Below are 461,373 nucleotides of genomic sequence, written 5' to 3' on the forward strand. Positions count from 1 at the left end.
CTGCGCGTGGACGCACTGCTGGCCACCACCACGGGGGTTCCGATTCCGACGGACTCGACGTGGCCGACGAAAATCCCCGTGTCCAACGGTGCGTGTACCGCATCCCGAGCGGCAGCGTGTGCGGCCTTGAATTCGAGTACCCGACTGGTGGGCAACGCGTCCCCGGCCCGGCCCAGCCCGATCCGCGACTGGGTGGTCTTGCGCAGCGGTCCCCAGAAATCGATCGACGGCGACTGATCCTCGGTCACGAGCTCACCGTCAATGCACTCAAGGGCGACGCTTGGGCGTCGATCGGGAGCACCCGGCCGTCGGAATCCGTCATGCCGAGTCCGTGCAGCCACGCCTCGAACTCCGGCGCCGGATGCAGGCCGAGTACCTTGCGGACGTAGAGCGCGTCATGGAAGGCCAAGCTCTGATACCCCAGCATCACGTCGTCGGCGCCCGGGACCGCGATCACGAAGGCCGCGCCGGCGACACCGAGCAAGGTGAGCAGGTTGTCCATGTCGTCCTGGTCGGCCTCGGCATGGTTGGTGTAACACACGTCCACCCCCATGGGCAGGCCCAGCAGTTTTCCACAGAAGTGATCTTCGAGACCGGCACGGATGATCTGTTTACCGTCGTACAGATATTCGGGGCCGATGAACCCGACGACCGTGTTGACCAGGAGCGGCTCGAGATCTCGGGCGACCGCGTACGCCCGCGTCTCGAGGGTCTGCTGGTCGACGGGCGCACCGCCGGTTCCCAGGTGCGCGCCCGAGCTGAGCGCGGAACCCTGCCCGGTCTCGAGGTACATGACGTTGTTTCCGACGGTTCCCCGATTCAGCGACCGGCCGGCCTCGTTACCCTCGCGTAGCAGTGGAACGCTCACTCCGAATCCGGAGTTGGCGCCTTCCGTGCCCGCGATCGACTGGAACACCAGATCGACGGGTACACCCGCTTCTATCAACCCGATCGTCGTGGTCACGTGCGAGAGCACGCACGACTGGGTGGGGATCGCGAAGCGTTGACGAATGTCGTCGAGCAGGTGCAGCAATTCCGAGGTCGCCTGCGGCGAATCCGTCGCCGGATTGATGCCGATGACGGCGTCGCCGCACCCCATCAGAAGTCCGTCCAACGTCGCGGCCGCAATCCCGCGCGGATCGTCGGTGGGGTGATTGGGTTGCAGCCGAGTACTGAGCCTGCCGGGCAGACCGATGGTGGTACGAAATCCGGCCGTCACCGTGATCGCTTTCGCGACTGCGATCAGATCCTGATTGCGCATGATCTTGCTGACCGCTGCCACCATCTCCGGTGTCAGCCCACGGCCGACGGCGGCCAGGACAGCTGACGCGCCCGGCGTGGACGCCGTCTCCAAGAGCCAGTCCCGGAAACCCCCGACGGTCAGATGGGACACCGGCGCGAAGGCGAGGCGGTCGTGACCGTCGACGATGAGTCGAGTAACTTCGTCGTCCTCGTACGGAACCAGCAGCTCCTCGAGGAAGAGCGCCAGTGGAAGATCGGCCAGAACCCATTGCGCGGCAGCCCGTTCGGCGTCGGAGTGCGCCGCACAACCGGCCAACTCGTCACCGGACCGCTGCGGTGTGGCCTTGGCCATCAGATCCACCAGGCCGTCGAACGAGTAGGTGGTTCCCGATACCTGCTGATGATATGTAGCCATCTATCGACTCACCCCAATTCCTCTTCGGCCCGCGCAAGTACGGCAAACTCCTCGTCCGGCGAATTAGCAACGAGGTGGTGACGGCTGTAGAGGCCGAAGTACGCCATCAGGACACCGAAGGCCACCAAGGTCAAGAGCGCCGCTACCGGATCGACCAGGAAGGTGGCGACCACCGACACCGCCGCGATCACGAGGGCGAAGGACGTGGTGACGATTCCGCCGGGGGTGCGGTACGGCCGCGGCATGTTCGGCTCGCGCTTGCGAAGTACGATATGACTCACCATCATCAGGACATAACTGACTGCCGCGCCGAACACCGCCATATTGAGCAGCATGGCACCTTCGCCGGTGAGCGAGAGTACGAAACCGATGATTCCGGGAACCACCAGCGCGAGCGTCGGCGCTTTGCGCGTGTTCGTCACCGACAGATTCCTCGGTAGATACCCGGCGCGTGAGAGCGCGAAGGTCTGCCGCGAGTAGGCGTACATGATCGAGAAGAAGCTCGCGACCAGACCCGCGAGCCCGATGTAGTTGACGGCCTTGGCTGCGCCGCTGTCTCCGAGCGCCTCGACGAGCGGGTTGCCGGAGACCGACAACGCATCGGCACCGAGAGCTCCGGTCGCGAGGAAGAGAACCGCCGCCCCGGTGACGATGAGGATCAACATGCTGATGATGATTCCGCGTGGCACGTTCTTCTCTGGCTCACGCGCTTCCTCGGCGGCAAGTGGGACACCTTCGACGGCGAGGAAGAACCAGATGGCGAACGGCACGGCCGCCCATATTCCGAGAAGTCCGAACGGTAGGAACGCCGACGATCCGACGGCATCCGTATCGACGGTGATGTCGGTCAGATTGGACGAATCGAAGAGGCCGACAGCCGAAACCGCGAACACCACCAGACCGACGAGAGCGATGACAGTGATGACGAACATGGCCTTGAGCGCCTCACCGGCGCCGGTCAGGTGAATCCCGATGAAGATCGCGTACACCGCGAGATACACCCACCAGCCGTCGGTGATGCCGAAGAGATTCAGCGATTCCACGTATGCGCCGATGAACGTCGCGATAGCGGCCGGAGCTATCGAGTATTCGATGAGAATTGCCGTGCCGGTGGCGAATCCACCCCACGGGCCCATGGCGCGGCGAGCGAAGGTGTATCCGCCACCGGCTGCAGGCAGGGCCGAGGACATTTCCGCCATCCCGAGCACCATGGCGAGATACATGGCGGCGATGACAACCGCTGCGATGAGCAGCCCACCGAATCCGCCCTGGGCGAGGCCGTTGTTCCACCCCGCGTAGTCACCGGAAATCACGTAACTGACCCCGAGCCCGGCGAGCAGAACCCATCCGGCCGAACCCTTTCGAAGCGTCCGTTTCTCCAGGTAAGAACTGTCTTCGGTGGAGGATTCGGTGCCGCTGGATGAAATGCCGCTGGATGAAATGCCGCTGGATGAAATGCCGCTGGGCGAGCTCCCGCTGGGTGAGGCGCCGGGGTGTGAAGGACCTGATGCACGATCGGAAACAGACATGGCCGTCCTCGAGTTCGGTGGGGTGCGCGGATTTGTCACCTGCCACGCACGGTAGGCGTGCCGTGTACCGGGAGCGTCGCCGTCAGATCACCGGACGGTTAACTGCCGGTTCGTGTCGGGTCGATCGGGTACGTCACGAGCGCACGGTCATACCGGGTACCGGGCACGCGTCGACGGCTTCGGCGACCACCCGAGCGCTGGTGTGCGGTGCCGGACGGGTACCTGCTTCCCAATCCTCACCGACCAGGAGTGGCTGTGCACCGAGCAGATCGTTTTCGGAAGCGGTGAAAGCCCTTGCTCGACTGAGGAACCTGAGCCCTTCCGGAGATTCCAGACTGAACCCCGAACCTCGACCGGGCACGACGTCGAGGACCAGTTGCGTGTGCTTCCAGGCTTGGAACTGCGAACCCGAGATCCAGACCTGCACGGCGTCCGTTCCGGTGGCCAAGTCAGTGGGAACCTCGCCGACCTCGAGCCGGAGGTCGACGACTCCGAGTAGCACGTCACGGTCGCCGACGATGAATTCCCCTGAGGGATAACACATCGGGGCCGATCCGTCGCAACACCCACCGGACTGATGCATCATCAGCTCACCGTGGTTCCCGCTGAGGCGGCGTAAGAGGTCAGCCGCCCCAACGGTTGTCACCAGCCGAGGTGGAATCGCGCCGCTCTCGGATCCGTGCGTGGCGCTCATTCCGACCTCCTGTTGATTGTCATTGCCTGGACTTGCACATTATGTGCACGTACACGTTCGGCGCCCACCGGAAACGGTGGGCGCCGAACCGTGGATCAGAAGAAGCCCTGAGCCTTCTGTGCGTAGCTGACCAGGAGATTCTTGGTCTGCTGGTAGTGGCCGAGCATCATCAGGTGGTTCTCACGGCCGATACCGGACTGCTTGTAACCACCGAAGGCGGCGTGCGCCGGGTACTGGTGGTACGTGTTGGTCCACACGCGACCGGCCTGGATGTCGCGACCCGCACGGTAGGCGACTCCGCCGTCACGCGACCACACACCGGCACCGAGACCGTAGAGCGTGTCGTTGGCGATCTCGATCGCCTCGTCGTAATCCTTGAAGGAGGTGACGGAGACGACAGGCCCGAAGATCTCCTCCTGGAAGATACGCATGTCGTTCTTGCCGGTGAAGACCGTCGGCTGCACGTAGTAGCCGCCCGACAGGTCGCCACCGAGTTCGGCCCGCTCACCACCGGTGATGACCTTGGCCCCTTCGGCCTTGCCGATCTCGATGTAGGAGAGGATCTTCTCGAGCTGATCGTTACTGGCCTGCGCACCGATCATCGTATCGGTGTCGAGCGGATCACCCTGGCGCACAGCCTTGGTACGGATCGCGGCCAACGCGAGGAAGTCGTCGAAAATGCTTTCCTGGATCAGTGAACGCGACGGGCAGGTGCAGACCTCGCCCTGATTGAGGGCGAACATCGTGAAGCCCTCGAGTGCTTTGTCCTGGTAGTCGTCGTTGGCGGCCAGAACGTCGGAGAAGAAGATGTTGGGGCTCTTGCCGCCGAGTTCGAGGGTGACGGGAATCAGGTTCTGCGATGCGTACTGCATGATCAGGCGGCCGGTGGTGGTTTCACCGGTGAACGCGATCTTCTTGATGCGCGGGCTGGACGCGAGGGGCTTGCCCGCCTCGACGCCGAAGCCGTTGACGATATTGAGAACACCGGCAGGCAGCAGGTCGCCGATGATGCTGATGAGGTGCAGGATCGAGACGGGGGTCTGCTCGGCGGGCTTGAGGACGATGGCATTGCCTGCGGCGAGTGCGGGCGCGAGCTTCCACACCGCCATCAGGATCGGGAAGTTCCAGGGAATGATCTGTCCGACCACGCCGAGCGGCTCCTGGAAGTGGTACGCAACGGTGTCCGAGTTGATCTCGGAGAGCGAACCTTCCTGGGCGCGAATGGCTCCGGCGAAGTAGCGGAAGTGATCGATGGCGAGCGGAATGTCGGCGTTGAGGGTCTCGCGGATCGGCTTGCCGTTGTCCCATGACTCGGCGAGCGCGATGGACTCGAGGTTTTCCTCGATGCGGTCGGCGATCTTGTTCAAGATGACGGCGCGCTCGGCAACCGAGGTCTTACCCCAGGCCGGTGCTGCCGCATGTGCTGCGTCGAGAGCGAGTTCGATGTCCTCGGAGGTGGACCGCGCCACCTCACAGAAGTTCTGCCCGGTCACCGGTGTCGGATTCTCGAAATACTGACCCTTGACCGGTGCAACCCACTCGTTGCCGATCCAGTTGTCGTAGCGGGACTGGAAGGACATGATCGCGTCGGCGGTACCTGGACGGGCATACACGGTCATTGAAAGCTCCTATGTAAACGTGATCTTCCTGGGCGCTGTCACCGAACGTCGTGACTGCGGTCCCACCCCCGGTGGGGTGTGATTCACAACACTAGGAGTTGCAACGTTGCAACTACGTTGCGTCCATGGTTACCGCAGGTTTCCCGTCAGAGCCGCAGTTGTCGATCGAGCAGGTCGAGTCGGGCTTTCACCTGGGAATACAGCGGTGACGCCGGATCGAGCGTGGACAGGTAGGCCTCCCAGGCCACCGAATCTTCCCGTCCGTGCACCGACGTGGTCCACCGGGCGAGCAGAGTGGTGTCACCGACCCGCAGGAGCGCAGCCTGAACTCGGGTCTTGAGTTCCTCGCGAATCTCCTCGATACCCGGCGAGATCGAACCGGACAACACCGGCCCGGAGTACAGCCGTAGCGCCGTAGCAGCGTCGCCGCGGTCGAGTGCCGCCCGCACGTCGGCGACATCGGTGACGAAATCGGTGATGATGCGATACGGCCGCGACGCGAGGCGGTCGGCACCGAAAACCTTGCGAAGCCGGGACATTTCCGCGCGAATGGTCACCGCGTCGAGTTCGCCCTCGTCGAGGAGAACCGCCAGGTGATCGGAGCTCAGGCCTTCGGGATGCTCAGCGAGGAGCAGCAGAATCTCGGCGTGGCGCTGCGAGATCGAGATTCGCTCCCCTCCGCGCACCAACGTAGGTCGCCCGGAACCGAACGTCTCCAGACGTGGAGCCGTTGCATTGAGTTCGAGCGGGGTATTCAACAGGTGGAATCGCAGTTCGGACTCGGCTGCCGCGACGGTGGCGCGGATCAGCGACAGCACTTCGGGAACCGCGACCCGAGGACCGCCGGTGATGTCGATCGCGCCGAGGATCTGTCCGGTGGTGGGATCGTGCACGGGTGCTGCAGAACAACTCCAGTCGTGGACTGTGCGGTTGAAGTGCTCGGAGCCGAAGATCTGCACCGAATGATCGAGCGCGAGCGCAGTACCGGGAGCGTTGGTGCCGACGCGGTCCTCGCTCCAGTCGGCGCCCTCGACGAAGTTCATCGACAGCGCCTTGTCCTTGGCGGAGCTGTCACCCTCCACCCAGAGCAGGCGGCCGTGTGCGTCGCTGATCGCGATGAGCAGGCCGGTCTCGGCGGCGTCCTCTACGAGAAGTTTTCGGATGACAGGCCGGATCAGCGACATCGGGTGCGCCGATCGGTATTTCTCCAGCTCCAGGCCTTCGAGCATCTCCGGGTTGCCCACCACATCGGGATTGACGCCTTTATTGCGGCTGCGCATCCACGATTCGAGCACGACAGCCCGTACGTGCGAATCGTCGGTGAGGCCCTGACCAGGAACTCCTAGATCGTCGATGAAGGACTGATGAGCGGTGGAGAGGCGCCGAGCCAACACCGCCACGTCGTCGCCCGGCCGGACCGCGACCCAAGGATTGCCCTGCACAGCCTGTTCACCTGCCATCTTCAGAGTTCCTCCGCTCCAGGACCACTGTAACGCCGATCACATCGCCGTGGTGGCTCCTGCCGAACTGTTCTCGTCACCTCGGAGCAGCGCCGCTGCCCGTTCGGCGACCATCACCGCCGTCGCGTGCGGGCCCCGACTCGGAACCTGGGGAAAGATCGACGTGTCCACGACACTGAGGCCAGTTGTACCGTATACACCGCACGTCGCAGGGTGGACAACGGCACCGGAGTCCGGATCCTCGCCCATCGCGCAGCTCCCGGACAGATGCAACGACGTCCCCAGTTTCGACTCGATCCACGCATCGGTGTACTCGATCGACGGTCGTTCCACGAGCCCGGTGGCGGCAACCATCTCGAGCAACTCCCCCGCGACCTGCAGACCGTCACGAACATCGCGTCGATCGCGGGCTTCACCGAGATAGTTGTAGTGGACCAGAGGCGAATCGGTGGGATCGTGCGGCGCCAACCGGATACTGCCTCGACTCGACGGACTCATCAGAACGATGCCGAGCGTGTGATCCATCGGCGGCAGTCCGTCGATCATCTCCGAGAACGCCGCCGTGTACGGACGGAACTCGATACCGCCGTCGTTGAGGATGGTCTCGAGCACCGGAGTCTTCGCATCGCGGCCCTGTGGTGCCGAGAATCGGTACGGGACCGAGATCTCGGGATGATCGGAAAACCCGGAGCCCACTCCGGGAAGGTCCGCGACCACCTCGATGCCGTGGACGGCAAGATCCTCGGCGCGGCCGATTCCGGAATTCATCAGCAAGTGCGGACTGGCGATCGCACCGGCGCTCACCACGACGTGTCGGCCGAAGACGCGCTGGAGCGTTCCGCCGATGACGGCGTCGACACCCACCGCCCGCGTGCCGGAGAACACGATGCGAACGACGCGCACCCCGCAGTCGATTCGAAGATTCGCGCGGCCGATCACGGGAAGCAGGTAGCCGACCGCCGTGCTGATCCGGCGATCGTCGAGGATGTTCAACGGCACGCGGCCCACACCCGTCGAACCAGGGGCGTTCTTGTCGGGGTCGTCCGCGAAGCCCGCTGACAGTGCCGCGTCGCGGAACGCGGAACTGAAGGGGCGCAGCCGATCCCAGTCGCGGCGCCGGACCTGAACCGGTCCTCGATCGCCGTGGAACTCGCCGCCGAAATCATGATCGGTTTCCGAACGACGGAAGTAGGGCAGCACCTCGTCATAGCTCCACGACGCCGGCCACCGCTCGAAATCACCGGGCGTCGATCGCGCGAAGTAGGCACCGTTGACCGCGCCGGACCCGCCGAGCACCCGTCCACGGGAAATCACCCCGGCCCGGCCCGGCATCAGATCGACGGGATGGACGACGGTGTAGTCACTTCCCGGACCGACGGGCAGACGGTACGGGTCGGCGAGCGCGGCCGGAAGATCGGCAGGCGAGGTGTAGCCGGGGCCTGCTTCGAGTAGTCGGACCGAAGCGTCGGGGTCTTCGCTGAGCCGCGCGGCGAGCACCGAACCGCAGGTGCCGCCCCCGACTATCAGATAGTCCGAGTAACCAGGTTCTGTCACTTCGTGATTCGAGGTTTCAGCGATGCCGCGTCACGCGCCTGCGCGGCGCCCCGCCACAGTCCGACACCGTAGGCGAGGTCGTCCATTCGTTTGTAGAAGACGTAGCGGATCGGCCCCAACCCGCCCGGGGTGCGATGCCGATACCAGTCCAGCAGGCCTTCACCGACCGCCGCGGCGAGTGCCTGCCGTCGAATCTTTCGCGATGCGATCACGGCCAGCAGTGTCACCGGCCAGTAGTGCCTGCACATCGCCGACGCGAGTTGCCAGAAGCCGCCGACGAATCCCTGGGCCGTCAAGATCGCCGCGATCCGCGTCGGTTGGCGCAGTCCGGTGAACATCTTCCGAAGGCGGAACACCGTCAGCGTCAGCGCACCGAATGCCCCGGCCAGTCCTGTCCGCGTCAAGGTGGCGGCCGCGATACAGGCGAACAGTGTCCAGATCGACATGGCCATCGGCGGCACCGAACCCGGATGGCGAGCAGCCAGCGGCGCCGCGCCGGTTCCGTAGAACGCACGCCGAGAAAACCATTTACCGAACTGGACACGGTGATCGTGCGCGACGTGCGCAACCGGCTCGTATCGCAGGCGCCAGCCGGCGTCCTGCAACCGCCAGCAGAAGTCGACGTCCTCGGCCACCTCGAGGTTCTCGTCGAAACCGTCACATTCGAGCGCTACCTCGCGCCGTACGATCAGTGCTGCACTGGGCACATACGCCACCGGACTACCCGATTTGACCGCAGCCTCCTTACGTCCGAGGTCGAGGGACGAACGCATACTCTCGTACCGCGCGAGCGCAGGCCCGTGCGGGTCGAGGGCCACGATGCGCGGCGCTACGAGGGCAACCCCCGGATCACTGAAGTGCCCGAGCATGAGCTCGAGCCAACCGGTCCTCGGAATGACGTCGGAATCGAGAAAGGCCACGAATTGCGTTTCGGCCGAACGCAATCCGGTGTTCCTGGCTGCCGACGGGCCGCGAGAAGTCTCGTGCCGGATAACGGCGACGGTACCTGTGCCCTGGCAGGTGCGTCGAGGCTCGAGCGCCACGTCCGAGCCGTCGTCGACGATGACGACCGTCAGATCCTTGAGGGCAGGCAACAGGCGTTCTACCCCGGCCTGATTGTTCTTGACCGGAATGACGACGGTGACGTCGGTCGCGTCCGGGGTGGACATGGGGCGTGGGTTGGCCACCCCGGAATCGAGAAGGTGCCGGGCCACCGCGGCACTCTGCTGGTCGACGACTTCGAGGAAACCGTCCCCGATCATCGCTGCGGCATCCGGGGCCAGCCGCAACATGCGAGTCGGTGACCCGCCGATGAGCACCCGACCACCCGAATATGTGCGGACCTTCGGATCCAGCCGAATGCCGAAGCCGTCGGGGAGTCGTGCTGGTCGCATCAGACGATCGTAAAGCACCGGACAGGTGATACAGAACTCTGTCGCCGCTGCCAGGGCTCCGTAGTCACCGAAGCCGCCCGTCCGGACCGGGTAGCCACCGGTCGAGGCCGTCAGAGACGCGCTGAACCAGTTCGCCGAAAATGAGAGCGCCGCCGTGCGCCGTGGCTCCGAGTGGATCACCGAGAATTCCATTTTCCGTCACGGCCGCCATACCGCCGGCACGTAATCGAGGCATCAGCTCGGCGATCGGCGAGGTATTGCCCATTTCGGCGACATCGAGGTTCACACATTCCGGCTCGAGATGGAGAAGCAGGCTGGTCTCGGTATGGCCGGCGTGCGCATCGGCCCCCGGAACCGCGCATGGTGCCCAGGCTGCGTCGCGGCCTTCGTATCGCAGAAGTGCCACCGCCTTCGCCAGTGCCGGACCGTTGCCACCGTGACCGTTGACGAAGAGCACACGCGGAGCCCAGTGAAATGCCGACCGTCCGAATTCCACGATCACGGCTTCCATCACCTCGGCACCGATCGAGATGGTGCCCGGGAATCCTTCGTGTTCTCCACTCGCACCGTATTCGAGCGCGGGAGCGATCAGGACGCCGGGCAGTGCGTGCGCGACTGCCGACGCGATCCGGGTGTCCGTGTTCATCGGCAGGTGCGGGCCGTGCTGTTCGAACGAACCGACCGGGACCACGACGGTGCGCGTCGATCCGGCTACCGCGGGGCTGGGCAGTTCGGTCAGATCGCGGTTGTCGGTCATTGGCCGATGATAAATGGTGCGGTGTGGGCGGAGGTTGATCATGAACTGTTTTTCGTCCGACGCCCAGTCGAGCTTGTCCCTGAAACACACGACAAGCGCGTCAGGCCGACGTCACCACGTGGATCGCCGACGACTGGGAACGGCGGAGACGATCGAATGCCTGCGCGGTATGTGAGTCGGCGGGCAGATAGACGACGAGTTGTTGCGCGTCCGATGCAGGTAGATCGAGACTTTCGCGCTTCCAGGACAGTTCACCTTCGCTCGGGTGTCGAAGACGCAGGTTTGCGCGCGCGGGAATGCGCCGCCGTTCGAGTCGGGTGCTGAATTCGGACCCTGCGAGGTGCGTGAGTTCGGCCACGAACCGCTCGACACTGTCCATCGACGGACCCAGCCACAAGCCGAACGCCAATTCGTCGGCCACCTGCGCCCAGTCCGCAAACGCTGATCTGGCACGGGTGTCGGTGAAGACGAAACGGGTGATGTTCGGCTCGACGGCGTCCAGGAGACCCAGTTGACGGGCCAGGAGTTCGAAACTTCTCGTATACGAAAGTAGGTCGCCGAGCCGGTTGGTGAGGACTGCCACCGCGGGCTCGAGAAGGTCGACTATCTGCGCGGTTTCCGGCCTGACCTCCCGTGTGTGCCCGACGGACACGCAGGGACCGGACGAGTCGCCGCCGCTGAGTTTTGCAAGACTGGCTAGGTGACGACGCTCGCCGAGATCGAGATTCATGGCGTCCGAGACGGCGTTGAGAACCGATCTCGACGGGTTTCGATCACGACCCTGTTCGATCCGGGTCAGGTATTCGACGCTGATCCCGGCGAGCGCTGCCAGTTCGCTTCGTCGCAACCCGGGAACCCGTCGACGTGGAGAGGACGGCATCCCACGATCTGCCGCACTGATGCTGTCTCGTTTGGAACGGATGAAATCCCCAATGGTGTGCCCACCCGCACAAGCCTATTCCTCGAATCGCCGACCTGTACCGGGTGAAGCTGTCCCTGACAGAGCCGGCCTGGCTCCGGTCTGGTTCACTGCGGCGCAGCGGCGCAGCATAGCCGGTATGAAGCAGACGAACGCTCGAACCAAGATGGCAGTCGTCATCGGCAGTGTCCGGCAGGGTCGGGTCGGCGCGACCGTCGCGGCGTGGGTCGTGGAGCAGGCGAAGGAGCACGGCACCTTCGACGTGGACGTCGTGGACCTCGTCGACGTCGATATTCCGCTGTCGTTGCCGGCGGAATCCCCGAAAGCCGCCGGCGAGAACTACCCACGTCCGGAGAGCCTGCGAGCAGTGACCGCCACGCTGGCAGCGGCCGACGCGTTCGTGGTGGTCACTCCCGAGTACAACCACTCGTACCCGGCATCGCTCAAGGCGCTCGTCGACTGGCACTTCACCCAGTGGGCGGCAAAACCCGTCGCATTCGTCAGCTACGGCGGGATCGCGAGCGGTAGACATGCGGTGTTGCACCTCGAGAACGTCTTCACCGAACTGCACGCGGTCACGATCCGCGACGGGCTGGCGTTTCCCAACTACTACGCGACCTGGGAAGACGGCCGACCGCTGGATCCGAACGCTCAGGACTTCGCGAAAACTGTTTTCGTTCATCTGGACTGGTGGGCCCGACATCTGCGCACCGCCCGCGAAACCGAGCCTTATCCGTCCTGATCAGAGGGAAACGGCAACCCGGTGCCCTTCGACGACCGCTGCATGCGAGCGTCGCGGGGACAGCGCGTCACCGATGCGGTGAACATCGAAAGAGCTGCCGCGCAGCGCTTTCCACAGCTCGTCCACCGGATCCTGCTGGAGCGCGCACACCACCCAGTCGACGACGAGCGACTCGGCGACACCGGTGGGGTGGTGCAACAGTCGCACGGTGAGCCGAGCGTCGGCATCGACGCCGATCACCATCAGATCCGTGCGCTGAGTGATGGCCTTCTCGTGCGCCCGACGGTTCCAGCCCTCGAAGTCGAGGGTTACCCCTAGATCCTGGGCGAGCACCATACCGTTGGTGGCGATCGTGACCTCACATCCACGATCTGCCAGGAATTCGGCGGCAGCTGGACCGGGATGAAATCCCAACTCGTCGAACACCAGGATCGATCCGTGGGGGTGCACCGCCTCGTCGAGGACATCCCGGACACCGACGACGCGAGGTGAGCTTCCGGCCCACCGCGGTCGCACGGCCCGCGCTCCGGTGGCGATCACCACGACCTCCGGCTCCAGCTCCGCGATCAGCTCAGCGGTGACGTTCGTTCCCAGCCTGATCTCGGCTCCGCTGCTGCGGCATTGCCTTTCGAGATTGCCGACCAGGTCGCCGAGTTCGCGGCGGGACGGAACCACCGACGCGGTCCGCAGCTGACCACCCAGCGTTCTGTCACGCTCGAACAACGTCACCGCGTGGCCGCGCTGCGCCGCGGTGGCGGCAGCCTGTAGTCCTGCGGGCCCGCCACCGACCACGATCACACGACGCCCCCGCAGCCGCGGCATCGCAAGAGCGACCGATTCGCGCCCGGTGCGCGGGTTCTCCGTGCAGCCGAGCCAGCGCCCCAGTCCCGTCCGGCCGACACATTCCTGGTTGCAGGACAGGCACGTGCGCACGCTCGACGACTCACCCGAACGTGCCTTGTTCGCGAACTCGGGATCGGCGATCTGTCCGCGCACCACCCCGACCAGATCGCATACTCCTTCGGCCAGTGCCTGCTCCGCCTGCTCCGGTGTCTTGAACCTCCCGACGCCCACCACGGGTAGATCGATCACATCTTTGATCGAGGACGGAATGAAGTTCGCGTAGCCGAGCGGGGATGCCATCGAGGCCTCGATCAGATGCAAGGTCTGCGTGGCCATTCCGATGGCGGTATTGACGTAGTCGACACAGCCGTCGGCTTCGACGAGCCTCGCGGTGACCAGCGCGTCGGGGAGTTCGATGCCACCGCGAGTGCCCTCGTACCCGGTGAGCCGCACTCCGAGTATCCGATCGGGTCCGATCGCCTCGCGTAGCGTCCGGAGCACTTCCCGAAGAAACAGCGCCCGATTCCGGGCGGTACCACCGTAGCGATCGGTGCGCAGATTGGTCGACGGGGCGAGGAAGGCCCGCACTATCGACGACTGCGACGCCTGCAGTTCGACCCCGTCGAAGCCGCCGTCGATGCAGCGGCCGGCGACGACGGAAAAGCCCTCGAGGATTTCGGCGATGTCCGCGTCGTCGACAGCTTTGGGCACTTCCCGGAACATCGGATCCGCCACCGCGCTGGGGGCCCACAGCGGACGTCGCGAATACGTTCCGGCTCCCTGTCCCCCGTTGTGATTGATCTGCGCGAGTATCACCGAACCGTGTTCGTGGACGGCGTCGGTGATTCGCCGGTAGCCGGCCACCACCTCGGGACGGTACCCTGCGATCATCTTCTCGTACGGACGATCCGTCGGGTGCGTCGATTGTTCTTCGGTGATGATCAGTCCGGCTCCCCCACGTGCTCGCGCCTCGTAGTACGCCGCGTGCTGAGCGGTGGGCAGTCCGTCGGTGGCGTAGTTGGTCAGGTGCGCGGCGAACACCACACGATTGCGCAGGGTCAACGGCCCCAGACGTAGCGGGCTCAGCAGGCGGGGGAACTGGGACATCAGACCTCGGCGCTTCCCTGATCCGGTGCCACCTGGGCCGCAGAGGCGGCGCGGGTGCCGTCGCCGACCACCGCAGCGGCCGCCGTCGATGCGTCGATGTCGATCGCGATGATCGCGGCGCCTGCCCCGGTCGACCGGATCGTGTGGGTACGCCCCATTCCCCGCGCAGTTCCGGTGACGAAGGCCACGCGGCCCCCGCGTGATGCGCCGGTGGACGAAGTCATGGTGCGGCCCTCTCGGCAGACTTGGAACTCGTTCCAGCAGTAGACCCCGCGAGGCGCCCTTCCCTGATCGATTCGAGGGTGGTTCGCGGCGCAATCATGTCACCGACTCGGATGCCCGCCGAGTCGGCCGCTTCCAGGTCGGGCAGGCGGGGGGAGCAATCGATCACGTAGTCGCATCCGATCGAGGACGTCGCGCCGGTGTACATGTTTTCCACGATCACCTGCCCAGCACTCACCTCGACAATCAGGGACGAACAGATCCGGGCAATTCCGGCGCGTTGAATGCGGGCATTCGCGCCCACCAAGTCCCCGCTCGAACCGAGCCGAGACCCCACTATCGCATCCGGGGTGACTATCGAGATCTCGTTTCCGGCGCGCACGAGAGATTCGGCCAATGCCACCGCGATCGGACCTCCCAGCGGATCGACGAGCACCATTCTTCCGGTCCAGGCTCCGGATTGTGTCAGGGCTTCGGACGCATCGGACCACCGCACCGACCCGTCCACCGGATAGGTCGGTGGGCGGGCGGCACTTCCGGTCGCAAGCACCACGAGTTCGGACGAGCACTCGCTCTGCGATTCGACTCCGGTACGTATTCGCACTCCGGCAGTTCGGCATTCGTCTTCGAGCCAGCGCGCCAGCAGACCGAACCGGGAACGGCCCCGGCCCACGGCGAAGGTGTTGATCATACCGCCCACCTGCGCCGAGCGTTCTTTCACCGTGACCGACATCCCGCGGCCGGCCAGAATGCGCGCGGCCTCCAGCCCGGCCGGACCACCGCCGACGACCACCGCCGATCCGATCAACGGGGGTAGGTCTCGCTCGTCGGGGTCCTCGGTCTCGAATCCGGCACCGGGATTCCCGACGCAGGTCACCACCGGGTTACGCGGATCCAGGACAAGGCACGTCTGATTGCACAACACACACGGCCGGGGCGCTTGTCCGGCGCGCACCTTGCTCACCAGATCCGGATCGGCGATCTGCGCTCGCGTCATCTCCACCAGGTCCGCAACTCCTGACGCCAGAGCTGCATCGGCAGCGAGAGCGCTCACGACGCTGCCCTGCAGGACCACCGGCACCTGCCCGGACACCGCATCCCCGACGGTCCGACACAGATCCGAGTTGAAATTCGGTTCCTCGTGAAAGTCGGGACGGTATCGACTGCTCGAATACAGCCCGCCGCGCACGACGACGAGAAGGTCGAGCGCTGTGGCGAATTCGCTCGCGTATCCAGCGGCGAGTTCGGGGGTGATCCCGGCCCACGGAGCTTCCTCGTCACAGGACAAGCGTAGGGAGACGACATGATCCGGTCCCACAGCTGCTCGCACGGCATCGATCACCTCGCCCAGCAAGGTGGCGCGGTCCGTGCCGTAACGGTCGGAACGTGTGTTCGTCAGCCCGGAAAGATATTGCCGCAGAATGCTTCGCGAGCCCGCGTCGAGTTCGACGCCGTCAACTCCCGAGGCAACCGCGAGCGCCGCCGACGCCCGGAAGCCGTCGACCAGCTCGTCGATCTCGGACTGCTCCATCTCGACGGGAAGTTCGCGCGTCACCGGATCCGCCACGCGCGAGGGACCCCACAGCACCGACTGGGACCAGGCACTCGATCCTTGCATCCCGGTGTGCCCGAGACCGGCGAGGACGAGAGTTCCGTGCGGCGCACATGCCGCTGCGATCGCCCGCCATCCCGGCCCGCACTCGGAGGCGAGCGGAGCGCGCTCGTACGGCCAGTCGTTGCCGAGTACCGATGCGACCTCGGTCACGACGATCCCAGCGCCACCTTCCGCGCGGCGCTGGTAATACGCGCGGTGCCGATCCGAAAGGGAGCGGCCCACAGCCAGATTGGTCTCATGCGGGCCGAAGACGACCCTGGATCGGACAGTCCGTCCGGCCAGGGTCGTCGTTTCGCCGATGTTCAGTACGCTAGGGCTTCAGTTGGCGCCGAGGTTGCGGGTGAACCCTTCCGGGATCACCAGATCCGCCGGGCTGAGGTCCTCGATCGAGGAATGGCCGAGACCCATCAGTGTCGAATCGACACCCATGCGCATGAGGTCGAGTACGTTCTCGACGCCGGCCTGACCGTTCGCGGAAAGACCCCACAGGTATGCACGCCCGAGCATGACGGCCTTGGCACCGAGAGCGAGTGCCTTCACGACGTCACCGCCGCGTCGAATGCCGCCGTCGAGAACGATCTCCACCTGATCGCCCACAGCGTCGGCGATACTCGGGAGAACGCGGATCGGAGCCGGGGTGCCGTCGAGGTTGTTCCCGCCGTGGTTCGATACCGAGATCGCCGAAACACCGGCGTCGACAGCACGTTTCGCATCGTCTACCCGCATGACGCCCTTGAGCATGAACGGGCCGCCCCACTGCTCACGCAGCCAGGCGATGTCTTCCCACGTCGGAAGCGGAGTCTGCATCCACTCCCCGTACGCGCCGAAGAACGTCGGCGGTTCTTGACCGGGAGCGGCGAGGTTCGGCGTCGTCAGATCCGGGATCTTGCCGGTCTTGGCGAATTCGAACAGCCACTTCGGCCGGGTGATGCCCTCGGGCGCGAACTGGAACATCGCCTTGAGGTTCATCTTCTCCGGGATCGACGGGCTGCCCCAGTCGCGGCCGTACGCGAACGACCAGTCGGTGGTGATGATCAAGCCCTTGGCTCCGGCGGCGCGAGCGCGCTCCATCCGCTGCACGAGCACATCGCGGCTACCGACCCAGTACATCTGGAAGAAGGTCTGCGGGTTCGCCGCGGCTACCTCTTCGATGGACTTGCTCGCGAACGAGCTCAGTCCGATGGCCGTTCCCCGTGCTGCGGCTGCGCGCGCCACGGCGACCTCACCGTCCGGGTGCACAGCCTGCACACCCGTCGGGGAGATCAACACGGGAAGCGAAATCTGTTGCCCCATGATCGTGGTGGACAGCTCACGCTTGTCCGACAGCCCCGCAGTGTGCGGGGCGAATCCGAGTTCACTGAACGACGCGACGTTGTCGTCGACGGTCAGACCCTTCTCGGATCCGGCAACCAGTGCCGCATACACGGACTTGGGCAACCTCTTCTTCGCGCGTCGCTGAGCTTCCGCGACCGTCTCGAAGAATCCATTCTTAGCCATTGAACTGACCTCTCTGGGGCGCAGCGAAGATGCTGCGCGCTCGGATATCTCGCAGCAGTGCTACTGCTGCATGCCCGCAAGCGGGTTTTCGTCACAAATCTTGGCGGGGGGACGCATCATCAGCGTCAGCGGGACCGACGCGCGCGGCGTCTTGCGCTGGCCCGACCTCGAGTGGTCGACACTGGACTTGGGAATATCGCCCCTGGTGCCCTCGAGTGCTGCTTCGCCGTAGCCCTGCACGCATTCCGGATCCGGACCGTCCATCGGAAGGCCGGTGAAGAACTTCGCTGCCATGCAACCGCCACGGCAGGCGTCGAAGTGGCTGCACTTGCTGCACGCGCCACCGGTCTGCGGGGAACGCAGATCCTTGAACAGTTCCGAATTCTGCCACACATTCTGGAAGCCGTTGTCGGCCACGATATTACCGGCAAGAAACTGCTCGTGAATCGCGAACGGGCACGCATAGACGTCGCCGACCGGATCGATGAGGCAGACGACGCGGCCGGCGCCGCACAGGTTCAAGCCGGGCAGGGCGTCACCGAATGCGGACAGGTGGAAGAACGAGTCGCCAGTCAGGACGCCGTCACCATTGGCGACGAGCCAGTTGTACAGCTCGCGCTGCTGTTCCGGACGCGGGTGCAGATCGTCCCACACGTCGGCGCCGCGGCCCGACGGACGCAGGCGCGTGATACGCAAGGTGGCGTCGTATTTGTCCGCGAGCGCCTTGAACTCGTCGAGCTGGCTGACGTTGTGCCGGGTCACGACCACCGAGATCTTGGCGTCCTTGAAGCCGGCTTCCTTCAGATTGGCCAGCGCACGCTCGGCCATCGCGAACGAACCCGGCCCGCGCACAGCGTCATTGACCTCGGCGGTGGCACCGTCGATCGAGATCTGCACGTCGACGTAGTCACTGGCGGCAAGCCGCTCGGCAACCTTCTTGTCGATCTTCACGCCGTTGGTGGAGAATTTCACACCCACCTGATGGGCCGTCGCGTAGTCGACGAGCTCCCAGAAGTCCGAGCGCACCGTCGGCTCGCCGCCGCCGATGTTGACGTAGAAGACCTGCATCCGCTGCAGCTCGTCGATGATCGACTTGCACTGCTCGGTGCTCAACTCGCGCGGGTCGCGACGCCCCGAGGAAGACAGGCAGTGAACGCAGGAAAGGTTGCACGCGTACGTGAGTTCCCAGGTCAGACAGATCGGGGCGTCGAGCCCGAGCTCGAACTGGTCGACCAGGCGCCCCACCGGCGCCGGCGTGGAGGGATGTTCAAGAACTGAGGTCATGGCTGTGTCCTCGCGAAGAATGAAGCGGGCGGACGTACGGAAAGGGCTGTTCCGCACGGCGGGAGTACATCGAGCGTCAAGCCGGCACGATCATGTGCGAAGCGGCGAGAGTGCTCAACGCACGGGCGTACTGCGGGGCCGCGTCATCGTCGATGCCCTGCGCGCGCAGCGCCGAGCGAACGTCGGGATGATCGGGCAACGCCTTGACCACGGCAACGATGGTCGTGTTCTTCAAGAACGAGAGCTTGCGCGTTCCGAAGTGGTAGAGCAACGCCCCGAAAGGTTCGGGGCGAAGCGCTACCTGCGGGTGGAGTTTCCACCCCGCATCGAGATCGACAGAGGACACGGTCAGTACACGCCGCACATGCCGTCGATCGAAACCTCTTCCACCAAAGACTCCTCGACGAGCTCGTTCTCGAGAGCCTTGTTGTCACGATCGGACATGGATTCCTCCTGTAATCGCACTCCCGCGTGAAAGTCTGTACGTCTGACTTCCGACCCGGGAGTTGGTGGTCACGAGTGGGGCTTCACTGTGACTCGGTTCACCACTCTAATGGCATCGAGTGCACAATGACAGACATGGAGCGAAAAAAGTATGCGTAGTCGCAAGAAACCGTCCGCTCGGATAGGTCGGCGCCCCTCCACCACCAAGGAGGGGATCAGCACCATCGGTATCGAACTCTTCTCGACAGTGGGGTTCGCGGAGGTCAGCGTCGACCAGATCGCCGATGCTGCCGGTATCGCCCGACGGACGTTCTTTCGCTACTTCCCCTCCAAGAACGCCGTCCCCTGGGGCGACTTCGACGGGCACCTGGTGGAGATGGGAGCACACCTGGACTCCCTCCCCGACGACCTCCCCCTCGTCGACGCACTCGAATCCGCACTTCTGGCGTTCAACACGTTCCCGCCGGAAGAGACTGCGGTGCATCGCAAACGAATGACGCTGATCCTCGAAGTCCCCACCCTTCAGGCATACTCGTCCGTCATGTACGAAGGTTGGCGCCAGGTGGTGGCCGACTACGTGGCGCGGCGGATGAATCTCGAACCGTCCGACCACGGACCGCGTACGATCGGCTACCTGCTCCTCGGAGTAGCCATGTCCGCGTACGAGCAATGGCTCACGGACGATTCGCTCGAACTGTCGGAACTTCTGAAGACGGGGACGCAGTCACTGCGTACCGGCATCAACATTTGAGGAAGGCGCACATGTCCCCCACCGCGGCAGCACCGGTCATGGATTCACTGGCACCGTCGACCCCCGGATACTGGTCGTTCGGGCACGTCAGCGTCGAGCGCGTCGAACGCGGGCCGCTGTCCCTGCGGCGCGAAGGTGGACGCCTGCACGTTCGACACTCTCTGACGGCCGACGACCTGAGCGAACGGCTCGTCGCCGACGTCACCGCCTCCGTCGAGGACGCCGACTTCGGTCAGGACGAATTCGAGCTGACGATGGTCGGCCTGGTCCGCTCCACCGTCGACGGAGCACTCGAGTCCTGGACCGTGTACTACCGGAACTCGCTGCGCGAACTTCTCGACGGCACCGCAGATTTCGCACCGATCCACGCCAAGGCGGAAGAACTGGTCCGAGGATCCGTACTCGATCTCGGATCATGCTTCGGTTTCCTGCCATTGCGACTTGCCCGTGCCGGTACGGCCGTCACCGCCACCGACATCCTTCCCGGAACCATGGTTCTGCTCGACGCGGTCGCCCCCGAACTCGGAATCGAGATCACCACCCTCGTCTGCGATGCCGGTGACGTGCCTGCTCCGGACAAGAGCGCGGACACCGTCACCGCGATCCATCTCCTCGAGCACGTCGACGACGCCGTCGGCGAGTCCGTGATCGCGCAGGCACTACGGATCGCCCGGCAACGCGTTGTCATCGCCGTCCCGTTCGAGGACGAAGCGACCGCGTGCCACGGCCACGTCCGAACCTTCGATCTCGCATCACTGCGGGACCTCGGTGAGAGAACCGGAAGGCCGTTCGAGGTACTCGAGCATCACGGCGGGTGGCTGATTCTGGACGCTACGACGACCTATTCGGGCTGATCTTCCGTCAACGTGTGCGCCACCAAGGCGTTCGCGTGACCGTGTCCCAAGCCGTGTTCGGATTTGAGCCAGTTCACCAATTCCATGTGCTTGGTCAGCTCCGAACGCCGGATCACGTCCTTCCACTCCGAGATCGGTCGCCCGTATTTCTTCTCGATCGCGGGGAAATACGATGCCGGGCCCTTCACAGGTTCAGTCATGCCCGGGAATCTACTCCGGCCGTCGCCCGCACACGCGCACCGAAACAGCCATCCAGCTGGTAAGTGCGGAACAACTGGGCGAACACGAGGAGTTCATCCTAAGGTCGTGAAGATTCCGCACCCTAGATCTGAGGAGACTTCATGCGCCTGTCCACTCGAAATCAGCTCACCGGCACCATCGTCGCGGTCGAACTCGGAACTGTCATGGCTACCGTGAAGGTGCGGCTCGACGGCGGCGAGCAGATCGTCACGTCCTCGATCACCAAGGATGCGGCCGTCGATCTTGCGCTGAAGGTGGGCCAGACGGCCACAGTGCTCGTCAAGTCGACCGAGGTCACCATCGGCGTCGAGTGAGCAACCGCACCGTGAAATGAGCACCCCGGCAACCGAAGTGGCCGACCTGTCCAAGACACGTCGACCTGGATTGCCTGCCGCTCCGGGTACGGCCGGAGCGGCAGGTGTGCTCCGAAACCGGCGTACTGGACGTGGCACTTACTCCACGACCATCACGGCCGAGTCAGGTGCGTCGTCATCGTGTAGTCCTTGGTCGGCCCCGTGACTGTCCAGACAACCGTCCACGTCGCTGCCGCACCCGGCACTACGTCGATGCGCCCCCGGTAGGTATCGGCACCGCAGAGATGTTCGACGTCCTCCCCCGGTGCCCAGCGATGAAAATCCCGGCCGTCCTCGAACGTGGCTGCCCACTGCCCGTCGGTCTTTTCGATGAAGAGGGTTCGGAACACCTGCAGCTGCAGATCGCCGTCGAACAGCGTTCCGCTCTCGTACCACCGGATACGTCCGTCGTCGGTCGCGGTGAGGTCGGTACGACCGGCAACACGCTTGACCTGATCTGCGACGCGGTCGACGATCTCGCGCTCGAAATCCCAGACTCCGAGCAGTTCGTCCGGATCGATATACGCGTCTGTGGCCATGCACCGCAGTCTAGGAGAAGCTCCCGGATGCAGATGTGACCGCCCGCAGAGTATGTTCGCCAAGGACACGCCGGACCACTCGGGAGACTCGACCACTCATGACTGATTCAGCCGCCCTGCGGGGATCGACCTTGTACGCCGAAGACATCACTGTCGGCCAGGCACACAGCCTCGGCTCCTACACGGTGACCGAGGAGGAAATCCTCGAATTCGCCCAGCAATGGGATCCGCAGTGGTTCCATCTCGACGTCGCGGGCGCCGAGGCCGGGGTGTTCGGTGGCCTGATCGCCAGCGGTCTCCACACCATGGCCGTCTACCAGAAATTGATGGTGGCCGGCCTCTACTCACAGTGGAATGTCATTGCGGGCAAGAACTTACGTGAGGTGAAGTTTCTCCGGCCGGTCCGGCCCGGAGACACTCTCACCGGCACTGCCGTCATCGACGACGTAGTGCTCGACAACCGTTCACGCGGGCAGGTCACCATCACCACGACACTGACCGACGACACCGACAATCGTGTGCTGAGCGTGAGCACCGAAGTAGTCGTCCACGCCCGCCCGGACAGCTGAGCGCGTCACAGCGCGTTCCACAGGCGTCGATAATAGTCCATACGCGCCTGATCGAACGGGAGACCGTACGCTGCAACAAGTTCCGATTCCCAGCCTGGTCCGTAGTTCCACAGCGTGCTCATTGCCGCGACGGCGATGTCGGCCCAGCGGTCCGCGACACCGAGCGATCCCAGATCGAGGTGACCGGACACGTCGCCGACCTCGGTCAACACCGTGTTGGGGCAACACGCGTCGCCGTGACAGACAACGAGCCGATCTATCACCGGCGGTCTACGCAGATCGTCACCGGCACGAATCCCGCGCTTCGCCGCGCTCTCGATTCGGGTCGCCGGATCCCAACGCCACGGGCACTCCTCGACCGGCACGGACTCGTGCACATCGCGTAAGCCACGTCCGACCGCGCGGACGGCCGTCGCCGGATCTGCCAGCCACCGTTGGGACACTGCGCTGTCACCCACGATTGCACGGGTGACAAGCCACGACTCCTCGCCGCTGTGACCGACTTCGAGCACCGCCGGAACCGACAGATAGCTGCTCGCCCACATGATCTTGTGCGCTTCGAGTTCGAGCGTCACCTCAGCGGGCCCACGATGCCATTTCAGGTACCGCCCCGAACCGAGTCGGTACGTGATGCCTCCTTCACCGTTGATCCACACGGGTTCGATCGCCTCGCCGCCGGCAAGCTCGACGACGACGTCCGGCAACGGCAGATCGGGTACAGCTGATGTCACGATCGAAGAATACTGTCAGCACCCGTGGCCGAGAAACTTCGTACCGGCGGCGTGGTGGCTCACTGTCGTTCCCAGTCGGGCCCCGGCCCGTTCCCTTCTTCGAAGATCAGCCAGGTCCTCGTCGACAGCACACCGTCGAGTCCCTGGAGTTCCTCGAGGACCGTGTGACGCAGTTCGCGGTTGTCCGGAACGCGAATCAACACCAGTACGTCGAAGTCGCCACCGAGTAACGAGAAATGCTCGACGAACGGGAGGGTGCTCAGTGCGGCAGCTAGCCCTCGCCAGGAGTTCTGTCTAATCGATAGCGCTACGTAGGCCGAAGCACCGAAGCCCGCCTTCTCGTGCGCGATCCGCGTCGTGAACCCGGCGATGATCCCTGCGCTCTCGAGCCGTTCGACCCGAACGTAGGCGTGCGCCCGGGAGATGTGCGCCTTCTCCGCCAGTGCCCGGACAGAGATGCGGCTGTCCGCGACGAGTTCGGCAATGATCCGTCGGTCGATCGCATCGATTTCGTAGGAGTCCGAGCCGCCGTCTGCCATCTGTCCATCCTCGCCATGCCTACCAACTCCGTCAGCAGACATTCTGCCACTGTTGCAGCCATTTCTGACCAATGGTCTTCAGTTTCTCATCTTCGTTGCCCACTCGTCGAATGGTTGCGAACATTGGCGGACACAATGCATTTCGCGATAGTTGGGCTCTGGAGGTAGTGGTGACTCTTGTCGAACCCGTGGGTGAGCAGCAATACCGGAAGTTCCTTCCGACCGACACGGCAGTGCAATATCTCGACGCTGACGGCATCCTCACCGGGTCCGAGGCGCGCTATCCCATGCCGAGCGACGGCCGTCTGGTCGAGATGTTTCAGAACATGGTGTTGGGCAGGCGTTTCGATCAACAGGCCACGGCGTTGACCAAACAGGGACGACTCGCGGTCTATCCGTCCTCGCGCGGCCAGGAGGCCTGCCAGATCGCTGCGGCGATGAGCTTGCAGCCGAACGACTGGATGTTTCCGACGTACCGTGACTCGGTGGCGTTGGCTGCCCGCGGCGTGGACCCGGTGGAGATCTTGAGCATGCTCGCCGGCGACTGGCACTGCGGCTACGACCCGGCCGCCCATCGCAGCGCCCCGCAGTGCACCCCGCTTGCCACCCAACTACTCCATGCGACCGGGGTTGCGTACGGCGAAGCCCGGCGCGGAAGAGCCACCGTTGCCCTGGCCTTCTGTGGTGACGGCGCAACCAGCGAAGGCGACTTCCACGAGGGACTGAACTTTGCTGCCGTCTTCAAAGCCCCGGTGATCTTTCTGGTGCAGAACAATGGCTTTGCCATCAGCGTGCCGCTCTCGCGGCAAAGCGCCGCACCGACGTTGTCGCACAAGGGCGTCGGCTATGGCATCGGCAGCGAGCAGGTGGACGGAAACGACCCCGTCGCCATGATGGCCGTCATGGATGAAGCCGCGCGCTTCGTCCGCGCCGGTAACGGGCCGGTCGTCATCGAAGCGCACACCTACCGCATGGACGCACACACCAACGCCGACGACGCCACCCGCTACCGCGACAACAGCGAGGTCGAGCAGTGGATCGGCCGCGATCCGCTCCTGCGACTCGAAACGTACCTGCGTGGCAAGGGCCTCGTCGACGACGCCTTCATGGAATCGCTGACAGCACAGGCCGAGTCGGAAGCCGCCACGCTCCGCGCCGGCATGAACGTCGATCGCCCGCAGGATCCGCTCGATCTGTTCCGCTATGTCTTCGCCGAGCAGACACCACAACTGCGCGAACAACAAGCCCAGGTCGAAGCAGAACTCGCCGCCGAAGCAGAAGGACACTGACATGCCAACGCTCACCATGGCCCAGGCCTTGAACACCGCGCTGCGTGATGCGTTGACCGCCGACGACAACGTCGTCATCTTCGGTGAAGATGTCGGTACGCTCGGCGGCGTCTTCCGCGTCACCGACGGATTGACCCGCGATTTCGGCGCCGACCGCTGCTTCGACACACCCCTGGCCGAATCCGGGATCATCGGCTTCGCTATCGGTATGGCAATGGCCGGCTACCGCCCCGTCGTCGAAATGCAGTTCGACGCCTTCGCGTACCCGGCTTTCGAGCAGATCGCCTCGCACGTCGCGAAGATCCGTAACCGCACCAAAGGCGCCCTCACGGTGCCCATCGTGATTCGTATTCCCTTCGCGGGCGGTATCGGCGGCGTCGAGCACCACTGCGATTCGAGCGAGGGGTATTACGCGCACACCCCCGGCTTGAAGGTAGTAGCGCCGTCCACTGTCGAGGACTCATACTCGCTTCTCCGCGCCGCGATCGACGATCCCGATCCCGTAATTTTCCTCGAACCCAAAAAGCTCTACTTCTCGCGCGCCGACGTAGAACTGACCGAGCGTGAGCCGATCGGGCGTGCCGTCGTCCGCCGCCCCGGCCGCGACGCAACACTGATCGCGTACGGCCCGTCCATGGACGTCGCACTCAAAACCGCCGACGCCGCAGCAGCGCAAGGCCGCGACATCGAGGTGATCGATCTGCGATCGATCGTGCCGTTCGACGACGAGACCGTGACCGCCTCAGTCCACAAAACCGGACGCTGCGTCGTGATCCAGGAAGCTCAGGGCTTTGCCGGAGTCGGCGCGGAAATAGCTGCCCGCATCCAGGAACGCAGCTTCCATCACCTCCACGCCCCGGTGTTGCGCGTCAGCGGATTCGACATCCCCTTCCCCGCTCCCAAGCTCGAACGCCTGCACCTACCCGGCGTCGACCGCGTCCTCGACACCATCGACCGCTTGCAGTGGAACGACACCCCCGATACTCGTTGGGCCGTGACGGCATGAGCAACCAGATATTCATGCTCCCCGACCTCGGCGAAGGACTCACCGAGGCCGACATAGCGCAGTGGCACGTCGAGGTCGGTGACGTCGTCACCATCGATCAGATCGTCGTCGAGGTGGAGACCGCGAAAGCTGCTGTCGACGTGCCGATTCCGTTTGCCGGCACCGTGATCGAACTACACGGCGCCGACGGCGAGACACTGAAGGTGGGCACCCCGCTGATCACCGTCAGCGGCGGCTCAGATGCCGACGCCACGGTGTCCGCCACCCACGAGCGCTACCGCGAAGAAGAACGCGCCGGCTCCGGCAACGTCCTGATCGGCTACGGCACCAGCGAGGACGCTCCCCTGCGCCGGCGCCGTACCGGCGCTGCGGCCCACACCGTTTCGCTAGCACCGAGCAGCGGCACATCGGCTCGGTGGCTCTCTCCGATCGTGCGCACTCTCGCCCGTGAGAACGGACTTGACGAAAACTCGCTGACCGCCACAGGTGCAGGCGGCGTGATCGTGCGCGCCGACGTCGAGCGGGCGCTCGAGCAGCCATCTTTCACGGCCACCACACCTGCCGCCGCCTCTTCTGTTGACGTCCGCATTCCGCTCGAGGGACTTCGCAAAGCCGTCGCCGACAAGCTCACCACCAGCCGACGGGAAATCCCCGACGCCACCACCTGGGTCGACGTCGACGCCACCGAACTGTTCACTGCTCGCACACAGATCAACAACGCCCTGCCGGACCATGACAAGATCAGCCTGATGGCGCTTCTGGCGCGACTGACGGTCGCAGCGCTCAAACGCTACCCGGAACTGAACGCGAGCGTCGACACCGCCAGGGGCGAGATCGTGCGCTACCGGCAGATCCATCTCGGCATTGCCGCGCACACGCCGAAGGGTCTGATGGTCCCGGTCATCTCCGACGCCGACGCCTTGACCACCGTCGAACTCTCACAGGCACTACGGGAGATGACGGAGCTGGCCCGCGACGGCAAACTTCCACCGGCACGCCTGACCGGGGGAACATTCACCCTCAACAATTACGGCGTATTCGGTGTCGACGGTTCCACCCCGATCATCAACCACCCCGAAGCCGCCATCTTGGGTATCGGCCGGATCATCGACAAGCCGTGGGTAATGAACGGGCAGTTGACTGTCCGTAAGATCGCCCAGATCTCCTTGAGCTTCGATCACCGGGTGTGCGACGGCGGTGAGGCAGGCGGGTTCCTGCGACTGTTCGGCGACTACGTCGAGAACCCGATCAGCGTACTGGGCAGGCTCTGATGGCGGCTCCGATGGCATCGGAGACACATCACAGTGACGTCCTGGTCCTCGGCGGTGGTTCCGGCGGCTACGCCTGCGCGTTTCGGGCCGGCCAACTCGGACTGTCCGTGACGCTGATCGAAGCGGACAAGATGGGCGGCACCTGCCTGAGCCAAATCCTGCAAACCCACGGCGGCATCAAGGTCATCCGCGCCGGCAACGCCGGACCTGTTGTGGGCGTGCACCTGGTCGGCGACCGGGTCGGCGAACTCATCGGCGAAGCCCAACTCGCCGTGGCCTGAGAGGCACTACCCACCGAAGTCGGCCACTTCATCCACGCACACCCCACCCAGAACGAAGCCCTGGGCGAAGCCATGCTCGCCCTCGCCGGAACACCACTACACACACAGCTGACCGCGATCGGTGACGCCGACGCCGGGAAACCATTCGGTGCAATGACGTCGACGATGGCGGTTTCCGACCTACCGACAGGCGGCGGCAAATCCGTGACAGCACTACCGGCACCGCGCAATGAGCCCGATCCACGACGTGGATTCGGTTCCTCGACCTTCACGCCGAACCATCGAGAAGTTGACAGGACACTACCGGAGCGGACCTGACACCGACGAAATCAATACATCATGCGGCTGCGCGACCGACACTCGACAAGAACCCGGCGGCCCCGAAGAACAATCCGGCGAATACCCGGTTGGTGACCCGCTGCTGCTTCGGCGAACGCATCAGCCTCAACACCCGCGCCGCCAGACCCGTGTACCCGGTCATCACCACCATGTCGACGGCGCACATGGTGGCCGCGATGATCAGGTACTGGGGAAGCAACGGTGCGGTGGGGTCGAGGAACTGCGGCAACACGGCGAGCATGAAGACCACCGCTTTGGGGTTGCTCGCGTTCACGAGAAAGCCGCGCAGCATCATTCGCGGACCAGAACTACCAGAATCTGCCGACTCGGAATCGACCTCACTCGGAGCCGACCGCCACTGCCTGACACCCAGGTAGACGAGATAGGCGACGCCGAACCACTTGATCACCGAGAACGCCACCGTCGAACTCGCCAGAATGGCGCCCACACCGGCCGCGACAATTCCGACCTGAAGCAACAACCCCAACTGCAAACCGACGATGTTCCAGTACCCGCGCTTGAGCCCGTTGGCAAGACCGGAGGACATGGACGCGATGGCGCCCGCACCCGGCGACAGGCTGATCACCCAACTCGCCCCGAAAAACGCCAACCAGATATGCCAACTCACGACAAGATTCCTTCGATCCGCGATCACCCCACGTGCGTGCGCACCGGGCCGCGCAATACTAGCCCGTCCGGCCCCGAATTCTCAGCGCGTGTTCGGCACGAATCCCGTCACCTCGTGACGTCAACCGGCGACGCCGACGTGAAACCGGCGCTGGGTGCGAACCGGCCGAGCACGTTCTCGGCAGGCTCGCCGGCTGCGTCGGCGATGAACGCCGACACGTCCGCCCGGCTGTCGATACCGGTCAACCTGTCGGGCTCGGAGAGGAATCCGAACAGCGCGGCGGCCACTGGCTCACTGACCGCCGCTGCGGGAAACAGCAGCTCGGCGTGCACCGCGTACTTCGGGTCACCGAGGAACAATCTGGTCACCTCGGCCGCGGCGTTCCCTCGACTCCGCCAGTGCTTCTCGAACTGATCGGACAGCCACTCGGCCGAGAATTCACCCTCGTGATCGCGGGCTGCGGCGACCAGCGCGGCAACCTGCACTGCAGTGTTCTGTGCGCCCTGGCCGGCTACCGGATCGAAGGAGATCGCGGTGTCACCGATCGCCGCAACTACGTGACCGTTCGCGGTCGTACCGATCGCGCGGCGAACCGTCGGAGTCACCGCCCCACGCAGCCACGAGTGCGGGTCCGACTCGACGGACTGCAACCGGGCCACCTCGGCCGCATCGTGCGGGAAGAAGTCGCGGTACAGATCGAGCACCGTCTGCCGGGCGCTGTGTACGTCGGTGACGGCTGCGAACCGCTCCACCCAGGGGCTGCCGGGCTTCGCGAAACCGAGGAAATTCCAGGTGGGTCCGGCGTCCTTGTGGAGGTAGGGACCGATCCACGCCTCACCGAAATCGGTGTGCAGGTTGAACACGTTGTGGGTACCGCCGCCGGTCGTACGGTATCCCCAGGTGTCCGGCCCGTGCCCCAAACCCTCCAACGTCACCGACAACAGGTGCCGTTGCGGTTCCGTGTACACCGTTCGCTCGGCATCGAGCGGGAACAGCGACGCCAAACCTGCTTTGCCGGTGGAGACGAGAGTGAGGTCGTGTTCGCCGGCGATGGTGTCGAGTTCGATTGCGTCGACGGTCTCGACCTCGAATCGACCGCCCCGGTCGAGGAAACGCCCGATCCGGTCATCCGCCCGTAGCCGAACATCGACTCCCTGTGCGACATAACGAAAGTCAGGGTCGAACTCGAGCACGTTCGCGCTCTGGTCGCCACTGCCGGAATAGAGTCGAGTACTCATTCCCGTCGAATGCGGGCCGTGGGCGTACAAGTCCTCGATCACCTGGGCGTCCGCCTCCCGAGACTTGCCGAAATAAACGGCGGTGCCGGTGGCGGGGACGTCGTCGCGGAGAGATCGCCGTTCGCGATCGCTGAACAGGGTGACGTCGAATCCGGCATCGAGCAGGCCGAGGGCCGCCGTCGAGCCGGCCAATCCGGCGCCGATCACGGCAGCACTACGTCGTGTGGTCATGGTGTCTCCTGGTAGATGTCGAATCGTTCGGTGACAGTCGACAGATCTCCGCCGAGTCGAAAGCGGGCACCCCGGTGCTCGGTCGGCAGTCGATCCCCTCGACCGAACAGCTTGTGCCGCAACGTCCCGTCGACATAGCTCGACGGGTATGCACCTCGCGCCTGCAACACGGGCACCACATGGTTGATCACGTCCTCGAAGGACCCCGGCGTGATCGCGTAGGCGAGATTGAACCCGTCCACATCCGTTTCCTCGACCCACTCCTGCAACGTCGTCGCCACTGTCTCACCCGAACCGACGAAGCGTGGTCCGAGGCCGCCGACCCCACCCCACTCGGCGATGTCGCGGATCCTCCACTCCCGGCCGTCGTCGTCCGCCTCCTGAAAAGCGGCCACCGCCGACTGGATGGCGTTGCTCTCGACATTGCCGATCGGTTCGTCGAGGTCGTAGCGTGCGAGATCGATCCCCATCCAACCGGACATGAAGACCAGTGCACCTTCGACACTCGCGTACCTCCGATACTCCTCGTGTTTGGCTGCAGCCGCCTCGTCCGTCGCATCGGTGATCACCGTGGACAGCGCATAGATTCGTGCCGAGTACGGGTCGCGGCCGGCATCGACGAGTGCCTGCCGGATTCTCGACACCGTGTCCTGGAGCACCCGCTTCGACGGTCCGCCGATGAAAATCGCCTCGGCGTTCTCCGAGGCGAAACGCACCCCGCGCGGCGACGCCCCGGCCTGGTAGATCACCGGGGAACGCTGCGGCGACGGCTCCGACAAATGGATACCGGGAACCGTGAAGTGTTCACCGTGATGGCCGATGTGGTGCACCTTCTCCGGATCGACGTACACCCCCGACGCGGCGTCGCGGACCACGGCGTCGTCCTCCCACGAGCCCTCCCACAGCTTGTAGAGGACCTCGAGGTACTCGTCGGCGTGGTCGTAGCGGGCATCGTGACCGAGCTGGTCGTCTGCTCCGAAATTCCTTGCCGCAGAAGGTAGATAGCCGGTCACGACATTCCACCCGACCCGGCCTCCGGTGAGATGGTCGAGCGTGGACAGCCGCCTCGCGAACGGATAGGGATGCTCGAACCCGGTTCCCGTGGTGACACCGAATCCCAGATGTTCGGTGGCTGCCGCCATCGCGGAGATCAGTAGAACCGGATCGGCCACCGGAATCTGCGCGCCTTGCCGCAACGCCGCCTCGTCGGTGCCGCCGTAGACGTCGTAGGTACCGAGCACGTCGGCGATGAACAAACCGTCGAACACACCCCGCTCGAGCAACCGGGCAAGTTCTGTCCAGTACCGCAGGTCGGTGTATCGGTGTGACTGATCGGCCGGGTGGCGCCACAGTCCGGGAGACTGGTGCGCAACACAATTCATGTCGAAGGCATTGAACCTGATCTGACGCGTCATCCCACTGCCTCCGGCCGGCGGCCCGCACTCCACGCGTACGGCAGCGGGTCGTCGTTCAGTACGTGCGCGCCGATCGCCTGCTGCTTGTAGATGAGCGGATTGTGTGCGGCGACGGTGCGCGCATTGCGCCAATGCCGGTCCAACCCCAACTCCGACGACGTGATCGACGCACCGCCGACGTCGAACAACTCGGCAGTCGCATCGAGAACCAGACCGATCACCACCGATTGTGCACGGGCAGAATTGGATTCGGCGCGGTCGAGCAGTACGGGATCCTCACCGCCCGCATCGAGCAGAGCATCGAGGTCGTCGGCGACGGCCAGTACCGCAGCGCGGGCACCGAAGGCCGCAGCCGAGATTCGCCCGACCACCTGCTGCACCAGCGGATCGTGTCGTGGCAGATCGGCGGCGGCATGGGTGAAGGTTCTGGTGCGGGCCCGCACCCACTCGGCAACGTCCACCTCGGCGCGGGCCGCAATACCCGCGAGCACCGCAAGCTGCACCAACTGCAGGTAGGCGGTGGAATACGTACGCCCGGACGCGCCGTATCCAGGACCGAGGATACGGTCATCCGGCACGGTGACGCCGGTGAACGTGGTGGTTCCGGACCCGGTGAGCCGCTGGCCGAACCCGTCCCAGTCGTCGGTCTGGGCAACGCCGTCCCGATCGGCGTCGACGAGGACTGCGATCCGGTCGCCGTCCCGATCGGCGGCGACGAGAATGTGGTCGGCGTAGAGGCTGCCGGTGCTGTAGTACTTCACGCCGTCGAGTTGCCAACCCTCGCCGACGCGGCGCAGCACGGTCCGGTACCGATCGGCCGATCCGACACCGGGCTCGGTGATCGCATTGCCGACCAGGGTTCCCTGCGCCGCGGCCTCGAGCCATCGGCTGTCGGCCGCGAGACGCTGATCCTCGACGAACACCCAGTGCACCCGAAGAGCTTGCGGGAGATTGGATTCCGCAGCACCGAGATCGATCAGAAGATCGAACAGCTGCCGGACACTGGCACCGAAACCGCCCTGCTCGACGGGCACCCGCAGCGCCCCGAACCTCACCTCACGCAACCACCGCACCTCGTCGAAGAGCAATCGACGGTCGCGTTCACGCTCCACCGAACCTACGGCGATTCTCTCGAAGACCGGCCGAAACCTGTCTCGAAGCTCCTGATCGGAGACAACTACGGATGTGACAGTCGAACCACTCATGGCTCACACTTCCTGTTGACGGCAACGCTCGTGTGTTCCACGATGATCGCCCGAGCGCCAACAGGCACTGATTAGATTCGGCGAGAATTCAACTCGCTCACCACCGAGTTCAGATGAGACCCTGTTTACTGGCCGCGTACACGGCCTCGGCTCGGCGACTGACTTCGAGTTTGCGCATGATATTGCTGACGTGGAACTTCACGGTGGTCGGCGAGATGAACAACTTTTCGCCGATCTTGATGTTGGACAATCCGTTTGCCAACAATCTCAGCACTTCCAGTTCACGGTCGGTCAGTCGTTCCCTCGTGGAGGACTGACCGTTGAGGGACCGGATCACTGCCGACGCACTTCTCGAATCGAAGGCGCTCTCCCCCCGCGAGACGGCCCGGATCGCCCGAACCAGTTCGGTGGTGTCGACATCCTTGACCACGTAACCCCGCGCTCCCGCATGCACCGCGCGCACGACGAGTTGGTCGTCGAGGAACGTCGTCAGCACCAGCAGCCCCAGTCCCGGATGCGCGCTGGACAGTTGCCCGCACAACGTCAGGCCCTCGTAATCGGAACTCGCCGACAATTTCAAGTCCATCAACACGATGTCCGGTAGCACCCGATCCACCACTGCCAGCGCCTCCATCAGCGTCGACGCCTCCCCCACTATCTCGAGGTCATGTTCTCGCTCGAGAACCGAACGCAAACCCTGACGCAGGATCGCATGATCGTCGACCAGGACGATACGAACGACACTCACCCGTGCCGAGGACTGTGGTGCGGGGGTGGTAGCTCCGGTGACAGCCATCATTGCTCGCTTTCGAGATCGTCGGCCCGGCACACGTCGTCTGTCCCGAGTTCGGTCTGCAAACCCGTCAACGGGAGGCGAACCAAGATTTGGACTCCACCGATCCGGGCGCGCCGCACTTCGAGCGTTCCGCCCATTTCGAGAGCCCGGGCCTGCATGTTGGCCAAGCCACGATGACGGCCGTCCAGATCGTTGGACGCAGCCAGTTTGAGGATCAGGCGCATTCGCGCCGGGTCGCCGTCACCGTCGTCGGACACCGACAGTAGGACGGTATCCGCCCGATACGTCAGTCGAAGCACCGCTCGGGTCGCGTGCGCGTGCACCGCGGCATTGAACAGAGCCTCCCCCGCGATCCGTAGAAACGCGTGCTCGACGTCGCCCGGCAGTTCCGTCGGGGTGCCGCCGATACGGACACTGACCGCCAACTCGTCCGGCATGTGCACCACACCGAGTTGCTCGAGCATCTCCGGAAGCGACGTCCGGTCGGCATCCGACGGATGGTTGAGCGCGTAGATCGCCGACCGCAACTGCTCGACGGCCCGCCTGGTCAGATCCTTTGCCAAATCAAGTCTTTCGCTACGTTCCTCGTCGGGAATGTCACTTCGGCACACTTCGATCTGCATGCCGGCGGACAACACGGCCTGAGTGACACTGTCGTGCAGTTCACGGGCGATCCGATGGCGCTCGTCGTCTACCACTTGATGTCGGTGCGCCACTCCGAGTTGACGCTGCGTGGTCTCCAACTCACGGTTGCGCACCGCGAGATCGGCCGCCGTCCGATTCGCTTCGGAATAGGCATCCTCGGCGCGTTCGAGGAGCAACTGGCCGCGCTGATAGAGCGCGGAGTTCTGTAACGCCACGGCTGTCTGACTGGCCAGGATGCTCAGCACGGCACTGTCGGTCGTGTCGAGAGTTCGATGCTTGGGCGTCCACGCGGCGAAAGCACCCACCACACCGCCACCGAGCACGATCGGCACGAACGCGTAATGCGAGTCGATCAACGGATTCAACTCGATCCGGCCACAACGGATCTCGTCCAGGCACGAAACGACGTCGTCCGGCAACGGCGGACCCTCGACATTTCCCACCAGGAAAGGCGTCGCGTCCGGCCCCAGCACCAGTCTGCGTGGCCCCGCGTCCGGAAGAGTTCCGTCGGCGAGCGCGAAAACGATCCAATTGGCACTCAGATGCGCCCTGGCCGCCTCTGCGACGGCGCACACGAGTGTCTCCGGGCCCTCGACCGTGCGCACCAGGGCACGAGAGATCAACTCCAGTGCGTGCACGACACGCTCGAGTCGCTCGGCGGCGCCACGATACTGCGGATAGAACGAACTCTTGCCGGACCGTAAACCGGTGAGCCTGGACAGATCCGCCGTCACAACGCACCTCGGAACAGTGCCACCATCTGCTCGTGCGATGCTTCTCGCGGATTGGTGGACATACACGCGTCGTGCAGCGCGAATGTCGCGAGCCGATCGAGATCTTCGACACGAACGCCCAATTCCGCCAAGCCCTTCGGCACCCCCACTTCCCGGGCCAACTGCTCGACACGGTCGGCGACCGCCAGGGCCGCCTCCTGAGCACTGCCACGACTCTCCGGGAGCGAGAGCGCAGCGGCGATCGCCACGAACGGACCGGCGTCGGTAGTGGAATTGAAACGAATGACATGCGGGAGCAGGATTCCGTTGATCACGCCGTGCGGAAGGTCGAGCATGCCGCCGACCTGGTGGCTCATCGCGTGCGCAGCGCCGAGGATCGCGTTGGTGAACGCCAATCCCGCTTCGAGACTCGCCTGCGCCATCACCGAGCGTGAATGCATGTCCGTCGGATGGTGAATGGTGTTGACGAGATTCTCGGTGACCAGACCCACCGCCCGCAGTGCGTGATGATCGGTGAGAGGGTTGTGCGCCAGTGACACGAAAGCCTCGATTCCGTGTGTCAGCGCATCCAACCCCGTTGCCGCATTGAGCCATTCCGGCATCGTCGTGAGCAGTCGCGGGTCGATGACGGTGACGTCGGGAACCAGCGCGCGCCCGAGAATGGTGATCTTGGTGCCGCGTGTGGTGTCGGTGACGATGCAGAACTGCGAGACGTCCGCGCCCGTCCCGGAGGTGGTCGGCACCATCACCATCGGCGGGATCGGCTTGGTGGCCTCGTCCACACCCTCGTAATCGAGAATGTTTCCGCCGTTGGCCGCGAGAACCGCCACTCCTTTGGCTGCGTCGATCACCGATCCGCCACCGAGCGCGATGATGACGTCGCACTCGGCCTCGCGATACACCTCGAACCCGGCAGCCACCTCGAAATCCTTCGGATTGGGTGTCAGACCCGACCAGATCGTCGCGGTGAGCCCCTGTTCAGCCAGGTGACCTCCCAGTTCGGACACCCAACCGGCCTCGACGATCCCCGGATCGGTGACCAGGAACGGCCGGAACCCACCGAACCGAAGTGCCGCATGTGCGGCCTCGACCAGTGATCCGATACCGAACACGATCTCGGGCGCATGGAACTTGACCAGCCGTGCAGACGTGTCCCGGCGATGATCACCACGACTGACAGCACCGGAATATGCCACCGACATGATCACCGTTCCTCTCACCGAGCGCCTGCACAGATGTGACCCATCTTACAAGCGCCAGCCCTGAGGATACGCGGGTGCAACGTCGGACACACCGGCCGAGGTACAGGTTCCTACCTGCCCGATCGGGCAGGTAGGGCGTCAGGAACTTCGCGACCGGAGGCGCCCGCCGAACACGACCAGCGCCACCCCCGCCACCAGCCCGACCGCAGTGGGGCCGAGCACCAGAGACGAGTACAACCACGGTGGCGGTTCGGCCGGGAACAGATCCATGAACGCGGCACCGGTGAACGTCGGATCCGAATGATCGACGTACTCCCCTCCGATCAGGATGTACGGGGACTCCAACGAATTCCACCACCACCGGAACACCCCGACGGCAACCAGGCCGCACACCGATCCCACAACGGTCAGCAGGACGATCGGTTGCCACCTCGACGTAGTCACGCCGCTCAGTCAATCACGTCACCGAAGAGCGTGACCCAACTCGGCAGCCTTGGCCGTCAACTGCACGGCGTCCCTCGCCACCACCACCTCGTCGCAGATCTCCGCGTAGTCCGGCATCGCGCACGACGCCTGGTTCCAGTATCGTCTGGGCTCCGGTGTGATCCACGCCAACCGGTGCACCTTGCGTCGCAGCTCGGCGAGCTTGTCCACCTCGGGCGGCAAACCGTTGCAGCGTCCGTCACCGACGATGATGACCGACGTCCGGGAGTTGAGGGCATTGCCGTGCTCGTCCAACAATTCGGTGAGTACCCGCCCGTAGTCGCTGCTCGCCTCCAGATCCAGACCCGGATGTGCGAGCACCGCAGCCAACGCGCCGTCGCCGCTGCTGGCGAGCAACGTGTCCGTCACGTCCACCGGGCGGTCGACGAACGCAAGGACCTCGCACCGGTCGGCACGACGATGCATCGCCTGCGCGAGCCGCAACGTGAACGCCGTGACCGGCCGAACCGAGAGCGAGACGTCCGCGATCAGCAGCAGCCGCACTCGATCAGGCCGAGGAGCCTTCACCACCAGATGGAACGGCACACCGTCGGTGCGCAGGCTCGACCGAACTGTTCGACGCATGTCGAGATGTCCGCGTGCCCGCTCGCGAGGGCGCGGACGAGACGGCCCCCGCATCCGGCGCAGCACTTCGTGGCACGCCAACTCGATGTCGTTGTGGCTGGGACCGACGGCCGACTCGCTGTCCGGTACATCAGGCGCACCTTCGGCGAGAGCGGCAGCGGAGAGCGCGGCGACAAACGCCTCGACCGCTTCCACCAACCGGTTCAGCTGGGCCTGCGTCAACGGGCCGTCGTCGGAGACGTCCGCATACGCCTTACTCGGATCGTAGGAATCCAGCCACGCCAGAATGGAATTCGGATCGTCCCAGGACAACGATCCGACCACCGCGGCTGCGACCGTCGTACTCAGGTCGCCGACCGTCGCAGACGACGCCCGGTCCACGTCGACGGTGTAACTGACACCTCGGCGCCCGGTTTCCGATCCGGTGTCCACCGACAGTTCGGCGTCACTCGAGGTCATGGAGACGTCGTCGTCGTCCTTGTGCGGGTTGAATCCCTTCTCCGCTTCCGGGGTGTCGAAATGATCACCCACCTCCGCGGCCCGCTCGTTGTACTCGGCGTACCGCCCCACCTCCTGATCGGCGTCGATGTCGAGGGCGGTGGGCAACAGCCCGTCCCCGACCTCGGCGCGCGAGGTCATCCGCTCCGTCGCCGCCTTGTCGACCACTTCCCGGAACAGCGCGTCGAAAGCTCGATCGAAACCGGCCTGCTCGTGCGAATACTTAGCACACACCGACCGCAGGCAGGAACGGAGAACATCACGATCCGAGGCGCCGACCATCGCGAGCACCCGCCGCACCTCGATCACCTCGGCCGGCGACGCCCCCACCCCCGAAATCCGCAACAGGCGACCGAAACTGGCCGAGACGACGTCGAGGACGAAACCTGGTTGCCACACCGGCGAGCCGAGCGTCTTCATGGCCGCGAACGGATTCCGCCGCGGTCCGGACTACCGCTGCGATCTCGGCCACCGGTGCCACGGAACACCGCCGTCGTCGTATTCGCCGGTTTGGAAGCAACCGTGTCCCGACGGGCAGGTTCGCCGTCGCGCGTCGGCGCCACCTGCGCGCCCTTGCCCTCGAAGCGCTCCTTCGCGAGAGTGACGTCCGACGAGTACTTGAGCAGCGCCGTCAACAGGATGTCACGAACCTTCGCATCGGAACCGGTGTCGAACCCACTGGCTTCGAGAACGGTTGCAGCCCTTGCGGCATCGATGACCTCGGAGATCGAAGGGCTCTTGCGAAGCGGCAGGTCTCGCAAGATCCTGGCCAACTCGACGACATCGGTAGCAGTTGCAGCGTCTACCTCGGGTGCGCGAGCAGTGACGATCTCCCGCTCACGCTCGGACGTCGGATAGCCGAGATGATAGTGCAGACAGCGCCGTTTGAGCGCCGGCGACAATTCACGAGTGTCGTTGGACGTCAGAATGACCCACGGCTGCGAACGCGCCACGAACGTACCGACCTCGGGGATGGTGATCTGCTGCTCCGCCAAGATTTCGAGCAGGAGAGCTTCCATCGACTCCTCGGTGCGGTCCACCTCGTCGACCAGAAGCACCACCGGCTCCGGGGACAGGATCGCCTCGAGCAGTGGTCGCACGGAGAGGAAGTTCTCGGAGTACAGCCCGAAATCCTGATCCGCCAAGAATTTCGACGCGTCGGCTATGTTGTCGAACTCGGCGACCTGATCACTGATCCGGTCACGAAGCATCTGCACGTGCAGCAGCTGTTTGGCGTAGTCCCATTCGTACAGCGCTCGGTTGTCGTCGAGGCCCTCGTAGCACTGCAACCGTACCAACTTGCGTCCGCCGATCGCCGCGAGTGACTTCGCGAGCTCGGTCTTGCCGACACCGGCAGGCCCTTCCAGCAGCAGTGGTCGTCCCAGCGCGGTAGCCAGGTGGACGACGACCGCGAACTCGTCGTCGGCGATGTAGTCCTGCTCTCGCAGAGCATCTTTGAGATCGGTGCCGCTGGAGAACGTTCGGCCGGTCGCGATCGTCATCGAGGTGTCCTTTCTTGGGGGTAAACCCCCGTGCGCCTTTCTGATAGCGCGAGCTACCAGAAAGGCGCACGGGGCCGGATGCCCTGCTAGAAGTACGACTTGTTGATCGAGTGATCGACGACGGGAATCATCGACTCCACCGTGACCTCGCGGGGGTTGCCCGGAGTGCACCAGTCGTCCTGGATGTGCTCGGAGATGGCGAGAACGGTCTTCTCGTCACCCTTGATGACATCGCCACGGCCCTCGTACTTCTTGGTGTTCATCTGGTTCTTCGCGTAGGAATCAGTGCGCACCTGCGAGAAGTTGTCCGGGATACCGACATCCTTCGCCAGACGGATCGCCGCCTCGACAGCGGCATCCGCAGCCTGCACGGTGGTGAGGTTGCGGGTGTCGACACCGAGAGCGCCGGCCAACTGGGCGTAGCGCTCGTAGCGCGAGGGCAGGTTGTACTCCCACACCCGGGGCAGCGCGATCGCGTTGTTCAGACCGTGGTGGCTGTCGAAGAAAGCGCTGACGGCGTGCGAGATGGAGTGCACGATGCCCAGACCACCGGAGTTGAACGCCTGCCCGGCGATGTACTGCGCGTTCATCATTCCCTCGCGAGCCTTGAGGTTACGCGGCTCGAACACGGCCTCGCGCAGGTTCTTCGCCACCAGTTCCACCGAGTAGATCGCGTTACCGAGCGACGGCGCGAAATCGAGACGGGACACGAACGGCTCACTGCCGTGCGCCAAGACGTCGAAGCCGCAGTACGCGGTGAAATGCTGAGGGCAGGTGTAGAAAAGCAGCGGGTCGTCGATCGCGAGGGTCACGATGGTCGCCTCGTCGAAGCCCACCCACTTGTGCGGGTTGTCCATGTCGGAGGTGTCGGTGATGACGTACGCCCACGAGGTCTCGGAACCCGTACCGGCGGTTGTGGATACGGCGATATGCGGCGGGTTCTCCTTGTTGGTGGACTTGGAGAAGCCCTCGAACTCGTTGATGTTGCGGCCGTCGTGAGCGATGACGACACGAGCGCCCTTGGCGGCGTCGTGACTGGAACCTCCACCGATGGAGATGATCGAGTCGCACTTCTCCTTCTGGTAGAGGGCAGCGGCCTCCATGACGTTGTAATCCTTGGGGTTGGACTCCACCTTGTCGTAGAGCACCACCTCGACACCCTGGTATTCGATCTTGCCGATCAGCTCTTCGATGATGCCGGAGCCGCGAAGACCCGTCGTCATCAGCAGTGTGCGCTTGAAGCCGAGGTTCTTGGCCTCCACACCGAGGATGTCATGAGCGCCCACACCCATCAGGGCCCGCGGGAAGGGGTGGAACTCCTTGATGGGGAAGTCCCAGATCTGATTGAGCTCGATTGCCATCGATATCTCCTCGTGAATGAGCGTGACTATGACTTCGGGAGGGATTCGAGCCGGATCTTGTGACCGGCGTCTCACCTGGGATCAACTGTGGACTGCGCAGCACTCGAAACCCAGACTTCTGCCACGCAACCACCCGGACGCCGACCCCGAACCGTCCGTTCGGGCAGGTGCTCGCCACGCCGGACCGCCAGTACTGCCACGATTGCGCGCCGCGAGGCACGGCGAGAACCGCTCCACCAGTGCGGGCCGACACCCCGAAACGCACGGTGGCTGCCCACCTCCGAAACGCACGGTGGCTGCCCACCCCGGTCGGGGTGGGCAGCCACCGTGCGCGAGTGCTTCGTCGGCCCCCGCGTCAGAACACGAGCAGTGCTCAGCTGCCGAAGGAGGGGAAGTCCGAACTGCCGTTGCCGCCACTGCCCGAACCGATTACCGGGAGCAGTTTCGGAGTGCTGATCGTCGGCAACTCGCCCACGTTCAGCGGACTCATGCAAGCACCGATGACGGCGTACAGACCGGGCGCGACCGTCTGCGAGTAGGTCTTGGTCTGCCCGCCTACGACGCCGAAGAGGGAAGTGATGTCACTGAAGCTCGGAAACACGACCACACCGGCATCGAGAAGCGTCAGTGGGTTGGCGAGCACACCGGGGACGGACGTGGCCTTGACCACCATCGCGTTGCAGCCCACCGTGTCGAGTAGCCCGTGCGGGTTGGTGATCTCGAGATCGATCGTGGATCCTGACGTCGACGCTTCGACGATGGGTGGCTTTACGTCCACCAGCTCGATTGCAGAAGCCGTACTCGATGCGCCGATCGCGATCGCAGTAGCAGCGACGGCCACGGACATCGTGGCAGCGGCCTTCTTCAGACGTGCGGGCATACTTCACTCCTCGGTACTCGTACTTGGGTCAATCTGAAATTGAACCCCAAAAGTCGACCGATTTGTCGGTTTTAAGGAGATTTCGGGATACGGAGCGTGTCCGCCCGTCCCTCGCCCGTGTCACCGACTCCACCCCGCGCACCCTCGGCCGCATCAGCACACGGCACAGCGCTCGACAGTTGGGCGGCTACCATCCCAGTAGCTTTCGGCCACTGCTAGCCTCGACTAGAACGTGTTCTAGTCGGGTCGGCCACACCCCCTACCGATTCCACGAGAGGATCAGCTCGCGATGACGACAGTCGAGGTACCGCACAGCTCGCGATCGGCGGTACTGACCGTGTCCGAGATCGTCGAAGAGACAGCGGACGCCCGTTCCCTGGTGTTCGAGATCCCAGCCGAATTGAAAGACAAGTTCGACTACAAGCCCGGCCAGTTCCTGACGCTGCGTATTCCGAGTGATCACACCGGTTCGGTGGCGCGCTGTTACTCCCTGTCCAGCTCCCCGTTCAGCGACCCGGCGCCGAAAGTCACCGTCAAGCGCACCGCAGGCGGCTACGGATCCAACTGGATCTGCGACACCCTGCGCGCGGGCGACACCATCGAGGTCCTGCCACCGTCGGGCATCTTCACCCCGAAAACCTTCGATCACGACTTCCTGCTCTTCGGCGCGGGCAGCGGAATAACCCCTGTGATCGCCATCCTCAAGGCAGCCCTCACCGAAGGCACCGGGCGTGTGGTACTCGTCTACGCCAACCGCGACGAATCCTCCGTGATCTTCGGTGCCGAGCTGCGCGCACTCGCGGCAACTCACCCGAAACGCCTGACCGTCCTGCACTGGATCGAATCGGTGCAGGGTCTGCCGAGCGCAACGCACCTCGCCACCCTTGTTGCGCCGTACCTCTCCCACGAGGCTTACATGTGCGGGCCCGGCCCCTTCATGGACGCCGTCCACACCGCCCTCGCCGACGCAGGCATGCCGCGCACCCGAGTCCACTCCGAGGTGTTCGTTTCACTCTCCGGCGACCCTTTCCTCGATGCCGACGTGATCGAGGTCAGCGAAGCGGAGGCCGCCGACGCCGCCACCGTCGAGGTCGAACTGGACGGCGAGAGACACACCCTGAGCTGGCCGCGGAAGCAGACACTCGTCGACATCATGCTCGCCGAGGGCCTCGACGTGCCGTACTCCTGCCAGGAAGGTGAGTGCGGTTCGTGCGCCTGCACCGTCGTCGAAGGCGAGGTACGGATGGAGAACTCGGAGATCCTCGACCCCGAGGACGTCGAGAACGGCTACATCCTGGGTTGCCAGGCCAAGCCCGTCACCGATCATCTCAAGATCGAGTTCTGACTCGGCGGCACCGATCCGGCTGCCCGGAAACGTGCCCGCTCTTCCGGCGTCAGATGCTCGCACGCGTAGCTCAGTGCCGTGCGCCCCATCCGGGCCGCATTGGACGTCAAGAATCCGGTGAGCAATCCGCGATCCACTCGTCTGCCCACCTCGCGGAGCATCCAACCGGTGGCCTTCTGCGTCAGATCCCGACGGTCGTCGAGTACGGACGCGGCAAGTTCGAGGGTGGTCGAGGCGTCGCCGCGGATGATGAATCCGTAGGTGGTCGGCAACGCAACCCGCCGACACCACAGATCGCCGGAGTCACAGAGGTCGAAGACCGGCGTCCGCTCGCGGTCGAAGTACCACCCGCCCGGAATCCGCCCGGCGGAGCAGTCCACCAGATCCCAGTTGTTCACCCGGCCGTCCGTCACGCAACGGTGATAGAAATCCGCAATCTCCTGCCGACGCCCTTGATCGAAACACCGTGCACGGCTGACGCCGTCGAACTGAGCAACGAGAACGAGCAACCCCGCGGCCCGGTGTTCGTGCACCTCACTCTCGAGCAGCACCCTGATCTCGTCCAGAGCGAGATCGGGGTGCTGCTTGATCACCGCGCGTATCTTCGGCACCCGAACCCCGATGAACACGTCCCCTTCGCCGTACTCACCCGGACCCGTCTTGAAATACCGCTGAAGATGCAGCGCATCCGCAGCGTCGGCGAGAGCGGTCAGCTGGTCACAGACGATCCGGGCACTCGATGTCGACATTCCCGATTCCACCATTGCAGAGCCCTCCCGTCCTCGGTCTCCAACGCAGGCAATGCCCGCAGCGCAGCGATCAACGCCACCGACACGATCAGAAACACCTCACGCAGTACCAGCCCGAACGGCGACAGGAACGGCGAGAAATCCATGATCTGCTGACCCATCGTGGGTCCGCAGTAGATCAATGCCAATCCAGCCGCGAAAATCCCGAACTGCGCCCGAGTGTGGAGCCGGAACAGGATGGTCACCGCAGCAGGAACCAGATAAACCCAGTGATGGATCCAACTGATCGGCGACACGATCGGCGCACTCGCGCCGATCACCAACGCCGCATCCACCGCCCGTCCCGAGCGAAATACCTCCCTGGCGACCCACACCGCCGCGACGGCGCACACCACGGCCAACGGCAAGGCGATCGGCCGCGTCCAGTCTCCCAGTGCAGCCAGAGTGCCTTGGAGCGATCCGTTTCCGGAACTCGCGAACGCCTCCCCCGACAGGTCCACCCGGCCGCTCAAACCCCACACGACATCGGTCCAGAACGTCCGACTGATCCCCGGTGCGACAACAGCGGCGACAACCGTGGCGCCGAGCGCGCCCACCGAACTCCACGCGGCCAGGCGCCACTGCCGCGTCGCCACGAAATAGACGACGAACAACGCCGGAGTGAGCTTGATCGCTGCCGCGACACCGATCAGCAGGCCACGCGGAACCCAGCGCCCCACCCACGAATCGTCGCGCCGGGTGATGTCGATCAACACCAGTGCCATCAGGATCAGATTGATCTGACCGAACGAGATGTGCGCGCTGATCGTGGGAGTGATCGCCACCGCGACGACGATGATCGCCATGACGAGCGGGCGCCGCGCAACGGTCATGGGGGTAAACCGCGCGACGGTCCAGGCCAGTGCCACCATACTCACCGCGGACCACAGCAGATACGCTGACCACCACCCGAAAAGTACTGTAGGCCACAGGAACACTGCGGCAAACGGTGTGTACGTGAACGGCATTCCCTGGTCGACGATCATCGGTCCGACGAGATTGCCCGCGTAGATGTCGCTACCGGCCGCAAAAGCTTCGGCCGCATACCGATACACCAGAAAATCGACTGGTTCGACCGCTCGAACATGAAATATCAGATAGGTCAAAGCAATAACGCCCGCCGCTGTCAACGAACCGATCGACACCATTCGCGGCGTCCTGGTAGCAGTAGCGGGCATCGTCGAATCGTGTCACAGAACGCTCGACACCGAAGACCGGCCACACACGATCAGACTTGCACGGCTCCCAGCGTCCGACCCGCCTCGAAGGCTTCGGCGCTGCGCGGCAACACTCCGGGACGTCCACTGACGAACACCTCCACCGAGCCGACCCCGCGACCGGTGTCCACCCCGAGAGCGTCGATACGCCGCAAGGTTTGCCGAGCGACGGCCTCGGCGCTGTCGAACAACTGGACTCCGGGCGGCAGCCGAGCCGCGATGTCCTTCGCCAGCAGTGGGTAATGCGTGCAGCCGAGCACCACGCCGCCCACACCACGCGGGGTGCGCTCCACAGCGGCGTCGATGGCAGCCAGCGCCGCCGCTCGGTCGCCGAGATCTATCGCATCGGCCAAACCGTGGCAGGCCACTCCCACCACGGAGCTTTCGCCGGCGAACTGCGCGATCAGATCCGCCTGGTACCGACTTGCCGTAGTGGCAGCCGTCGCCCAGATAGCCACCGAATCACACGCGGCCGCAGCCGGTTTGACCGCAGGCACGGTACCCACTACCGGGATGTCCGGTCCGACGAGTTCCCGCACCTGAGACAACGCCGTCACACTGGCTGTATTGCACGGAAGCACGATCACCCGAGCGCCCCGATCAAGGCTCCGCTGCGCCGCCTCGGACACTCGTTCGACAACCCACTGCTCCGGCTTCGGCCCCCACGGGGCGCCGTCCGGATCCAACGACAACACCAGGTCCAGTTCCGGGCGCAGACGTCGAAGCCAGGCAGAGGTGGGGAGCAGGCCCAGACCCGAGTCGATGAGTGCAACGATCACCGGTCGAATCTATCGCTTCGGACCGCCCCCGTCCGCATCGGTTCACTCGGACACGGACTCCACCACGTCGGTTCACTCGGACACGGACTCCACCACGTCGGTTCACTCGGACACGGACTCCACCACGTCGGTGATCGACGTGCCCGCGGCAATCTTGGCTCGCATCTTCATCACGGCCCCGGCGCTACCGCCACCGACGACCGCGGCAAGGATGCCCTCGCGCTCGTAATACGCGACGAACTTACGGCCGTCGTCCTTGATCACGTGGACCGTGTCGGTGGGCGACACGGTTCCCAGCGCCTGGATCTTCACGTCGTACTGGTCGCTCCAGAAATACGGCACCTGCGCGGGAGCATCCGGATCACCGGTACCGGTGATCGCGCCCGCCAGGATCTTCGCCTGATCCCCAGCGTTGCTCCAGTGCTCGACGCGTTTGCGCGCGTCGCCGATCTGCCATGCCGCGACGTCACCGGTCGCCCACACGTGTGGCGCACTCGTCCGGCCGAACCCGTCGCACAACACGCCGTTGCCGATCTCGACTCCCGAACCGTCCAGCCACGCCGTGACCGGGGTGGACCCGACACCGATGGCCACCACGTCGACCTCGATTTCGGAGCCGTCGTCCAAGGTGGCCGCCGACACGACGCCGTCGCCGGACAATGTGCGCAAGCCGGTACCGGTCCGCACATCTACCCCCTCCTCGCGGTGCAGACGCTCGACGAGGGCACCGACCGTCTCTCCGAGCACCGACGCCAACGGCGTGGGCTGAGGTTCGACGAGGATCACCTCGACACCCAGCGCACGCATACTCGCCGCCAACTCGCACCCGATGAAACCTGCCCCGACGATCAGGGCACGCTTCCCCGGAGCCAGATCGGCGCGCAGAGCCAACGCGTCCTCGATGGACCGAAGCACGTGGACCGAGGACAGCTCCGGCAATCCGCCGATCCGGCGCGGGGTGAGCCCGGTAGCCACGATCAGCTCGTCGTACCCGAGTTGCGAACCGTCCGCGAACGAGACCGACTTCGCGGTGGTATCGAGCGCGGTCGCGGCCGAACCCAGGCGAAGCTCGATGGCGTTGTCGTCGAAGAACTCTGCCGGACGCAGTGTCGTCTCGGTCTTGTCCGTCCGGATGACGTCCTTCGACAAGGGCGGTCGGTCGTAGGGCAGGTGCGTCTCCGCTCCCGCGAGGACGACATCTCCTTCGAAGCCCGCCTTCCGAAGCTCCTCGGCAACTCGCAGCCCCGACAGCCCGGCGCCCACGATCACAACTCGCGTCAACACACACCCACCGTTCGATAGATCACAACACGGCACCAGATATGAGAACCGTCACTTCGAATCGACTTTGCCATATCCGAACACCTGAGCGGACGTGAGGTGTACAACATCAATTCCGGGTAGTCACTAGAGTTGCGAATACCCTGGACAGGCAGACCGATCCCGGGCCGGCTCGCCATCGAAGAAGGGAACTGACGTGAACAGCACCACAGTCGGATTGCTCGCCGGACTGTTACTGGCCTTGGCCGGTATTGCCGGCGGATTCAGCGGGTTCGTCTTCGCAGTACTGGTCGGCGCGATCGGCATGGCACTCGGCGCACATCGCGACGGACACCTGGATCTCGGCGCCATCCTCCGAAGCCGCGGCCGTGGCTGACGTCGCGACGGCCACTGCCGTCGATCTCACGAAAGAGGCACCGGTCTCCGACACCGATCCGGGTACGCGCGGGACGTTGGTCGTCAAGGACCGCGCCATGACCAAGATCGCCACCACCGCCGCCTTGCAGGTTCCCGGAGTGATACGCCAGTCCGGCGGACTCACCCGTCTGACCGGCCGCGAACTGCCCCGAGCCGATGTCGTCATCGGCAAGGACGCCGTGGCGATCAACCTGTTCCTGGCCGTGACCTGGCCGTGCTCGGTGGTCGATCTCACCGGCCGCGTCCGTACCGAGGTCGGGCGCAGCGTCGAAACACTCACCGGACTTCCTTTGCACGAGATGAACATCATGATCGCCGCCGCGGACGGCTCCGATCCGGCCTACCTCGCCGGCACAGAGCGCACAGAAGCCGCGGAAGAATCGGATGTCGTTCCGAGACCACCACACGTCCCGTCTGCCACACCGGCCGCGGCCGTATCGGCGGTCCTCATCGCGATCGGACTGCTCGGGCTGGCCTTCGTCGTCGCACGCGAATGGTTCGTCCACAGAGGCACTTACGACTCGGCACCGTGGATTCGCAACGGCGTGGAATGGGCTTCGCGCCTGCACTGGCAGACATGGCTGTTGCCGACTGCCGTCGCTGCCGTGGTGATCGGACTGGCTCTGATCGTCTCGGCATTCAAGAGCCGAGCGAAAACCCATGTAGCTCTGGGTGAATCGTCGAACTCGACGGTGTGGATGCGACCGACCGACATTGCCCGGCTGTGCAGTGGTCACGCCACCGCGGTTCCCGGCGTGCTTTCCGCGCGCACGAACGTCACCCGCAAGCGTGTCACCGTCAACATCGACATCTCCGGCGAGAACCGCGGGGAACTGATCGAGTCGGTCACCGCTGCCGTACGGCCACATCTCGACATCCTGCAGCAGCCCTTGCAATTGAGCGTTGTCGCCCACCGTGCCGTGGAATCACGAAAGGACGCCTCGTGAATCGTTGGATCTCGTCCGTCGACCGAGTGGTGGTCGCGCTCATCGGGCTCGCTCTGGTGGCAGTGGGCGCATACGCCATCGCTTGGGATGTGCGAGTCGAACAAATTCGTCGTTGGACCTCGCGCCTCGACCGCCCAACGCTGGCCGCACTACCCGACCAGCCGTGGTGGCAGTGGGCGCTGATCGGCACGTTTGCCGCCTGCCTCGTCATCGGTATCGCTTTGCTCTACCTCAACCTGCGACGACGAAGCACCGAGGCACTGACGTTGCGACACAACGAAACCGGAACCGACGTCAGCGTCGGACTCGGCCCGGTCGCGGGCGGTGTCGCCGCCGAACTGGCCGGACTTTCCGGTGTGCGCAGTACCCGTCATCGCGCCACCGTCGACCGGGGATTGCCCACCGTCACCGTGGTGGCCACCGCCGACCCCGACATCGACGTCGTCGAGTTCACCACCAGAGCCGAACGCATCGCCCGAGCGACGAACCGTAGCCTCGACGGATCTGCGGTGGCGGTGCAGATTCTGCTGCACCTCGATCGCGTGGACAGCGCCAAGTAACACCGACAAGCCGAGTAACAACGCCGGCCGACCGACAACCTGAAGACGAAGAAAGGCGCTCGTTCCCGATCGGGAACGAGCGCCTTTCTCACAGCTGAGAATCAGCTAGCGAGAGACGAGTCTCACTTGATGATCTTGGCAACCTTGCCGGCGCCGACCGTACGGCCACCTTCGCGGATCGCGAAGCGCAGGCCCTCGTCCATGGCGACAGGCTGGATCAGCTTGACGGACATCTCGGTGTTGTCACCGGGCATGACCATCTCGGTGCCCTCGGGCAGCGTCACGACGCCCGTAACGTCCGTGGTACGGAAGTAGAACTGCGGGCGGTAGTTGTTGAAGAACGGCGTGTGGCGTCCACCCTCGTCCTTCGACAGGATGTATGCCTGGCCCTCGAACTCCGTGTGGGGAGTCGTGGTGCCCGGCTTGACGACAACCTGGCCGCGCTCGACATCTTCGCGCTTGATGCCACGAACGAGCAGTCCGACGTTGTCGCCGGCCTGGCCCGAGTCGAGCAGCTTGCGGAACATCTCGATACCCGTGACCGTGGTCTTGGTCGAGGTTTCCTTGATGCCGACGATCTCGACCTCTTCGTTGACGTTGACAACGCCACGCTCGATACGACCGGTGACGACGGTGCCGCGGCCGGTGATCGTGAAGACGTCCTCGACGGGCATGAGGAATGCCTTCTCGGTCTCACGAACCGGGTCCGGGATGGACTCGTCGACAGCAGCCATCAGGTCGAGAATCGACTGCGTCCACTTCGGGTCGCCTTCGAGTGCCTTGAGGGCCGAGATCGGGATGACCGGAGCATCCTCGTCGAATTCCTGGCCGGCCAGCAGTTCGCGGACCTCCATCTCGACGAGCTCGAGGATCTCGTCGTCGTCAACCATGTCGGCCTTGTTCAGGGCGACGAGGATGTACGGAACGCCGACCTGGCGAGCGAGCAGGACATGCTCGCGCGTCTGGGGCATCGGGCCGTCGGTGGCAGCGACGACGAGGATTGCGCCGTCCATCTGAGCCGCGCCGGTGATCATGTTCTTGATGTAGTCGGCGTGACCCGGTGCATCGACGTGCGCGTAGTGGCGCTTTTCCGTCTGGTACTCAACATGCGAGATGTTGATCGTGATGCCACGAGCCTTTTCCTCGGGAGCCTTGTCGATCTGATCGAAAGCCGAAGCTTCGTTGAGATCCGGGAAAGCATCCGCGAGAACCTTGGTGATGGCCGCCGTCGTCGTGGTCTTGCCGTGGTCGACGTGACCAATGGTGCCGATGTTCACGTGCGGCTTCGTCCGCTCGAACTTCGCCTTCGCCACTTTATGTCCTCCTGGACTGATAATTGCTTGCCGTATGCAGCAGTGCGGTTGGTTGTTACTTGGTCGTGCTTCGGCCGGAAGAAACCGAGGTTACTCGCCGGTCGCCTTGGCGATGATTTCCTTCGAGACGTTCGCGGGAACCTCTGCGTAGGAATCGAACACCATGGAGAAGTTCGCGCGGCCCTGGGTCTTCGACCGCAGGTCACCGATGTAACCGAACATCTCCGAGAGCGGAACCAGCGCCTTCACGACACGGGCACCACTGCGTTCCTCCATGGCCTGGATCTGGCCACGGCGGGAGTTGAGGTCGCCGATCACATCGCCCATGTACTCCTCGGGCGTCGTGACCTCGACAGCCATGAGCGGCTCGAGAATGACGGGGCCGGCCTTGCGGGCGGCTTCCTTCAGTGCCTGCGAACCGGCAACCTTGAACGCCATTTCCGAGGAGTCGACGTCGTGGTATGCGCCGTCGAGCAGGATCAGCTTCAGGTTGACGAGCGGGTAGCCGGCGAGAACACCGTACTGCATCGCGTCCTGCGCACCGGCATCCACGGAGGGGATGTACTCGCGCGGGATACGTCCGCCGGAGACCTTGTTCTCGAACTCGTAGGTAGCACCGTCTTCGCCCACGAAAGGCTCCAGACCGATGATGACCTTGGCGAACTGGCCCGAGCCACCCGTCTGCTTCTTGTGGGTGTAGTCGTGCTTCTCGACCGACTTCGTGATGGTCTCGCGGTACGCGACCTGCGGCTTGCCGACGTTGGCCTCGACCTTGAACTCGCGACGCATACGGTCGACGAGGATGTCGAGGTGGAGCTCGCCCATACCGCCGATGACGGTCTGACCGGTCTCTTCGTCGAGCTCGACCGAGAAGGTCGGGTCCTCTTCGGCGAGCTTCTGGATCGCGACGCCCAGCTTCTCCTGGTCGGACTTGGTCTTGGGCTCGATGGAGACCTGGATGACCGGCGCCGGGAACGACATCGACTCGAGGACGATGGGGTTCGCCTGATCGCACAAGGTGTCACCGGTGGTGGTGTCCTTGAGACCGATCATCGCGTAGATGTGACCGGCCACGGCCTCGTCTACCGGGTTTTCCTTGTTCGCGTGCATCTGGAAGAGCTTTCCGATGCGCTCCTTCTTGCCCTTGGTGGCGTTGAGCACCTGGGCACCCGGATCGACACGACCCGAGTAGACGCGCACGAAGGTCAGCTTGCCGAAGAACGGGTGCGCTGCGATCTTGAAGGCCAGAGCCGAGAACGGCTCTTCCTTGCTCGGCTTACGCGTGATCGAAACCTCTTCGTCGCCCAGCTTGTGGCCGACGACCTCGCCGATGTCCAGCGGGTTCGGGAGGTAGTCGATGACAGCGTCGAGCATGGGCTGAACGCCCTTGTTCTTGAACGCGGAGCCACACAGAACCGGGTACAGCTCGGAGTTGACCGTCAGCTTGCGGATTGCACCCTTGATCTCGTCGACCGTGAGCTCTTCGCCGCCGAAGTACTTCTCCATGAGAGCTTCGTCGGATTCGGCAACCGTCTCGAGCAGCTTCTCGCGGTACTCGGCAGCCTTCTCAACGAGATCCGCGGGGATTTCCTCGATGGTCGGTGCGGTACCGGTGGGAACTACGCCGCGCCAGGTGATGGCCTTCATCTCGACCAGGTCGACGACGCCGTCGAAGTCGTCTTCAGCGCCGATGGGCAGCTGGAGAACGAGCGGCTTCGCGCCCAGACGATCGATGATGGTCTGCACCGTGAAGTAGAAGTCTGCGCCCATCTTGTCCATCTTGTTGACAAAACAGATACGCGGGACGTCGTACTTGGCGGCCTGACGCCACACCTGCTCCGACTGGGGCTCGACGCCCTCCTTGCCGTCGAAAACGGCGACTGCGCCATCGAGCACGCGCAGCGACCGCTCCACCTCGACCGTGAAGTCGACGTGGCCGGGGGTGTCGATGATGTTGATCTGGTTGTTGTTCCAGAAGCAGGTCACGGCGGCAGACGTGATCGTGATGCCGCGTTCCTTCTCCTGCTCCATCCAGTCCGTCGTCGACGCACCGTCGTGCGTCTCACCGATCTTGTAATTGACACCGGTGTAGAACAGGATGCGCTCGGTGGTGGTGGTCTTGCCGGCATCGATGTGCGCCATGATGCCGATGTTGCGGACCTTGTTCAGGTCGGTCAGCACTTCCTGTGCCACAGGTTTCTTCCCCGCTCGTTGCTTGGTTTTCGGGTGTCGGCCTCATCAGGTGTGTTCCACCTTCGCGACCATGGTCTTTCAATTATGTCTCTGCCGTGGCGACCCGGCCACTCAGTTCCGGTCGAATCGGGAACTTGTGATCGGGCTGCCAACGGCGACAGCGTCGGAGCAGCCGTCCGATGACGGTTGCTCCGACGCTTACATCACCAGCGGTAGTGGGCGAATGCCTTGTTGGCTTCGGCCATCTTGTGAGTGTCTTCGCGACGCTTCACAGCTGCACCGAGGCCATTGCTGGCATCGAGGAGCTCGTTGGCGAGACGCTCGACCATGGTCTTCTCACGACGTGCACGCGAGAAGGTGACCAGCCAGCGCAGTGCCAGCGTGGTGGAACGACCGGGGCGAACCTCGACCGGCACCTGGTAGGTGGCGCCACCGACACGGCGGCTGCGAACCTCGAGGGCAGGCTTGACGTTGTCCAGGGCGCGCTTGAGCGTGACGACCGGATCGGTGCCGGTCTTCTCGCGTGCCTGCTCGAGAGCCTGGTACACGATGCGCTCTGCGGTGGACTTCTTGCCGTCCAGCAGGATCTTGTTGACGAGCTGCGTCACCAACGGCGAACCGTAAACCGGGTCGTTGATGAGCGGGCGCTTCGGAGCGGGGCCCTTACGTGGCATTAGCTCTTCTCCTTCTTGGCGCCGTAGCGGCTGCGTGCCTGCTTGCGACCCTTGACACCCTGGGTGTCGAGGGAACCGCGGATGATCTTGTAGCGGACACCCGGGAGGTCCTTCACACGACCGCCACGGACGAGCACCATGGAGTGCTCCTGAAGGTTGTGGCCTTCACCGGGGATGTACGCGGTGACCTCGACCGAAGTGGTGAGGCGAACGCGGGCGACCTTACGGAGCGCGGAGTTCGGCTTCTTGGGAGTGGTGGTGTACACGCGAGTGCACACGCCACGACGCTGCGGGCTGCCCTTGAGGGCTGCCGTCTTGACCTTGGCGGTCTTGTCGCGGCGACCCTTGCGGACCAGCTGGTTGATGGTTGGCATTTACCGGCTTTCTACGTCGGAACAGACTGCTCGAAGCAACCTTGGCTGTTCTGAATTCAGGGATCTAGCAGTTGGAGCAAGAGAGCTGCTGCTCCTCACCCCACCTCCGATTCTGCTGTGCGACGCGCAAGCGCCCCACACCGCACCCGAGGTCGGGCGTGTCGCATACCCCCACACAGGCAGCCGGATGCTCGTTCATCAGCAGAAACTGCTCGAACGTGCGCACGGCAATACCTCGCAAGGCACACAGATCGTTCCGGACAGGCCGGACACGACCCATAACGATACCTGTCGGCGCGCCACAAGGTCAAAGTGAGGCTGTGGTGATAGTGGCCGCATTACCTCGGTTGCCCCGGTCAGGCACTACGGTTGAGCGTCAAACCGGCCAGCCTGGTCGCCGCATCACACGGATCGACACCCCCGCCCGGTTCGGTGACCCACCAGCCGAACACTCCCCCCGCCGGAGCTCCGGCAGTCACCCCGCAACTTGCCGGGTCGGCAGGCTGACGAACTTGAAAGACCGAGCGGCCGCTGACGTCGATCACCGCGACCGCGTATCCGAGGTGCTCGAAGGCGGCCCGCTCGTGCTCGAGTGTGCCGGTTTCGAACCAGTTGAACGTGACCTTGATCGGACCGGCGACTCCGATCCCGTCCCACCGACAGATGGCGCCGAAGAACCCGCGCCCGACGGCGTCGGCTCCGACCGCCTCGGCGATCTGCTCGTCCCCGACCGCTTCACACTCTTGCAGGACGTCGGCGAACTGCTCGCTGCCACCGCTGCCCAAGTCGCCCACGGGCCGGGGTGTTCCGGCTGTCACCGAACTGCAACCGGAGAGGAGCAGTAACGATCCGGCCAGAGCACCTCCGATACGAGTGCGCGTCACCAGGTCTGCACGTTTCACCGGGCCCTCGAGACGGTCAGTTCCACGAGTTCGCGCGCCGTCGCGCACGGGTCTGACGTCGGCGGTCGCGCCCCGAAGGTGACCGACCAGTGCACGAAGTCGCCACCGAACGCAATTCCCAACTCGCACAACGCCCCTCGCGTCTGCGCGATGAAGCCCTGGTGACCGTCGATGGTGATGTCGTCCGCCGGGCGACCGAGCAGATCCGAACCGGCTCGTTCACGGCCGATCGGACTACCTCGGTACCAGGAAAAACTGACGCTGGGACCGTTGGAATCGGCCACTTCCCATTCGCAACCCACCCCGTTGCGTGTGATCGTCGCAAATGGTCCGACCGCGAACGCGGCGGCGACCTCGTCGTCGGTCACCGAACCGCATTCTCCGAACATGGGTCCGGGATCGGTCGGGGCGAGAGACGGCGGACCGGCCGCGTCGCCGGGCTGACCGGCAGACCGGTCACCGGAACCACAGCCCACCGTCGCCGAGAGCACGACAACCGAGATCAGCACCGAGGTACCGATCGCGGAGAGAACGCGCGCAACCATGCAGGCGACTGTACTTCGCGTGACCGAAGGCAGCCGCTCGAGCCGTACGAGACGCGCCGGATACCTGGAAACTCAGGCGGTTTTCGACGACACCCGGACGAGCGTGGAGTCCAGTTGGGCCGCCCACTGTCCGACCACCTCGGCGCGTCGGCGCGAATCGTCGGTGAGCACGTCGGCCAGACCGAGTCCGCGGGCGAGGTCCAGGGTTGCCTGCACGAGGCGGTGGGTCACCGGGTCGGAGTCGTCGACTCCCAAGCTCTCGACCGCCATCCGGTGCGCGATGCGTCCGAACCGTTCCTCGAGCGGGAGCACTCGCGCCCGCAGTCCGGGGTCCGATGCTGCCGCCGACCACACCTGCAGCGCCGCCTTGAACAGTGTTCCCGTGTAGTACTCGACCAACCTGACGATGATCGCCTCGGTACGCCCCGCACCGACCGGCAGATCCGTCGATTCTTCACGCGCCTGCTCCATCCGGGCATCGAACATCACTTCCAGTGCTGCGGTGATCAGATCCTCACGAGTAGGGAAGTGATGTTGCATCGCCCCTCTCGACACGCCGGCTCGTTGCGCGACGACGCTCATCGTCGTCGCGCTCCATCCGAGTTCGGCGAGAGAGTCCACGGTCACTTCCAGAAGGTGAGAGCGCGTGACCCGGCTGCGGTCCTGCTTGGGTTGCCTGGTCATCGCACTCCGCTTCTCTCCTCCACCTGTCAGTCGGCCCACGCCGGTGGGCGCTTCTGCAAGAACGCCATCATGCCTTCTCGGGCCTCGTCGGACGAAAACAGCCGCGCCGACTGGTCGACGACGACCTCACCGTCACGATCGAATCCGGCCAGGACGGCGCGCGTCGTGAGCCACTTGGATTCGGCCAGACCTTGCGGCGAACACCGGCGTAGGTCGCCGAGCAGCCGCGACACCGACGCCTCGGTATCCGTCGACGCCTCGGTGACGAGCCCGATGGACACGGCTTCGCCGCTGTCGAACTTCGCGCCGGTGAGCAGATACCGACTTGCCGCTCGCTGATCCAGTCGCGGGAGAACGGTCAGGGAAATGATCGACGCCGCCAGACCCAGTCGGGCCTCGGTGACGGCGAAGGTGCTCTTCGGTCCCGCTACCACCACGTCGCATGCCCCGACGAGGCCCATTCCGCCGGCCCGCACGTGACCGTCGATGCGGCCGATCACCGGTTTGGGAAGTTCGAGAACACTGCGCAGTAACGTCAGCATCGATCGACCACGTTCTTTCACCGCCTCCTCCGGCGAGGCAGTCGATCCGGAGGCCTCACTCAGATCCGCGCCGGCGCAGAAGGTTCCACCGGTATGCGTCAGTACCACTGCCCGGACGTCCGGGTCGGCGGCGGCCGCCGTGAGCCCCGCCTGTAGCTCGGTCACCAACCGCACCGAGATGGCGTTGCGGTTGTGCGGCGAGTCGAGCGTGAGGGTGGCGGCACCGCCCGAGACCTCGTACCGCACGTACGGCGAGTCCTGCTCCGTCATGTCGCACTCTCCTCTCAGTAGGACCGCGGCAGGCCGAGGGAGTGCTGCGAGACGAAGTTGAGGATCATCTCACGACTGACCGGAGCGACACGCGCGATACGAGCCGCACCGAGCATGGCCGCCAGTCCGTACTCCTTGGTCAATCCGGCGCCGCCGTGAGTCTGGATGGCCTGGTCCAGCGACTTGATGCTGGCTTCGGCAGCAGCGTACTTCGCCATGTTCGCGGCCTCGGCGGCCCCGAAGTCGTCGCCGTTGTCATACAGCGTCGCAGCCTTCTGCATCATCAGCTTGGCGAGCTCGAGTTCGATCTTGACCTGTGCGAGCGGATGCGCGATGCCCTGGTGGGCACCGATCGGCGTCTTCCACACCGAGCGCTCGTTGGCGTACTTCACCGCTGCGTTCAGGGCGTACCGCCCCATACCGACGGCCATGGCCGCACCCAGGATCCGCTCCGGGTTGAGACCGGCGAACAACTGCATCAGAGCGGCGTCCGCCTCGCCGACGAGGGCGTCGGCGGGCAGATGCACGTCGTCGAGGAACAGCATGAACTGGTGATCCGGCTCGATGATGTCCATCTCCATCTTCGTCTTCACCAAACCGGGAGCATCGGTGGGGACGATGAACAGGGCGGGCTTGAGTTTGCCGGTCTTGGAATCCTCGGTACGGGCCACCACGAGTACCGCGTCCGCCTGATCGACACCCGAGATGTAGATCTTGTTGCCGCTCAGGATCCAGTTGTCGCCGTCGTGGCGGGCGGTGGTCGTGATCTGGTGCGAGTTGGAGCCCGCGTCGGCCTCGGTGATCCCGAACGCCATGATCTTGGAACCGTCGGCGAGGCTGGGGAGCCATTGCTGCTTCTGCTCCACGGTTCCGTACTTTCCGATGATGGTGCCGCAGATGGCAGGTGAAACGACTACCAACAGCAAACCGGCACCTTGCGCTGCCAGCTCTTCCTGCACGAGGGCAAGTTCGTAGATTCCGGCACCACCGCCGCCGTACTCCTCCGGCAGGTTGACACCGAGGAACCCGAGTTTGCTCGCCTCGTTCCACAGTTCGGTCAGCGGCTCGCCCTTACGGGCCTTGGGCAGCACGTAGTCGACGTAGTTGAAGCGCTCACCCAGTTTCGCAACGGATGCCCGCAGTTCCTTCTGCTCTTCGCTTTCGATGAAACTCATGACGCGTCCTCTTCTGCAGTAGCGGGCTCTTCCACCCGAGCGAGTATCGATCCGACCTCGACCTGCCGACCGACGTATACCGGAAGTTCCACCAGGACACCCGAAGCCGGGGCAGTGACGGTGTGTTCCATCTTCATGGCCTCGAGCCACAGGATCGGTTGGCCCGCGGTGACGGTGTCACCGAGCGCCGCTCCGAGTCGGATGACCGATCCCGGCATCGGGGCAAGTAGCGAACCAGCGGCGATCTCGGTGGACGGATCGACGAATCGTGGTGCCGCCGTCAGCGCGACCGGGCCGAGCGCGGAATCGACGAACACCTCGCTTCCGTACGCGGCAACGTCGAACGCGCGCCTGACCCCGGCCTGGTCCAGAACCACCTGGTTCTCGGTGGCCGACACCAGGCTCACCTCGTCGAAGCCGTCGGCAGTCAGTACACCACTCCGACTCAGGGAGTACCGAACCTCGTAATCACCGGCCGCCGTGGAGTACGTCTTGCTCTGCGGCTGTGACGGCAGGTTGCGCCAACCGCTGGGGAGGCGTGCGATCACCTTCGCGGACGCCCGGTTGCCGGCCGCGTCGGCGAGCGCCGCCGCCAGTGCGGACAGGCGTTCCACTGCGGTGCCCGCCAACGGCACGGACAACACGGCGAGGTCGTGGGTCGCGAAGAACGCGGTGTCCGTGTCGCCGGCGACGAAGGCCGGGTGCCGCAGGACGTTGACCAGAAGATCGCGGTTGGTTCGAAGTCCGTGAACTTTGGTGCGCGCCAATGTCGATGCCAACAGCCGTGCGGCCGCAGTGCGGGTAGGCGCATACGAGATCACCTTCGCGAGCATCGGGTCGTAGTGCACGCCGACTACACTGCCGGAGGTCACACCGGAGTCCAGGCGTACACCCTGCTCCCGGAGCACCGTGAACTGCGCCGAGTCCCCAGGCAGCGCAAGGTGATGCACGGTGCCGCTCTGCGGCTGCCAATCCTTGGCCGGATCCTCGGCATAGAGCCGCACTTCGATGGAGTGCCCGCGAATCTCGGGCTGAACCCGAGGTAGCGGTTCACCGGCGGCAACCTGTAGCTGCAACTCCACCAAATCCAGTCCGGTGGTGCATTCGGTGACCGGATGCTCCACCTGCAGCCGGGTGTTCATCTCGAGGAAGAAGAAGTCACCCCGCTCGTCGGCGAGAAATTCGACCGTTCCCGCGCCCTCGTAACCGATGGCACCGGTAGCCAGACGGGACGCCTCGAAGAGCTTGTCCCGCATAGCCGGGATACGCTGCACCAGCGGTGACGGCGCTTCCTCGACCACCTTCTGATGCCGACGCTGGATGGAGCACTCCCGCTCCCCCACCGCCCACACGCCGCCGTGACGATCTGCCATTACCTGAACTTCGATGTGGCGGCCGGTCTCGAGGTAACGCTCGCAGAACACCGTCGGATCACCGAACGCGGACTGTGCTTCGCGCCGAGCTGCATCCAACTCCCCTGCGAGCGACGAGAGTTCACGCACGACCCGCATTCCGCGTCCGCCACCGCCCGCCGAGGCCTTGATGAGAACCGGAAGGTGAGCCTCCGTCACAGCGGCAGGATCGAGCTCGGACAGCACCGGAACACCGGCAGCATCCATGATCTTCTTCGACTCGACCTTGGAGCCCATGAGCTCGATCGACTTGACGGGCGGGCCTATCCACGTCAGGCCCGCATCGACGACTGCACGCGCGAATTCCGCGTTCTCGGACAGAAATCCGTAGCCGGGGTGGATGGCGTCGGCACCGGATGCCTGTGCCGCCGCGATGATCAGCTCGCCGCGCAGGTAGGTCTCGGCAGGGGTGTTTCCCGGAAGCCGGACAGCCGCATCGGCCTCGCCGACGTGGGGGCTGTCGGCATCCGCGTCGGAGAACACGGCGACGGTGCCGATCCCACTACGACGGCAGGTGGCGAAGACACGACGGGCGATTTCGCCGCGATTGGCGACCAGTACTGAAGTGATTGTCACGACCATGCCTCACATACGGAAGACGCCGAAGTTCTCGGTGCCTTCGATCGGGGCGGTGGCAATGGCCGACAGGCACATTCCCACCACGGTGCGGGTGTCTCGGGGATCGATGACGCCGTCGTCGTAGAGACGACCGGAGAGGAACATCGGGAGCGATTCGGCTTCGATCTGGTTCTCGATCATCGCGCGCATGCCGGCGTCGGCCTGCTCGTCGAACACCTGACCTCGAGCTTCGGCAGCGGCTCGTCCCACGATGGAGATGACACCGGCGAGTTGCGCACCGCCCATAACCGCGGATTTGGAGCTGGGCCAGGCGAAGAGGAAGCGTGGATCGAACGCACGCCCGCACATGCCGTAGTGCCCGGCGCCGTACGACGCCCCCAGCAGGATCGAGATGTGCGGAACCTTGGAATTGGCGACCGCGTTGATCATCATCGAGCCGTGCTTGATCATTCCCCCCTCCTCGTATTCCTTGCCTACCATGTAGCCGGTGGTGTTGTGCAGGAACAGCAACGGCGTGTTGGAGCGGTTGGCGAGCTGGATGAACTGGGTGGCCTTCTGCGATTCCTCGCTGAACAGCACGCCGCGGGCGTTGGCGAGGATACCGATCGGGTAGCCGTTGAGCTCCGCCCACCCGGTAACGAGAGACGAACCGTAGAGCGGCTTGAACTCGTCGAAATCGGAACCGTCGACGATGCGGGCGATGACCTCTCGTGGATCGAAGGGGATCTTCAGATCGGCGGGCACGATACCGAGCAACTCTTCGGGATCTTCGAGCGGTTCGATGATCTCCGCCCGCGGCGCCGGACCCTTCTTGGTCCAATTGAGTCGCTTGACGATCGACCGCCCGATGCGGATCGCGTCCTGCTCGTCGGCTGCGAAATAGTCGGCGAGGCCGGACTTGCGGGCGTGCATCTCGGCGCCGCCCAGTGCCTCGTCGTCGGACTCTTCACCGGTGGCCATCTTGACCAGCGGCGGGCCGGCCAGGAACACCTTGGAGCGTTCCTTGATCATGACGACGTGGTCCGACATGCCGGGGATGTACGCACCACCGGCGGTCGAGTTTCCGAATACCAGTGCGATGGTCGGGATTCCGGCCGCAGACAGCTGGGTGAGGTCGCGGAACATGCGCCCACCCGGAATGAACACCTCCTTCTGGGTGGGGAGGTCGGCGCCACCCGACTCGACCAGCGAAATCACCGGAAGACGGTTTTGCATGGCAATGTCGTTGGCGCGAAAACCCTTACGCAGAGTCCACGGATTGCTGGTACCGCCACGTACGGTGGGGTCGTTGGCGACGATCAGGCACTCGACACCTTCGACGACGCCGATACCGATCACCGTGCTCGCACCGACCGGGAAATCGCTTCCCCACGCGGCGAGTGGGCACAGCTCGAGGAACGGCGAATCCGGATCGAGCAGAAGCTCGATCCGCTCGCGGGCCAACAGCTTTCCCCGTTTGTGGTGCCGCTCGGTGTACTTCTCGCCGCCACCGGCCAGTGCCTTGGCGTGCTCCACCTCGATCTCGGCGAGCTTGGTGTTCATGGTGTCCACCGCCGTGGTGTACACCTCGGAGTTCGTGTCCAGGACGGACCGGATGACACTCATGACTGATACCCCAATCGCTTGGCCGCGAGGCCGGTCAGGATTTCGGTGGTACCGCCACCGATACCCAGGATTCGCATGTCTCGGTACTGCCTCTCCACTTCGCTTTCCTGCATGTACCCCAGACCGCCGAACAACTGAACGGCCGCATTGGCCACCCACTCACCGGTTTCGACCGCCGTGTTCTTGGCAAAGCACACCTCGGCGATCAGATCCCCGTCACCGGCGACGTGTCGCTCGATCACCGAACGCGTGTACACCTTGGCGACGTCGATCTTGCGGGCCATCTCGGTGACGGTGTTCTGTACGGCCTGGCGGCTGATCAGTGGACGACCGAACGTTTCACGAGCGCGGCACCAGTCGAGAGTGAGTTCGAGGCAGCGCTCGGCGCTCGCGTATGCCTGCGCCGCCAACGCCACCCGCTCACTGACGAACGCCTGGGCGATCTGCGTGAAACCGCTGTTCTCGGCGCCCACCAGATTCCCCACCGGAACGCGGGCGTCGACGAAGGACAACTCGGCGGTGTCCGATGCTCGCCAACCCATCTTCTCGAGTTTGCGCGACACCGTGAATCCCGGTGTGCCCTTCTCGATCACGAGCAGCGACACGCCACCGGCTCCCGGGCCACCCGTCCGGACCGCGGTGACCACGAAATCGGCTCGAACGCCGGAGGTGATGAACGTCTTGGAACCATTGACGAGGTAGTGATCGCCGTCGCGCTTCGCCGTGGTCCGCAGGTGGCCGACGTCGCTACCGCCACCAGGTTCGGTGATGGCGAGCGAACCGATCTTCTCGCCGCGCAGAGTCGGCTGGACCCACTTCTCGATCTGTGCTTGGTCGCCGGCGGCGATCAGATGCGGGACGGCGATACCACAGGTGAACAACGACGCGAACAGACCACCCGACGCCCCGGCCTGATGCATCTCCTCGCAGATCACGATCGAGTCGACGGCGTCGCCGCCCTCACCGCCCACGGATTCCGGTGCGCTCGCACCCAGGAGACCCAGAGCGCCTGCCTTGCGGTGCAGTTCGCGTGGGATCTCGCCGTCGCGCTCCCACCGGTCCAGGTGCGGCAGGATCTCCTGATTGACGAAACCACGCACGGTCTCTCGGAGCGCGAGCCGCTCCGGTGTGTTCCACACGGTCACCGGGTGTCCTCTTTCTCGTCGGTAGTGGGCAGAAGCGAAATCGGGATGTCGACATGACGCGAACGCAACCACTCACCGATGCCCTTGGCTTGCGGGTCGAAACGCGCTTGCGATGCCACTCCTTGCCCGAGAATCCCTTCGATCACGAAATTCACCGCGCGCAGATGTGGAAGCACGTGTCGGGTCACAACCAGATCTGCGGTCTCCGGGAGCAGTTCCTTCACCTTGTCGACGGTGAGAATGTGTGCGAGCCATCGCCACTGATCATCGGTACGAACCCACACACCGACGTTGGCGTTTCCGCCCTTGTCACCACTGCGCGCACCGGCGATGATGCCGAGTGGAACCGACAGCGACGATTGCGGCGCCAACGGTTCCGGACGTTCCGGCTCGGCGACGGGCTCGAGTTCCCGCGTCACCGTCGACGGAGCGATGTCCACGCGGGTGCCGTCCGGCAGAACCGCGACGTGCGGCACTTGGCTGGCGTCGACATATCCGGGGGTGAATACACCGTACGGCTGACCGTTGCTCGGTGGGGCAGTCAACGAGAAACCGGGGTAACTGGCCAGCGCCATCTCCACCGCGACAGCCGAGAACGGACGCCCGATCACCTTGGGATCGGAATCGCGAACCACGCAGCGTAGCAACGCACTTGCCGTTTCCTCCGTATCGGAATCCGGATGATCGGTGCGAGCGAGGGTCCAGACCAGTTCGGCAGGCTTCTTGGTCAGCCAGGATTCGAGTTGACCCTTTGCCAGATCCGCTTTGGCCTCGATGTCCAGTCCGGTGAGGATGAATGTGGCCTCGTTGCGGAATCCGGCGAGGGTGTTGAGCGAAACCTTGTACTGCGGCGGCGGAGCCTCACCCGTGACGCCACTGATCAGCACACGATCAGGACCCTGTTGCGTGAGCACGGCGTCGTCGATGCGGGTGGTCACGTCGGGTCCCGCGTACCGGCCGCCGGTGATCTCGTACAACAGCTGAGCCGTCACGGTGCCGACGCTGACTTCGCCGTCGGTGCCGGCGTGCTTGGTGATGACCGCGGAGCCGTCCGCTCCGATCTCGGCGATCGGGAATCCCGGCCGGCCCAGATTCGGGATCTCGGTGAAGAACGCGTAGTTGCCGCCGGTGGCCTGAGTGCCGCACTCGATGACATGACCTGCCGCCACGGCACCCGCAAGCCGATCGAAATCGTCTCGTTTCCAACCGAAATGGTGGGCGGCCGGACCGACGATCACCGACGCGTCGGTGACACGTCCGGTGACCACGACATCCGCGTCGGCGGCCAGGGCTTCGACGATGCCCCACGCGCCGAGATATGCATTGGCTGTGAGCGGCGTACCCAGTCCGAGCTCCGACGCGCGGGAAACCAAGTCGTCGCCCTCGACATGTGCGATCTTCGCGTTCAAGCCCAGCCTGGTGTTGACCTCGCGCAGCGCATCTGCCAGTCCGGCCGGATTGAGACCGCCCGCATTGGCGACGATCTTCACACCCTTGTCGAGCGCGAGGCCGAGCGTGTCCTCTACTTGCCGCAGGAACGTCTTCGCGTAGCCGAGCGAGGGGTCCTTCATCCGATCGCGGCCGAGAATGAGCATTGTCAGTTCGGCGAGGTAGTCACCGGTCAGATAGTCGAGCTCACCGCCCTCGAGCATCTCCCGCATCGCCGAAATGCGGTCGCCGTAGAATCCGGAACAATTTCCGATCCGAACCGAACTCATCTGTTCCCCTTCGCTTCTCGGCCCTCGCTGCTCGATCCGACGGCAGCTCGTCCCTCACCGCTCGGCCCCGCGAACGCCTGCGCGATGTCCAACCATTGAGCTGCCTCCGCGCCCAGCGCCACCAGAGCCAGATCTGCGCGATTCGCTCGTTGCGTCACCAGGAGCGCGAAATCGAGTGCCGGGCCGACAACCTTCTGCGCAGCGTCTTCGGGCCCCCACGCCCAGTGCGAACCGTCCGGCGCGGTGAGTTCGACCCGGAACTCCTCTGCCGGTGGCGTCTTCTGATTGACCGAGTACGCGAAGTTCCGCGTCCGGACCCCCAGATGCGCGATGTTCTTCAGTCGAGCCGTCGGCACCCGTTCGACACCGAGTGCGTCGGCGACGTCTTGCCCGTGCGCCCACGTTTCCATCAACCGTGCAGTCGCCATCGACACCCCGCCCATCGGCGGGCCGTACCACGGGAACTTCGCTCCGGCCGGGGCCGCTGCGAGCGCATCGACGAGGGCGCTGCGCCCGGCCCGCCACGCTGCCAACAACTCTGCCGGCCGGCGTGCTGCCTGCTCGGCGGCGCCGGCATCGACGAAGCCTGCCGGGTTTTCCCACGCGGCCTTCAACTGTTCGGCAAAGCCGTCCGGATCGGTGATCGCGAGAACCGATGCGGTGTCGGTCCAGTGCAGGTGCCCGATCTGATGTGCGACGGTCCACCCCTTTGCCGGGGTCTCCCTCGCCCATTCGTCCTCGGGCAGATCCGCAACCAAGGCGTCGAGGCTTTCACCCTCGGCCCGCAAGTCGTCGATGAACGTCTGAATGTCGGCCATGCGATCAGCATCACAGCGAACGTCTAAAAAATCAAGCACGATTGATTGTTATTGCGGGAATCGAGTGGTGAGAGACTGAACCAGCCCAGTAAAAGCCTGCAGAGGAGTACCCGTGAGCGACGCCGTTCTGACCAGCCGTACCGCAGACGTGGTCACCTGGACCCTCAATCGACCGGAGACCCGCAATGCGATCTCCGAACTCGACATGATCGAGGCACTCGAAGACGCCGTCACCGCGGTCAATCGCGATCAAAGCGTCCGAGCAGTAGTCCTCACCGCCGCCGGAACGGCCTTCTCCTCCGGTGGAAACGTCAAGCACATGCGTGATCGCGAAGGCATGTTCGGCGGCACACCCGGAGAAATTCGGCAGGGCTACCGCCACGGAATCCAGCGCATTCCTCTTGCGCTCTATGCCTGCGAAGTTCCGACCATCGCCGCCGTCAACGGCCCGGCGATCGGAGCAGGCTGCGATCTGAGTCTGATGTGCGACCTTCGTATCGGATCCACTGCCGCAGTCTTCGCCGAAAGCTTCGTGAAGGTGGGACTGGTTCCCGGTGACGGCGGCGCCTGGCTGCTACCACGCGTGATCGGCAATGCCCGTGCCGCCGAGATGTCGTTCACCGGCGAGCCGATCGATGCCGTGAAAGCTCTCGAGTGGGGTCTGATCTCGCAGATCACCGCACCCGAGGAACTGCTCAGCGCAGCCCATACTCTGGCCGAGCGGATCGCTGCCAATCCCCCTCAGGTACTGCGCATGACGAAGAAGCTCTTGCGTGAAGGCCAGCACCAAAGCCTCCAGAGCCTCCTCGAGCTTTCCGCAGCCATGCAATCGATCGCCCACCACACCCGCGATCATCACGAAGCCGTCGCCGCCATGCTCGAACGACGTGATCCGCGCTTCGCCGGAGAATGAGCGCGTCAGCACCCTCACAGCTGCGTCCGGTCGGCGCGGTCCTCACCTCGATTCTGTCGCTGCAATTCGGTGCGGCCTTCGCCACGACGCTGTTCTCGGACATCGGCGCCGCCGGGGCCACGACGCTGCGACTGACCATCGCCGCCGTCATCCTCGGCATCGTCGTCCGCCCTCGTTGGAGTACCTGGTCGCAGCGGCAGCGACAAGGCATCGCCGCGCTGGGAATCGCGCTCGCGGTGATGAACGCGGCGTTCTACCTGGCCCTCGACACGCTCCCGATCGGTACCGCGGTCACCATCGAGTTCCTCGGTCCCCTGACGCTGGCGGCGGTGCTGTCGAGGCGGTGGGCGGACGGCGCCTGGGTGGCGCTGGCCCTGGGGGGCGTCGTGCTGCTCGGGTTCGGCGATCACGGCGACGGCGGCCTCGACCCGGCAGGCGTGATGTTCGCGCTGGTCGCTGCGGTCGCGTGGGCGGGATATATCGTCGCAGGCTCACACCTGGCGTCGACTCTGCCCAGCGCCGACGGCCTGGCCGGGGCCGGCATCATCGCGGCCGTGCTGACCTTGCCGTTCGGGGTGGTTGCAGGCGGATCCGCCCTCCTCGACCCGAAAATTCTTCTCGCCGGTCTTGCCGTCGCGTTACTGTCCTCGGTCATTCCGTACAGCCTCGAAATGTGGGCGCTTCGGTCCCTGGCCAAGAAGGTGTTCGCCGTCCTGATCGCCCTCGAACCCGCCGCAGCGGCACTGGCGGGCGTGCTGATCATCGGCCAATCCCTCGACCCGGTGACACTGGTGGCCATCGGACTCGTCGTCAGTGCTGGAATCGGGACTGTGATCATGAATCGCAATCCCGGTGCTACCGACCAGAAGCGGGGCGGACCGTAGATCGCCGGCATGAAGATCGCCGGCATGAAAATCCTCGCCACATCGCTCGCGGCACATCGCTCGCGGCCCTCGGCGCCCGACGTCGACCGGTTCGGGCCCGCCGTCGAGCAGACCGCCCGCGACGCGGGCTGGACGCATCGAACGCCTATCGTGGAACCGACTCTCGCCGTGTACGGCACCACAGACATCAGGAGACCAATGAACTCACCGATCATCGCCACCGTGCTCGGCAAGACCCCGAAAATCGACGAGAGCGCGTTCATCGCCCCCAACGCCACCGTGGTCGGCGATGTGAGCATCGGCTCCGGTGCCGGCATCTGGTACGGCGCCGTCCTGCGCGGCGACGCCGAGTCGATCACCATCGGCGCGGACACCAACATCCAGGACAATTGCACCGTTCATGCCGACCCGACCTTCCCAGCCGTACTCGGCGAACGAATCTCCGTCGGCCACAACGCCGTCCTCCACGGCTGCACTCTCGAAGACGACGTCCTGATCGGCATGGGCGCCGTCGTACTCAACGGCGCCCACATCGGAACCGGATCACTGATCGCGGCCGGAGCAGTCGTCTCGCAGGGCATGATCGTTCCGCCCGGCTCACTGGTCGCCGGAGTGCCCGCCAAGATCAAGCGCGAACTCTCCGACAACGAAAAGGCCGGGATCACCGCCAACGGACTCGGATACATCGAACTCGCAAAGGCTCACCGCGCCGTCGACGAGAGCTGAGTGGACCGCTCTGCCGCTACCCGCGTGGCCGCAACGTGCTGTTGGGCAACTCGGGAGCGGGCAGAGCTGAACCTTCGTAACCGGGCACGACCCCGAACCGCGGATCACGGACACTGCCGTCGAAGCCGGTCCGCACCTCCGCCTGCCAGGCACGACGGTACTCGACGATCTCCTCGTGCGTGCGGCCCATGAAATTCCACCACATCACCACCTGCTCCCCGAGCGGTTCACCACCGAGCACCAGGAAACGAGCAGGCTCACTGCCCGGGTTGCGCAACACCAGCGAGCCGAACCCCGGCCCCTGGTAACCGAGTTCGGCCCACCCCAGACGCGTGCCGCGCAACTCCACCGGCCCCTGATCGACGATCACCCCGTGCTCGTGTCCGGCGTCGATCGCAAGTACCACCTCGGTGCCGGGATCGAGCGTGACCTCCGCACCGAGTAGTTCCGTGAACGTCTCGACCGGTGAACGGGCACCGGCAAGTTCCCCGAGAAACACCCGCAGTGTGGCACCGCCGACCGTCACCGGTTCGGGGCGATAGTGCGCGAAAGCTGGTGCGGTGTCACGAGCTTGTGCAGGAAGCGCCACCCACAACTGCATTCCGTGCAGCACCTTCGTCTCCGGCGTCGACACCTCCGAATGCGCGATTCCGCGACCGGCCGTCATCAGATTCAGCTCGCCCGGCCGGACCGTCGCGTGCGTGCCGAGACTGTCCCGGTGCTCGATTTCGCCGGTGAACAACCAACTGACCGTCTGCAATCCGGTGTGCGGATGCGGCGGTACCGCCATGCCGGGTCCGCTGCGCACGTCGTCCGGGCCGTAGTGGTCGGCGAAACACCAGGCACCGATCAACGAACGCTCACGCTGCGGCAACGTACGACGCACCCGCATAGCTCGCGGGCCACCGAGTGGGACGTCCCGTGGAGTCAGGATCTCGACGATGTCCGCGGACTCGCGCCCGTCACGATTGTGCTCGTGGGGATCGGTTTCCAGATTGCTCATCAGTCAATCCTGCCTCTCTTCACGCGGAGACGTCGTCGGACTCGCGGACTGCCTTCATCGAGGCGTGCGTCGGTGGATTCTCCGGAACATGCGCAGGCCTGCGTGCGGCGAACTCGCGCCTGAGCACGGGTACCACCTCTTCCCCGAGAAGATCGAGTTGTTCCAGAACCGTTTTCAACGGTAGCCCGGCGTGATCGACGAGGAACAGCTGCCGCTGGTAGTCGCCGAAGTAATCGGCGAAAGCCAACGTCTTCTCGACGACCTGCTCGGGAGAGCCGACCGTCAACGGCGTCTGCTCGGTGAACTCCTCGAGGGAAGGACCGTGGCCGTATACCGGGGCGTTGTCGAAATACGGGCGAAACTCCTTGACGGCGTCCTGACTGTTCTTGCGCATGTACACCTGACCTCCCAGGCCCACTATCGCCTGATCCGCCATGCCGTGACCGTAGTGCTCGTAGCGCTGCCGGTAGAGGTTGATCAACTCGATGTAGTGTTCCTTGGGCCAGAAGATGTTGTTCGCGAAGAATCCGTCGCCGTGGAAGGCCGCGATCTCGGCGATCTCCGGACTTCGGATCGACCCGTGCCAGACGAACGGCGCGATCCCGTCCAGCGGACGCGGCGTCGACGTGAATCCCTGCAGTGGCGTTCGGTATTCACCTTTCCAAGTAACTACTTCCTCGTCCCACAACCGGCGAAGCAACCGGTAGTTCTCCAGCGCGAGCGGAATACCTGCTCGAATGTCTTTGCCGAACCACGGGTAGACCGGTGCGGTGTTACCGCGCCCCATCATCAGATCTACCCGTCCGTCCGCGAGGTGCTGCAACATCGCGTAGTCCTCGGCGATCTTCACCGGATCATTGGTGGTGATCAGCGTCGTGGACGTCGAGAGCGTGATCGTCTGCGTCTGCGCGGCGATGTAGCCGAGCATCGTCGTCGGCGAGGACGGCACGAACGGCTTGTTGTGGTGCTCACCCGTGGCGAAGACGTCGAGGCCGACCTCTTCCGCATGCTTGGCGATGGTGGTCATGGCCTTGATGCGATCATGCTCCGACGGTGTGGTGCCGGTGGTGGGATCGGTGGTGACGTCGCCGACCGTGAAGATTCCGAACTGCATGTCTACCCCTTCGACTTGTGGTCTCACGCGCTTGATATTTAATTTAACATTCAACTATCTGGCAGTATTCCTTGCCTCCCGGTCACGCCGTACGCCGAGGGCGGTGAGCACAGATGTGCTCACCGCCCTCGGCGTCGTCGAAGAAACCCGTCAGTGCATGACGATCGGCGCGGCCGCCGCCTCGCCCTCCGACACCGGCCGCGCGATCTTGGTGCGCGGAAGGAAGAACGCCGGGATGAAAGTGATGACGATCAGCACGGTCGCTACGAGGAACGTGTTGCCGAATGCATCCGACGCTGCGCTGAGAATCGAATCGGCTGCCGATGCCTCCGCGCTACCGGGAACTGTGGGGACGTGCGAGGCCGCACCGACAGTCGTCGTATCGAGCCCCCGATCGAGTAGCTGATTGGTGAGAACAACCGACATGACGGCGGTACCGATGGAGCCCGCAGTCTGCTGGACGATGTTCATCAGCGTCGATCCGCGAGCGATCTGCTCGTTGGAGAGGGTGACGATGGCTGCGGTCATCAGCGGCATCATGGTGCAACCCATACCGAGACCCATGACGAACAATGCACCCATCAGTAGCCAGGTAGGCGAATCCGAAGCGACCTGGGTGAAGACGCCGAGACCGATGAGGATCAACGGCAGACCCGTCAAGACGATCTTTCCCGGGCCGATCTTGTCGACCAACCGTCCGGCGAACGGCATGGTGACCATGGCGCCGATACCCTGTGGCGCCATCAACAACCCGGCTGCGAGCGTGGTGTGCCCACCCACCTGGATGAAGTAACTGGGGAACAACAGACCGGCACCCATGAACGCGACGATGAAGAACGACGTGGTGATCACCGCGAAGGTCAACTGTCGGTTCTTGAACAGATGCAGATCGATCAGCGGGTGATCCTTGTTCAGCGCGTGGAACACGAAGAGAACGATCAGAACGAGACCGATGACGGACGTGACGAGCACCCGCGCCGATGCAACGGTTCCCACCTCAGGAATGGACGACACGCCGAAGAGGAACAGCGCGAGACCCGGAGAGAGCAGAAGCATACCGAGGAAGTCGAACGACTCGGACGGCTTCGCCTTGTCCGACGGCAGGATGATGAACGCCGCAGCCAGCGCGATGATGCCGATGGGCAGATTGATCAGGAAGATCCAGTGCCAGCTGGCAGCTTCGATCAGCCAACCACCGAGAATCGGGCCACCGATAGGGCCGAGGAGCATGGGAATACCCAGAACAGCCATGACCCGACCGACACGGTCCGGACCTGCCGCCCTGGTCATGATCGTCATACCGAGAGGCATCAGCATGCCGCCACCGAGGCCCTGAAGAACACGGAAACCGATGAGCGAGGTGATGTCCCATGCCATCGCGCAGGCCACCGAGCCGAGCACGAACAAAACCAGCGCCGTCATGTACAGGCGCTTGGTACCGAAGCGGTCGGCCGCCCAGCCCGTCACCGGAATGACCGTCGCGAGAGCAAGGGTGTAAGCGGTCATCGTCCACGCCACGGTGGCGTACGACGTCTGGAAGTCCTCGGCGAAGGTGGTGAGCGCCACGCTCACCACTGTCACGTCGAGAATCGACATGATGGCGCCGAGCACCACCACGGATGCGATCTTGAGGACCGCCCCGTCAAGTTTGTCGGACGCCGGTGCCGGCGCGTTCGGCGATGTCATCGCGAAGTCTCCTGGGTTGATGCTCGCAGATAATCACCCGCGAGAATGGGCTCGAGCGCCTCGAACAAACGAATCTGCTCTCGCTGCGGTACGCGCGAGACGAATTCACGAAGTTTGCTGCGCTTGCAGTCGATGTGATTGGTGGTGACCTTACGTCCGGCTACCGACAACGAAACCCGTTTGACGCGTCTGTCACGCGCGTCTTCCCGGCGATCGACCAGACTCATGGTTACGAGCTGGTCGATATTTCGTCCCGTCGCCGCTACCGAAAGCCGAAGCTCCTCGGCAACCTCGTTGATCGGAATGGCCGCGTCATGCTGGGCAAGGACGAAGAGCACACGCACCTGGGTGAACGAGAGATCCAGTTCGATCAACGCGTCGATCGACTCCGAATCGCCGGCGCCCATCAGGCGAGTGAACAACTCGTCAAGTGCTCCGTACAGGTCATCAGATTTCGAGGCGATCACCTGGCAAATAGTACCGCGGGTGCAACTATTGCTCAAATGAAAATATGCTGCAACTTATTTTTCGGTGACCGCACTCACATAACCAATTCATTACCAATTCTTTTACAAACCTTCTGCTGCACGGGATCCGGATTACCCACGCACCACCACAGCGGCCCGAATTCCAACCCCGGACCGGCGATGCATCTCGACGATCACACCGGCAGTTCCCCACTCGCGACGGCCGTCCTTCGCCGCCGAATTCCGCCCGAGACACCCATGCGCAACACTTTCGAAATCGCGACCGCTCAACCACGCGCAGATATCCGATCAAATGAATTCGCCTCGATCCACCAGGTTGTCCAAGATGACCTCGAGGCTCGCGCCCCGACCTACCGATCCGCAGACCGACGAGACTCCGCTGCCCGTTCACTTCGCTTTCCGTTCACTTCGCTGCCCGTTCACTCCGCTGCCTGACGCTCGCCCGGCGAAAGCCGACCGGCTCCGATGGCGAGGATCCGGACCGCGCCGCAACCTCACCCACCGCCGAAGCGCCCGAAAGCGTTGCCTCACAGCATCTGCGACCCCACAACACTCCACAGGCTGCGGATTCGGCGCCGACGCGAAGCGGTCGGCATTGTGCGTCGGCGCGAAAGGGTAAGCTGCAGAACGTAATCGGCGTACGTATCCGAGGCGCATGAGGCGCGCACCGTTTCACCGTCGGCAGTGCCGACGTGCACCTGGTGAGCTGCGCTCACCGATCCGGCGCAAGTCGGGGGCGGTCACTGCCGATTCCCGGACTCCAGCGCGCCTGCCCACTCGAGCACATCAGTGAATGCGATCACCACGCCCGAGGGTGGTCGGACTCTGACAGGATTGCGCCATGAACCCCGACCTCACGCTTGCGCCGCAGCCGGACCGTGGATCTGTCTTCGTCACATCTCGACCCGTTCGCACCGGCGACATCGACGTCGACAAACAGGTGCGACTCGATGCCGTCGCCCGCTATCTGCAGGACATCGGGAACGACAACATCGTCGCCGTCGATGCCATCGACAGCCACCCGCTGTGGATCGTGCGTCGTACCGTCGTCGACGTCGTCCGGCCGGCGGTCTGGCCGGAGCAGTTGACATTGACGCGATGGTGCTCCGGCTTTTCCACCCGGTGGGCGAACATGCGGGTGCGTTTCGACGGCAGCAACGGCGCACTGCTCGAGACCGAAGGATTTTGGATCAACATCAGCGCAACGTCCGGAATGCCCACCCGCATGAGCGACGACTTCATGAAACCTCTCGAAGAGACAACGGACGAGCACCGCCTCAAGTGGAAACGGGTACTCGCCGAAAACGCCCCGGACGCCGACCTGCCGGACGTTCTCGACACCGAGTTCCCGTTGCGGCGCGCCGACATCGACCCCTTCGACCACGTGAACAACGCGGTGTACTGGCAGGCAGTCGAAGAGGTCGCCGCTGCCCGGACCGACTTGCTGAGCGTCCCCCATCGTGCCCTCATCGAGTACCTGTCCCCCGTTGTCGCCGGCGACGACATCACGCTGCGCAGTCGCGTGGACGACTCCGCGGTCACCGTCTGGTTCCTCGCCGGTGGGCAGTTGCGAGCGGTGGCCCGGGTGAGCGCTCTCTAACGCAGCTTTCCGGTGGCGACGGCGGCAATACCGAAAATCACCACGAGGAGAAGTGCTGCCCAGAAGTTGACGAGCCACCAGACGACACCGAACACGACAACTGCCGGGGCGATGGTGATCAGCGCGATGGTGGGACTCTCACGCACCACTTCGAGAGCTGTTCGCGCATTTGTTCGGTCCAGCTTCTTTCCAGCCATGACGATCTCCTTCTGAGTAGCCTGTCCAACGCAAATCGGACAGGAACGGTGAATGTTCGCTACCGTCGAGCCTATGCCCGAGCATCGCACTCTCGTCCTCATGCGGCACGGTAAGTCCAGTTACCCGGAAGGAATCAGGGATCACGAGCGACCGCTGGCCCAACGCGGGCTCCGCGAAGCCCGTATCGGTGGGGACTGGATACACCACAATCTTCCGCCCGTCGACGCGGTCCTGTGCTCGACCTCGCGGCGCACCGTCCAGACCCTGGCGTCGACCGGGATCGACGCCCCGACCGGCTTCGACACCAACATCTACGGCGGTTCACCCGCCGACGTGATCGGCGTTGCCCGCACCACCTCGGAGAACGTCAAAACTCTGATGATCGTCGGCCACGAGCCGGGCATCCCGTGGACAGCACTGAATCTCGCTGTCGACGAAGACACCGATGCCGCACGTCGGATCCGGACAAAATTTCCCACGTCGGCCATCGCAGTGCTGTCCGTGCCGGTGCCGTGGGCCGAACTCGACGACTCGGTGGCCGCGCTGCTCGATTTCCACATCCCCCGCTAGATCAGCTCACGGAGCAGTCGATCCGAGTAGGCCAGCGCATCTCGGTCGTACGTCGACGTGGACGCCAGCACCTCGTCCGCACCGGTGTACGCCGCCAGATCGTGAAGCTGCTGCTGCACTTGCGCCGGAGTGCCGTACAGAGCGCTCGTGGTGGCCGCTTCGATCCGTCGGGCCGCGCGATCACCGATACGGGCAGCGTCGATCTCCGCCGTCGTCGCCAACGCCGGGAACACGCCGGTCCGCGACGACTCCGCGAGCGCGTACGCCTCTGAAACCAGTAGTGCACGCGCGACATCGGTGTTGTCGGCGACCATCACTTCCAGCGACACCGTCACGTGCGGTTCCGGATTGACATCCGACGGACGGAAATCGCGGCGATACGCGTCGAGTTGGTCGCCGTCGCGCAGCACAGGTCCACCCACCACCACCGGCAACCCCAATTCCGCCGCGATTTTCAGGCCGGCTCCGGTGGCGAGAACGAAGATCGGCACCGAACCCGCCGTAGCGGGACGGGCAGTCACCGCGGCCGTCCCGGCGAGGTAGTCCCGTACTTCTTCGATGTCGGCGGCAAACGTGTCCGGTGCATCCTTCTCGCGTCGCAGTGCCCGACGCACCGGTTCCGTGAATCCGAGCGAGCGTCCGAGCCCCAGATCGATCCGCCCCGGATACAGCCCGTCGAGCATCAGGAACTGTTCGGCCACGATCAGCGGCTGGTGATTCGGCAGCATCACGCCGCCGCTTCCGAGCCGAATGGTGGCAGTGTGCGCGCCGATCGCGGCCAACAGAACGGCCGGCGCCCCACTGGCGATGCCGGGAACACCGTGATGTTCGGCCACCCAGAACCGGTGATAGCCGAGCTGGTCGGCGGCAACAGCGCGTTCGACCGAATGGATCAGCGCAGCGGAGTCGCAGTGACCGCTTCGGGTCCGGGAACGATCAAGCAGTGAAAGAAGCACTCTGGAGGCAACATCGACGTCGGATAAATTCATCCGCGCCATCGAGGACCGTGTCCGACCGCGATCGGGGTCACACTGGAGTGGTAGCCGGACTACTCCCACTCGCGAAGGGCACGTCATGGACATCAAACTCGAACTCGTCGCCATCCCTGTCACCGATATCGACCGCGCCAAGGATTTCTACGTTCGGCTCGGATTCGACGCCGACCACGACCACACCGTCAGCGAAGACCTGCGCTTCGTCCAACTCACCCCGCCCGGCTCCGCATGCTCGATCTGCATAGGCAAAGGCATCACCGACGCGCAGCCCGGCTCCGTCGTCGGCATGCAGGTGGTCGTCTCCGACATCGAAGAAGCGCAGCGCGAGTTCACGAGGCGCGGCATCGACATCAGTCCGATCGACGACCAGGTGTGGGGCCGGTTCCTCTACTTCGCCGACCCGGACGGCAACAAGTGGGCGGTTCAGGAAATCGTCATCCCGGATCTCGGCAGCGCTGTGACACCATGACCGGGCGCTAGCCACACGAACAAAGGAGACGGCCGATGGTCGAGGTGCCCAAGGGATCCAAGACAGACCTGACCGACAACGGATACACCGTGCGGATCACCACCCCCGGAGTTTCCGGAATCGTGGACATCGCCGCCGTACTGGTCGCAGCCGACGGCAAAGTTCGCAGCGACGACGATTTCGTCTTCTTCAACAACCCCACATCGGCCGGGGTCACGCTGCTGTCCGACGACTCGGTGAGCATCGACCTTCGCGGCGTGCCTGCCGACATCGAACGAGTCGTCGTGACGGCAAGCACCGAAGCGCAGGGCAAGCAGTTCAAGGACGTACCCACACTCGCCGTCGACATTCACAGCGCCGCTCAGACGTTGACGTTCACACCGGACGGTCTGAGCACCGAAACCGTACTTCAGGTGGTCGCACTCTATCGCCGGGGAGCGTCGTGGCGACTCGACGCCATCGGGCAGGGCTACAGCCAGGGGCTTGCCGCGTTCGCCACCGAGCACGGTATCGACGTCGACGCACCCACCACACCGGAAAGCATCACACCGACACCACCCCAGATCTCTCTCGACAAGATCCGCGTCGCACTGACAAAGGACTCGAAAGACCGAACCGCACGCATCGACCTGAGGAAATCGCAAGGCGATCCCAACTGGGTACTCACCGTCGGCCTCGAATGGGACGGCCGCGGAGCGAAATACGGCCGCGACGGCCGGGTCCACAAATACGGCACCGGCGATCTCGACGTGTACTTCTTCTGCCGCAACGAAATCACCGACGACTACGTCGTCATCAGCGGCGACAAAGGCCACCAAGGAGACCTGAAAACCTGGCCGCACATCCATCACTACGGCGACAGCAAAGGCCCCGGACACGGGAACAAGCCTGCGGTGGAACAGGTTCGGGTACTACCTCAGGAAAACGGCGACCTGCTCGTCAACATCTACCAGAGTGTCGACAACGGTGGCGGCGCGCTCGACACATTCGGCCGCCCACGCGTCGCGATCCGCTACGGACGGGCCGGCACCGACGGACTTCCTGGCCCTGACGCCGACGAAATCCTCGTCTACGTCGGCAACAGCAAGAACTCCTTCTGGGCGAGCGTCGCCCACATCGACGTCCAAGACGGTGTCCTCACCGTGGACGGCGAAACACGTTACAGCCGCGTCGGCAGCGAGAAGATGCCAGGCCTGGACAAGAACGGCAAGTGGTCACGCACTCCGAAGGGCGGGCCGACGGGCCGGAGCAAGAAACGCAACCGCGGCCTCGGTTTGGACAAATACAGCGGAAAATGCGCTGACTGACAACAAGATCGGCCCCCGACCTCGATGAGGTCGGGGGCCGATCTTCTACTGACTACCTCAGCGGTAGTCGTTGCTGAAGCCGTAGTCGTCCAGCGGAACTGCAGCGCCGGTGTTCTGGCCGAAGCCGTCCGGGCTGTAGTACTGGTCGTCGTACGACGGCACTGCGTACGCAGCGGCGCGCGCCTCTTCGGTGGGCTGAACCTGGATGTTGCGGTAACGGTTGATACCGGTACCGGCAGGGATCAGCTTACCGATGATGACATTTTCCTTCAGACCGATCAGCTTGTCCGAGCGGCAGTTGATAGCCGCGTCGGTCAAGACACGAGTGGTCTCCTGGAACGATGCCGCGGACAGCCACGAATCCGTCGCGAGCGACGCCTTCGTGATACCCATGAGCACCGGACGGCCGGCTGCGGGCTCGCCACCCTCGGCGACGACGCGGCGGTTGGCCGACTCGAACTCGGCACGCTCGGTGAGCGAACCGGGCAGGAACTCGGTGGCACCGGAATCGATGATCGTCACACGACGAAGCATCTGGCGCACGATCACCTCGACGTGCTTGTCGTGGATCGACACGCCCTGGCTCCGGTACACCTCCTGGACCTCGTTGACCAAGTGGATCTGAACCTGACGCGGACCCATGACTCGCAGGACCTCGTGGGGATCGGCAGCACCTTCCATGAGCTGCTGTCCGACCTCGACGTGGTCACCGTCGGCCAAGAGGCTTTCGCGACCGTCGGCGTGCTTGAAGACGCGCAGACGCTGACGCTTGGAGAGCTTGTCGTAGACAACCTCTTCGCCGCCGTCGTCCGGGACGATGGTGATCTTGTAGAACCGATCACCGTCTTCGAGCTGAACCCGACCGGTGACGTCCGCGATCGGAGCCTTGCCCTTGGGCACACGTGCCTCGAACAGCTCCGTCACACGCGGCAGACCGCCGGTGATGTCATCGCCTGCGACACCACCCTGGTGGAAGGTACGCATGGTCAGCTGGGTACCGGGCTCACCGATCGACTGTGCGGCGACGATACCGACAGCCTCACCGATGTCGACCAGCTTGCCGGTGGCCATCGAGCGGCCGTAGCAGCTGGCACAGACGCCGGTGCCGGTGGTGCAGGTCAGGACCGAGCGGACCTTGACCTGCGTGATGCCGGCCTCGAGCAGAGCGTCGATCGCGGGGTCACCGAGATCGTGGCCACGCTCGACGATGACGTTGCCTGCCGCGTCGACCGCGTCGACCGCGAGCGTACGAGCGTACGTGCTGGTCTCGACGTGCGCGTCACGGATCAGCGTGCCGTCGGCCTGCTTCTCGGCAATGGTCGTGACGATGCCACGCTCGGTGCCACAGTCGACCTCACGGACGATGACGTCCTGCGAGACATCCACCAGACGGCGGGTCAGGTAACCCGAGTCCGCGGTACGCAGAGCCGTATCGGCCAGACCCTTACGAGCACCGTGCGTGTTGATGAAGTACTCGAGAACGGTCAGGCCTTCCTTGAAGGAAGACTTGATCGGACGCGGGATGAACTCGCCCTTCGGGTTCGTCACCAGACCCTTCATACCGGCGAGCGAACGAACCTGAGTCATGTTTCCGGCTGCGCCGGACTTCACGATCATCGGGATCGGGTTGTCGTCGGGGAAGTGAGCCTCCATGGCCTTGCCGACCTTGTCGGTCGCTTCCTGCCAAATGGTGACCAGAGCGCTGTTGCGCTCCTTCTTGTCCAAAGCACCACGCTGATACTGCTTCTCGATCTTGTCGGCCTGAGCCTCGAAGTCCTCGATGATCGCCGGCTTCTCCGGCGGCACCAGAACGTCCGAAATCGAGACCGTGACACCCGAACGCGTGGCCCAGTAGAAACCGGCGTCCTTGAGCTTGTCCACCGTCTGGGCGACGACGATCATCGGGTACCGCTCGGCGAGATCGTTGATGATCGTTGCCTGACGCTTCTTGGGCATCTGCTCGTTGACGAACGGGTAGTCCGCCGGCAGCAGCTCGTTGAAGAGCACCCGACCCAGTGTCGTGGTAGCAGTCCAGCCTTCGCCGTACTTCCAGCCCTCGGGGAACAGTTCGGACTCGAGGTCACGCGACGGACGCTGCTGCGTCAGACGCACCTTGATCAGCGCCTGCACGGTGAGAGCACCACGGTCGACAGCCATCTGTGCCTCGGCCGGGCTCGAGTAGACGCCCTGCTCTGCCTCGTCGGTGACTGCCGCCTTGAACTCTCCCACCTGGTTCTCGTCGAGACGAGTCAGGTGGAACAGGCCGGTGACCATGTCCAGACGCGGCATGGCGAGCGGACGACCCGATGCGGGCGAGAGGATGTTGTTCGAGGACAGCATCAGGATGCGAGCCTCGGCCTGAGCCTCGGCCGACAGCGGGAGGTGAACAGCCATCTGGTCACCGTCGAAGTCGGCGTTGAAGGCCTCACACACCAGCGGGTGCAGCTGAATGGCCTTGCCCTCCACCAGCTGCGGTTCGAATGCCTGGATACCCAGACGGTGCAGCGTCGGTGCACGGTTGAGCAGCACGGGGTGCTCGGCGATGACCTCTTCGAGGACATCCCACACCTGGACGCGCTTGCGCTCGACCATGCGCTTGGCCGACTTGATGTTCTGCGCGTGGTTCAGATCCACCAGACGCTTCATCACGAACGGCTTGAACAGCTCGAGAGCCATCAGCTTGGGCAGACCACACTGGTGCAACTTGAGCTGAGGACCGACGACGATCACGGAACGACCCGAGTAGTCGACGCGCTTACCGAGCAGGTTCTGGCGGAAACGACCCTGCTTGCCCTTGAGCAGATCGCTCAGGGACTTCAGCGGGCGGTTACCCGGACCGGTCACCGGACGTCCACGACGACCGTTGTCGAACAGGGCGTCGACCGACTCCTGCAGCATCCGCTTCTCGTTGTTGACGATGATCTCGGGTGCACCGAGGTCGATCAGTCGCTTGAGGCGATTGTTGCGGTTGATGACACGGCGGTACAGGTCGTTGAGGTCGGACGTCGCGAACCGTCCACCGTCGAGCTGAACCATCGGGCGAAGCTCCGGCGGGATCACCGGAACAGCGTTGAGGACCATGCCCATCGGCGAGTTGCCGTTGGTCTGGAACGCCGCAACCACCTTGAGACGCTTGAGCGCACGCAGCTTCTTCTGGCCCTTGCCGCTGCGGATGGTCTCGCGCAGAGACTCCGCTTCGGCGTCGAGGTCGAAGTTCTGCATCAGGATCTGGATGGACTCCGCGCCCATCGCACCCGTGAAGTACTCGCCGTAACGGTCGACCAGCTCGCGGTACAGGAGCTCGTCGATGATGAGCTGCTTGACGCTCAGCTTGGTGAAGGTGGTCCAGATCTCGTCGAGACGATCCAGCTCACGCTGTGCGCGGTCACGGAGCTGACGCATTTCGCGTTCGCCGCCGTCCTTGACCTTGCGGCGGACATCGGACTTCGCGCCCTCTGCCTCGAGCTCGGCGATGTCGGCTTCGAGCTTCTGCGCGCGAGCCTCGAGATCGGCGTCGCGCTGATCTGCGACGGTCTTCTTCTCGACCTGCATCTCGGCTTCGAGGGTGGACAGCTCGTTGTGACGGAGCTCCTCGTCGACACCGACGATGACGTAGGCGGCGAAGTAGATGATCTTCTCGAGATCCTTCGGAGCCAGGTCGAGCAGGTAACCGAGACGGCTCGGCACACCCTTGAAGTACCAGATGTGCGTGACCGGTGCGGCCAGTTCGATGTGGCCCATGCGCTCACGGCGAACCTTGGCGCGAGTGACCTCGACGCCGCAACGCTCGCAGATGATGCCCTTGAAGCGGACCCGCTTGTACTTACCGCAGTAGCACTCCCAGTCCCGGGTGGGGCCGAAGATCTTCTCGCAGAAGAGGCCGTCCTTCTCGGGCTTGAGCGTGCGGTAGTTGATGGTCTCCGGCTTCTTGACCTCGCCGTAGGACCAATTGCGGATGTCCTCTGCGCTGGCCAAGCCAATGCGGAGTTCATCGAAGAAGTTGACGTCGAGCACGTAACTTCCTTTCCCCGTTGGGGTTACGGTTGCCGGTCACCCGACAACCTGGACTGCCAATTCAAATGTGAACTACGCCCCCGGGCCGCCCTGTGAGAGGGCGACCCGAGGACCGAAACCTAGTTCGCGAGGTCGTCGACCGTCGCAGCTTCGTTCCGGGACAAGTTGATGCCCAGGTTTGCTGCGGCCCGCTCCAAGTCCTCGTCGTCGCCGTCGGCCATCGTGATGGCTGCACCGTCCGAGGACAGCACCTCCACGTTGAGGCAGAGCGACTGGAGCTCCTTGAGGAGCACCTTGAACGACTCGGGGATGCCGGGTTCGGGGATGTTCTCGCCCTTGACGATGGCTTCGTACACCTTGACTCGACCGACAACGTCGTCCGACTTGATGGTCAGCAGCTCCTGCAGCGTGTAAGCCGCGCCGTAGGCCTGCATCGCCCAGCACTCCATCTCACCGAAGCGCTGGCCACCGAACTGGGCCTTACCACCGAGAGGCTGCTGCGTGATCATCGAGTACGGCCCGGTCGAACGAGCGTGGATCTTGTCGTCGACCAAGTGGTGCAGCTTGATGATGTACATGTAGCCGACCGAGACCGGGTACGGGAACGGCTCGCCGGAGCGGCCGTCGAACAAGGTGGCCTTTCCGTCGGGTCCGACCATCTGCTCGCCGTCACGGTTCGGCAGCGTCGCGCCGAGGAGCCCGGTGAGCTCGTCTTCCTTCGCACCGTCGAACACCGGGGTGGCGATGTTCGAGTCGGCCGGAGCGGACAGCATCTCTTCCGGCAGGGTCGCAGCCCAGTCCGGACGGGTACCGTCAGCCGCGATCTGAACATTCCAGCCGGTCTTGCCGATCCACCCGAGGTGGGTCTCGAGGACCTGACCGATGTTCATACGACGCGGGACGCCGTGCGTGTTCAAGATGATGTCGACCGGAGTTCCGTCCGAGAGGAACGGCATGTCCTCCTGCGGCAGGATCTTGCCGATGACGCCCTTGTTGCCGTGGCGGCCGGCCAGCTTGTCGCCGTCCTGGATCTTGCGCTTCTGTGCCACGTAGACGCGGACCAGCTCGTTGACACCGGGAGGCAGATCGTCGTCTTCGTCACGCGAGAACACGCGGATTCCGATGACCTTGCCGGTCTCACCGTGCGGAACCTTGAGGGACGTGTCACGAACCTCACGAGCCTTCTCACCGAAGATGGCGCGAAGGAGGCGCTCTTCGGGGGTCAGCTCGGTCTCGCCCTTCGGCGTGACCTTTCCGACCAGCACGTCGCCGTCACGAACCTCGGCACCGATCCGGATGATGCCACGCTCGTCGAGGTCGGCGAGGACCTCGTCGGAGACGTTCGGGATGTCGCGAGTGATCTCCTCGGCACCGAGCTTGGTGTCGCGGGCATCGATCTCGTGCTCCTCGATGTGAATCGAGGTCAGGACGTCCTCTTCCACGAGACGCTGCGACAGAATGATCGCGTCCTCGTAGTTGTGGCCTTCCCACGGCATGATCGCGACGAGCAAGTTCTTGCCCAGCGCCATCTCGCCGTTCTCGGTGCACGGGCCGTCGGCCAGAACCTGGCCGGCTTCGACCCGCTGTCCCTCGTCCACGATCGGACGCTGGTTGGCGCAGGTGCCCTGGTTGGAACGCGCGAACTTGCGCATCCGGTACGTCTTGCGGCTGCCGTCGTCGGCCATCACCGTGACGTAGTCGGCGGAGATCTCCTCCACGACACCGGTCTTCTCGGTGATGATGACGTCACCGGCGTCCACAGCTGCACGCAGCTCCATGCCGGTACCCACGAGAGGCGACTCGCTGCGCACCAGCGGCACCGCCTGACGCTGCATGTTCGCGCCCATCAGGGCACGGTTTGCATCGTCGTGCTCGAGGAACGGGATCATCGCGGTAGCGACGGACACCATCTGGCGGGGCGAAACGTCCATGTAGTCGATGTCGGCGGACGAGACGTACTCGACCTCACCACCCTTACGGCGGACGAGAATCTTCGCGTCGACGAAACGGCCGTCACGGTCGATGGCCGAGTTGGCCTGGGCGACGACGTGGCGATCCTCTTCGTCGGCGGTCAGGTAGTCGACGTCATCGGTGACCTGACCGTCGACGACGCGGCGGTACGGGGTCTCGATGAAACCGAACGGGTTGACCCGTGCGTACACCGACAGCGAACCGATCAGGCCGATGTTCGGGCCTTCCGGGGTCTCGATCGGGCACATGCGGCCGTAGTGCGACGGGTGAACGTCACGAACCTCGAGGCCGGCGCGCTCACGGGACAGACCACCCGGGCCGAGGGCGGACAGACGACGCTTGTGCGTCAGCCCCGACAGCGGGTTGTTCTGGTCCATGAACTGCGAGAGCTGCGAGGTTCCGAAGAACTCCCGGATCGCCGCGACGACGGGACGGATGTTGATCAGTGTCTGCGGCGTGATCGCCTCGACGTCCTGCGTGGTCATGCGCTCACGAACCACACGCTCCATGCGGGACAGGCCCACGCGAATCTGGTTCTGGATGAGCTCGCCGACCGTACGCAGACGGCGGTTGCCGAAGTGGTCGATGTCGTCGACCTCGACGGGAACCTCGACACCGCCCGGAGCCGTCATCGAGGTGTCACCGGCGTGCAGACGCACGAGGTACTCGACGGTGGCGACGATGTCTTCTTCGGTGAGGGTGGAGGCAACGATCGGCTGACCCATGTTCAGGCCGAGCTTCTTGTTGATCTTGTAGCGACCCACACGAGCGAGGTCGTAGCGCTTGTCCTTGAAGAACAGGTTCTCCAGCAGAGTCTGCGCGCTCTCCTTGGTGGGGGGCTCGCCCGGACGCAACTTGCGGTAGATGTCGAGCAATGCCTCGTCGGTACCGGCGGTGTTGTCCTTCTCCAGCGTGGCCATGAGGATCTCGGAGAAGCCGAAGCGCTCCGTGATCTGCTCGGTGGTCCAGCCGAGTGCCTTGAGCAGGACGGTGACAGGCTGGCGACGCTTGCGGTCGATACGGACACCAACGGTGTCGCGCTTGTCCACGTCGAACTCGAGCCATGCACCACGACCCGGGATCACCTTGACGCTGTGCAGGTCCTTCTCGGTGCTCTTGTCGACGCTCACGTCGAAGTAGACACCGGGAGAACGCACGAGCTGCGAGACGACCACACGCTCGGTGCCGTTGATGATGAAGGTGCCCTTGTCGGTCATCATCGGGAAATCACCCATGAAGACCGTCTGGCTCTTGATCTCACCGGTGTTGTTGTTGATGAACTCCGCGGTCACGAACAAGGGCGCCGCGTAGGTCATGTCCTTGTCTTTGCACTCGTCCGTCGAGGCCTTGACCTCGTCGAATCGAGGGTCCGAGAAGGACAGCGACATAGAGCCGTTGAAGTCCTCGATCGGAGAGAGCTCCGCGAGGATGTCTTCGAGACCACCGGACACTGCATTGTCGCCCAGGGCTGCTGCTCGTTCACGCCAACTCTGCGCGCCGATCAACCACTCGAACGAATCGGTTTGTACGTCCAGAAGCCCGGGAACTTCGAGGGGTTCGCGAACTTTCGCGAACGAAACCCTCTTCGGGGCTCCGGGGATTCCGGAAACTGCCTTGGTCTGGCTAGAGACTGCCAAGATGCGTCCTTCCAGCACCTCACGCGGGCCGCTCCGTGCTGTTGCGACCGCCGCTGTATCTGCTTCGAATTTCGCTGGTTACAACCCGAACGAAACCCGTCGCAGAAAGCAAGAAGTACTTGACTTCGCAGCGGTTGAGACGAGGGGTGGACAGGAGGCAGCCAGCGCAACGTCCAAAAGTACACCCTTACTCCGGAAATGTCGAGTCGGGTGTAAATGGGGTCCTGATTCAGGTACTGACGTGAGCCTGCCGTTCACTGGTACGCGTGTGTTCACGGATCAGAGTGGACCTTACGGACCGCCCCGTCAAGAGCGAGGACACATGTGGCGGCACTCGAACATCGATCGAATACGTTCGAACACCGTTCCCGATCAGTGTAACCAGGACCACCGTCACATACGAAAAACCGGATCAGGTCTGCTGACCGTTCCGGAATCTTCGCAGTCCATCCACGCAGCTACTGGTCCTTGATGCCGGAGATCTGCCAGTCTCCCCCGACTTTCTCCACACTCACCATGACCATCCCCGACCGGGAATCCGAGGCCACTCCGTTCTGGGTCGAACTGACATTCAGCTGCGCCAGAAGTTGAGCTCGATCCTTCTCCAACCTGGTCACACCGATCAAGGCCACGTCGGCCGTGGTCGCCGTCCGGGTCTGCTCGACGCCCGCTTTCTGGGAGTCCTTGAACGCGCTCAATTCATCCCGCATCGACTGAGTCAGGCCCTGCAAGCCCTTGTCGAAATCGGCGTCGAAGGTATCCGGGGCGTACGTGAACACCGCAGCCAACGACTCCTGCGTGACCCGCATGACCTCCGTCGTCTCACCGGCATTCACCCAGGCCACGTCATCTCGTTGGGCACCGACTTTCAGGAAGGAGACCACCGCCAGCGCCGCGACGACGAGCGCAACCGCGCCGACGATCGCCACCGTTCGCCACCGCAACCAACTCGGCGCCGTGGCCGCGTCGGGGTCGACGGAGTCGTTCCCGGTCACCGGACCGACGTCCGGGTCACGTGGCACAGCTTGCGATCGGACGTCCGGTGGAGTCGGATCCGCTCGGTTCGACTCGCGCGTCTCGGTGTCGGGAGATTCCGATGAACCGGGCACGGCCGCCGGTACGGCTGTCTGCGTCCCTGTCGCCTCCGACTCGGACGGCTCCGCGATGATCGGCGCGGACGGTTCACCGTCCGACGGTCGAGCCGGGGCCTTCGACGATCGGTTGGAACCGGCGATCTTCGGCCGACGGTTCGGCTGCCCGCCCGGCCCGCCTTGACGACGCTTCGGTGGCATCAGGCACTTCTCCTTCGGACTGTCCGACGCGACGGTCGTCTCTGCTCAGTTACCACTGGGGGCACCGCCGTCTGTCGTCGGCGCCGCAGCCGAGGTAGGTACAGCACTGCCGTCTGTGGGTGCAGGCGCGCTGCCGTCTGTGGGTGGCAATGTCCCGGACCCGAGATCGATGGGTGTTCCGATCGGCTCCGCGGACCGAGCCTTCCAGACTCCGTCCACCTCGATCATCCCCAACTGCATGCCGATCTGGTTCTTGCGGAATTGTTCCCCGTACGTCGCCGTGACCCGCACGACGACGAGCGCGGTCGCCGTCTTGTCGTCGGTGTTCAGTTCCGTCAGCGCCGACTGCACGATCTCGGTCTCGGTCTTGGATCCGGACTTGCGAAGCTCGTCGGAGATGGAGTCCTGAACGTCCTGCAAGTACGCCGTCATTTGATCGCCGGTCACCGACGAGCGCATATTCTCGATCGACTGATCGATGTTCGAGGCGTCGGCATTGTTGAGGTTGATCGCAACCTGCTGCGCTCCGCTGAGCGCCTCGTCCCGGATCGCGGCAGTATTGCGGTCGGACGTCAAGGCTCGCGCGTACGAAACCCCGAACATACCGAGCGCGACCAGCGCCGCCACCAACACGACGCCCGCGGCGATCAGGGACGCTTTCAATCCGGCCGACGCTGTAACGCCGGGCCGGGCCGCCGGAGGAGAACTGTCTGTCCGATTCACACTCACTACCCTACTTGCCTGTATTGACCGGACCTGCCCTCAGCGGACGAAAAGGACCATGAATCATCCGCTGCCCCAACTTACTTCGGTGTCACTCCCAGCATCGGAGCAAGCTGCGTCGCAATGGGATTGAGATTGAGCTTGTCCGGGTCGACCTTCGGCTTGAAATCCCACGGCTGGATGGTTTGCGGATCTGCGAAAACCACGCGGTTGGCACTACGAACACCGGTCTCGCTGCCCTGCGGCACTTCACACGACGCCGCGGTGTTCACCGGGAAATCCTGTTGCATATCGTCGAAGTTCGGGTTCTGCCGCTTCATCTCGTCGATGATCGCCCGAGTGCCCTCGTAACCCACCGTGCACGAGAGCGGATTGTTGGTCTCGAGTACCAGTCCCTGATGCACGGTGCCGTCGCCCGGTGCGACCGTCGATGCGGCCGCTGCCAGACCTGGCAGGAAGATCAGGAACGGTTGCAGCACCGCCGCGCGGGGCGACAACGCGGCAGCCGTCGCTGCGAGGTTTGTCAGGTCCGTCGTCAACGCCGGGCCGGTCTCGTTCACCAGGGCACCGATTTGATCGCTCGCCGGAATACCGTTGTCGATCAAGCGACGGATATCCGGATCGCTGGTGCGCAATTGCGCCGTCACCTTGTCCAGATCGGTACTGAACTGTTTGATCGCCGACGACTGATCCGACTGGGTGCTGAGCACCGTCTGGCTGTTTCGGATCAACCCCAACGTCTGCGGCAACACCTCGAGACTTGCCGTGGACAGACCGGACAGCGAATCCGCAAGCCTCTGGATATCCTCACCCTTACCGTTGAACGCAGCACCCAATTCCACTGCGACGGTGTGCAAAGCGTCCACCGGCACCGACTGAACGAGTCCGTTCGTACTCTGCAACACGTTTTCGATCGGGATAGGCGTGCTCGTGCTCCCCACCTCGATCACGGAACCGTCCTCCAGGAACGGCCCCTGATCGGTATCCGGCTGCAGGTCCACGTACTGCTCGCCGATCGCGGACCGGTTGGCCACCACTGCGCGGGTGGACGCGGGGATCCTCGGCGCATTGTTGTCGATGTCCAGCGAGACTTCGATTCCCTTCTCCGTCAACGCCATCGCACCGACTCGACCGACCGGAACCCCACGGTAGGTGACCTCGGCATTGGTGAAGATACCACCTGCGTCAGCAAGCTCGGTGCGGACCGTGTACTGCCCGAACCCCAGAAGATTGTCCAGCCGAACATATTTCGCGCCCACGTATACCAGACCGAGCAACGCGACCAAGGCGAACGCGACAAGCTGCCACCTGACCAGAGCTGATCTCATTGCCCACCACCGATTCCGAACTGCTGCAACATTCCCTGGATTGGATTGAGAGGATCAGCCGGACTCGGATTCGCCGGATCGTTCGGATCGTCCGGCCTCGTGGCTACCACTGGGATCTGCGGGAGGATCGGCGCGATCGGAAGCAGCGACACCGTCGGCCAGCCCGGCCGCGGTCCGTTCCCGTTGTAATACGGGTTGGACGGGTCGACTACCGGCTTCGGATTGCCGAACCGCGGTTCGCGATACACCGGATCGCCCTGCCCGACACCGAGCCCCTCCAAGGTGTTTCCGATCTGCAGATCGACACTGAGGAACAGGTTGACCGATCCACCCTGTGCGATCTTCTCCACATCGTCCGGGAAGGGGAACGTCGGCAGAAAGGGCAACGCACCGACAAGATCGTCACCGGAATCCGCGAGGGCCTTCAGCGTCGGGCGCAGAGCTTGCAGGTCGGCGATCAAATCGTTCTTGGACCGAGTGAGCACGTCGGTGCCCACGGCACCCAACCTGTCGACCTGCGCCAGCATCTGAGTGAGCTGCGGCCGCTGCTCGTTGAGAACCTGGGTCGCCACCGGCAATTCGTCGAGAATCCGGCCGATCTTCTCGTTCTGCTCGTTGACCCGGCTCGACAACACGTCCAACCCGTCGAGCGCGCGGGCAATGTCGTCACGCTGCGCGTTCAGACCGTCGATAAGGGTATTCGCCTGCTCGAGCAAGCTCCGTGTCTTGCCTTCGCGACCGTCGAACGCCGCACCCAGTTCCTCGACGATGGGCTGAAGCTGACCGACACCGCCACCGTTGAGAAGCAACGACAACGCACCGAGAACCTGCTCGATCTCGGTCGCGTGCCGCGTCCGATCGAGCGGGATCAGAGCTCCGTCGGCCAGCTTGGTACCGGTGTCCGCCCCAGTCGGTGGAGCCGACAGTTCGATGAACTTCTCACCGAGCAGGTTCGTCTGCTGAACCGAGGCAACGGCATTGGCCGGAAGATTCACCGACGAATCGAGAACGACCCCCACGTCGGCCTTCCACCCGTCCGGACCGACCGACACTTTCTCCACTCGGCCCACCGGGACACCGTCCACCTTGACCGCGGACTGCGGAACCAGGTCGAGGACGTCGTCGAATTCCACGGTCACGCGCATCGGGTCCGAACCGACGCTCGGTCCGCCCGGCAGTGGAATCGCATAGATTCCCTGAGACGAGCACGCCGTGAGAGACAGAGCCGAAGCACAGACGAGTGCGCCGATCATCGCTGAACGCTTCACTCGCCCGCCCCGCTTCCACTGTTGAGTCGAGGCGAGACGACACCGGGTACGGTGCCGGGCACGACCTGGTTCTCGCGCTCTGGGCCCGCCAGTATTCCGAACGGAAGATTGAGCCCGGCAGCTTGATTGGCCGCATCGGCCATCGCCGCGACATTGGTGCACTGGTCGATCGCCGGCTGCATCTGCCGCCCCAACGCCTCGAAGCGAGGATCACCCGGCAGGAGCTTACCCAGATCCATCAGTTTGCACAGCACTCCGGCGGGATCCTGGAGATCAGGAAAAGCGAGCCTCGACGCCAACACCCCGGACTCCGCGTCGTACGAATTAACCAGGTTCGAAATGGCCAACGGGAGCAACGTGAGCGTGTCGACCAGAGCCTGCTTGTTGTCGGCCAATGTCTGTGTCGGTGCCACAAGTCCGTCTGCGGTACGGGCGATCTGCTCGCGATTGTCCGCCACGAACTTGGCGACGTCACCGAGCGCGAACGACAACTGGTTCAGTGCCGCGCCGAGATCCTCCCGCTCGCCGGCCAGGAATCCCGTCAGATCGGAAAGCTGGCTGTTGAACTGACGTACCTGCTGATCGTTGTCCGCCAAGGCCCCGACGAAAGTGTCGAGGTTCTTGATCGTCAGTGAAATGTTGTCGCGCGAATCGTTCAGGGTCCGGGCCGCGTCCGAAAGATTGGTGATGCTCGCGCCCAATGCCGCACCGTTTCCGTCCAGGTTCGCCGCACCGGTCTCGACGAATTTCGACAATGCGCCGTCCTTGTTGGCCCCGTCGGGACCCAATGCCGTCGCCAGGTCGTCGATGCTCGAGTACAACTGATCGACCTCCACCGGCGTAGCGGTTCGCTCGAAGGGAATGACTGCGCCGCTCTCCATCTTGTCGCCGCCGGTGTACACCGGCGTCAACTGGACGTACCTGTCCGCAACCACCGACGGCGTTATCTGAGCGGCGCCCGCGCCGGCCGGAACATCGACCCCCCGTTGAACTCGAAGATCGACCTTGACCCTCTCACCCTGCGGCTCCACCGACGTGACTGTACCCACCTTCACACCGAGCACTCGCACGTCCGTGCCCTCGTAGATACCGACCGACTTGTCGAAATATGCTGTGATCGTGGTTGTTCCGGCGCGCGTGAGCAACCACCACAGTGCCCCTCCCAGCAAAATCAACGCCACCAGGACCGCGGCGATCACCGCCGTCGTCCGCTTTCTCGATCCGTTGCCTGCCACTGCTGTGTCGACCATCAGTTACCTCCCACCGTGCGAACGGGTTCGCGGTAACCCGGAATGTCCGGCAACCCCGGCGGAAGCAGGTTCACCACAACCTGATCGAACCAACGTCCGTTGCCGACGACGTTGGCGTACAACCGAATGAAAGGTTCGTACAGCTCGAGCGCCTTGTCCAGATTCTCGTTGTTCGCGTTCAAGATGTCGATGACGCCGTTGAGTTGAGTGAGCGCCGGCCCGATCGCGGCCTCGTTGTCACGAACCAGGCCGGTGAGCTGTTGGGAGACACGCTGAGTCCCGACGAGCAGCTGCGAGATGGCCTGCTGTCGATTGTTCAGTTCCTGCACCAGTAGCGCCCCGTCGCTGATCAACTTGGTGAATTCCTTGTTGCGGTCGGCCAGGATCTGAGAAGTCTTACCGGTCGCGTCGAACAGTTTCTGCAAATCCTGATCGCGACTGGCGATGGTCTGCGACAACCGGCTCACACCGTCCAGCGATGCCCTGATATCTGCCGGTGTCTCCGAGAACGCCTGCGAGAGCGTCTCCATGCTCTGCGCCAGCTGATCGGTGTCGATGTCACCCACCGTGTCGGCCGCCGACGAGAAAGCCTGGACCACGTCGTACGGAGAGGTCGTACGGTCCAACGGAATTCGAGTTCCCGGCTGGAGATTATCGGTTCCACGAGGATCGAGAGCGAGGTACTTCTGCCCCAGAATCGTCTTGATCTGGATGGACGCCGACGTCTGATTTCCTACCCACGCGTCGGACACCTTGAAATCGACGAGAACTCGATCGCCGTCGAGGTCCACCGATGTCACCTTGCCCACCTTGACGCCGGCGATACGAACCTCGTTCCCGGACTTGAGCCCAGCCGCTTCGGAGAACTCCGCGGAATACGAGGAACCCGCGCCCACGAACGGCAGAGAATCGAGAAAGAATGCGGACGACGTGGCCAGCAGCACCACGAAGATCCCGATAGCACCGGCCATCGCCGGACTGCGACGTTTACTCATCGACCCTGCAACTCCCTCATACCGTCTTGAGTGCATCGCTTGGCCGCATTGGTGTAGATCGGTTGGTTGACCGTGGGCAAGCCAGTGGGAAGATTCAATGCGGACGACTGCCCCGGACCGGCGACGATGTCGATCCCGCAGAGATAGAACTGGAACCAGGAACCGTAACTCGCCACCCGGGTGAGCTTGTCCAGCTTGACCGGTAACGTCGCCAGCACCGCATTCACATCGTCACTTCGACGATTGAGAGTGGTGGCCAACGTGTCGAGCGCGGTGATCGATCCTTGAATGGACGGGCGGGTCGGCTCCAGCAGATCGGCCGTCGCGTTGGTCAGGCCGGCCAGCGACGTCACCGCCGAACCGACAACTCCTCGGTCGGCGGCCAGACCCGAGACAAGTTGCTGTGTGTTGACGATGAGCGAATCGAGATTCTCGTCGTTTGCGTTCACGGTGGCGAGCACGTCGTTGAGATTGTCGATGACGTGGCCGATCACGACGTCCTTGTCCGCGATCGTATTGGTCAAGCTCGCGGTATTACGAACGAGTTCACCGATGGTACCCGACTCCCCCTGGAACACCTGGATGATCTGGTAGGACAGCTTGTTCACGTCGTCCGCACTCAATGTCGTGAACAGGGGCTTGAAACCGTTGAACAGCGTGGTCAGGTTCACGGCCGGTCGAGTCTGGTCGAGGGGCAGAGTATCTCCGCCGTTCAACTTACGCCCCTGACTTCCCTCCCCCTGGGTGAGCGCGATGTACCGCTGCCCGACGAGGTTCCGAAAACGAATGGTCGCGATCGAACTCGCCGGCAGCCAGTCACGATCGGACACCGAGAATTCCACCTCGGCCTGATTGTCGTTGACGATGGAGATCTTTTCCACCTGCCCCACCCGGACACCCGCGATCCGCACCTCGTCACCTTGATTCAACGAGGTGACATCGGAGAAGACTGCCTTGAACTTGGTTCCGCCGCCACCGCCGAGATTGGCGATGCTGGCAGCGAGCAAGCCGGTAGCCAGAATCGTGATCACGACGAACGCGGTCAATTTGATCAGCGGCGCGGCCAGTCCCCTCATTGGACACTCACCTGTGCTCCGGTAAACGCGGGCGCACCGACCATGGTGGTCCACGACGGAACATCACCCGGCGCAACACCGTTCGCCTGACCGTAGATCACCTTCATCGTGTCTTCTTCCAAAGTCGAACCCGCGTACCCCGCCTGCTGCACGGGACCGCTGGTGTTGGTCGAGAACAACCGCGGACCGGATCCCTCGGGAGCGGGCAGGAAATCCATGACTGCCGGACCCGGGTTACGGGACGGCACCTGGTACGAACCGTCACCGTACGAACCGCCCGGGTACTGCGGGAACGGCTTACCCGGCTCGGTGACGTTGTCGTAGCAAACCGGGCCGCGGTTGTCGATGAGCCTGGGCTCGTCCTGGTTGGGCAGGTATCGCCCCTTCGGGTTGACCAGCTGAATGCTCGCTCGCACACCCGGGTTGGGAGCATCGGCGGACAGAATCCTCGCGGCCTCGGGTGCCGTGTTCGAGAAGCCCTCGAACGTGCACCCGAAAGTCGGCGAATACTGGGCCAACAACTGCAACGTCACCCTCGAGTCGGCGGCAATCGAGATGATCGAGGACGCGTTCGCGTCGAGGAAATCCGCGGCTGTCGACGACGTCGTCGTCAACGACGCGAGTAGGGTCTTGATCGGATTCTGCTTCTCGACCACGGTATTTCCGGTGGTGCGCAAATTATCCAATGCGTTCACCAGATCCGGGGCGGCTTCCGAATACGTCTGCGAGAAGTCGGCGAATTTCCGCAGATCTTCCTGGACTGCGGGCAGTTCGGTATTGACACCTCGGAAGATCTCCTCGAGCCGGTCGACGGTCAGGCCCAGTTCCGCGCCTCGGCCACTGAGTCCCTGCGCGAGTGAACCGAGCGTGTTGGCGAGGTCCTGCGGCGGAACCGCTTGCAGAAGCGGCAACAAACCGTCGAGGACATCGCCCACCTCCACGGCGTTTCCACTCTTGTCCTGTTCCAGTACCGTGCCCGCCTCGATCGGCGGAGCCGACGGCCCGTCCGGAACGATCAAGGACACGTATCGCTCGCCGAACAGCGTCTTCGGCAACAGCCGCGCAGTCGCATTCGACGGAATCAATCCGGCTTTGTCCGGATCGATGGCCAGGACCGAGGTGACCTTACCGTCCTTGGTGGACGCCGAGCGCACCTCGCCCACCAGCAGGCCGCGCACCTTCACGTCCGCATTCGGTGGCAGCGCGTTCCCGACCGTGTCGGTGATCAGGTCGATCTTCACGACGTCCTTGAACGTCTTCGTGAACGTTCCGATGGTGAAAGTCAGGAACAAGGCCACCACCACGAAGAACACCAGTCCGAGGACGCGGCGGCGCAGAACTGACGGAGCCTCGATCATCCGGCCACCCTCACAGTTGTCGTAGTCCCCCAGATCGCCAGGCTGAGGAAGAAGTCGAGCACCGCAATCGTCACGATCGCAGCCCGGACGGCGCGACCGACGGCCACGCCCACACCGGCCGGGCCGCCGGACGCGTGGTAACCGTAATAACAGTGAATCAAGATCAGGACGAAGGCGAACACCAAGACCTTGGCGAACGAATACAACACGTCCTGCGGTGGCAGGAACAAATTGAAGTAGTGATCGTACGATCCCGTCGACTGGCCGTTGAACACGGTACTGATCACCCGCGACGCCAGATACGCGGCCAACAGGCCGACGATGTACAGCGGAATGACTGCCACGAAACCGGCGATCATGCGTGTAGTCACCAGAAACGGCACCGACGGCACGGCCATCACTTCCAGCGCGTCGATCTCTTCGGAGATACGCATCGCCCCGAGTTGAGCGGTGAAACCACACCCCACGGTAGCCGAGAGAGCCAGTGCCGCAACGATAGGCGCGATCTCACGGGTGTTGACGTACGCGGAGAGGAAGCCGGTGAGCACCGAACTGCCCAACTGTTCCAGTGCTGCGAACCCTTGCAGTCCCACCACGACGCCGGTGAATCCCGACATCATCGCGATCACGCCGATGGTTCCACCGATCACGGCGAGCGCACCGCTGCCGAAGGTCACCTCGGCGAGGAGGCGGAGCGTCTCCTTGCGGTATCGGTGCAAAGTGCGGGGCGTCCATGCAATGGCGCGAGCGTAGAACGACATCTGCTCGCCCGCCCGATCGAGCGCGTCGACCGGAATCCTGGCGACCTTACGACTGCGGAGAACAAGTCGATCGCCGCGGCCTCGTGCAATGGTCATGGAGGTCAAGATCCCTTCGCCGGGACGATCTGGAGGTACACCATGGTCAGAATCAGATTGGCGAAGAACAGCAACAGGAACGTGATGACCACCGCCTGATTGACCGCCTCGCCGACACCTTTCGGACCGCCCGAGGGATGTAGGCCCTTGTACGCGGAGATCACGCCGGCAATCAAGCCGAACACCGCCGCCTTGATCTCGGCACTCCACAAGTCGGGCAGTTGCGCAAACGCGGAGAACGACGAGATGTATGCACCCGGATTGCCGCCTTGCAGCACCACGTTGAAGAAGTAGCCACCTGCGACGCCCACCACCGACACGAGTCCGTTGAGGAGCACGGCAATGAGCACCATCGCCAGAACTCGTGGCACGACCAGACGCTGGATCGGATTGATGCCCAGTACCTCCATCGCGTCGATCTCCTCGCGAATGGTTCTCGAGCCCAGATCTGCGGTGACCGCCGATCCTGCGGCACCTGCCACGAGCAGGGCCGTCACCAGCGGACTTCCCTGCTGAATCACAGCCAGAACACTTGCCGCACCTGTGAAGGACTCAGCACCGAGCTGCTTGATCAGTGACCCGGTCTGCAGCGAGACGACCGCTCCGAACGGAATGGCCACCAGCGCGGTCGGCAAAATCGTCACGCTGGCGATGAACCAGGCCTGCTCGATGAACTCGCGAAACTGAAAAGGTCGCCTGAACGTGTTCTTGACCACATCGACGAACAGCTCGACGATATTGCCGGCCTGAGTGAGTGCGCCGTTGACCGGACTCAGCACCGAGTTTCGGGTAACCCCCATCCGATACGCCTACCCTTGCCTGTGTGTGGTGTTCCCGTACTGATCGACGTCCAAGACCGGAATGACCTGCGTGTCCAGTGAGTCGTCCCACTCCACGCGCGCACTGGGGGCGTCCGCATAACGACGGTTGTGCTCGCCGGCCGAGTCTTCCTCGTTGAGGCTGTCGTGAATTGCGGCCTGGGCATTGAGTGGCAGGGTGTGCACGATCTGCCTGACCCGTTCCTGACGCCGACGCACCGCCTGGCGTTCCGGATTTCCCGGTGTCGCCTTCATCTGCGGCACGATGCCCTCGACGTCCTCGACGCCGCCGGCATGGTGCCCGGCGTCGACGAGCGCCTGCTCGTGAGCCATCTGAGCTTCGTCCTTCTCCTCGGACATTCCGATCGGACCGATCATGGTGCCGTTGAGGAATTGCTTGACCACCGGCTCGTCCGACGTCAACAAGACCTCGCGCGGGCCGAACATCACGAGCTGCCGCCGGAACAGCATCCCGATGTTGTCGGGCACCGTCCGGGCGAGGTTGATGTTGTGCGAGACGATCAGGATGGTGGCATCCGATTGCGCGTTGATGTCGATCAACGTCTGGCTGATGTACGTGGTTCGGACCGGGTCGAGTCCGGAGTCCGGCTCGTCGACGAGGATGATCTCGGGATCGAGCACGAGCGCACGTGCCAGACCGGCGCGCTTACGCATACCACCGGAGATTTCCCCGGGGAGCTTGTCCTCGGCGCCGACCAGACCGGTCAGATCCAACTTCTCCATCACGATCTTGCGGATGTCCGATTCGGACTTCTTGGTGTGCTCACGCAGCGGGAAGGCGATGTTGTCGTACAAGTTCATCGAACCGAACAGCGCCCCGTCCTGGAACAGGACCCCGAACAATTTCCGAATTTCGTAGAGCTCCTTCGACGAGCACTTCAAGATGTCCGTGCCGTCGATCACGATGGAACCGGCTTCGGGGCGAAGAAGTCCGATCAACGACTTCAAGAACACGGACTTACCAGTTCCCGACGGGCCGAGTAGTGCACTGACCTCACCCGCCGGGAGGGTGAGCGACACGTCCTGCCAAATCCTCTGCGACCCGAACGACTTCGTCAGCCCCTGAACGGCTACCTCGACTCCCACAATTACCTCCGCGACGTCGTTGCATGCACCCGGTGTGGGTTGGGTCACTCTATCGCATGTGGGCGATACCCGTGACCGCGAATACTACTAATGAGTAATATCGCACTGTACTGCACTTCACATCGTCCCGCACACCCCCCACCGGATTGCACCGAAATTCGACAATTCAGTTCTCGGACAACAGGAAACGGCTACACCGAGTCGACCTGCGCGGTGACTACACCGCGCTCCCCGACCCTCCCGACCAAGGTCTGTCACGCGTCGAAAACCCGCCGCACCCTGGTCACCGAATAGGTCCCTAACCAGGCAATTTTCCACTACATGTCGGTCACTTTCATGACGACAAGTGATTTGCGACACGTCCCGCGATTCGAGCTGAGCACCGGTGTTCGAACCGAACCCAGCGCATACGAAAAAGAGGGCCACCCCAACCGGGGTGGCCCTCTTTCCGACTACTCACGAAGAGCAGCGACAAATACCGTCTTACTTGACAGCGATCTTCGCGCCGGCAGCTTCGAGCTTTTCCTTGGCAGCTTCGGCAGCTTCCTTGGAGACCTTCTCGAGGATGGCCTTCGGAGCGCTCTCGACGAGATCCTTGGCTTCCTTCAGGCCGAGGCCGGAAACGACCTCACGAACGACCTTGATGACCTGGATCTTCTTGTCGCCGGCCGACTCGAGGACGACGTCGAACTCGTCCTGCTCTTCAGCAGCTTCAGCGGCAGCCGGTGCGCCGGCAGCAGCAACTGCGACCGGAGCAGCAGCGGTGACCTCGAAGGTCTCCTCGAATGCCTTGACGAACTCCGAGAGCTCGAGGAGGGTGAGCTCCTTGAACTGGTCCAACAACTCTTCGGTGCTGAGCTTCGCCATTGTGGCGGTCCTTCCTGTAAGTCCCATGTCGCTGATCCGCGACCGGGCGGGGTTATAGCAGTGATGCGCGGGTGCGGATCAGCTTTCGGCTTCGGTCTCCGCCGGAGCCTCGGTGGCAGCCTCGTCGACCGACGCTGCCGGAGCCTCTGCGGCTCCGCCTTCTGCGGCCTTCTTCTCCTGCAGAGCAGCAGCCAAACGGGCAAACTGCGAAGCGGGAGCGTTGAACAGGCCTGCGGCCTTTGCCAAGTTGCCCTTCATCGCGCCGGCAAGCTTGGCCAACAGGATCTCGCGGGATTCGAGATCCGCGATCTTGTTGACCTCGTCCACGGACAGCGCAGCGCCGTCCATGTAGCCGCCCTTGATGATGAGCGCCTTGTTGTCCTTTGCGAAGTTCTTCAGAGCCTTCGCAGCGTCGACCGGCTCGCCCTTGATGAATGCAATGGCGGTCGGACCGACGAACAGGTCATCAAGGCCCTCGATGCCGGCCTCTGCGGCGGCACGCTTGACCAGGGTGTTCTTGGCGACGGAGTAGGTGGCACCTTCTCCGAGAGCGCGTCGCAGTGTCGTGATGTTACCGACCGAAAGACCACGGTATTCCGTGACCACAGCGGCGGTCGAACCCTTGAACTGCTCGGTGATTTCCGCAACTGCGGAAACCTTCTCAGGCTTTGCCATACTTCGCCTCCTCTCGTGAGCGTCGTTATCCCACTCAAAAACCGTTACCGATCCGAGAAAATGCAAAACGCCCCGGCGCACAGCGCACGGGGCGTACAGAGGAGACTTGAAGAAGAGGCCTACCGCTCTCACGGCACATCCACAACATCAAGCAATCCCCCTACCTCGTTCACCTGCGTGGGTCGCCGAACACTGCCGGACTTTCGACCGCACTCGAAACAAGTGCGATAACCAACGGTCTTGGGTAGAACATGATTTCGGGGTGAAGTTCAGATTCAGCACTGAACTCCGCGTCGAAGACTACCTCGAGTAGCCCCACATCACCAATTCGTGCGGTCACGCCCCGATCGCGCCCGCGATCTTTCGTTCGATTTCCGCCACCGCACGGTCCGGAAGTACGAGCAATCCGTCGAGCTCCTTGTGCGCCCGCCGATACGCACTCTGCCGCTCCTGCGGCGTCGCCCCCTCGTCCATCGCCAACCGCAGCAACCGCTGAGCCCGCACCAGGCGCTCCTGCTCCTCGAGACCGAATCCGCTTCGCCGACGGCGCTTCGCCTCCGCCTCGGCGATCTCGAAGGCAATGACGTACGCGTGCACCGCTTCTCGGTACTCGACCTGCGCCTGCACGTTACCGAGCATCGTCTCCGGATTACCCGGCCGCAGCAGATCGGCCCGATGCTTGGCGCGGTGAAAGTCGGCTGTCAAAGGCTCCCGCATATCCGTCATCATCGGGGTGTCCAGCAACGTCACCGGATCGAGCTCGTACGAAAACCACCGTGCATCCACCTCGTCGTGCCGCCCGACGGACTTCGAGACGTCGCGACGTTGCGTCTCCACATCCGTCTGGTACTGAGCATTGGCCTGCGCAATCGCCACCTTCGTCTGCTGCTTCAATCGGAAGCGCTCCTGACGCCGCTCGATCCGGCGCTCGTTCGCCACCCCGATGCCCTTCACAGCCCCACCGACGGTGCCACCGAAGACGAAAATCAACCACCAGTACTGGCCGACAGTTTGGAGCAGTTGGTTCATGACCCGATGATGCCACCGGAGAACGGAAATGTCGGGCCGGGCTGCCCGAACGGCCAGGACAGACACGACAGACAAAAGAAGGGCCGGTAGGAAAAATTTCCTACCGGCCCTTCCGCACACACGAACTGTTTACGCGTCGTCCTCGAGGAGGTTGCGGGTACGGTTCGGATCCACCGGGATGCCCGGACCGGTGGTGGTCGAGACCGTGACCTTCTTGACGTAACGTCCCTTTGCCGACGAAGGCTTCGCACGCAGGATCTCGTCCAGAGCGGCGCCGTAGTTCTCCACCAGCTTGGCATCGTCGAACGATGCCTTACCGATGACGAAGTGCAGGTTGGCCTGCTTGTCGACGCGGAAGTTGATCTTGCCGCCCTTGATGTCGTTGACAGCCTTCGTGACATCCGCCGTGACGGTGCCCGTCTTCGGGTTCGGCATCAGGCCACGCGGTCCGAGGACACGGGCGATGCGGCCGACCTTGGCCATCTGATCAGGGGTCGCGATAGCGGCGTCGAAATCAGTCCAGCCGCCCTGGATACGCTCGATCAGGTCTTCTGCACCGACGACGTCAGCACCTGCAGCTTCTGCTTCTGCTGCCTTCTCGCCCACGGCGAACACGACGACGCGAGCCGTCTTGCCGGTGCCGTGCGGGAGGTTGACCGTCCCGCGGACCATCTGGTCCGCCTTGCGCGGGTCGACACCGAGACGGACCGCAACCTCGACGGTTGCATCCATCTTCGACGACGACGTCTCCTTGGCGAGCTTTGCAGCCTGCAGGGGGCTGTAGAGCGCGTCTGCGTCGATCTTCTCAGCGGCGGCGAGGTACGCCTTGCTGCGCTTTGCCATTTCTTCTGTCCTTACTTCTCACCGCGGCGAACTTCGACATGCGAAGTATCGAACCGCGATGGTGACTGGTTCAGTAGTGGTCGGGGCCTGGCCGGCCCTCCCACGCTGTGCTTGTGTAGCGGGCTGTGTCAGCCCACCAGGAGGAGCGGGACTTGTCAGCCCTGGACCGTGATGCCCATGGAACGAGCGGTGCCGGCGATGATCTTCGCGGCCTGCTCGATGTCATTGGCATTGAGGTCTTCAGCCTTGGTCTTCGCGATTTCGCGCACCTGATCCATGGTCACCGTGGCGACCTTGGTCTTGTGCGGTTCACCGGAGCCCTTGGCAACGCCGGCCGCTTTGAGGAGCAGCTTGGCGGCAGGCGGGGTCTTCAGCTTGAAATCGAAGGTCCGGTCTTCGTAAACCGAGATCTCGACCGGCACGACGTTGCCGCGCTGGGACTCAGTCGCCGCGTTGTAGGCCTTGCAGAACTCCATGATGTTCACGCCGTGCTGACCGAGCGCAGGACCCACTGGAGGTGCAGGGTTAGCCTGACCTGCCTGGATCTGCAGCTTGATGAGCCCGGCGAGCTTCTTCTTCTTTGGGGGCATCTCTAGTTCCTAGTTTCTAGCTCGGGTGTGTGTCTTGCGTGGTGCAATGCAAGTGTGTGGGGGGTCGTCAGAGCTTCGCGACCTGATTGAAGTTGAGCTCGACCGGCGTCTCACGACCGAAGATCGACACGAGAACCTTGAGCTTCTGCTGCTCGCCGTTGACCTCGCTGATACTGGCCGGAAGAGTCGCGAACGGGCCGTCCATGACGGTCACCGACTCGCCGACCTCGAAATCGACCTCGATGACGGGCTTGCCGAAGGTCTCGGGCTGAGCCTCGCCTGCCGCGACGGCAGCCGCGGCGGCCTGCTGCTTCTTCTGCTCCTGCTGCGGAAGCAGGAACTTGACGACCTCGTTGAGGGTCAGCGGCGACGGACGTGACGTTGCGCCGACGAAACCGGTAACGCCCGGCGTGTTACGCACCGCGCCCCACGACTCGTCGTTCAGCTCCATACGAACCAGGATGTAGCCGGGCAGAACCTTGCGGTTGACCTGCTTGCGCTGGCCGTTCTTGATCTCGGTGACCTCTTCGGTGGGAACTTCCACCTGGAAGATGTAGTCGCCGACGTCCAGGTTCTGGACTCGGGTCTCGAGGTTGGTCTTGACCTTGTTCTCGTAACCGGCGTACGAGTGAATGACGTACCAGTCACCAGGCGCGCGACGCAAAGCCGCCTTCAACTCGGCAACCGGATCCTCGACCTCGATCTCGGCAACCGGAGCAGCCTCGTCGGAGTTCTCGGCATCGTCGGAAATGACGTCCTCGGTCGCTTCGGTGTCGGCCGATACGTCGGCAGCGTCTACATCGACGCCTTCGGCAACGTCCACATCGGTGCCTTCGGCAACGTCCACATCGGTGCCTTCGGCAACGTCCACATCGGTGCCTTCGGCAACGTCCACATCGGTGCCTTCGGCAACCACGACGTCCACTTCGGCCAAAGCCTCATTCGTGTCGTTCTCGGGGGTGCTCACTGGGGCACTCGCTTCCTCTCGTTACTCGGACCCGGGACGGGTCTTTCTCGCGCTCGCAGGCAGGGATGACCGCAGATTCGGCAATCAGCCGAACAGCCAGGTGACACCCTTGATGACGGCGATGTCGAAGCCGCCGATGAATGCCACCATGAACACGACGAATGCCAGAACGACACTGGTGTAGGTGACCATCTGCTTGCGATTGGGCCAGATGACCTTGCGGAGCTCTGCGATGACCTCACGGAAGAACTTACGAAGGCGCTTGAAGATGTTGTCCTTCTTCACCTTCGGCTTCGTGGTAGAGCTCGCAGCTCCTGCCCGCGTGGTGGCGGTCCGAACCGGTGTCTTCACGGTGGACACACCGGCCGAAGCACCGCGCGTGGCGCGCTTACCGGTCGGCCTGGTGGAATCCCTGCTCGATGCAGACGAGCTTTTCGCCTCGTCTTTGGTCAGCGACAGATCGGAACGCGTCGTCGCGTCAGCTGCAGTGTCGTCGACACCGGTGGAATCGGCAGACGTGGACGTCTCCGAATCCGAAGTGTCGGCGTCGCGCTTGGCGCGCTCCTCGCTCACGTCGTTCCTCTCAGTCGCTGGCATCCGGGGGCAGGGGCGACAGGACTTGAACCTGCAACCTGCGGTTTTGGAGACCGCTGCTCTGCCAGTTGAGCTACGCCCCTTTGGTTGACACCCGGCAGATAATTCTACCTGCGTCAACCGCTCTGCGATCACACAACATACGCGCCACCCCCGTTGAATGTCTTGAAACATTCAGGGCAGCGCGCAGCGCTGAGGAATCCCAGAAATCTCAGTGTACTTCAAAGCCCCGGAACAAACACAATCCGCCCTGCGATCAGGCGAGACGGACCGTGGCAGTGGCGCGACCGAAAATCTTCTTTCCGTCGGACTTCGCCACGATTGCCAGTACTGCAGTCTTGCTTTCCTCGTCGACCGACTTCACCTTCGCGGTGAACTCGATCTCGGCCGCCTTGTCGGCAGCCACGAGAACCGGACTCGTGAACCGTACATTGTACTCGGTCACTGCGCCAGGATCCCCGAGCCATTCGGTGACGTAACCGGCACCGAGACCCATCGACAGCATGCCGTGTGCGACCACGTCCGGCAAACCGGCGAGCCGCGCGACACCGTCGCTGAAGTGAATCGGGTTGGGATCTCCCGACACGCCGGTGTAGTTGGCGAGGTTGCCCCGAGTGAGAGTCACGACCTTCTCAGGAAGAAGATCACCGACGCTCACCTCGGAAAATTCACGATGCGACATGCATCACCACATCCTTCACAGCGTGCAGAATGTTCTCGTCCACCACACCACCGGTGCGGGCGACAAGAGTGGTCCACGTGGTGACCACCTCTTCGCCGTCCTGATCGGTGACGATGTTCTTGGTCACGATGATGTCGCTACCTGCGGCCTGCCTGAACGAGTCCAGGTAGACGTCACAGAAGAGTCGGTCACCGACCTTCATCGGCTTGTGCAGAACCAAGCGCTGATCCGTTTGCAGAATCTGACTCAGGTCGTAACCGGTGATGATCTCGTCGAACAAACGCCGCTGCGCAATAGCCCCCACGATCGCGACGAACGTCACGGGTGCGATCAGACCGTCGTATCCGAGACCCTTGGCTGCGGCCTCGTCGTGATGCGCAGGATGTGCATCCTGAACCGCACGAGCGAACTCACGCACCTTCTCGCGACCGACCTCGTAGAAGTCTTCGGCTCGATAGTGGTGACCGACCATCTTGACGGCGTGAGCGGCCGGGTCCTCGTGGACCACGGCCGCTGCCTTGTGCTCTTGCAAATCTGTCACGTAGAAACTCACTCCCGACTAGAACCCGAATACGCAGTCCCTGGAAGGGTCTTCCGCGACAATCGCAGTCCGGCGAAGGACTACTTCGATTCGCGGTGCGACTGGTGGGTTCCGCAGTTGGGGCAGAACTTCTTGATCTCCAAGCGATCGGGGTCGTTGCGCCGATTCTTCTTGGTGATGTAATTGCGGTGCTTGCATACCTCGCAGGCCAAGGTGATCTTGGGCCGAACGTCGGTCGAGGAGGCCACGGGATGCCTACTTTCGGGTGTATCTGATTACGAACAATCAGGGTGGATCATGCATATTGTGTAGCGGTGACCGGACTTGAACCGGCGACGCAACGATTATGAGTCGTTTGCTCTACCAACTGAGCTACACCGCCTCGGTGTCGAGTGTCGCGCGGTTAGCACGGCACCACAATCCAGCGAGCCCCCTAACGGAATCGAACCGTTGACCTTTTCCTTACCATGGAAACGCTCTGCCGACTGAGCTAAGGGGGCGTGGCTTCCGGAGTGCGTTGCCGCTCTCTTGAAGCCTCCGAAAGATTACACACGAACGACCGTCAGCACCAAATCCGCTGGTCATTGGGGCAAAACTGGCACTGGAGACCATTGTTGCACCCATTCGAGCCGCCGGCTAGAGAACGAATGGCGCCCGAACATTCCCTGCACACGACAGGGGCGACAAACCGAGCCATCCCTGAACATCCGAAACTGCCGACGGCGCGCCGGTCCGCGCGCCCGTTCATGGAACCGCCGTCGCCTACCGAGAGAGCGCACAACGAAGTCAGCCCCGATCCTCGGTGAGGATCGGGGCTGACTCGGGTGGCAGATGTAGGATTCGAACCTACGTAGGCATAAGCCGACGGATTTACAGTCCGCTCCCATTGGCCGCTCGGGCAATCTGCCGTGCTCGCACCTGGTCTCGATCCGACACACCCGCGATTGAATCGCGGCGAGCAGCGGCCGAGAACGGCTTCCTTGGTGCGGTGAGAAGAATACAACGAACACACCCCCATTTTGCAAACCGGGTGGTGAGCGCCCCTGCCAACCCGATACCGTCGAGTGGTCCGCCGTCGTGAACGGCAGATGAATTCGATATTCGACAACTACCGGGAAGCAGGAGTGTGAAGTGGCTGATTCGTCCTTCGACGTCGTGAGCAAAGTAGACCGTCAAGAGGTGGACAACGCCCTGCATCAAGCTGCCAAGGAGCTGACCACCCGCTTCGATTTCCGGAACACCGGAGCGTCGATCGAGTGGTCGGGGGAAGAGACGATCACTCTCAATGCCGACACCGAGGAGCGCCTGTTGGCTGCACTCGACGTGTTCAAGGAGAAGCTGATCCGTCGGGACATCTCCCTGAAAGCCTTCGATGCCGGCGAGCCCGCCCAGTCCGGAAAGATCTACAAGCTGTCCGGAACCCTGGTTCAGGGCATCACGAGCGAGAACGCGAAGAAGATCACCAAGAAGATCCGTGACGAGGGCCCCAAGGGCGTCAAGGCACAGATCCAGGGTGAAGAGTTGCGCGTGAGCAGCAAGAAGCGCGACGACCTCCAGGAGATCATCGCGCTACTCAAGGGTGAGGACTTCGGGATTGCCCTGCAGTTCGTGAACTACAGGTAGGAGCCGGGCCCCTGCGCGCCTTCGGTAGTCGGAACTACCACAAGGCGCACAGGGGCCTTCACCCCCTACATCCCCGCCATACGTTCCAGACGCTCGATCCGGTCCGCCATCGGCGGGTGTGTGGAAAACAGCTTGCCGACCTTCTCACCCGCCCGGAAAGGGTTGGCGATCATCAGGTGAGACTGCGCCGCGAGCTTCGGCTCCGGCGGAAGCGGCGCGGCAGCTACCCCCACCTCCAGCTTGCGCAACGCTGACGCCAACGCCAGCGGATCCCCGGTGAGTTCGGCACCCGACTGGTCGGCCTGATACTCCCGCGAGCGCGAAACGGCCAGCTTGACCACGGTGGCGGCGATCGGACCCAGCAGCGAGACCAACAACAGTGCGATCGGATTCGCCCCCTGCCCGTTCCCGCGGCCCCCGAACATACCGGCAAACATCGCGAAGTTGGCCAGACCCGAGATGACACTGGCCATCGCCCCGGCAACCGACGAGATCAAGATGTCGCGGTTGTAAACGTGGGACAGCTCGTGACCGAGCACTGCCCGCAATTCACGTTCGTTGAGGATCTGCATGATTCCGCTGGTCACGCACACCGCCGCATGACGGGGATTGCGACCGGTCGCGAACGCGTTCGGCGCATTGGTCGGGCTCACGTACAACCGCGGCATCGGTTGATGGGCGATCGTTGCCAACTCCCGCACTATCCGATAGATCTGCGGGGCTTCCACTTCGGTGACGGGCTGCGCCCGCATCGAACGCAACGCGAGTTTGTCGCTGTTGAAGTACACGTAGGCGTTCATGCCCACCGCGAACACGACCGCGAACAGCACGACCGTCGAACTGTGGAACAACGAGCCGACGAATACGATCAGCGCCGACATCCCCACCAGCAACCCGAACGTTTTCGCTCCGTTTGCGTAGCCGTGCAACTCGCTCACCCTCTCGTCTCGATCGAACTCCCCCACCCGTGAAAACACTGGTCCACGTCGTGCGGTTCTTCGATGTCAACGAAGGGCGACGGCATCCGGGTTCCCGTCCGGACCATCAGCCGAGAACGTGTCAGCCGACGCGGCCGACCGTGTAGTCGATCAAACGCACGAGAGCCTCGTTGGCCGGACCCTGCGGAAGTTCTGCGAGTTGAGCCTTCGCGGCATCGGCGTACTCGACGAGCTTCGCCTTCGCCTTGGCCATGCCTGGCGAGCGCTCGAGGAGCGCGAGCGCCTCCTCGACCAGGGCGTCGTCGGTCACCGGGCCGTCGAGAATCTCGCGCAACCGATCCGCGTCGGGGCCTTCTTCCCGGAATGCGTACAGCACGGGCAACGTGAAGACGCCCTCCCGCAGATCGGTACCGGGGGTCTTCCCGGACTGGGCAGCGACCGACGAGATGTCGATGATGTCGTCGGTGATCTGAAATGCCGTGCCGACGGCGTCACCGAGACGCTCGAGGCGTTCGATATGTGCAGCGTCGGCGCCGGAGAACGTTCCACCGAAACGCCCGGATGCGGCGATCAGCGAGCCGGTCTTCTCCCACACCACCTTGAGATAGTGCTCGATCGGATCCTGTTCCTGCGTGACGCCGATGGTCTCGCGCATCTGCCCTGTGACCAGCTCGGCAAAGGTTTCGGCGATGATCCGAACGGCCTCGGGACCGAGCGTCGAGACCAGGCGTGAGGCATGCGCGAACAGATAGTCACCGGCCAGGATGGCGATGCTGTTACCCCACCGGGAATTCGCACTGGGAGCGCCACGCCGCATCGAGGCCTCGTCCATCACGTCATCGTGATAGAGCGTCGCCAGATGCACGAGTTCGGTGACCGTCGCGGCCGTGACCACAGCCGGAGCGGTGGGCTCCGGACCCAGTTGAGCCGTCAGAATCGTGAAGAGCGGACGAAAACGCTTCCCACCGGCCCGTGCCAGATGCAGTGCAGCTTCGGTCAGGAAGTCCTCACCGTCGGACAATTCGTCGACCAAGAGCTTCTCGACATCGGAGAGTCCGGTGCGGACCACTGCAGCAAGCTGTGCGTCGCCCAGTTCGACGCCGGCTACGACGGTGCTCGCTTCCGTGTCGTCGGCAGCGGTCTTTTCGGTGCTCACGATGTCAGTACCCATTCCTGTCGTCAGTGACGGCTCGGTTCCCACGGTAGTGAACCTAGCGGTTGGCCCGCAGGTCGGCCTCGCCACGGTCACTATCGCGGGCCTGGGAAGATGTGAGTGTGCCTGCCGACGAACAGTCCCCCGCCTCCGTTTCACCACCCACCGAAACCGACATTGTGGTCATCGGCGCTGGTCCTGCAGGTTCTGCAGCGGCTGCGTGGGCTGCCCGGTCCGGCCGCGACGTCGTCATCGTCGACGCGGCCGTCTTCCCTCGGGACAAGACGTGTGGTGACGGGCTCACACCGCGCGCGGTTGCCGAGCTGGATCTCCTGGGTCTCGGGCAGTGGGTTCGATCACACACCACCAATCGTGGGCTTCGGCTGTCCGGCTTCGGGCAGGAACTCGAACTCGAGTGGCCCGGAACGTCGTTTCCGGCCATCGGCAGTGCAATTCCGCGCACCGAATTAGACGACAAGTTGAGGCGCTGCGCCGTCGAATCCGGTGCAGTGATGGTCGAGGGCACCAAAGCGGTCGACATCGAGGAGGACGGCGGCCGGGTGACCGGCGTCGTGCTGGTGGGGCCGACCGGGCGAAGCGTCCTACGCTGCACCACCTTGATCGTCGCGGACGGCGTGCGATCGACGCTGGGAAAGAAGTTGGGGCGCGAATGGCATCGGGACACCGCGTACGGAGTCGCCGCCCGCGCTTATGTGGCGACGCCACGCAGCGCCGATCCGTGGATCACGTCGCATCTCGAACTCCGAGACTCCGCAGGCACTCTGCAGGCCGGTTACGGCTGGATCTTCCCTCTCGGTACCGGAGAGGTGAACATCGGTGTGGGAACCCTCGCGACGTCGAAGCGCCCGGCGCCCGGAGCGCTCCGGCCGCTGCTCGATCTGTACACCGACCAACGTCGCGACGAATGGCGGTGGACCGGTGACATCCACGATGTCGCGTCGGCCCTACTACCCATGGGTGGTGCGGTCTCGAACATCGCGGGACCCAACTGGGCCATCGTCGGTGACGCCGCGGCCTGCGTGAATCCACTCAACGGTGAAGGCATCGACTACGGCCTCGAAGGCGGACGCCTCCTCGTCGAACATCTGGACGCCGACGACCTGACGACGCTCTGGCCGAATGTACTCCGTGAGCACTACGGACAGGCCTTCTCGATCGCCCGACGGCTTGCGGGTCTACTCACCGTTCCCAGGTTCCTACCAGCCTCCGGCCCGGTGGCGATGCGCTCGCGAGCGCTGATGACCGTCGCGGTGCGGGTGATGGGCAATCTCGTCACCGACGCCGACGCCGACCTGACCGCTCGCGCCTGGCGTGGCGCCGGGGCGGCATCGCGCCGGATCGACTCGAGGCCGCTGTTCGGCTGACCGTCAGGCAGTGGCGTAGTGCAGCGCGACGACGCCGCCGGTGAGGTTGCGCCACTTGACGTTCTTCCACCCGGCAGCGGCGATCTTGCCGGCGAGTTGTTCTTGCGTCGGCCAGGCCCGTATCGATTCGGCAAGGTAGACGTAGGCATCGGGGTTGCTACTGACGGCCCGCGCGACCTGCGGCAACGCCTTCATCAGGTATTCCATGTACACCGTCCGGAAGGGGCCGAAGACGGGGGTGGAGAACTCACTGACGACCAGACGTCCACCCGGCTTGGTCACGCGGGCGATCTCGCGCAGACCCGCCTCGAAATCCGAGACGTTACGTAGACCGAAGGAGATGGTGGCGGCGTCGAACACGTCGTCGGCGTAGGGCAAGTTCATCGCATCGCCGGCCACCATGGGTATCCGGCGGGAGCTTCCGGCTTTCAGCATGCCCTTGGAGAAGTCGGTGGCAACGCACCAGGCACCGGAACGCCCCAACTCGACTGTCGAGACGCCGGTTCCGGCGGCGAGGTCCAGAACCTTCTCGCCCGGTTTCAGATCGAGGGCAGCACGGGTGGCTCGACGCCAGCTGCGGTCCTGACCGAAGGACAGCACGGTGTTGGTGAGGTCGTACCGTTCAGCGACGTCGTCGAACATCGACGCAACTTCGTGCGGTTGTTTTTCGAGAGTTGCCCGGTTTCCGTGTGTTGTGGCCACAGCGCAAACGCTACCAACTGTCACGGCGGCGGCGGGTTCAGGCTGCTCGGGCCTGTGAGTGCCGGTGCAGACCTTGCACGTCGTCGTAGTGACGGAGCAGTTCCTCGCAGATGGCGGGCCAGGTCCGGTGCAGCACCGACTGCCGTGCCGCCGTCCCCATCTGCGCCCGTCGCTCTCGGCGACGCAAGGCGTCGATCACTCCGGGCAACGCCTGTCCGAACCCCTCGACCGGCAGCAGGTATCCGTTGCGACGGTGCTCGATCAGATCCCGCGGACCGCCTGCATCCGGCCCGACGGCCGGTATCGCGCTGGCCAAGGCCTCTTGGACGGCCTGGCAGAACGTTTCGTGCTCGCCGGGGTGCACGAACACGTCCAGGCTCGCGTACGCGGCGGCGAGTTCGTCACCACCGAGTTGACCGGTGAAGATCGCGCCCGGCATCGACCGTTGCAGTTCCCCGCGGTCGGGGCCGTCGCCGACGACGACGATCTGCACGCTCGGATCTGCGGCGAGCACCGCCAACCGCTCGACATGCTTTTCCGGAGCGAGCCGTCCGACGAATCCGACGACCAGCCGATCGCTGTCACCGATCCAGGATCGGCGCAGCGCCACGCTCCGACGCGACGGTGCGAACTGCTGGGCGTCGACGCCACGTGCCCAGCGGTACACGCGAGGAATGCGGTGCTCTTCGAGGGCGTCGACGGCCGCGGTGGACGGGGCGAGTGTCCGATCGCAACTCTTGTGGATTCGCCGCGTCCACGCCCAGGCGGCGCGGCTGGTGACGCCGAGACCGTAGCTTTCGGCGAATCCGGCGACGTCGGTCTGGTAGACCGCGACGGTGGGGATGTCCAGATACCTGGCGACGCCGACTCCCCCGGCGCCGAGCAGGAACGGTGACGCCAGATGCATGACGTGCGGCGCGAAGGCCCGCACTGCGGCGTTCACCCTCGGCATCGGCACGCCGACGGGCAACGAGCTGACCTTGGGGACCATGACCGCAGGGACCCGAACGACGGGGATGCCGTCGTGTTCGGTGGGCGCCGAACTGGCGGTGCCGATCGTGTCCGGGGCGATCACCATGGCGTCGTGGCCGGTGCGGCCCAGGTGTTCGAGCACGCGAAGCACCGAGTTGGTGACGCCGTTCATGTTGGGCAGGAAGGACTCCGCAACTATGGCAACTCTCACACGTCGACGGTGACAGCGCCGGGCGTCGTCCCGGCTGCGTTCTCGTGAAGTCGGGGCGACAGGTGGACTAACTTGCGTCGACGGTCGGAGCCTGCTGGGGTGCGAGCTGCCTTTTGCGCAGGTACCAGATGGCGGGGCCGGCGAGCAGCCACGTCACGACGACGACGGAGCCGGCAGGAATCAGGGCGACGCTCGCGTTGCGGCCTGCGACACGAACGAGGTCGGGGTCGCTCTTGTCGTACTCGACTTCGATGCGCTGTCCGACGGTGAGGTTGGTGGGATAGAGCACACCGAGTTTCGGGTTCCGGTTGGCGCCGTCCGGGGTCACGAAGTTGATCGCGGACCGCAGCGATCCGGCGGAGAGAACTTCGGCGGTGGCGGTGCCCATGTCGGATTCGATGGTGCGATCGTTGCGCCAGGCGCCGAGTACGAGGATCACGGCCAGTACCGAGACACCGACGGCGACGACGGTCACGGCGATCTTGAACCTACGCACAACCTGGCCGGTCACAGAGCTGCTCGCACGCGGGCGTGCAGCTCACGCAGGCCGCTTCGGTCGGTGGCGACTTCGAGAACTCGAATTCCGGCGGCCGGGCGGGCGAGGTGTTGCGCCACCGTGTCGACGGCGACGGCGGTGTGCGGAACACGGTAGGCCGCACAGAGTGCCGCCAGATCCATACCGTGCGGGGTTCCGAACACTCGCTCGAACACCCCGGCGTACTGCGGGTCGCCCTGCTCGAGGGTTTCGAAGATTCCGCCGCCGTCGTCGTTGGCGACGACGATGGTGAGGTCGCGTGGCCGGGGTTCACCGGTGCCGATGAGCAGGCCCGACGCGTCGTGCAGGAAGGTCAGGTCACCCATCAGCGCCACGGTGCGGCCGTGGTCGTAGGCCAGCGCTGCTCCGACGGCGGCGGAGACGGTGCCGTCGATGCCTGCCACTCCGCGGTTGGAGAGCACGCGGACGTCGGCGCGGGGACTGCTCACCAACGCTGCATCGCGTACCGGGTTGGACGCGCCGAGGAGTAGTTGGTCACCTTCGCGTAGGGCAGCCGTCACCGCTGCCGCGACGTGCAGTCCGGTGGCTTTGGGATGCGTGTCGAGTTCACGACGCACTGCGGCGTCGGCACGTTCGCTGAACTCGGTGCACCCCGCGATCCAGGTCGCGTCGGGGGTCCCGGTGACGACGGCACGGGTTCCGGTGGCGAGGACGTTGCCGGAGACGTCGGGCCAGCGCGGACCGGTGGTGAGGGCGTAGACGTCGACGCTCGGGTCGGCCAGCAGTGTCGATACCTGACGGTGCAGGGTGGGCCGTCCGGTGATGATCGCCTGGCGGGGTTTGAGCTGCGAGAGCGCGAGAGGGTGCAGCGCGAAGCCATGTAGTGGCGCGGTCGGTTCGGCCACGGTGGGCAGGCCGGCCAGTTCGGGGCGCAACGCGCTGCCGTGCCCGGAGATGACGACGGTGTCGGCAGTGACGTCGACGTCGAGTGGGACGTCGAGCGTTGCGCTCGCCGTGGTGGTCCAGGCCGCACCGTCGGGGCGACCTTGTGGGGCGCGGGTGAGGTCGTCGAGGTCCGGTACCAGTGGTTCACGCAGAGGAATGTCGAAGTGAACGGGCCCGGCGTTGCCTGATCGTGTGCCTCGTGCGGCGGCGAGCACTCGGCACACCGCCGAACGCCACTGGCTGTTCTGGGACCGATCGTCCTCGGCCAGACCGAGGCTGATGGTGGCGCGTACCTGGGTGCCGAACAGTCCGAGTTGTTCGACGGTCTGGTTGGCGCCGGTGCCGAGCATCTCGTACGGGCGGTTCGCGCTGAGCACCACGAGCGGCACTCGCGCGTAGTTCGCCTCGAGCACGGCGGGGCCGAGATTGGCGACTGCGGTGCCGGAGGTCATCACGATGGGGACGGGCCGGTTACCGGCGATCGCCAATCCCAAGGCGAGGAAGCCCGCCGTACGTTCGTCGATCCGCATGTGCAGACGTAGCCGCCCGTCGAGGTCGGCGGCCTGCAGTGCGAAAGCGAGGGGGGCGTTACGCGAGCCTGGACACAGCACGACCTCGCGCACCCCACCACGGACCAGTTCGTCGACGACGGCGGTGGCTTGTGCTGTGGACGGATTCACGCCTTCCAGAGTGTCAGATGTCCGGGCGAGAGATAGCCAAGGGGCGGTGTGTGCGGCACCATGGACGGGGTGCGCGCACTCTTCGATCCGGCAGAGCTGACACCGAGTCGTTTCTATCGGCTGCTGACGGCGTCGGTGATGCCGCGTCCGATTGCCTGGGTGTCGACGGTGTCGGCGGACGGGGTCGCGAATCTGGCCCCGTACAGCTTCTTCACGGTGGCAAGTTCCGAACCACCTGTCGTGCAGTTCACGTCGGTGGGCCGCAAGGACAGTCTGCGCAACATCGAAGCGACCGGCGAATTCGTGATCAACGTCGCATCCGTCCCTTTGCAGGCTCTGGTGAACGACAGTGCCGCGTACTTCGACGCCGATGCCGACGAGTTCACCGAGCTCGAGATTCGACGCGAGCCGAGTGAGCGGGTGAGACCGTCTCGGGTGGCCGATTCGCCGATCGCGATCGAGTGCACCCTCCACCGGGTGATCGAGGTCGGGAACTCGTTCGTCGTGATGGGTGACGTGGTGACCGTGGCGGTGCGGTCGGAGGTTCTCGCGGCGGACGGTCTGCCGGATTCCGCGGCGGTGGCTCCGCTGAGCCGACTGGGCCGGCGGGAGTGGGGCCTGCCACCTGCGGTGATCGAGTTGGAAAGACCGACGGCACCACCCAAGCCGACCGAAGCAAGTTAGCCTTACCTGATAACAGGCTGTCCGATGCAGCAGATCAGGGAGAACGAGTCATGGCCAAGCGCGCCAAGTACGTCAAGCCGGCCTCACGCACCATCGTGGAAGCGGAGGTGGTGGCGAGCAAGCGCATCAGTCCCGGCTTCGTCCGGGTGACCATCGCAGGCGAACAACTCTCCTCGGTGGCGCCGATGGGTGCCGATCACTGGTTCCGGTTCTTCTTCCCCCAGGCCGGTCAGACCGAACTGCGACTGCCGAGCGCAGCGAGCAACCTCTGGTACGCGCAATGGTTGATGATGTCCAAGGACACCCGCCCGGTGGTGCGCAACTACACGATCCGCGCCTACCGGCCCGCCGGTTCCGGTCTGTTCGGAGACCGCACCGAGATCGACATCGACTTCGCGCACCACGGCGACTCCGGACCGGCGTCGGCGTGGGCCAACGCCGCGACCGAAGGCGGCCGGGTCGCGCTCCTCGACGAGGGCCGCATCTACAACCCCACGCCCGACGCCACCTGGCAGCTTCTCGTCGGTGACGAGAGCGCACTGCCTGCGGTGATCGGGATCCTCGAGTCGGCGCCGGCCGATCTGCGCGCGGAGGTGTTCCTCGAGATCGCGCACGACGACGACAAGCAGGACGTGCCGGAATCGGCCGGGGTGAACGTGCACTGGCTCGTTCGGACGGACGCCGACGCGGTACCGGGCGTCCTCGCACTCGAGACGGTGCGAGCAGCGGAACTTCCCACGGGCACCTCCTACACGTTCGTCGCCGGCGAGCAGGCTTTGACCACCGGACTGCGACGGCATCTCGTGAACGACCGTCAGTTCGCGAAGTCGAACATCACGTTCACCGGGTTCTGGCGCCACGGACACGCCGCCGGCTGAGATCGGAACGTCACGACGGTCCGATACCGCGAGACGGCAGGCTTCGGGTTGCCGAACCGACTGCGGACATTCCGGCATCGACGAACCGGATCATCCAGTCGACGCTGTCGTCGAGATCACCGTCCCACTGGAAGGCGTCGGCGGCGCGGAGCATCGCGTAGCCGTGAATCATGCAGCGCATCGTGCGGATGGCGTGATCGAGCTGTGCGGCTGGGATGCCGTACCCGGACAGGGCCGCTCTGATGGAGTCGATCAGGCGGGTGGCGGCAACGAGGAACGGATCGCCGTCGCCCAGAAACGGCATTGCGGTGGTGGCGCCGTAGCGCCCTGGATGCCGGTCGACGTACGAGCGCAGCGCCGTGAACAGTGCCGCGACGGCGTCAGCCCCCGACTTGCCCTGCAGGGCGTCGCGCACCGCGTCGCCCATCTCGCTCATCGCCAGAGTCGCGATTCGTCGTTGCAGGTCACCGATGCCGTCGACGTGTTTGTACAGCGCGGGTGCCTTGACGCCCAGACGGTCGGCCAACGCGGCGAGGCTGACCGAGCCGAGACCCGACTCGTCGGCGAGTCGAGCTCCTGCCACCACTACCTCGGTCGTGCTCAACCCGGCCCTAGGCACGGTGGTGCTCCGCGAGGAACGGCAGCAGCGCCTGGGCGACTTCGTGGGGGTACTGGGCGTGCGGGTAGTGGCCGGCATGTTCGATCATCCGGTAGCTGCCCAGTCCGGCCGGTAGCAGGTCGACGATTGTCGCCGCCTCGGATTCCGGGTCCACGAAGTCCGCGTCGTCGGCTCCCATGATCACCAGGGTCGGGCATTGCACGTCGGCAAGTTTGGCGGCGGCATCGGACGGCTTGGCCATCGCCATCTCGCGGACGGCAGCTACGCGTCCCGGTTCGGACAGGTTGGCGTGCAGAACGGGCAGCCATCCGTCCCAGTCGGCCGGTGTGCGGCCGGAATAGGCCGACTCCAGATAGCTCGACCACGCCGAGACCCGTCCGGTGAGAAGGAAGCGCCCCAACCGGAACGCGCCCCGACGGTAGGGCGCGTTACGCAGCAGCGCGGCCGCACTGAATTCGGGCGAGTGGGTGAACGGATCGATCTCGACGATCGCGGTCACCACTGTGGGGTTGGTGGCGGCAGCGATGGTTGCCGCGCCACCGGAGAACGACTGTCCGACGATCACGGCCGGGCCACCCAGCGCTCGAACGATTGCCACGAGATCACCCGCGGTATCGGTGCGCGTGTACGAATCCCAACCGGTGGTCGAATCGCCGTGCCCACGCAGATCGGCGCAGGCCACGCGATATCCGGCGGCGACGATCAGCGGGGCGAGGAATCGATAGGTGCTGCGAATGTCACCCATGCCGGGCGAGAAGACCACCAGCGGACCGTCTCCGGTCACCTCGTAGGCGATTCGTCCGCCCTCGACATCTACGTACTCGATCGCGCCGGCTCTCTCGGTCATCGTGTTCACACTTTCGTTGGTTACGAACTATAACTTTAAAGTTACGCCAAGTAACCAGGCGGTGCCATGAGATGTGAGCAACGAGATGCATGAAGACGCAAAAGCGGCCCGGAACATGTTCCGGGCCGCTCGAGCATCGCAGGAGATTCCTATCCGGCGTGCTTCTGGATCAGCTCGCCCAGACGCGGCAGAGCCGCGCTCACGTGCTTCTTCGCCGAACCACGCAGCTTCGAGTACACGGTCTTGACGCCCGACTTGTTACTGCCTTCGATGCGCTCGTCCGTCACTTCGAGGAGCGAATCGGAGACCGCGTCACCGCGAGCGGTGATGAACTCGGCGAAGCTGGCTCCACCGGAGGTGGAGAACTCCTGCCAGTACGGCTCGAGCTTCGACACGAAAGCCGGCAGAAGAGCGGTCACGGCGTCCGGAACGATGGACGGGCTCACCTTCTTGACCGCGCCGTAGCCGGTCTTGAGAGTCAACCCTGAGGCCCCCGACTTATCCGAAACCTCTGCGTCGATCAAGGCTTGCACGTCCGCGACGACCGCGGGAACCCGTGATTCCTGGAGCAGGGTTTCGTTCAGAGCTGCAACCACTTTCGATCCCTTCATTTTGCACTGACATTCATCAGGTAGGGCCCGACCTTATACGAAATCACGCGGCACGTTCTCGGCGAGTATCCGATGGCACCTGCGGGCTCGGTCGAGCCACCACCGACGACGCTCCGGTGACGCCGTCAGGGCTCCGACCAGCGACGGATCGGGTTCGACCGGCCTTACGGACAAAGCACCCTCGATTGCGTCCGGGGTGATCGCGACATCCCGGACGAACAATCCACCGGTGCCGAGACCGCATGCGAACGGCAGCTCGGGCAGGGCTGCAGCAGCCGCCAATCCGGCCGACATGCCCACTGCGGTGTCGAGGGCACTCGACACCACCACCGGCACCCCGTACTCGCCCAGTTGCGAAGACAGCGCCACGACGGCACGCATCCCACCGAGCGGTGGAACTTTCACGACGGCGACGTCCGCTCCCCCGGCTCGCACCACGCGCAGCGGGTCACTCGCGCGTCGGATGCTCTCGTCGGCGGCGATCCGCACACCGGTCCCCGCGTTGCGAACTCGGACCAGTTCCTCGACGCTCGCGCAGGGTTGCTCCGCGTACTCGAGGTCGCCGTCGACGGTGAGCGCGCGCAGCGCGGTGATCGCCTCGTCGACACTCCAGCCTCCGTTGGCGTCCACGCGCACGTTGGGGATGTGTCGGCGCACCTCGTCGACCCTGGCAACGTCGTCGGCGAGGGTTTGTCCCTTCTCCGCCACCTTGACCTTCGCGGTTCTCGCACCGGGGAACCGTGCGAGCAGCGCGGGGACGTCGGCGGCGGCGATCGCCGGGACGGTGGCGTTGATCGGTACGTCGGTGCGCCGCGCGGGCGGTGGGCCCAGCCAGGCCGCTTCGATTCCGGCGCGAAGCCAGTGCGCGGACTCGGCATCGTCGTATTCGGCGAACGGCGCGAACTCCCCCCATCCGGCCGGACCGTGGACGAGCAGTGCTTCGCGGGTGGTGATGCCACGAAAGCGCACCCGCATCGGGAGGCTGACGACCACTGCGTCGGCGATCAGTTCTTCGGCGGTGGGAAACATGTCAGGGCTGCCCGTCGAGGAGGGCGATCAAGAGTGCCTCGGGCTCGAATCGGGGAACCCCACCCCGACTGTCGTCGGCTGCCGCGGCGCTCGGATCGTCTGCGATGTGTTCGCTCATGAGCAGCACGTTAGCGCCAACGAGAACGTGTACCGATGCAGGTGTCCGCGCAGCCGAGGCGGTACTGCCTCTATGGTGTCTGAGGTGACCTTCAACCCGCAGCTCTGGCGCCCCGTTCCCGGTTTCGAGAATCTCACCGACATCACGTATCACCGGCATGTCGATCAAGGCACCGTTCGGGTCGCCTTCGACCGCCCGGAAGTACGCAACGCGTTCCGCCCGCACACGGTCGACGAGTTGTACCGCGCGCTCGATCACGCCCGGATGACCTCGGATGTGGGCGCGGTTCTGTTGACCGGAAACGGCCCCAGCGAGAAGGACGGTGGCTGGGCGTTCTGCTCGGGCGGCGACCAGCGCATTCGCGGCCGCAACGGCTATCAGTACGCCGAGGGCGAGACCGCGGACACCGTCGACAAGGCCCGTGCCGGACGCCTGCACATCCTCGAGGTCCAGCGACTGATCCGCTTCATGCCCAAGGTCGTCCTCTGCCTGGTGAACGGCTGGGCGGCGGGCGGCGGGCACAGCCTGCACGTCGTGTGCGATCTGACGTTGGCCAGCCGCGAGCACGCACGTTTCAAGCAGACCGATGCCGATGTCGGAAGTTTCGACGGCGGCTACGGCAGTGCGTACCTGGCGAAGATGGTCGGCCAGAAGTACGCACGCGAGATCTTCTTCCTCGGCGATACGTACACCGCCGAGGAGATGCACCGGATGGGCGCGGTCAACAAGGTCGTCGATCACGACGACCTCGAGAACGTCGCCATCGAATGGGCCCGGAAGATCAACGGCAAGTCGCCTCAGGCGCAGCGAATGCTCAAATACGCCTTCAACCTGCAGGACGACGGGCTGGTGGGGCAGCAGTTGTTCGCCGGTGAGGCCACCCGGCTGGCCTACATGACGGACGAGGCGGTCGAGGGCCGCGATTCGTTCCTCGAAAAGCGTGATCCGGACTGGTCCCCGTACCCCTGGTATTTCTGAGACGGTTACCACCGACATGTCCGACACGGCAGCTAAGGACGAGTAGTGGAGATTCTGAGCAGCAGAACCATCCTGCGCCCGAGCGATTACGAACTGACCCTGAGCTTCTACCGCGACACCCTAGGCTTGGCAATCTCTCGCGAATACCCAGGTGGCACTGTCTTCTTCGCAGGTCAGAGCCTGATCGAGATCGCGACCCACGGGTATTCCGACCGTCAGGGTTTCAGTGGTTCCCTCTGGTTGCAGGTCCGGGATCTGACCGCGGCGCAGACCGAGCTCGTCCTCGCCGGCGTGAAGATCGTGCGGGAAGCCAGACAGGAGCCGTGGGGTCTGCACGAGATGTGGATAGCCGATCCGGACGGCACCCCGATCGTGATGGTGCAAGTGCCGGCGGACCATCCGATCAGACGGGACTCGCGGCCCCCGTCGGAGTGAGTGGACCGGCACCACGAACGGGCGTCGTCCGTGGTGCCGATCACACCTGATTTCGCAGCTTCGCAGCCCACGCGCAAAGTGCGTGCTTCGACACCACCCGTTCACATCTCGGTCGCTGTACATTTACGCGTCCGATACGCACAATTCATGTCGTGACCGCAGAGCTCGTAATTCTCCTGGTGGTGGTTGTCACCGCCCTCGCGTTCGATTTCACGAATGGATTTCACGACACGGGCAACGCGATGGCCACGTCCATCGCCACCGGAGCACTCAAACCGAAAGCCGCGGTCACACTCTCCGCGATCTTGAATCTGATCGGCGCGTTCCTGTCGGTGGAAGTGGCGGCGACCGTCGCCAAGGGCGTCGTCAATCTCAGTGCGGTCAACGGACAGTCGCTGTTGTTGATCGTCTTCGCCGGCCTGGTGGGCGGCATCATCTGGAACCTCGTGACCTGGCTGCTCGGATTGCCGTCGAGCTCCTCGCACGCCCTGTTCGGCGGCCTCATCGGTGCCGCCATCGCCTCCATCGGCATGGGGGGCGTCGAGTGGGGTGGTGTGCTGACCAAGGTGGTGGTTCCGGCAGTTCTCGCACCCGTCGTCGCCGCGCTGGTCGCCGGTGTCGGCACCAAGCTGGTCTACCGCATCACCGCCTCCGTCAAGGAGGACGAGCGTGAGCGCGGTTTCCGGTTCGGACAGATCGGCACCGCCTCGCTGATCTCCCTCGCGCACGGCACCAACGACGCCCAGAAGACGATGGGCGTCATCTTCCTCGCGCTGGTGGCGCACGGCACCATCACCGCGGAGACGGAAATGCCGTTCTGGGTCAAGTTCGCCTGCGCGGTCGCCATCGCACTGGGCACCTATCTCGGCGGCTGGCGGATCATTCGCACCCTCGGCAAGGGTCTGGTCGAAATCGCCGCACCGCAGGGACTCGCGGCCGAGGCGTCGTCGGCGGCGATCATCCTCACCTCCAGCCATCTCGGTCTCCCCCTCTCGACGACACACGTCGCCACCGGATCGATTCTCGGTACCGGTATCGGGCGCAAGGGCGCGGAAGTACGGTGGTCCGTTGCCGGACGTATGGTGGCCGCCTGGCTGATCACGTTGCCGTCGGCGGCCGTGGTGGGTGCGATCTGCTGGGCGATCGCACATTTCATCGGCGGCCTCGCCGGAGTTCTGATCGTCTTCGCCGCGCTCGTCCTGTTCGCGATCTACATGTACGTCCGGTCCCGCCGGGAGCCGGTGGACGCAGGCAACGTCACCGCGGAATGGGACGAGTCCGAGGTGTCCCCCGTTGCTGATGCCGAGCCGTCCACCGAATCCACTCGAAACCCCTGACAGGAGCAGCTCGGATGCATCTGATCACCGATACTCTCGAATCGCTCTGGCAGGTTGTCGCGGTCGGCCTCCTCTTCGGCGCCGGTCTGCCCGCGATCTTCGCCCTGGGCATCAAGTCCCTGAGTCTGCGCACCGCAGGCGGCCCCGATGCCCCGACGCCGCTGGGCCGAACTGTGGCGTACCTGTGCTTCGCTGTCGTGCTCGTGACGGTATTCGCTGGAATACTGCTGTTGATGAAGAACTTCCTGGCCAGTACGTTCGGCATTCACGTCTTCTGACCGGCCCGCCGTCGAAGACCGGTATACGAGGGCACACCCACATTCCGCATAGACACGAAGAACGAGGCCGAGGATTTTGAGCAAGTATTCATTGCGCAGCGTGCTCGACTGGCTGCGCGCCGGGTACCCGGAAGGAATTCCGGACAAAGATCATTTCGCACTGCTCGCGGTGTTACGTCGGCGCCTGACCGACGAAGAGATCGAGCAGGTTGTCACGCTGTCCGTCGAATCCGCCCACGAGGTGCCCGATCGCGACGTCGACTACGACACGATTCGCTCGATCATCGCGGGTGTCATCGACGAGGAGCCGTCCGAGAGCGACGTCGACCGCGTCACCGAGAGACTGCGCGCCGGTGGGTGGCCGGTCACCGAGGATGCGGACGACGAAACCCGAGACGTGGGCTGAACGATGGCCCTTCCGCCCTTCCTCTCGTCGATAGTCGGCTGGTTGCGGGCCGGCTATCCCAACGGCGTTCCGGAGCAGGACTACATCCCGTTGTTCGCGTTGTTGACGCGCCGACTGTCGGAGTCCGAGGTCGACGCGGTTGCGGACGCGTTGATCGAGGACGGTGATCTGCCCATCGGCAAGACCGACATCGCGGTCCTCATCACGAAGATCACCAACGAGATGCCGTTGGAGTCCGATGTGGATCGGGTTCGGGATCACCTGTCCGCGGGCGGCTGGCCGCTGGCCGGACCGGACGATCAGTGAACAGCCTTCGAACCCTGAAGATGCCCGGCGGTCGGGCCGTGTTCGACGTCCTGCCGCAGATCGCCGCCATCCTCGACGGTCACCAGGACGCCGTTCTTCCCGTTCCGGCCGACGACGTTCGCGAAATCGCGCGACTGTCCGATGCCTTGCGTCCGGGTGAACCCGTCGACGACGCCATCGCCCTGGTGGTTGCCACCTCGGGCACCACCGGAGTCCCGAAGGGCGCGATGCTCACCGCCGCCGCACTCCGCGCGAGCGGCGAAGCGACGCACGAACACCTCGGTGGACCCGGCTCCTGGCTGCTGGTTCTGCCGACGCATCACATCGCGGGTATGCAGGTACTTCTTCGCAGCGCCTCGGTCGGCACCGAACCGGTGGTCGTCGACGTCACGAACGGCTTCGATCCAGCGGCGCTGCCTGCCGCCGTGTCGGCGATGCGCGGACCGCGCCGGTACACGTCACTGGTGCCGACTCAACTGATCAAGGCGCTCGGTGATCCGGGCGCGGTCGAGGCGTTGGCGTCACTGGACGCCGTTCTGCTCGGCGGGGCGGCGACGCCGGCCCCGGTATTGGCCCGGGCCACTGCGGCGGGTGTCACCGTGGTTCGAACCTACGGCATGAGCGAGACCGCGGGCGGCTGCGTGTACGACGGAATCCCGTTGGCCGGAGCCGAGATCCGCATCGACGACGGTCGGGTGCTGCTGGGCGGGCCGATGTTGGCGTCGGGATATCGAGGGCTCCCCGATCATCCCGCGTTCGCCGAGCCCGGGTGGTTCCGGACCGACGACGCCGGATCCGTGGTCGACGGTGTTCTCCGGATCAGTGGGCGCCTCGACGAGGCCATCTCGACCGGCGGATTGACTGTCGTGCCGCAGGTGGTGGAGGCTGCACTGATCGATCATCCGGCGGTTCGCGAGTGCGCGGTGATCGGGCTCGCCGATCCACGTCTGGGACAGCGAGTGGTGGCCGTGATCGTCGCCGACGGTGTGGCGCCGACGCTCGCCCAGTTACGCGCACATGCGCAGCTCACTGTGGATTCGACTGCCGCGCCCCGCGATGTGTTCGTGGTGGACGCCCTGCCGCTACGCGGCCCCGGCAAGGTGGATCGCGCCGCGCTGGTGGCCCGGTTCAGCTGAATCGGTTCTCGCCTGGTCCTGGCTCGGTGCGCAGTGCGGGTCCGAAAACGGCCGGCCGAACAGCAGCCGGCGATGGCACACTGATCGCATTGTCGAGTCGATCGGGGACCAAAAAAATGTACAGGGCGGTACCGGGGCAGGTCGATCTGCCCGGGCTCGATCACGAAGTTCTCGAATTCTGGCGTGCACACCGCATTTTCGCGCGCAGTCTGGAGCAGACCGAGGGCAGTCCGGAGTGGGTGTTCTACGAGGGGCCGCCGACTGCGAACGGCATGCCGGGGACCCACCACATCGAGAGTCGGGTGTTCAAGGACCTCTTTCCGCGTTTCAAGACGATGAAGGGTTTCCACGTGGCCCGCAAGGCCGGCTGGGATTGCCACGGTCTGCCGGTCGAACTTGCCGTCGAACGCGAGTTGGGACTTTCCGGTAAGGCGGATATCGAGGCGTACGGGATCGCGGAGTTCGCGGACCGGTGCCGGGATTCGGTCACCCGCCACACCGACGCGTTCGCCGAGTTGACGGAGCGGATGGGCTACTGGGTCGACATGGATTCGGCATATCGGACGATGGACTCGGAGTACATCGAGTCGGTCTGGTGGTCGTTGCAGCAGATCTTCGACAAGGGGCTGTTGGTCGAGGACTACCGGGTAGCGCCGTGGTGCCCGCGTGATCAGACCGCGCTCTCGGATCACGAGCTGGCCCAGGGATACGAGATGGATGTGGATCCCTCTGTCTACGTTCGGTTTCCACTGACCGACGATGCGCCGGTATCCGGCCCGTCGTCGCTTCTCGTCTGGACCACGACGCCGTGGACACTCGTCTCGAACACTGCGGTGGCAGTACATCCCGATGTGTCCTATGTCGTGGCGACGGACGGCGTCGAGCGGCTTCTGGTCGCTGACGAGCTGGTCGAGCAGGCGCTCGGGGAGGGGTGGACCCGGACGGGCGAGTCGTTCCTCGGCTCGGACATGGAGCGGTGGGCGTATCGACCGCCGTTCGACCTGGTCGAGGTACCGGATGCTCACTACATCGTCCTCGCCGGCTACGTCACCACCGATTCCGGTACCGGGTTGGTCCATCAGGCACCGGCATTCGGTGCGGACGATCTGGCGACGTGCCGGTCGTACGGCCTGCCGGTGGTCAACCCCGTCGGCAAGGACGGAACCTTCGACGCTGCGGTTGCCATGGTGGGTGGACTGTTCTTCAAGGATGCGGATGCACCGTTGGTGGCGGATCTGCGTGCGGGCGGGTTGCTCTTTCGTGAGCAGCAGTACGAGCACAGCTACCCGCATTGCTGGCGGTGCCATACGGCGCTGATCTACTACGCGCAGCCGTCCTGGTACATCCGCACAACTGCTGTGCGCGAACAACTTCTGCGCGAGAACGAACGCACCAACTGGCAGCCGGAGTCGATCAAACACGGCCGATACGGTCATTGGCTGACCAACAACGTCGACTGGGCTCTGTCGCGATCACGGTATTGGGGGACGCCGCTGCCGATCTGGCGCTGCCCGGACGATCACCTCACCTGCGTCGCCTCGCTGTCCGAACTCGGCGAGCTGGCCGGACGCGACCTCTCCACTCTCGATCCGCACCGCCCGTACATCGACGAGGTGACATTCGAATGCCGTTGCGGTAGAACGTCGACACGCGTTCCGGAGGTCATCGACGCGTGGTACGACTCGGGTTCGATGCCGTTCGCGCAATTCGGGTTCCCGCACCGGAACGGAGCGCTCTTCGAAAACAGATATCCGGCTCAGTTCATCGCCGAGGCCATCGATCAGACCCGCGGCTGGTTCTACACGCTGATGACGGTGGGCACTCTGGTCTTCGACCGATCGGCCTACGAGAACGTGGTCTGCCTCGGGCATATCGTGGCGGAAGACGGCCGCAAGATGTCCAAGCATCTGGGCAACATCTTGGAGCCGATGCCGTTGCTGGACAAGCACGGGGCCGACGCGGTTCGGTGGTTCATGGCTGCCGTCGGTTCGCCGTGGGCCAACCGGCGTGTCGGCGACAGCACGCTGCAGGACGCGGTCCGCAAGGTCCTGATGACGTACTGGAACACCGTGGCGTTCCAAGCTCTGTACGGTCGGGCGGCGGGGTGGGAACCCTCGGCGGCCGACCCGAAGCCCCGGGACCGGACGGTGACGGACCGCTGGCTGCTGTCGACGCTGAACGTGCTGGTACGCGAGGTCGACACGGCCATGTCGGCGTTCGACCCTCAAACGGTGGGCAGACTCCTCGCCGCGTTCGTCGACGACCTGTCCAACTGGTACGTGCGTCGAAACCGCCGTCGCTTCTGGAGCGGCGACTCGGCTGCCTTGGCCACCCTGCACGAGGCGTTGCGCACCCTCACACTGCTCATGGCACCGATCACCCCGTTCGTCACCGAAAGGGTATGGCAGGACCTGATCGCGTCAACGGAGCCTGCCGCCGCGCAGTCCGTGCATCTGGCCGCGTATCCCGAATCGAATCACGATCTGATCGACGATTCGCTCGAGCGGCAGATGGGGTTGGCGCGCAAACTCGTCGAACTCGGGCGGACCGCCAGGGCCGAGTCGGGGATCAAGATCCGACAACCGCTGTCGAGGGCACTGGCGTCGGGACCCGGCTTCGCGGAGCTGGACCCGGCGCTACTGGCCGAGATAGCGGCCGAACTGAACGTCGAGGTGGTCCTGGGCATCGAGGGCGCCGCAGGCACGGCGGGCGCTGAAGATTCGATGGTGGACACCACCGCCAAGGCGAACTTCCGGCCCCTGGGTCAGCGGTTCGGCAAGCGCGTGCAGGACATTGCGAAGGCAATCGCCGCGGCGGACGCGGCCGCCCTGCAACGCGACCTGGCCGCGGGCGTCGGACACGTCGTCGTCGACGGGGAGCGCGTGTCGCTCTCGGCTGACGAAGTCGTCGTCACACGCACACCGCGGGACGGCTGGTCGGTGGCGTACGAGGGCGGTGCGACACTGGCGTTGGATCTGGCCCTGACGCCGCGGCTACGCCGGGCCGGTCGCGCCCGAGACGTGATCCGGCTGGTCCAGGAGGCCCGTAAGTCGACAGGTCTGGACATCTCGGATCGTATCGAGGTGCGGTTCGTCGCCACGGACGTCGACACCGTCGACGCGCTGGAGGAGCATCACGATCTTGTCGCGCAGGAGGTTCTGGCCACCGGTCTTCGCAGCGGTGAGCCGGAATGGAACGTGACGGCGCACACGGAGCCCGATCTCGGCCTGACCTTCTGGATCAGGTGAGAAGGCGCACAGGGCCGCCAGGCTCTGTGCGTATGCCTCGTGTAAGCCCCGTGGTGCGTATGCCTCGTGCAAGCCCCGTGCAAGTGGCCTCTGTCAGGCTGGGCCGCATGAACTACACGACACCACCGGCCATCGAGGCCGAAGGACTGATCAAGACGTTCGGTGGGCATCGCGCCGTCGACGGAGTGAGCCTCACAGTGCCCACCGGTTCGGTGTTCGGTGTCCTCGGGCCCAACGGCGCGGGCAAGACCACCACCGTCCGGATGCTCGCCACGCTGCTCCGCCCGGACGGCGGGCAGGCCCGGATCTTCGGGCACGACGTCAGCCGGGAACCCACTGCGGTGCGATCCCTGATCGGTGTCACCGGCCAGTACGCGTCGGTCGACGAGGATTTGACCGCCACCGAGAACCTGATCATCTTCTCGCGCCTGCTCGGCTTGAGCCGTAGGGATGCGAAGAGCAAAGCCCTCGCGCTTCTCGAGGAGTTCGATCTGACGGAGGCGGCGTCGAAGTCGCTGAAGAATTTCTCCGGCGGTATGCGTCGACGTCTCGATCTGGCGGCGAGCCTGATCGCGCAACCGCCGCTGCTGTTTCTCGACGAGCCGACGACGGGTCTCGATCCGCGTACTCGTGCGCAGATGTGGGAGACCATTCGGCGGCTGGTCGCGCAAGGGTCGACGGTGATGCTCACGACGCAGTATCTGGACGAGGCCGATCAGCTCGCTGATCGTATTGCCGTCATCGATCGTGGCCGGGTCATCGCGGACGGCACCGCCGACGAACTCAAGGCCTCGGTCGGCACGTCCGTGTTGCAGCTCAAGCTGCTCGATCGCGACCGCACCGAGGAGGCGCGCTCGATCATCGCGTCGACGCTGGGCGTCGAGGTGGGTGTGACCGCGGCGATCGGCCGGATCACGGCACCACTCGACGATGCGTCGGCCACCGCAGATCTACTGATCCGATTGCGCGAGAACGGAATTGCGGTCGAGGAGATCAATGTGCAGAAACCCAGCCTCGACGAGGTGTTCCTCACCATCACCGGGCATCAGCCCGAGGACGAGGCACCCAGCGACGAGAACACCGATCGGAGCGTTGCATGACCACCACGTTGACCAAACCTCGGTCGCCGGTCGCGTCGGTGGATTCCGTGCCGCGCCGGATCAGCGTTTCACAAAGTTTCGCGAACACGTTCACGATGGCGTATCGCGGACTCCTCAAGATCAAACACAACCCCGAGTTGCTCTTCGACGTCGTCATCCAGCCGATCATCTTCACGGTGATGTTCACGTACATCTTCGGTGGCGCGATCGCCGGAAACATCGAATCGTATCTGCCGATGATCATTCCGGGCATCCTTGTTCAGACAGTCATCACCGGTTCCGTCGTCACGGGTACCCAGCTTCGTGAAGACATGGACAAGGGTGTGTTCGACCGCTTCAAATCGCTGCCCATCGCCCGCATTGCGCCGTTGTCCGGGGCGCTGCTCGCCGATGTCGTGCGGTACGTGATAGCAACCACCATCACGTTCGTCGTCGGTTTCGCCATGGGTTACCGTCCGGCCGGTGGTGTGGTGGGCATTCTCGCTGCGGCGGTGCTGGTGATGGTGTGCGCGTTCGCGATCAGTTGGATCTTCGCTCTGATGGGCGTCTTGATGAACAAAGCGTCCACGGTGCAGGGCATTTCGATGCTCGTACTGTTTCCGCTGACGTTCCTGTCCAACGCATTCGTCGATCCGAGCACGATGCCAGAATGGCTGCAGAAGTTCGTGAGCGTCAACCCGGTGTCACATCTGGTGACCGCGGTGCGGGAATTGGCGAACGACGGGCATTTCGGTATCCACGTGCTCTGGTCGTTGGTGGGTGCCGCGGTGATCGTCGCCGTGTTCGCTCCGCTGACGGTGCGAACGTACATGCGTAAGACGTAAGTCCGACAGCTAGGCCGGGTGCGGTCCGCGCAGTGCGGTGACCACTGCATCGCGGGCCGCACTTCTGCTGAATCGGGCTACCTTCTCTTTCTCTTCCTGCCACCGAGTTTCGCCGACGATGCCGACGGCGTACGCCTCGAGCCCGGAATGCTCGAGCGAGGCGACGTCTTGTCTGGCGGACATCTTCATCCCGAGGGCGAGCAGTCCGACGCCGTGGTCGTGGTCGCCTGCCGCCATCTCGTAGGCGCCCACTGCTGCCGCCACCGATCCGGCGAGCGGTAGGTCGATGTAGCGATGGGGATCCATGGTGACAACATTGGAGTTCCGCATCCGCCGCACGTGTGTGCTCACCCGTTCGTACTGCCCGTGAAGGACGTGCGCACACACCGCGGCCGCGCCGAGCAGCACGACGAACGGATCGCCGAGTATGTTGTGGGCCGTAATCCCCCAACACGTCCATCGCTTCCCGATAGCGTCCGAGACCAAGCTCGAAGTCGCCCTCCGCCAGATCGGCTTCGGCGGAGGTCACCAGCAGAGAAGCTCGACGTTGATCGTTCTCGGCACCGGAGGCGCTGCCCTGCGACGATTCCGGGCGGACCTGATCGAGCAATGTCCGGCCGGCCACCGTCTCCCCTGCCGCGATCATCGCACCCGCCTGGAAATGAACGAGCTGCAACGATTCCTCGTTCGCGCCGAGTCGTCGCATCGATACGGCCGACATCGCATAGTAGGGAACAGCCTCGCCGTACCGTCCGGACTGGCTGTACACCGAACCGATCTGTTGCGAGGACATCGCGACGCCCAGTTCGTCACCGATTCTGTGCGCGTAGTCGAGAAGAGCAACTGCGTCGAGCAGAGCTCCGCGGCTGTCGCCGATGTTCTCTCGAATGTTCGATCGTGTGGTCAGCGCCGCCATCCGGGTCTCCGGGTCCGAACTCCGCATCCCGTGCGCCACCAGTCGTGGAAGGTTCGGCCGCGACCGACCTACGGCGAGGACCACCTTGATCACGAACACCAGCGACGGCGGCAGATCCTCGCGCTCACGCAGCATGGTCCGCAAGCGGATCCGCGATCGGGCGAAGCTGCGATCGACGGATTCGAACAGCGTGTTCATCCCCACCAACAGAAACGTCTCGGCCAGGAGCTCGGCGTCGACGTCGTGCAGGGCGTCACCGGCGGTGGCCTCGATCACCTTCGGCGCCCAGTTCGTGACCTCCGAGTTGGTGCCGCGAATCACCCACAGCATCGCCAGCACCGGAAACACGGTCACGACGGTTCGCCCGTCTCGGCGTTCGACGGCCCACCGCAGCACGGCCAACAGATTTCCGTATTCTCGGTCGATCTCGGCGACCAGACGTACCTGGTCGGTTCGAGAACGCCGCTGCGCGTCCTCGGCGACGTCCCGCGCCCACCGATTCAGTCGAAGGATCACCTCCGATTCCTCACCGGAGCGCGTGAGCTGTTCTTCGCCGAATTCACGCACCGTCTCGAGCATGTAGTACCGCAACTCGCCCGCGCTGTCGTCCACCGAGAGCAGCGACTGATTGACCAGGGCCTCCATCGCTTCGGCGACGTCGACCAGATCGCCCCACTCGGCTACCGCCGTCGCGGAGGGCAACGTGAAACCGTCCGGGAACCGACACAGTCTCCGCATCGCAACCTGATCGCGCGTGGCGAGCAGATTCCAACTCCACTCGATCACCGCGTGCAGCGTTCGATGCCGGTCCGGTGACGTCGGGTCGGCAGAGCGCAACAGCACCAACCGATCTCGCAGTCTGGTACTGATTTCGTCGACACTCGACGTCCGCACCCGGGCCGCGGCCAGTTCGATCGCCAGCGGCAGGCCGTCCAACGTCGAACACAGCGCGATCACGGCGTCCTGTTCCAGCCGCACCGACGGGCGTACCGCCCGTGCCCGCGCCGAGAACAGCGCGACCGCAGATCCGTCACCGCCGTCGATTGCCAAGGGCGGCAACGGATACACCACTTCTGCGGCGATCATCATCGGCGATCGACTGGTTGCCAGCACGGTCAGCTGCGGACCAGCGGCGATCATGTCCGCGACTATCTCCGAACACGTCCCCACCACGTGTTCGCAGTTGTCGAGAATCAACAGCATGGGACCGGCGGACAGCGCCTCGGTCAGTCGTTGATGCGTGGACGAGCCTCGCGCAACGGTCAATCGGCCCGGTGCCAGGTCGATTTCACTGATCCCGAGGGTGGCACCGATCGCCGCGATCACGTCGTCGCTGCTGCGAAGCGACGCCAGCTCCACCAGGAACACCGGAATTTTCGACGACGCGCGTAGCCCGAGTTCATGTGCCAGACGGGTCTTTCCCGCTCCGCCGGGCCCCAGGATCGTCACCACCCGTGCGTGCGCCGCCAACGACTGCACGGCCTCGATGTCATGCTCGCGGCCGATCAGCACGTTCGGTGCGGCCCGCAGCCCCACCGCCCGCGGCGCCCGAGGTGTCGAGGTGGCGCCACCGAGCAACTCGGCGTTGAGAGTGACCAGCTCCGGGGACGGGTCGGCGCCCAGACGATCGGCGAGGGTGCGCCGGAACTCGGCAAACACGTCGAGGGCCTCGTTGACCTTCCCGAGCCCTGCCAGGGTGCGCATCAGCGCTGCTGCCGCGGTGTCGTCGAACGGGCCGGCGTCCAGTCGGGCACGGGCCGGTGGCAGCGCCGATTCGAAGTCGCCGAGCGTGAGTAGAGCTCCGATCCGGGCGGTCAGCAGTCCGTCCCGTATCCGGGCGGCGTCTCGCGACAACCGCTCCCCCACCGCACCGACGACGTCGGCTCCCGGTTCGCCTCGCCACAGTTCGAGGGCCGTCGCCGTCGCCTCCACCACTGCACGCGGATCACGGTCACCTTCGCCGACGCGGCGCAGAACGTCTGCGGCCCGAGACAGGTCGACGCGATCTCGGTCGAGAGCGAGGCGGTATCCGGCCGCCGTGACTTCGAGTGCACCGTCGGGCAGCGCCGACCGCAACCGTGACACCTGGGTGTGCAGCGCGTTCATCGGTGACCGGGGCGGGTCGGCGCCCCAGACGTCGTCGATCAAATTCCGGGAACTGCGAATTGCGCCGGGGGCGTGGGCAAGCGCGACCAACAGCGCTCGGGCGCGCGGACCGGCGAGTACGACCAATCCGCCATCGGACCCGGTCGATACCGGACCGAGTACGGCGACGTCGGTCGGCTCGTCCCGAACACTCACGGCAATGCCCTGTTCTACTGCGTCTCGAGTCATGTGCTGATCCACCGCGTTCGATCGTATTGCACAGTGCGAAGATCGTCGTATGGCAACAGCTGCTCAATGGATCGAAGGCGCGAGGCCGCGCACACTTCCGAACGCGATCGCCCCCGTGCTGGTCGGTACCGGGGCTGCTGCAGCCCTGGATGCGGCCGTGTGGTGGAAGGCCGTTCTGGCCCTGATCGTCTCGTTGGCCCTGATCGTCGGCGTCAACTTCGCCAACGACTACTCGGACGGCATCCGTGGGACCGACGACGATCGGGTCGGGCCCATCCGTCTCGTCGGATCGAAGTTGGTCAGTCCGGGAGCGGTGAAGGCTGCTGCGATGGGGTGCTTCGCCGTTGCAGCTGTCGCCGGGTTCGTCTTGGCCGCGACCACCGCCTGGTGGCTGGTCGCCGTCGGCGTGTTCTGCATCATCGGGGCCTGGTTCTACACCGGCGGCAAGAAACCTTACGGATACAACGGTTTCGGCGAGATCGCGGTGTTCGTGTTCTTCGGTCTTGTCGCGGTCCTGGGAACGCAGTTCGTGCAGGCCGAGCGGGTGGACGTGGCCGGTCTCGCCGGAGCGATCGCCATCGGTTCGTTCTCGAGCGCAGTACTGGTGGCGAACAATCTCCGCGACATCCCCACCGACACCGAGTCGGGCAAGATCACGCTCGCGGTTCGACTCGGTGACGCGAAGACCCGCGTCCTGCACGTGGTTCTGCTGGCTGTCCCGTTCGTGATGAGTCTGCTGTTGATTCTGCGCACGCCATGGTCGTTGCTCGGACTGCTGGCGTTACCGCTGGCGGTCCGAGCCAACGCACCGTTGCGATCGGGTGGCCAGGGGTTGGCGTTGATTCCCGCGCTCCGTGACACCGGACTCGCCATGCTCGTCTGGGGCGCTACGACGGCGGTTGCGCTCAGTTTGGCGTGAACTCGTCAGCGGCTGTCGGGCACGAAGGCGCTGAGCAGGAAGTTCACGATCGAGATGATCAACGCGCCCCAGACTGCCGTCCAGAAACCGTCGACGGTCAGGCCGTAGGACGTTCCGGAGGAGATCCACGCCGTCAGCATCAGCATCAGCGCGTTGACGACCAGGGTGAACAATCCCAGCGTCAGAATGAGCAGTGGCAGGGACAGCAGCTTCACCACTGGTTTGACGAACGCGTTGACCACCGTGAATATCAGTGCGATCACGGCGATCACCAGGACCTTGCGGCCCGTGTCGTCACCCTGGTCTTCGATGACGATGCCGGTGACCCACAGTGAAGCAAGCCAGATGGCTATGCCGTTGACGACGAGACGTGCCAAGAAAGTCATGCCGCCATGCTGGCACATCGGGCGCAGGTCCCGAGCAGAAGATGCTCGCTCAGGCGGCCCGGTTCATCTTTTCTTCGAGCCGCCGTCGAATGCCGTCGATCGAAGTATGCGCTTGGAGAACCGTGCGAGTGTGCCCGTCGGCGACGCGCAGGATCCCGAGCAGAATGTGTTCGGCGCCGATCTGCTTGCTCTTGTGCGCCTGCGCCTCGCGCAGTGACAGTTCGAGAACTTTCCTCGACTCCCGCTCGAGATGTGGTCCGCGCCGCCGCGGGCGTTCGATGCGGGCGTTGTCGAAGACGCCCGCACCGAACGAGCGTTCCAGGCTGCGCCGAACCTGCGACAGGTCGATACCGATCGACTCCAGCAGTGCCGCGTCGTCGTCGCGCGGTGTTCGAACGGCGTCGAGAGTGACGCCCGATTCGACGAGAGTTGCGGTGGCGATACCTCGATCGGCGACGAGCAGGGCCGTCAGCAGTTCTATCGGGGTGATCTTCGGCGAGCCGGCAACGGCGTCGATCACGACGTCCCTGGCGTCGGCGGTGAATCTCTCGAACATGGCATTACCTGCCCTTCGGGGTTGGCAGCACGTCGGCGGGGTCGACCCTCGCATGCTTCTTGTGGACGGCTTGGCGGCTCACCTCGAGTGATTCGGCGATGGACTGCCAGGACCATCCTCGGCGGCGCGCGTTGGCCACTTGAATGGTCTCGAGTTTTTCCAGTAACCGGCGCAGAGCGAGAACTGCGCGCAGTCCCACTGCCGGATCCGGGCTGTTCGCCGCTGCGGCGAGCGTGGTTGCCTCGGTCATGATGTCAATCTAGGTTGACAAATGTCGAATGTCAACCACATTTGACAAATCAGTACGCGGCAACAGCTCCGTCGACGGCCGACTGCAGATCACGCTGGACCAACCTGGCCACCTCCATCGGCTTGCCCGAGACCTCCTCGACCGGAACGCCGACGAACACGCTCGCCGATTTCACTCCGGCACCGACCTGCCCGTAACTGATACCGATCGAGATCAGCGCCGGGGTGCACCCCAGCTTCTCCGATCGCGCGAAGATATGGCCGATCCCGCTGTTGACATGCTGGAGTTCACGCGGATCACCCGCGTTGCACGTCCCCTCGGGAAAAATTGCCAAACTGTCCCCTCGCGCCAGCCGCTCGGCCGCGACGTCCATCATCACGCGACCGGCGTCGGAGACAGCACGCAACCCGTGATTCTTGCTGCGAAACACCGGGATACTGCCCATCATGTCGATCTTGCGGCGCTGAGCAGGGTCGACGAAGAGCTCGTCCTTGGCAAGCACCCGGGTCCGTCCGATGACGCGCCGCAACGGCGTCCGCCATGCCGTCGCCGCCAAGGTGAACTGATCGCTTTCGGTCAGGTGATTGACGGCGATCACCAGGGCCTTGCCCGCGCCGAGCGCGCCCGCCAGAGCTGTCCGCGCCCCGTCCGCGTACGTGATTCTGGGCCGGTACTGCACAGCCAGCGCGGCATACGCGATTCTCGCGACCAGACGATTCTGCTGATGATCGCGGTAGTACCGGTAGACCGCTTCGTAGTTGTCGAGAGAGACCTCGGGAATGCTCATGCTCCACCCTTGTTCGACGCGCCCTCGCCGTCGAGGGCCCAAAACCTACGGTACCGTAGGTTAGGTCGAGTGTCGGGTAACACTGGGAGAATCGCGCGCCTCGAGGTAGAACGGTTTCTGTGATCCGCTCGGCCGTCTCCACCGACCTACCTGCGTTGCAACAGATCGAGATCGCCGCGGGCGAACCTTTCCGTGCGATCGGAATGGACGCCGTCGCCGACGATCCACCCCCCACCCTCGGCGAGCTGGCCGAATATCTCGTCGCCGATCACATCTGGGTGGCCACCGACTCCGACGACACACCGATCGCGTACGTCCTGGTCGAAATCGTCGACGGCTGCGCCCACGTGGAGCAGGTGTCGGTCCATCCCGATCACGCCCGACGCGGCATCGGTGCCCGACTGATCGACGCCGTCACGACGTGGGCGTACCTGCACCACCTCGACTCGGTCACCCTGACCACCTTCGCCGACGTCCCGTGGAATGCGCCGTACTACGAAAAGCTCGGGTTCGAGCGGATATCGGACACCGCACTCTCGCCCGGGCTGGTCCGCATCAGAACCGAAGAGCAGTCGGCCGGACTGGACGACTGGCCGCGAGTGACGATGAGCCGTCCGTCCGCCGACTGTCAGGCCCCCGCGTTCCAGACGCCGGTACGTGAGAACTCCTCGAGCACGGCGGACGGACCGGCGAGGTCGATTCCCTCGGCTGCCACCCAATCGTCGTCGTAATACGTACCGGAATAGCGCTCTCCACCGTCGCAGAGAAGAGTGACGACGCTGCCGCGACGACCCTCGGCGATCATCTGTCCGATCAGCGCGAACGCACCCCAGAGGTTGGTGCCGGTGGAGCCGCCCACCTTGCGACCGAGGACCGCGCTCGCATGCCGAGCGGCGGCGATCGACGCCGCATCCGGCACCTTGATCATCCGGTCGACCACCTGGCCGACGAACGAAGGTTCGACGCGAGGTCGGCCGATGCCCTCGATGCGTGACCCTCTGGTTCCGATCGTCGACGGATTCCCGGCTTGCCAAGCGTCGAAGAACACCGAGAATTCGGGGTCCACCACGCACAGCCCGGTGTCGAACTTGCGGTAGCGAAGGAAACGTCCGATGGTGGCGCCGGTACCACCGGTGCCCGCGCCGACCACCACCCAGTCGGGGATCGGATGGTCCTCGTGCTCGAGTTGCGTGAAGATCGATTCGGCGATGTTGTTGTTTCCGCGCCAGTCAGTCGCACGCTCGGCGTGGGTGAACTGATCCATGTAGTGCCCGCCGAGTTCGGCGGCCAACCGGTGGGATTCGGAGTAGATCGATGACGGATCGTGCACGAAATGACAGCGCCCACCCTGAGCTTGGATCAGCGCGATCTTGGCCGGACTGGTACTCGCCGGCATCACCGCGATGAATTCCAGGCCAAGCAGATTTGCGAAATATGCCTCACTGACAGCCGTCGAACCGGACGATGCCTCGATCACGGTGGTGCTCTCGGTAACCCAACCGTTGCAGATCGCGTAGAGAAAAAGAGAGCGCGCGAGACGGTGCTTGAGACTCCCGGTGATGTGAGTGGACTCGTCTTTGAGGTAGAGCTGCACACCCCAGGCGCCCGGCAGCGGGTAACGCAACAGGTGAGTATCCGCGCTCCGTTGGGCGTCGGCGTCGATGAGTCGGACGGCATTGTGGACCCACTCGCGCGCCGATCGCCGGTCGATGTCGGCGAGGATCTCCGTCACCGCTGGTCACCACGCAGTTTCGCGCGCAGATCGTCGCGGTCCGACCGCCGTTGCGCATCTACTGCGGCGATGCCGACGTTGACCTTCTTGCGGAGTTTCGCAAACAGGACAAGAGAGAGCGGCAGCGCTGTCAGCACGGCGAACAGGGCTGCCACCATCAACGGGATGTCCACGCCGGCCAGCTTGCCGCCGGTGACGATCACGGCCCCGATGGCCACGACGAGCAGGAGTCGCGCGACCGAGTACAAAGCGACATCGCGGGCTAATTCACCCTTGGTTACCGACACTTCGCCTCCTCCGGATTGCCGAGAATTTGCTATATTTTTTGTTGCCGACGAGTTGTCGGCTTGGCCATTGTCGGGGCCCTCAGGCAACTTACTCACCCCCTCAGGTTACCCATTCCGGGCACGCCAAAGATTTAGTCCGCTTTACCCGATTTGTTATTTACTTTTTCTTTACTATTCATTGAAAGATCGACAACTCGGCTATATCTGTGCAAACATTGCGCTACCACCCGAAAACGGTCGAATGTGTATTACGGTGGCAGAAACAAACTCGACGTAGGTTTTGGGCACATGTTCAACACCAACCGTTCGTAAAATGCCGCTCGACACCAACCGTTCGACACCAACATGGAGGAACTCAGATGAGCGCACCAACCTTCAACACCGCCGCAGACGCACTCATGACGCCCGGACAGGTCGCGGCACTGTTCCACGTCGACCCCAAGACCGTCACGCGCTGGGCACACGCCGGTCGTCTGGGCTCGCTACGCACCCCGGGCGGTCACCGTCGCTTCCGTGAGGCCGAGGTCATGCAGCTGCTGCGCTCGTTGACCACCGAAGCCGACAACAACTGATCAGAGTCGCCGCCGGCACTGTTTCCGCCGGAGGACGATCACCCGACACCGATGGATACAGCACCGCCGAATCGAACTCCGTCGGCCCGTACGCACCAGTTCTGGTGAAGCGGGCCACACGGTAGGTAGGCTCGACACTGTACTGAGGAGGTGCGCCGTGCTGTATCTGTTGGCGTTGGTCGGTTTGGTGACATTGGTAGTGCTGATGTGGAAGGCGTTCGGACCGGATCCATCCACTCGCACTCCTGTCGCTGGGGTGCGAGGCCCGGATGACGACCCGGAATTTCTGTGGAACGTCAATCAACAAACTCGACGTAAGAAACCCGAGGGTCCGGACACTCCGTCCACCGAAGCGACCCCCTGAGACCGCTCAGCCCCGGTCTTCAGTTTGCCTGCACCGGGATTCACTCGATGCAGGCAAACCGTCACAGGGTCGAGCGTCTTCGAACGCAACCGGGAGATTCCCGATCGAGAGTTCGAAGACCGACGCGGCCGCCGGCTGCGTCCCAGCTCGGGCGGTGCCCGGTCGCTGATATCGGCGGTGCCTGGCCGCGACAACCCGGTCGACAAGCCAACCCGGTCGACAAGCCCTTGGCCCGAACGCAACTCCGATCGATCTCATTCGGTCTGAAACCAGCGTTGTCGAGGCCGCATGTACTTCAGGCGTTGCCTGCGCCGACACGGTCGTGAATCAGAGCGACGACATGGACTCGGACCGAGCCGTCTAGTAGCGACGCGGGAAGCCGAACGGCGAGATCGGGAAATCCTGCGCAACTGCAGCAGCGAGTTCGAGGACGGCAGCACGCGTTGCCGGCCTGAGCTGGTCCAGGTCGATCTCAGCGCCCTCTTCCAGGTGTGGATCGAACGGAATCAACTGCACGGTCCGGCAGCGTTGTTGGAAGTGTTCGACGACTCTCGGCAGATCGACCTTTCCGGCGCGTGGACGTACCGCGTTGATCACCGCCACCGAGTGGGTAACGAGACGGCTGTATCCGTGCGCGTCCAGCCAGTCCAACGTGGCCGACGCACTTCTGGCTCCGTCGACGGAGCCGGAGCTGATCACGATCAGTGAATCGGCGCCTTCGAGGATCGCCTGCATGGCGGAGTGCATCAGTCCGGTGCCGCAGTCCGTCAGGACGATGCTGTAGAACTTTTCGAGCATCTCGATGGTTCGGGTGTAATCCTCGCCGCTGAACGCCTCGGAGACAGCTGGATCGCTGTCCGATGCCAACACCTCGAGTCGATGCCGACTCTGCGAGGTGTACCCGCGCACGTCGCTGTACTTCTCGATGCTCTCGGCATCACGTAGGAGGCTACGTACGGTGGCCGGCGTCTCGAGCGGAATTTTCTGGCTGAGTGTCCCTCGATCCGGGTTGGCGTCCACGGCGATCACCCGATCACCGCGTATGGACGAGAACATCGAACCGAGAGTCGCGGTGGTCGTCGTCTTTCCGACCCCACCCTTGAGGCTCAGCAACGCGATCTTGTAGCACCCTTGCAGAGGCTGATTGATGTGACTGGTCAAATCGACGAGGTACTGGTCCTTGGCGCTGTTACCCAGGTTCACCGCTCGTCCGGAAACGTTGTAGAGAGCTCGACGCCAACCACCGACCGGCGCCGGCCGAACCGGTTTGACCAGCAGTGCAGCGGACAGATCCTGGGCACTCATCGGTAGCGACGAGGCTCCACGACCACCTGCGGGATGTGGCCCGGCCGGCCCGGTACCGGGCTGCTGGTTCGGACCGGGTGGTCGACTTGCCTGGACCGGATGGGGCGCCGATTGACCGGGGTGCGCCGCCTGCGGTTGTTGGGCAGCGCCGGTGGTACCGATCAGATTGGGCACCGGTGGAACCGGTGGCACCACTTGCAGCGGACGAACAACTGGTGCCGGTGACGGCTGCGCGGCAGCGTTCTTGGTGGGCTCGTACGTCTGTGGTGGTGCAGCGGGCGAGAACTGGCCGGTGGCCGGGCGTGGTTGAGCCGACGGGTACTGAATGACCGGATACTTCGGCTCGGGTGTGGCCGCCGCCGCAGACTCGGCGGGCCTGACGGGCGCGGGCCTGACGGGCGCGGGCCTGACGGGCGCGGGCCCGACGGGGGCAGGCTCGACAGGCGCAGGGTCGACGGGCACGGATTCGACTGGTACGGATTTCACGGGCGTCGCAGCCACTGCCGTACCGGCGGCGGGCCACGACTGCGGCTTGTCCGCGACGATGCTGGAGTCGACGGGTGCAACGAAAAGGCTCCGCGCCTCCTTCGGGATCGACGCACTGGCTTCGTCCACTGTCGGTTCGAGAATTTGACGAGCGGGTACATCCGCCGGACGAACAGGCTCCCAATGCCCCGCACCGACGTTTTCCTTTTTTCCGGCCATTCCGCCCCCCTTGTCGATGCCCGGTAGTGGTACTACGCAGTGGTACTACGCGCGCGCCGACGCTGCACCGAACATTCACTCACCTGTATTGCCGCGGTTCGCTCCCGAAACCGCGAGCGTGGTCGGAATATGTGGAGCACCGCCGCTCCACCCACCTACCGGAAGTTTCCCGATTCCGGCAGGTGGCGACTCAACGCTACCTCGAGACATCAGTTCAGGCCTGCGTACGAATGCAGACCGGAGACGACCATGTTGATGATGAACAGATTGAAGAGCATGGCCACGAAGCCTGCGATGTTGATCCAGGCCGCCTTGGTCTCACGCCAGCCGGAAGTCGCCCGCGCGTGGAGATATGCGGCATAGATGACCCATGCGATGAAGGACATCGTCTCCTTGGGATCCCAACCCCAGAACCGACCCCAGGCTGCTTCGGCCCAGATGGCTCCGAGAATGACGCCCGCACCGAACAGCGGGAAGGCGATGATCGTGCTCTTGTAGGCGAGGCGATCGAGGGTCTGCGCGTCAGGCAGCCGCTCCGCGATCCGACCGGCGATTCCGGTGCCCTCTTCACCGGGCGGGAACTTCAGCCGCAGCAGGAACAGGACACTGGCGATACCGCCGATCATGAAGATGCCCGAGCCGACGCTGACGATGGTGACGTGGATGGGCAACCAGTAGGAACGCAGCGCGGGAACCACAGGTGCGGCATCCGCATACAGAACGGTGCCCGCCAGGAACATCAGCACGAGGACCGGCACCAGGAGGAACACCCACATGGGCCGATATTCGGGCTTACGTAGAAGCACGTGGCCGACGAGCAGTGCGGCCGCACAGGCCATTGCGACGAATTCGTACATGTTTCCGAGCGGGAATCGGTTGGTGGCGAACCCACGCAGCACGATCGAGGCGAAGATCAGCACGGTACCGACGACGAGAACCGAGCGACCCATCCCACCGAAACGCTCGGACAGACTTCTCGTCGGTTCCGGCGTGAGGCGACCGGGAGTGTTGGCGTCGCCGCCGCCGGCGGAAACGAGTTCCTTCTCCTGGACGGCCTTCGCTCGTGCCGACGCGTACTGCACGATGAGCAGCACGAACGACAGCACCAGCACCGTGAAGGCAGATTTGAAAGCCCAGTCGCTGTATTGCGCGAGGGTTTCGTCGGTTGTCATCTGGCATTCTCCTGCGCGGGCGGCGCCGTGGCCGCGGTTGTCGGATTGCTGGTCAGTAGTCGGCCGGTGAGGCGGTCGAACTCGTCGCCCCAGCCCGCGTGGTCGGTACGGGCGAGCCCGCCTAGTTCTACTACCGTACGTCGCTGATCGTCGATGTAGATGCGTGCCCAGATTCTGCGGCGTTTGATCACGAGTGAAACGAGCAGCCCTGCCATCATGGTCAGTGCGGAGACCAGGACCCAGATCTGCGCCGGATCGTGTGACACCTGCAGATTCACGAAGTCGACTGCTCCGTCGAATCGTACTTGGGTGCCGTCGGCGAGGGTGGAACTCTCCCCTGGCTTGAGGTTGACCCGTTCTTGCTTGACCAGTCGGCCCTGGTTGATGAGTTCGGTGTTCAGTGAGAACAGCGATTGCGGGTTTCCGGTGTCGAGTCCGGAGTCACCCTTGTAGATGTCGATGGCGACGGCCGGATCGTTCAAGGCGGGAAAACTCGACGACAGCAGATTGCCGTGGAGCAGCGCGGTCGGTGCGAACAGGCCTTCGATCGCGATCTGGTTCTTGCGGCGCTCGTCGGCGTTCGGGTACATGCCTCCCGGCGGGTCGAAGCGCATGGCCCCGCTGCTGAGGAATGTCGTTGCGTCGTCGGGACGCCATTGCAAGGTTTCGGTGCGGGTCTCCCCGTTGGGGAAGGTGACGGTAAAGGTGGGTGCGTACCCGTGGCCCTGCAGATACACGCGGTCACCTGCGATCCGCAGTGGATGGTTGACCTGGATCGACGTGTCACGCCAGGTGTCGGATTCGAGATCATCGCCTGCCTGGTACGAGATGTCGGAGGTGAACATCTCGGCCTGACCGTTGTCGAGGTAGTCGGCCTTGAAGTTCTTCACGCGCACGCAGAGCGGTGTCATCTCGGTGCCGTCCAGGCTCAGACCGGCGACGAAGGAATCGAACACGGCGGGCGAGGTGGTGCAGAAACCCGGTCCGTCGTTGGCGATGACGATGCGGTTTCCTTCGTAGCCGAACAGCTTGCCTGCGGCGATGGCGATGAGCAGCCCGACGAGCGAGAGGTGGAAGACGAGGTTGCCCGCTTCGCGGAGGTAGCCCTTCTCGGCGGAAATGGTGATCTCGCCGTCACGACGCGAGCTCGCGTCTCCGCGACGTGTCTCGACGCGCCAGCCGCGTAGCGCCTTGCCGACACGGGTGGCCAGCTCGTCCGGTGTCTCGCCTGCGACGACGCTGGTGGTGTGGTGCGGCAGCCTGGCCAGGTTGCGCGGTGCGCGTACCGGCCGGGTGCGCAGCGCGCGAGCGTGTTCGACGCAGCGGGGCAGGATGCAGCCGACGAGTGAGATGAACAGCAGGGCGTAGATGGCGGTGAACCAGAAGCTGCTGAACACGTCGAACAGTTGGAGCCGGTTCATCCACGGGCCGAGGGTGGGCCGGGCGGCGATGTATTCGTCGACCTTGCCCGCGTTGAGGGTGCGCTGCGGGATGAGAGCGCCGGGAATGGCGGCGAGGGCCAGCAGGAACAGCAGTACCAGGGCGGTGCGCATCGAGGTGAGTCCGCGCCAGGTGTTGCGTCCGAGCGCGATCACCCGTCCGATCGGAGACTGCTTCGGCACGGCGGGAGCAGCGGCGTCTGTTTTTTCGTCAGCTGTCATATCGGCAGCGTCACCTCCGAGATAAAGGCGTCACGAACCCAGCCGACGAATTGGTCCCATGCACCGGTGACGAGGGCTGTGCCCACTGCCACCAGCATGATTCCTCCGAAGATCTGGATGACGCGTGCGTTGCGGCGGAGCCAGCCGACGCCGTTGAGAGCGCGCGCCGAGCCGAGCGCCAAGATGATGAACGGCAGTCCCAGTCCGGCGCAGTAGGCGACGATGAGGGTCACGCCGCGGGCGGCAGTCATGCCGTCGGTTCCGGCGGCCACGGACATGACGCCGGCCAGGGTGGGGCCGAGGCACGGGGTCCAGCCGAGTGCGAAGACACCGCCAAGCAACGGTGCGCCGACGAGAGAGGACACTCGGCGTGGTTCGAAGCGGATGTCTTTCTGCAAGGCCGGGACGAGTCCGATGAACACCAGGCCCATCGCGATCGTGATCACGCCGCCGACGCGCATCAGGACCTCACGGTTGACGAGCAGGGTGGAGATGACGCCGAACACCGATGCGGTGGCGAGCACGAACACGACGGTGAATCCGGCGACGAACAAGCCGGCTGCGCCTGCGACGCGCAGCCGTGAGCTGCGGGTGATGGTGCGTGTCTGCGCTTCCTGCGCGGTGACGGCCGGGGCGTCGGCGCCCACGACTCCGGCGAGGTACGACAGGTAGCCGGGTACCAGCGGAACGACGCAGGGTGAGGCGAAGGAGACGAGTCCGGCGAGCATGCAGGCGCCGAGTGCGAGCAGCAGCGGCCCGCTGGAGGCGGCGTTCTGGAATGCTTCGCCCACACCGCCGGCGAGTGTGTCGTTGCCGGCGAGCAGCGCGGGTGCGGCGGTCGTCATTGTTGCTGTGGCTCTTCTCCGGCTATCCGTTGCACGACGGGCAGGAGGTCTTCGGCGAGGAGTTCTTGGAGGAAGACGGCTGCGACGCGGTGTTGGCGGTCGAGGACGATCGTCGTGGGGATCACGGAGGTGGGGTATCCCTTGCCCAGTGCGATCAGCGACTTCATGGACGGGTCGTAGATCGACGGGTACGAGACGCTGTTGTCGATGACGAAGTCCTGGGCTTTGTTCCTGGTGTCGTCGCGGACGTTGATGCCCAGGAACTGCACGCCCGAGTCCTTGGTCTGTTCGAAGACCTGCTCGAGGTCGTCGGCTTCGGCCCGGCAGGGGCCGCACCATTGTCCCCAGACGTTGAGGACGACCACTTTTCCGGCAAAGTCCGCAACACCGACTTTCTCGCCCTCGTTCATGAGGTCGTCGCCTGCGAGATTTCCGATGGTGCCGCGGTCGGACGGCGGGTCGTAGAAGATCTGGGTCTTGCCACCCGGTGAGACGAAGTCGAATGTTCCGCCCTGCGCGACGGCGTCGTCGCCGGTGGCGCAGGCGGACAGGACGAGCATCGCGGCCGCTGCGGTTGCGACCGCACCGGCGATACGTCTCGAGCGGAGCGAAGTCATGCTCCGGTCACCCTCGGATCGGAGGCGCCTGCGGGTTCGGAGTAGACGATGTCGACGAGGGTGTCGCCTTCGTAGACGAGTGATGTGAGCGATGCGAGTCCGCACTGGCGGTGGCGCGGGTCGTGCCAGAGGCGCTCGCCCTGAAGGAATCGGCGCAGTGTCCAGACCGGCAGTTGGTGGCTGACGACGACGGCTTCGTGTCCGACGGCGGCGACGCGGGCCGAGTTGACGGCGGCGAGCATCCGATGCGCGATCTGCAGGTACGGCTCGCCCCACGACGGGGTGAAGGGATCGCGCAGTTTCCACCAGTGTCGAGGACGGGACAGTGCGCCGTCACCGACGGCGACCTTGAGTCCTTCGAATTCGTTTCCGGCTTCGATGAGGTTCTCGTCGGTCGCGATGTCGAGCCCGTGAGCCTCGGCGATGGGAGCCGCGGTTTCCTGGGCGCGCTGCAACGGTGACGCGACGACGTGCGTGACGTCGTGGTCGGCGAGGGCCGCGGCAACGGTACGGGCTTGCGCTTCACCGGCGACCGACAGGCGGAATCCCGGGAGCCGTCCGTAGAGGATCCCGCGCGGGTTGTGCACTTCACCGTGGCGAAGGACGTGCACGATGGTGCGGGTGGACGTGTGGTCGGGGTGATCGGCGTCGGTCACAGTCGAGGGTCCTCGCTGAAGTGTCGGATGGTGGAAGCGTGCGGGTTCGGTCGGGTGCGCAGTCAGTGAGGGGCGACGGCGGCCGCGGCGGCTTTCGCTGCGTGCGGCAGTGCGTCGGCGATGATCGAGAAGGCGTTGTCGTCGAGCGCCGACGAGACGAACCAGGCTTCGAACGCACTGGGCGGCGGATAGACGCCGTGAGCGAGGAGCGCATGGAAGAAGGCGGGGAATCGCCAGGTCTGTGCGGCTTTGGCCTCGTCGTAGTTGGTGACGGGGTTGTCGGTGAAGAACACGCTGACCAGTGTGCCTGCGTACTGCACGCGGTGCGCGACGCCTTCGGCGGTCAGGGCGTCGGTCAGGAGCGTGCCGAGGGTGGTCGCGTTCCGGCCGAGTGCGGCGTAGACGTCGGCGTCGGCGGCACGCAGGCTGGCGAGTCCGGCGGCGACGGCGACGGGGTTACCGGAGAGGGTGCCTGCCTGGTAGACGGGTCCGTCGGGAGCGAGGTGGCCCATGATGTCGGCGCGCCCACCGAACGCTGCCGCGGGCAGGCCACCGCTCATGACCTTGCCGAAGGTGTACAGGTCACCGGCGACGTTGTCGATGCCGAACCAACCCGACGCGCTGACGCGGAAACCGGTCATCACCTCGTCCATGATCAGCAGGGCGCCGTGTTCGCGGGTGAGGGCGCGCAGTCCTTCGTTGAAGCCGGGAAGCGGCGGCACGGCACCCATGTTTCCGGCCGCGGCTTCGGTGATGACGCAGGCGATGGAGTCGGGGTTCGCGGCAAATGCCGCGGCGACGGCGTCGAGGTTGTTGTACGGGACGACGATGGTGTCTTCGGCCTGGGCGCCGGTGACACCGGGCGAGGTGGGCAGGCCGAACGTCGCGAGACCCGATCCGGCGTCGGCGAGCAGGGCGTCGACGTGCCCGTGATAGCAGCCGGAGAACTTGACGATCTTGGTGCGTCCGGTGAATCCGCGGGCGAGACGGACGGCGCTCATGGTGGCTTCGGTTCCGGAGTTCACCAGACGAACTTTCTCGACCGGAGCGACGCGGGCGACGATTTCCTCGGCGAGTGCGATTTCACCTTCGGTGGGGGCGCCGAAGGACAGTCCACCGAGGGCGGCTTCGCGAACGGCGTCGACCACTGCGGGGTGTGCGTGGCCGAGGATCATCGGACCCCAGGACGACACCAGGTCGACGTACTTGTTGTCGTCGACGTCGGTGAGGGTGTAGCCGGACGCCTCGCGGATGAATCGGGGCGTTCCACCCACCGAACCGAACGCCCGGACCGGCGAATTCACACCGCCGGGGATCACTTTTCCGGCACGCTCGAAGAGCCGAGCCGAGTTCACAGCATGCAGGTCGATATCACCGGAAGACACAGTCACGGCTTCCAGTGTCCCAGTTCTGTCGAATCTGACAACGACAGGGTGTAGGACTTCGCTGCCGTGCACTGATGTTCCGGTCTCACAGAGTGCTCCGTGAGACCATTTCGGGTATGAAGCGACTGTTGGCGACGCTGATTTTCCCTGCTGCGATACTCCTCACATCATGTGGTTCGGGGGACCCCGGCGTGGATTCACCACCGGCATTGTCCGTAACCGACACCGCACCGCCCGCGCCGACCACGGTTCTCGACACCACCGACCCGGCATTCACGGGCGGCTGTTCGGCCATGTCGGTCTACATCCAGCAGCAAGTCCAGCGCGGCGACGCGTCGCCTGAAACTGCGGGTACGGAATTCTTGAAGATCGTCGAGAGCGATCCGTCGTATCTGGCGATGCCCGCGCACGAGAAGGAGTTGTTCCGGCAAGGGATCGAAGCGAGTGTCGCAGGCGCCTGCTGACGGCCAGGGCGAAACGAATCGACGAACCGACGGCGGAGTTCGCGCTATCGTCGGATTCATGGCCACCACAGCGGACCACCTCAGGACGACTCTCGACGGACGCTGGCGGGAGGTGCGAGAGCGAGTTCGCGGTGAACTCGACGACGAACGTTTCGCTCCGCACTACACTCCGAACACCGCCATCGCCCGAACCAAAGCACTCGAGCAGATGCGAATACTGGCGGATCTCGGTTACGCCGCAAATGGTTTCGCGGTATCACATGGCGGCACCGGGGACGCGGGCGGTGCTGTCACCAGCATCGAGATGCTCGCGATGTCCGACTTGTCGCTGATGGTCAAGGCCGGGGTCCAGTGGGGACTGTTCGGCGGCGCCATCGAAAATCTCGGTACCGAACGTCACCACCAGGCGTACGTCAAGCCGCTGATCGACCTCGATCTTCTCGGTTGTTTCGCGATGACCGAGACCGGTCACGGCAGCGACGTCCAGGAACTCGAGACCACCGCAACGTACGACGTCGACAGCGGCGAGTTCGTGATCAACTCCCCTACCCCGTCCTCGCGTAAGGACTACATCGGCGGCGCCGCCCAACATGCTACGGTCGCAGCAGTATTCGCCCAGTTGATCACCGGCGGCGAAAGCCAGGGCGTGCACTGCTTCGTCGTCCCGATCCGGGACGAGGCGGGCAACGACCTCCCCGGCGTCACCACCTCCGACTGCGGCCTCAAGGGCGGACTCCCCGGCGTCGACAACGGCCGCATCGTCTTCGACAACGTACGGATTCCACGCGAGAACCTGCTCAACCGGTACGCCGACGTCACCGAGGACGGCACGTACACGTCCGCGATCGAGAACTCGAACCGCCGCTTCTTCACGATGGTCGGAACCTTGGTGCGGGGCCGAGTCACCGTCGGCGGTTCGGCTGCCGCCGCGGCCCGGGTCGCGTTGGCCATCGCCGGTCGGTACGCCTTGCAGCGCAGGCAGTTCAGCGCCCCCAAGAGTGACGACGAAGTTCTGATCATGGACTACCTGGTTCATCAGAAGCGCCTACTGCCGTTGATCGCCCGGTCGTACGCACTGCAATTCGCGCAGAACGAGTTGGTGGCGACGATGCACGACATCCAGTCCACCGAGAATCCGGACCCGCAGGAGCAGCGCGAACTCGAGGGTCGGGCGGCCGGACTCAAGGCCGCGAATACCTGGCATGCCACCCGCGCCATCCAGGAGGCACGCGAAGCATGCGGCGGTGCAGGATATCTCGCCGAGAACCGGCTCACCGCACTCAAGGCCGACACCGATGTCTTCACCACCTTCGAAGGCGACAACCACGTCCTGACCCAGTTGGTTGCCAAGGAGCTGCTCACCTCGTACGCCGAAGAGGTACGCGGGATGAGTCCGGTCGACTGGATGCGGTTCGCCGCGACGACCGTCTCGGACGTGGTCAAGAAGCGCACCGCGTCGCAGCAGATCCTGCAGACCATCTTCGACACGCGGCAGGACAACGAGGAGGACGGCAGCCTCTTCAACCGCGGTACTCAGATGAAGATGTTCGAGGATCGCGAAGAGTATCTACTCGCCACTGCGGCACGGCGTTTGCAGGGTGCGCAGAAGCGCGAAGAAGATCCGTTCGACGCGTTCAACTTCGTGCAGGATCACGTGCTGAAGGCGGCCCAGGCGCACATCGAGCGCATCATCCTCGAGGCGTTCGTCTCCGGTATCGAGACCTGCACGGACGAGCCGGCCAAGGAACTCCTCGGTGAGGTGTGTGATCTGTACGCGCTGTCGGTCATCGAGGAGGACAAGGCCTGGTTCATGGAGCACCGGCATCTGTCGGTCGAGCGCGCCAAGGCAGTCACTCGCGGCATCAACGAGCGGTGCCGGACGTTGCGACCGCACGTCGCCACCTTGATCGACGGTTTCGGTATCCCCGAATCGCTGCTGGGTTCGGCCATGCTGGACGGTCCGGGCACGGACGCGGTCCGGCTTCACGACAACTGAGAGCAGTGGTGGGCCCGCTCGGCTGTCCGTCGGCACCGAGCGGGCCCGCTCTCGACTGTCCCTGTCCATCGCCACCGACTCGACACCGACACCCGCTGTCACGTCGCGAGCGAGACGTACGACGGATCGAGGTCGGCCAGGGTGCCGGCTCCGAGTAGCTGCATAGTCCTTCTCGTTTCGTCTGCCAGGATCGTCAACGCTCGCGCGACGCCTTGCGCACCACCCGCCATCAGCCCGTACAGGTATCCACGGCCGACCATGCCCGCCGTCGCGCCGAGGGCGACGGCGGTGATCAGATCGGCTCCGGACATGATCCCGGTATCGACCAGAATTTCGGCGTCGGCACCAACTGCCCGGACAGCCTGCGGGAGAAGTTCGAGCGGTGTGACCACCCGATCCAGTTGGCGTCCACCGTGGTTGGACAGGACTATCGCATCGGCTCCGAGATCGACCACTCGTCTCGCGTCGTCGATGTTCTGAATCCCTTTGACGACCAGCTTTCCCGACCACTGCGATCGGAGCCAGGTCAGATCGTCGAATCCGACGCTGGGATCGAACATCTGGTCGACGAGTTCGGCCACGGTGCCGTTCCAGGCGGACAGCGAAGCGAACTCGAGTGGTGCCGTGGTCAGGAGGTTGAACCACCAGGCCGGTCTGGACGAGATGTCGACGAGGGTTTTCCTCGTCAGTGACGGCGGAATGGTGAATCCGTTGCGTACATCGCGTAGCCGCGCCCCGGCGACGGGTGTGTCCACCGTCAGGACCAGGGTGTCGTATCGGGCGAGACGGGCGCGCTCGATCAGTTCGGAGCCGGCATCGCGGTCTCTCCACAGGTACAGCTGAAACCAGTGTCGCCCCGTCGGAGCGGAGTCCGCGAGGTCCTCGAGCGAGGTCGTACCCATGGTGGACAGCGTGTAGGGAATGTGCGCCGCTGCTGCTGCGCCGGCCACGGCGCGTTCGCCCTGGTGATGCATGAGTCTGGTGAATCCGGTGGGCGCGAGGACGAGCGGGAGGGCACTCGATTCCCCGAGGATCCGTGCCGTCGTGTCCACCTCGGACACATCTCGCAGGATACGTGGATGGAATCGGGAGTCCCGAAAACTCTGCCTGGCCCGGGCGATACCGACCTCCCCTTCTGCTGCTCCGTCCACGTAGTCGAACACCGATCGCGGCGTGCGGCGCCGGGCGATGGTGCGCAGGTCGTCGACGGTGTGTGCGCGTGCCAGTCTGCGGTCGGTTCGATCCGCGATGCGCGGGGGAACCTGCAGAAACGGTCGAAGTTCCGACCACCGCGGACGTCGGCGACTTGGCACTGTCGAACCTGTCGAACCTGTCGAACCTGCCGCCGTCGCTCGTGCATCGGTGTTTGTCATCGCACACCCACCCCTTCGGTGATAATTGTGTCACAAAGTCTTCCAATTGTGACACAATTATCATCGGCAGGAGCGGGCCGGGAACTCCGGCCGCCGAACGGGTTCGCGCCGTTCGGCGCACACCACCGCCGAGCCGCGCACGTAGAATCGGACAGTGTCGTTCGCGAGTGAGACTTTGACAGGTGACAAACCGGCGCAGTACGTGCAGCTCGCCAGTCAGGCTGCGGCGTTGCTGGACGGTGAACACGACCGGACCGCCAACGCCGCGAACCTGGCGGCGCTGGTCTATCACGCCTTGCCCCACGTGAATTGGGTCGGTTTCTACTTCCACGACGGACACGAACTCGTTGTCGGTCCGTTCCAAGGCCGCCCCGCGTGCGTTCGGATCGGACTGGACACGGGTGTGTGCGGCGCGGCAGCGCGCTCCCGGGAAACTCAGCGCGTCGCCGACGTTCACCGGTTTCCCGGCCATATCGCGTGCGATGCGGCGACCCGCTCGGAACTCGTCGTGCCGTTGGTCGACGACGGCGGGCTGGTCGGGGTGTTCGATCTCGACAGTCCGATCCTCGACCGCTTCGACGAGCAGGACCAGATCGGCCTCGAACGGATCGCACAGGTCTTCGTCGATTCGTTGAACTGGATACGCCGCGACTGACTGACCTGAACACCGCGCCGGCGGGCGCAGAAATCTGCACCCGCCATGCGGACCAACGGAATTCGATCGCCCAGCGGTCAGATCTGGCCGTGCCGTGGCGGATGTTCGCCGCTCAGTGTCCAGCGGCCGATGTGCTGGACCTTCCACCGGATGGCGTCGTGCAGGGTGTGCGTGCGGGCATCTCGCCAGTAGCGCGCGAGATTGCCCGCGTGCGAAGCGCTTCGAGTACCACCCAGTTCGAACAGAACAGTCGAGGCTTCCAGTGACGCCCTGGTGGCCGCCACCTTCGCCGTGGCCACGGCTATGGACGCTTCGGCGGCGGAGTCCTCGGTGGTGTCCCGTCCGGCGCCGTCCACCACGCGTCCGGCTTCCTTCAACAGCGCCTGCGCCGCCCGCACACTGACGGTGAGGTCACCGGCAATCTGGATCAGCAGCGGATCTTCCACGGCACGTTCGGCGTTCGACTCGAAATGCGGTCGGGCGCGGTGCGCCTGTCGGATCCCCTCGTCCAGTGCCGCCGACGCTATGCCGACGTCGAGTGCGGTGTGCAGTAACTGCGCCCGCGCACCGTAGGTGGTCGGGCGGGAGAAGATGCCGCTGAACGGTACGACGTGTTCGGTGGGCACGTTCACGTTGTCGAGCAGAACGGTTCCGGATGCGGTGGTGCGTTGACCCATGCCGTCCCAGTCGTCGGTGATCGTCAGCCCCGGCGTGTCACGGGGAACGAACGCCAGAGCTTTCGGTGTGGCGGTGGTGGCCTCGAATCCGTCGGCGCTGTCGGACAAGCTCGCTCGCACCACGATCCAGTCGGCGTACAGCGCGCCGGTGCTGTAGTACTTCCGTCCGCTGACGGTGTACCCGTCGGGGCCGGGAACCAGCACGGTGGTGTCCACCGAGATCGGGTGCGGGCCGCGCTCGCTCTGCGCGTTGGCCAGCATCTTGCCCGCGAGCACTTCGCCGTAGAAGAAAGCCTTCTGCTCCGGTGTTCCCTGCAATCGCAGTGCTTCGAGATACGTGAAGTGCGATTGCGGGATCTGCGCGACACTGGGGTCGCCGCTCGCGAGCAGGCGGAACACTTCGGCGAGTGTGGTGGCGGAGACGTCCGGCCCGCCGTACTCGTGCGGAACCGACCAGGCAAGCAATCCGGATCGAGCGATGTCCCTGACCTGTTCGTGAGGCAGATCCCGATCGGCGTCGCGCCGGGACGCATCGGTCCTGAATGCTCGGGCCAGGCGGTCGGCGGTGTCCAGCACTTCGGCGGTGGTGATCTCACGCGAGGGCGAGGAGGCCACTGAACTACCCACGGTCACCGACCCCCGGCAGCGAGGAATGGAACGTTACCCGTCGCGGCCTCGACGCCGCTCTGCTCGAACAGGCCGCGGGCCCGCAACAACGGCAGGACGCCTTCACCGAACCAGTACAGCTCTTCGAGGTGGGGGTATCCGGAGAGCACGAACTCGTCGATACCCAGGGCAGCGTACTCGGCGATCCGGTCGGCCACCTCGGAGTGGCTGCCCACCAACGCCGTTCCTGCTCCGCCACGAACCAGGCCGACACCGGACCACAGGTTCGGGGTGATCTCGAGGTTGCGTGCCTGACGCCAGTCGCCGCTGAGTCGGTTCGATTCGTGCAGTGCCAGCATCCGGCGCTGTCCTTCGGATTCGCTGCGCGCCAATCCGGCCTGGGCGGCGGCGACGACGTCTTCGCCCAGCGCCCCCACCAGGTTGTCCGCCTGCGTCCAGGCCTCGGCGGCGGTGTCGCGAGTGATCACGTGCAGCCGGATGCCGAAGCGGACGGATCGTCCACGTTGGGCGGCGAGTTCGCGTATCCAGGCGATCTTCTCCGCGACGGCGGCCGGCGGTTCGCCCCAGGTGAGGTACACGTTCGAGTGTTCGGCGGCGACGGGGCCGGCTGCGGGCGATGATCCGCCGAAGTACAGCGGCGGCACCGGATTCGGCAACGACGGCAGCGTCGCGCCTTCGATGTCGAGGAAGCGGCCCTTGTGGGTGACGGTTTCTCCTGCCCACAGTCGACGGACCACGGACAGGAATTCGTCGGCCCGCGCGTACCGGTCGTCCTTTCCGAGATGATCACCGTACGAGCGCTGTTCGTGGGCTTCGCCGCCGGTGACGACGTTGAGCAGGATCCGGCCCGGCGCGTGCCGCGAGAAGGTGGCCGCCATCTGGGCGGCCAGGGTGGGGCTGATCAGCCCCGGGCGGAAGGCGACGAGAAATGCCAGTTTCTCCGACTCCCGAGCGAGCATCGCCGTGGTCAGGAACGCGTCCTCGCACCACGCGCCGGTAGGAGTGAGCGCGCCGACGAACCCGAAGTCCTCGGCGGCACGGACGATCGAGGAGAGGTACCCGATGCTTGCGCGGCGATCACCGCCGGCGACGCCGGCGGGTGTCCCGTGCCCGCCCCCCACGATCAGTCGGCTGTCACCGTAGGTGGGCAGGAACCAGTGAAAATCTAGAGACATCGTGAACTCATCCTTGCTGTTCTTCTACGAGAGAGTGTTCTGCGAATGCTGATCGGTATCGGGCCGCCGGATGCCGATCGCCGAGCTGATCGGTTCCGAACAGCTTGCGCCGCAACGTTCCCGGCGTGTATTCCTGTTTTGCCAGTCCGCGCTGACGCAGCACCGGCATGACGTGGTCGATGAAACTCGTGTACGTGTCCGGTATCCGCCAGTTGAAGACGTTGATTCCGTCGACGCCTGCCTGCTGCCACAGGGCGAGCTGATCGGCGATCTGTTCCGGGGTTCCGACAACCCGCCCCCGGCGGGCGAACAACGGTCCGATGTCGGCCACCGTCGGTTCGCGATCTGGTTGGTCGAGCAGGAGCCAGTTCAGCAGGCTTCGGCTGTCCTCGGTTTCGATGTCGGCCAGTTTCGTCTCCGGCGCGTACCGGGTTCCGTCCGGTTTGGCGCCGAAGTCCATATGGGCGAGATACCCGTCGAGACTGACGTACTCGTCGAGATCGGATTCGAGTCGCTTCGCCTCCTCCTCGGTGGAGCCGATCACGAAGGACAACCCCTGGAAGAACAGGATGTCTTCGGGTTCACGGCCGCGCGCCACTGCCAGTGCGCGGGTTTCCCGGATGCCGTCGGCCGCTACAGCGGGGTTGGACGCGGCGATGAACACCGCCTCGGCATTCGCCGCGGCGAAAGCCTTGCCGGCGGCAGATGCCCCGGCCTGGAACAGAAGTGGGGTTCGCTGCGGCGACGGTGACGGCAGGTGCGGGCCGTCGACGCGGTAGCGCTCGCCCCGATGATCGATCTTGTGCACTTTCGACGGATCGGCATAGATCCCCCGCTCGCGGTCCTTGAGCAGTGCCCCGTCGTCCCAGGAGCCCTCCCACAGTTTGTAGGCGACGTCGACGTACTCCTGCGCCCAGCGGTATCGCTCGTCGTGTTCGGTCAGGCTCTGGCCGAAGTTACGGGCCCCGTTCTCGAGGGTGCCGGTGACGATGTTCCAGGCGATGCGGCCCCGCGAGATGTGGTCGAGCGTCGAGATCTGGCGGGCGAAGTGAAAGGGATGCTGCTGCACGATGTTGCTGGTGTACGCGAGGCCGAGATGCTCGGTACTGACTGCGAGGGCGGCCAGCAGGATCGCCGGATCGTGGTTGGGGATCTGCAGGCCTTCGCGGACGTTGACCTCGTAGCTGCCGTTCGGGTCTGCGCCGTACAGGCCGACGACGTCGGCGAAGAACATCGCGTCGAAGCGTCCGGCCTCCAATGTGCGGGCGAGGTCCACCCAGACGTCGACGTTCTCGAAGTCGGCCTGTCGGGCGTCGGGATGCCGCCACTGGCCGTGGTGAATGTGGGAGACCGTGTTCTGCACGAAAGCGTTGAACAGCAGAGGCTTCGGAATGTCAGTCATCGTCAGTCACCTTGTCGGAGTCTTCTGGTGCGTAGGAGAGTGCGGCGGGTGCGCTACCGCCGAGCAGGAACGCTCCGACGGTGCGGGCGCGGATCACTTCGGCGTTGTGGGAGGCGATGGTGCGGGCGTTGCGCCACAGCCGGTCGAGCCCTCGACTCGTCGAGGTGGCCGAGGAACCGCCCACCTTGAACAGGTCCGTGGTGGCGCGCAGGGTGTGGTCGATGACGGCGCCCTGGGCGAGGAACACCTCGGTGTCGGTTCGGGCGTAATCGTCGTCGGTGGCCATACCCCGGCCTTCGAGACCCTGGACGCGGTCGATCGCAGCCGCGGCCGCTCGGGTGGTGGCCGCGGCTGCGTACGCGGATGTCGCCACCTCACCGATCACCTGCTGTACCTGTGGATCCTCCCGCGGCACCGGCGTCAACGCCCCGATACCGCCGCGCTCGCGCTGGTTGACGTACTCGATTGCCTCGTCCCGAGCAGCGGCGGCTATTCCGGACAACGTGGCCAGGTGCACGATCTGGTAGATCGCGTTCAGGGCCGTCACCGGTAGGACATTGCCGGTGACACGGTGCAGATGCCGTGGCTCGATCGGCGTGTTGTCGAAGATCGTGGTTCCACTACCGGTCATTCTCTGGCCGAAGCCGTCCCAGTCGTCGATCCGCTCGACCCCGGGCGCCTGTGACCGTACGAGTGCGGTGACGTACTCGTCGCCCAGGTAGGCATTGGTGTAGATCCAGTCGGCGAAGATGGATCCGGTGCTGTAGAACTTCCGCCCGGTCAGCCGGAATTCGCCGTCGGTGTCGGTGACGGTGGCCTGCGGTGCGGTCACGGCGGAACCTGCCCGTTCGCTGTGTGCGTTGCCCACCACGGCACCCGAGGCGATCTCCGTCAACCAGAAGTCACGATCGGCGCCGTCCGGCAGGGTCAGGACGTGTTCGACGAAACCGATGTGCCCACGAAACACCTGCGCCACATTCGAATCCGCCCGAGCCACCTCGACGAGCAGGTCGACGAGTTCACCGAAGCTCAACCCGTCGCCGCCGTACGCCGCCGGAATCCGGACCGATCCGAATCCCGCCTCGCGCAGACGCTCGACGGCAGCGAACGGCAACTCTCGATTGTTCTCGCGGGAGAGCGCACCCTCGCGGATCATGTTCAGTGCCGGTGCAATCCGGGACCGTACCGCAGGCAGTCCGTGCGGAACGGCGGGGGCGTTGTTCTCTCCCACGAAAGTCCTTTCAGATCAGAGTCGACGGAAGGTTCTCGACCCCGAGGAGGGCCTTGCCGTGTACTTCGACGGCCGTCTCGTAGAGGAAGAAGGCGTGCCGGCTAACGACACCGGCATCGCGCCACCACCGTTGGATCGGACTGGTCACTGCAAAACTGGAAGTCCCGTGTGCGGAGGCCAGTGCTGCGACCGCGTCACGGCTCGAGCGCACAGCCGACGCCGTCACGGCCCGGATGCGCGTGCGTTCGACGACACCGAGCTCGCGGCCGGCCTCGGCCGCTGCCGTCACCTCGCGCGCGAGCCCGTCGATGACGAGCGTGGCGGCGTCGATCGTCGCCGCCGCGTCGCCGACCCCGATCTGCACGGTCGGCGAGTCCACCTGAGAGGTGTAGACGCTGTAGGCGACTCCCCGGTCCGGGGCCTTGTCGATCACGTGATCGAGAGCTGCTGCGGCGATACCCAGTTGAGGCGCCGCGATGGTGATCGATCCGACCGCGATGACCGGTGCACGGTAGATGGTTCCCACGGGCGCCTGCCCTCCCGCCATGACTTCTTCGACGGGCAGAACGCGGTGGTCGGGAACGAAGACGTTCTCGGCCACGACGGTGGCACTGCCGGAGCCGGCCATACCGGTGACGAACCAGGTGTCGTCGACGGTGGTCTCGGTGGTCGGCAGAATTCCGAACGAGACCCCGGTTGCCGTCCCGCTCTCGTCGAGTACCTCGAACGCGACGACGGCCCAGTGTGCATGCCAGATTCCCGATGCCCACGGCCAGCGGCCGGTGACGATCCAGCCGCCGTCCGCTCGGGTTGCAGTTCCGGTGGGGGTGAAGACACCGCTGGCGCGCACCGCCGGCCCGTTGCCGAAGATCTCGTTCTGGGCTTCGTCGGAGAAGCGCGAGAGCAGCCAGGTGGTGACCACTGACAGGCTGAGCGTCCATGCGGTGGAACCGCAGCCGCGAGCCAGGGTCGCACTGACGTCGACCCACGTGTTCAGCGAGGCTTCGAGTCCGCCGAACTTCGCCGGAACGGCGAGTCCGTAGAGGCCCGCTTCTTCGATGGCCGCGACGTTCTCGTCGGCTACGCGGCGATCTGCTTCGGTCCGTTCCGCATTCGCGGCAAGGAGCGGGATCAACGAGTGCGCCCGCGCGACGAGCTCGTCACGGGTTGGTGTTTCAGCCACCGGAGGCCTCCTTGATCTGTTCTGGTGTCCACTGCGAGACGGGTGTCCCCTCGTACCAGCTGACCGGGGTCTTGTCGTCGAGCACGGTTTTGCCGCCCCGGGCGTGGCCGGGGTAGGACCACAGGTTGAAATGGCGTGGCATGCCGGGGACGGGTCCCGGCGTGGTGAAGTCCATGACGTGCTGGACGCCGGAATCGAATGCCGTCAGCGCGTTGAGGTGGTCGCGGAAGGACGCTGCGGTCACGTCACCGGAAATCTTGCGGGCTTCCTGCGCGAACGACCAGGTGTTGATCCAGTTTCCGGTGACGGAGCCGTCGGTCGGGTTGTCGATCTTGCCGCCCGGCGCGTACTTCTTCAGCTGGTCCTCGTATTCCTTCCATACCGGAACATCGTCGCTGACAGCCTTTTCCAGGGCGAGGGAGTTCGGGAAGGTGGCCTGCGACAGCGCTTCCAAGGCCTCGTTCGACATCGCGTTGTCGAAGGCCACCAACGGCTGTGTGATCCCGAGTTGCGTGGCCTGCGAGATCGCCGGGCCGATGGTTGCGGACGTCGCCAGAATGGTCCATACGTCGGCGCCCGAGTCCTTGACCTTCTGCAGGTACGGGGTGTAATCGGCAACCGGCGGCGCGACGATCAACTCGACGTTGTCGACTCCGGCCTTCTTGAATCCGTCGACGGCCTGCTGGTTGAAGGCGTCGGCGCCCTGCATCCCGATGACGGCACCGGATTTGGCGTCGAATCGCTTGGCTCCCAGGTAGGTTGCGTTTCCGGCCCCGACGGCGCTGGTGTCGATGATGAAGGACTCCGGGTTCGCCACATCGGACGGGTCGTCGCCCATCGGTCCCCAGCTGACGACTCCGGCATTCTGGCCCACCTGGGCGATACCGCCGGAACTGTTGCCGCCCAGGAACGCAACTACCTTGTTCTTCTCCACCATGTCCCGCGCACACGCAAGGCCGTTGGAGGCACTGCCCTTGGTGTCGCAGGTGATGACGTTGAGCGGGCGCCCGTTGATGCCGCCGGTCGCGTTGACCTCGTCGACCGCCATTTTCACGACGAGTGTCTGGCTGGGATCGGCAAAGGCAGTGCCGGACAGGGTGTCGATGAATCCGACGTTGACGGGATCGCCCGTCAGATTCGAGTCTGCTGCGTTTCCGGTCGCGGTGGTCGCCGCACTGTCGTCGCTGCATGCAGCCAGGCTGAATGCGAGCGCTGCGGCCGTGACGACCCCCGCCACTCGCACAGTCTTGAGTGATCGAGCCATGATGTTCCTGTTCTTGTACGTAGAGGTTGAGAGTGAAAGCTCACTCGGTATCGGAGCGTCGACCGAGGTAGACGCGTTCGATGTCCGGTCCCTTGTCGAGCAGTTCGGCGCGGGTGACCGACAACCGGACCCGACCTTCGCCGAGGACGATCGCATGGGTGGCAAGACGTTCGGCGACGTGGAGGTGCTGTTCGACGGCGACGACGGCCAGCCCTCGCGCGGCGGTCTGGGCGGTGACGACGTCGATGACCCGTGCGGCCATGGCCGGTGACAGTCCGAACGTGAGCTCGTCGAGCAGCACTACCTTCTGCTCACGCAGCAGTGCGCGTGCGACGGCGAGCAGTTGTTGTTCACCGCCACTGAGCAGTCCGGCTTTCACCTTCAGGCGCGGTGCAAGCTCCGGGAAGAGTTCGAGGACCGAATCCGATCGGACGCCGGCCAGTTCCAGGTTTTCCGCGACGGTCAACGATGTGAACAGACTTCGGCCCTTGACCACCAGCGAAATCGCCGCACGGGCCCGGCGGTATGCCGGTCCGGTCAACGGTCGGCCGTCGACGGTGACAACTCCGACCGTTCCCCGGACGAAGCCGGCGATCGCCATGAGTGTCGTGGACTTGCCTGCGCCGTTTCGCCCGAGCAGAGCCACGATCTCCCCCCGTCCGACGGAGAAGTCGACGTCCGAGATCACGGTCCGTCGTCCGTAGCCGGCGGTGAGACCGCGGACGTCGAGCAGAGCGGTGGAATCGGTCATGACAGCGCCGCCGTGTCGTCGGTGGTGTCGAGTTCACCGAGGTAGGCCCGGCGCACGGTTGCCGATTGCAGGACGGACTCGGGTTCGCCGAGCGCGATGACACGGCCGCCGTCCAGAACGACGACCTCGTCGCACGTGTCGAGGATGACGTCGATGTTGTGTTCGATCAGAACTATCGCGATCCCCAACTCATCTGCCGCTCTTCGGATTATCCGGCTGATGTCCTCTCGCGCCCCGGAGCTCAGGGCTGCAGCCGGTTCGTCGAGACAGAGCACCGTCGGTCTGCTTGCGAATGCTCTGGCCAGCACCACGCGGGCATGCCAGCCCAACGAGAGCGATTCCACCGTTTCGTCGAGGTACGGGGTGAGCCCGCACAGCTCGGCTGCGGCGAGCACGTCAGGTGACGTGGTCTTCGCCTGGAACGAGATCGGGGCGCTCAACCAGGCCAGGCTGTCGTTGCTCTCGGCCGCGACGAGAAGGTTCTCGCGGACACTGAGGTCCTCGAACAGCAGATGGTCCTGGAAGGTTCGGACCAGTCCGCGCTCGGCGCGCCGATGGGCGGCCAGCGTGGTGACGTCGTCGTCGCGGAAGTGAACGGACCCCGATGTCGTCGCGATGAAGCCGGTGAGGGCGTCGATCAGGCTGCTCTTGCCTGCGCCGTTCGGTCCCAACACGCCCAGCACCTTGCCTGCCTCGACGTCGAACGAGACGGCGGACACGGCCGCGATTCCGCCGTAGTTCACCGAGACGCCGCGAAGCGAGAGCGCCACCTCGCCGCGACCGACCGGAGCGGTGGGCGCCAGCACGTCACTGATGTCCACCGAAGTTGAAATCGGCAATGCCGCAGCAGGTTCCGCCTTCCGGCCATACCGAGCCAGCACTGCTTGCCGGGCGCGCAGGAACTGGCCGGTGATGCCGTTCGGTTCGACAACCAGGGTGATCATCAGGTTCAGGCCGAACAGGAGCGCTATCCAGTGGTACGAGCTGGGTCCGAAGTCGAGAATGCGTACCAACACCCCACCGGAGGCGATGACACCGGTCAGCACCCCGCCCATCACGTAGCCCGCACCGCACAGTACGGCGGTGGCCACGAGAGCGAGTGAATCGTAGAACCCGTATCCGGCGCCGAAACCACCGACCGCGCCGCCCACCGATCCGGCTTGCAGGGCGAGGAGAACACCGGCGAGTCCGGCCAGCACGGCCGAGTAGGCGAAGGCGACGATCTTGGTGGCGTCCACCGAAATCCCGGATGCGGCAGCGGCCCGCTCGTCGGCGCGGACCGCGAGGAGGCGGCGACCGGCCCGGCTACGGCGCAGATTGGCGATTCCCAGAGCCGCCAGCACCACGAAGATCCAGGCCATGAACGCGAATCGGTGCGGATACACCCCGTTGTCGAGGGAGAATCCGAACAGTGTCGTGCTCGAGATCGTCAATCCGGACGGCTGGTTCAAGAACGTCTCGGACGTGAAGATCCACGCCTGGACGACGGCCGCCAGCGCGAGTGTTCCGATGGTCAGACCGATCCCGCGTACGCGGATCGTCAACGAGCCCAACACCAGGCCTGCGACGAGCACCACCAGCACGGGGGTCACGATGGTCGCCCAGAGCGGCAGTTCCCATCGCCCGGCCCAGCCGGTGAGAATTGCCGCCACCCCGGCGAGAGCCATCGGCGCCAAACTGACCTGGCCGGTGTACCCGACCAACACCACCACGGACAGACCGACCAGTGCGAAGATCGCGGTGGTACTGAGAGTGTCGGCCCACGACCCGGTGGACACGGCGATCACCACGGCGAGAACCACAAGAGTGACCGCGAGAACCACGGGGCGGATTCTTCCGGTACCGACCTTGAACAGCTCCAACGCCTCGGTGGTGCCTCGGCCGGGAAGCCGGCCGCGAGCGATGAAGAGTGCAACGATGGCAAACAGTGCCGGAACAGCCGCGCTGACACCGGCATCGACACCGAATCCGGTTGCCACCGACTGGACGACGCCGATCAGGACGGCCACCGTCGTCGCGATCCAAAAGCTCGTGAAGCGCGCCAGCAGCGCCGCACCGAGCGCCGGTACCACCAACACACCCAGAATGGTCGGTGACAGCCCGGTGACGGGCGAGACGAAGATGATCGCCAGGGCGCCGAGGCCACCGCCCACGGTCCACGTCAGAGCGCCGGTGGGGTGCGGCGAGTAGCCGAGCGCCCTGGCACCGACGGGGCTGTCCGCCAGCGCGGACGTCACCCGTCCGAACCGGCTCCATCGGAAGAACGCCGACAGCACGATCGTCAAAGCCAGTGCGAGACCGACCAGTAGCAGTCCCACGTACTGGACGTGCACGCCGAACAGCGTGGTCCCCCCCGATACCAGGAACGGGGCGACCAGCTTCGTCTTGGTCCCCCACCCGATCACGGTGATCGACTGGACGGCGAGAAACAGGCCGAGGGTGACCAGGGTGCGCGTGGCCACCGGTGCCTCCGCGAGCTTGCGCCCGACCAGCGCGTAGAAGAGCAAACCGATGGCGGCACCGGTCGCGACACCGCCGAGGATGGACACGGGCAGTGGGAGTCCGTGCTGGTGCAGCATCGCCCAGAACACGTACGCGCCGAGAGTGCCCACTGCACCCTGGGCGAAGTTCACGATTCTCGTGCCGCGGTACACGGTCACGATTCCGAGGCTCACCAACGCGTACGCGCCACCGGAGCTGAGCCCCAGGAACGCGTACTGAAGTAGCGTCATTGCTGATCCGTTCGCGGTGCACCGACCACCCACGCGTAGGTGGGGGCCTGGTCGTTGAGCACCGTGTCCCCGACGCTGCGCACCTTGTACATCGTGGGGTTGTGCACGCAGATGGTTCGCGCGTTCCGCCAGTGCCGGTCCAGGGCGCGGTCCTGATCCACCGACGAGCTTCCACCGACATCGAACAGCAGGGTCGCCGCCTTGAGCACCGAGTCTCCTACCGTGCCCTGGGCAAGGGAGACCGCCGTCTCGGCAGCGTCGAAATCTGCTCGGACAGGGGTGTTTCCAGCCTTGTGGATCGAGTTGATCCGCTCGAGCCCGGCGGCAGCGCTCCGAACGGTGGCGTCCACCGCGAAGGACAGTGCCGCCAGTTGCCCGACGACATGTTGGACGAGGGGATCCTCGCGTGCGGTGTTGCCGCTTCCGTTACTGAACACCCGGCGGCGGCCGCGCACGTACTCGGCAGCGTCCCGCGCCACGGCGCGGCCGATTCCGGCCAGCGATGCAAGCAGAACCAGTTGGTAGAACGCGATGATGTAGCTGGGGGTCTCGTCCGAATACCAGAACACGTCCGCGGGATCCACCGATACGTCCGCGAGGACGGTCGTTCCCGAGCCGGTCATTCGCTGCCCGAACCCGGCCCAGTTGTCCGTCTGCGTGACGCCGGCGTCGTTCGCGGCCACTACCGCGAACCCGAGCCGGTCACCGCGCCGCGCGAACACGAAAACCGCGTCGGCGAAGAGACTTCCGGTGCTGTAGTGCTTGGTGCCGTTCAGTGACCACCGCTCGGCGTCGTCGGGCCCGTCCAGTGTGGTCTGTACCGTTCCGAGTGCGCCGTCACCGATCTCGGTGGTGGCGTTACCGATGATCGCGCCGTCGGCGACCGCACTCAGCCAGCGGTCCCGCTGAGTCGAATCGGGCTCGTAGAGACGTTCTTCGACAAATCCGAAGTGTGCTCGCAGGATTTGCGGCAGGTTGGAGTCCGCTGCACCCAGTTCGATCAGCAGATCGAACAGCTGCGACACCGATGCACCTGCGCCACCGTCGGAGACGGGCAGTCGCACCGCACCGAAACCGGCGGCCCCTAACCACTTCACCTGTTCGAACGGAAGTTCACGCCCACGTTCGCGTTCGACCGCGCCCGTCGCTATCCGATCGAAAACCGGCCGAAACCGTTGGAGCAGTTCTTCGTACGTGACGACGTCGACGTCGGGTTTGCCGATGCGGCTCATGACTTCTCGCCGAAAGCGCCGCGATACTGCGCTGCCGGGTGCCGTTCGTTGACGTAGTCGCTGCCGAACAGCTTCTGCCGGAGCGTTCCCGGCGCGTACTCGGTCTGCGCCAGACCGCGCTCACGGAGAACCGGCATGACGTGATCGATGAACTCGGTGTAGGAGTCGGGGATACGCCAGTTGAAGATATTGAAGCCGTCGACGCCGGCGCGCTGCCACACCTCGAGCTGATCGGCGATCTGTTCGGGGGTGCCGACGATACGTCGCCCGGAGAGCAGCGCAGCCACGTCGGCCACCACCGGCTCGTGGTCGGTGATGCTCTGCCGTAGCCAGGTCAGCAGGCCCTTGCTCGCGTTGGTTTCGACGTCGGCGAGCGGGGTGTCCGGCGGGTAGGAGGTTCCGTCCTCCTTCGCCGCGTAGTTCATGTGCGCGAGATACCCGTCGATGCTGAGGTATTCCTCGAGCTCCTGCTCTTTCCGCTTGGCCTCTTCTTCGGTGCTGCCGACGACAAACGCGATCCCCTGATAGAACTTGACGTCCTCGGCTCGCCGACCGGCCGCGACGGCAAGGCGACGGGTTTCCCGGATGTTGTCCGCCGCGATCTCCGGAGTGGGCGCGATGATGAAGACACCTTCGGCGTGCGTGGCGGCAAACTCTCGACCGGTGTCGGAAGCGCCGGCCTGAAAGAGCAGTGGCGTGCGCTGGGGGGACGGCGACGGCAGGTGCGGTCCGTCCACCCGGTACCGCTCGCCGCGATGGTAGATCTTGTGGACCTTCGACGGATCGGAGTAGATACCGCGCTCACGGTCCTTGAGGAGTGCGCCCTCGTCCCAGGACCCTTCCCAGAGTTTGTAGGTGACGTCGACGTATTCCTGCGCCCACCGGTAGCGCTCGTCGTGTTCCGGGAGGTGCTCCAGGTCGAAGTTGCGGGCACCGTTCTCGAGCGTGCCGGTCACGATGTTCCAGGCGACTCGACCCTTGGAAATATGGTCCAGGGTAGAAATCTGGCGGGCAAAATGGAAAGGGTGCTGCTGCAAGACGTTACTGGTGAACGCCAGCCCCAGGTGTTCGGTGTTGACCGCGAGCGCGGACAGCAGAACGGCAGGGTCGTGATTGGGGATTTGAAGACCCTCACGGACATTGACGTCGTACGGCCCGTCGCCGGCTCCGTAGAGTCCGACGATATCGGCGAAGAAGATCGCGTCGAACAGCCCTTCTTCGAGCTTCCTGGCAAGATCGACCCACACGTCCACGTTCTCGAAATCAACCTGCCGAGCATCCGGATGCCGCCACTGCCCGTGGTGAATATGCGAGTTGGTATTCATGACGAAAGCATTGAAGCGCAATGGAGGCATGCTGCTGTTCCTTGTTCGTGCTCGCCCGAGTGGGCAGAGTGGTGGACCGGATATCGGCGTGGATCGGCGGAGATCCGAGTGGGTTGCAGAAGGCTGTTCCGTCGCCTCGACAGGTCCTGCTGTCGGACTACGACAGTGGTCGGACTACGACAGTGGTCGTCAGCTCCGGTGGTCGATCACGGGGTGTTCATCGGCAACTTTCTGGCATCGCGGCCGTGACGGGCCACCTCGACTGAAGAAAATCGAACACCCGCCTCGACACCAGGCACGCGTTCACACGGCAGATCCGGATCGACCATGCGAGAAAAAGACTAGAAGCGAACCGCAAAGACGTGAATACGGTGATTTCCGAGTACCCGTTCGCGTTTACCGATCACATCGTCCGCTGAAACCCCGGATGCTGCGGCGAAGCCGCTCGACCCACCGGGGTCGGAATTGAAATCACGATGAGTACAACCCTGCCCGGAATGTAGTTGAAATACCGATGATTAAAAATCTGGGCAACGGGCGCCCTATCCGACATGCTGTCAGCAACTGTCGAGTGTCAAGCTCACACGATCTGCGGGATACCGTTCGCAGTACCGGTCACCCGACAGATCAGTAGCGAAGAAGGCACGATGAGAACCGAACAGTTGGAGTACGTCACCGCCGTCACCCGGCACGGTTCGTTGCGGCGCGCGGCAGAGCATCTGCACATGTCTCAAGCTGCATTGAGCGAGGCCATCAGCAAACTCGAACGCGAGCTCGGAGTGAGCCTGCTCGACCGGCGGCGCTCCGGGGCACGAATCAGCGAAGCGGGCCGAAATCTCCTGCAGCACATGATCGACGTCATCGAAGCGTCGGATCGCCTGCAGGCTGCGGCAGGCGATCGCCTGGCCTCGGCTCGCAACGTTCGGGTCGGCACCGTCAACGCAGGTACTGCACTGCTGCTGTTACCGGCGATCCACGCGCTGAGGAAGACGCATCCGGGCGCGTCGGTGGAAGTTCGCACACTCCAACAGGACGAGATCCACCTGGGACTGACCGAGGGGACACTGGATCTGGGTCTGGTCAATCTACTCAGCGGCGACGACGTGCCACCGGACCTGGCAGGCCTCGAGCTCCTGCACGGCACTCCGGTGGCCGTACTTCCGAGCGAACACCCGCTGGCGGCGAAGGATCAGGTCAGCGCCGACGATCTCCGGTCCGAACGCTTCATCGGAATGCGATCGGGCTATGTCATGCACAGGTTCGCGCACCGACTCTTCGGATCGAATCTCCCCCGGGACTGGTATACGACCGACGGCGCGGAGATGGGCAAGATGATGGTCGCCGAGGGCCTCGGCCTGACCGTCCTACCCGACTACAGCGTGGTGGGCGATCCGATGAATCGGGCCGGACTCATCACGTACCGCCCGATCTCCGGGGACCGCACGGATATTCGGCTGTCACTGCAACAGCGGCGCAACAGCCGTCTGTCCGAATCCGTTCAAGCACTCTCGATGCATCTTCGGGACGCCGCCGGTAACTGCACCACCCTGCGTCCGGCCTCGGGCAGATGACTCTGCCACGGTGCGGATCGATCAGGATCGAACCAGGCGGGCGATCGCGGCCTGCGCTTCCTTGATCTTGACATCCGCTTCGGGGCCGCCCTGCTTCGCCGCCTCCACGACGCAACCGGCGAGGTGCGCGTCGAGCAGTTTCAAGGACACCGATTGCAACGCACTCGTTGCAGCCGACACCTGGGTGAGGACGTCGATGCAGTATCGGTCGTCGGCCACCATGCGCGAAATCCCGGCCACCTGGCCTTCGATGCGGCGTAGACGTTTGAGCAGGTCGTCCTGCTCGGGGCTGTAGCTACTCATACCGTCCAGCATACCCCCTACCCGTATCCGGATCAGGAGGATTCACGATTCGAGCCACTCAACCGACGAATGACGTCCACGGCGATCAAACACGCGATCAGGGCCGACACCGCCGCACCCGATATCCACAGACCGTTGTAGAGCGTGCCTTCGAACGCAGGCGCCCCCTCGAACAACGGCTCGAACTCCGACTTCTGTACACCGGCGCGCCAACACACGACCGCCAGCAGCGACGCTGCGATCAGCCCGAGGACACCCACCCATTCGGCGGCGCCCGGCCGAGAGAATCTGAACCGCTCACTCATCTGTGACCTCGTTCACATCGGCGTTCCCTTCGACCGCGGCGACCAGCGCAGCTCGCAGCGCTTTGTCGTCTTTCGCCCAGGCCTGCACCACCCCACCGGTACTCAATCTCAGACCGATACCGCGGCGGCGACGCGGAATTGTGGACAATTCGCCGAGCGCCCGCGCAGTTTCCCACGGCTCGAGTTCGTCGTCGTATGCGTCGTCGTCGGGCTCGGGGTAGATCTCCACGATCTCGGCCAGCGGCACCTCTTCGGTTCCCTGCCACAAGGTGGCGGCAGTGAGGCGAACACTGGCATGTCTGCGGGCAGCGATCACCTGCACGTAGATCAGGCCACTGAGTACCGCTGCGAACAACGGCAGCGTGATCCAGTGGACAACCGGACCGGTCAACAGTTCGACGATCAACGCGATCGAACAGAAAATCGGCCCGAACAACACTGCTCGTAGCCGCGCTCCAGGCTCGTGGTAGAGAACCTCGATCGGATCATCGGCGGGCAAACCAGCTCCGCGTGCTCGGCCGGTAGATCGCGACGCCGGCACTGATCAGCATCACCGGAACGACGAGTGCGAGAAGCGTACTGATGCCTGCCACCACCAGCGCGATCTGGAGCACGGCGAAGACGCCGGAAAAGACGACCACGATTCGACGACACAGTCGATGTCCGGCACGGGTGGGAACAGCCAGTCCACCGGTGACGAGACCGGTCAACAGAAGCACCACGCCCGAGATCCTGACGAACTCCACGTACGTCTCGACGTCGGCAGTCTCGACACCCTGCTCGGCAAACTGTTCCCGCAACGAGTACGAGGCACTGGTGATGTTGATCAGCCCGAACAGAATGAGCAGGAACGCACTGGCGAGCCACAGCCAGAAAGCGGTGTCCACGGCCACCGGGTGTCGGGTTTTCGACGCCATGATCATGGTCGCCGGGTTCGGGCTAACCGCTGACGATGCCCGGGATCATGACCAACAACAACGTCACCAACACCGAGATGCCGAGCACGAAGTAGACCACCACCTCCGTACGGGAACCCCGCTGGCGAAGTGGTACATCGTGCGTACCCTCCGACGGTAGCGCCTTCTGAGTACTCGTCACTTTGGTTCCTCTCCCCGACAACTTCAGTGATCTGCTTCACAGTACTCCTGAGCTGGGACCCGGGCCTGCCGGGGGAAAGCGGAGGAAGTACGGGTTCGAATCTCTGCGGTGCATCATCACTATGGCGCCCACTGCTGCCACGGCCTGCAAGATCTGGGCGCCGCCGAGCAGGAGCATCGCACCGCCGCCGTCTCCCAGTCCCGTGAACACCGGAATCGCACTGACCACCATGAACACCCCGCCGAAGGTCAGGAGCATCCTGGCCCAGTTCTTGCCCCGACTCATCGAGCGGACGAACAACAAGAACACCGCTGTCACGACGACGATCATCACGACGCACACCCCGATCACCAGGGGGAACATTGCGTCGACCTCGGATCGAGTGAGCCCGGCTTCCGCGGCGGCAGGGTTCTTCATCATCTCGTCGACGAACATCGACTTGCGCCCGAGTATCACCGCGATCATCGCACCGCCCTGCAACACCCCGAGAATCGCCACCGCCCACCACAGCTGGACCGCTGTCACGACATCGATCGGGGGCTCCGGTTCGGCCGGACGCCCTCCCGGATAACCCGGGTACCCCTGCACGGGGTTGGTCGGCATCGGACCCAACTCCTGAAACGGTTGATTCTCGTACGGCGGTTCCCTGCGGGGCGGCGGCCACTGCTCGGTCATGAGCCAAGAGTATCGGTCGGCGGGTGCACCGTCGTGACGGTCCGAGCCGTCCTACACCCGGCGCTCACAACCAACCCGCAACTTCGGCAGCCCAGTAAGTGAGAACGACGTCGGCACCGGCACGCCTGATGCCGACGAGCGATTCGAGGATCGCCGCATCCCGGTCGATCCAGCCGTTCCGAGCAGCGGCGGTGATCATCGAGTACTCCCCCGAGATCTGGTATGCGGCCACCGGAACCGGCGAGCGGTCTGCGGTCTCGCGAAGGATGTCGAGGTAGGACATGGCGGGTTTGACCATCACCATGTCTGCGCCTTCGGCGATGTCGAGATCCACTTCCCGCATCGCCTCACGACGATTGGCGCCGTCCTGCTGGTAAGTCTTTCGGTCCCCGTGCAGCGACGAGCCGACCGCCTCCCGGAACGGCCCGTAGAACGCGGAGGCGTATTTCGCCGAGTACGCCAACTGGCCGACATCGGTGTAGCCGGCCGCGTCGAGCGCGCCACGGATGGCCGCCACCTGGCCGTCCATCATGCCGCTGGGGCCGAGAAGGTGGGCTCCAGCCTGCGCTTGCGACACCGCCATCTCGACGTAGCGGCTCAGTGTCGCGTCGTTGTCGACGGATCCGTCCGGCGAGAGCACTCCGCAATGACCGTGATCGGTGAACTCGTCCAAGCAGGTATCGGCCATGATGACCGTCGAATCACCCAGTTCGGCTGCCAGCGTGCGCAATCCGATGTTCAGAATCCCGTCGGGATCGGAACCGCCGGTACCCTGGGAATCCTTGTCCTCGGATTTCGGGACACCGAAGAGCATCAGTCCGCCGACCCCCGCCTCGACGGCAGCGGCGGCCGCTCCCTTCAGCGACTCGACGGTGTGCTGGAAAACACCTGGCATGGAACTGATTTCACGCGGGGTGTCGATGCCGTCGGCAACGAACATCGGCAGCACCAGGTGCCGAGGCTCGAGCGAGGTCTCGGCTACCAGTCGCCGTAGCGCAGGGGTGCGTCGTAGGCGACGCGGCCGATCGGTGGGAAACACGACAGGGGACCCTCCTTCGTCGGGACCCTGTGTGCCTTTTCGATGGTCGAGGCCACTGAAAAGGCACACAGGGCACGCTAGCGCCTTCTGGACTTCTTACGCGGGGGCGGCAACGCACCCTCGGCCCGCAGGCGAGCTGCGTGCTCGGCGAGCGCCTCCACCAGTGGTCCCACCTGCGAGGTTTCCGGGCGCACGTCCACGCGGAGACCGAATTCGATGGCCGTCTCGGCGGTCTTGGGTCCGATGCACGCAACCAATGTGCGGGCGTGCGGCTTCCCGGCGATACCGACCAGGTTACGGACCGTCGACGACGAGGTGAAGCAGACGGCGTCGAATCCGCCGGTCTTGATCATCTCGCGGGTCTCGGCCGGCGGCGGCGCTGCCCGGACGGTCCGGTAGGCGGTGACGTCGTCGATCTCCCAGCCGCGTTCACGCAACCCTTCGGCCAAAGTCTCGGTGGCAATGTCCGCGCGCGGCAACAGAACTCGGTTTACCGGGTCGAAAACGTCGTCGTAGGGCGCAAATTCGGCGAGCAGGCCCTGACTGGACTGCTCACCCTTGGGCACCAATTCGGGGTTGATACCGAAGGAACGGACCTTGGCGGCCGTCGCTTCGCCGATGCAGGCGATCTTCACACCGGAGAACGCCCGGGCATCGAGACCGAACTCCTCGAACTTCTCCCACACGGCGCGAACGGCATTGGTGGAGGTGAACACGACCCACTGGTACCGGCCGTCGACGAGACCCTTGACCGAACGCTCCATCTGAGCGGGGCTGCGCGGCGGCTCCACGGCGATGGTGGGCACCTCGATCGGGATGGCTCCGTGGGTGACCAGGCGGTCACTCATCTCGCCTGCCTGATCCTTGGTGCGCGGCACGAGGACGGTCCAGCCGTACAGTGCGCGCGATTCCCACCAGGACATCTTGTTGCGTTGGGCGACTACCTTGCCGACGGTGACGATCAGTGAACCGACCAGTTCCGAGCCTGCCTCGTTGAGTGTGGCCAACGTGGCCTCGACGGTGCGCTGCTGACGTGTGGTACCGCGAACGGTGATGGCGGCCGGTGTCTGCGGCGCGAGGCCGTTCTCCACCAGGGCGCTGGCGGTTTCGGCGAGGTGTCCGGAGGTGGCGTGCAGGACCAGCGGTCCGGGTGCTGCGGCCAGTGCGGCCCAGTCGACCTCACCACGGACGTCGGCTTCGGTGTGGCCGGAGCCCAGTGCCATGCCGGCGTAGCTCGGCACGGCGGAGCCGGACGGCAGGCCGGGCAGAACCTCGAACTGGACCTGGGTGCGGGCCACCGCGGTGACCTCGGCGATCACGGAATCGGTGGTCAGCGGGTCACCGGAGACGAGGCGAACCACGTCGTGGCCGTTCTTGGCCTCGTGTACCAATGCCTTTGCCACCTCGGCGGGCTCACCGAGTGCCGGGCGGACGTCGGCGATCAGTTCGCCGGTGGTCTCGTCGCGGCCGAGGTCGATTCCCACCAGGGCGACGACACCCTTGTCCACGTCAGGGTCGGTGAATGCCATGGTTGCGCCGGTGAGGACGTCGCGTGCGCGGACAGTGAGCAGGGCGGGGTCGCCCGGTCCCGATCCCACGAACAGGATCCGTCCGGGAGTGTTCTTTCGGACTCGGGTCATCGGTGATTCTCCAGTGCGCTGTATCGAAATGGGAATGTGGTGCAAGTGCGAAGTGGGGCGTCAAACATCGGCTGCCTCGGCTGTGGTGGCATTCATCAACTCTCGGGCGCCGAGTTCGAGTAACTCGCGCGCTACCGCTCGGCCGAGCTCGTCGGCCTTGTCCGGCGCTCCGACGGCGCCGGTACGGATGACGTCCGAACCGTCTTCCGCGGCTGCGCAGCCGCGGATCGACAGTTCGTCGAAAATTCTGCCGTCTTCGTCGATCGACTCCACGACCTCGGCGAGTGCTCCGACCGGTGCGGTGCACCCGGCCTCCAACTCGGCAAGCAGGGCCCGCTCGGCTGTGACGGAAGCGCGTGTCGCGGCGTCGTCGAGCTCGGCGAGGATCGCGATCAATTCCGGCTTGTCGGAACGGCATTCGACAGCCAACGCGCCTTGGGCCGGCGCCGGCAACATCTGAACCGGCTCGAGGCTCTCGGTGATCAGATCCAGCAGACCGATCCGGGAGAGTCCGGCGCGCGCGAGGATGACGGCGTCGAGTTCGCCGGATTCGACTGTGGCGAGACGACGCTGGAGGTTGCCTCGCAACGGAACGATCTCGAGCCCGAGGCCGAGCGCCTTCAGCTGCGAAACACGCCGTGGCGCAGAGGTTCCCACCTTCGAACCGGCGGGAAGCTCACCGAGGACCAGTCCGTCGCGGGCAACCAGTGCGTCGCGTGGATCTTCGCGTGGCGGTATCGCAGCGATGACCAGCCGCGTGTCCTGAGCCGTGGGCAGGTCCTTGAACGAGTGGACGGCAACGTCGACTCGATTGTCCACCAACGCCTCTCGAAGTTCGGCGGTAAAAACTCCGACGCCGATCTTCTGTACCGGATCCATCGACTGATCACCCTTGGTCTTGATGATCACCAACTCCGCGGGGTGTCCGGCCGCAATGAGAGCGTCTCGAACTGTGCCTGCCTGGGTAGTTGCCAGGAGACTTCCGCGGGTGCCGATCCGCAGTGGTGTGGCGCTCATGCCTGGTGATCCCTTCCGGCGTGATCGCCGTCCACGAAGTCGGTGGGTGTTGCGACGGCGGCCGGCGCTCCGGGGCTGAGTTCGAAGAGTTCACGAAGTGCCGCCGCGTACGAGTCGCCGCCGGGCGCCGAGGCCAGTTGTTTGACGCGGACGGTGGGGGCGTGCAGAAGTTTGTCCACGACGCGTCGTACGGTTCGTGCCACTTCGTCACGCTGCGGGTCGTCGAGCCCGGGTAGACGTGAGTCGAGCCGGTTCAGTTCGGCTTCGACGACGTCGGCTGCCCGCTGGCGCAGGGCGGTGACGGTGGGGGTGACTTCGGCGAGGCGTTGGCCGGCGAGGTAGGTCGCCAATTCTCCGGCGACGATGCCACGGGCGGCGTCGGCATCGGATGCGGCAGCGCCCGCAGCCGGATCACGTTGAAGGGTCTCCATGTCGAGCACGGTGACGCCGGGGAGTCCGGCGACGGCGGCATCGATGTCACGCGGCAGGCCCAGGTCGCAGATGACCAGGTGCCTGGAGTTGTCGCGGTCGGGGTCGGCCAGTGCGCGGTGGGTGTCGGCGAGAGTGACGACTGCCCCGACCGCGCCGGTACAGGTGACCATGACGTCGGCCTGGGCCATTGCCACCGACAATTGTTCGAAGTCGACACCTTCGGCGTCGATACCGTTGCTCCGGGCCGTTTCGGCGAGATGGTCCGCGCGCTCCCGGGTGCGGTTCACCACGATGATGCGGGCGATGCCTGCGCGGGTGAGGTGGGCGACGGACAGTCCGCCCATGGATCCGGCGCCGACGACGACGGCGGTGCGTCCGGCCAGACCACCGTCCCCGATGATCCCGGCGGCACGCTCGAGGGCGACGGAGACGACGGAGGCACCGGCGGAATCGATGCCGGTTTCGGAGTGCACACGCTTACCCACCCGCAGTGCCTGCTGCGCGAGCTCGTGCACGACGCGGCCTGCTGCCTGCTGGGTGTCGGCGGCGGCGTAGGCGGATCGGATCTGGCCGAGGATCTGCTGCTCCCCGATCACCATGGAGTCGAGGCCACTGGCGACCGCGAACAGATGCTCGACAGCGGCTTCGCTGTAGCGCACGTAGGCGTGCGCGTGCAGTGCGGTCAGATCGAGGCCCGAGTGGTCCGCGAGGATCTCACCGACCTCGGTGAGCGCGCCGTGGAAGGCATCGACCACCGCATAGATTTCGATGCGGTTGCAGGTGGAGACGATCATCGCTTCGGATATGTGCGAGGACGCCAGCAATTTGTCGGTCAGCTTGGGACGATCGGTGTCTGTAACAGCCACTCGCTCGAGTACCGGCACGGGTGCGGTTCGATGCGAGACCCCGACAAGCAGAATACTCACGGCGCGATCACTGATCCGTTTCTTGTCGAACCGGCTCCGACCGGAGCTGGTGAACTTGTGGTGGCCACCGACGTGCCGGTGGCGTGCGCGACACGCACTCGGGGTGCGCTGGAGGCCTGGTCCGCGTTGCGAGCACTGTTGAACGAGAGAACCTGCATCTCGACGGCAAGGTCGACGCGACGTAGTTCCACCTCGTCCGGCACGTCGAGCGCGATGGGCGAGAAGCTCATGATGCACCGCAGGCCTGCCCGCACGAACTGGTCGCAGACGTCCTGGGCCGCCTCGTCAGGGGTGGAGATGATCCCGATGGTCGCGTGCAGTTCGCGGCACGCGAATTCGAGCTCGGCGGCGCTGCGCACGGTGAGATCTCCGACGGAGGTGCCGATACGGCGGGGGTCTCGATCGAAGAGTCCGACCATCTCGAATCCACGGCGGCTGAATCCGCCGTATCCGACGAGAGCCTTGCCGAGATTTCCGACGCCGACGAGAACGACCTTGTGCCCACGGTCGAGCCCGAGCGCTCGCTCGATCCGGATCCGCAGTTTGGTGACGTCGTATCCGACTCCCCGCACCCCGTTCGGTCCGAGGAAGGAAAGGTCCTTGCGGAGTTTGGCCGATCCGACACCGGAAGCCTGGGCGAGTTCCTCACTCGAGACGATGGAGGTACCCCGATCGGACATCACTCCGAGGACCCGCAGATACGCGGCCAGCCGGGTCACCGTAGCCTGGGGGATGACGCGATCTTGAGTGGTCGCCGGATCTGCCGCTACCAGGGTCGCCGGCGAGTCGGTGACGGAGTCGGCCGCAACGCCGGTGACGCGCGGAGCCACTGGCTCATGCGTCTGGTGCGGTTCGGTCACGTCGCTGGCTCCTCGTCCGGTCGACACACCTGTCGGCCTCCACGATGCTCCGGGGGAAATGTTCACACCACGGTAACCGCTTGTGAACCCATGCACAAAGTTGCTCGAAACGGGTCAGATGTGCCCTTAACCTGCAAAGCGGCCGAGTCCATGTGTTTGAGGGTTGCCTTACTTGCGTAAATCGTCGCGAAGGCGTTCTTCGTCTACTTCCCAGTAGCCGTGTTCGCGTCCGTCCAGAAGAATCACCGGCAGTCGGTCGCCGTACTCGGCTCGCAGCTCGGGATCGACCGACGCATGCTCGTCGACGTCGATGCAGGTCACTTCCAGCGAGAACTCGGAACAGACTCGCCGGAGTACGTCTGCTGCGACAACACACGACGCACAGCCCGCTCTGGTCAACAAGGTCACTTCTCGTGTGGTCGCCATCGACCTGCCCTCTCTCTGCACTGTGCGATCGGACGTCCCGGCCCACTACCGTGGAGCGCAATCCGCCCGTCCGAGTGTGCCTGCGAGCACCTACCCAACGCCAATTCACCGGAGAGGAACGTCACACCGGGTGAGCGCTCACCCCTGTCGACCAGGTCGCCCGTCACGGCGAAGGATAGGCTGACGCGAAGAGTTTTCCGCTCATCAGTGCGACACGGGAGGTATCGAGTGCCTGCGCGATCAGTACCGAACGGCTCCGGATTCGGATCAGGGCTGCCCGGGATCATCCTTCCCGGCCGTCGTCAGGTTCGAAATCCGCTCGGGCCTCGTGAATCGGAAGTACGGGCCAGCCTGGCAGGTGAGGCCAGTGCCGATGCCGCCCTGGCCCGCCACGAGGCGAGCACCCCGACCGAACAGTCCGGCGCGGACGTCGTCGTGCCGACCGTCCCCCGCGACCTGACCGCGGCGGCATTCTTCGACGTCGACAACACCATGGTCCAGGGCGCCTCCATCATTCACTTCGCCCGCGGACTGGCCGCTCGCAAATATCTCAAGACCTCCGACTTGGTCGATTTCGCCTGGAAGCAGGTCAAGTTCAGGGTTACCGGCCGCGAAAGCAGCGGCGATGTCGCCGAGGGTCGTGAGAAGGCTTTGGCGTTCGTCGCCGGCCGATCCACCGCGGAGCTGGCCCGCCTCGGCGGTGAGATCTACGACGAGGTGATCGCCGACAAGATCTGGGCCGGAACCAGAGCGCTCGCGCAAATGCACCTCGACGCCGGGCAGCAGGTGTGGCTGGTGACCGCCACTCCGGTGGAATTGGCCCAGGTCATCGCCGATCGTCTCGGATTGACCGGCGCCTTGGGCACGGTGGCCGAGAGCAAGGACGGACTGTTCACCGGCAGGCTTGTCGGAGACATCTTGCACGGCATGGGCAAGGCGCATGCGGTGCGAACCCTGGCGGTGCGGGAAGGTCTCAACCTCAAACGCTGTTCGGCGTACTCGGACAGCCACAACGACGTCCCGATGTTGTCCCTGGTGGGTACTGCGGTGGCGATCAACCCCGATGCCGACCTTCGTGAGCTGGCGAAGAATCGCGGGTGGGAAATCCGGGACTTCCGGACCGGACGCAAGGCCGCCAAGATCGGTGTTCCCACCGCGCTGGTTCTCGGAGCAGTCGGCGGCGCTCTCGCCGCCGTCGTCGCACGCCGCAAAGACCACTCCGTGTGAAGTGGGGCCGAGACGGAAGAGGGAACTGTCTCGGCCCACCTGTTCTACCTCGAGACGAACTCAGCCGAGAAACACGTTGCGCCGTCTCGCCAACAACCGGTAGAGCGTCTGTTGAATGGTTTCGCGGACGTGGTCGGTCACCTCGAACAACACCATCGGGTCCTCGGCGGCAGTGCCCTCGTAGGTGTCGGTGACGATCGGTGTCCCGAACTCGATATGCCACTTGGACGGCAACGGCACCAGTCCCAGCGGGCCGAAATGCGGAAACAGCGGCGTGATCGGGAAATACGGCAACCCCATCATTCGAGCCAGAGTGGTCAGGTCACCGATCTTCGGGTAGATCTCCTCGGAGCCGACGATCGAGCACGGAATGATCGGTACGCCGGTACGCATTGCGGCAGAAACGAATCCGCCGCGCCCGAATCGCTGCAACTTGTAGCGTTCGCTGAAGGGTTTCCCCACCCCTTTGAACCCCTCGGGGAACACTGCCGCCACCTCACCGCTCGCCAGTAGTCGTTCGGCGTCGGGGTTGCAGGCCAGTGTGTGCCCGGCCTTGCGTGCCAGTCCCCCTACCACGGGAAGCTCGAACACCATGTCCGCGGCCAACATTCGTAGCGGGCGGTGAGCCGGATGATGGTCGCGGACGGCAACCGACGCCATCAGACCGTCGATCGGGATGACGCCCGCATGGTTGGCGACCACCAGTGCGCCGCCGGTCAACGGAATGTTCTCGATACCGCCGACTTCGACGCGGAACCACGAATTGAACAGAGGCCGCAGGATCGGCATGACGACGTTGTCGGCGAAATGCGGATCGAAACCGAACTCGTCCACCGTGTAGTCACCACCCACCCGGCGGCGGAAAAACTCTGCGGTGGAAGCGATGTGGTCGACGATCACCGATCTCACTCCGTCCACGGAACTACCGTCCCGTGGTTGCGTCGGCGCGCGCCCGGCGGCCGACGGGTGACGACGCTCGCTGTCCTCCCGATCGGCACTGGTCGTCACCGCATCACCGGGAGGACTATGACGGACTTTCGGCGGCCGCGCCGTGCTCGGCCGCAACGGAATCACCTTCGCCACGCCGCTCACCTCTGCACCGCGTTACGGCCGGGCCGCGCGAGCGTCATGACGTCGGCACCACCGGTAGTCGCGGTACCACCGAGTATCGACGTGAGTACGTTCTCCGCACGGTCGATCCACTCCGATTCCACTATTCGACGAGTCTGGGTGGCCCGCACGAAATCGTCGAGCGCCTGCAGGGTTGTCCAGCGCGGCTCGAAACCCATTTCGGTACGCATTCGGGTGGTGTCGAGGCCGCACCCGAATCGGAAGTACTCGAGTAGTTCGTCGGTGTAGAGCCGCATCGACGAACCCACGAGTGATCTACCCACGTTCCGAAAGAGGGCCAATGGCATCGGAACCTCAACTCTCCCTGCTCTTCTGATCGCCTGCGACATCATCACGACGCCGTCTGCGGCGATGTTGTACGTACCGGTCACGTCGCCGAGAGTGGCACGTTCGAGCGCCGCCAACGCATCCTCGACGTGCAGCAACTGCAACCGGGCGTTACGTCCTACGATGGTGGGAACGAACGGAGCCGTCACGTAGTGCCCGACCGTCGCCGTCAGTTGGGTGCCGATCAACGGAGCCAACCTCAAGATCCCTACCGAGATGTCCGGTCGCCGCCGACCCATGCCTCGCAGATACCCTTCGATCTCGAGACTGTCGCGGGCGAATCCGCCCGGCGGGTCTCGGCGGGCGCTCATCTCCTCGGTGAACTTCGCCGGATCCCTGGCGCTGCAGCCGTACACCACCGATGCCGACCGAAGGATCACCTTCCGGACGGCCGGGGCTTTCTGGCACAACGCGAACAGTTGCATCGCTCCGATGACGTTCATGTCTTTCATGGCGGCCCGACTGCCGGATTTCGGCGCCTTCTGCAGAATCGACGCGTGCACCACGGTGTCGACGTCGGCATTGCGCAGTACTTTGCCGACGAGTGGATTACGGATGTCGGCACGAACGAACTCGGCTCTGCCCATCCGCCGCGTCATGTCCTTGCTGGGGCTCACGGTGTCGACCGCGATGACGCGCTCGATCGCCGGATTCTGGGTCAGCCGCGTGACGAGATAGCCACCGAGAAATCTGCTCGCGCCCGTCACGAGCACCACTCGCGGCGTCGTCTCTGGCTTGGCGCGCACCTGGGTGGAGTCCCGCCCGGGTTCGCCGATCCGGCTACCCGACTCTCTCTCGTCTGACACCACCTGACACCCCCTCGGTCCGGTAGAAATTAGCCGGCAGCAATGCCCTGCTCGGTAAGAGTTTCTCCTACCTTACGGGCAGTTCGAGCCCTGCGCTGGTCAGCAGAAATCAGGCGAGATCGACCGCGATGCGCACACACCGACACCGAGATGCTCGATCTCAGCGAAATCAGCGTCCACGTGAAACGTCGATGCCCGCCACCCCGGACGGGGTGGCGGGCATCGACGGATACTACTTATTTACCGAGTTTCCTGCGCTGCACTCGGGTACGACGAAGCAACTTGCGGTGCTTCTTCTTCGACATGCGCTTGCGACGCTTCTTGATCACTGAACCCATAGCGGGTGTCCCTCACGTTCTTCTCTAGCGTTCCTGCGCACGCCGGTCACGTACGCCTGCACCAAGCAATGGCGCCTGGCCCTCGTTTTAACTAGCTCAGCGCCTCACGGCACCAGCCTGCTGGTACGACAGTGACTCATCGTACCGGTGTGGACTCACGTGGCATAAACCGAGCCTCCACCACAGCCTGCGCTGCGCGTGAGGTACAGCTCACACCACCGTCATCCGCTTCGTCCCGGCAGGTCAGCCGGCGTCGAAGTACGAGGTTTCAAGATAATCGTGCACCGCTTTCGCATGCACACGGAACGAACGGCCCACCCGAACGGCAGGCAATTCGCCACTGTGCACCAATCGGTACACAGTCATTTTCGACACCCTCATCAACGTCGCCACTTCGGCAACCGTGAGGAACTGTGTGCCGGCCAGAGCCGGCTTTCCGTCGTGGGACGAACCCGAGGACGATTTGTTTGCAGACACCATGAATAGACATACCTCCGGCACGACTCGCGCCGCCGGCTTCCCCTCCGGCGGAACAGACACGTACGTGCTGACCTGAGCTTAGCTGCACTCGTGGGGTCAATGCGACGGGTGTTACACAATGGGCGATTTATTCGACAGCGGCACCCATGGCGGCCGAACGCGACTTCGCTGCGTCGAGCGCCTCGTAGAACGCCGTCCGCACGCCGCCCGCCTCGAGGCGCCGAACGGCCGCAGCCGTCGTTCCGCCAGGTGAGGTGACCGCGGCCCGCAGATCGGCTGCGCTCTCCCCGGTGCGGTCGAGCATCGCTCCCGAGCCCACCAACGTCTGCGTGACCAGCTCGGTGGATACCGCCCTGGTGAGCCCGAGTTCGACGCCCGCTTCGATCATGGCTTCGGCCACCAGGAAGAAATAGGCGGGTCCGGAACCTGATACGGCCGTCACGGCGTCGATCTGGGACTCGGGAACGGTCACCACCTTCCCGACGCTGGACAAGATGCCGCGCACGAGATCCAGATGCGATTGTTTGACATGGCGTCCGGGCGCCAGAACGCTGATCCCCTCTCCCACCAGCATGGGAGTGTTCGGCATCACCCGGACCACGGGGAACCCGGCAGGCAGGCGGGTCTCGTAGAACGAGGTGGGTATACCGGCGGCCAGAGAAACGATCAGCTGTTCCAAGTCACCGTCGAGGTCGACTTTCGTGAGTTCGGTCAACGCGGGTTCGACGTCGCCCGGCTTGACCGCCACCACGATGACGTCCGCGCCCTCCGCGGCATCGGCGATGGTGCTGATCCGAATCGAGTACTCGGCGACCAGTTCGTCTGCGCGCGGCTTGTACTGCTCGGCGACCACCAGATCCTTGAGCGCGTGGCCGGCCTGCAACAGTCCGGAGATCAGCGCCTCACCGATCTTTCCACCGCCGATAATCGCAATTCTCGTCATGGTGGACAAGCCTGCCATGACGGAACCGAATGGAACTAGCGGGGCATCATCGCCAACTGTCGGCTCTGCACCACCACGGCACCGGTCGAGTCCAGCACGGTGTGGTCCTCCTCGAACCACGTACTGCCGAGCACCTCCGAACGCGCCCGCACCCGCAACCAGCCGGGTGCAGGTACACGCCGTAGATACGTCGTCAACTGTACTGTCGGCGCCCAGCCGAACCGGCCGACATTCATGGTCACCGGCGCGCTGATGTCGCCGAGCATGATCGCGAACAGCACGGCGGTGTCGACGTCTTCTTCGTCGGCGGCGCGCGGGCGCACCCACATCCGGACTTCGGGTTCACCTTGCTCACCGGTCAGGAACGGAGCCGAGGTGGTGTCGATGACCATGTCGCAACCACGACTGACGTGCACGATCTCGGACATCGGATGTTCGGCACCGAGCTGCGCCGATTCCGCCGACGGCTCGACGGACATCGCGTCGATCGACGACTCGGTGACGAACGACGGGGCATCGCCGTCCGGGAATCCCAGCGTGACGGCGGCACGCACAGCCGTTCGACCGCCCTGACTCAGTTCGACGTCGGCGAAGACGACCTGACGTCCGCGCTTGCGTACTGCCACGGACAGCTCGACATCGCCCGGGTCCGGGGCGGCAAGGTATTGGGCACTGACAGCGAGCGGTTGCATCGACCGGACGGACTCGTCGCCGTTCGCGCTCTCTCGCAGATGAGCCCTGGCCGCGGCTGCGCAGACCGCCATCATCGAGCCACCGTGCACTTTGGGACCGATGGTCCACATGGGGTCGATCGTGGCGCGGTAGCGGTCGACGTCGAGCATCTCGACGTTGTTGAGGTCACGAAAGGGACTGATACTCATCATTTTTCCTGTTCGGTGTGTTCGAAATACTGCCTGGCCAGATGTTGGTGAGCCAGTCGGCGCAGTGCGCTGAGCACCGGCTCGTACATGGCAGTTGCGAGCACCGCATACTTGACGATGCTCTCGTGGGTATCCGTCGGGGTAAGAGCGATCTCCACCTCGGCGATCGCCCGAATATGGGTGCCGTAGGCATGGAGTCGTTCGTCGGACAGCGTCAGACCTGCTTGCTCGAGCCCCACGAGGGCCTGCTCGAGCTGCGCCACGGCAACATATTCCGGCTCGTACACCTGCCCGAGACGATCGAGTATCCGTCTGGCACGGGGGTACTCTCCCTCGCGGTCCGGTTCGATGTACGGCGGTAGTTGACCGATCGCCCGGCCCAACCGTTCGATGTCGGAATACCGACTCGTTTCCTCCACCTCGTCGTCGACCAGCTCGAGCACCGTCCGGATTCGGGGTATCGCCAGTCCGGCGCCGCCGAGGGCGCGCACCAGCGCGAGCCGGCGGACGTGGACCTCGCCGTACTGTGCGCCGGTTGCACTGGTCGACTCTCCCGGCATGAGAAGTCCCTCGCGGAGGTAGTACTTGACGGTCGGCACGGGGATGTCCGACCGGGCTGCCAACTCCGAAATCTTCATCACGACTCCGTTCGGATCGTCCGAGGCCTCGAGCTGGATAGCGATACTATCCAATAGACCGGCGACGCCTCGATCCGGGGCGGCTCGAGTTAAGCTGAGACTTTGCAGTGCCGCGACCGAGCGACTGCTGAATCACCCACATCACGGGGACGGAGCTGGCGGGCTGCAATGACGGAAGCGAAACCGAAGAGCCTGCAATCGAATTCGATTTCGCCGACGCCGTCGTCAGGTACGACGGACTGGCGGGTCGTCGAACCGTTGACGCTGACACCACTGCTCGTCGCCGCCCTCGAGGTGTTCCACGAACTCGGTTACCACGGTGCGTCGGTCCGCGACATCGCAAAACGTGCCGGTGTGACGGTCCCCACGCTGTATTACCACCACGGCAACAAGCAGGGCATCCTCGTGACCCTGATGGAATCGGGCATCGAGAACGTCACCGCCCGGGCCGAGGCCGCCGTCGACGCCGCCGGTCCGTCGGCGACCGAGCGCTTCGGCAATCTCGTGGAAGCCTGCGTCCTGCACATGACCAGCCGCACCGGAATCGCCTTCCTCGACTCCGAACTTCGCTATCTCGAGGAGGACGAGAGAAAGAGCTACGCGGCCAAACGGAAGAAGCTCGAGAATCTCCTTCTCGACGTCCTGGCCGACGGCGTCGAACACGAGGAATTCACGATCACCGACATCCCCGGCACCGCACGGGCTTTGCTGGGGATGTGCCAGTCGGTAGTGCTCTGGTACCGCAGCGACGGTCCGCAGACACCGGTGGACGTCAGCGTCCTCTATCGCCAACTGGCCCTCAACGCAGTCGGTGTCCTACCGGCCTAGCCTCTACCGGGCGAAGTGATCGAGCGTGCTCTTCGCACTCGGACCCGACGAAGGTCACACCCGCCAGGTCACACCGAAACCAAGACGCACTCGCGGTCGCGGGTCCACACTATGACGCAGACGGCAGACCAACGCCGTCTGAAGCCGGGGTGAACTCGCAGCGTCGTACCTGGACGGCAAGACCGAGGGAGTTTGTGAAGCATGGCCGAAAGTAATCCGTTTGTTCCCCCCAGCGCGGTCGATGTCGACCTCTCCGCTGTCGCGTGGGGCGCAGATCGGACGATGTCCGATTTCGAGACCGGAATGTGGCGGATGGAGGACGCCCAACCGCAACTTCGATCGCCGATCGTCGCAGTAGAGGTCTTGGACCGGGCCCCGGACTGGGATCGACTGCAAGGCGCGGTCGAGTGGGCATCCCACGTCGTACCGCGAATCCGCATGCGCGCCGTGGAACCTGCCATGCAGCTGGGCAATCCCGTGTGGTCCGTCGATCCCGAGTTCGACATCGGATACCACCTGCGCCGGGTCCGCCTACCCGCTCCCGCGGACTTCGACCACGCACTGCGGATGTGCAGACACCTCGCCACCGAACCGTTCGACAAGGCCCGTCCACCGTGGAATGCGCTACTGATCGAAGGGCTCGACGACGGGCGCGCGGTTTTCGTCGTCAAGACGCACCACTCGATCACCGACGGCATGGGCGGCATTCAGATGATGACGCTGCTGCACAGTCGACGCCCCGATCCCACTCCGGACAAGCCGGACCGCACACCACCGCCGGCCGAGCACCTGTCGTCCGTCGGTGCGTTCGGCGAGGAACTGGTCAGCGAGATCCGTCGTACCCCGTCACGCATCTCACGATTGGTACGCGGCGCCACCGGTATCGCCACCACGGCGATCACCAGCCCGATCAACACTGCTTCCGAGGTACTCGGGTATGCGAATTCGTTGCGGCGCATCGTCACTCCCCCGGAACGTTCGGGCTCGCCGCTACTGCGCGAGCGTGGGCTCGGCCGGTGGTTCGGAGTACTCGAGGTCGGTGTTCCCGAACTGAAGGCGGGCGCGAAGGCCGCAGGCGGGTCATTGAACGACGCGTATGTCGCCGCACTGCTCGGAGGGTTCCGTCGCTACCACGAATCGTTCGGACAGTCGGTGGAGAGCATCCCGATGGGCATGCCGGTCAGTATGCGATCCGGCTCCGATCCGTCCGGCGGTAACCGATTCACCGCGGTGCGCTTCAACGGTCCCGTTGCCGAACTCGATCCGGCCAAGCGCATCAGACAGGTTCGCGAAATCGTCCTCGGCCTTCGTGAGGAACCGGCACTCGACGTACTCGATCGAGCAGCACCGGTTCTCGCACGGATTCCGAACAACCTCTTGGCCGGCTGGTATCTCTCTCAATCGACGGGTCTGGACCTGCAGGCGAGCAACGTCGCCGGTGTCCCGGTGCCGGTCTACCTCGCGGGGGCGAAGATCGAGCGGATGTTCCCGTTCGGTCCGGCACCGGGTTGTGCGGCCATGGCCACGCTGGTCTCGCATGTCGGCGTGTGCTGCATCGGCGTCAATATCGACACAGCGGCAATCACCGAGCCTGCACTGTTCATGACATCGCTGCAGGAAAGCCTCGACGAGATAGTCGCACTCGGCAACTCGGACGAGAAGTGAGGTGTCGCGATGACCGACGACAATGACCGACCTCGGGTGTACCTCACCGAGACCATGACCGAAGTCGAAGCGGGAGTGCTACGAAAGTGGGTTTCCGACAAGGCAATCGGATCCGGAAAGTATCCGACGACAGTGCCGATCACAGACCGGTCGCTGGCCGATCTGGCGCAGCGGACCGACGATCCGGAACTGGCCCCACTGCGGGTCGTGTGGCTGCCGGACACCCATACCGGTGGAACGGTTCTCGCGCGTCTACGCAATGCGCTCGCACCGCGAGATCCGCTCCATCCGGGTCGAGGTGCCCAGCGGCGAACACTACGCACCGATCCCTCGCGGTGCCGGGTGATCGAAGGACGACCCGCGCCGCTCAGTGACCTACGACGGCGTCTCGACGAGAACGGTGGCGGGTCCCTGCCCGAGTTCATTCGGCGCCAGGCGGCTCTCGCGCTGGAGCGGTCCGAACTGGAGTTGATCGGCGGACAGTACAAGGTGTCCCGGTTCGTGGTCGACGAGATCACCGACACCCGCCGGTTCACCAGCGAGATCCTGCGGCTCGCGGAACAACTCGGCCTGGCGGTGGCCGACGTCGACCAACGTGCCCGCGCCGCACTCGAGGAAATGGTCGCGACGCAGAGCCGCCAGGCCATCGCGGTCTGGGACCGGCTGGGGCAGTATTTCTCCCGGGCGTACACGACGGAGGTCGATACCAGCCGTTTCGAGGAACTACGCGAGCTGAACAAGGAGCACTCGCTGGTATTCCTGCCCAGTCACCGCTCCTACCTGGATCCGTTGGTACTGCGCCCGGCACTGATCGCGAACGGCCTCCCGCTCAATCACGTGATGGGCGGACTGAACGTCAGCTTCTGGCCCATGGGATCGATCCTCAAACGCAGTGGCACCGTCTTCATCCGTCGTAGCATCGGCGACGACGAGGTCTACAAGTGGTCGATGCACGAATACATGCGCTACCTCCTCACCAAGCGCTTCAACCTGGAGTGGTACATCGAAGGAGGTCGCGGACGCACCGGCAAGCTACGACCACCGCGGTACGGGCTGCTCACCTACCTGAGCAAGGCATTTCAGGTCAGCGGCGCATCCGACGTGTACCTCGTTCCGGTGGCGTTGAGCTACGACCAACTCTACGAGGTCGGCGCAATGGCGGCCGAGGCACTCGGCGCGGAGAAGACCCCGGAAGGTCTGCGTTGGATGGTGGGTTACGTACGCGCGCAAGGCAAACGAAGTGGGGTCGCGCACGTGACCATCGGTCGTCCACTCTCGCTCGCGGACGCTCTGAGTCAAGAGACCGATCAACGTCTGGCCGTACAGAAAGCCGCCATCGAAGTCTGCCATCGGATCAACGAGGTCACCCCGGTCACCGTGTCGTCGCTGGCGATGCTGGCATTCCTGGGAATCGAGGACCGCGCGTTGACGGTCCGCGAACTCACCGCCATCCTCACCCCCCTGTTCGGATACATCACCGCCCGCGGACTTCCCATCGCGGGCGACGTCGAACTGGCCGATCCCCACGTCATCGACAAGGCACTGCAGACCCATGTCGATTCGGGTGTGCTGATGCGATTCGACAAGGGCGACGAGCAAGTCTTCTACCTGGGCAGGGACCAACATCTGGTGGCGGCGTTCTATCGCAACAACACCATCCACTTCCTGGTGGTGCGGGCGATCGCCGAACTGGTACTCCTCGCCGCGGTCGAAGAGCGCTTCACCGATCCCGTCACGGCCGGATGGGAGCAGGCCAAACGCATCCGAGACCTGATGAAGTTCGAGTTCTTCTTCAGCGACCGGGACACCTTCGAAGAGGAGATGCGAACCGAACTGAGCCTGATCGATCCGGACTGGGACACGGCGATGATCGACAGCGAACGAACTCGCACCATGTTCGAGTCCATCCGTCCGCACCTGGCGCACCGGGTGCTCCAGCCGTTCCTCGAGGCATACCAGGTGGTGGCCGATCAGCTGGTGCTCGCACCGATTTCGACGTCCTTCGACGAGAAGTCCTTCATCCGGAACTGCATCGACGTCGCCCAGGAACGCCGTCTGCGTCAGCAGATCGCGAGCAGCGAGTCGGTGTCCGGCGAATTGTTCGCCACCGCATTGAATCTGGCCCGCAACCGCAAGCTGATCGAGGTCGCCGACGAGAGCGTCGTCGATCGTCGCATCGCGTTCGCCGAGGAGATAAGGATCCACGTCGAGCGCCTGCGCAAGATTCGAACCGTGGCACATGCTCGTCTCGACCTGGTGAACGCACCGTCCGGTCTGGCGGCGTCCGTCGCACTGCATTCCGTAACGCACACCGAGGGAGTTTGACTGTGACCGGACTCGAACGCCTGCACTCCGCGATCGCGGTGGCCCCGCCCGGGCCGGACACCATCGCTGCCTTCGACCTCGACGGCACCTTGATCAGCGGATACTCCGCCAGCGTCGTCTATCGGGATCGTTTGCGCCGCTTGGATATCAGCGTCGGCGAGCTACTGCGCACCACCGGCGCCGCCATCGACACCCAGTTTCGCGGCGCCGACGTGAGTGCGTTGATGGACATCGGAGTCCGGGCGTTGGCCGGGCGCACCGAAGACGAGTTGAACGACTGGGGGCGACGCCTGTTCGCCCAGGAGATCGCCGCGATGATCTACCCCGAGGCGCGCGGTCTCCTCGCTGCGCATCGCCTCGCCGGTCACACCATCGTCATGGCAACGTCGGCGACACCGTTCCAGGCCAAGTACGTCGCCGAGGATCTCGACATCGTCGACGTGCTCTGCACGCAGCCCGAGGTCGTCGACGGCATGCTCACCGGCGAACTGTCCGCACCACCGCTGTGGGGGCCGGCCAAGGCCGCCGCGCTCGGCGCGTACGCCGAAGGACACGGCACCGACCTGAAGGACGCGTTCGCCTACTCCAACGGCGTCGAGGACGTCTTCATGCTCGAAGCCGTCGGCCGACCGGTCGCCCTCAACCCCGATCGTGGCCTGGCCAAGGTCGCCGCGCAGCGGCACTGGCCGGCGGTGACGCTCCGCAAACCGCAACGCGGTGCCACCCCGATCTCGACCCTGCGCACGGCCACCGCGATGGGTGCGCTCGCAGCCACCGCCGCCGTCGGCGCATCAGCGGGGGTCGTCACCGGAAGCCGCCAGTTCGGCGCCAACCTCGTCGGCACCTACGGGCCGGACATCTCACTCTCGCTCCTGGGCATCGACGTGCACATCGACGGCGAGCACAACATCTGGGACCACCGTCCGGCGGTGTTCATGTTCAACCATCAGAGCTCGCTGGACATGCTGGTTCTGGGCACCGTGATCAAGCGCGACGTGACCGGTGTCGCCAAGAAGGAAGCCGCAGCAGATCCGCGGTTCATACCGATCGGGGCACTGCTCGACGTCGCCTACATCGACCGCAGCGACACCGCCAAAGCCAAGGCGGCGCTCAAACCAGCCGTCGACAAACTCGACAACGGTGTGTCCATCGTCATCGCCCCCGAAGGCACCCGATCCCCCACCCCTCGGCTCGGACGGTTCAAGAAGGGCGGATTCCACCTCGCCATGCAGGCCGGGGTGCCCATCGTGCCCGTGGTCATTCACAATGCCGGTGAACGGATGTGGCGTAACTCTCTCGTCGCACACCCCGGCCCGGTGTACGTCTCGGTTCTCGACCCCGTCCCCACCGACGACTGGGAGATCGACGACCTCGACACCCACGTCGAGCAGGTGCGCGACCTGTTCGAGAACGCTCTACGCGCCGGGCACCGTTGATCGCAGCAGGTGCTCGCGGGCAAACGCGAGCGCCTGCGCCAGCATCGAGGACCGCTCCGGCCGCGTGCGGGCGTTCTGGGTATTGATCTCGATCACCGCCTGACCGGTGAAAGTGCCTGCCGCAAGTCGGCGGCACAGTTCGGCGCACGGTTGCGAGCCGTGCCCGGGAATCAGATGCTCGTCCATCGAAGCGCCGCGACCGTCCGCCAGATGCAGATGCCGCAGTCCGCTCCCCATTCGCGTCGCCAGCTCCATCGCGTCCATGCCGGCGGTGGCGGTGTGGGACAGATCCAGCGTGAAGTGGGCGTGGTCCTGGTCCGTCGGATCGTACGACGGACTGAACGCCGACAACGCAGCACCGGGGCCACCACGTTTACGCAGGCGCTCCGCCGACTTGTCCTTGCCACCGAAAAAGCTGTCCGCCCGCATCGGGAACATGTTCTCCACCGCCACGATGACGGGACTCTTCGCCTCCAGATCGGCCACCTGATCGGCGAAGCCGTCGGCATACTTGCGTTGCCATCGGAAGGGCGGGTGCACCACTACCGTCGCGGCACCGAGCTCCTCTGCGGTACGCACGGACCGCTCGAGCTTCTCGGCCGGGTCCGCACCCCACACCCGCTGGGAGATCAACAGACACGGGGCGTGTACTGCCTGCACCGGTACCGCGTACTTACGCGACAGCGCTGACACCGCGTCGACGTCCTGGCTCACCGATTCCGCCCAGACCATCAGTTCGACGCCGTCGTACCCGAGTTCGGCCGCGTACCGGAACGCGGCCTCGGTGTTCTCCGGGTACACCGAGGCGGTGGACAGTCCAACGCGAATCTGGCGGACAACTGCTGTCATCGGCCGATCAGCCCGATGCCAGCAAGAACGCCAGCGGGCCGAGTGTGACGATCATGCCGACCACCACCGCTATGACGAAGCTGGTGATGTCGTCGGTCTTGCGCAGCACTCGTACCACCGCCACGAGCCCGACGATCACGATCAGAGCGAGCACCAGGGCAACCCACGGAAGCATGTCCCACAGCTTCTCGAATCCCTTGAACATCGCGCCGCCGACGACGAGTGCCAGCACTACCTGTCCGGCCAGCACCGCCCATTCACGGATCGAGCTGCGCTCACCGGTGTCCTCGGCGGTATCGCGTGCCGTTACCGGCCGCGTCGGTTCCGCTGTCGTGTCGGCCGGCTCCTCGGAAGCGATGTCCGGTTCCTTGAACAGGTCGGTGTCGGGTTCTTTGAACAGGTCGACGGCGTCCGTCTGTTTCGGTCCGGCGATCTTGTCCATCATCTCGGTGCTGTCCTCGGCCGCCGTGGCGGGCACGGGAGCAGCGGGAATCCGCGGTGGCAACACCGGCGGGCGCATCGCGGGCGACTGGGCTGCCGCACGTTCCTGACGCATCAGGTCGCCCGCCAAGGTCTGGCCGGAGAGCAGCGCGGGTTCCTGTCGCACCTGGGGCCTCGCGGCGCCCGAGAGCGGCGTTCGGCTCACCCACTGCCCGGGCGCGGACTTCGACGTCTTGGTCTCCTCGGACGGAACCGACGTGGAGCCGGTCTTGTCGGCAGTATCCGGCGTCGAGGCCGACTCGCCGTCGTCCGCATCATCGACGTCGTCAGTGTCGTCATCGTCGTCATCGGCATCGTCATCGGCGTCGAGCACCACCGAAAACGCGGCGGTGCGATCGGCAGGCACGCGGGCGGCAGGTGCGGCCGTAGCAGCCGATTCGGTCTCGGCTGCGGCCTTCGCATTCTTTGCGGTGTCCGCCCGAGTCGGAGAAACCTCGTCGTCCCCGAGGTCGGTGGCCACTGTCCCCGTCGCCGGTTCGGTGCCGGCCGCTTCGGTGTCGGCCGCTTCGGTGTCGGCCGCTTCGTTATCGGCCGCTTCGTTATCGGCCGCTTCGTTATCGGCCGGGTCGGTGTCGGTCGGTTCCGCAGCGTCCGCATCGTTGTCGGCGGCGGCCCTCGAACCGACGCTACGAACCACCGGGATCTCGCCCGTCAGTTCGGCCACCGAGATACCGCCGGCCACGCCGCGCCTACGACGACCACCACGGGATTCGACGCTTTGACCGTTGCGTTTGAGCAGCTCAGCCACGGAGATCTGCTGATTGTCGTCGGTCATCGAGTACTCACCACCAATTCACCGCCCATTTCTGTGTCGAGCTTGCGCAGGATCAACCCCTCACGCAGAGCCCAAGGACAGATTTCCAGTTCTTCCACTCCGAGCGCTCGCATCGTAGCTTCCGCGACGAGCGCGCCGGCCACAATCTGCTGTGACCGATCGGAGCTCACTCCCTCCAATTCTGCACGGTCGGCCGCCGTCATCCTGGATATGAAGGCGATGAGTTGTCGCAGACCGCTCGCCGTCAACGTTCGTTTCACCCGCGGACCCGCCGCCGAAGGCGCAGCACCGGTGAGCCGCGCCAAGGACCGAAAAGTCTTCGACGTACCCACGGTACGGTCCCAGTCGCCTGCCCCGCGCAGCTCCTTCGCCGGTCCGACGAGTTCGGCGTCCAGCCAGTCACGCAGTACCGCTACACGCCTCTTACCTGGAGGATCTGCCATCAGCCAGTCTCTGGTCAGACGCCCGGCACCGAGTTGAAGCGAGAATGCCACGTCCGGGTCCTCGTCGCCACCCGCGGTCAGCTCGAGCGAGCCGCCGCCGATGTCGAGATTGAGAATTCGACCCGCGCTCCACCCGAACCATCGACGGACGGCCAGGAACGTCAGGCGGGCTTCGTCCACTCCGGAAAGCACCTCCAACTTCACCCCCGTCTCCGACCGCACCCGGGCGAGTACTGCCTCCGAGTTGTTCGCGTCCCGAACGGCGGAGGTGGCGAACGCCATCATCTCCTCGCACCCCGAGGTCTTCGCGATACTCGCGAAATCCGACACCGTGGTCACCAGGCGACTTGCACCGAAATCAGTGATGTCACCTCGATCATCGGTGTTCTCGGCCAGCCGTAACGTGGATTTGGTAGAGCTCATGGGAGTGGGATGGCCGCCCCTGTGGGCGTCCACTACCAGTAGATGGACGGTGTTGCTTCCGACGTCGAGTACCCCTAGTCGCACATCGCCACGTTACTGGGTCTACCGTCTGGCACTGTGACAGCAGGTAACCCAGACCGGTCCCACAAGATGACACCGAGCCCAGAAGTGGACCTGGACTTCCCGCGAGAGTGGGTCGAATACCTCGATCCGGAGAACTCCGAACACCTCATCGCGGCCGACATGACTTGGCTCCTCTCCCATTGGACCTGTGTATTCGGCACCCCCGCCTGCCAGGGCATCATCGGTGACCGGCCGGACGACGGATGTTGCTCCCACGGCGCGTTCCTCTCCGACCAGGACGACCAGGACAAACTCGACGCATCAGTGAAACTACTCACAGCCGAAGACTGGCAATTCATGGAAAAAGGTCTCGGAAAGAAAGGCTACGTCGAGTACGACGACCTCGAAGACGAGCCCGCTCTGCGGACGCGCCGATACAAAGGTGCCTGCATCTTCCTGAACCGCCCGGGGTTTTCGGGAGGTCAGGGCTGCGCACTGCACTCGATGGCCTTGAAGAAGGGCATCGAGCCCCTCGAGGTGAAACCGGAGGTGTGCTGGCAGCTGCCCATCCGGCGTACCCAGGACTGGGTCGACCGTCCCGACGGAGTCCAGATCCTCAAGACGACGATCACCGAATACGACCGTCGCGGCTGGGGCGAAGGCGGCGAGGACCTCGCCTGGTACTGCTCCGGCTCCCCGGACGCTCACGTCGGCCAGAAGCAGGTCTGGCAGTCGTACGCTCCCGAGCTGACCGAGCTACTCGGGAAGCCCGCGTACGAGGAGCTGGCGCGCCTGTGCAGGCGTCGTGCGGGCCTCGGCCTCATCGCAGTCCATCCGGCCACGACGATCGCTCAGACGGCCACTCAGGGCTGATTTCCTCGCAACGCCGGTCCACCGACTGCAGAACTGCCGCTCGGTTGGACCGGCGTTGTTCGTCATTCCGGCGAGGTCCGTGTCGGCCGAACAGACGATTTCCGCCGGGTTGATCTGCTCGAAAGATCACTCGGAACAGACCTCCGGCCGCCTGACCGCCAGGAGGGACCCCGTGCGGCGACGCCGGCGTCACGAGTACCCGCTCTGGCATTCGACGACGGCGGTAACGGATCGGCGCGGTATCTCGATCTTGACGACACAATCAACCGGAGGTTCACCATGCTGAAGAGACTCGCCGTTGTCGCCGGATCTGCCCTCGCACTGTGTCTGGGCTCGGTCCCGCTCGCGTTCGCCGACGAGACCCTGTCCACGGGGCCGTTCGACTACACGAACAATTTCATCACGCCGTTCGAGCCGGGAGCCTTCACCACCGAGAGCCACCGGTCGCTGCTGTTGAGCCCACTCGGCCGCACGGGGCGCATCGATTGCCACACCTTCCACGGCACCACGTTCAAATGCACTCAAACACTGAGTGACGGCACGGTTTTCATCCTCGATCAGGTATCGCCGTACGGGCTGCGCAGTACGTGGATCTCACACCCCGGACCGTCGTTCGCGTCCTGATCCGACACGTCGTCGCCACCATCGGTGGCGACGACGTGCGGTAGCGACGAGGTATGACGAGAGCGCCACTTCAGGATTCGAGCTTGTATCCCAAACCACGCACGGTCAGAAGGTGTTCGGGGTTCGCGGGGTCTGCCTCGATCTTCGATCGCAGTCGTTTGACGTGCACGTCAAGGGTCTTGGTGTCACCGACGTAGTCGGCACCCCACACCCGGTCGATCAGCTGACCGCGGGTGAGCACTCGGCCCGAATTGCGCAGAAGATACTCGAGTAGGTCGAATTCCTTGAGCGGCAACGTCACCGGGTGACCGCCTACCTGAACCACGTGCCGTTCGACGTCCATGCGTACCGGGCCGGCTTCGAGCACGCCGTGATCGGCTGCCACGTCCGCGTCGTTGTCGGCGCCACGACGCAGTACCGCGCGAATACGTGCGATCAGTTCACGAGCCGAATACGGCTTCGTCACATAATCGTCAGCTCCGAGCTCGAGCCCCACCACTTTGTCGATCTCACTGTCACGCGCGGTGACCATGATGACCGGAACTCCGGAGCGCAACCGCAACGCCTTGCACACCTCGGTGCCGCTCATGCCGGGCAGCATCAGGTCGAGCAGAACGATGTCCGCTCCCGAACGATCGAATTCCGCCAGTGCCGACGGTCCGTCGGTGACGATGGTGGTTTCGAAGCCTTCCTTGCGGAGCAGGAACGCCAGCGGGTCCGCCAAGGACTCCTCGTCCTCCACGATCAGCACACTCGTCATCGTTTGGCCTCCATGCTTGTATCTCGGTCTGTTTCCGTACCGGCACTCTCGTGCCGGTCGACCCGCGTCGAGCCGGAGGTTCCGGCCTCGTCGGAGTCGACGTCTTCCTCCACGTACGCAGGAATCTGCAACGTGAAGGTCGATCCTGTTCCAGGCTTGCTCCACAGTTCGATGGAACCGTTGTGGTTTGCCGCGACGTGTTTGACGATCGCCAATCCGAGTCCGGTGCCCCCGGTCTGACGTGACCGAGCTTTGTCCACTCGAAAAAAGCGTTCGAACACTCGTTCCTGATCGGCTTTGGCGATTCCCTCACCCCGGTCGGTGACCGCGATCGCAATGTTGCCCTCGCGCGCCACCCGGCTAACCGATACCGGGGAACCCTTGGGCGAGTACGCAATTGCATTCTCGACCAGATTCGACAATGCCGTCACCAGAAGCGCCTGGTCACCGAGCACCTCGAGTCCACTCGGATGATCGGTCGTGACGGTGATTCCGGCGTTCTCGGCCGAGAGGGTCGACCGAGACAGCGCTTCGGCCACCACCGTGTCCACGTCCACGACGTCGAGATCCGGCAGCTTCTCCGCACCCTGCAATCGTGAGAGCGCTATCAACTCGGTCACCATGTTGCCCAACCGAACGGATTCACTGAGCACCCGCTCCCCGAAGTGCCGTACCGATTCCGGATCGTCCGCGGATTCGAGGAGAGCTTCGGCCAGCAGGCTCATCGCACCCACCGGGGTCTTCAATTCGTGGCTGACGTTGGCGACGAAATCGCGTCTGGTCGCCTCCATCCGAACCTGCTCGGAGTCGTCGTCGGCGAACAGGACGACGAAGTTGCGATCGTCCTTGCTGAGCAAGCGTGCGGTGCAGCGGACGGCGATCTTGTCGCGGCCCCGCGTGGCCTGCGACGTCAGATCGGTTTCGACGGGCTGGCCGGTGCGCAGCACTTCCTGGACTGCCTGCCACGCCCGCTCGTCGGCGAGCCGGTTCTTGACCAGGCCGAGTTCCTCGGCGCGCGGATTGAAAAGCACGACGTCGTGGAATCCGTCGACGACGGCGATTCCGCTCTCCGAGGCCAACACGATCAGGTCCAGCACCTGAGACATCGTGAGCCCGGCCTGTTCGTCCACACGCGGCGGCTTCGGCGCGGTCAGTCGGGGAATCAGCACACTACCGAGGAGGTAGCCGGCGAGGCCGCCGATCACGATCAGCAGCACTGCAGTTGCGACACTCACGGCGTAATCGTACGTTCGCGTGTCGGGTGGGTGAAGTCGGGTTCGCGCATTTGCGGGCACGTAATCCGACCGCCGGGCGGCGTTGGCCCACAGTTCACCGGGAGTTGGCCGAGGCCCCCCGAAGTCTTGGTTCGGGGGGCCTCGAGTGACAGCATGGGGGTTACTTTCCGCCCTGGTTCGCGACCGCGGCGGCGCCGGCAGCAGCGGCCTCCGGGTCGAGATACGTTCCGCCGGGGTTGAGCGGCTTCAGGTTCTCGTCGAGGTCGTAACGCAGCGGGATGCCGGTCGGGATGTTCAGTCCGGCGATGTCCTCGTCCGAGATACCGTCGAGGTGCTTGACCAGCGCGCGCAGCGAGTTGCCGTGGGCGGTGACCAGGACGTTACGACCGGCGAGCAGTTCCTTAGAGATCGTCTCTTCCCAGTACGGGACCAGGCGGTCGACGACGTCGAGCAGGCATTCGGTCAGCGGGACCTCGTCCAGGTCGGCGTATCGGGGATCGGTGTCCTGGCTGTATTCGCTGCCGGCTTCGATGGCGGGCGGCGGGGTGTCGTAGCTACGACGCCACAGCATGAACTGCTCGTCGCCGTACTCCTCCTTGGTCTGCGCCTTGTTCTTGCCCTGCAAGGCGCCGTAGTGGCGCTCGTTGAGTCGCCAGTCGCGCACGACCGGGATCCAGTGCCGGTCGGCCGCGTCGAGCGCGAGGTTGGCGGTGCTGATCGCGCGACGCAGAAGTGAGGTGTAGAGAACGTCGGGCAGTACGCCGTTCTCGGCAAGCAGTTCACCTGCGCGCTTGCCCTCGGCGACGCCCTTGTCGGTCAGGTGTACGTCGACCCAACCGGTGAACAGGTTGAGTGCATTCCACTCGCTCTCGCCGTGGCGGAGCAGAACTAGGGTTCCGATACTCATAGCCCAATCCTGGCATGAGCGCATCGCCGTGTCCCGGTCGCCACGTCCGACCCGATAATTGCGGACGAACTACTCCAGTTTCGACAGAAGTTCGGATACAGCCCCCGTTCGGACGAGATCTGTGGCTAGATATCTCTCGTCAGATATTGACTACATGCGTTGTCAAGGCGTTCGGCTCGAACCGGGGGGTTCCGTCATGAATTCGATCCAGTCGCCGGGTGTTTCCCGGCGGACACTGCTGTCCGGCGCTGCAGGTGCTTTCGCCGTGGCGGCGGCACTCGGTCGACCAGCCGGAGCAACGCCGTCGAGTAGATGGTCGGGCGCCGACCGCCGAACACCCGGTCTGCGCACCACCGGGAGGCGAGTTGCTGTACTCGGTGGCGGAGTGGGCGGACTGACGGCAGCACACGAGCTCGCCGAACGCGGATTCGACGTCACGGTGTACGAACCCACCGCGCTCGGCGGCAAGGCACGCAGCATGCCGTTCCCGGGAACGGGAACCGAAGGTCGCCTCGACCTGCCCGGCGAGCACGGCTTTCGTTTCTTCCCAGGCTTCTACCAGCACATACCAGACACAATGCGTCGCATACCCGTCCCCGGCAACCCCAATGGGGTGCTCGACAATCTGGCGGTCGGTGCTGCCATCAGGCTGTCCATGCCCGGTGCCGATTTCGCCGCTCCCGCAAACCTGGTCAAACCCGATTTCACGAGCTTCGACCTTGCATCGCTTCAACAGTCGTTGGTCTCACTCACCAACGTCGGCACCTCGATTCCACCGGAAGAACTTCTCCTCTTCAATCGCAAACTGGCGATGTTCCTGACCAGCTGCATGGGACGGCGAGAGACGCAGTGGGAGAACCAGACGTGGAGCCAGACGATGGAGGCGGAGGGGAAGTCCAAGACCTATCAGGACATTCTCATCAACGCCCTCACCCGACAACTCGTCGCTGCTCGGCCGGATGTGGTGTCCACTCGCACCATCGGGCTCATCGGTCAGGCGTTCTTGTGGAACTCCGTCGAAGCCGTACCCCAGTACGGTCACACCGACCGACTTCTGTCCGCGCCCACCAACGAGGCCTGGATCGATCCCTGGGAGGTCTTTCTGCGCTCACTGGGCGTGAAGTTCCAGATGGGATGGAGAACAGAAGCTCTCGACGTGTCCGGCGGTGTCGTGTCGGGTGCACGAGTAGTCGACGGGCAGGGAAGACGAGCAACGGTGGACGCCGATTGGTACGTCGCGGCGATGCCGGTCGAACGCGCGACACCGCTGCTGACCGGCCAGATCTTGAACCTCGACCCCAGCCTCGAGTCGATCGGCAACTTACACACCGATTGGATGGTCGGCATCCAGTACTACCTGCGAAACCCCATCGAGATAGCGGCCGGCCACGTTGCCTACGTCAGCACCCCGTGGGCCTTGACCTCCATCAACCAGGCCCAGTTCTGGCGCAAGAACTTCGCGACCGAATACGGTGACGGCACAGCGCGCGACTGCCTCTCGGTCGACATCTCCGATTGGGACACACCCGGCATCCTCACCGGTAAACGCGCGAAGGACTGCACCGCCGAGGAAATCGCCCGCGAAGTGTGGGCCCAGCTGGCGCAGAACCTGAACGACTACGGTGAACCACTTCTCGACTACGACAACGTGATCTCGTGGTTCCTCGACCCCGGCATTCAGTGGAACGGCACACACAACACCAACGACACCCCATTGCTGATCAACACCGTCGGATCGTGGGCACACCGCCCCGAAGCCCGAACCGCGATTCCGAACTTCGTTCTCGCCAGCGACTACGTCCGCACCGACATCAATCTCGCCACGATGGAATCCGCCAACGAAGCGGCTCGGAGCGCGGTCGACGCCATTCTCGATGCCTCTGATTCGTCCGCGAGTCCCTGCACCAAGTACACGTTGTACGAACCGCCGGAGTTGGCCCCGCTGCGAAAGATCGACGAAGATCGCTACGCAGCGGGACTGCCCCATCTGCTGGACGGCTAGCCGACCTCGGCCGCCCGCAGATCCTTTCGGAGAATCTTGCCTGCCGCGGATTTCGGCACGGTGCTGATGAACTCGACTCGACGCACCTTCTTGTGCGGCGAAACACGTTCGGCGACATAGGAAATTACGTCACTCTCGGCGAGTTCGGCGCCGGCCTGCAAGACGACGAACGCCTTCGGGATCTCTTCTCCCTCGTCGTCGCGTACACCGATGACGGCCGCGTCGGCGATCTGCGGATGCGTGAGCAGCAAGGCCTCGAGCTCGGCCGGGGGAACCTGATAGCCCTTGTACTTGATCAGTTCCTTGAGACGGTCGACGATCCGTACGACGCCGTCTGCATCCACTGTCGCGATGTCGCCGGTGTGCAGGTAACCGTCGTCGTCGAGGGTGTCCTTGGTGGCCTGGTCGTTGCCGAGGTAGCCGACCATGATGTTGGGGCCCTTGCACCACAATTCACCCGGCGCGCTGACGCTGCCCGAACCGGGAGCAGGGTACTCGACCTCGGTTCCGGTCTCGGGATCGACGAGCTTGCACTCCATGTTGGGCACCGCCGGGCCCACCGAGTCGAGCGCGATGTCGCCGCGACCGAAAGGAATCACATGACTGACAGGGCTCATCTCGGACATACCGAAACCCTGAAGGACCGTGCAGCTCAAGCGATCCGAAACCGCCTTGCCGAGTGCCGCGTCGAGCGGGGCGGCCCCGGACATGATGGTCCGAACGCTCGACAGATCGTACTGATCGACCAGCGGATGCTTGGCCAACGCCACTGCGACAGGTGGTGCGATGAAGATGTACGTCGACTTCTGTTCGGCGATGATTCGCAAGAACTCGACCAGATCGAACTTCGGCATGGTGATCAAGGCCGCGCGCCGGTACAGCGCCGCGTTGAGCAGGACCGTCATGCCGTAGATATGAAAGAAGGGCAGCACTGCCAGCACCTTGTCGTCCCGCTCGAGACCCAACTGCGGAACTATCTGGCACACGTTTGCCACCAGGTTCCGATGTGTGAGCATCACACCCTTGGGCCGACCGGTCGTGCCGGACGAGTACGGCAGCACCGCCAGATGGGTTGCCGGATCGAACGACACCTCGGGCGCCGTTGCATCTTCGCCGAGCAGGTCACGAAGTGACGCGTGCCCCTCGGCCCCGTCGAGGACGAAGACGTTCTCCACGGGGATACCGACCTGATCGGCGGCACTCTTGGCCTGCGGCAGCAGCGGGGAGACGGTGAAGAGGAACTTCGCCTGAGAATCGGTGAGTTGCTTGGCGATGTCTTCGGCGGTGTACAGCGCATTGATCGTGGTCGCGGTGCCACCGGCACGAAGGATTCCGTGAAATACCGCGCCGAAGGCCGGGACGTTCGGCGAGTGCAAAGCCACCACGTCGCCGACAGCCAGCCCGCGCACGGCCAGGGCACCTGCCACTGCATCGATCTGGCCGATCAGTGAACCGTAGGTGGTCTCCGTACCCGTGGCGCCGTCCACGAAGGCGGTCTTGTCGCGGTCGGCCGAGTCGATACCGGCAAACAGGAAGTCGTAGACACTGATGTTGGGGATGTCGACGTCGGGGAACGGACTCTTGAAGCTCACGCTGCTCCTTGAAAGATTGCACTGAAGGGTTGCACGGCGGCAAAAGCCGGCCATTTACTGTGACTTGCAGATACATGATAATCCGTGACTGCGATCACAAGTAAAGACCAGTTTACGTGACATATCCGCAAAGTGTCTCACTGCGGCTGGGTCAACCCTGCGTGAGCGTGTCCTCGGAATCGTCCACCAGATGCTTGAACGGTTCCAGGTTCGCCAGCGATTCGCCTCGCGAGACCCGCCAAGCCCACTCACGCTTGATCGACGACGAGAACCCCAACTCGAGCAGAACGTTGAAATCGCCGTCCGCCGCTTCGAGAACCTGGCCGAGTACCCGGTCCAGTTCGTCTCCGGTGACGGCATGCTCGGAAATCTTTCCGACCAGGTAGATGTCCCCCACCTTGTCGAGGGTGTACGCCACCCCGTACAGCCGACGGTTCCGCTTGAGCAGGAACTTGTAGACCCCTTCGAAGTTCTCGTCCACCTTGCGGCACACGAAAGCCTCGACGCGGACTCCGTGATTGCCGACCGTCAACAGCGTCGACGTCTTGAGTTTGTGCTCACCCGGCAGCTCGACGACGAAATGGATGTCGTCACGCCTGGTGAATTCGAGCTCCCGCTCGGCCAACGCCTGCTCGATGGTTTCGGCGATACCGGCCACTGAATCACTGGTCACGTGCGCACCCCTCCGGTCCGGCGACGACGCCACGAACCGCGTACACGGCGGGGCGACAAAGCGTTCGAACCACTTTCGTTGTCGTAGTTCACTGTTGCCTTACGGTAACTCTCGAGCAGTCCGTCGGCCGTGTGCTCCCACGAGAAGTTCTCGGCGTGCCGCGGCGCCTGAAGTGCCAGCTCCTGCAGCCGCACCGGCGCGATGACGAGCGATTCGAGCGCATCGGCCCAATCCCCCGTTGCGTGTCCCTGCACGAGCACGCCGGTTTCACCGTTGCGGACGGCCACACCGAGCCCGCCGACGTCGGCCGCGATCACCGGCGTCCCACATGCTTGGGCTTCGATGGCCACCAATCCGAACGATTCCGAATAGCTGGGCACCGCAACAAGATCCGACGCCCGGTACACGTCGGCCAACCGAGACGGCGCCTGTGGCGGCATGAAGGTCACCTGGGCTGTGATGCCGAGGTTTCGAGCAAGCTCGATCAACACGTCCGGCTGCGCCAGGCCGGTACCCGACGGTCCACCGACGACGAGAATACGTAGCGGAAACTCCGGTCGTCGTTCGATCACTTCAGCGGCTGCACGCAAAAGCACGTCCGGGGCTTTGAGCGGTTGGATGCGGCCGACGAACGTCACTATCACTTCGCTCGGATTCAATCCGAGTTCTGCGCGAGCGCGGTCCCGATCGCCCGGACGGTATCGCGTCAGGTCGGCACCAGGTGCGACGACGTCGATCCGTCGGGGGTCCGCACCGTACAACTCCTGCAACGCTTTCGCTTCGTCCGTCGTGTTCGCGACCAGCCGATCCGCTTCTGCCACCACCTGCTGCTCACCGATCTGCCTGGCGGCGGGCTCCGGAGTGTCACCCTCTGCCATGGACAAGTTCTTGACCGCAGCCAGGGTGTGTGCGGTGTGCACCAGTGGTACACCCCAGCGATCGCGGGCCAGCCAGCCGACCTGCCCGGACAACCAGTAGTGCGAATGGATGAGGCTGTAGTAGCCGGGCTCGTGACGCGCTTCCTCGCGCAGCACGCCGGCGACGAACGCACACAGTTGCGTCGGCAGATCGGCCTTGTCCAGGCCCTCGAACGGTCCCGCCGCGACGTTGCGGACCCGGACGCCAGGCGCAGCCTCGACCACCGCGGCGTCGGCGGACGACGTCGCACGGGTGAAGATCTCGACCTCGATACCGCGCCGCGCCAACTGGATGGCGGATTGAAGGACGTAGACGTTCATCCCACCCGCATCACCGGTGCCGGGTTGCGCCAGGGGCGAGGTGTGGACCGAGAGAACGGCCACCCGGCGAGGGCGCGAAATGTGCGTGGGCTTCACGGCTCCATACTGCCCCCTCACCGTCGCCGAACTCTAACCGAGGTTGGAGATGAAGGTCCCCACCTCACGCACGAAGCGTGCCGGATCTTCCACGAACGGTCCGTGGTTGCAGCCCTCCCAATACGACGCCTGAGCCTTCGGAATCAGTTCAGCGGCGTGCTCACCTGCACTCACGTCCACGACCGAGTCCTCGGTGCCGTGCAGAACCAGAACCGGGATGTCGAGTGAACGGAGCAGGTCGTCGTGGCTCACAGCGCGGTCGAACAGTGCGGCGCGCACGCGTGGGCGCGTGGACAAGCTGAACCCGAACAGTGCTTGCGCAGCGGTGCCCTTACCTTCCGGCGAACCGGTAAGTGCGTTACCGAAGGCGCCGAGTGCTCGAATCGCCTCGCGTGGTTCTTCGGACATCGCGCCGGGAACCGCGGCGCGCATCGCGGCCCCAACCTTGCCACCCTTCTCACCGCGCCCGATGCTGGTGATGGCGCCGACCAGCACCGCACCGGCGATCGCGGCGGTGCCGTGCGCGGCGAGATAGTCACAGATCACCAGACCGCCGTACGACCAACCGAGAAGCACCGCGTTCTCCTCGACGCCCTCCGCCGCCAACACGGCGGCGACATCTCCGGCCCAATTCGCCGGGTCGTCGTAGCCGGTCTCCGGAGCGTCGGAATACCCGTGTCCGCGGAGATCGACCGCGATCACCCGGTACTCGACGGCGAGTTCGGCAAGCACCTGCTCTCCCCAGCACTGCGAGGACTGAGCCCACCCGTGCAGCAACACCAGCGGCCTCGCGTCCGGGTTTCCGGTCAGTCGGTAGAGGATGGACGTGCCGTCGACGCTGACGGCTTCACGAATAGACATGCCGTCACGATAGAGGCTGCGACCGCCGCTCCGACGCCCAACTGGTAAGCCGCCGACACTCCGTACCGGTCGATCAACTGCCCTGCCAGCGCCGATCCGAGCGCCACGCCGACGCCGAGTCCGGTGACGGTCAGCGTCATCCCTTCGGTGAGCTTTTCGGGCGGCACGATCTGTTCCACGAGTGCTGTCGCGACGATGAGCGTCGGCGCGATGGTTGCGCCGGCCAACACGTACGCTCCGGCGAGGCCGAGGATATTTCCGGCCAGCAGCATCGGCACACTCAGCAGTGCCACCGCCGACGACGCGATCATCAGCTGACCACGCAGCGCCATCACCGGATGCCTCGAACCGAATATCAGCCCCGCGGAGCCAGAGGCCGCCGCGAAGATCGCCAGTACCAGTGACGCCGATCCGGGGCTGCCCTGATCGGCTGTGAAAGCGATCGCACCGACGTCGACGACCCCGAAGATGGTTCCCAACATCACCATGACGGTGACCACTATCCACATCGCCGGGTTACCGAGTACCGAACGTCCGCGACCGGGTCGACGCGCGTGGATCGCCGGTTCGGTATCTCGTCGAGAAATCAGCAGCAGTGTTCCGGTGACCAGAAGAACGACGCCGGCCAGTGGCCCGGCCTCGGGAAAGACGCCGATGCTCAATCCGACCGAGATCACCGGTCCGGCAACGAAACACAGTTCGTCGACGACCGATTCGAACGCGAAGGCCGTTCGCAGTTGAGGCCTACCCACATAGATGGCCACCCATCGTGCCCGGATCATCGCCCCGATGGTCGGAGTAGCACCGGCTGGAATCACGCAGGCGAACAGCAACCACGTGGGTGCTTCGAAACGCACCGCCAACAGAAGCGCGCTGATCGCGGTAGCGCTGACCACGGCGGCGATCGGCAGCACCGCTCGTTGCCCGAACCTGTCGACGGCGCGCGAAACAGCCGGGGCGATGATCGCCGACGCGAGCGCGAAGACTGCCGCCAAAGCCCCGGCGAGGCCGTAGTCGCCGCGCAGTTGCGAGATCATCGTCACTATCCCGATGCCGATCATCGCCATCGGTAGCCGGGCGACGAATCCGGCGGCCGAGAAGGCCACCGATCCGGGAGCCGAAAATATGTCCCGGTAAGCGCTCAGCAGCCCTTTGTCCGCGGATTCGGTCATATCTGTTTCTCGTGCACCGGACAACTTTCACAGAAGTCGGCACCTGCGACCAAATCCTTTTCACGTCACACTCGAGTTGACCTGTCGGTCGCGTGCCTTAGCATTGCGCCAATGAGTGTCCTGGTGTGTTTCCACGCCCATCCCGATGACGAAGTTTTCACCACCGGTGGCGTGATGAGATTGGCCGCCGACGCCGGTCACCGCGTTGTGGTGGTCACCGCCACTGATGGTGCGCTCGGCGAGTTCCCCGAGGGTTTACTGGACGAGTACGAGAGCTTGGCACAGCGTCGTAGTCGCGAACTCGAGGCGTCCACCGACGCGCTGGGAGCGAGCCGACTGGTATCGCTCGGCTATCCCGATTCGGGGATGGCTGGTACGCCGGAAAACGAGAATCCGGACGCCTTCTGCAACGTGGACGTCGATGTCGCAGCTGAGCGTCTGGCCGAGGTTCTCCGGGAGGAGAACGCCGACGTCGTCACGATTTACGACATTCACGGCGGGTACGGGCATCCTGATCACATCCAGGTTCATCATGTCGGAGTGCGGGCAGCCGAGTTGGCCGGCACACCGTACGTCTACGAAGCGTCGACCAATCGTGACCAGATGAAGTTGTTGATGGAAGCTCAGCCCGAATGGACGACGGAGGCGCAACCGCCGGATATCGATTCGTTCGGTTTGCCGGCAGACGAGCTGACCACTGCCGTCGATGTCAGTTCGGTGATCAGTTCGAAGCGCGCCGCGATGTACGCGCACTCCACACAGATCGGTGATTTCGGGCCGTTCTTGGAGATGTCCACCGAGCAGCTCGTCGCCGTATTCGGTACCGAATGGTTCCGGCGTCGTGGTGCGCCGGAGGGTTTGAGTGAAACTGCTCTGCCACTGTAATTTTCGTTGACATACAGATCGAGCGGGCCTCCGCGGGGTCCCGCTCGATCTGCTCTCGCGGCCCGAAGCGGGCTTCACCGCCGGGATCGCTTCGGTCACGACTCGGATCGGCCGGTCAACGACCGAACACCCGATTCAGCGCGGCGGCGTTCTCGGCGTCGACAACGGCGTAATGCTCGATGCATTCGTCGAAATACCTGCGCATGTCTTCCACTATGGCAAAAGGCCTACGTGCAGCAAATTGTACTGAGTCAACAACCGTCCGCATGCCACACTCAACTTTGTCGCAGCATCCTTGTCCAGATAAAAATCTTCATTCGACATGAAACCTCCTTGACCGGACGCCCACATCCCGATCTCTATTTACGAGAAACCATTCACTGCGGAAATTGCTCTAAAAGCATCCTTGCGTAATTCAGAGCCAGTGGGCAGGTAGGCTCAATAGGGTCATGGTTTAGATTTGTAAGAATTTCCAACCAGATTGATCCTTGACGTGCAGGGACCGCGACAATGCAACGTTTAGGCGTGGGGTCGTCGACATAATTCAATTCCACACCGGTCCGATCACCAATCTGCACTTCGGTGAACCCCACATACTTTCCGGTAGCCTTGATGTCTTCGATCGAATACGGCACTGAAATAACCCCCACGGAATACCAGCTATCGATCCAAGTACAAATCCGCTGTCCCGTCATCTCTACCCCATTGGTGCCGACAACAGCCGTCGTCGGGTCCAGTCCCACCGATTCGATCGCCGACGCAGGTATATCCGCACACGGATCGAACAAACCCTCCTGACCAGATACACGCTCAGCCGTTCCCTCGACCACCTGCCCGCACCCCACCACCAGCCACACAACCAAACCAAACACCCACCAACCAAACACCCACCGCTTGGAACTACCCGCCGAAATCGACACATGCCGTTAGACGCACACCACCCACAGACGGTTCCACCGGAACAGAAAAAAAATACCGCCCCGCCCAACCTGGCCACCAATCGGATCGGCCGATCTAGGCATCGGTCAACGACCGAACACCCGATTCAGCGCGGCAGCGTTCTCGGCGTCGGCGACGGCATAATGCTCGATGCATTCGTCGAAGTACCTGCGCATGCTTTCCAGCACGGCAATATGACTCTTGAGAGCGCTCTCCAACGAATCAGTCACACCGAAAGCCTTGTCGTTGAACTTACGCGCCATATCTCGCCCCGACTGCAAAGTCCCGAATGCTTCTCCGACTCTCAAGGATTCAAGTCCCAAATACATATTCTCATAATCGATCAGCAACTTGCTGCACGCGCTTCTCAGCTTTGATGCAGTTACCCTATCCACATACATTTCATCACTCGCCATAACGCATCCCGTCTATTGAAAAATCCACCCTTACCGGCTCAGTCATTTCCGGATCAATTCGGCAAATATTCCAGTAGCGCCTCGGCATTCTTCAATGCCAGCGGACAAGTCGGCTCAACCATTTCCTTTGATACCATCTTGATGATACTTACCCAAATTGATCCCTGAATTGTCCGCAGCGCAACAAAGCAATTTTCGTAGTTTATATCGCTTACAAAGCTGAATTCAATCCCCGCTCTACCGCCAACTTGCACATCACTGGCTCTTGAAAATTTTTCGTTCGACCTTATTTCGTCAATTTCATATACTGTCGAATAGATTGCGAGGGAGTACCAGGACGCATTCCATCCACACGATCTCTGTCCTGTAATTTGGGCACCAAGCACGTCGATCACATCAGGTGTCGGGTCCAGTCCCACCGATTCGATCGCCGACGCAGGTATATCCGCACACGGATCGAACAAACCCTCCTGACCAGATACACGCTCAGCCGTTCCCTCGACCACCTGCCCGCACCCCACCACCAGCCACACAACCAAACCAAACACCCACCAACCAAACACCCACCGCTTGGAACTACCCGCCGAAATCGACACATGCCGTTAGACGCACACCACCCACAGACGGTTCCACCGGAACAGAAAAATACCGCCCCACCTCACCGCTCGCGAGAACCGACAGACACCGCACCCAACCTGGCCAGATCGATCAATGCCGATGCCGCAGAATTCTTTCCTCCCGCAGCGCGCCACACCAGTTCCAATCGTGAGCGCGCCTCGGGCTCGAGATCGATGCGATGCAGCGAGCCGACGGCAGATTCGGGAAGCACCGCGATACCAAGTCCCTGAGCCGCGAGCGAGGAAATGATCCCCAGATTGCTGGCCTCGAGTGCAACGGCGGGAGTGACTCCCGCGACTTCACACGCTGCGTCCAGACACGTACGGATACCTGTTCCGGGAGGAAGGCAGACCAGCGGCCGGCCGGCCAGTTCGGTGAAGGGCAACGACGACACTTCGGCCAGTGGGTGGTCGACCGACACGGCCGCAACCAGACGTTCGTCGGTGATGACTCTCGATTCGAGTTCCGGTGGTAGATTTCCGGCCACCCCGATGACGGCAATGTCGAACGTTCCATCCATCACTCCAGCGAGCAGACTTCGCGAGTCATCCTCTGCCAGAGAAATATCCAGCCCCGGATACTTCCTGTGCAGTCGACTCAACAGATCCGTCAGATCTGCCGACGCACACGCTGTCACCATTCCGACCGATACCGCACCCCGAACAAGTCCGCTGAGTAGATCGACCGCATCACGGGTGCTCTGCACGGATGCGAGAGCGGCACGGGCATGCGGTAGAACCGCTCGACCGGCATCGGTCAGTTGAATAGATCGACCACGCCGGTCGAGCAATTCTTGTCCGAGTTCACGTTCGAGACGCTTGATCTGTGCACTGACGCCGGGCTGTGCCACATGGAGTCGTTCTGCTGCACGGGTGAAATTGGCTTCGTCGACCACTGCCACGAAGTATTCGAGTTGCCGAAGTTCCATAACTGTTGATTCTAGCTACGAGACAATTCAGATCTTGGACTTCTGATACGGGTCCGCGCACGATAAATGCATGACATCGAAAGCTCGTACCCCAGAGGACCTTGCACGCTTGTTCGTCGAATTTGCGAACACCGGCGACGCAGATGCTGTTGTCGGACTGTACGAAGAAGATGCGGTACTGGCATTTCCCCCAGGATCTCGGACCGTCGGTCGAACCGCCATCCGCGACGTGATCGCTCAGATGCTCTCGTCCGGACCGGTCTTCACTGTGGAGGACGCACTACCGACCGTGACGAACTGTGAACTTGCCATCACGTCCACCGATCCTGCCGACGGAACCGGCGGACGCACTCAAGTGGCGCGGCGGCAATCCGACGGGACGTGGCTCAGGGTGCTCGATCGACCCGAGGCCTGAGACACCGATTCGGCTGGACACGTCGTGCACGCGCGCTGTCTCTCACGCTTCGGCATCGGGGCAAAGGGGGTCTTCGAGTCCAGGAACGTGCGCCTCGGCGCACCGTTTCCCGAAACGAATCGTGGTTTTGCGCACTGGGATACCCGCAGCGGCGATTGTGTGCCGTGCAGAACCGGCGGCGGAAAGATCGGAAACTGACTACTGCACGACAGCCGAAAACTGTGCATCGGCTGTCGTGCAGTCGGATTCAGATCAGGATGCCCGGCGCATCGCGGCGGCGGGATCGGCGAACAACGAACTGAGCGAAACTACGGTAGAGGCGTATTCCTGGACGCGGTTACCGAAACCGGTGATCCGAATGTCCTTGCGCTCGAGCGACGAAGCCGTCGAGAAGGCTTCCGCGACGTGCGGAACGCCTGCCGGGTAGTCCGTGAAGGCCTGGCCACCGAGGATCACTCGATCCGGGTTGAACAGATCCCGCAGCATCGCCACCGTACGTCCGAGAACTCGTGCTCGCTCGACCAGCAACTCGTGTGCCGGAATCGATCCGCTCGACGCGGCCCGATACACATCGGCGATGGTGACGCGCTCGGCACCCTGGATGACTGCGCCGGACGAGAGTGCCTGTGTCACCACTGCACGGTCGCTGATCGTCGCTTCGAGGCATCCGACCGAGCCGCAGGAGCAGCGCGCCGACGAACCTGTCGGCAAGTGTGCGATGGAACCCGGTCCGCTGGCCGGAGTGTGTACCCGCCCCTCGAACGTGATCGCGACGCCTGCGGTCTCACGAGCGTAGAAGTACAGGCCCGTCGTTCCAGCGGTGGGAGCCTCGGCCCGATCGGTACTGAGCAGCAGTTCGGAGGCCGCCATGGCTTCGACGTGTGCGGCGACCGAGACCGGGAGGTCCAGGCCTGCACCGATGATGGAACCGACCCGTGCACCCTTCCAGCCGAGGCGGGGATGGTCCACGACTCCGGTAGCCGAATCCACTCGACCACCGATCGCCACGCCCACAGCCAGTGGGCGACGCTTGTGCCAACGGGACGCGAAGGACTTCGCCGAGCGGGCAATGGTGGCGAGAGCGACAGCAGAATTGCTCGTCGGCGTCGGGATCTCGACTGCGCCGAGCACCTTTCCGCGGATGTCACTGGCAATGATGCTCGTGACGACGGCACCGATGTGGATGCCGACCGTCAGGTAGGGCTCGTGGTTGACCTCGAACGGAACTCGCGGTCGACCGATCGCGCCGGACGCGGTCAGATCGGCACGCTCACGCAGGATCCCGAGATCGAGCAGCCCTGTGACCTGGCGGTTCACGGTAGCGATGCTCAGACCGGAGGCCTTCGCGGCGGTGTCACGGGACAGTGGTCCGCGCGAGCGAGCGATACGCAGAACCGTTGCAGCGGGACCGTCGGCGATGCGCAGCACGGGGGCAACGATCTGGGTGCGGGCGCGGGGCCCGGACAATGACGTCCGGACACGGGTGGAGGGAGGGGCTGAGATTGTAGGTGTCGACATAGCTGTCCCTTGCAGAAGGAGGAAGAAACGCGCCTCGCAAACGATCCGTGAGAATTACGCCAACACCGGAAAAGGTGCTCGAGCGAGCGCGCAGATATTAGCTGCAGGAAGAACGGCGACGACAACAAAGCTCTCGCGCCAATGGCAGGCGCGAGCCCAGCGCCGCGGTCACATAGGTGACCCGCAGAGCGGCAGGCTGATCGATCGACATAGAAGCAAAACTAGCAGCTTCCCCCGGTTTCACAAATCGAGTGCGGTAACGATCACACTGACCGCAACTCTGTCGATACGTGATCGAGAGTGTTCGAATGAAGTCATTCCCCACGAAAGGTGAACAATGACTGCAACTTTCGTCACCAATTCGGGCACGGATACGGCTCGGGCAACCGTCACGCAATTGGGATCGCACATCGGCGCGCGCATCGACGGGATTACTCTCGACGGCCAACTCGATCCGGCGTCGATCTCCCTGATCCGGCAGGCGTTGCTGCGCCACAAGGTGGTTTTCTTCCGTGGCCAGGGGCAGCTGACCAACGATTCCCAGTACGAGTTCGCCCAACTTCTCGGAACCCCGACCACCGCGCACCCGACGGTGAAGTCCCACGGCAAGGTCGTGCTCCCCATCGATTCCGACCTGGGTAAGTCCAACAGTTGGCACACCGACGTCACCTTCGTCGATCGCATCCCCAAGGCGTCGATACTTCGGGCCGTGCAATTACCCGAATACGGCGGCACCACGACATGGGCATCGGGCGTCGCCGCGTACGAGGGTTTACCCGATCCGCTGAAGGCACTCGCGGAGAATTTGTGGGCCCGTCACACCAACGTCTACGACTACTCCGCCACCAGCGCCGAGCAGGTGGCCCAGGACAGCGCCGAAGCCGCGTATCGGAAAGAATTCCAGTCGACGTATTTCGAAACGGAACATCCCGTGGTTCGCGTGCACCCGGAAACCGGCGAGCGCACGTTGGTCCTCGGACACTTCGTCAAGAACTTTCTCGGCTTGAGCGGCGAACAATCCCAGGGAGTGTTCAAGATCTTGCAGGATCACGCCGTCAAGCTCGAGTACACGACTCGATGGAACTGGTCGGCCGGCGACGTCGCCATCTGGGACAACCGAGCCACCCAGCATTACGCCGTCGCGGACTACGACGATCAGTACCGCCGCCTCGAGCGCATCACCCTTGCCGGCGACATCCCGGTGAACATTCACGGTGAGCGCAGTCGCGCCATCGCCGGCGACGCCTCCGAGTACTCGATCATCGAAGGTTCGAGCATCCCCGAATAGGCCCGAGCCGAACGATCCGACCGCACCGAAAGAACCGCACCACCGACCACCCTACGATTGGATCATGACCATTTCATCCGATGCCCGCATCGCCGTCGTCACCGGAGCCAGCTCCGGAATCGGTGAGGCCACCGCCCGCACTCTGGCAGCCCAGGGATTCCACGTCGTGATCGGCGCCCGGCGCGTCGACCGTCTCGAGACGATCGCCGCCGAAATCGGCGGAACGGCACTCCCGCTCGACGTCACCGACGAAGACTCGGTCGAGGCGTTCGCGGCCGTCGTTCCACGAGTGGATGTTCTCGTCAACAATGCGGGCGGCGCGAAGGGCCTGGCCACCGTCCTCGAGGCCGACCTCGACGACTGGCGGTGGATGTGGGAGACCAACGTCCTCGGAACACTGCGCGTGAGCAAGGCACTGCTTCCCAAGTTGATCGACTCCGGCGACGGCCTGGTCGTGACCATCACCTCCGTTGCAGCGTTGGAGGCCTACGACAACGGATCCGGGTACACGACGGCCAAGCATGCTCAGGCGGTACTTCATCGCACTCTGCGCGGCGAATTGCTGGGCAAGCCCGTCCGGCTGACCGAGATCGCTCCCGGGGCCGTCGAGACCGAGTTCTCCCTCGTCCGCTTCGAAGGTGACGAGGCCAGAGCCGCCAAGGTGTACGACGGCATCACTCCCCTGGTTGCTCAGGACATCGCCGAGATCATCGGCTTCGTGGCCTCACGTCCGGCGCACGTGAATCTCGACCAGATCGTCGTCAGGCCTCGCGATCAGGCTTCCGCCGGCCGTTTTCATCGCACCACTACCTAGTCTGTCTTCGCGCGGCCACCACCGCATCCGCTACCGCACGTTGCATGTCGACAACGGAAGCCGGCCTGGCCGTGACGGTTTCGCCGTCGGTGATCAGATACCGGCCGTCGCCGTCGTAGTCGTACCAGCGAAACAACACACCGTCATCGGTGGGTCGGCTGTCGACGGCCGGCCCCGGGTATGCCGCTATCTCGCCGACGGACGTACGCGGGCGTCCGAAGAATCTTTCGATTTCTTCGGACGCCGGTGCCGCCCGGACATCGGTGAGGATCGCAGCTCCCCCTGTCCTCGCAAGGGGCCGAATCGACACCGATCGTTCCCTCCCCGCCGAGCAAGGCGGCAGTCGGCGAACTATTTCCTCCGGAAGTGATCCGACTGGGGTCAAGGTGAGGACGACGTCGGCCCCGTTGTCCGGATCGGCTCCCGGGAACTGCTCTGCCAGTACGGCAAGTTCACCGGAGATTCCGGCGTGGATGCGCGTCACCGCACGCATGTCCGGTCCGTGAAGTCCGCACACTTCGATGCGCGTCGACGGCTCGGCGATGATTGCCAACGCCCGGTGCACTCGTTCGTCGAGTACCTCGTGCAGCCGGAGTGCTGCGGCGGTGCGCTGAGCGCGAAGGTCTCGGGTCGTGTCTGCGACAGGCCTGAACTTCAACGGGTACGGCAATCTGTCCCGCCCGATCGCCTCCCAGAGCACGTGAAATTCCATTCCGGTGAATTGCCAACGCACAGGGGTCATTCGCCCAGCACCGGCGGTGAGACCATCGGTAGGTCACCGATCAGTTCGTTGCTGTTGTCCATGGTGACGAGGTAGCCGGGGGTTTCGTGAACGTCGTCCTCGCTGCCGCCTGCCCCTCTGCCCGGGGCCATGCCGCCCATGCCGCCCATCATCGTGGATCGTCCGGCTCCGGCCGCACCGGACTGGCCGGCCGGCGCTCCGCCTCCGAAGGCGCCGCCGGGTACGCCTGCCGTCGCGCCGGGAAGTTGCCCTCGTGCGCCGACGGCAGGTCCGCCGGGACCGACGAACCCTCCTGCGCCGCCACCTGAAGCGCCGGAGCCGGTACCGGACGCGCCTGCTCCCGGACCGAATGCCGCCGTACTCGGCGAGCCGCCCACACCGGCCCCTCCTACACCACCGCTACGCTGGGCCGCGTCACCCGTCTGCGGCAGCGCCGACGCGGCGACGGTGCCGGCCGGTTCCACCGAAGCGGATGCCGGAGAGCCGCCGGCATACGATCCCTGCCTCCCCGGATTCTCGCCGGACCCGTCGACGCTGGTTCCGGGGCCAACAGCTGAAGGGTCAGGTCTGGCATCGGCACCTGAGCTCGCGTCGTCACCGGCTCTGGCATCCGTCGGCCACGAGCTACCGCCGAAACCTCCACCTGGCGTCTGGTTGTACGTCTGGCCGCCTCCGGGTGAGTAACCGCCGCCTCCGGGTGAGTGGCCGCTTCCGCCGGGCGAGGAGGGGACCTCGCCACCTGCTGCGGCGGTCGGGTCGAAGGCAGCCGGAAGAATCGGCACCTGATCGTCCGCCCTCCTCAACTGGGGCATGTAGACGTCTTTCATGACCTGCCGAGCCTGACGTTCTGCTTCCTCGGATTCATGCGCAGCCTGCTTGAAGGTAGGTCCGGGTACGTTGTCGATCAGGCTTTTCCACCATTCCGGCTTGTCGGCCGGTGGCATCGAGCGCTTCACTTCGTCCAGTGCGGTACTCGCCTCGTCTATCTTGTTGGACACCAGTGCCACTCGCGCGCATAGATCGCCACCGTTCCGGGCGTAGTCGACTACCGCCGCGGCCGCCGCCGATCCACCGCGCCCTTGCCAGCCCTCGGTGATCGACGTTGCGACCGCTCCCTGAAATTGGCTCAAGGACGCCTCGATCGCCGTACCGAACGACTGCCAGGCCGCCTTCACGTCACCGAGATATCCCGGATCGATCGCGTTGACGTGCTCGACTATTTCGGCGTGGGACATGGCGTCGAACGGATCGTCCTCACCGAGGACGTGCTCGCTGTAGTCCAGATCCGCCACCGTCGACGCCACCCGGTCACGTTCACCCCAGAGGTGGTCCCGTTGCTCCTGCGCTTCTCGTGCCGCTGCTGCCCGTTCCGCGTCACGGCGATCGGTGTCGTCGGTGAACTCGTTCACCAGAACCGATGCCACTGCCGCACCGCCCAAGGCCGGACCGACCACCGGAACGGTAGCCACCACAGGCACACCCGACATGGTTACCGAGGCGATGTTCCCCAACACATCACCCAGAGACGGAATCTTCACCGGCGCTCCCCGCTGTCATCCAGATCCTGGCAGCGCCCCCGAGTGACAGCTGCTTCCATCTTGTTCAGACGCGAGAATGGCGGTTGTGGTTCCCTCGACCCCGAATATTCGAGTCTCGGGCTGTCAGGGCAGCGCCGACATCGACTTCCAGGTCGGCAGGTCGATCGCCCAGTCGTAGATGTCGCCGTCGGCGGCAGAGAGGTCGATCGACGTTCCGGTGACCTCCACCGGATCGCCGTAGAGTGCGGTGCCGAAGTACTCCTGAGCGTCCGCGAGCGAGAGGTTGATGCATCCGTTGGTGACGTTCGACGAGCCCTGCACTCCGGTCGTTTCGGGGTTGGCGTGGATGAACTCACCGTTGTTGGAGATCCGGACCGCCCACCGTTCCCGAACATTCTCGTAGAACGGCGGATTGGACATCAGGAAGTCCTCGTACTTCTCGGTGACCATGTGGATGCCGCTGCGGGTGACGTTGCGGGGCTCGTTGCCCTCGCCGTAGCTGACAGGGATGTCCATGATCGTCTGGCCGTCCCGCACCACCTGCATACGGTGGCTGGGCGCGTTCGCCTTCACGATCTGGCTGCGACCGATGACGAAGTCGAGCGTCAGGTCCTGATCACCGTATGCACCGCCGCCGTAGTCGAGCCCGTACAGCTTCGCGTCCAAATGGACCTTGGTTCCCGGCGCCCAGTACTGCGCGGGGCGCCAGTGCGCGCGCGATCCGCCGTTGTCGTCGGGCAGCCACGCCCACGAGCCGGGGGTGGGCGGAACGGTGGTGACGGCGAGCGCCTTCTCGACAGCCGCCTTGTCCACGACGGGACTGTCGAACTGCAGTGTGATGGGTGCAGCGATGCCCACTTCCTGACCGTCGGCGATATTGAGGGTGCCGCCGGTGGTGGAGGCGGGCTTGAGCGTCGTGAAACCGCCCGCTACCGGAACGGTTTTCCCGTCGGTCCCCAGAGCCGACCCCGACCACGTGTAGCTGGTTCCGTATCCGAGTGCCTCGTCGACGGTGAAGGACGTCTTGTCCGGAGACAGGACACCGGTCACTGCTTTGCCGTCGGCATTGCTCAACGCGACGTCGGCGAGGGTTCCCTGCGTGACGGACACCGAAACGGGAGCGATCGGGCTGACGTCGGCAGCCCCCGCTGCCGGGGTGGACACCACCTTCGCCACCGGGTCCGGATCGGCGCTCGCGCCGGTCTGGCCGGCGTTGCTCCCGCCACCGACGGTGCATCCCGCCACCGCCACGATCACGGCAACCATCACGGCCAGGAGCGCCACCAGACGCGAACGACTTCTTTTACGACCGAGCTCATACACGTCAACAGGCTACGCGCGCCTGCCGGGTCTGTTCAGATCGTGCAGCCCACCGTCACCGGTTCGGGCTCCAATCGGACTCCGAATGCCGAGAAGACGCCGTCTCGCACTTCCCGGGCCAGGGACAGGACGTCGGCGGTTGTTGCCGACCCACGGTTGGTCAGTGCCAGGGTATGTCTGGTGGACAGTCGAGCCGGGGCGGATTCCGCCGGGTAGCCCTTGGAGAATCCGGCCCGTTCGATGAGCCATCCCGCCGACAGCTTCGTTCCGCCGGCCGCGGAGAACTGCGGCACCGGCACGTCGCCGAGCAGATCGCCGATCACCGACAGAACCTGTGGCAGCTGCTCGTCCGACACCACGGGGTTGGTGAAGAAGGAGCCGGCACTCCAGGTGTCGTGATCGTAGGGGTCCAAGACCATGCCCTTGCCGGTACGCAATTCCAGGACGGCTTCTCGAACCTGCGTGGACGGAAGCCGAGCACCTTCCTCGGCGCCGAGTGCGGCAGCGAGTTCCCGATACTGCAGCGGCGCGCTGGTGCCGTCTGCCGAGACGACGAATTCGACCGACAGGACCACGGCGTCGGCCGAATGCTTGAGCACGCTCGAGCGGTATCCCAATTCGAGGACGGACGGGTCCACCCAGGACACTTCACCGCTACGACGGTCGAGTAACTGCACCCGTCTGAGCCTCGACCCCACTTCGACGCCGTACGCTCCGACGTTCTGCACCGGAGTCGCGCCGGTGGAGCCGGGTATGCCGGAGAGACATTCGAGTCCACCGAGTTCGGCGGCCACCGATTGGGCGACCACCTCGTCCCACACCGCGCCGGCTTCCGCGATCACCCGATCGGCGTCGAGGGACACAGTGGTGTTCGCCACACGAACGACCACACCGTCGAATCCGCTGTCGGAAACCACCAGATTCGATCCACCTGCCAGGATCAGCGTCGGAATCCGTTCCCGGTCGAGTAATCGCACCACCTCGACGAGAGATTCGGTGCTGGGGCACTCGGCGAGCAGCCGCGCCGGCCCACCGACCCGCAGTGTCGTCAGGCCGGACAGGTCAATGTTCTCGGATACGAAAGCGCCCGAATCGACGACGCGTCGGCCGATGGTTACATCCCACACAACGCTAAACGGTAGCCTCCACAATCGTGAGCCGTCGCATCGAGCATTCATCGAAGTTTTCCGTCCCCGCCGCCAAGGTCCACCAGGCCTTGACGTCCGAGCAGTACTGGCGTGACCGACTGGCCGCCGTCGGTGGTCCGGGCGCGACCATCGACGAGTTGACCGTCACGAACGACACCGTCGCCGTTTCCGTGTCGCAGGTCATCCCCGCCGAGAATCTGCCGAGCATGGTCGCCAAGTTCGTACCGGGCGATATCGTGATCAAGCGCAGCGAAACCTTGGCATCGCTGACCGACGGCGAGGCTGCCGGAACCTTCGCCGCGCACGTCGACGGTGTTCCGGCACGAGTCGAAGGAACACAGACTCTGCGGGGTGACGACGCCTCGGCCACTCTGAGCGCGGCAGGCGAGGTCGAGGTGAAGATCCCACTCTTCGGCAGCAAGATCGAATCCGCCATCGTCGACGAGGTGGTCCGGCTCATCCAGTCCGAGCAGGATTTCACCCGGGAGTGGATCGCCAAGCAGTAGGCCGCTCGGGCGGGCGGAAAGTTTTCCCGTGACGGCGGGTGCCGGTATTCTCGACCACCATGGCTCGCCGCAACGACTACTCCGCCCGCTATCGGTACTCCGCAGAGCAGGTTTACGCGGCGCTGTCCGATCGCGCGTACTGGGATGCCCGCACCGCGGAGATGAGCAGACATTCCACGACTCGTCTCGACTCGTTCGAGGTCACCGACTCCGGATTCGACCTGGTCATCGAGCATGTCCTTGCCAGAGACACGTTGCCGGACATCGCCAAGACGGTTCTCAAGAACGATCTGGTGATCACCCGCGCGGAGTCATACGGGACGTTCGACGGTTCGGCTACCGGCCGCTATACGGCATCCATTCCGGCGGGCCCCGGGTCGCTGCACGGCACCATCGAGCTGGTCGATACCGACACCGGGTCGACGCTGACCACTCGCTCCGAGGCCAAGGTCTCCATTCCATTCGTCGGCGGAAAGCTCGAGCAGCTCATCCTCGACAATCTTCTCGACTTGTTTCGAACCGAGGCGCAGATCACCGCGTCCTGGCTGAGCACCGACTGACATCGGCGTGAAGAAAACACCGACGCCCAAAGCCGAGGGCGTCGTCACCCGTGGCACGACGGGCATCAACAGGCTGCGCCGCAGCGACCGGTGGATCGTGCACGATCGCACGATCGGGCGGGCCATCTCGAACGCTGCCGATCCGTTGATCGTCGATCTCGGTTACGGAGCCAGGCCGGACACCACGTTCGAATTGGCCGATCGCCTCGCAGCGGTGCGCCGCGATCGACGAGTGGTGGGTCTGGAAATCGATCCTGCTCGCGTCGTGGCGAGCCGCGACGGCGTCAGTTTCGCGCGTGGCGGCTTCGAATTAGCCGGTCTTGCACCGATTTTCGTCCGAGCGTTCAACGTTCTCCGCCAGTATCCGGAAAACGCGGTCGACACCGCATGGTCGCGCATCCAGTCGGGGTTGGCGCCAGGAGGACTGCTTCTCGACGGTACGTGCGACGAGCTGGGTCGCCGATGCGCCTGGGTGCTGCTCGATGCCGAGAAACCTCTCACCTTGACGCTCGCCTGGGATCCGTTCGACGTCGGGCAGCCGTCGGATCTCGCCGAGCGCCTACCGAAAGCGCTCATCCATCGCAACGTCGCCGGTGAGCCGATCCATGCACTGCTCACCGCGGCGGACCGGGCCTGGGCGACGGCCGCTCCGCACGCGCCGTTCGGACCACGTCACCGGTGGGCTGCGGCCCTGGAGATTCTGCGCGGTCAGGGCATCCCGGTCCAGCCTGCACGCCGTCGACTACGTGATTGCATCCTCACGGTTCCATGGCACGTGGTGGCGCCGGTCTGAGCTATCCGGCGGCCGCCAGCGCGGACTCGACTCGCACCGCCACCTCGTGGCACGCGGATGCACACGAGGCCCGTATCTCGTGGGTATCGAGTCGGCCGATGGCAACGCCGTCCGCGACCACCTCGTTCAACAGCTCCTGCGAGATGCCACCTGCTGCCAGGTCGTGCACGGTTCGCAAGGGGGTGGTGATTCGGATGGGCCCGATCTGTTCGAACTCGCCCTGCCCGAGAGGGCTGCGATGCAGCGCTACCTGACGGGCCGGTGAGGGAACCGCAGTGGCGACGGACAGATGCACGAACCGAGGACCGAGATGACCGAGTCCATGCAGGTCTGCGGCGCTGTAGTGCGAAACGGTTGCGGTTCCCCCGAACCAGGTGCACCACTTCGCGAAGTCGTCGAGTTCGGTGCGCCGGACCCGAGCCCACCGGAACAGTCCACGACGGTCGCAGGTCCAGCTCCCGGACTCGGTCAACTCGACCAGCATCGACTGGCCGAAACCCAGCGCTTCGGCCTGCCGTACGGTCACGAAGCCGCACTGACACGCCGCGAGCGATTCGAGTACCCCCGTGTCGGTACTTCCCGTATCGGACGTCATGACCACCTCCGGTGACCGTCGACTGCTGGTGTGTTCCCCACAGTACGGAAAAATGTGTTTCACATCACACGAATCGACGGGCATCCGTTCACAGACTTCGTTCAGAATCGTCGTGAACAATCACTCCAATGACTGTCGCAGCGAACAACCCACGTCCGCGCAATCGAGTACTCGTCGCCTTGCTCGTCGTGATAGCCGTCCTCGTGGCCGCGCTGATCGGCGGCGAGTTCTTCGTCCGCAACCAGATCAAGTCCTGCATGGCCGATCAGTTCCAGAGCGAGTTGGGCTCGCAGGTGGACGTCGGACTCAGTTGGAAGCCGGTCCTGCTGCAGGCAGTGGACAAGAAGGTTCCCTACATCACCATCGACAGCGACGACGGTTCGTTCGGGCCTGCCACCGGAATGCAGGTGCACGCGAAGGTCGAAAACATCGATCTGCAGGCGTCGAACGGCAACAGCGGCACCATCGGCAGTTCCAGCGCTGACGTCGACTGGTCGACGGCAGGCATCCTGAGCACCATCCAGGCCCAGACGTTCGGTGCTCTGGTCACGGGTGTCACCACCGATGCGAGCGCCGGAACCCTCGCGTTCGACGTGGGTCCTGCCGGGTTGGCGAAGCTCACCGTCAAGCCCACCGTCGCCGGTGGCGTCGTCACCGTTCAGACTGTCGGAGCCGAGATCCTGGGCTTGGGCCTGCCGACGGATTTGGTGGACGGCGTTGTCCAGATCCTCACCGACAGCCTGCAGACGTACCCGCTGGACATGAAGCCCACCTCATTGACGGTGACCGACAGCTCGATCAAGATTTCGTTGGAGGGAGGCGCATTCACCCTGCCCGCCTCCGGCGGCTCGACTCAGGCACAGGCACCGAGCAGCTGCGGACTGCTGACCTAGTTGTCGAAGAGCGGGTTCAGTCGGGCAGGGCGGCGAGCACTGTTCGAGTGCCGGACAGGCCGAGCCGGGTCGCTCCGGCGTCGATCATGGCAAGCGCGGCCTCGGTAGTGCGAATGCCACCGCTGGCCTTGACCCCGATGCGGGGGCCGACGGTTCTCGCCATCAGTGCGACGGCCTCCACCGTGGCTCCGCCCGCGGGATGGAAACCGGTGGAGGTCTTGACGAAATTGGCACCGGCACGCACTGCGGCGCGGGAGCACTCCACTATCGCCTCGTCGGACAACGCCGCGGTTTCGAGAATGACCTTCAGTGTCGCCGCCGGTCCCATCGCCTCGCGCACTGTCAGGATGTCGGCGAGTACCGCGTTGTAGTCCCCGGTGATCGCGGCGCCGACGTCGATGACCATGTCGATCTCGTCGGCGCCCTGGTCGACAGCCAGGCGCGCCTCGGCACCCTTGACCAACGAGTGATGTTTCCCGGACGGAAATCCGACGACGGCGGCGGTGACGAGCCCGTTGGCGCGGATCGGGAGCATCGACGGCGAGACGCACACGGCGAGCACTCCGAGCTCGCGCGCCTCACCGATCAGCGCAGTCACGTCGGCCGCCGTGGCTTCAGGTTTGAGCAGGGTGTGGTCGACCATCGCGGCGACGTGGGAACGAGTCAGTGCAGCCATGAGTGAAAGCTTGGCACACGACCACCGTCGGGACGACGGTGAGACACCTGAGACAATGGCAGCCATGACCGCTGCATCGTCGACCGATGATCGACGCTTCGTACTCTCCCTCGGCTGCCCCGACACCACGGGCATCGTCGCGCGCATCTCCACCTTCCTCACCGAGGTGGGTGGATGGATCGTCGAGGCCGCCTATCACGCCGACGCCGATACCGGCTGGTTCTTCACTCGCCAGGCGGTGCGCGCATCGTCGGTGGACATGAGCATCGAGGAACTTCGAGAGCGCTTCGCCGCGGTCGCCGCCGAGATCGGTCCGGAAACCGAATGGACACTGCACGATTCGAAGGCCGCCAAGAAGATCGTGCTGCTGGTCAGCAAGGAAGGTCATTGCCTGCACGATCTACTCGGTCGCGCGGCGGGCGGCGAACTTCCCGCCCAGATCGCTGCGGTGATCGGCAATCACGAGGACCTGCGCTCGGTCACCGAACGCCACGGCATCGATTTCCATCACGTTCCGTTCCCGAAGGATCCGGCCGAGCGCGGCCCCGCGTTCGAGTCGGTACGTGAACTCGTCGACTCTCACGATCCCGACGCCGTCGTGTTGGCGCGTTTCATGCAGGTGCTGCCGGAGTCCTTGTGCGAGCACTGGGCCGGCCGAGCCATCAACATCCATCACAGCTTCCTGCCGTCCTTCGTCGGTGCGCGCCCTTACCATCAGGCGTTCGCGCGTGGTGTGAAGTTGATCGGTGCGACGTGCCATTACGTCACGGCCGAATTGGACGCCGGGCCGATCATCGAGCAGGACGTGATCCGGGTGGATCACTCCGACGAGATCACCGATATGGTCCGGCAGGGGCGCGACATCGAAAAGCTCGTTCTCTCACGCGGTTTGCGGTGGCATCTCGAAGGCAGGGTACAGGTTCACGGACGTAAGACCGTCGTCTTCAGCTGATGTCGACGCCGCCGGTTTCCACGACGACCACCCGGGTGGACCGGCCGGTCGTCGTGGCCGCTCAGGTCCGCCGAGGGGGTCCCGGTGCCGACGTCGCCACGACGACCACGGCAACGACCGCGAGTGCGGCCGACGCCGAAAAGGCGTAGTCGTATCCGTTGACGGCGGAACCATGTCGGTTACCTACTGCCGCAACGGTCGCCAGGGTGGCAAGTCCGATCGCCGATCCGATCTGTTGGCTGCTGGTGAACACCGCACCGGCAGTGCCGCGTAAATTCGTGGGTGCACCGCTCATCACGGCGACCGACGCCGCGGGGACGGCCAGCCCTATGCCGGCTGCACTCAACAGAATTCCGGCGAGAACTCCTACGAGATAGCCACTTTCGGGTTCGAGGGCGCTCAGCCACAGCTGACCGAGACCCAGGAGAACGAAGGCGAGTACCAGTTGGCCTCTGGTGCCGAGTCGTGGAAGCATTCGCGGTGTGATCAGGGCGGAGGCGAGGAACGACGTCACCGTGGCAGGCAACAACGCGAATCCTGTTCCCACCGCCGAGAGGTGCAGTGCATGTTGCAGATACAGCGCGATGAAGTACACGTAGGCACCCAGTATCGCACCCACGACCGCCGTGGCCGTCAGGACTGCCCGCCTGCCGCCACCGAGTAGCGCAGGCGGGATCATCGGTGTATCCGAGCGGCGCTCGATCAGCCCGAACCCGATGCCGCCGAGCACCGCGACCGACAGCGGCACCCATGACGCGAGCGAGGAGAATCCATCCTGTTCACCTCTGGTGACTCCGAAGATCAACGCCGCCGACGCGAGTGTCACCGTCAGCGCGCCGGGGAGATTCAGGCGCGCGCCACGGAAACCGGTGCCCGCCGGCAGTCGCAGCATCACGAGGACGACGAGAACCAACACCAGGGGTGGGTTGACGAGCAGTACCCATCGCCAACCCACCAGTCCGGTGAGCACACCGCCGAGGACGATGCCGGCCGACGCCCCCACGGCGACGCTTGCCTGGAAAAGGCTCATGGCGCGGGTATTGCCCGGCAACCCGCGGTAGGCGTGATTGAGAGTCGCGAGAGCTGCCGGGGCCACGAGCGCCGCTCCGACACCCTGGACGAATCGGGCCGCGACGAGTACCACCGCCGTCGTCGCGAGCCCACCGACGAGTGAGGCCACCCCGAAGATCACCAGGCCGACGACGAGCATCCGGCGGAGGCCGAATCTGTCACCGAGTCGACCACCGACCAAGAGCAACGCACCGAATGTCAACGCGTACGCCGTGGCCACCCATTGCAGTCCGGTGGTGGTGAATCCGAGGTCGATCTGAATCTGGGCAAGTGCGACGTTCACGATCGAGAAGTCGAGTGCGAGCATCAACTGCGCGGCCGCCGTCAGCGGCAGTACCCATGCGCGCGAGTATCGAGGTGGCACGGCGATTCTCCTTGGTTGTCCAAAGTCCGGCCCAGCCCTGCCGAGTGCGGCCCAGCCCGGCCGAGTCAGGCCGCGTCGTACGCGCCGGCGGCGATGTCGTCCGACAGCGTCGGCGCGTGCGGGCTCCAATTCAGACGATCTCGGGTCTGCAGACTGTTCGCCCGGATGTCGAGCGCGAAGAACCGGCCGACGGGACCGAAGTGGGTGAGCGCGTCGGTGGCCGGAATCGATGCGGTGACCAGGCCGTACTTCGAGGCGATCGCTTCCGCTATCGCTCGGGTGGTGATCGATTCCTCGGCGATCGCATGCAAACGTGTACCGGCCGAGGCATTCTCGATGCCGAGGCGAATGAGAGCAGCCGCATCGCTTCGGTGCACTGCAGACCAGGTGTTGGTTCCGTCGTCGATGAATCCGGACATACCTGCGGCACGAGCAGCTCGGACGAGCCCGCCGACAAACCCCCTGTTGTCACCGCGGCCGTGAACGCTCGGAGCGAGACGGACGACCATTGCACGGACGCCCTGCGCGGCGAACGACAACGCGAGGTTCTCGCTGCCGCCACGCATGGAGTTCAATCCGACGGCGGGTGATGCGTCGTCCTCGATGGCCGCGCCCGACGCCACTATGCTCGCCACTGCCGATGCCGCCAGGAATGCTCGGCCGGACCCGGCGAGAACATCGCCCAAGGTCTGCACCGCTGTGCGTTCGGTCAGATTCGTCGCCGCCGGATTGGCCCAATCGTGCTTGTTCGCCAGGTGAATGACAGCATCTGCGACCTCGGCTCCGCGCCGCAGCGAGTCGAGATCGTCCAGGTCACCGCGCAGAGCGGTAGCGCCGGTGGACTCGAGCAGCGCCGCCGACGATTCGGATCTGACCAGGCCGATCACATCGTGACCTTCGCCGAGAAGTTCCTCGACCACGGCCGAGCCGACCCATCCCCCTGCTCCCGTGACGAACACTCGCATGTCAATACTCCTCCGTATCGCGGTTATGATGTCAGTGACTGACTCTAACACCATATGTCAGTAACTGACATTACGATGAGGTTTACAATGCCGAGAAACGCCGACGACACTCGTCGCAAACTCCAGCAAAGTGCACTCGATCTGTTCACCGAGAATGGGTACGAACGCACGACCGCAACGGATATCGCAGCGGCCGCAGGAGTCACCGAGAGAACATTCTTTCGTCATTTCGCCGACAAGCGTGACGTACTCTTCACTCCGCGAACCGAATTCGAGAAGCCATTCCTCGATGCCGTCGACGCTGCGCCGAACAACGATCCCCGTTCGCTGATCGAAGCCGCTGCCGTCGCTGGAGCAGCGTCGTTTGCCGGCAAGCAACGAGCCTGGTCGCGTGCCCGGCAACTGCTCCTCGACTCCCAAGCGCGCCTACGCGAACGCGAACTGACCAAACTCGCCGATCTGAGCACCTCGCTCACCACTGCCTTCATCGGCCGCGGCGTCGACCCCGGAACCGCCGCGATCGCCGCCGAGATCGCCACCACCGCTTTTCGACTCGCACACGGCAAGTGGACAGAACTCGACGACGACCGCAGCGTGATCGACGTCCAATACCAGGTTCTGGCCGACCTCGATCGAACTCTCACCCGCCCGACGCACTGACGTCACGGCCGATCAGGTCACCCGCCACCGCGCGGGGGCCTGGAGTCGGCTGTTCACCGACCAGGGAGGCCCGTCATGCTGACGACATACACCGGCATCGAGGACAACGTCCGCGAGTATCTGTCCCACGGCACCAGAACAGCGCACGTCTACCGTCCTGGCCACGGACGGTAGAGCGTTCGGCGCACCGGTGTGGTTCGTGCTGGACGGCGATTCGGTCGTCTTCGTCACCGGTCCGACGACGTCGAAGGGTCGGGCGTTGAGCCGCGATCCGCGATCCGCGATTGTCGTTGACGGTCGACGATCCGCACCCGCCGTACAGCTTTGTCTCGATCCAGGGGTGGGCCGAGATCGACCGTCGGCCCGACTACGTGCTGTGGGTATCCACCGAATGCGGACGCCGATACATGGGAGCAGAGCGGGCCGCGGAGTTCGGAGAGCGCAACGCCGATCCGAACGAGGTGATCGTTCGGGTGACGCCTCGACGCGTCCTGCTCAATACCGACGTGAGAGCGTACTGAGACGTTCGTCCGTCTACAGGTTCCGCAGCCGGACGATTTCCTTGTCGAATTCGTCGATGTTCTCGATCGACGACATGTGACCGACGCCGGGCAGCACGATCAGTCGTTCGAGATTTCCGGCGTCGTCGAGCACCTGCGCGAGCTTACGAGCCTGCACTTGCGGGGTGAGCCGATCCAGGGCTCCGACGAGCACGGTGGTGGGGACATTCAGATTGTCGAGGCCTTCGCGGATGTCGAGCGTGCTCAGCGCAGCGCCCCATCCCCCCCGCACCCGAGGTTCGCACTCGCGCATGATCTTTTCGCAGAACTGCACTTCACCCGGGGTGGCGTTGGGCGACATCGACACGTAGCGAACGGCCTTGGCCATCGTGCCGGGATAGACGAGCGGTACCGGCGACGCGAGGATGGCACGCCCCACCGGCACCGGCACTCGCGGAAACCCGCTTGGTAGGGGGATCAGGGTGGTCTCGGCGATCAGACTGTCACTGGCAGTGCTGGCAAGCATCACGGCGGAGGCGTACTTCTTCACCTGTTCCGGATATCGTCCAGCCCAGGCGATGATGCTCATACCGCCCATGCTGTGCCCGACCACCACTGCCTTACGGTCTTCCTGCAACGTCGCATCGAGAACCATTGCGAGGTCGTCTGCCAGCACGTCCGGGCCGAAGCGCGCAGTGCCCACGGTGCTTCGACCGTGTCCGCGCTGATCATAGGTGATCACCCGGTATTTGCCGGCCAAGGCGTTCACCTGGGGATACCAGTAATCCGTCGAGCACATCCATCCGTGGCTCAGCACTATCGGCTCGCCGTCACGCGGACCGTACGAGCGGACGTTGATCGTTGCACCGTCAGGGGTGGTCAGCTCTCGGACGTCCGCATCGAAGGTCGGCGTTCGCAGGAGTGCATCCGGCCCGACGTCGACGGACAGGGTGAGGCCACGAGTCGATCGCCGACGACGGAGGGCAACTCCTACCGCAGCGGCAGCGCCCAGACCGGCGACGCCTGCCACGACGCGGACCGCAGTGGTGTGCGAAGTGCGGACCATGTGCTCCCCTCCCGACTCCGTCCGCCGCGAACGACGAAGATGCGGAGATCCTCACGCGGCGATCTATGTGTTACCAGAATTAACTCACACTAGCAGCACTGCCGGGCAGCGGGGCACTCGTCCGCTACCAGCGTGGGCCGCTCTGTATCTCGTCGACACGCGGTCGCACGTCCACGAGATAGACGCAGACTGCCACCACTGCGAGAATGCCGAGCAGTCCGACCGGTGACGTCACCACCAGCACGAGACCTGCGACGACGAGGATGCCCAGCCAAATCGGCTTCGTCAGTTTGTTCACCGCCGTGAACGCGTCCGGACGCTGCCTGACGGCATGAACTATCGCGTAGACGGCACCGCCCAATGCCAGTACTTTGAGGGCGAGAAAAATCAATCCGATGATGCTGTCGACTCCAGTCACGAGTCCCATCCTAAGTTGCGTAGGTCACGACAACGAACAGAAGGCTCCCGTCCACGGCATTGACGGGAGCCTCCTACTTGTCCGACTTGCTCGTCGTTCGACGTGCTGATCAGACCTTCTTGACGGGGGCAGCCTTCTTGGCGGGTGCCGGCGCGGACGCCTTGGCGGGCGCCGCCTTCGCCGGAGTTGCCTTGGCCGGAGCAACCTTCTTGGCCGCAGCGGCAGCTCGCTCCTGAACGTCGGAGGCCGCTGCGGTCACGCGAGCCGCGGCATCCTTGGACACCTCGTCGGCCTGGTCGCCGAGGTCGAGAACCTTCAGCGCGGCCTCGTCTCCGGCGTCGGCGATCTTCTCGCCGGCGTCGGCGATCTTCTCACCGACCTCTTCGGCGGTGTCGGAGATGCGTCCGGCGGCGCGGCCGGCGAGCTGGGCGGCCTGCTCACCGACAGCCCGGGTCTGGCGTGCGACCGTTCCGAGTGCGTCTTCGGTCAGTTCGACGGCGTCACCGAGAGCGGATTCCGCTGCCGCAATTCCCTCTTCGACGTTCGGCTGCTTACGGATGCGCTCGACGGCGTCTTCGCCGCGCTCGGCCAGTGAGGTGTAGATGTCGCCGGCAACCTTGAGGTAGGCCTCGGCGACCTTGCGGAGCTCTTCCGGTGCGAACTTCTCGCGTAGGTCGGCGATTTCCTCGGGCAGTTCGGACGGGAGTGCCGCGAGGCGATCGCGTAGAGCCTCGACGGACTCGACCACCTCTCCCTGCACCGAGGCGAGCTTCTCGCGGGCACCGGCGGCGCGGCCGGTGACATCGCCCTGAGTGCTCTCGGCACGCTCACGAACCTGTGCCACCACGTCCGCGACGGCCTGGACGACGAGGTCGCCGGCTCCGACCGCGGCGTAGATCGAGGTCTTGACGTTGTCGATGGCGTTCTTGTCTGTCATTTTTCGTCTCCTTGTGAAAGTACGGTGTCTGCGACTGCGTCCGGCTCTACCGAATCCGGAGCGACTGCTGTTCGATTCGACTCGTTCTCACGACAGAAGGAGTCGTAGATCTCCAGCAGTACTTGCTTCTGTCGTTCGTTGATGGCCGTCTCTGCCAGCACCGCATCCCGGATAGGACTGTGCGCGCGCTGTTCGAGGTATCCGGCTTGCACGTACAGGACTTCCGAGGACACTCGGAGACCCTTGGCGATCTGTGCGAGCACGTCGGCCGAAGGCTTGCGTAAGCCTCGTTCGATCTGACTCAGGTAGGGATTACTGACGCCTGCCAACTGTGCGAGCTGGCGCATGGACACGTGGGCAGCTTCCCGCTGTGCACGAATGAACCCCCCGATGTCGTGTGCGGCGGAACTGACGACACGCGCCGCCAAATCGCTCGGCCCGCCGGATTCACGTTCCTGGCCTTCGGGATTCGACGACTTCGGTGGCATGTGCGCCCTCCATTTCCACTGGACGTACTCCACAGTAGAAGAGGGTGCTAACTATTGCAAGCACTACTGCTAGCACTCGTGGTCGAGCTCACACATTCACCCGTGTGCACCGAAGAGCAGACTCGACAACGTGTAGATCAGCAGACCGGCGATCGACCCGACCACCGTGCCGTTGATACGGATGAACTGCAGATCGCGTCCCACCTGCAACTCGATCTTCTCGCTCGCCTCGTCGGCGTCCCAACGCTCGACGGTGTCGCTGATGACTCCGGTGATCTCGTCCGTGTAGTTCTCGGCGATGTACTTGGTGCCCTGCACCAGCCAACCGTCGACCTTTCCACGCATCGAATCGTCGTCACGCAGCCGGATGCCGAGAGCGACGATGTTCTCGGCCACCTTGGTCCGGAGTGTGCTGTTCGGATCGTCCACCGATTCCATGATCAGCCGCTTGGCCACCTGCCACGTCGCCGACGCCAGACCCGTGACCTCCTCGCGGCCCATGATCTCGGCCTTGATGCCCTCTGCCTTCCTGATGGTCTCGGGATCGTTCTGCAGGTCGTCCGCGAACTCGACCAGGAAGCGGTTGGCTGCCTGACGAACTTCGTGATCCGGATTGGACCGGACCTTCCAGGTGAATTCGACGAGTTCCTTGTAGATTTTCTCGCCCAGCATCGCGTCGACGAACTTCGGCGACCAGGCCGGCGAATCACGGACGATCACCCGGTCGATGGTTTCCTGGCTGCCGAGCGCCCACTGATGAGCACGCTCGGCCAGCAGTTCGATGATCGGCAACTGCTTGTTGTCCTTGAGCAGCTCCCCGAGCACGCGCCCGATCGGTGGGCCCCACATCGGCTCGGCCAGACGTTTGACGATCGTGTTGTCGATGACCTGGGCGATGTCCTCGTCTCGAAGCACCTCGACCATGCCTCGCAGAATCGTCGACGTCTCGGCCGCAACGCGGGCAGCGTTGCCCTCGTCGGCCATCCACGTACCCAGGCGCAGCGGAATGTCGGCTTGGCGCACCTTCGCCGACACCACTTCGGGGGCGAGGAAGTTCTGTCCCACGAAGGAACTCAAACTCGCACCGAGCTGGTCCTTCTTACGCTTGATGATCGCCGTGTGCGGAATCGGTAGCCCCAAGGGATGCCGGAACAGCGCGGTCACGGCGAACCAGTCGGCCAACGCACCGACCATGCCGGCCTCGGACGCGGCACGCACGTACCCGACCCATGCACCTGCGCCGCGAGATTCCTGCCAGCGGCAGAACAGGTAGACGATCGTCGCGAAACCGAGCAGCCCGGTGGCGAAGATCTTCATTCTGCGAAGGTCCCGACGCTTCGCGGCGTCGTCGAATGCGGACAGGCTCAGTTGCGACACCTCGCCATTGTGCCCAAAAGCTCGTCGGATCGCCGACGCGAACTGCCGACAGGCGATCGCTCGGGTCGAAATGCCCGATATCCCTCGACGAACCAGACATGTGCCTGACCTCTGTGAGGTGGCGGACATTAAGCTGGTCGGGAAAGCAGACCGTTCGGACGTGGATTGCACCACAGATTTGAGATGACCAGTGCCCAAGGATGCCGTGCAAGAAGCCGAGCAGGTCGACGGCACCGTCGTTGCCGACGTGAAGCCGGAAAAGTCGGACGGCCGCAAGCGCCGCTGGCGCGAGCACAAGATCGCCCGTCGTGAAGAGTTGGTCGACGGCACCATCTCTGCGATCCGAGCCCGCGGGCGCGATATCGGAATGGACGAGATCGCCTCCGAAATCGGTGTCTCCAAAACCGTGCTGTACCGCTATTTCGCGGACAAGAGCGACCTCACCACCGCCACGATGATGCGGTACGTCGAAACCATCCTGTCGCCCCGGATGTATGCCGCCATCAGCGGCGAACTCGACGATTTCGAGCTCACTCAGGCCAGCATCCGGGCGTACGTCGAAACCGTCGCGGACGATCCGGACATCTACCTGTACGTCATGGCCAACGGCGCCGGCGCCAACCGAGATGTGGTCGCCGACTCGGAGCGGATGATCGCGGAACTCCTCTCGACGGTGATCGGTAACCGACTCCGCGAGATGGAGATGGATTCCGGTGGATCACTTCCGTGGTCGTTCGGCATCGTCGGTGGTATCCAACTCGCAACACACTGGTGGATCTCCAACAAGTCGATGTCCGCCGAATCGCTGATCGACTACCTCACCATGATGACCTGGGGTGGGATCACCGGTATCGCGGCCGTCAACGGTTCGCCGGCGAAGTTCAAGTCCATGCCGCATCCGTTGGTAGCGCCGACCGACAGCTGACACGAGAATCCGGCCATCGGCGAGGACGGTGTGGCACAGTTTCCGTCATGGCATCCGACAACTCGCTGTGGAAATCATCGGCCGTGGACGTGCTGCGCGCCGATCCCGGATTCGATCTCGACAACTTCGACCGCAAGGGCACACCGGGATTCACCGGCAACAAGTCCGACGGCGAACGCCTGTTGGGCGAACGCGGTCAGGTGCTCTCCGATCTGCAAGAACTGTTGTACGCCAACGGGCGATCGGGTGACAAGCGTTCCGTTCTACTCGTCCTCCAGGGCATGGACACCGCGGGGAAGGGCGGAATGGTCCGGCACGTGATCGGTCACGTGGATCCGTCCGGCGTCAAACACGCCGCATTCGGGGTGCCGACCGAGGAAGAGAAGAAGCACCACTACCTGTGGCGGATCGAGAAGGAGCTTCCACGCGGCGGCTATCTCGGCGTGTTCGACCGCTCTCACTACGAGGATGTCCTCGTCGTCCGTGTTCACGATCTGGTTCCGCCGGACGTGTGGGGCGCACGCTACGACGAGATCAACGACTTCGAGGAGAAGCTGGTCGCCGGCGGCACCACCATCGTCAAGGTCGCGATGTTCCTCTCCCTCGACGAGCAGAAGGAACGACTCGAAGAGCGCCTCGATCGACCCGACAAGTTCTGGAAGTACAACCCGGGCGACGTCACCGAACGCAAATTGTGGCCCGCCTACCAGCAAGCCTATTCGGCCATGATCGACAAGACCTCCACCGAGCACGCACCGTGGTATGTGGTGCCGTGTGATCGTAAGTGGTACAGCCGAATTGCCGTCACAGAACTGCTGATCGACGCGCTCGAGAAGCTCGAACTGGATTGGCCGAAAGCAGATTTCGACGTCGAAGCCGAGAAAGCGCGTCTAGCCGAGAGCTGATCACGTCTGCGGCCACAGATCGATGGGTATCGTGTGCGCGCATCGCCCCTCGGCGTCGAGGATCCGGCCGTAGATCTTGACCGGCCGGATCCCCACCGAGCGCTCTCCCACCACCGTCGTGGGGAACATCTTCTGCATTCGCGAGATGACGCGCGTGAGGTGTGGGATCGAATTCAGTCCGGCCGCGAAGATGATGTTCTGCCTACCCACCACCGACGCACACAGGCGGCATTCCGGCCAACTGGAGAGGGTTCTTGCCACCTCGTCGATGTCGACGTCGGGCACCGACAGCCACACGATTGCCATGGCGTGCAGTCCGACCATGCTGCGCGCGAGATCGCAGCGGAAGATCACGTCACCGGCACGTTGGAGGCGGTTCAGCCGCCTCTTGACGGTGATGACGGGTTGGTCGAGTTCGCGGGCCAGGTCCGTGTACGCCATCCGCCCGTCGCGGCTCAACGCCGCGAACAGTGCTCGGTCTCGGACGTCGAGCGGGCGGATCTCTCCCGGCTCGTTGTCCACGCCGGTCTCACGGAGTTGTTGCGCCTGTTCGGCATTGATCGCGTCGAGACGCCACCGGGTCCCGCCGTACCATTGCGTTCCGACATTGCTGCGTAGCCGACGTACCCCCGGCACCGCCGGGATGTCCTCGAGCAGCAACGTCGACATGGCGTCCAGATCCTCGGCGAACACTATCGCGAACAGATCGAAGTCCCCGGAGGTGGCGACGATCGTGATGACGTGCGACATTCGCCCCAGTTCGGACGCCGAATCCAGAACCGCACCGGGATCACACATCACCTCGATGAATGCGAACACTATGTGCGACTGCTGGCGTGGACCGAACGCGACGCTCACCCACGCCTCACCGGCATCTTCGAGTCGCTGCCAACGCCGCATCGCCGTCACCGGCGAGACGGCAAGTGCCTTACCCAACTGCGCCCAGGACGCCCGCGGATTGGACTGCATGGCGTCGATCAGTTGAATATCGCTCTCGGTGAGCTCGCTTCGCGGTCGAATGTCTTTTTCGTTCACCGAACACCTCTCCACGAACAATTTCGTGCAATCTCTCAGGTCGAAAGTACCCCGGGTTCATTCTGTATTCACCCCCGGATCAGAAAGGCCTTTTCCATCATGACCTGCGCCGAGCCTCTTCGAAACCTCTCCGCCGACGCACCCGCGACGCCCATACCTGTCGACTACGACGTGGTGATCTCGGGCGGACGTGTCGTGGACCCCGAGACCGGACTGGACGCAGTGCGCACGATCGGTATCCGCGGTCGACGTATCGAGGCGGTCAGCGACACCGTTCTGCGCGGCCGGGTCGAGATCGACGCGACCGGGCGGGTGGTCGCGCCGGGATTCGTCGATCTGCACAGCCACGCGCAAACCGTAGCGGGCCTGAGACTTCAAGCGCTCGACGGGGTGACGACGGCCCTCGAACTCGAGATCGGCGCTGCACCTGTCCGTGCGGCGTATCGAGCAGCAGAACTCGACGGCCGACCGGTGAACGTGGGTTTCGCCGCGTCGTGGACGACCACTCGCGCGCGGGTATTCGACGGCTTCTCCGGTGCGGATCCCGTCCCGTTGCGGGCGTTCCTCTCGCACGCCGGCTTACCCAACTGGCGCGAACGTCGCGGCTGCGCGGATGTGCAGACCGTGCTCGGGGAACTGGAGAAAGAGTTCACCGACGGCGCGCTCGGACTCGGCATCGCGTTGGGATACGCCCCCGGTACCGACCCTGCCGAGTACACCGAACTGGCACGTCTGGCCGCTGATCTCGACATGCCCACGTTCACACACGCCCGGTGGATGTCCACGGTCTCGCCGACCTCGGCCGTCGAGGCAACCGCCGAGATAATCTCGGCTGCAGCCAATACCGGTGCCCACATGCATTTCTGTCATCTCAACAGCACCACGCACCGGATGGCCGACACCACCGGCGCGATGTTGGCGGACGCGATAGCTCGAGGAGCCCGCATCTCCACCGAGGCGTACCCGTACGGTTCCGGGTGCACAGCGGTGGGCGCGCCGTTCCTGGCCCCGAAAGCTCTGCCGCAGTTGGGTATCACCGCCCGGTCGATCGTGCACGTCGCTACCGGCCGCCGGATGACCGACAACACCGAACTCACCGCTCTGCGCGCGGCAGATCCCGGCGCACTGGTGATCATCGACATCCTCGACGAAGAGAATTCGATCGACCGCAGACTACTTCTCACCTCGCTGTCCGGCCCTGACACCGTGATCGCCTCGGATGCAATGCCTCCCATGTCCGCCAGTGGCACATTTGTCACCGACGAATGGCCGTTGCCCGAGTCCGCACACTCACATCCGCGTGGAGCCGGATGCTATGCCAGGACGTTCCGCTGGCTCGTGCGCGAATCGAATACCTTGACGTTGAGCGAGGCCGTTCGACGATGCGCACTGCTGCCCGCGCAGATACTTCAGCGCGCCGCCCCAGCCATGCGCCGCAAAGGGCGAATCCAATCCGGCGCCGACGCCGACCTCGCGATCTTCGACCTCGACACCATCACCGACCGATCCACGTACACCGCAACCACCCGGCCGTCCACCGGCATGGACCACGTACTGGTCGGCGGCGAGTTCGTCGTCCGCGACGGCGCCGTCCAACCCGATGCCATGCCCGGGCAGCCCGTCTACGGCCGCTTCCACCACAGCAACTGACGCCCCGAAACTTCGTTCATCACGACTGACACCCTGACTCTGGAGTCACCATGAAGCAGACTTCGCCGGACACCGCACTCGCGTCCGCCGTCCGCAAGACGAGCCGACGGCTCATCCCGTTTCTCTGTTTGATCTACGCGTTGAACTATCTCGATCGTGTCAACGTCGGGTTCGCCGCCGATGGCATGAAGAGCGACCTCGGCCTGACCGCGGCCGCGTTCGGTCTCGGCGCCGGCTTGTTCTTCATCGGCTACTGCCTGTTCGAGTTTCCGAGCAATCTGATGATGCACAAGGTCGGGGCTCGGCTGTGGATTGCCCGGATCATGATCAGTTGGGGCGCATTGGCGGCGGCGATGTCCGCTGTTCAAGGCGAAACCAGCTTCTACGTGATGCGCATCCTGCTCGGCATCTCCGAGGCCGGTCTGTTGCCCGGCGTCATTCTCTACCTCACGTACTGGTTTCCGGCCGAGTATCGCGGCCGGTTGACTGCGCAATTCTATCTGGCACTGCCACTGTCGATCGTGATCGGCGCCCCGCTGTCCTCGTGGATCATCTCGGCCACCGACGGACTCTTCGGCCTCTCCGGGTGGCGTTTCATGTTCTTCGTCCAGGGCCTGCCTGCGATGCTCATCGGTATCGCCGTGTTGTTCCTGCTCCCCAACAAGCCGCACGAGGCCAAGTGGCTCACTCCTGGGGAGCTGTCCGCACTCGAAGGCGCCCTCGCTCGCGAGTCCGACGAGGCGCAAGCACACGGAACCACACAGTTGCGCAAGGCTTTACGCGACTATCGCATCTACCTCATGGGCCTGATCCTGTTCAGCACCGTGTTCGGAATCTACGCGTTCAGCTTCTTCATGCCGCAGGTTGTCAACGACTTCGAGGCATCATTCGGTACCGAATTGACATCTGTACAAACGGGATTCATGACGGCGATCCCGTTCGCGGTTGCCGCCGTGGCCATGTGGCTTGTCGGTGTGAATTCCGATCGGACCGGCGAACGAGTCAAACACTCGATGGTGGCCCTCACTGTCGGCGCCGTCGGAATCCTCACCGCGCTCTATGCCACCTCACCGCAACTCGAACTCGTCGGTCTCAGCATCGCGGTAGCATCAGCACTCTGCGCACTTCCCATCCTCTGGCAGATTCCGAAGGTATTCCTCGGTGGGGCTGCTGCTGCCGGCGGTATCGGGTTGATCGGCGCGATGTCGAACACCGCAGGATTCTTCGCTCCCACCGTCACCGGTGCGCTCCGAGAATCGAGCGGCAGCTTCGATTCCAGCATGATCACCATCGCGGCATCGATGCTGCTCGGTGCCGCGCTACTGCTCGCAGTAGGCCGCACAACAGCTTTCAAACCTCGATCGGCTTCCTCCGCCACCGACCCGCAGAAGGCGCTGTCCGACGCAACCGAGGGCCGACGATGAACCGTCCCGGTACACGCACCCTTCTTGCTACCTGGCCGACGCCGGTCGAACCGGCACCTCGGCTCGCCCGGGCACTCGGTTTGAACCCGGAAGATCTGTGGATCAAACGTGACGATCTGACCTCACTGGCCGGTGGCGGCAACAAGATTCGCAAACTGGAGTGGACCGTCGGAGCCGCCCTCGCGGCCGGCGCCGACACCCTGATCACGACCGGATCACCGCAGAGCAATCATGCCAGACTCACCGCTGCCGCCGGTGCCCGACTCGGACTCGACGTCGTCTTGGTCTTCCCCGGATCCCCCGGCACGTCGGCGTCCGGAAATCTGGCTCTCGACGGTCTCCTCGGCGCTCGGGTCGCCTGGGTGGGAGATGCGGAACTGGCCGTGTCCGCCGAGATGATCGCCACCGACCTCGACCGGCATGGACACCGCTCGGCGGTCATCCCGTTCGGCGGCTCGAGTGTGACCGGTGCCCGCGGTTACGTGAGCTGCGGCCTCGAACTGCGCGATCAGCTGTCCGAGATCGACAACGTCGTCGTGGCTCTGGGTTCCGGTGCAACGATGGCAGGCCTCGTTGCCTCGATGGGACCGGGCGCGGTGATCGGAATCGACACGGGTGCAATGACAGACCCACTCACCGCCGTTGCAGAGCTCGCTAGCGGACTGGGGCCTGACCGGATTTCTCCAGATCGCCTGCGCGCCCGCCTCGATCTGGTGGGCAGTGGGTACGGCGACCTCACCGAACCCGTCGCCTCGGCGATGTCCCTGACCGCGCGAACCCACGGCGTCGTACTCGATCCGATCTACACCGGACGCGCCATGGCCGGTCTGATTGCCGCCGTCGCGGACGGGGAGATCCAGCCGGGTAGAAGGACGGTCTTCCTGCACACGGGCGGGCTTCCGGGGTTGTTCGGACATCCCGCAGCAGTCAACCGTGCCGAGAGCGGTTTGGACGATTATCCAAATAAAAGTCACTTTCTTCGTCCGTGAGCGAAAAATGTATCATCGCAACACTTCTGAGCACCTCGGTCGTCGATGTCCGACGTCCGACTCTGTTTTCGCCGCCAGGCATCGAACATCGACACCTCGATACCACGTCCTTCACAGGGTGCAGGCTGCCAACCCTGGACGGTCGGCAGCGCTGCACATTGGGCACGGTGATGACTTACGAGGTGCTCGCTTGCTCGAAGGCGTTTGTTTGTGTTCGACTTTCTCCGGAGTTCCGAACAGGAGAACAGCTCGAGGCATGCCCGGATCTCGAAGATGCCGCGCCGCCAGTACCCCACCGATCGATCGCCGCGCATCAACGCGAGCACAGGTCGGCCCCGTTTCCACAGCTTCGACCCAAGGACGAGCCATGAATGCCGCACTCTCCCATCCGCAGTCACTCATCGATCAGCGCGATCCGCTCCGCGAGATCGAGGAGCGGGTGTTGTGGTTGTCGACGTCGATGATCCATCACGCCAACCGGGTTCGGCCGAATCCGAGCGGACTCAAGGTCGGCGGGCATCAGGCCTCGTGTGCCTCGATCGCGACGATCATGACGTCGTTGTGGTTCGAACAGTTGCAGCCGGGCGATCGGGTGTCGGTCAAACCCCACGCATCCCCGATCCTGCACGGCATCAACTACCTGCTCGGCGAATTGGACGAAAAGTATCTGACGACGCTGCGCGAGTTCGGCGGTCTGCAGTCGTACCCGAGCCGGTCCAAAGATCCTGATCCGGTGGACTACTCGACCGGCTCGGTCGGTATCGGCGCGACGGCACCGATCTGGGGGTCCATCGCCCGCCGCTACGTCGACACCGTGTTCGGCGGCGCGGGCACCGGCCGCCAGTACTCACTGGTCGGGGACGCCGAGCTCGACGAAGGCGCGGTCTGGGAGGCGATCCTCGACACCTCGGTGGCCGAACTCGGCGAAATCGTGTGGATCGTGGACCTGAACCGCCAGTCCCTGGACCGAGTGGTACCCAACATCGCCGCCGGTCGACTCGAAGCGATGTTCGGTGCCGCCGGCTGGCAGGTCATCACCGTCAAGTTCGGTACCCTGCTCGAATCCTTGTTCACCCGCGAGGGTGGTCAGGCGTTGCGCGCACGGATCCTGGACATGCCCAACCCGGAGTTCCAGCGTCTGCTGCGCTGCGACGCCGAACAAGTCCGGACCCGCCTGCCCGGTATCGGCCCCGACGCTGCCGCGATCTCCGCGCTGATCGGTGAACTCGACGACGCGACCGTGTTGGCGGCGATCCGCAACCTCGGCGGCCACGATCTCGACGCACTGCGCGCGGCGTACGCACAGATCGACGACACCCGCCCCACCGTGATCATCGCGTATACGGTCAAGGGTCGTGGACTACCCACCCAGGGCCACCCGCAAAACCACTCCTCCCTGCTGACCGTCGAGCAGTACGAACAACTCGCCGCCGAACTCGGACTCGACCCGGCCGATCCGTGGGCACGATTCGACCGTGACAGCCAGGCCGACCGCCTGTGCCGCTCAGCGGCGGACCGTCTGGTCCGCGACGATGTCGATCTACTCGCACCGCCTGCTGCGCCGGCCGATTTCGGGCGCACCCCCACCGGCACCTCCACCACCCAAGCCGCACTGGGACGCGCCCTGCTCGACCTCTCCCGCGCCGCCCCCGACGCCGCGAAACGCGTCGTCACCGTCAGCCCCGACGTCAGCTCCACCACCAATCTCGCCGGCTGGCTCAACAAAGTCGGTGTCTGGTCACCGAACGAACGTCACAACTGGTTCGACGACGACGCCGAAACCATCATGCACTGGCGCGAAAAACCCACCGGACAACACATGGAACTCGGCATCGCCGAAACCAACCTCGTCGGGTTGATGGGCGAACTCGGTGCCACCTGGAGTCGGTGGGGCCAACCTCTGTTCCCCATCGGCGTCATGTACGACCCCTTCGTCGAACGTGCCCTCGAACCCTGGTCCTACGGCATCTACGCCGGTGGACAATCCATCCTCGTCGGCACCCCCTCCGGCGTCACCCTCGCTGCGGAAGGCGGCGCACACCAGTCGATCAAAACCCCGTCCATCGGCCTCGAGCAGCCCGGCTGCATCAGCTTCGAACCCGCCTTCGCGATCGACACCGAATGGACCATCCTCGACAGCATCAACCGCCTCGGCCGCCCAGGCGGTAGCTCCTCCTACCTGCGCCTGTCCACCCGTCCCGTCGATCAAGCTCTCGCCGGGGTACCCACCGATCCTGCGGCCCGTGAACGTCGGCGCCGCCAAGTCGTCGCCGGCGCGTACATGCTGCGACGCGTGGCCGAACCCGTCGTCACCCTCGTCGGTGTCGGTGCGATGATCACCGAAACCCTCGCCGCCGCTGATCGTCTCGCCGATCAAGGGATCCAGGCCGACGTCGTGTGCGTGACCAGTCCCGGTCTGCTCTTCGAAGCCCTGCAAGCGCGGCGTGGACTGGCCGAGGGCCAGTCGTGGATTCTCGATCAGGTCTTCCCCGCCGACCGGGCGGCACCGATGGTCACCGTCCTCGACGGGCATCCGCACACTCTCGCATTCCTGACCGGCATCAACAATGTTCGCGGCGCAGCCCTCGGCGTCAGCACGTTCGGCCAGGTCGGATCTCTCGACGACGTGTACCGCTACCACGGGATCGACACCGACAGCATCGTCCGAGCCTCCCTCGACCTCGTCGACTGACCGAGAAAAGACACCACCCCATGACCACCGCTCAGATCACCGCAACGACAGTCCTCCTCCCCTCTCTCGGCGAGAACATCACCGAGGCAACCATTTCCCGCTGGCTCAAAGCCCCCGGCGACCAGGTCGAAGCCGGGGAACCCCTCCTCGAAGTCGCCACCGACAAAGTCGACACCGAAATCCCCTCCCCCACAAACGGTGTCCTCACCGAGGTTCTGGCGGAGGAAGACTCGGTGGTCGAGGTGGGCGGACACCTTGCGGTGATCGGGGCCGAATCTGTCGCGGCGGTCGCGAGCACATCGGTTCCGGCTCCCGTGGTGGAGCCGGACCCGGTGGATGCTCGCATCGACCGGGTGGAGAAACTGCCGCGCATCCGCCGGACCATCGCCCGTCGCATGCTCGAATCTCTGCACACCTCGGCGCAATTGACCACCGTAGTGGAGGTGGACGTCACTGCTCTCGCCCGGCTACGGACCGCCGAGAAGGAATCCTTCCACCGCCGCACCGGGGTGAAACTGTCCTTCCTGCCGTTCTTCGTCGCCGCCGCCGTGGAAGCCCTGCGGGAGCACCCGGTGGTCAACGCGTCTCTCGACGCCGACTGCACCGAGGTGACCTATCACGGTGCGGTGCATCTGGGTATGGCCGTCGACAGCGACAAGGGGCTGATGGTGCCCGTCATCCGCGACGCCGACAGCCTTCGGATTCCGCAACTGGCCCAGTCCGTCTCGGTCATGGCGGACAGCGTTCGCACCGGCACCATCCGACCCGACGATCTGTCCGGCGGCACGTTCACCATCACCAACACCGGCAGCCGCGGCGCACTCTTCGACACCCCGATCATCAACCAACCGCAGTCCGCCATCCTCGGACTCGGCGCCGTCGTCGAACGAGTCGTGCCCACTCGCGACGAGAGTGGGGCATTGCAGATCGAGGTGCGCTCGATGGCATACCTCTCACTCTCCTACGACCACCGCATCGTCGACGGCTCCGACGCCGCCCGCTACCTCACCGGTGTGCGACGACGAATCGAAGCGGGCTTCGACGCTGCCGAGCTGATCTGATTCCTCCGATCGTGCGACTACCGGTACGGGTCGTCGGCGGGGAGCCACACTCTCGGCTCACGCAGACCGAGATCACCGACATCCCTGGTGATCGCGTCGACGGCGGCCAGTACGAACGGACGGGTTTCGTCACTACGCCACACCAACGACCAGGTCCAGAACACCGTGGGATCGACCACCGGGCGCCGCACGAGGTCTGGTGGCAGGGGTGTCGTCTGCCCTTTGGGGCAATTCAGGACCGGCCGGCCGATCGACCGGACGTGGTCGAAGAACGCGGAACCGGTGACGCCACCGTCGTCGATGGCCAGCACCGGCGCGCCGGTCTCGTGAGCCAAGTGCAGCGCGTAGTCGTTCCACGACGACCAGGACGCCTGATCGTCGTCGACGAGTAGCGTGACGTCCCGGACGGATACCGGTGCGGTGTCCGAGCCGGTCGACACGGCGTAAAGTTCGTCCGCCCCGAGTAATCGGGCTTGCAAACCGTGGCGGGCGAGGTCGGAATTCTGTACCCAACACACGGCCAGATCGAGGCTGCCGTCCCCGACCCGTGATGCCTGTGCGTGTGAGGGCGCCACCCAGGCGTCGACGTGCAGCTGCGCGATCCCGGACGCCCGCGTGCTCAGATCCGGTGGAATCCAGTTCACGTAGCCGATTCGGATCGGCTCGGCTCCCGAGAGGCGCTCGGCCAGGTGTCGCAGGTCGTCGGCGCGCTCGAGCAATGCCCGGACGTGCGGAAGCAGCGCAGCACCGGCCGGGGTGAGTGCCACCGATCGACGGTCCCGATCGAACAACTGCACTCGAAGATCGCGTTCGAGTGCCATGATCTGTTGCGAGAGAGAGGGTCCGGCGATCAACAGCCGGGTGGCGGCCCGCCCGAAGTGCAGTTCCTCGGCCACCACCAGAAAGTACTTCAGCTGACGCAATTCCACGAGTATCCATGCTACGTGCGGTGAGAGCCTGCGCCTATCAGACGAGAGCAAAGTGGTCGTGGCATATCGGTGAGCACCGGCAGATGATCACTGCATGGCTTCGGTAATCGCTTCGAAGACTGCTGAGCAGTCGTTCTCGCCGCGTGTCCACACCTTTGAGGCTGGGGCGGCATTGGCGGCGGGTATGGGTATCGGCCGGTTCGTGTACACCCCGATCCTGCCGTTGATGCACCAGCAGGCGGGTCTGTCCGACTCGCTGGGTGCCACGTTGGCGACTGCCAACTACATCGGATATCTACTCGGAGCACTCGTCGGGATCTTCGTACCGACCGTCGTACGCTCCACCGTGGCACTGCGCAGTTCGCTGCTGGTCCTGGTGGCGACACTGGCGCTCATGCCGTTGACACACGACGGGACGGTCTGGTTGGTTCTCAGGCTCGTCGCCGGACTCACCAGCGCTCTGATCTTCATGATCGCGGTCAGCTCCCTGCACGCCCACCTGACAACACCCGCCGCGCACCTGTCCGGGTGGGCATTCGGTGGAGTCGGAGCTGGTATCGCTCTCTCCGGAGTTCTCGTGCTGGTCCTGCGATCGATCGGCAACTGGCAATCGGCGTGGTGGGGCGCCGCTGCGGTGACGCTGATCTGCACCGTCGTCGCGTGGCCATTGCTTCCGGAGCCGACACCGAGCAAAGCCGCATCGAAGGCGTCGGTCTCCGGCAGACCCCGGACCCACCCGTGGTTCACCGCCGCGCTGATCAGCTATACCTTGGAAGGGATCGGCTACATCATCGCCGGGACGTTCCTCGTCGCCGCGATCGATCAGAGTGCCGGCGGCTGGATCGGTAGCAGCGCCTGGATAGTGGTCGGATTGGCGGCGCTCCCGTCCTCCGCCGCGTGGGCGTGGCTGTGCCTTCGCTGGGCGCGGCCCAACCTCCTACTGGTCGCCTTGATCATCCAAGCGGTCGGAATCGCACTGCCTGCCCTGATCGGTGGTGTCGGCCCGGCGCTGGTCTCCGCGTTCCTCTTCGGAGCCACCTTCATGGGTATCGCCTCGATGGCACTGGGAATCGGTGCGCACCTGCAATTTCCGCGAGCCGTCGCACTGCTCACCGCCGGATACAGCATCGGACAGATTCTCGGTCCACTGGTCGTGGCCCCGGTACTGCACAACGGCTACCACCAGGCTCTGCTGATCGGCGCCGTCGTCGTCGTCGCATCAGCACTCGCCGCTGCGACACTGCGTGTGCGCTACCCTCACCACATCGGTGTAACGCACGAAAACCTGATCCCCCCACACACATCGGAGAAGTTTGTATGAGTATTCCAGGACTGGACCTCACCATCCCCGTCATCGCGGCCCCGATGGCGGGCGGCGCGTCGACGCCCGCCATGGCAGTTGCTGCCGCACGGGCCGGATCGCTCGGTTTCGTCGCTGCCGGATACAAGACCCCCGATGCCGTCGCCGATCAGATCAACGCCGTCAGAGGTGAAGGAGTTACCTTCGGGGTCAACGTTTTCGCGCCCAATCCGGTGCCGATCGACGCGGTCGCGTTCCGTGCGTACGCCGATGCGATCCGTCCCGAGGCGCAGCGTTACGCAATCGCACTACCCGACGGCGATCCGGTCGAGGACGAGGACTACTTCCGAGAAAAGATCGACCTGCTGCTGGCAGATCCTGTTCCGGTAGTCAGTTTCACCTTCGGTATTCCCGATTCCACCGTCATCGCGGCACTGCGCAAGGCCGGCTCACTGGTCGTGCTGACGGTGACGTCGGGCGACGAAGCGGTTCTGGCGACAGATGCCGGAGCCGATCTTCTCGTCGTACAGGCCTCGGCGGCCGGTGGTCACTCGGGAACCCTTACACCACAACGTATCCCGCGGGCCATACCGATCACGGAGCTGCTCGGGCAGGTACGCCGGCACACTGATCTACCGCTCCTGGCGGCAGGGGGTCTGTCCACACCAGCCGCTGTGGCGGCGGCAGTGGCAGCCGGGGCAAGTGCGGCAGTGGTCGGCACCGTGCTACTTCGCACCGAGGAAAGCGGCGCATCCGAACCTCACAAAGCCGCGCTCGCCGACCCAGCCCGTGAGCGCACCGTCATCACCCGGGTCTTCACCGGTAGGCCGGCGCGAGGACTCGAGAACGACTTCATCACTCGGTACGAGGCGCAGGCACCTGACGGATATCCGGCCATTCACCATCTCACCAGCCCGATCCGCAAAGCCGCTGTTGCAGCGGGTGATTGCGAGCGGGTGCACCTGTGGGCCGGGACCGGATATCGGGATGCGAAAGTCGAGTCGGTCGCGACCACGCTCGGCCGGTTGGCCGGCTAGAACAAGTGCGGCCCTTCCTGGTGCATCCGGTGGGCGTGGCGGACGGTTCCGATGTAGAGGCTGATCGCGAGCCCGAGCACTCCGACTCCGGCGAGAGCCGCGATCAGGGCCCAGCCGGCATGGCCCGATCCGGCCGCAACGAGGAAGGCGCCGAGACAGAATGCGGTCACGAAGACCGAGAACAAAGATGCCCAGGATGCAAAGAGGTTGAGCTTCATGGCTAGCTCCTACCGTGGAATTCGCTGTGATTCGACGGTACGCCTGGCCGAAGACACGGACAAGAGCCGTGCGGTATCCCCGCACCATCTTGTCCGCGCCTGAACAGCTCAGATGGTCGCGGTGTCGATCACGAAGCGGTAGCGCACGTCGCTCGCGACAACACGCTCGTAGGCCTGGTTGACCTGACTTGCCTCGATCACCTCGATCTCGGCGCCGATGCCGTTCTCGGCACAGAAGTCGAGCATCTCCTGAGTCTGGGGGATACCGCCGACCATGCTGCCTGCGAGACTTCGACGGTTGGCAGCCAATGAGAACGCGCCGACCTCGATCGGTTTCTCGGGCAAGCCCAACTCCACCAACGTGCCGTTGATCGCCAGCAGCGACATGTACGCATCGACGTCGAGGTTGACCGAGACGGTGTTGAGAATCAGATCGAACTGCCCACGCAGCGCGGTGAAGGTCTCGGCGTCCTTGGTGGCGTAGTAGTGATCGGCGCCCAGGCGAAGCCCGTCTTCCTTCTTGCTCAACGACTGGCTCAGGACGGTCACCTCGGCGCCGAGAGCCTTCGCGATCTTCACACCGACATGGCCGAGACCGCCGAAACCGATGATCGCAACCTTCTTACCGGGACCGGCATTCCAGTGCTTGAGCGGCGAGTACAGCGTGATCCCCGCACACAGCAGCGGCGCTGCGACGTCGAGCTCGATGCCCTCGGGAATGGAGAGGACGAAGTGCTCGGTGACCACGATGTGCGTCGAGTAGCCGCCCTGGGTGGACTTGCCGTCAGGCCCCTTGGCGTTGTACGTCCCGGTAACTCCGCGAGTGCAGTACTGCTCTTCACCGGCAGTACATGCCTCGCATTCTCCACACGAGTCGACGAAGCAACCGACCCCGACGCGGTCACCGACCTTGTGCTTGGTGACACCACTACCCACAGCTGCGACCACGCCTGCGATCTCGTGACCCGGCACCACCGGATAGCGGGTTCTACCCCACTCGTTGCGGGCGGTGTGGATGTCCGAGTGGCAGATGCCGGCGAACTTGATGTCGATGAGGATGTCCAGAGGACCGAGCTCACGACGTTCGACGGTGGTCTTCTCGAGTGGACCGTCGGGGGACGTCGCGGCATAAGCGGCAGCAGTAACCATGCCTACATGCCTACATGCGCACGGGGGGTCCTGCAAATGCAGGACCCCCCCGTCACCGGTTCTTCACCCGAGCTGTCCGGCGGCCCGCTCCGCCCGCTCGGCTCGGCGACGCAAACGCCGTGCCGCCGCCACCAGATTGCGCAACGAAGGCTCGATCTGCCACCGATGGCGGGTCTTGAGACCGCCGTCCGGGTTGGCCCACAGGCGATCGAGTGCAATCGATTCGCTTGCCTCGGTGAGTAATTCGTCGAGCTCGTCGATATCCGGGATCCTCGCGGACCGCGCCTCGTACACTCCCGGTCCGACGCCGTGGGTGAGCGAACCGGCTTTCAACGCCTCGAGTACCCACGTCGTAGAGCGAGTGGCGACGATTGCCGTGACATCGGCGTCCAACCGTTCGATGGCGTCGACCACCGACGACCGAGCGGAGTACGTCAGATGCGTGTGGATCTGGGTTTCCGGCTTCGCGGCACCCGTCGCCAGTCGGAACGCGTCGACAGCCCACTCCAGGTATGCCTCCCGGCCGTCCTCGCGGAGCGGAAGCAGTTCACGGATCGCCGGCTCGTCCACCTGGATGATGGCGATCCCAGCAGCCTCGAGATCCGCGATTTCGTCCCGAATGACCAGTGCCAGTTGCTCTGCCGTTTCGTAGAGCGGCTGATCCTGGCGCACGAACGAACGAGCGATCATCGTCACCGGACCCGTCAGCATGCCCTTGACCGGCTTGTCGGTCAGCGACTGCGCGTACGAGATCCACTCGACGGTCATCGGCTTCGGACGCGCGATGTCGCCGTAGAGAATGGGCGGTCGAGTACACCTGGACCCGTACGCCTGCACCCACCCGTTGTGCGTGTAGGCGTACCCTTCGAGCAGTTCCGCGAAATACTGCACCATGTCGTTGCGCTCGTGCTCGCCGTGCACGAAGACGTCGAGTCCGATGTCTTCCTGGAGCGCGATGGTGCGCTCGATCTCTTCCCGGACGTGCGCGCAGTAGTCGTCCCAGGCCAGACGGCCCTCGCCGAGCTCGTAGCGAGCCTGCCGGGTCGCATCGGTCTGCGGGAACGAACCCAAAGTCTGGGCAGGCACCAACGGCAGGTTCAACCGTTCCTGCTGCGCCATGCGACGCTCCTCGTACGGTGCCCGCACGCGATCTTCGGGCTTGATCGCGTTCACCCGCGCGCGCACCGCATGCTTGAGCTTGAAGTGCACCTTCGTCGGACGCTTGCGCCACTTGTCGGACGGGCCGTCGGTGAGCGCCTTCGCCAGCGAGACCACCTCGCCGACTTTCTGCTTCGCGAAGGCCAACCGATCCGCGACGTCACCGGGGATGTCGTACTCGGACAGCACGTCGTACGGCACGTGCAGTAGCGACGACGACGTCGACACGACGAGATCGGGGACGACGTCCTTGATCTCGTTGAGGTACGTCAACGTGTTGAACTGATCGACTCGCCACACGTTTCGACCGTCGACGACACCTGCGTAGATACGTTTGCGCTTGATGTTCGGCACCGCAGCCAAGTCGTCGGCCGTGATTCTGCCCTGCACCAGATCCAGTCCGAAAGCCTCGATCTTGGTGGCAGCCAGGATGTTCAGTGCTTCACCGAACTTGCCGTACGGTCCGGTGACCAGTAGGCGTGGACGCAACGGTGCCGTCGAGAGCTGCTCGTACGCCCGCTTCAGCGCTGCGAGCTCGTCAACAGTGCGGTCCTCGGTGAGCGAGGGCTCGTCCAACTGGATGCAGGTGGCACCGGCCTTGGCGAGCTGCTCGAACAGCTTTTCGTACTCGGGCAGGATCCGATCGAGCAGATCGAGCGGCGTGAAGGTCGGATCCACCTGCTCGGTGGCCGGGCCCACCTTCGAGAGCAACAGTAACGAGAGCGGACCCATGACGACCGGACGCAATTCGATACCGAGCGCCTTGGCCCGCTCGAACTCGTCGAGCAGGGTTTCCGAATGGAGTTCGAACACGGTGTTCGCATCGATTTCGGGCTGGCGGTAGTAGTAGTTGGTGCCGAAGAAGCGCACCAATTCCAGCGGCGGGAAGTCCGGCCGCCCGCGGGCCATCGTGAAGTAGAAATCGAGAGGATCGAGTGCGTCCTGCAACGGCTCGAATCGTTCGGGAACCGCTCCGAACAGCAGCGCATTGTCGAGAACGTGATCGTAGAAGGAGAACGTGTTGCCGGGTACCTGACTCAAACCCGTCGCAGCCAGTTCACTCCAGGTCGATTCCTGAAGTTCCTTCGCGACGGCCCGCAAGGCATGTTGATCGGAGGTGCCGCGCCAGTAGGACTCGAGGGCCCTTTTGAGTTCGCGTCGCGGACCGATCCTCGGATACCCCAGGACGCTGGAGCCGAATGCTGCGGTGCTGCTGGACATGCGATCGACCTTTCACCGAGGGCGCTTAACTTGCTTGCTTGGCACCGCGCCCGTTGTCGGGGTACTCGTAGAATCCGGCGCCGGACTTCTTGCCGGTCAACCCTGCCTCCACCATGCGCAGCAGGAGCGGCGGAGCCGAATACAGCGGCTCCTTGAACTCCTCGTACATGGAGTCGGCGATGGACTTGACGGTGTCGAGTCCCACCAGGTCGGTCAATGCCAGCGGACCCATGGGGTGCGCGAGGCCCAGAACGGTGGCCTTGTCGATGTCTTCCTTTGTCGCGAACCCCGACTCGACCATTCGAATGGCGGAGAGCAGGTACGGCACGAGAAGCGCGTTGACGACGAACCCGGACCGGTCGGCGCTGCGCACGACCTGCTTGCCGAGGACGTCACCGGCAAATGCCTCGGCGCGTCGGGTGACGGTCGCGCTCGTCTTGAGCGTCGTCACCAACTCGACCAGGGGCAGCACCGGAACGGGATTGAAGAAGTGCATTCCGATGACGCGTTCGGGGCGCTTGGTCGCGATACCGAGCTTCATGATCGGAATGGACGACGTGTTGGAGGCGAGGACGGCATCGGGATCGGTGACGATCGAATCCAGTTCCGCGAAGATCTCGTTCTTGATCTTCTCGTCCTCGAGAACGGCCTCCACCACAAGTTGACGGTCGGCGAAATCGCCGAGGTCGGACGTGAAACGCAGCCGCCAAGCTGCCTGCTCACGCTCACGCTCGGTGATTTTTCCGCTGCTCACACCTCGGTCGAGCGAGCGCAGGATGCGTGAACGCCCCGCTGCTGCGAGCTCGCGTGTCTGCTCGAAAACCAGAACATCGACATGGGCGCGGGCGCACACCTCGGCGATTCCGGCACCCATCTGTCCGGCGCCGATAACGCCGACGCGCTGAATTTTTTCGCTGGTCACGTCAGCTCCTTGTGTGTCTAGTGGAGGTCGTACTGAAAGTCTCGGCAGAAAGTCCGATGCGGCCGAAGCGATGGGCCGAAGCGGCCGTGCGTCGGATACGAATGTGGTGGTCGAATGTGCTTCGGATAGAACTCAGGAGGAGAGGCTCGCGAACGAGCCCCTCCTCCTGATGGAAATGACTAGTGGAACTGGCCCTCTTCGGTGGAGCCCTTCAGGGCAGCGGTCGACGTGTTGGGATCGACGGTGGTGGCGATGCGGTCGAAGTAGCCGGCGCCAACCTCACGCTGGTGCTTGATGGCGGTGAAGCCGCGCTCTTCTGCAGCCTTGAACTCGCGCTCCTGCAGGTCGACGAACGCGGTCATGCCCTCGCGAGCGTAGCCGTGCGCCAGGTCGAACATGCCGTAGTTGAGCGAGTGGAAGCCGGCAAGGGTGATGAACTGGAACTTGAAGCCCATTGCGCCGAGCTCCTTCTGGAACTTCGCGATGGTCGCGTCGTCCAGGTGTGCCTTCCAGTTGAACGAAGGCGAGCAGTTGTAGGCGAGGAGCTGGTCCGGGAACTCGCTGCGAACGGACTCGGCGAAGCGCTTGGCAACCTCGAGGTCCGGCACGCCGGTTTCCATCCAGATGAGGTCGGAGTACGGTGCGTAGGCCTTGGCGCGAGCGATGCAGGGCTCGATGCCGTTCTTGACACCGTAGAAGCCTTCGGCGGTGCGGGTTCCGTCGAGGAACTCGCGGTCGCGCTCGTCGACGTCGGAGGTCAGCAGGGTAGCGGCCTCGGCGTCGGTGCGGGCGATGACGACCGTCGGGACGTCCGCGACGTCAGCTGCCAGACGTGCAGAGGTCAGGGTGCGGATGTGCTGCTGCGTGGGGATGAGGACCTTGCCACCGAGGTGTCCGCACTTCTTCTCCGAAGCGAGCTGGTCTTCCCAGTGCGAGCCGGCCACGCCGGACGCGATCATGGCCTTCTGCAGTTCGTAGACGTTCAGTGCGCCACCGAAGCCGGCTTCACCGTCGGCAACGATCGGGGCGAGCCAGTTGTCGACGGAGGTGTCACCCTCGACCTTGGCGATCTCGTCGGCACGCAGCAATGCGTTGTTGATGCGACGAACGACCTGCGGAACCGAGTTGGCCGGGTAGAGGCTCTGGTCCGGGTAGGTGTGGCCCGAGAGGTTCGCGTCGCCTGCAACCTGCCAGCCGGACAGGTAGATCGCCTTGAGGCCGGCGCGAACCTGCTGCACGGCCTGGTTGCCGGTGAGGGCGCCCAGCGAGTTGATGTAATCCTCGTTGTTCACGAGATCCCAGAGGATCTCGGATCCACGGCGGGCGAGGGTGGCTTCCTCGACGACGGTGCCCTGGAGCTTGACGACCTGATCGGCCGTGTAGTTACGGGTGACGCCCTTCCAGCGGGGATTCGTGTCCCAATCCTGCTGGATCTCGGCTGCGGTCTTCGGGGTGCCGGTGGTCGACATCAAGACTCCACTCTCTGTGATCTGCTGGCCGGGGGGCGAGAATGAGCGGTACATCCGTACTGCTTCACATCCTTGCCAGGCCCTTCGTGTGTACTCATCGAGAATGACACACGTAAAAACTGCCGTCTACCTGTTGCTAATGCCAATCTTCGCTATCTTTTCAACACCGTTTGCTAAGTTTGCAAACTTTTGACGAGAGCCGACCCCCTCCATTCGGACAGGTTACTTACCCGCGAGTAGCAAGAAAACCGCAGGCCGCGGCCGAAACCGCGCACAGCGCGGATTCGCCGAGAATTGACCGTCCGGTCGCTCCTGAACTGCCTGCTCGTCGACTACGAATCGAGGCCGAGTGACGGCAATCACTGCACCAGTACGAGGAATTCGTTACCTGGCCGGACAAATGCACCGAAAGTACTTCCTGGTGCGGTGCACCGGGGCCATATGCTGACCGCCATGCCCGACGAGAACGAAATGCCGCCGACCGATCGCGCGTGGTCGCAGGCACAACCACCCGATTCCGGGTACTACCGGCCGAGCCGGTCGGGCGCTCGGGCGCAGCCACAGGCCTTCCCGTCTCACGAGCCTCCACAAGATCCTGAACCGCCTCGCAGGAACGGGTGGGCGATCACTGTCGGTGTGCTCGCAACCGTCGCCGTCCTGAGCGTCTTCGGCGCCTTTGCCTGGGTGCTGTGGCCGAAGAACGTGCCAGACGCCTCCGCCGGTGGCAGCGTCTCGGGCATTACTTCCGTGGCGAGCGCTACGCCCGGCCCCACCGTCACCACGACCGCGAAACCGACTACGACGCCTCCCACGCGAACGACCCTGCCCACCACCACCCTGCCGAGCACCACCTTGCCGAGCATCACCGCGGCACCGGCTGCCGCCTTCCCGGCGGGAGCGTCGCCGTGCACTCCGACCGCCGCAGGTACGTCCGGCTTCCGCGAATCCGCGACCGGATCGGCCAACACCTCGTGCCAGTTCGCCGAAGCGGTTCGGGCGGCCTTCCCCGTGCACAGCGCCGACGGAAGCTCGTCGATCTCGGCGCGAAGCCCGGTGACGGGCAAGGACTACCGAATGACGTGCACCACGGCCGCCGGCGTGTCCACCTGCAGGGGAGGCGACGGCGCAATCGTGTACCTGAAGTAGTCGCGCCCCTGAAATCAAGTGGCGTGCACACCGTTCGACTGACGCATCCGCGGAACGTCCGATAGCGTGACCCCATGCCCCTGTACGAGTTTCGATGTACCGGCTGCGGACCCGCCGAACGGTCGTTCGCCATGGCCGATGTCCCCTCGTCCATCCGATGCCCCGGTTGTGGGCTCGAATCCCGTCGCGCAGTGTCGCCGCCACGATTGAGTCACGGCGCGTCCGCTGCCATGGGGTTGCTGGACAGCACGGCACGGTCGGCTCACGAACCGGCCGTCGTCCGCGGCCGGTTACCGGGAGCCGCGCGCACGATCACGCCCACGACATCCAACCCCTTGCATCGAAAACTCCCCCGCCCCTGAGGTTTCGACTTCGCCGTCCGACCGCCCGCAGGTTTCGTCGAGAATGAGGAGTACACATGCCCGAACTGCTGTTTCCACTCGATTCCACGAAAAAGTTCACCGATCAGGCGATAGTGGGCCACAATCGTTGGCACCCGGATATTCCGCCTGCGGTCACCGTCAAGCCAGGAGATTCGTTCCGCGTTCACTGTCGTGAATGGTTCGACGGCGCCATTCACAACGACGATTCCGCCGACGACATTCTCCATGCTCCGTTGACCACGGTTCACACTTTGTCCGGCCCGTTCGCGGTCGAGAGTGCGAAGCCCGGCGACCTGCTGGTGGTCGACATCCTCGACCTCGGGCCTATCCCCCAAGAGGATTCAGGTCCACTGGCCGGTCAAGGCTGGGGGTACACCGGAATCTTCCCTCGCAACAACGGTGGCGGCTTCCTCACCGAGCAGTTTCCCGATGCGTACAAGGCGATCTGGGATTTCTCCGGCCAAACCGCGACGTCGCGTCACATTCCGCACGTGTCGTTCACCGGTATCGTGCACCCGGGACTGATGGGCACCGCTCCCTCGGCGGCCCTGCTGTCCACCTGGAACAAGCGTGAGGGCGCGCTGATCGCCACTGACCCCGATCGGGTTCCGCCACTGGCACTTCCGCCCGAGCCTCGAGACGCCGTTCTGGGTTCGTTGGCCGGCGACGAGTACACGCGGGCAGCAGCGGAAGCAGCGCGCACCGCACCACCGCGAGAGAACGGCGGCAATCAGGACATCAAGAACCTGACCAAGGGCAGCCGGATCTTCTACCCGGTATTCGTCGACGGCGCCAACCTTTCGGTCGGCGACCTGCATTTCTCTCAGGGTGACGGTGAGATCACGTTCTGCGGCGCCATCGAGATGGGCGGATTCATCGACCTGCGGGTCGACATCATCAAAGGCGGCATGGACACCTACGGGGTCTCGGAGAATGCGATATTCATGCCGGGCAACACCGATCCGCAGTACTCCGAATGGCTTGCGTTCTCCGGTACGTCGGTCACCCTCGACGGCGAGCAGAAATACTTGGACTCGCATCTGTCCTATCAGCGAGCCTGTCTGCATGCTATCGAGTACCTCACCAAGTTCGGTTACTCCCCCGAGCAGGCATACCTCCTCCTCGGGGCGGCACCGATCGAGGGCCGATTGTCCGGCGTCGTGGACATCCCGAACTCGTGCTCCACCGTCTATCTGCCCACTGCGATCTTCGATTTTCCGCTCGCCCCGTCGTCGAGCGGACCGGTGAAGATAGACCCCGGAATCGGCGCGCCGCGCTCGGAGAACCGCACGTAGCGAGATCTGCGAGTGGTTGAAGCGTCCCGCACTCTTCGACCACTCGCAAGATCGCAGGCCCGCCTACTGCAAACTCTGCGAACCCTCATGTGCGAAGGAATCCCGCCGCTCGTATCCTGGGAAAATGTCGAAAACCTTTGTCGGTGCCCGGCTCCGCCAGTTACGTACCGAGCGTGGGCTGAGCCAAGCATCGCTGGCCAAGACTCTCGAGATCTCGGCGAGCTACCTCAACCAGATCGAGCATGACGTTCGGCCGTTGACGGTTCCGGTGCTCTTGCGGATCAGCGAGGTCTTCGGGGTGGACACCACGTTCTTCGCTTCGCAGGACGACACCCGACTGATCGCGGAGATGAGAGAGGTCGCGCTCGATCAGGAGATGGGTATCGACGCCGATGCCCACGAGATCGCGGAGATGGTCTCGAGTCATCCGGGCCTGGCCAAGGCAATGGTCAACATGCATCGCCGGTTCCGTAACACCACAGCGCAGCTGGCCGCTGCCACGGAGGACCGGTTCGCCGACGGGAGTGGCAGCGGATCGATCACGATGCCGCACGAAGAGGTTCGCGACTACTTCTACCAGCGCCAGAATTACATCCACGACCTCGACACCGCCGCCGAGGACCTCACCACGCGGATGCGATTCCACCGCGGCGACGTCGCAGGCGAAGTCGCTCGGCGCCTCGAGACGGTACACGGGGTGCAGATAGTGCGCCGTATCGATCTGGGCGAGAACATCCTGCACCGCTACGATCCGGACACTCGGGTGCTCGAGATCTCACCTCATCTTTCGGGCGGTCAGCAGGTATTCAAGTTCGCCACCGAACTTGCCTTCCTCGAACACGCCGATCTCCTGGACCGGCTGGTCGGCGAGGGCAACTTCACCAGCGACGCCTCACTCTCGTTGGCCCGGCTGGGGCTGGCGAGTTACTTCGCTGCCGCAACCGTCCTTCCGTACGGACAGTTCCACGACGTCGCCGAAGATTTCCGCTACGACATCGAGCGGCTGTCGGCGTTCTACTCGGCCAGTTACGAGACGATCTGTCACCGATTGTCCACCTTGCAGCGGCCCAAACTTCGCGGGGTACCGTTCATGTTCGTCCGCGTCGATCGTGCCGGGAACATGTCGAAACGCCAGTCGGCCACCGGGTTCCACTTCTCCACCAGCGGTGGCACCTGTCCGCTGTGGAACGTGTACGAGACCTTTTCTTATCCCGGCAAGATCATGCCGCAGATAGCGCAGATGCCGGACGGTCGACGCTATCTGTGGGTGGCCCGCACCGTGGAACGGCGCGCTGCCCGCTACAGCCAGCCGGCAAAGATCTTCGCCATCGGGCTCGGCTGCGAGATTCGGCACGCGCACCGCCTGGTCTACAGCGACGGCCTCGATCTGGACGAGTCGAATCCGGGGACGCCGATCGGTGCGGGCTGTCGGGTATGCGAGCGCCTGAACTGCCCGCAGCGCGCTTTCCCGCCCTTGGGTAAGGAACTCGACATCAGCGAACATCGAAGTTCGATCTCCCCGTACGTCATTCGCTAGTCGAGCGGCCCGCGTTCCCGACAGCGGAATGCGTCCGCAAGAACTCGATCGTGCGTTTCAACGCATTCTGACCGTCGGCGGTCTCGAGATCGAACTGGTACTCGTGGTCGAGTGGCGGATCGTGATCGTCGGGATAGAAGAGGGAATCGACGTCTACTCCCAGTTCGGACAGCTTGTCCGCGAACGGCTTCGACTGTCCTGCGGTCAATACGTCGACGTTGCCGCCGGTGATGAACGCCGGTGGAAATTCCGATGTGACGTGGTTGATCGTCGACATCTGGCGGACCGCCGGGGACGTGTCGAAGTGCCGGGAACCGGTGTACGCCCAGATCGACTGTCGGTCTTCGGTCCAGCCGAAGGTACCGTCCGGCGAGAGGAATTCGTTCATGTCGTACACGCCGCAGTCGAGTACCACTCCGCGCACCTGGCTCGGTGTCAGAGTGGGCACGATTCCGACCTCGGCTGCATAGGACGGGTCGGTCACCATGGCTGCCATCTGACTGGAAATCTGTGCGCCCGCCGAGTCGCCGCCGAGAAATATCGCCCGGGGATCGACGTGCAGACTGCTCGCGTTCTGAACGACGTAGCCGTATGCCTTGTCGAGTTCTTCGAGCACGGTCGGATACTCGCCGTTCGTGGACAGCGAATAGTTCACGGAGATGACCGTGAAACCCGCATCCGCCAACGACTGGTAGTACCCCGAGTAGTCGGACTTGTCACCGGCTATCCAACTGCCTCCGTGCGCCCAGATCACTGTCGGCAGGGCTGCCGGGGCCGACTGCGGGAAGTACGCGTCGAACTGTGCGTCCGCATCGTCGTCGTCGTACGACTGATCGGTCAGCGACTCCACGCCGGTCGGCGCGGTCTCGGCCAGCGCCGCGCTCACCGCGTCGGCATCGCCTTTCGACCACAGTTGGATGGCCACTGCTCCCGGCCATGGTGTCACGTAGGCGGCGACAGCACCGGCAACCGCCAGCACGAGCATCACGGACAGACCCACGACGATGCGTCGACGCCAACGCGTGACAGACGACAGATGCACGGCAACTCCCGGGTGGCTGGGGCGAACGCGGCCTAGGTTAGCGTAAGTAACGAACCTGGGAATCCGCTGTGATCACGCTCCCGATATGGTTGGCCCGTTTCGACCACATTCGCCCACCATCGGGGTGACCCACCTAACGTGAGTACCGGTCGAGAAAGTCCACCGTCCGCTCGAACGCGGTCATTCCGTCGGGGTTGTCGAGGTCGAATTGGTACTCGTGCCCGAGTACCGGTTGGTGATCGTCCGGGTAGAACAAGGTGTCGACCGCCACACCTAACCCACCGAGTTTGTCTGCCAACGGCTTCGACTGTCCGTCGGTCAACGGATCGCCGTTGCCGCCGCTGAGATAGGTCGGCGGAAATGCCTCGGTGACGTAGTTCAACGTCGACATCTGATCCGCCGCCGTGGAATCGAGGAACTCCCGGTGACCGGTATAGGCCCACAACGACCTGTCCACACCCCATCCGACGATCCCGGAACCGCCGGCAACACCGGCCAGATCGTAGATTCCGCAGTTCAGGACCACTCCACGCACTTGCTCTGGGCTCAGTGCGGGAGTTATTCCGAGCCGGGCGGCGTAGTCCTCGTCGGTGACGAGAATCGCCATCTGACTCGAAAGCTGCGCACCCGCGGAATCACCGGCCAAGAAGATCCGACTCGGATCGACGTGTAAGCGCTCCGCATTGGCCAACACGAACGCGTGCGCGGCGTCGAGTTGCTGCACGGCCGTCGGATAGTGGCGTTCGGGGCCGAGTGAGTAGTCCAGCGCCACCACGGTGTAACCGCGGGATGCGAGCAGTTCGTAGTACGTCGCGTAATTGGACTTGCTTCCCGAGATCCAAGCGCCGCCGTGGGTCCAGATCACCGTCGGCAGAGCCACGCTCGTGGACTCCGGAAAATAGACATCCAGATACGCGTCCGAATCGCCGTCCCGGTACTGCTGGTCCTTGATCGAGTCGACGCCGGCCGGCGCGTGCTTCTGCATCGCGGACGTGACCTCGGCTGCGTCCCGCTCGAACACCCAGCGCACGGCCAGAGCGCCCGGTCGCGGGCTGAGCACGAAAGCAAGTGCCACACCGCCGACGAGGAACACCAGCGCCCCCGATGTCCACAAAACTCTCCTACGCCATCGAGGCGTTGATCGGCTGGGCATCTCGTTTCCTGAACTCTCGGCGAAAATGTCGCGTTCAGCCTAGCCGTGAGGTCATGTTCACCGGCCCGAAACATCGGAGATCAACTCGTCACAGACAGTCATTTCTCGGAAACAACCCCCACCTAGTGTTTGCACTCATTCGAATACATCGCCGTATACACCACTCGGATACAGATCAACCCGCAGTTGACCGACCGACGAAAGGCCCGTACATGCGAAGCTTCTCCCGACGCACTATCGCCGCTCCCGCCGCCATCGCCGCACTTGGACTGATCCTGAGCGGATGCGGCAGCAAAGCCACCGACACATCGGCGACACCGGGTGCTGGATCGTCCTGTGTGGACACCTCCGGAGACACCGTCAAAGTAGGGTCACTCAACTCGCTTTCGGGGACGATGGCCATCAGCGAAGTCACCGTGCGCGATTCGATCGCACTCGCGGTCAAGGAAATCAATGCCGCCGGTGGGGTCCTGGGCAAGAAGGTTCAGATAGTGGCCGAGGACGGCGCGTCCGAACCGACGGTTTTCGCGGAGAAGGCCGAGAAGCTCATCAGTAGCGATTGTGTCGCAGCGGTTTTCGGTGGCTGGACGTCGTCGAGTCGCAAGGCGATGCTACCGGTCTTCGAGGACAACAACGCATTGCTGTACTACCCCGTCCAGTACGAGGGCCTCGAGGATTCGAAGAACATCTTCTACACCGGCGCAACCACCAATCAGCAGATCGTTCCCGCGCTGGATTATCTCGCCGAAAAGGGCGTCAAGTCGCTGTACCTCGTGGGTAGTGACTACGTGTTCCCGCAGACCGCCAACCGCATCATCAAGGCATATGCGGCGGCAAAGGGAATAGAGATCAAAGGCGAGGACTACACCCCCCTCGGTTCGACCGACTTCTCCACCATCGTCAACAAGGTCCGAACGGCAAACGCCGATGCCGTGTTCAACACGCTCAACGGCGATTCGAATGTCGCGTTCTTCCGTGAGTACTCCAACGTCGGTTTGAAGCCCGACACCATGCCCGTCGTGTCGGTGTCGATCGCCGAGGAGGAGGTCGGCGGAATCGGCGTCCAGAACGTGGAAGGCCAACTGACGGCCTGGAACTACTATCAGACGCTCGACACCCCGGAGAACCAGAAGTTCGTTGCGGCGTACAAGAACGAATACGGCCAGAACAAACCCACCTCCGATCCCATGGAAGCGGCATACACCTCCGTCTATCTGTGGAAGAACACCGTCGAGAAGGCGAAGTCCTTCGCTGTCGGTGACATTCAGAGCAACGCCGACGGCGTGAGTTTCGACGCGCCCGAGGGCACGGTCACCATCGACGGCAGCAATCACCACGTCACCAAGACCGCACGGATCGGTGAGATCCGCAACGACGGGTTGATCTACACCGTGTGGGATTCGGGTCAGCCGATCGCCCCGGACCCGTACTTGAAGAACTACCCGTGGGCAGACGGACTCGGCAACAAGTAACTCCGGACAGTTCGGAATCTACCGGTAGAGAGGAGGAATCCACGACATGGACATCGCAGTCGGACAGGTCTTCACAGGATTGAGCATCGGATCGATCCTACTGCTGGCGGCATTGGGACTGTCGCTGACGTTCGGCCAGATGGGCGTCATCAACATGGCGCACGGCGAATTCATCATGGCCGGTTCCTACACCGCCTACGTGGTACAGCAGGTGATCTCCGATGCCACCGGATCGCTGATCGTGTCACTGATCCTCGGGTTCGTCGTGGGGGGACTGATGGGCGTTCTACTCGAGGTCACCCTCATTTCCCGGATGTACCACCGCCCACTCGACACGTTGCTGGTCACCTTCGGCGTCGGCTTGATCCTGCAACAGGCGGCCCGGGACATCTTCGGAGCCCCGGCCGTCAACGTCACCACCGCGTCCTGGTTGTCCGGCGGAATCGACATCTTCGGGGCCGTGGTGCCGAAAACCCGTGTATTCATTCTGATCTTGGCGATCGCCGCGGTCGTCACCTTGTCGACGGTGCTCAAGCAGTCGTCGATGGGTCGCCGTATTCGAGCTGTGGTCCAGAATCGGGATCTCGCCGAGACCAGCGGGATCTCTTCCCGTCGAACCGATATCACGACGTTCTTTCTCGGTTCGGGCCTGGCCGGTATCGCCGGTGTGGCGCTCACACTGATCGGCTCCACCAGTCCGACCATCGGAGCGTCCTATCTGATCGACGCGTTCCTCGTCGTGGTCGTCGGTGGGCTCGGTCAGATGAAGGGCGCGGTGATCGCGGCGTTCACCCTCGGCATCTTGAACTCGTTCATCGAGTACTCCACCACTGCATCGGTAGCCAAGGTCATCGTCTTCGTCATCATCGTCGCATTCCTCCAGTTGCGCCCGCAGGGCCTGTTCGCCACCAAGACCAGGAGCCTCGTATGAACATTCTCGGCAATCCACGGGTCAAGGTCTGGGGCGGTTTCGCACTGGCAGCAGTGGTGTTGTTCGCGATCGCCCCGGCGGTGCTCTCCGATTTCCGGCTCTCACTGCTGGGCAAGTTCCTCTGCTTCGCGATCGTTGCGGTCGGCATCGGGTTGGCCTGGGGCAGAGGCGGAATGCTCACCCTCGGGCAGGGCGTGTTCTTCGGTATCGGCGCGTACGTCATGGCCATGCATCTCAAGATCGCCGACGCCGAGCTGAAAGGCGACGCGGTACCGGACTTCCTGGCGATCGCCGGGAAGACCGAACTTCCGGGGTACTGGCAGCCGTTCGCCTCACCGTTCGTCACCGTGTTCGCGATCATCGTCCTACCCGCAGGTATCGCGTACCTGCTGGGGCTCGGAATCTTCAAGCGCCGAGTCAAAGGCGCGTATTTCGCGATCCTGTCCCAGGCTTTGGCCGCCGCCTTCGCCATTGCCCTGGTCGGTCAGCAGTCCATCGGAGGCAGTAACGGACTCAACCGCTTTCGCACGTTCTTCGGATTCAATCTCAACGACCCGGCGAACAAGCGCATGTTGTTCTTCATCGCCGCAGGTGTCTTGCTCGCAGCGGTAGCCCTGATCCGTCAGTTGATGAACTCCCGCTACGGCGAACTTCTGGTCGCCGTCCGTGACCAGGAGGAGCGGGTCCGATTCCTGGGGTACGATCCGGCGAACGTCAAACTCCTCGCCTACGTCACCGCAGCCTTCCTCGCCGGTATCGCCGGAGCGTTGTTCGTCCCCATCGTCGGTATCATCTCCCCCGCCGACGTCGGAGTGGTCCCGTCGATCGCTTTCCTCATCGGGGTCGCGATCGGTGGCCGGGCCAGCCTGCTCGGTCCGGTACTCGGCGCGATCGGCGTCGCGTGGGCGCAGTCGGCTTTCTCGGAGAAACTGCCCTCCGGTTGGGTGTACGCCCAGGGATTGATGTTCATCGTCGTGGTCGGCTTCTTCCCGGCTGGTCTCGCCGGACTGGCCGCTCTGGCCCGTCGACGTAAACGTACTGCTCAGGAAACGGATTCACGGTCCGCCAGAGAACCAGCTCGAGTACCGGAGGTGTTGTCGTGAACGATCCGATCCCCACGCCGGGCGGCAATGCCGGAATGTCGTCCGAATATCTCGAGGTTCGCGATCTCGCAGTCTCCTTCGACGGATTCAAAGCCGTCGATGGAGTGGACCTGACGTTGATGCAGGGCGATCTGAGATTCCTGATCGGACCGAACGGGGCAGGCAAGACCACTGTCGTGGACGCGATCACCGGTCTCGTCCCGGCCACCGGCTCGGTCACGAAGTCAGGAGAAGAACTGCTGGGCAAGAAGGTTCACCGGATCGCCAGACTTGGGGTGGGTCGAACATTCCAGACGGCGAGTGTCTTCGAAGAGCTCTCCGTGCTGCAAAATCTCGACATCGCCGCCGGTTCCGGTCGCTCTCCGTTGACCATGTTGCGTGCCCGCAAGTCGGTCCTGCCTGAAATCGAAGAAGCGCTCGAGACCATCGGGCTCACCCACCTGAGGGACTCGCCGGCCGGGATTCTCGCTCACGGGCAGAAACAGTGGCTCGAGATCGGCATGCTACTGGTCCAGAACTGCTCGGTCCTGCTGCTCGACGAACCCGTCGCGGGTATGAGCCTCGAAGAACGTGAGGAGACCGGAAATCTGTTGCGCCGCATCGGTGGTGCGCGAACAGTTCTGGTGGTCGAGCACGACATGGATTTCATGCGCGCGTTCGCCACCTCCGTCACGGTCCTTGCGGGCGGAAAGGTGCTCGCCGAAGGAACCGTCGCACAGGTACAGGCGGATGCGAAAGTCCAAGAAGTCTACCTCGGTACGGCCGGCGCCGAAACGATCACGAAGGAGTGAATCATGCTCGAATTGAAGGACATACGTGCGGGATACGGGCGAACCGAGGTCATCCACTCGGTATCGCTGACCGTTCCGGGAAACGGAGTGGCCGCGGTGATGGGCCACAACGGCGCCGGTAAGACCACCCTGCTTCGAGCTGCCGTCGGACTGATCAAGCCCACCGGAGGAAAGGTCCTGCTCGACGGTGAGGACATCACAACCCTGCGGCCGAGCGCACGGGTAGCCCGGGGCCTGGCCTACGTGCCGCAGGGCCAGCAGTCCTTCGGTCAACTCACCACAGCCGAGAACCTGCGGGTGGTCGCGGACGGCCGCAAGCGCGGCAAGGCACTCATTGCGGAAGTCCTGGACCTGTTTCCGGCACTGACCACCCTTCTCGACCGACGGGCCGGGCTGCTCTCGGGTGGGCAACGGCAGCAGTTGGCGATTGCGCGGGCACTCATCACCGAACCGTCGATCCTCATCCTCGACGAACCCACCGAGGGCATTCAACCCAACGTCGTCGCGGAGATCGAGCGCACCGTCGTCGAACTGACGGGCCGCGGCGACCTCGGTGTGCTCCTGGTGGAACAGCACATCGGTTTCGCCCTGCAATCCGCCCAGCACTACAGCATCCTCGCCGGTGGGCGGGTCACCTCCACCGGCGACGGTGGTGTCTCCTCCACCGACGACGTGCGCCGAGCGATGGCGATCTGAGATGAGCACCCGAGCACCCAGGGACGAATCCCTCCGCGAGCAGGTCTACCTGGCGATCCGCGCCGATCTGATGTCCGGACGCATCGCACCCGACGAAAGACTGGGCGAAGAACGACTGGCACAAGCCCACGGCGTCTCCCGAACCCCGGTGCGGGAGGCTCTCGCCCGCCTGCAAGCGGACGGCCTCGTCCAACGCGACCAGAACGGCTTGTATCCGTATCGCCCGCGACTCGACGAACTCGGTGGGCTGTACGAATTGCGGATCCTTCTGGAATCGAGCGGGATTCGGCGAGTTCTCGACGGTTCGGCACCGGTTCACGATCGTGACGTCCTGGGACCGGAGCTGGACAGTTGGTACTCCCTTCGTAAGCAGATGCCCGATCCGGACGCCGGTTTCGTCTCCTTGGACGAACGTTTTCACACCGCCTTGCTCGCCGCGTCCGGTAATCCGGCGCTCGTCGATGCACTGGTGACCGTCAACGCCAAGGTCAGGCCCGTACGGATGTTCGACTACCTCACCCCGGATCGGATGAAGGCAACAGTGGACGAGCACATCGACGTCGCCGAACTCGTACTCGACGACCGACTGTCCGAAGCTCACGACGCTCTGCTCGCCCACATCGGCGAATCCCGGACCGTCGTTCTCGAACGCGCCCAGCAGGCCCTGTCGATGGCGGCGATGGCGAGTGCTGTCCGGCGTTGACCGGCGCAGCACTCGGGGCCTGACGGAAATATCGGCGGGTGCGCAGGGGTTGCAGAGTTCAGCGGTACCTCTGCACGCGCGCTCAGAAAGGCTCCACCCATGGCTGTCCCCCTGTCCATTCTCGACCTCGCACACATCGGGCCCGACGAAACCGCGAAAGACAGCTTCGACGCCAGTGTGACCCTGGCTCAGCGCGCCGAGAAGTGGGGCTACCGTCGTATCTGGTACGCCGAGCACCACAACATGAAGAGCATCGCCAGCTCTGCCACCAGCGTCCTGATCGGCCACGTAGCGGCGCACACCGATACGATTCGGCTCGGGGCGGGCGGCATCATGCTCCCCAACCACGCGCCGCTGACCATTGCCGAACAATTCGGCACTCTCGAATCCCTCCACCCCGGCCGTATCGATCTCGGGCTCGGTCGAGCCCCCGGCAGTGACCAGAAGACAATGCAGGCGCTACGACGCGATCCGAGCTCGGCGGACAGCTTCCCCCAGGATGTGCTGGAATTGCAGGGCTATCTGGGTGAGACGTCCCGAATTCCCGGAATCGCCGCCGTTCCCGGCACCGGAACCAACGTCCCGCTCTACATCCTCGGGTCGTCCCTCTTCGGTGCGAAACTGGCCGCCATGCTCGGTCTGCCGTACGCCTTTGCCTCGCACTTCGCCCCCAACGCCCTGCACGATGCGGTGTCGATCTACCGGCGTGAGTTCACGCCGTCCGCGCAGCTCGCCGAACCCTACGTGATCGCAGGCGTCAATGTCATCGCCGCCGAGACCACCGAGCAGGCGCAGGAGGAATTCCTACAGTCCAAGCGCGCACGCGTGAGCTTGCTTCTCGGACGTGGACGCACCTTCACCGACGACGAAGCGGACATGCTGCTCGACTCCCCTGCCGGTCAGCAAGTGCTGCAGATGGCGAAGTACAGCGCCATCGGCACCCCGACCGAGGTGCGCGCCTACCTGGACGAATTCACCGAGTTCGCCCAGGCGGACGAACTGATCACCGTCTCGACCGGAACCAACCGTGAAGCCTGGTTGCGTACCTTCGAGCTGGTTGCCGGCGTCAGCGATCTGGTGCCCGCCTAGGCTGCAAGCCATGGGCGATCCATCCCGTCGCGGGTACCTCTCGGTTCTGGCCGTACTGCTCTCGACGGGGTGGGCAGCCAATCATTTCGCATCCCTGATCCCGGTGCTCCGGGTCGAGGAGAACCTGTCCCACGCCGTACTCGACGGGGTCTTCGGGATCTACGCACTCGGGCTGCTACCCGGACTCCTGGCAGGCGGCACACTCTCGGACCGCACCGGTCGCGCCGCCGTCGTGCTACCCGGTGCCCTCGTCGCATCGATCGGCACGCTCGTCCTGTTGGTGTGGCACGACGCAGCGGGACTGTTGGTCGGCAGACTCGTGGTCGGTATCGGAGCAGGTCTGACAATCGGCGCAGGCACCGCATGGGCGGCTGATCTGCGCGGAAAATCCGGCACCGTCACAGCCGGCGTGGTGCTCACCTCCGGTTTCGCTCTGGGGCCGGTGTTCTCCGGGATAGCTGCGCAGTTCCTGGCGTTTCCGCTCGCCACACCATTTGTCGTCTCGGCCGTGCTGTCGGTGATATCGGTGGGCGCAGCTGCCCGCTGGAGCACCTCGCCGACACCTACCGCAGGCGACGCCGTCGTACCGGATCCGACCGACGCGAGGCGATCGGTCGGATCTGCCCTGAGTTGGGCTCTGCCGCTGGCACCGTGGGTGTTCGCCAGCGCAACGGTGGCGTTCGTGACCATGACCGCACGCCTCGGTGACCGATTCTCCGGGCCTCTGCTTCCCGGTGTAGGCGCTGCTCTCACGTTGGGCGCAGGCATCGCTGTTCAGTTCGCCGCCCGGCGCCGCAACTGGGGGCCGCAGGCAGGCGTAGTCGGTGCCGCGGCCGCCGCACTGGGCTACTGCCTCGCGGCGATCGGCGGCGCTCATCCCCGGCTCGAATTGTTCGTCGTCTGCACACTCGTTCTCGGCGTCGCGTACGGATTGTGCCTGCGCGAAGGCCTGCTCGACCTCGAGTCACTCGCTCCCGCCGCCAGACGGGGAACCCTGACGGGCATCTTCTACGTGGGTACCTACCTCGGTTTCGGGTTGCCGCTACTCCTGGTGGTACTCGAACCGATCGTCGGTCCCTCGGTTCCGCTGTTGGCACTGGCCGTGGTGGCAGGCGGCGCCGCCGCTACTCGCATGGTGCGGCTGCGGCGCCATCCGCCTGGTGACATCGCCCATCCCCGCCTCGTCTGATCTCCGTGTTAGCGTCGGGTGATCCATCGAGGCCGTGTGACCTCAGGGCCGTGTGACCTCAGGGCCGTGTGACCTCAGGGCCGTGTGACCTCAGGGGCCGTGTGACCTCAGGGGCCGTGCAAGGGACGGGGAGCAGCATGACCGAGAGCAGTAACCACACGGCCGACGATCGTGGTGCACGGACAACTCCCCGAATCCCCACCGGCCGATTGAAGGAACTCGGTCCGGTCAACTGGGTGATCTGGCGCATCCTCTCCAAGGCCGCCGGCGCCCCGGACGCCCACCTGTTCAGCACCCTCGGCCGTACCGGCGGATTGTTTCGCGGCTGGCTGCACTACTCCGGTTCCCTGATGCCCGGCGGCAAGATCTCGCGTCACGAAACCGAAATGATCATCCTGCGCGTGGCACACCTTCGAGAATGCGCCTACGAATTCGACCACCACACCCGCCTCGGACGCCGCGCGGGCATCGACGCCGCGGAGCTGGCACAGATCATCTCGGGCCCTGCCGACGCCGGCTGGAACAGTCGCCGTCGCGCGATTCTCACCGCAGTGGACGAGCTGGTCACCACCAAGGACCTCACCGATTCGACGTGGGCACAGCTCGCCGCACATTTCGACGCTCGACGCCTGATCGAATTCACCCTGCTGGTCGCACAGTACGACTCCCTCGCCACCACTATCGGGACGCTCCGGGTTCAACGCGACTTCCCGTGAACCAGTTCACCGTGAGTTGTTACTAACGCACCATTTACCAGGCGCAACGTCCACGAAACACCACCTCCCTAGCGTATACAGCTACGTCCACAGCGCTGAATACGCACTTCCGGCCGTGCACGCGCACTGTCGTGAGGTATCGGTCGGCCCGCATCGTCCACGACCGAAGGGCACACCGTTGACCAGTCTTTCCTTCGACACCGTCCTTGTCGCCAACCGAGGCGAAATAGCCTGCCGCATCATCCGTTCCGCACAGCAGATGGGTTTGAGAACAGTCGCCGTGTACTCCGACGCCGATGCGGCGTCGATGCACGTCGCCATGGCCGACGTCGCTGTCCGCCTCGGTGGTCCCGCGCCACAAGATTCGTACCTGCGCGCCGACGCCGTGATCGCCGCCGCACTGCGCCACGGAGCGGGCGCCATCCACCCCGGTTACGGGTTTCTGTCCGAGAACGAGAGCTTCGCCGCCGCCGCCGAAGCCGCCGGGATCGCATTCGTCGGGCCCACCCCCGAACAACTCCGGGTATTCGGCAACAAACACACAGCCCGCGAAGCCGCACTGTCCGTGGGAGTTCCGTTGCTGCGTGGTTCCGGGCTACTCGACACCGTCGAGGCAGCGCTCAATGCCGCCGACGACATCGGGTACCCCGTCATGCTCAAGGCCGTCGGCGGCGGTGGCGGAATCGGCATGCAAGCCTGCCATGACGCCACCGACCTACGCGGCGCCTACGATCGCGTACGACGGCTGGCCGCAGCCAATTTCGACTCGGCCGGGGTATTCCTCGAACGCCTCGTCACCCGTGCCCGCCACATCGAGGTACAGATCTTCGGCGACGGACTGGGGCGAACCCTCAGCCTCGGTACTCGCGACTGCTCCCTTCAGCGTCGCAACCAGAAGGTGATCGAAGAGGCACCGGCACCGGGGCTGAGCGGCGAACTCGTCGAACTTCTTCTCTCGTCGTCTCGGCAGCTGGCCGGATCGGTGGACTACCGCTCCGCGGGCACCGTCGAATTCGTCTACGACGTGGACCGCGGCGAAGCGTCGTTCCTGGAGATGAACACCCGCCTGCAGGTCGAACACCCGGTCACGGAGGAAATCACCGGTGTCGATTTGGTGGCGTGGATGCTGCGACTGGCAGGCGGTGACCGTTCGATGCTCACGGCGCTGCCCGACGGCGGGCCGCCGATCTCGGGCCACGCCGTCGAAGCCCGCGTCTACGCGGAGGACCCCGGCGTGAACTACCGGCCGAGCGCAGGCCGACTGACCAGCGTCGAGTTTCCGGCCCACACCCGCGTCGAGACCTGGGTGGAGCCGGGCACGGAGGTGAGCGCACACTACGATCCGATGCTCGCCAAGGTCATCGTCTCGTCCGTCACCCGCACCGGCGCTTTCGCCGCTCTCGGCGACGCGCTGGAGGACACTCGCCTGTACGGAATCCAGACCAATCTGCCGCAACTGCGTCGTGTGAGCAGCGCACCGGAAGTGATCCGAGCCGAGCACACCACGACGACGCTGGCAGGTATCCGCACCACCGGCAGGCGGATGGACGTGATCCGGCCGGGGACCATGACCACCATCCAGGACTACCCCGGCCGCCAGGGCCTGTGGGAGGTGGGTATTCCGCCGTCGGGGCCGATGGACGACCTGTCGTTCCAACTCGTGAACGCTGCCGTGGGCAATTCGCCCGGCGCACCGGGCCTCGAATGCACCATGCACGGACCGCAACTCGAGTTCTCCGATCCCACCGTAGTCTGTGTGGGCGGCGCACCGGCGACCGTCACGGTGAACGGCGAACCGATCCCGATGTGGGAACCGATCGAGATACCCGAACACGGGATACTCGACATCGGGGCACCGCGCGACGCCGGCCTACGCACCTACCTCGCCGTCCGCGGCGGAATCAATACACCTACCTACCAAGGCAGTTCGTCGACCTTCACCCTGGGCGGCTTCGGTGGAGTGACCGGGCGAGCCCTGACCACCGGAGATGTTCTGGGACTGTACGGCGATACCGGACATCTGGCACCACCGACGCCCGTCTCGGTCGAACTTCGCCCTGAACTGACCCACACCTGGCACCTTGCCGTCACCGAAGGCCCACAACCGGCGCCCGCCTACTTCACCGACGAGGACATGGCTCAGTTCTACGACACGACCTGGTCCGTGCAGTCACACGCCAATCGCACCGGAATTCGACTCGACGGACCCAAACCCGTCTGGTCCCGTAGCGACGGCGGCGACGCCGGCCTGCACCCGTCGAATCTGCATGACAACCCGTACAGCGTAGGGGCACTCAACGTCTCGGGCGACACCCCGATCTTGCTCGGACCCGACGGCCCCAGCCTCGGCGGGTTCGCCTGCCCGTTGACGGTGACCACCGCGAACCGCTGGAAGCTCGGCCAGATCCGCCCCGGCGACAAGGTCAGGTTCATTCCCGTCACCGATACCGGCGCCGATGCCCTGCGAGCGTCCGATTCGGTTCGAGCGCTCGCGATGCCGCCGATCTCCTTACGCTCCAACACTTCCGACGGAGGTATCCTGAGCCGACGAGATCAACTTCTGGATCGGCCCGCCGTCGTGTACCTGCGCGGCGGCGACGACAACATCCTGGTCGAGTACGGTGCCATGGATCTCGATCTCGGCCTACGAATGCGCGTCCACGCCCTGTCCAGCGCACTCGTCGAGCGAGCGTTGCCCGGCCTGATCGACCTCACCCCCGGTGTCCGATCACTGCACCTGCACTTCGATCCCGACGTGCTGCCCGCACGGACTCTCCTGGCCGCTCTCGAGGACATCGAAGAGCTCCTGCCCGCCACCGACAAGCTGGTCGTTCCCAGTCGCACCGTCACCCTGCCGATGTCCTTCGACGACCCCTCCATTGCCGAGGCCATCGACCGGTACCGCAGCGGCGTCCGCGACCAAGCCCCGTGGCTGCCGTCGAACATAGAATTCATCCGCCGCGTCAACGGTCTCGACTCGATCGACGACGTCCGCAAGGCGGTATTCGACGCCCAGTACCTGGTCCTCGGATTGGGCGATGTGTATCTGGGTGCGCCCCTTGCTGTTCCGCTCGATCCGCGACACCGTCTGATGACGACGAAGTACAATCCGGCCCGCACCTGGACACCCGCCGACGCCGTCGGCATCGGTGGAAAATACCTCTGCGTCTACGGCATGGAATCACCGGGCGGCTATCAACTGATCGGCCGGACGATACCGATCTGGTCGAGCTACCGAAAAACCGGGAACCCTTGGTTGTTCCGATTCTTCGACCGGATCACCTGGGAGCCCGTCACCGCCGACGAGCTCACACACTACCGGGCCGAAGCACGTGCCGGACGATATGCCCCGGCCGTGAGCAACGGCACATTCGCTCTCGCCGACCACCTGAAATTCCTCGCCGACAATGCCGCCTCGATCGACGTCTTCGACGCCCGTCAACGTGAAGCGTTCGACGTGGAGAAACAAGCCTGGCGAGCTTCCGGTGAATTCGATCGAACCGAACCCGAGCCGCCGGCCGCGCTGACCGCCACAATCGCCGACATTCCCGACGGCGCCACCGTCATTCACGCACCGATGGTCGGCAACGTCTGGCGCGTCGAAGTCGAGACCGGACAGATGGTGACCGCCGGACAGGACGCGGTCATCCTCGAAGCGATGAAACTCGAGATGCCGGTGACCTTCGGCGCCGCCGGTAAAGTCCTCGACATCCTCGTCTCCCCTGGCTCGAAGGTCGAACCGGGTACCCCTCTCGTCGTGATCGGAGCAGAATGAGCATCGGCAGCGCCCTCGAATCCTTGACCCCTACCGCGCGCGTCGAATCCGCCTACGAGCGCATCGGCGCCGTCGACCGGCCCGAAGTGTGGATCACCCTGCGCGCAAAGGACGACGTCCTCGCCGACGCGGCAAACGTGGAACGACGCCTTGCCGCCGGGGAACACCTCCCCCTGGCCGGTCTCCTGGTTGCGGTCAAGGACAACGTCGACGTCGCAGGCCTTCCCACCACGGCCGCCTGCCCGGAGTTCGCGTTCACCCCGCAGGCCACGGCCGCCGCCGTGACACGATTGACCGAGCACGGCGCCCTGATCCTCGGCAAGACGAACCTGGATCAGTTCGCCACCGGACTCGTCGGCACCCGCAGCCCGTACGGAGCCGTACGCTGCGCGTGGGACGAGACACTGATCTCGGGTGGTTCCAGTTCCGGATCCGCCGTCGCCGTGGCGCTCGGAATCGCCGATATCGGAATCGGTACGGACACAGCAGGTTCCGGTCGTGTTCCGGCAGCATTTCACGGACTCTACGGACTGAAACTGACCCTCGGGATAATTCCGGTCCACGGAGTGCTGCCCGCCTGTGTCGACTACGACGCGCTCACTGTCTTCGCCACCGACTTGGCTACTGCCACTACGGCCGCAGCAGTGATGAGCGGTCCGGACACCCGTGATCCGCGCAGTCGAACCTGGCCGTCCGACGTGCGCCTGGCCGCATCACCCACACCGCGAGTGGCGGTACCGCGGCCCGAAGATCTGACCGATCTCTCCCCGTCGTACCTGGCCGCATTCAACGAGACGGTGACCGGGCTGGAGGCCGACGGCGTCGATGTGCAGACCGTCGACATCTCCGGACTCCTCGACGCCGCCCGCCTGCTCTACGACGGTGCCGTGGTCGCGCAGCGGTATGCGGCCATGGGAGAGTTCCTCGAATCAGATCCTGCCGGAGCCGACCCCACGGTCTCTGCCATCGTGCTCGGAGCGAAGGCACCCACCGGATATCAACTGGTCCGCGACCTCGACGCACTCACCCACGCCAAGGCGGCGGCCACTGCCTTGCTGGCCGACGTCGACGCACTCCTACTCCCCACCACCACCGAGCATCCCAGCCTGGCCGCAGTGCAGGACGATCCAATCGGTGTCAACCGGAGACTGGGTACCTTCACCAACTTCTGCAATCTTCTCGACATGGCAGCCGTTGCAGCTCCTGGACGAGCCACGCCGGACGGTCACCCCTTCGGGGTCATGTTCGTGGTACCGGCCTTTCACGACCAGGTAGCGATCGATCTGGCCGCCGGACTCGCCGGCCTTCCGGCACCGCAATTGATCTCGGCTGGAATCGAACTCGCGGTATTCGGGGCGCACCTGCGTGGGCAGCCCCTCAACGCGCAACTGTCCGATCTGGGAGCCCGCTACGTCGAGGACATCGTCACCACCAACGCCTACCGGCTCTACGCCCTCGACACCGTTCCACCCAAGCCCGGCCTGGTGCGGCGAGGCGACGGCCTCGGCGCATCGATCGTCGGTGAAATCTTCAGAATCTCACCGGCCGGGCTCGGGGTCTTCCTCGCCGCACTACCCGCACCGATGGCCTTGACGAGCATCGAATTATCCGACGGCAGAACGGTAGTGGGATTCAGTTGCACCCATGACGCCGTCGACGGTGCGGCAGATATCACCGGCTACGGCGGCTGGGTGGCCTACACGCGGAGCTGAGCCCGTACGCGCCTTTCTGGTACTGCGCGGTACCAGAAAGGCGCACAGGGAACTAGTTCAATACGTCGGCAAATCGGGTACTGCTGCGGCCGATCAGTTTCTGCAGATCACCGGACTCGGTGTCCAAAGCGCCCTTGGCAATTCCGGCATCGGAATCGGCGAGGATCTGTGCAACCGGCGCCGGAAGTCCGGCACCTTCCAGAATCCCTTCGTAGGCCTTCTCGTCGACGAACTGGTAGACGACCGGCTTGCCCGCGAATTCGCTGATCTGCGCGGCCAACTCGGTGTACGTGAGCCTTTCGTCACCACCCAACTCGTAGATTGCACCGTCGTGACCGTCGGTCGTGGCGACTACCGCAGCAGCCTCGGCATAGTCCACACGCGCTGCGGCTGCGATTTTTCCGTCGCCACCCGCGCCGACCACCACGGCACGCTCGATCGTTCCGGCAAGGTCGGCGGTGAAGTTCTCCCAGTACCAACCATTTCGCAAAAACGCGAACGGAATTCCGCTTTCGGCGATGAGATCCTCGGTCGCCTTGTGTTCGGCCGCCAACTTCAACGGGGTGTGCTGAGCGTCCAAAATGCTGGTGTAGGCGATGAATCCGACACCGGCTGCCTTGGCCGCGGTGACGATGTTGGTGTGTTGCGGAAGCCGCGACCCCACTTCGCTGCCCGAGATCAGGATCAGCCTGTCGACGCCGACAAGTGCCGCTTCCAACGCAGCGACATCACCGTAGTCGGCCTCTTTGACATCGACGCCGTTCGCCGCGAGGTCGGCAGCCTTCTGCGGATTACGCACTACGGCGACGATGTCCGCGGCGGGCGTTCCTCTGTCGATCAGCGCTTCCACGACGTGCCGTCCGAGGTTCCCGGTTGCGCCCGTTACTGCGATGCTCATGTGAACTCCCAATCCAAGTTGAAGCGTAAACCCTGACTGTCATCATCATGCACTTATTTTTCGTAAGCGCAATACTTAGAATTAGCACTTCTTCTTCATGGGGCAGTACCGTGAAGGTATGACCAGCCCTGATACACCTGCACACGGTGTCGAATCGACCAGCGATCCGGCCACGGTGGACCCGACCTTGGAAGCTGACGTGTTCGCCCGTGGTTGTTACTCGCGGGCAGCCCTACAGAACGCAACCGGCCGCTGGGGCGCACTCGCGCTGGCAGCACTGAACGAAGGGCCGTACAGATTCAATGCCCTCCGTCGACGCGTCGACGGAGTCAGTGAACGGATGCTGTCCCAGACCCTGCAAGCATTGGAACGAGATGGACTCGTATGCCGCGACGTCCTCGAAACCATTCCACCGAAGGTGGAATACAGCCTGAGCACACTGGGGAGTTCCGTTGCTCTGCGGATCGCCGCGCTGATCGAACTACTCGAATCAGAAATGCCGACGATCATCGCGTCGCGAGAATCCTACGACGCCCGCACCACACCGCACGTCCCCGCCGGCCGATAGGCCGCTCACCCACGGACAACCGATCTGATCCGCACCGTCTCGGTGACACCGTCGAGAGTGAGCGTCACTGATTGCATGGGATCTCGGCTTGCCGCAACAAGTTCCGGACCGGCTACTGTGCCGGCAACGGCGTCCGCACATGACACCGGCACCTCGCCCGTGTACCCGGTACCGCCTTCCACTACACACTCGAGACCGTCGACGGTGGTGAAGCCCGTGATATCGCCCGGTGGCACCGCTTCTCGACTTGTGGTGGTCGTTGCCGTAGTACTGGGCGGCGTGCCGGAGGTGGTGGTTGGCCGGCTCGATGCCGGAGTGGTCACGGTAGTCCCGGTGACCGCGGGCTCCGCCGTCGTCGTCTCGACGGATCCGGGTTCAGCCGGCGTGGGCTCAGTCGTTGCCGCAGCCGTCGTGGTCTCGGGCGCTCGAGTATCAGCACCGCGTTCCACACCGAACGCTACCGGCAGGCTCAAGGGCGTGGACGGGTAAACCGACGTACCAAGCCCACATTGTGCAGTCACCAGGTTCAGCGCCACCCGGGTTTCGCCGAGCACCGCGGCACCGAGCGGCCTGTAGGGCTGCACCGTGAAGGTCACCGTCAACGTGCTTTGAACCGACGTCGCAGTCACCGTCCGTGTACTCACCAATCTGACGTTGCTGTAACGCATGTGGATCAGACCGAGGATGGCCTCACTCGAATCTGCCCCGTTTGTTGTTGCCGACGCACCTTCACCTGGTTGCGGGATCACCACTTCGCTCGTACCAACAGTGATTCTGCCTGAAGGGCTGCTCGCAGCAACCGTCGTCGGCTGACCCGGTCCACACAGCGCGGCCGCCGTGATAGCTGAATCAATCTTGACCATAGTCGAATTGACCACTCCCAGACCGAGCAGACCCAGTAGATGAATCGAGACCGTCATCGAATTCATCGTGGCAGTGGCGTCGCTGTCCGACGTCGTAGTCGGGCGGCATCGTTCGGAGTCTGGTTGCCCCGGCGAAAAAGCTGCACACGTGGAGACCGATCCGGTACGAGAAAACGCGTTGACCGTGAGAATCGGAACGACCGACAGATCCGTTGTCGTCGAAGATTTTCCGATCGTGTTCCGAGTAGAAGTTCCTTCGATCCACGATTGACTCAGCAGCGGAAGAGAAATTCCACCGGTCGCCGTGATGAGACCTCCGGCCGACCGACCGTATCCGCTGGTCGGCCAGGACCCCGTCGCCACCGACCCGCCAACGTACTCCGAATCGGTCCACGCCGCTTCAGTTTCCGTCACGAGTGGCCGCGCCGACCAGCTGACGAACACCAACAACACGGCCGTGAGCGCGATCAGCGCGGAGGATCGACGTCTGGTCACAGCTGCTCGCGCCCCTGGTTCGCCACCACCGGAATCGGTTCGGTGATCGGTTCGTCAGGATCTCCGCCATCCGGGTTTCGTGGCCAGAACACCGCCACCACCAGAGCCGACATGGCAACTGTGATGAGTCCCAGCACAACAGGATTGGAGAAGTACACGATTACCCGGGCGAGGCCGGGAACGTGCCAGAGTACCTTGCGGACCTCGGTGACCTCGTACGGCGCAGGATCGGGTTGTGGGTTGTCGTCACCTTTGAGGTCGAGGACCGTCACTCCGTCACTCCTGCTCTCGACGGAGACCACCCGATGGGTGACCGGCAGCTCCCCTGGCCCACGATTGACCGTCACCACCTCACCTACCCGGACAGTGTCGGCGGGCACCGCCCGAACCACTGCCAGCGAACCGGTGGGAATGGTCGGTGACATGGATCCGGTCTTGAACATGACGAGTGTGATGTTGAAAGCGAACGCGCAGATCACCAGGCCGATACAGACGATTCCGCCGAGAGCCAGGATCTGGAGCACCCCGTCGCCGACACGGGAGGTGAACGAACGTCTCGGCGCCGGATTTTTTTCGGTCATCACACTCCTCCGGAGATGGCGACGAACTGCCATGTCGGTGTAGCCACCTTGCTGATCAACGCCGAGTTGGACCAGTTCGCCTGGGTGTTCGGGAGACTGACTTCGAAGCACAACGGCACCGCAGCCCCCGGAGAATCACCGCCGGTGGGCAGGATGACCGCCCCTGCAAGGGATCCTGTGGTGAGAGTGGCAGGGCCTGCACTCCCCACCACGAATTGAGGTGTGCCGTTAAATGCCATGGCATTACAGGTCGCCGACTTGACGACTCGATACCTCAGCGCGCCGCCCAGTGCGGAATCCCCCGCCACGCTCGCCCCGTGGAGCGTCACCGATGCCTGTGACGCCTTCGCCACTGTACGTAGCGACACCGCCGCATAGCTGACGCCTCCTGGCCGAAAATTCGTCGCGGCAGGAGAATAGTCCAGAATCCCAGGATTGCTCGACGGATGCGATATCCAGTCGGTGCCGACTTTCGATTCGATTCCGAAAGGACTCGTCTGGAAGGACGTCGTACCGGCGACCGAGTCATGCCAGGCAGCGGCCACGGCACTCGCACTGATTCCCAGTACGAGTCCCGAGGCCGCCAAGGCGTAGATCTGACGTGCTCGACGAGTGGCCACGCAACGGTCAGCTGGACGTACCGGCGAACTGCCAGACCAACTCTCCCGTGGTCTGCCCTGACAACGTCACCGGATCCGCGTCTTCAGGCAGCGTGACCGCGAAGCACAAGTTGACGGCGGTCTGATCACCCGACAACAGGAGATCGTCTGTTGCCGAACCGACAGAGAGCGCGACCGGATTCGACGCGGTTCCCACCCAGGCGCTTGCGCCCGCGGCCGTCAAATCGCCTTGATTGCACTCCGATGCCGAAACCCCCTGGTAGACCGAGTAGCGAAGGGCCGCTGCGAGGTCGCCGGTCCCGCCGGTTGCCCCGAGCAACTGGACGTTTGCATTCGACCCGCTCGGGTCCGGGCCGATCCTCAGCGACACCGGTGCATGGACTGGGACTCCCGGCACGAGATCGAGCGGCTCGAGCGTGAACGAGAACACTCCGGCGTCGTCGGCAGTGGCGTACTCGTTCCACACCGGCGTTCCGGTATTACTGAAACTTCCCTGGATGTTCCAACTGGTAGTGGAAAACTCCGTTTTACCGAAGACGTTGTCGGACCACGCCGCCAAGGTCACAGCCGCACCGATTCCGAGTACCAACCCGCCGGCAAGAAGTGCCCGTATCTTGCGCTTGTTCGTCTCCTTACGGCCCGCACTTGCCGATGTTCCCGGGTCATTGCTCATCTGCGATCTCGATTCGTCATTGAAAAGAAAAGATGGGATAGATGCGCAATTAAACCCCACTTTTCATACCAAATGTCCGGAATGCGAATATTAACGCAAGCCGAAATCGGATGGAGGCCCGAGGGACCTCCATCCGAGATGCCTCGCCGCGACACCGAAATCGTTTCTGGCAGAAAGTGTTCAATGAGCGAACACGAGAAACACCTATCCCGTCAACTTGTCCGACAACTGAGCGATGAACTCGTCGAACGCATAGGGAACGCTCAACACCGTGGGCGCCGAAGTAGCCATCGCGTAGTCCATCCCGACCAGGCGCACAATGCGATCGTTCTTGACGGCAGTCAGGTTCGCGAACGGTCCGATCGCAGCCAGCTTGTCGAGATTCGTGCCGTCGGCGTCGACGAGGATGAACACGTCGGCGTCCAACGTGTCCACCGATTCCATACCGACGGTCACCGAACTGTCACCGGAAGCACACGCTGCCCGCACACCGGGCGAGACCGTGATCCCCAGCTGACCCAACAGTCGAATACGCGGATCGTTGTCGCAGAACACGATGATCCCGTCGTCGATCCGCATGCCGTATGTCGCAGTCTTACCTGCGAACGTCGGATTAGCCGCTGCTTGCCGCTCGAAATACGCTCCGGTGTCGTCGATCAACCGCTGAGCGCGTGCCGGCTGCCCGAGGGCCGCACCGATCATGCTCATCTGCGTGTCCCACGCGGTGTCCCACGGCCCGTCCGGGAAAGCGACCGTCGGAGCGATGTCGCTCAGACGGTTGTACTCGGGCTCGTCGATACCCGAGTACACAGCGAGGATCACGTCGGGGTCGAGAGCGAGGATCTGTTCGAACGGAACATCGGGGTTCGACGAGAGCACGACCGGCTTCACACCGTTCAGGCGTGCCGCATCCCAGGGCAGAATGTTGTCCTCGATGCCGTCGCCGGTGTACTTCTCCATTGCGACCGGCACCTTGTCCAGAGCTATCACCGCATCCTGGCTGCTCCACCCGAGGGTCACGATGCGCATCGGTTCGGAGTCGATGGTGGTCGACCCGAATGCGTGGTCGACGGTCACGGGGAAGGCCCCGGCCTCGGCCGAGCCGGTCGAGGCGATGTCGGAGTCAGAGTCCGTAGAGCCACTACAGGCGGTAAGCGTCAGTGCGGCACACGCCACAAGCAATGCATAACGAGTTTTCACGTGAGTCCTTCGGAAGCCGGATGATCAACTCGCGACGCTATTGCCTGACGTGCCGGAATCCGGTCTCGAAGGCGCGACTTGGCCGGTTTGCAACACACCTTGACACGAAAAACCCCTGTGCGTCTTTCCGGTAGTACGGACTGTCGGAAAGACGCACAGGGGCCGCAGGTCCTGCTCTCTAGAAGTTGATCATGTGGCCGGCGAGGCCATGGATCGCTTCTTGCAGCGCTTCGCTGAGTGTCGGGTGGGTGTGAACGTTACGAGCAAGCTCGTTGACCGTCAGATCCCACTTCTGAGCCAGGGTCAGCTCGGGCAGCAGCTCCGAGACATCCGGTCCGATGAGATGACCGCCGAGCAGTTCGCCGTACTTCTTGTCCGCGATCAACTTCACGAAACCGGTCGGGTCGCCCAGACCGTGCGCCTTGCCGTTGGCAGCGAACGGGAAGTTCGCAACCTTCACGTCGTAGCCCTCCGCAATGGCCTGCTCTTCGGTCAAACCGAAGGACGCGACCTGCGGCTGGCAGAACGTCGCCCGCGGCATCATCCGGTAGTCACCGAGCGTCTGCGTCTCCGCACCGCCGATGGTCTCTGCGGCAACAACACCCTGAGCCTCCGCGACATGCGCGAGCTGCAGCTTGGCCGTCACATCGCCGATGGCGAAGATGTTCGGAACATTGGTGCGCATGTAGTCGTCGATCGCGATGGCACCACGATCGGTCAACGCGACACCGGTGTTCTCGAGACCGAAGCCCTCAACTCGCGGCGCGAAACCGACGGACTGCAGAACCTTGTCCACCACCACGGTCTCGATCGCACCGGACTTGTTGTCCTTGATCGAGACGCTCACCTTGGAGCCGTCGTCGTCGATCGACTGCACGGCCGCACCTGTCTTGATGGTCACGCCGAGCTTCTTGTACGCCTTCGCGATTTCCTTGGACACGTCCGCGTCCTCGTTGGGCAGCGCCCGGTCGAGGTACTCGACGATCGTGACGTCGACGCCGTAGTTCTTCAGGACGTACCCGAACTCCATACCGATCGCGCCCGCGCCGACGATCAGGATCGATCCCGGCAGGTCACGAGTGAGGATCTGTTCCTCGTACGTGACGACGTTCTCGCTCAGCGACGTGCCCGACAGCAGGCGCGTGTACGAACCCGTTGCGATGATCGCGTTGTCGAACGTGATCGTCTCGCTACCACCCTTGCTCAACTCCACCGAGATGGAGTTGGCGTCGACGAACGTGCCCTTGCCGTCGAATTCGGTGATCTTGTTCTTCTTCATCAAGAAATGAATGCCCTTGACCCGCCCGTCCGCTACCTTACGGCTGCGATCGAAAGCGGAACCGAAATCGAAGGACACGTCTCCGGAGATACCGAACGTCTTCGCTTCCTTGGTGAACAAGTGCGCAAGCTCGGCATTGCGGAGCAGCGCCTTGGACGGGATGCAGCCGACATTCAGGCACACACCGCCCCAGTACTTCTGCTCGATGATGGCGGTGCTCAATCCCAGTTGTGCCGCGCGGATAGCAGCGACATACCCACCAGGGCCGGCTCCGAGGACAACGACGTCATAGTGTGAGGTCACGATTCACCAGGGTAGTCCTGCGCCGTTTCGCTGTCCCGCCACGGTGGCATTACCCACCGGTAGCCCACACCTGAGAGGCGACCCGCGCGAAATTGCCGCCGTACACGGCCTCGATCGCCGACTCGTCGAAGCCACGTTCGCGCAGCACCCGATCCAGCGTGAGGACCTCTTCCGGGGGCGTCCACTGCAAGGGGCCCCACCGTGTGTACGCATCGGAGAAGGACGACGCGTGTCGCTCGAGTTCGACGAGAAAGTCCTGCTGATCGAAGGAGTAGTCCGATCCGATCCCCACGTGGTCGATGCCGATCAAGTCGACCGCTTCTTCGATGTGGTCGGCCATCGCTGACAGCCGCTCGGCATTTCCGTCGGGTTCGTTGACTCCGAGGAAGATGCCGACGCCGTTGATTCCGACAACGCCACCGGTGTCGGCGCAGGCCCGTGCTTGGTCGTCGGTGATGTTGCGGGGGTGGTCCCACAATCGACGAAGGTTCGAGTGGCTGTAGATCATGGGCCGCTCGGTGCGAGCAGACAGATCCAGCCCGGTCTGCGTCGAGCAGTGTGAGCCGTCGACGGTCATTCCGATCTGGTTCATCTCGGTGACCAGATCGCGCCCGTAATCGGTGAGGCCGGTGTCGTCACCGTCCAGGCATCCACCGCCGGCGGCATTGGCATGGTTGTAGGTCGGGAGCAGGGAGCGCACTCCCAGGTCGTAGAAGTAGGCGACGTTGTCCAAGTCGCCGCCCAACGGCGCGGAATCCTCCAGATCGAAAGCCAACGCGATTCCCCCGCCGCCTGTGACTTCACGCACATCGGTCATGGTGGCCACCGGTGTGACGTCCGGGAACTCGACACGAGCCTGCCAGGAGAAGCTCTTCGCGACCGCGGATGCAGCGGCTCGATCGTGTGGTGAATACCCGATGTTGACCGATACGTAGCTTCCGCCCGGTCGGCGATAGCGGAGCAGGTCGGCAATGGATGCGTTGGAACGCAGGGGTAGGCAGCAATGCTGCTCCCATAGTCGATATGTACTGTTCATCCGAAATTCCCCTCCCCGTTCAGCCCGGATAACGTGAACTGGTCATACGTTCAGCAGATCAGTGTATCCCTGGCTAATACCGCGCCGATCCTGTACAAATATCAGGAATCGCAAGCTCTACACGCAACGAGAACCTGAAACCTCGGAACTCTCGACTTTCGACCGAAGCCAACAGTAGTTGCCGGTCGGATCTGCCGCGGAGTTGCAGTCAAGCAGTCAACTAGGTGGAGGTTTAACAAGGTATGCGTGCTCGCTCATTCAAGCGCGGCAAGTTGGTCGCAGCTCTGGCAGCAATGGCCGTGGTGCCCATGCTGGTCAGCCCAGCCATCGCTTCAGCCGCCGGTGACACCTCCGGAGCCCGCACCAGCCCCGCGGCCGACACCTCGGGATCCCACCTCGTCAGCAGCACCAAGCAGACCGATCGCAAGGTCTCCATCTCGGTGTACTCGGCATCGATGGATCGCAACATCCCCCTCGAAGTCATCACCCCCGCCGACACCAGCGCACCCCGCCCGACGCTCTACCTCCTCAACGGAGCAGGCGGCGGCGAGGACTCCGCCACCTGGCAGCGCCGCACCGACGTGACCGAGTTCTTCGCGGACAAGAACGTCAACGTCGTCACCCCGCTCGAAGGCGCATTCAGCTACTACACCGACTGGATCAACGACGACCCGGCACTCGGCCGCCAGAAATGGCAGACGTTCCTGACCAAGGAACTTCCCCCGATCATCGACAAGCAGTTCGGCACCGACAAGGTCCAGTCCATCGCTGCGATCTCGATGACCGCCACCTCCGTCCTGAACCTCGCGATCGCCGCCCCCGGCCTCTACAAGAGCGCCGGCGCCTACAGCGGATGCGCCGAGACCAGCACCTCCGTCGGCCAGACGTCCATCGAACTCGTCGTCGGCATGCGCGGTAGCGCCGATATCACCAACATGTGGGGCCCGCTCGACGGTCCCGGCTGGGTGGAGAACGACCCGGTCGTCAACGCCGAAAAGCTCCGCGGCACCGAGCTCTACATCTCCAGCGGATCCGGTCTGCCCGGCCCCCACGACAACCTTGCCAATCCGATCATCGACGGCCAGGTCTCCGATCTCGCCAACCAGATCATCGTCGGCGGCGCCATCGAAGCAGCAGTCAACTACTGCACCCACAACCTCGCAAACCGCTTGAACGACCTGCAGATCCCGGCCACATTCGACTTCAAGCCCACCGGAACGCACTCCTGGGGCTACTGGCAGGACGACCTCCACAACTCCTGGCCACTGATCGCCCGCTCCATGAACATCTGAGCACCAGGAACATCTGAGAACACCTGATTCCGTGTCTCGACCCCGCCCCGGCTTCCCGGGAGCGGGGTCGAGCCCGTTCGGGGACAAACGGTAAGAATGACGCATGACTTCCGATCAGCAGTCCCCCACCGCCGACGATCCCTACCTGTGGCTCGAGGACGTCTCCGGCGAGAACGCCCTCGACTGGGTACGTGAGCACAACGCCGTCACCGAGAAGCGGCTCACCGCCGCAGACAGCTTCGACCAACTGCAAGAAGAGATCCGCGAAGTCCTCGACACCGACGCCCGCATCCCCTATGTCCGCCGCCGCGGCGAATATCTGTACAACTTCTGGCGAGACAGCACCAACGTACGCGGATTGTGGCGGCGCACCACCTTCGAGCAGTATCGCACCGACACCCCGCAATGGGATGTCCTCCTCGACCTCGACGCACTGGCCGACACCGAGGGCGAGAACTGGGTGTGGAAGGGCACCCAACTACTGCGACCCCACCGAACCAGAGCACTGATCAGCCTCTCGCGTGGTGGCGCCGACGCCGCAGTAGTTCGCGAATTCGATCTGGAGAAGCGAGAATTCGTGGATCCGGACGGCGAATACCCCGGCTTCTACCTGCCCGAAGCCAAGACCGACATCGACTGGATCGACATCGACACCGTCTACGTCGGCACCGACGTTGGCCCCGGTTCCCTCACCGATTCCGGGTATCCGCGGCTGGCCCAGCGGTGGAAGCGCGGCACCGCGATCGAGAGCGCGGACACCGTGTACGAGGGCGAGAGCAGCGATGTCGCGGTATCCGTATCCCATGATCCGACGCCCGGCTACGAGCGTGACTTCGTCACCCGCTCCGTCGACTTCTACCGTTCGCAGCATTTCGAGCTCACCACGACCGGCGAACTCGTCCTGGTGGCGGTTCCGGAAGATGCCGGCATCTCCATTCACCACGACTGGTTGTTGATCCGGACCAAATCGCCGTGGACCGTCGACGGAACCGAATATCCCACCGGCGCACTGCTGGCCGCCCGCTACGAGGACTTTCTCGCCGGGTCACGGACACTGACCGTGGTATTCGAACCCGACGCACATTCCTCGCTCGAGCATTACGTGTGGACGCGCGATCACCTGATCCTGGTCGTCCTCACCGACGTCCGCACCACCCTGCGTATCGTCACTCCCGGCGAGAACGATTGGGAAGATCGACCTTTCGACGGCCTTCCGGAGCTGACCAGCATCGACGTCCTCGACACGGACCCGGACGTCGGCAACGAGTACTTCCTCAATTCCAGCGGATACACCTCTCCCGCAACACTTCTGCACGGAGTGATCGGAGAATCCGCACCGTCTGTCCTCAAACAGGCTCCGGCGTTCTTCGACGCGGACGGCATCACCACCGAGCAGTTCTTCGCGACGTCCGACGACGGCACCCGGGTTCCGTATTTCGTGGTGCGAGCGTCGTCGAACGAGCCAGGCCCCACCCTGCTCTACGGGTACGGCGGATTCGAGATCTCCCTGACGCCGTCGTACAGCGGTTCGATCGGGCGGGCATGGCTCATCCGAGGTGGCACCTACGTCGTGGCGAACATCAGGGGCGGCGGCGAATACGGCCCGAGGTGGCACACCCAGGTACTCAAAGCCGGTAGGCACAAGGTGCACGAGGACTTCGCCGCCGTCGCCCGAGACCTCGTCGTACGGGGCATCACCACTCCGGAACTCCTTGCCGCACAGGGCGGTAGCAACGGCGGGCTACTCATGGGCATCATGCTCACCAAGTATCCCGAACTGTTCGGCGCCATCGTGTGCCAGGTGCCACTGCTGGACATGCGCCGCTTTCACCTACTACTGGCAGGCGCGTCGTGGGTGGCCGAATACGGCGACCCCGACAACCCCGAGGAGTGGGAGTTCATCTCCGAGTACTCGCCGTACCAGAATGTCGACGCGTCGACGTCGTACCCGCCGATCCTGATCGCGACATCCACCCGCGACGACCGCGTTCACCCGGCGCACGCCCGCAAGATGGCAGCGAGGTTGGAAGAGTTGGGTAAGCCGGTGCTGTACTTCGAGAACATCGAAGGCGGCCACGGCGGGGCAGCCGACAACGCCCAACTCGCGTACAAGACGGCGCTGACGTACGAGTTCCTGCGGCAACAGCTCCGCTGACGTTTCAGCGATCGCGCAGCCAGGCCACGACGCGCTCGGTCACCGCGGCGGGTTTCCGGATCCAGCCGTTGTGGCCGAGCGGCTCGTCGACATGTTGCAACGTCAGCTGTGCACCGGAAAGTTTGTTCACCAGGTTTTTCGCGGATCGTCGCGGTGCCATGTCGTCGGCCTCGACGGTCAACGACAGCACCGGCAGGGTCAAGCGTGCGATCCGCTCCTCGTAGTCGATGTCGGCACCGGCAGGTTCGATCCGGCCGGTCCGCGCGAACCTCGCCCAGTCGGAGATGAGCACCTTGGACTGACGGCCGAATCCGCCCAGGTTCGCCCGATCGCCCGGCCAGAACCCGGCGATGTTCGCGGTCACCGCCATCGCCGACGACCCCAGATACAAACCCGGTGACCGGACGCCGGGAAACCCCCGGTGATACGGCGACCCTGACGCAACCAGGATCAGCCCACCGAGACGGCCCCGAATCCTGGATGCGTACATCACTGCGAGCTGACCGCCCATACTGTGACCCATGAGGTACGGCGTACTCGTCGGAAACCGCTCGCGCACCACCTCGAACGTCGCCGGACAGTCCACCGACACCAATTCCTGATACCCGTACCTACTCGACGCGCTCGGGCGGGGCCTACTGTCGCCCTGGCCGCGCAATTCACCGACCGCGACGTTGAACCCGGCATCGACGATTGCGTGCGCTATCGGATCGTAGTACCCGGCCGGAATACCGAGACCGGGAAGAATCACCACGACCGGAGCGTCCTCGTTCGGGCCGGGAAACAACCGGATCGGCGTCACAGTGCTGTCGGGTAGTTGAATCGGTACGGTCTCCATCCGAATCAGACTAACCCCGATGTCTGGAGAACCGCCGGAACCGCGGACCCCTTCGTGCACCCGAGAATCGAGGCGGCGTGGTCGGCCAATCTTTCAGCGCAGCGGTCACCGCGTCACCGAGCGCCGTGCACGTCGCGTAGCGCTCGGCCGGATTCTTCGACAACGCAACCCGAACCACCTCGTCGAGTGCCACCGGTAACTCACCTCGACGCGCGGTCACCGAAGGTGGCGGTGAATGCAGTTGAGCATCGGCGGTGGACAGCGGATCGGAATGTGGGAACGGCGTCGTTCCGGTCAACAATTCAACCAAGACGCAGCCGAGTTCGTACACGTCGGTACGCGGAGTCAACGGTTCGACACACAGCAACTCCGGCGGCGTGTAGTGAATGGACGCCAACACCGATCCCTGTCGCGCCAACGGCACCGAATCGTCGACCAGACGAGCAATCCCCCAGTCCGACAACAGGACCTGCTCACCGTTATCGACGGCGGCTTCAGTGGAGATCAAGATATTGGCAGGCTTCACGTCGCGGTGCAGGATGCCTCGACGGTGGGCGTAGTCCAGGCCGTGCGCGACCGATCTGACGATACGTGCCGCCCTCATCGGATCCAACGGAATCTGACCACGCGCCACCAATCTGGCCGCGCTGTATCCCTCGACGTACCGCATCGCCATCCACAACTGTCCATCCACGTCGCCATGCGCGTCGACGGAGACGATGTTGGGATGGTCAAGGCCACAAGATATTTGAGCTTCGGCGACAAAACGAGTTCGCAGCCGCGGATCAGCGGACGACTCTGCGTCGAGCAACTTCACAGTGGCACGTTCGGATTCGCGGGAAGCAAGATACACCTCGCTCATCCCGCCTCGACCCAACAGACGTTCGATCCGGTAGCCGGCGAACTCTGTTCCCAGTTCAACAGCCACGGAAAAGTCCCCTCCGAAGTATCTCGGTGAACGCCCGACCTACTCGAGACTACCCACGATCAGCGGATCAGGCGTTCCCACGATCTCATGATCCTTGTTGTCGTAGTCGAACTGGCTGAGAACGTGACGCATCGCATTGATCCGAGCACGCTTCTTGTCGTTGCTCTTGATCACAGTCCACGGCGCGCTCGCGGTGTCGGTGAACCGGATCATCTCTTCCTTCGCCGCCGTGTACGCCTCCCACTTGTCGAGCGAGGCGATATCCATCGGCGAGAGCTTCCACTGCCGAACCGGATCGACCTGGCGAATCGCGAACCGCGTCCGCTGCTCGAGCGGCGAGACCGAGAACCAGAACTTGATCAAACTGATGCCGTCGTCGACGAGCATCTGCTCGAACAACGGCACCTGCCGCAGAAACCTCGAATGCTCGTCGTCACTGCAAAAGCCCATGACCCGCTCCACGCCGGCCCGGTTGTACCACGACCGATCGAACATCACCAGCTCACCAGCGGCCGGTAGATGCTGCACGTACCGCTGGAAGTACCACTGCGTCGACTCGCGCGCCGACGGCTTCTCCAGCGCCACCACCCGCGCGCCGCGAGGATTGAGATGCTCCATGAAGCGCTTGATGGTGCCGCCCTTCCCGGCCGCGTCACGGCCCTCGAACACGATCGCATGCCGAGCGCCCGTCTCCTTGGACCAGTTCTGCAACTTCAACAACTCGATCTGCAACAGCCGCTTGGCCATTTCGTACTCGTGACGCGTCATCCGCGCCTCGTACGGATAACCCTCGCGCCAGGTGTCGACCTCGAAGCCCTCCGGCGAAGTCAACAACACAGGGTCGTCGTCGTCACTGTCGTCGACGGTGAACGCAGCGGTGTCGGTCAGGTCGACTGCCGTCGCGATATCGGCGAATGCACTGAAGAACGGGCGGTGCTCTGCTAAATCGGTCACCGCCGAGAACTTAGTCACCTACAGCGACCAACCGGTGACGCCACGGTTAACTGTCGGGGCCGAGATCCTGTCGCGAGAAATCAGGGTACAGATGGGGGTGCTCACCGATGGTGCGTCGCGGTAGCGAGAACCACACTTGACCTATGACATTCGAAACCGACTCACCTCGTACCTTCCTCCGCTCGCGCAACAAGAAAATGCTTGCCGGCGTCTGCGGCGGCACCGCCGAATTCTTCGACGCCGACGTCAATCTCGTCCGCTTGCTCGCTGTCGTCGCCGTCCTGGCCACCGGCGGAACCGCAGCACTGGTCTACCTCGCGGCCTGGATGCTGGTGCCCTCGGAGTGAGGTGTTACTACGGACTGGCCGTCTTCACGCTGGGAAGTAACGACGCAACCTTCGACTTCTGTCGCGAAGACGCCTACCTGATCTGGGCCGACAACCTCGACGAAGCACACCGCACATTCGCCACGAAAGCGCACGAACAGGAATACGCGACCGGCACCTGCGACGATTTGTCGTACGTGAAGCTCGCCCACCTGGTCGATCTCGCCCTGGTGGACGATCTTCCCGGCTCGGGCACGATGGACCTGTATTCGAGACACTTTGCATCTCTGGAGACCTACCGGGAGTTCGAGATCCACCTGGGTGGCCGTCGTCCCTTCTGACCGCCTGAACCTGCTCGCCCCGAACTGCCGGATTCGACTCTCGTAGCCGAATGCACTTCTCGAGTCAGCGATTCGGACAAGCGCCGAAGCGACTACTTCCCCGGCCGGCGATCGAAGACTAGTCTCGAGGTCTACATCGGTCGCATCCCGAGCACCTTCGGTTCCGTCAGCGCCCGAATCCGCAAACACGATAGACGGGCCTGAGTCGATGTTCATCGCAACCATTGTGATTTCTCTGTTCCTGGCGGTTTCGCTTTCTTTCTCCGCTGTGGGGAAGCTGACCAAGAACCCCAAAGTCATCCCGATCATGGAACACGTCGGAGTTTCGCCCGACAAGATCGCGTGGTTGGCGTACATCGAAATCCTCGGCGCCGTCGGGTTGGTCGTCGGACTCTTCGCCTGGCCCGTCGGCGTCGCGGCAGCCCTCGGCGTCATCCTGTATTTCGCCGGTGCCGTCGTCGCCCATCTCCGTGTCAAGGACACCGCCGGAATCGGCCCGGCCGCCTTTCTGGCCGTCGTCGCAATTGTCACCTTCTTTTTACGAATTCTTTCCTCCTGACTGTTGCGGCCGTCTTGGCGACGCGCTGTCGCTCGAATACATCCGTCGACAGGCAGGCGCTGCTCCGGCAAATTCGGCCGCCACCCTCGAACCTCATCTCGCCACGACGGGGCTAGGACCGTGTAAGCCGGCAGAAAAGGCACTTCACCCGTCGCCCGCTTTGGGACCATGCATGAGACCGGTCGATCCACACGACCCTGCTGTATCCACAGACGCGCTCGGTGGCGATGGCAAGGACCGCACACGCGCAAGAGTGATCTCGTGGCGATTCACACGAGAACGCAACTACTTGCACAAGGAATGAGCGGCAGCTCCATCTCCCGAGCCGTCCGGTCTGGCAGACTTATCCGAATACTGCCGTCGATCTACTCCACGACGGAACCCGACTACTTCGATCTGTGCTCGGCGCTCGTGCTCTGGAAACCGGATGCGATCCTCAGCCACAGCACCGGGGCCTGGCTGTGGGGTCTACTCCCCCAACCGCAGAGCATCGTCGAGGCAACGGTCCCGCGCACCGCACAAATACGAGGACCGGACTGGGTCGTGCTGCATCGGCGCGAGACCCCCGCAACATCGCACCTGTCTCACGGGCTACCGGTGGTGCCGATAGAGCAATGCTTCGTCGACGCGGCGACGATGCTCACCCGGCCCGAACTGGAAGCGCTCTTCGACTCGGCGATTTCGACTCGAGTTGATTGGAAGGCGATAGCAAGACACTGCGAGAGCGTGAAAGGTATGCACGGGATACCCGCTGTGCGCGAACAACTTCGACTGTGCTGTCCACAAACTTTGTCGGAAGCCGAACGGGTGGTGGCGCGCGAGCTCTCCGCGCGTAACTTTCCACTCGAGATCAACGGTCACGTCGGCCGCTACTACGGTGATCTGATCTGCCGTCGCGGGCGGGTGATCGTCGAGATCGACGGCCGCGAATTCCATATCGATCCGGACGTGTTCGACCACGACCGGCGACGCCGGAATGCCCTGATCGACGCGGATTGGCGAATCCTGCGGTACTCCGCCGCGACAGCAACGGCTCACCTGGACATGGTGGTGGACGACATCATTCGCGTCGTACGCAAGCGGCGACGCAGTCGGCGGGCTTGAAACGCCACCTCACCCGGCCACCACCTAACCCAGCCGCAGCCGCACCCAAGCACCCGTACACATTCACATTCGGCCACCTAACCTCCACCCCGGTGCACACCCGCCCACCACAACCCACCCCGGCCGCACAAAAAAGCCGGCCCACCCCGCAAGGGGTGGGCCGGCTCAAAGGTGGAGCTGGGGAAACGGACTCAGAAGTCCATGCCGCCCATGCCGCCGGTCGGATCGCCTGCAGGCGCTCCGGCCTTCTCCGGCTTGTCGGCGACAACGGCCTCGGTGGTCAGGAACAGAGCCGCGATGGACGCTGCGTTCTGCAGTGCCGAGCGGGTGACCTTGACCGGGTCGTTGATGCCTGCAGCGAGGAGGTCGCCGTACTCGTTGGTCGCAGCGTTGAGGCCGTGACCTGCGGGCAGGTTGGAGACCTTGTCCGCGACAACGCCAGGCTCGAGGCCGGCGTTGAATGCGATCTGCTTGAGCGGAGCGGACAGTGCAACGCGAACGATGTTCGCGCCGGTTGCCTCGTCACCTTCGAGCTTGAGGGCGTCCAGAGCGGGAGCTGCCTGGAGAAGTGCAACGCCGCCACCGGCGACGATTCCCTCTTCGACGGCTGCCTTGGCGTTACGCACAGCATCTTCGATGCGGTGCTTGCGCTCCTTGAGCTCGACCTCGGTAGCAGCGCCGGCCTTGATGACTGCAACGCCACCGGCCAGCTTGGCCAGACGCTCCTGCAGCTTCTCACGGTCGTAATCGGAATCGCTGTTCTCGATCTCGGCGCGGATCTGGCTGACGCGACCGGCGATGGCATCGGCGTCGCCGGCACCTTCGACGATGGTGGTCTCGTCCTTGGTGATGACGACCTTGCGTGCCTGGCCGAGCAGCTCGAGGCCTGCGGTCTCCAAGGAGAGGCCGACCTCTTCGCTGATGACCTCGCCACCGGTGAGGATGGCGATGTCGGCGAGCTGAGCCTTGCGACGGTCACCGAAGCCGGGAGCCTTGACGGCAACAGACTTGAAGGTGCCACGGATCTTGTTGACCACCAGGGTGGAGAGAGCTTCGCCCTCGACGTCCTCGGCGATGATCAGCAGCGGCTTACCGGACTGGATGACCTTCTCCAGCAGGGGAAGCAGATCCTTGACCGTGGAGATCTTGGAGCTGACGAGCAGGATGTACGCGTCTTCGAGGACGGCTTCCTGACGCTCTGCATCGGTGGCGAAGTACGCCGAGATGTAGCCCTTGTCGAAGCGCATGCCCTCGGTGAGCTCGAGCTGCAGGCCGAAGGTGTTGGACTCCTCGACCGTGATGACGCCTTCCTTGCCGACCTTGTCCATGGCCTCGGCGATGAGCTCGCCGATGGACGGGTCGCCGGCGGAAATACCGGCGGTAGCAGCGATCTGCTCCTTGGTGTCGATCTCCTTGGCGGTCTCGAGCAGGCGAGCTGTGACAGCCTCGACAGCCTTCTCGATGCCGCGCTTGAGGCCGAGCGGGTTGGCGCCGGCTGCGACGTTACGCAGGCCTTCGCGAACCAGTGCCTGTGCGAGGACGGTAGCGGTGGTGGTGCCGTCGCCTGCGACGTCGTCGGTCTTCTTGGCGACCTCCTTGACGAGCTCGGCACCGATCTTCTCGTACGGGTCGTCGAGTTCGATCTCCTTGGCGATGGAAACACCGTCATTGGTGATCGTGGGGGCGCCCCACTTCTTTTCGAGAACAACGTTGCGACCCTTGGGGCCCAACGTCACCTTGACAGCGTCGGCGAGGGCATTGAGGCCTCGCTCGAGGCCGCGACGTGCCTCTTCGTCGAACGCGATGATCTTTGCCATTGCGAAGTGATCCTCCGGATAGGGGGTGACACACAAGATGACCGCTCGTCGGGCCACCTCATCGGCACAAGGTGACCGGTTGCCTGGTCACCCATCTACGCCTGTGGTCTGAGTCAGTGCCCGCGACGGACGACCGGGGGTGTCTATGGTTCCCGGTCTCACTGCCTCGACCTGGCACTCACGGTTCGCGAGTGCCAACTGCATTTTTAGCACTCGAGCGAAGCGAGTGCAAGGTCGAGGGTCAGCCCGCGATGCAGAACTGTCCGTTACTGAAATTGATGGCAAACGACAGAAGTCCGACACAGTTGACGCCGTTTGCGTCTGCCGTCGCACCCGCGCCGTATCCGGCAACGGCGAACGTGTTGTTGCCGTCTCCGGCACCCGCCCGGGCGATCCCGCCACCGAGGGCGAAAGCCTGAGCCTGTCCGTTACCACGAGAAGCGCCGAGGGCGGTACCGAAACCGTTGGCGTAGGTATTGGTGTAGCCGTTGTCGGCGGCGACGCTGACGGCCGTTCCGCTGTCGGCAGCGCCGGCCTGGGCGCGCCCGGCGTCGACGGCCTGCGCCCCGCAGCTGGCCGTATCGGAAACCTGGATGTCGTTCGCCAACGGCGGCGACACGCAGGAGACCGGCGCAGCGGATGCCACGCCGCCGCCGAGAACCAGTCCGGCAGCGAGCCCCAGCCCGGCCGTCAACACCGCCCCGGTTCGCGCCAGTCGGGCCCTTGATCGATTACCGGACGTTCCATTTCCTCGAGCGGACGAACGGCGGGACCACGCTGACGAGATCAGGGGCATAGAAGACTCCTTAGCGGAATTCGATCATGGATTCGGGCGCGAGAGTACTCGCTCTCGGGACGTTCGTCACGCATTGCAGGTCACGACTCGAGCACGGTTGCCAAGAGCTTGGGCAGGTCCCCGACGGAGTCGATGACGTAGTCGGGTTTCTGCGGTGCCAGATCGAGGATCGGTTGCCGAAACTTCCCGGTACGCACCAGAACTCCGGTCAATCCGACCCTTTGCGACGAAAGGATGTCACCGGTCAGATCATCGCCCACCATGACGGTTGCCTCCGGGTCGACACCCATCAACTCGGTGGCAGCCAGAAACCCCGAGAGCGACGGTTTGCCCACCGACGCGATGTTGACGCCCGCGACCTCCTCGAGGCCCGGCAGATACGTCCCGGTGTCCGCCCGCAGACCCGCCTCCGTCTCCCACATCATCGCGCGGTGCATGGCGACGACGGGGACGCCGGCAAGCAACAACTCGAGCACCCGGCTGTACGCCTCGTGAGTGAACTCCGGACCGGCACCACCGAGGACGACGACCTCCGGATCACTCTCGACCAACTCGATCCCGTCGAGGTCCTCTGCCACGTCTCCACTGTTGAGCAACCAGGCCCGCGCCCCCGGATACGTGGATCTGACGTATTCCGCCGTCAGTCTGGCAGCGGTGACGATCTGCGAGGGATCGACGTCGATGCCCGCCTCGCACAGTCCGCGCGCGATCAGCGCCGAACTGCGTGAAGTGGTATTGGTGAGGAAACCGCATGCCAGACCGAGCCGGCGCACTTCCTCGACTGCAGCGTGCGCACCCTCTATCGGCTGCCAGGACGTCAGCAGGACGCCGTCGATGTCGAACAGAACACCTTCGATGTCGGCCATGCGCCCAGCCTATATTCGACCGCGCCCGCTCGCCGTGAAGAATTGGTAGGAGACGGACGTCGATCAGTAGGCTCCACGGTCATGGACCTGCGTACAGACGATCTCTTCTCCCTCGCGGGATCGTTGGCGGAACTACTGGGCGCCCCCGTCACCATCGAGGACGAGAACTCCACGGTGCTCGCCTATTCGGGCGGGGCTCAAGAAGTGGACGAGGCCCGTATCGGCACGATCCTGGGCCGCCAGGTGCCCAGCAAGATCCGTCAATTACTCTCCGAAGCAGGAGTATTCGACAGGATGCGCCGCGAGAGTGGCGCGATATACGTCGACCTCGACCATCCGGCGTTGACGCCGCGACTGGTCATCGCGGTACGTGAGAACGACCGCCCGGTGGGCTCCATCTGGGTGGCACTGACCGGCGAGGCGAGCGCGGCACAGGAAGCAGTACTTCGTGCCGCAGTCCCCCACGTCGCGGAACGTATCGCGAGTGAGCGTGACCGAATCGACCTCACCCGACTCGATCAGTCCCGTCGAGTGCTCGCCCTCGTCGGCGGTGGTCAGTCCGCATCCGCGGCGGCCGAGGATCTGCGCCTGACCGGCCCGTTGACCGTCGTTGCCGTCGGCACGGTCTCGGGGCCGGCGCCGGCCGGGTCTGCCGCCTCCCTGGGGCTGTACCTGGGCACTCTCGCGGTGGACGCCGTGGCGGCCGAGCTGGACCGGAACCTCTATCTGGTGGTGGCCGCCGACGAACTCACGACCCGAAGACTGGCCACCGACTTCCTGACCCGAGCACGTAGCGGCGCCCAGTTCGTCGTGGCCGTCGGACGTACCGTCGAATCTGCTGACGCAGCCCATCTTTCACGCGGCGATGCCGACCGGGTGCTCGGCGCCCTGCGATACGTCGGGGTCGGTGGAGTGGTCGCGGGCATGAAGGAGACCCTCGCGTCCGTGCTGGCGCTGCACGCCGCCGACATCGTGGGCGGACTCGCGCACACCACACCGCTGGCCGCACTGCGACGCCACGACATCCAGCACGGCAGCGATCTCGTGGCCACCGCACAGGCGTTCCTCGACCACGGCGGCGACGTCGCGCATTCGTCGGCCGCACTGCACGTTCACCCCAACACGTTGCGGAACCGGATCAGACGGTGCAAGCAGATGTGCGACGTCGACCTCGGTGACGCCGACACTCGGCTGATCCTGATGCTGCAGTTCAAACTCGAGCGCTGAAGTCGACCCCGAACCCTCGTTGTGCGAATCCACAACGAAGTCGAATCCGCAGTAGCCGAACGGCCACTGCTTTTGCCGTCTTCGCAGCTCATGCTTGAGATCGGAGCCGGTGTGACCGGCGCCTCGGTAGCGAGCAGAAGGAGTTCGAGATGGGAACTGGCAAGAGCCCCGACCGTGTGGTCGTCGTCGGGGCAGGTGTGGTGGGTTTGTCGACGGCGTGGTTCCTCCAGGAACGTGGAGTCGAGGTCACCGTCGTCGATCGGGACGGCGTTGCCGCCGACGCCAGCTGGGGTAATGCCGGCTGGTTGGCTCCGGCCCTGACTCTGCCGCTGCCCGAACCCGCCGTGCTGCAGTACGGGTTGCGCGCGATGCTCAGCCCGTCGTCGCCGGTGTACGTACCGCTGACGACCGATCTGAAACTGATCCGCTTCCTGGTCGGGTTCGCCCGACACTGCACCCCGGCCAAATGGGCGGAGGCGATGTCGGTGTACCTCGAGGTCAACAGAACCGCGTTGGGCGCCTTCGACGAACTCGCCGACGGTGGCGTGCAGGAGCAGACCCGCCTGGCCGATCCGTTCCTGGCCGCGTTCGCCTCCGAGAAGGACCGCGAAAATCTGGTCGCAGAGTTCCGCCACGTGCAGGACGGCGGCGGCGACGTCGACTTCGATCTCCTCGACCACGACGCCATCCATTCGCTCGAACCTGCTTTGGGACAAGGCGTGAAGGCGGGTATCCGGTTACGCGGACAGCGGTTCATCGACCCACCGCGCTTCGTGAACTCGCTGGCCGACGCGGTCCGCGAACGCGGCGGCGAAATCGTCACCGGCTTCGACGTCGCGAGCATCGACGATCACGCCTCCGGAACCGGTGTTCGCGCCGCCAACGGCGATTCGCGTGCGGCCGACGCCGTCGTGATTTCGAGTGGGGCACGGCTCAACAAGTTGGCTGCCCCGTTCGGGGTCCGCAAGCTGGTCCAAGCCGGCCGTGGCTACAGCTTCAGCGTCAAACCGGACCACCTGCCCAAGAACCCCGTCTACTTCCCCACCCAGCGTGTGGCGTGCACACCGCTGCACGATCGGTTCCGCGTCGCCGGGATGATGGAGTTCCGCAGCCCGGACGCACCGCTGGACCAGCGCCGGGTGCAGGCGATCGTCGACGCCGCCAAGCCGATGCTGACCGGTATCGACTGGACTGCCCGCGACGAGGAATGGGTCGGCTCACGCCCGTGCACGACGGACGGTCTGCCGTTGATCGGTGCGACGAAGTCGCCGCGAGTCCACGTTGCCGGCGGTCATGGAATGTGGGGAATCGCCTTGGGCCCGTTGACCGGGAAGATGGTGGCGGAGTCGATGACCGTCGGCACGATGCCTACCGTCATGCGTCACTTCGATCCGTTGCGTTGAGCGCGGGTTTGACCCACAGGTAGTAGGCGCCGGCCAGCAGAACCAGCCAGCCCGCGCCGACCGCCAGCGCACCTCGGGTGTCGGAGATGACACCGAGCAGAACTACGACGAAGGCCAGGAACGCTATCGCGAAGAGTTGGCCGTAGGGCCACAGCGGCACTGGGAACTTCAGTGCCGCTGTGTCGTCGGCGCTCATCTGGCGTCGTGAACGAAACTGCGAGAGCAAGATCATGATCCACACGAAGATGGTGGCGAACGTGGCCAGCGAGGCGATGACCACGAACACCTTGTCCGGGATCAGATAGTTGAGGAGCACTCCCACCAGTAGCGCGATCGTCATGATGACCACCGTCATCCACGGCACCCCGTTGCGGGACACCTTCTTCATCACCTGCGGTGCGTGACCGGACTGAGCCATGCCGAACATCATTCGACCCGCGCCGAAGACGTCGCTGTTGATCGCGGACAGCGCTGCGGTGATGACGACGATGTTGAGAATGGTGGCGGCGATACCCAGGCCCAGGTTCTCGAAGATCTGCACGAACGGGCTGTTGCCGGAGTTGATGCTCTGCCACGGGATGATCGCCATGATGACGGCAAGGGTGCAGATGTAGAAGACCATGATCCGCACCGGAACCGTGTTGACCGCTTTGCGGATGGTCGTGGCCGGATCCTCGGCTTCACCGGCGGTGATGCCGATGATCTCGGTACCACCGAATGCGAACATCACGATCGCGAAGCAGGCGACGAATCCGCCGAGGCCGGTGGCGAAGAATCCGCCGTCCGAGAAGAGGTTCGTTACTCCGACGTCGGTGTCGTGCACGCCGAAGCCGAACACGATGATGGCGATGCCGCCGACGATCATCGCCACGATCGCGGTGATCTTCACCAGCGTGAACCAGAATTCCATCTCGCCGAAAACCTTGACACTCAACAGGTTTATCGCACCGATGAAGAACACCGCGGCCAGCGCCCAAATCCATCTGGGCACGTCCTCGAACCAGAACTGCATGTAGATTCCGAAGGCGGTGACGTCTGCGAGACAGACGATGACCATCTCGAACGCATAGGTCCAGCCGGTCATGAACCCGGCCAGTGGACCGAGGTGCTTGTTCGCGTACTCGCTGAACGAGCCCGACACCGGATTGCGAACAGCCATCTCACCGAGCGCCCGCAGCACCAGGTACACCGCGACGCCGCCGATCAGATACGCCAGGAGCACCGATGGCCCGGCCCGCTTGATCGCTTCGGCGGAGCCGTAGAACAGGCCCGTTCCGATGGCCGAGCCGAGCGCGATGAAGCGGATATGGCGCGCCGTCAAACCTCGTTGGAGACCGCCCGTTTTGTCGGTCAACGTTTCGGCGTCGGTGTTCACTCGGTTCTCCAGTCGGACGGTCCACACAAAGTTGCGGGCACCATTGTCCACTACGGCGTCGACTGTCTCGGACAAACCCGGGAGAGCATCCCCGTGAACCCCGGCCGAAGCCCGTGCACTACGGCGTTGCCCTCATCCGCCGGACGGACCGCGGGCTGCGTTCCACGCGGCGCCGAGCGAGAACTGACTCGACACACCGTAGTGACGCATGGCGTCGGATACCCGTCTACGACCGGTTCTGGAGGTCAACCCCAAAGCCAGAGAGGCCGATTCCATCGTCTGACCGGTGTTCATCAGTTTCAGTATCGGATCCCACGGGTGCTCCCACCGGCGGTCGTGCGCGACGACAGGCACCGATTCCTCCCAGATGCGGTGGAAGATCCACGTCATCACCGCAGCGAGTTCGGGTGATCGAACGGACATGATGCTGCCGGGCCGGGCTTGCCCCCACTCGAAAGGGATTCCGATGCTCCCATGGTCGAGTATCCAGAAGAAACTCGGCGGATTCGGATGCATCCGCACCTGGGAGCCCGCATTGACCTCGCACCCGAGTCCGGTGCGCCCCAACTCGGTATTCGCGGCGGCGGTACCGACGATCAGTCGGATGTCGTGGTCCGTTCCGGAATTTTCGTCCCAGATCGAACCCGGCCCGGTTTCACCGAGCACCGTATTCAGCGGCGTGGTGTCGGGCACGCACGTATAGGAGGCTCGGGGCGTGGAGCGGCAGGCCTGCGATTGGTACATGTCCGCGGCCGCGAGCGGCCCGTGCATGACATCGACGGGTAGGCCGTGAACGTCGGTGTCACCGTGCTGCCAGGCTTGCAACAATGTCGGAAGCGTCTTCAGAATGCCGTGAGTTTTGGCGATGCCGTCGTCGAGATCGCGCGTCAAACCGGTCAGGATCCGTTGAGTGACGTCGGCGATGGTCGCGTCCGGGCGCCGGTAACTGATGGTTCCGTCCGCGACCGAGACGAAGCCGAGGTATTCGAGCTGCGATACGTCTCGTTCCGTCTCGACGGCTGATCGTCCGGTGACTGCGGCGAGCTCGGCAACGGTCGCGATCCGGCCACGTAGCGCGAGATCGAGAAGTTCCGCCAGTTCGATGGTCCGATTCACTCGGAACTCCTTCGTCCGGTCTGTCTGGAGCCTGGTACCACCGCACACGATCAACTCGTGGCCGCAAGTGTCCACCAGGTGAAATCGGGCCGGAACCGCACTATATCCGTATTACGATAAATATCCGTATTGCGCAACACTGTTCACGCAAGTGACCTGGGGCACAATGCCCGTTGACGGATACCTTACGATAGGTCAAAGTATTTGTAACTCGGCGTACCACAAATGACTGGAGTGAGACCTTGTCCAACACCCTCGAAGCAAGTATCGACATCGACGCGTCGCCGCAGGACGTCTGGGCAATCGTCGCCGACCTACAGCGCATGGGCGAGTGGAGCCCGCAATGCAAGGTCATGAAAGTCGTGGGCGGGACGGTCCGCGAAGGTGCCAGGACGATCAACGTCAACCGCAAGGGCCTTCTCGTCTGGCCGACGACGTCACGGGTCGTACGCTTCGAGCCCAACAAGTCGGTGGCGTTCCGAGTCGCCGAGAACCGAACGATCTGGTCGTACGAGCTCGAGGCCACCGAAACCGGCACCAAGGTCACCGAGCGCCGCGAAGCCCCGACCGGAACCTCCAAGGTCTCGCAGCTCCTGATCAAGACCGTCCTCGGGGGCAACGACGACTTCGAGGTCGAACTCGTCGACGGCATGAACGCCACCCTCGCCCACGTCAAGCGCGAAGCCGAGGCAACCGTGCGCGCCTGACACCACACCGAGCGCTCATCTCGCCGCCGCGGCCCCGCACCCGGCCGCGGACCGCTCCGCAACGGTCGACGTGCGAGAACGTGGCCCGACGCCGGCGCGGGGACCCGGGCAAGCCGTCCGTTCACACACCTCCGAGCGTCCGGAATGTGGCGCGCACCACTGACCCGCGTTCCCCGTGCGAGCATGATCACCGACCTCCTCACGTAATCTGTTCATTGCCCGACCGCCCCGCACTGCCTGTGCGGCCGGCGCCCGATCAACGAACAGTTAGAGGAGCCCGTGGCACGCCGACCCACTCCACCCGGTACCCCGCAACCGACCGGGATCGGACATTTCGTCGATCTGGTTCGTCATGCGATCCCGCCTCTGCATCCGGCCGGTCTGCCATTCGTCCTGGCACCCCTGGGCGTGGCCGTAGTGGGACGAAACCGCAAGTGGGTGCGCCGAGCGGGTCTGGGCGCTGCTGCCGCCTGCGCCACGTTCTTCCGCCATCCACACCGGGTTCCGCCCAATCGCATCGGCGTCGTCGTCGCTCCTGCCGACGGCGAGGTGGCCCTGGTCGACAACGCCGTGCCGCCCGCAGAGCTGAATCTCGGCAACCAAGCGCGCCCGCGTGTCAGCATCTTCCTGTCGGTCCTGGACGTCCACGTCCAGCGCAGCCCTGTCGGTGGCACCGTCAAGAACGTCGTGCACCAGGCAGGTAAGTTCCTCTCCGCCGATCTTGCCGATGCCAGCGAGGTCAACGAACGCAACAGCATGCTGCTCGAAACCGCGGACGGTCACGACGTAGCCGTGGTCCAAATCGCCGGACTGCTGGCGCGTCGCATCGTATGCGACGCGAAGATCGGCGACACCCTTCCGATCGGCGACACCTACGGGCTGATCCGCTTCGGTTCACGCGTCGACACCTACTTCCCGATCGGCACGACGCTGCTGGTGCAGCCGGGTCAGCGCACCATCGGTGCCGAAACCGTCATCGCTCAACTGCCATGAAAACGCCGAGGATCAAACCCGCCACGAAAAAACCCGGGGCGGCGGTGAAACCGCCGAAACGCACTCAGGCAGTTCGGTTACTGCCGTCGGTGGTGACGATCCTGGCACTGTGCGCCGGTCTGTCCGCCGTCAAGTTCGCCCTCGACGGACAGCCGGGTACGGCCCTCGCGATGATCGGAGCGGCAGCGATCCTCGACGCGTTGGACGGTCGCATCGCGCGCCTGCTCGACGCCACGAGCAAGATCGGCGCCGAACTCGACTCGCTGGCCGACGCCATCTCCTTCGGCGTGGCACCGGCCCTGGTGCTCTACGTGACGTTGTTGGACGGCACCAGTTTCGGTTGGATCGTCGCGCTCGTCTACGCGGTGAGCATCGTGTTGCGGCTCGCCCGATTCAACACCTTGCTCGACGACGACGGGGTGCCAGCGTACGCCCGCGAGTACTTCGTCGGCGTTCCGGCGCCCGCCGGAGCCTTGATCGCACTCACCCCGCTGGCCGCCGATTCTCAATGGGGCGACGGATGGTGGTCGTCGTACCCGGCCGTGGTGTGTTGGACGTTGCTGTCGGCTGCCCTGATCGTCAGTCGGATACCGACTTTGGCGATGAAATCCTTCTCGGTGCCGCCGCACATGGCGATCGGACTGTTGGTTCTGGTGGCATTGGCCGCCGCCGCGCTGGTCACCTTCCCGTACATTCTGTTGATCGTGCTGATCGCGGTCTACCTCGCCCACATCCCCTTCGCGATCCACTCCAAGCGATGGGTGGCGGCACGTCCGGAAACGTGGGACATCAAACCGTCCGAGCGGCGGGCCATCCGACGTCAACCGCCGACCGGTGGCCGTCGCTCCGCGGCGCGTCTGGGATTGCGGCGCCCCCGCTGAGGGCGCACACGTAGTCTCGAGGGGTGACTTCGCCGGAACTCGCCCTCACCGTCCGACTCAACACCTCCGCCGCCGACCTTCGACGCGGTGTGGTTCGCCTGCACCCCGAAGCGTTGGCGGCGTTGGGTATCCGAGAATGGGACGCCATCTCGTTGGTGGGTGCCCGGGCCACCGCGACGGTGGCCGGCCGCGCCCCGTCCGACTCGCCGGCCGGCACCATCCTGCTCGACGACGTCACCATGTCCAACGTGGGGATCACCGAGAACTCCGCTGTGGTGGTGGGGCCGGCGACGGTGTACGGCGCCCGCTCGGTGTCGGTCACCGGCTCCTCGATGGCCACCGCGTCGATCAGCGCGGCCGTGTTGCGGCAGGCCTTGCTGGGCAAGGTGGTCAGTGTCGGTGACACCGTGTCACTGCTGCCCCGAGATCTGGGCCCCGGAACCAGCACCGTCGAAGCCACTCAGGCACTCTCACGCACATTCGGAATTGCCTGGACCAGTGAACTGTTGACGGTCACCGCGGTGGAGCCCGCGGGTGGCCCGGTGAGCGTACAACCCAACTCCGCGGTGAACTGGGGTACGGCGATCGGCGGTTCACCCGCGATTACCACGCCGACGGCCGCTCCGTCGAGTGTCCCCGAACCCCCACCTGCCATCCCCCTCGACCATCTGGTCGGAGCAACGACGCAAGCGGCAAAACTGACCGAATGGCTCGGCCTGGCACTCGACGAGCCGGAGTTGCTGCGCACCCTCGGCGCAGCGCCGAACCTCGGCGTCCTCGTCACCGGTCCGGCAGGCGTAGGAAAGGCGACTCTCGCCCGTGCCGTTGTCGCCGATCGTCAGGTGATCGAACTCGACGGTCCCGGAGTCGGTGCCACGGAAGCCAATACGCGATTACAACGAATAGTCGACGCCGTTTCCGCGGTACGCAGTGGCGGCGTGCTCCTGATCACCGACATCGACGCCCTTCTGCCTGCCACCGCCGAACCCGTATCGGCCCTGATCCTCGAACAGCTTCGACTCGCCGTCGGCACCCCCGGTGTCGCCTTCGTCGCGACCTCGGCGCATCCCGAAGCGGTAGACGCCCGGCTACGCTCCCCCGACCTGTGCGATCGTGAACTGACACTGACCCTTCCGGACGGAGCGACCCGCAAGGCTTTGCTCGAACTACTGCTACGCAGAATCCCCACCGGAACCCTCGATCTGGACGCCATTGCCGCGCGCGCACCCGGATTTGTCGTCGCCGACCTCGCCGCGCTGTGCCGCGAAGCTGCACTCCGTGCCGCCACCCGCGCCTCGAAAGAATCCCGGACACCGGAAATCGCGCAGAGCGATCTGATCGGCGCGCTCGCCGTGATACGTCCGCTCTCCCGGTCGAGCACCGAGGAACTGTCCATCGGCAGTGTCACCCTCGACGACGTCGGCGACATGGTCGAGACCAAACAGGCACTCACCGAGGCAGTGCTCTGGCCTCTGCAGCACCCTGATTCGTTCACCCGCCTCGGCGTCGACCCGCCGCGCGGCGTCCTACTCTACGGACCACCCGGCTGCGGTAAGACGTATCTCGTTCGGGCACTGGCCAGCTCAGGACACCTCAGCGTGCACGCCGTGAAAGGCGCCGAGCTGATGGACAAGTGGGTGGGGGCCTCCGAGAAAGCAGTTCGCCAACTGTTCCAACGCGCCCGCGACAGTGCACCGTCCCTGATCTTCCTCGACGAGATCGACGCCTTGGCGCCGCGACGTGGACAGAGTTCGGACTCCGGCGTCTCCGATCGCGTCGTCGCCGCACTGCTGACCGAGATGGACGGCGTCGAACCGCTCCGCGACGTCGTGGTGCTCGGCGCCACCAACCGACCCGATCTCATCGACCCGGCGCTGCTGCGACCCGGACGACTCGAGCGTCTGGTGTTCGTGCCGCCGCCGGACGCGCAGGCCCGCGAAGCGATCCTGAAGGCGGCGGGCAAGTCGGTTCCGCTGGCGAGCGACGTCGATCTGAGCGCGTTGGCAGTCGATCTCGACGGCTACTCCGCCGCCGACTGCTCGGCGCTGCTACGAGAGGCCGCGCTGGCCGCGATGCGGCGGAGCATGGATGCGGCCGACGTCACCGCGGACGATGTCGCCGTTGCACGCGAAAAGGTGCGCCCCTCACTCGATCCCGAGCAAGTGGCGCACCTGAAGGCTTACGCGGACAACCGCGGGTAGATCACGACCAGCGGCCCAGGATCTCCGTCGCCCGATCAGCGAGGGCCTTCTGGAAGAACGGCCCGAAGCTGACGCGGGCCACCCCGAACTCACCGAAGCTCGCCGGATCGTCCTGATCCGGGATGCCGATCGCATTGATCGGCAGCGGAAGTTCGGCAACCAGACGCCGGTAGGTCGCCTCGTCGTGACGACCTACCGGGTACAGCACGTCTGCTCCGGCGTCGGCGGCAAGCTTGAGCCGATCGACGGCGCGATCGACCCGATCCGCCTCCGCACCGACCTGTTTGACGAACAGATCGGTGCGGGCGTTGACCACCACGTGCACCCCGGCGCTGTCGGCGGCCTGACGGAGTCCGCCCACGAAGTCCGCGTGTTCCTGCGCCTCGCGGAGCCGTCCGCCCTCGCTGTGGACGGTGTCCTCGATGTTGAGGCCCACAGCTCCGGCTTCGATCAAACCGTTGATCAGGACGGCAGGTTCGAGCCCGTACCCGCCCTCGACGTCGACGGAGATCGGCACGTCCACAGCCGCCGTGATCTGCGTGATCCGATGCAGGAGTTCGTCGAAGGTGATCCCCTCGTTGTCCGGCTTTCCGATGGAATCGGAAACCGGGTGGCTGCCGACCGTCAATGCGGAAAACCCGCTCGCCACCGAAAGGTTTGCCGACCAGGCATCCCACACGGTCGGGAGAATGACGGGGTTACCCGGCTGATGCAGCGCCAGCAGATTCTTCGCCTTGTCGTCGATCGATGTCATCGCACAATCCTCACACTTGGTTCGGGCATGAATGTTCGGCGTTCGGTAAGCGAAACGCTACAGATCGGCGCGGCATTCCCCCTACCGCCTTGATCGAATGCGAAGCCGATTCCGGAGATTGACGGTAGGTTCGAGAGATCAACAGCGAGGGGGCTGTACATGACGGCAACCGAAGCGTCGTCCGATGCTCGTAGAACGATTACGGCAGGAGTCTCGTCCGCGACCGGGCATACACCCCTGATCGAACTGACGGCCCTGTTTCCTGAGCACGACGTTCGCGTCATGATGAAGATGGAGATGCTCAATCCGGCGGGAGTGCGAAGGACCGGACCGCCGAGTCACTGGTGAACGACGCTCTGGCCACCGGCCGCCTGCACCGCGGGCAGACCGTGGTCGAGTCCAGTTCGGGGAACCTGGGACTGGCGCTGGCGCGCGCGTGCACGACGCGCGGATTGCGATTCATCTGTGTCGCCGATACCAGAACCAACCGGGCGACCATCTCGATGATGCGAGCACTCGGAGCCGACGTGCGAATCATCGACAGCCCGGACCCCGAGACCGGGGAACTCCTCACGGCCCGGATCCGTGAAGTGAAACGGATCGTCGCCGACAACGCGGACACCGTCAATCTCGACCAGTACTCCAACGCCGCGAACCCACGCGCTCATCGAGACGGCACCATGACCGAGATCGTCGACGCGTTGGACGGGAAGGGACCCGACCACCTCTTCGCCGCCACCAGCACCACCGGAACCGTCTCGGGCTGCCGTCAACTCGTGGACGCCCGGAAACTACCGACGCGCATCGTCGCCGTGGATGTGGAGGGCAGCGCGCTCTTCGGCGGACCGCCGGGGCCTCGGACCCTCCCTGGCATGGGGGCCGGTCAGCAGACGAGCATGTCGCGGCACTCGAGGCCGTCGTCCGTGGTCCGTGTCAGCGAACAAGACTGCATTCGCGGCTGCCGACTCCTCGCTCGCCGGGAGGGAGTACTGGCGGGAGCCTCCACCGGCGGCGTGGTCGCCGCCCTACGCCGTAGCCTGCCGAACGTCGACGCGGGAGAGACGGTAGTTCTGATCGGCCACGACAGCGGAATCTCTTATGCCGAAACGGTGTACGACGACCGGTGGGTCGAAGGCACACTGCACCTGAATCGAACTGAGGCGCTGGCTTGGTTGTGACCCACCGCATCGCCGTGGTCGGCGGTGGACCGAAAGCGCTCTTCGCACTCGAATCGTTGATCGCCGCAACCTCGAACAGCAGCGTCGACATCGCGGTGGACGTGTTCGATCCGCAACCACCCGGGCACGGTGCCGCCTACGATCCCGCTCAACCCGAATACCTCCGGCTCAACGTCGACGCGGGAATCGTCTCGGTGTGGCCGCTGAGCCGAACAGATGACCGAAGACCGGATTTCCGTGTGTGGGCAGCAACCTTCGATCCGAAATACGCCGACGCCGTCTTTCCGCCGCGCGCCGCAGTCGGACGGTACCTTCGCTGGGCTTTCGACCAACTCACCAGGCAATCCGCGGCGGTGCGGATCAGCCACGTACCGGCCACCGTCGACGATCTCGAACCTACGCCGGCCCGAGGCTGGACAGTGCTCGCCGATCGAAGACACGGACCGTACGACGAGGTTCTGATCGCCACCGGCCACGCTCGCAGTTGGAACGGCACCCTGCTCGACGAGTCGATTCCCGTGCACCGGGCATTTCCGGTCGAGCAGCTGGGCGCCGTCCCACGCGGAAGCCGGGTTCGGGTGCGCGGCGCGGCGCTCACGTTCATCGACGTGGCGCTCACTCTCACCGAAGGCCGCGGCGGCACCTTCACCACGACCGCCGACGCTCTGCTCTACCATCCGAGCGGCAACGAGCCGGCCCTGACCAGCCCCTACTCGCGATCAGGATTGCTACTGACACCGAAACCCGACGTGCTCCGACCGCTCCCCGACATCTCCCATGCCCGTCAACGGCTGGTCAGCGGCACACTCGACGCCCTCGAAACCGCCGTCATCGACCTCGCCGCAGACGTGCTCAGTGCCGCAGGCGTTCGGCCCCACCGAGGCGAGCTGGTCGCGGCCCTGAACACGGACGTCGACGTCGACGTCGTCGAACGTCTGCGCCACTGCGTTGCCGTATGCTGCGGAAGCCTCCCGCCAGGCCCGGAATACGCACTCGGTCGGGCGTGGTCGCTGATCTACCGCGACCTGGTCCGCCGGTTCTGCGTACCAGAGCTACCGATAGGTGACCGTGCCCGCTTCGCCGAATTAGCCTGCACCATGGAACGATTCGCGTTCGGACCGCCGTTGCTGAACGCACGCAAGCTGTTGGCGCTGATCGAATCGGGCATCGTCGACGTCGATCACCTCACCGGTGTCGCTACCGACGGCGGCCCGTACGATGTGCTCGTCGACGCCGTACTCCCACCGCCCGGGTGGCGGCACGTCACCGACCCCCTTGTCACGGCGCTACTCGCCCGGGGGCTCGTCACCATCGCCGACGGTGCGCGCGGGATCAATGTGGACGGCACCGCTCGCGTCATGGGCCCCGACGGCGCGACGATCGGGCTCTCCGCCACAGGCAGGCCGACCGAGGACTCGGTGATCGGAAACGACACCCTCAATCGAGCGATTCACGATCACCCCCAACTGTGGGCTGAGCGCCTACTCGACACGTTCGAAGGACGACATGACTGACAATGTTCGACAATTGTGCATCGGTACGACACCTCTGGACGCCCGACTCGAACCGTGGATCGTTGACCTACTTGCCGACCCGAGCCGGCTCGCCGACGCGGTTGCCTCCCACGGTTCACCACTGAACGTCCTGCATCCGGGCGCCCTCGCCCGCAACGCCGCCGAACTGGTCGACGCCGCCGCGACAGCCGACGTGGACCTGCGGGTCTTCTTCGCCCGCAAGGCAAACAAAGCGCTGACCTTCGTCGACGCCGCCAAAGACGCGGGACTGGGTGTCGACGTCGCCTCCGAACGCGAACTACGCCAGGTGTTGGACCGCGGCGTGGATCCGAGCGACATCATCGTCACGGCAGCGGTAAAACCTCGATCTGCGCTCTCCCTCGCACTACGCCACGGCGTCACCGTCGCGCTCGACAACACCGACGAGGCGCAGGCATATCTCGCCGTCGCCGCGGATTCGGAACCTGCGTCGATTCCGGTGGCCCTGCGGCTCGCGTCGTCGAACCCCGACATCGCCCCCACCAGATTCGGACTCTCACACGAGCAATGGCTGCAGTGGCTGGACGAGGTGAATCCGCAGGCCTTTCGAATCGAAGGGATTCATTTCCACCTCCACGGCTACGATCCCGCCCACCGCGCCGTCGTGCTCGGTGAAGCCATGGCCCTGGTCGACGAACTCCACACCCGTGGGCACCGGCCCACTTTCGTCGACATGGGCGGCGGAATTCCGATGAGCTACCTCGACGACAGCGATCAATGGGAGCAGTTCGGGCACGCGCACCGTCGCGCGGTGCTCGGCGAGCAGGAGCCGCTCACCTGGCGTGGTGACGGCTTGGGACTGAGCGCGCGCGACGGCCGGATCGAGGGGACGCTGCAGACCTACCCGTTTCACCAGTCCATGATCCGCGGCGGGTGGATCAGCGCCGTGGCCGAGGCTTTCTCGGCCCACACCGATGTCGCACTCGGAGCTTGCCTACGCTCGCGCGGTGTCCGTCTGCACTGCGAACCGGGACGATCCTTGCTCGACGGCTGCGGTATGACCGTGGCGTCGGTGGTCTTCCGAAAAACCAGCAGTGACGGCATAGCACTGATCGGCCTCGAAATGAATCGAACCCAATGCCGTTCCACCTCAGCCGATTACCTCGTGGACCCGATACTCCTCCGCAGCCCGCAGTCCGGCCCGCCCGGGCCACCGACCGACGGATTTCTCGTGGGAGCTTACTGCATCGAAGAAGAGCTGATCCTGCGTCGGCGGCTCCGTTTTCCCGCCGGTGTGGCAGTCGGAGATCTGCTGGTACTCCCCAACACAGCCGGCTATCTCATGCACATACTCGAGAGCGAGTCACACCAATTGCCCTTGGCCCGCAATGTTCTCGCCGACAACGATTTCGCGCTGGACGCCATAGATCTCTGAGTTCGATTCGGCAGCACCGAACCAAATCCGCTCACCAGGCTCGGGCACGGAAACGTTCAGCTCGGCCCGGCGTCGACCACCGCGCGACGACAGGCGAGCAGCCTCCAGTGCGGTTTCGTCGTAGCTCACCTGACACTTGTCCCGAGGTATCCACGCGATAGGTTGGATCGATGCCACTGGATCTGCGCGCGATACTGACCACCCTTGCCGCCCTGGCATCCGGATCGCTGGCGGCGTTCGCCCTGACCAACCCGGCATTGCGGGACTACGCCGTCATCGCCTCCCAATCGGAAGTGGACAGGTGGATCAGCAGCGGCCCCACCGCCGTCGCGATCGGGGCGGTGGTGGCAGCCCTCGCCTGCGTGCTGACGCAACGACGCGGCTCGACGCGGGCAGCGTGGATTGCGGTGACCACCGCCGTCGCCGTCCTCGCCATGATCCGCGTGGCGGTGCCCGAGGTCGCCGTTCTCGATCTCTTGATCGCACTCACCATCGTCAAAAGCATTGCCGCAGGCATTATTCTGGGATGCGCCCTCGCCGCGAGTTGGGGCCAGGCCACCGCACAGAACGCCCTGCTCCTCGGCGTGCTCACCAGTTTCCTCTCGGTTCGGGCATTCTCCGACGGTGCCGGACGGTTCAGCACCTCGGCGATCGGCGAACCTGCGTGGGGACTGCTCGCCGCGACGGCTGCAGTGGCCGTCGGCTGTGCCGTCACCGCCTCTGCCGGATTTCGTATCCGCCGGCCGGACTCCGGCGAGATTCGCATCGCCCTCGTCGTGACCGTCGCCCTCGCGATCGGGCATCGAGTGCTTGGCGCCGTCGTCGACGGCAACCAGTACGCTGCCGAGGCGACCATCTGGACGGTGCTCGTTCTCGCCGCGGGTGCAGCACTGGCACTGACGGCGATCGCCGCCAACCGCCTCGGCGATCAATCCGGCGCCGGTGGAAAATTCCTCTGGGCCACAACAGCACTCGCAGCATCCTCCGCTCTGCTGTTCGTCGACATCGCGCAGCAACCCGGGCTCTGGCCGTCACCGTGGATACCCGTGGTGGTAGCGGCGGCCACCGTGGCGATCGGACTGCGGATACACCGCCGGATTCCCACCGCACTCGCGTCGGCGGTCCTCGTCGCGGTACCGGTATCGGAACTTCTTCCCTTCGACGCCGCCCACGGGGTGTGGGCCACCACCGTCAAAGTCGCAGCATTGGGCATCGGCGGCGCGATACTGCTCGGATCACTCGCGCCGGGCAGCCTGGTGGACGCAACTCTCGGGCTGGCAATTCCATTTGCTGCCATGACCTTCGCCTCGATTGCCTACGTCACCCGCCAACTCTCGTTTCCGATACCGATCTACTCTGCGTACCTACAACAACAGATCGACATCGACGCGATCCCCGTACCCACCGACGCGTACGTCGCCAACCTGGTGCTCGCAGCTCCTGTCGACTACGTCACCGCCGAAAGCGTCGGCGCCACGGTACTGTTCGCGGTGACGGTGACGATCTGCGCTGCCGCGATCCGGAAGCGGCCACGCCCCGTCGTGGAGGCAGCGATACCCGACTGAGACCCGTTACCGGCCGGAACCCGTGACCGTCCGACTACGGTGAACCGATGATTTCGGACACGAACACGCCGCGCACGATTCTGGGTGCGCTCACCGCGTTCGTGGTGCTCGCGGTCGCTCTGGCACCACTGGCGAGCAGCAGATCGGCAACGGAGTTCGACGGCGGCGACTTCTTCTCGGTCGGCACACTCGCAATGGGCGTCACCGTGGTCCTCGCCGTGGCTGTCGCAGGTGTCCTGATGCGATACCGCCGCCGGACGGCTGCAGCAACTGCCGGCGTGGGTCTCGTACTCGAACTTCTCGGATTGCACTCGCTCACCGCTCCCGCGCTGATTCCCCTGGGCGCCGGGATTGCCCTCGGCGCTGTCACCGTCGCCACCGCGTCCGCCGTCGGGGCGGTGGCGGGAACGATGTCGGCGGTCCTTGCACCCGGCGCACTGACCGCGCCTGCGCTACCTCGCCGATACGCGGACTACTTGAGTGGCCCCTACCCTTTCCAACCCACCGGCGCTGTCGTGGCCGTCGTCGCACTCGTACTGATCGTGGGCACCGCAATCGTCTGGTGGAACGAGGCCGCACCCGATCGGCCACACGAGCCCGGTCACCGTCGAACGCTGCTGGTCGCCGAACTTCTGGTGGTATTCGGCCTCATCGGAACCTGGTGGGTCGTCGGAGCGCAGCTATGGATGGTCGTGTTGGTGGTGATCGCAGCGACTGCTATCACCGTCGTCAGTGCCCGAGCTCTACCCAGTGGCCTTCTGTTGATGGCGACCGCCGCCGCCACAAGCCTGATCGTGACCACGACCAACCGGCCCACGACTTTCGAATCGGTGTCGATCGGATCGGATATCTCGGCCGCGGTCCCGATCGGCATCGCGATCGTGGCAGCAGCCGCGATCGGCGCCTACCGGCCGGCGCCCCGCGTCGGATACGCCGTGCTCGCCATTCTTTCCGCTGCCGCGATCGTGACGTACATCGGTCCGCCGACACCGACCTGGGGCACATCACTGGTCATGGACGTCGTTGCCACCGCGCTCGCCACCTATGCCGTGACGAGCGCGGTGCGACGGGAACCCGGCGGCATCGATCCGCCCCGCCTCCTACTCGGACTCGGTGTCCTCTTCGGTCCCACGGCGTTCGCCGTTCTCCTGCGCAACCGGATGGACTTCGGATGGACCGCCTACACACCACTGACCTCCGCCACCTCGTACGCGCCCTCAGCAGACCTGGCGATCTCGAGTTGCCTCGCGCTGGTCGTCGTCGCCGTCTGCTGCTACGCACACCTGCGACTCGAGTCGAACAATCGACAAGGCCCCCCGATCAATCGATCAAACCCATTGCCGCCAGACGCCGAAACACCATGAGCGATCCGGGAGCCACCTCGTCCATCGCCGCGTACTCGGCGAGGGTGAAGTAACGGAACTCCGCGATCTCGCTGGTCGGACGCGGTTCCCCGACCATGTCGGCCAGAAAACAACTCATGTGCAGACCCACATCGGCCGGGTGTCCGAACGCATGGCATTCGACGACGTCGAGGAATGTGACGGAGTCGAGTGCGACATCCAACTCTTCCCGAATCTCACGGTGCAGCGCCTGCTCCGGAGTCTCTCCCGGATCGATTTTTCCGCCCGCCATGTAGAAGGCGGTCTTGCCGACCGAGCGGGCCTGAATGAGGCGTCGGTCACGAATATGTGCGAGGGCAGAGGTACGAATCACGGTCGTCGGAGTCTGGGGATTCACCAGCCCATTTTACGTGCACACAGCACAGCTCACCTGGACGGGACAGGTCCGCGTCGGTGACCGAATCGACTCGCTTCGCAGTAAAACTGCCACGCCCGCTAATATGGTTGCACAGACAAACACTCCCGCGTGGAGAATTGTCTTGGTTTTGACCGATAGGTTCGATTAGTTCGGACACCCCGCCGCCCGATACCAACACGACGGAGTGCCTCTTGCTCGCTGTTCTGCTCGCCCATGCCGTTGCCGCCCTCCTGGCTCCGCTTGTGGTGCGCAGGTTAGGGCGAAACGGCTTCTTCCCGCTCGCGCTCGTCCCCCTGGTAAGCCTCGGCTGGGTCATCGACAAATGGGGCAGCGTCGAGACGTTGCACATCGCCTGGGCACCCGGCTTGTCGATGGATCTCGACTTCCGATTCGACGCCCTCTCCGCGATCATGGCCGTGCTGGTCCTCGGAATCGGCACCCTGATCCTGATCTACTGCGCGCGATACTTCAACGACGACGAACCACGTCTCGGCATCTTCGCAGCCGAGATGGTCGCCTTTGCCGGCGTCATGTTCGGTCTCGTGACCAGCGACAACATGCTGCTGCTCTACACGTTCTGGGAATTGACGACCGTACTGTCGTTCCTGCTCGTCGGCCATTACGCCGAACGCGCCACCAGTCGCCGCGCCGCCACCCAGGCACTACTGGTGACCACCGCAGGCGGGCTGGCGATGTTGGTCGGCATGATCATCCTCGGCCAGGTCGGAGGCAGCTACAACCTCTCCGAACTCGTCGCGAACCCGCCGAGCGGATGGCTTCCGGCCGTCGCGATAGTGCTCATCCTGATCGGCGCACTGTCCAAATCGGCCATCGTGCCACTGCACTTCTGGCTGCCCGGCGCCATGGCCGCACCCACCCCCGTCAGCGGATATCTCCACGCCGCCGCCATGGTCAAGGCCGGTATCTACCTCGTCGCCCGCCTGGCCCCCGGATACGCCGACTCGCCACCCTGGCGTATCACCATCATCAGTCTCGGCCTGCTGTCGATGATCCTCGCCGGATTACGCGCGATGCGCGCCTACGACCTCAAACTCGTGTTGGCATTCGGCACCGTCAGCCAACTCGGCTTCATGATGGTGTTGGTCGGAATCGGTACCCGCGACGCCGCCCTCGCCGGCATGACGATGGTGGTCGCGCACGCCATGTTCAAAGCCACCCTGTTCATGGTGGTCGGCATCATCGACCACACCACCGGAACCCGAGACCTGCGAAAACTCGCACACCTGGGCAAACGAGCCCCCGCCTTGGCGATCATCGCGGCCCTCGCCGCCGCCAGCATGGCCGGGCTGCCACCATTGCTCGGATTCGTCGGCAAGGAAGCCGCCCTCGAATCGATCCTGGAAACCGATGCACTCGGATCCTGGGCCGCCATCACCGTCCTGGTGGTGATCGTGCTCGGCTCGATCCTGACCCTCGGCTACAGCATCCGCTTCATCTGGGGAGCATTCGGACGAAAGCAGCTCAGCCAGCCCAGCTCGGCCGTGAGCAAGATGCACGCACCAGGCGCGATGTTCCTCCTCGCCCCCGGACTTCTCGCCGTACTCGGCCTCGTCGCCGGCGTGCTGTCCCCGCAACTCGAAAAGCTGCTGACGCCGTACTCGACGAGCCTTCCGGCCGGTGAACACGCCGACTACCACCTGGCGCTCTGGCACGGATTCAACCTTCCACTGCTGCTCACCGCCATCGTCGTCGTCGGCGGCACCGCACTGTTCGTCGCCCAACGCCAATTCAGCCGCCTGCAGTTCGAGCATCCCCCGCTCGGCAACGCCGACCGGATCTACGACGCGACGCTGCGCGGGATGGACCTGGTGTCCATGCGCCTGACCGGCGCCACCCAGCGGGGCTCACTGCCGCGCACCCAGGCGACGATCCTCGCCACTCTCGTGATCGTCCCGCTGGTGCTGCTGATCGTCGACACGAACGACGGCGTCAAGCTGCGGATGTGGGACTCCCCCATCCAGATCACCATCGCCGTGATGATGATGGCTGCCGCCATCGCCGCAACCGTGATGCGCAACCGGTTGGCCGGCGTCATCCTCGTGGGCCTGACCGGCTACGGCTGCGGTGTGCTGTTCGCCCTGCACGGCGCGCCCGACCTGGCGCTCACCCAGTTCCTGGTCGAAACGTTGACGCTGGTCATCTTCGTACTCGTCCTGCGCAAGTTCCCGGCCGAAGTGGACGAGAGCAAGGCCATCGGCTTCAAGCTCCCACGCGCACTCCTCGCCGTGGCCGTCGGCTTCACCGTCACGGCCATCGCCGCGTACGCGGTCAACGCCCGCAACACCAGGCCCATCTACGAACTGTTGCCCGACGCCGCGTACTACCTCGGCAACGGCAAGAACGTCGTGAACGTGCTCCTCGTCGACATCCGCGCCTGGGACACCCTCGGCGAGATCTCGGTGCTCCTGGTCGCCGCCACCGGCGTCGCCAGCCTGGTCTTCCGCAACCGGCGGTTCGGCATCGCACCCCGCGTCGCCGACGCCCCATCCGTCATCGTCGACAAAGCAGCCGCCAACTCCGAGACCACCTGGTTACGCGGTGGAGACCTCATCGACCCCCGCCACCGCTCACTGGTCCTGGAAGTCACCACCCGGTTGGTCTTCCCCACCATCATGGTGTTGTCGATCTACTTCTTCTTCTCCGGCCACAACGCGCCGGGTGGCGGCTTCGCCGGTGGTCTCACCGCCGGACTGGCCCTGGTACTGCGGTACCTGGCCGGCGGTCGCTACGAACTCGGTGAAGCCGTACCCATCGACGCCGGAAAGATCCTCGGACTCGGTCTGGCGCTCGCCGCGGGCACCGCCGTGGTGTCGCTGCTGCTCGGTGCGCCCGCACTCTCCTCCGCGGTCTTCGAATTCACGCTGCCACTGATCGGCGACGTCAAACTGGTCACCGCCCTGTTCTTCGACCTCGGTGTCTATCTCATCGTCGTCGGCCTCGTCCTCGACGTACTCCGAAGTCTCGGCGCCCGCCTCGACGCAGAAATCGAGGTGAAAGCAGCATGAGCGCAAATATCGGAATGCTGATCATGATCGGCGTACTCACGTCCGCCGGCGTGTACCTGCTGATCGAACGCAGCGTCACCCGAATGCTGCTGGGACTTCTGCTCTTCGGTAACGCGATCAACCTACTGATCCTCACCGTCGGCGGTAGCGACGGCAATCCGCCGATCGTCGGACGTGAGTCCATCCACGACGACATGGCCGACCCGCTCGCCCAGGGCATGATCTTGACCGCGATCGTCATCACCATGGGTATCGCCGGATTCGTCCTGGCGCTGGCATACCGCTCGTTCAAGATCAACACGGCGGACACCGTCGAGAACGATCCCGAGGACACCAAGGTCATGCAGCGTCGACTTCCCGCCGACGCCCCCGACCACGATCGATCCGACGACCCGGTCACCGGTGCCCCCAGCATCGGCGGCGACGCATTCGACAAGGACGGTAACCCCATTCCCCTCGAAAAACTGGTCAACCTCGAGGACATCGAATGCTACGACGACCTCCACGACGGCGACTTCGAGGACGAACCGGTACCCGACTGGGCCACGGACCTCGCCCGCGAGAAAGAACGCAAACGCGAAGACAAGAACCGGCGAGACGGTAAGGGAGGTGCACGTCCGTGACCATCTCGCACAACCTGATGGGTACGCTCGCGCCGCTTCCCGTCCTCATTCCCATGCTCGCGGCTGCCGCCACCCTCGTCGTCGGCAGACGTCCCCGCTTCCAGCGCGTCATCACCTTGATCGCTCTGGTCAGCGTCGTAGCCGTGTCCGGTCTGCTGCTGTATCTCGCCGATCGCGACGGTACCGCCGCCATCCAGGTGGGCGGCTGGGACTCCCCGATCGGTATCACCCTCGTGGTCGACCGACTGTCGGCGCTGATGCTGGTGGTCTCGTCCGTCGTCCTGCTGGCCGTCATGATCTACGCGATCGGTCAAGGTATCCACGACGGCACCGAAGCCCAACCGGTCTCGATCTTCCTACCCACGTATCTGGCACTGACCGCGGGAATCTCCAACGCGTTCCTCGCCGGTGACCTCTTCAACCTGTACGTCGGGTTCGAGGTGCTGCTGGCCGCAAGTTTCGTGCTGCTCACCTTGGGTGGCAGTGCGGACCGCGTCCGGGCCGGCGTCTCGTACGTCATGGTCTCGATGGTGTCCTCGCTGATCTTCCTCGCAGGCATCGCCTTCGCATACGCCGCCACCGGCACACTGAACATGGCCGACATGGCGCTGCGCTTCGACGACATCCCCTCCGGCACCCGGACAGCGATCTTCGGTGTCCTGCTGGTGGCATTCGGCATCAAGGCCGCCGTGTTCCCGCTCTCCGCGTGGCTGCCCGACTCGTACCCGACCGCGCCGGCACCGATCACCGCCGTGTTCGCCGGCCTGCTCACCAAGGTGGGCGTCTACGCCATCATCCGCGCCCACTCGTTGTTGTTCCCCCAAGGCGATCTCGACGGCGTCCTGATGGTGTGCGGCCTGTTGACGATGGTGGTGGGCATCATGGGTGCCATCGCCCAGAGCGACATCAAACGGTTGCTCTCGTTCACCCTGGTCAGCCACATCGGCTACATGATCTTCGGCATCGCCCTGTCCACCACCGCCGGACTGTCCGGTGCGATCTACTACGTCGCGCACCACATCATCGTGCAGACCACGCTGTTCCTCGTCGTCGGACTCATCGAACGCCAAGCCGGATCGTCCTCGCTCCGACGCCTCGGTGGACTGGCCGCCGCGAGCCCGGTTCTCGCCGTCGTGTTCCTGGTACCCGCCTTGAATCTCGGTGGCATCCCCCCGTTCTCCGGATTCATCGGCAAGGTGGCGTTGCTTCAGGCCGGTGCCGCCGACGCCAGCTCACTGGCCTGGATTCTCGTGGCCGGTGGCACGGTGACCAGCCTGCTCACCCTCTACGCCGTGGCCCGCGTCTGGACCAAGGCGTTCTGGCGGGCCCGTGCCGACGCCCCCGAAGGTGATCTCGCCGATGTCAGCCCGTCGGCACTGATCGACGAATCCGAAGAGGACATCGCCTTCGTCGACCGCGAGGACGTCGGCAGGATCCCCGCATTCATGTTGATCCCGACCGTCGGCCTGGTCGCCGTCGGCCTGAGCCTGACCGTGTTCGCCGGCCAGATCATCGACATCACCGACCGCGCGGCCAACGATCTACGGGACCGCTCGATCTACATCGACGCCGTTCTCGGTGATCACCGACCCGTCCCGGCCGCCGACGGCACCCAGGAGCCGCCCCGATGAAACGTAGTCATGTTCTCCGAATCGGCGTGCTGATCTGGCTCACCATCGTGTGGGTGCTGCTGTGGGGCAACGTCAGCGCAGGCAACATCATCGGCGGATTCGTGGTGGCGGTCGTCATCACCGTCCTGCTGCCACTGCCTCGGGTACCGGTGGAAGGCCGAGTGCATCTGCTCTCGATCCTGCGTCTGTGCGGCCACATCGTCTACTACGCGATCCAGTCCAGCATCCAGGTGGCCTGGCTGGCGATCCGGCCGTCACCGCCGCCGGTCACCGGGGTGCTCCGCTACCAACTCGGTATCAAGTCCGATCTCGTACTCACCCTGTGCATCGACGTGCTGAACCTCATTCCCGGAACGATGGTGCTCGAGATCGACCAGAACCGTCGCATCGTGTACGTCCACGTGCTCGACGTCGGTTCTCAGAAAGCGGTCAGCGCGTTCTACCGCTCCGTCGAAGACCTCGAACGACTGTTCATCGCGTCCTTCGAACGTGATTCGGAGTGGCAACCGAGTCCATGGCACCAACGCCACTACGAATTCGACTCGTCCTGGAAGGAGGGCCAGGCATGAACGGGTTCGTCACCACCACCCTGATAATTTCCGGAGTGATCCTCCTGGTCGCCGCGGTACTGACCACATTCAGACTTCTCGACGGGCCGTCGTCGCTCGATCGCCTGGTCGCGATGGACACCCTGATCGCCGTCTCGATGTGTGGTCTGGCGGTGTGGGCGGCGTACAGCAAGGACACCACCCTCGTGCCCGCCATCGTGGCGCTCGCCCTGGTTGGTTTCATCGGCTCCGTCTCGGTCGCCCGATTCCGGGTGAGTGACCGATGATCAGGAACATCCTCGACATTCTCGGGGTCGTCTTCATTTTCCTGGGCGCACTGCTGGCTCTGACTGCGGCGATCGGAATCGTGCGATTCCCGGACACTCTGCGTCGTATGCACGCCGCCACCAAGCCACAGGTAGTCGGACTCATCCTCGTCCTGATGGGTGCGGTGTTCCTGCTTCGGGGCAGCGTCGACATCTGGATGCTGGTGCTGGTCGGCATCTTCACCATGCTCACCGCGCCGGTGATCGCGCACGTCGTGGGCCGAGTCGCCTACAGCGAACAGCGCGAAGAAGACGCCATGATGCAGATCAACGAACTGGAAGACCCGGACCCTCTCCCGTAACCGAATCTCGGTCCCCGCCGCGCTCGCCCCACACGGCGAGCGCGGTGCCGGGCCGAGCGAAGAACGTCGCGTAGAAGGCCACCGACATCACGGTCAGAGCCGCGATCAGCGCCGGACCGAACATCGACGCGTACTCGGCCATCTGTACCGACGCGAACCGATACGAGAGCAGTAACCCGCCAAGCAGCGCCGACCCTCCGAGCAGCAATCGCACCCGAAACCATCCGAAGCCTCGCTCCGGATCCCGCAGCGCCGCGTCGATCGTCAGCGCCAGCACCGCTCCGGCAACCAGATCCACGCCGTAGTGGAATCCGAATCCCAGGGTTGCGGTCAGTGTTGCAACCAGCCAGAAAGAACCGAGGGTGCGAATCCACCACGGCCCACTGCGCGAGTGGATGAACAGCGCGAGAGCCCACGCCGTGTGCAGACTCGGCATGCAGTTACGCGGCGCCTTGTCGTCGAACATCATGGCGGACGGACGCGCGAAGTCGAAGCGCGCGTCCACGTTCGGCCAGTAGTTACCGAGCTGGAATCCGAGGCCACGCGGACCGAACGCGAAGACGGGTCCGACCACCGGGAAGAGCAGGTAGAAGATCGGACCGATCAATCCGATGAGCAGGAACGTCCGCAACAGGTGATGCGACGGCCAGCCCTTGCGCAGCTGGAACAACGCAACCACGATGATCGCGACCGGCAGCTCGACGTAGATCCAGTCCAGCACGGCAGCGCCGAGCGGACCCATTGCGTCGACCACCCGGCCCATCACCCACGACGGATTACCGAGTGCTTGATCGGCGAGGTAGACGTACTGGTCCCACACGTTCGTGCCGAGGAGGATGCTGAGCTCGAGCCACGTCTCCGCTACCTTGGCGGCTATGACGAGCAACGCTCCGAACGCCACCCCGCGCAGCACGTTGCCACGCCGCTCACCGGTCAGTTTCCAGACCGCGTAGACCGCGATCGCGGTCGTCACCCACGTTCCACCGGTACCCATGGTGATCGGTCCGCCCGCAGCCCATCGGAGCGATCCGACCACCACGTCGATCGCCACTGCGGCCGATACCGCGTAGATCCGTTCCCGGGTATGCAGCCCGACGAGCGCGAGCGCCAGGCCGACCCACGGCATGGTCGCCGACCGCGGAACGAGGAAGTAATCCCCGAACAGGCTTTCCAACGGACCGAGGTAACCTCGCGACCAAGCGAAAATCTGCACGCCGACGACGAGCACGCCCACCGCCGCCGCTCCGATCAGCAGACGACGATGCGCACCTGGCCATGAGCGGTCGGCCGGCGCCACGATGTCCCCATGTCGGGAACGGTTGTCTATCGACACTCGCCAATAGTAAACGGCAGATGAATCGGTGCCGAACAACGGCGGTCCGGCAGCCCACTTCGCCGCACTCGAGAGGTTTTCTCAGGTTCCCAACTCGGCAACCAACGAATCGACCACCGAAATCAGGTCACCACCGGACGCCGCCGCGACACGCCGCTGACGCTGATAGGACGCACCGCGACGGGGAATGTCCGCCACCGACGCGAGCTCGTCGACACAGCCCATGGCAACCGCGATCGGCGTCAGATCCTCGAGTAAACGCTCCAAGTCGTCGGTCACGAGACGCTCGTTGGCGTCGGAGTCCAGGATGATCTCGGCGTCGAGTCCGTACCGTGCGGCCCGCCACTTGTTTTCCTTGACGTGCCACGGCTGCATGTTCGGCAGCGTCTCCCCGGCGCTCAAGCGCCGATCGAGATCGACGACAAGGCAGTGCACGAGGGCAACGAGCGCACCCAGTTCGGCTCGCGTCGACACGCCGTCGAAGACACGTATCTCGATGGTTCCCCACTTCGGGGCGGGGCGGATGTCCCAGTGCATCCCGCCGACCTTCGTGATCACCCCGGTCTTCATCTGATCGTCGATGAACGACTCGTACTGGGCCCACGTCTCGAACTGATACGGCAACCCGGCGGTGGGCAGTTGCTGGAACATCAACGCCCGGTTGGACGCGTAACCGGTGTCCACACCCGCCCACATCGGTGAGGACGCCGACAGCGCCAGCAGGTGCGGATAGCGCTGCAGAAGCGCGTTGATGATGGGGAACACCCGGTCGGCGGACGAGACACCGACGTGGACGTGGACTCCCCAGATCAGCATCTGACGCCCCCACCACTGGGTGCGCTCGATCAGCTCGTCGTAATCGGGGGTGCGGGTGACCAACTGCGTCGACCACTGCGCGAACGGGTGGGTGCCCGCACTGATGAGATCGACGCCCAAGGGTTGCGCTGCTCGACGCAACAGATGCAGCGACCGGTCGAGGTCGCACATCGCCTCGCCGACCGTGGCATGCACCCCGGTGACGAGTTCGACGGTGTTTCGCAGTAGTTCCTTGGTGATGTGCGGCGTTTCCGAGCCCGCGAGCTCCTCGACCGCCGAAAACACCTCGGCTGCTGTGTTGGAGAGATCTCTGCTCGTGCGATCGACCAGAGCGATCTCCCATTCCACGCCCAGTGTCGGGCGCGGCGAACCTGGAAATGGAACTACCACGCAGAGAATCCAATCACAGTGTTGCTCGGAACATCGGGATTGGAACTGCGTGGTAGCTGTGGAAGGTGATCGACAACTCAGCTCGAGGCGACGACTCCGCAGGCCACACGAGCGCCGGCGTCACCGGTGTCGAGGGTCTGCTGATCGGGGGCCGGCGCGTAGCGCGTCGGGATGTTGCCGAAGTTGTCCGCACCGGCGTGCACCATGATCGACGTACCACCGTCGGCCAGCAGATCCGCGACGGTGAAAGCGTCCGTGGTGGTCACGAGCGTGGCCGTGCCGTTCTCGAGCACCTGCAACGAGGTCAGGTCACCGCTCGCCGGGTGTCCGGTGTGACCGTCGGCCTGGAAGTGTCCGCCTGCGGAGAGGAAGTTGCCGGGCTCGCCGCCACTGGGCGCTACCGAATTGGCCTCGCACTTGGCGATCTGGTGAACGTGGAATCCGTGGAAACCAGGAGTCAGGCCCTTGGCGTCGACCGCGATCTTGACGTCGCCGTTTTCCTGCGTGAACGTCACGGTACCCACCTTGGCACCGTCGGCACCGTTGAGCGTCGCGGTTGCTGCGGCTCCGGCCGACGACGATCCGGAGCCGGCGGCGGATCCGTGTCCGGAACTGCCGTGCGAGCCCGGGTCGGCGGAGCCCGTCCACACGGCCGGGGTCGTACCGGGAACATTGCTGGGCTCTTCGCTGTTGCTGCAGGCGCTCAGGCCGAAGGCGGCGAGAGCTACAACTGGGGCAACGACGCGCCAGGACATACGCCGGGTGCTGCTGGGGGCCATCGAACCGCTCCTTTGGGGTGGCGAGGAAGTGCATCTGATCATAACGGCGTGCGTAGTAGCTGATACCGACGGGTCACACCGTTCGCGCCGTCGTCAATTGGAGGTGACGATCACGATCACCCCGGGAGTGGCACCGACGATCCCCTCGAAGCGAGGTTGCGCGCTGACACCGAGCTCGGCTGCGATTTTCTCCGCGGCTTCCTTTTCTCCCGCTGACGTCCCGTAGAACACTGTGGTCGAGCTTACCGTGCCCTCGCTGTAGTTACCGGTCTCGGCGACATTCCATCCCGATGCGGTCAACTCGGCCGCTGTCCCGGCCGCCAGACCGGAGATGGTGCTGTTGTTGAGCACCCGAACACTCACCGCCGACGGATCGACGGCCGGGGCGGTCGGCGCCTGGGTGGACGTCGTCACCGGTACGGCGGGCTCCACGGTTACCGAGGGCTCTGGCGTGGCATCGACCGGCGGGGCAGGCGGGGCGGGGGGCGGCGTCGTGGTCGCGCGGGCAACCGTCGTCGTCTGCAACGTGGTTTCCGTCGTCGTCGACTCGGCAGCTGTCGTCTCACTCGAGTCCGACCCGCCGAGGGACGCAGCCCCCAAGCCGAGGAAGACGATGGCGAGCGCGATCAAGACCATGGCGATCGCGCGAAGTGGAGGTCCGGACGGCTGCTCTTTCGGGGTGCTCACGTGTCGACCTTATCGCCCATCCGAGACAACGCCGGTCAACCGATCAGGTGACGTCGAAGCCGAGGCGGCGGGCGGCTCTGGCCTTCTGCCTACTCGCCCGCAGTCGCCGAAGGCGCTTGACCAGCATGGGATCGGCGGCCAATGATTCAGGACGATCGACCAAGGTGTTGAGGACCTGGTAGTAGCGAGTCGCCGACATGTCGAACAACTCCTTGATTGCTTCTTCCTTGGCTCCGGCGTACTTCCACCATTGGCGCTCGAAGGAAAGGATGTCGTGTTCACGACGAGTCAGACCGTCCTCGCCGACTTCGTGGATTCCTGCCGACGTGTCCGTCCCGGAACTTTCGGGCAGGTTTCGACCACGCGCGATTGCGCCGTCCATGTCACTCCTCGACTGCTGTGCTCGGCGTCAGCGAGATTCGTCTGCCCTGATCGATACTCGGCCATGCGAGCCCCCGGTCACCCCTACACGTATCCGGTCCCCCGACCTGAACGAGCATCGAATCACATCACTGTTCTTCGTCGACCATTGAACCACGATCGTGTGTCCGGGTCGTGACAAGAGCGCAGGCGCGCCGCACTATCCTTGTCCGCATGGCAATCCTCCCCATCCGAATCGTCGGCGACCCGGTGTTGCACAATCCGACGGAGCCGGTGTCGAAGACACCCGCCGAACTCGCCGAACTCATCGCCGACATGTACGAGACCATGGACGCCGCCAACGGCGTCGGTCTCGCCGCGAATCAGGTAGGCGTCCCACTACGACTGTTCGTCTACGACTGCCCCGGCGAAGACCGGACCACGCCGCGACGTCGCGGGGCGATCGTCAATCCCGTTCTCGAAACCTCCGAAATCCCACAGTCGATGCCCGACCCCGAAGACGACTTCGAAGGATGCCTCTCGGTTCCCGGTGAGCAGTTCCCCACCGGTCGGGCCACCTGGGCCAAGGTCACCGGCACCGATGCGGACGGAAACCCCGTCGTCATCGAAGGTACGGGCTTCTTCGCGCGGATGCTCCAACACGAGACCGGACATCTGGACGGCTTCCTCTACACGGACGTTCTGGTGGGCCGGAACGCGCGCGCGGCGAAGAAGGCGATCAAACGGTCCGGCTGGGGAAAGCCGGGCCTGTCCTGGACCCCGGGCACCGTCGACGATCCGTTCGGCCACGACGACCACGACGAAGACTGACAATCGTAACGAGGGCTGAGTTATCGCACTGAACGGCGATATTCCGATCGGCAGCCGGGTGGTGGTGAGGTACAAACTTCCGCCCGGCTACACGCATCCGGTGACCGACGTCATCGGTGTGCTCGAATCCCTCGACCCGATCGCCGTTCGCGGTAACGACGGCAGGTTGATCCAGGTGTCCGTCGGGCAGGTCGTCGCGATGAAAACGATAGGCGCGCGGCCGATTCGGATCGGCGAGATTCGAAATCTCGAATCGGCGGCCGCTCAGGCATGGCCCGGCGTCGATCAGGAGTGGATCGACGGTTGGTACCTCCGCGCCGGGCACGGGATCAGTTCCCGCGCGAATTCGGCGCTCCCCCTTGGCGGCCCGGGCGCGGTTGCCGGAACCGGCGCAGACGTACTGGACGCGATCAGGCAGTGGTACGCCGATCGCGGACTACGGACCGTACTGGCGCTGCCGGATCGACTGGCGACGGTACCGCCCGGCTGGGTGACCGAACGGGAAACCGTGGTCATGGCAGCCGATCTCGAGAACCTGACCTTGCCGATCGGTCCGCCGACGGCCACGGTGGCGCCGTCACCCGACCCGCGGTGGCTCGCCATGTACGGCGCCGATGCGGGCGGTCACGTCGAATCGGTGCTCCGCGCGGGCGCAGGCGATCTCGGCTTCGGACGTATCGGCAACGATCAGACGAGCTTGGCCATCGGCCGGGCGGCGGTCACCGTGAGCCCGGATTCCCGGCACTGGGTCGGGTTGTCGGCGATAGCCGTCGCGGCCGAGCACCGCAGACGTGGCATCGGTTCACTGATCGGCGGCGACCTTCTTGCCTGGGGCCGCCTGCACGGGGCAACCCATGCCTACGTTCAGGTGATCGACGACAACGACGGCGCCCGTGCGCTCTGGCGCGAGCTCGGCTTCGTCGAGCATCATCGGTACCGGTATGCCACCGATCCTGTCGGAGGCTGACGCTAGGCTGGCCGTCGTGCGCATCGCTACCTGGAACGTGAACTCAGTCCGTGCCCGTACCGACCGGATCGTCGACTGGCTGTCGCGTTCCGACGTAGACGTGCTGGCGATGCAGGAAACCAAGTGCAAGGACGCACAGTTTCCGTACGAGCGTTTCCAGGAGATCGGCTACGAGGTCGCTCACGTCGGATTGAGTCAGTGGAACGGCGTCGCGATAGCGTCCCGGGTCGGCCTCGAGGACGTACAGGCCGGGTTCGAGGATCAGCCGGGATTCGACAAGGACCCCGAGGCGGAGCAGATCCGGGAGGCCCGCGCGATCGGCGCGACGTGCGGCGGTGTCCGAGTGTGGAGCCTGTACGTCCCCAACGGCCGCGAGCTCGAGGATCCGCATTACACCTACAAACTGGACTGGTTGGCGAAACTGCGCGACGACGCGCGTGGGTGGCTCGAGCGTGATCCGCAGGCCCAGATCGCCCTGGTCGGGGACTGGAATGTCGCTCCCACGGACGACGACGTGTGGGATACCGCGTTCTTCGAGGGCAAGACCCACACGTCGGCGCCGGAGCGAGAGGCTTTCCACGCCTTCTCCGATGTCGGTTTCACCGACGTCGGTCGGGAGTTCACGCCAGGGCCCGGCGTGTACACCTATTGGGACTACACCCAGCTCCGCTTCCCGAAGAAGCAGGGAATGCGTATCGATTTCATCCTCGGCTCACCGGCGTTGACGGCCCGCGTGAGCGCTGCCGAGATCGACCGTGACGAGCGAAAGGGCAAGGGCGCCAGCGATCACGCACCGGTGATCGCCACGCTGGCCGACTGACTCTCCTCAGTCCTCGACGAGCAGGTCCATGTATTCCGGGTGCTTACCCAGGTATTGCTGGACGTAGGTACAGACGGGCCGCACCGACCAGTGGCGCTCGCGGGCGCAGTCCATCGCGTAGGTGACGAGCACGGCGGCCATGCCTTGTCCGCCGTATTCCTCTTTCACGACGGTGTGCAGGTAGGCGACGACGTCGGTGTCGGCGGCCCCGAAGTCCTGTTTCTCGTCTCGGTATCCGAGGATCCCGACCAGGTCGCCTTCGGCGGAAAGTTCGAAGCGGTCGTGGGACGGGTTGTCCACCAGTATTGCTCCGGCAGGGAAACTTGCGTTGGGGGTGTCGTTCACGATTGCGACCTCCGTCGTACGGTCGACGATCGAGGCGCCGACGCGCTCTCCGAGACTGTGATCCATGCCACATATAAAATCAGCTGTCGACGACGCTGTCCCGGATTCAGCTAATTGTCGCATCGGAATCGTCCGGATCGCAATGGAAACGTGCCCATGGTCCCGGTTCCGACAGCATTCGAACAGCGAGTGTGTGCGGCCTGTCGCCACCACGGACCGACCTGCGGTTTGCACAGGTCCGATCGGTAGGCTCGAACCTGTGAATCTGCTGCCCCTGACCCCCGCCGGCCAAACCCCGATTCGTGCGCTCACCATCGCCGGAACCGATTCCGGCGGCGGCGCCGGGATCCAGGCCGACTCCCGCACGATGGCGATGTGCGGTGTGCACGCGTGCGTTGCCGTTGCCGCGGTGACGGTCCAGAATTCGGTGGGTGTGAGCGGATTCCACGAAGTACCACCGCAGATCGTGGCAGACCAGGTTCGAGTCGTGGTCTCCGACATCGGGATCGGTGCAGCCAAGACCGGAATGCTGGCATCGACGCAGATCATCGAGGCAGTGGCAGCAGTAGCGGCCGAGGTGGGAATAGGCCGAGATCGGGCGATCCCCCTGGTGGTGGATCCGGTGTGCGCGTCGATGCACGGCGATCCGCTCCTGCACGAGGAGGCCCTCGACGCGGTGCGTCACACGTTGATTCCGGCCGCGACCGTGGTGACACCCAATCTGGACGAGATTCGTCTGATCACCGGGATCGACGTCGTCGACGAAAAGTCCGCGCGCGTCGCTGCCGAGGCCCTGCATGCTCTGGGCGCGCAGTGGTCGATCGTCAAAGGCGGGCATCTGCGGACGTCGGACGTCTCCACCGACCTGCTTTTCGACGGCGATCGATTCCTCGAGTTCACCAGTGCACGCATCGACACCGGTAACGATCACGGCGGCGGCGACACCCTTGCTGCGGCGATCACCTGCGCCCTGGCGCACGGCCGTTCGGTCCCGGACGCGGTGGCGTTCGGCAAGGAATGGGTTACCAAATGCCTCGAAGCTGCCTACGATCTCGGTGCGGGCCACGGCCCGGTGTCTCCACTCTGGCGCCTGACGGTCTAGTTTCGGCGCACCCGCCAGATTCCGAGATCGGTGGGTACACCGTTGGGAGTGGTGGCGAAGAATCCCCGCCGCCACGGCCTGATGGTCAAATCGAGTTCGTCGAGGGTGTCCGCGTCCAGCAGTGCGAGCGTGGTCGCGGACATCATCACGTTGCCGTCACCGCCAAGACCCATCATGCGGGCCGCGATGGTGACGTCGACACCGAGCCAGTCGTCGCCGATGCGGCGCGGTGTACCGGTGTGCAGTCCCACTCGCATTCGGGGCAGGTAGCCGTCGAGTTCGATACCGGCCAGCGCGTCCTGGGCGGCGAACACGGCTCGCACGGCGGCGTCGGGGTCGTCGAACACAGCCATCAGCCCGTCGCCCATACGTTTGACGACATGGCCACCGTTGTCGGTGATAGGCGTTTCGACGGCCTGCGCGACGGCTCGCAGCAGTGTGAGGGTGGCGCTGTCGCCGGCGTGCAGAGACCAGGTGGAGAATCCGACCAGATCGGTGAAGACGACGGTGAGCTCGTGATCGCCGCGACCACGACCGAGCCGTTCGAGCGCCGCTTGCCAGACCTGCAGCGCGCCCAGACCGACTTCTCGGGTCGCCGCCGGTTGCTGATCGAAGAACCGGTCGGCCACCCGGGCCACGGCGCGCGCGCCGCCGGAACCGGCCAGGGAGAGCGGGTCACCGAAGGCCGGGTCACCGGGCAGTATCTTCCGCAATTTCCGCACGGCATCGACCAGTTGATGCCGGCGGTTCAGCTCGGCAATCGCAGAAAGTGCCACGTCAAGCGCCGAACGCGCGGTTCCCGATGCGGCGGTGACCGGATTGCCGGTTTCCGCTTCACTCGGGGATTGATCAGCCATTACCCGAGGGTAACTCGAGGTAACAGACAATGCCCTGGTCTACTTCACACCGGACGGGCTCCGGATCGGTCGGTCAACGCGGCGGTGAAGCAGACATCTCGGCTCGCGCCGTCGTCCGCGCTGTGCCGACCGGAACTCCGTTGACCCCCTCGACGGAGTTCGCGTAGACGGCCACCGCATATGCGACGGCAATGGCGTTGACCGCGAGCGCTTCTCGATCGACGTTCGCGAGGATGTCACGAGCGGTGTGGTAGTTCGGATCCATCATCCGATCGGCGTCTCCACCCCACTTCTGGGCCTGGGCCCGTGTCTTGCGCTCGTCGGCACCGCTGAACACTCCGCCGGCCGGAATCCCGCTGCCGATGAACGGCCCGTAGTCCGAACGCCCGTCGAAATCGGTACCTTCGACCTCGATTCCACGATCGGCGAAGAACTCGGTGAACGTCCGCTCGATACCGTCCGACCCGTCGGGGCCCGGCCCCTCACCTTCGTCGTCCGAATCGTCACCGTCGTACACGAGATAACCGGCGTTGGGCGAGCCGAGCATGTCGAAGTTCAGATAGAGCGCGATATCGGCCCGCTCCGAGTCGGTCAGGTTCTCGACGTACGCCGCCGAACCCAGCAGTCCTTCTTCCTCGCCACCCCAGAACGCGAACCGAACGGCATTCTCGACGTTCGGTGATCCACCCAGCCGGAGAGCCGTTTCCAGTATCGCTGCGACTCCGGTGCCGTTGTCGTTGATCCCCGGCCCTGAGTCCACACTGTCGAGATGAGCACCCACGACCACCACGTCGCCGGTGGAACCGGTTCTGGTCTGGGCTACGACGTTGCGCGAGTGCCGAACTTGCGTGTGAGTGGCCAGAACCAACCTGGCGGGTGCATCGCTTGCGGCCAGCGCTCTCGCGTCGTCTCCGGTCACCGACCCGGTCGGTATCCGCGATGCACCCGGCTCGCCGACAGTCCCGTCGGTGATCGTTCCCCCCGACGGGTCGACGACGATCAAGGCCGCCGCCCCACGATCGGCTGCGATCGACTCCTTCTCCCCGAACCGACACTGTCCACGGTTCACCAGCACTATCGCGCCTGCCGCATCGGTACCGTCGTAATCGGTCGCGGCGCAACCGAGGGACGCGTCCTTCGGTAGCGCCATCACCGGAGCATCGATACCCTCCGGTCCCGTCGACACGGAATTCGTCAACGCGTGCACGGGGACAGATCGGCCGTCCCCACCGCGCAACGACTCCACCTCCGTGTCGAAACTGCCGATCTCGAATTCGGGGGCACTGACGTCGAATCCTCGGTCCGTGAGCACATCGACGACGTAGTCGACACTCGCGTCGTATCCGACGGTTCCGACAGCTCGATTGCCACCGTGCTCATCGGCGATCCGCTCGAGTTCCTCGAGGTGGCCGGTCACCGCGTCGACGGTGACGGTGTCGGCGAAATCCGACGGATTCAGTACGTCGACGCCGTCTTGCGTTGCCGTGCAACTGGCGAGAGTCAGGATGCCGGTCACCGTCACAGCCGCCACCACACGCAATCTCATGCGCCGAGCGTAACGATCGAAACAGCCGGAGGGGCGGGTGCGAATCGAATTCGCACCCGCCCCTCCGGGCTACCGCTGAGCGGGGTCTATGCGTCGCGTCGGTTCACAACGGCCACACTTGCCCCGAAGATCACCAAGACGAAAACCGCGAAGTAGATCAGACTTCCCCAGGGGCCCCAGTGGAAGTTGACGCTGCTCGAGGTGGTCGGGCTGTCGCTGAGAAAGTGATTCGCGTTCATGAAGGGCAGGAACGGCATGATCTTCTCGCCCACGCTGCCGAACAGGTTGAAGAGATTCTCGATGAGCAGCGGCCACAGGAGCAGCAGGGCGATGGCTCCGGCCGACTGACGCAGCAGCGCTCCGACCCCGACGGCGAGGATCACGCACAGGAGGGCGTAGATCGGGACGCCGTAGACCGCACGCCAGTCGCTGCTCGTCGACAGGGACAGCGCCGTTCCGGCGTCGCCGGCTGTCGCTTTGGTGAGCGCGTACGCGCCGAAGGTCAAGACGAGGGTCAGAACGGCGCCGAACACGCCGATCAGCAGCGCCTTGGCTGCCAGGACCGATCCGCGGTTGGGGACGGCCTGGAAAGTGGTGCGGATGATGCCGAAGCGGTATTCGCTGGTCACCGCGAGGGCGGCCATGATCATCAAGACCAGGATGCCGAATCCCGAGATACCGCTGGCAGCGTCCGACAGTGTCGGGAGGGTAGGCGTGAAGTCCGGCTTGCTACCGGCTGCGATGTCGTTGTTGTAGCGCGTCAACGACGACTTGGACGACAAACCGACGACAGCAGCCAGACCGAGTGCGAGGACGATGATGATGACCGTGCACCACAGGGGTGACTTGGTGGTGGTGATCTTGATTCTTTCAGCACTGAGGACAGCCATTACAGTGCACCTCCCATGGAATTGTTCTGTGCGCCGTCGACTCCGGTCGCCTGGTACTGGACATCGTCACCGGTGAGTTTCATGAAGGCATCCTCGAGTGAGCCCTGATGAGAAGCCAACTCGTACAACATGATCCCGTTCGATCCGGCCAGACCACCGATCACGTCGGTGGTGGAATCGACCACCACCAATGCCGGCGCCGCGCCGGTACCGTCCTCCCGGACCGTGAGCCCCTGCGAGGTCAACACACTGCGCAGTGCATCCAGTTGCGGGCTACGAACACGCACCGTGGACTCCGAGGAGCGATCCACGAATTCCTGGACCGAGGAATCGGAGATCAACCGGCCCCGACCGATGACCACCAGATTCTCCGCCGTGAGCGCCATCTCGGTGAGCAGGTGCGAGGACACCAACACCGTGCGCCCCTCGGACGCCAAGCGCTGCATGAACTTACGGATCCAGACGATGCCCTCGGGGTCGAGACCGTTGACCGGCTCGTCGAACAACAAAATCTTCGGATCCCCCAGCAGCGCCCCGGCCAAGCCGAGTCGCTGCGACATCCCGAGGGAGAATCCGCCCGCTTTCTTGCCCGCGACCTCGGACAACCCGACCAGCCCGAGGACCTCGTCGACGCGGGACTTGGGAATCGAGTTCGATGCCGCCATCCACTGCAGGTGGGCCCGCGCACTGCGGTTCGGGTGCACCCACTTCGCGTCGAGCAGTGCGCCGACGGTCCGTAGCGGGTCTTTGAGTTCGCGGTACGGTTTGCCGTCTACCAGCGCCTGCCCGGCCGTGGGGCGGTCCAAGCCCAAGATCATGCGCATCGTGGTGGACTTGCCGGCGCCGTTGGGTCCGAGGAACCCGGTCACCACCCCCGACTTGACCGTGAACGTCAGATCGTCCACCGCTTTGGTGGGCCCGTATGCCTTGGTCAATCCCCTCAGTTCAATCATGAGGAGAAGTTTGCCCTACGTTTGCGCTCCCCACATCCGCCGCAGGTCTAGTTCGAGGTGGTACTCAGGTAGGACACCGGGGCGGAGCCCCGCAGCGAAACCGGGGCGGAGCCCCGCAGCGAAACCGGGTCCGAGCCCGATGTCCTATCCGGAAGGGAGGCTACGACGAGGCCTGCGCCCAGAATCGACGCGGGATTCGACCAGCCCGGCGCGCTTCGTACCCGGCGACGACGGCGTGCCGCATCGCCGACGCCATCAGCGCCGGTTCCTTGGCTCGGGTGACTGCGGTGGCGAGCAGGACGGCGTCGCAACCGAGCTCCATCGCCAAAGTCGCGTCACTGGCCGTTCCGATTCCGGCGTCGAGGATCACCGGGACCCCGGCGCGTTCGACGATCATCTCGATGTTGTGCGGGTTGGCGATACCGAGCCCGGTGCCGATGGGCGAGCCGAGGGGCATCACGGCGGCGCAGCCGACATCCTCGAGTCGACGTGCGAGCACCGGATCGTCGGTGGTGTACGGCAGCACGGTGAAACCGTCGTCCACCAACAGCTCGGCAGCCTTGACCAGTTCGATCGCGTCCGGCAACAAGGTCCGCTCGTCGGCGATCACTTCGAGTTTGACCCAATCGGTCTCGAGTGCCTCGCGGGCGAGCTGGGCGGTCAGCACTGCTTCTGCGGAGCCGCGACAACCAGCGGTGTTCGGCAACGGTTCGATGCCGAGTGCGCGAAGCAGGTCGAGCACGCCGGTACCGCCGGCGGCGTCGACGCGTCGCATGGCCACCGTCGTCAGTTCGGTTCCGGACGCGACCAATGCCTCTTCGAGGACCGCGAGGTTGGCCGCCCCGCCGGTCCCGGTGATCAGGCGTGAGCCGAAGGTTCGGCCGGCGATGGTCAACAAGTCGTGTTCAGCCACCCTGCACCGCCGTGAGGATTTCGATGTTCGCGCCACGCTCGACGGACTCGCTCCAACGGCCGCGGGGGAACAGCGCTCCGTCGATGGCCACCGCGATGCCCTTCGTGGGCAGGGACAGGTGCACCAGAAGGTCCGACACCGTTACGGCCTGCGGAAACTCGAGGTCTTCGCCGTTGACGGTGATCCCGATCGGGATCTGCTCACTCATTACAATTCCTCACTTGTTCTAGACTTCGGTGTTCGCCAATCACGGCGATTCGGTATGTCGGCAAATCTCTGCGGTTCCGTTCCCTCGACTTCGGTCAGATTCGTTCCGTTGAGCAGAGCAACTGTGGCGTCCGCGGTGATCGGAGTGAGCAGGACACCGTTGCGTCCGTGGCCGGTGGCGGCGACGACGCGGTCGGACAGCCGTCCGATGAGCGGTAGGTTGTCCGGCGTCATCGGCCGGAGTCCGGCGTTGCACTCGTACAGCTCGTATTCACCGATGGCGGGCATGAGCGCTTCGGCGTCGTTGATCAAGTCGCGAACACCGGCGACGGTGACCTGGATGTCCTCACCGGATTCGTACTGTGTTGCGCCGACGACGATTCCGTCGGCGCGCGGCACGAGGTACGCCGGGCGCCCGTGGACGCTGCCCCGGATGGTGCGACTGGGCGCGGGTGTGACCGATGCCCGCGCGCGTAGTCGCAGGATTTCGCCTTTGACGGGCCGGACGGGTAGTCCCGGCCACAGTTTCGCGGACGCGATCCCGGCGGTCAGGACGATCTGGTCGGTGTCGAGCTCGTCGAGATCATGGACAGGCCGTCCGATCAGCTCGACTCCCTCGGCGACGCAGGCGTCCTGCAGCGCGGTGAGCAGTCGCCTGTTGTCAACCGCCGATTCCCCGACGGCCAGCAGGCCCGAGCGAATCCGTGGCCCGAGCATCGGCTCCAATTCCCGGATTCGGGCGCGCCCGACAACTTCCAGTTCGTGGCCTTGGGCGCTCACCCATTCGGCGATGGTCTGCAGATCCTGCGCGTCGGCGGCGTCGAGGGCGACGGTCAACGAACTGTCGGCGGTGAAGACCGATTGCCCGAACTTCTCCAGTTCGGCTCCGAAATCGGGCCAGCGTTGCAGAGAGGCCGCTCCGACGGCCAACGCAGTTTCCTCACCCGGCCACCCTTCCGAGAGCGGCGCAAGCATTCCGCCGGCCACCCAGGAGGCGCCGGATCCCAGTGCGGGGTCGTACAACCGGACAACCCAACCATCGCGAGCCGCGCGCCAGGCGACCGCGAGGCCGATGACTCCGCCGCCGACCACCGACACCGTCCGAGACTGTGTGATCACGTAACTTCCTCCACTTCCTGCGCCGGCATGATCCGGGTCAGGTCTGACGGTCGGGATCTCTCGCGATCCCCTCTCAGCCCCACGCTCCCGGCTATCGCGACAAAGCGGTTACCGGTTTTCGGGACTCCCGTGTTGAACCTTGCGCCCTAGAGGCTACCGTTTGCTCCGTGCACCCCACACATCCCAGTGACATCATCGACCGGCGGCAGCGCCTGGCAGCAGCGCAGCTGTACCTGTGCACCGATGCTCGGCGTGAGCGAGGTGACCTCGCGCAGTTCGCGGAGGCCGCGCTGTCCGGGGGCGTCGACATCATTCAATTGCGTGACAAGGGCTCGGCCGGTGAGCGGGAGTTCGGCCCGCTCGAAGCGAAGGACGAGCTGATCGCACTCGGCGTGTTGGCGGCGGCGGCTCGTCGGCACGGGGCTCTTCTCGCCGTCAACGACCGTGCGGACCTCGCGATGGCGTCCGGCGCCGATGTTCTCCATCTCGGCCAGAACGACATCCCGGTCCCCTATGCCCGCACCGTGGTCGGCGAGGACGTCGTCATCGGTCGGTCCACCAGCAGCCGGGCCCAGGCGAGCCTGGCCGCGATCGAGGAAGGCGTCGACTACTTCTGCACCGGACCGGTGTGGGCCACTCCGACCAAGCCGAACCGGAAGGCGTCGGGTCTGGATCTTGTTCGGTCCACTGCCGAGGCGGCGCCGCCTCGCCCGTGGTTCGCCATCGGCGGTATCGACGAGGAACGTCTGCCGGAACTACTCGAAAACGGTGCAACCAGAATTGTGGTGGTTCGGGCTCTCACCGACGCTCCGGATCCGCAGGCGGCGGCGCGGCGTATGGTTCAAGCGCTCGAAGCTAACGCCGCCAACAGTTAACGTTCGGCATTCTGATGGCCCGGTTTCGACATTTTCCGTGATGTCGATCGCAGTTTCCCCTGCGTTCACGCGACGATCCAGCAAACATTCCGAAACTAGTGATTTTGGTCACACTGGTGATTTAAGGGATGCTTCCGGCGAATTGCTCAGGTAGTTTCTCCCCAGTTATTAAACGACCTTTTAGGAGTTCACATGGCATCTCTCGGCAGCGGATCTCTCGGCGGCGGATCGCTCGACAGCGGATCTCTCGACAGCAAGAACCTCGACCAGATCGGCCAGCTGCTCAAGCTCGGCATCACCGCAGTCAGCTTCATCACCGCACTGACATCGCTGAGCTGATCTCGTCGAGATCACATCGCTGAGCTGATCTCGTCGAGCTCACGAAGCCAGACGAGAAGGGGCCGAATTCCCGTGGGAGTTCGGCCCCTTCTCGTCTGCGCGAACAGACCCGTCGTCTACCGACTGCCGGAACCCGTCTCCGAACACCCTGCGCGCAGGTGTCCGCTCGCGACATCTGACCCGGCATTGCCCGGCCACCAGCCGAATCGGCCGTCCGCCAACACCACGGTATGCGGGTGAGCCGGACCTGATCCGACCGCCGACGTTCGTAACTGCGGCCAGGACGATCCGAATCCGGGGTGCAACGGCAACGTATCGACCTCCGCTTCCCGTACCCACCGCAATTCGGTGCTCTCACCGTTGGCGACGGTAACGAGCGGATGCGAGGCGTCGGCGACAACTGTCGTGTACGTCCATCCACTTTCTGCGCGCATCGTGATCACCTCACCGCGTACCTCGACTGCTCCCTCGTCGATCCCGGCCTCTTCGTGGGCCTCCCGCACCGCTGCGTGTGTTGTGCTCTCGTGCGAATCCCGTGCTCCACCGGGCAGCGCCCAGGTTCCGCCCTGATGGCTCCATGCCGCTCGATGCTGCAGCAACACCATCGGCGACCCGTCGGAGTCCGGGGCTCTCAGAAGTAAACCGGCAGCGCCGTGGCGCCCCCAATGCCGTGTACCGTCCGGTCCGATCGACCAACCGTCACCGTCACCACGCATCGACTACCTCGCTCCGCCCGCTCTGACCGTTGTCACACACTAACGCGTGCAATCGGCTCGAGTCTCACGCGATCCTTATATGCTCGCGAAGATTCTCTGATTCTTTTTCTCTGCCACCGACGGTGAAACGAGGTGTTCGATGCTCGACCTCGTCGTCACATCCGTCGAACCTGCCGGTAGACCCCCTGACGATTCACTTCGACCACGGTTTCAGCGGGAACTGCGCTCGTTCTTCGCGTCCACCCCCGGACGACTGACCCTGCTCGGCCTGGTGTTGGTGGTGATCACGGTGGCGGCCGGTCTGCTTGCCGCTGCCACCATCGAGCGTCGCGAATCCCGCCTCTCGCTCTTACTGACGGAAACCGAACCGCTCGCCAATTCGTCCCAGACGCTCTACGGGGCGCTGTCGGTGGCCGACGCGGCCGCTGCGACGGCATTCATTTCCGGTGGACTCGAGCATGCAGACGTACGTGCCCGGTACACCCAGTCCATCGGCGAGGCGTCGGCCGACGTCGTCAGCGCCTCCGCCGGCCTCGATCCTTCGGACACCACCGGGCATCTCGAGCTGTCGAGTATCTCGACGCAGTTGTCCGTCTACACGGGTTTGATAGAAACGGCCCGGGCGAACAATCGAATCGGTAACCCGGTCGGTTCAGCCTATTTGAGTGAAGCGTCGAATCTGATGCAGACCTCGATCCTTCCGGTCGCGCAGCAGCTGCACGCCGAGCGGGCGACGGCGGTCACCAAGGTCCAACAAGACTCGCAAACTCCGCCGTGGTGGCCGATAGCGGCGTTCGTCGTGGTACTGACCGCGCTGGTACTGACGCAGTGGCATCTGGCCCGCCGAAGTCGTCGTACGTTCAACGGCGGGCTCGTCCTCGCGTCGATCGCCGTTGCGGCAGCATTGGTCTGGATCGTCGTGGTCGGCGTGGTGTCGGCGGTGTCCACCGGACGAGCCTTGGAGTCGAGTGCATATCCGTTGCACCAGCTGACCACCGCCCGCATCGCCGCGCAGCAGGCTCGGACGGTGGAGACGTTGGCGCTTGCTCGCCGGGACGCCGCTGCCGTACGAAATGACACCTTCGCAGGCGAAGTTCGCACTGTCGAGTCCGTGTTGGCAGGTCTGGCCGAGCACGATCGAGCGGAGGTGGATCCCGGTGTGCTCTCCCGCGCCCTGGACGCCCGCCAGACCTGGGTGAGCGCACACTCCCGGATGTCGGAGCGACTCGGGATCGGGGACTACACCGGCGCTTCGGACATCGCGACCGGGCCTGGGCCCGAGGATTCGGCTGCCGCCTACGGTGCCCTCGATCGAGAGCTGACTCAGGCGATGATCGACACACGAGACTCGTTGCGGTCCAACATCGCACATGCAGCCAAGGTGTTCGCGCTTTCCGCCCCCGGCACCACGGCACTGACAGCCCTGGGCGTGGCCGGAATTCTGATCGGATTCTGGCCACGTCTGCGGGAGTACCGATGATCCGATCCCGGTGCACTCTGTTCGCGGCCACGATGGCGTCCGCCGTACTCGTGACGGCCTGCGGAACTCAGTCGGTTCAGGATTCCTCGGTGCCCCCTTCCGCCGTGTACACGCAACCTCCGATGCCGGCCGGGGCGACGATCGCGCCGCCTGCGCTGCCGACCCCGGCCCAGAACTGCGGTGACCCGACGGCGAGCCTACGACCCGCGCGCGACCACGCCGGCCCGGCCGTCGACCGGATTCGTGCCCGCGGCAGGCTGATCGTCGGGCTCGACACCGGAAGCAATCTGATGAGTTTCCGAGATCCCGTGACCGGGCGACTCGAAGGGTTCGACGTCGACATCGCCCGAGAAGTGGCTCGAGATCTCCTCGGCGATCCCGAGCGTATCGAGTACCGAATCCTCACCTCCGACGACCGTATTCAGGCGTTGATGGACTCGACGGTGGACATCGTGGTCAAGACGATGACCATTACGTGCGAACGTCGCGAGAAGGTGGAGTTCTCCACCGAGTACTTCGCGGCCCGGCAGAAGATACTGGTGCTGCGCACCTCCGGTATCCGGGGAATCGACGACGTCGCCGACAAGCGCGTGTGCGTTGCGCGGGGTACCACCTCGCTGGCCCGCATCCAGGACCTGCAGCCACGGGCCACCGTCGTCGCCGTGCCGATGTGGTCGGACTGCCTGGTCGTGTTGCAGCAAGGTCAGGTCGACGCGATCAGCACCGACGATTCGATTCTCGCGGGATTGGCGTCGCAGGATCCGTACCTCGAGATGGTCGGTGGTGCGCTGGGCACCGAACCGTACGGAATCGGAATCAACAAAGCAGACACGGATCTGGTGCGGTTCGTCAACGGAACGCTCGACCGAATCCGGGCCGACGGCACGTGGACCCGGATCTACGACCGTAGGCTGGCCGTCCTCGGCCCGGCCCCTGTTCCGCCGCCTGCGGTCTACCGAGATTGAGGCGACTGTGAACGAGACGACCCCCAGACCTTCCGCGGCAGCGGATTCGGAAGCGACGCAAGCCTCTTCCCGTCCCGATCCCGACGCCACCTCGGCAGCAGTACGCGGCGATCCGGAGGCGACCTCGGCAGCACTACGCGGCGATCCGGAGGCGACCTCGGCAGCACTACGCGGGGACCTCGACGATGCCACTCGTGCCGGGGAACGCCCCGAGCGGACGTCGGCGCGTCGACGCGAGAGCGCTCCGTCCACCGGCTCGTCGCCTACCGGTCGCTCCACCCGCTCGCGGCGTTCTCGATCGGACCGAAGACTGCGGATCGGCGGCGGCCTGGTCGAGGTACCGCCGGTTCCGCAGGTGGATCCGGCGAGCGCCGTGATGACCGACGCCGTAGTTCCCGAACGCAAACGCTTCTGCTGGAAATGCGGCGAACCGGTAGGACGCAAGAGCGCGACGTCGACGGCCCGTCAGAGCGGTGTGTGCCCGAAGTGTGGTTCCACGTTCGACTTCCGACCGCTTCTCGACACCGGCGAGTTGGTGGCCGGACAGTACGAGGTACAAGGACCTCTCGCGCACGGCGGGCTCGGTTGGATCTATCTGGCCATCGATCGCAACGTCAGCGACAGGTGGGTGGTACTGAAGGGACTGCTGCATTTCGGTGACTCGGAAGCGCAGGCTGTCGCGGTGGCCGAACGCCAGTTCCTGGCCGAGGTCGCACACCCGAGCATCGTCAAGATCTTCAATTTCGTCGAGCATCCGCGTCCGGACGGCACCGCCATGGGCTACATCGTGATGGAGTACGTGGGCGGGCGCTCGTTGCGAGAGGTGCTGGCCACCTGTACCGATGCCCGGCACATGCCGGTCGACCAAGCCATCGGGTACGTCTTGGAAATCCTTCCGGCCCTGGGGTATCTGCACTCGACCGGCCTGGTGTACAACGATCTCAAACCGGAAAACGTCATGGTGACCGAGGATCAGTTGAAACTGATCGACCTGGGCGCCGTGTCCGGTATCGAGGATTACGGCTATCTGTACGGTACCGCCGGATACCAGGCCCCCGAGATCATCGAGACCGGACCGACGGTGGCTTCCGACATCTACACGGTGGGAAGGACTCTCGCAGTCCTCACGTTGGAGATGCCGTCGAAACACGGGCGGTACCTCGATGGACTACCGGACCCGGCCGACGAGCAGGTACTGCGTGATCACGAGTTCTTCCACCGTCTGCTCTTGCGTGCCACCGATCCGGATCCACAACAGCGATTCGGCTCTGCCGAGGAGTTGGCAGGCCAACTCACCGGGGTGTTGCGCGAGATCCTGGCCCAACGTAGCGGTCAGGAGAATCCTGGTCTTTCGCTGGTGTTCAGCAGGCAGCGCACCTCTTTCGGAACCGACGAACTCGCCGCGCAGACCGACGTGTATCTCGACGGCCGAACCAAGGCAGCGGAATTGACCCCGCGCGACGTCGTGCAGGCATTGCCGGCTTTGTTGGTGGATCCGTCCGATCCGAGTGCATTGTTGTTGGCTGCTGCCGTGCACAGCGAGCCCTCGCAGACCTTGGACGCCCTGCGTCACGCGCGGGAGAACGGGATCGACCGGACCGCAAGCGAGCACGGTACCGCATTCTCGAGCGAGGTGCGGCTGGCCGAGGCACAGGTCCACCTCGACCTCGACGACCCGGACACTGCGTTGGCCGTTCTCGACGATGCTGCACCACTTGTCGGCACCTCGTGGAAGATCACGTGGTACCGGGGTCTCGCGGCGTTGCAGCTGGGACGGTTCGAAGAAGCGTTCACCCACTTCGAATCAGTGCTGACGGCGCTGCCCGGCGAGACGGCGCCGAAGCTGGCACTGGCCGCGACGGCAGAACTGGTTCTCCAGCATTGGGAAAGCGATGATCCGGCGCAGTGGCGCAGCTTCGCCGAGAAGTACTACCGAACCGTGTGGAACACCGATCACAATTTCGTGAGCGCTGCGTTCGGGCTGGCCCGCCGGCTGGCAGATCGAGGCGAGACGAGGGCAGCGGTGGCCGCGCTCGACGAGGTACCGACCAGTTCGCGTCATCACAATGTCGCCCGTATGACGGCCGTGCTCGTTCTACTGTCCGTCGCACCGCCGGCCGGCCTGGACGAATCGACGCTGCGCGAGGCGGCACGGCGAGTACGGGCGCTGCCTGCCGACGAAGGCCGGGCGTTGCAATTGCGTACCGTCATGCTCGGAGCCGCCCTGGACTGGGTGATCGCCGGTAACACCTCGCATACCGAATCGGAACCGATCCTCGATCTGCCGTTCACCGAGAACGGACTGCGCGGCGGCGTGGAAGCCTGCCTGCGAGCCTTGGCCCGGGCTACCGAATCACGCTCGCACCGCTACACTCTGGTGGATTTGGCGAACCAGGTCCGTCCGCGAAGCCGGTTCTGATCCATCCCTGATCCCCCACACGCCACCGCCACCCACACCTGCCCAGGACGGGACGTCCACACCTCGACATCGGTGGCGGACGGCCGAACGGTCCTCAACCGTTCCTCGACAGATACCTCGTTGCGACGCCGATGCTCTCGTTGTCCAGCTCGACGTAGGTCAGCTGCGGAATCTCGGCAGTGAGATCCTCGAAGGCCCATCTTGCGACGTTTTCGAACGACGGGCGGAAGGTGAAGATCGTAGTCCACGGCTCGTTCGACAGCTTTCCGACGCATCGATCGACCGCGTCGTCGAGCGCATCGGTGTCGACGAACCACCCCTTCTCGCCGAGCTGGTCGTCCTCGAACGAAAACCCCACTCGTAGAGTGACCCGGAACTCGCCGGTCGGAGTCAGAACCGGCAGGTTCTTCTCCGCTCGCACCGGCGACGGGAGCCCTTGCCTGGCAACGAAGGTACGGCGACTCTCTACGGTGAACACGCCGATCACCTTATCCTGCTGTGCGCCTTTGTTAACCGCCGGCGGTTAACAAAGGCGTACAGCAGAGGCGACGGTTTTTGCCGCGCGGGCGATGGCCAGCTCCTCGTTGGTCGGAATCACCAGCACCTCGACGCCGGAGGATGCGGCCGAGATGCGGCGTTCCCCCCTGCTTTTCGCCTCGTTGAGGCCGGCGTCGACCTCGATACCCAGGCGCCCCAGGCCGGCGAGGCTGTCGCGTCGGACGTCCACGTTGTTCTCCCCCACGCCGCCGGTGAAGGTGATGGCGTCCACGCCGCCCAGTGCCACGAGGTAGGCGCCGATGTACTTGCGTAGCCGGTGCACGTACACGTCGTACGCGAGTTGCGCGTCCGCGTCGCCCGTGCCGATCAAGGCAAGTAGTTCGCGGAAGTCGTTGACACCGGAGAGCCCCTTGAGTCCGGAACGGCGGTTGAGTAGATCGTCGATCTGATCGACGCTCATCCCGGCGCTACGGGAGAGGTGCAGCACGATGCCCGGGTCGACGTCACCGCTGCGGGTCCCCATGACGAGGCCCTCGAGGGGCGTCAGGCCCATGGTGGTGTCGATTGCCTTGCCGCCCTTGACGGCCGACGCGGAGGCGCCGTTTCCGAGGTGCAGCACTATCTGGTTCAGCTCGGCCGGGTCCTTGCCGAGGAACGCGGCGACGCGGCCGGACACGTATTCGTGGGAGGTCCCGTGGAAGCCGTAGCGGCGAATCCTGTTCTCTTTCGCCACCTCACGGTCGATGGCGTACGTGGCCGCTGCGGCGGGGAGGGTGTGGAAGAACGCCGTGTCGAACACGGCGACGTGCGGCACGTCCGGCAGTGCTTCGCGGGCCACCTCGATACCGATGACGTTGGCCGGATTGTGCAGCGGCGCAAGAGCGGCGAGATCGGAGATAGCGGCCAGCACCGCGTCGTCGATCAGGGTCGGTTCGAAGAAGACGTCTCCGCCGTGCACTACCCGGTGTCCGACGGCGATGATGCCGGCTTCGCGCAGCGGCCGGCCCACTTGCGCGACGATCGCAAGTACCTGCTCGAGTCCGGTGCGGTGATCGGCGATGGGCCCGGTGCGGTCCTCGGTGCCGGTCCGGTGGTTGTAGACGATATGCCCGTCCGGTTCGCCGATGCGCTCGACGAGTCCGTGCGCCACCGATTCTGCCGTATCGGGATGTACCAGTTCGAATTTGATGGACGACGAGCCGGAGTTGATGACCAATACGGTTCCGTCGCTCACGACTGCGCTCCCTGTGCCTGAATTGCCGTGATGGCCACGGTGTTGACGATGTCCTGGACCAGCGCACCGCGCGAGAGGTCGTTGACCGGCTTGTTCAATCCTTGCAGCACCGGGCCGACGGCGATGGCCCCGGCGCTGCGCTGCACTGCCTTGTAGGTGTTGTTTCCGGTGTTGAGGTCAGGGAAGACGAACACCGTTGCCTTGCCTGCCACTTGCGAGTCGGGAAGCTTCTTGTCCGCGACGCTCTGTTCCACGGCTGCGTCGTACTGAATAGGACCTTCCACCAACAGGTCCGGCTCACGCTCGCGTACCAGTGCGGTAGCGGTTCGCACCTTGTCGACATCGGCACCGGTACCGGAATCGCCGGTGGAGTACGAGAGCATCGCGACGCGGGGGTCGATCCCGAACTGTGCGGCGGTCTGCGCCGAGGAGATGGCGATGTCCGCCAACTGCTCCGACGTCGGATCGGGAACCACGGCGCAGTCGCCGTACGCCAGCACTCGGTCTGCCAGACACATGAGGAAGATGCTCGACACCGTGGAGACGCCGGGCGCTGTCTTGATGATCTCGAACGACGGCCGAATGGTGTGCGCGGTGGTGTGGGCCGCCCCGGAGACCATTCCGTCGGCAATTCCCAAGTGCACCATCATTGTTCCGAAGTACGAGATGTCGGCGATCACCTCGCGGGCTCGTTCGACGGTCATGCCCTTGTGTGCCCGCAGCGTCGCGTATTCCTGAGCGAATTTCTCGGTGTACTCGGACTCGGCCGGCGCGAGCACCTGGGCGCCGCTGATGTCAACGCCCAGTTCGGTGGCGCGTCGGCGCACGCTGGTCTCGTCGCCGAGAATTGTCAGATCAGCGACCTGACGCTGCAGTAATCGGCCTGCGGCCCGCAGGATCCGATCGTCGTCGCCTTCGGGGAGCACGATGTGCTTGCGGTCGGCCCGCGCTCGGTCGATGAGCTTGTACTCGAACATCTGTGGCGTCACCACCGAGGGGATCGGCACCGCCAACCGCTCCAGTAGCACCTTCGGGTCGACGTGCTGTTCCATCAGGCTCAATGCGGTGTCGACCTTGCGCTGTGAGCCGACGGCAACGCGGCCGCGGGTTCGGGCTGCGGCACTGGCGGTCTCGTAGGTTCCGAGCGTCGTGGTCAACAGCGGCAACCGTTGCTTGAGGCCGGCCATCAATGCCGCGATCGCGGGGTGCGGGGTGATACCGCCGTTCATGATGATGCCCGCCAGTGACGGGAATCCTTCGGCCTCATGCGCATTCAGCAAGGCGAGCAGGACGTCCGAGCGATCACCCGGTGCGATGACGACCATGCCGTCGACGAGCCGCTCGAGAATGTGTTCGGCGGTCATGCCGCCCACCATCACCTTGAGCGCTTCGCGGTGCAGCAGTTCCGGGTCGCCGGAATACAATTCGCCGCCGGTTGCTTCCATCAATTCGGCCATCGTGGGTGAAACCAGTAGCGGAATCTCCGGCAGACTCCATGTCGGAACACCGATGTCGGACAGGGCTGCGGTTACCTCGTCCAGCTTGTCCGGATCGCACCTGTTGGCCACGACGGCCAGTAGGTGCGCGTGATTGGTCGCCAGTTCGGCGGCGCACAGGTGGGCAAGCTGCGCCACCTCGTCGACGGTACGTCCGGAACCTCGAACGGCCAGCAGTACCGGCGCCCCCAGGTTCACGGCGATCCGGGCGTTGAAGCTCAGTTCGCTGGGGCTGGCGACGTCGGTGTAGTCGCTACCGATGATCACGACGGCGTCGCACTGCTCGGCGACGACGTGGTATCGGGCGACGATGTCGGCGAGCGCCGCCTCCGGGTCTGCGTGTACCTGCTCGTACGTCACGCCCAGAGCGTCGGCGTACGTCAGATCGGCGGTGGTGTGTTCGAGGAGAAGCTCGAGTATGTAGTCGGTTTCCTGGGTGGATCTGGCGATCGGGCGAAACACGCCGACCCTGGCGACGCCCGCGCACAGCATCTGAAGCACACCCAACGCAATGGTGGATTTTCCGGTGTCGCCTTCAGCTGAGGCGATGTACACACTCGATACGGGACTCGGCGCTGACGACATGCCACCCACCCTAGTGGGAGCACCGCGTCACGAGAGCACGGTGTCGGCCGACCCACACCTCGACCGACCTACACCTCGACCGACACCGCATCCGCGATCAGCCCAGGGCGCGCAAGCGAGGGGCGAGGTCGCGTTCGAACAGTTCCAGGAACCGGCGCTGATCGTGTCCGGGAGCATGGAACACCAGGTGGTTGAGACCGGCATCTACGTATGCTTTCACCTGAGCAACGGCGTCGTCCGGATCGGAGGCCACGATCCACCGCTTGGCTACTTGTTCGATGGGCAGCGCGTCCGCGGCGGCCTCCATCTCGATGGGGTCTTCGATGCTGTGCTTCTGCTCCGGCGTCAACGACAGGGGTGCCCAGAAACGGGTGTTCTCGAGCGCTGCTGCGGGATCGGTGTCGTAGCTGATCTTGATCTCGATCATCTTGTCGATCTCGGCGACGTCGCGCTCTGCCTTCTGCGCACCTTCGGCGACGGCCGGGAGCAACTTCTCGGTGTACAGGTCCATGCCCTTGCCCGAGGTGCAGATGAAACCGTCACCCGCCCGGCCGGCATATCGCGCCACGACCGGTCCACCGGCCGCGATGTACACGGGAATGCCGCCTTCGGGAACGTCGTAGATCGAGGCGCCACGCGTGGTGAAGTATTCGCCCTCGAAGTCGACGCGGTCGCCGAGCCACAACTCGCGCATCAGACGCACCGACTCACGCAGACGCGCGAAGCGCTCTTTGAAGTCCGGCCATTCGCCCTTGAATCCGGTGGCGATCTCGTTGAGCGCCTCGCCGCTACCCACACCGAGCATGATGCGGCCCGGGTACAGACATCCCATCGTCGCGAAGGCCTGCGCGATCACCGCCGGGTTGTAACGGAACGTCGGGGTCATCACCGAGGTTCCGATCTGCACCCGCTCGGTGCGTTCGCCGACCGCCGTCATCCAGGCGAGCGAGAACGGCGCATGCCCGCCGTTGTGTCGCCATGGTTGGAAGTGGTCGGACACCGCCACCGAATCCATACCGTGCTGCTCCGCGAGAACTGCCAGCTCCACCAATTCCCGCGGCCCGAACTGCTCCGCCGAGGCTTTGTATCCGAGCTTGAGTTCCTGCGCCACTGTGTGCTCCTCGCTGTCGACCCCGTGTCTGCAGTACCGCAGACTTCTCATTGCAGACTATCGAGGACTCCGTGGAACTTCCACGGAGCGCATCACGCCGAAAGTCGGGTGAGGACGGTCGCCACACCGACCGACACCGCGATGGCAGCCAGCCCTACCGCGAACAGCCACAACATGTGTGGCGACGGCATGTCCGCACCGGTTTCGAGGGCCTTCTTCACCTGCAACCACCGCCGCATCCCGGTCAGCGCGGCAGCCGCGGCCATGGCAATGAGCACCAACGCGATGCCGGTACGTACCCAACCCGTGCTCCAGCCCGGAATCAGCTCGAGCATCGCGATGCCACCGGCGAGCAGCGCCAGTGCCGTCCGCATCCACGCGAGAAACGTCCGTTCGCTGGCGAGGGTGAACCGTTCGTCCGGCCGATTCGGCTCGCTCATCCGCGTGCAGTCACGAGTGCGCACCACCCGGTGCGGCGACGTCGGTGTCGACACTCCAGTCGTAGACCACCTCGGTGCGCAGGACGATGTCGTGCAACGATCGTCGACGCCGGTCGACGGCCGACCACAGCAGCCCGAACGCGAACAGCACACACAGCACCGCCCGCAGGAGCGCCAACGGCCATCGCACCAGCCGCAGCGACGACGTGATCACTCGCACCCCCATCACCACAGATCCCACGGTATGCCCGGTGGTCGCCCAGCACACGGTCAGGTAGGCGACTGCGGTCGCCAGAAATGCCGTCGTGGACCACACCACCCCCGGTTGAACGAAGGAAAAGTCCTGCGGTGAGAACAGGAGTCGCAGGAACAACACCCCCACGTAGCCGATTCCCAGTACCGTGAGCACCACTGCGACGTCGATGATTCCGGCGAGCCCGCGCGTCACTATTCCGGCCGGCCTCGAACTCGTCTCGATCACTCGAGCTCCAGTTTCCGAGATCCAGACGGCTCAGGCCCAGACGGCTCAGACCCAGACGGCTGGGGCTCCGGCGGCTCAGACCCAGACGGCTCAGGCTCCGGCGGCTCAGACCCAGACGGCTCAGGCTCCGGCGGTCGTCGGCGATCCCGCCCGAGTAACTTTCCGACGAAACCGGCGACGGCGTCATCAGCCTGCATGCTCTGTGCCCTGGCACCGCGGACCGCTTCGGTGGACAGCGATCCGGTGGATTCTCGAATGATCCGGGGAAGGTCGACACCTTCGATGACCTGATCGGCGATGGCGACCAGATCGAGGCGATCGACCTGCCGTTGCAGATCCACGGCATCTACCACCGCGTCGACGTCCACGTGCTCGACGATGATCTTCGTGATGTCGATTTCGGCCAGAGCCGCAGCCACGACGACGTCGACCACCGAACGGACGGTGGCGTCCGCGGCGGCGAGGCTTGCCCGGATCGCCTCTTCACCGAGCGCGGTCACCTCGCAGATCGCGGTGTCGAGCGGATTGCCGATCACCGGAATACGGTGAACCGAATCGAGGGTGGCACCAACTGTTCGACGCGCCACGGTGACCGCGACGGCCCCCAGGCCGAACGCCAACCGAATCACGTCGGATTCGGGGTGCTGCGACTGCGATGCCACGCGAATGTCTCCTGCCCTTCACTCGGTCTGCTGACAGTCTTCGCTGTCGACCGCATTCTGCCACCGTTGTCGTGCGCTTCCGCCCGCCCGGTGCGATGGACGGGAAGCGCAGGGGAATCGCCTCGCCCGGCGAAGCGCGGTGCGGCGCGGCCCTTGTTCCACTCTCGCCGAGAACATCGACGGCACTGTCGCCGAGAACATCGACAACCCTGTCGCCGACAACATCGACAGCCGTCCTGTCGTCCGGTCGAGCGTCGGTGCCGTTCACCACCGATACCTACCGATTTGCCAGTACCCGACAGGAGATCGTTGCACGGGCACTGAACGAGATCAGTGTTCGTCCAAACCCCCTGCCGACTATTAGCCCGCAAGGTCTGTTCGCGTCGGCCACCGCACCCGTGGCTGGTCCCCGCCCTGCGACGGCACGAAACTTTCGACCGTCGAGCCGGTGCCCCGGCAGGCGTCGGCGGCCGGGGCATGTCGTTACGTCTTCACGGTGCCGCGGTTGGTCGGCCTGGGCGCCGTGACGTGCTTCGGTCCTGCTGCGCGGACACGCCGGCGTCGCCGTCCTTATCGAACCGTTATCCGGACACGCCGCGTCGACGGCCGGACTGTGTCACTCTCGTTCGGACACAGTCGTTACGTCGGTACCATCCTGGGGGTGTTGTGAAGAGCAGTCGAATCACGGTGCAGTTGGTCATGGCGGGGGTGATGGTCGCCGGATTCCTCGGCCTGACCACGTCCACGGCCACCGCCGAATCGGTGGTCTCCCGCATCGACGTGTACTCGCCGTCCATGGACCGATGGATCAGCAACGACGTCATCTCCCCGGCCGGCGGCCGACCCGCCCCGACGTTCTACCTGTTGACCGGAGTGGGCGGCGGTGAAGACGGGATCTCCTGGTTCAACAACACCGGGGTTCGGGAATTCTTCGCCGACAAACACGTCAACGTCGTGATGCCGGTCGGCGGCAAGTTCAGCATGTACACCGATTGGAACGCCGACGATCCGGTTCTCGGACGCAACAAATGGCAGACCTATCTGACGAAGGAGTTGCCCGCCGCGGTCGATGCCCGGTACGGCACCACCGGCGTCAACGCCCTCGGTGGGGTCTCGATGGCCGGGGGTCCGGTGCTCGATCTCGCCGCTCAGGCGCCCGGCCTGTACCGTGCCGTCGGCTCGTACAGCGGTTGTCCGCGAACCAGTGATCCGCTGGGCCAGGCCGCAGTCCGGGCCATGGTGGAGGTGCGCGGCGGCGGAAACACGGCCAACATGTGGGGTCCGCCAGGCGGGCCGCAGTGGGTCGATCACGACCCCCTGGTCAATGCCGAAAGGTTACGCGGGACAACCCTGTTCATCTCCACCGGCAACGGTGTGCCCGGACCTGTCGACAGAATCGACTCGCCTGCGATGATCCCCGGCGTCGTTCCGGGCGCTGCCCTCGAGGCCGTCACCAATCTGTGCACCGCAGCCTTACGAGATCGCTTCCATCAGTTGGGGATACCGGCGACTTTCAGCTTCCGGCCGGAGGGAACTCACTCCTGGGGTCTGTTCGAAGCCGACTTGCGGGCGTCCTGGCCTCTGATCGCGAGTGCCGTCGGAGCATGATCCGGACTGCGGTAGACCGGACCACGAGTTGCGGGGGTGGACACGACGTTCGGCCCACCCCCGTTCACCCGACGGTGCTCGTCAGGCAGCCAGCAGAGCGGGTAGTCCCCACTCGCGGGCCAGCAGTTGATAGGAACGCAGTCGATCTTCGTGACCGTGCGTCACACCCGTCACCACTATCTCGTCTGCACCGCTGACCTTCTGCAGGCTGGCGAGCCTGTCCGCGACGGTGGTGGGTGAACCGACGAACTGGGTGATCAACCGATCCTCGACCAACTTACGCTCGGTGTCCGAGAGCGGTTGTGCGGTAGCGGGGTCCGGGAACGGTATCGCGCCACGCCCGCTGCGGATGCTGTGCGTCCACTGACCGTACGAGGACGCCAGTTCCTGTGCCGTCGAATCATCTTCGGCCACCACGACATCCGCCGATACCACGACGTATGGTTCGGAGAGTGTGTCGGACGGCCGAAATGCGTTGCGGTAGGCCTCGACGGCATCGAGAGTGCTGTACGGAGCCACGTGATAGTTCGCTCCGAACGGGAGCCCGAGCCGACCCGCCAGTTCTGCACTGGGCCCGGCACTGCTGCCGAACACCCACACCTGCACGTCCGCACCCTCACCGGGACTGACGTGCAGTTCGATGCCGTCGGAGCTGCGGTAGGTGCCCTCCAGCAGCGCCAGGATGTCACCGACCTGCTCTTCGTAGTCGGGCGCTTTTGCGCCTTCGAACGCCAGGGCTTCGTGCGATGCCTGAGCACGAGCCGAGGTGAGCAGGTTCCGAGTATCGAATGCCGCCGGTATCACGACGCCGTCGCGAACCTCGGTTTCCCGGCGCACGAATGCCGGCGCGGCGGCCTTGGCCGCCGCCACGGCCTCTGCCTGTCGTTGCCCGGAACGACCGAGCCCGATGTCGATTCGACCCGGATAGAGCGCCTCGACGGTACCGAAGGCTTCCACTACCTCCGCAGCGGTGTTGTGCCCCAGCAATACCGCGGCGCTACCGACGCGAATGGTGTTGGTGGCTGCGGCGATCAGTCCCACCAGCACGGCGGGCGCGGAACTGGCGACACCGACGAAGTGGTGTTCGGCCACCCAGTAACGCTTGTAGCCCCACGCTTCGGCGGCCCGTGCGAGATCCAACGAATTACGTAACGCTTGGCGAGCGGTCCCGCCCTCACTGATCGGCGACAGATCCAGAACTGACAGCGGAACCGTCATGTCAGCGCCCTTCTGGCGTTTTCTCGCCGGCCTCGACTGCGAACGGCAGTCGATTCTCGGCAGGAGCCACCGGGCACGTCGCGTAGTCGGTGAAGGCGCAGGGCAGGTTCGACGCCCGGTTGAAGTCGAGCACCACACCGCCACCCGGCGCCGGCTCGCTCAGCTGCAGGGAGCGAGACGACGGATAGGTGGACACACCGCTCGTCGCATCCGTGAACAGTATGTGCAGGCCACCGCCCTTGCCCGCGAACGCGACCAGTTCGTGCGGTGCTCCGTCGTACTCGAAACTGACCGTTCCCAGGGCATTGTGGTGATGTTCGAGACCTTCGACGACAGCGCCGGTCGTCACGGTCCGCGCCGTGTCGTACGCGGTGAACACGGCGTCGACAACCCAGTCCTGACGCGGTTCGAACGTGGGGATGCCCGTGAACCGGGCCAGTGCCGGTGCGGACGCGTCGTGAACGCGCAACGCCACGTCACCGGTCCGGCGGATCACCTCGACCAGACGAGAACCCTGCTTCACGATCAAGCCTGGTGCACCTTCGACCGGTTCGATCGTGACGGAGCCGTCCACCGGAATGCCGTCGACCGACAATTCGTCGGCAGGTGTTCCGGTGATGGTGGCGCCGTTGTCGTCGGCGCGCCATGCACCTGGCAGGTCTGCAAACGTGGAGTCGGTCTCCACCAACCAGTGCAGTGACGTCAGGCTCAGCCACCCGAGCGGCTCACCGTAGGTCGTGTTGCGCCCTTCGTGCCACGAATTCCATTCGGTGGCAAAGGTGTCGATCGAGGTGTCGGTGACGGTCATGATGCTCGAACTCCTTCGGACTGCTCGTGCGGATGGCGCAAGCCGAGATGGCTGCGCAGAGTGGTTCCTGCATATTCGGTTCGGAAGCTGCCGCGATCCTGCAACTCCGGCACCACGGTGTCGATGAACTCGTCGAGTCCGGCCGGGGTGAGGTGCGGGACGAGTATGAAGCCGTCACTGGCGTCGCCCTGGACGTAGCTGTCGATCTCGGCGGCCACTTCGGCGGCACTGCCGACGAACTGCTGGCGCGCGGTGACCTCGATGATCAGTTCGCGAATGCTGAGATTTTCCGCTTCGGACTTGGCCCGCCACAGGTCGGCGACGGCGCGCGGATCTTTGACGTGGCGCACTCGTCCGCGTGTGATGTCGACGTCGTCAGCGGGGTCTTCCTTGGGCAACGGCCCGTCCGCGTCGTACGCGGAAAGGTCTCGGCCCCAAACCTGTTCGAGGAACGCGATGGCGGTCTGCGGGCCGACCTGCTGACGACGGATGTGGTACGCCTTCTCCTGCGCGTCGGCGGCGTTGTCACCGAGAACGAAGGTGGCGGCAGGCAGGATCTTGAGGTCGGCGTGGCTGCGTCCGTACTTCGCGAGACGACCCTTGACGTCAGCGTAGAAGGCCTGGCCGGCCTCGAGTGTGCCGTGTCCGGTGAAGATGGCATCCGCCTTGGCTGCACCGAATTCACGGCCTTCGTCGGAGTCTCCGGCTTGCAGGAGCACCGGATGCCCCTGCGGGCTGCGTGGCACCTCGAAGCGGCCGGAGATGTCGAACTGCTCCCCGGCGTGCGAGAAGTTGCCGATCTGCTGATCGGTGGCGAACACGCCGTGCTCACGATCGACCCGCGGACGACCGACACTCCAACTGTCCCACAGCGTCCGAACCACGTCGACCAATTCGTTGGCGCGAGCATACCGCTGCGAGTGTTCCAGATATCCACCGCGACGAAAGTTCTCACCGGTGAAGGCATCGGAGGAGGTGACGAGATTCCAGGCCGCGCGACCGTCCGAGAGATGATCGAGAGTGGAGAACTGCTTGGCCAACTCGTACGGCTCGTTGAACGTGGTGTTGATGGTTCCGGCCAGACCGAGCTTCTCGGTCACCCCGGCCAGAGCGTTGAGGACACCGAGAGTGTCCGGCCGACCCACGACGTCGAGATCGTGGATCTTGCCCTGATGCTCGCGCAAACGCAGCCCTTCGGCAAGGAAGAAGAAGTCGAACAATCCGCGCTCCGCACTGCAGGCCAGGTGCTCGAACGAGCTGAAGTCCACCTGACTCTTGGAGGCCGGGTCGGCCCACACCGTCGTGTTGTTGACACCCGGGAAATGTGCGCCCAGATGAACCTGCTTGCGAATCCTGTTCTGTGTCATCAGAGTTCCTGTTCTGTTCGCAACATCACGCGAACTGATTTGCGGGCAGCTCGAATCCCAAGCGCTCGCGCAACGTCGGGGCGGTGTCCGGGCGCGGATTGACCACGGGGAGAACCTCGGACGTGATCTTGTCCACGCCCGCCGCCAGCGCGAGCGGCCTGAGCACGACGCCGTCCAGCCCGGCAGCTCCGTCGATCTCGCGTAGCAGGTCGACGAGCGCGGCCGAGTCACCGCGATAGAACAGCGAACGCGCGACGTACGGCACTGTCGCCCATTCGTCGAGTTCGGCGAGCGCGTCGTCGGCGGCACCGCGGTCGGCGCCGATCAGAACGTCCACATCGAGCAGTACCCGCACGTTCCGCCCGAGCGCGGCAGCCTGCTCGTGGACGAGCCTGGCCACGGAGGTGGCGTCGTCGACATCGACGGCGCTGATCCGAATGAGGTCGGCGCGCCGCACCGCCAGGTCCCTGGCCTGCGGCAGGCTCGCGTCCACCGCGACCAGCGGCTGTCCCTGTGGGGACCGCGGCGTGATCGACGGCCCCTTGACCGAGAAGTGTTCACCTTCGAAATCGATGTAGTGCAACTTGTCTCGATCGATGAAGCGGCCGGTCGCGACGTCACGAATCTCGGCGTCGTCCTCCCAGCTGTCCCACAGCCGACTGGCGACTTCCACGGCCTCGGCCGCTTCGGCCCACAGCGACTCTTCGCTTTGGGGCTGCTTCCGGCCGAACAGTGCGGCCTGCTCTGCCGTCTCGGACACCGCAACTTGCCAACCGGCGCGTCCGACCGACGAGAAATCGATACTGGCAATGGATTTGGAAACGTGGAACGGTTCGGTGTGGGTGACAGTGGCAGTGGGAATCAATCCGATTCTCGTGGTCAGTGCACTCACGCGCGCGGCGGTGGCAACGGCTTCGAGACGTCCACGTGTGGCGTGCCGTCCCTCCGACTGCACCGCGAACGAATCGGGGAAGAACGCCAGATCCACTCCGCTGCGGTCCGCAGCGGTGACCAGATCCACCCAGTAGGGCGCGGTGAACAGTTCTTCGGCGCGTGAATCAGTGCGCCGCCAGGACGCCGGATGTGCTCCCGTGCCCGCGAATTCGATACCGATCAGCAATGAGTCAGGCTTCGGGTCAGACATGTTCGACCTTTCCAACGGTATGGTCGCGCCCGGGGATCGCCGCGAGCAACGTTTGGGTGTACTCGTGCCGAGGCCGATCGAAGATCTCCGTAGTGGTTCCGATTTCGACCAAGCGGCCGGCGCGCATCACACCGACGATGTCGCTGATCTGCCGAACCACGGCGAGATCGTGTGAGATGAAGAGGTACGTCAGTCCGAGATCGCGCTGCAGATCGTCGAGGAGGGTGAGGATCTGCGCCTGCACCGATACGTCCAACGCCGATACCGGTTCGTCGAGCACCAGCAGGTCGGGCTTCAACGCCAGTGCACGGGCGATGGCCACCCGCTGTCGCTGGCCACCGGACAGTTCGGCCGGTCGACGCCCCAGGAACTGGGCGGGCAGCGCCACCTGGTCGAGCAGTTCCGCGGCCCGCTTCTGCTGTTCCTCACCGCTACCGACCTTGAACGCCCGCAACGGTTCCGCCACGATGTCCTGTACCGAGAGCTTAGGATCGAGTGACGCGTACGGGTTCTGGTAGACCAGTTGGATTCGCCGTCGTAGATCGCGCAGCTCGGCGCCCTTTGCGGCCGTGATGTTCTGCTGATCGAATGTGATGGTGCCCGAGTTCGATTCTTCGAGTCGGACCGCGATGCGGGCTGTAGTGGACTTGCCGGATCCGGACTCGCCCACCAACGACACCGTCTGGCCGCGCGGGACTGTCAGCGAGACGTCGTCCACCGCGGTGATGGAACTTCCGCGCCCCAATTCGAAGCGCTTGGTGATACCGGTGAGGGTGAGCAGCGGGGTCGTGTCGGTGCGCACGGGTCGCTCCACCGGCCCCGAGGACAGGCTCGGAGCCGATCCGAGGAGCTTCTTCGTGTACTCGTGCTGCGGATTGCCCAGAATATCGGCGGTGCGGCCGGATTCGACTATCTTTCCGCCCTGCATGACCAGGATGCGATCGGCACGATCCGCCGCGACACCCAGGTCGTGGGTGATCAGGAGAACCGCTGACCCCGACTCGGCGATTCGTTCGTCCAGATGATCGAGGATACGACGCTGAACTGTCACGTCCAGGGCACTCGTAGGCTCGTCGGCGATGATCAGAGCCGGCTTGGCGACGAGGGCGATTCCGATCAGTACGCGCTGACGCATACCGCCGGACAACTCGTGCGGGTACTGGCGCGCGCGGATCTCCGGGCGGTCGATTCCTGCCCGTTCGAGCACCTCGACGGCGTCCAGTTTGGCCCGACGTCGATCCGCCAGTCCGTGGATACGGAGTACCTCCGCCACCTGGTCACCGATGCGCGTCACCGGGTTCAGCGACGTCGTGGGATCCTGCGGCACCAAACCGATTCGGGCGCCACGGATTCTGCGCCAGGCTCGATCGGAGGACGAGTCGATCCGCTCGCCTTCGAATTCGACGGTGCCGCCGGTGATCCGGCCGCTGCCCGAGAGCAATCCGAGGATGGCATGCGCGGTAGTCGATTTTCCGGAGCCGGACTCACCGACCACCGCGACCACTTCCCCACGCCCGAGCGTGAAGCTGACACCGTGCACAGCCGGGGTGTCTCCGTACGCGATCTTCAGATCGGTGACGGAGAGCAACGGCTCGTTCACAGCGCTCGGCGATCCGTCGACAGTACTCATCGTCGATTACTCTTTTCGATCTCGTGGCCGATGCGATGGGCCGAGATCACCACGGCCACGATCGCAAGACCCGGAAGTGTGGTCATCCACCAGGCGTTGGCCAGGTAGTTACGGCCTTCGGAGACCAGCGATCCCCATTCGGGCGTCGGGGGAACGGCGCCGAAGCCCAGGAAGCTCAATGCCGACACCGCGAGTACGGCCTGACCGAACTCGACCGCGGACAGGGCGATCACCGGTGCGTACGAGTTGGGCAGGACATGCCGACGCAGAACACCGATCCACCGCACACCCGAACTGAACGCTGCTTCGACGTACAGCGCGCCGCGCACCCGCATCACCTCGGCGCGCATCACCCGGGCGAAGTTCGCGACCATCGACACACCGACGGCGATGGCGACGTTGATGGTGCCGAAGCCGAGCGCGGTCACCAGAGCCAGGGAGAGCAGCAGCGCCGGGATGGAGAGGAGAACGTCGACGATACGCATCAGTACCGCGTCCACGACGCCGCCGACGAATCCGGCCAGCAGGCCGATCAGCGATCCGACGACCAGAGCGATGCCCACGGCGACGAGGGTTGCGGTCAAGGACAGCGCGGCGCCGTGAACGAAACGGGTGTAGAGGTCACGCCCGAGATTGTCGGTACCGAACCAGTGCGCCAGGCTCGGTCCCTGCAGTTTGTCGGCCGGCACTCCGGAGAGCGGATCACCGCTGGCGAAGAAGTTGGGGAACAGTGCGAACCCGACGGCCAACAAGACGATCAGCGACGGAATCACGATGCTGGGCTTGCGGATCAGACCGAAGAATCTGGACCCGCGGCGACGCGGAACCACCGGGGCGTCTTCGGGGGTCGGATCGACCAGTACGGGTTCGATCAGCGTCTCAGACATGGGCCGGCTCCAGTTCGTTCGAGCTTTCGGACTGCGACTTCTTGGTTTGGACGATGCGCGGGTCGATCAGGGGGTAGAAGAGATCCACCGCGAGGTTGACGAGCACGAACACCAGCGACGCGAAGACGACGACGCCCTGCACCACCGGGATGTCCTGAGCCATCACCGAGGTCTGTGTCAGTCGGCCGACACCGGCGCGGGAGAACACCGTCTCCACGACCACCGAACCGGCCAGCAGGTTTCCGACGAGCACGCCTGCGATGGTGAACGCGGGAATACTGGCCAATCTCATGGCATGGCGAGTCTGGATTCGCCAGCGGCTTGCACCCTTGGCGTACGCGGTCTCGACGTGCGGCGAACGCAGTGTCGCTTGCAGGCTGGTCGTCAACACCTGTGCGATGACGGCGCCGGTGGGTATGGCGAGTGTGATCGCCGGCAGGATCACCGAGCTGAAACCCTTGTCCCCGAACGCCGGGAAGATGTGCAGCCGGAACGAGAAGAACTGCAGGAGAATCAGTCCTACCCAGAAAGTCGGCACCGCTACACCGAGCGGCGGCAGCGAGAACAACAGGTTCGCGAGCCAGCGCTTGCGGGTGTAGGTGGCGAAGAACGAGATGCTCACGCCGAAGATCAGCGAGAACAGCAGTCCGGTGAGCGCCAACGTCATCGTGCTCGGCAGAGCCGCGAAGATCGCATCGGTCACCGGCTGTCCGGTGGCGATGGAGGTACCGAAATCACCGCGCAGCGAGTGCGTCAGCGACGTCCAGTACTGCACCCACACCGACTGGTCCAGACCGTACCGAGCGCGAAGCTGATCCAGTGCGACCTGGTCCACGGCAATGCCCTGACCGGAGGCGTCGGCAGCCATGCTGACCGGGTCACTGGGCAGCAGGAACAAGATCACGAACGAGATGGTGAACGCCGCCCACAGAACCAGCGCGGCCTGTCCCAGTCGGGTGAGTACGTAACGAGTCATGTCACTTACCCGACAACCATGCGTCGAAGAACTGCAGACGCGAAGACGCTTCGAACTTCAGATCCTGAACGCTCGACGCGGCGCCGACGGCCTGCGAGAGCTCGATGGTCGGAATGGACAGTCCACGATCGGCGATCAGGTGCTGCGCTCGGTCGATCAGAGCGCCACGCTCGGTGTTGTCGGTAGTGGCGAGCTGCTTGGTCAAGATCGCGTCCAGTTCCGGGTCCGCCGCGCGCTTGTTGAGGTTGCGCCCGTCCAGACCGAAGGTGGCGCGGAGGATGTCGGCGTCGGCACGAGTGGAGTTGTAGTAGACCGCGTCGTAGTCACCGGAGTTCTGCTTTTCGCTCAGCTCTCCGTTGGAGACCAGGTTGAGCTGCAGATCCACGCCCACCTTGCGCAACTGCTGCTGGACGAGTTCGAGAATGGCCTGGTTACCGGCGAATACCGGGCTGAAGGTCACCGAGAAGGTCAGCTTCTGGCCGTCCTTCTCCCGGACTCCGTCACCGGTCCTCGTCCAACCGGCAGCATCGAGCAGCTTCGCGGACTTGTCCGCGTCGAAGGTGACGATGTCGGACTGGTCCTTGTAGAGCGGGGTGGTGTGCGCCAACGGGCTGGTGGCGGGGAAGAAGGACGGATCGAGAACGGTGTCGACCAGTTCCTGGCGGTTGATGGCCGGGATGATCGCCTGGCGCACAGCCTGATCGGCGAGAACACCGCGGCTGACGTTGGGCTGGAAGAAGAAGCTGATGCCGGGGTTCGGCCGCGTCAGGATTCGGCCGCCCGCACCTTCGATCTGTGCCGCGTCCTGCGGCAGCGCGTCGCTGACCGCGTCGAGCTGACCGGAGGCGAGGCTACCGGCACGGACCCCGGATTCGGGGACGACGGTGAAGTCGACGCCGTCGAGGTAGGCCTCACCCTGGTGTCCGAAGACTTCAGAACCCCACGTGTACCCGGCGCGCTTCTTGATCGAGACGCTCTTGTCCTGCTGCCAGTCCGAATAGGTGAACGGGCCGGAAGCGACCACGGCTGCGCCCGCGCACCGCTGATCAGAGGTAAGCGCTGTGGTGGAGTCGGCGAGGATTCCGAGCTGCGGCGTCGAAGTTGCCTGCAGGAACTGAACATTGGGTCCGGAGAAGTTGACCTTCGCGGTGTGCGAGTCGACCACGTCGGTGCCGGTGTAATCGGAAAGGTAGCTCTTGGCCAACGAGGCGTTGGGGCCGAGATCCTTGACGGAGTCGAAGGTCTTCTTCACCGAGTCCGCGGTGAGCGGGGTGCCGTCGCTGAAGGTGACGTCGTCGCGCAGGGTGAACGTGAAACTCGACGCGTCGGGGCTGATCTCCCAACTCTTGGCCAGCCACGGCTTGATCTCGCCGGTGTCGGTGCTCTGATCGGTCAGCGAATCCACCACGGTACGAGTGACGTACACCGTCTGGTTGGTACCGGCCTGACCGGGATCGGCGCAGGTAGGAGCAGTCGAGAGTCCGTATCGTAAGGTGCCGCCGGGCTGCGCGGTACCCGAAGCGCCTGCGGAATCACCGCTGTCGCTGCTGCATCCGGCAAGGACGGTCCCGAGAATCGAGATGGCGCCGATACCGGCGATGACAGTGACGCGGGAGCGAGCACCGTGAGATGACGAGGACACCGAAGAAACTCCTAGTGAGGCGCGCCGACGAACGCATTCGTCGACAGAGGTCGACTCGTACGAATCAGCTACGAAGAGAAGAGAAATGCAGGCTCACCCGATGTGACGAGTAGCCGTGGGAAACTGACCCAGGGGTCAGTACGTACAGAAGGACCCTGCGGTACGGCAGAGATCGACATGTCGACGAGACCACGCGGTGTCGAAACCGCCCTCAACTGCCTTCATCGTCCGTATTCCTCCATCGGTCCTGGCGGTAGCACCCGCACCCGATCGCTCGGGGGGTTGCTGCGACTTCACGGAGCCAGGTCTCTCGGTCGCTCTGGATGGTCGTCCGTAAGTTTACGAGTCGATGCCCGGGTGTTGTCAACCCGGGCGGTAGGAATTGCAGCTCGAGTCACACTTTCCAGGTGTTCGCTCGGTTCGGCGGCGCACACTTCCCGGCTACCCGTTCGAAGCCTCCACTACCTTCTCGAAGGGATGCACACCGATCTCGTCGGGCGTGAGATTTCGGTCGAAGAGTGGGGTGTATCCGCTCGCGAGATACAACGCCACCGCTTCGGGTTGACGCGGCCCGGTGGTCAGGTACACCTTTCGATATCCACGCTGGGCGATCACCCGTTCCAGTTCGCGGACCACGATCTTGCCCAACCCACGCCGGCGATACCGGTTCGAAGTCCATATTCTCTTCAATTCGGCAGTACCGGAATCGAATTGACGAAAGGCTCCGCCCGCGATGGGCTCGTCGCCGATGGTCAGTACCAGTAGCGCACCGTGCGGTGATGCGAACTCCTCCGCCGGGTACGTCTCGAGGTCCGCAAGCATCTCCGCTCGCGTCCCGCCGTATCTGGCGCTGTACTCCGTGGCCAGCTCGGCGATCAGCGGAGCGGCCAACCGGTCACTCTGCGCCACCGAACGAACTCGCAACTCGCCCAGTCCGTCCACGAACAGCGACCCCTCCTCGCGTACCCGCTGTTCGTCGACGGAACTCTCTCTCGATGCCACATCCTGGCTCAACGCAACCCCAATCGAAAAACTTCCGGGGCAAGGACATCTCCGCTCACCAGATCGGAGACGAGTTCTCCCAGCGCCGGACCGAACTTGAAGCCGTGACCGGAGAATCCGGCCGCGACGGTTACCGCCCCCACCCGGTCGATCACGAAGTTGCTGTCCGGAGTGTTGGTGTAGAGGCAGGTCAGGGATTCGACCTGCGCCGAATCGACGCCGGGTAGCCAGGCCTGCGCGTACTCCACCAGACGCTGCTCCCCCGCCGCGCTCGGGGTGTAGTCGCGCGTCGCCGGTGTGACCTGCGGACCGGTGGCGTGCTCGCCGATCTTGACGCCGTCCTCGGATCCGAGGCCGTAGATTCCGGCTGTATTCAGCTGGGCGCCCGGATGGTGCACGAAGCTGGGCCAGGCGACGGCAGGGTCGAGCGGCACGAAGTGCGCGGGCTGTTCCTGCGTCGTGCGCAGTTCCGGCAGGACGATCGACTCGCCGAGCCCACTGCGCGCGATCAAGTCCTCCGTCCAGGCCCCGGCCGCTATCACGACGTGCTTGGCGGCTGTGGTGCCACTGCCGGTGACCACGTCGACGCCGTACGAGGCTCGTGCGACCTGCTGCACTTCGCTCTCGTGTCGGACGTCGGCCCCGGCCAGCCTCGCTCCCGCCTTCAGTGCGGCCACCGCACGGTCGGCGTGCAGACGGCCCGCGTCAGGATGATGGAACACCGTCGTGTCGAACCTCAGACCCGGCCAACGGGCGCAAGCCTGCTCCGGGGTGAGGATCTCGCCCTTGATGCCCAGCTCCGCCAATACCGTCGCCTTGGCCTGAACAGCCTCGGGCAGGCCGTGATCGACCGCGCCGGTGAGCTCGAGGAAACCGGTGTCGGTGAGATCCTCGAGCTCGCGCCACAACGGCAGTGCCTGTGCTGCCAGCCGAGTGTAGAACTGGTTGTCGTACGCCTGTCGGTAGATCCGTGATGTGCCGTAGGACGCGCCGTGCTTGTGTCCGGGTACGTGCTGTTCGAGAAGAATTACACGCTGCCCGCGCGTGGCCAGTCGCCAGGCGGCGGAGGCCCCTACGAGTCCTCCGCCGATGACCACTACGTCGACGATGTCAGTCATGAAAGGCAGCTCACGAGGTCTTGGGGAGGCCGGGCGGGTTGATCAGGGACTTGTCCACGGCTTCGGTCGTGATGTTCCATCGTTCGAGAACCTGCTTGTACGTGCCGTTCTCGATGGTGTGGTTGATGGCGTCACTGATTGCCTGGATCAAACCGTTGTCCTTCTTCACCAACACTGCGATCTGACCCTGCAGACTGTCTCCGGCACCGGAGAACTCGCCCACCACTTCGGTTTCACCGGACTGCTTGGCGTGGAACTGCGAGGACGGGTTGGGACCGAAGTAGGCGTCGATACGGCCGGACTGCAGCGGCAGGTAGTAGTCGGTGGTGTTCTGGTAGTAGACGATGTCGGTCGGTGCCAGACCGGCCGCTACGTTGTCTTCACTCCACTTGACCAGCAGCGCTTCCTGATTGGTTCCGGAGCCGACCGCGATCTTGCGCCCGGCGACGTCCTTGGGTTCCTTGATGGAGATTCCGGAGCCCTTCTTCGCCTCGAACGCGAGCGTGTCCAGGCGGTAGGTGGCGAAGTCGTACTTTTCCTTACGCTCTTCGGTGACCGTCACGTTGGAGATGAACGCATCCGTCTCGCCCGAATCGACGCGAACGAAGTTCTGTGCCCAGTCCGCCGTCTGCAGATCCACCTTCAACCCGAGCACGTCCGCGATCAGGTAGGCGAAGTCGGTTTCCGATCCGATGAGGGTCTTGTCGTCGTCGGCGTAGAAACGCAGCGGCGGAGCGGATCCGGCGCTGCCGGTCACGCGTAGGGTGCCGCGGTCACGAATGTCCTGCGGGACCTCCGCCGCAATAGAATCCACCTTGTCGGTGGAGATCCGGTCCTGGTCCGCGGTGAGGTTGTAGCCGGATGCGGAAGTGACGGTGCCCGCGTCGGAATCGGCATCGGCACTGCTGCACGCTGCACTGAGCAATCCGACCGTGGCGAGTGCCGAAATCAGGAAGGTAGCGCGCTTGGATCGGGAAGACATCTATTTTTCCTTTCGGGAAACAAACTGAGTGCGCGTCAGAGAACGCGGGAGAGAAAAGCTTTCGTTCGTTCGTGGGTAGGGTTGTCGATCACCTGGGAGGGTGGGCCCTGTTCGACGATGACGCCGCCGTCCATGAAGACCGCGGTATCGGCCACCTCGCGGGCGAACCCCACCTCGTGAGTGACGATCACCAACGTCGCACCGTCGCGGGCCAGTTGCGCCAGTACCTCGAGCACTTCGCCCACCAGTTCGGGGTCGAGCGCCGACGTCGGTTCGTCGAAGAGGATGACGGCCGGCCGCAACGCCAGTGCCCGGGCGATCGCGACGCGCTGCTGCTGCCCGCCCGAGAGTTGACGCGGATACTGATCGGCCTTGTCCGCCACTCCTACTCGCTCGAGTAATGCTCGCGCCTCGCGATACACCTCGTCCCGATCACGCTTCTGCGCCGACAGCGGCGCCTCCACCACGTTTTCGAGGGCGGTCAGGTGGGGAAACAGATTGAAATTCTGGAATACGAAACCGATGTGCGAACGCTGCTTGAGAACTTCTCGAGGACGTAACTCGTGCAGTCGGTTTCCCTTGCGCCGGTAGCCGATCAGCTCACCGTCGATGCGCACCGTTCCCCGATCGACTTTCTCGAGGTGGTTGAGGGTACGCAGTAGCGTCGACTTACCGGATCCGGACGGCCCCAGGATCACGGTCACTTCGCCCTTGCGCACCAACAGGTCAACGCCGGCAAGTACTTCCAGGGTTCCGAACGACTTGTGAATCCCGCGTGCCTCCACGGCATACGCGGTGTCCTCGGTTACTGCGGTTGCAACTACCTCGGTTGCGGTACCGTCGACCAGTTCTGTGCTCATCGGGAAGCGCCTCTCGGAATGTCGAGGCGCGCGTCGCGGATCTCGACGAATTTACTTCGGATCTTCTGCAACGGCGTCTGTGGTAACGAACGTGCCGAGCCGCGGGCATAGTGCCGTTCGATGTAGTACTGGGCGATCGAGAGCAATGTTGTCAAGATGATGTACCAGATGGTCGCGACCATCAGCAGCGGTACCACGCGGCCGCTGCGTCCGAAGATCACCTGGACCTGGTAGAAGAGTTCGGCGATCGCCATGGTGGACACGATCGAGGTGCCCTTGAACAGTCCGATGACCTCGTTGGCGGCGTTCGGGAGAATGCCACGCATGGCCTGGGGAAGAACGATCTTGAAGAACTGTCGGGCCCGCGGAATCCCGAGTGAGTGCGCCGCTTCGATCTGCCCCTGATCGACGGAGATGATGCCGGCGCGAATGATTTCCGCCGAGTACGCCGCCTGATGCAGCGCCAGCCCGATGACGGCGGCGGTGAATCCGCCGATCACACCGCTGACCTGGAACGTGAAGAATTCGGGTCCGAAGGGGATTCCGAGTGACAAGCTCTGGTAGAGGTAGGTGATGTTGAACCAGAACAGCAACTGCACGATCAACGGGATCGAGCGGAAAGCCCAGATGTACGTCCAGGAAATCACCTGAAGCACGGGGTTGTTCGACAGTCGGCCGATCGCCAGGAAAATACCGATTCCGAATCCGAGGACCGTGCCCCACAACGTCAGCTTGACGGTCATCCACAACGCTGCCAGTACCGACTTCGCCGTGAAGTACTGGGCAAATGTCGGCCAGTCCCAACCCGGGTTGGTGGCCAATCCGTGAATGAACTGCGCAAGCAGCACCAGCACTACGACACTGACCACCCATTGGCCCGGATGCCAGGTCCTGGCGACTACCAGTTCGGAATCGGGCAGATTCTCGTACTCCGACTCTTTGCTGCGAACATCGGTGGGCGCACTCACTGTGAGCTCCGGGGGTGGGTGGACATCGCGAACAGGCCTTTCGAGTGCAGCTCGTCGAACGCCGTCGCGTCGAGCACGGGGCGGTGAGCCGGGGAGGAAGATGGTTTTCACTGCGGGGCGGCACCGTGGACCGGCCGGAAGAGCCGTGGTCCGCGCTGTCGACTCAGCGACAGTGACAGGAGGCTGTTCGGCACAGATCTATGTGACGACGACTGTGCCCGGCGTGCGAGGTGGTTTCCATGAGACTCCTCCATCGGTCCTGGCGGTAGCACCCGCACCCGATCACTCGGGGGGTTGCTGCGACGTCGACGAGCCAGGTCTCTCGGTCGCTCTGGATGGTGCCCAAAGACTAGACGCAGAATCGAAGATCGTCAAATTCTGTATTGCATTGTGCTGCAATAACAATAGTCGAAAAATAGTATTGGAATCGTCTTGATTTCAAGCCTGTCGCATCACCGGTGGGCCGTGTTTAATTCTTTGCCTGTCGACAGCAGACCCAACCGGGCGCTCGAAGCCCTCGACTGCTGCCGTAGCCTCTGCCGAGTGAACGGACTGGAAGCAATTGTCATCCTGCTGGCGGGGGTCGGCGCCGGGGCGATCAATGCCGTAGTCGGCAGCGGCACTCTGATCACCTTCCCGACTCTGGTGGCATTCGGAATGCCGCCGGTGACCGCCACGATGTCCAACGCGGTCGGACTCGTGGCGGGCGGAGTCTCCGGCACCTGGGGGTACCGCCGCGAGTTGGCCGGTCAATGGAACCGTCTCCGCTGGCAGATCCCCGCGTCCGTCGTCGGTGCGGTGCTCGGCTCCTGGCTGCTGCTGCATCTGCCGGAAAAACTGTTCGAGACCATCGTGCCGATCCTGCTGGTACTCGCACTGGCACTGGTGGTCCTGCAACCGCGCATCCAGGCATGGGCGAAGAAACGCTCGACGGAAGAAACCGGCCTCTCGGCGAACCGACTCGCGTTGCTCACCACCGGGACATTCCTGGTCGGCATCTACGGCGGCTACTTCACCGCCGCCCAAGGCATTCTCCTGATCGGGGTGATGGGAGCCATACTCCCGGAAACCCTGCAACGGATGAACGGTGCGAAGAACCTGCTCTCACTCCTGGTCAACATCGTCGCCGCTGCCATGTACATCACGTTACGATTCGATCAGATCAATTGGGCAGCAGTAGGTTTGATTGCGGCAGGCTCCCTCGTCGGCGGCGTACTCGGCGCCCGGTACGGACGTCGCCTCTCCCCCACGGCACTGCGCGCGACCATCGTCGTCGTCGGCCTGATCGGACTGTGGCGGCTACTGGCTTGACTGCCCACATTCAGGCCCGCTCGCTCATACTGGACACATGAGTACCACAGAGGAACAGACCGGCTGGACGTACCTGATGGACATGGACGGTGTTCTCGTCCACGAGGAGCACATGGTTCCGGGAGCCGACACCCTACTGGCCGAATTGACGGCCAACGAGATTCCGTTCATGGTGCTCACCAACAACTCCATCCGGACTCCGCGGGATCTGCGTGCACGTCTGCTCAATTCCGGCCTCGACATCCCGGAGGAGTCCATCTGGACGTCGGCATTGGCCACCGCGACGTTCCTCGCCAGTCAGCGCCCCGGCGGCAGCGCGTACGTCGTCGGCGAATCCGGTCTGACCACCGCACTGCACGACATCGGCTACGTCTTGACCGACAGCGACCCCGACTACGTGGTCCTGGGCGAGACCCGCACGTATTCCTTCGAGGCGATCACGACGGCGATCAGGTTGGTCGAACGGGGATCACGCTTCATCGCCACCAACCCCGACGCCACCGGCCCGTCCCGAGACGGCTCGTTGCCCGCCACCGGATCCGTGGCCGCACTGATCAGCAAGGCCACCGGCCGCGAACCGTATTACGTCGGTAAGCCCAACGCCCTGATGATGCGGTCGGCGCTGCGATCCATCGGGGCGCACTCGGCCAACACACTGATGATCGGTGACCGTATGGACACCGACGTCGTCTGCGGCCTCGAAGCCGGCCTACAGACCATCCTGGTCATGACGGGCATCTCCACCCGCGCCTCGGTGGAGTTGTACCCCTACCGGCCCACCATCGTCCTGGACTCGGTGGCCGACCTCATCGGAAAGACCTCCGATCCGTTCCGCCGCAACACCCCGAACAGCTAGCCCGCACAACGGCAGCCTGCATAACGACGGGGCATTTCACGTCAGCGTGAAATGCCCCCGATCAGCGTCCTCGAAGGGACATGCGACTTATCCCTCGAGTGCACGCCTGAGATCGTTCACCAGATCGACCGTATCTTCCAGCCCGACCGACAGACGGATCACACCGTCCGTGATGCCCACTGCTGCACGACCTTCCGGCCCCATGGCTCGGTGCGTCGTGGTAGCGGGATGGGTGATCAGCGACTTCGCGTCACCCAGGTTGTTGGAGATGTCGATCACCTGAAGTCCGTTGAGAACCTCGAACGCCCGCTTCTTGCCCTCACCATCGGCTGCATCGAGCTCGAAGGTGACCACGGTGCCGCCGCCGCCCATCTGCGAGAGAGCCAGCTCGTGCTGCGGATGCGACTTCAGGTACGGGTACTTCACCCACTTCACACCCGGATGGCCTTCGAGGAACTCGGCGATCTCGAGCGCCGACGCCACCGAATGCCGAACACGCACCGGCATCGTCTCGAGACCTTTGAGAAGGGTCCACGCATTGAACGGGCTCAGCGCCGGACCGGTGTGCCGCATCAAGTTCTGAACGGGGCCTTCGATGTAGTCCTTCGGGCCGAGGATCGCACCGCCCAGGACACGGCCCTGACCGTCGATGTGCTTGGTTCCCGAATACACGACGACGTCCGCACCCAGATCGAAGCTGCGCTGCAGCAGCGGCGTCGCGAACACGTTGTCCAGCACCACCTTCGCGCCGGCAGCATGGGCGAGTTCCGAGACCCGGCGCACGTCGACGAGTGACTGCATCGGGTTGGACGGGGTCTCGAAGAACACTGCCGTGGTGGGCTCGGAGAGCGCCTTTTCCCACTGCTGGTTGTCTTCACCGTCGACGAAGACGGTCTCCACGCCCCAACGCGGCAGGATCTCGTTGCACACCACGAAGCACGAACCGAAGAGACTGCGCGCCGCGACCAGACGATCGCCCTTTGCCAACAGGGCTGCCAGAGCGACGAATACGGCCGACATTCCGCTGGAGGTGGCAAAGCACGCCTCGGCTCCCTCGATCAGACGCAGACGCTCCTCGAACATCTTCACCGTCGGGTTGCCGTAGCGCGAGTACACGAAATGGTCGACTTCACCGGTGAACGCGGCTTCCGCCGCTTCAGCGCTCTCGTAGACGAAACCGGAGTTGAGGAACACCGCTTCCGAGGTCTCTTCGAACCCGGTACGCATCAGACCGCCGCGCACACCGAGCGTCGCCGGACCTACGCCCTCGGGAAGCTCCCGCGAAAACGCGCCGCCCTGGGGAATCCCACTCACTGCTGCCTCCACGGCAGGCCGCTCGCCCGCCAACCGACGTTTCCACGGTGACCTTCGGCGTCGACGCCGCCCTCGAAGCCGTCGAGCATGTTGTACGCCGGGCCGATACCCGCCGCCGTCGCAGCTTCGGCAGCACCGATCGAGCGCTGTCCGGAGCGACACACGAAGATCACCGGACCACCGGCCTCGGTGATCCCCGCTTCCTTCAACTGGTCGACGAAGTTGTCATTGCGCGCACCGGTCGGATAGCTGACCCATTCGACGAATGCGGTCTCGCGGCCGAGCGAGGACACGTCGGGAACTCCGACGTACTTCCACTCGGCGTCGGTCCGGACGTCCACCAGTGCGGCGTCGGGGTTTTCGAGGAGCAGCGCCCACGCTTGCTCCGGCGTCAGATCGCCTGCGTAACTCACGTCCACCATGTTTTCACAAGTGCTGCGGATGCGCTTACGTGACCCGCCGGACCTTCCCGAGCCTGCCTCGACTGTCAGTTGCAGACGAGCCAGCGGTCACCGCTGCGAGTAAGCGTCCAGGAAGACACCCGCTCGCCCTGTCCGCCGCCGGTGATCCGCACGTCGGCGCGAGCGGTGTCACCGTCGAACGTGACGTCGTCGACGCCCTGGAGTTCGACCTTCCCGTCGGCACCGACCAGCGGCCCGGCGTCCGTGTCGAAGTTCGCGCAGGTCAGCGTGTTGACCGTGGGGGTGTCTTTCTGGTTCTCCGCATCGACATAGTCGGTGACCGTGCGTGAGACCAGATCTGATTCGGTGACGTTCTTCTCCGCCGGGGAGAACACCGCCATGAGGACGATGGCGAGAAGGATGGCCCCTACGATGCCTACCGCGAGAAGAAACGGCCCGGCCGACGCTTTCTTCTGCTCGTGTGCGTCAAGGTCTCGAAGCTCGTCACTCATGAGGGCAATACTCCCCCACAAGGCGAGTTTGTGACCCGTCAAGGATCAGCCCCCTACCCGAGGACAGCACACGCGGGAGAGACTAGGAAGAAAGTACGGGTTTACCCACACTCGTTCGAGTGGGAGTGTTGACTCGATCGGCCGCAACCGACAGCCACATGCTTAGGTTCGGCTAAATTGGAAAATTATCGAGAACTTGTCCGAACTCCGAAGAAGGTAGCTGTCCTCACGATGACTGACTCCAATCGTCCGCTCCGGGTCGCGATCGTCGGCGCCGGCCCCGCCGGCATCTACGCAGCCGACGCCCTCATGAAATCCGACACCGCAGTCTCCGGTCGTGGCGTCAGCATCGACCTGTTCGAGCGGATGCCCGCCCCGTTCGGCCTCATCCGCTACGGCGTCGCCCCCGACCACCCGCGCATCAAGGGCATCATCACCGCGCTGCACAAGGTGCTCGACAAGCCTGCGGTTCGCCTGCTCGGCAACATCGACTACGGCACCGACATCACCCTCGACGACCTGCAGTCGTTCTACGACGCCGTCATCTTCTCCACCGGGGCCAACGCCGACCGCGCCCTGAACATCCCCGGCATCGAACTCGACGGCAGCTACGGCGCCGCCGACTTCGTCTCCTGGTACGACGGACACCCCGACGTTCCGCGTACCTGGCCGCTCGAAGCCGAGAAGGTCGCCGTCCTCGGTGTCGGCAACGTCGCACTCGACATCGCCCGGGTTCTCGCCAAGACCGGCGACGAACTTCTCCCCACCGAGATCCCCGCCAACGTGTACGAGGGACTCAAGAACAACAAGGCAGTCGAAGTCCACGTCTTCGGACGCCGCGGACCGGCTCAGGCCAAGTTCACTCCGCTCGAACTCCGCGAGCTCGACCACTCCCCCACCATCGAAGTCATCGTCGCCCCGGAGGACATCGACTACGACGAAGGGTCCGAGCAGGCCCGCCGCAACTCCAAGCAGGTGGACATGGTGGCGAACACCTTGCAGGACTGGGCAATCCGCGACGTGGGAGCCCGCCCGCACAAGCTGTTCCTGCACTTCTTCGAATCGCCCAGCGAAATCCTCGGCGAGGACGGCAAGGTCGTGGGGCTGCGCACCGAACGCACCGAGCTGGACGGCACCGGAAACGTCAAGGGCACCGGAACGTACAAGGACTGGGACGTCACCGCCGTCTACCGCGCCGTCGGGTACCTCTCCCAGAACATCAACCAGTTGCCCTTCGACGAGCAAGCAGGCACCGTCCCCAACGACGCCGGCCGCGTCGTGGCCGACGACACCGCCGAGGGTGCGGAGCGGTTCATGCCGGCCACCTACGTCACCGGCTGGATCAAGCGCGGCCCCGTCGGCCTCATCGGTCACACCAAGGGTGACGCCAACGAGACCGTCGCGAATCTGCTCGAGGATTCGGCGAACTTCGCCGGTGCTGCGAACCCCGACGAGAACGCCGTGATCGAGTTCCTCGAAGGCAAGCAGGTTCCGTACACCACCTGGCAGGGCTGGTACCGCCTCGACGCCCACGAGCGCAGTCTCGGCGAGCCCGAAGGCCGCGAGCGCATCAAGGTCGTCGAGCGTCACGACATGCTGAAGGCCTCCGAGCCCGATCGCGCCTGACCGTTCTGCTGTGCGCCTTGATCAACCCCCGGGGTTGATCAAGGCGCACAGCAGGTTCGGGCGATACGGATGCCCACCGACCACCACCATGTCGGTCATGACCTCTCGATGAACGATCCCCCGCTCGTCAACCGCGTCGCAGCACCGGATGCTCGACGTCGTTGTTCTCGAAGACCACTGTTGCCTGTTGCGCCGGCCGGACCACATCGAGATACATCTTCGATGCCGCGTGATATCGCTGATCGAAAGCCTCCTCCGCCTGCTCACGCCCACCCAACAGATCGGTATCACGCTCGACACCACGCCTGCGGGCGATACCGAGATCGGTGTCGACGAAGACAGTTGCATCCCAGTTGCTTCCGACCGGCTCTCGATGCAGAAAAGTCCCGTCCACGATCAGGACGCATTCGGCTGGAATCGCTTCACGAACGTCACTTGCCGGAGTGTCCGTAGCCAGATCGATGATGCTTCGTCGAATCCTGCGGTCACCGCCCGGCCCGCACGGTACGAGTACGTACTCGATCAGGGCGTCGAAATCGTAGGCATCCAGGTAGTACCCTTCGGCAGACAGACGTCCGCGGCGATGCCGATCCGCACGTCGGTGGTGGAAGCCGTCCATCGACAGATGCACGGCCGGTCTGCCCAGACTCGTGATCGCCCGCTGAATCTCGGTGGCCACGGTGGACTTGCCCGACGCGGTGACGCCGTCCACCGCCACCCGCACCGGATGCCCACATTCGATCTCGCACAGCGCTGCGGCCAACTCGCCGACCACGGCCTGCCGAGTTCCCGGTCCTTTACTCGCCCCGTCATCGGTCACGGGTGACAACAGTAGCGGCCGATCGATGCCCGAGAAAGAGCCACGACATCGAAACCGTCGCACGAAAGCCGCGCGCCGACTCGCCAGCTGGAGGACTGCAGCGGATGTGTCCGACGCGAGTATGTACCCGGGGGTGAAATCTGCCCGACGGCGGTCAAGCCGATCCCGATGAATGCTAGTCTTCGAGCCGACCCGATCGGCCGTGATCGGCGATCGAAACCGACTCTCCCACTCGATTCGAATGCGCCTCGAATCCTGTTGGTTTGTCTTGTGATTCGACCGGTGGACGCGCTCGAACGAGATCGTCACCTCGGCGAATCCGGTCTGTTACGTTTCCCTCCAGCCCGGATCCGGACGCTCCCGGTAGCAGGCATTACAGTTCGCCGATCTCCCGAACTCCGGCGAAGTTGCATGGTGCACTTGGTAATTAATCCGAACTACCCATGCGTCGACGCAGTCGATGACGCCGTTTGCCCACTCCACCCGACACGACCGACACAACCAAAGGACAACGATGAGTGACATGGAAACCGAAACAGAAGGCCCGACGCCGAATCCGGAAGGCGCGCTACTGCAAAGCGGCACCGGCGCCGGGCCCGAGCGGTCAGATCCGGTGGCGCCGAAGTTCAAACTCGCACTGAGCCTTCCGGGACGCGATATCGGCGGGGAGTGGTTGAGCAGGCTCACTGACGAGGCGCCCGCATACCGGAGCTACTGCAGCACCCGGAACCGGCCGCAGGAATTCACCACCTACGAGCAAGGCGGCAGGACATACCTGCAGGATCAAGACGGCTTGTGGTTGTCCCACGAAGGACTCTTCGACCTGCTCTACATGTCGTACTGGAACAACGCCGTCGCCTGGCGAATCGAAGGCAGGCGCCTGCTTCGGGAGAGCGACAACGCCCCGCTCACGTGGCGATACAAGCGTTGGCCCCTGGCCGGCGAGAGGAATTGGCTCCAGGCCGGGGGTCTGCAGGAAAACATTCTCGATGTGCAGAAGGTCGAGTTGTGACGAGCCGGCACCGCTGACCTCGAACGATCGGCACCCGCGCTCACGGCGCACTGCACAGCGGTCTGCCGGATCGCGTGTCTTCGCACATCGAGCTGCTCGCACGCGCATCTCGATGTGCGACTCGCCGTTCTCGTAGGACGAGAAACTCGGATTGATCGAGCACCGCCGATGCTCACGCTATCTGCTGTCGGCAACGCGAACAGCAACGCGCCGAGTGCTCACGCCCCGCTTGCGGCCCTCGAATATCGTGGGCTGGAGCGTAACAAGCAGGCAACAGTGACATCGAATTCCGAGGTGTGCGGCAAAAACATCACCCTCGAAGCCGCCCCGCGACAGCGGACGACAGCCCGGGTGGTGCCACCGTCAGTGTCGTCGACCCGGCCGGGAACACACTGAGGTTCTGCCAACCTGGATGAGAGGGAAAGCGACTGACATCACACCCGACCGGTGGGTGTGTGCACAGCCCCATGGTCACAAGGCAAAATAGACACCGTGTTTGACGCCCATGTTCACATCATCGACCCGCGCTTCCCGCTGGTCGAGAATCACGGGTACCTTCCGGAGCCGTTCACCGTCGCCGACTACCGCGCCCGAGTTGCCTCCACCGCGGGGTTACGGATCGACGGTGGAGCCGTCGTCACAGCGTCGTACCAAGGCAACGACCAGGAATATCTGAAGGCTGCACTGGCCGAATTGGGTCCGGGCTGGGTCGGTATCACGGCACTACCCCTCGACACGACGGACGCCGACATCGTCGCCCTGGACAGCATCGGTGTCCGTGGGGTTCGGTTCAACCTTCGCCGCGGAGCCACCGACCTTCGACTCCTCTCCGACCTCGCGAACCGGGCTTTCGACCTGGTCGGCTGGCACGCCGAGTTCTATGTCGACGCAACGCTCCTGCTCTCACTCGAACCGGTGTTCGCCAAGCTGCCCGCGGTCAGTATCGACCATCTCGGAATGTCCACCCGCGGGCTGCCGTACCTGCTCAACCTCGTCGATCGAGGGGTGCGGGTGAAAGCCACCGGATTCGGCCGCACCACCATTTCCGACGTCGGCACCGTTCTGCGTCAGATCCACGCCGTCAACCCGGAGGCGTTGATGTTCGGAACAGATCTGCCCGGCAGTCGAGCTCGCCGTGCGTTCGAGACGCACGACCTCGACGTGATCGCGGACGCCGTCGGCGATGACCTGCCCGCTGTGTTGGGCGGCAACGCCCGCTCCTGGTATCGATGCATGCGGGCGTCCGAAGCCGGTCTGGACGGAGCAGCTCAGACCAGCACGACGGCGCCGAGCCACAGCCCGGCCGCGATCAGCGCACCGAACAGTTCCACCAGCATCGACAGCCCCACCGCTTTCACGGCGTGAAGCGTCGACGACCACGCCGGCGCCCATCGGCGTAGGCGTGCGAGTTCCGCGCCGTAGGTTCCGAGAACGAAACCCAGGAACAAACCGAGCACCGGGACCACGAAGAAACCGATGATGCCGACGACACCACCGATCACCACCGACAGGTTCGGTACGCCACCGGCGCGCATCCGTTGGCCCGGCCAGGTGTATTTCACCACTGCGGTGACGACGAGCGCCAACGTCGCCAATGCAAGAACCACCCAGGCCGTTGTCCCTCCGGTCATCAACGCCCACAGCAGAATCGCACCGAACACCAGCAGCGTCCCCGGAATGATCGGGACGACGACGCCGATCACGCCGACGAGGATGACCAGCCCTACGACGATCTCGGCGCCCGGACTCATCCGATCGGATGCACCTTCGATGCCGCCTCACGCGCACGAGCACGAGCGGTGTCCACATCGCCTGCCGTGGACACCGCGACGCCCATTCGACGCCGGGTGAAACTCTCGGGCTTGCCGAAGAGACGAAGATCGGTCTCGGGTACCGCGAGTGCGTCCGCGACCCCGTCGAACCCGATACCGGCGGCCTCGACGCCGCCGTAGATGACCGCGGACGCGCCCGGGGTGATGAGCGTCGTGTCCACCGGGAGCCCGAGGATCGCACGAGCATGCAGCTCGAACTCAGAAAGACGTTGAGTACCAAGAGTTACCAAACCGGTATCGTGCGGACGGGGGCTCACCTCGGAGAAGTAGACGTCGTCGCCCTTGACGAACAATTCGACGCCGAACACTCCGCGACCGCCGAGCGCGGTGGTGACCTTTTCGGCGACGTCGTGAGTTGCCGCGAGCGCACGCTGGGACATCGGTTGCGGCTGCCACGATTCGACGTAGTCCCCGGACTGCTGCAGGTGCCCGATCGGATCGCAGAACGAGGTCTGCACCGCACCGTTCTCGCCGATCGCACGTACCGTCAACTGCGTTATCTCGTAGTCGAAGTCGACAAATCCTTCGACGATCACACGGCCGTGGTTGACTCGCCCGCCCGCCATGGCGTGATCCCACGCCGCAGGCAGATCGTCGGCTGAACGGACGGTGGACTGCCCCTTGCCCGACGACGACATGACCGGCTTGATCACGCAGGGAAATCCGATGCGATCGGTGGCGGCCTGCACCTGCTCGAGTGAGTCGGCAAACGCGTAAGCAGAGGTAGGAAGCCCCAACTCCTCGGCGGCCAACCGCCGGATGCCCTCACGATTCATGGTGAGCTGGGTAGCCCTGGCGGTGGGAATCACCACCGCCGCGCCACGCTCCTCGGCCAGTGCGAGCGCATCGGTAGCGATCGCTTCGATTTCGGGGACGACGAAGTGCGGCTTCTCGGATTCGATCAGCGCCAGCAGGGCGTCCGGATCACTCATGTCGATCGTGTGCGACCGATGTGCCACCTGATGCCCCGGCGCATTCGGATACCGATCCACCGCGATCACCTCGACGCCCAGCCGCTGCAGCGCGATCACCACTTCCTTGCCCAACTCCCCCGAACCCAACAGCATCACTCGAATTGCCGAATCGGTCAGCGGTGTGCCGAATTGCAGTGGCAGGACGGGCAGGTGCGAGGAGGTCGAATCAAGCTGCATGGTGGCACTATATCGTCGATCCGCATGGTCGAGTCGGTCCAGACGCCGGATCGCGGGCAGGTCGGCGAACGGTCATCGGCCGTCGGCCGTACCCAGTCGGTCGAATGCACGCCGGCTCGAACGCGGAGCAGTCGGTTTCCGGAACGTGCGTGTCTGGGTTCCCGGTTCCGGACCCTGCTGCGGTAATTCACCGTTGCTGACATTGCGTGCCTTGACGAGGTTGCGGCCACCTCGTTTGGCCTCGTACAGCGCCGCGTCGGCGATGCTCATCAGCGCGGGCAGGGTCGGTGTCGCGTGATCGACCCATGCCACACCGATACTCACGGTGCTCGTGATGCCGGTTGCCTCGGAGTACTCGAGTTGGGAAAGACGAATGGATTCGGATACGGCAACGGCGCGGGTGAAGCTGCAATCGAGCAGAAGGACGGCGAATTCCTCACCCCCGAGCCGACCGACCAGATCTCCCTCGGACAACAACCCTGCAGTTCGTTCCGCGAAATCCGCAAGCACAACATCACCACCCATATGTCCGTGGGTGTCGTTGATGCACTTGAAGTGGTCCAGGTCGAGCATCAACATTCCGGCCGGCGACTTGGTTCGGGCCGCGTAGGACAACTCGTCTTCGGCGTGACGGAGGAACGACCCGCGCGAGAGAACACCGGTGAGGTGGTCGTATTCGACAGCCAGGAACAACTCACGCTCGGCTGCCCGACGTTCCTGAGTAGCGCAGGCGACCGCAATCGGCCCCAGGGCGATGAGGGTCACCGCGATGGACGTGACGACATCTTCGTTCCATCTCGACGAGTTCGCGTCACCGATCGCCAGCCGGCCACTACCTGCCATCATCAGCGCCCACACCGACCACACCAAGGAGACCAGCGCGGTGCTGGGAACGGAAATACGCGTTGCGCACCACAGCAGAGCGGGCAACGGGAGAACCAAAGCGATGGGGCCTTCGATGTTGAAGGCGATAGGAACACAGGCGAGAGTCGCGAGCAGCGGCACAGCCATGGTGGCCAGAGTTTTGACCGTCAGGTATCGCCGCAGTTCGGCGAGGCCGGACGGGATTCCCACGGACAGGACGAACGGTAAGACCAACAGGTAGGCCATGAACTCGGTGCTTGCCCAGTGGAAAAGTGTCACGAAGAAGGGTTCGTCTCGAATCAACTGATCCAACAATCCCGCTGTTGCCGCCGTCGAGACAGCACTCACGGCCGCGACGAGCACCAGCCAGACCAGAGACTGTGAATCAGCCAGCCGTAACGGCATCCGCTTCGCGGAGCGGAGCAAGAGGACTCCGGCGAGGACACCGAGCAGATTCGCGCCGTTCAACTGCAAGGTCATGGAAAGCGAATTGCCGGTGGCCATGTCCGCTGTGACGTACGCGAATGCCGCGGTAACCCAGGTCGGCCATTCGATCAGAACCGGCCACCTAATCATCATTCCCAGCAGAAGCGCGTTTGCACACCAGAACATGGCGAGGAGCCCCGGCGGGCGGGTCAGGATTCCGACCAGTGCCGCTATCAGGACCACGACGAATACCACCGGCAGTCGGATGCTTCGACTCATCCTTGCCATTGGTCACCTCGCGGTCTGCTACATGTGAATCCGATGTGCTGCGATCGTCTGATGGGCGATCGGGCGCGCAGTGAATCCGGCGAGCGTCGTATTTCGGTTGTCCCGTCGAGCTATCGTACGCACGAATACAGACAGCTCGGACGAAAAACGAAAGTGCCCCCGACCACATCTTGGCCGAGGACACTTTCGTTACAGTTAAATTCAGGCTAATCGCCCATACGTACCCGTTGCCGAGTCGGATTACCCGAGCGAACCGGATCCACCCTTGCTCGAGGGCGACGAATCGCCGGACAGCGAACCGGTGGGGACAGAAGTGAGGAAATTGCCGAGCGCGGTCAACAGGGGTCCGAGTGTGGACAACGATCCGAACATGGGTGTGTCTCCTGTATGTCTGAGATGATGTGAACATCCAACACAATTCGCCTGTGAACAGCGACGGAAGCGATCCGGGGACTCCAGAGCCGGGGCGATGGAGATCATCCCCGGACGCCGTTCCGATTTGTGATGGAACACACTGACGCGTGTTGAGGAGCAACATATCGAGCCCGCATACCGACTGTCCAGGACCGCCGGTTATCGAATAGTTACTATTCGCTACCCGGAGTTACAGATTAAGGTGTTTGCACCTTTTCAATGGGACAAACTGTGACATAGGTCGAATTGGGTGTGATTTATATCACACTCAACGCTTCGAGGCTCGAATGGACGCGACCGCCAGTTGACATCTGGCAACAAATCGGATCGAACGGTTCTCGCCCGTCGCCGACGCCGCCTCGGCATCGGAGTACGAAGCCGGACTCGACGGCACATTTCGCGTCAGGTACGTGATATACGCCACATGTAAATGCGGCAAACCTCGACAAACGCAAGAGGTCGATGTCCGGCTACCCCACGAACTGTCATACCGTGTCTTTGTGACCTACCCGGAACGCGTGGCAACCCACACAGGAATGTCGTGTTAGCAAAACTGCTCAAGGCGTACCTGCCTCCGTACCGCTGGTTTCTCGCCGGGGTACTCGCGCTTCAACTTTTCGGTGCGATCACGTCACTGATCCTGCCCACTCTCAACGCCCGAATCATCGACGACGGCGTCGCCCGTGGCGATACCGACTTCATCCTCAGCACCGGCGGAATCATGATTCTGGTCTCGCTGGCCTCGATCCTCGCCTCCATCGCCGCGACATTCCTCGCCGCCAAATCGTCGATGGGATTCGGTCACGACGTCCGCGGCGCGTTCTACAAAGCGGTCGGCCGATTCTCCGACCGCGAGTTCAACGATTTCGGCGCCCCGACGCTGATCACGCGAAACACCAACGACGTCCTGCAGATCCAGACGCTCGTCATGCTCACCTCGTCGATGCTTGTCAGTGCACCACTGATGTGTATCGGCGGCGTCGTCATGGCACTACGGGAGAATCTCCAACTGTCCTGGCTGCTGACCATCTCCGTGCCACTGCTGGCGATCGCGGTGACCGTGGTCGTCGCCCGGTTGATCCCCCACTTCCGCACGATGCAGACTCGGATCGACAACATCAATCGTTCACTTCGCGAGCAGCTCACCGGCATGCGCGTCATCCGCGCTTTCGTGCGTGAGCCCGACGAAGCCATGCGCTTCGACAAGGCCAACAAGGAACTGACCGACACCGCCCTGCTCATCGGGCGCTACCAGGCCGTCTTGCTACCCACCGTGATGCTGATCGCCAACATGTCCAGCGTCGCCGTTTTGTGGTTCGGCGCCCACCTGGTCGACACCGGGGACATGCAGATCGGTCAGATCGGCGCATTCCTCGCCTACGTGATGCAGATCCTGATGTCGGTGGTGATGGCCACCATGCTCGCCGTGGTGATCCCTCGCGCCGCCGTGTGCGCCGACCGTATCGTCGCCGTACTCGAGACGGAACCGTCGGTACCGCCGCCGGCACAGCCTCTGCGCCCGACCAGTCCCTACGGCGTCGTCGAGTTCGGCGGCGCAGGCTTCTCGTACCCCGGCGCCGAGACCCCTGTGCTCAGTAACGTCTCGATGCGCTGCCTACCCGGGACCGTCACCGCCATCGTCGGCAGCACCGGCAGCGGAAAGTCGACCCTCGTCTCCTTGATCCCCCGGCTCTTCGACGTCACGGCAGGCGCCGTACTCGTCGACGGTCTCGATGTCCGCGGTTGGGATCAGGACGAGCTGTTCGCGAACTTCGGGTACGTGCCGCAGAAGGCGTACCTGTTCGCCGGAACGATCGCAAGCAACATTCGCTACGGAAAACCGGACGCCACCGACGAAGAGGTATGGGCGGCCCTGGCAGTGGCGCACGCGGACGGTTTCGTCCGCGACCTGTCCGACGGGCTCGACTCGCCGGTCGCGCAGGGCGGCAGCAACCTCTCCGGCGGGCAACGTCAGCGCCTGGCGATCGCCCGAGCCGTCGTCCGCCGGCCCCGGATCTACATCTTCGACGACTCGTTCTCCGCACTCGACATGCACACCGACGCCGCCGTCCGGGGGGCGTTGCACACGGTCGCAGCCAACTCGACGGTCATCATCGTCGCCCAACGCATCGCATCGATCGAGAATGCCGACCAGATCATGGTTCTCGAGGACGGAACCCCTGTCGGCCTCGGCGATCACGAGTTCCTCCAGGCAAATTGCCCGACTTACCAGGAAATCGTCGCGTCTCAAATACCCGCGGAGTCCCACGCATGACCAATCCGCACGATCCTCGACTAGGGACGCCCAGCAGCACCTACTTCGACGACGCACCCACAGTTGTCTTCGCCAGAATCCCCCGCCACCCCGAACCGGGCGAACCCGAGACACCGGCCGAGCAGTCCGGTCGAGATCCTGATCCGACAGCCAAACCCGGGTTGACGTCGACCGACACCAAACCCGCACATTTCAAAGCCACGATGAAGCGGTTGCTCGAGCTGCTGCGCCCCCACAAGGTCGCGGTGTTCTTCGTGGTCTTGTCGACCATCGGCAGCATTGCCGCGTCGGTCGCCGTCCCGAAAATTCTCGGGCACGTCACCGACCTCATCTTCTCGGGGTTCCTCGGCAAGAACCTTCCAGCAGGTCTGACCCGGGATCAGGCCGCCGAAGCGATTCGTGAGAGCGGAAACTCGACATTCGCCGACCTGATCTCGAACTCGGCTGACGTCGTTCCCGGTGTCGGACTGGACTTCGACGCCATCGGCAAGGTCGTCTCGATTGCCATCGGCGTGTATCTGCTGTCGTCGTTGCTCGCCTGGATCGAGGCGTACCTCCTCAATATCGTGGTCCAGCGCACCATCTACGACCTGCGTGCGTCGGTGGAAGCGAAGATCCACCGCCTCCCGCTGCCGTACTTCGACAAGACTCCTCGCGGTGAGATCCTGAGCCGCGTCACCAATGACATCGACAACATCTCCTCGACATTGTCGTCGACGTTGACCTCGCTCCTTACTTCGGTCCTGACCGTCGTCGGTGTGCTGACCATGATGTTCCTGATTTCGCCGATGCTCGCGGCGATCGCCTTGATCGCCGTACCGGTATCGGTGTTGTTGGTAGCGCGAGTGGCCAAACGAGCACAGGTTCTGTTCAAGGCGCAGTGGGCCGAGACCGGAAAGATCAACGCTCAGATCGAAGAAACGTACAGCGGCCGCGAACTGGTCCGCGTCTACGGGCACCAGGCCGAAGCGGAGCGCGAATTCGCCGAGCAGAACAAGAAACTGCTCGATGCCTCGTTCGGGGCCCAGTTCCTCTCCAGCCTGATCATGCCGGTGATGAACTTCGTCGGGAACATCACCTACGTACTTCTGGCTGTCGTCGGAGCATTGAAAGTCGCCAGTGGCAACATGTCTCTCGGTGACGTCCAGGCGTTCATCGTCTATTCACGGCAGTTCAGCCAACCGTTGACCCAGATCGCTTCCATGTCGTCGAGTCTGCAGTCCGGTGCCGCGTCCGCCGAACGAGTCTTCGAACTGCTCGACGAACCCGAACAGCCCGCCGACCTCGCCGCCCCTGAACTTCCCGAACCGGCCGGACGGCACCGCAGTGTCGGAAACGTGGAGTTCGAAGACGTCTCGTTCCGCTACGAACCCGACAAGCCGTTGATCGAGAACGTCAATCTGACCGCGCGGTCGGGGCAGACCGTGGCGATCGTCGGTCCGACCGGTGCCGGAAAGACCACCCTCGTCAACCTCGTCATGCGGTTCTACGAAGTAGATTCAGGACGCATCACCCTCGACGACGTCGACATCTCGCACATGCGCCGCGCCGATCTGCGCAATCATGTCGGCATGGTTCTGCAGGACACCTGGCTCTTCGGCGGTACCATCCGCGAGAACATCGCCTACGGCCGCACCGGAGCCTCGGAAGCCGAGATCCAAGAAGCCGCGCGGGCAGCATTCGTCGATCGGTTCATCCACACGCTCCCCGACGGCTACGACACCGTACTCGACGAGGAAGCCTCGAACATCAGCTCCGGTGAAAAGCAGCTCATCACCATCGCACGGGCCTTCATCTCGAGGCCGTCGCTGCTGATTCTCGACGAGGCCACCAGCTCGGTCGACACTCGAACGGAACAGCTTGTCCAGCAGGCCATGTCGTCGCTGCGAAACGGTCGAACCAGCTTCATCATCGCGCACCGGCTCTCGACCATCCGCAATGCCGACCTGATCGTCGTGATGGAGGCGGGCACGATCGTCGAGCAGGGTAACCACGCCGAGCTCGTCGCGGCGGGCGGCGCGTACTTCCGGCTCTACAACGCACAGTTCGAGGGTGCCACCGTCGAGTGACCACCGTCTCTGCGGCAGGCCCAGGTGCCCCGGAACACATTGTTCGGGGCGTACGGGTTACCGTCGGTGGTCAAGCAGTGCCATCGACGGAAGCAGGAGTGCACGTGTCTGCAGGATCAGCGGAGAAGACAGGCCCGCTCGCGGGTATCCGAATCGTGGAGTTCGCCGGCCTGGGACCGGGACCGCATGCAGCCACTCTACTTGCGGACATGGGGGCCGACGTCGTGATCGTCCAGCGCGCCGGCCAGATCGTGCAGGACCCGCGAGCCACCGACCAGATCAAGCGGGGCCGTCGGATCGTCGAGGCAAACCTCAAGGATCCGGCAGAGGTGGCCAAGGTCCTGGATCTACTCGAACGAGCCGATGTCCTCATCGAAGGCTTCCGGCCCGGCGTCATGGAACGGATGGGCCTCGGACCGGATGTCGTTCTCGAGCGGAACGAGCGACTCGTCTACGGGCGGATGACCGGCTGGGGGCAGGAAGGCCCGCTGTCCAACGCGGCCGGACACGATATCAACTACATCTCACTGACCGGCGTCCTGCACGCCGTCGGCCGCAAGGGCGAGCGCCCTGTCCCGCCGCTCAACATGGTCGGCGATTTCGGTGGCGGCTCCATGTTCCTGATCTTCGGGGTCCTCTCCGCGCTCGTCGAACGTCAGACGTCGGGCAAAGGGCAGGTCGTCGACGCGGCTATGGTGGACGGCGCCCTCGCGCTCTCGCACATGATGTGGGCATTTCGAGGCCGCGGCGTCTGGTCCGACGAGCGCGGCGTCAATCTCCTCGACACCGGTGCCCCGTTCTACGACACCTACGAGACCTCCGACGGCCGGTACATGGCAGTGGGATCGATCGAGCCGCAGTTCTACGCACTTCTTCTCCAGGGCCTCGAGTTGGACCCCGCCGATCTCCCCCAGCAGATGGACGTCACCAAGTGGGACGAGCTGAAAGGCGTGTTCACCGAGAAGTTCCTGTCCAAGACCCGAGACGAGTGGACCGAGATCTTCCTCGGCACCGACGCGTGTGTGTCCCCGATTCTGACCTTCGGTGAGGCATCGGGGAACGAGCACATCGCTGCCCGCGGCTCACTGATCGAATTGGACGGCGTCACCCAGCACGCGCCGGCGCCGCGCTTCTCACGCACGCAGCCGGGCATTCCGTCGGCACCGGCCCGTGCGGCGACGGACATCGACACCGTGTGGGCATAACCCCAGTGCGCCTTTCCGGTAGCGCACGCGACCGAAAAGGCGCACAGGGCCGAAGGTCCTACACCACCACGAGCCGCTGATCGGTCGCGTCCCGATCAGTGGCCAGGGTGTCGTATGCAGCAGCGATGGCAGCAACGCCGCGAATCAGATCCTCACTGCTCCTGGCGTACGGCACCCTGATGAAGCGCTCGAATGCACCTTCGACTCCGAAGCGTGGCCCGGCGGCAAGAAGCACGCCGAAGTTGGGGGCGACAGCAGCGAGTGCCGTCGACACCGGGGCGGACATCCGCATCCACACCGACATGCCACCCGACCCGGGAGTAGGTTGCCAGTCCGGAAGGTGCTCGGCGAACGCGCCCAGTAACGCCGCACGCTGCTGACGTAGGACGATTCGGCGCTGGTCGAGAAGTGCACTGTCGTCGGCAAGCAGGTACGCGGCAGCCAACTGGTCCATCACCGGAGTGCCAAGGTCGACGGCCGCCCGGGCACCGACCAATTGGGTGATCAGGGCCGAATCGGCACGGATCCACCCGACTCGCAGTCCGCCCCACAGCGACTTCGCCGTGGAACCGAGCGTCACCACATCGGTTTTCGCGGCCCCGCGCCCGTGCGAAGCTACCGGCGCGGGCGGCGGTGCGTCCAACCACAGATCCACCATCGTCTCGTCCACGACGAGGGTCATGCGAGTCTCGTGCGCGATCTTGGCCAGCTCCGCCCGCCCGGACGAATCCATACAGAGCCCGGTCGGATTGTGGAAGTCGGGAATCAGATATGCCATCCGGGCCGCAGTCTGCCGCGCAGCGCTACGGATTCCGTCCAGATCCCACGCGCCCGCCGCAGCGAACTCGGGCCGGACCGGAACCGGAACCGGGCGGGCACCGTTACGCCGAATCGCTTCCAGCGCATTGGGATACGTCGGATGATCGACCAGGACCCGCTCGCCAGGCGAGGTGAGCACCGAGATCAACAACCGAAGTGCATGCTGCGCACCGGAAGTCACCATGATCTGATCTGCGGTGGTCGGCAGTCCGCGCGCCGTGTACCGCTGAGCGATCACATCGCGCAGATCACCGATACCGATCGGTTCCATGCCGTGCGTGGGTAGAAAATTCGGAAGCAACGCCAGCGCCGACGCGTATGCGAGCTCGACCTGTGCCGCGGGTGCGGCCATCGCCGCATAGCTGAGGTCGACGACGGGCCCACTCGGGCCGGGCTGATGTGAACGGAACATGAGCCCGTTCGGTCTGGCTCCGGCGGGCAGAGCGACGGTGCTGCGTGAACCCTGTCGGCTGATCAGATAACCCTCGTCGCGCAGAACCGAGTACGAGGACGTGATGGTGGTTCGGCTCAGTTCCAGGACCGTCGCCAGTTCGCGCTCACTGGGCAGAGCCACACCCAGCGGTACCCGGCCGTCGTGGATCAGCAGACGGATACCGTCGGCCAACGCCCGGTAGGCGGGGCGACGCCCGGACTCCTCTTGCCAGGAGCCGAGATCGCGCGCGAGGGACCGGGCACCGAGAACTCGAGTCATCATGCAGTCCAGTATCGACATCTTGGCTATGTTTTTCAATACCAGTGAAGATGATGATTGGCCTATGACCACCTTCGCAACACTCATCGGCCTCGCATTGTTTGCCTGGCTGGTCTATGTCCTCGCCCCGACGGAAGGCGAGAGAACCTTCTTCCGAGCGGAACAGTTTCGCCTGGCAGCACCACTCGGAGGCGTACTCGACGGTATCGAATCGCACACTCCGACAGAAACCGACGGCACTGAGCGAACCCGTGTCGGCGGGACGAGTGATCGCGATTGCAGTCCAGTTGGCTGACACTGGACCTTTTCATACGACAAGAGCCTTGCAACTGGATCAGGATCGCCGGCACTTCCGGCCCGTGCCGACCGCCGTGGACTCTGCATCGGCCCCGACAAACGCGAATCCCCGCTCCTGAGAACAGGAACGGGGATCTCGACAAACGCGAATCCCCGCTCCTGAGAACAGGAACGGGGATCTCGACATACGCGCTTCGCTAGCGGATGACCTCGCGCCGGACGATCGTCTCGTCACGGCCGGGGCCGACACCGATGCAGGAGATGTACGCACCGGACAACTCTTCGAGCCGTAGCACGTAATTCTGCGCGTTCTGCGGAAGCTCCTCGAAGGTGCGTGCCTTCGAGATGTCCTCCCACCAACCCGGCATCTCTTCGTAGATGGGCTTGGCGTGGTGAATGTCGGTCTGCGACATCGGCATTTCGTCGTAACGAACGCCGTCCACCTCGTAGGCCACACAGATCGGAACCGTGTCGAGACTACTGAGCACGTCGAGCTTGGTCAGGAAGTAGTCGGTGATGCCGTTCACGCGCGTCGCGTAGCGGGCGATGACGGCGTCGAACCAGCCGGTACGACGGGCACGACCGGTGGTGACACCGACCTCGCCGCCCTGCTTGGCCAGATAGGCACCGTGATCGTCGAACAGCTCGGACGGGAACGGTCCGGATCCGACGCGAGTGGTGTACGCCTTGAGGATGCCGAGCACCGTGGTGATACGAGTTGGTCCGATACCCGAGCCGACTGCCGCGCCGCCCGACGTGGGGTTGGACGAGGTCACGTAGGGGTACGTGCCGTGATCGACGTCGAGCAGGGTGCCCTGCGATCCTTCGAGCAGGACCGTCTCACCTCGCTCGAGAGCCTGGTTGAGCAGCAGGCGAGTATCGGAGATGCGGTGCTTGAAGCCCTCGGCCTGCGTCAACACCTCGTCGACGACCTGCTGCGGATCGAGCGCCTTGCGGTTGTAGATCTTGACCAGAACCTGGTTCTTGAACTCGAGCGCGGCCTCGACCTTCTGGGTGAGGATCTTCTCGTCCAGCACGTCGGCCGCGCGGACGCCGACGCGAGCGATCTTGTCCTGGTAGCAAGGCCCGATACCGCGGCCCGTGGTGCCGATCTTCTTGGCCCCCAGGAAGCGTTCGGTGACCTTGTCGATGGCCACGTGGTACGGCATGATCAGGTGCGCATCGGCCGAGAGCAGGAGCCGCGAGGTATCGACATTCCGCTCTTCCAGGCCGGCCAATTCGGTGAGCAGCACTCCGGGATCAACCACTACACCGTTACCGATGACGTTGGTGACCGCCGGAGTGAGAATCCCGGACGGGATGAGGTGGAGTGCGAATTTGTCACCGTTCGGCAGAACTACGGTGTGTCCGGCGTTGTTGCCGCCCTGGTATCGCACGACCCACTGGAGCTGCTCGCCCAGTAGATCTGTAGCTTTGCCCTTACCTTCGTCGCCCCACTGGGCGCCGATCAGGACGATTGCCGGCATGACGTTGTCTCCTACGGTCGACGTGCAGCAGTTGTCCCGCCGCATTGGTACTGCCGGACTCCGTGCCCACGTTGATGCGACCGGAGTTGTTGCAGTGACCGATGGAGCAGTCTAGCCCAGAGCCCGAGAGCAGACCTTTCGGTCCGGAAAACTACTGGTCGTCGAGGCGAATACCGACGTGGCTCGGGTATCGCACTAGGATCGTGGTCGGCGATTCGGACGGCCATTTCCGGGAGGTTGACGGTCGGTGCCGAACGCAAGTGATCAAGAGAAGTCAAATCGAGCTAGGAGTGGCGTTGACCCCCGTTGTGCTCAAGTGTGGTGATTCACCGGTGCCCCTCCCGCTCGGCGAAATCACCTCGTTCGCGGTACCGGACGTGCCGGAGAAAGACCATTTCGACGACGCGCTGTCCTATCTGCAGGTCGCTACCGCTCCACGTTTGATCGTGGTGGGGACCGACGCCGCATTCGCTGCCGCGCTGACGCGGTTGATGCGCCTGGAGCGGCTGCACGTCGAACTGGCCTATGTCACCGAGACCCGTACGTCGGCCACCGATGCCTACCGTCTCGCCACTGGAGCCCGGGCTGCCAGGGCGGCGTTGAAAGGTACCGCGCACACCGTCCCACTGATCCGGGACGATGCAGGCGTCGCGCTGGTCGGCGCGGCAACCATCACAGGTCCGGGCGGTTCCGCGGAGTTGGTCGGCGAGGCGTACGTCGACGATCAGCGCTTGTTCTCGGGCACGGTTCCGGCCATCCGCATCGTCCCCAGCCCGAAATTGCCGGGTATCCGCGCGTCCACCGAACGGCGTCGACGTCTGGGGCCTCGACGGTGGTTGGACGGTCGGGCCGTTCAGCTCGGCTCACCTGCCGCGCATCTGGTGCGAGACGGAATCTCGAACCCACGTGATCTGAAGCGGTCCACCTTCTATCGGTACGACAAGACCTGGCTGTTGGTTCGATGACCATCGGCCACGCACGATCGACGTTTCGCCCCAGCCCGGTTTTTCTGGGCGTGGTGGCGATCGCGGTGCTCGGTGGTGCCGTGGCCTTCAACTCCGAGTGGTATTCGGTCACCGGCCGAGTAGGCGTGTTCGTGCTGGTCGTCGCCGGCTGGGTGGTCACGGTGTGCCTGCACGAGTTCGCTCACGCCTTCCTCGCTTGGCGTCACGGCGACACCGACGTCGCAGTCCGTGGCTATCTGACGCTCAACCCGCTCCGGTACAGCCACCCGCTGTTGTCCATCGGGCTTCCGGTGGTGTTCATCGCGCTCGGCGGCATCGGGCTGCCCGGTGGAGCCGTCTATCTGCGCACCGGCATGTTTTCGCCGCGAGTTCAGGCCCGGATCTCACTGGCGGGTCCGTTGACCAACGCGGCAGTCGCGATAATACTTCTCGTCGTCATACGTACGTATGGTGTTGATTCGGGTCACGAAATGTTCTGGGACGGTCTCAGCTTCCTCGCTTTCCTCCAGATCATGGCCACCGTTCTGAATCTGATCCCGGTCCCGGGCCTCGACGGTTACGGTGCGCTCGAACCTTTCCTCGCCACCCACACGAGGCGTCAACTCGAACAGTTCAAACCGTACGGGCTGCTGTTGCTGGTCGCGCTGCTCTTCGTGCCGCAGGTCAACGTCATTTTCTTCGACGCAATCTACTGGCTCTTCGAACTCGGAGGGGTCCCGTCCGACTATGCGGCACGCGGCAATTTCTGGATGCGTTGGTGGTCCTGACGCAGGGCAGCATTCCCGCGCGGCAGCCGCTCGTGAGATTCTGACAATTCGGACACAAGACAGTTTCGACGGCAACACAATTCGAGGAGTAGACAGATGATGTCGACCACGATTCAGTCCCACGGCGTGCAGTACGGCGTTCGACAGGCCGAAATCCGACACGTCGAAGCCCTGATCGACCTCCTCGCCGACGACCCCATCGGATCGACCCGCGAGACCACGAACCCCGACGCGCGGACGATCTACGAAGAAGCGTTCACCCGCATCGACAAGGACCCCGCGCACCTACTGGTGGTGATCACCGTCGACGACGACACCGTCATCGGCTCCATGCAACTGACGTTCATCCCCGGCCTGAGCCGGATGGGTGCGACGAGGATGCAGATCGAGGCCGTACGTGTGCACGAGGATCACCGCAGCAAGGGAATCGGCAGCGCGATGATCCGGTGGGCGTGCGACGAGGGTGCCCGCCGCGGTGCATTCCTCGCCCAGTTGACTTCCGATCGCACCCGGACCGAAGCGCACTCCTTCTACGAGCGTCTCGGTTTCGTCGATTCCCACCTCGGATTCAAGAAGTCTCTGAGCTAGCCGACACGTTCGGCAACCGCGAATAGTTCGGCGACACCCGAACCCGCGCGAGTGGGATCACGTCGCCGGACTCGTTGCGTACGTCCGCCCGGATCGGCTCCCCCGTGAAATCGTCCGCCAACTCGAGCGGTCCCCCCTTTCCCCCGTGCAGATACTTGTCACCCCATTGCATGAGCGCGACCACCGCAGGCAGCAGATCTCGCCCCTTCTCGGTGAGCAGATACTCGTGACGGGTCCGCTTGCCCGGCTCCTTGTACGGTGAACGCTCGAACAGACCAGCCTCGGTCAGTTCCTTGAGCCGCGCTGCCGCCACTGCTTCGGTGATACCGACGCGCGTCGCGAAATCGTCGAACCGTGTTGTGCCGTAATAAGCCTCGCGCAGAATGAGCATGGCCGATCGGGTGCCGACCACTTCCATGGCCCGCCCGATCGAGCAGTGCGTGGCCTGCCAGGCATTCCGATCTGCAAGTACTCCGGTCAGTTGTGCGGCTGTCATGAGCCCCACACTACCCCCTGGCTTGCCATCACCATAGTCAGAGCGTAGATTGCTGACTATGGAATTGACTAGCCAGCCGGTTCGGACCGGACCGTTACTCGCGATCCTGTCGGGTGCTCCGTTTGTCGCCAGCCTCGACCTCTTCGTGGTCAACGTGGCGTTCAGCGACATCGCCAAAAGCTACCCAGGCCATTCACTGGGCGAGTTCAGCTGGATCCTCAACGGATACGCCATCGTCTATGCAGCACTGCTGATTCCACTGGGTAGATGGGCCGACCGCATCGGCCACAAGCGGGCCTTCGTCGGCGGACTCGCCCTGTTCACCCTCGCCAGCGCCGCCTGCGCCCTGAGCCCCTCCCTGTGGGCGCTGGTCGGATTCCGAGTGGTGCAAGCCGTCGGTGCGGCCGCCCTCACCCCGGCCAGCCTGGGCCTGTTGATCAACGCCCTACCGGCGGCGAGACGTCAATCCGGCGTGCGTATCTGGGCCGCAGCCGGTGCAGCCGCAGCCGCATTCGGTCCCGTTGTCGGCGGCCTGCTCGTGGAGGCGTCGTGGCGGTGGGTGTTCCTGATCAACATCCCACTCGGAATCGTGCTGCTGTTCTTCGCCGTCCGGTTGGTCCCCGACACCACCGACAAGGATTCGGACGGCGGCGTCCACCTCACCGGCGCAGCCCTACTCACGATCGGAATCGGCTCTCTCGCACTCGCACTGGTCCAGGGGCCGGACTGGGGTTGGACCGACGATCGCGTCCTGACCGCCTTCGCGCTCGCCGTGCTCACCCTTGCCGTGTTCTGCTGGAGCAATGCACGGCACCGCACTCCGCTGATCGCCCCGGACCTGCTCACAGTCCGTTCCTTCGCCTGGTCGAACATCACCGCGATCCTGTTCAGCGCAACGTTCGCGGCCGGCCTGCTCTCGAACATCCTGTGGCTGCAAGAAGTGTGGGGATACTCGGCGCTGCGTACCGGATTCGCCGTGTCCCCCGGCCCGCTCATGGTCCCGCTGTTCGCCATCGTCGGTGGATCACTGACCACCCGGTTCTCCGCCGGCCGCGTCGCCGCACTCGGTAGCACGTTGTGGGGCGTCGGCACCCTGTACGTCATGTTCAGCGTGAGTACCACCCCCCACTACGCCACCGCACTTCTGCCCGGCTGGATCATCACCGGAATCGGCGTCGGCTTGGCACTGCCCACCATCTTGTCGCAGGCCACCGCCGATCTGCCTCCGTCCAGATCCGCCACCGGCAGCGCAGTGGTGAGCATGAGCCGACAGATCGGCACCGTCCTCGGCGTCAGTGTGCTCATCGCGATCCTCGGCTCCGCCGTCGACTACGACACCTTCCGCCGCGCCTGGTGGGTCATCTTCGCCGTTGCCATCGCGTCCGCCCTGGCCTCGTTCGGCATGACTCCCACGCGCGCACCCTCCCCCGATTCCGCTGTCACACCCGACAACGCCGCCCTATCCGCCATCCCTGAAAGGAATCTCTCATGAGAGACGCAGTCATCGTCGAAGCCGTTCGCACTCCGATCGGCAAGGGAAAGGCGAACGGAGCCCTACACGGCATCAATGCGATCGACCTTCTCGCGCACAGCCTCAAAGCAGTCGTCGAGCGCACCGGAATAGACCCGGCATTGATCGACGACGTGATCGGCGGCGCCGTGACACAGGTCGGTGAACAGAGCCAGAACGTCACCCGCACTGCACTTCTCGCGGCCGGCTATCCTGAGTCCGTCCCGGGTACCACCGTCGACCGTCAATGCGGCAGCAGCCAGCAGGCCGTGCACTTCGCCGCGCAAGGCGTCATCGCCGGAGCTTACGACGTCGTGGTCGCCGCCGGAGTCGAATCCATGAGCCGAGTTCCCATGGGCTCGAGCGGAATCGGCCGCGAGTCCTTCGGTCTCGGATTCGAAGAGCGCTACCCGGACGGGCTGGTGCCCCAAGGGATCAGCGCCGAACTGATCGCCGCCAAATGGGGTCTGAGCCGAACTCGGCTCGACGAATTCTCGGCCTCGAGCCACCGAAAGGCGGCGCTGGCGACCGAAAGCGGGTACTTCACCAAGGAACTCGCCACATTACCGCAGCTCGCAGTCGACGAGTCGATCCGACCCGGAACCACCGTGGAAACCCTGGCGGGCCTACGGACCGCTTTCGAGACCGACTACTACGCACAGCGGTTCCCGCAGATCGACTGGTCGATCACAGCAGGTAACAGCAGCCCGCTCTCCGACGGCAGCTCGGCGCTACTGATCACCACCAGCGAGATCGCCGCAAAGCTCGGTCTCACCCCGAAGGCGCGGTTGCACAGCTTCGCGGTGGCCGGCGACGATCCGCTGTACATGCTCACCGCCGTCATCCCGGCGACCGAAAAGGTTTTGGCACGAGCCGGATTGGGGATCGCCGACATCGACCTGTTCGAGGTCAACGAGGCCTTCGCCCCCGTTGTACTTGCATGGGCGGCCGATACCGGAGTGGATCTGTCGAAGGTCAACGTGCACGGCGGCGCCATCGCGCTCGGCCATCCGCTCGGCGGTAGCGGTGCCCGCATCATGACCACACTGGTCAACGCCATGGAGCAGCGCGGTGCACGATTCGGACTGCAGACGATGTGCGAGGCCGGTGGTCTCGCCAACGCCACAATTGTGGAACGACTGAGCTGAGTCGACGAGTCGGCGGCGGAGCCACGAAGGTTCCGCCGCCGAGCCGTGTGCGTATACTCGTCGAAAGCCTGGGGGGCAGGCTTGTGCAACAGGGGGTTCCACACGTGCACAACCAGACCGATGTCCAACCGTCGACCACTGTATTCGTGCCGGCTCGTGAAGACCCCGGACCAAAGTCATTCGACTCGAGCTTCGGCGAGCATCCGACGGCTCACGCCTGCTACCGGTGTACACATCCGCCGGCACGTTCGTTCGATGCTGCGGACAATTCCAGTCAAGCGTCCACATCAACTTCGCTGATCTACTCGACGTCAAACGCATCACCGGCGCAGATCTGATCGTCGTGGACGGCCACATGCCCGTACATCTGCGGCAGGACACCCCACCACGTCGTCACGTCCACGAGGTCGACGGCCCACCCGCTGCCTGGATGACGTCACTCCGACCAGAGCAGTCGGCCTGATGAGCGGCGGCGACCTACAGGTCGGGAACCTGAGCATCGTTGCCGCGCCATTGGCGCAGGTGAGCCAAGACATCCTCGGACTGGCATCTTCGGCGCCGGAAGCACCGAACGCCGGCCCTTCGACCGCACACGTCGGGGACTTCGTGTCCGCGTTGGCTCGAATGATCGCTCTGTTGTCACAGACGTCGGCAGATCTGGCGGATGCGGTGAACATCGGCGGTGAGAACTACTTCGACACCGAACAGTTGAACAACATTCGACTCAGCGCATCGGAACACCGCACCCAGACCTTCATCGGACCGAGCCAGGCCTACTGATGCCTCTTTTCGTGTGGGTCGATGTCGACGTGTCCTCCTGCCTCGCCTGCGCCACGGCATTGAAGAAGCTCGGAGACTCGATCGCCGACACCGCAAGAAGCTTCACCGACTCCGAAGCTCGATCGAACGAGGAATGGTCCGCAGGTGCGGGTGGAGAGAACTTCCGATCAACAGTCGGGACAGTCCGTAAGCTCTCCGACCGAATCTCGGAGGTCTCGGAAACCGTAGGCACGGCAGTCGGCGTGTTCGCCACCGACATGATGACGGTACAGGCGAAAATGAACACCGCCGTAGAAATCGCTGCCACCGCGAAACTCGCCATCACTTTTGCCGGATCGTACGCCGAATGGATCGGAGATCCGAAGCCACGCATCGTGGGCCCACTGACCGATACTGCCGAGGCTCGGTTCCAGTTGACCCACGCCACACAAGTCGATGCATACAGCCAGGCGCTCGAACTCGTCACCGAAGCAAGGAAACTCGAAGACTCCGCGCATACAGCGCTCCGGAAAGCAACCAACGAGAATCAATCTCTGCTGGTAGGCGTTGTCGAGCAACTGGAAAAGCAGGCACCCTGGTTGTGGATGAGCGCCCAGGGTGTTGCCGGAACCATCGGCGAAGCCGCCAAACGGTACGACACGTGGAACGAGATCGCTCGAACCCGGGCCGCCAACGTGTCCGCATACCGATCCATTGCGCTCGAAACCGTCAGTGACAGCTACCGAACCGCCGCAATCAATTCGATGATGAAATTTGCGGGAGGTGCGAATCAAGCAGAAGCAGTTGCAGCCTTCAACGCCAAACTCGCGGGTGGAAATCCTGATAGCAGAATCGCACGAAGTATGACTCTGAGTCTCGTCAATGACGTCGAGATCTCAAGGCTCCCAACATCTGTGTCCAATATCGGCAAGGCACTTCCTGTAGCCGGAGGGATTCTGGCAGTCCTTCAAACTGGATACGAGGTATACGCCGAAGCTGAAAACAGCGACGACGTCAGCCGAATAGTTACCCGCAATACCGGGGGTTACGTCGCGGGTGCAGCAGCCACCGCACTTCTGGCATCAGGAACAATCGGCGCGCCAGTACTCGTTGCAGTTGGCGCCGGCCTTCTCGTCAGCTACGGCGCGACAACAATGATCAACGCCGTTCTCGACTGAGATCCAGATGTGGAGTTCACGCAATGCCCAGACGACGAACCCGCCCCACCATCGCTCCCTTACCCGACCGAATCACCGGCGAACCACGGCCACCCGACGCACCCCGTAGATTCCGTGGTAGCCACATCACCCCCACCGATCGCGAACCGGTCAACCCACCACCCACCCCCGACGGCTACGGCCCTGCGCTCGAGTGGAGCCAGCTCACCCGCAACGATCGATGGCATTTCGTCGGATATCTTGTCCTCGCGTCCATCACCCTCGGCTTTGCCAACAACGGACTGACCCTGCACTGGCTCGTCGACTGGCCCTCCATCGGATGGATGAGCCTGCTGACTGCAGCTCTGTGCGTCTTGGTCTGGCGATTAACGAAAAGCGACTGGATGGCCGCAGGCGCGGATTGGGTCCAACACGACAAAGCGTTCGTAGACACCTACCACCTCACCCGCATCACCACGACCACCGCCGGCTATTACCCTGCGATCAACCTCGAAGACGACCAGGGACGAACTGCCACCATCTCTTTCGGCATGTACCAACGCCACACCGCAATGTGGAACCTGATCTACAACGGCATCGTCACCTCTATCGCCAACGGAACCTGCGACACCTCCCCCTACGCGCTCGACGCACTCCAACTCCCCGCCACCTTCGGGCCCGCCGGCACAGCGGAGAAAGGTAAGGCTTGGTGGCTGACATCCGGTGGTCTCGGCATGATCGTCTTCGGAGGTTTTTGTGTCGACCTGGCATTCGAGATAGACGACAAACTTTTACTTCTCTCCGGAATCGTGTCAATCGGAGCAGGCCTTTTCGTGTTCTGGAAACTTTATCTCTCGAAAAAGCGGAACACGCGCAACGAGATATTGTAATTCGGTCGAATGCAGAAGGGGAACAACACAAATGGTCGGACGACACACCCGCCCCACCATCGCTCGAGTACCCGACCGAATCACCGGCGAACCACGGCACCTGGCGCACCGCGAAAGCGCGCCGGCAACCGCACACCACCGATCGACTACCACCCCGTCAACCCATCCCCGGCGGCTACGGCACCGCGCGCGAATGGAGCCAAGTCACCAGACAAGACCGCCGATGCTTCGGCAGATACTTCGGCCTTCACGGAATGGCGAACAACCACTGGGATCGGGAACGACTCACCGACCGGCCCGCATCACCACCTCCACCGCACGCCGCTACGTCGCCATCACGAACACCTCTACCTCTCAGAAGTATTCGGGTAACCCTGAACACCGGAAGGATCGTTCCCCATCGGCGTCGGCATACACCGGCATACACTACCTGTGACGACGAACCATCGCCTCCCCGACGGATCGCATGGCTGTGCGCAGCGAAAGCGGTTCGAGCACTTCCACTTCTGCCCCCAACCCGACCAGCTGGGACAGGGCCACAGCTTCGCTCTCGAGCCTCAGATCCACGCTCACCCAGCCGTCGGAGTCGGCTGGTTCCGGTTTCACTCGCGCAGCTTCCTCGCCGACCACGTCGCGCAGCCCGCGCCACCCTCCGGGCGAGAGTCGCACCCGGCAAGGGTACCGGAGAAGCGAACGATCGAACGCCGCCCGCGAGGCGGCCCACCACGACGCCAGGTCGAAGTCGGCGGCGCGAGCGAACGAATCATCCTCCACCACTGCATGTTCGATCCGTCCGACCCGGAACGAGAGCACCGCCCCACCTACACTCGCCACGAGGTACCAGGTCCCCGCCTTGATGACCAGGCCCAACGGATCGACTGTCCGGGCTCGATCTCGGTAGGTGAACGAGACTCGGCGCGTGTCGAGCACCGCCGACGCGAGTGCTGGCAGCGCCGAAATGTCGTCGGTACCACCGAACCAGCCGGGCACGTCGACGAGGATGCGCTCCTGCCACAGCGTTGCGCCGTCTCGCAGTGGCCCGGGCAATGTTCGGAGCAACTTTTCCTGAGCGGATCCGACGGCGGCGGCGCGCCCGAGGTCTGCGGCGATGGACGGCACGCCGAGGAGCATGAGCGCGGAGGTCTCGTCGTCGGTCATCCCGGAGAGTTTGGACTGCCACCCGTCGAGCAACCGGATGCCGCCGCCCGGCCCGCTCTCGGTCCAGACGGGAACCCCGGCAGCGGACAGTGCGGCGACATCGCGGTAGATCGTACGTACCGAGACCTCGAATTCTTCTGCCAACTGTTCGGCGACGACGCCGCGACTGCCCTGCAGTCTGAGCATGAGTTGGAGGAGTCGGGCCGATCGCATGAAGGAAGGATATTCGAAATCACTGACAGAAGTTGTCAGGAATAGGTCGGCACAATGAGTGCCATGGCTACCTGGAAGCAGTTCTCCGAAGAAGTTCCCACCCTCGCCGCCGCTGTCGAAGCGCGGTTCACGGCGCACAAACATCATGTACTCGCCACACTTCGCAAGGACGGTTCGCCACGGGTGAGCGGTACCGAAGTGGAAATCCTCGACGGCCGTCTGGTACTCGGCTCCATGATCGGCGCGGTCAAGGTGAAGGACATCGTCCGCGACGGGCGGTACTCCCTGCACAGCAATCCGGGTGACGGCTCGATGGAGGGTGGCGACGCGAAGATCACGGGAACGGCGCGGGAAGTATCCGGCACCGAGTTCGAGACAGTGCTGGCGAGCTACCCGTACGAGGTTCCGCAGCCGCTACACCTGGTCGTTCTCGACATCGACGACGTGGTTCTGACCAGCGTCGACGGCGAACACATGAACGTCGACCTCTGGAAACCGGGCAAGGAGGTCACCCGATTCACCAAGTGACGTTCTTCTCGCAATGCTCGCCGTTGGCGCGCGTCTCGACCTGCACCGTCGCGTGAGACAGCCCGTGACTTTCCAGCACTGTACGAGCAGCCTCGAGGACGTTCGACGAGTTCGCGTCGCTGGTCAGGTGAACGGTGGCCACGTCCATGCCGGTGGTAAGGGTCCAGATGTGCAAGTCGTGGACACCCACCACGCCGGGAAGTGCGGCGAGGTCGGCTTCGACCGATTCCACATCGACGTCGGCGGGTGAGGCCTGCGTGAGGATGCGCAGCGACGCACCTGCCAGTTTGAGTGCGCGGGGCACCACCCACAGGGAAATCAACACACCGACGACGACGTCCGCCCAGGTCCAGCCGAATGCGAGGACGAGACCACCGGCGATGAGGACGCCGACGCTGCCGACAGCGTCGGCGAGTACCTCGAGGTAGGCGCCGCGCACCGCGATGCTGTCCTCGGCGTCGCCGCGAAGCATGAGCATGACCACGATGTTGGCCGCGAGACCGGCGGCGGCAGTGACGATGAGAGCACCACCGGGGATGTCCGGTTCATCGCCGATGCGGCTGACGGCCTCGTAGAACACCCAGGCTGCGACCGCCAGGAGCATCGCGGCATTCGCCATCGCGGTGAGGACCTCGGCGCGATGCCACCCGAAGGTGCGCGCTGCCGTCGTACTGCCTTTTTTCGCGAGCAGCAAGGCAGTCAAGCCCATCGCCATGCCGACCACGTCGGTGAGCATGTGCCCGGCGTCGGCGAGCAGGGCGAGCGAGTTGATGAGCAGGCCGACCGTTGCTTCGAGAACGAGAAAGACGACGAGGATCGCAAGGGCGATCACCATCTTCCTGATCCGTTTCGGCGAGGGGCCTACCCCTACCGAGTCCGCCGCCGTATGCCCGTGTGAGTGGCCGTGCCCTGCGCCCATGATCAGGCACCCCTTCCTATCGCTCCACAGGAGGGTATGCACACATTCGCATATATGCAATGGGTTCGATGTCCGGTGCCGTCAATGCTCCGGTTCGTACGCCGGGTGCGGCACAGTCGGAGGCAACGTGGCGATAGCCGAGATTCGCTTCACACCGGCAACTTGCATCAAGTCCACCACCACCGAGCGAATTTGGGCGAATACCACCGTCGCGGAGAGCCCGGCATCCGCCACCACCGACGGTTTCAGTTCCTTGGCCACCGAACGCAGCACACGGGCGCCCTCCGCCTGATCAGGCTGCTGCCCCGGCTCGGCGAGAATCATCTCCTCCAACACTTCGACCGCCTTGGCGAGTTTCTCCACCTGCACGACCAGCCGCGGATCGAGGATCTCGTCATCACGTACCAACGTCAGGGACCGACGTGCGAGAACACGAATATTGCGCATCGCATTGTCGATCGGATCCGCAGTCGCCGTCAATCGTTTCAGACGCGGACGACTGTTCCAGTACAGCGGTGAGATCCGACTGATCTCCCGACCACCCACGAGGTTGCTCCGCAACCCGTCGATCGCGGCCTGGGTAGCACGCGCCTTGCGTAGCGCTTTTTCGATGGGTTCGGGATCGTTTGCCACCAAACCATCGGCGACGAGACTCAGTACCGACGACGCAGTCGACAAGATGCCTGCCGCATCCTTACGGGCCCGACGGACCGGGTGCGTCGGAATGATCGCCACGACGGCCACACCGACAAGACCGCCGACCAAGGCGTCGAGCATCCGATCGACGCCGCCACTTCCACCTGGCGGGATCAGCGTCGCCACCAACACCGCGGAACTTCCGGCCTGCATCGAGAAGATGGGGCCGTTGTCGAGGAGCACGGCCGTCGACATCGCCAACGCCACCACCAGGCACAGCTGCCACGGGCCGCTGCCGATCCAGGAGATGATGAGATCGCCGACGCCGATGCCGACGGTCACTCCCGCGACCAGCTCGAAGGAACGCCGCAGGCGCGCGCCCAACGACAAGCCGAGCGAGACGACAGCAGCGATCGGCGCAAAGAACGGCGAGTGGTGGCCGATCAGCGTGGTGGCCACCCACCACGCCAAACCGGCCGCCACCGCACATTGCAGGATCGGCAGGGCTGACGTCCGCAGCCGCAGTGCCGATCGACGAGCGCGGTCCTTGGCCGAAGACGCGCTCGGGCGCAGTCCTCTAACCGAGGCCAAGCGCTTCGGCTGCGTTGGGATCGCAGTCCTCGAGCAGATCCAGGCAACGCGCGAACTCGTCCGCTTCACCGATGCTCTTCGCGGCCTTGGCGAGGACGGCTACGCACCGCAGGAATCCGCGGTTCGGTTCGTGGCTGTACGGGACGGGCCCGAAACCCTTCCATCCATTGCGGCGAAGCTGATCGAGCCCTCGGTGGTAGCCGGTGCGTGCGTACGCGTATGCGGTGATGGTCTCCCCCGACTCGAAGGCCGCTTCGGCGAGGTAGGCCCAGGCGATGGACGCCGTGGGATGGTCAGCCGCAACCTGGGCCGGATCGGCATGATTGAGCAGTGCGGACTCTGCGTCGTCGTCGCCCGGAAGCAGAGTCGGCTTGGGTCCTAGCAGGTCACCGAATTGAGTCATGGGCACATTGTGCCCGCTACACTCTCCGAGCACCGGACCGCCTCACCTACCGGACGCGATGACGCGCCCTTCGAACCGGTCGTTACGCTGGCAGTGACATCACCGGTTCAGCTGGTAGTCACTTTGCCGTTCAAGTAAAGCCTCCGAAGATCGAAGGGTTAGCCGTGCCGGACTCGAAAGACGACAACTCGAACGAAGGCGCGGCGAAAGCCCCCACTGCGAGCGAGCTACCCGAACATCCGACCACGAGCGATGCCTCCGACGTGCCCTCGACGGGCGAGACGCCGAACCCAGAAGCTCCGTCGGTAGCACTCCGGAAGGCGACTGCATCGTCCGACACCGAGCCCGAATCCGAGCCCGAATCCGAGCCCGAGTCCGAATCCGAATCCGAGCTCGAATCCACGGCGGTGAACCTTCGGAAGCAAGCCACCCCGTCCGAGACCCCGGCACCCGCCGACCAGGCAGAACCCGAAACCACGACATCCGCGGCACCCGAGGCACCCGAGGCACCCGAGGCACCGAGCGCAACACCGGAACCTGAACCCGGCTACTTCGCCGAGCCGCATACCGTCGTATTTCCCAAGGTGCCCAAGCTCGGTCCGGCACCCACGTCGTCCACCAGGCCGCCGCCGGCAGCGGAACCGAGAACTGTCGCAATCCCCAAGACGACCCAACCCCCGGCTCGGCCCGACCGTGCCCCCACCGAACCTGCAACCGTCGCCATCCCCAAGATCACGCAACAGGCTCCGCGGGCGACGCCGGAGCGGGTGGGAGTCGGAGCGCCGAGCCCTGCCCCCCAGCCGACTCCGACCCGCGTCAACCCCACCGAGCCGGCAGGAAATACGCGCAACGGAAAAGGTTGGTACATCGCGGCCGCTGCGGCGGCAGTCGTGATCCTCGCAATCGTCGGCATTGCACTGGCCGTCTCGACGAATGACGACGACAACTCGCCCGAGGGAGAAGTCCAGAGCGCCATCACCACCTATGTCGACGCCTTGAACAGCGGCGATCTGGCGACGTTGCGTACCTCCACCTGCGGCGGGCTGGCCGACTACTACCGCACCATCCCGGAAGACGCATTCAATCAGGTGCATCAGAATGCCGTGGCACAGAAGACCATCCCGCACGTCGGCGCGGTCGACACTGTCCAGATCACCGACGACAAGGCCATAGCGCAGGTTCAGGCGACGCTTCCCGCCACCGGTGAACAGTCGTGGCGCACGTTCAACCTCGAGAAGCTCGACGACAACTGGAAGGTCTGCGACCCCAACTGACGACGAACGCGCCGGGGATCACCTCCCCGGCGCGTTCGTAGTTCAGCGGTGCATCAGCCTGCCGAGACCGAACGACCTGCGGACTTGAGGTCGTTGCACGCCTCGACGACGCGAGCCGTCATGCCGGCTTCCGCCTTCTTGAGGTAGCTGCGCGGGTCGTAGGCCTTCTTGTTGCCGACCTCGCCGTCGACCTTGAGGACGCCGTCGTAGTTGGAGAAGAAGTGCCCGGCGATCGGACGGGAGAATGCGTACTGGGTGTCGGTGTCGACGTTCATCTTCACCACACCGAAGTTCAGCGAATCCTCGATTTCGGACTTCAGCGATCCCGAACCGCCGTGGAAGACGAAGTCGAACGGCTGCGAACCGGAGGACAGACCGAGCTTGGCGGCAGCGACCTTCTGGCCCTCTTCGAGTACCTCGGGCTTGAGCTTGACGTTGCCCGGCTTGTAGACGCCGTGCACGTTGCCGAAGGTGGCAGCGAGAAGGTACTTGCCCTGCTCGCCGACGCCGAGCGCCTCGACGGTCTTCTCGAAGTCCTCGCTCGAGGTGTACAGCTTGTCGTTGATCTCGGCTTCGACGCCGTCCTCTTCGCCGCCGACGACACCGATCTCGACCTCGAGGATGATGCGAGCCGCCTTGGACAGCGCGAGCAGTTCCTTCGCTATCGCCAGGTTCTCGTCGATCGGGATGGCCGAGCCGTCCCACATGTGGGACTGGAACAGCGGGTTACGGCCGGCGTCGACGCGTTCCTGCGAGATCGCCAGCAGCGGGCGAACGTAGGTGTCGAGCTTGTCCTTGGGGCAGTGGTCGGTGTGGAGCGCGATGGTGACGTCGTACTTGGCTGCGATCACGTGTGCGAACTCGGCGAGAGCAACGGCACCGGTGACCATGTCCTTGACGCCCAGACCGGAGCCGAATTCGGCACCGCCCGTCGAGAACTGGATGATGCCGTCACTGCCGGCGTCCGCGAAACCCTTGATCGCCGCGTTGATGGATTCGGAGCCGACACAGTTGATGGCGGGAAAGGCAAAGGAATGCTCCTTGGCCCGACCAAGCATCTCGGCATAGACCTCGGGAGTTGCGATAGGCACGGCGGGAGTCCTCCATTTACGTGTCGTTCGGAGCGCTCGACGATGTGAAAGCGCTTCGTGTGGTCTTAGCAGTATGGCAAGTCCCGTTCGTCACGTCTCTTCTCGGTCTCGACCCTCGCCGATGACTCCGTTACCTGCAGGGGTGGGAAACACTCAGTTTCGGCCGGTACGCTGGCCCCCGTGAATGCGCTGGCAGCAACTGAATCCGTGACAAATCTGGCCTTGCTGCCGGACTTCCTCGATCCTGTCCATCTGTTGAACTCGTTCGGGACGTGGTTCCTGCTGGGTCTACTCCTGGTGGTTTTCATCGAATCCGGGCTGCTGTTCCCGCTACTTCCCGGTGATTCGCTGCTGTTCACCGCCGGACTGGTGGCTGCGGCCGGTTCCAATCACAGTGAGATCGAGGGCTTCGCCCCGCTGTGGCTGCTGTTGCTGACCATTCCGATCGCCGCGATCCTGGGCGATCAGGTGGGATACTTCATCGGCATCAAGGGCGGAACCGCCCTGTTCAAGGACAACGACGCCAAGATCTTCAAGAAGAAATACATCGACGAGTCGCACGCCTTCTTCGAAAAGCACGGCCCGATCACCATTTTGCTGGCCCGCTTCGTCCCGATCGTGCGGACGTACGCGCCGCTGGTCGCGGGCGCATCGCGCATGAACTACCGCACGTTCATCACCTACAACGTCATCGGCGGCGTCGTCTGGGGTGCCGGCGTGACACTGCTCGGCTACTGGTTGGGCCAGATCGAGTTCATCCGCAACAACATCGACATCATCTTCATCGGAATCGTCCTCGTGTCGGTTCTGCCGATCATCTTCGAGGTCGGCAAGCGGCTGATCACTTCGCGTCGCAGCGGGAACACCCCGTCGAGCGATACGATTTCCCTGACCGACGACACCACTCACTGATCCGTTGAACGAGGCGACCCGCTGACCACCATGACGACTGCGTCCGGCAGTTTCTCCATGCTCGACTCCGCCGGGCCGCTACTGGTGTGGATAGTCGTCATCTCTTTCGTGTTCGTGGAATGTGCGATCATCCTCGGCCTGTTCCTGCCCGGTGATTCACTGCTGATCACCGCAGGCATCGTGCTGGCCGGCCATCAGTCCGGATCGAGCCACGTGTGGGCGCTCTCGGTCGGGGCGATGATCGCCGCCATCGCCGGCAATCAGGTCGGGTACGTGATCGGGCATCGCACGGGTAACCGGATCAAGGCCCGCAAGGGTGGTAAATACTTCACCGAGAAGAACCTGCATCGCGTCAACATCTTGTTGGAGAAACACGGATTCTGGGCCGTTCTGATCGCTCGTTGGATCCCGTGGGTCCGGACGCTGTGCCCGATGGTCGCGGGTGCGGCGAAGATGAACCACGCTCGCTACACCGTCGCGAGCACTATCGGGGCGATCATCTGGGCGCCGGTACTGCTGCTCATCGGTTTCTACGGTGGGTCGTTCCTCGACCGTGTCCCGTGGCTGCTACCGGGTGTTCTCGTCGTGATGACGGTGAGCCTGGTCGTCGGCACCGGCCTCGGCATCTGGCAGTACCGAAAGGAAATGGCTCGCCCCGCCGAGGAAGTCGAGGTCGAGGCGGTCCTCGACTGACCTCCGACGTCAGTGTGCGTGCAGGGCATCCCACTCCGGCAGCGGGTCCGGGTAGCGCGCCCACACCTCGGATCCGGCTGTCATCTCCTCGTCGGTCAACAGTGCGGGGTCGAGTATCCGGGCCGGCGTGTCGAGGTCGAGCCCGACGCCGATGAACACGATCTCCTGTCCGGGAACTTCTTCGGCCGACTCCCACAGTTGAGCGGGTTCGAAAACCAGATTCGGTCCGGCCTGCGACCAGATCGCCGCATAGTCGGATCGACTGGCGATCCAGCAGAAGCCTTTGCTTCGCAGTAAACCGGAGAACTGTTCCAGTGCCGCGGCCAGCCGCTCGGGATGGAACGGTTTCGATGCTCGATAGGTGACGCTGCGTATGCCGTACTCTTCCGTTTCCGGGGTGTGCCCGCCTGCCAGTTCTTCGTCCCAGCCGGGAACCTGCGCAGCGAGTTCCGGGTTGTAGAGGCCGGTCTCGAGCACCTGATCGAGATCGACGACGCCGTGGTCGGTGCGGATCAGCCGGGCGTTGGGATTGAGTCGTCGTAGCGTCGCTTCGACGGTGCCCGCCGCTCGCTCACTCACCAGGTCGGTCTTGTTGAGCAGGAGAACGTCGGCGAACTCGACCTGATCGACGAGCAGATCCGAGATGCTGCGCTCGTCGCCCTCCGCCGCCTCGAGTCGACGCTCGTCCAATCGCTCTCCCTTCGCCAGTTCCCCGAGGAATGTCGACGCGTCGACGACGGTCACCATGGTGTCGAGCCTCGCGGCGGCGCCGAGACTGAATCCGTCGTCGAACTCCCAGTCGAACGTGGCGGCCACGGGCATCGGCTCGGAGATTCCGGTGGATTCGATCACCAACTGGTCGTAACGCCCTGCCCGCGCGAGCGCACCGACCGCGTCGACGAGGTCTTCACGCAACGTGCAGCAGATGCAGCCGTTGGTCAGTTCGACCAGTTTCTCCTGGGTGCGATCCAGGTGTCCCTGGTCGGCTACGAGGGCGGCGTCGATGTTGATCTCGCTCATGTCGTTGACGATGACGGCGATGCGTCGGCCGTCACGGTTCGCGAGGATGTGATTGAGGAGGGTGGTCTTTCCGGCGCCGAGAAATCCGGACAGCACGGTGACAGGCAAACGCTTCATCCGTTAATGATAACCATTATCATCAATGGCGGTTTTCGACCGCCCCCCCTGCGATACGCATCCGGGCCTCGGCACCCGGAACACATGCGGGGAGCCCTACCCCACTGCACAGCAGATTCTCGGCCCTACCGCACCGCAGATTCGCTGCCCTACCGCACCGCAGATTCTCTGCTCTACCGCACAGCAGATTCTCGGCCCGCGTACTGACTGACCGGCCTGGGTAATCCGAAATGATCACGCAATGTCGTACCCGCGTACTCGGTGCGGAACAATCCACGGTCCTGCAGGATCGGCACCACTCGCTCGGTGAAGATCTCCAAACCACCCGGGTAGTACGGTGGCATCACGTTGAAACCGTCGGCAGCCCCGTGGGTGAACCAGTCCTCGATGGTGTCCGCCACCTGCTCGGCCGTCCCGGTGACGACACGGTGCCCGCGCGCCCCCGCCAACCGGTGTAGCAGAGCCCGTACCGTCGGCTTCTCACGTTCGACGATCCCGGCGATCACCTGCAGTCGGCTCTGCGAGTGATTGGTTGCGCCGCCCGCAGCGGGAAGTAGTTCGGCCGGAACCGGGCCGTCCAAGTCCAGCCCCAGAACGTCTGCGCCGATGAGACTGCCGAGCTGCTTCAGACCGTACTGCGGCGACGTGAGCTCGTTGAACTCGATTTCCAGCTCTCTCGCCTGCGCTTCGGTGTCACCGATGAACGGGCTGATACCGGGCAGGATCTTGACGTGATCGGGGTTTCGTCCGAACCGCTGGGCTCTGGATCTGATGTCGGAATAGAATTCCTGCGCATCCGAAAGACGTTGGTGGGCGGTGAAAATCGCCTCCGCGTACTGTCCCGCAAATGCCCTCCCGGCATCGGAGGCACCGGCCTGCACCAACACCGGGTACCCCTGCGGAGTGCGGGGCGCGTTGAACGGCCCACGCACTCGCAGATGCCGGCCCACGTAGTTGATCTCGTGGATCTTGCTCTTGTCGGCGTAGATTCCGCTCTCCCGGTCGAGCTGAATTGCATCGTCCTCCCAGCTGTCCCACAAGCGCACCACCGCGTCGACGAACTCCCGCGACCTCGCGTAGCGGTCACCGTGATCGGGATGGCGGTCCAGACCGAAGTTCGCAGCCGCCAATTCCGTGCCCGTCGTGACGATGTTCCAACCGGCCCGGCCGTTCGAGATGTGATCGAGCGAAGCGAACAATCGCGCCAGATTGTACGGCTCGTAATACGTCGTCGACGCGGTGGCGATCAACCCGATACGTTCCGTCGCCACGGCGATGGCCGTCAGCAAGGTGATCGGCTCGAGAGTTCCCGCGGGCCCGTGCTCGACGTCGCTGCGCAACGCCGGACCGTCGGCAAAGAAAATACCGTCGAACTTCGCCGCCTCCGCGGTACGGGCGATTTCCTGGAAGTACGCAGCGTCGAAGATCCGCTCCGGCGTCGTCAACGGGTGACGCCAGGCCGCCTCGTGATGGCCGGCCGGGTGAATGAACGCGTTGAGACTCAATTGCCGCCGTGTATCAGCCATCCCTCCATCGTGACAACTGCGACGGCACTCCGACAGGGTTCTCGTACGCGTGATTCCAACTGGACGGACACGGCGTCAACGTTTGCGTGGGTACCCGGCCGCCGACACGACGTACGCGGCCTCCATCAGCATCCAGCCGCCCACCTGGACCGACAGGTCGCGCTCCGGCACACTGGACGATCGAACCGTCCCGGCCGCGAACGTCGCGATATCGCCGGACAAACTCGGCAACCGGGCCTCGACGGTCCAGTCGTGGCCGAACAACGGCAGACCCTCGACCTCGAGGCGGTTGTTCCAAGCCGCCGACGCCGACTCCAGAACGATTTGAGCGGCGATCTCACGAGCGCGAATGTCCTCGTTGCTCTCCCACGGCAGGTGTACCACCACAAAGGCGAGGTACCGCGCCAAAATCGCATTGAACAGTCCACCGTCACCGCCACCACCGCCGGTGACGACGCCGCTCTCGGTCATACCGTCGTAGACGGCATCGACAAGGGCATGCACTCGCGCGCGGTGTCGCGGTTCGCCCAACCGGGTCGAGAGTTCGGTTTCCAGGCCCAGTGTGACCCCCTGACAGTACGAGTACAGTGCCCGTTCGACTGTGCCGTCACGCCGGATACCGTCGAAGATCAGACCGGAGTCACGATCACGCAGCGTCTCGTCGATCCAGTCCGCAGTTGCCTGTGCGCGCCACAACTTTCCGGTGCGGGCCAACAGAATTCCAGCCGGTCCGTTGGCCGGCGTGTTGAAGAAATCGGAGCCCTTGCACCACGGGATCCCACCGCCGTCGGCCGGTGCCCATGAATCGAACAGTTGCGATTCGAGCACCGAGACTGCCGCGCGATGATCTATCGAGAACAGTCGCTGGGCGCGCTCGAGAGACAGACCCAACCACGCCATGTCGTCGTAGTAACTGTTCGTCCACCCCGATATGTTGCGAAATCGCACACTGCGGGCAATCTTCGAGACTCGCCGCCGGCGCCGCGGTGTCGGATCTCGCTCGAGGGCGTCGACAGCGGTGTCGAGGAGGTGCGCCTGCCACCAGTAGTGGAACGGCGTGAACAGGCGCTCTCGGCGCACTGCCGGCCACGCCACCACTCCCAGTGCGGTCCGCGGCATTGCCCACACCCGACGAAGATGCCTGCCGACTATCGCTCCTTCGGCTGCGTCGGCTCGCTTGGCCCATTGCTCTTGCATGACCGTCATCCTGCCTGACCGAGAAACCGTGTGCCAGTGCGCATTGACGGATCAGCGCGCCTGGGACAGGTCTGCATGTTCCCGTACCCAGGCATGCATCGCGATTCCCGCCGCCACACCGGCGTTGATGCTCCGAGTCGAGCCGAACTGCGCAATCGAAACCGTCATGGTTGCAACTTCTTTCGCCATTTCGGTAACGCCAGGGCCTTCCTGCCCGAACAGCAATATGCACTCTCGCGGCAGTTTCGCGGTTTCGAGCGGGACAGATCCCGGCGTGTTGTCGACGGCCACCACGGCCAGATCGTGAGTTCGCGCGTAGTCGACCAACTCGCCGATATCCGCGTGATGAACTATGTGTTGATAGCGGTCCGTGACCATCGCGCCACGCCGATTCCAACGTCGACGACCCACGATGTGAACAGCCGCGGCCGCGAAGGCGTTCGCGGTGCGCACCACCGTACCGATATTGGCGTCGTGCGCGAAGTTCTCGATCGCGACGTGCATCGTGTGCCGGCGTGAATCGATGTCCGCGACTATCGCCTCGCGAGTCCAATATCGATACTCGTCCAAGACGTTTCGACGGTCACCTTCAGCCAGGAGTTCCGGATCGTACGGGTTCCCCAGCGGCGGCTCCGTGCCGTACTCCTCGATCCACGGTCCGACGCCGTTCGGGTTCTCACCCCACTCCGTCGGGCCGGGCCCCGCTTCAGGTTGAACTGCTTCGGACTGAACGCCTGTCATCTAGAACACCTCGTTCGAATCTGCAGCCACCCGGAAACCTCGGGCGGTCTGATCATTGACACACGAGACATCCGTCGCGGTGGTAGTGCACGTGAAACCCAGTTTGCTCAACGGCTGTCCGGCCGCCAGCACCGGGTCGGCACTGGGCCCGCCCGAGGTGTACAGCTCACCACCCGAACACATGAACCCGACGTCGTCGCCATCGGTGACCCGAATAGCATTGCCCCAGTTGATCATGCAACTATCCGGTCGAGGCGGGACGGGAGTGGTCACGCCCTCGCATCCCGCCTCGATTCTGGTGGGCAGTTTGATGACCGCGCACTGGAAGTTCCCGTCGGGAGTGGTGAAGTAGTACGACTCGTTACGTTCGAACTGCACGTCGGTCAGTGTCGTGGTGGGCGGGGCGATCGTCGTCGGCACCTGTTCGGTGGAGTCGGGTGGTGGCGCGAGCGCTGTCACCGCAAGTGGCGTAGCGCTGACAGCACTCGTGCCCGTCTGCTCGGGTGCCGACTGCGCAGCGTCCTCCGCACCCGAGCACCCGGCCAGAATCACCGCCGAACCCACACCGAGAATCGCCAACCCCACCCGCACGCGAACCACTCGACACCCTCCACAGCTGAACCACAGGCCGCACCACGGCCGACACCGCACTCTATCCTGCGGGCGATTACGTGCTGGTGACGCGCTTGTTCACCCACCGTGACAACCACGCAGGCGAGAACCGCGACATGGCGAGCAACGCCCCGGCGCGTGAACCGACCGGGTAGTGAACCTTGGGCAGTCGCCCCGATCCACGGGTCGCATCCCACAGTTCCCGCGCAACGTCGTCAGCGGTGAGCGTGATCCCCAACGAGCGGGTGGATCCGGTGTCCATCCCGACCACCATCGCGGTCTGCACGAACAGCGGCCACAGCGCGAGCACCCGAATGTCGTATGGCTTCCATTCGAGTTCGAGCGCCTCCGTCAACCCACGGATCGCGAACTTGGTCGCACTGTACGTGGCCAGTTCCGGTTGGCCGTAGATCGCAGATGCCGAGCACAGATTCACCACCTGGGCACCGGGGGTGTCGCGCAGATACGGAAATGCCGTGTGCGAACCGGTCAGTGTGCCCAGGACGTTGATGTTCACCATGCGCTCGTGTGCCGCCTGCGAGATCTCCTCGAACCTCCCCGAGGAAAGCACGCCCGCATTGTTGACCAGGATGTCCAGTCGCCCGGATTCACCGGTGAACTCCGACAGTCGTGCCGCCCAGGCCGCGGAATCGGTGACGTCGAGAACGCCGGTGGCCACCACACCACCCGCCGCCTCGATCTCGCCGGCGAGCGCCTCCAAACCCACCCCGTCCACGTCGTACGCCCCCACCCGGTATCCATTGCGCGCGAACAACAGCGCCGTCGCCCGCCCGATACCTGCGGCAGCGCCGGTGACGAAGACATTCGGTTTACTCATCCCGCGAGGCTATCCTGTATCCGGAGGAATTCTGATGAAACACCATCGCGTCGTACCCGCCGTCTGCTTCATCTCGGTCGGATACCTGATAGTTCTCGCGATCTGGCTCGGTCTGCTGATCGACCGAACACCGCTGGGCACCGTGCCCTATCAGATCGGCGGACTCCTGGCTGCCTTCGGATCCACGCTCGGATTCGGAATGGCGTGGGCCAATCGCCAGAGTCGCGCCGAACGCGCCCTCGAGAAACACGGTCTCGAAGGTTGGGCGAAAATCGACTCCGTCACCCGCATGCACAGAACTCCCGACGGCGAATTAACCACTCTCGCACTACATCTCACCGTGCCCGGCTCACCGTCCTACTCCGGGAGGATCGAATACGAGATCGCGGCCCGAACATCGAGATCGGATCTCGCCTGGGTCCACCGTCACCGTCCTGGTGGACCCTGAAGATCGTCACCGAATCATGCTGTGCCCTTGATCGATCAGATCTTCCGCCCCAGCGCCAGCATCCCCTCGACCAACAGCAATTGCGCACCGGCGTAGGACGCCAGAATCACTCCTTCGACAGCGGCCCGTGGACCTGCACCGCGAACGAACAGCCGCCGTACCACGATCAACCCGTCCGACGCCGTGAACAGCACTCCGCCCAGTCCCAGCCAGGACCGTCGATCCTTGTTCGGCACCACCAGATCCGCCGTCGTCCGCGACGACGGAGCCAGGCCCGGATCTGCAGCCAACGTCGACGTCGTGCCCAGCAGCAGCCCGTATCCCGTCAACGGCGTCGACACGCTGGGAGCTTTCGCTTTCAACAGACCCGATGCCGTGCTCCACCCGCTGATCCTCGGCATGATCGCAGCGCGGGTCGGGCGGGCGCCGCGGCGCAACAGCAGCGCCGAATAGCCGGCCTGCATCAGAGCGAACGAGGACGCACCCTTCACGAGACGGGCGTCGTCGTCGGGGTCGATCATGAAGACGTCACCGACAGTTGCCGCGGCCAGGCTTGCCAGGAGCAGTGCCGTATCAGCGGTGTCCGTCTCGGAACGCTTACGCAGCACCCGAACCGCGAGAGACGGTGCGATCAGAGGTTTGGCGATCTGTTGAACTCGCTCGTTTCCCAGCACCGCTCCGGCCACCGTCGCCATTGTTGCCGCCGCGAACACGGCATGCTCGAGGGCCCACTTTCCCGCCACCACGATCCTCCTGTCAGTCGTCTGTCCACCACGACCGTACTGGTGCGCTCACGCGGCGGACCCGTATTCGGTGCCGGTAGCGGAGTATCACCCTTGCGCGATCCCTTTGACCTGTGCGCCGTACACGTCGACGTATTCCTGACCGGACTGTCGCTGCAGCGCCGCCATCAGCTCGTCCGTCGCCGCGCGAACGACGATCGGGTGGCCTCGCAGTTCGCGAAATCGAGAGAAGTCGATCGGCTCCCCGATCGTGACTCGAACCTTGGCGTACCGCCACATCCGGGTGCCGGGTGGGTTGACGGCGTCGCCGCCGTGAACGACGACAGGGATGACCGGCACCCCACATTCGAGCGCAACACGGACAACACCGGTCTTGCCCTTGTACAAACGCCCGTCCGGCGAACGGGTCCCTTCCGGATAGATCCCCCACACTCCACCGCGCTCGAGAATCCCGACGGCGGTGTCCAACGCGGCGCGCGAGGCGTCTGCACCGCTCCGGTCGATCGGCACTTGACCCGAACCACGAAAGAACCATCGTTGCAGCGTGCCCTTGATCCCGGTTCCGGTGAAGTACTCGCTCTTCGCAACAAAGGTGATTCTTCGGCGCACCGCCAGGACCAGGTAGAACGAGTCCGCAACGGCACGATGATTACCGGCGAGGATCACCGGCCCGGATCTGGGGATGTGCTCAGCGCCCTCGACACTCGGGCGCCCGAGCAACCACAGCACCGGTCCGATCAGTAGGTACTTGAACACTCGGTAGAGCATGTCGGTCAACCCCTCACATGAAGTAGACAGTGTCTACTCGGGAAATGGTAGACGAAATGGTAGACACTGTCTTCCGTGACCGCCACCAGCCTCCGAGACACTCTCGTCAACGTCGGGGTGACCATCGTCGACGTCGACGGTCCGGCCGAACTGACCCTGCGGGAAATAGCGCGTAGATCAGGCGTCTCCCACGGTGCCCCGCGCCGATACTTCCCCACCCACAACAGCCTGCTCGCTGCCATCGCCACCCGAGGGCTCTCCGACCTGGCCGGACGACTCACACCAGCGCTGCACACCGAGCAATCCGTACGAGATCGAATCATTTCGGCTGCAACCGAATACGTGACCTTCGCACGAGAGCGCCCAGCCATGTTCGAGCTGATGTTCCGCCACGACCTCCTCGACGGAGCGGGCGAAAACCTCCGACAAACGTCACTTCCCCTGTTCACCGCACTACGGGCCGTCGTCGACGACGACGAGATGACAGCGCTCGCCGTCTGGACCGGAGTTCACGGCATCGCAGTGCTCGTCGCAAACCGGAGCCTCGACGCCGTAGCGCCCCACGCGGACGTCACCGCACTGATCGACGCTGTCGTCACTGCCCACCTGAGCTGGAAGATCGGATCCGCGTAGACGAACACGTTGTCGAGATAGTTACCGATACCGTCCGCAAGAACGGGCTTCGGTGCCGCCGGTCTCGAATCACCCTCAACCGCCGGCGATTGACTGATCACGAGTTCGACGGGACGCTCCAGTCGGGGCCCTCAACCGGAACAGGCACCCCGGGAACGGGAATCGGAACGACATCCACTCGAGTGGACGTCGGTGCCGTTGTCGGCGCAATCCACTCCGACATGGTCGACCTCATTTCGCACCATCGCATTTATCATAAAAGTAATGAGTATGCAATGATCAAGTCATGTCAGATTTGACCCTCAACGAACAGCTGATTCAACTGATAAGCAATGCTCACCGCTTCGCAAAGACGGCCAGTACGTTCGGTACCGACCGGCATCCGCGCGCATGGTTGCGGGCGCTGTCTTTGATGGACGAGCACGGCGAGATGCGGGTGAGCGATTTCGCACGGATGGATCAGTGTTCACAGCCGTCGGCCACGGCGCTGCTACGCAAATTAGCCGAGCGCGGCTATGTAGAACGCAGCACAGATCCTGACGATGCACGCGCCATCCGGGTCTCGGTGACCGACCGCGGCCGGTCTTTCCTCGCCGACGGTCGAAACGAAATCGCCGAAGCTCTGGTCCCACGTTTCGCAGACGTCGAGCCCTCGCAAATAGCAAAACTGTCCGAAGGGCTCAACGAGCTACGGGCGATAGTCAGGGCCTCCGACCCGGTGCGCACGTCGGGTAATGACCAGCACCAAAAAGGCTCACGAGCGCAAGCCTAAATCGTCGAGACCCAGCAGAGAGCGATACTCGACACCCTCGGCCGCGATGACCTCGTCCGCACCGGTGGCCCGGTCCACCACCGTCGCAACGCCGACGACGATCGCCCCGGCTTCACGAAGTGCTCGCACCGCTGTCAACGGTGAATTTCCGGTGGTCGTGGTGTCCTCGACGACGAGAACACGTTTGCCGACGATGTCCGGGCCCTCGATCTGACGCTGCATACCGTGTGCTTTGGCCGCCTTCCGGACGACAAAAGCGTCGATCGGGCGACCCGGGGCGTGCATGACGGCCAGAGCGACCGGGTCTGCACCCATCGTGAGACCACCGACCGCGTCGAACTCCCAGTCGGAAACCAATTCACGCAGCAAGGAACCGATCAACGGACCGGCCTTGTGGTGCAAAGTCGCGCGACGAAGATCAACGTAGTAATCAGCTTGCTTACCGGAGGACAACGTCACGGCACCGTGCACTACGGCAAGTTCGCGAACCAATCCGGCCAAATCTTCACGATCGCTCATGGGCGTTCAGCCTACCGACCACCGACACTCGGGTGAAAATCCTATGTTCTACCGCGACCTCGGCCGACGAGGTTGGTCATCTTGCGGACCAGAGTTTTGGGCACGAGACGGCCGGCGGTGGTGATGACCTTGTACTGGATTCCGGGGATGCTCACGACTTTGTCGGACTCGAGGTCTTTCATCGAGGCGGCAACCACCTGATCGACACTCAACCACATGGCCGACGGAATGGACGACATCTCGATTCCGGCCCTCTGATGAAATTCGGTGCGAATGAAGCCAGGGCACAACGCCTGTACCCGGACACCGGTCCCTGCCAGCCCGCCGGACAGGCCTTCGGAAAACGAGATCACGTAAGCCTTGCTTGCGGAGTAGGTGGAACCCCGGCCGGACAACAGACCGGCAACGCTGGCCACATTCACGATCGTTCCCCGGGCCGCTGCGACCATCGACGGTAGTGCGGCGCGCGTCAGTTCCATGACGGCGGTCACGTTCACGTCCAGTTGCGACCGTAACAGCGCGGGATCGGCAGTCCAGAATTCACCGGACGTCCCGAAGCCCGCATTGTTGATCAGCACTTCGACGCCGGTCGCCAACCGGTCGACCACACTCTGGCGACCGTCCGCCGACGCCAGGTCGACGGCCAGGATCTCCGACTCGGTACCGAACGTCGTGGACAGCTCTGCTGCGAGTCCGCTCAGTTTCTCCTTGTCACGCGCAACGAGAACGAGGTCGTAGCCGAGTGAGGCATATTTTCGGGCAAATCCGGTTCCCAACCCCGATGTCGGGCCGGTAACCAGCGCTACGGGACGTGCCGGGCGATCGGGATTCACAGTCGACATGTACGCCAGGCTAACGGCTCGACCGAGAAGATGTGTGGGTGATCCGGCTCAGTCGACCGGGCGCACGACGCCTGAACGCGGTGAAGTTGGGCGCGGGGTGGACGAATCGTCCCCACCCCGAGCCGAATCCCCAGGTTGTCGACGGTGTTGATCTCGGCGCGGCAGTGGTTCACGTTGCGGCCGCTGGACATCGGGACGGGATCGTTCCGGGTCGGGACGGGGACCGCTCGGATCGTGATCGACGTCGAGTTCCACCGGTTCACTGACCGGCGGCAGTACGTGCAGAATCCCGGACAGTCGCGCAACTGCCTCGACTGCGGCGTCCCAGTCCCGGCCGGTGCTGGAGACGGGCAGAGATCCCAGTGTCCACTGCCCTTCGCTCCACAACATGTTGATCGCGGGCGGAATCGACTCGGTGAACGCAACCATGCGTTGATCGCACACGCGACGCGCGATTTCCAGGTCGGTGGCAAACACCACCCGCGAGCCGATTGCGCCCAGGAGGTTCAAGTCGCTGTCCCTGGGCGGTGCGGTCGATTTCAGGCGCAAATCGATGTCGATGTCGGAGCCGATCTCACGGCGCACCGCGACGATCGTTGCAGCCTCTTCCAGGTCGAACAGAATGAACTGCTCGCCACGCCTGCTGCCACGAACCACATCGGTCGCGGTCAGATAGTCCTGTTTGGCCATGGCGGCGCGATGCCACTCCCCGGCCAGTTGATCATCGCTTGCCGTGTACGTGTAGCCCTGGGCTTTCGCCCAGATCTCCCGCACTCGGCCGGATTGATCTCGACGCGTTCTGTCCACGTACAAGAGGGCACCCGCGCCCACGAGTGCAACAAAGGCCAGTCCGAACCACATTCCAGTCATCGCTGTTCAGACTAGCGACTTAATGCGACGAACTCCCACGACACCCGTGTCGACTCGTCCTTATCTGTCCGAACTCGGCCGTCATGACGGGCCGGCCGCAATCAGTTCCCCAGTTTGGGAAGGCTCGCACTGACGATCGTGTTCGCCGTGATTGTGCCGTTTTCCAGCGGACTTCCGTCGACGACGACATTGTCCCCCGGCTTCAGATCGGCGACGGTCTTTCGATTGATCGCGATCAACGTGGTGTCGGCATTGGTCAGGACCGTCACCCGTGAACCACCGATCGACTCGATCACCAATGTGGAACCGTCATTGGATTCGACGGTTCCGATTGCAGCTCCAGCATCACCGATCACTTCACCGAGACCACCGGGTAGCTGACCGAGCGGAGAATCCGTCTTCGGCGCCGACGTAGGTTCCGGTGGACCCGTCCGCGGTGTTGCGGTGTCGCTGGGTGCAGCCGGCGCGGTGGAGGACGGTCCCGCGAAAGCCGTCTGAGTTCCGGTGGAATCGGAATTGAACATGTTGATTCCGATCACCACGATCACACCGACGAGAATGCCGACCACAGCACCTGCGATCCAGGTGCCCGTTTTACGCCGCTTGGGGTCCTCCGATGGTGCACCGTCCGAGTCGAACGGCCCCTGAGGGGGAACTCCACCACCTGCCGTTGTCTGATACTGGCCGGTCGCGCCGTACGGCTGAGCGGCCGTGTGCTGCTGATCCTGGTACGCGGGATAGGCAGCCGTGGCGCCGGGGTGTCCCGGCTGACCGTATCCCGGGTCGTAAGCCGGGAATGCTTGTGTGGGCCGGCTCTGTTGCCCGAGGTATTCGGTGTCATGACCCGCCCCGTACGGCTGACCCTGGTAGGGCTGACCGGGGTAGGGCTGACCGGGATTCGCCTGCCCCGGATACGGCTGACCCTCGTACTGCTGACCGGCATTCGCCTGCCCCGGATACGGCTGGCCCTGGTACTGCTGACCGGGATTCGCCTGCCCCGGATAAGGCTGGCCCTGGTACTGCTGACCGGCATTCGCCTGCCCCGGATAAGGCTGACCCTGGTACTGCTGGTCACCGGGGTGCCGATCGCTCGGGTACTGCGCGTCGGCGGGGTATCGGGAGTTGCCCTGGTGCGCGGCACCGAAGTGCTCCGTCGACTGTTCGGGATTGCCTGACACGGTGCCGTACTGCTCGGTCGGCTGATCGGGTCGACGCCCCCAAGCCTGGGTGGCGTCGGGGTCCTCATGTCGAGGCTGGTCCGAATTGCGCGGGTCGTTCTGATCAGTCATGGGTGGCCCATCGTCGGAGCGGACGGAAGCGTCCGCCATTGGAGCATCCGGCCATCCAGAGTAGAGCACGACGCGGGTGCGACGCCTGCCGTAAACAGACGACGCACCCGCGGGTACTCGCTCAGGACAGGACCAGCTGCCCTGCATCCTCGCTGACACCGACGTGCACGGTGTCACCATCCTGAACCTTCCCGGCCAGCAGCAACTTCGCCAACTGGTCGCCGATCGCCTGCTGCACCAGACGGCGCAGTGGTCGAGCACCGTACAGCGGATCGTATCCGCGTACCGCCAGCCACATCCGCGCCGCTCCGTTGACCTCCAGGGTCAGTCGGCGAGCAGCCAACCGCTTCTGCAACTGCTCGAGCTGGATGTCGACGATGTGCTCCAACTGCTCCTCGGAGAGCGCGTCGAAGACCACTACGTCGTCGAGACGATTGACGAATTCCGGTTTGAAAGCCCGACGGACCGCATCCATCACCTGTTCGCGATCACCACCGGATCCCAGATTCGACGTCAGAATCAAGATGGTGTTGCGGAAGTCGACAGTGCGACCTTGCCCGTCGGTGAGTCGACCTTCGTCGAGCACTGCCAGCAGCACGTCGAACACGTCGGGGTGCGCCTTCTCGACCTCGTCGAACAGGACCACCGAATACGGCCGTCGCCGAACCGCCTCGGTGAGCTGGCCACCGGCCTCGTAACCGACGTATCCCGGAGGCGCACCGACCAGCCTTGCCACCGAATGTTTTTCGCCGTACTCACTCATGTCGATCCGGATCATCGCGCGCTCGTCGTCGAACAGGAAGTCCGCCAACGCTTTTGCGAGCTCGGTCTTACCCACACCGGTCGGTCCGAGAAACAGGAAGGAACCGGTGGGCCGGTTGGGATCGGCGACGCCGGCCCTGGCCCGCCGAACCGCATCCGAGACTGCCGTGACGGCGTCGACCTGTCCGACGACGCGCTTGCCCAGTTCGGATTCCATCCGAAGCAGTTTGGCAGTCTCGCCTTCCATCATCCGACCGGCCGGAATACCGGTCCAGGCTGCAACGACATCGGCGACGTCGTCGGGCCCCACCTCCTCCTTGAGCATCACGTCACCGTCGGACGCAGCGCCGGATACCGCCGCGGCTTCGTCGAGTTCCTTCTCCAAGGCGGGAATTCGGCCGTACCGCAGCTCGGCCGCCTTACCGAGATCACCGTCACGCTCGGCGCGTTCGGACTCGCCACGCAGGGATTCGAGCTGCTCCTTGAGTACGCGCACCGAATCGATGGCCTGCTTCTCGTTCTGCCAGCGAGTGCTCAGTTGACTGAGCTTCTCGCGGTTGTCGGCCAATTCCTGACGCAACTTCGCAAGCCGAGCTTTGGATGCGTCGTCGGTTTCCTTCTCGAGGGCGACTTCTTCGATTTCGAGACGGCGAACCACACGTTCCACCTCGTCGATCTCGACGGGGCGTGAGTCGATTTCCATGCGCAGACGCGACGCGGCCTCGTCGACGAGGTCGATGGCCTTGTCCGGCAGGAAGCGGGACGTGATGTAGCGATCCGACAACGACGCGGCCGCAACCAACGCGGAGTCCGTGATCCGGACACCGTGGTGCACCTCGTACCGCTCCTTGAGACCGCGCAGAATTCCGACGGTGTCCTCGACCGAGGGCTCACCGACCAGCACCTGCTGGAAACGCCGCTCGAGTGCGGCGTCCTTCTCGATGTACTTGCGATATTCCTCGAGGGTGGTGGCGCCGACGAGGCGTAGCTCGCCGCGGGCGAGCATCGGCTTGATCATGTTGCCTGCGTCCATGGCGGATTCGCCGGTGGCTCCGGCTCCGACGATGGTGTGCAGTTCGTCGATGAAGGTGATGACCTGCCCGGCGCTGTTCTTGATGTCGTCGAGCACGGCCTTGAGCCGCTCTTCGAACTCGCCACGGAACTTGGCACCGGCCACCATCGACCCGAGGTCGAGAGATACGACGGTCTTGCCGCGCAACGATTCGGGAACATCACCGGCGATGATGCGCTGGGCCAGTCCTTCGACGATCGCGGTCTTACCGACGCCGGGTTCACCGATCAGTACCGGATTGTTCTTCGTCCGACGCGAGAGGACCTGCACGACGCGACGGATCTCGGTGTCGCGGCCGATCACCGGGTCGAGCTTGCCGCTGCGGGCCAGTTCGGTGAGGTCGGTGGAGTACTTCTCCAACGCTTGATACGTACCTTCCGGCTCCGGACTGGTGACGCGGGCGCTGCCGCGGACGGTGGTGAACGCATCGCGCAGCGCATCTTGCGTCGCACCGTGACGAACCAGCAGTTGCGCGACGTCGGAGTCGCCGCCCGCCAACCCGAAGAGGACGTGCTCGGTGGAGACGTATTCGTCATCCATCTCGGTGGCCAGGTGCTGGGCGGCGGTGAGCGCGGCAAGTGCCTCGCGGCCCAGTTGAGGGGTGGAACTCGCGCCGGTGGTCTTGGGGAGGCGATCTACGATCGTCTGCGCCTCACGATGGACGACGGTGGGATCCACGCCGACCGCCTTGAGTAGGGGCGCGGCGATACCGTCCGTCTGGTCGAGCAATGCGACGAGCAGATGGGCGGGCCGAATGTCGGGGTTGCCGGCCGAGGACGCCGACTGTAGTGCGGCCGTCATTGCGGCCTGGGTCTTGGTTGTTGGTGTGAACGAGTCCACTAGTCACCTCTCTGACCATGTCGAACGCGGCTTGGTCGATGTCGAACAGGATATGGCCGCGACCGGTTGGTATCGCAGCAGTGTCAGTCTGGTCAACGCGAACAAACTTGAGTCTATTCCGCTCAAGTTTGTTTTCGCCAGTGGCTTCGCCGATCTGAGGGCAGACTGTCCGCCGTACTAGAGTTGAGTCAGCGACAACGGGCACGAAAGGGGTACGGGTTGGATCCGGAAGTTATCTCCCGTCTACAGTCCAGCCTCGATTTCCTCGCCGACGACGAGGCCGGACGCGCCCAGTTCTCGACACAGTTCTACAACACGTTGTTCTCCAGGCACCCGCTGTACCGCTCGATGTTTCCCGCGGCGATGGATACCCAGGGCAGGCGGTTCTTCACCGCCGTCGCGTACGTGATCGAGAATCTGGCTCAGCATCGCCGGATGCGGAAGTTCCTCACTCAGCTCGGCCGCGACCATCGGCGCTACGGCGTCGAGCGTGAACACTACGAGGCGGCCGGAACAGCGCTCAGGCACGCGGTCCGCTCGATGTACGGCACAGGAACCCACAGCCGGAACAGTTGGACACCTGAACTTGCCGACGCGTGGTCCGAGTTCGCCGACTTCCTCGTGGGCACCCTTGCCGACGGCGCCGAGTCCGACACCTCGCCGGCGGTGTGGGGCGGCACGGTCGTCAGTCACGAACGCATCCTGAAGGATCTTGCGATCGTTCGGCTCGAGACCGACGAGCCGATCCCGTACGGCGCGGGTCAGTACGTCGGCGTGCAGATCCCGCAGCGGCCGAAGATGTGGCGATACTTCTCACCGGCAATTCCGACAAATCCGTTCGGACAGCTCGAATTTCACGTTCGGAAGGTGTCGGGCGGCTGGGTGAGTCCGGCAATCGTCGGCGAAACGAACGTCGGCGATCGCTGGGTGATCTCGACACCACTCGGCGGCCTGGAAGTCGATTACACCAACGACCGGGACGTACTCATGATCGGTTCCGGCAGCGGCATCGCCCCCCTGCGGGCTCAGGTCATGGAGATGTCGCAACGTTCCGACAATCCTCGCGTACACCTGTTCGTCAGCGGTCGATACCCGTGCGATCTGTACGATCTCGAAACGCTGTGGCACGTTTCGCTCAGCAACCCGTGGCTGACCGTGGTTCCGGTGTCCGAGGAATCGGAGAATCCCTGGTGGCACACCGGCCCCCCGCTCGAGGCGCCATTCGGAATGCACAGCCGACTCACCGGGCCGATCGGCAAGGTCGTGGCCCAGTTCGGCTCGTGGGCAGATCGGCAGGTGCAGATCTCGGGTTCGCCGTCGATGGTGAAGACAACCGTCTACGCACTTCGCGCGGGCGGCACTCCCCTCGACCAAATCCAACATGATCCGCTCGGCTGATCCGCCATACTCGTCTGAACCGCTGAACCGCTGAACCGCTGAACCTCTGCATCCGATTTCACCGCACCTCATTCACCAATGCCGGGAGAACCCACCCATGCCGCAACGCACGTGGTCGAGCACCGTCGTCGAACATCACCGCCTCCGTGCCGACCTGGCCGTGGTCCGTCTGGTCGGTGACGTGGTCCCGTTCCGGCCCGGCCAGTACGTGGACATCAGCGTTCCCCAGAATGCACGCCTGCTCCGACGCTTGTCGCCGGCGTTGCCGCCGTCCGGCGACGGAAAACTGGAGTTCCACGTCAAGACGGTTCCCGGCGGCTGGGTGAGCGGTTCGATCGTGAGGGACACCATGCCCGGGGACACCTGGCAGATTCTCGATCCGCGCGGCGAGATGTCGGTCGATCCTGGCGGCCCCCCGGTCATCATGATCGCGGGCGGAACCGGGTTGGCTCCGATGCGATCGATCATCCTCGATCTGGCTCGGACTCCGAACCCGCCGCAGGTGTACCTGTTCTTCGGTGGGCGGACTCGGCGCGATCTCTACGCCGCAGACATGCTCTGGCTACTGGCGGACGATCTTCCGTGGCTCCAACCGGTGCCCGTCGTGGAGGACGTGTCCGACGACGGTCCACCCGACGAGTGGTTCGACCGACTCGGTGTGGACATCGGTTTCGGCGACGACCATCTCATCGAAGGCACTCTTCCGGACGTCGTCACCTCTTACGGTGCCTTCGACCGGCATCAGGTGTTGGTCTGCGGTTCCGCAGCCATGGTCCGCTCCACACGCGATCGGCTGATCGCGACGGGCACTCCGGCCGAGTCAATCCAGTTCGACCCGTACTGACCCGTACAGGCATCAGTGCGCGGGATCGCTGCGGACAGTGCTCACGTCGATACCGACTGCACGTAACCGGAAGTTCGTGCTGTTGACCATGGACTCGCTGCCGACGAGTTGAATGTCGCGTCCGGACCAGTCACCGGACGCGGTGACGATCTTGCCTACTTTGCCGGTGATCCGCTTCTTCATCCCGATCGGCGGCAGGGGTTCTTCGTCGGTGTGCCACCAGGGATTTTCGGCTTCCTCCGACACCGGAACAACGGTCAGCCACGAATTCTTGTCGGCCAACTTCCACAACAACGGAAGGTCGTACAAGTCGCACGGATACTCACCGGAGTAGAAGACGTCCACCTTCCGAGTCGTGTTTCCCTGATCGACCAGTTGGAGGATCTGGGCGCGCAGTGCCGAGATCCCGGTGCCCGACGCGATCATCAGCAGGTCGCGGTCGTCGTCGGGCAATCCGAGGGAACCTATCGGTGAACCGATCACCCAGGTGTCTCCGACCGCGGTCTTCGTGACCATGGCCGGGCTGACCCAGCCGCCGCTGACAGCGCGGATGTGGAATTCGATGACCCCCGACTCGTCACACGGTGTGGCAGGCGAGAGGTATCGCCACATCCGTGGCCGGGCCGCGACCTGCACGCTGACGTACTGTCCGGCCCGATAGGTGAACGGTTCTCGGAGCTGGAGGCGAACCACGGCGACACCTTTGATCACCTGAGTGCACTCGATCACCGTGGCGGTGAACGCCGGCGGACCGTCCTGGGCGTTGGCGGCGTCCATCATCGCCGCCGAGATGACGGCGAGCGCGTCACGCCAGGCGCTGTCGAGCTCCTCGGTCCAGAGTTCGGCGCCGAAATCCTCGAGCGCACTGATCAGTGCATTACCGACCGCGGTGTAGTGCTCGTCCGTCACGCCGTACTTGCGATGATCACGGCCGAGTTGAGCCAGGTACTCGAGAATCGCGTCGGTTTCGTCGAGACGGTCGACGACGTACGCGATCGCGGCCACCAGCCGATCACGTTGAACATCCATGGCAGCGGGAAAGAACTCGCGCGTCTCGGGTGAACAAGCGAACAGAATCGAGTAGAAAGACCGTGCCAGTCGCTCCGGGCCGTCACTGACCGCGGCAACGGCTTTGAAGCTCGACCGGACCAGAGAGATTGCTTGCGAATCCACGCTCATCCTCGTCCCGAGTAGACGCGGCTACCCAGCCGCCGATTTCCGAGTGCAGCTTATGTCACAAATGTCTGACTCGTAAATCCTCCAGGCATCTTTCGATGGCACCCCGATTTCACGTCTGACCGTCTCTTTCTTATTCTTGCGTGCAAGATAGACAGGAGCATCGACGCGCTCAACCGCCGAGCTAACGCCCAGCGAAATCTCAAACAGCCAAACAGGAGTCTTGCCGTGGATTTTGTTCGACAGGACGAATTGCCCTCAGATAGCAGTCCCACATCCGGCATTGATCCCAATTCGCCTGTACCAACCGAGCTTCAACGCCGAGAACTCGAATGCGTCGAATTCTTCGATTCGCCGGAGCTGAGCCATCTCCCCACCTCGCGTCGTCGAGAGGTCCTGCGGGAACTTCACCAGAACGGCACGTACACGCACACCACCGAGGAGCTGCTGATCGGCGCAAAGATCGCCTGGCGTAATCATGCCCGCTGCGTCGGACGGGCACATTGGCGCACACTCAAGCTCATCGACGCTCGCGACGCAGTCACGGCAGCCGATCTCGCCGAGGCATGCTGGGAGCACCTACGGATGTCCACCAACAGTGGCGCTCTGCAGTCCGTGGTGACGGTCGGTCCACTTCCGAGAGCGGACGGGCAGCAATATCGAATCCTCAGTCCGCAACTGATCCGTTACGCGGGCTACCGCCAGGAGGACGGCACCGTTGTCGGTGATCCCTGGCACATCGAGCTGACCGAACAGGTCGCGGCGATGGGATGGAAGGGAGCGGGGACGGCGTTCGACGTGCTGCCGGTACTCATCTCGGTGCCGGACGAACCACTGCAATACTTCGACGTCCCGGCCGACCTCGTTCTCGAAGTGGAGATCGAGCATCCCGAATTCAGCTGGTTCGCCGACCTGGGCCTCAAATGGCATGCGGTGCCTGCGGTATCCGATATGGACCTCGACATCGGCGGCATCGTGTACCCGTGCACACCGTTCAGCGGATGGTATGTCAGTACCGAAGTAGGTGCCCGGAACTTCAGCGACAGCGATCGCTACAACATGCTGCCGATCGTCGCGGCGCGGATGGGTCTGGACATGAGCACGGACCGCACCCTGTGGAAGGACCGCGCTCTCGTCGAACTCAATCGCGCAGTTATCCACAGCTATCGCAAAGCCGGCGTGATCATGGTCGATCATCACACTGTCGCAAAACAATTCGTCGATCACATCGCCCGCGAGACGAAGGCGGGCCGTAAGTGCCCGACCGACTGGACGTGGGTGAACCCACCGATGTCGAGTTCGTTGACGCCCACGTTCCACCGCCTGTACGACGCTCCGGATCTCGACGTACGCCCCAACTTCGTGACGAAGAAGAACAAGGGAATCGGTGAAGTCGGAAAGTGCCCGGTGCAGCACTGACACTTCGAATCAGGCAGAATTCAATTCACTGCCCGATAGAGCCGGCACCGACGCGAAAACCGGCGAGCGCGAACCTACGCCTGTCGATAGAGCGCCCGAAACGCCATTTTGTCCAACTTTCCCAGCGGGTCAGCGGCTCACTGTCGACGAAGTCGATACTTTTCGGCGCGTGCACCGAACCTTTGGCCGTGTGACGCGGTCCATCAGTTCGCCGGGAGCACGATCAGGGCGCCACCGCGCAGCAGAGTCGGAATGAAGAAGGCTGCGCCCACATGCGAGAACGGGGCGCGGATGGGAAACGATTCTCCTCGGACCACTGCCGTTCCGACATCTGGATCTGATTGAGCGCAGCGCCGGAGCGGAACGAACCGACCACTCCCTTGTACTTGCCCGTCGTGCGCCGGTACGAACGCCATGCTGTCGGCGTCGACGTGCGCCGCTTCGAACGGGCCGGCAGCCTGATCAGATCGCGCATCTGCCCACCGGTGAGGATCGTGTCGCCGAAGTAGAGCGCAGGTTTGTCGCGGTTACGTTCCAGAACGGTAATGAGCAGGCCCGGACCGTAGACCGGTCGGTGCAGGTCTGCGAACCGATCGCTCATCTGGCGTCCTCCGGCCCGCCACGCGCCTGACCGACCGTATTCGGCCACGCACCAGATGTCCGGAATGACACAATATTGAAACATATTCCAGCATCGATCTGATGCCAACACCCTGATCGAACATCTTTGGTCCCGGCCGCAAACCTTCACCGTTCCCCAGCGCGACGACGACGGCTTCGACGTCCTTCCACCGATCAGGCGTCTTCGACAGCGGCTAGCTAACGCTGATTGCGCGGCTTCCACACGACCAGCGCGTTGTTACGCGGAATGGGCACGAGATCGCGGCGATATCCCGCATGTATCTTGGCGATCTCCTCGGCCATCTCCCGGACACGATGCTGCAACGCTTCCACCTGATTGGTCAACTCGATGATCCGTTTGATTCCGGCGAGGTTGACGCCCTCGTCCTGCGAGAGACGTTGCACCTCTCGAAGCAGCGCAACATCTCTCGGTGAATATCGACGTCCACCGCCGGTGGTGCGGTGTGGGATCACCAAACCGAGTCGATCGTAGTTACGCAAGGTCTGCGCGTGCATTCCGGCCAGTTCGGCCGCAACCGAGATCACGAAGATCTGGGCGTCCGGATCAACCGTTGCCTCTCTGGCGTTCTGTGGTCGTTCGTTCATCACACACCGGCCCACCCGGCCCGTGGATCGAATCCGCTCGCCTTCTCGGCTTCGAGATAGGTGTTCAGCGCTTCGATCGCCGGGTCGTCCAATTTCTGCGGAACAGATACCTTGACCGTGACCAGCAGGTCGCCGGCACCGTCAGGCCGCTTGGGGATGCCGCGTCCACGTACGCGCAGGATGCGGCCGTCTACCGTCCCGGCCGGAACCTTCACCCCGACACGGCCTTCCAGCGTCGGCACCGACAGCGTGGTGCCGAGCACCAACTCGCCGTAGCTGACCGGAACGGTCAGCGTCAGGTCGTCGCCGTTGCGGCCGAAAACTGCATCGGGTTTGACCCGTACGTTGACGAAGAGGTCACCTGCGGGAGCGCCACGCAGTCCAGCTTCGCCCTTGCCCTTGAGACGGATCTTCTGTCCGTCACTGACCCCGGCAGGCACTCGCACCGTGATGGTGCGCGTCCGGTTGGTGACGCCGCTGCCGTGGCAGTCCTCGCACGGTGAGTCGATGATCGATCCGGTACCCCGGCAGTCGTCGCACGGCTCACTGAATCCGAAGGCACCCTGGTTACGGCTGACCACGCCGGTTCCGTTGCAGTGCGGGCACACTCGCGGACTGGTGCCCGGCTTGGCACCGCTGCCGTGGCAGGTGGTGCAGGAGGTGGGGCTGGTGAGCCGCAACGGCACGGTGACGCCGAGCGCTGCCTCACGGAACTCGAGTGCGGTCTCCGTTTCGAGGTCCTTGCCTCGACGCGGTCGGTTGGGCGCGGCTCCGCGCTGGCCGCCACCGCCACGGTTGAACAGTCCGCCGAAGATGTCGCCGAGACCGGTGTCCTGACCGCCACCGCCACCACCGAACAGGTCGTTGATGTCGAAGCCGCCCGCACCTGGATTGAACCCGCCGCCGCCCTGCGATCGAGGACCGAATCCGCCACTGGCGAAGAGCCGTCGGGCTTCGTCGTATTCCTTGCGCTTGTCCGGGTCCGCGAGCACCGCGTGCGCCTCGCTCACCGATTTGAACCGCTCCTCGGCCTTCGGATCGTCCGGGTTGGCGTCAGGATGCAGATCCCGCGCCAACTTGCGGTACGCCTTCTTGATCTCGTCGGCCGTAGCGGTGGACGAGACGCCCAGCTCCTTGTAGAAGTCCTTCTCGATCCACTCCCGTTGACTCACTGGGCGTCTCCTCCTCTCACTCTTACTTCTACTTCACTTCTTCTTCCGAACCGGCGACGGGCGCATCGCCCACCCGGTCGGTCACGCCTACCATCGCGGTCCGCAGAACTCGGTCGCCGAGCTTGTAGCCCTTACGCATGACCGTTCCGAGAACCGGATCGTTTCCGTCACCTTCGTGCTGGACGGCTTCGTGCAGTGACGGATCGAAATCGTCACCCTCGGCGCCGAAGTCGCTCAACCCGAGACCGGTCAGGGTCGCGGTCAGCTTGTCGGCGAGGGCTCGCAGCGGACCCGTTTCCAGATCGCCGTGAGCGCGAGCACGATCGAGGTCGTCGAGGATCCCGATCAGCTCGGTCACGACCGAAGCCTTTGCGGTTTCCTTGATCGCCTGCTTGTCACGTTCGACGCGCCGGCGGTAGTTGGTGAACTCCGCCTGCAGCCGCTGCAGATCGGCGGTGCGCTCGGCAAGTTGGTCGGCCGCGGATGCTTCCTCCACGATCGCTTCTGCCTCGTGCACTACCCCTGTGTCTTCCGAGTCGAGGGGCGGCAGGACTTCGCCTGCCCCCTCTGCCTGTGCTCCGGTCTCGGGGTCGACCGGATCGTTCTCGGCGCGCTCCGAGGTCACTTCTTGTCCGTGTCGGTCGGCTCGTCGACAACCTCGGCATCGACGACGTCGTCGTCATTGCCTGCGGCGTCGGCGTTTCCGGCCTCGCCGGCGGCGGAAGCCTCGTAGATGGCCTGGCCGAGAGCCTGCGACTCGGTGCTCAGCTTCTCCACTGCGGTCTTGACCGCTGCGATGTCGGAACCGGCGAGGGCGTCGTTGACGTCCTTGACCGCTGCCTCGACCTTGGTCAGGATCTCTTCGGAGACCTTGCCCGCGTTGTCGCCCTCACGCTGCTCCTTGACGAACTTCTCCGTCTGGTGGACCAGCGACTCGGCCTGGTTGCGAACCTCTGCCTCTTCGCGACGGGCCTTGTCTTCCTCGGCGTGAGCCTCGGCGTCCTTGACCATCCGCTCGATCTCTTCCTTGGACAGACCGGAGCCGTCCTGGATCTTGATCGTGTTTTCCTTGCCGGTGCCCTTGTCCTTCGCGGTCACGTGCACGATGCCGTTGGCGTCGATGTCGAAGGTGACCTCGATCTGCGGGACGCCGCGCGGGGCGGGCGGCAGATCGGTCAGCTCGAAGGAACCGAGAAGCTTGTTGTGCGAAGCGATTTCGCGCTCACCCTGGAAAACCTGGATCTGCACCGACGGCTGGTTGTCGTCTGCGGTGGTGAAGGTCTCGCTGCGCTTGGTGGGGATGGTGGTGTTGCGCTCGATGAGCTTGGTCATCACCCCGCCCTTGGTCTCGATACCGAGGGAGAGCGGTGTGACGTCGAGGAGCAGAACGTCCTTGACCTCACCCTTGAGCACGCCGGCCTGCAGTGCGGCGCCGACGGCGACGACCTCGTCCGGGTTGACGCCCTTGTTGGGCTCACGGCCACCGGTCAGTTCGCGAACCAGGTCGGAGACGGCCGGCATGCGGGTGGAGCCACCGACGAGCACGACGTGATCGATGTCCTTGACGGCGATGCCGCTGTCCTTGACCACGGCCTGGAACGGTGCGCGGGTGCGGTCGAGCAGATCGGAGGTGATCTTCTGGAACTCGCTACGCGAGAGCTGTTCGTCGAGGAAGAGCGGGTTCTTGTCCGCGTCGACGGTGATGTACGGAAGGTTGATGGAGGTGCTCTGCGAGCTGGAGAGCTCGATCTTCGCCTTCTCCGCAGCTTCACGCAGACGCTGCAGAGCCATCTTGTCCTTGGTCAGATCGATACCGTTCTGAGCCTTGAACTTGTCTACCAGCCATGCGACGACGCGCTCGTCCCAGTCGTCGCCACCGAGGTGGTTGTCACCGGAGGTCGCGCGAACCTCGACGACACCGTCGCCGATTTCGAGCAGGGAGACGTCGAAGGTACCGCCGCCGAGGTCGAAGACCAGAATGGTCTGCTCGGTGTCACCCTTGTCCAGGCCGTATGCCAGCGCAGCCGCGGTGGGCTCGTTGACGATACGCAGGACGTTGAGGCCGGCGATCTGTCCGGCTTCCTTGGTGGCCTGGCGCTGCGCGTCCTCGAAGTACGCGGGGACGGTGATGACGGCGTCGGTGATGTCTTCGCCGAGGTACGCTTCCGCGTCACGCTTGAGCTTCATGAGCGTGCGGGCGCTGATTTCCTGCGGCGTGTACTTCTTGTCGTCGATCTCCACGTTCCAGTCGGTGCCGATGTGGCGCTTGACCGAGCGGAGGGTGCGGTCGACGTTCGTGACTGCCTGGTTCTTGGCGGGCTGGCCGACGAGGACCTCACCGTTCTTGGCGAATGCGACCACCGAGGGGGTGGTGCGCGAGCCTTCGGCGTTGGCGACCACTACGGGCTCGCCGCCCTCCAGAACCGAAACTACCGAGTTGGTCGTACCGAGGTCGATTCCGACTGCACGAGCCATAGTGTTCCTACCTTTCGTTCTGCGGTTCGCTGCTCGGGTGCCTGATCTCGAACATGACCGCGGGTTATTCGCTTAGTGAGCGTCCTCCGCTCAAGTTTGCCTCCAAGCATCGCCGAGAGTCAACTTGAAGTTGAGTGGAAGACGCTCAACCTTGTCGAAGTGCTCAACTAACGGCAGCGCCGGATTGTTCCCGACTTCGGAAAATATCCTGACCGTGTTCCACATCACCTGCGCCGGCTAGGATCGGCCGGTGACCGATCCCGACGACTCACCAGTCCGACCCACCCGGCCGGCGCCACCCCGACCCGACGTCTTCATCCGGCCGTTGCGAGCCTCGATCGACGACAAGATTCCCACCGCCGTCCAGGTCGCCATATCGACATGGATCGGCTCGACAGTCGTCCTTGCCGGTATCTTCGCCGTCACGGTCACCCGCCTGACCGATGTTCGAACCACGCTCGAGACCGCCACCGCCGTCGACAATCCCGGATACTCGGCGACCGACATTTCCGAAGCGGTCACCGTCGTCCTGGTCGGCAGCGGTGGCGGAGCGCTCGTCATGACCCTTCTGGTATTTCTGAGCGTGCAACTGCTGCGCGCCCGCAAGCAGGTCGGCCGCACCCTCTCCGCGATCGTCGGTGTGCTCGCCGTCGCCGGCGGACTGGGATTCCGATCCTTGACGACGGCAGCCACCGAGATCGGTGCGGGCGCCCTGTCCTGGGGGCCGATTCTGTACTGTGTGCTCGCCGCCGTAGCCGCAGCCACTGCCTTCGTCCCCGGCGTCGGCACTTGGCTCGACTCACCTCACCGCCCGCGCTGACACCCTCGACCCAGCCGTCGTCACTTCGAAGGCAGGACGTTCGCGGTCACGGATTCTCTTGTCGCCCGACCTTTCGTGCCAGTTCCACCACCGATGCGCGTGCAGCGGCAAGACTTGCCCTGCCCTGCGCCGCCAACGGCGCCATGGGAGGAAGGCGGTCCGCCAGCGTCAATTCCACGGTGACCACCGAGACATCCATCCCCATGGACACTCCCAACACCTGCACCAGCGGTGGCACGGTGTGATCGTCACCCTCGTTACCCGATCCGGGTTGGTAGGTGTTGCCTCGACTCGACACGATCACCACCGGCTTGCCGACCACCGGTAGATCGACGGTGTCGAACGGTACGGTCGTCCCGAGGACGTGTACGTGGTCGATCCAGGCCTTCAGCGTGGACGGGATCGACCAGTTGTACATCGGCGCACCGATTACCACGACATCGGCAGCGTCGAGCTGTTCGAGGACGCGCGCCTGCACCGCCTGGGCGTCGGCGTCCGGCAGCTCGCCCGGCACTCTCAACCGCGGGGCGTAATGCAACGCGGCATCAGGCAAGTGCGGCAACGGATCACGATGCAGGTCCAGTCGCACCGTCGTATGGTCGTCGCTGATCTCCGACCACGTCTGCGCGAAGAGCGCGGTGAGCTCACGGGACGTCGACGCGTGAAGGTCGGCAGACGAGTCGATGTGAAGTAGTTGCGGCATCCAATGCTCCTGGGCTGTGCGACAGCGGATTTTTCCGACACCTCATCAGTACCAGAGACCGGATACGACACCTACAACTGCGCAACGATGCCCTCGGCACTGCGCGCTGCGACGAGACAAGCGCGGGAAGTGAACCGGTCGAAAAGCGGATGTCCGGCAAGCTCTCGCCATCTCCGTACTGCCGCAGCCGCCTGAGCGCGTTGCACGTTCGGATCCTCGCCAGGTTCCGAGCCCAACCGATCACCGATCCGGATCCCGAACCCGCCGATCAGCCGCTGCAGCTGCGTGAGGTCCGCCGCCGACAGGTCCGTGTGGACCGACCGGAGCTTTCCGAGCAGTCGCAGCTCTCGAAAGCCGTGAACATCGGCCAACAACCGTTGTACCCGAGCCTGCATCTGTTCGGATCCCGCAACCGGCGTGGATCCGAGGATGCGACCGAGTGTCACCAATGCGGTATGCGATTTGAGCTGGTCTGCTCGCTGACCGAACTGAACGTCGATCACCTGCCGTAATTCGTCCAATCCGCTACTCGCCGACAGCTCGGCAGCCAGCGTCGGCGAATCGGTGACACCGAGCTTGATCGACGTTACGGCCAATCGAATACCGAAGAGTCCGAAGCGATCTGCCAGTTGGGATCGCATCATCGCATCAACCGGAAGCGGGCTGTCTTCCCGGGCGAACCGATCCGCGGACAACAACGCAAGACTCAGATCCTGCGCCGGCACTCTCGCCAGGGCCGTGAACGCCGCGAATTCGCTTTGCCGCATCGTGCGAGCGGCCAACGCGAGGAGACCCGCCACCGGAACCACCGACTGGCACAATCCGGTCCGCTCCAACTCCTCGGCGAATCGAGCCGCTACCTTCCTGGCCGACGTGAGGGCATCCAGACGGCCGGCACCTACTTCGTCAGCGCGTGAGAGGACGCCGATCACACCGAGCGGACCGGATTCGCCACCGACGTGATCGGCGATCTTCCCGAGAAACTGCACGTCACTCGCATTCAGTGCCCGTAGCAGGTAAACCACGGCATCGGCGCCGGATGCACCGTTTTGCGGTAACAGCATCTCCCAGGTGCGGGCCGACACCCCGGTCGAGAGCGAGGACGTACCGGGGGTGTCGACGATCGTCGTCCGCGCCAGTGCCGACGACGGCCAGTCGACGTCGATTCTGTCCACCGAGTCGGCCGTGCGTTCCCCTAGATCGAATGTGAGCCTTCCTTCCCGGCGCGCCACCGGAACGTTGAACTCGACGCCACCTCGCGCGGTGGCCGTCACCTGCGGCGTCGCCCCGTTGCGGTACCACGTGACGACACGCGTGCATTCTGTCGCATCTGTCGGCGCAATATCTTGTCCGACAATCGCATTGAGCAGTGTCGACTTTCCCGCTTTCAACGAGCCTGCCAACGCGACCCGCAGCGGCTGCTCCAAGCGGACCGCGCATTCGTCCAGTTGCGCTCGTACGTGCGGCTGATCGGCATACATCCGGCAGGCCTGGTGGATGAGGTCGTGAGCCGACTCCGCCGCCGTGGTCGCGTTCATACAGTGTTCGCCTTCGCCTCGGCCGGAGCGAGATCTTCGCCGATCAACGTTGCGGCCAGTTCGTCGAGTTCGGCGACGGCGCGCATGTCTGCTTCCAACCGCGATATCCGTGCCGCATGTTCGCTGGATTCCAACTGTGCGGCGTCCTGCGTTGCCCGCAGCGACTCGTTGATCGAACGCAGTGCCTGCTCCGCTATGTCGGTGAAATGATCACGAAGCACGCGCTGTACCGTCCGCAGTCGGTCTTTCGACTCCTTGCCCACTTGGAAGCCGACGTCGTCGGCGAACCGTCGAACGAGCATTTTCGCCTCTGCTCGCCGCGCCCGTATCTGCGCCTGCTTGTCTTCGCGGTACGCCTTGGTACCCAGCAGCACTCCGGCTCCGATGGAGATCGGGTTGACCAGAGCCATCCCCATCATGGTGGTGATCAGACCGAACATCAGCACACCGCCGTACGAGCCGCGCATACCCACCAGAACCTTCTGGGTGATCCCGATTCGGCCGGACTCCAGATCCGACAACGCTCCGACCGGTTCCAGAACGCCATCGGTATCGGCCACGTCGATGTGTGGCAGGGCGACGTGACCTGACTCGGAGAAATGTTGCGCCACCACTTCCGCCAACCATTGACCGCGATCGTGTGCCCACACGAAGTTGTCTCCGATCGCGGTCCCAATCTCCCGTTCGAGCCACTCCCCCAAGACATCCCATTCCTTGCCTGGGTCACCGCCGTCGATCGTCGCCTCTGCCTGGCGGGTGATTCGGCGAAGGCGATCGCGCAGATCGTGATCGATGTCGGCGGCTAGATCGGCGATGCCGTCGCCGAGACTCTGCTGCCAGAGCGAGGTCTTCTTGTGCAGGTCTTCCGCCGCCGCTCGCGCTCGTTGCAATCCGGCCACCGCGGCCTGGGCGGTAGCCGGGTCTCGCAGCGCTGCCAACTCGCTACCCAGCTCCAACGTCAGGTGCGCGGCGGTGGATCGCACGTCCATCGCGACCGCGCGACGGGTATTCGATTCGACCCTGGCCACTACGTCGTCCCGCAAGAAACGGTAGAGGTCCGAGAATCCGGATTCCGCGTCGAGTTCCTTGTCTTCCAAGCGAAGCGCATGTGATCTCAATACAGACGAGATGGGGATGAGCGGAAAGTCCAGCCCGTCACGCAGCAGGTGTGCACGATCTGCTTCGAGGATCTGCCGCCAGTGGGGGTAGAGGTCGATCTTACTGATCAGTGCGGCCACTGCCGGGCACAGGCTGACGATCTGGCGAATGAATCCCAACTCGGGCTCGGTGAACTCCTGACTGGAGTCGGACAGAACCAGCACGGCATCCGCGGCCGTGACCAAGCCCAATGTTCCTGCAGCATGCGGATTCCCGTGCCCTCCGACTCCTGGCGTGTCGATGAGTACCAGGCCGTCGGCCAACAACGGACTGGGGACGCCGACCTCCACGCGCAGAACTTCTCGTCCTTCCGCGCGTGGCGTGGCGGGGGTGATGCCCATCAGTTCTTCGAGAGGAAGCGGTACCCGGACGGGCGCTGCACCCGGTTCCGCGAGTACCAGTTCGGCGACGGCAGTTTCCGAATACTGGACCACCGTGGCCACCGCCGTGGTTTCGTCGTCGCCGACCGAGCAGACGTCGAGACCGAGCAGCGAATTGACGAACTGACTCTTTCCCTGTTTGAGAGGGCCGACGACGACGATACGAATGCGCGGGTCGTCGACTCTGGCCTGTGCGTTCGCGAGTCGACGCACGAGATCCGAACGTCCCGACCGCTGTGCCACCGACGACGCCTGCCCGAGGAGCGCTGCCGCCGAGGGCGCGAGGTGCGCTTTTCGACTGCTGACTCGATTCGCTGAATTCATGATGAGCTACTTTGCTTCCCGACTCGAATATCCGGCCCCGCACGCTTAGCGCGTGCGGCGCCGGATTTGTTACATCAGGACGTCTCGTCCGGTTCCTGGTTGGTGCGATACCTGATCAGGGGTGCAGGTGGTCGACCGACACGATCGGATCGAGGTGATCGACCGTATCGGTAGCCGTGTCCTGCGCGAACAACGAGTGCCCGGAATCAGCGCCGAGTCCGGACACCGAACCGGAACCGAAGGCGTCCGTCGCGTCGATCGACGACCACGGGTTGAGCGCCTCGGGCAGCGAACTGGTCAGGCCGGACACTCCGCCGAGCGCGCCACCCAGTGATGCGCCCAGGTCGGTGATGCCCCCACCGGCGACTCCCGCGCCACCGACGACAGACGAGCCGGCGCTGACCGATCCGCCCACCTCGGCCGCTGCGCCGACGGCGCCACCGACCGTCGCGCCCAGGTCACCCGTCACGTTGCCGATGTTCAGTACACCGGTGGCGACCTGCCCGAGATCGACGGACGGGAGGTCTGCGGTCAGCGGACCAGCATTTACCGCGCCGAGATCGATGTGGGGAAGCTGAACTCCGATGGGGCCGGCGTCGATTCCCCCGGTGGCCAGAGCCGAGTCGAGCGTGGCTCCGAGTGAACCCTGCGCGCTCAGTGCGCTGTCGAGCGACGCTCCAAGTGCGCTGTCGAGCGACGCTCCGAGTGAACCTGCACCACCGGACACACCGCCGAGCACCCCCCCGAGGCCGGCACCGGCAGAACCGGCCGCCCCCAGCCCGAGAGCGCCGCTCAGCCCCGCGTCCAGCCCGGCACCTGCGAGTCCACCTGCCCCGAGGGCCGCGTCGAGTGCTCCGCCGAGCCCACCGGCCAGACCTGCGTCGACACCCAGTGCCGAGCCGAGTATCCCTTCGAGCGTCGTCGACAAAGTCGCACCGCCGCCCAGAACCCCGCCAGCACCCAGTACCCCACCGCCACCCAGTACCCCACCAGCGCCCAACGCCCCACCAGCGCCCAACGCCCCACCGAGCAGACCTCCGAGTGCACCGCCCACGTCGGCTCCGACTGTTCCGCCCGTGCCCAGCGCTGCGGAGAGCGCCGTGCTGAGCTGCGCTCCGAGGTCCGCTCCGCCACCGAGAACTGCATCGAGGTCGATTCCACCGCCCAGTCCGACAGCCGCATCGAGAGCGCTGCCGAGAGTGGCCTCCAATCCACCACCGACCCCGAGAGCGCCGCCCAGTGCGCCGCTCAACACGGCACCCAGATCGACTCCACTGCCGATACCCGCCAGCGCACCCACGTCGGTGACGGCACCGAGGACACCGCCCAGTGATGCCCCGAGGTCGGCACCGATAGATCCACCCGCACCCAACACACTCGACAGGGTCCCGGACAGAACGGTGCCCAGTTCACCTGACAGTGCGCCGGCGAGGTCGAAACCACCGCCGAGTGCGAGTGCGGATTCCAACGCACCGGTCAGGCTCGCGCCGAGTTCGCCCCCGATACCCAGCAGACCGGTCAGGTTTGCCGACCCCCCGAGGAGACCGCCCAGAGCCAGCCCGAGTTCTCCGCCCAGTTCACCGCCCACCGCGAAGACCGGTCCGAGCGCTCCGCCGAGGCCGGCCGACAGATCGAGCCCACCCACCACTCCTATTGCGGCGTCGAGGGCTGCCCCCAACTGTGTGGTCAAACCGCCGGTCACGCCGAGTGCACCGCCCAGGGCAGCGCTTATCTGCGTGCCGATTCCGAGGGCACCGCCGAGGTCGAGGGCACCGCCGATCCCGAGTCCTACGTCGATCACGGCTCCTACGGCAGCGCCGAGCTGTGCGCTGACCTCGCCGCCGAGTGTCAGAGCCGCACCGAGGACCGTGGAGAAGTCACCGACAATGTCCAGCTGCCCACTCAGTGCGCCGCCGACACCGAGCCCGGCTCCGGCACCGAGTCCCACAGCACCGCCCAGACCACCGGTGAGACCGCCACCCACTCCGAGGCCGCCGCCGATTCCACCCCCGAGCGCGCCGGTGGCGGACGCACCGGCATCGAGGATCGCGGACAACCCGGCCCCGGCCCCGGCGAAGAGCCCCGACTCGGCGACCAGTGGCGCCACGGCGACGATGTCGGCATGACTGACGTCGCACAAGCCGGCCGCGTTCAAGGCAGCCGCCGGATTCGCGCAGTAGTCGGCGGCGGCTTCGTCGTTGCGAAGTAGCCCGAGAATGAATTCGAGGACGGCGTTCGTTGCCATGGCTGGTTCTCCTGAATGGTCGCTGCTCGTGGTCCGGCACGCGGTGCTGCCGGAGTCGGCGTGTGTCGTCAACGCTAGGAAGTCCCGTGGCGCAGGCCAACGGGGAGCGCCCCCCTTCTTTGCCGGTACGGGTGGGGAAGTCCCCCGTGAACAGATGGACATCGGATTAGGGGATTCGTCCTGATTAGGGGATGGACCCCTGCTGCACTACTTCTCTTCGAATCCGGTAACGAAATTAGTCCCTAAACCGACATCGCAGACAACTACGGCAGTAGGCATGCCGTTCATTCGACCGGGGAGTTCGTTCATGGCAGCAGGTCTCGGAATCAGCATGGGCTCGACGGAGCTCGTCGCTGTCACCGCTTGTTCGGTCGCGGACACTCGTTCCCCGATTCGATTGCCCAGCGCGTGGCCGTCTGTCGACGACCCGGCAGTCGTCACCGAATTCGTCGATCGAATCGGCGATCCGGTTCCGATACTTGCTGTCGACGGCTCCGAGCACCACGCCGCAGACCTCGCAGCCGCGCTGGTATCCGCACTTGTCGATCGGGCACGAGACGTCGAACCCCTCGATGCCGTAGTTCTCGCTCACCCCGTCGGATGGAACCGGCACACCGTCCTCGCGATGAAAGCAGCACTGATGGCTGCGGGCGTGGACGACGCACACCTGGTAACCGAGCCCGAAGCGATCATGGCTTGGCTCCACGCTTCCGAATCCGTCGCCGGTGACGGTGACGGTGACGGGCTGACCGTGATCTACGATCTGGGCGCGCGATCACTCGACGTGACGGTGATGTCCACTGCCGCCGGGGGGCACGAGGTCCTCGGCAAGTCGATCCGCAGCGAGGACATCGGCGGCGACGAGTTCGACCATCTGGTCACCGTTCACCTTCTGGACGCGATTTCCGATCACGTGGACGGTCTCGATCCTTTCGAACCTCGAACCGTCGCGGCATTGGAGTCATTGCGCGAGCGTGCCCGTATCGCCAAGGAAGAACTGTCCGTCGAGACCGAAACCGTGGTGCGGGTGCAGATCCCCGGGGTGGACAGCAATGTTCGACTCGTCAGATCCGAACTCGAAGATCTGTTCCGGCCGTCCCTCACCGAATCGGTGGCGCTCGTGGAAGAAACCCTGCGCACGGTCGGTGTCGAATCCGGTGACGTCGACCGGGTCGTTCTCGTCGGTGGGAGTTCCGCGATTCCACTGGTCGCGGAGATGTTGTCCACGCAACTACGCGTACCGGTGACGGCCGACGTCGATCCGGCTTCGCGTGCCGCCTCCGGTGCCGCGACGACGGCCGTCGCAATCGCATCGGCCAGCTCGTCCACCTCCGCCGGTCTAGGCGCAGCTACCCGGACGCAGACCCCGGTTCCGACATTCTCGACGCCACTTCCCGTGGAGCTCACCGAACTCGCCGACGCGCCGGTCTCGGCCCGCCGCCGATCGTCGAAGGTAGGCGTCGTGTCCGCAGTTGTCGGCGCATTCGTCGTGTTGGCTGCAGGCGCGTTCGGTATCGGAACCGCAATGGACGAGATCACCGTCCCGTCGAGTTCGGCGAACACCACCGGCGAGTCGACGCCGTCGTCCCGCGACTCCGGAAATGTTGGAATTGCGAACACGTCCAACGACGCCGAGGGCAGTTCGACGACGTCGATCGTGTCGATTCCCGGAGACGGCGGAAGCGATCGGCACACCGGAGATCCCCGCACCGGGGACACGGTTCCCGGTGATCAGACTGTTCGATCGGTTTCGGCGACAGATGTGGCGGTTGTTCCCGCCGCCGCGCCGGTGGGTGGACCCGCCGCCGCAACGGGGGCACCGGTACCCGGAACCCCGAATGCGCCCGCGCCCGGAACTGCACCAGGTCCGGCACCCGCACCCGCTCCGGCGCCCGCACCCGGTCCGGCACCCGCCCCTGCTCCTGGTGCAGGCGCCGGGATCGGTACAGGTATCGGAAATGCGGCCACCGGAATCGGCAACGGAGTCGGCGGACTGGTGGACGGACTCGGCAACGGTGTGGGCGGTGTGATCGGTGGCCTCGGCAACGTCGTCGGCGGGGTCGTCGGCGGGGTCACCGGGCAGACCCGCTGACCGGCCCGGTTTCGATGAATCGCCGTTCCGATATCGAATCACCTTACCTGTCAGGACTTCTCCGCCCCTTCGCGGCCTCGGCGTCCCCTGTTCGCCTGTTCGTGGTCGGTGCCGATACCACTGCTCGACTCCCGGTTTCGAGTTTGCTACGTCGAAGAATCGAATCCGGAGGAAGCGCTCCGATCACCACGATCACCCGAGACGTCGTGCCCGGCAGTGTCCTGTTGGTCACCGACGCGCAGACGCTCTCTCCTGACGATGTCCGCCTGGTGACCGAGCTGACCAAACGTGACGACATCGGGGTGATGGTGGTTTCGAATCGGATCGATTCGTCCCTCGGTCCGCTCTACTCGGCTGTGACCACATTCGGTACCGCCCTCCATCTGAATCCATTGTCCCGATCGGAAATCCGCGATCTGGCCGCAGAATACGACATCAGGCTCGACGAGGACACCGCGCACCGGTTGGAGCTGCTGTCGGCCGGATCTTTCCGCGCGGTGTCGGCGTACTTCGAGTCGACGCGGGTCCAGGGCACGGACATGACCGAATCGCTGCGGAATCATTTCCACGGCCAGATCACCGGACTGCCCGCACTCGCGCGCGACATCCTCCGGATCTCACTCGAGGTACCGGACGTCGACGCATACGAGCTGGATTTCGGGCGGAGCGTAACCGAGCTCGAATTCGCAGTGGACTGCGCGCGAGCAACCGGACTGTTCGGCACCAGTTCTCCGTTGGCAGCGGCGCTGTTGACCGAATCGACAGGCGCGGCCCGCATTCGAGCCTGTCTACTCCAGATCATCGAGTCACGCTCTGCAGCCCACACCCTCGATCTCGATGCCGCGCGGAAGTTGTTCGATTCGGGTGTGCGCCACCTGGCGCTCACCGAGCTCTTCCGCACTGCCGCCGAGAATGCGGCTCCCGCACTCGCTGCCGATCTGTTTCGCCGCTTGGCCTCGATCGAGACTCTCGATACCGCCGATATGTTGCGCTATGCCGAGAGGTCGGCTCGCGTCGGCGACCTCGATACCGCATGTCGGCTCGCCGACTCCGTTATTGTCGACACACACTCGGATGCCGCGGCTCTCTCGACCGCCGTCCGGATTCGTGGTGCGTCGTCGACGATCTGCGGTCAACTCCGGGCGTCGGCAGATCTCTACGCATGGCTGGGACACGACCGGCTCGGCGCGGAATCTGCCTTTGGCGCAATCACTTTCCTTGGCGACGGTCGGATCGACGATGCACATGCCGCATTGAGTGCACGCACCACCTTTGCTCCCAGCGCCACAGTCGGTATCACCACGCTGGCAACAGGTCTCGTGCAATCGGTGACCGAAGCGGCACCGATCGCCATGAACACCATGGCGCGGGCACTGTCGATGCCCGGCAGTACGGACACATCAGGATTTCAACCGGACACCATCCCGGCGCTGACAGCCCTGGCGTTGATACACAACGGCGGCAACACCCGCGCAGCAGCAGTGACCGGCATCGCGATCACCGGCGATACGCCCGACAGTCACACCTGGGCGCGTCATCACCTGCTCGCCGCGTGGGCATCGATGGTCGGCGGGAACGAGAACGCACGCGACACTCTGCCGCACTCGATCCTTCACGGCCCGCTTCCCGACCGGGACGCACTCTTCCTGCACGCACTGCTCGTGGGACTCGCCAGACGCTCCGGCGATCCCGCACAACTGCGCCACGCGTGGTCCGAGGCCGCCGGAGCGGTGGCCTCGTGCAGTGTCGACCTCTACAACCTCCTACCGATCGGCGAATTATGGCTCGCGGCCGTACGTCTCGGAGAAACCGATCAGACCGATCATCTCGTCGACCAGGCACTATCACTGCTCCTGACGCTCGGCGAGCCACCCCTGTGGGCATCGCCGCTGCATTGGTACGGAGTGCAGGCATCCATCCTCTCCCAGTCTCCCGAAGATCTCCTTCCACACGCACACGCACTGACCGAGGCCGCCAAGACTCATTCTTACGCAGCGGGTTTGGCCGCAGCAGGTCGGCAATGGCTGCTCTTACTCCAAGGCCACGTCGAAGCTTCCGAGATCGATTGCGCAGCAAGAATACTCGCTCAAATCGGACTTCCCTGGGACGCTGCCCGCCTCGCTGGTGAGGCAGCGCTGCGCACGCCGGACACCCGAACCGCGACAACACTCCTGCACCTCGCGCGTTCATTGCGGGCCGGTTCGACGTCCGCCCTGCAATCGCCAGGCTCTCCGATAACCGAGCCTGCCACCGCGTCGGCGGCACTGACCGAGCGCGAACACGAAGTTGCCGAACTGGTCGTGGCCGGCTTGACGTACCGGGAAATCGGCGAACGCCTGTATATCTCCGCCAAGACGGTCGAGCATCACGTCGCCCGTATCAAACGGCGCGTCGGAGCGCAGTCCCGCTCGGAGCTGCTCGCGACCTTGCGTAGCCTCACCCGAACGAGTCGATAGCCCGCTGCCTGAGCTCGTGCGGCCCACCCGGCGTCCCACCGCCCAGGGCCGCTACCTATCAATCCTCAGTTATCCGACTTTCTTCCAAAATGCCACTAACAGGGCATCTCTCACCTATCGGTTCGAAGGTCTTCGGGTAAATGATAGATTTATCCGGCACAGGGGAAGCCGGTAGGGACAGCAGTTCGACACCTGCAGCGTAGGGGGATCACATGATGTGGAGAGTCGGCCTCTCCGTCGGCAACACGCACAGCGTCGCGGTGCTGGCTCCGCCCGATGCAGATCCGATTGCAATCGAGCGCGAATCGATTCTCCATCACGGACCCGACGGTTCCGTCCGACTGGGCCGGGATCCTCAGGGCTCACCCGGCATGAGTGGATTCCTGGACCGAGTGGCCGCCGACGGGCCCAACGCTCCACAACATCACACTCGCGGCGAAGAACTGGTGGCCACGGCCATGTTCTGCCTACTGCGCGAAGTCGAGCAGTCGACGGATCAGCCACTGACGATCTACGCGGCGGTCCCCGAGAAGTGGTCCGACGGTTCGGTAGACGTGCTTCGCAGTGCCCTCGATCGTATGAATCTCACCGACATCACCCTCGTCCCGGAACACGAGGCGACGTGGCTGACACTGGTCGACACCGTTCACACCAGTCCTGCAGTCGCACGCACCAACAGCCACTCCGCATCGCCCACGCGCGGCCCGCGGCGACGTTCCACCTTCGTCGCCAAACGAGCCTCGGTTCGTCGTCGAGCCACGCCGTCCGATACGACAGCATCGAACAACGGGATTCACCGACCCGCCGTCACCGCGGCCGCGAGCGTCATGCTGTTGGCCCTGGCAGCGTGCGCCACCGTCTTCATCGTCGGAAGATCGGACTCCACACCGACCACCGAGCTCAGCGACGCCCGCTCCAGCGAGAATTCCGACATCGCGAACCACACCGATCCCGCGACCATCGTGCCGGTGAGCACTCCCGAGGCCGCCCCACCACCCGAGGAAGCACCTGCACCGGGCACGGCTGCCGCAGCGCACACAGATCCGGCTCCGCGTTCGGCAACATCCGGCGGCGGCGGTTCCACAACAGTGGCCCCCGCCCATCCGAATACCGGCGCATCGGAATCCGTCGACACGGGGCGGACCGCCTACACGGTCGACGCACCGGTGCCGACCTGGTCTCCGCCCGCGGCCGGAGATCGACACACCTACACGCCACCCGCGGCCGGCGTTCCGAATCTACCGTCCGGAAACGACAACAGCTACACTCCACCGGCCGCCGGAGTGCCCTACTCCTATTCACCACCGGCGGCCGGAGTGCCGTACTCCTACACTCCACCGGCAGCCGGAGTGCCCTACTCCTATTCACCACCGGCGGCCGGAGTGCCGAACTTCAATTGACCCTGGGCAGCCGGAGTTTCCACCACAACACCCGAGCCTCCCAACCGTCAACGATCTTCGAATAATGTTGCTGTTCAACATTATTCGACACATTGATGGAGACCGGCAAGCGTGACGATCGGCGATTGCCCTATGGTGGGTACGGACCGGTCGGGGCTACCGCCGGCGACTTGAAGGGAATTCATGCGTAACTCGTCGGCGATTCGTACCGTCATGGTCGGCGCCTCGGCGCTACTGCTCGCAGCGTCACTCTCGGCAACCGCGTCCGCAGATCCGTCCACGCCGTCGAAGGTCGACCAACTGTCGGCGGACGAGCTACCCGCCGAGCTCGCCGAAGCCATCACTCGGGATCTGAAGATCACTCCCCAGGAGTATCTCGACCGCGCGGCCAAAGCTCAAGAACTGGCAACGTACGCCCGCGACTTCAAAGCCGAACACCCCGACGACTACGCCGGATCCTGGATGGGCCTCGACGGCCGTCCCGTCGTCGCGGTCACCACGGCCGGTGCCGCTCATATCACCCGATCCGCCGGCTACCTCACTCATATCGCGCCGGTGTCCGCCAATGCCCTGGACCAAACGCTGTCCACTGTGAACGGATGGATCGCCTCGCTTCCCATCGCCGTTTCCACAGCGGTGAATTCTGCGTCTGTCGATATCGTGAACAACCGGATCGTCGTCGACGTGGTGAACAGCCCCGTCGGGCAAGCCCTCAATCTGCCGACGTTGCTCGCGGACGTCGTGATCCGGTTGAGCCCTGGAACTGACGGAACCATCGATCCGCGGCCGATGGGGGGCGATACCTACATCACCACTCCTGGCCCCATCCGGGACAGCCCAACCGAGAGCATCGGGATCTGCTCCTTCGGATTCAACGCTGTGGACGATCGAGATAATGCGCTCAACCTCAGTGCCGGACACTGCAATCCGTCAGAATCATCGGCCTCGCCGGTTTACCTTCCCAATCGAGCGGATGTCGACTCCAGCAGTCTCGTCGGTCATTTCAGTCAGTCGTCGGTCGGCGAGAACTCCGCAGGCCTCGACTACTCGGTCATCACGTTCAATCAAGCCGGTGTGGACGCCGGACTCGACCGACCCGAAGTCCGCGGCGCGCAGGGTACGACGCTCACCGTCACCGGAACCGCGAATCCGGTGGTGGGTGCCCCGATCTGCAAATCGGGGCAGACCTCGTCCTTCACCTGCGGTGTCGTTGCGGCAGATCGCGTCGAAACCCAACTCGTGATGGCCGACGGTGATTCTCGAACAGTGCGCGGCTTCGCCGGAACCGCATGCACCCTCGCCGGAGACAGTGGCGGTGCCATCATCACGGGAACCCTGGCACTGGGTATCACCAGCGGGTCGAACAGCAGCGGCGCACCCAACTGCAACGAGGCCAACCTCGTGCTCGCAACCTCCGGAGGTACCTCCAACCTCGGCATCGCGGTCAATGACATCGTCGCTGCCGCGGATCGCGCGTCGGGCGGTGGAGTCGGGTCCGGTATCCGAATCCGCACCGGATCCTGACGCCGGTAAATCGTGATATTCGTGACGCCTCGACGCGCGTCACGTCCATACAGGTGTGAATAGCTCCGGCCACCCCATATAGTCATGGGCGACTGTGATGACCCGCGTGCCCCGCGGAGTACATCCGTGTGCTCCCAGGGGGGTGGTACGCGGTCAACCACGTTAGGAAAGGCCCTCATGCGAAGCTCCATCGCACGCCGCGCCGCAGTGCTGGGTTCGACCGCGCTGCTGCTCCTCGTTCCGGCAATCTCGCTGGCAAACGCAGAACCTGCCGACTCCGGCGTATCGGACCAGGCCGCACACTTGCCGGTCGAGCTCGCCGAGGCGCTTCGGCACGACTTGGCCCTCTCGCCCGAGGAGTACCTCGACCGCTCCGAACTCGGACAGAAATTGGCCGAGTTCGCCTCGATCGCTCGTGTCCAGTTCCCCGATTCTTTCGCGGGCGTCTGGCTCGACGATCTGGGCCGGGGCATCGTCGCCCTCGCACACGGGCGCGATTCGGATGCTGCACGTTCGGCGGCAGGCGAGGCAGGCTTCAGCGTTCGAGATGTCGCACTGAGCGAAACGGCACTGCAAAGCCAAGTGTCCGCTCTGAACACCTGGCTGGATTCACAACCGCCTGCGGTCACCGACCTCGTGCGGGGCATCGCCGTGGACGTCGTCGGGAACGGTGTGGCACTTACCGCAGATTCCACTGCGGGATTGCAGCTCCCCGATTTTCTGAGATCGACCGTCGTCCATACTGCGGCGCCGCTCACCGTTCCGCCGATTGTGGCCGATCTGTTGCCTGCCACCGGTTCCATGACCGGCGACGCCCTACTGGGTGGCGACGCCTTCGGAGCGGCCTCGGGAAACAACGGTTTGCGATGCTCGTTCGGTTTCAACGGAACCGACGGGGCCGGGCGTGTCGTCAACATCAGCGCCGGCCATTGCGATCCCAACCGGGCCGGTGCCGGCACGTCGAACGCCAGCTCGGTCTTTCCGCTGATCAACGATCAGCCTGGCCCTCGCGTCGGTTATTTCGCCAAGAGCAGCTTCGACGGCCACGACTACTCGATCATCAACATCGACGACGATGCGAAATACCGATTCGAGAACAACAGCGTTCGAGTCCCGTTCAATCGGTCCGTCAATGTCACCGGAACAGCCGATCCCGTTGTCGGTGCCCCCGTCTGCAAGTCGGGATCGACCTCGGGATTCAGTTGTGGTGTGGTCACCGGGGTGAATCGCGTGGAAAAAGTCGGGGACCGGACGATGACGAACAGCTTCACCACCGATATCTGCGTTCTGCAAGGCGACAGCGGCGGACCCATCGTCACGGGCACTCTCGCGTTGGGAATCACGAGCGCGTCCACCGTCGCGACCGCTCCCGTGTGCGCACTCGTCCAGGCTCAGACCGCTCTGGGCCAGAGCGCTCCGGTTCAGTACGCAACGCCGATCAACGACATCCTTGCCGAGAATCCGGGCTTGAAGGTTCGCAACTACTGATCCCTGCACATCCGATACTGCGGAGTTCTCGGGTCAGCTGACCGCGCCTACCGTCGGGACGGCAACAAAGTACTCCTAGCCGTGGTCGTCGTCCGCCCGAGGGGCGACGGCGACCACGCAGTATTTCCGACCCTCCACCTCGATGTCGGCGACTTACCTCGCAGGCTCCGAGATCTACCGGTTCGACCGACAAACTCGACAACGCCGATCGCCGATACGGACGCCGTCTCCGGGTGAAAGTCCGTGTCCCGAGCGACGACGAGCGCCGCACCCGTTTGTCGGGTGCGGCGCTCGCGGTCGCTCGGCTGTGGACGATCTACTGGAACAACGTGCTCCCGTTTCCGCTGTTGAGTACACGCATCAGGTCGAATCCCGCGACGACAGCGGTTCCGCCACCGGCCAGAATGGTTCCGGCTATGCCGCCGATGCTCGCACCGGTTGCCATTCCCGGCAGGCATCCGACAATGAGCCCTGGCAGTCCGACGACGCATCCGATCACGGCGCCGATGATCGTTCCGGTGAGACTGCCGATCTGGGTGGCCAGACCGAGCTGCGACTGGAACATGTCCATCGCCGCCTTCTTCTCCTCGTCCGTAGCCGGCGGCGCCAACTCGTCCGCGACGGGCTTGGGTTCCGACCTCGCCGGGTCCAGATTCGGGGTCAGTGTCAGCGTTCGACCGTCTTCGCTGATGGTTCGGTCGAAGGGGAACTGGATGTTACCCAGATTGAAGACCAGCGGGAGGCTGACCAGCGTCGCGCCCTCTCCGTTCTGCAGATCGACCCTCGAACCGTCGCCGGAAAGACGGAACGCGCCGGCGTCGATAGTCGTGACCACCGCGTTGTCGACGATCCCCGCCGTGTAGGACACGTTCGGTGAGGTCTCCGGTTCCGCGTAGGAAACTCCGGATGCAATTCCTGTGGCTGCGACAGTCAACGCGGCGATAGCCGCGGCTCTACGAACGAACATTTTCCATCCTCCCCCGGGATCGAGTGACAACCGAAATACCGCCCGGCCCACCCGATTCCCCTGATACATGTCGGCGTTACGGTAGCAGGCCACTGCGCGTGTACGCGTATTCACGAGCAAGGTTAGGGCTGCCTGACGTAATGGGTGGCATCGACTACCGCCTAACGTGTCGATCAGATATGTCCGCTCGTGGCCCAGCCCGTCGCGCTGCGGATCGATCATCCTGCCAGGCCACAATCGGTTACCAGTCGGTACTCGAGCTTGGCTCCGACTGTTACTGGCGGGTAACATAGCGCAGGTTAGTATCAGTGGGCTGTCCCGAGGTGGCCGACGCGTCGCCCTGAACGAAAGGCCGCGACATGAATGCCCTGACGATCACGTTGGGCACGATTGGTGCACTGCTGAGCTTGGTGTGTTGGTACATCTTCCTCTCCGGTGCATTGAGGATGTTCAACACCGTGCGCATCGGCCAATCAGCACCCGATCGATGGCGCCCGTTCATTCCCCGCTTCAAGCAGATGATCATCGAGTTCATCGCGCACACGCGGATGAACAAGTTCCGCACTGTCGGCTGGGCCCACTGGCTGGTCATGGTCGGCTTCCTCGGCGGATTCCTGCTCTGGTTCGAGGCCTACGGCCAGACGTTCAATCCGGAATTCCACTGGCCGATCTTCGGTGACACCTGGGCCTGGCATCTGTGGGACGAGATCCTCGGACTCGGCACCGTCATCGGTATCACCACCTTGATCGTGATCCGTCAACTCAATCACCCTCGCCTACCTGCACGCCTGTCGCGTTTCGGCGGATCCAACTTCAAGGCCGCGTACGTCATCGAATTCATCGTGCTCCTCGAGGGCCTCGGCATGATCATGGTGAAGGCCGGAAAGATCGCGACCTATCACCACTCCAACCCGTGGACCGACTTCTTCACCATGCAGGTCGCCCGACTGCTCCCGGAAAGCCCGGTCATGATCTCGGTCTTCGCGTTCGTGAAGCTGATGACCGGCATGATCTGGCTCGCAATCGTGGGTCGCAACATCACGTGGGGTGTGGCGTGGCACCGGTTTTCGGCGTTCTTCAACATCTACTTCAAACGTGAAGACGACGGCGGTGTCGCGTTGGGCGCCGCCAAGCCCATGATGAGCAAGGGCAAGCCCATCGTGATGGAAGAAGCCGACCCCGACACCGACACGTTCGGTGCCGGAAACATCGAGGACTTCTCCTGGAAGGGTTGGCTCGACTTCACCACCTGCACCGAGTGCGGACGCTGCCAGTCCCAGTGCCCGGCCTGGAACACCGGCAAGCCGCTCTCGCCGAAACTGCTGATCATGTCGCTGCGTGATCACGGCTACGCCAAAGCCCCGTATCTGCTCGCCGGCGGGCGCAAGGACATGGGCGGTGACGAGATCGGTCTCGTCGACGCCGACGGCAATGTCAAGGAAGCCGCCCTCGCAGCCATTCCCGAGGCGGCACGGCTGGAAGCCGATCGTAAGCTGGTCGGGGAGACCGCCGAACTGGTCGCCGCCGGAGAGCAGGCACCGGTCATCGACGCCGAAACCCTGTGGAGTTGCACCAACTGCGGTGCCTGCGTCGAGCAGTGCCCCGTCGACATCGAGCATGTCGATCACATCATCGACATGCGCCGCTATCAGGTGTTGATCGAATCCGACTTCCCGTCCGAGCTGGCCGGGTTGTTCAAGAACCTCGAGAACAAGGGCAACCCCTGGGGTCAGAACTCCAAGGACCGCCTCAACTGGATCAACGAAATGGACTTCGAGATCCCGGTCTTCGGGCAGGACGCCGATACCTTCGAGGACTACGAGTACTTGTTCTGGGTCGGCTGCGCCGGCGCCTACGAAGACCGCGCGAAGAAGACCACCAAGGCCGTCGCCGAACTCCTCGCCACCGCCGGGGTCAAGTTCATGGTGCTCGGTGCCGACGAAACCTGCACCGGCGATTCCGCTCGCCGCGCGGGCAACGAGTTCTTGTTCCAGCAGTTGGCGATGCAGAACATCGAGATGCTCAACTCCGTGTTCGAGGGCATCGAGCAGCGCAAGCGCAAGATCGTCGTCACGTGTGCGCACTGCTTCAACGCCCTCGGTAACGAATACCCGGAAGTGGGCGGCGACTACGAGGTCGTGCACCACACCCAGCTGCTCAACCGTCTGGTCCGGCAGAAGAAACTGATCCCGGTCGCGTCGGTCTCCGAAGACGTCACGTACCACGATCCGTGCTTCCTGGGCCGGCACAACAAGGTGTACGACGCGCCACGTGAGCTGATGGAGGCCTCGGGCGCCACGCTCAAGGAAATGCCGCGTCACGGTGAACGCTCCATGTGCTGTGGTGCCGGTGGCGCCCGGATGTGGATGGAAGAGAACATCGGCAAGCGCATCAACGTCGATCGTGTCGACGAAGCGCTCTCGACCAATCCGAAGAAGATCGCCACCGGTTGCCCGTTCTGCCGGGTCATGCTCACCGACGGTGTCACTGCACGTCAGGAATCGGGCCAGGGTGAAGGCGTCGAGGTCGTGGACGTCGCGCAGATGATGCTCGAGTCCGTCACCCGCCTCGATCCCGCCCAGCTCACCGAGAACATCAAGGTGATCCCGCGGGAAAAGGCACCCGTCGCGGCGGAGGTCGCGCAGATCGTCGAGGAAGTAGTCGACGAGGCTCCGGCCACTCCTGCCCCGGCAGCAGAGGCCCCGGCAGGTAAGGGCCTGGCCATGAAGGGACTCGCCAAAGCCCCCGGCGCGAAAGCACCAGGCGGCAAGGGCCTCGGCATGGCAGGCGGCGCCAAAGCACCGGGCGCGAAAGCACCGGCAGCGGATGCTCCGGCTGCAAAGGCCCCGGCCAAGGGGCTCGGTATGGCAGGCGGAGCAAAGGCACCGGGCGGCAAGGGCCTCGGTATGGCAGGCGGAGCAAAGGCGCCGGGTGCGAAGAAAGCTGCGGCACCGGTTGCCGCCGAAGCTGCGGCTGCCGAGACACCGACGCCCGCAGCCAAGCCCAAGGGACTCGGCCTGGCAGGCGGCGCGAAAGCACCAGGCGGCAAGGGCTTGCAGATGAAGGGGGCCGCCAAGGCGCCGGGCGCCAAGGCAACTCCGGCACCGGCAGAAGCATCAGCAGAAGCATCAGCGGAGACCACTGCGCCGTCCGTCAAGCCGAAGGGACTCGGCCTCGCAAGCGGCGCGAAAGCACCAGGCGGCAAGGGCTTGCAGATGAAGGGCGGCGCGAAAGCACCAGGCGCCAAGGCAACTCCGGCACCCGCATCGGCCGCGGCAGAACCGGCTGCAGAGGCACCGACTCCGGCAGTCGAGGCACCCACGGTCGACGCGCCCAAGGCTGAAGCACCCAAGGCGCCGCCGACGCCGAAGGCCGGTGGGCTCGGATTCAAGTCCGGAGCAAAGGCTCCCGGTGCACGCAAGGCGGCGCCTTCCGCAGCCACTGCGGCGACACCCGCAGCTGAGCCGGTCGCGGCCATCCCCGCGCCGACAGCTGAGCCGGAAACAGAAGCGGCTGCTCCGGCGCAAGCCCCCAAGGCGGCAGCAGCCGAAGCTCCGGCTCCCCCGGCAGCGAAGCCTGGCGGGCTCGGCTTCAAAGCGGGCGCAAAAGCTCCCGGCCGCAAGAAGTAACAGCTCCACGATACGAATGCCCTCACCGACACGGTGAGGGCATTCGTCTTCGCGGCAGGTTGCGCGGCTCACCCTGCACGCGCCGACAGTCGGTGAGCCGCAGCGACCGCGCCTTACGCTTCTTCGGGACGCCAGAGTTCGAGCGTGGGTATTGCGGGCGGTGTGAATCCCAAGACCTGGCCGTAGAAGGACAGTTCGGCGTTACGCGAGCTGATGATCGTGGATTGCTTACGGAAGCCGTGCGATTCGCCCTCGTACGCGAGGTACGCATGCGGAATCCCCTTGGCAACCATGGCTGCCTGAAATCTCTCGGCCTGCGACGGCGGCACGATCGGATCGTCGAGGCCTTGGAGCAGCAGGACGGGGCAGTTCAGTCCGTCGACATTGTTCAGTGGCGCTCGTTCGGCGTACAGATCGGCGGATTCCGGTAGGGGACCGATCAACCCGTCGATATACCTCGACTCGAAGTCGTGTGTCTCCTTCACAAATCCTTCCAGTTCTGCCACACCGAAATAGGAAGCTCCACAGGCAAATACGTCAGAGGTCGTCAAGGCCGCCAGCACCGTCCAGCCACCGGCCGACCCGCCCTCGATTGCGAGCCGATCGGGGTCCGCGAACCCCTGCTCCGCCAGACCGGTCACCGCAGTGACCACATCTTGGACGTCGACGACGCCCCACTGACCGCGGAGCCTGTTGCGATATTCGCGACCGTACCCGGTCGAGCCGCCGTAATTGACGTCCACGACGCCGATTCCGCGGCTGGTGAAGTAGGCGTAGACCAGATTCAGAGCCGGGGCAACGTGAGAGGTGGGTCCGCCGTGAACGAACGCGACGTACGGCGGGAGTTCACCGTCGAGGCCGCGGTAGCGCGGATTGCGCGGCGCATACGCGACGGAGTGCACCTCGCGCCCGTGCCCGTGCGCAGTCACCGCGCGTGCCTCGGGGAGATAGGCGGATTCGGGCAGCGCCTCCACCGAGAGACGAACTTCGGCGAGTTCGCCGGTGCCGAGATTCAGTTCGCGAAGCCCGCCGGCCAGTTTCGCGCCACCGGAGACGAGTAGCACCTTGCCACCTCGGGCCTGCCCGATACCGATGCTGGTGATTCCGGGGGTCTCGATGTCGCGGAGTTCACCCGACGTGGGGTCGAGCAAGGCGAGGGTATCGGTGCCGACGGTTCGTGTGCTGAGCAGTTGCCCATCGTCGAGTTGAACGTACCAGCGAGCACCGAGTCGCCACGGCGGGCCGCCGAAATCCGCTTCGGCGGTGTGAATCGGGGTGATCTTGTCGCCGACACGATAGATGTTCCACCAGCCGCTGCGATCGCTGATGGCGTACAGCTCCTCGTTGTCGATCCACTGCGGCTGGAGAACCGATTCGTCGACTCCGCCGATCAACGACGTGTAATCTTGCGCCACACCGTCTTTCAGTTGAGCTACGCGAAGTTCGGTACCATCCCACGGCATCTGAGGATGATTCCAGGCTATCCACGCGACTTTGGTCCCGTCAGGCGATGGTCTCGGACTGGACAAAAAGTCTGAACCGCCCACAATGGACCGAATGGAACCGGAGCCGTCCAGCGGCACCGCACAGATGTCGCGGGTAATCGTCCCGTCCTCGGCGTGCGATTCACGAACCGCCCACACCTCGTCGCCGACGATCTGCAGGTCGCCGTATCGTATCGACGCCGGCCGCGGCGGCTCGGGAGTGAGCGCACGTGGGGTGGCGCCTTCGAGGAGATACAGCCGCTGGTCGGAGAATTCGCTGAAGATCAACCGCCCGGCACCGGAGACCGTCCACGAGCCGCCTCCGTACTCGTGCACACGGGTGCGCGCGTTCCACGGTGCGGGCAGAACGTCGACGGGTTGACGATCGAGCCCTGACCTGCGGATGGAGGTTCGTCCCCCTTCCGTCGGTCGCAGTTCGGCCCACCAGATGTCGTCACCCACGTAAGCGCCACCCTCGACCGGATGGCCGCTTGCTGCCAGGTCTGCTGCTCCGATCGGCGAAATCCACGATCCGTACGGGGCTGCGATTACGTCACTCGGAGTCATCGCTCGAGGATAGTCAACGCCGCTCCGTTCGCGGTCACCGGCAAACCACTTGCATTCGAGTGGAATCATGTAACCCGTGAGCACACCAGAACCCGTCCGCCATCGTCAGAAGCAGCGCGAACTGGAGCAGTCCTCGAAGCTCCAGAACGTCCTGTACGAAATCCGCGGACCGGTGCACGCACATGCCGCCCGGCTGGAGGCGGAAGGGCACCGGATCCTCAAACTCAACATCGGCAACCCGGCACCGTTCGGATTCGACGCCCCGGACGTGATCATGAGAGACATGATCGCCGCGCTGCCGTACGCGCAGGGATACTCCGAATCAAAGGGCATTCTTCCGGCGGCGGCGGGCGATCGTCACCCGCTACGAGCTCGTTCCCGGTTTCCCGGAACTCGACGTCGACGACATCTACCTCGGCAACGGCGTCTCCGAACTCATCACCATGACGATGCAGGCGTTGCTCAACAATGGCGACGAGGTGCTGATTCCGGCCCCCGACTACCCGCTGTGGACAGCGATGACCAGCCTGTCCGGCGGTACTCCCGTGCATTATCTGTGCGATGAGGAAAACGGCTGGAATCCCGATATCGCCGATATCGAATCGAAGATCACCGACAAGACCAAGGCACTGCTGGTCATCAATCCGAACAACCCCACCGGCGCCGTCTACTCGATGGAAGTCCTCCAACAGCTGGTCGACCTGGCCCGCAAACACCAACTCCTGCTTCTCGCGGACGAGATCTACGACAAGATCCTCTACGACGACGCCAAGCACATTTCGCTGGCGACCCTGGCACCCGATCTGCTCTGCTTGACCTTCAACGGGCTGTCCAAGGCCTATCGGGTTGCCGGGTATCGCTCTGGCTGGGTCGCGATCACCGGCCCCAAGGATCATGCTTCCGGCTTCCTGGAGGGCCTCGCCCTCCTGGCGTCGACGCGGTTGTGCCCCAACGTCCCAGGTCAGCATGCGATTCAAGTAGCTCTCGGCGGCCATCAGAGTATCGAGGATCTGATCCTGCCCGGCGGTCGACTGCTCGAGCAGCGCGACGTTGCCTGGGAGCGCCTGAACATGATTCCGGGCGTGTCCTGCGTGAAGCCGCGTGGCGCGCTCTACGCATTCCCCCGCCTGGACCCGAACGTGTACGAAATCCACGACGACGAGAAACTGGTTCAGGATCTTCTGCTCCAGGAGAAGATCCTGATGGTTCAGGGCACCGGTTTCAATTGGCCCGACCACGATCATCTGCGTATCGTCACACTCCCGTGGGCTCGTGATCTCGCAGTCGCCATCGAGCGGTTCGGCAATTTCCTCACCAGTTACAAACAGTAAATCCCAGCCGCCGGATTGTGACATTTCCGGCCCGTTCCGATTAACGACAAAGGTCCCGCGCCCCACTCGGCTCGGGACCTTTGTGCGACCTTGGTCACAATTTCCGCAAACCACTCGGTTTGCTTAATACTTCAACTAATAAGTGACCTGCCTCGATGCTGAAACCGTCCAACCGGTCTGCATACCGATGGCTAAATCAGTAGTTGGACAATGCACCAAATTCGCTCGTGATTGGGTACATTGGTTCTCAGCACTTCGGTGCCACGAGCACCTGGTATCCCTCCCCCCCCTGTGGATACCAGGTTGGTGGCGGGGACAACCCCCCCTGTTCCCCGCCACCCAGCTCGACAAACTTCCCGAAGCTGAGTATTTGCTTCGCAACAGATATCATTGCGCCGGTGCAAACACCACATCAGGCAAAGCGTTCTCGGTGAGTCACGGTCATGGCCACGACGGTCCGATCCACATCGGCCCGATTGCCGCTCGCATAGTCGTCAGCGTGCTGGTCGTCATCGGCGTCATCGTCGTCGCAGCCGCAGTCGCACTGTGGCCCGATCGGCATACCACCGCAATTCCGCTGCCCTTCCAAAACGCGGACGGTGGCTCGGTCGTCACCGAAGCAGGCACCGTCACGAGCCAGGACATCGGCAACTGTGGAAGCACCTCCGCCGGCCGGGTCTTCGCCGGAAATCCATTGCCGCCGGACACGGCCGCATACCAGTGTCAGCGCAGCATCGTCGACATCGAATCGGGCCCGAATGCCGGTACTCGCACTCTTCTCGAAGTCATTCCGGGAGTGGGTCAGCCCGATCTCCGCGTCGGTGAACACGTCCGCCTCGTCCGCCAAACGGATCCGTCCGGCACCACCCAGTACTCGTTCGAGGACTACTCCCGAGGACTCCCCCTGTTACTGATCGCGGCAGCATTCGCGTTGGTGATCGTGGTGGTTGCGCGATGGCGGGGATTGCGTGCGCTACTCGGACTTGTCATCGCTTTCGGGGTGGTCGTCGGCTTCCTTCTTCCGGCGCTGTTGGACGGCAAGCCCGCAATCCCCGTTGCGCTCGTTTCCGGAGCGGTGATCCTGTATGCGGTTCTCTATCTGGCGCACGGGGTCTCGCTTCGAACCAGTTCAGCTCTACTGGGAACGCTGGCCGCCATGGTCTTGGCGGCAGCCCTGTCGTATCTGTCCATCCGTCTGACGCATCTCACCGGCCTCTCGGAAGAGCAGAACACGAATGTACAGACGTACATCCAACACGTGGATATCACTGCGCTTCTGCTCGCCGGCTTCATCATCGGATCCCTTGGCGTGCTCAACGACGTCACCATCACTCAGGCATCGTCGGCCTTCGAACTGGCAGAGCTCGACAAGACCGCTACGCGCCGCCAGGTTTTCAGTGGTGCCATGCGTGTCGGACGCGATCACATCGCGAGCACCGTCTACACGCTGGTCCTCGCATATGCCGGTGGAGCGCTCCCACTGCTCCTCCTCTTCAGTGTGAGTGGAAGGCCGCTGGGGGACGTGTTGGTCGGTGATGCGGTGGCGATCGAGATAGTCCGCTCGGCCGTCGGAGGAATTGCGTTGGCATTGGCAGTCCCGTTGACCACCGGGATTGCGGTACTACTCGCCAGACCGCCGGGAGGTGCCGCGCGCCCGCCGATTGCACCGTCCAGAGGCAGGCACTCCAAACACTGACGGACGAGAAGCACCGACAAACGGTGCGAAGTCCGGTCAGAGTCCGGGGATCGGCGGAAATACCGGCAGCGGTATCGGTGGCAGCCCTGGGATGTACAGCGCCGGTGGTGGCGGTGGCGGTGGCGGTGGCGGCGGTGCCGGAGCCGCCGGTGGCGGCGGCGGAACGTACGTCTCCACCGGCGGTGGTGCCTCCACTACCGGTGGCGGCTCCACCGGCGGTGGTGGCGGCGGCAGAGTTGTTGTCGGCACAGTCGTGGACGCCGAGGGCGTGCTCACCTCTGATGTCACACGAGTGTCGGAGTCAGAGCCTTCGAAGAGGTTGCCTGCCAGGCCCCAACCCACTCCCACTACCGTTGCCGCTGCGAGCCCACCGAGACCAATCACGGCCAGCCGCTTGAGTTTTCGTCGGTCACGAGGCCCGGAATCGGAGTTCGAGGGCACCGCCCACGGTGGTGGAGTCGGCACAACGCCGAGTTCAGCCTGATGCACCGCCGAGTACGCAGGCGCATCGACCATGAAATTCGGAGCCGTCACTCCGGTGTAGATGGCCTCGGTGTCGGCATCGGAGTTCGCGACGTCGAGTTCCGATATCGAGTTGTGTTGTTCGGCTGCATGTCCTACCGGCGACCGGGCCTCCACCCGGGTGTATCCCCCGAACGGCGCGTCGTACCCGGTCTCTTCGGGGTCGTGCGCGTCGTACCCGGTCTCTTCGGGGTCGTGCGCGCCGTACCCGGTCTCTGCGATGCCGTGCTGGGGTGGAGATGCCGGGGGGCCAGGAGCGGCCGGGACAGACACCGAGCGGTCCGATCGCTCGGGTCCGGTGATGGTCGCAACTCCGCCGTGACTGAAGGAGGCTACCGGCACCGGTACTGCTGCGGGCGCATGGATGGGATACGGCGCGAACACCGGCGCTACGGACGCAACGGGCGCGGGGACCGAAACGCTCGGCCTGAGCGAGGGCGACAGCGAGGACTCGGCGATCAATGCAGCCCCCTGGGCAGCTACCAATTCCGGCTGTTCCGGCACGATGATCGTGCATCCGAGACTGGAGGCAAGCACGGAGCGGACGAGCGGAATCCGCGCTCCACCACCGATGAGCACGACGGCGTCGGGTTGCCGCCCGGACGTCGCAACCACTTCTCGCGCCTCGCCGGCCAGAGCTTCCACCGATGCGAGGACCAGAGAATCGAACACCTCGCGTGAAAGCAACAGCAGGCCACCAGGTCCGGGAAGGCAGACGGCACTGCGAGTCGACAGTTGCTCTTTGGCAAGCCGGCTTCGCGAGTACAGTTCTTCGATGCCTTCCGGATTCGGCGGCGCCACGATACGGCGTCGTACGGTTTGATCGGAATAGACAAGTTCGTCGAAGTGATCGCCACTGACCTGGCTCGAGCGCGCCGTGACGATCGTCGTTCCGCTGTACCGGTCGACGACGCTGATCGTGGATCCGGAGCTGCCGATGTCGACAATGACCAGAGTGTTCTGGTCGGTGAGAGTGCCCGGTTCCTCGAGCATGCGAAGAGACGCGGCGACTTCGGGGATCAGCTCGAAGCCTTCGACCGGTTGACGTTCGAGTGCGGTCTGCAGTGCGCCCGCTTGAGTTTGATCGCGATAGGCGATGACGGTGACCTTGTCCGGATCGGAGTCCTCGGCGAGCGCGTCTCGAGTCGCTTCCGCCGCTACGTCCTCAGGGATCTCGATGCCACGCTGGATCGATCTCGACCTGAATACCAGACCACTGTGGTCGGGGGTACCCGGACGTGCCAAGCGCACAGCGCTCGCCCCCACCGTCACGCCCAGCACCAAATTCATGTCCCACCTTCGTCAACTGCTGACGGTTCCGCAGTAGATCCGTCCTCCCCAGGCGGAAAGTCTACCCATGCGGGCACTCCCACGCGGGCCGTGCGCCCGACAAAGTGGACTCGGATGGCTATTATTTCGCTATCGTAGGGCCTGGTTATCGGCCCATTCCGCGATAGGTCCACCCGGCGTCACGCCACTGAGCCGGATCGAGGCAGTTTCTCGCGTCGACAATCGAACGAGACCTGACCAGCGCGGCCAGATCCTCCGGCCGCAGGGCACGAAACTCGTTCCATTCGGTGGCGATCAGTATCGCGTCCGCGTTGTCACACGCCTCTGACGTGGACGTTGCGTAGTCGAGGGTGGGGAAGACGCGGCGCGAATTCGCCGTCGCCTCCGGGTCGTAGACAGTCACCGTTGCGCCGTGGAGTTGCATCATTCCCGCGACATTCAATGCGGGCGAATCACGAACATCATCCGATTCCGGTTTGAAGGCCGCACCCAACACGGCCACGTTCACTCCCAGCAAACTCCCGCCGCAAGCCGCTGTCACGAGCTGAACAACTTTTGATCGACGTCTCATGTTTATGTTGTCCACCTCTCGCAGAAAGGACAGCGCTTGGTCGACTCCCAGCTCGCCTGCGCGCGCCATGAACGCCCGGATGTCCTTGGGCAGACAGCCACCACCGAAACCGAGACCCGCGTTCAGATACCGGCGTCCGATTCTCGCGTCGTGGCCGAGGGCATCGGCCAAGACGGTCACGTCCGCTCCGGCCGCCTCGCATATCTCGGCGACCGCGTTGATGAAGGAGACCTTCGTGGCCAGGAACGCGTTGGCAGCGCCCTTGACCAGTTCAGCCGTCGCGAGATCGGTGAGGACGAACGGTGTGTCTTCTCGCAGAGATTGCGCGTACACCTGACGAAGTATCCGTTCAGCACGCCCCGGGCGGTCTCGATCCACACCGACCACCAGGCGATCGGGGTGCAGAGTGTCCTGCACCGCATGCCCCTCACGCAGGAACTCCGGGTTCCAGGCCAGCTCGACGGCGTCGCCTGCCGGTGCGGTCGCACATATACGCCGCCGAAGTTCGGCCGCTGTCCCGACCGGCACAGTCGATTTTCCGACGACGAGCGCCGATTCGACGAGGAGTGGAGCCAGCGTGTCGACGACCGAATGAACGTGGCGCAGGTCGGCTGCGTACTCACCCTTCTTCTGCGGCGTGCCTACTGCCAGGAAATGTACGTCCGCGAAGTCGGCCGCTTCGCGATACGACGTGGTGAATCCGAGTCGCCCGGACGCCAGGTTCGACGCCAACATCTCGGGCAGGCCCGGTTCATGGAACGGCACCTGCCCACGCGTGAGGGCGGCGATCTTGTCCGCGTCGATGTCGACGCCCAGTACGTCGTGGCCCAACTCCGCCATGCACACGGCGTGGGTGGCACCCAGGTACCCGGTTCCGAACACGGTAAGTCTCATGCACAGTTCGTAGCCTGCAAAGATTTCCGCAGCCGGTCTCCCCGGCGGGCGGTAGGCCAATTTCGCGTATACGGCAGGTGTCGGAAGCTACGCACTAAGCTCGGAACATGCACATCCTCTTCGTTTGCACCGGCAACATCTGTCGATCTCCCACCGCAGAACGCCTCACCGCCGCGTTCGCTCGGCGGGCGGCGCCGGCGAACCTCACTGCCTCGAGCGCTGGAACATACGGCCTGCGGGACGCACCGATGGAGCCGACAGCAGCCGAAGTACTGACCGAACTCGGCGGCGATGCAAAGGATTTCCGCTCACGCAGATTGACCCCGGCGACCATCGGCGACGTCGATCTCGTCCTGACCATGACCGAACGTCACCGTGAGCACGTCCTGGGAATGGCGCCGGCATACCTGCAGCGCACGTTCACCCTACGTGAAGCCGTGCGCCTGGCCGAAGCCTCCGACGCGCGGTCGGTGGCCGAGTTGTCCGCTGCCAGAAGCCGCTTTCGCAAGTCCGGAACCGATGACATCCTGGATCCGATCGGATTGGATGTCAACATGTTTCGTTCGGTCGGCGGAGAGATCTCGGGCCTGGTGCACCAACTCCTCGAGCAGCTGGTCGGCGGCCGCAAATCCAGGACCTGACCGGTCAGCGCACATGGACCCCGACCGGATCGGCGGCCGCGAGTTCCGGACTCACCGCAGCGCTGTCGGTCCGGTCGCTGTAGTAGTACCCGTACGGGTCGACGCCTTTCCTCGCTCCGGGAGCCATGGTCAGAACGCTTCCGATGATCCTGGCCCCAACCGCGTTCAAGTTGCCTACAGCAGTGGATAATTCGTCGCGTTTCGTCGACCCGTGACGCACCGCGATCAGAGCTCCGTCGGCGACCGTCGACAATACCGCCGCGTCGGTCACCGGAAGGAGCGGAGAGGCGTCGACGATCACATAGTCGAAACGCGTCCGCAATTCGTCGAAAAGCGCCCGGGTCGTGTCGCTGCCGAGCAGTTCACTGGGATTGGGCGGGGTGACTCCGGCAGCGAGTACCGACAGCTCTCCGTCACCGACCGGTTGCAGTACCTCGTCGAGAGTTGCCTGACCGGACAACACCGAACTGAGCCCGACGGTCCCGATGATTCCCAGATAGGCCGAGATACGCGGCTTACGAAGGTCGCCGTCCACAAGACATACCTTCTTGCCCGATTCGCTCAGCACCAACGCGATATTGACCGACGTCGTCGTCTTGCCCTCGGCAGGAAGCGGACTCGTCACCACGATGACGCGCGGTGGGTTGTCGACGGAGATGTACCGAAGGTTGGTGCGCAGCTCGCGGTAGGCCTCGGCCTCGACGCTGTAACCGTCCGTGAAGTTCACCGCGGCGTGTGTCTCACGGTTCCGATCGAACGGCACTGCTCCGACAACTGCCGATCCCACGATCTCCTCGATGTCCGCTTCGGCAGTGAGTCTGTTGTCCGTACGGTCACGGATCACCGCGGCGGCGATACCGAGTAGCAGCCCGATCATGGAGCCGAGCAGGAGGTTTCGAGTAGTTTTCGGAGAGGTCGCAGTGGTAGGCACCTCGGCTCGCTGCTCCACGATCACTCGGGCGGGCGCCGCGCCGCCGTCCGCAGGTGTCCCGAGCTCACGCACCATCGCGACGAATTCATCGGAGAGTGCATTGGCGATGTCGCGGGCACGCTCCGGCGAGGTGTCCTGCACGCTGACATCGAGCAGGACCGTTCCAGGGGCCGCTGTCGCGGTTACTTCCGAAGCCAGCGCGTTCGCCGACATGCCACCGAGTCGGTCCGCTCCGATCGAGTCGATGGTGCGTTGCGCCAGGGTGGTGCCGGTCAGCAAACGCGCATACGAGGTGACCAACTGTTGCGAGAGTTGGTTGCCTTGCAGCGCTTCACCGACGGAAGTTCCCACCGACATCGAGACGAACAGTCGGGTCGAGGCCTGATAGACCGGCGTCGAGATCAGCGACCCGGCCAGCGCCGTCAGCGTCACCACCGCCGTGACCGCAGCAACCCACCTCCATCTCGCCCGCAGTACTCGAAAGTATTCATGGACGTGCATCGTCGAATCTCCTTCGTCTCGAACACGTCTGCGCGTGTCCGGATTGTCATTCGGGCCGACCGGATGGTTCAGGGTCGGCCCATTCCGCGATAGACCCAGCCGCCCGCGCGCCAGTCGGTCGGATGCAGGCAGTTCCGACCGTCGACGATGACCTTCCGGCGAACGACGCCGTCGAGATCCGACGGAAGCAACTTCCGGAATTCCGGCCACTCGGTCAGCACCAACACCACGTCGGCGCCGTCACAGGCGGCGAGCGCACTCTCGGCGTAGGTCAGCGTGGGGAACAGCGCTTTCGAGTTCGCCATGGCTTTGGGATCGTAGACACTGACGGTCGCACCTTGCAGTTGTATCTGACCGGCAACGTTCAGGGCCGGCGAATCTCGCACGTCGTCGGAATCGGGTTTGAAAGCAGCGCCGAGAACGGCCACCCGAGATCCCAACAGCGATCCGCAAGCCTCCCTGGCCAATTCCACCATTCGCGTCCGCCGTCGCATGTTGATGTCGTCCACTTCACGTAGGAACGTCAATGCCTGATCGGCGCCCAGTTCGCCGGCACGTGCCATGAAGGCACGAATGTCCTTCGGCAGGCAGCCGCCACCGAACCCGATGCCCGCATTGAGGAAACGGCGTCCGATCCGCACGTCGTGTCCGATGGCGTCGGCAAGGACCGTCACGTCCGCCCCGGCCGCCTCGCACACTTCGGACATGGCGTTGATGAACGAGATCTTCGTGGCGAGAAACGCATTGGCCGATGCCTTGACCAGTTCCGCCGTCGCGAGGTCTGTCACCATGAAGGTGATACCTTCGTCCAGAAGCGCCGCGTACACCTGCCGGGCAACAGCTTCCGCGCGTCCTGGCCGGTCTCGATCGACACCGAGCACGAGACGATCGGGATGCAAGGTGTCCTGCACCGCGAATCCCTCGCGCAGGAACTCCGGGTTCCAGGCCACTTCCACGTCGGCGCCGGCCGGGGCCAACTCTCGGGCTCGTGTACCGAGTCGTTCGGCTGTACCCACCGGAACGGTGGACTTTCCGAAGATGACCGACGGCCTGGTCAACAACGGTGCGAGAGTTTCGATCACGGAGTCGACGAATTTCATGTCCGCGGCGAACTCCCCGCGCCGCTGAGGTGTACCCACTCCCAGGAAATGAATGTCGGAGAACTCGGCGGCTTGCTCGTACGACGACGTGAATCGCAGCCGGCCGGCGTCGATGTTGCGCCGCAACACCTCTTGGAGACCTGGCTCGTAGAACGGAACCTCACCGGCCGCCAACTTGGCCAATTTGCCGGGATCGACGTCGACGCCGAGTACGTGGTGCCCCAACTCCGCCATACATGCCGCGTGAGTGGCGCCGAGATACCCGGTACCGAATACCGTCATCCGGAGAGCATCGTCGGGGGTGGCGATCTGGTCGGTCATGTCCTCGAAACCTTTCGGTGTAACCATGGTGTTCATGCAGTGAGTGAAGTGGACGACGCGCTGTCATCCGATCGGCACGGTGTCAACCTCGCACCTTTCGTACGGTGCCGGCCAGAACGGCGATGTCCGCCCGGAACGGTTTCGACAATCCCGCAGCAGCCGCCAGAAGCAGCAGGAACAGCAGCGCTGCGGCCAACATTGCCGCGATGTCGGACAGGTAAGGCCCGTACCAGTTCAGCGATACCGACCCGACGACGAATGTGAGGCCGAAGAAGATCATCGGGCGCAGTGCGCTCGCCATGACCGGCCGGGTGTCGATACCGATTCTCGGCACGGCGATCAGCGAATAGACGAGCCAGATTCCGACGAAGCCCACGCTGCTGCCGATCGCGGTACCGATACTGCCGAACACTGCTCCGATGCACACGACGAGGACCATCAGACCGCGACCGATGAGGCTGAATCGCAGATGCACGTCCACTCGGCCGGTGGAAAGGAATATCCAGTAGTAGATGTACGACAGGGCTTGAAAGGCTCCGCCGACGGCCAGTATCCGGAAGATCGGCGCAGCTTGGGTCCAGCCGTCTCCGAGCACGAGGTTCAACAGTGGGTAGGCGGTGACCGCGGCGTAGGAGAACGCCCCCAGCATGACGTAACACAGCACCTTCTGAGCCCTGACCAGATAGGCCATGTACACGTCGGGGTCGGTGATCCTCGACAGAACTGGTAGCGCAACCCTTGTCATCGGGGTGGCCAATTGGGCGACCGGGATCTTGAACAGTTGGTAAGCCCGGTCGTAGACTCCCAACTCGACGCTGCCGTGCAGTTTGCCCAGCGCTACCGAATCGACGTTGGCGCTCGAGTACGTGACCAGTTGGGTGACCATCGTGTTCGTTCCGAACGAGAGAAGCGAACGCATGTCGGCCTTCCGGGTCGGCCGTCCGGGAACCCACCGCAGAACCAGGGCGGAGCTGAACAGCAGCAGTACCGGGACCGTGACTTGTTGGGCGAGAAGTGCCCACACGCCGTGATCGAGCATCGCCACGGCGACAGCGACGGCAAGTGCCGTTCCGTGTGCGAAGATCTCGGTCAGCGTCAGTTGGACGAACTTCATGTTGCGAGTCAGATCGGCTCGAAGTTGAACGGTGAGACCGTTCACCAGGAACACCACCGATACGGCACGCACCAGATCCGACAGTTGATCGGTGCCGTAGAAGCGATCGAACAGCGGTGCCGACGCGAAGGTGATCGCGGTCAGGATCACGCCGATCGCGGAATTGATCCAGAAGAGGTTCGAACGCTGTTGCATTGTAATAGTTTTCGCCTGAATCGAGGCGAGAGAGAGTCCGAAGTCGCCGACGACTGTTGCCGCCCCCGCAACAGCCATCACCATGGCCATCTTGCCGAAGTCGTCCGGGCTCAGGATCCGCGCCAGCACGGCGATGGATGCGAATTGGATGACGAACTTGACCCACTGTCCCCCGAGGGTGACGGCAGATCCTCGTGCTGCGGCGGTGCCCAGTCCCACTGTGGTCCCTACCGGCCGAACAGATCGTGGGGAAAGGCAGCGGTCAGTCGCCGCTCGTCCCAGACAAGGGCGGGTGCACCGCCCATCGAGACTGCCTTCGCCACCGTCGCGGCGGTGGCGAGCTCACGGCCGGTTCCCAGATAGTAGTCCGCGTACTTGAAGTCGGACTCCTCGTCGGAGGGAATCAAGCGCGCCGGTATTCCCAGGGACTCCGCGATCACTATCGCGTGCAACGAGCTTCCGACTACCAACCGGCTCGAGGCGATGGTACGCAGACAGGTACTCATCTTGTCGGTCGGGTCGAGCACTGCTTCGGTTCCGAACCATTTCGGTAGATCGTTGAGGTTCGGCACGACGGTGAGGTCGCGGACCGGGTTCGCGGCCAACGTCACCAGTTCGGGGAACAACGCCGGGACGAGCAACCCGGGATCGCCGTAGACGGTCGGAGAGTCGATCCCCCGCTGCTGCAGGAACTCCCGAGTCAACGGCCCGCGTACCGCGCGCACGTCCAGTGTGTCGAATTCGTATTCGTCGGCTGGGATCTTGCCGTTGACGCCGGTCCCCCACACGGTGTCTCCGTTCCGGGCCAGATGCATGATCGAACCGACCGCGAGCATCCGGTTCCGGCGGCCGGGGCGCGGCAGCGTTCCGGGCGTGCGACCGGACATCCACGAGACGATTCGGGGCCCGAGGAGGTCACCGAAGTTGTCCACCCGTGAGCCCACGCGGACGGGCCGTTTCAGACCGGGAATCGCGACGAGTTTGCGTGGGTTCCAGTGCAGTACGTCCACTTCAGGCACGGGATTCCTCCACAGACTGCTCGTTGCCGAGTACTCGGCGGACAGCCTCGCTCCACTGCACCTGCGCGAGGTCGTCGTGGCGGCGGGCGCGAGCCGCGAGGTCGGCACGATCGGTTCGGCTAGAGGCGACTGCCCGCTCGGCGAGTTTCCTCGTGTCGCCGACGGGCGCCATGTTCTCGGCGTCGAGAGTGCCGAGCAGAACCGGTGATTCGAAGGCCGCGACCGGCAGGCCGACGGTCAGCGCCATCAGGACCGTTCCCGACGCGGTGACGTCGCGATACGGCGCCACCAGTACCGACGAGGTTTCCATGTAACGTCGAACGTCGGGGTCCGACATGTGCACTCCCACCTGGGTCAGTACCGTCACGTTGTCGGCGCGCTCGAGAAGAAGGTTCTCGTCGGCAGTGAGTCGTCCTATCGCGCAGGCAAGTTCGCAGTCGTGTCGTCGTAGGTCACCGGCAAGTCTGGGCACCAGATCGAATCCCTTGTCGACGCGCGCGCTGCCGAGGTAGAGCGCCGAGAGCCCGGCGGTACGGTCGGCGGCGCACCAGTCGGCGGTCGACGCCGCCCAGGCCAGGTATGCCGGATGCGCTGCAACCACGATGTTCTCGTAACCGGGCAGACCGCCGCGCAGTACGTCGTCGTGGATCAGCACCGCTGTTGCGGCACTGCGGATCGCGCGCGTGAGCGGATAGTCGTCTGCCTCGTCTCGTCCCGCGATCGGGTTGTGCACCACCACCAGGGTTCGACAGCGCAGGCGTTGCAGCGTCCGGATCATGGTCTGTTCCGCTTCGGTGTTCATCCAGCAGACCACGACAAGTGGCCGGCGCACCAGAACGTAGAGGCTGAAGCCGACCAACGCCAGGAGGTACCGAACCCGCAGCGACACGCTGCGTGATCCGGCGGCGGCGGGAGGCAACAGAGCGGTCGAGGTGAAGTTGTCGGAGGCGATGCGCTGGCCACGGCGACCGAACCGCCGGACGTGCTCTGACGATTCCGAGATCACCCGGGCAACTTCGACACCGTACGGGTTGAAGGGGTTGGGATCCCACACGGCAATGCGGTCACTCACGCCGGAACCTCCGGCTCAGGACGGATCTCCCGTGTTCGACGCCGCCGTGTGCCGCGACGACGAGTGCAGCAGGATGAACCCGCAGTCGGGTGAGTGTGCGGAGTGCGGATGCGGCGCCTCGCAGGTCTCCGGCTGCGAGCGCCGAGCGTAGAATCTGTGTCGCCACGAAGTCTCCGGCAGCCGTCTTGCCGAGGGCATCGGCATGCTTGTCGTAGAACGGCACACTGCGGCGCCAGTCTCGAACTTTCGACACTGATCCGTCACTTGCCTGTTGCACGTGTACGAGTGGTTCGTCGACGTAACTCATCCGCGATCGCACTTCGTCACTCAGGCGCACCACCAAGTCCCAATCTTGATGTTTGGCCAACGTCTCGTCCCATTCGACGGTCTCGGCCAGACGTCGAGTCAGCAGTAACGAGCTCGACTGCACGTAGCCGTGACCGTGCCGCAGTCCCGGTCGCAACACCAGGTAGTCGGCCATCGACGTGCCGTGCACGAATCGCGTGACGGGTAAGGCCCTAACACCGCCGCTGTCGTGGAAGTACGTCCCGGTATAGCAGAATTCGGTCTTCTCCTGTTTCATCCGCATCAGCTGCGCCTCGAGTTTGCGTGGCTCCCACCAGTCGTCGTCGTCGAGAAATGCGATCAGCTCTCCGGACGCCGCTCTGGCGCCCAGGTTTCGGCCGACTGCTGCTCCTCGACCGCCGCCGGTGGGGATTACCACATCGGCAGCTGCTGCCGGGCCCGCCGGATCTACGTTCGCGGCATCGAGATCCAGCACGACGACGATCTCGGTGGACCGGTGTGTCTGCGCCCGTACACTTGCTATGGCCTTCGCCAGTTCCGGTCGGCCGAGCGACGGTATGACGACGCTGACAGATTGTTCCTCGTTCTCGCTCATCTGTTCGCCCGTCGCTCACGCTGAAACGCGAGGGTCACCCGCAACAGCTTGAAGGGTTCGATCAGGTACCGAGATCCGAGCCGCCTGGGGTCCGACGCCAACCTCCACAACCACTCGACTCCGAGTTTCCCGGTCCATCGTGGCGCCAACGACTGTTCGCCGGAGAGTTGGTCTATGGCACCACCGATGGTGGCGAACACCGCGGTCGGCAGCTCGTCCCAGTGATCGAGCAGGAATTGTTCCTGTACTGGCATTCCGAGCCCGAGGAGTACCAGGTCGGGCTGGAATTGCTTCAGTGAGTCGAAGTTCTCGGCGATCAGTTCGTCCTTACCCCCGTACCCGCACCAACCGCGAACGGTGCAGCCTGCGGCGAGTCGTCCGATGGCCTGCACCGCGCGGGTGTTCGACGAGGCGTTCGCACCTATCACCGCGATCCGGGTGCCGGCTCCCATCTGTCCGACCAGAGGAATCCAGTCGGTGGACCCGCAGCGTCGAGACGGCCCGTACGGCGCCTGCCCCGCTTTCAGTCGCCGCAGGGACAGGGCCGCCAGGATCGGCATACCGTCGACGAGGGTGAGGTCGGATTGCGAGTAGAGTGCGCGGAAATGCTCGTTCGTCAGGTGAAGATATGTGCTGTGCAGGTTGTGATTGAGCAGCATTCTCTTGTGACCGCTGCTCTCCTGAATCCAGGAGATGACTGATTCCGGCGAGTACGCGTCCACGCGTATTCCCCACAAGTCGATGGTATGCATCAGACCTTCCTGTTCACGTGTTCGTCGGTGCGCTGGTGCGAGAACTGCATGGAATTGACCGATCCGGCGACGATCACCCAGAAGGCCAATGCGACTGAGCCACTGCTGAAATGGGAATGAAAGGACGAGACGAGCAGCATCCCGATCATGCATATCGCCAGAGGCCGGTATTCGGGGAGAGAGCGCTCGACGCTCACCGTCCAGATCGCCACGGTGGCAAGGACCAACAGTCCGCATTCCATGATCGCGATCGGAATGCCGCCGGCCATCGCCGTACGCATCCATTCCGATTCTGGTGACGGCCAACGAAGTTCGGGAGGAACCTGCCCGTTCGAAATTCGGTTGTACACGTTGGATCCGTGACCGAGCAGCGGACTGTCCATGATTGCGGGCACGGTCTCGTCACGCCAGATCGCCGTTCGGAATCGTATGGTTTCCGGAATCCAATACGGCAGACCGTCGTTCGAGTTGGGGTTGTCGAGCTGCGAGTTCAGCCGGTCCGCCACCTGGTCGTCGAACAACCGATATGCGATCGCTCCTAGCCCGATCGCGGCAAAGATACCCAGCGGACGGACGCGCATCACCACCGCCGTGTACACCATGACGACCAGTGCCACCAGAATCGGCGCAAACGTGAACGTAGCGGTTTGTGCAAGGAACAAGACGCCGACGCCGAGAATGACGCCCGCGGGGACGGCTCCGGTGCGCGACTGCCGGATGACGAGATAGCACCCGATCGATATCGCAATCGCGAGGTACCCGCCGAGCGCCGTCCAGTGCCCGAGGGTGCTGGTGGCTCGCAGTGGCCAGCCGAGGTCGAGTCGGGTCTGCAATCCGGGTGCGATGGTGAACCGGACGATGGTTTCACTGACGGCTCGTCCACCGACTACCTGGGCAATTCCCAGCAGTGCCACCGGTATCGATGCGAAGAAGAAGCAGCGAAGCACAACTGTCGCGTCGTGGTAGTCGACTACGGCCAGGCGGCAGGCGGTATATGCGGCCAGGACGGTGATCCAGTTCAGAACCGTGTACAGCGAGAACGACGCGGGGCCGTAGCTGACGTCGTAGAACTCGATCAGAACGACAGCGCAGATGTACAACACCAACCCGACGTCGATCGTTCCGAGCCGCAGCCTGGCGAGGTGGCCTCTCGGCACTCCCGTGCAGGCGAAGACGCATGCCAGGAGTGCTAGCGGCAGCGCGGCATTGACCGCAGACGGCAGGCCGGGCAACGGGACTCCGGCGAGGGACGCAGAGAGCCCTACCGCCACACCTACCCGTAGTGCCGTCGATGTGGTCCGGGTCGGAGCCGAACTCCCGGGGAGACTAGTACGCACCGTCACTGGCCACTACAGCTTTCAGCGTTTTCGCCACGATCAGCAGGTCACCGGTCATCGACCAGTTCTCGACGTAGGAAAGGTCCAGTCGCACCGTCTCTTCCCAGGAGAGGTCGGATCGTCCGCTGACCTGCCACAGGCCGGTGATGCCCGGCTTGACGAGGAGTCGGCGCTTGACGGTTCCGTCGTAGGCTTCCACTTCGCGTCGAAGTGGTGGACGGGGTCCGACGACGCTCATCTCGCGCCGCAACACGTTCACGAATTGAGGGAGCTCGTCGATCGAGTACTTGCGGATGATGCGGCCGACGGTGGTGACGCGGGGGTCCTCGCGCATCTTGAACAGAACGCCTGCACCGTCGTTGTCCTTCATCAAGGTGCCGACCTGTTTGTCGGCGTCTGCCACCATGGACCGAAACTTGAGCATGGAGAACGGAACTCCGTCCTGTCCCATCCGTTCGGACTTGTAGAACACCGGACCAGGACTGCTCACCTTGACGGCAATCGCCGTGGCGATCAGGACCGGGCTGATCAGAATCAGGATCGCACCGGCGAAGACCACGTCGAATGCGCGCTTGGCTCGTCGTGTCGCTCCGTGATAACGGGGCCGTCCGACGTGGATCAGCGGTAGACCCGCGACAGGGCGCATCGACAGCCGGGGCTCGGATACGTCCAGAATCCCTGGTGCGACAACCAGATCCACGTCCTTGCTTTCGAGCTCCCAGGCAAGTTCGCGCATCCCCGCGTAACCGAGATGCTCGGTGGCCGTCACCGCCACGGTGTCGGCGCCCACAAGTTCGAGCGCTCGGGTCACGTCGTGTTCGTTACCGAGAACCGGGATCTCGCGGCCGCCGACGACCACGGCCGCTTCGGTGCGGCCGGCCGGGCCGGGCATGCAGACGCCGACCACTCGGTAGCCGTCCGATGCGCCCTGCTCGAGAGTGCGAGCGAGGCCGAGCACTGCGAGCCGGTTGCCCACCACCAAGACGCTGGTCTGGAAGCTTCCGCTGGATCGTTTGCGGTAGATGACCTTTCGCCATATCCATCGACTTGCCGTCAATCCGATCAGACCGACAGGGAAGGCGAAGGCAAGATAAAGGCGCGCGATGTCGAGCTGGAACAGCAAACTGACGATCGCGATCAACCCGAACAAACGCACGGTGGCCGCGAAAATCCGCCGATATTCCTCGGGCCCACTTCCGATGACCCGAATCGAACGGGTGTTGAAGATTCCGAGCGAGGCCAACCAGCCGACGGCGAGCGTTGCGGACAGGACGGTGTAGGTCAACTGTTCCGGCCCGGCTGTGCTGATCACGGTATCCGAGCCACCGAATCGCAACACCTGCGCGAGAAACACCGACGTGACGACGATGAGCGTGTCACCGAGCCGGAGCCTGCTTCGGTACCAGGACTCCCATTCGCGCCTCGACGGTGCGGACAGATCCGGCCGATTCCCGGAATCGGTGCGCTCTTCATGGCCCAGCGCAGATACGTCGAGCGAAGTCACAGTGATCGGTCCCTTCAAATCTCCGGTGCGGTGGTGTCGAGGTATTCGTGATCTGGCTCCGAGAGCAGAATTCCCAGAACCGAAGAGCAGATAATTCGCTTCTCGATGAGAGAAAGTCGAGCGAGGCGATATCCCCGCTAACCTGTGTCCGAATCGTCCTAATTTGAGCATCAGCGGTACCGCAGATCAAACGGTACGAACAGTCAGATAGGCGAGTTACCGCCGGTAGAGCGGAAAAATCAGATGAAATGCATAGCCGAGGCAATCTGTCCACCGACAGGCCCAGCACCGTAATGCGGCCGCCTTTTCGCTCCCCGATCGCATATTGGCAACCTTTTGGCTATCAGTTGATCGGGACCGGGGCCAGTGGGACGTTACCCACGGGTAGGAAATAGCTCGGCACGCCGATCGCAGCGGAAGTGCCTGCA

At 64.1% G+C, this 461,373-nt stretch carries 432 protein-coding genes, 4 tRNA genes, 4 pseudogenes and 3 riboswitches (1 of these 443 running past the window's edge); of the genes and pseudogenes, 159 read left to right on the plus strand and 281 right to left on the minus strand.

Going from position 1 to position 461,373, the window contains the following annotated elements; genetic code table 11:
• The 3 genes in view from eutC to eat are tightly spaced (at most 8 nt apart) and all read right to left on the minus strand, a layout consistent with a single transcriptional unit that may run on beyond the window.
• On the minus strand, positions 1–248 hold the 5' portion of the coding sequence (eutC, locus tag ABH922_RS16325) for an ethanolamine ammonia-lyase subunit EutC (RefSeq protein WP_424807905.1). The gene continues 526 nt to the left of window position 1, outside the view; only the first 248 of its 774 coding nucleotides appear in the window; its start codon is at positions 246–248; its stop codon lies off the left edge, out of view.
• Positions 245–1,657, minus strand: a complete 1,413-nt coding sequence (locus ABH922_RS16330; RefSeq protein WP_424807906.1) for an ethanolamine ammonia-lyase subunit EutB — start codon at positions 1,655–1,657, stop codon at positions 245–247. The genes eutC and ABH922_RS16330 overlap by 4 nt, the downstream gene beginning before the upstream one ends.
• Before the next feature lie 8 nt (positions 1,658–1,665).
• On the minus strand, positions 1,666–3,114 hold the full coding sequence (eat, locus tag ABH922_RS16335) for an ethanolamine permease (protein WP_424809694.1): 1,449 nt from the start codon (positions 3,112–3,114) through the stop codon (positions 1,666–1,668).
• On the opposite strand from eat, the gene ABH922_RS16340 reads away from it, so the two are divergent.
• Positions 3,068–3,241, plus strand: coding sequence for a hypothetical protein (locus ABH922_RS16340; protein ID WP_424809782.1), 174 nt, complete (start codon positions 3,068–3,070; stop codon positions 3,239–3,241). The two genes, eat and ABH922_RS16340, sit on opposite strands and share 47 nt — an antisense overlap.
• Positions 3,242–3,319: 78 nt before the next feature.
• Here ABH922_RS16340 and ABH922_RS16345 read toward each other — a convergent pair whose 3' ends face one another.
• The 7 genes from ABH922_RS16345 to ABH922_RS16375 all read right to left on the minus strand — a co-directional run bounded on the left by ABH922_RS16345 (position 3,320) and on the right by ABH922_RS16375 (position 11,544).
• The gene (locus tag ABH922_RS16345) at positions 3,320–3,880 is read right to left on the minus strand and encodes a DUF779 domain-containing protein (protein ID WP_424807907.1); all 561 of its coding nucleotides are present in this window, start codon (positions 3,878–3,880) and stop codon (positions 3,320–3,322) included.
• Positions 3,881–3,975: 95 nt separating this feature from the next.
• Positions 3,976–5,499 carry an aldehyde dehydrogenase gene (adh, locus tag ABH922_RS16350; protein WP_424807908.1) on the minus strand — a complete coding sequence of 508 codons (1,524 nt, stop codon included), beginning with the start codon at positions 5,497–5,499 and terminating at the stop codon, positions 3,976–3,978.
• A gap of 146 nt (positions 5,500–5,645) precedes the next feature.
• Positions 5,646–6,959, minus strand: a complete 1,314-nt coding sequence (locus ABH922_RS16355) for a transcriptional regulator (RefSeq protein ID WP_424807909.1) — start codon at positions 6,957–6,959, stop codon at positions 5,646–5,648.
• A gap of 39 nt (positions 6,960–6,998) precedes the next feature.
• Positions 6,999–8,513, minus strand: coding sequence for a mycofactocin dehydrogenase MftG (gene mftG, locus ABH922_RS16360; protein WP_424807910.1), 1,515 nt, complete (start codon positions 8,511–8,513; stop codon positions 6,999–7,001).
• The gene (mftF, locus tag ABH922_RS16365; RefSeq protein ID WP_424807911.1) at positions 8,510–9,907 is read right to left on the minus strand and encodes a mycofactocin biosynthesis glycosyltransferase MftF; all 1,398 of its coding nucleotides are present in this window, start codon (positions 9,905–9,907) and stop codon (positions 8,510–8,512) included. Before mftF ends, mftG begins: the two co-directional genes overlap by 4 nt.
• Before the next feature lie 64 nt (positions 9,908–9,971).
• Positions 9,972–10,664 carry a mycofactocin biosynthesis peptidyl-dipeptidase MftE gene (mftE, locus tag ABH922_RS16370; protein WP_424807912.1) on the minus strand — a complete coding sequence of 231 codons (693 nt, stop codon included), beginning with the start codon at positions 10,662–10,664 and terminating at the stop codon, positions 9,972–9,974.
• Between the two features lie 100 nt (positions 10,665–10,764).
• The gene (locus tag ABH922_RS16375) at positions 10,765–11,544 is read right to left on the minus strand and encodes a helix-turn-helix domain-containing protein (protein WP_424807913.1); all 780 of its coding nucleotides are present in this window, start codon (positions 11,542–11,544) and stop codon (positions 10,765–10,767) included.
• Between the two features lie 178 nt (positions 11,545–11,722).
• Between ABH922_RS16375 and ABH922_RS16380 the strand changes: the two genes are divergently transcribed.
• Positions 11,723–12,325 carry an NADPH-dependent FMN reductase gene (locus ABH922_RS16380; RefSeq protein WP_424807914.1) on the plus strand — a complete coding sequence of 201 codons (603 nt, stop codon included), beginning with the start codon at positions 11,723–11,725 and terminating at the stop codon, positions 12,323–12,325.
• On the opposite strand, the gene ABH922_RS16385 is transcribed toward ABH922_RS16380, so the two are convergent.
• The 7 genes from ABH922_RS16385 to mftA form a co-directional block, all read right to left on the minus strand.
• Positions 12,326–14,275, minus strand: coding sequence for a mycofactocin system FadH/OYE family oxidoreductase 2 (locus tag ABH922_RS16385; RefSeq protein WP_424807915.1), 1,950 nt, complete (start codon positions 14,273–14,275; stop codon positions 12,326–12,328). It lies immediately after the preceding gene.
• Complete coding sequence (locus ABH922_RS16390; protein WP_424807916.1) at positions 14,275–14,499, minus strand: hypothetical protein; 225 nt, start codon at positions 14,497–14,499, stop codon at positions 14,275–14,277. The genes ABH922_RS16385 and ABH922_RS16390 overlap by 1 nt, the downstream gene beginning before the upstream one ends.
• Positions 14,496–16,418 carry a mycofactocin system FadH/OYE family oxidoreductase 1 gene (locus tag ABH922_RS16395; protein WP_424809695.1) on the minus strand — a complete coding sequence of 641 codons (1,923 nt, stop codon included), beginning with the start codon at positions 16,416–16,418 and terminating at the stop codon, positions 14,496–14,498. Before ABH922_RS16395 ends, ABH922_RS16390 begins: the two co-directional genes overlap by 4 nt.
• Before the next feature lie 12 nt (positions 16,419–16,430).
• Positions 16,431–17,609, minus strand: a complete 1,179-nt coding sequence (gene mftD, locus ABH922_RS16400; protein ID WP_424807917.1) for a pre-mycofactocin synthase MftD — start codon at positions 17,607–17,609, stop codon at positions 16,431–16,433.
• Between the two features lie 60 nt (positions 17,610–17,669).
• Positions 17,670–18,893, minus strand: coding sequence for a mycofactocin radical SAM maturase (gene mftC, locus ABH922_RS16405; protein WP_424807918.1), 1,224 nt, complete (start codon positions 18,891–18,893; stop codon positions 17,670–17,672).
• A gap of 76 nt (positions 18,894–18,969) precedes the next feature.
• Positions 18,970–19,257, minus strand: a complete 288-nt coding sequence (gene mftB, locus ABH922_RS16410; RefSeq protein ID WP_424807919.1) for a mycofactocin biosynthesis chaperone MftB — start codon at positions 19,255–19,257, stop codon at positions 18,970–18,972.
• Positions 19,242–19,337: a mycofactocin precursor MftA gene (gene mftA / locus ABH922_RS16415; protein ID WP_424807920.1), complete on the minus strand. Its 96-nt coding sequence runs from the start codon at positions 19,335–19,337 to the stop codon at positions 19,242–19,244. The genes mftB and mftA overlap by 16 nt, the downstream gene beginning before the upstream one ends.
• A 151-nt stretch (positions 19,338–19,488) precedes the next feature.
• Here mftA and mftR point away from each other — a divergent pair, with 151 nt between their 5' ends.
• Both mftR and mftM read left to right on the plus strand, forming a co-directional pair.
• Complete coding sequence (mftR, locus tag ABH922_RS16420) at positions 19,489–20,088, plus strand: mycofactocin system transcriptional regulator (protein WP_424807921.1); 600 nt, start codon at positions 19,489–19,491, stop codon at positions 20,086–20,088.
• An 11-nt stretch (positions 20,089–20,099) separates the two neighbouring features.
• A complete protein-coding gene (mftM, locus tag ABH922_RS16425; protein ID WP_424807922.1) occupies positions 20,100–20,942 on the plus strand; it encodes a mycofactocin oligosaccharide methyltransferase MftM in 843 nt (280 codons plus the stop codon).
• Here mftM and ABH922_RS16430 read toward each other — a convergent pair.
• Entirely contained in the window at positions 20,930–21,142 is a 213-nt protein-coding gene (locus tag ABH922_RS16430) for a DUF4287 domain-containing protein (RefSeq protein WP_424807923.1), read from the minus strand. The genes mftM and ABH922_RS16430 overlap by 13 nt on opposite strands.
• A gap of 141 nt (positions 21,143–21,283) precedes the next feature.
• On the opposite strand from ABH922_RS16430, the gene ABH922_RS16435 reads away from it, so the two are divergent.
• The gene (locus tag ABH922_RS16435) at positions 21,284–21,496 is read left to right on the plus strand and encodes a TOBE domain-containing protein (protein WP_424807924.1); all 213 of its coding nucleotides are present in this window, start codon (positions 21,284–21,286) and stop codon (positions 21,494–21,496) included.
• 152 nt (positions 21,497–21,648) lie between these two features.
• On the opposite strand, the gene ABH922_RS16440 is transcribed toward ABH922_RS16435, so the two are convergent.
• Positions 21,649–22,074, minus strand: a complete 426-nt coding sequence (locus tag ABH922_RS16440) for a DUF6314 family protein (RefSeq protein ID WP_424807925.1) — start codon at positions 22,072–22,074, stop codon at positions 21,649–21,651.
• A 98-nt stretch (positions 22,075–22,172) separates the two neighbouring features.
• On the opposite strand from ABH922_RS16440, the gene ABH922_RS16445 reads away from it, so the two are divergent.
• Positions 22,173–22,643 (plus strand): MaoC/PaaZ C-terminal domain-containing protein, encoded by a 471-nt coding sequence (locus ABH922_RS16445; protein ID WP_424807926.1) that lies wholly within the window; start codon positions 22,173–22,175, stop codon positions 22,641–22,643.
• A gap of 5 nt (positions 22,644–22,648) precedes the next feature.
• Here the strand turns inward: ABH922_RS16445 and ABH922_RS16450 are convergent, their stop codons facing one another.
• Positions 22,649–23,374 carry a phosphotransferase gene (locus ABH922_RS16450; RefSeq protein WP_424807927.1) on the minus strand — a complete coding sequence of 242 codons (726 nt, stop codon included), beginning with the start codon at positions 23,372–23,374 and terminating at the stop codon, positions 22,649–22,651.
• Positions 23,375–23,433: 59 nt separating this feature from the next.
• Positions 23,434–23,913, minus strand: a complete 480-nt coding sequence (locus ABH922_RS16455) for an Lrp/AsnC family transcriptional regulator (protein WP_424807928.1) — start codon at positions 23,911–23,913, stop codon at positions 23,434–23,436.
• 170 nt (positions 23,914–24,083) lie between these two features.
• Here ABH922_RS16455 and pdhA point away from each other — a divergent pair, with 170 nt between their 5' ends.
• The 4 genes and pseudogenes from pdhA to ABH922_RS16475 all read left to right on the plus strand — a co-directional run.
• Positions 24,084–25,202, plus strand: coding sequence for a pyruvate dehydrogenase (acetyl-transferring) E1 component subunit alpha (pdhA, locus tag ABH922_RS16460; protein ID WP_424807929.1), 1,119 nt, complete (start codon positions 24,084–24,086; stop codon positions 25,200–25,202).
• Between the two features lies 1 nt (position 25,203).
• Positions 25,204–26,208 carry an alpha-ketoacid dehydrogenase subunit beta gene (locus tag ABH922_RS16465; protein WP_424807930.1) on the plus strand — a complete coding sequence of 335 codons (1,005 nt, stop codon included), beginning with the start codon at positions 25,204–25,206 and terminating at the stop codon, positions 26,206–26,208.
• On the plus strand, positions 26,205–27,479 hold the full coding sequence (locus tag ABH922_RS16470; RefSeq protein ID WP_424807931.1) for a dihydrolipoamide acetyltransferase family protein: 1,275 nt from the start codon (positions 26,205–26,207) through the stop codon (positions 27,477–27,479). Before ABH922_RS16465 ends, ABH922_RS16470 begins: the two co-directional genes overlap by 4 nt.
• Positions 27,480–27,490: 11 nt before the next feature.
• A pseudogene (locus tag ABH922_RS16475) lies at positions 27,491–27,862 on the plus strand (FAD-dependent oxidoreductase); the annotation flags it as partial.
• A gap of 235 nt (positions 27,863–28,097) precedes the next feature.
• Here ABH922_RS16475 and ABH922_RS16480 read toward each other — a convergent pair.
• The 12 genes from ABH922_RS16480 to ABH922_RS16535 all read right to left on the minus strand — a co-directional run bounded on the left by ABH922_RS16480 (position 28,098) and on the right by ABH922_RS16535 (position 41,502).
• Positions 28,098–28,727, minus strand: a complete 630-nt coding sequence (locus tag ABH922_RS16480; protein WP_424807932.1) for a LysE family transporter — start codon at positions 28,725–28,727, stop codon at positions 28,098–28,100.
• 107 nt (positions 28,728–28,834) lie between these two features.
• The gene (locus tag ABH922_RS16485; RefSeq protein ID WP_424807933.1) at positions 28,835–30,196 is read right to left on the minus strand and encodes a styrene monooxygenase/indole monooxygenase family protein; all 1,362 of its coding nucleotides are present in this window, start codon (positions 30,194–30,196) and stop codon (positions 28,835–28,837) included.
• Entirely contained in the window at positions 30,193–31,611 is a 1,419-nt protein-coding gene (locus ABH922_RS16490) for an LLM class flavin-dependent oxidoreductase (RefSeq protein ID WP_424807934.1), read from the minus strand. The genes ABH922_RS16485 and ABH922_RS16490 overlap by 4 nt, the downstream gene beginning before the upstream one ends.
• Positions 31,608–32,816, minus strand: a complete 1,209-nt coding sequence (locus ABH922_RS16495) for an acyl-CoA dehydrogenase family protein (RefSeq protein WP_424807935.1) — start codon at positions 32,814–32,816, stop codon at positions 31,608–31,610. The genes ABH922_RS16490 and ABH922_RS16495 overlap by 4 nt, the downstream gene beginning before the upstream one ends.
• Positions 32,817–32,925: 109 nt before the next feature.
• Entirely contained in the window at positions 32,926–33,612 is a 687-nt protein-coding gene (locus ABH922_RS16500; RefSeq protein WP_424807936.1) for a MadR family response regulator transcription factor, read from the minus strand.
• Positions 33,612–34,991: a MadS family sensor histidine kinase gene (locus ABH922_RS16505; RefSeq protein ID WP_424807937.1), complete on the minus strand. Its 1,380-nt coding sequence runs from the start codon at positions 34,989–34,991 to the stop codon at positions 33,612–33,614. Before ABH922_RS16505 ends, ABH922_RS16500 begins: the two co-directional genes overlap by 1 nt.
• Positions 34,988–36,193 (minus strand): iron-containing alcohol dehydrogenase, encoded by a 1,206-nt coding sequence (locus ABH922_RS16510; protein ID WP_424807938.1) that lies wholly within the window; start codon positions 36,191–36,193, stop codon positions 34,988–34,990. The genes ABH922_RS16505 and ABH922_RS16510 overlap by 4 nt, the downstream gene beginning before the upstream one ends.
• A 138-nt stretch (positions 36,194–36,331) precedes the next feature.
• A complete protein-coding gene (locus tag ABH922_RS16515) occupies positions 36,332–36,637 on the minus strand; it encodes a hypothetical protein (RefSeq protein WP_424807939.1) in 306 nt (101 codons plus the stop codon).
• An 18-nt stretch (positions 36,638–36,655) separates the two neighbouring features.
• The gene (gene madC / locus ABH922_RS16520; RefSeq protein WP_424807940.1) at positions 36,656–38,179 is read right to left on the minus strand and encodes a MadC family VWA domain-containing protein; all 1,524 of its coding nucleotides are present in this window, start codon (positions 38,177–38,179) and stop codon (positions 36,656–36,658) included.
• Complete coding sequence (locus tag ABH922_RS16525; RefSeq protein ID WP_424807941.1) at positions 38,176–39,261, minus strand: MadB family AAA-type ATPase; 1,086 nt, start codon at positions 39,259–39,261, stop codon at positions 38,176–38,178. The genes madC and ABH922_RS16525 overlap by 4 nt, the downstream gene beginning before the upstream one ends.
• 86 nt (positions 39,262–39,347) lie before the next feature.
• Positions 39,348–40,622, minus strand: a complete 1,275-nt coding sequence (gene mdo / locus ABH922_RS16530) for an NDMA-dependent methanol dehydrogenase (RefSeq protein ID WP_424807942.1) — start codon at positions 40,620–40,622, stop codon at positions 39,348–39,350.
• Positions 40,623–40,995: 373 nt separating this feature from the next.
• Positions 40,996–41,502 carry a hypothetical protein gene (locus tag ABH922_RS16535; protein ID WP_424807943.1) on the minus strand — a complete coding sequence of 169 codons (507 nt, stop codon included), beginning with the start codon at positions 41,500–41,502 and terminating at the stop codon, positions 40,996–40,998.
• A 289-nt stretch (positions 41,503–41,791) separates the two neighbouring features.
• Between ABH922_RS16535 and ABH922_RS16540 the strand changes: the two genes are divergently transcribed.
• A complete protein-coding gene (locus ABH922_RS16540) occupies positions 41,792–42,847 on the plus strand; it encodes a 2Fe-2S iron-sulfur cluster-binding protein (RefSeq protein WP_424807944.1) in 1,056 nt (351 codons plus the stop codon).
• Here ABH922_RS16540 and ABH922_RS16545 read toward each other — a convergent pair.
• From ABH922_RS16545 to ABH922_RS16560, 4 genes are all read right to left on the minus strand, one after another.
• Positions 42,826–43,596, minus strand: coding sequence for a DNA alkylation repair protein (locus ABH922_RS16545; RefSeq protein WP_424807945.1), 771 nt, complete (start codon positions 43,594–43,596; stop codon positions 42,826–42,828). The genes ABH922_RS16540 and ABH922_RS16545 overlap by 22 nt on opposite strands.
• On the minus strand, positions 43,557–44,813 hold the full coding sequence (locus ABH922_RS16550) for a glycosyltransferase 87 family protein (protein WP_424807946.1): 1,257 nt from the start codon (positions 44,811–44,813) through the stop codon (positions 43,557–43,559). Before ABH922_RS16550 ends, ABH922_RS16545 begins: the two co-directional genes overlap by 40 nt.
• Positions 44,814–44,863: 50 nt before the next feature.
• Positions 44,864–45,631: a glutamate racemase gene (locus tag ABH922_RS16555; protein ID WP_424807947.1), complete on the minus strand. Its 768-nt coding sequence runs from the start codon at positions 45,629–45,631 to the stop codon at positions 44,864–44,866.
• A 102-nt stretch (positions 45,632–45,733) separates the two neighbouring features.
• Positions 45,734–46,912 (minus strand): NAD(P)/FAD-dependent oxidoreductase, encoded by a 1,179-nt coding sequence (locus ABH922_RS16560; protein ID WP_424809696.1) that lies wholly within the window; start codon positions 46,910–46,912, stop codon positions 45,734–45,736.
• 196 nt (positions 46,913–47,108) lie between these two features.
• Here ABH922_RS16560 and ABH922_RS16565 point away from each other — a divergent pair, with 196 nt between their 5' ends.
• The 3 genes from ABH922_RS16565 to ABH922_RS16575 are packed head-to-tail and all read left to right on the plus strand — an operon-like array spanning position 47,109 to position 48,836.
• The gene (locus ABH922_RS16565; protein ID WP_424807948.1) at positions 47,109–47,288 is read left to right on the plus strand and encodes a DUF2273 domain-containing protein; all 180 of its coding nucleotides are present in this window, start codon (positions 47,109–47,111) and stop codon (positions 47,286–47,288) included.
• A complete protein-coding gene (locus tag ABH922_RS16570) occupies positions 47,281–48,276 on the plus strand; it encodes a DUF6286 domain-containing protein (RefSeq protein WP_424807949.1) in 996 nt (331 codons plus the stop codon). The genes ABH922_RS16565 and ABH922_RS16570 overlap by 8 nt, the downstream gene beginning before the upstream one ends.
• A complete protein-coding gene (locus tag ABH922_RS16575) occupies positions 48,273–48,836 on the plus strand; it encodes a hypothetical protein (RefSeq protein WP_424807950.1) in 564 nt (187 codons plus the stop codon). Before ABH922_RS16570 ends, ABH922_RS16575 begins: the two co-directional genes overlap by 4 nt.
• A 122-nt stretch (positions 48,837–48,958) precedes the next feature.
• Here the strand turns inward: ABH922_RS16575 and tuf are convergent, their stop codons facing one another.
• The 14 genes from tuf to ABH922_RS16645 all read right to left on the minus strand — a co-directional run bounded on the left by tuf (position 48,959) and on the right by ABH922_RS16645 (position 64,785).
• Entirely contained in the window at positions 48,959–50,149 is a 1,191-nt protein-coding gene (tuf, locus tag ABH922_RS16580) for an elongation factor Tu (RefSeq protein ID WP_424807951.1), read from the minus strand.
• Positions 50,150–50,239: 90 nt separating this feature from the next.
• The gene (gene fusA / locus ABH922_RS16585; RefSeq protein ID WP_424807952.1) at positions 50,240–52,342 is read right to left on the minus strand and encodes an elongation factor G; all 2,103 of its coding nucleotides are present in this window, start codon (positions 52,340–52,342) and stop codon (positions 50,240–50,242) included.
• Between the two features lie 203 nt (positions 52,343–52,545).
• A complete protein-coding gene (gene rpsG, locus ABH922_RS16590; RefSeq protein WP_003941856.1) occupies positions 52,546–53,016 on the minus strand; it encodes a 30S ribosomal protein S7 in 471 nt (156 codons plus the stop codon).
• Positions 53,016–53,390 (minus strand): 30S ribosomal protein S12, encoded by a 375-nt coding sequence (gene rpsL / locus ABH922_RS16595; protein WP_003941908.1) that lies wholly within the window; start codon positions 53,388–53,390, stop codon positions 53,016–53,018. The genes rpsG and rpsL overlap by 1 nt, the downstream gene beginning before the upstream one ends.
• Positions 53,391–53,746: 356 nt before the next feature.
• Entirely contained in the window at positions 53,747–54,292 is a 546-nt protein-coding gene (locus ABH922_RS16600; protein ID WP_424807953.1) for a DUF3558 domain-containing protein, read from the minus strand.
• A complete protein-coding gene (locus ABH922_RS16605) occupies positions 54,289–54,837 on the minus strand; it encodes a DUF3558 domain-containing protein (RefSeq protein ID WP_424807954.1) in 549 nt (182 codons plus the stop codon). Before ABH922_RS16605 ends, ABH922_RS16600 begins: the two co-directional genes overlap by 4 nt.
• A gap of 72 nt (positions 54,838–54,909) precedes the next feature.
• The gene (locus tag ABH922_RS16610) at positions 54,910–55,521 is read right to left on the minus strand and encodes a TetR/AcrR family transcriptional regulator (protein ID WP_424807955.1); all 612 of its coding nucleotides are present in this window, start codon (positions 55,519–55,521) and stop codon (positions 54,910–54,912) included.
• Between the two features lie 26 nt (positions 55,522–55,547).
• Positions 55,548–56,333: an enoyl-CoA hydratase family protein gene (locus tag ABH922_RS16615; protein WP_424807956.1), complete on the minus strand. Its 786-nt coding sequence runs from the start codon at positions 56,331–56,333 to the stop codon at positions 55,548–55,550.
• Between the two features lie 14 nt (positions 56,334–56,347).
• A complete protein-coding gene (locus ABH922_RS16620; protein WP_424807957.1) occupies positions 56,348–57,508 on the minus strand; it encodes an acyl-CoA dehydrogenase family protein in 1,161 nt (386 codons plus the stop codon).
• Complete coding sequence (locus ABH922_RS16625; RefSeq protein WP_424807958.1) at positions 57,505–59,496, minus strand: acetyl/propionyl/methylcrotonyl-CoA carboxylase subunit alpha; 1,992 nt, start codon at positions 59,494–59,496, stop codon at positions 57,505–57,507. Before ABH922_RS16625 ends, ABH922_RS16620 begins: the two co-directional genes overlap by 4 nt.
• Before the next feature lie 9 nt (positions 59,497–59,505).
• Positions 59,506–61,104 carry an acyl-CoA carboxylase subunit beta gene (locus tag ABH922_RS16630; protein ID WP_424807959.1) on the minus strand — a complete coding sequence of 533 codons (1,599 nt, stop codon included), beginning with the start codon at positions 61,102–61,104 and terminating at the stop codon, positions 59,506–59,508.
• On the minus strand, positions 61,101–62,249 hold the full coding sequence (locus tag ABH922_RS16635; RefSeq protein WP_424807960.1) for an acyl-CoA dehydrogenase family protein: 1,149 nt from the start codon (positions 62,247–62,249) through the stop codon (positions 61,101–61,103). The genes ABH922_RS16630 and ABH922_RS16635 overlap by 4 nt, the downstream gene beginning before the upstream one ends.
• Positions 62,246–63,967 (minus strand): acyclic terpene utilization AtuA family protein, encoded by a 1,722-nt coding sequence (locus ABH922_RS16640; RefSeq protein ID WP_424807961.1) that lies wholly within the window; start codon positions 63,965–63,967, stop codon positions 62,246–62,248. The genes ABH922_RS16635 and ABH922_RS16640 overlap by 4 nt, the downstream gene beginning before the upstream one ends.
• Positions 63,964–64,785 carry a TIGR03084 family metal-binding protein gene (locus tag ABH922_RS16645; RefSeq protein ID WP_424807962.1) on the minus strand — a complete coding sequence of 274 codons (822 nt, stop codon included), beginning with the start codon at positions 64,783–64,785 and terminating at the stop codon, positions 63,964–63,966. Before ABH922_RS16645 ends, ABH922_RS16640 begins: the two co-directional genes overlap by 4 nt.
• Before the next feature lie 112 nt (positions 64,786–64,897).
• On the opposite strand from ABH922_RS16645, the gene ABH922_RS16650 reads away from it, so the two are divergent.
• The 3 genes from ABH922_RS16650 to ABH922_RS16660 all read left to right on the plus strand — a co-directional run bounded on the left by ABH922_RS16650 (position 64,898) and on the right by ABH922_RS16660 (position 67,308).
• On the plus strand, positions 64,898–65,698 hold the full coding sequence (locus ABH922_RS16650) for a crotonase/enoyl-CoA hydratase family protein (RefSeq protein ID WP_424807963.1): 801 nt from the start codon (positions 64,898–64,900) through the stop codon (positions 65,696–65,698).
• Complete coding sequence (locus ABH922_RS16655; RefSeq protein WP_424807964.1) at positions 65,695–66,582, plus strand: EamA family transporter; 888 nt, start codon at positions 65,695–65,697, stop codon at positions 66,580–66,582. The genes ABH922_RS16650 and ABH922_RS16655 overlap by 4 nt, the downstream gene beginning before the upstream one ends.
• Positions 66,583–66,780: 198 nt before the next feature.
• The gene (locus ABH922_RS16660; protein ID WP_424809697.1) at positions 66,781–67,308 is read left to right on the plus strand and encodes a gamma carbonic anhydrase family protein; all 528 of its coding nucleotides are present in this window, start codon (positions 66,781–66,783) and stop codon (positions 67,306–67,308) included.
• Between the two features lie 16 nt (positions 67,309–67,324).
• Here the strand turns inward: ABH922_RS16660 and ABH922_RS16665 are convergent, their stop codons facing one another.
• The 4 genes from ABH922_RS16665 to ABH922_RS16680 form a co-directional block, all read right to left on the minus strand.
• The gene (locus tag ABH922_RS16665) at positions 67,325–68,311 is read right to left on the minus strand and encodes a pirin family protein (protein ID WP_424807965.1); all 987 of its coding nucleotides are present in this window, start codon (positions 68,309–68,311) and stop codon (positions 67,325–67,327) included.
• 19 nt (positions 68,312–68,330) lie between these two features.
• Entirely contained in the window at positions 68,331–69,425 is a 1,095-nt protein-coding gene (locus ABH922_RS16670) for an LLM class flavin-dependent oxidoreductase (RefSeq protein WP_424807966.1), read from the minus strand.
• 150 nt (positions 69,426–69,575) lie between these two features.
• Positions 69,576–71,111 (minus strand): DHA2 family efflux MFS transporter permease subunit, encoded by a 1,536-nt coding sequence (locus tag ABH922_RS16675; protein WP_424807967.1) that lies wholly within the window; start codon positions 71,109–71,111, stop codon positions 69,576–69,578.
• Positions 71,108–71,578 (minus strand): MarR family winged helix-turn-helix transcriptional regulator, encoded by a 471-nt coding sequence (locus tag ABH922_RS16680; RefSeq protein WP_424807968.1) that lies wholly within the window; start codon positions 71,576–71,578, stop codon positions 71,108–71,110. The genes ABH922_RS16675 and ABH922_RS16680 overlap by 4 nt, the downstream gene beginning before the upstream one ends.
• A gap of 862 nt (positions 71,579–72,440) precedes the next feature.
• Between ABH922_RS16680 and ABH922_RS16685 the strand changes: the two genes are divergently transcribed.
• Positions 72,441–73,199, plus strand: a complete 759-nt coding sequence (locus tag ABH922_RS16685; protein ID WP_424807969.1) for an acyl-[acyl-carrier-protein] thioesterase — start codon at positions 72,441–72,443, stop codon at positions 73,197–73,199.
• On the opposite strand, the gene ABH922_RS16690 is transcribed toward ABH922_RS16685, so the two are convergent.
• Positions 73,196–73,396, minus strand: a complete 201-nt coding sequence (locus ABH922_RS16690) for a hypothetical protein (protein WP_424807970.1) — start codon at positions 73,394–73,396, stop codon at positions 73,196–73,198. The two genes, ABH922_RS16685 and ABH922_RS16690, sit on opposite strands and share 4 nt — an antisense overlap.
• Before the next feature lie 73 nt (positions 73,397–73,469).
• On the opposite strand from ABH922_RS16690, the gene ABH922_RS16695 reads away from it, so the two are divergent.
• Positions 73,470–73,967, plus strand: a complete 498-nt coding sequence (locus ABH922_RS16695) for a SixA phosphatase family protein (RefSeq protein ID WP_424807971.1) — start codon at positions 73,470–73,472, stop codon at positions 73,965–73,967.
• Here ABH922_RS16695 and ABH922_RS16700 read toward each other — a convergent pair.
• The gene (locus ABH922_RS16700) at positions 73,964–74,956 is read right to left on the minus strand and encodes an MsnO8 family LLM class oxidoreductase (RefSeq protein WP_424807972.1); all 993 of its coding nucleotides are present in this window, start codon (positions 74,954–74,956) and stop codon (positions 73,964–73,966) included. The two genes, ABH922_RS16695 and ABH922_RS16700, sit on opposite strands and share 4 nt — an antisense overlap.
• Positions 74,957–75,041: 85 nt before the next feature.
• On the opposite strand from ABH922_RS16700, the gene ABH922_RS16705 reads away from it, so the two are divergent.
• On the plus strand, positions 75,042–75,431 hold the full coding sequence (locus ABH922_RS16705; RefSeq protein WP_424807973.1) for a glyoxalase superfamily protein: 390 nt from the start codon (positions 75,042–75,044) through the stop codon (positions 75,429–75,431).
• 35 nt (positions 75,432–75,466) lie between these two features.
• A complete protein-coding gene (locus ABH922_RS16710; RefSeq protein WP_424807974.1) occupies positions 75,467–76,738 on the plus strand; it encodes a TerD family protein in 1,272 nt (423 codons plus the stop codon).
• Positions 76,739–76,795: 57 nt separating this feature from the next.
• Here ABH922_RS16710 and ABH922_RS16715 read toward each other — a convergent pair whose 3' ends face one another.
• The 27 genes from ABH922_RS16715 to ABH922_RS16845 all read right to left on the minus strand — a co-directional run bounded on the left by ABH922_RS16715 (position 76,796) and on the right by ABH922_RS16845 (position 104,128).
• Complete coding sequence (locus ABH922_RS16715; protein WP_424807975.1) at positions 76,796–80,752, minus strand: DNA-directed RNA polymerase subunit beta'; 3,957 nt, start codon at positions 80,750–80,752, stop codon at positions 76,796–76,798.
• A 119-nt stretch (positions 80,753–80,871) separates the two neighbouring features.
• Positions 80,872–84,378 carry a DNA-directed RNA polymerase subunit beta gene (gene rpoB / locus ABH922_RS16720; RefSeq protein ID WP_424807976.1) on the minus strand — a complete coding sequence of 1,169 codons (3,507 nt, stop codon included), beginning with the start codon at positions 84,376–84,378 and terminating at the stop codon, positions 80,872–80,874.
• A gap of 440 nt (positions 84,379–84,818) precedes the next feature.
• Positions 84,819–85,652 (minus strand): hypothetical protein, encoded by an 834-nt coding sequence (locus ABH922_RS16725; RefSeq protein WP_424807977.1) that lies wholly within the window; start codon positions 85,650–85,652, stop codon positions 84,819–84,821.
• A 45-nt stretch (positions 85,653–85,697) separates the two neighbouring features.
• Positions 85,698–86,375, minus strand: coding sequence for a hypothetical protein (locus ABH922_RS16730; RefSeq protein ID WP_424807978.1), 678 nt, complete (start codon positions 86,373–86,375; stop codon positions 85,698–85,700).
• An 80-nt stretch (positions 86,376–86,455) separates the two neighbouring features.
• Positions 86,456–87,703: an MCE family protein gene (locus tag ABH922_RS16735; protein ID WP_424807979.1), complete on the minus strand. Its 1,248-nt coding sequence runs from the start codon at positions 87,701–87,703 to the stop codon at positions 86,456–86,458.
• The gene (locus tag ABH922_RS16740) at positions 87,700–88,971 is read right to left on the minus strand and encodes an MCE family protein (protein ID WP_424807980.1); all 1,272 of its coding nucleotides are present in this window, start codon (positions 88,969–88,971) and stop codon (positions 87,700–87,702) included. Before ABH922_RS16740 ends, ABH922_RS16735 begins: the two co-directional genes overlap by 4 nt.
• On the minus strand, positions 88,968–90,221 hold the full coding sequence (locus tag ABH922_RS16745; RefSeq protein WP_424807981.1) for an MCE family protein: 1,254 nt from the start codon (positions 90,219–90,221) through the stop codon (positions 88,968–88,970). Before ABH922_RS16745 ends, ABH922_RS16740 begins: the two co-directional genes overlap by 4 nt.
• Positions 90,221–91,216, minus strand: a complete 996-nt coding sequence (locus tag ABH922_RS16750; RefSeq protein WP_424807982.1) for an MCE family protein — start codon at positions 91,214–91,216, stop codon at positions 90,221–90,223. The genes ABH922_RS16745 and ABH922_RS16750 overlap by 1 nt, the downstream gene beginning before the upstream one ends.
• Positions 91,213–92,292, minus strand: coding sequence for an MCE family protein (locus ABH922_RS16755; protein WP_424807983.1), 1,080 nt, complete (start codon positions 92,290–92,292; stop codon positions 91,213–91,215). The genes ABH922_RS16750 and ABH922_RS16755 overlap by 4 nt, the downstream gene beginning before the upstream one ends.
• Positions 92,289–93,650, minus strand: a complete 1,362-nt coding sequence (locus tag ABH922_RS16760; RefSeq protein ID WP_424807984.1) for an MCE family protein — start codon at positions 93,648–93,650, stop codon at positions 92,289–92,291. The genes ABH922_RS16755 and ABH922_RS16760 overlap by 4 nt, the downstream gene beginning before the upstream one ends.
• Positions 93,647–94,507, minus strand: a complete 861-nt coding sequence (locus ABH922_RS16765; protein WP_424807985.1) for an MlaE family ABC transporter permease — start codon at positions 94,505–94,507, stop codon at positions 93,647–93,649. The genes ABH922_RS16760 and ABH922_RS16765 overlap by 4 nt, the downstream gene beginning before the upstream one ends.
• Positions 94,508–94,512: 5 nt before the next feature.
• Positions 94,513–95,307 carry an MlaE family ABC transporter permease gene (locus ABH922_RS16770; protein WP_424807986.1) on the minus strand — a complete coding sequence of 265 codons (795 nt, stop codon included), beginning with the start codon at positions 95,305–95,307 and terminating at the stop codon, positions 94,513–94,515.
• A 9-nt stretch (positions 95,308–95,316) separates the two neighbouring features.
• A complete protein-coding gene (locus ABH922_RS16775; RefSeq protein WP_424809698.1) occupies positions 95,317–96,435 on the minus strand; it encodes an ABC transporter ATP-binding protein in 1,119 nt (372 codons plus the stop codon).
• A 480-nt stretch (positions 96,436–96,915) separates the two neighbouring features.
• Entirely contained in the window at positions 96,916–97,299 is a 384-nt protein-coding gene (gene rplL / locus ABH922_RS16780) for a 50S ribosomal protein L7/L12 (RefSeq protein ID WP_424807987.1), read from the minus strand.
• A 78-nt stretch (positions 97,300–97,377) separates the two neighbouring features.
• A complete protein-coding gene (gene rplJ, locus ABH922_RS16785) occupies positions 97,378–97,974 on the minus strand; it encodes a 50S ribosomal protein L10 (protein WP_424807988.1) in 597 nt (198 codons plus the stop codon).
• 336 nt (positions 97,975–98,310) lie between these two features.
• The gene (locus ABH922_RS16790; RefSeq protein ID WP_424807989.1) at positions 98,311–99,003 is read right to left on the minus strand and encodes a hypothetical protein; all 693 of its coding nucleotides are present in this window, start codon (positions 99,001–99,003) and stop codon (positions 98,311–98,313) included.
• A gap of 129 nt (positions 99,004–99,132) precedes the next feature.
• A complete protein-coding gene (gene rplA / locus ABH922_RS16795) occupies positions 99,133–99,846 on the minus strand; it encodes a 50S ribosomal protein L1 (RefSeq protein ID WP_424807990.1) in 714 nt (237 codons plus the stop codon).
• 155 nt (positions 99,847–100,001) lie between these two features.
• Positions 100,002–100,436 (minus strand): 50S ribosomal protein L11, encoded by a 435-nt coding sequence (gene rplK / locus ABH922_RS16800; protein WP_424807991.1) that lies wholly within the window; start codon positions 100,434–100,436, stop codon positions 100,002–100,004.
• Positions 100,437–100,503: 67 nt separating this feature from the next.
• Complete coding sequence (gene nusG / locus ABH922_RS16805; protein ID WP_424807992.1) at positions 100,504–101,403, minus strand: transcription termination/antitermination protein NusG; 900 nt, start codon at positions 101,401–101,403, stop codon at positions 100,504–100,506.
• An 84-nt stretch (positions 101,404–101,487) separates the two neighbouring features.
• Positions 101,488–101,976 carry a preprotein translocase subunit SecE gene (secE, locus tag ABH922_RS16810; RefSeq protein ID WP_424807993.1) on the minus strand — a complete coding sequence of 163 codons (489 nt, stop codon included), beginning with the start codon at positions 101,974–101,976 and terminating at the stop codon, positions 101,488–101,490.
• 31 nt (positions 101,977–102,007) lie between these two features.
• Positions 102,008–102,080, minus strand: a tRNA-Trp gene (locus ABH922_RS16815).
• Between the two features lie 173 nt (positions 102,081–102,253).
• On the minus strand, positions 102,254–102,679 hold the full coding sequence (hadB, locus tag ABH922_RS16820; protein WP_424807994.1) for a (3R)-hydroxyacyl-ACP dehydratase subunit HadB: 426 nt from the start codon (positions 102,677–102,679) through the stop codon (positions 102,254–102,256).
• Positions 102,666–103,151 carry a (3R)-hydroxyacyl-ACP dehydratase subunit HadA gene (gene hadA, locus ABH922_RS16825; protein ID WP_424809699.1) on the minus strand — a complete coding sequence of 162 codons (486 nt, stop codon included), beginning with the start codon at positions 103,149–103,151 and terminating at the stop codon, positions 102,666–102,668. The genes hadB and hadA overlap by 14 nt, the downstream gene beginning before the upstream one ends.
• Positions 103,152–103,300: 149 nt before the next feature.
• Positions 103,301–103,468 carry a 50S ribosomal protein L33 gene (rpmG, locus tag ABH922_RS16830; RefSeq protein WP_005252089.1) on the minus strand — a complete coding sequence of 56 codons (168 nt, stop codon included), beginning with the start codon at positions 103,466–103,468 and terminating at the stop codon, positions 103,301–103,303.
• Between the two features lie 61 nt (positions 103,469–103,529).
• Positions 103,530–103,602: transfer RNA gene (locus tag ABH922_RS16835), tRNA-Met, on the minus strand.
• A gap of 45 nt (positions 103,603–103,647) precedes the next feature.
• Positions 103,648–103,720: transfer RNA gene (locus ABH922_RS16840), tRNA-Thr, on the minus strand.
• A 325-nt stretch (positions 103,721–104,045) separates the two neighbouring features.
• Positions 104,046–104,128 (minus strand) — tRNA-Tyr (locus tag ABH922_RS16845).
• Between the two features lie 223 nt (positions 104,129–104,351).
• Between ABH922_RS16845 and ABH922_RS16850 the strand changes: the two genes are divergently transcribed.
• Positions 104,352–104,843, plus strand: coding sequence for a YajQ family cyclic di-GMP-binding protein (locus ABH922_RS16850; protein ID WP_424807995.1), 492 nt, complete (start codon positions 104,352–104,354; stop codon positions 104,841–104,843).
• A gap of 65 nt (positions 104,844–104,908) precedes the next feature.
• Here the strand turns inward: ABH922_RS16850 and htpX are convergent, their stop codons facing one another.
• Together htpX and ABH922_RS16860 are read right to left on the minus strand one after the other, a co-directional pair.
• Positions 104,909–105,772 carry a zinc metalloprotease HtpX gene (htpX, locus tag ABH922_RS16855; protein ID WP_424809700.1) on the minus strand — a complete coding sequence of 288 codons (864 nt, stop codon included), beginning with the start codon at positions 105,770–105,772 and terminating at the stop codon, positions 104,909–104,911.
• A gap of 130 nt (positions 105,773–105,902) precedes the next feature.
• A complete protein-coding gene (locus ABH922_RS16860) occupies positions 105,903–106,952 on the minus strand; it encodes a polyprenyl synthetase family protein (protein ID WP_424809701.1) in 1,050 nt (349 codons plus the stop codon).
• A 104-nt stretch (positions 106,953–107,056) separates the two neighbouring features.
• On the opposite strand from ABH922_RS16860, the gene ABH922_RS16865 reads away from it, so the two are divergent.
• The gene (locus tag ABH922_RS16865; RefSeq protein WP_424807996.1) at positions 107,057–108,319 is read left to right on the plus strand and encodes a geranylgeranyl reductase family protein; all 1,263 of its coding nucleotides are present in this window, start codon (positions 107,057–107,059) and stop codon (positions 108,317–108,319) included.
• A 3-nt stretch (positions 108,320–108,322) separates the two neighbouring features.
• Here the strand turns inward: ABH922_RS16865 and ABH922_RS16870 are convergent, their stop codons facing one another.
• The 4 genes from ABH922_RS16870 to menD all read right to left on the minus strand — a co-directional run bounded on the left by ABH922_RS16870 (position 108,323) and on the right by menD (position 112,325).
• On the minus strand, positions 108,323–109,021 hold the full coding sequence (locus ABH922_RS16870) for a demethylmenaquinone methyltransferase (protein ID WP_424807997.1): 699 nt from the start codon (positions 109,019–109,021) through the stop codon (positions 108,323–108,325).
• A 37-nt stretch (positions 109,022–109,058) separates the two neighbouring features.
• Positions 109,059–110,204: a glycosyltransferase family 4 protein gene (locus ABH922_RS16875; RefSeq protein WP_424807998.1), complete on the minus strand. Its 1,146-nt coding sequence runs from the start codon at positions 110,202–110,204 to the stop codon at positions 109,059–109,061.
• Between the two features lie 67 nt (positions 110,205–110,271).
• On the minus strand, positions 110,272–110,715 hold the full coding sequence (locus ABH922_RS16880; RefSeq protein WP_424807999.1) for a DUF3592 domain-containing protein: 444 nt from the start codon (positions 110,713–110,715) through the stop codon (positions 110,272–110,274).
• Positions 110,712–112,325: a 2-succinyl-5-enolpyruvyl-6-hydroxy-3-cyclohexene-1-carboxylic-acid synthase gene (menD, locus tag ABH922_RS16885; protein ID WP_424808000.1), complete on the minus strand. Its 1,614-nt coding sequence runs from the start codon at positions 112,323–112,325 to the stop codon at positions 110,712–110,714. Before menD ends, ABH922_RS16880 begins: the two co-directional genes overlap by 4 nt.
• A 69-nt stretch (positions 112,326–112,394) precedes the next feature.
• On the opposite strand from menD, the gene ABH922_RS16890 reads away from it, so the two are divergent.
• Both ABH922_RS16890 and ABH922_RS16895 read left to right on the plus strand, forming a co-directional pair.
• Positions 112,395–113,009, plus strand: a complete 615-nt coding sequence (locus ABH922_RS16890) for a flavin reductase family protein (protein ID WP_424809702.1) — start codon at positions 112,395–112,397, stop codon at positions 113,007–113,009.
• Positions 113,010–113,059: 50 nt separating this feature from the next.
• Positions 113,060–113,887: a siderophore-interacting protein gene (locus tag ABH922_RS16895; protein ID WP_424808001.1), complete on the plus strand. Its 828-nt coding sequence runs from the start codon at positions 113,060–113,062 to the stop codon at positions 113,885–113,887.
• A gap of 10 nt (positions 113,888–113,897) precedes the next feature.
• Here the strand turns inward: ABH922_RS16895 and ABH922_RS16900 are convergent, their stop codons facing one another.
• From ABH922_RS16900 to ABH922_RS16915, 4 genes are all read right to left on the minus strand, one after another.
• Positions 113,898–114,506, minus strand: coding sequence for a TetR/AcrR family transcriptional regulator (locus ABH922_RS16900; protein ID WP_424808002.1), 609 nt, complete (start codon positions 114,504–114,506; stop codon positions 113,898–113,900).
• The gene (locus ABH922_RS16905; protein ID WP_424808003.1) at positions 114,499–115,353 is read right to left on the minus strand and encodes an alpha/beta fold hydrolase; all 855 of its coding nucleotides are present in this window, start codon (positions 115,351–115,353) and stop codon (positions 114,499–114,501) included. Before ABH922_RS16905 ends, ABH922_RS16900 begins: the two co-directional genes overlap by 8 nt.
• Positions 115,354–115,502: 149 nt before the next feature.
• A complete protein-coding gene (locus ABH922_RS16910) occupies positions 115,503–115,949 on the minus strand; it encodes a DUF6918 family protein (RefSeq protein WP_424808004.1) in 447 nt (148 codons plus the stop codon).
• A 48-nt stretch (positions 115,950–115,997) separates the two neighbouring features.
• Positions 115,998–116,993 carry an o-succinylbenzoate synthase gene (locus ABH922_RS16915; RefSeq protein ID WP_424808005.1) on the minus strand — a complete coding sequence of 332 codons (996 nt, stop codon included), beginning with the start codon at positions 116,991–116,993 and terminating at the stop codon, positions 115,998–116,000.
• Positions 116,994–117,195: 202 nt separating this feature from the next.
• Here ABH922_RS16915 and ABH922_RS16920 point away from each other — a divergent pair, with 202 nt between their 5' ends.
• The 10 genes from ABH922_RS16920 to ABH922_RS16965 all read left to right on the plus strand — a co-directional run bounded on the left by ABH922_RS16920 (position 117,196) and on the right by ABH922_RS16965 (position 127,159).
• Positions 117,196–118,089: a 1,4-dihydroxy-2-naphthoyl-CoA synthase gene (locus tag ABH922_RS16920; RefSeq protein WP_424808006.1), complete on the plus strand. Its 894-nt coding sequence runs from the start codon at positions 117,196–117,198 to the stop codon at positions 118,087–118,089.
• Positions 118,090–118,134: 45 nt separating this feature from the next.
• Positions 118,135–118,524: a VOC family protein gene (locus ABH922_RS16925; protein ID WP_424808007.1), complete on the plus strand. Its 390-nt coding sequence runs from the start codon at positions 118,135–118,137 to the stop codon at positions 118,522–118,524.
• A gap of 152 nt (positions 118,525–118,676) precedes the next feature.
• Positions 118,677–119,861 (plus strand): anion permease, encoded by a 1,185-nt coding sequence (locus tag ABH922_RS16930; protein ID WP_424808008.1) that lies wholly within the window; start codon positions 118,677–118,679, stop codon positions 119,859–119,861.
• A gap of 14 nt (positions 119,862–119,875) precedes the next feature.
• A complete protein-coding gene (locus tag ABH922_RS16935) occupies positions 119,876–120,139 on the plus strand; it encodes a hypothetical protein (RefSeq protein ID WP_424808009.1) in 264 nt (87 codons plus the stop codon).
• A gap of 76 nt (positions 120,140–120,215) precedes the next feature.
• Positions 120,216–120,545, plus strand: a complete 330-nt coding sequence (locus tag ABH922_RS16940; RefSeq protein ID WP_424808010.1) for a DUF3349 domain-containing protein — start codon at positions 120,216–120,218, stop codon at positions 120,543–120,545.
• A gap of 3 nt (positions 120,546–120,548) precedes the next feature.
• Complete coding sequence (locus tag ABH922_RS16945; protein ID WP_424808011.1) at positions 120,549–120,851, plus strand: DUF3349 domain-containing protein; 303 nt, start codon at positions 120,549–120,551, stop codon at positions 120,849–120,851.
• A gap of 20 nt (positions 120,852–120,871) precedes the next feature.
• The gene (gene menE, locus ABH922_RS16950) at positions 120,872–121,987 is read left to right on the plus strand and encodes an o-succinylbenzoate--CoA ligase (RefSeq protein WP_424809703.1); all 1,116 of its coding nucleotides are present in this window, start codon (positions 120,872–120,874) and stop codon (positions 121,985–121,987) included.
• Positions 121,988–122,103: 116 nt separating this feature from the next.
• Positions 122,104–125,235 (plus strand): isoleucine--tRNA ligase, encoded by a 3,132-nt coding sequence (gene ileS, locus ABH922_RS16955; RefSeq protein ID WP_424808012.1) that lies wholly within the window; start codon positions 122,104–122,106, stop codon positions 125,233–125,235.
• 107 nt (positions 125,236–125,342) lie between these two features.
• A complete protein-coding gene (locus ABH922_RS16960; RefSeq protein WP_424808013.1) occupies positions 125,343–126,335 on the plus strand; it encodes an ATP-binding cassette domain-containing protein in 993 nt (330 codons plus the stop codon).
• A complete protein-coding gene (locus tag ABH922_RS16965) occupies positions 126,332–127,159 on the plus strand; it encodes an ABC transporter permease (protein ID WP_424808014.1) in 828 nt (275 codons plus the stop codon). Before ABH922_RS16960 ends, ABH922_RS16965 begins: the two co-directional genes overlap by 4 nt.
• 2,137 nt (positions 127,160–129,296) lie before the next feature.
• Here the strand turns inward: ABH922_RS16965 and ABH922_RS16970 are convergent.
• Positions 129,297–130,409, minus strand: a pseudogene (locus tag ABH922_RS16970) (BTAD domain-containing putative transcriptional regulator); the annotation flags it as partial.
• A 49-nt stretch (positions 130,410–130,458) separates the two neighbouring features.
• On the opposite strand from ABH922_RS16970, the gene ABH922_RS16975 reads away from it, so the two are divergent.
• A complete protein-coding gene (locus ABH922_RS16975; RefSeq protein WP_424808015.1) occupies positions 130,459–131,328 on the plus strand; it encodes a 1,4-dihydroxy-2-naphthoate polyprenyltransferase in 870 nt (289 codons plus the stop codon).
• A gap of 5 nt (positions 131,329–131,333) precedes the next feature.
• On the opposite strand, the gene ABH922_RS16980 is transcribed toward ABH922_RS16975, so the two are convergent.
• From ABH922_RS16980 to ABH922_RS16995, 4 genes are read right to left on the minus strand one after another with little or no spacing between them, the layout of a single operon-like run.
• Positions 131,334–131,714 (minus strand): phage holin family protein, encoded by a 381-nt coding sequence (locus tag ABH922_RS16980; RefSeq protein ID WP_424808016.1) that lies wholly within the window; start codon positions 131,712–131,714, stop codon positions 131,334–131,336.
• A gap of 49 nt (positions 131,715–131,763) precedes the next feature.
• On the minus strand, positions 131,764–132,270 hold the full coding sequence (locus ABH922_RS16985) for a Clp protease N-terminal domain-containing protein (protein ID WP_424808017.1): 507 nt from the start codon (positions 132,268–132,270) through the stop codon (positions 131,764–131,766).
• Positions 132,271–132,274: 4 nt separating this feature from the next.
• Positions 132,275–132,520, minus strand: a complete 246-nt coding sequence (locus tag ABH922_RS16990; RefSeq protein ID WP_424808018.1) for a helix-turn-helix domain-containing protein — start codon at positions 132,518–132,520, stop codon at positions 132,275–132,277.
• Positions 132,521–132,569: 49 nt separating this feature from the next.
• Positions 132,570–133,307: a lysophospholipid acyltransferase family protein gene (locus ABH922_RS16995; RefSeq protein ID WP_424808019.1), complete on the minus strand. Its 738-nt coding sequence runs from the start codon at positions 133,305–133,307 to the stop codon at positions 132,570–132,572.
• Between the two features lie 119 nt (positions 133,308–133,426).
• Between ABH922_RS16995 and ABH922_RS17000 the strand changes: the two genes are divergently transcribed.
• On the plus strand, positions 133,427–134,038 hold the full coding sequence (locus ABH922_RS17000) for a GNAT family N-acetyltransferase (protein WP_424808020.1): 612 nt from the start codon (positions 133,427–133,429) through the stop codon (positions 134,036–134,038).
• Here ABH922_RS17000 and ABH922_RS17005 read toward each other — a convergent pair.
• Together ABH922_RS17005 and ABH922_RS17010 are read right to left on the minus strand one after the other, a co-directional pair.
• Positions 133,936–135,030 (minus strand): PLP-dependent cysteine synthase family protein, encoded by a 1,095-nt coding sequence (locus ABH922_RS17005; protein WP_424809704.1) that lies wholly within the window; start codon positions 135,028–135,030, stop codon positions 133,936–133,938. The two genes, ABH922_RS17000 and ABH922_RS17005, sit on opposite strands and share 103 nt — an antisense overlap.
• A 5-nt stretch (positions 135,031–135,035) precedes the next feature.
• A complete protein-coding gene (locus ABH922_RS17010) occupies positions 135,036–135,359 on the minus strand; it encodes a DUF4229 domain-containing protein (protein ID WP_424809705.1) in 324 nt (107 codons plus the stop codon).
• A gap of 326 nt (positions 135,360–135,685) precedes the next feature.
• On the opposite strand from ABH922_RS17010, the gene ABH922_RS17015 reads away from it, so the two are divergent.
• Positions 135,686–135,898 (plus strand): BldC family transcriptional regulator, encoded by a 213-nt coding sequence (locus tag ABH922_RS17015; RefSeq protein WP_424808021.1) that lies wholly within the window; start codon positions 135,686–135,688, stop codon positions 135,896–135,898.
• Between the two features lie 157 nt (positions 135,899–136,055).
• Positions 136,056–136,262, plus strand: a complete 207-nt coding sequence (locus tag ABH922_RS17020; RefSeq protein WP_424808022.1) for a hypothetical protein — start codon at positions 136,056–136,058, stop codon at positions 136,260–136,262.
• Positions 136,263–136,622: 360 nt separating this feature from the next.
• On the opposite strand, the gene ABH922_RS17025 is transcribed toward ABH922_RS17020, so the two are convergent.
• From ABH922_RS17025 to hemL, 7 genes are all read right to left on the minus strand, one after another.
• A complete protein-coding gene (locus ABH922_RS17025) occupies positions 136,623–138,272 on the minus strand; it encodes an AAA family ATPase (RefSeq protein WP_424808023.1) in 1,650 nt (549 codons plus the stop codon).
• Positions 138,273–138,481: 209 nt separating this feature from the next.
• A complete protein-coding gene (gene ccsB / locus ABH922_RS17030) occupies positions 138,482–139,444 on the minus strand; it encodes a c-type cytochrome biogenesis protein CcsB (protein WP_424808024.1) in 963 nt (320 codons plus the stop codon).
• On the minus strand, positions 139,441–141,105 hold the full coding sequence (gene resB / locus ABH922_RS17035) for a cytochrome c biogenesis protein ResB (RefSeq protein WP_424808025.1): 1,665 nt from the start codon (positions 141,103–141,105) through the stop codon (positions 139,441–139,443). Before resB ends, ccsB begins: the two co-directional genes overlap by 4 nt.
• Positions 141,102–141,950 (minus strand): cytochrome c biogenesis CcdA family protein, encoded by an 849-nt coding sequence (locus tag ABH922_RS17040; protein ID WP_424808026.1) that lies wholly within the window; start codon positions 141,948–141,950, stop codon positions 141,102–141,104. Before ABH922_RS17040 ends, resB begins: the two co-directional genes overlap by 4 nt.
• On the minus strand, positions 141,947–142,567 hold the full coding sequence (locus ABH922_RS17045) for a TlpA disulfide reductase family protein (protein ID WP_424808027.1): 621 nt from the start codon (positions 142,565–142,567) through the stop codon (positions 141,947–141,949). The genes ABH922_RS17040 and ABH922_RS17045 overlap by 4 nt, the downstream gene beginning before the upstream one ends.
• Positions 142,564–143,223 (minus strand): histidine phosphatase family protein, encoded by a 660-nt coding sequence (locus ABH922_RS17050; protein WP_424808028.1) that lies wholly within the window; start codon positions 143,221–143,223, stop codon positions 142,564–142,566. The genes ABH922_RS17045 and ABH922_RS17050 overlap by 4 nt, the downstream gene beginning before the upstream one ends.
• A gap of 62 nt (positions 143,224–143,285) precedes the next feature.
• On the minus strand, positions 143,286–144,614 hold the full coding sequence (gene hemL, locus ABH922_RS17055) for a glutamate-1-semialdehyde 2,1-aminomutase (protein ID WP_424808029.1): 1,329 nt from the start codon (positions 144,612–144,614) through the stop codon (positions 143,286–143,288).
• Between the two features lie 110 nt (positions 144,615–144,724).
• On the opposite strand from hemL, the gene ABH922_RS17060 reads away from it, so the two are divergent.
• Positions 144,725–145,072 carry a hypothetical protein gene (locus ABH922_RS17060; protein ID WP_424808030.1) on the plus strand — a complete coding sequence of 116 codons (348 nt, stop codon included), beginning with the start codon at positions 144,725–144,727 and terminating at the stop codon, positions 145,070–145,072.
• A gap of 58 nt (positions 145,073–145,130) precedes the next feature.
• Entirely contained in the window at positions 145,131–147,068 is a 1,938-nt protein-coding gene (locus ABH922_RS17065) for an acyl-CoA dehydrogenase (protein ID WP_424808031.1), read from the plus strand.
• Between the two features lie 98 nt (positions 147,069–147,166).
• On the opposite strand, the gene ABH922_RS17070 is transcribed toward ABH922_RS17065, so the two are convergent.
• Positions 147,167–148,381 (minus strand): alpha-hydroxy acid oxidase, encoded by a 1,215-nt coding sequence (locus tag ABH922_RS17070; RefSeq protein WP_424808032.1) that lies wholly within the window; start codon positions 148,379–148,381, stop codon positions 147,167–147,169.
• A gap of 214 nt (positions 148,382–148,595) precedes the next feature.
• On the opposite strand from ABH922_RS17070, the gene ABH922_RS17075 reads away from it, so the two are divergent.
• A complete protein-coding gene (locus ABH922_RS17075; RefSeq protein ID WP_424808033.1) occupies positions 148,596–149,096 on the plus strand; it encodes a GAF domain-containing protein in 501 nt (166 codons plus the stop codon).
• A gap of 77 nt (positions 149,097–149,173) precedes the next feature.
• Here ABH922_RS17075 and ABH922_RS17080 read toward each other — a convergent pair whose 3' ends face one another.
• Genes ABH922_RS17080 through ABH922_RS17125 form a run of 10 tightly spaced genes read right to left on the minus strand, consistent with a single transcriptional unit; the run spans position 149,174 to position 162,725 of the window.
• Positions 149,174–150,400, minus strand: a complete 1,227-nt coding sequence (locus tag ABH922_RS17080; RefSeq protein WP_424808034.1) for an SfnB family sulfur acquisition oxidoreductase — start codon at positions 150,398–150,400, stop codon at positions 149,174–149,176.
• 2 nt (positions 150,401–150,402) lie between these two features.
• The gene (locus ABH922_RS17085) at positions 150,403–151,575 is read right to left on the minus strand and encodes an LLM class flavin-dependent oxidoreductase (RefSeq protein ID WP_424808035.1); all 1,173 of its coding nucleotides are present in this window, start codon (positions 151,573–151,575) and stop codon (positions 150,403–150,405) included.
• 7 nt (positions 151,576–151,582) lie between these two features.
• Positions 151,583–152,977: an NtaA/DmoA family FMN-dependent monooxygenase gene (locus tag ABH922_RS17090; RefSeq protein WP_424808036.1), complete on the minus strand. Its 1,395-nt coding sequence runs from the start codon at positions 152,975–152,977 to the stop codon at positions 151,583–151,585.
• On the minus strand, positions 152,970–154,208 hold the full coding sequence (locus ABH922_RS17095) for an acyl-CoA dehydrogenase family protein (RefSeq protein ID WP_424808037.1): 1,239 nt from the start codon (positions 154,206–154,208) through the stop codon (positions 152,970–152,972). Before ABH922_RS17095 ends, ABH922_RS17090 begins: the two co-directional genes overlap by 8 nt.
• Positions 154,209–154,218: 10 nt before the next feature.
• Entirely contained in the window at positions 154,219–155,391 is a 1,173-nt protein-coding gene (locus ABH922_RS17100; protein WP_424808038.1) for an acyl-CoA dehydrogenase family protein, read from the minus strand.
• Entirely contained in the window at positions 155,384–156,655 is a 1,272-nt protein-coding gene (locus ABH922_RS17105) for an ABC transporter substrate-binding protein (RefSeq protein WP_424808039.1), read from the minus strand. The genes ABH922_RS17100 and ABH922_RS17105 overlap by 8 nt, the downstream gene beginning before the upstream one ends.
• Positions 156,656–156,695: 40 nt before the next feature.
• A complete protein-coding gene (locus ABH922_RS17110) occupies positions 156,696–157,406 on the minus strand; it encodes an ABC transporter ATP-binding protein (RefSeq protein WP_424808040.1) in 711 nt (236 codons plus the stop codon).
• On the minus strand, positions 157,403–160,138 hold the full coding sequence (locus ABH922_RS17115; protein ID WP_424808041.1) for an ABC transporter permease subunit: 2,736 nt from the start codon (positions 160,136–160,138) through the stop codon (positions 157,403–157,405). The genes ABH922_RS17110 and ABH922_RS17115 overlap by 4 nt, the downstream gene beginning before the upstream one ends.
• Entirely contained in the window at positions 160,135–161,370 is a 1,236-nt protein-coding gene (locus ABH922_RS17120) for an acyl-CoA dehydrogenase family protein (RefSeq protein ID WP_424808042.1), read from the minus strand. Before ABH922_RS17120 ends, ABH922_RS17115 begins: the two co-directional genes overlap by 4 nt.
• Positions 161,367–162,725 carry an LLM class flavin-dependent oxidoreductase gene (locus tag ABH922_RS17125; RefSeq protein WP_424808043.1) on the minus strand — a complete coding sequence of 453 codons (1,359 nt, stop codon included), beginning with the start codon at positions 162,723–162,725 and terminating at the stop codon, positions 161,367–161,369. The genes ABH922_RS17120 and ABH922_RS17125 overlap by 4 nt, the downstream gene beginning before the upstream one ends.
• Before the next feature lie 617 nt (positions 162,726–163,342).
• On the opposite strand from ABH922_RS17125, the gene ABH922_RS17130 reads away from it, so the two are divergent.
• Positions 163,343–164,266 carry a LysR family transcriptional regulator gene (locus tag ABH922_RS17130; RefSeq protein ID WP_424808044.1) on the plus strand — a complete coding sequence of 308 codons (924 nt, stop codon included), beginning with the start codon at positions 163,343–163,345 and terminating at the stop codon, positions 164,264–164,266.
• 21 nt (positions 164,267–164,287) lie between these two features.
• Here ABH922_RS17130 and ABH922_RS17135 read toward each other — a convergent pair whose 3' ends face one another.
• The 12 genes from ABH922_RS17135 to ABH922_RS17190 all read right to left on the minus strand — a co-directional run bounded on the left by ABH922_RS17135 (position 164,288) and on the right by ABH922_RS17190 (position 172,987).
• Positions 164,288–164,569 carry a metal-sensitive transcriptional regulator gene (locus ABH922_RS17135; RefSeq protein WP_003942012.1) on the minus strand — a complete coding sequence of 94 codons (282 nt, stop codon included), beginning with the start codon at positions 164,567–164,569 and terminating at the stop codon, positions 164,288–164,290.
• A 32-nt stretch (positions 164,570–164,601) separates the two neighbouring features.
• Positions 164,602–164,874 (minus strand): hypothetical protein, encoded by a 273-nt coding sequence (locus ABH922_RS17140; protein WP_424808045.1) that lies wholly within the window; start codon positions 164,872–164,874, stop codon positions 164,602–164,604.
• Positions 164,867–165,373, minus strand: coding sequence for a hypothetical protein (locus tag ABH922_RS17145; protein ID WP_424808046.1), 507 nt, complete (start codon positions 165,371–165,373; stop codon positions 164,867–164,869). The genes ABH922_RS17140 and ABH922_RS17145 overlap by 8 nt, the downstream gene beginning before the upstream one ends.
• Positions 165,360–165,791, minus strand: a complete 432-nt coding sequence (locus ABH922_RS17150) for a hypothetical protein (protein ID WP_424808047.1) — start codon at positions 165,789–165,791, stop codon at positions 165,360–165,362. Before ABH922_RS17150 ends, ABH922_RS17145 begins: the two co-directional genes overlap by 14 nt.
• A gap of 22 nt (positions 165,792–165,813) precedes the next feature.
• Positions 165,814–165,972, minus strand: coding sequence for a hypothetical protein (locus tag ABH922_RS17155; RefSeq protein ID WP_424808048.1), 159 nt, complete (start codon positions 165,970–165,972; stop codon positions 165,814–165,816).
• A gap of 36 nt (positions 165,973–166,008) precedes the next feature.
• Positions 166,009–166,647 (minus strand): hypothetical protein, encoded by a 639-nt coding sequence (locus ABH922_RS17160; protein WP_424808049.1) that lies wholly within the window; start codon positions 166,645–166,647, stop codon positions 166,009–166,011.
• A 64-nt stretch (positions 166,648–166,711) separates the two neighbouring features.
• Entirely contained in the window at positions 166,712–167,686 is a 975-nt protein-coding gene (gene hemB, locus ABH922_RS17165; protein ID WP_424808050.1) for a porphobilinogen synthase, read from the minus strand.
• 77 nt (positions 167,687–167,763) lie between these two features.
• Positions 167,764–169,326: a uroporphyrinogen-III synthase gene (locus ABH922_RS17170; RefSeq protein WP_424808051.1), complete on the minus strand. Its 1,563-nt coding sequence runs from the start codon at positions 169,324–169,326 to the stop codon at positions 167,764–167,766.
• A gap of 60 nt (positions 169,327–169,386) precedes the next feature.
• Positions 169,387–170,343, minus strand: coding sequence for a hydroxymethylbilane synthase (gene hemC, locus ABH922_RS17175; protein ID WP_424808052.1), 957 nt, complete (start codon positions 170,341–170,343; stop codon positions 169,387–169,389).
• Positions 170,340–171,701 carry a glutamyl-tRNA reductase gene (locus ABH922_RS17180; protein WP_424808053.1) on the minus strand — a complete coding sequence of 454 codons (1,362 nt, stop codon included), beginning with the start codon at positions 171,699–171,701 and terminating at the stop codon, positions 170,340–170,342. Before ABH922_RS17180 ends, hemC begins: the two co-directional genes overlap by 4 nt.
• Positions 171,698–172,588 carry a redox-sensing transcriptional repressor Rex gene (locus ABH922_RS17185; protein WP_424808054.1) on the minus strand — a complete coding sequence of 297 codons (891 nt, stop codon included), beginning with the start codon at positions 172,586–172,588 and terminating at the stop codon, positions 171,698–171,700. The genes ABH922_RS17180 and ABH922_RS17185 overlap by 4 nt, the downstream gene beginning before the upstream one ends.
• 141 nt (positions 172,589–172,729) lie before the next feature.
• Positions 172,730–172,987 (minus strand): glutaredoxin family protein, encoded by a 258-nt coding sequence (locus tag ABH922_RS17190; RefSeq protein WP_424808055.1) that lies wholly within the window; start codon positions 172,985–172,987, stop codon positions 172,730–172,732.
• Between the two features lie 228 nt (positions 172,988–173,215).
• Between ABH922_RS17190 and ABH922_RS17195 the strand changes: the two genes are divergently transcribed.
• Positions 173,216–174,214, plus strand: a complete 999-nt coding sequence (locus ABH922_RS17195) for an HAD family hydrolase (RefSeq protein WP_424808056.1) — start codon at positions 173,216–173,218, stop codon at positions 174,212–174,214.
• Positions 174,215–174,274: 60 nt separating this feature from the next.
• Here ABH922_RS17195 and ABH922_RS17200 read toward each other — a convergent pair whose 3' ends face one another.
• From ABH922_RS17200 to ABH922_RS17230, 7 genes are all read right to left on the minus strand, one after another.
• Positions 174,275–175,306, minus strand: a complete 1,032-nt coding sequence (locus ABH922_RS17200) for a lysophospholipid acyltransferase family protein (protein WP_424808057.1) — start codon at positions 175,304–175,306, stop codon at positions 174,275–174,277.
• A complete protein-coding gene (locus ABH922_RS17205; protein WP_424809706.1) occupies positions 175,303–176,418 on the minus strand; it encodes an NAD-dependent epimerase/dehydratase family protein in 1,116 nt (371 codons plus the stop codon). Before ABH922_RS17205 ends, ABH922_RS17200 begins: the two co-directional genes overlap by 4 nt.
• Before the next feature lie 296 nt (positions 176,419–176,714).
• Positions 176,715–176,816: a 30S ribosomal protein bS22 gene (locus ABH922_RS17210; protein ID WP_003402602.1), complete on the minus strand. Its 102-nt coding sequence runs from the start codon at positions 176,814–176,816 to the stop codon at positions 176,715–176,717.
• A gap of 243 nt (positions 176,817–177,059) precedes the next feature.
• On the minus strand, positions 177,060–177,296 hold the full coding sequence (locus tag ABH922_RS17215; RefSeq protein ID WP_424808058.1) for a helix-turn-helix domain-containing protein: 237 nt from the start codon (positions 177,294–177,296) through the stop codon (positions 177,060–177,062).
• Positions 177,297–177,423: 127 nt separating this feature from the next.
• Complete coding sequence (gene proC, locus ABH922_RS17220) at positions 177,424–178,239, minus strand: pyrroline-5-carboxylate reductase (protein ID WP_424808059.1); 816 nt, start codon at positions 178,237–178,239, stop codon at positions 177,424–177,426.
• 35 nt (positions 178,240–178,274) lie between these two features.
• The gene (locus tag ABH922_RS17225) at positions 178,275–179,120 is read right to left on the minus strand and encodes a thioesterase family protein (protein ID WP_424808060.1); all 846 of its coding nucleotides are present in this window, start codon (positions 179,118–179,120) and stop codon (positions 178,275–178,277) included.
• Entirely contained in the window at positions 179,120–179,758 is a 639-nt protein-coding gene (locus ABH922_RS17230; protein WP_424808061.1) for a MerR family transcriptional regulator, read from the minus strand. The genes ABH922_RS17225 and ABH922_RS17230 overlap by 1 nt, the downstream gene beginning before the upstream one ends.
• A 168-nt stretch (positions 179,759–179,926) precedes the next feature.
• On the opposite strand from ABH922_RS17230, the gene ABH922_RS17235 reads away from it, so the two are divergent.
• The 4 genes from ABH922_RS17235 to ABH922_RS17250 all read left to right on the plus strand — a co-directional run bounded on the left by ABH922_RS17235 (position 179,927) and on the right by ABH922_RS17250 (position 186,012).
• Positions 179,927–180,586, plus strand: a complete 660-nt coding sequence (locus tag ABH922_RS17235) for a TetR/AcrR family transcriptional regulator (protein ID WP_424808062.1) — start codon at positions 179,927–179,929, stop codon at positions 180,584–180,586.
• 201 nt (positions 180,587–180,787) lie between these two features.
• Positions 180,788–182,251: a wax ester/triacylglycerol synthase domain-containing protein gene (locus ABH922_RS17240; protein ID WP_424808063.1), complete on the plus strand. Its 1,464-nt coding sequence runs from the start codon at positions 180,788–180,790 to the stop codon at positions 182,249–182,251.
• Positions 182,252–182,260: 9 nt separating this feature from the next.
• On the plus strand, positions 182,261–184,576 hold the full coding sequence (locus ABH922_RS17245) for a glycerol-3-phosphate 1-O-acyltransferase (protein ID WP_424808064.1): 2,316 nt from the start codon (positions 182,261–182,263) through the stop codon (positions 184,574–184,576).
• 2 nt (positions 184,577–184,578) lie between these two features.
• Entirely contained in the window at positions 184,579–186,012 is a 1,434-nt protein-coding gene (locus tag ABH922_RS17250; protein WP_424808065.1) for an HAD-IB family hydrolase, read from the plus strand.
• On the opposite strand, the gene ABH922_RS17255 is transcribed toward ABH922_RS17250, so the two are convergent.
• The 3 genes from ABH922_RS17255 to ABH922_RS17265 are packed head-to-tail and all read right to left on the minus strand — an operon-like array spanning position 185,992 to position 189,087.
• On the minus strand, positions 185,992–186,861 hold the full coding sequence (locus ABH922_RS17255; protein ID WP_424808066.1) for a sugar phosphate isomerase/epimerase family protein: 870 nt from the start codon (positions 186,859–186,861) through the stop codon (positions 185,992–185,994). The genes ABH922_RS17250 and ABH922_RS17255 overlap by 21 nt on opposite strands.
• Positions 186,862–186,868: 7 nt before the next feature.
• A complete protein-coding gene (locus ABH922_RS17260) occupies positions 186,869–188,137 on the minus strand; it encodes a hypothetical protein (protein ID WP_424808067.1) in 1,269 nt (422 codons plus the stop codon).
• Positions 188,134–189,087 (minus strand): hypothetical protein, encoded by a 954-nt coding sequence (locus tag ABH922_RS17265; RefSeq protein ID WP_424808068.1) that lies wholly within the window; start codon positions 189,085–189,087, stop codon positions 188,134–188,136. The genes ABH922_RS17260 and ABH922_RS17265 overlap by 4 nt, the downstream gene beginning before the upstream one ends.
• 66 nt (positions 189,088–189,153) lie before the next feature.
• Between ABH922_RS17265 and ABH922_RS17270 the strand changes: the two genes are divergently transcribed.
• Both ABH922_RS17270 and ABH922_RS17275 read left to right on the plus strand, forming a co-directional pair.
• On the plus strand, positions 189,154–189,939 hold the full coding sequence (locus tag ABH922_RS17270) for a hypothetical protein (RefSeq protein WP_424809707.1): 786 nt from the start codon (positions 189,154–189,156) through the stop codon (positions 189,937–189,939).
• A gap of 279 nt (positions 189,940–190,218) precedes the next feature.
• Positions 190,219–190,563, plus strand: coding sequence for a hypothetical protein (locus ABH922_RS17275; RefSeq protein WP_424808069.1), 345 nt, complete (start codon positions 190,219–190,221; stop codon positions 190,561–190,563).
• 70 nt (positions 190,564–190,633) lie between these two features.
• Here ABH922_RS17275 and ABH922_RS17280 read toward each other — a convergent pair whose 3' ends face one another.
• The 3 genes from ABH922_RS17280 to ABH922_RS17290 form a co-directional block, all read right to left on the minus strand.
• Positions 190,634–191,323 (minus strand): winged helix-turn-helix domain-containing protein, encoded by a 690-nt coding sequence (locus ABH922_RS17280; RefSeq protein WP_424808070.1) that lies wholly within the window; start codon positions 191,321–191,323, stop codon positions 190,634–190,636.
• Positions 191,320–192,558, minus strand: a complete 1,239-nt coding sequence (locus ABH922_RS17285; RefSeq protein WP_424808071.1) for a sensor histidine kinase — start codon at positions 192,556–192,558, stop codon at positions 191,320–191,322. Before ABH922_RS17285 ends, ABH922_RS17280 begins: the two co-directional genes overlap by 4 nt.
• A gap of 160 nt (positions 192,559–192,718) precedes the next feature.
• Positions 192,719–193,465, minus strand: coding sequence for a phosphoglyceromutase (locus tag ABH922_RS17290; RefSeq protein ID WP_424808072.1), 747 nt, complete (start codon positions 193,463–193,465; stop codon positions 192,719–192,721).
• Between the two features lie 196 nt (positions 193,466–193,661).
• Here ABH922_RS17290 and ABH922_RS17295 point away from each other — a divergent pair, with 196 nt between their 5' ends.
• Complete coding sequence (locus ABH922_RS17295; RefSeq protein ID WP_424808073.1) at positions 193,662–195,467, plus strand: hydroxysqualene dehydroxylase; 1,806 nt, start codon at positions 193,662–193,664, stop codon at positions 195,465–195,467.
• Here the strand turns inward: ABH922_RS17295 and ABH922_RS17300 are convergent.
• The 5 genes from ABH922_RS17300 to ABH922_RS17320 all read right to left on the minus strand — a co-directional run bounded on the left by ABH922_RS17300 (position 195,464) and on the right by ABH922_RS17320 (position 201,099).
• Entirely contained in the window at positions 195,464–197,059 is a 1,596-nt protein-coding gene (locus ABH922_RS17300; protein ID WP_424808074.1) for an AMP-binding protein, read from the minus strand. The genes ABH922_RS17295 and ABH922_RS17300 overlap by 4 nt on opposite strands.
• Positions 197,060–197,210: 151 nt before the next feature.
• A complete protein-coding gene (locus tag ABH922_RS17305; RefSeq protein ID WP_424808075.1) occupies positions 197,211–197,732 on the minus strand; it encodes a YbjN domain-containing protein in 522 nt (173 codons plus the stop codon).
• Positions 197,729–199,087 (minus strand): D-inositol-3-phosphate glycosyltransferase, encoded by a 1,359-nt coding sequence (gene mshA, locus ABH922_RS17310; RefSeq protein WP_424808076.1) that lies wholly within the window; start codon positions 199,085–199,087, stop codon positions 197,729–197,731. The genes ABH922_RS17305 and mshA overlap by 4 nt, the downstream gene beginning before the upstream one ends.
• A gap of 12 nt (positions 199,088–199,099) precedes the next feature.
• Complete coding sequence (locus tag ABH922_RS17315) at positions 199,100–199,927, minus strand: alpha/beta fold hydrolase (protein WP_424808077.1); 828 nt, start codon at positions 199,925–199,927, stop codon at positions 199,100–199,102.
• The gene (locus ABH922_RS17320; RefSeq protein ID WP_424808078.1) at positions 199,873–201,099 is read right to left on the minus strand and encodes an MFS transporter; all 1,227 of its coding nucleotides are present in this window, start codon (positions 201,097–201,099) and stop codon (positions 199,873–199,875) included. Before ABH922_RS17320 ends, ABH922_RS17315 begins: the two co-directional genes overlap by 55 nt.
• A gap of 111 nt (positions 201,100–201,210) precedes the next feature.
• On the opposite strand from ABH922_RS17320, the gene ABH922_RS17325 reads away from it, so the two are divergent.
• Positions 201,211–201,984, plus strand: a complete 774-nt coding sequence (locus ABH922_RS17325) for a PIG-L family deacetylase (RefSeq protein ID WP_424808079.1) — start codon at positions 201,211–201,213, stop codon at positions 201,982–201,984.
• Positions 201,985–202,361: 377 nt separating this feature from the next.
• Here the strand turns inward: ABH922_RS17325 and ABH922_RS17330 are convergent, their stop codons facing one another.
• The 4 genes from ABH922_RS17330 to ABH922_RS17345 form a co-directional block, all read right to left on the minus strand.
• A complete protein-coding gene (locus tag ABH922_RS17330; RefSeq protein ID WP_424808080.1) occupies positions 202,362–202,856 on the minus strand; it encodes a DUF3558 domain-containing protein in 495 nt (164 codons plus the stop codon).
• Between the two features lie 153 nt (positions 202,857–203,009).
• Complete coding sequence (locus ABH922_RS17335) at positions 203,010–203,339, minus strand: hypothetical protein (RefSeq protein WP_424808081.1); 330 nt, start codon at positions 203,337–203,339, stop codon at positions 203,010–203,012.
• A 53-nt stretch (positions 203,340–203,392) separates the two neighbouring features.
• Positions 203,393–203,887 (minus strand): DUF3558 domain-containing protein, encoded by a 495-nt coding sequence (locus ABH922_RS17340; RefSeq protein ID WP_424808082.1) that lies wholly within the window; start codon positions 203,885–203,887, stop codon positions 203,393–203,395.
• 110 nt (positions 203,888–203,997) lie between these two features.
• A complete protein-coding gene (locus ABH922_RS17345; RefSeq protein ID WP_424808083.1) occupies positions 203,998–204,885 on the minus strand; it encodes a LysR family transcriptional regulator in 888 nt (295 codons plus the stop codon).
• Between the two features lie 70 nt (positions 204,886–204,955).
• On the opposite strand from ABH922_RS17345, the gene ABH922_RS17350 reads away from it, so the two are divergent.
• Complete coding sequence (locus ABH922_RS17350; RefSeq protein ID WP_424808084.1) at positions 204,956–205,300, plus strand: YybH family protein; 345 nt, start codon at positions 204,956–204,958, stop codon at positions 205,298–205,300.
• Between the two features lie 252 nt (positions 205,301–205,552).
• On the opposite strand, the gene ABH922_RS17355 is transcribed toward ABH922_RS17350, so the two are convergent.
• Positions 205,553–206,818 carry an ROK family protein gene (locus tag ABH922_RS17355; protein ID WP_424808085.1) on the minus strand — a complete coding sequence of 422 codons (1,266 nt, stop codon included), beginning with the start codon at positions 206,816–206,818 and terminating at the stop codon, positions 205,553–205,555.
• A 337-nt stretch (positions 206,819–207,155) separates the two neighbouring features.
• Here ABH922_RS17355 and ABH922_RS17360 point away from each other — a divergent pair, with 337 nt between their 5' ends.
• A complete protein-coding gene (locus ABH922_RS17360) occupies positions 207,156–208,106 on the plus strand; it encodes a TauD/TfdA dioxygenase family protein (protein ID WP_424808086.1) in 951 nt (316 codons plus the stop codon).
• A 64-nt stretch (positions 208,107–208,170) separates the two neighbouring features.
• Positions 208,171–208,920 carry an SDR family NAD(P)-dependent oxidoreductase gene (locus ABH922_RS17365; RefSeq protein WP_424808087.1) on the plus strand — a complete coding sequence of 250 codons (750 nt, stop codon included), beginning with the start codon at positions 208,171–208,173 and terminating at the stop codon, positions 208,918–208,920.
• Here ABH922_RS17365 and ABH922_RS17370 read toward each other — a convergent pair.
• The 4 genes from ABH922_RS17370 to ABH922_RS17385 form a co-directional block, all read right to left on the minus strand.
• Positions 208,913–209,662, minus strand: coding sequence for an ESX secretion-associated protein EspG (locus tag ABH922_RS17370; protein WP_424808088.1), 750 nt, complete (start codon positions 209,660–209,662; stop codon positions 208,913–208,915). The genes ABH922_RS17365 and ABH922_RS17370 overlap by 8 nt on opposite strands.
• The gene (locus ABH922_RS17375) at positions 209,659–211,200 is read right to left on the minus strand and encodes a hypothetical protein (RefSeq protein ID WP_424808089.1); all 1,542 of its coding nucleotides are present in this window, start codon (positions 211,198–211,200) and stop codon (positions 209,659–209,661) included. The genes ABH922_RS17370 and ABH922_RS17375 overlap by 4 nt, the downstream gene beginning before the upstream one ends.
• Before the next feature lie 123 nt (positions 211,201–211,323).
• A complete protein-coding gene (locus ABH922_RS17380) occupies positions 211,324–212,523 on the minus strand; it encodes a L,D-transpeptidase (RefSeq protein ID WP_424808090.1) in 1,200 nt (399 codons plus the stop codon).
• A gap of 32 nt (positions 212,524–212,555) precedes the next feature.
• Positions 212,556–213,647, minus strand: coding sequence for a UDP-N-acetylmuramate dehydrogenase (locus ABH922_RS17385; RefSeq protein WP_424808091.1), 1,092 nt, complete (start codon positions 213,645–213,647; stop codon positions 212,556–212,558).
• 26 nt (positions 213,648–213,673) lie between these two features.
• On the opposite strand from ABH922_RS17385, the gene ABH922_RS17390 reads away from it, so the two are divergent.
• The 3 genes from ABH922_RS17390 to ABH922_RS17400 are packed head-to-tail and all read left to right on the plus strand — an operon-like array spanning position 213,674 to position 215,527.
• The gene (locus tag ABH922_RS17390; RefSeq protein WP_424808092.1) at positions 213,674–214,174 is read left to right on the plus strand and encodes a DUF2505 domain-containing protein; all 501 of its coding nucleotides are present in this window, start codon (positions 213,674–213,676) and stop codon (positions 214,172–214,174) included.
• Positions 214,175–214,233: 59 nt separating this feature from the next.
• Entirely contained in the window at positions 214,234–214,734 is a 501-nt protein-coding gene (locus ABH922_RS17395; RefSeq protein WP_424808093.1) for a DUF2505 domain-containing protein, read from the plus strand.
• 7 nt (positions 214,735–214,741) lie between these two features.
• Entirely contained in the window at positions 214,742–215,527 is a 786-nt protein-coding gene (locus ABH922_RS17400; RefSeq protein WP_424808094.1) for a class I SAM-dependent methyltransferase, read from the plus strand.
• Between the two features lies 1 nt (position 215,528).
• Here the strand turns inward: ABH922_RS17400 and ABH922_RS17405 are convergent, their stop codons facing one another.
• Entirely contained in the window at positions 215,529–216,122 is a 594-nt protein-coding gene (locus tag ABH922_RS17405) for a type IV toxin-antitoxin system AbiEi family antitoxin domain-containing protein (RefSeq protein ID WP_424808095.1), read from the minus strand.
• A 128-nt stretch (positions 216,123–216,250) separates the two neighbouring features.
• On the opposite strand from ABH922_RS17405, the gene ABH922_RS17410 reads away from it, so the two are divergent.
• Positions 216,251–217,015 carry a DUF2993 domain-containing protein gene (locus ABH922_RS17410; RefSeq protein ID WP_424808096.1) on the plus strand — a complete coding sequence of 255 codons (765 nt, stop codon included), beginning with the start codon at positions 216,251–216,253 and terminating at the stop codon, positions 217,013–217,015.
• 16 nt (positions 217,016–217,031) lie between these two features.
• On the opposite strand, the gene deoC is transcribed toward ABH922_RS17410, so the two are convergent.
• Entirely contained in the window at positions 217,032–217,691 is a 660-nt protein-coding gene (gene deoC / locus ABH922_RS17415) for a deoxyribose-phosphate aldolase (RefSeq protein ID WP_424808097.1), read from the minus strand.
• A gap of 64 nt (positions 217,692–217,755) precedes the next feature.
• On the opposite strand from deoC, the gene purU reads away from it, so the two are divergent.
• On the plus strand, positions 217,756–218,643 hold the full coding sequence (gene purU / locus ABH922_RS17420) for a formyltetrahydrofolate deformylase (RefSeq protein WP_424808098.1): 888 nt from the start codon (positions 217,756–217,758) through the stop codon (positions 218,641–218,643).
• Between the two features lie 61 nt (positions 218,644–218,704).
• On the opposite strand, the gene ABH922_RS17425 is transcribed toward purU, so the two are convergent.
• Together ABH922_RS17425 and ABH922_RS17430 are read right to left on the minus strand one after the other, a co-directional pair.
• Entirely contained in the window at positions 218,705–220,078 is a 1,374-nt protein-coding gene (locus ABH922_RS17425; RefSeq protein ID WP_424808099.1) for an MFS transporter, read from the minus strand.
• A gap of 65 nt (positions 220,079–220,143) precedes the next feature.
• Positions 220,144–221,043, minus strand: coding sequence for an SDR family oxidoreductase (locus ABH922_RS17430; RefSeq protein WP_424808100.1), 900 nt, complete (start codon positions 221,041–221,043; stop codon positions 220,144–220,146).
• Positions 221,044–221,130: 87 nt separating this feature from the next.
• Between ABH922_RS17430 and ABH922_RS17435 the strand changes: the two genes are divergently transcribed.
• Both ABH922_RS17435 and ABH922_RS17440 read left to right on the plus strand, forming a co-directional pair.
• A complete protein-coding gene (locus tag ABH922_RS17435) occupies positions 221,131–221,703 on the plus strand; it encodes a TetR/AcrR family transcriptional regulator (RefSeq protein ID WP_424808101.1) in 573 nt (190 codons plus the stop codon).
• 75 nt (positions 221,704–221,778) lie between these two features.
• A pseudogene (locus ABH922_RS17440) lies at positions 221,779–222,224 on the plus strand (PPOX class F420-dependent oxidoreductase).
• Positions 222,225–222,237: 13 nt separating this feature from the next.
• Here ABH922_RS17440 and ABH922_RS17445 read toward each other — a convergent pair.
• From ABH922_RS17445 to ABH922_RS17465, 5 genes are all read right to left on the minus strand, one after another.
• A complete protein-coding gene (locus ABH922_RS17445) occupies positions 222,238–223,269 on the minus strand; it encodes an alpha/beta fold hydrolase (protein WP_424808102.1) in 1,032 nt (343 codons plus the stop codon).
• Between the two features lie 124 nt (positions 223,270–223,393).
• Positions 223,394–223,696: a DUF2516 family protein gene (locus tag ABH922_RS17450; protein ID WP_424808103.1), complete on the minus strand. Its 303-nt coding sequence runs from the start codon at positions 223,694–223,696 to the stop codon at positions 223,394–223,396.
• 100 nt (positions 223,697–223,796) lie between these two features.
• Entirely contained in the window at positions 223,797–224,624 is an 828-nt protein-coding gene (locus ABH922_RS17455) for a heparin-binding hemagglutinin (RefSeq protein ID WP_424808104.1), read from the minus strand.
• On the minus strand, positions 224,621–225,112 hold the full coding sequence (locus ABH922_RS17460) for a helix-turn-helix domain-containing protein (protein ID WP_424808105.1): 492 nt from the start codon (positions 225,110–225,112) through the stop codon (positions 224,621–224,623). The genes ABH922_RS17455 and ABH922_RS17460 overlap by 4 nt, the downstream gene beginning before the upstream one ends.
• A gap of 96 nt (positions 225,113–225,208) precedes the next feature.
• Entirely contained in the window at positions 225,209–226,489 is a 1,281-nt protein-coding gene (locus ABH922_RS17465) for a DUF445 domain-containing protein (RefSeq protein WP_424808106.1), read from the minus strand.
• A 190-nt stretch (positions 226,490–226,679) separates the two neighbouring features.
• Here ABH922_RS17465 and ABH922_RS17470 point away from each other — a divergent pair, with 190 nt between their 5' ends.
• Positions 226,680–227,414 carry a TetR/AcrR family transcriptional regulator gene (locus ABH922_RS17470; protein WP_424808107.1) on the plus strand — a complete coding sequence of 245 codons (735 nt, stop codon included), beginning with the start codon at positions 226,680–226,682 and terminating at the stop codon, positions 227,412–227,414.
• Positions 227,415–227,461: 47 nt separating this feature from the next.
• Positions 227,462–228,319: a polyphosphate kinase 2 family protein gene (locus ABH922_RS17475; protein ID WP_424808108.1), complete on the plus strand. Its 858-nt coding sequence runs from the start codon at positions 227,462–227,464 to the stop codon at positions 228,317–228,319.
• Here ABH922_RS17475 and ABH922_RS17480 read toward each other — a convergent pair whose 3' ends face one another.
• Positions 228,320–229,354, minus strand: a complete 1,035-nt coding sequence (locus ABH922_RS17480) for an Lrp/AsnC family transcriptional regulator (RefSeq protein WP_424808109.1) — start codon at positions 229,352–229,354, stop codon at positions 228,320–228,322.
• A 99-nt stretch (positions 229,355–229,453) separates the two neighbouring features.
• On the opposite strand from ABH922_RS17480, the gene ABH922_RS17485 reads away from it, so the two are divergent.
• From ABH922_RS17485 to ABH922_RS17505, 5 genes are all read left to right on the plus strand, one after another.
• Complete coding sequence (locus ABH922_RS17485) at positions 229,454–231,004, plus strand: amidohydrolase family protein (RefSeq protein ID WP_424808110.1); 1,551 nt, start codon at positions 229,454–229,456, stop codon at positions 231,002–231,004.
• Between the two features lie 50 nt (positions 231,005–231,054).
• Positions 231,055–232,428: an MFS transporter gene (locus tag ABH922_RS17490; RefSeq protein ID WP_424808111.1), complete on the plus strand. Its 1,374-nt coding sequence runs from the start codon at positions 231,055–231,057 to the stop codon at positions 232,426–232,428.
• The gene (locus tag ABH922_RS17495; RefSeq protein ID WP_424808112.1) at positions 232,425–233,417 is read left to right on the plus strand and encodes a D-cysteine desulfhydrase family protein; all 993 of its coding nucleotides are present in this window, start codon (positions 232,425–232,427) and stop codon (positions 233,415–233,417) included. The genes ABH922_RS17490 and ABH922_RS17495 overlap by 4 nt, the downstream gene beginning before the upstream one ends.
• Before the next feature lie 367 nt (positions 233,418–233,784).
• Positions 233,785–236,109: a transketolase-like TK C-terminal-containing protein gene (locus ABH922_RS17500; RefSeq protein ID WP_424808113.1), complete on the plus strand. Its 2,325-nt coding sequence runs from the start codon at positions 233,785–233,787 to the stop codon at positions 236,107–236,109.
• Positions 236,110–236,129: 20 nt separating this feature from the next.
• Complete coding sequence (locus ABH922_RS17505) at positions 236,130–237,170, plus strand: 2-oxo acid dehydrogenase subunit E2 (RefSeq protein ID WP_424808114.1); 1,041 nt, start codon at positions 236,130–236,132, stop codon at positions 237,168–237,170.
• Positions 237,171–237,187: 17 nt separating this feature from the next.
• On the opposite strand, the gene ABH922_RS17510 is transcribed toward ABH922_RS17505, so the two are convergent.
• Entirely contained in the window at positions 237,188–238,099 is a 912-nt protein-coding gene (locus tag ABH922_RS17510; protein ID WP_424808115.1) for a LysR family transcriptional regulator, read from the minus strand.
• 94 nt (positions 238,100–238,193) lie between these two features.
• Between ABH922_RS17510 and ABH922_RS17515 the strand changes: the two genes are divergently transcribed.
• Positions 238,194–239,420 (plus strand): YbfB/YjiJ family MFS transporter, encoded by a 1,227-nt coding sequence (locus ABH922_RS17515; protein ID WP_424808116.1) that lies wholly within the window; start codon positions 238,194–238,196, stop codon positions 239,418–239,420.
• On the plus strand, positions 239,417–240,436 hold the full coding sequence (locus ABH922_RS17520) for a nitronate monooxygenase (protein WP_424808117.1): 1,020 nt from the start codon (positions 239,417–239,419) through the stop codon (positions 240,434–240,436). The genes ABH922_RS17515 and ABH922_RS17520 overlap by 4 nt, the downstream gene beginning before the upstream one ends.
• Here the strand turns inward: ABH922_RS17520 and ABH922_RS17525 are convergent.
• From ABH922_RS17525 to aceA, 5 genes are all read right to left on the minus strand, one after another.
• Positions 240,433–240,654: a hypothetical protein gene (locus tag ABH922_RS17525; protein WP_424808118.1), complete on the minus strand. Its 222-nt coding sequence runs from the start codon at positions 240,652–240,654 to the stop codon at positions 240,433–240,435. The two genes, ABH922_RS17520 and ABH922_RS17525, sit on opposite strands and share 4 nt — an antisense overlap.
• A gap of 108 nt (positions 240,655–240,762) precedes the next feature.
• Positions 240,763–241,803, minus strand: a complete 1,041-nt coding sequence (locus ABH922_RS17530) for an NAD(P)-dependent alcohol dehydrogenase (protein ID WP_424808119.1) — start codon at positions 241,801–241,803, stop codon at positions 240,763–240,765.
• Positions 241,804–241,866: 63 nt separating this feature from the next.
• Positions 241,867–244,182 (minus strand): 5-methyltetrahydropteroyltriglutamate--homocysteine S-methyltransferase, encoded by a 2,316-nt coding sequence (metE, locus tag ABH922_RS17535; RefSeq protein WP_424808120.1) that lies wholly within the window; start codon positions 244,180–244,182, stop codon positions 241,867–241,869.
• Positions 244,183–244,207: 25 nt separating this feature from the next.
• Positions 244,208–245,104 (minus strand): 3-hydroxybutyryl-CoA dehydrogenase, encoded by an 897-nt coding sequence (locus ABH922_RS17540; RefSeq protein WP_424808121.1) that lies wholly within the window; start codon positions 245,102–245,104, stop codon positions 244,208–244,210.
• 179 nt (positions 245,105–245,283) lie between these two features.
• A complete protein-coding gene (gene aceA, locus ABH922_RS17545; RefSeq protein WP_424808122.1) occupies positions 245,284–246,573 on the minus strand; it encodes an isocitrate lyase in 1,290 nt (429 codons plus the stop codon).
• 453 nt (positions 246,574–247,026) lie between these two features.
• On the opposite strand from aceA, the gene ABH922_RS17550 reads away from it, so the two are divergent.
• From ABH922_RS17550 to ramB, 4 genes are all read left to right on the plus strand, one after another.
• On the plus strand, positions 247,027–247,719 hold the full coding sequence (locus ABH922_RS17550; RefSeq protein WP_424808123.1) for a hypothetical protein: 693 nt from the start codon (positions 247,027–247,029) through the stop codon (positions 247,717–247,719).
• Positions 247,720–247,793: 74 nt separating this feature from the next.
• The gene (locus tag ABH922_RS17555) at positions 247,794–248,081 is read left to right on the plus strand and encodes an FmdB family zinc ribbon protein (protein ID WP_424808124.1); all 288 of its coding nucleotides are present in this window, start codon (positions 247,794–247,796) and stop codon (positions 248,079–248,081) included.
• 56 nt (positions 248,082–248,137) lie between these two features.
• Positions 248,138–249,397 (plus strand): formamidase, encoded by a 1,260-nt coding sequence (fmdA, locus tag ABH922_RS17560; protein WP_424808125.1) that lies wholly within the window; start codon positions 248,138–248,140, stop codon positions 249,395–249,397.
• A 124-nt stretch (positions 249,398–249,521) separates the two neighbouring features.
• Positions 249,522–250,934: an acetate metabolism transcriptional regulator RamB gene (ramB, locus tag ABH922_RS17565; RefSeq protein ID WP_424808126.1), complete on the plus strand. Its 1,413-nt coding sequence runs from the start codon at positions 249,522–249,524 to the stop codon at positions 250,932–250,934.
• Here the strand turns inward: ramB and ABH922_RS17570 are convergent.
• Together ABH922_RS17570 and ABH922_RS17575 are read right to left on the minus strand one after the other, a co-directional pair.
• Positions 250,924–251,976: an alpha/beta hydrolase gene (locus ABH922_RS17570; protein WP_424808127.1), complete on the minus strand. Its 1,053-nt coding sequence runs from the start codon at positions 251,974–251,976 to the stop codon at positions 250,924–250,926. The two genes, ramB and ABH922_RS17570, sit on opposite strands and share 11 nt — an antisense overlap.
• Positions 251,977–252,109: 133 nt before the next feature.
• Positions 252,110–253,129 carry an alpha/beta hydrolase fold domain-containing protein gene (locus ABH922_RS17575; RefSeq protein ID WP_424808128.1) on the minus strand — a complete coding sequence of 340 codons (1,020 nt, stop codon included), beginning with the start codon at positions 253,127–253,129 and terminating at the stop codon, positions 252,110–252,112.
• Between the two features lie 212 nt (positions 253,130–253,341).
• On the opposite strand from ABH922_RS17575, the gene urtA reads away from it, so the two are divergent.
• The 11 genes from urtA to atzF all read left to right on the plus strand — a co-directional run bounded on the left by urtA (position 253,342) and on the right by atzF (position 267,306).
• Entirely contained in the window at positions 253,342–254,601 is a 1,260-nt protein-coding gene (urtA, locus tag ABH922_RS17580) for an urea ABC transporter substrate-binding protein (protein ID WP_424808129.1), read from the plus strand.
• Between the two features lie 46 nt (positions 254,602–254,647).
• Positions 254,648–255,532 (plus strand): urea ABC transporter permease subunit UrtB, encoded by an 885-nt coding sequence (urtB, locus tag ABH922_RS17585; RefSeq protein ID WP_424808130.1) that lies wholly within the window; start codon positions 254,648–254,650, stop codon positions 255,530–255,532.
• Positions 255,529–256,635 carry an urea ABC transporter permease subunit UrtC gene (gene urtC, locus ABH922_RS17590; protein WP_424808131.1) on the plus strand — a complete coding sequence of 369 codons (1,107 nt, stop codon included), beginning with the start codon at positions 255,529–255,531 and terminating at the stop codon, positions 256,633–256,635. The genes urtB and urtC overlap by 4 nt, the downstream gene beginning before the upstream one ends.
• Before the next feature lie 35 nt (positions 256,636–256,670).
• The gene (urtD, locus tag ABH922_RS17595; RefSeq protein WP_424809708.1) at positions 256,671–257,426 is read left to right on the plus strand and encodes an urea ABC transporter ATP-binding protein UrtD; all 756 of its coding nucleotides are present in this window, start codon (positions 256,671–256,673) and stop codon (positions 257,424–257,426) included.
• 3 nt (positions 257,427–257,429) lie between these two features.
• Complete coding sequence (gene urtE / locus ABH922_RS17600; protein ID WP_424808132.1) at positions 257,430–258,122, plus strand: urea ABC transporter ATP-binding subunit UrtE; 693 nt, start codon at positions 257,430–257,432, stop codon at positions 258,120–258,122.
• Between the two features lies 1 nt (position 258,123).
• Entirely contained in the window at positions 258,124–258,825 is a 702-nt protein-coding gene (locus ABH922_RS17605; RefSeq protein ID WP_424808133.1) for a GntR family transcriptional regulator, read from the plus strand.
• 99 nt (positions 258,826–258,924) lie between these two features.
• The gene (locus tag ABH922_RS17610) at positions 258,925–259,914 is read left to right on the plus strand and encodes an LLM class flavin-dependent oxidoreductase (protein WP_424808134.1); all 990 of its coding nucleotides are present in this window, start codon (positions 258,925–258,927) and stop codon (positions 259,912–259,914) included.
• A 10-nt stretch (positions 259,915–259,924) separates the two neighbouring features.
• Positions 259,925–261,103, plus strand: a complete 1,179-nt coding sequence (locus tag ABH922_RS17615) for an MFS transporter (RefSeq protein WP_424808135.1) — start codon at positions 259,925–259,927, stop codon at positions 261,101–261,103.
• A 137-nt stretch (positions 261,104–261,240) separates the two neighbouring features.
• Positions 261,241–261,819, plus strand: coding sequence for a carboxymuconolactone decarboxylase family protein (locus ABH922_RS17620; RefSeq protein ID WP_424808136.1), 579 nt, complete (start codon positions 261,241–261,243; stop codon positions 261,817–261,819).
• 178 nt (positions 261,820–261,997) lie between these two features.
• Positions 261,998–265,594, plus strand: coding sequence for an urea carboxylase (gene uca, locus ABH922_RS17625; RefSeq protein WP_424808137.1), 3,597 nt, complete (start codon positions 261,998–262,000; stop codon positions 265,592–265,594).
• Positions 265,591–267,306 (plus strand): allophanate hydrolase, encoded by a 1,716-nt coding sequence (gene atzF, locus ABH922_RS17630; RefSeq protein WP_424808138.1) that lies wholly within the window; start codon positions 265,591–265,593, stop codon positions 267,304–267,306. Before uca ends, atzF begins: the two co-directional genes overlap by 4 nt.
• A gap of 52 nt (positions 267,307–267,358) precedes the next feature.
• On the opposite strand, the gene ABH922_RS17635 is transcribed toward atzF, so the two are convergent.
• Positions 267,359–268,204: an SDR family oxidoreductase gene (locus ABH922_RS17635; RefSeq protein ID WP_424808139.1), complete on the minus strand. Its 846-nt coding sequence runs from the start codon at positions 268,202–268,204 to the stop codon at positions 267,359–267,361.
• 118 nt (positions 268,205–268,322) lie between these two features.
• Between ABH922_RS17635 and ABH922_RS17640 the strand changes: the two genes are divergently transcribed.
• Positions 268,323–268,772 (plus strand): winged helix-turn-helix transcriptional regulator, encoded by a 450-nt coding sequence (locus tag ABH922_RS17640; protein WP_424808140.1) that lies wholly within the window; start codon positions 268,323–268,325, stop codon positions 268,770–268,772.
• A 5-nt stretch (positions 268,773–268,777) separates the two neighbouring features.
• Here ABH922_RS17640 and ABH922_RS17645 read toward each other — a convergent pair whose 3' ends face one another.
• The 7 genes from ABH922_RS17645 to ABH922_RS17675 all read right to left on the minus strand — a co-directional run bounded on the left by ABH922_RS17645 (position 268,778) and on the right by ABH922_RS17675 (position 275,822).
• Positions 268,778–270,130 (minus strand): hypothetical protein, encoded by a 1,353-nt coding sequence (locus tag ABH922_RS17645; RefSeq protein WP_424808141.1) that lies wholly within the window; start codon positions 270,128–270,130, stop codon positions 268,778–268,780.
• Positions 270,127–270,711, minus strand: coding sequence for a signal peptidase I (locus ABH922_RS17650; protein WP_424808142.1), 585 nt, complete (start codon positions 270,709–270,711; stop codon positions 270,127–270,129). Before ABH922_RS17650 ends, ABH922_RS17645 begins: the two co-directional genes overlap by 4 nt.
• The gene (locus ABH922_RS17655; protein WP_424808143.1) at positions 270,711–271,331 is read right to left on the minus strand and encodes a hypothetical protein; all 621 of its coding nucleotides are present in this window, start codon (positions 271,329–271,331) and stop codon (positions 270,711–270,713) included. Before ABH922_RS17655 ends, ABH922_RS17650 begins: the two co-directional genes overlap by 1 nt.
• 7 nt (positions 271,332–271,338) lie before the next feature.
• Complete coding sequence (locus ABH922_RS17660) at positions 271,339–272,004, minus strand: SipW-dependent-type signal peptide-containing protein (RefSeq protein ID WP_424808144.1); 666 nt, start codon at positions 272,002–272,004, stop codon at positions 271,339–271,341.
• Between the two features lie 204 nt (positions 272,005–272,208).
• Positions 272,209–273,204 (minus strand): iron-siderophore ABC transporter substrate-binding protein, encoded by a 996-nt coding sequence (locus ABH922_RS17665; protein WP_424808145.1) that lies wholly within the window; start codon positions 273,202–273,204, stop codon positions 272,209–272,211.
• Positions 273,205–273,382: 178 nt separating this feature from the next.
• A complete protein-coding gene (gene lpdA, locus ABH922_RS17670; protein WP_424808146.1) occupies positions 273,383–274,786 on the minus strand; it encodes a dihydrolipoyl dehydrogenase in 1,404 nt (467 codons plus the stop codon).
• Positions 274,787–274,835: 49 nt separating this feature from the next.
• On the minus strand, positions 274,836–275,822 hold the full coding sequence (locus ABH922_RS17675) for a dipeptidase (RefSeq protein WP_424808147.1): 987 nt from the start codon (positions 275,820–275,822) through the stop codon (positions 274,836–274,838).
• Between the two features lie 242 nt (positions 275,823–276,064).
• On the opposite strand from ABH922_RS17675, the gene ABH922_RS17680 reads away from it, so the two are divergent.
• Together ABH922_RS17680 and ABH922_RS17685 are read left to right on the plus strand one after the other, a co-directional pair.
• Entirely contained in the window at positions 276,065–277,114 is a 1,050-nt protein-coding gene (locus ABH922_RS17680) for an alpha/beta hydrolase (protein ID WP_424808148.1), read from the plus strand.
• A 103-nt stretch (positions 277,115–277,217) separates the two neighbouring features.
• Positions 277,218–279,269 (plus strand): prolyl oligopeptidase family serine peptidase, encoded by a 2,052-nt coding sequence (locus tag ABH922_RS17685; RefSeq protein ID WP_424808149.1) that lies wholly within the window; start codon positions 277,218–277,220, stop codon positions 279,267–279,269.
• A gap of 4 nt (positions 279,270–279,273) precedes the next feature.
• On the opposite strand, the gene ABH922_RS17690 is transcribed toward ABH922_RS17685, so the two are convergent.
• From ABH922_RS17690 to ppk2, 3 genes are read right to left on the minus strand one after another with little or no spacing between them, the layout of a single operon-like run.
• On the minus strand, positions 279,274–280,107 hold the full coding sequence (locus ABH922_RS17690; RefSeq protein WP_424808150.1) for an alpha/beta fold hydrolase: 834 nt from the start codon (positions 280,105–280,107) through the stop codon (positions 279,274–279,276).
• A gap of 10 nt (positions 280,108–280,117) precedes the next feature.
• Complete coding sequence (locus tag ABH922_RS17695) at positions 280,118–281,035, minus strand: serine/threonine-protein kinase (protein WP_424808151.1); 918 nt, start codon at positions 281,033–281,035, stop codon at positions 280,118–280,120.
• Between the two features lie 39 nt (positions 281,036–281,074).
• Positions 281,075–281,989: a polyphosphate kinase 2 gene (gene ppk2 / locus ABH922_RS17700; protein WP_424808152.1), complete on the minus strand. Its 915-nt coding sequence runs from the start codon at positions 281,987–281,989 to the stop codon at positions 281,075–281,077.
• Positions 281,990–282,132: 143 nt separating this feature from the next.
• Between ppk2 and ABH922_RS17705 the strand changes: the two genes are divergently transcribed.
• The 4 genes from ABH922_RS17705 (at position 282,133) to ABH922_RS17720 (ending at position 284,319) form a co-directional block, all read left to right on the plus strand.
• A complete protein-coding gene (locus ABH922_RS17705) occupies positions 282,133–282,336 on the plus strand; it encodes a PspC domain-containing protein (RefSeq protein WP_424808153.1) in 204 nt (67 codons plus the stop codon).
• Positions 282,333–282,656 (plus strand): DUF4288 domain-containing protein, encoded by a 324-nt coding sequence (locus ABH922_RS17710; RefSeq protein ID WP_424808154.1) that lies wholly within the window; start codon positions 282,333–282,335, stop codon positions 282,654–282,656. The genes ABH922_RS17705 and ABH922_RS17710 overlap by 4 nt, the downstream gene beginning before the upstream one ends.
• A gap of 208 nt (positions 282,657–282,864) precedes the next feature.
• On the plus strand, positions 282,865–283,215 hold the full coding sequence (locus ABH922_RS17715; protein ID WP_424808155.1) for a DoxX family protein: 351 nt from the start codon (positions 282,865–282,867) through the stop codon (positions 283,213–283,215).
• 261 nt (positions 283,216–283,476) lie between these two features.
• The gene (locus tag ABH922_RS17720; protein ID WP_424808156.1) at positions 283,477–284,319 is read left to right on the plus strand and encodes a DUF559 domain-containing protein; all 843 of its coding nucleotides are present in this window, start codon (positions 283,477–283,479) and stop codon (positions 284,317–284,319) included.
• Positions 284,320–284,510: 191 nt separating this feature from the next.
• Here the strand turns inward: ABH922_RS17720 and groL are convergent, their stop codons facing one another.
• The 3 genes from groL to ABH922_RS17735 form a co-directional block, all read right to left on the minus strand.
• Complete coding sequence (gene groL / locus ABH922_RS17725) at positions 284,511–286,136, minus strand: chaperonin GroEL (RefSeq protein ID WP_424808157.1); 1,626 nt, start codon at positions 286,134–286,136, stop codon at positions 284,511–284,513.
• A gap of 241 nt (positions 286,137–286,377) precedes the next feature.
• Positions 286,378–286,932: a DUF6764 family protein gene (locus ABH922_RS17730; RefSeq protein ID WP_424808158.1), complete on the minus strand. Its 555-nt coding sequence runs from the start codon at positions 286,930–286,932 to the stop codon at positions 286,378–286,380.
• An 80-nt stretch (positions 286,933–287,012) separates the two neighbouring features.
• Positions 287,013–287,798, minus strand: a complete 786-nt coding sequence (locus ABH922_RS17735; RefSeq protein ID WP_424808159.1) for an HAD-IIA family hydrolase — start codon at positions 287,796–287,798, stop codon at positions 287,013–287,015.
• A gap of 81 nt (positions 287,799–287,879) precedes the next feature.
• Here ABH922_RS17735 and ABH922_RS17740 point away from each other — a divergent pair, with 81 nt between their 5' ends.
• Together ABH922_RS17740 and ABH922_RS17745 are read left to right on the plus strand one after the other, a co-directional pair.
• A complete protein-coding gene (locus tag ABH922_RS17740; RefSeq protein WP_424808160.1) occupies positions 287,880–289,025 on the plus strand; it encodes a PucR family transcriptional regulator in 1,146 nt (381 codons plus the stop codon).
• Between the two features lie 149 nt (positions 289,026–289,174).
• Positions 289,175–290,428: an NAD(P)/FAD-dependent oxidoreductase gene (locus tag ABH922_RS17745; RefSeq protein ID WP_424808161.1), complete on the plus strand. Its 1,254-nt coding sequence runs from the start codon at positions 289,175–289,177 to the stop codon at positions 290,426–290,428.
• Here ABH922_RS17745 and ABH922_RS17750 read toward each other — a convergent pair.
• Both ABH922_RS17750 and ABH922_RS17755 read right to left on the minus strand, forming a co-directional pair.
• Positions 290,400–291,803, minus strand: coding sequence for an amino acid permease (locus ABH922_RS17750; RefSeq protein WP_424809709.1), 1,404 nt, complete (start codon positions 291,801–291,803; stop codon positions 290,400–290,402). The two genes, ABH922_RS17745 and ABH922_RS17750, sit on opposite strands and share 29 nt — an antisense overlap.
• A 132-nt stretch (positions 291,804–291,935) precedes the next feature.
• Positions 291,936–292,919 carry a hypothetical protein gene (locus ABH922_RS17755; RefSeq protein WP_424808162.1) on the minus strand — a complete coding sequence of 328 codons (984 nt, stop codon included), beginning with the start codon at positions 292,917–292,919 and terminating at the stop codon, positions 291,936–291,938.
• Between the two features lie 242 nt (positions 292,920–293,161).
• Between ABH922_RS17755 and ABH922_RS17760 the strand changes: the two genes are divergently transcribed.
• From ABH922_RS17760 to ABH922_RS17775, 4 genes are all read left to right on the plus strand, one after another.
• Positions 293,162–293,626 (plus strand): SRPBCC family protein, encoded by a 465-nt coding sequence (locus tag ABH922_RS17760; protein ID WP_424808163.1) that lies wholly within the window; start codon positions 293,162–293,164, stop codon positions 293,624–293,626.
• Between the two features lie 279 nt (positions 293,627–293,905).
• The gene (locus ABH922_RS17765) at positions 293,906–294,619 is read left to right on the plus strand and encodes a phosphatidylserine decarboxylase (protein WP_424808164.1); all 714 of its coding nucleotides are present in this window, start codon (positions 293,906–293,908) and stop codon (positions 294,617–294,619) included.
• Complete coding sequence (locus ABH922_RS17770; protein ID WP_424808165.1) at positions 294,616–295,500, plus strand: CDP-alcohol phosphatidyltransferase family protein; 885 nt, start codon at positions 294,616–294,618, stop codon at positions 295,498–295,500. The genes ABH922_RS17765 and ABH922_RS17770 overlap by 4 nt, the downstream gene beginning before the upstream one ends.
• Positions 295,501–295,523: 23 nt before the next feature.
• The gene (locus tag ABH922_RS17775) at positions 295,524–297,701 is read left to right on the plus strand and encodes an AAA family ATPase (RefSeq protein WP_424808166.1); all 2,178 of its coding nucleotides are present in this window, start codon (positions 295,524–295,526) and stop codon (positions 297,699–297,701) included.
• 1 nt (position 297,702) lies between these two features.
• Here the strand turns inward: ABH922_RS17775 and ABH922_RS17780 are convergent, their stop codons facing one another.
• Positions 297,703–298,455, minus strand: a complete 753-nt coding sequence (locus ABH922_RS17780; protein ID WP_424808167.1) for an isocitrate lyase/PEP mutase family protein — start codon at positions 298,453–298,455, stop codon at positions 297,703–297,705.
• Between the two features lie 159 nt (positions 298,456–298,614).
• On the opposite strand from ABH922_RS17780, the gene ABH922_RS17785 reads away from it, so the two are divergent.
• The 6 genes from ABH922_RS17785 (at position 298,615) to ABH922_RS17810 (ending at position 305,490) form a co-directional block, all read left to right on the plus strand.
• Positions 298,615–298,803: a hypothetical protein gene (locus ABH922_RS17785; RefSeq protein ID WP_424808168.1), complete on the plus strand. Its 189-nt coding sequence runs from the start codon at positions 298,615–298,617 to the stop codon at positions 298,801–298,803.
• The gene (locus tag ABH922_RS17790; RefSeq protein WP_424808169.1) at positions 298,800–299,633 is read left to right on the plus strand and encodes a pyridoxal-phosphate dependent enzyme; all 834 of its coding nucleotides are present in this window, start codon (positions 298,800–298,802) and stop codon (positions 299,631–299,633) included. Before ABH922_RS17785 ends, ABH922_RS17790 begins: the two co-directional genes overlap by 4 nt.
• Positions 299,630–301,147 (plus strand): FAD/NAD(P)-binding protein, encoded by a 1,518-nt coding sequence (locus tag ABH922_RS17795; protein ID WP_424808170.1) that lies wholly within the window; start codon positions 299,630–299,632, stop codon positions 301,145–301,147. The genes ABH922_RS17790 and ABH922_RS17795 overlap by 4 nt, the downstream gene beginning before the upstream one ends.
• Positions 301,140–302,561, plus strand: coding sequence for an alanine racemase (locus ABH922_RS17800; protein WP_424808171.1), 1,422 nt, complete (start codon positions 301,140–301,142; stop codon positions 302,559–302,561). Before ABH922_RS17795 ends, ABH922_RS17800 begins: the two co-directional genes overlap by 8 nt.
• 170 nt (positions 302,562–302,731) lie before the next feature.
• A complete protein-coding gene (locus ABH922_RS17805) occupies positions 302,732–304,126 on the plus strand; it encodes a hypothetical protein (RefSeq protein ID WP_424808172.1) in 1,395 nt (464 codons plus the stop codon).
• 47 nt (positions 304,127–304,173) lie between these two features.
• A complete protein-coding gene (locus ABH922_RS17810) occupies positions 304,174–305,490 on the plus strand; it encodes a hypothetical protein (RefSeq protein WP_424808173.1) in 1,317 nt (438 codons plus the stop codon).
• Here ABH922_RS17810 and ABH922_RS17815 read toward each other — a convergent pair.
• Entirely contained in the window at positions 305,447–305,866 is a 420-nt protein-coding gene (locus ABH922_RS17815; protein WP_424808174.1) for an NUDIX hydrolase, read from the minus strand. The two genes, ABH922_RS17810 and ABH922_RS17815, sit on opposite strands and share 44 nt — an antisense overlap.
• A 212-nt stretch (positions 305,867–306,078) precedes the next feature.
• Here ABH922_RS17815 and ABH922_RS17820 point away from each other — a divergent pair, with 212 nt between their 5' ends.
• From ABH922_RS17820 to mnhG, 6 genes are read left to right on the plus strand one after another with little or no spacing between them, the layout of a single operon-like run.
• The gene (locus tag ABH922_RS17820; RefSeq protein WP_424808175.1) at positions 306,079–308,913 is read left to right on the plus strand and encodes a Na+/H+ antiporter subunit A; all 2,835 of its coding nucleotides are present in this window, start codon (positions 306,079–306,081) and stop codon (positions 308,911–308,913) included.
• Positions 308,910–309,536: a Na(+)/H(+) antiporter subunit C gene (locus tag ABH922_RS17825; protein WP_424808176.1), complete on the plus strand. Its 627-nt coding sequence runs from the start codon at positions 308,910–308,912 to the stop codon at positions 309,534–309,536. The genes ABH922_RS17820 and ABH922_RS17825 overlap by 4 nt, the downstream gene beginning before the upstream one ends.
• Positions 309,533–311,167, plus strand: a complete 1,635-nt coding sequence (locus ABH922_RS17830; protein WP_424808177.1) for a Na+/H+ antiporter subunit D — start codon at positions 309,533–309,535, stop codon at positions 311,165–311,167. The genes ABH922_RS17825 and ABH922_RS17830 overlap by 4 nt, the downstream gene beginning before the upstream one ends.
• Positions 311,164–311,736: a Na+/H+ antiporter subunit E gene (locus tag ABH922_RS17835; RefSeq protein ID WP_424808178.1), complete on the plus strand. Its 573-nt coding sequence runs from the start codon at positions 311,164–311,166 to the stop codon at positions 311,734–311,736. The genes ABH922_RS17830 and ABH922_RS17835 overlap by 4 nt, the downstream gene beginning before the upstream one ends.
• Entirely contained in the window at positions 311,733–312,002 is a 270-nt protein-coding gene (locus ABH922_RS17840; RefSeq protein ID WP_424808179.1) for a monovalent cation/H+ antiporter complex subunit F, read from the plus strand. Before ABH922_RS17835 ends, ABH922_RS17840 begins: the two co-directional genes overlap by 4 nt.
• Positions 311,999–312,343 (plus strand): monovalent cation/H(+) antiporter subunit G, encoded by a 345-nt coding sequence (gene mnhG / locus ABH922_RS17845; protein WP_424808180.1) that lies wholly within the window; start codon positions 311,999–312,001, stop codon positions 312,341–312,343. Before ABH922_RS17840 ends, mnhG begins: the two co-directional genes overlap by 4 nt.
• Here mnhG and ABH922_RS17850 read toward each other — a convergent pair.
• The 5 genes from ABH922_RS17850 to ABH922_RS17870 form a co-directional block, all read right to left on the minus strand.
• The gene (locus tag ABH922_RS17850) at positions 312,309–313,676 is read right to left on the minus strand and encodes a DUF5933 domain-containing protein (protein WP_424808181.1); all 1,368 of its coding nucleotides are present in this window, start codon (positions 313,674–313,676) and stop codon (positions 312,309–312,311) included. The two genes, mnhG and ABH922_RS17850, sit on opposite strands and share 35 nt — an antisense overlap.
• An 81-nt stretch (positions 313,677–313,757) precedes the next feature.
• Positions 313,758–314,882 carry a glutamate--cysteine ligase gene (locus ABH922_RS17855; protein ID WP_424808182.1) on the minus strand — a complete coding sequence of 375 codons (1,125 nt, stop codon included), beginning with the start codon at positions 314,880–314,882 and terminating at the stop codon, positions 313,758–313,760.
• A 77-nt stretch (positions 314,883–314,959) separates the two neighbouring features.
• The gene (sodC, locus tag ABH922_RS17860; protein ID WP_424808183.1) at positions 314,960–315,661 is read right to left on the minus strand and encodes a superoxide dismutase[Cu-Zn]; all 702 of its coding nucleotides are present in this window, start codon (positions 315,659–315,661) and stop codon (positions 314,960–314,962) included.
• Between the two features lie 93 nt (positions 315,662–315,754).
• The gene (locus ABH922_RS17865) at positions 315,755–316,348 is read right to left on the minus strand and encodes a LytR C-terminal domain-containing protein (RefSeq protein WP_424808184.1); all 594 of its coding nucleotides are present in this window, start codon (positions 316,346–316,348) and stop codon (positions 315,755–315,757) included.
• Positions 316,349–316,391: 43 nt separating this feature from the next.
• On the minus strand, positions 316,392–316,730 hold the full coding sequence (locus ABH922_RS17870; protein WP_424808185.1) for a DUF3263 domain-containing protein: 339 nt from the start codon (positions 316,728–316,730) through the stop codon (positions 316,392–316,394).
• A 212-nt stretch (positions 316,731–316,942) separates the two neighbouring features.
• Between ABH922_RS17870 and ABH922_RS17875 the strand changes: the two genes are divergently transcribed.
• Genes ABH922_RS17875 through ABH922_RS17885 form a run of 3 tightly spaced genes read left to right on the plus strand, consistent with a single transcriptional unit; the run spans position 316,943 to position 319,326 of the window.
• On the plus strand, positions 316,943–317,539 hold the full coding sequence (locus tag ABH922_RS17875) for a peptide deformylase (protein ID WP_424808186.1): 597 nt from the start codon (positions 316,943–316,945) through the stop codon (positions 317,537–317,539).
• A 22-nt stretch (positions 317,540–317,561) separates the two neighbouring features.
• Positions 317,562–318,506 (plus strand): N-acetylglutamate synthase, CG3035 family, encoded by a 945-nt coding sequence (locus ABH922_RS17880; RefSeq protein WP_424809710.1) that lies wholly within the window; start codon positions 317,562–317,564, stop codon positions 318,504–318,506.
• A 16-nt stretch (positions 318,507–318,522) separates the two neighbouring features.
• The gene (locus ABH922_RS17885) at positions 318,523–319,326 is read left to right on the plus strand and encodes an exodeoxyribonuclease III (protein ID WP_424808187.1); all 804 of its coding nucleotides are present in this window, start codon (positions 318,523–318,525) and stop codon (positions 319,324–319,326) included.
• A gap of 6 nt (positions 319,327–319,332) precedes the next feature.
• Here the strand turns inward: ABH922_RS17885 and ABH922_RS17890 are convergent, their stop codons facing one another.
• Positions 319,333–319,737 (minus strand): GNAT family N-acetyltransferase, encoded by a 405-nt coding sequence (locus ABH922_RS17890; protein ID WP_424808188.1) that lies wholly within the window; start codon positions 319,735–319,737, stop codon positions 319,333–319,335.
• Between the two features lie 193 nt (positions 319,738–319,930).
• Here ABH922_RS17890 and thiD point away from each other — a divergent pair, with 193 nt between their 5' ends.
• Positions 319,931–320,773, plus strand: coding sequence for a bifunctional hydroxymethylpyrimidine kinase/phosphomethylpyrimidine kinase (gene thiD / locus ABH922_RS17895; RefSeq protein ID WP_424808189.1), 843 nt, complete (start codon positions 319,931–319,933; stop codon positions 320,771–320,773).
• Here the strand turns inward: thiD and ABH922_RS17900 are convergent.
• From ABH922_RS17900 to thiO, 7 genes are all read right to left on the minus strand, one after another.
• Positions 320,770–321,630, minus strand: coding sequence for an adenylate/guanylate cyclase domain-containing protein (locus ABH922_RS17900; RefSeq protein ID WP_424808190.1), 861 nt, complete (start codon positions 321,628–321,630; stop codon positions 320,770–320,772). The genes thiD and ABH922_RS17900 overlap by 4 nt on opposite strands.
• Positions 321,631–321,703: 73 nt before the next feature.
• Positions 321,704–323,176, minus strand: a complete 1,473-nt coding sequence (locus tag ABH922_RS17905) for a M28 family peptidase (RefSeq protein WP_424808191.1) — start codon at positions 323,174–323,176, stop codon at positions 321,704–321,706.
• An 86-nt stretch (positions 323,177–323,262) separates the two neighbouring features.
• Positions 323,263–324,066 carry an ABC transporter permease gene (locus ABH922_RS17910; RefSeq protein WP_424808192.1) on the minus strand — a complete coding sequence of 268 codons (804 nt, stop codon included), beginning with the start codon at positions 324,064–324,066 and terminating at the stop codon, positions 323,263–323,265.
• Positions 324,066–325,019 (minus strand): ABC transporter ATP-binding protein, encoded by a 954-nt coding sequence (locus ABH922_RS17915; RefSeq protein WP_424806688.1) that lies wholly within the window; start codon positions 325,017–325,019, stop codon positions 324,066–324,068. Before ABH922_RS17915 ends, ABH922_RS17910 begins: the two co-directional genes overlap by 1 nt.
• Positions 325,020–325,179: 160 nt before the next feature.
• Positions 325,180–325,932, minus strand: coding sequence for a thiazole synthase (locus tag ABH922_RS17920; protein WP_424808193.1), 753 nt, complete (start codon positions 325,930–325,932; stop codon positions 325,180–325,182).
• A complete protein-coding gene (gene thiS, locus ABH922_RS17925) occupies positions 325,925–326,140 on the minus strand; it encodes a sulfur carrier protein ThiS (protein ID WP_424808194.1) in 216 nt (71 codons plus the stop codon). The genes ABH922_RS17920 and thiS overlap by 8 nt, the downstream gene beginning before the upstream one ends.
• Positions 326,140–327,258 (minus strand): glycine oxidase ThiO, encoded by a 1,119-nt coding sequence (gene thiO, locus ABH922_RS17930; RefSeq protein WP_424808195.1) that lies wholly within the window; start codon positions 327,256–327,258, stop codon positions 326,140–326,142. Before thiO ends, thiS begins: the two co-directional genes overlap by 1 nt.
• A riboswitch (TPP riboswitch) is annotated at positions 327,256–327,399 on the minus strand. Its footprint overlaps the gene before it by 3 nt.
• Positions 327,400–327,425: 26 nt before the next feature.
• Here thiO and thiE point away from each other — a divergent pair.
• The gene (thiE, locus tag ABH922_RS17935) at positions 327,426–328,133 is read left to right on the plus strand and encodes a thiamine phosphate synthase (protein WP_424808196.1); all 708 of its coding nucleotides are present in this window, start codon (positions 327,426–327,428) and stop codon (positions 328,131–328,133) included.
• Between the two features lie 192 nt (positions 328,134–328,325).
• Positions 328,326–328,472: a hypothetical protein gene (locus tag ABH922_RS17940; RefSeq protein ID WP_424808197.1), complete on the plus strand. Its 147-nt coding sequence runs from the start codon at positions 328,326–328,328 to the stop codon at positions 328,470–328,472.
• Positions 328,473–328,588: 116 nt separating this feature from the next.
• Here the strand turns inward: ABH922_RS17940 and ABH922_RS17945 are convergent, their stop codons facing one another.
• Positions 328,589–329,188 (minus strand): NUDIX hydrolase, encoded by a 600-nt coding sequence (locus ABH922_RS17945; RefSeq protein ID WP_424808198.1) that lies wholly within the window; start codon positions 329,186–329,188, stop codon positions 328,589–328,591.
• Between the two features lie 139 nt (positions 329,189–329,327).
• Between ABH922_RS17945 and ABH922_RS17950 the strand changes: the two genes are divergently transcribed.
• From ABH922_RS17950 to ABH922_RS17960, 3 genes are read left to right on the plus strand one after another with little or no spacing between them, the layout of a single operon-like run.
• Complete coding sequence (locus ABH922_RS17950; protein WP_424808199.1) at positions 329,328–330,668, plus strand: hypothetical protein; 1,341 nt, start codon at positions 329,328–329,330, stop codon at positions 330,666–330,668.
• The gene (locus ABH922_RS17955; protein WP_424808200.1) at positions 330,665–331,633 is read left to right on the plus strand and encodes a glutamate ABC transporter substrate-binding protein; all 969 of its coding nucleotides are present in this window, start codon (positions 330,665–330,667) and stop codon (positions 331,631–331,633) included. The genes ABH922_RS17950 and ABH922_RS17955 overlap by 4 nt, the downstream gene beginning before the upstream one ends.
• Positions 331,634–331,640: 7 nt before the next feature.
• Positions 331,641–334,052, plus strand: a complete 2,412-nt coding sequence (locus ABH922_RS17960; RefSeq protein WP_424808201.1) for a tetratricopeptide repeat protein — start codon at positions 331,641–331,643, stop codon at positions 334,050–334,052.
• A gap of 94 nt (positions 334,053–334,146) precedes the next feature.
• Here the strand turns inward: ABH922_RS17960 and ABH922_RS17965 are convergent, their stop codons facing one another.
• From ABH922_RS17965 to ABH922_RS17995, 7 genes are all read right to left on the minus strand, one after another.
• Positions 334,147–334,530, minus strand: a complete 384-nt coding sequence (locus ABH922_RS17965; RefSeq protein ID WP_424808202.1) for a 6-carboxytetrahydropterin synthase — start codon at positions 334,528–334,530, stop codon at positions 334,147–334,149.
• Positions 334,531–334,575: 45 nt separating this feature from the next.
• Entirely contained in the window at positions 334,576–335,784 is a 1,209-nt protein-coding gene (locus ABH922_RS17970; protein WP_424808203.1) for an acetate kinase, read from the minus strand.
• Positions 335,781–337,865 carry a phosphate acetyltransferase gene (pta, locus tag ABH922_RS17975; protein ID WP_424808204.1) on the minus strand — a complete coding sequence of 695 codons (2,085 nt, stop codon included), beginning with the start codon at positions 337,863–337,865 and terminating at the stop codon, positions 335,781–335,783. Before pta ends, ABH922_RS17970 begins: the two co-directional genes overlap by 4 nt.
• A gap of 97 nt (positions 337,866–337,962) precedes the next feature.
• A complete protein-coding gene (fgd, locus tag ABH922_RS17980; RefSeq protein WP_424808205.1) occupies positions 337,963–338,976 on the minus strand; it encodes a glucose-6-phosphate dehydrogenase (coenzyme-F420) in 1,014 nt (337 codons plus the stop codon).
• A gap of 92 nt (positions 338,977–339,068) precedes the next feature.
• Positions 339,069–339,416 (minus strand): YidH family protein, encoded by a 348-nt coding sequence (locus tag ABH922_RS17985; RefSeq protein WP_424808206.1) that lies wholly within the window; start codon positions 339,414–339,416, stop codon positions 339,069–339,071.
• 10 nt (positions 339,417–339,426) lie between these two features.
• Entirely contained in the window at positions 339,427–339,897 is a 471-nt protein-coding gene (locus ABH922_RS17990) for an RDD family protein (protein ID WP_424808207.1), read from the minus strand.
• The gene (locus tag ABH922_RS17995) at positions 339,894–340,559 is read right to left on the minus strand and encodes a hypothetical protein (protein ID WP_424808208.1); all 666 of its coding nucleotides are present in this window, start codon (positions 340,557–340,559) and stop codon (positions 339,894–339,896) included. The genes ABH922_RS17990 and ABH922_RS17995 overlap by 4 nt, the downstream gene beginning before the upstream one ends.
• Positions 340,560–341,270: 711 nt before the next feature.
• On the opposite strand from ABH922_RS17995, the gene ABH922_RS18000 reads away from it, so the two are divergent.
• On the plus strand, positions 341,271–342,167 hold the full coding sequence (locus tag ABH922_RS18000; protein ID WP_424809711.1) for an alpha/beta hydrolase: 897 nt from the start codon (positions 341,271–341,273) through the stop codon (positions 342,165–342,167).
• 81 nt (positions 342,168–342,248) lie between these two features.
• Here ABH922_RS18000 and ABH922_RS18005 read toward each other — a convergent pair whose 3' ends face one another.
• The 14 genes from ABH922_RS18005 to ABH922_RS18070 all read right to left on the minus strand — a co-directional run bounded on the left by ABH922_RS18005 (position 342,249) and on the right by ABH922_RS18070 (position 356,769).
• Entirely contained in the window at positions 342,249–343,385 is a 1,137-nt protein-coding gene (locus tag ABH922_RS18005; RefSeq protein WP_424808209.1) for an LLM class flavin-dependent oxidoreductase, read from the minus strand.
• Between the two features lies 1 nt (position 343,386).
• The gene (locus ABH922_RS18010; RefSeq protein ID WP_424808210.1) at positions 343,387–344,193 is read right to left on the minus strand and encodes a DUF1684 domain-containing protein; all 807 of its coding nucleotides are present in this window, start codon (positions 344,191–344,193) and stop codon (positions 343,387–343,389) included.
• Positions 344,190–345,560, minus strand: coding sequence for an NtaA/DmoA family FMN-dependent monooxygenase (locus ABH922_RS18015; protein WP_424808211.1), 1,371 nt, complete (start codon positions 345,558–345,560; stop codon positions 344,190–344,192). The genes ABH922_RS18010 and ABH922_RS18015 overlap by 4 nt, the downstream gene beginning before the upstream one ends.
• A 25-nt stretch (positions 345,561–345,585) precedes the next feature.
• Entirely contained in the window at positions 345,586–346,704 is a 1,119-nt protein-coding gene (locus ABH922_RS18020; protein WP_424808212.1) for an LLM class flavin-dependent oxidoreductase, read from the minus strand.
• Positions 346,697–348,334, minus strand: coding sequence for a dipeptide ABC transporter ATP-binding protein (locus tag ABH922_RS18025; protein ID WP_424808213.1), 1,638 nt, complete (start codon positions 348,332–348,334; stop codon positions 346,697–346,699). The genes ABH922_RS18020 and ABH922_RS18025 overlap by 8 nt, the downstream gene beginning before the upstream one ends.
• Entirely contained in the window at positions 348,331–349,221 is an 891-nt protein-coding gene (locus ABH922_RS18030; protein WP_424808214.1) for an ABC transporter permease, read from the minus strand. Before ABH922_RS18030 ends, ABH922_RS18025 begins: the two co-directional genes overlap by 4 nt.
• Positions 349,214–350,197: an ABC transporter permease gene (locus tag ABH922_RS18035; RefSeq protein WP_424808215.1), complete on the minus strand. Its 984-nt coding sequence runs from the start codon at positions 350,195–350,197 to the stop codon at positions 349,214–349,216. The genes ABH922_RS18030 and ABH922_RS18035 overlap by 8 nt, the downstream gene beginning before the upstream one ends.
• 1 nt (position 350,198) lies before the next feature.
• A complete protein-coding gene (locus ABH922_RS18040; RefSeq protein ID WP_424808216.1) occupies positions 350,199–351,839 on the minus strand; it encodes an ABC transporter substrate-binding protein in 1,641 nt (546 codons plus the stop codon).
• A gap of 135 nt (positions 351,840–351,974) precedes the next feature.
• A complete protein-coding gene (locus tag ABH922_RS18045; RefSeq protein WP_424808217.1) occupies positions 351,975–352,064 on the minus strand; it encodes a putative leader peptide in 90 nt (29 codons plus the stop codon).
• Positions 352,065–352,074: 10 nt separating this feature from the next.
• A riboswitch (SAM riboswitch) is annotated at positions 352,075–352,169 on the minus strand.
• Positions 352,170–352,280: 111 nt separating this feature from the next.
• Complete coding sequence (locus ABH922_RS18050) at positions 352,281–352,781, minus strand: GNAT family N-acetyltransferase (RefSeq protein WP_424809712.1); 501 nt, start codon at positions 352,779–352,781, stop codon at positions 352,281–352,283.
• A 68-nt stretch (positions 352,782–352,849) separates the two neighbouring features.
• Complete coding sequence (locus tag ABH922_RS18055; RefSeq protein WP_424808218.1) at positions 352,850–353,959, minus strand: FAD-dependent oxidoreductase; 1,110 nt, start codon at positions 353,957–353,959, stop codon at positions 352,850–352,852.
• 10 nt (positions 353,960–353,969) lie between these two features.
• Entirely contained in the window at positions 353,970–354,941 is a 972-nt protein-coding gene (locus ABH922_RS18060; protein ID WP_424808219.1) for an ABC transporter substrate-binding protein, read from the minus strand.
• Positions 354,942–354,976: 35 nt separating this feature from the next.
• Complete coding sequence (locus ABH922_RS18065; RefSeq protein ID WP_424808220.1) at positions 354,977–355,801, minus strand: amino acid ABC transporter ATP-binding protein; 825 nt, start codon at positions 355,799–355,801, stop codon at positions 354,977–354,979.
• Positions 355,798–356,769 carry an amino acid ABC transporter permease gene (locus ABH922_RS18070; protein WP_424808221.1) on the minus strand — a complete coding sequence of 324 codons (972 nt, stop codon included), beginning with the start codon at positions 356,767–356,769 and terminating at the stop codon, positions 355,798–355,800. The genes ABH922_RS18065 and ABH922_RS18070 overlap by 4 nt, the downstream gene beginning before the upstream one ends.
• Positions 356,770–357,016: 247 nt before the next feature.
• Positions 357,017–357,111: riboswitch (SAM riboswitch) on the minus strand.
• A 201-nt stretch (positions 357,112–357,312) separates the two neighbouring features.
• Here ABH922_RS18070 and ABH922_RS18075 point away from each other — a divergent pair.
• Both ABH922_RS18075 and ABH922_RS18080 read left to right on the plus strand, forming a co-directional pair.
• Entirely contained in the window at positions 357,313–358,080 is a 768-nt protein-coding gene (locus tag ABH922_RS18075) for a sulfite exporter TauE/SafE family protein (RefSeq protein WP_424808222.1), read from the plus strand.
• Positions 358,081–358,117: 37 nt separating this feature from the next.
• A complete protein-coding gene (locus tag ABH922_RS18080) occupies positions 358,118–358,936 on the plus strand; it encodes an HAD-IIA family hydrolase (RefSeq protein ID WP_424808223.1) in 819 nt (272 codons plus the stop codon).
• A gap of 87 nt (positions 358,937–359,023) precedes the next feature.
• Here the strand turns inward: ABH922_RS18080 and ABH922_RS18085 are convergent, their stop codons facing one another.
• The 3 genes from ABH922_RS18085 to ABH922_RS18095 form a co-directional block, all read right to left on the minus strand.
• Complete coding sequence (locus ABH922_RS18085) at positions 359,024–360,250, minus strand: O-succinylhomoserine sulfhydrylase (RefSeq protein ID WP_424808224.1); 1,227 nt, start codon at positions 360,248–360,250, stop codon at positions 359,024–359,026.
• A complete protein-coding gene (locus ABH922_RS18090) occupies positions 360,247–360,663 on the minus strand; it encodes a rhodanese-like domain-containing protein (RefSeq protein WP_424808225.1) in 417 nt (138 codons plus the stop codon). Before ABH922_RS18090 ends, ABH922_RS18085 begins: the two co-directional genes overlap by 4 nt.
• A 74-nt stretch (positions 360,664–360,737) precedes the next feature.
• Positions 360,738–361,163, minus strand: a complete 426-nt coding sequence (locus ABH922_RS18095; RefSeq protein ID WP_424808226.1) for a hypothetical protein — start codon at positions 361,161–361,163, stop codon at positions 360,738–360,740.
• A 231-nt stretch (positions 361,164–361,394) separates the two neighbouring features.
• Between ABH922_RS18095 and ABH922_RS18100 the strand changes: the two genes are divergently transcribed.
• On the plus strand, positions 361,395–362,789 hold the full coding sequence (locus ABH922_RS18100; protein WP_424808227.1) for an FAD-dependent oxidoreductase: 1,395 nt from the start codon (positions 361,395–361,397) through the stop codon (positions 362,787–362,789).
• 127 nt (positions 362,790–362,916) lie between these two features.
• Here ABH922_RS18100 and ABH922_RS18105 read toward each other — a convergent pair whose 3' ends face one another.
• Entirely contained in the window at positions 362,917–363,609 is a 693-nt protein-coding gene (locus tag ABH922_RS18105) for a hypothetical protein (protein WP_424808228.1), read from the minus strand.
• A gap of 514 nt (positions 363,610–364,123) precedes the next feature.
• Between ABH922_RS18105 and ABH922_RS18110 the strand changes: the two genes are divergently transcribed.
• Both ABH922_RS18110 and ABH922_RS18115 read left to right on the plus strand, forming a co-directional pair.
• Entirely contained in the window at positions 364,124–364,621 is a 498-nt protein-coding gene (locus tag ABH922_RS18110) for a hypothetical protein (protein ID WP_424808229.1), read from the plus strand.
• Between the two features lie 492 nt (positions 364,622–365,113).
• Positions 365,114–365,986: an amidohydrolase family protein gene (locus ABH922_RS18115; RefSeq protein WP_424808230.1), complete on the plus strand. Its 873-nt coding sequence runs from the start codon at positions 365,114–365,116 to the stop codon at positions 365,984–365,986.
• On the opposite strand, the gene ABH922_RS18120 is transcribed toward ABH922_RS18115, so the two are convergent.
• The 4 genes from ABH922_RS18120 to ABH922_RS18135 all read right to left on the minus strand — a co-directional run bounded on the left by ABH922_RS18120 (position 365,890) and on the right by ABH922_RS18135 (position 369,554).
• Positions 365,890–366,372 carry a DUF456 domain-containing protein gene (locus tag ABH922_RS18120; RefSeq protein ID WP_424808231.1) on the minus strand — a complete coding sequence of 161 codons (483 nt, stop codon included), beginning with the start codon at positions 366,370–366,372 and terminating at the stop codon, positions 365,890–365,892. The two genes, ABH922_RS18115 and ABH922_RS18120, sit on opposite strands and share 97 nt — an antisense overlap.
• Complete coding sequence (gene purT / locus ABH922_RS18125) at positions 366,369–367,604, minus strand: formate-dependent phosphoribosylglycinamide formyltransferase (protein WP_424808232.1); 1,236 nt, start codon at positions 367,602–367,604, stop codon at positions 366,369–366,371. Before purT ends, ABH922_RS18120 begins: the two co-directional genes overlap by 4 nt.
• A gap of 72 nt (positions 367,605–367,676) precedes the next feature.
• Positions 367,677–369,173: a diguanylate cyclase gene (locus ABH922_RS18130; RefSeq protein ID WP_424808233.1), complete on the minus strand. Its 1,497-nt coding sequence runs from the start codon at positions 369,171–369,173 to the stop codon at positions 367,677–367,679.
• 249 nt (positions 369,174–369,422) lie between these two features.
• A complete protein-coding gene (locus ABH922_RS18135) occupies positions 369,423–369,554 on the minus strand; it encodes a hypothetical protein (protein WP_424808234.1) in 132 nt (43 codons plus the stop codon).
• A gap of 583 nt (positions 369,555–370,137) precedes the next feature.
• Here ABH922_RS18135 and ABH922_RS18140 point away from each other — a divergent pair.
• The 3 genes from ABH922_RS18140 to ABH922_RS18150 all read left to right on the plus strand — a co-directional run bounded on the left by ABH922_RS18140 (position 370,138) and on the right by ABH922_RS18150 (position 375,145).
• Positions 370,138–371,871 carry an ABC transporter ATP-binding protein gene (locus ABH922_RS18140; protein ID WP_424808235.1) on the plus strand — a complete coding sequence of 578 codons (1,734 nt, stop codon included), beginning with the start codon at positions 370,138–370,140 and terminating at the stop codon, positions 371,869–371,871.
• The gene (locus tag ABH922_RS18145; protein ID WP_424808236.1) at positions 371,868–373,940 is read left to right on the plus strand and encodes an ABC transporter ATP-binding protein; all 2,073 of its coding nucleotides are present in this window, start codon (positions 371,868–371,870) and stop codon (positions 373,938–373,940) included. The genes ABH922_RS18140 and ABH922_RS18145 overlap by 4 nt, the downstream gene beginning before the upstream one ends.
• 104 nt (positions 373,941–374,044) lie before the next feature.
• Positions 374,045–375,145, plus strand: coding sequence for a CaiB/BaiF CoA transferase family protein (locus tag ABH922_RS18150; protein WP_424808237.1), 1,101 nt, complete (start codon positions 374,045–374,047; stop codon positions 375,143–375,145).
• 58 nt (positions 375,146–375,203) lie between these two features.
• Here ABH922_RS18150 and ABH922_RS18155 read toward each other — a convergent pair whose 3' ends face one another.
• On the minus strand, positions 375,204–376,679 hold the full coding sequence (locus tag ABH922_RS18155; protein ID WP_424808238.1) for a PLP-dependent aminotransferase family protein: 1,476 nt from the start codon (positions 376,677–376,679) through the stop codon (positions 375,204–375,206).
• On the opposite strand from ABH922_RS18155, the gene ABH922_RS18160 reads away from it, so the two are divergent.
• Positions 376,678–376,971, plus strand: coding sequence for a hypothetical protein (locus ABH922_RS18160; RefSeq protein ID WP_424808239.1), 294 nt, complete (start codon positions 376,678–376,680; stop codon positions 376,969–376,971). The genes ABH922_RS18155 and ABH922_RS18160 overlap by 2 nt on opposite strands.
• A 199-nt stretch (positions 376,972–377,170) precedes the next feature.
• Here ABH922_RS18160 and ABH922_RS18165 read toward each other — a convergent pair whose 3' ends face one another.
• Positions 377,171–378,460: an adenylosuccinate synthase gene (locus tag ABH922_RS18165; protein WP_424808240.1), complete on the minus strand. Its 1,290-nt coding sequence runs from the start codon at positions 378,458–378,460 to the stop codon at positions 377,171–377,173.
• Between the two features lie 290 nt (positions 378,461–378,750).
• Between ABH922_RS18165 and ABH922_RS18170 the strand changes: the two genes are divergently transcribed.
• The 3 genes from ABH922_RS18170 to ABH922_RS18180 all read left to right on the plus strand — a co-directional run bounded on the left by ABH922_RS18170 (position 378,751) and on the right by ABH922_RS18180 (position 380,780).
• On the plus strand, positions 378,751–379,425 hold the full coding sequence (locus ABH922_RS18170; RefSeq protein ID WP_424808241.1) for a hypothetical protein: 675 nt from the start codon (positions 378,751–378,753) through the stop codon (positions 379,423–379,425).
• Positions 379,422–380,192, plus strand: coding sequence for a site-2 protease family protein (locus tag ABH922_RS18175; protein ID WP_424808242.1), 771 nt, complete (start codon positions 379,422–379,424; stop codon positions 380,190–380,192). The genes ABH922_RS18170 and ABH922_RS18175 overlap by 4 nt, the downstream gene beginning before the upstream one ends.
• Before the next feature lie 96 nt (positions 380,193–380,288).
• Complete coding sequence (locus ABH922_RS18180) at positions 380,289–380,780, plus strand: GNAT family N-acetyltransferase (protein ID WP_424808243.1); 492 nt, start codon at positions 380,289–380,291, stop codon at positions 380,778–380,780.
• Here the strand turns inward: ABH922_RS18180 and ABH922_RS18185 are convergent.
• Entirely contained in the window at positions 380,761–381,276 is a 516-nt protein-coding gene (locus ABH922_RS18185; protein ID WP_424808244.1) for a winged helix-turn-helix transcriptional regulator, read from the minus strand. The two genes, ABH922_RS18180 and ABH922_RS18185, sit on opposite strands and share 20 nt — an antisense overlap.
• 58 nt (positions 381,277–381,334) lie before the next feature.
• Between ABH922_RS18185 and ABH922_RS18190 the strand changes: the two genes are divergently transcribed.
• From ABH922_RS18190 to ABH922_RS18215, 6 genes are all read left to right on the plus strand, one after another.
• On the plus strand, positions 381,335–382,768 hold the full coding sequence (locus ABH922_RS18190) for an MFS transporter (RefSeq protein WP_424808245.1): 1,434 nt from the start codon (positions 381,335–381,337) through the stop codon (positions 382,766–382,768).
• The gene (locus ABH922_RS18195; RefSeq protein ID WP_424808246.1) at positions 382,765–383,934 is read left to right on the plus strand and encodes a thiolase family protein; all 1,170 of its coding nucleotides are present in this window, start codon (positions 382,765–382,767) and stop codon (positions 383,932–383,934) included. Before ABH922_RS18190 ends, ABH922_RS18195 begins: the two co-directional genes overlap by 4 nt.
• Before the next feature lie 178 nt (positions 383,935–384,112).
• Entirely contained in the window at positions 384,113–384,397 is a 285-nt protein-coding gene (locus ABH922_RS18200; protein ID WP_424809713.1) for an SAV_915 family protein, read from the plus strand.
• Positions 384,397–384,714: a hypothetical protein gene (locus ABH922_RS18205; RefSeq protein ID WP_424808247.1), complete on the plus strand. Its 318-nt coding sequence runs from the start codon at positions 384,397–384,399 to the stop codon at positions 384,712–384,714. The genes ABH922_RS18200 and ABH922_RS18205 overlap by 1 nt, the downstream gene beginning before the upstream one ends.
• Complete coding sequence (locus ABH922_RS18210; protein ID WP_424808248.1) at positions 384,714–385,871, plus strand: hypothetical protein; 1,158 nt, start codon at positions 384,714–384,716, stop codon at positions 385,869–385,871. The genes ABH922_RS18205 and ABH922_RS18210 overlap by 1 nt, the downstream gene beginning before the upstream one ends.
• Before the next feature lie 23 nt (positions 385,872–385,894).
• Positions 385,895–386,740 (plus strand): hypothetical protein, encoded by an 846-nt coding sequence (locus ABH922_RS18215; protein ID WP_424808249.1) that lies wholly within the window; start codon positions 385,895–385,897, stop codon positions 386,738–386,740.
• Between the two features lie 426 nt (positions 386,741–387,166).
• Here the strand turns inward: ABH922_RS18215 and ABH922_RS18220 are convergent, their stop codons facing one another.
• Positions 387,167–388,111: a helix-turn-helix transcriptional regulator gene (locus ABH922_RS18220; protein WP_424808250.1), complete on the minus strand. Its 945-nt coding sequence runs from the start codon at positions 388,109–388,111 to the stop codon at positions 387,167–387,169.
• A 63-nt stretch (positions 388,112–388,174) separates the two neighbouring features.
• Between ABH922_RS18220 and ABH922_RS18225 the strand changes: the two genes are divergently transcribed.
• Positions 388,175–388,639 (plus strand): pyridoxamine 5'-phosphate oxidase family protein, encoded by a 465-nt coding sequence (locus tag ABH922_RS18225; protein ID WP_424808251.1) that lies wholly within the window; start codon positions 388,175–388,177, stop codon positions 388,637–388,639.
• Here the strand turns inward: ABH922_RS18225 and ABH922_RS18230 are convergent.
• The 3 genes from ABH922_RS18230 to ABH922_RS18240 form a co-directional block, all read right to left on the minus strand.
• A complete protein-coding gene (locus ABH922_RS18230) occupies positions 388,629–389,558 on the minus strand; it encodes a cation diffusion facilitator family transporter (protein ID WP_424808252.1) in 930 nt (309 codons plus the stop codon). The genes ABH922_RS18225 and ABH922_RS18230 overlap by 11 nt on opposite strands.
• An 81-nt stretch (positions 389,559–389,639) precedes the next feature.
• Entirely contained in the window at positions 389,640–390,785 is a 1,146-nt protein-coding gene (locus ABH922_RS18235; RefSeq protein ID WP_424808253.1) for an FUSC family protein, read from the minus strand.
• Positions 390,772–391,188, minus strand: a complete 417-nt coding sequence (locus ABH922_RS18240) for a DUF3151 domain-containing protein (protein ID WP_424808254.1) — start codon at positions 391,186–391,188, stop codon at positions 390,772–390,774. The genes ABH922_RS18235 and ABH922_RS18240 overlap by 14 nt, the downstream gene beginning before the upstream one ends.
• A gap of 164 nt (positions 391,189–391,352) precedes the next feature.
• Here ABH922_RS18240 and ABH922_RS18245 point away from each other — a divergent pair, with 164 nt between their 5' ends.
• A complete protein-coding gene (locus ABH922_RS18245; protein WP_424808255.1) occupies positions 391,353–392,462 on the plus strand; it encodes a hypothetical protein in 1,110 nt (369 codons plus the stop codon).
• Positions 392,463–392,515: 53 nt separating this feature from the next.
• Here ABH922_RS18245 and fbaA read toward each other — a convergent pair whose 3' ends face one another.
• Positions 392,516–393,553 carry a class II fructose-bisphosphate aldolase gene (gene fbaA, locus ABH922_RS18250; RefSeq protein WP_424808256.1) on the minus strand — a complete coding sequence of 346 codons (1,038 nt, stop codon included), beginning with the start codon at positions 393,551–393,553 and terminating at the stop codon, positions 392,516–392,518.
• A gap of 171 nt (positions 393,554–393,724) precedes the next feature.
• Here fbaA and ABH922_RS18255 point away from each other — a divergent pair, with 171 nt between their 5' ends.
• Positions 393,725–394,465 carry a VTT domain-containing protein gene (locus ABH922_RS18255; protein WP_424809714.1) on the plus strand — a complete coding sequence of 247 codons (741 nt, stop codon included), beginning with the start codon at positions 393,725–393,727 and terminating at the stop codon, positions 394,463–394,465.
• Between the two features lie 30 nt (positions 394,466–394,495).
• Positions 394,496–395,158, plus strand: coding sequence for a DedA family protein (locus tag ABH922_RS18260; protein WP_424808257.1), 663 nt, complete (start codon positions 394,496–394,498; stop codon positions 395,156–395,158).
• 9 nt (positions 395,159–395,167) lie between these two features.
• Here ABH922_RS18260 and ABH922_RS18265 read toward each other — a convergent pair whose 3' ends face one another.
• The 6 genes from ABH922_RS18265 to ABH922_RS18290 all read right to left on the minus strand — a co-directional run bounded on the left by ABH922_RS18265 (position 395,168) and on the right by ABH922_RS18290 (position 401,209).
• Entirely contained in the window at positions 395,168–396,295 is a 1,128-nt protein-coding gene (locus ABH922_RS18265) for a GTP-binding protein (RefSeq protein WP_424808258.1), read from the minus strand.
• A gap of 173 nt (positions 396,296–396,468) precedes the next feature.
• Positions 396,469–397,821, minus strand: a complete 1,353-nt coding sequence (locus ABH922_RS18270) for an LLM class flavin-dependent oxidoreductase (RefSeq protein WP_424808259.1) — start codon at positions 397,819–397,821, stop codon at positions 396,469–396,471.
• Between the two features lie 75 nt (positions 397,822–397,896).
• Entirely contained in the window at positions 397,897–399,018 is a 1,122-nt protein-coding gene (locus tag ABH922_RS18275) for a glycoside hydrolase family 76 protein (RefSeq protein WP_424808260.1), read from the minus strand.
• A gap of 51 nt (positions 399,019–399,069) precedes the next feature.
• Complete coding sequence (locus ABH922_RS18280) at positions 399,070–399,759, minus strand: TrmH family RNA methyltransferase (protein ID WP_424808261.1); 690 nt, start codon at positions 399,757–399,759, stop codon at positions 399,070–399,072.
• Positions 399,760–400,359: a hypothetical protein gene (locus ABH922_RS18285; RefSeq protein ID WP_424808262.1), complete on the minus strand. Its 600-nt coding sequence runs from the start codon at positions 400,357–400,359 to the stop codon at positions 399,760–399,762.
• A gap of 67 nt (positions 400,360–400,426) precedes the next feature.
• Entirely contained in the window at positions 400,427–401,209 is a 783-nt protein-coding gene (locus tag ABH922_RS18290) for an SDR family oxidoreductase (RefSeq protein WP_424808263.1), read from the minus strand.
• A 34-nt stretch (positions 401,210–401,243) separates the two neighbouring features.
• On the opposite strand from ABH922_RS18290, the gene ABH922_RS18295 reads away from it, so the two are divergent.
• On the plus strand, positions 401,244–401,657 hold the full coding sequence (locus ABH922_RS18295) for a hypothetical protein (protein ID WP_424808264.1): 414 nt from the start codon (positions 401,244–401,246) through the stop codon (positions 401,655–401,657).
• Positions 401,658–401,692: 35 nt separating this feature from the next.
• Here ABH922_RS18295 and ABH922_RS18300 read toward each other — a convergent pair whose 3' ends face one another.
• Positions 401,693–402,352 (minus strand): lysoplasmalogenase, encoded by a 660-nt coding sequence (locus ABH922_RS18300; protein WP_424809715.1) that lies wholly within the window; start codon positions 402,350–402,352, stop codon positions 401,693–401,695.
• Between the two features lie 135 nt (positions 402,353–402,487).
• The gene (locus ABH922_RS18305) at positions 402,488–403,168 is read right to left on the minus strand and encodes a lysophospholipid acyltransferase family protein (RefSeq protein ID WP_424809716.1); all 681 of its coding nucleotides are present in this window, start codon (positions 403,166–403,168) and stop codon (positions 402,488–402,490) included.
• 75 nt (positions 403,169–403,243) lie between these two features.
• Here ABH922_RS18305 and ABH922_RS18310 point away from each other — a divergent pair, with 75 nt between their 5' ends.
• Positions 403,244–403,801, plus strand: a complete 558-nt coding sequence (locus ABH922_RS18310) for a TetR/AcrR family transcriptional regulator (protein WP_424808265.1) — start codon at positions 403,244–403,246, stop codon at positions 403,799–403,801.
• A 286-nt stretch (positions 403,802–404,087) separates the two neighbouring features.
• A complete protein-coding gene (locus ABH922_RS18315) occupies positions 404,088–404,573 on the plus strand; it encodes a MarR family winged helix-turn-helix transcriptional regulator (RefSeq protein ID WP_424808266.1) in 486 nt (161 codons plus the stop codon).
• Here ABH922_RS18315 and pyrE read toward each other — a convergent pair.
• From pyrE to clpB, 5 genes are all read right to left on the minus strand, one after another.
• Positions 404,556–405,092, minus strand: a complete 537-nt coding sequence (pyrE, locus tag ABH922_RS18320) for an orotate phosphoribosyltransferase (protein ID WP_424808267.1) — start codon at positions 405,090–405,092, stop codon at positions 404,556–404,558. The genes ABH922_RS18315 and pyrE overlap by 18 nt on opposite strands.
• Positions 405,093–405,133: 41 nt before the next feature.
• Positions 405,134–405,934 (minus strand): SDR family NAD(P)-dependent oxidoreductase, encoded by an 801-nt coding sequence (locus ABH922_RS18325; RefSeq protein WP_424808268.1) that lies wholly within the window; start codon positions 405,932–405,934, stop codon positions 405,134–405,136.
• 48 nt (positions 405,935–405,982) lie between these two features.
• On the minus strand, positions 405,983–406,795 hold the full coding sequence (locus ABH922_RS18330) for a hypothetical protein (RefSeq protein ID WP_424809717.1): 813 nt from the start codon (positions 406,793–406,795) through the stop codon (positions 405,983–405,985).
• A 110-nt stretch (positions 406,796–406,905) separates the two neighbouring features.
• On the minus strand, positions 406,906–408,093 hold the full coding sequence (locus ABH922_RS18335) for a DUF5666 domain-containing protein (RefSeq protein WP_424808269.1): 1,188 nt from the start codon (positions 408,091–408,093) through the stop codon (positions 406,906–406,908).
• A gap of 121 nt (positions 408,094–408,214) precedes the next feature.
• Positions 408,215–410,767, minus strand: a complete 2,553-nt coding sequence (gene clpB / locus ABH922_RS18340) for an ATP-dependent chaperone ClpB (RefSeq protein WP_424808270.1) — start codon at positions 410,765–410,767, stop codon at positions 408,215–408,217.
• 219 nt (positions 410,768–410,986) lie between these two features.
• Here clpB and ABH922_RS18345 point away from each other — a divergent pair, with 219 nt between their 5' ends.
• A complete protein-coding gene (locus ABH922_RS18345; protein ID WP_424808271.1) occupies positions 410,987–412,165 on the plus strand; it encodes an FAD-binding oxidoreductase in 1,179 nt (392 codons plus the stop codon).
• Between the two features lie 97 nt (positions 412,166–412,262).
• Entirely contained in the window at positions 412,263–413,009 is a 747-nt protein-coding gene (locus ABH922_RS18350) for an FAD-binding oxidoreductase (protein ID WP_424808272.1), read from the plus strand.
• A gap of 12 nt (positions 413,010–413,021) precedes the next feature.
• Here the strand turns inward: ABH922_RS18350 and ABH922_RS18355 are convergent, their stop codons facing one another.
• Positions 413,022–414,182, minus strand: a complete 1,161-nt coding sequence (locus tag ABH922_RS18355) for a globin domain-containing protein (protein ID WP_424808273.1) — start codon at positions 414,180–414,182, stop codon at positions 413,022–413,024.
• 231 nt (positions 414,183–414,413) lie between these two features.
• Here ABH922_RS18355 and ABH922_RS18360 point away from each other — a divergent pair, with 231 nt between their 5' ends.
• Positions 414,414–415,604 carry a nitric oxide synthase oxygenase gene (locus ABH922_RS18360; RefSeq protein ID WP_424808274.1) on the plus strand — a complete coding sequence of 397 codons (1,191 nt, stop codon included), beginning with the start codon at positions 414,414–414,416 and terminating at the stop codon, positions 415,602–415,604.
• A 223-nt stretch (positions 415,605–415,827) separates the two neighbouring features.
• On the opposite strand, the gene ABH922_RS18365 is transcribed toward ABH922_RS18360, so the two are convergent.
• From ABH922_RS18365 to dnaK, 5 genes are all read right to left on the minus strand, one after another.
• The gene (locus tag ABH922_RS18365) at positions 415,828–416,205 is read right to left on the minus strand and encodes a hypothetical protein (RefSeq protein WP_424808275.1); all 378 of its coding nucleotides are present in this window, start codon (positions 416,203–416,205) and stop codon (positions 415,828–415,830) included.
• A 218-nt stretch (positions 416,206–416,423) separates the two neighbouring features.
• A complete protein-coding gene (locus ABH922_RS18370) occupies positions 416,424–416,831 on the minus strand; it encodes a heat shock protein transcriptional repressor HspR (protein ID WP_424808276.1) in 408 nt (135 codons plus the stop codon).
• Positions 416,831–418,003, minus strand: a complete 1,173-nt coding sequence (gene dnaJ, locus ABH922_RS18375) for a molecular chaperone DnaJ (protein ID WP_424808277.1) — start codon at positions 418,001–418,003, stop codon at positions 416,831–416,833. The genes ABH922_RS18370 and dnaJ overlap by 1 nt, the downstream gene beginning before the upstream one ends.
• Before the next feature lie 28 nt (positions 418,004–418,031).
• On the minus strand, positions 418,032–418,628 hold the full coding sequence (gene grpE / locus ABH922_RS18380; protein ID WP_424808278.1) for a nucleotide exchange factor GrpE: 597 nt from the start codon (positions 418,626–418,628) through the stop codon (positions 418,032–418,034).
• Positions 418,625–420,478, minus strand: a complete 1,854-nt coding sequence (gene dnaK, locus ABH922_RS18385; RefSeq protein WP_424808279.1) for a molecular chaperone DnaK — start codon at positions 420,476–420,478, stop codon at positions 418,625–418,627. Before dnaK ends, grpE begins: the two co-directional genes overlap by 4 nt.
• Positions 420,479–420,728: 250 nt before the next feature.
• Between dnaK and ABH922_RS18390 the strand changes: the two genes are divergently transcribed.
• On the plus strand, positions 420,729–421,298 hold the full coding sequence (locus ABH922_RS18390; RefSeq protein ID WP_424808280.1) for a hypothetical protein: 570 nt from the start codon (positions 420,729–420,731) through the stop codon (positions 421,296–421,298).
• A gap of 46 nt (positions 421,299–421,344) precedes the next feature.
• On the opposite strand, the gene ABH922_RS18395 is transcribed toward ABH922_RS18390, so the two are convergent.
• The 4 genes from ABH922_RS18395 to ABH922_RS18410 form a co-directional block, all read right to left on the minus strand.
• Positions 421,345–422,001, minus strand: coding sequence for an FMN-dependent NADH-azoreductase (locus tag ABH922_RS18395; RefSeq protein ID WP_424808281.1), 657 nt, complete (start codon positions 421,999–422,001; stop codon positions 421,345–421,347).
• A gap of 71 nt (positions 422,002–422,072) precedes the next feature.
• Positions 422,073–423,539, minus strand: a complete 1,467-nt coding sequence (locus ABH922_RS18400; protein WP_424808282.1) for a dynamin family protein — start codon at positions 423,537–423,539, stop codon at positions 422,073–422,075.
• Positions 423,536–425,401, minus strand: coding sequence for a dynamin family protein (locus tag ABH922_RS18405; protein WP_424808283.1), 1,866 nt, complete (start codon positions 425,399–425,401; stop codon positions 423,536–423,538). Before ABH922_RS18405 ends, ABH922_RS18400 begins: the two co-directional genes overlap by 4 nt.
• 115 nt (positions 425,402–425,516) lie before the next feature.
• Complete coding sequence (locus ABH922_RS18410; protein ID WP_424808284.1) at positions 425,517–427,646, minus strand: IniB N-terminal domain-containing protein; 2,130 nt, start codon at positions 427,644–427,646, stop codon at positions 425,517–425,519.
• A gap of 307 nt (positions 427,647–427,953) precedes the next feature.
• On the opposite strand from ABH922_RS18410, the gene ABH922_RS18415 reads away from it, so the two are divergent.
• From ABH922_RS18415 to ABH922_RS18435, 5 genes are all read left to right on the plus strand, one after another.
• Positions 427,954–429,738 carry an Hsp70 family protein gene (locus ABH922_RS18415; protein ID WP_424808285.1) on the plus strand — a complete coding sequence of 595 codons (1,785 nt, stop codon included), beginning with the start codon at positions 427,954–427,956 and terminating at the stop codon, positions 429,736–429,738.
• 14 nt (positions 429,739–429,752) lie between these two features.
• On the plus strand, positions 429,753–432,194 hold the full coding sequence (locus ABH922_RS18420) for a LuxR C-terminal-related transcriptional regulator (protein ID WP_424808286.1): 2,442 nt from the start codon (positions 429,753–429,755) through the stop codon (positions 432,192–432,194).
• A gap of 212 nt (positions 432,195–432,406) precedes the next feature.
• On the plus strand, positions 432,407–433,594 hold the full coding sequence (locus ABH922_RS18425) for a hypothetical protein (RefSeq protein ID WP_424808287.1): 1,188 nt from the start codon (positions 432,407–432,409) through the stop codon (positions 433,592–433,594).
• Positions 433,595–433,777: 183 nt separating this feature from the next.
• Positions 433,778–435,118 carry a S1 family peptidase gene (locus ABH922_RS18430; RefSeq protein WP_424808288.1) on the plus strand — a complete coding sequence of 447 codons (1,341 nt, stop codon included), beginning with the start codon at positions 433,778–433,780 and terminating at the stop codon, positions 435,116–435,118.
• A 177-nt stretch (positions 435,119–435,295) separates the two neighbouring features.
• On the plus strand, positions 435,296–436,606 hold the full coding sequence (locus ABH922_RS18435; RefSeq protein WP_424808289.1) for a S1 family peptidase: 1,311 nt from the start codon (positions 435,296–435,298) through the stop codon (positions 436,604–436,606).
• A 316-nt stretch (positions 436,607–436,922) separates the two neighbouring features.
• Here ABH922_RS18435 and ABH922_RS18440 read toward each other — a convergent pair whose 3' ends face one another.
• Complete coding sequence (locus ABH922_RS18440) at positions 436,923–437,573, minus strand: ammonium transporter (protein ID WP_424808290.1); 651 nt, start codon at positions 437,571–437,573, stop codon at positions 436,923–436,925.
• A 359-nt stretch (positions 437,574–437,932) separates the two neighbouring features.
• On the opposite strand from ABH922_RS18440, the gene ABH922_RS18445 reads away from it, so the two are divergent.
• The gene (locus ABH922_RS18445) at positions 437,933–441,202 is read left to right on the plus strand and encodes a (Fe-S)-binding protein (protein ID WP_424808291.1); all 3,270 of its coding nucleotides are present in this window, start codon (positions 437,933–437,935) and stop codon (positions 441,200–441,202) included.
• A 113-nt stretch (positions 441,203–441,315) separates the two neighbouring features.
• On the opposite strand, the gene ABH922_RS18450 is transcribed toward ABH922_RS18445, so the two are convergent.
• Positions 441,316–443,253 (minus strand): prolyl oligopeptidase family serine peptidase, encoded by a 1,938-nt coding sequence (locus ABH922_RS18450; protein WP_424808292.1) that lies wholly within the window; start codon positions 443,251–443,253, stop codon positions 441,316–441,318.
• Between the two features lie 76 nt (positions 443,254–443,329).
• On the opposite strand from ABH922_RS18450, the pseudogene ABH922_RS18455 reads away from it, so the two are divergent.
• Together ABH922_RS18455 and ABH922_RS18460 are read left to right on the plus strand one after the other, a co-directional pair.
• Positions 443,330–444,584 (plus strand): annotated as a pseudogene (locus tag ABH922_RS18455) (pyridoxal phosphate-dependent aminotransferase).
• 430 nt (positions 444,585–445,014) lie between these two features.
• Positions 445,015–446,280: a YibE/F family protein gene (locus ABH922_RS18460; protein ID WP_424808293.1), complete on the plus strand. Its 1,266-nt coding sequence runs from the start codon at positions 445,015–445,017 to the stop codon at positions 446,278–446,280.
• Between the two features lie 36 nt (positions 446,281–446,316).
• On the opposite strand, the gene ABH922_RS18465 is transcribed toward ABH922_RS18460, so the two are convergent.
• Both ABH922_RS18465 and ABH922_RS18470 read right to left on the minus strand, forming a co-directional pair.
• Entirely contained in the window at positions 446,317–448,092 is a 1,776-nt protein-coding gene (locus tag ABH922_RS18465; RefSeq protein ID WP_424808294.1) for an Hsp70 family protein, read from the minus strand.
• Between the two features lie 145 nt (positions 448,093–448,237).
• The gene (locus tag ABH922_RS18470) at positions 448,238–449,557 is read right to left on the minus strand and encodes a UDP-glucose dehydrogenase family protein (RefSeq protein ID WP_424808295.1); all 1,320 of its coding nucleotides are present in this window, start codon (positions 449,555–449,557) and stop codon (positions 448,238–448,240) included.
• A 107-nt stretch (positions 449,558–449,664) separates the two neighbouring features.
• Here ABH922_RS18470 and ABH922_RS18475 point away from each other — a divergent pair, with 107 nt between their 5' ends.
• Positions 449,665–450,198 (plus strand): hypothetical protein, encoded by a 534-nt coding sequence (locus tag ABH922_RS18475; protein WP_424808296.1) that lies wholly within the window; start codon positions 449,665–449,667, stop codon positions 450,196–450,198.
• Positions 450,199–450,202: 4 nt separating this feature from the next.
• Here the strand turns inward: ABH922_RS18475 and ABH922_RS18480 are convergent, their stop codons facing one another.
• From ABH922_RS18480 to ABH922_RS18520, 9 genes are all read right to left on the minus strand, one after another.
• On the minus strand, positions 450,203–451,630 hold the full coding sequence (locus tag ABH922_RS18480; RefSeq protein ID WP_424808297.1) for a polysaccharide biosynthesis tyrosine autokinase: 1,428 nt from the start codon (positions 451,628–451,630) through the stop codon (positions 450,203–450,205).
• 68 nt (positions 451,631–451,698) lie between these two features.
• Entirely contained in the window at positions 451,699–453,051 is a 1,353-nt protein-coding gene (locus tag ABH922_RS18485; RefSeq protein WP_424809718.1) for a UDP-glucose dehydrogenase family protein, read from the minus strand.
• Positions 453,052–453,133: 82 nt separating this feature from the next.
• Positions 453,134–454,579, minus strand: a complete 1,446-nt coding sequence (locus ABH922_RS18490; RefSeq protein ID WP_424808298.1) for a lipopolysaccharide biosynthesis protein — start codon at positions 454,577–454,579, stop codon at positions 453,134–453,136.
• An 8-nt stretch (positions 454,580–454,587) separates the two neighbouring features.
• The gene (locus ABH922_RS18495) at positions 454,588–455,379 is read right to left on the minus strand and encodes a polysaccharide pyruvyl transferase family protein (protein WP_424808299.1); all 792 of its coding nucleotides are present in this window, start codon (positions 455,377–455,379) and stop codon (positions 454,588–454,590) included.
• Positions 455,372–456,451, minus strand: a complete 1,080-nt coding sequence (locus tag ABH922_RS18500) for a glycosyltransferase (protein ID WP_424808300.1) — start codon at positions 456,449–456,451, stop codon at positions 455,372–455,374. The genes ABH922_RS18495 and ABH922_RS18500 overlap by 8 nt, the downstream gene beginning before the upstream one ends.
• A complete protein-coding gene (locus tag ABH922_RS18505; protein WP_424808301.1) occupies positions 456,444–457,352 on the minus strand; it encodes a glycosyltransferase family 2 protein in 909 nt (302 codons plus the stop codon). Before ABH922_RS18505 ends, ABH922_RS18500 begins: the two co-directional genes overlap by 8 nt.
• On the minus strand, positions 457,349–458,104 hold the full coding sequence (locus tag ABH922_RS18510) for a WecB/TagA/CpsF family glycosyltransferase (protein ID WP_424808302.1): 756 nt from the start codon (positions 458,102–458,104) through the stop codon (positions 457,349–457,351). The genes ABH922_RS18505 and ABH922_RS18510 overlap by 4 nt, the downstream gene beginning before the upstream one ends.
• A complete protein-coding gene (locus ABH922_RS18515; protein WP_424808303.1) occupies positions 458,104–459,441 on the minus strand; it encodes an O-antigen ligase family protein in 1,338 nt (445 codons plus the stop codon). The genes ABH922_RS18510 and ABH922_RS18515 overlap by 1 nt, the downstream gene beginning before the upstream one ends.
• The gene (locus tag ABH922_RS18520) at positions 459,431–460,945 is read right to left on the minus strand and encodes a sugar transferase (protein WP_424808304.1); all 1,515 of its coding nucleotides are present in this window, start codon (positions 460,943–460,945) and stop codon (positions 459,431–459,433) included. Before ABH922_RS18520 ends, ABH922_RS18515 begins: the two co-directional genes overlap by 11 nt.
• Between the last annotated feature and the right edge of the window lie 428 nt (positions 460,946–461,373).

This window comes from Rhodococcus sp. 27YEA15 (genome assembly GCF_049739425.1).
Taxonomy (GTDB): domain Bacteria; phylum Actinomycetota; class Actinomycetes; order Mycobacteriales; family Mycobacteriaceae; genus Rhodococcus_F.

Excerpts from the sequence above, each read along its gene's own strand:
- ABH922_RS16330 (WP_424807906.1), bottom strand. The coding sequence starts at position 1,657 with ATGGCTACATATCATCAGCAGGTATCGGGAACCACCTACTCGTTCGAC.
- ABH922_RS16345 (WP_424807907.1), bottom strand. The coding sequence starts at position 3,880 with ATGAGCGCCACGCACGGATCCGAGAGCGGCGCGATTCCACCTCGGCTG.
- adh (WP_424807908.1), bottom strand. The coding sequence starts at position 5,499 with ATGACCGTGTATGCCCGTCCAGGTACCGCCGACGCGATCATGTCCTTC.
- ABH922_RS16355 (WP_424807909.1), bottom strand. The coding sequence starts at position 6,959 with ATGGCAGGTGAACAGGCTGTGCAGGGCAATCCTTGGGTCGCGGTCCGG.
- mftF (WP_424807911.1), bottom strand. The coding sequence starts at position 9,907 with ATGCGACCAGCACGACTCCCCGACGGCTTCGGCATTCGGCTGGATCCG.
- mftE (WP_424807912.1), bottom strand. The coding sequence starts at position 10,664 with ATGACCGACAACCGCGATCTGACCGAACTGCCCAGCCCCGCGGTAGCC.
- ABH922_RS16375 (WP_424807913.1), bottom strand. The coding sequence starts at position 11,544 with ATGCCGTCCTCTCCACGTCGACGGGTTCCCGGGTTGCGACGAAGCGAA.
- ABH922_RS16380 (WP_424807914.1), top strand. The coding sequence starts at position 11,723 with ATGAAGCAGACGAACGCTCGAACCAAGATGGCAGTCGTCATCGGCAGT.
- ABH922_RS16385 (WP_424807915.1), bottom strand. The coding sequence starts at position 14,275 with ATGTCCCAGTTCCCCCGCCTGCTGAGCCCGCTACGTCTGGGGCCGTTG.
- ABH922_RS16390 (WP_424807916.1), bottom strand. The coding sequence starts at position 14,499 with ATGACTTCGTCCACCGGCGCATCACGCGGGGGCCGCGTGGCCTTCGTC.
- mftD (WP_424807917.1), bottom strand. The coding sequence starts at position 17,609 with ATGGCTAAGAATGGATTCTTCGAGACGGTCGCGGAAGCTCAGCGACGC.
- mftC (WP_424807918.1), bottom strand. The coding sequence starts at position 18,893 with ATGACCTCAGTTCTTGAACATCCCTCCACGCCGGCGCCGGTGGGGCGC.
- mftA (WP_424807920.1), bottom strand. The coding sequence starts at position 19,337 with ATGTCCGATCGTGACAACAAGGCTCTCGAGAACGAGCTCGTCGAGGAG.
- mftR (WP_424807921.1), top strand. The coding sequence starts at position 19,489 with ATGCGTAGTCGCAAGAAACCGTCCGCTCGGATAGGTCGGCGCCCCTCC.
- mftM (WP_424807922.1), top strand. The coding sequence starts at position 20,100 with ATGTCCCCCACCGCGGCAGCACCGGTCATGGATTCACTGGCACCGTCG.
- ABH922_RS16430 (WP_424807923.1), bottom strand. The coding sequence starts at position 21,142 with ATGACTGAACCTGTGAAGGGCCCGGCATCGTATTTCCCCGCGATCGAG.
- ABH922_RS16435 (WP_424807924.1), top strand. The coding sequence starts at position 21,284 with ATGCGCCTGTCCACTCGAAATCAGCTCACCGGCACCATCGTCGCGGTC.
- ABH922_RS16440 (WP_424807925.1), bottom strand. The coding sequence starts at position 22,074 with ATGGCCACAGACGCGTATATCGATCCGGACGAACTGCTCGGAGTCTGG.
- ABH922_RS16445 (WP_424807926.1), top strand. The coding sequence starts at position 22,173 with ATGACTGATTCAGCCGCCCTGCGGGGATCGACCTTGTACGCCGAAGAC.
- ABH922_RS16455 (WP_424807928.1), bottom strand. The coding sequence starts at position 23,913 with ATGGCAGACGGCGGCTCGGACTCCTACGAAATCGATGCGATCGACCGA.
- ABH922_RS16465 (WP_424807930.1), top strand. The coding sequence starts at position 25,204 with ATGCCAACGCTCACCATGGCCCAGGCCTTGAACACCGCGCTGCGTGAT.
- ABH922_RS16470 (WP_424807931.1), top strand. The coding sequence starts at position 26,205 with ATGAGCAACCAGATATTCATGCTCCCCGACCTCGGCGAAGGACTCACC.
- ABH922_RS16485 (WP_424807933.1), bottom strand. The coding sequence starts at position 30,196 with ATGACCACACGACGTAGTGCTGCCGTGATCGGCGCCGGATTGGCCGGC.
- ABH922_RS16490 (WP_424807934.1), bottom strand. The coding sequence starts at position 31,611 with ATGACGCGTCAGATCAGGTTCAATGCCTTCGACATGAATTGTGTTGCG.
- ABH922_RS16495 (WP_424807935.1), bottom strand. The coding sequence starts at position 32,816 with ATGAGTGGTTCGACTGTCACATCCGTAGTTGTCTCCGATCAGGAGCTT.
- ABH922_RS16500 (WP_424807936.1), bottom strand. The coding sequence starts at position 33,612 with ATGGCTGTCACCGGAGCTACCACCCCCGCACCACAGTCCTCGGCACGG.
- ABH922_RS16510 (WP_424807938.1), bottom strand. The coding sequence starts at position 36,193 with ATGTCGGTGGCATATTCCGGTGCTGTCAGTCGTGGTGATCATCGCCGG.
- madC (WP_424807940.1), bottom strand. The coding sequence starts at position 38,179 with ATGAAGACGCTCGGCTCGCCGGTGTGGCAACCAGGTTTCGTCCTCGAC.
- ABH922_RS16525 (WP_424807941.1), bottom strand. The coding sequence starts at position 39,261 with ATGACGATCGCGACCGGCCGAACGTTCTCCAGCGGCACCGATCTCAAA.
- mdo (WP_424807942.1), bottom strand. The coding sequence starts at position 40,622 with ATGGCAATCGAGCTCAATCAGATCTGGGACTTCCCCATCAAGGAGTTC.
- ABH922_RS16535 (WP_424807943.1), bottom strand. The coding sequence starts at position 41,502 with ATGCCCGCACGTCTGAAGAAGGCCGCTGCCACGATGTCCGTGGCCGTC.
- ABH922_RS16540 (WP_424807944.1), top strand. The coding sequence starts at position 41,792 with ATGACGACAGTCGAGGTACCGCACAGCTCGCGATCGGCGGTACTGACC.
- ABH922_RS16545 (WP_424807945.1), bottom strand. The coding sequence starts at position 43,596 with ATGTCGACATCGAGTGCCCGGATCGTCTGTGACCAGCTGACCGCTCTC.
- ABH922_RS16550 (WP_424807946.1), bottom strand. The coding sequence starts at position 44,813 with ATGCCCGCTACTGCTACCAGGACGCCGCGAATGGTGTCGATCGGTTCG.
- rpsG (WP_003941856.1), bottom strand. The coding sequence starts at position 53,016 with ATGCCACGTAAGGGCCCCGCTCCGAAGCGCCCGCTCATCAACGACCCG.
- rpsL (WP_003941908.1), bottom strand. The coding sequence starts at position 53,390 with ATGCCAACCATCAACCAGCTGGTCCGCAAGGGTCGCCGCGACAAGACC.
- ABH922_RS16605 (WP_424807954.1), bottom strand. The coding sequence starts at position 54,837 with ATGGTTGCGCGCGTTCTCTCCGCGATCGGTACCTCGGTGCTGATCTCG.
- ABH922_RS16610 (WP_424807955.1), bottom strand. The coding sequence starts at position 55,521 with ATGACCAGGCAACCCAAGCAGGACCGCAGCCGGGTCACGCGCTCTCAC.
- ABH922_RS16615 (WP_424807956.1), bottom strand. The coding sequence starts at position 56,333 with ATGACGGAGCAGGACTCGCCGTACGTGCGGTACGAGGTCTCGGGCGGT.
- ABH922_RS16620 (WP_424807957.1), bottom strand. The coding sequence starts at position 57,508 with ATGAGTTTCATCGAAAGCGAAGAGCAGAAGGAACTGCGGGCATCCGTT.
- ABH922_RS16630 (WP_424807959.1), bottom strand. The coding sequence starts at position 61,104 with ATGAGTGTCATCCGGTCCGTCCTGGACACGAACTCCGAGGTGTACACC.
- ABH922_RS16640 (WP_424807961.1), bottom strand. The coding sequence starts at position 63,967 with ATGAGTTCGGTTCGGATCGGAAATTGTTCCGGATTCTACGGCGACCGC.
- ABH922_RS16645 (WP_424807962.1), bottom strand. The coding sequence starts at position 64,785 with ATGGCCGACATTCAGACGTTCATCGACGACTTGCGGGCCGAGGGTGAA.
- ABH922_RS16655 (WP_424807964.1), top strand. The coding sequence starts at position 65,695 with ATGAGCGCGTCAGCACCCTCACAGCTGCGTCCGGTCGGCGCGGTCCTC.
- ABH922_RS16660 (WP_424809697.1), top strand. The coding sequence starts at position 66,781 with ATGAACTCACCGATCATCGCCACCGTGCTCGGCAAGACCCCGAAAATC.
- ABH922_RS16665 (WP_424807965.1), bottom strand. The coding sequence starts at position 68,311 with ATGAGCAATCTGGAAACCGATCCCCACGAGCACAATCGTGACGGGCGC.
- ABH922_RS16670 (WP_424807966.1), bottom strand. The coding sequence starts at position 69,425 with ATGCAGTTCGGAATCTTCACGGTCGGCGACGTCACCACCGATCCCACC.
- ABH922_RS16675 (WP_424807967.1), bottom strand. The coding sequence starts at position 71,111 with ATGACATCGCCGAACGCGCCGGCACCGGCGTCCGACAAACTTGACGGG.
- ABH922_RS16685 (WP_424807969.1), top strand. The coding sequence starts at position 72,441 with ATGAACCCCGACCTCACGCTTGCGCCGCAGCCGGACCGTGGATCTGTC.
- ABH922_RS16690 (WP_424807970.1), bottom strand. The coding sequence starts at position 73,396 with ATGGCTGGAAAGAAGCTGGACCGAACAAATGCGCGAACAGCTCTCGAA.
- ABH922_RS16695 (WP_424807971.1), top strand. The coding sequence starts at position 73,470 with ATGCCCGAGCATCGCACTCTCGTCCTCATGCGGCACGGTAAGTCCAGT.
- ABH922_RS16700 (WP_424807972.1), bottom strand. The coding sequence starts at position 74,956 with ATGAATTTATCCGACGTCGATGTTGCCTCCAGAGTGCTTCTTTCACTG.
- ABH922_RS16705 (WP_424807973.1), top strand. The coding sequence starts at position 75,042 with ATGGACATCAAACTCGAACTCGTCGCCATCCCTGTCACCGATATCGAC.
- ABH922_RS16710 (WP_424807974.1), top strand. The coding sequence starts at position 75,467 with ATGGTCGAGGTGCCCAAGGGATCCAAGACAGACCTGACCGACAACGGA.
- ABH922_RS16725 (WP_424807977.1), bottom strand. The coding sequence starts at position 85,652 with ATGCCACCGAAGCGTCGTCAAGGCGGGCCGGGCGGGCAGCCGAACCGT.
- ABH922_RS16735 (WP_424807979.1), bottom strand. The coding sequence starts at position 87,703 with ATGAGATCAGCTCTGGTCAGGTGGCAGCTTGTCGCGTTCGCCTTGGTC.
- ABH922_RS16745 (WP_424807981.1), bottom strand. The coding sequence starts at position 90,221 with ATGGTCGACACAGCAGTGGCAGGCAACGGATCGAGAAAGCGGACGACG.
- ABH922_RS16750 (WP_424807982.1), bottom strand. The coding sequence starts at position 91,216 with ATGAGTAAACGTCGCAGTCCGGCGATGGCCGGTGCTATCGGGATCTTC.
- ABH922_RS16755 (WP_424807983.1), bottom strand. The coding sequence starts at position 92,292 with ATGAGGGGACTGGCCGCGCCGCTGATCAAATTGACCGCGTTCGTCGTG.
- ABH922_RS16760 (WP_424807984.1), bottom strand. The coding sequence starts at position 93,650 with ATGATCGAGGCTCCGTCAGTTCTGCGCCGCCGCGTCCTCGGACTGGTG.
- ABH922_RS16765 (WP_424807985.1), bottom strand. The coding sequence starts at position 94,507 with ATGACCATTGCACGAGGCCGCGGCGATCGACTTGTTCTCCGCAGTCGT.
- ABH922_RS16770 (WP_424807986.1), bottom strand. The coding sequence starts at position 95,307 with ATGGGGGTTACCCGAAACTCGGTGCTGAGTCCGGTCAACGGCGCACTC.
- rplL (WP_424807987.1), bottom strand. The coding sequence starts at position 97,299 with ATGGCGAAGCTCAGCACCGAAGAGTTGTTGGACCAGTTCAAGGAGCTC.
- rplJ (WP_424807988.1), bottom strand. The coding sequence starts at position 97,974 with ATGGCAAAGCCTGAGAAGGTTTCCGCAGTTGCGGAAATCACCGAGCAG.
- ABH922_RS16790 (WP_424807989.1), bottom strand. The coding sequence starts at position 99,003 with ATGAACCAACTGCTCCAAACTGTCGGCCAGTACTGGTGGTTGATTTTC.
- rplA (WP_424807990.1), bottom strand. The coding sequence starts at position 99,846 with ATGGCAAAGCGCAGCAAGGCGTACCTCGCCGCCGCTGAGAAGATCGAC.
- rplK (WP_424807991.1), bottom strand. The coding sequence starts at position 100,436 with ATGCCCCCAAAGAAGAAGAAGCTCGCCGGGCTCATCAAGCTGCAGATC.
- hadB (WP_424807994.1), bottom strand. The coding sequence starts at position 102,679 with ATGTCGCATCGTGAATTTTCCGAGGTGAGCGTCGGTGATCTTCTTCCT.
- hadA (WP_424809699.1), bottom strand. The coding sequence starts at position 103,151 with ATGGTCGGTCACCACTATCGAGCCGAAGACTTCTACGAGGTCGGTCGC.
- ABH922_RS16860 (WP_424809701.1), bottom strand. The coding sequence starts at position 106,952 with ATGGGTACTGACATCGTGAGCACCGAAAAGACCGCTGCCGACGACACG.
- ABH922_RS16895 (WP_424808001.1), top strand. The coding sequence starts at position 113,060 with ATGGCCAAGCGCGCCAAGTACGTCAAGCCGGCCTCACGCACCATCGTG.
- ABH922_RS16905 (WP_424808003.1), bottom strand. The coding sequence starts at position 115,353 with ATGACCGAGAGAGCCGGCGCGATCGAGTACGTAGATGTCGAGGGCGGA.
- ABH922_RS16915 (WP_424808005.1), bottom strand. The coding sequence starts at position 116,993 with ATGTTTCCCACCGCCGAAGAACTGATCGCCGACGCAGTGGTCGTCAGC.
- ABH922_RS16935 (WP_424808009.1), top strand. The coding sequence starts at position 119,876 with ATGCATCTGATCACCGATACTCTCGAATCGCTCTGGCAGGTTGTCGCG.
- ABH922_RS16945 (WP_424808011.1), top strand. The coding sequence starts at position 120,549 with ATGGCCCTTCCGCCCTTCCTCTCGTCGATAGTCGGCTGGTTGCGGGCC.
- menE (WP_424809703.1), top strand. The coding sequence starts at position 120,872 with ATGCCCGGCGGTCGGGCCGTGTTCGACGTCCTGCCGCAGATCGCCGCC.
- ileS (WP_424808012.1), top strand. The coding sequence starts at position 122,104 with ATGTACAGGGCGGTACCGGGGCAGGTCGATCTGCCCGGGCTCGATCAC.
- ABH922_RS16960 (WP_424808013.1), top strand. The coding sequence starts at position 125,343 with ATGAACTACACGACACCACCGGCCATCGAGGCCGAAGGACTGATCAAG.
- ABH922_RS16965 (WP_424808014.1), top strand. The coding sequence starts at position 126,332 with ATGACCACCACGTTGACCAAACCTCGGTCGCCGGTCGCGTCGGTGGAT.
- ABH922_RS16975 (WP_424808015.1), top strand. The coding sequence starts at position 130,459 with ATGGCAACAGCTGCTCAATGGATCGAAGGCGCGAGGCCGCGCACACTT.
- ABH922_RS16980 (WP_424808016.1), bottom strand. The coding sequence starts at position 131,714 with ATGACTTTCTTGGCACGTCTCGTCGTCAACGGCATAGCCATCTGGCTT.
- ABH922_RS16985 (WP_424808017.1), bottom strand. The coding sequence starts at position 132,270 with ATGTTCGAGAGATTCACCGCCGACGCCAGGGACGTCGTGATCGACGCC.
- ABH922_RS16990 (WP_424808018.1), bottom strand. The coding sequence starts at position 132,520 with ATGACCGAGGCAACCACGCTCGCCGCAGCGGCGAACAGCCCGGATCCG.
- ABH922_RS16995 (WP_424808019.1), bottom strand. The coding sequence starts at position 133,307 with ATGAGCATTCCCGAGGTCTCTCTCGACAACTACGAAGCGGTCTACCGG.
- ABH922_RS17015 (WP_424808021.1), top strand. The coding sequence starts at position 135,686 with ATGAGCGCACCAACCTTCAACACCGCCGCAGACGCACTCATGACGCCC.
- ABH922_RS17025 (WP_424808023.1), bottom strand. The coding sequence starts at position 138,272 with ATGGCCGGAAAAAAGGAAAACGTCGGTGCGGGGCATTGGGAGCCTGTT.
- ccsB (WP_424808024.1), bottom strand. The coding sequence starts at position 139,444 with ATGACAACCGACGAAACCCTCGCGCAATACAGCGACTGGGCTTTCAAA.
- resB (WP_424808025.1), bottom strand. The coding sequence starts at position 141,105 with ATGACAGCTGACGAAAAAACAGACGCCGCTGCTCCCGCCGTGCCGAAG.
- ABH922_RS17040 (WP_424808026.1), bottom strand. The coding sequence starts at position 141,950 with ATGACGACCGCCGCACCCGCGCTGCTCGCCGGCAACGACACACTCGCC.
- ABH922_RS17045 (WP_424808027.1), bottom strand. The coding sequence starts at position 142,567 with ATGACTTCGCTCCGCTCGAGACGTATCGCCGGTGCGGTCGCAACCGCA.
- ABH922_RS17060 (WP_424808030.1), top strand. The coding sequence starts at position 144,725 with ATGAAGCGACTGTTGGCGACGCTGATTTTCCCTGCTGCGATACTCCTC.
- ABH922_RS17065 (WP_424808031.1), top strand. The coding sequence starts at position 145,131 with ATGGCCACCACAGCGGACCACCTCAGGACGACTCTCGACGGACGCTGG.
- ABH922_RS17085 (WP_424808035.1), bottom strand. The coding sequence starts at position 151,575 with ATGTCTCTAGATTTTCACTGGTTCCTGCCCACCTACGGTGACAGCCGA.
- ABH922_RS17090 (WP_424808036.1), bottom strand. The coding sequence starts at position 152,977 with ATGACTGACATTCCGAAGCCTCTGCTGTTCAACGCTTTCGTGCAGAAC.
- ABH922_RS17105 (WP_424808039.1), bottom strand. The coding sequence starts at position 156,655 with ATGGCTCGATCACTCAAGACTGTGCGAGTGGCGGGGGTCGTCACGGCC.
- ABH922_RS17110 (WP_424808040.1), bottom strand. The coding sequence starts at position 157,406 with ATGACCGATTCCACCGCTCTGCTCGACGTCCGCGGTCTCACCGCCGGC.
- ABH922_RS17115 (WP_424808041.1), bottom strand. The coding sequence starts at position 160,138 with ATGACGCTACTTCAGTACGCGTTCCTGGGGCTCAGCTCCGGTGGCGCG.
- ABH922_RS17120 (WP_424808042.1), bottom strand. The coding sequence starts at position 161,370 with ATGAGCCGCATCGGCAAACCCGACGTCGACGTCGTCACGTACGAAGAA.
- ABH922_RS17125 (WP_424808043.1), bottom strand. The coding sequence starts at position 162,725 with ATGCCTCCATTGCGCTTCAATGCTTTCGTCATGAATACCAACTCGCAT.
- ABH922_RS17130 (WP_424808044.1), top strand. The coding sequence starts at position 163,343 with ATGAGAACCGAACAGTTGGAGTACGTCACCGCCGTCACCCGGCACGGT.
- ABH922_RS17135 (WP_003942012.1), bottom strand. The coding sequence starts at position 164,569 with ATGAGTAGCTACAGCCCCGAGCAGGACGACCTGCTCAAACGTCTACGC.
- ABH922_RS17140 (WP_424808045.1), bottom strand. The coding sequence starts at position 164,874 with ATGAGTGAGCGGTTCAGATTCTCTCGGCCGGGCGCCGCCGAATGGGTG.
- ABH922_RS17150 (WP_424808047.1), bottom strand. The coding sequence starts at position 165,791 with ATGGCGTCGAAAACCCGACACCCGGTGGCCGTGGACACCGCTTTCTGG.
- ABH922_RS17160 (WP_424808049.1), bottom strand. The coding sequence starts at position 166,647 with ATGACCGAGCAGTGGCCGCCGCCCCGCAGGGAACCGCCGTACGAGAAT.
- ABH922_RS17170 (WP_424808051.1), bottom strand. The coding sequence starts at position 169,326 with ATGACCCGAGTCCGAAAGAACACTCCCGGACGGATCCTGTTCGTGGGA.
- hemC (WP_424808052.1), bottom strand. The coding sequence starts at position 170,343 with ATGAGCGCCACACCACTGCGGATCGGCACCCGCGGAAGTCTCCTGGCA.
- ABH922_RS17190 (WP_424808055.1), bottom strand. The coding sequence starts at position 172,987 with ATGGCGACCACACGAGAAGTGACCTTGTTGACCAGAGCGGGCTGTGCG.
- ABH922_RS17210 (WP_003402602.1), bottom strand. The coding sequence starts at position 176,816 with ATGGGTTCAGTGATCAAGAAGCGTCGCAAGCGCATGTCGAAGAAGAAG.
- ABH922_RS17215 (WP_424808058.1), bottom strand. The coding sequence starts at position 177,296 with ATGGTGTCTGCAAACAAATCGTCCTCGGGTTCGTCCCACGACGGAAAG.
- proC (WP_424808059.1), bottom strand. The coding sequence starts at position 178,239 with ATGACGAGAATTGCGATTATCGGCGGTGGAAAGATCGGTGAGGCGCTG.
- ABH922_RS17225 (WP_424808060.1), bottom strand. The coding sequence starts at position 179,120 with ATGAGTATCAGTCCCTTTCGTGACCTCAACAACGTCGAGATGCTCGAC.
- ABH922_RS17230 (WP_424808061.1), bottom strand. The coding sequence starts at position 179,758 with ATGAAGATTTCGGAGTTGGCAGCCCGGTCGGACATCCCCGTGCCGACC.
- ABH922_RS17235 (WP_424808062.1), top strand. The coding sequence starts at position 179,927 with ATGACGGAAGCGAAACCGAAGAGCCTGCAATCGAATTCGATTTCGCCG.
- ABH922_RS17240 (WP_424808063.1), top strand. The coding sequence starts at position 180,788 with ATGGCCGAAAGTAATCCGTTTGTTCCCCCCAGCGCGGTCGATGTCGAC.
- ABH922_RS17245 (WP_424808064.1), top strand. The coding sequence starts at position 182,261 with ATGACCGACGACAATGACCGACCTCGGGTGTACCTCACCGAGACCATG.
- ABH922_RS17255 (WP_424808066.1), bottom strand. The coding sequence starts at position 186,861 with ATGACAGCAGTTGTCCGCCAGATTCGCGTTGGACTGTCCACCGCCTCG.
- ABH922_RS17260 (WP_424808067.1), bottom strand. The coding sequence starts at position 188,137 with ATGACCGACGACAATCAGCAGATCTCCGTGGCTGAGCTGCTCAAACGC.
- ABH922_RS17270 (WP_424809707.1), top strand. The coding sequence starts at position 189,154 with ATGACACCGAGCCCAGAAGTGGACCTGGACTTCCCGCGAGAGTGGGTC.
- ABH922_RS17275 (WP_424808069.1), top strand. The coding sequence starts at position 190,219 with ATGCTGAAGAGACTCGCCGTTGTCGCCGGATCTGCCCTCGCACTGTGT.
- ABH922_RS17280 (WP_424808070.1), bottom strand. The coding sequence starts at position 191,323 with ATGACGAGTGTGCTGATCGTGGAGGACGAGGAGTCCTTGGCGGACCCG.
- ABH922_RS17290 (WP_424808072.1), bottom strand. The coding sequence starts at position 193,465 with ATGAGTATCGGAACCCTAGTTCTGCTCCGCCACGGCGAGAGCGAGTGG.
- ABH922_RS17295 (WP_424808073.1), top strand. The coding sequence starts at position 193,662 with ATGAATTCGATCCAGTCGCCGGGTGTTTCCCGGCGGACACTGCTGTCC.
- ABH922_RS17315 (WP_424808077.1), bottom strand. The coding sequence starts at position 199,927 with ATGTCTATTCGTGAAGCCGTCAGCGTCGACGGCACGTCCATCCTCTAC.
- ABH922_RS17320 (WP_424808078.1), bottom strand. The coding sequence starts at position 201,099 with ATGACCGAATCCGCGGACAAAGGGCTGCTGAGCGCTTACCGGGACATA.
- ABH922_RS17325 (WP_424808079.1), top strand. The coding sequence starts at position 201,211 with ATGAGTGTCCTGGTGTGTTTCCACGCCCATCCCGATGACGAAGTTTTC.
- ABH922_RS17335 (WP_424808081.1), bottom strand. The coding sequence starts at position 203,339 with ATGGCGAGTGATGAAATGTATGTGGATAGGGTAACTGCATCAAAGCTG.
- ABH922_RS17345 (WP_424808083.1), bottom strand. The coding sequence starts at position 204,885 with ATGGAACTTCGGCAACTCGAATACTTCGTGGCAGTGGTCGACGAAGCC.
- ABH922_RS17350 (WP_424808084.1), top strand. The coding sequence starts at position 204,956 with ATGACATCGAAAGCTCGTACCCCAGAGGACCTTGCACGCTTGTTCGTC.
- ABH922_RS17355 (WP_424808085.1), bottom strand. The coding sequence starts at position 206,818 with ATGTCGACACCTACAATCTCAGCCCCTCCCTCCACCCGTGTCCGGACG.
- ABH922_RS17360 (WP_424808086.1), top strand. The coding sequence starts at position 207,156 with ATGACTGCAACTTTCGTCACCAATTCGGGCACGGATACGGCTCGGGCA.
- ABH922_RS17365 (WP_424808087.1), top strand. The coding sequence starts at position 208,171 with ATGACCATTTCATCCGATGCCCGCATCGCCGTCGTCACCGGAGCCAGC.
- ABH922_RS17370 (WP_424808088.1), bottom strand. The coding sequence starts at position 209,662 with ATGACCCCTGTGCGTTGGCAATTCACCGGAATGGAATTTCACGTGCTC.
- ABH922_RS17395 (WP_424808093.1), top strand. The coding sequence starts at position 214,234 with ATGGCTCGCCGCAACGACTACTCCGCCCGCTATCGGTACTCCGCAGAG.
- ABH922_RS17405 (WP_424808095.1), bottom strand. The coding sequence starts at position 216,122 with ATGACGTCCGATACGGGAAGTACCGACACGGGGGTACTCGAATCGCTC.
- ABH922_RS17410 (WP_424808096.1), top strand. The coding sequence starts at position 216,251 with ATGACTGTCGCAGCGAACAACCCACGTCCGCGCAATCGAGTACTCGTC.
- deoC (WP_424808097.1), bottom strand. The coding sequence starts at position 217,691 with ATGGCTGCACTGACTCGTTCCCACGTCGCCGCGATGGTCGACCACACC.
- purU (WP_424808098.1), top strand. The coding sequence starts at position 217,756 with ATGACCGCTGCATCGTCGACCGATGATCGACGCTTCGTACTCTCCCTC.
- ABH922_RS17430 (WP_424808100.1), bottom strand. The coding sequence starts at position 221,043 with ATGCGAGTGTTCGTCACGGGAGCAGGGGGATGGGTCGGCTCGGCCGTG.
- ABH922_RS17435 (WP_424808101.1), top strand. The coding sequence starts at position 221,131 with ATGCCGAGAAACGCCGACGACACTCGTCGCAAACTCCAGCAAAGTGCA.
- ABH922_RS17445 (WP_424808102.1), bottom strand. The coding sequence starts at position 223,269 with ATGGTCCGCACTTCGCACACCACTGCGGTCCGCGTCGTGGCAGGCGTC.
- ABH922_RS17450 (WP_424808103.1), bottom strand. The coding sequence starts at position 223,696 with ATGGGACTCGTGACTGGAGTCGACAGCATCATCGGATTGATTTTTCTC.
- ABH922_RS17455 (WP_424808104.1), bottom strand. The coding sequence starts at position 224,624 with ATGACAGACAAGAACGCCATCGACAACGTCAAGACCTCGATCTACGCC.
- ABH922_RS17460 (WP_424808105.1), bottom strand. The coding sequence starts at position 225,112 with ATGCCACCGAAGTCGTCGAATCCCGAAGGCCAGGAACGTGAATCCGGC.
- ABH922_RS17475 (WP_424808108.1), top strand. The coding sequence starts at position 227,462 with ATGGCATCCGACAACTCGCTGTGGAAATCATCGGCCGTGGACGTGCTG.
- ABH922_RS17485 (WP_424808110.1), top strand. The coding sequence starts at position 229,454 with ATGACCTGCGCCGAGCCTCTTCGAAACCTCTCCGCCGACGCACCCGCG.
- ABH922_RS17490 (WP_424808111.1), top strand. The coding sequence starts at position 231,055 with ATGAAGCAGACTTCGCCGGACACCGCACTCGCGTCCGCCGTCCGCAAG.
- ABH922_RS17495 (WP_424808112.1), top strand. The coding sequence starts at position 232,425 with ATGAACCGTCCCGGTACACGCACCCTTCTTGCTACCTGGCCGACGCCG.
- ABH922_RS17500 (WP_424808113.1), top strand. The coding sequence starts at position 233,785 with ATGAATGCCGCACTCTCCCATCCGCAGTCACTCATCGATCAGCGCGAT.
- ABH922_RS17505 (WP_424808114.1), top strand. The coding sequence starts at position 236,130 with ATGACCACCGCTCAGATCACCGCAACGACAGTCCTCCTCCCCTCTCTC.
- ABH922_RS17515 (WP_424808116.1), top strand. The coding sequence starts at position 238,194 with ATGGCTTCGGTAATCGCTTCGAAGACTGCTGAGCAGTCGTTCTCGCCG.
- ABH922_RS17520 (WP_424808117.1), top strand. The coding sequence starts at position 239,417 with ATGAGTATTCCAGGACTGGACCTCACCATCCCCGTCATCGCGGCCCCG.
- ABH922_RS17525 (WP_424808118.1), bottom strand. The coding sequence starts at position 240,654 with ATGAAGCTCAACCTCTTTGCATCCTGGGCATCTTTGTTCTCGGTCTTC.
- ABH922_RS17530 (WP_424808119.1), bottom strand. The coding sequence starts at position 241,803 with ATGGTTACTGCTGCCGCTTATGCCGCGACGTCCCCCGACGGTCCACTC.
- metE (WP_424808120.1), bottom strand. The coding sequence starts at position 244,182 with ATGTCCAGCAGCACCGCAGCATTCGGCTCCAGCGTCCTGGGGTATCCG.
- aceA (WP_424808122.1), bottom strand. The coding sequence starts at position 246,573 with ATGTCGACCACCGGCACCCCGAAGACCGCAGCCGAGATCCAGCAGGAT.
- ABH922_RS17550 (WP_424808123.1), top strand. The coding sequence starts at position 247,027 with ATGCCCGACGAGAACGAAATGCCGCCGACCGATCGCGCGTGGTCGCAG.
- ABH922_RS17555 (WP_424808124.1), top strand. The coding sequence starts at position 247,794 with ATGCCCCTGTACGAGTTTCGATGTACCGGCTGCGGACCCGCCGAACGG.
- fmdA (WP_424808125.1), top strand. The coding sequence starts at position 248,138 with ATGCCCGAACTGCTGTTTCCACTCGATTCCACGAAAAAGTTCACCGAT.
- ramB (WP_424808126.1), top strand. The coding sequence starts at position 249,522 with ATGTCGAAAACCTTTGTCGGTGCCCGGCTCCGCCAGTTACGTACCGAG.
- ABH922_RS17575 (WP_424808128.1), bottom strand. The coding sequence starts at position 253,129 with ATGCCCAGCCGATCAACGCCTCGATGGCGTAGGAGAGTTTTGTGGACA.
- urtA (WP_424808129.1), top strand. The coding sequence starts at position 253,342 with ATGCGAAGCTTCTCCCGACGCACTATCGCCGCTCCCGCCGCCATCGCC.
- urtB (WP_424808130.1), top strand. The coding sequence starts at position 254,648 with ATGGACATCGCAGTCGGACAGGTCTTCACAGGATTGAGCATCGGATCG.
- urtC (WP_424808131.1), top strand. The coding sequence starts at position 255,529 with ATGAACATTCTCGGCAATCCACGGGTCAAGGTCTGGGGCGGTTTCGCA.
- urtD (WP_424809708.1), top strand. The coding sequence starts at position 256,671 with ATGTCGTCCGAATATCTCGAGGTTCGCGATCTCGCAGTCTCCTTCGAC.
- urtE (WP_424808132.1), top strand. The coding sequence starts at position 257,430 with ATGCTCGAATTGAAGGACATACGTGCGGGATACGGGCGAACCGAGGTC.
- ABH922_RS17605 (WP_424808133.1), top strand. The coding sequence starts at position 258,124 with ATGAGCACCCGAGCACCCAGGGACGAATCCCTCCGCGAGCAGGTCTAC.
- ABH922_RS17610 (WP_424808134.1), top strand. The coding sequence starts at position 258,925 with ATGGCTGTCCCCCTGTCCATTCTCGACCTCGCACACATCGGGCCCGAC.
- ABH922_RS17615 (WP_424808135.1), top strand. The coding sequence starts at position 259,925 with ATGGGCGATCCATCCCGTCGCGGGTACCTCTCGGTTCTGGCCGTACTG.
- ABH922_RS17620 (WP_424808136.1), top strand. The coding sequence starts at position 261,241 with ATGACCGAGAGCAGTAACCACACGGCCGACGATCGTGGTGCACGGACA.
- atzF (WP_424808138.1), top strand. The coding sequence starts at position 265,591 with ATGAGCATCGGCAGCGCCCTCGAATCCTTGACCCCTACCGCGCGCGTC.
- ABH922_RS17635 (WP_424808139.1), bottom strand. The coding sequence starts at position 268,204 with ATGAGCATCGCAGTAACGGGCGCAACCGGGAACCTCGGACGGCACGTC.
- ABH922_RS17640 (WP_424808140.1), top strand. The coding sequence starts at position 268,323 with ATGACCAGCCCTGATACACCTGCACACGGTGTCGAATCGACCAGCGAT.
- ABH922_RS17650 (WP_424808142.1), bottom strand. The coding sequence starts at position 270,711 with ATGACCGAAAAAAATCCGGCGCCGAGACGTTCGTTCACCTCCCGTGTC.
- ABH922_RS17660 (WP_424808144.1), bottom strand. The coding sequence starts at position 272,004 with ATGAGCAATGACCCGGGAACATCGGCAAGTGCGGGCCGTAAGGAGACG.
- ABH922_RS17675 (WP_424808147.1), bottom strand. The coding sequence starts at position 275,822 with ATGAACAGTACATATCGACTATGGGAGCAGCATTGCTGCCTACCCCTG.
- ABH922_RS17680 (WP_424808148.1), top strand. The coding sequence starts at position 276,065 with ATGCGTGCTCGCTCATTCAAGCGCGGCAAGTTGGTCGCAGCTCTGGCA.
- ABH922_RS17685 (WP_424808149.1), top strand. The coding sequence starts at position 277,218 with ATGACTTCCGATCAGCAGTCCCCCACCGCCGACGATCCCTACCTGTGG.
- ABH922_RS17690 (WP_424808150.1), bottom strand. The coding sequence starts at position 280,107 with ATGGAGACCGTACCGATTCAACTACCCGACAGCACTGTGACGCCGATC.
- ABH922_RS17705 (WP_424808153.1), top strand. The coding sequence starts at position 282,133 with ATGACATTCGAAACCGACTCACCTCGTACCTTCCTCCGCTCGCGCAAC.
- ABH922_RS17715 (WP_424808155.1), top strand. The coding sequence starts at position 282,865 with ATGTTCATCGCAACCATTGTGATTTCTCTGTTCCTGGCGGTTTCGCTT.
- groL (WP_424808157.1), bottom strand. The coding sequence starts at position 286,136 with ATGGCAAAGATCATCGCGTTCGACGAAGAGGCACGTCGCGGCCTCGAG.
- ABH922_RS17730 (WP_424808158.1), bottom strand. The coding sequence starts at position 286,932 with ATGCCCCTGATCTCGTCAGCGTGGTCCCGCCGTTCGTCCGCTCGAGGA.
- ABH922_RS17735 (WP_424808159.1), bottom strand. The coding sequence starts at position 287,798 with ATGGCCGACATCGAAGGTGTTCTGTTCGACATCGACGGCGTCCTGCTG.
- ABH922_RS17740 (WP_424808160.1), top strand. The coding sequence starts at position 287,880 with ATGGACCTGCGTACAGACGATCTCTTCTCCCTCGCGGGATCGTTGGCG.
- ABH922_RS17745 (WP_424808161.1), top strand. The coding sequence starts at position 289,175 with ATGGGAACTGGCAAGAGCCCCGACCGTGTGGTCGTCGTCGGGGCAGGT.
- ABH922_RS17770 (WP_424808165.1), top strand. The coding sequence starts at position 294,616 with ATGAAAACGCCGAGGATCAAACCCGCCACGAAAAAACCCGGGGCGGCG.
- ABH922_RS17780 (WP_424808167.1), bottom strand. The coding sequence starts at position 298,455 with ATGACATCGATCGACGACAAGGCGAAGAATCTGCTGGCGCTGCATCAG.
- ABH922_RS17785 (WP_424808168.1), top strand. The coding sequence starts at position 298,615 with ATGACGGCAACCGAAGCGTCGTCCGATGCTCGTAGAACGATTACGGCA.
- ABH922_RS17800 (WP_424808171.1), top strand. The coding sequence starts at position 301,140 with ATGACTGACAATGTTCGACAATTGTGCATCGGTACGACACCTCTGGAC.
- ABH922_RS17805 (WP_424808172.1), top strand. The coding sequence starts at position 302,732 with ATGCCACTGGATCTGCGCGCGATACTGACCACCCTTGCCGCCCTGGCA.
- ABH922_RS17810 (WP_424808173.1), top strand. The coding sequence starts at position 304,174 with ATGATTTCGGACACGAACACGCCGCGCACGATTCTGGGTGCGCTCACC.
- ABH922_RS17825 (WP_424808176.1), top strand. The coding sequence starts at position 308,910 with ATGAGCGCAAATATCGGAATGCTGATCATGATCGGCGTACTCACGTCC.
- ABH922_RS17835 (WP_424808178.1), top strand. The coding sequence starts at position 311,164 with ATGAAACGTAGTCATGTTCTCCGAATCGGCGTGCTGATCTGGCTCACC.
- ABH922_RS17840 (WP_424808179.1), top strand. The coding sequence starts at position 311,733 with ATGAACGGGTTCGTCACCACCACCCTGATAATTTCCGGAGTGATCCTC.
- mnhG (WP_424808180.1), top strand. The coding sequence starts at position 311,999 with ATGATCAGGAACATCCTCGACATTCTCGGGGTCGTCTTCATTTTCCTG.
- sodC (WP_424808183.1), bottom strand. The coding sequence starts at position 315,661 with ATGGCCCCCAGCAGCACCCGGCGTATGTCCTGGCGCGTCGTTGCCCCA.
- ABH922_RS17870 (WP_424808185.1), bottom strand. The coding sequence starts at position 316,730 with ATGGACGGCGCAATCGCGCGTGGTCGAAACCTGCCCGAAAGTTCCGGG.
- ABH922_RS17875 (WP_424808186.1), top strand. The coding sequence starts at position 316,943 with ATGGCAATCCTCCCCATCCGAATCGTCGGCGACCCGGTGTTGCACAAT.
- ABH922_RS17890 (WP_424808188.1), bottom strand. The coding sequence starts at position 319,737 with ATGGATCACAGTCTCGGAGAGCGCGTCGGCGCCTCGATCGTCGACCGT.
- ABH922_RS17900 (WP_424808190.1), bottom strand. The coding sequence starts at position 321,630 with ATGGCTGATCAATCCCCGAGTGAAGCGGAAACCGGCAATCCGGTCACC.
- ABH922_RS17905 (WP_424808191.1), bottom strand. The coding sequence starts at position 323,176 with ATGAGATTGCGTGTGGTGGCGGCTGTGACGGTGACCGGCATCCTGACT.
- ABH922_RS17910 (WP_424808192.1), bottom strand. The coding sequence starts at position 324,066 with ATGGCTGTCCTCAGTGCTGAAAGAATCAAGATCACCACCACCAAGTCA.
- ABH922_RS17915 (WP_424806688.1), bottom strand. The coding sequence starts at position 325,019 with ATGATTGAACTGAGGGGATTGACCAAGGCATACGGGCCCACCAAAGCG.
- thiS (WP_424808194.1), bottom strand. The coding sequence starts at position 326,140 with ATGAGTGAGCAGATCCCGATCGGGATCACCGTCAACGGCGAAGACCTC.
- ABH922_RS17940 (WP_424808197.1), top strand. The coding sequence starts at position 328,326 with ATGGCATCTCTCGGCAGCGGATCTCTCGGCGGCGGATCGCTCGACAGC.
- ABH922_RS17945 (WP_424808198.1), bottom strand. The coding sequence starts at position 329,188 with ATGCGTGGTGACGGTGACGGTTGGTCGATCGGACCGGACGGTACACGG.
- ABH922_RS17950 (WP_424808199.1), top strand. The coding sequence starts at position 329,328 with ATGCTCGACCTCGTCGTCACATCCGTCGAACCTGCCGGTAGACCCCCT.
- ABH922_RS17955 (WP_424808200.1), top strand. The coding sequence starts at position 330,665 with ATGATCCGATCCCGGTGCACTCTGTTCGCGGCCACGATGGCGTCCGCC.
- pta (WP_424808204.1), bottom strand. The coding sequence starts at position 337,865 with ATGTCGTCAGCGCCGAGTCCCGTATCGAGTGTGTACATCGCCTCAGCT.
- ABH922_RS17985 (WP_424808206.1), bottom strand. The coding sequence starts at position 339,416 with ATGAGCGAGCCGAATCGGCCGGACGAACGGTTCACCCTCGCCAGCGAA.
- ABH922_RS18000 (WP_424809711.1), top strand. The coding sequence starts at position 341,271 with ATGGTCGCCGGATTCCTCGGCCTGACCACGTCCACGGCCACCGCCGAA.
- ABH922_RS18005 (WP_424808209.1), bottom strand. The coding sequence starts at position 343,385 with ATGACGGTTCCGCTGTCAGTTCTGGATCTGTCGCCGATCAGTGAGGGC.
- ABH922_RS18010 (WP_424808210.1), bottom strand. The coding sequence starts at position 344,193 with ATGACCGTCACCGACACCTCGATCGACACCTTTGCCACCGAATGGAAT.
- ABH922_RS18015 (WP_424808211.1), bottom strand. The coding sequence starts at position 345,560 with ATGACACAGAACAGGATTCGCAAGCAGGTTCATCTGGGCGCACATTTC.
- ABH922_RS18020 (WP_424808212.1), bottom strand. The coding sequence starts at position 346,704 with ATGTCTGACCCGAAGCCTGACTCATTGCTGATCGGTATCGAATTCGCG.
- ABH922_RS18025 (WP_424808213.1), bottom strand. The coding sequence starts at position 348,334 with ATGAGTACTGTCGACGGATCGCCGAGCGCTGTGAACGAGCCGTTGCTC.
- ABH922_RS18030 (WP_424808214.1), bottom strand. The coding sequence starts at position 349,221 with ATGTCTGAGACGCTGATCGAACCCGTACTGGTCGATCCGACCCCCGAA.
- ABH922_RS18035 (WP_424808215.1), bottom strand. The coding sequence starts at position 350,197 with ATGACTCGTTACGTACTCACCCGACTGGGACAGGCCGCGCTGGTTCTG.
- ABH922_RS18045 (WP_424808217.1), bottom strand. The coding sequence starts at position 352,064 with ATGAAGGCAGTTGAGGGCGGTTTCGACACCGCGTGGTCTCGTCGACAT.
- ABH922_RS18055 (WP_424808218.1), bottom strand. The coding sequence starts at position 353,959 with ATGACTGACATCGTCGACGTAGTGGTCATCGGCGGAGGACTCGTAGGG.
- ABH922_RS18060 (WP_424808219.1), bottom strand. The coding sequence starts at position 354,941 with ATGTCTTCCCGATCCAAGCGCGCTACCTTCCTGATTTCGGCACTCGCC.
- ABH922_RS18065 (WP_424808220.1), bottom strand. The coding sequence starts at position 355,801 with ATGAGCACAGAACTGGTCGACGGTACCGCAACCGAGGTAGTTGCAACC.
- ABH922_RS18080 (WP_424808223.1), top strand. The coding sequence starts at position 358,118 with ATGAGTACCACAGAGGAACAGACCGGCTGGACGTACCTGATGGACATG.
- ABH922_RS18095 (WP_424808226.1), bottom strand. The coding sequence starts at position 361,163 with ATGAGTGACGAGCTTCGAGACCTTGACGCACACGAGCAGAAGAAAGCG.
- ABH922_RS18100 (WP_424808227.1), top strand. The coding sequence starts at position 361,395 with ATGACTGACTCCAATCGTCCGCTCCGGGTCGCGATCGTCGGCGCCGGC.
- ABH922_RS18110 (WP_424808229.1), top strand. The coding sequence starts at position 364,124 with ATGAGTGACATGGAAACCGAAACAGAAGGCCCGACGCCGAATCCGGAA.
- ABH922_RS18120 (WP_424808231.1), bottom strand. The coding sequence starts at position 366,372 with ATGAGTCCGGGCGCCGAGATCGTCGTAGGGCTGGTCATCCTCGTCGGC.
- purT (WP_424808232.1), bottom strand. The coding sequence starts at position 367,604 with ATGCAGCTTGATTCGACCTCCTCGCACCTGCCCGTCCTGCCACTGCAA.
- ABH922_RS18130 (WP_424808233.1), bottom strand. The coding sequence starts at position 369,173 with ATGAGTCGAAGCATCCGACTGCCGGTGGTATTCGTCGTGGTCCTGATA.
- ABH922_RS18135 (WP_424808234.1), bottom strand. The coding sequence starts at position 369,554 with ATGTTCGGATCGTTGTCCACACTCGGACCCCTGTTGACCGCGCTCGGC.
- ABH922_RS18145 (WP_424808236.1), top strand. The coding sequence starts at position 371,868 with ATGACCAATCCGCACGATCCTCGACTAGGGACGCCCAGCAGCACCTAC.
- ABH922_RS18160 (WP_424808239.1), top strand. The coding sequence starts at position 376,678 with ATGCAGTCCAGTATCGACATCTTGGCTATGTTTTTCAATACCAGTGAA.
- ABH922_RS18155 (WP_424808238.1), bottom strand. The coding sequence starts at position 376,679 with ATGATGACTCGAGTTCTCGGTGCCCGGTCCCTCGCGCGCGATCTCGGC.
- ABH922_RS18165 (WP_424808240.1), bottom strand. The coding sequence starts at position 378,460 with ATGCCGGCAATCGTCCTGATCGGCGCCCAGTGGGGCGACGAAGGTAAG.
- ABH922_RS18175 (WP_424808242.1), top strand. The coding sequence starts at position 379,422 with ATGACCATCGGCCACGCACGATCGACGTTTCGCCCCAGCCCGGTTTTT.
- ABH922_RS18180 (WP_424808243.1), top strand. The coding sequence starts at position 380,289 with ATGATGTCGACCACGATTCAGTCCCACGGCGTGCAGTACGGCGTTCGA.
- ABH922_RS18185 (WP_424808244.1), bottom strand. The coding sequence starts at position 381,276 with ATGACAGCCGCACAACTGACCGGAGTACTTGCAGATCGGAATGCCTGG.
- ABH922_RS18190 (WP_424808245.1), top strand. The coding sequence starts at position 381,335 with ATGGAATTGACTAGCCAGCCGGTTCGGACCGGACCGTTACTCGCGATC.
- ABH922_RS18195 (WP_424808246.1), top strand. The coding sequence starts at position 382,765 with ATGAGAGACGCAGTCATCGTCGAAGCCGTTCGCACTCCGATCGGCAAG.
- ABH922_RS18205 (WP_424808247.1), top strand. The coding sequence starts at position 384,397 with ATGAGCGGCGGCGACCTACAGGTCGGGAACCTGAGCATCGTTGCCGCG.
- ABH922_RS18210 (WP_424808248.1), top strand. The coding sequence starts at position 384,714 with ATGCCTCTTTTCGTGTGGGTCGATGTCGACGTGTCCTCCTGCCTCGCC.
- ABH922_RS18215 (WP_424808249.1), top strand. The coding sequence starts at position 385,895 with ATGCCCAGACGACGAACCCGCCCCACCATCGCTCCCTTACCCGACCGA.
- ABH922_RS18220 (WP_424808250.1), bottom strand. The coding sequence starts at position 388,111 with ATGCGATCGGCCCGACTCCTCCAACTCATGCTCAGACTGCAGGGCAGT.
- ABH922_RS18225 (WP_424808251.1), top strand. The coding sequence starts at position 388,175 with ATGGCTACCTGGAAGCAGTTCTCCGAAGAAGTTCCCACCCTCGCCGCC.
- ABH922_RS18230 (WP_424808252.1), bottom strand. The coding sequence starts at position 389,558 with ATGGGCGCAGGGCACGGCCACTCACACGGGCATACGGCGGCGGACTCG.
- ABH922_RS18240 (WP_424808254.1), bottom strand. The coding sequence starts at position 391,188 with ATGACTCAATTCGGTGACCTGCTAGGACCCAAGCCGACTCTGCTTCCG.
- ABH922_RS18260 (WP_424808257.1), top strand. The coding sequence starts at position 394,496 with ATGACGACTGCGTCCGGCAGTTTCTCCATGCTCGACTCCGCCGGGCCG.
- ABH922_RS18265 (WP_424808258.1), bottom strand. The coding sequence starts at position 396,295 with ATGAAGCGTTTGCCTGTCACCGTGCTGTCCGGATTTCTCGGCGCCGGA.
- ABH922_RS18270 (WP_424808259.1), bottom strand. The coding sequence starts at position 397,821 with ATGGCTGATACACGGCGGCAATTGAGTCTCAACGCGTTCATTCACCCG.
- ABH922_RS18275 (WP_424808260.1), bottom strand. The coding sequence starts at position 399,018 with ATGCAAGAGCAATGGGCCAAGCGAGCCGACGCAGCCGAAGGAGCGATA.
- ABH922_RS18280 (WP_424808261.1), bottom strand. The coding sequence starts at position 399,759 with ATGACAGGCGTTCAGTCCGAAGCAGTTCAACCTGAAGCGGGGCCCGGC.
- ABH922_RS18290 (WP_424808263.1), bottom strand. The coding sequence starts at position 401,209 with ATGAGTAAACCGAATGTCTTCGTCACCGGCGCTGCCGCAGGTATCGGG.
- ABH922_RS18295 (WP_424808264.1), top strand. The coding sequence starts at position 401,244 with ATGAAACACCATCGCGTCGTACCCGCCGTCTGCTTCATCTCGGTCGGA.
- ABH922_RS18300 (WP_424809715.1), bottom strand. The coding sequence starts at position 402,352 with ATGGCGACGGTGGCCGGAGCGGTGCTGGGAAACGAGCGAGTTCAACAG.
- ABH922_RS18305 (WP_424809716.1), bottom strand. The coding sequence starts at position 403,168 with ATGCTCTACCGAGTGTTCAAGTACCTACTGATCGGACCGGTGCTGTGG.
- ABH922_RS18315 (WP_424808266.1), top strand. The coding sequence starts at position 404,088 with ATGTCAGATTTGACCCTCAACGAACAGCTGATTCAACTGATAAGCAAT.
- pyrE (WP_424808267.1), bottom strand. The coding sequence starts at position 405,092 with ATGAGCGATCGTGAAGATTTGGCCGGATTGGTTCGCGAACTTGCCGTA.
- ABH922_RS18325 (WP_424808268.1), bottom strand. The coding sequence starts at position 405,934 with ATGTCGACTGTGAATCCCGATCGCCCGGCACGTCCCGTAGCGCTGGTT.
- ABH922_RS18330 (WP_424809717.1), bottom strand. The coding sequence starts at position 406,795 with ATGTGGTTCGGACTGGCCTTTGTTGCACTCGTGGGCGCGGGTGCCCTC.
- ABH922_RS18335 (WP_424808269.1), bottom strand. The coding sequence starts at position 408,093 with ATGACTGATCAGAACGACCCGCGCAATTCGGACCAGCCTCGACATGAG.
- ABH922_RS18350 (WP_424808272.1), top strand. The coding sequence starts at position 412,263 with ATGCCGCAACGCACGTGGTCGAGCACCGTCGTCGAACATCACCGCCTC.
- ABH922_RS18365 (WP_424808275.1), bottom strand. The coding sequence starts at position 416,205 with ATGAGCGATCGGTTCGCAGACCTGCACCGACCGGTCTACGGTCCGGGC.
- ABH922_RS18370 (WP_424808276.1), bottom strand. The coding sequence starts at position 416,831 with ATGAACGAACGACCACAGAACGCCAGAGAGGCAACGGTTGATCCGGAC.
- dnaK (WP_424808279.1), bottom strand. The coding sequence starts at position 420,478 with ATGGCTCGTGCAGTCGGAATCGACCTCGGTACGACCAACTCGGTAGTT.
- ABH922_RS18395 (WP_424808281.1), bottom strand. The coding sequence starts at position 422,001 with ATGCCGCAACTACTTCACATCGACTCGTCTGCCGACCTTCACGCGTCG.
- ABH922_RS18400 (WP_424808282.1), bottom strand. The coding sequence starts at position 423,539 with ATGAACGCGACCACGGCGGCGGAGTCGGCTCACGACCTCATCCACCAG.
- ABH922_RS18405 (WP_424808283.1), bottom strand. The coding sequence starts at position 425,401 with ATGAATTCAGCGAATCGAGTCAGCAGTCGAAAAGCGCACCTCGCGCCC.
- ABH922_RS18410 (WP_424808284.1), bottom strand. The coding sequence starts at position 427,646 with ATGGCAACGAACGCCGTCCTCGAATTCATTCTCGGGCTACTTCGCAAC.
- ABH922_RS18415 (WP_424808285.1), top strand. The coding sequence starts at position 427,954 with ATGGCAGCAGGTCTCGGAATCAGCATGGGCTCGACGGAGCTCGTCGCT.
- ABH922_RS18420 (WP_424808286.1), top strand. The coding sequence starts at position 429,753 with ATGAATCGCCGTTCCGATATCGAATCACCTTACCTGTCAGGACTTCTC.
- ABH922_RS18425 (WP_424808287.1), top strand. The coding sequence starts at position 432,407 with ATGATGTGGAGAGTCGGCCTCTCCGTCGGCAACACGCACAGCGTCGCG.
- ABH922_RS18430 (WP_424808288.1), top strand. The coding sequence starts at position 433,778 with ATGCGTAACTCGTCGGCGATTCGTACCGTCATGGTCGGCGCCTCGGCG.
- ABH922_RS18435 (WP_424808289.1), top strand. The coding sequence starts at position 435,296 with ATGCGAAGCTCCATCGCACGCCGCGCCGCAGTGCTGGGTTCGACCGCG.
- ABH922_RS18440 (WP_424808290.1), bottom strand. The coding sequence starts at position 437,573 with ATGTTCGTTCGTAGAGCCGCGGCTATCGCCGCGTTGACTGTCGCAGCC.
- ABH922_RS18445 (WP_424808291.1), top strand. The coding sequence starts at position 437,933 with ATGAATGCCCTGACGATCACGTTGGGCACGATTGGTGCACTGCTGAGC.
- ABH922_RS18450 (WP_424808292.1), bottom strand. The coding sequence starts at position 443,253 with ATGACTCCGAGTGACGTAATCGCAGCCCCGTACGGATCGTGGATTTCG.
- ABH922_RS18465 (WP_424808294.1), bottom strand. The coding sequence starts at position 448,092 with ATGAATTTGGTGCTGGGCGTGACGGTGGGGGCGAGCGCTGTGCGCTTG.
- ABH922_RS18470 (WP_424808295.1), bottom strand. The coding sequence starts at position 449,557 with ATGAGACTTACCGTGTTCGGAACCGGGTACCTGGGTGCCACCCACGCC.
- ABH922_RS18475 (WP_424808296.1), top strand. The coding sequence starts at position 449,665 with ATGCACATCCTCTTCGTTTGCACCGGCAACATCTGTCGATCTCCCACC.
- ABH922_RS18480 (WP_424808297.1), bottom strand. The coding sequence starts at position 451,630 with ATGCACGTCCATGAATACTTTCGAGTACTGCGGGCGAGATGGAGGTGG.
- ABH922_RS18485 (WP_424809718.1), bottom strand. The coding sequence starts at position 453,051 with ATGACCGACCAGATCGCCACCCCCGACGATGCTCTCCGGATGACGGTA.
- ABH922_RS18505 (WP_424808301.1), bottom strand. The coding sequence starts at position 457,352 with ATGAGCGAGAACGAGGAACAATCTGTCAGCGTCGTCATACCGTCGCTC.
- ABH922_RS18510 (WP_424808302.1), bottom strand. The coding sequence starts at position 458,104 with ATGCATACCATCGACTTGTGGGGAATACGCGTGGACGCGTACTCGCCG.